Annotated in this window: 386 protein-coding genes, 13 tRNA genes, 3 rRNA genes, 1 other RNA gene, 2 pseudogenes and 4 other annotated features (2 of these 409 running past the window's edge); of the genes and pseudogenes, 338 read left to right on the top strand and 67 right to left on the bottom strand. The window is 45.1% G+C overall.

Features of this window, described 5'->3' with window-relative positions:
* The 7 genes from nifK to NYE35_RS25530 all read left to right on the top strand — a co-directional run.
* Window positions 1-1,149, top strand: the 3' portion of a protein-coding gene (gene nifK / locus NYE35_RS25560; RefSeq protein ID WP_038573092.1) for a nitrogenase molybdenum-iron protein subunit beta. It extends 393 nt beyond the left edge of the window; 1,149 of the gene's 1,542 nt are visible here — the last part of the coding sequence; its start codon lies off the left edge, out of view; the stop codon is at window positions 1,147-1,149.
* A gap of 77 nt (window positions 1,150-1,226) precedes the next feature.
* Window positions 1,227-2,591: a nitrogenase iron-molybdenum cofactor biosynthesis protein NifE gene (gene nifE, locus NYE35_RS25555; protein ID WP_038573091.1), complete on the top strand. Its 1,365-nt coding sequence runs from the start codon at window positions 1,227-1,229 to the stop codon at window positions 2,589-2,591.
* Window positions 2,581-3,918, top strand: a complete 1,338-nt coding sequence (gene nifN, locus NYE35_RS25550) for a nitrogenase iron-molybdenum cofactor biosynthesis protein NifN (protein ID WP_038573090.1) — start codon at window positions 2,581-2,583, stop codon at window positions 3,916-3,918. The genes nifE and nifN overlap by 11 nt, the downstream gene beginning before the upstream one ends.
* Window positions 3,884-4,288 (top strand): NifB/NifX family molybdenum-iron cluster-binding protein, encoded by a 405-nt coding sequence (locus tag NYE35_RS25545; RefSeq protein ID WP_036679578.1) that lies wholly within the window; start codon window positions 3,884-3,886, stop codon window positions 4,286-4,288. The genes nifN and NYE35_RS25545 overlap by 35 nt, the downstream gene beginning before the upstream one ends.
* A complete protein-coding gene (locus tag NYE35_RS25540) occupies window positions 4,272-4,838 on the top strand; it encodes a DUF269 domain-containing protein (RefSeq protein ID WP_076103660.1) in 567 nt (188 codons plus the stop codon). The genes NYE35_RS25545 and NYE35_RS25540 overlap by 17 nt, the downstream gene beginning before the upstream one ends.
* A 38-nt stretch (window positions 4,839-4,876) precedes the next feature.
* Complete coding sequence (locus tag NYE35_RS25535; RefSeq protein ID WP_076223453.1) at window positions 4,877-5,629, top strand: HesA/MoeB/ThiF family protein; 753 nt, start codon at window positions 4,877-4,879, stop codon at window positions 5,627-5,629.
* A complete protein-coding gene (locus tag NYE35_RS25530; RefSeq protein ID WP_036679570.1) occupies window positions 5,626-6,756 on the top strand; it encodes a homocitrate synthase/isopropylmalate synthase family protein in 1,131 nt (376 codons plus the stop codon). The genes NYE35_RS25535 and NYE35_RS25530 overlap by 4 nt, the downstream gene beginning before the upstream one ends.
* 92 nt (window positions 6,757-6,848) lie before the next feature.
* Here NYE35_RS25530 and NYE35_RS25525 read toward each other — a convergent pair whose 3' ends face one another.
* The 3 genes from NYE35_RS25525 to NYE35_RS25515 form a co-directional block, all read right to left on the bottom strand.
* Window positions 6,849-7,739: a carbohydrate ABC transporter permease gene (locus NYE35_RS25525; protein WP_038573086.1), complete on the bottom strand. Its 891-nt coding sequence runs from the start codon at window positions 7,737-7,739 to the stop codon at window positions 6,849-6,851.
* 27 nt (window positions 7,740-7,766) lie between these two features.
* Window positions 7,767-8,651, bottom strand: a complete 885-nt coding sequence (locus NYE35_RS25520; RefSeq protein ID WP_036679565.1) for a carbohydrate ABC transporter permease — start codon at window positions 8,649-8,651, stop codon at window positions 7,767-7,769.
* A gap of 206 nt (window positions 8,652-8,857) precedes the next feature.
* Complete coding sequence (locus tag NYE35_RS25515; protein ID WP_036679562.1) at window positions 8,858-10,234, bottom strand: ABC transporter substrate-binding protein; 1,377 nt, start codon at window positions 10,232-10,234, stop codon at window positions 8,858-8,860.
* A gap of 238 nt (window positions 10,235-10,472) precedes the next feature.
* On the opposite strand from NYE35_RS25515, the gene NYE35_RS25510 reads away from it, so the two are divergent.
* The 5 genes from NYE35_RS25510 to NYE35_RS25490 all read left to right on the top strand — a co-directional run bounded on the left by NYE35_RS25510 (window position 10,473) and on the right by NYE35_RS25490 (window position 17,647).
* Window positions 10,473-12,293 (top strand): sensor histidine kinase, encoded by a 1,821-nt coding sequence (locus NYE35_RS25510; RefSeq protein WP_038573085.1) that lies wholly within the window; start codon window positions 10,473-10,475, stop codon window positions 12,291-12,293.
* Window positions 12,294-13,949, top strand: coding sequence for a response regulator (locus NYE35_RS25505; RefSeq protein WP_038573084.1), 1,656 nt, complete (start codon window positions 12,294-12,296; stop codon window positions 13,947-13,949). It begins immediately after the preceding gene.
* Between the two features lie 71 nt (window positions 13,950-14,020).
* The gene (locus tag NYE35_RS25500; protein ID WP_076272773.1) at window positions 14,021-15,712 is read left to right on the top strand and encodes a glycoside hydrolase family 13 protein; all 1,692 of its coding nucleotides are present in this window, start codon (window positions 14,021-14,023) and stop codon (window positions 15,710-15,712) included.
* Between the two features lie 151 nt (window positions 15,713-15,863).
* Window positions 15,864-16,598 (top strand): class I SAM-dependent methyltransferase, encoded by a 735-nt coding sequence (locus NYE35_RS25495; RefSeq protein ID WP_076099469.1) that lies wholly within the window; start codon window positions 15,864-15,866, stop codon window positions 16,596-16,598.
* A gap of 38 nt (window positions 16,599-16,636) precedes the next feature.
* A complete protein-coding gene (locus tag NYE35_RS25490) occupies window positions 16,637-17,647 on the top strand; it encodes an MBL fold metallo-hydrolase (protein ID WP_341122209.1) in 1,011 nt (336 codons plus the stop codon).
* Between the two features lie 1,529 nt (window positions 17,648-19,176).
* Here the strand turns inward: NYE35_RS25490 and NYE35_RS25485 are convergent.
* On the bottom strand, window positions 19,177-19,785 hold the full coding sequence (locus NYE35_RS25485) for a phosphatidylglycerophosphatase A family protein (RefSeq protein WP_036686950.1): 609 nt from the start codon (window positions 19,783-19,785) through the stop codon (window positions 19,177-19,179).
* Between the two features lie 269 nt (window positions 19,786-20,054).
* Between NYE35_RS25485 and NYE35_RS25480 the strand changes: the two genes are divergently transcribed.
* The 3 genes from NYE35_RS25480 to NYE35_RS25470 all read left to right on the top strand — a co-directional run bounded on the left by NYE35_RS25480 (window position 20,055) and on the right by NYE35_RS25470 (window position 22,768).
* Complete coding sequence (locus NYE35_RS25480; protein ID WP_176462677.1) at window positions 20,055-21,188, top strand: GerMN domain-containing protein; 1,134 nt, start codon at window positions 20,055-20,057, stop codon at window positions 21,186-21,188.
* A gap of 163 nt (window positions 21,189-21,351) precedes the next feature.
* A complete protein-coding gene (gene rph / locus NYE35_RS25475; protein WP_036686952.1) occupies window positions 21,352-22,110 on the top strand; it encodes a ribonuclease PH in 759 nt (252 codons plus the stop codon).
* A gap of 1 nt (window position 22,111) precedes the next feature.
* Complete coding sequence (locus NYE35_RS25470; protein WP_038573081.1) at window positions 22,112-22,768, top strand: XTP/dITP diphosphatase; 657 nt, start codon at window positions 22,112-22,114, stop codon at window positions 22,766-22,768.
* 412 nt (window positions 22,769-23,180) lie between these two features.
* On the opposite strand, the gene NYE35_RS25465 is transcribed toward NYE35_RS25470, so the two are convergent.
* Together NYE35_RS25465 and NYE35_RS25460 are read right to left on the bottom strand one after the other, a co-directional pair.
* Window positions 23,181-25,589, bottom strand: coding sequence for a glycosyl hydrolase family 18 protein (locus NYE35_RS25465; RefSeq protein WP_341122208.1), 2,409 nt, complete (start codon window positions 25,587-25,589; stop codon window positions 23,181-23,183).
* 60 nt (window positions 25,590-25,649) lie between these two features.
* Window positions 25,650-27,593: a glycosyl hydrolase family 18 protein gene (locus NYE35_RS25460; RefSeq protein ID WP_341122207.1), complete on the bottom strand. Its 1,944-nt coding sequence runs from the start codon at window positions 27,591-27,593 to the stop codon at window positions 25,650-25,652.
* Between the two features lie 602 nt (window positions 27,594-28,195).
* Between NYE35_RS25460 and NYE35_RS25455 the strand changes: the two genes are divergently transcribed.
* The 4 genes from NYE35_RS25455 (at window position 28,196) to NYE35_RS25440 (ending at window position 31,115) form a co-directional block, all read left to right on the top strand.
* Entirely contained in the window at window positions 28,196-28,630 is a 435-nt protein-coding gene (locus tag NYE35_RS25455; protein WP_036686960.1) for an NfeD family protein, read from the top strand.
* Window positions 28,630-29,565: an SPFH domain-containing protein gene (locus NYE35_RS25450; protein WP_036686962.1), complete on the top strand. Its 936-nt coding sequence runs from the start codon at window positions 28,630-28,632 to the stop codon at window positions 29,563-29,565. The genes NYE35_RS25455 and NYE35_RS25450 overlap by 1 nt, the downstream gene beginning before the upstream one ends.
* Window positions 29,566-29,667: 102 nt before the next feature.
* Entirely contained in the window at window positions 29,668-30,123 is a 456-nt protein-coding gene (locus NYE35_RS25445; RefSeq protein WP_341122206.1) for a cupin domain-containing protein, read from the top strand.
* A gap of 155 nt (window positions 30,124-30,278) precedes the next feature.
* Window positions 30,279-31,115 (top strand): aldo/keto reductase, encoded by an 837-nt coding sequence (locus NYE35_RS25440; RefSeq protein WP_076146344.1) that lies wholly within the window; start codon window positions 30,279-30,281, stop codon window positions 31,113-31,115.
* A gap of 113 nt (window positions 31,116-31,228) precedes the next feature.
* Here NYE35_RS25440 and asnB read toward each other — a convergent pair whose 3' ends face one another.
* Window positions 31,229-33,073: an asparagine synthase (glutamine-hydrolyzing) gene (asnB, locus tag NYE35_RS25435; RefSeq protein ID WP_076129204.1), complete on the bottom strand. Its 1,845-nt coding sequence runs from the start codon at window positions 33,071-33,073 to the stop codon at window positions 31,229-31,231.
* A 144-nt stretch (window positions 33,074-33,217) separates the two neighbouring features.
* Between asnB and NYE35_RS25430 the strand changes: the two genes are divergently transcribed.
* Both NYE35_RS25430 and NYE35_RS25425 read left to right on the top strand, forming a co-directional pair.
* On the top strand, window positions 33,218-33,574 hold the full coding sequence (locus tag NYE35_RS25430) for a hypothetical protein (protein ID WP_036686975.1): 357 nt from the start codon (window positions 33,218-33,220) through the stop codon (window positions 33,572-33,574).
* A gap of 209 nt (window positions 33,575-33,783) precedes the next feature.
* Window positions 33,784-33,857, top strand: a tRNA-Arg gene (locus NYE35_RS25425).
* A gap of 1,700 nt (window positions 33,858-35,557) precedes the next feature.
* Here the strand turns inward: NYE35_RS25425 and NYE35_RS25420 are convergent.
* Window positions 35,558-36,466 (bottom strand): serine hydrolase domain-containing protein, encoded by a 909-nt coding sequence (locus NYE35_RS25420; RefSeq protein ID WP_341122205.1) that lies wholly within the window; start codon window positions 36,464-36,466, stop codon window positions 35,558-35,560.
* Window positions 36,467-36,910: 444 nt separating this feature from the next.
* Here NYE35_RS25420 and NYE35_RS25415 point away from each other — a divergent pair, with 444 nt between their 5' ends.
* From NYE35_RS25415 to NYE35_RS25385, 7 genes are all read left to right on the top strand, one after another.
* Window positions 36,911-37,924 carry a LacI family DNA-binding transcriptional regulator gene (locus NYE35_RS25415; protein WP_076142395.1) on the top strand — a complete coding sequence of 338 codons (1,014 nt, stop codon included), beginning with the start codon at window positions 36,911-36,913 and terminating at the stop codon, window positions 37,922-37,924.
* 24 nt (window positions 37,925-37,948) lie between these two features.
* Window positions 37,949-38,698 (top strand): alpha/beta hydrolase, encoded by a 750-nt coding sequence (locus tag NYE35_RS25410; RefSeq protein WP_076139003.1) that lies wholly within the window; start codon window positions 37,949-37,951, stop codon window positions 38,696-38,698.
* Between the two features lie 62 nt (window positions 38,699-38,760).
* A complete protein-coding gene (locus NYE35_RS25405; protein ID WP_036687012.1) occupies window positions 38,761-39,684 on the top strand; it encodes an ABC transporter permease in 924 nt (307 codons plus the stop codon).
* 17 nt (window positions 39,685-39,701) lie between these two features.
* On the top strand, window positions 39,702-40,601 hold the full coding sequence (locus tag NYE35_RS25400; protein ID WP_036686985.1) for a carbohydrate ABC transporter permease: 900 nt from the start codon (window positions 39,702-39,704) through the stop codon (window positions 40,599-40,601).
* Window positions 40,602-40,658: 57 nt separating this feature from the next.
* Window positions 40,659-42,263, top strand: a complete 1,605-nt coding sequence (locus tag NYE35_RS25395; protein ID WP_076101011.1) for an extracellular solute-binding protein — start codon at window positions 40,659-40,661, stop codon at window positions 42,261-42,263.
* Between the two features lie 109 nt (window positions 42,264-42,372).
* Complete coding sequence (bglX, locus tag NYE35_RS25390; RefSeq protein WP_076273627.1) at window positions 42,373-44,541, top strand: beta-glucosidase BglX; 2,169 nt, start codon at window positions 42,373-42,375, stop codon at window positions 44,539-44,541.
* A 46-nt stretch (window positions 44,542-44,587) separates the two neighbouring features.
* Window positions 44,588-47,932, top strand: coding sequence for a GH36-type glycosyl hydrolase domain-containing protein (locus NYE35_RS25385; protein WP_076273628.1), 3,345 nt, complete (start codon window positions 44,588-44,590; stop codon window positions 47,930-47,932).
* Between the two features lie 62 nt (window positions 47,933-47,994).
* On the opposite strand, the gene NYE35_RS25380 is transcribed toward NYE35_RS25385, so the two are convergent.
* Window positions 47,995-49,860 carry an arginine--tRNA ligase gene (locus tag NYE35_RS25380; protein WP_076273629.1) on the bottom strand — a complete coding sequence of 622 codons (1,866 nt, stop codon included), beginning with the start codon at window positions 49,858-49,860 and terminating at the stop codon, window positions 47,995-47,997.
* Between the two features lie 40 nt (window positions 49,861-49,900).
* Window positions 49,901-50,119 (bottom strand) — a binding site (T-box leader).
* Window positions 50,120-50,391: 272 nt separating this feature from the next.
* Between NYE35_RS25380 and NYE35_RS25375 the strand changes: the two genes are divergently transcribed.
* Both NYE35_RS25375 and NYE35_RS25370 read left to right on the top strand, forming a co-directional pair.
* Window positions 50,392-50,745 carry a hypothetical protein gene (locus tag NYE35_RS25375; protein WP_076101005.1) on the top strand — a complete coding sequence of 118 codons (354 nt, stop codon included), beginning with the start codon at window positions 50,392-50,394 and terminating at the stop codon, window positions 50,743-50,745.
* Window positions 50,746-51,238: 493 nt separating this feature from the next.
* Complete coding sequence (locus NYE35_RS25370) at window positions 51,239-52,867, top strand: hypothetical protein (RefSeq protein ID WP_341122204.1); 1,629 nt, start codon at window positions 51,239-51,241, stop codon at window positions 52,865-52,867.
* A gap of 119 nt (window positions 52,868-52,986) precedes the next feature.
* Here the strand turns inward: NYE35_RS25370 and NYE35_RS25365 are convergent.
* Together NYE35_RS25365 and NYE35_RS25360 are read right to left on the bottom strand one after the other, a co-directional pair.
* A pseudogene (locus tag NYE35_RS25365) lies at window positions 52,987-53,148 on the bottom strand (transposase); the annotation flags it as partial.
* Entirely contained in the window at window positions 53,147-54,673 is a 1,527-nt protein-coding gene (locus NYE35_RS25360; protein WP_076106023.1) for a glycosyltransferase, read from the bottom strand. The pseudogene NYE35_RS25365 and the gene NYE35_RS25360, both read right to left, overlap by 2 nt.
* Window positions 54,674-54,809: 136 nt before the next feature.
* Here NYE35_RS25360 and NYE35_RS25355 point away from each other — a divergent pair, with 136 nt between their 5' ends.
* From NYE35_RS25355 to NYE35_RS25345, 3 genes are read left to right on the top strand one after another with little or no spacing between them, the layout of a single operon-like run.
* Complete coding sequence (locus tag NYE35_RS25355; protein WP_076148215.1) at window positions 54,810-55,670, top strand: glycosyltransferase family 2 protein; 861 nt, start codon at window positions 54,810-54,812, stop codon at window positions 55,668-55,670.
* Between the two features lie 37 nt (window positions 55,671-55,707).
* Entirely contained in the window at window positions 55,708-56,844 is a 1,137-nt protein-coding gene (locus NYE35_RS25350; RefSeq protein WP_341122203.1) for a DegT/DnrJ/EryC1/StrS family aminotransferase, read from the top strand.
* The gene (locus NYE35_RS25345) at window positions 56,841-57,494 is read left to right on the top strand and encodes an acetyltransferase (RefSeq protein WP_076099425.1); all 654 of its coding nucleotides are present in this window, start codon (window positions 56,841-56,843) and stop codon (window positions 57,492-57,494) included. Before NYE35_RS25350 ends, NYE35_RS25345 begins: the two co-directional genes overlap by 4 nt.
* 138 nt (window positions 57,495-57,632) lie before the next feature.
* Here the strand turns inward: NYE35_RS25345 and NYE35_RS25340 are convergent, their stop codons facing one another.
* Window positions 57,633-59,171, bottom strand: a complete 1,539-nt coding sequence (locus NYE35_RS25340; protein WP_341122202.1) for a class I SAM-dependent methyltransferase — start codon at window positions 59,169-59,171, stop codon at window positions 57,633-57,635.
* A gap of 570 nt (window positions 59,172-59,741) precedes the next feature.
* On the opposite strand from NYE35_RS25340, the gene NYE35_RS25335 reads away from it, so the two are divergent.
* The 3 genes from NYE35_RS25335 (at window position 59,742) to NYE35_RS25325 (ending at window position 64,096) form a co-directional block, all read left to right on the top strand.
* On the top strand, window positions 59,742-60,101 hold the full coding sequence (locus NYE35_RS25335; RefSeq protein ID WP_076099427.1) for a hypothetical protein: 360 nt from the start codon (window positions 59,742-59,744) through the stop codon (window positions 60,099-60,101).
* A gap of 45 nt (window positions 60,102-60,146) precedes the next feature.
* Window positions 60,147-62,192 carry a collagen-like protein gene (locus tag NYE35_RS25330; RefSeq protein WP_341122201.1) on the top strand — a complete coding sequence of 682 codons (2,046 nt, stop codon included), beginning with the start codon at window positions 60,147-60,149 and terminating at the stop codon, window positions 62,190-62,192.
* Window positions 62,193-62,623: 431 nt separating this feature from the next.
* On the top strand, window positions 62,624-64,096 hold the full coding sequence (locus tag NYE35_RS25325; RefSeq protein WP_341122200.1) for an exosporium glycoprotein BclB-related protein: 1,473 nt from the start codon (window positions 62,624-62,626) through the stop codon (window positions 64,094-64,096).
* 73 nt (window positions 64,097-64,169) lie between these two features.
* On the opposite strand, the gene NYE35_RS25320 is transcribed toward NYE35_RS25325, so the two are convergent.
* The 5 genes from NYE35_RS25320 to NYE35_RS25300 all read right to left on the bottom strand — a co-directional run bounded on the left by NYE35_RS25320 (window position 64,170) and on the right by NYE35_RS25300 (window position 71,072).
* Window positions 64,170-67,514 carry a DEAD/DEAH box helicase gene (locus NYE35_RS25320; RefSeq protein WP_341122199.1) on the bottom strand — a complete coding sequence of 1,115 codons (3,345 nt, stop codon included), beginning with the start codon at window positions 67,512-67,514 and terminating at the stop codon, window positions 64,170-64,172.
* An 81-nt stretch (window positions 67,515-67,595) separates the two neighbouring features.
* The gene (locus NYE35_RS25315; protein ID WP_038573072.1) at window positions 67,596-68,285 is read right to left on the bottom strand and encodes a TetR/AcrR family transcriptional regulator; all 690 of its coding nucleotides are present in this window, start codon (window positions 68,283-68,285) and stop codon (window positions 67,596-67,598) included.
* A 57-nt stretch (window positions 68,286-68,342) separates the two neighbouring features.
* Complete coding sequence (locus tag NYE35_RS25310) at window positions 68,343-69,392, bottom strand: ABC transporter permease (RefSeq protein ID WP_038573070.1); 1,050 nt, start codon at window positions 69,390-69,392, stop codon at window positions 68,343-68,345.
* Complete coding sequence (locus NYE35_RS25305; RefSeq protein WP_339210640.1) at window positions 69,389-70,120, bottom strand: ABC transporter ATP-binding protein; 732 nt, start codon at window positions 70,118-70,120, stop codon at window positions 69,389-69,391. Before NYE35_RS25305 ends, NYE35_RS25310 begins: the two co-directional genes overlap by 4 nt.
* An 805-nt stretch (window positions 70,121-70,925) precedes the next feature.
* Entirely contained in the window at window positions 70,926-71,072 is a 147-nt protein-coding gene (locus NYE35_RS25300) for a hypothetical protein (protein ID WP_341122198.1), read from the bottom strand.
* A 286-nt stretch (window positions 71,073-71,358) separates the two neighbouring features.
* Here NYE35_RS25300 and NYE35_RS25295 point away from each other — a divergent pair, with 286 nt between their 5' ends.
* From NYE35_RS25295 to pstA, 4 genes are all read left to right on the top strand, one after another.
* Window positions 71,359-72,795 (top strand): stalk domain-containing protein, encoded by a 1,437-nt coding sequence (locus tag NYE35_RS25295; RefSeq protein ID WP_076272809.1) that lies wholly within the window; start codon window positions 71,359-71,361, stop codon window positions 72,793-72,795.
* A 54-nt stretch (window positions 72,796-72,849) separates the two neighbouring features.
* Window positions 72,850-73,710: a phosphate ABC transporter substrate-binding protein gene (locus NYE35_RS25290; protein WP_076272808.1), complete on the top strand. Its 861-nt coding sequence runs from the start codon at window positions 72,850-72,852 to the stop codon at window positions 73,708-73,710.
* Window positions 73,711-73,792: 82 nt separating this feature from the next.
* Window positions 73,793-74,740 (top strand): phosphate ABC transporter permease subunit PstC, encoded by a 948-nt coding sequence (gene pstC / locus NYE35_RS25285; RefSeq protein ID WP_036685038.1) that lies wholly within the window; start codon window positions 73,793-73,795, stop codon window positions 74,738-74,740.
* The gene (gene pstA / locus NYE35_RS25280; protein WP_036685040.1) at window positions 74,737-75,618 is read left to right on the top strand and encodes a phosphate ABC transporter permease PstA; all 882 of its coding nucleotides are present in this window, start codon (window positions 74,737-74,739) and stop codon (window positions 75,616-75,618) included. Before pstC ends, pstA begins: the two co-directional genes overlap by 4 nt.
* Window positions 75,619-76,576: 958 nt before the next feature.
* Here the strand turns inward: pstA and NYE35_RS25275 are convergent.
* Window positions 76,577-76,650 (bottom strand) — tRNA-Arg (locus tag NYE35_RS25275).
* Window positions 76,651-76,929: 279 nt separating this feature from the next.
* Between NYE35_RS25275 and NYE35_RS25270 the strand changes: the two genes are divergently transcribed.
* From NYE35_RS25270 to NYE35_RS25105, 34 genes are all read left to right on the top strand, one after another.
* A complete protein-coding gene (locus tag NYE35_RS25270; RefSeq protein ID WP_256715929.1) occupies window positions 76,930-77,775 on the top strand; it encodes a hypothetical protein in 846 nt (281 codons plus the stop codon).
* 98 nt (window positions 77,776-77,873) lie between these two features.
* Complete coding sequence (tig, locus tag NYE35_RS25265; protein WP_036685045.1) at window positions 77,874-79,208, top strand: trigger factor; 1,335 nt, start codon at window positions 77,874-77,876, stop codon at window positions 79,206-79,208.
* A 287-nt stretch (window positions 79,209-79,495) separates the two neighbouring features.
* On the top strand, window positions 79,496-80,086 hold the full coding sequence (gene clpP, locus NYE35_RS25260; RefSeq protein ID WP_036685049.1) for an ATP-dependent Clp endopeptidase proteolytic subunit ClpP: 591 nt from the start codon (window positions 79,496-79,498) through the stop codon (window positions 80,084-80,086).
* A gap of 12 nt (window positions 80,087-80,098) precedes the next feature.
* Window positions 80,099-81,355 carry an ATP-dependent protease ATP-binding subunit ClpX gene (gene clpX / locus NYE35_RS25255; protein ID WP_036685052.1) on the top strand — a complete coding sequence of 419 codons (1,257 nt, stop codon included), beginning with the start codon at window positions 80,099-80,101 and terminating at the stop codon, window positions 81,353-81,355.
* Window positions 81,356-81,467: 112 nt separating this feature from the next.
* Window positions 81,468-82,595, top strand: coding sequence for a flavodoxin-dependent (E)-4-hydroxy-3-methylbut-2-enyl-diphosphate synthase (ispG, locus tag NYE35_RS25250; protein ID WP_036685055.1), 1,128 nt, complete (start codon window positions 81,468-81,470; stop codon window positions 82,593-82,595).
* A 133-nt stretch (window positions 82,596-82,728) separates the two neighbouring features.
* Window positions 82,729-83,400, top strand: coding sequence for a BlaI/MecI/CopY family transcriptional regulator (locus NYE35_RS25245; RefSeq protein WP_076296947.1), 672 nt, complete (start codon window positions 82,729-82,731; stop codon window positions 83,398-83,400).
* Between the two features lie 43 nt (window positions 83,401-83,443).
* A complete protein-coding gene (locus NYE35_RS25240) occupies window positions 83,444-83,632 on the top strand; it encodes a hypothetical protein (RefSeq protein ID WP_341122197.1) in 189 nt (62 codons plus the stop codon).
* Window positions 83,633-84,948: 1,316 nt separating this feature from the next.
* Entirely contained in the window at window positions 84,949-86,658 is a 1,710-nt protein-coding gene (gene lonB, locus NYE35_RS25235; protein ID WP_076224629.1) for an ATP-dependent protease LonB, read from the top strand.
* 234 nt (window positions 86,659-86,892) lie between these two features.
* Window positions 86,893-89,256: an endopeptidase La gene (lon, locus tag NYE35_RS25230; RefSeq protein ID WP_076099438.1), complete on the top strand. Its 2,364-nt coding sequence runs from the start codon at window positions 86,893-86,895 to the stop codon at window positions 89,254-89,256.
* Between the two features lie 12 nt (window positions 89,257-89,268).
* Window positions 89,269-89,937: a ribosome biogenesis GTP-binding protein YihA/YsxC gene (gene yihA, locus NYE35_RS25225; RefSeq protein WP_036685063.1), complete on the top strand. Its 669-nt coding sequence runs from the start codon at window positions 89,269-89,271 to the stop codon at window positions 89,935-89,937.
* Window positions 89,938-90,042: 105 nt separating this feature from the next.
* Window positions 90,043-90,825: a tyrosine-protein phosphatase gene (locus tag NYE35_RS25220; protein WP_076142033.1), complete on the top strand. Its 783-nt coding sequence runs from the start codon at window positions 90,043-90,045 to the stop codon at window positions 90,823-90,825.
* 135 nt (window positions 90,826-90,960) lie between these two features.
* The gene (locus NYE35_RS25215; protein WP_076272804.1) at window positions 90,961-92,952 is read left to right on the top strand and encodes an S-layer homology domain-containing protein; all 1,992 of its coding nucleotides are present in this window, start codon (window positions 90,961-90,963) and stop codon (window positions 92,950-92,952) included.
* Between the two features lie 119 nt (window positions 92,953-93,071).
* Window positions 93,072-93,851 carry a YveK family protein gene (locus NYE35_RS25210; RefSeq protein ID WP_076272803.1) on the top strand — a complete coding sequence of 260 codons (780 nt, stop codon included), beginning with the start codon at window positions 93,072-93,074 and terminating at the stop codon, window positions 93,849-93,851.
* On the top strand, window positions 93,832-94,518 hold the full coding sequence (locus NYE35_RS25205) for a CpsD/CapB family tyrosine-protein kinase (protein ID WP_036685074.1): 687 nt from the start codon (window positions 93,832-93,834) through the stop codon (window positions 94,516-94,518). The genes NYE35_RS25210 and NYE35_RS25205 overlap by 20 nt, the downstream gene beginning before the upstream one ends.
* A 41-nt stretch (window positions 94,519-94,559) precedes the next feature.
* The gene (locus NYE35_RS25200) at window positions 94,560-96,392 is read left to right on the top strand and encodes a polysaccharide biosynthesis protein (RefSeq protein ID WP_076272802.1); all 1,833 of its coding nucleotides are present in this window, start codon (window positions 94,560-94,562) and stop codon (window positions 96,390-96,392) included.
* 23 nt (window positions 96,393-96,415) lie between these two features.
* Entirely contained in the window at window positions 96,416-97,081 is a 666-nt protein-coding gene (locus tag NYE35_RS25195) for a hypothetical protein (RefSeq protein ID WP_076272801.1), read from the top strand.
* Between the two features lie 2 nt (window positions 97,082-97,083).
* Complete coding sequence (locus tag NYE35_RS25190) at window positions 97,084-98,109, top strand: copper amine oxidase N-terminal domain-containing protein (protein WP_076272800.1); 1,026 nt, start codon at window positions 97,084-97,086, stop codon at window positions 98,107-98,109.
* Between the two features lie 47 nt (window positions 98,110-98,156).
* Complete coding sequence (locus tag NYE35_RS25185) at window positions 98,157-98,774, top strand: sugar transferase (protein ID WP_076272799.1); 618 nt, start codon at window positions 98,157-98,159, stop codon at window positions 98,772-98,774.
* Window positions 98,775-98,804: 30 nt separating this feature from the next.
* Window positions 98,805-99,521 (top strand): acetyltransferase, encoded by a 717-nt coding sequence (locus NYE35_RS25180; protein WP_076272798.1) that lies wholly within the window; start codon window positions 98,805-98,807, stop codon window positions 99,519-99,521.
* Window positions 99,490-100,584, top strand: coding sequence for a DegT/DnrJ/EryC1/StrS family aminotransferase (locus NYE35_RS25175; RefSeq protein WP_340892734.1), 1,095 nt, complete (start codon window positions 99,490-99,492; stop codon window positions 100,582-100,584). Before NYE35_RS25180 ends, NYE35_RS25175 begins: the two co-directional genes overlap by 32 nt.
* The gene (locus tag NYE35_RS25170) at window positions 100,581-101,687 is read left to right on the top strand and encodes a glycosyltransferase family 4 protein (protein WP_076272796.1); all 1,107 of its coding nucleotides are present in this window, start codon (window positions 100,581-100,583) and stop codon (window positions 101,685-101,687) included. Before NYE35_RS25175 ends, NYE35_RS25170 begins: the two co-directional genes overlap by 4 nt.
* 30 nt (window positions 101,688-101,717) lie before the next feature.
* Window positions 101,718-103,040: a nucleotide sugar dehydrogenase gene (locus NYE35_RS25165; RefSeq protein ID WP_076272795.1), complete on the top strand. Its 1,323-nt coding sequence runs from the start codon at window positions 101,718-101,720 to the stop codon at window positions 103,038-103,040.
* Between the two features lie 2 nt (window positions 103,041-103,042).
* Window positions 103,043-104,017: an SDR family oxidoreductase gene (locus NYE35_RS25160; protein ID WP_076272794.1), complete on the top strand. Its 975-nt coding sequence runs from the start codon at window positions 103,043-103,045 to the stop codon at window positions 104,015-104,017.
* 39 nt (window positions 104,018-104,056) lie between these two features.
* Window positions 104,057-105,136: a glycosyltransferase gene (locus NYE35_RS25155; RefSeq protein ID WP_076272793.1), complete on the top strand. Its 1,080-nt coding sequence runs from the start codon at window positions 104,057-104,059 to the stop codon at window positions 105,134-105,136.
* A 38-nt stretch (window positions 105,137-105,174) separates the two neighbouring features.
* Window positions 105,175-106,470: an O-antigen ligase family protein gene (locus NYE35_RS25150; protein WP_076272792.1), complete on the top strand. Its 1,296-nt coding sequence runs from the start codon at window positions 105,175-105,177 to the stop codon at window positions 106,468-106,470.
* The gene (locus tag NYE35_RS25145) at window positions 106,463-107,431 is read left to right on the top strand and encodes a glycosyltransferase family 2 protein (protein ID WP_076272791.1); all 969 of its coding nucleotides are present in this window, start codon (window positions 106,463-106,465) and stop codon (window positions 107,429-107,431) included. The genes NYE35_RS25150 and NYE35_RS25145 overlap by 8 nt, the downstream gene beginning before the upstream one ends.
* A 507-nt stretch (window positions 107,432-107,938) precedes the next feature.
* Window positions 107,939-108,901: a hypothetical protein gene (locus NYE35_RS25140; RefSeq protein WP_256718534.1), complete on the top strand. Its 963-nt coding sequence runs from the start codon at window positions 107,939-107,941 to the stop codon at window positions 108,899-108,901.
* A gap of 42 nt (window positions 108,902-108,943) precedes the next feature.
* Window positions 108,944-109,822 carry a glucose-1-phosphate thymidylyltransferase RfbA gene (gene rfbA / locus NYE35_RS25135; protein WP_076224609.1) on the top strand — a complete coding sequence of 293 codons (879 nt, stop codon included), beginning with the start codon at window positions 108,944-108,946 and terminating at the stop codon, window positions 109,820-109,822.
* A gap of 20 nt (window positions 109,823-109,842) precedes the next feature.
* On the top strand, window positions 109,843-110,403 hold the full coding sequence (gene rfbC, locus NYE35_RS25130) for a dTDP-4-dehydrorhamnose 3,5-epimerase (protein WP_076224606.1): 561 nt from the start codon (window positions 109,843-109,845) through the stop codon (window positions 110,401-110,403).
* 28 nt (window positions 110,404-110,431) lie between these two features.
* Window positions 110,432-111,427 carry a dTDP-glucose 4,6-dehydratase gene (gene rfbB, locus NYE35_RS25125; protein WP_076215586.1) on the top strand — a complete coding sequence of 332 codons (996 nt, stop codon included), beginning with the start codon at window positions 110,432-110,434 and terminating at the stop codon, window positions 111,425-111,427.
* 42 nt (window positions 111,428-111,469) lie between these two features.
* Window positions 111,470-112,075 carry a YdcF family protein gene (locus NYE35_RS25120; RefSeq protein ID WP_176462653.1) on the top strand — a complete coding sequence of 202 codons (606 nt, stop codon included), beginning with the start codon at window positions 111,470-111,472 and terminating at the stop codon, window positions 112,073-112,075.
* Window positions 112,076-112,917: 842 nt separating this feature from the next.
* On the top strand, window positions 112,918-114,315 hold the full coding sequence (gene hemA / locus NYE35_RS25115; RefSeq protein ID WP_076105536.1) for a glutamyl-tRNA reductase: 1,398 nt from the start codon (window positions 112,918-112,920) through the stop codon (window positions 114,313-114,315).
* A gap of 5 nt (window positions 114,316-114,320) precedes the next feature.
* Window positions 114,321-115,148: a cytochrome c biogenesis protein CcsA gene (ccsA, locus tag NYE35_RS25110; protein ID WP_036685126.1), complete on the top strand. Its 828-nt coding sequence runs from the start codon at window positions 114,321-114,323 to the stop codon at window positions 115,146-115,148.
* 5 nt (window positions 115,149-115,153) lie between these two features.
* A complete protein-coding gene (locus NYE35_RS25105) occupies window positions 115,154-115,801 on the top strand; it encodes a precorrin-2 dehydrogenase/sirohydrochlorin ferrochelatase family protein (RefSeq protein WP_076099451.1) in 648 nt (215 codons plus the stop codon).
* A gap of 328 nt (window positions 115,802-116,129) precedes the next feature.
* On the opposite strand, the pseudogene NYE35_RS31495 reads toward NYE35_RS25105, so the two are convergent.
* Window positions 116,130-116,303 (bottom strand): annotated as a pseudogene (locus tag NYE35_RS31495) (DUF1720 domain-containing protein); the annotation flags it as partial.
* A 404-nt stretch (window positions 116,304-116,707) separates the two neighbouring features.
* On the opposite strand from NYE35_RS31495, the gene hemC reads away from it, so the two are divergent.
* The 12 genes from hemC (at window position 116,708) to NYE35_RS25045 (ending at window position 135,234) form a co-directional block, all read left to right on the top strand.
* The gene (hemC, locus tag NYE35_RS25100; RefSeq protein WP_036685130.1) at window positions 116,708-117,661 is read left to right on the top strand and encodes a hydroxymethylbilane synthase; all 954 of its coding nucleotides are present in this window, start codon (window positions 116,708-116,710) and stop codon (window positions 117,659-117,661) included.
* 5 nt (window positions 117,662-117,666) lie between these two features.
* Window positions 117,667-119,214 (top strand): uroporphyrinogen-III C-methyltransferase, encoded by a 1,548-nt coding sequence (gene cobA, locus NYE35_RS25095; protein WP_341031157.1) that lies wholly within the window; start codon window positions 117,667-117,669, stop codon window positions 119,212-119,214.
* Window positions 119,215-120,080: 866 nt separating this feature from the next.
* Entirely contained in the window at window positions 120,081-121,079 is a 999-nt protein-coding gene (gene hemB / locus NYE35_RS25090) for a porphobilinogen synthase (protein WP_038573042.1), read from the top strand.
* A gap of 82 nt (window positions 121,080-121,161) precedes the next feature.
* Window positions 121,162-122,463 carry a glutamate-1-semialdehyde 2,1-aminomutase gene (hemL, locus tag NYE35_RS25085; protein ID WP_370510864.1) on the top strand — a complete coding sequence of 434 codons (1,302 nt, stop codon included), beginning with the start codon at window positions 121,162-121,164 and terminating at the stop codon, window positions 122,461-122,463.
* Window positions 122,460-123,395 carry an RluA family pseudouridine synthase gene (locus NYE35_RS25080; RefSeq protein ID WP_256717082.1) on the top strand — a complete coding sequence of 312 codons (936 nt, stop codon included), beginning with the start codon at window positions 122,460-122,462 and terminating at the stop codon, window positions 123,393-123,395. Before hemL ends, NYE35_RS25080 begins: the two co-directional genes overlap by 4 nt.
* Before the next feature lie 332 nt (window positions 123,396-123,727).
* A complete protein-coding gene (locus NYE35_RS25075; protein WP_076274682.1) occupies window positions 123,728-125,098 on the top strand; it encodes a LysM peptidoglycan-binding domain-containing protein in 1,371 nt (456 codons plus the stop codon).
* A gap of 581 nt (window positions 125,099-125,679) precedes the next feature.
* On the top strand, window positions 125,680-128,379 hold the full coding sequence (locus NYE35_RS25070; protein WP_051491372.1) for a valine--tRNA ligase: 2,700 nt from the start codon (window positions 125,680-125,682) through the stop codon (window positions 128,377-128,379).
* 5 nt (window positions 128,380-128,384) lie between these two features.
* Window positions 128,385-129,761, top strand: a complete 1,377-nt coding sequence (locus tag NYE35_RS25065; RefSeq protein ID WP_341122195.1) for a bifunctional folylpolyglutamate synthase/dihydrofolate synthase — start codon at window positions 128,385-128,387, stop codon at window positions 129,759-129,761.
* 6 nt (window positions 129,762-129,767) lie between these two features.
* On the top strand, window positions 129,768-131,144 hold the full coding sequence (murC, locus tag NYE35_RS25060) for a UDP-N-acetylmuramate--L-alanine ligase (RefSeq protein ID WP_036685137.1): 1,377 nt from the start codon (window positions 129,768-129,770) through the stop codon (window positions 131,142-131,144).
* Between the two features lie 207 nt (window positions 131,145-131,351).
* Window positions 131,352-132,518: a GGDEF domain-containing protein gene (locus NYE35_RS25055; RefSeq protein WP_341122194.1), complete on the top strand. Its 1,167-nt coding sequence runs from the start codon at window positions 131,352-131,354 to the stop codon at window positions 132,516-132,518.
* A gap of 33 nt (window positions 132,519-132,551) precedes the next feature.
* Window positions 132,552-133,709 carry a GGDEF domain-containing protein gene (locus NYE35_RS25050; RefSeq protein WP_036685140.1) on the top strand — a complete coding sequence of 386 codons (1,158 nt, stop codon included), beginning with the start codon at window positions 132,552-132,554 and terminating at the stop codon, window positions 133,707-133,709.
* A gap of 337 nt (window positions 133,710-134,046) precedes the next feature.
* The gene (locus tag NYE35_RS25045; RefSeq protein ID WP_036685141.1) at window positions 134,047-135,234 is read left to right on the top strand and encodes a glycosyltransferase; all 1,188 of its coding nucleotides are present in this window, start codon (window positions 134,047-134,049) and stop codon (window positions 135,232-135,234) included.
* A gap of 92 nt (window positions 135,235-135,326) precedes the next feature.
* Here the strand turns inward: NYE35_RS25045 and NYE35_RS25040 are convergent, their stop codons facing one another.
* Window positions 135,327-136,313 (bottom strand): diaminopimelate dehydrogenase, encoded by a 987-nt coding sequence (locus tag NYE35_RS25040; RefSeq protein ID WP_038573038.1) that lies wholly within the window; start codon window positions 136,311-136,313, stop codon window positions 135,327-135,329.
* Between the two features lie 216 nt (window positions 136,314-136,529).
* Here NYE35_RS25040 and NYE35_RS25035 point away from each other — a divergent pair, with 216 nt between their 5' ends.
* From NYE35_RS25035 to NYE35_RS24815, 45 genes are all read left to right on the top strand, one after another.
* A complete protein-coding gene (locus tag NYE35_RS25035) occupies window positions 136,530-137,768 on the top strand; it encodes an SPOR domain-containing protein (protein ID WP_341122192.1) in 1,239 nt (412 codons plus the stop codon).
* A 199-nt stretch (window positions 137,769-137,967) separates the two neighbouring features.
* Window positions 137,968-138,213 carry a DUF4321 domain-containing protein gene (locus NYE35_RS25030; RefSeq protein WP_036685144.1) on the top strand — a complete coding sequence of 82 codons (246 nt, stop codon included), beginning with the start codon at window positions 137,968-137,970 and terminating at the stop codon, window positions 138,211-138,213.
* A 34-nt stretch (window positions 138,214-138,247) separates the two neighbouring features.
* Complete coding sequence (locus NYE35_RS25025) at window positions 138,248-138,844, top strand: Maf family protein (protein WP_036685146.1); 597 nt, start codon at window positions 138,248-138,250, stop codon at window positions 138,842-138,844.
* A 25-nt stretch (window positions 138,845-138,869) separates the two neighbouring features.
* Window positions 138,870-139,559: a RadC family protein gene (radC, locus tag NYE35_RS25020; RefSeq protein WP_036685147.1), complete on the top strand. Its 690-nt coding sequence runs from the start codon at window positions 138,870-138,872 to the stop codon at window positions 139,557-139,559.
* Window positions 139,560-139,597: 38 nt separating this feature from the next.
* The gene (locus NYE35_RS25015) at window positions 139,598-140,632 is read left to right on the top strand and encodes a rod shape-determining protein (RefSeq protein ID WP_036685150.1); all 1,035 of its coding nucleotides are present in this window, start codon (window positions 139,598-139,600) and stop codon (window positions 140,630-140,632) included.
* 62 nt (window positions 140,633-140,694) lie between these two features.
* Complete coding sequence (mreC, locus tag NYE35_RS25010; RefSeq protein WP_076137772.1) at window positions 140,695-141,573, top strand: rod shape-determining protein MreC; 879 nt, start codon at window positions 140,695-140,697, stop codon at window positions 141,571-141,573.
* Entirely contained in the window at window positions 141,573-142,103 is a 531-nt protein-coding gene (mreD, locus tag NYE35_RS25005) for a rod shape-determining protein MreD (protein ID WP_080742577.1), read from the top strand. The genes mreC and mreD overlap by 1 nt, the downstream gene beginning before the upstream one ends.
* 79 nt (window positions 142,104-142,182) lie before the next feature.
* The gene (gene minC, locus NYE35_RS25000; RefSeq protein WP_036685154.1) at window positions 142,183-142,842 is read left to right on the top strand and encodes a septum site-determining protein MinC; all 660 of its coding nucleotides are present in this window, start codon (window positions 142,183-142,185) and stop codon (window positions 142,840-142,842) included.
* A 5-nt stretch (window positions 142,843-142,847) separates the two neighbouring features.
* Window positions 142,848-143,642 (top strand): septum site-determining protein MinD, encoded by a 795-nt coding sequence (gene minD / locus NYE35_RS24995; RefSeq protein ID WP_036685156.1) that lies wholly within the window; start codon window positions 142,848-142,850, stop codon window positions 143,640-143,642.
* A gap of 202 nt (window positions 143,643-143,844) precedes the next feature.
* The gene (locus NYE35_RS24990; protein WP_341122190.1) at window positions 143,845-144,741 is read left to right on the top strand and encodes a M23 family metallopeptidase; all 897 of its coding nucleotides are present in this window, start codon (window positions 143,845-143,847) and stop codon (window positions 144,739-144,741) included.
* Window positions 144,734-145,576, top strand: coding sequence for a M50 family metallopeptidase (locus NYE35_RS24985; protein ID WP_341122189.1), 843 nt, complete (start codon window positions 144,734-144,736; stop codon window positions 145,574-145,576). Before NYE35_RS24990 ends, NYE35_RS24985 begins: the two co-directional genes overlap by 8 nt.
* Before the next feature lie 54 nt (window positions 145,577-145,630).
* Window positions 145,631-146,872 carry an Rne/Rng family ribonuclease gene (locus NYE35_RS24980; RefSeq protein ID WP_038573035.1) on the top strand — a complete coding sequence of 414 codons (1,242 nt, stop codon included), beginning with the start codon at window positions 145,631-145,633 and terminating at the stop codon, window positions 146,870-146,872.
* Entirely contained in the window at window positions 146,853-147,020 is a 168-nt protein-coding gene (locus NYE35_RS24975) for a hypothetical protein (protein ID WP_155288184.1), read from the top strand. Before NYE35_RS24980 ends, NYE35_RS24975 begins: the two co-directional genes overlap by 20 nt.
* Window positions 146,935-147,021: a sequence feature (ribosomal protein L21 leader region), on the top strand. (Overlaps the previous gene by 86 nt.)
* A 14-nt stretch (window positions 147,022-147,035) precedes the next feature.
* Window positions 147,036-147,347, top strand: coding sequence for a 50S ribosomal protein L21 (gene rplU, locus NYE35_RS24970; protein WP_036685166.1), 312 nt, complete (start codon window positions 147,036-147,038; stop codon window positions 147,345-147,347).
* A gap of 12 nt (window positions 147,348-147,359) precedes the next feature.
* Window positions 147,360-147,695 (top strand): ribosomal-processing cysteine protease Prp, encoded by a 336-nt coding sequence (locus NYE35_RS24965; protein ID WP_036685168.1) that lies wholly within the window; start codon window positions 147,360-147,362, stop codon window positions 147,693-147,695.
* 17 nt (window positions 147,696-147,712) lie between these two features.
* Window positions 147,713-148,024 carry a 50S ribosomal protein L27 gene (gene rpmA, locus NYE35_RS24960; protein WP_036685171.1) on the top strand — a complete coding sequence of 104 codons (312 nt, stop codon included), beginning with the start codon at window positions 147,713-147,715 and terminating at the stop codon, window positions 148,022-148,024.
* A gap of 243 nt (window positions 148,025-148,267) precedes the next feature.
* Entirely contained in the window at window positions 148,268-149,008 is a 741-nt protein-coding gene (locus NYE35_RS24955) for a Spo0B domain-containing protein (protein WP_341122188.1), read from the top strand.
* Between the two features lie 15 nt (window positions 149,009-149,023).
* Window positions 149,024-150,334, top strand: coding sequence for a GTPase ObgE (gene obgE / locus NYE35_RS24950; RefSeq protein WP_036685174.1), 1,311 nt, complete (start codon window positions 149,024-149,026; stop codon window positions 150,332-150,334).
* Window positions 150,335-150,544: 210 nt separating this feature from the next.
* Window positions 150,545-151,867, top strand: coding sequence for an SPFH domain-containing protein (locus tag NYE35_RS24945; protein ID WP_341122187.1), 1,323 nt, complete (start codon window positions 150,545-150,547; stop codon window positions 151,865-151,867).
* Between the two features lie 10 nt (window positions 151,868-151,877).
* The gene (locus NYE35_RS24940; RefSeq protein ID WP_076142057.1) at window positions 151,878-152,624 is read left to right on the top strand and encodes a hypothetical protein; all 747 of its coding nucleotides are present in this window, start codon (window positions 151,878-151,880) and stop codon (window positions 152,622-152,624) included.
* A gap of 14 nt (window positions 152,625-152,638) precedes the next feature.
* Window positions 152,639-153,415 (top strand): hypothetical protein, encoded by a 777-nt coding sequence (locus NYE35_RS24935; protein ID WP_076100998.1) that lies wholly within the window; start codon window positions 152,639-152,641, stop codon window positions 153,413-153,415.
* 66 nt (window positions 153,416-153,481) lie between these two features.
* Window positions 153,482-154,843: a hypothetical protein gene (locus tag NYE35_RS24930; protein ID WP_076101000.1), complete on the top strand. Its 1,362-nt coding sequence runs from the start codon at window positions 153,482-153,484 to the stop codon at window positions 154,841-154,843.
* Between the two features lie 158 nt (window positions 154,844-155,001).
* Window positions 155,002-155,439: an ACT domain-containing protein gene (locus NYE35_RS24925; protein ID WP_036685183.1), complete on the top strand. Its 438-nt coding sequence runs from the start codon at window positions 155,002-155,004 to the stop codon at window positions 155,437-155,439.
* Window positions 155,440-155,472: 33 nt separating this feature from the next.
* On the top strand, window positions 155,473-156,759 hold the full coding sequence (locus NYE35_RS24920) for a homoserine dehydrogenase (RefSeq protein ID WP_036685184.1): 1,287 nt from the start codon (window positions 155,473-155,475) through the stop codon (window positions 156,757-156,759).
* A 59-nt stretch (window positions 156,760-156,818) separates the two neighbouring features.
* On the top strand, window positions 156,819-157,796 hold the full coding sequence (gene thrB / locus NYE35_RS24915; RefSeq protein ID WP_036685186.1) for a homoserine kinase: 978 nt from the start codon (window positions 156,819-156,821) through the stop codon (window positions 157,794-157,796).
* Window positions 157,793-158,680 carry a prephenate dehydratase gene (pheA, locus tag NYE35_RS24910; RefSeq protein ID WP_036685188.1) on the top strand — a complete coding sequence of 296 codons (888 nt, stop codon included), beginning with the start codon at window positions 157,793-157,795 and terminating at the stop codon, window positions 158,678-158,680. The genes thrB and pheA overlap by 4 nt, the downstream gene beginning before the upstream one ends.
* A gap of 4 nt (window positions 158,681-158,684) precedes the next feature.
* Window positions 158,685-159,566 carry a branched-chain-amino-acid transaminase gene (gene ilvE, locus NYE35_RS24905; RefSeq protein ID WP_036685189.1) on the top strand — a complete coding sequence of 294 codons (882 nt, stop codon included), beginning with the start codon at window positions 158,685-158,687 and terminating at the stop codon, window positions 159,564-159,566.
* Between the two features lie 304 nt (window positions 159,567-159,870).
* The gene (locus tag NYE35_RS24900; protein ID WP_341122185.1) at window positions 159,871-161,565 is read left to right on the top strand and encodes a LysM peptidoglycan-binding domain-containing protein; all 1,695 of its coding nucleotides are present in this window, start codon (window positions 159,871-159,873) and stop codon (window positions 161,563-161,565) included.
* A 587-nt stretch (window positions 161,566-162,152) separates the two neighbouring features.
* A 16S ribosomal RNA gene (locus tag NYE35_RS24895) occupies window positions 162,153-163,710 on the top strand.
* A 263-nt stretch (window positions 163,711-163,973) separates the two neighbouring features.
* Window positions 163,974-166,899: ribosomal RNA gene (locus NYE35_RS24890) — 23S ribosomal RNA — on the top strand.
* 146 nt (window positions 166,900-167,045) lie between these two features.
* Window positions 167,046-167,162: ribosomal RNA gene (gene rrf, locus NYE35_RS24885) — 5S ribosomal RNA — on the top strand.
* Together the 16S, 23S and 5S rRNA genes form the textbook arrangement of a ribosomal RNA operon.
* A gap of 233 nt (window positions 167,163-167,395) precedes the next feature.
* On the top strand, window positions 167,396-167,695 hold the full coding sequence (locus tag NYE35_RS24880; RefSeq protein WP_076297421.1) for a hypothetical protein: 300 nt from the start codon (window positions 167,396-167,398) through the stop codon (window positions 167,693-167,695).
* Between the two features lie 87 nt (window positions 167,696-167,782).
* Window positions 167,783-167,857, top strand: a tRNA-Glu gene (locus NYE35_RS24875).
* Window positions 167,858-167,946: 89 nt separating this feature from the next.
* Window positions 167,947-168,022, top strand: a tRNA-Val gene (locus NYE35_RS24870).
* An 89-nt stretch (window positions 168,023-168,111) separates the two neighbouring features.
* A tRNA-Met gene (locus NYE35_RS24865) sits at window positions 168,112-168,188 on the top strand.
* A 25-nt stretch (window positions 168,189-168,213) separates the two neighbouring features.
* Window positions 168,214-168,291, top strand: a tRNA-Asp gene (locus NYE35_RS24860).
* A 14-nt stretch (window positions 168,292-168,305) separates the two neighbouring features.
* Window positions 168,306-168,378: transfer RNA gene (locus NYE35_RS24855), tRNA-Lys, on the top strand.
* A gap of 36 nt (window positions 168,379-168,414) precedes the next feature.
* A tRNA-Gly gene (locus NYE35_RS24850) sits at window positions 168,415-168,489 on the top strand.
* A gap of 10 nt (window positions 168,490-168,499) precedes the next feature.
* A tRNA-Arg gene (locus NYE35_RS24845) sits at window positions 168,500-168,576 on the top strand.
* Window positions 168,577-168,595: 19 nt separating this feature from the next.
* Window positions 168,596-168,677, top strand: a tRNA-Leu gene (locus NYE35_RS24840).
* Window positions 168,678-169,012: 335 nt separating this feature from the next.
* Window positions 169,013-171,007: an AraC family transcriptional regulator gene (locus NYE35_RS24835; RefSeq protein WP_256717658.1), complete on the top strand. Its 1,995-nt coding sequence runs from the start codon at window positions 169,013-169,015 to the stop codon at window positions 171,005-171,007.
* Complete coding sequence (locus NYE35_RS24830) at window positions 170,994-172,043, top strand: FecCD family ABC transporter permease (RefSeq protein WP_081382417.1); 1,050 nt, start codon at window positions 170,994-170,996, stop codon at window positions 172,041-172,043. The genes NYE35_RS24835 and NYE35_RS24830 overlap by 14 nt, the downstream gene beginning before the upstream one ends.
* Window positions 172,040-173,047, top strand: a complete 1,008-nt coding sequence (locus tag NYE35_RS24825; protein ID WP_076098983.1) for a FecCD family ABC transporter permease — start codon at window positions 172,040-172,042, stop codon at window positions 173,045-173,047. Before NYE35_RS24830 ends, NYE35_RS24825 begins: the two co-directional genes overlap by 4 nt.
* A 344-nt stretch (window positions 173,048-173,391) precedes the next feature.
* A complete protein-coding gene (locus NYE35_RS24820) occupies window positions 173,392-173,781 on the top strand; it encodes a BlaI/MecI/CopY family transcriptional regulator (protein ID WP_036687483.1) in 390 nt (129 codons plus the stop codon).
* Between the two features lie 2 nt (window positions 173,782-173,783).
* Window positions 173,784-175,601, top strand: a complete 1,818-nt coding sequence (locus NYE35_RS24815) for a M56 family metallopeptidase (protein ID WP_341122184.1) — start codon at window positions 173,784-173,786, stop codon at window positions 175,599-175,601.
* A 364-nt stretch (window positions 175,602-175,965) separates the two neighbouring features.
* Here the strand turns inward: NYE35_RS24815 and NYE35_RS24810 are convergent, their stop codons facing one another.
* The 3 genes from NYE35_RS24810 to NYE35_RS24800 all read right to left on the bottom strand — a co-directional run bounded on the left by NYE35_RS24810 (window position 175,966) and on the right by NYE35_RS24800 (window position 179,015).
* Window positions 175,966-176,595 (bottom strand): glycoside hydrolase domain-containing protein, encoded by a 630-nt coding sequence (locus tag NYE35_RS24810; protein WP_341122183.1) that lies wholly within the window; start codon window positions 176,593-176,595, stop codon window positions 175,966-175,968.
* A 400-nt stretch (window positions 176,596-176,995) separates the two neighbouring features.
* Entirely contained in the window at window positions 176,996-178,285 is a 1,290-nt protein-coding gene (locus tag NYE35_RS24805; RefSeq protein ID WP_076098987.1) for a sensor histidine kinase, read from the bottom strand.
* Window positions 178,278-179,015 carry a LytR/AlgR family response regulator transcription factor gene (locus tag NYE35_RS24800; protein ID WP_076098988.1) on the bottom strand — a complete coding sequence of 246 codons (738 nt, stop codon included), beginning with the start codon at window positions 179,013-179,015 and terminating at the stop codon, window positions 178,278-178,280. Before NYE35_RS24800 ends, NYE35_RS24805 begins: the two co-directional genes overlap by 8 nt.
* 156 nt (window positions 179,016-179,171) lie before the next feature.
* On the opposite strand from NYE35_RS24800, the gene NYE35_RS24795 reads away from it, so the two are divergent.
* The 4 genes from NYE35_RS24795 (at window position 179,172) to NYE35_RS24780 (ending at window position 183,242) form a co-directional block, all read left to right on the top strand.
* On the top strand, window positions 179,172-180,113 hold the full coding sequence (locus NYE35_RS24795) for an ABC transporter ATP-binding protein (RefSeq protein ID WP_178420239.1): 942 nt from the start codon (window positions 179,172-179,174) through the stop codon (window positions 180,111-180,113).
* Entirely contained in the window at window positions 180,110-180,892 is a 783-nt protein-coding gene (locus NYE35_RS24790; protein ID WP_076098989.1) for a hypothetical protein, read from the top strand. The genes NYE35_RS24795 and NYE35_RS24790 overlap by 4 nt, the downstream gene beginning before the upstream one ends.
* A gap of 220 nt (window positions 180,893-181,112) precedes the next feature.
* Window positions 181,113-181,913 (top strand): SDR family NAD(P)-dependent oxidoreductase, encoded by an 801-nt coding sequence (locus NYE35_RS24785; protein WP_341122508.1) that lies wholly within the window; start codon window positions 181,113-181,115, stop codon window positions 181,911-181,913.
* Between the two features lie 666 nt (window positions 181,914-182,579).
* Complete coding sequence (locus NYE35_RS24780) at window positions 182,580-183,242, top strand: 4'-phosphopantetheinyl transferase family protein (protein ID WP_076142387.1); 663 nt, start codon at window positions 182,580-182,582, stop codon at window positions 183,240-183,242.
* 278 nt (window positions 183,243-183,520) lie between these two features.
* On the opposite strand, the gene NYE35_RS24775 is transcribed toward NYE35_RS24780, so the two are convergent.
* The 3 genes from NYE35_RS24775 to NYE35_RS24765 all read right to left on the bottom strand — a co-directional run bounded on the left by NYE35_RS24775 (window position 183,521) and on the right by NYE35_RS24765 (window position 187,253).
* A complete protein-coding gene (locus tag NYE35_RS24775) occupies window positions 183,521-184,441 on the bottom strand; it encodes an aldo/keto reductase (protein WP_038573011.1) in 921 nt (306 codons plus the stop codon).
* Between the two features lie 162 nt (window positions 184,442-184,603).
* Window positions 184,604-185,794 (bottom strand): enoyl-ACP reductase FabV, encoded by a 1,191-nt coding sequence (gene fabV / locus NYE35_RS24770; RefSeq protein ID WP_036687496.1) that lies wholly within the window; start codon window positions 185,792-185,794, stop codon window positions 184,604-184,606.
* A 523-nt stretch (window positions 185,795-186,317) separates the two neighbouring features.
* Window positions 186,318-187,253, bottom strand: a complete 936-nt coding sequence (locus NYE35_RS24765; RefSeq protein ID WP_341122181.1) for an aldo/keto reductase — start codon at window positions 187,251-187,253, stop codon at window positions 186,318-186,320.
* Window positions 187,254-187,436: 183 nt separating this feature from the next.
* Between NYE35_RS24765 and NYE35_RS24760 the strand changes: the two genes are divergently transcribed.
* From NYE35_RS24760 to yajC, 11 genes are all read left to right on the top strand, one after another.
* Window positions 187,437-188,411, top strand: coding sequence for an ornithine cyclodeaminase family protein (locus NYE35_RS24760; protein ID WP_076317336.1), 975 nt, complete (start codon window positions 187,437-187,439; stop codon window positions 188,409-188,411).
* 14 nt (window positions 188,412-188,425) lie between these two features.
* Window positions 188,426-189,586, top strand: a complete 1,161-nt coding sequence (locus NYE35_RS24755; RefSeq protein WP_051491515.1) for a dipeptidase — start codon at window positions 188,426-188,428, stop codon at window positions 189,584-189,586.
* A gap of 11 nt (window positions 189,587-189,597) precedes the next feature.
* Window positions 189,598-191,724: a CocE/NonD family hydrolase gene (locus tag NYE35_RS24750; RefSeq protein ID WP_341122180.1), complete on the top strand. Its 2,127-nt coding sequence runs from the start codon at window positions 189,598-189,600 to the stop codon at window positions 191,722-191,724.
* A 750-nt stretch (window positions 191,725-192,474) separates the two neighbouring features.
* Window positions 192,475-193,200: a BofC C-terminal domain-containing protein gene (locus NYE35_RS24745; protein ID WP_036677682.1), complete on the top strand. Its 726-nt coding sequence runs from the start codon at window positions 192,475-192,477 to the stop codon at window positions 193,198-193,200.
* A gap of 244 nt (window positions 193,201-193,444) precedes the next feature.
* A complete protein-coding gene (ruvC, locus tag NYE35_RS24740; protein ID WP_036677679.1) occupies window positions 193,445-193,948 on the top strand; it encodes a crossover junction endodeoxyribonuclease RuvC in 504 nt (167 codons plus the stop codon).
* Window positions 193,945-194,562, top strand: coding sequence for a Holliday junction branch migration protein RuvA (ruvA, locus tag NYE35_RS24735; protein WP_036677675.1), 618 nt, complete (start codon window positions 193,945-193,947; stop codon window positions 194,560-194,562). Before ruvC ends, ruvA begins: the two co-directional genes overlap by 4 nt.
* A 36-nt stretch (window positions 194,563-194,598) precedes the next feature.
* The gene (gene ruvB / locus NYE35_RS24730; protein WP_036677672.1) at window positions 194,599-195,606 is read left to right on the top strand and encodes a Holliday junction branch migration DNA helicase RuvB; all 1,008 of its coding nucleotides are present in this window, start codon (window positions 194,599-194,601) and stop codon (window positions 195,604-195,606) included.
* 32 nt (window positions 195,607-195,638) lie between these two features.
* Window positions 195,639-197,738, top strand: a complete 2,100-nt coding sequence (locus tag NYE35_RS24725; RefSeq protein WP_341122179.1) for a SpoIID/LytB domain-containing protein — start codon at window positions 195,639-195,641, stop codon at window positions 197,736-197,738.
* Between the two features lie 9 nt (window positions 197,739-197,747).
* The gene (gene queA, locus NYE35_RS24720) at window positions 197,748-198,776 is read left to right on the top strand and encodes a tRNA preQ1(34) S-adenosylmethionine ribosyltransferase-isomerase QueA (protein WP_038573001.1); all 1,029 of its coding nucleotides are present in this window, start codon (window positions 197,748-197,750) and stop codon (window positions 198,774-198,776) included.
* 21 nt (window positions 198,777-198,797) lie between these two features.
* Window positions 198,798-199,934 carry a tRNA guanosine(34) transglycosylase Tgt gene (tgt, locus tag NYE35_RS24715; RefSeq protein WP_036677666.1) on the top strand — a complete coding sequence of 379 codons (1,137 nt, stop codon included), beginning with the start codon at window positions 198,798-198,800 and terminating at the stop codon, window positions 199,932-199,934.
* 50 nt (window positions 199,935-199,984) lie between these two features.
* Window positions 199,985-200,305, top strand: a complete 321-nt coding sequence (yajC, locus tag NYE35_RS24710; RefSeq protein WP_036677664.1) for a preprotein translocase subunit YajC — start codon at window positions 199,985-199,987, stop codon at window positions 200,303-200,305.
* Between the two features lie 95 nt (window positions 200,306-200,400).
* On the opposite strand, the gene NYE35_RS24705 is transcribed toward yajC, so the two are convergent.
* Both NYE35_RS24705 and NYE35_RS24700 read right to left on the bottom strand, forming a co-directional pair.
* Entirely contained in the window at window positions 200,401-201,240 is an 840-nt protein-coding gene (locus NYE35_RS24705) for a phosphatase PAP2 family protein (protein WP_254924631.1), read from the bottom strand.
* Window positions 201,241-201,334: 94 nt separating this feature from the next.
* Window positions 201,335-201,727: a TIGR04086 family membrane protein gene (locus NYE35_RS24700; RefSeq protein WP_036677660.1), complete on the bottom strand. Its 393-nt coding sequence runs from the start codon at window positions 201,725-201,727 to the stop codon at window positions 201,335-201,337.
* A gap of 226 nt (window positions 201,728-201,953) precedes the next feature.
* Here NYE35_RS24700 and NYE35_RS24695 point away from each other — a divergent pair, with 226 nt between their 5' ends.
* A complete protein-coding gene (locus NYE35_RS24695; protein ID WP_036677658.1) occupies window positions 201,954-202,718 on the top strand; it encodes a DUF421 domain-containing protein in 765 nt (254 codons plus the stop codon).
* A gap of 4 nt (window positions 202,719-202,722) precedes the next feature.
* Here NYE35_RS24695 and spoVB read toward each other — a convergent pair whose 3' ends face one another.
* Window positions 202,723-204,321 carry a stage V sporulation protein B gene (spoVB, locus tag NYE35_RS24690; RefSeq protein ID WP_341122178.1) on the bottom strand — a complete coding sequence of 533 codons (1,599 nt, stop codon included), beginning with the start codon at window positions 204,319-204,321 and terminating at the stop codon, window positions 202,723-202,725.
* 196 nt (window positions 204,322-204,517) lie between these two features.
* Here spoVB and NYE35_RS24685 point away from each other — a divergent pair, with 196 nt between their 5' ends.
* The 6 genes from NYE35_RS24685 (at window position 204,518) to NYE35_RS24660 (ending at window position 211,322) form a co-directional block, all read left to right on the top strand.
* On the top strand, window positions 204,518-204,769 hold the full coding sequence (locus NYE35_RS24685; RefSeq protein ID WP_036677655.1) for a post-transcriptional regulator: 252 nt from the start codon (window positions 204,518-204,520) through the stop codon (window positions 204,767-204,769).
* Window positions 204,770-204,990: 221 nt separating this feature from the next.
* On the top strand, window positions 204,991-206,241 hold the full coding sequence (gene secD / locus NYE35_RS24680) for a protein translocase subunit SecD (RefSeq protein WP_036677653.1): 1,251 nt from the start codon (window positions 204,991-204,993) through the stop codon (window positions 206,239-206,241).
* Entirely contained in the window at window positions 206,231-207,133 is a 903-nt protein-coding gene (secF, locus tag NYE35_RS24675) for a protein translocase subunit SecF (protein ID WP_052097271.1), read from the top strand. The genes secD and secF overlap by 11 nt, the downstream gene beginning before the upstream one ends.
* A 143-nt stretch (window positions 207,134-207,276) precedes the next feature.
* The gene (locus NYE35_RS24670) at window positions 207,277-208,227 is read left to right on the top strand and encodes a cation diffusion facilitator family transporter (RefSeq protein ID WP_036677651.1); all 951 of its coding nucleotides are present in this window, start codon (window positions 207,277-207,279) and stop codon (window positions 208,225-208,227) included.
* A gap of 29 nt (window positions 208,228-208,256) precedes the next feature.
* The gene (gene recJ, locus NYE35_RS24665; RefSeq protein ID WP_038572989.1) at window positions 208,257-210,659 is read left to right on the top strand and encodes a single-stranded-DNA-specific exonuclease RecJ; all 2,403 of its coding nucleotides are present in this window, start codon (window positions 208,257-208,259) and stop codon (window positions 210,657-210,659) included.
* Between the two features lie 144 nt (window positions 210,660-210,803).
* A complete protein-coding gene (locus tag NYE35_RS24660; RefSeq protein ID WP_036677647.1) occupies window positions 210,804-211,322 on the top strand; it encodes an adenine phosphoribosyltransferase in 519 nt (172 codons plus the stop codon).
* Between the two features lie 242 nt (window positions 211,323-211,564).
* Here the strand turns inward: NYE35_RS24660 and uraA are convergent, their stop codons facing one another.
* The gene (uraA, locus tag NYE35_RS24655; protein ID WP_038572987.1) at window positions 211,565-212,878 is read right to left on the bottom strand and encodes a uracil permease; all 1,314 of its coding nucleotides are present in this window, start codon (window positions 212,876-212,878) and stop codon (window positions 211,565-211,567) included.
* A gap of 313 nt (window positions 212,879-213,191) precedes the next feature.
* On the opposite strand from uraA, the gene NYE35_RS24650 reads away from it, so the two are divergent.
* The 20 genes from NYE35_RS24650 (at window position 213,192) to NYE35_RS24555 (ending at window position 241,076) form a co-directional block, all read left to right on the top strand.
* Window positions 213,192-215,372 carry a RelA/SpoT family protein gene (locus tag NYE35_RS24650; protein ID WP_036677643.1) on the top strand — a complete coding sequence of 727 codons (2,181 nt, stop codon included), beginning with the start codon at window positions 213,192-213,194 and terminating at the stop codon, window positions 215,370-215,372.
* A 21-nt stretch (window positions 215,373-215,393) separates the two neighbouring features.
* Window positions 215,394-215,837 (top strand): D-aminoacyl-tRNA deacylase, encoded by a 444-nt coding sequence (gene dtd, locus NYE35_RS24645; RefSeq protein ID WP_036677641.1) that lies wholly within the window; start codon window positions 215,394-215,396, stop codon window positions 215,835-215,837.
* Window positions 215,838-215,971: 134 nt separating this feature from the next.
* A complete protein-coding gene (locus tag NYE35_RS24640) occupies window positions 215,972-216,127 on the top strand; it encodes a hypothetical protein (RefSeq protein ID WP_155288183.1) in 156 nt (51 codons plus the stop codon).
* 150 nt (window positions 216,128-216,277) lie between these two features.
* A complete protein-coding gene (locus tag NYE35_RS24635; RefSeq protein WP_036677639.1) occupies window positions 216,278-216,787 on the top strand; it encodes a type 1 glutamine amidotransferase domain-containing protein in 510 nt (169 codons plus the stop codon).
* A gap of 48 nt (window positions 216,788-216,835) precedes the next feature.
* Entirely contained in the window at window positions 216,836-217,285 is a 450-nt protein-coding gene (locus NYE35_RS24630) for a hypothetical protein (protein WP_036677637.1), read from the top strand.
* 366 nt (window positions 217,286-217,651) lie between these two features.
* Window positions 217,652-217,789: a hypothetical protein gene (locus tag NYE35_RS24625; protein ID WP_155288182.1), complete on the top strand. Its 138-nt coding sequence runs from the start codon at window positions 217,652-217,654 to the stop codon at window positions 217,787-217,789.
* A 192-nt stretch (window positions 217,790-217,981) separates the two neighbouring features.
* A complete protein-coding gene (gene hisS, locus NYE35_RS24620; protein ID WP_076098993.1) occupies window positions 217,982-219,235 on the top strand; it encodes a histidine--tRNA ligase in 1,254 nt (417 codons plus the stop codon).
* A gap of 55 nt (window positions 219,236-219,290) precedes the next feature.
* A complete protein-coding gene (gene aspS, locus NYE35_RS24615; RefSeq protein ID WP_341122177.1) occupies window positions 219,291-221,075 on the top strand; it encodes an aspartate--tRNA ligase in 1,785 nt (594 codons plus the stop codon).
* A gap of 61 nt (window positions 221,076-221,136) precedes the next feature.
* The gene (locus tag NYE35_RS24610; protein ID WP_036677632.1) at window positions 221,137-221,892 is read left to right on the top strand and encodes a tRNA threonylcarbamoyladenosine dehydratase; all 756 of its coding nucleotides are present in this window, start codon (window positions 221,137-221,139) and stop codon (window positions 221,890-221,892) included.
* Window positions 221,893-222,131: 239 nt separating this feature from the next.
* Window positions 222,132-223,430: an NCS2 family permease gene (locus tag NYE35_RS24605; protein WP_036677630.1), complete on the top strand. Its 1,299-nt coding sequence runs from the start codon at window positions 222,132-222,134 to the stop codon at window positions 223,428-223,430.
* A gap of 1,059 nt (window positions 223,431-224,489) precedes the next feature.
* Window positions 224,490-226,673 carry a HelD family protein gene (locus tag NYE35_RS24600; RefSeq protein ID WP_076105450.1) on the top strand — a complete coding sequence of 728 codons (2,184 nt, stop codon included), beginning with the start codon at window positions 224,490-224,492 and terminating at the stop codon, window positions 226,671-226,673.
* Window positions 226,674-227,064: 391 nt separating this feature from the next.
* A complete protein-coding gene (locus NYE35_RS24595) occupies window positions 227,065-227,346 on the top strand; it encodes a CD3324 family protein (protein ID WP_036677625.1) in 282 nt (93 codons plus the stop codon).
* 295 nt (window positions 227,347-227,641) lie between these two features.
* Entirely contained in the window at window positions 227,642-228,946 is a 1,305-nt protein-coding gene (locus NYE35_RS24590; protein WP_341122176.1) for a replication-associated recombination protein A, read from the top strand.
* A 380-nt stretch (window positions 228,947-229,326) separates the two neighbouring features.
* A complete protein-coding gene (locus NYE35_RS24585) occupies window positions 229,327-230,343 on the top strand; it encodes an ABC transporter ATP-binding protein (protein ID WP_339210585.1) in 1,017 nt (338 codons plus the stop codon).
* The gene (locus NYE35_RS24580) at window positions 230,330-231,265 is read left to right on the top strand and encodes an ABC transporter ATP-binding protein (RefSeq protein ID WP_036677615.1); all 936 of its coding nucleotides are present in this window, start codon (window positions 230,330-230,332) and stop codon (window positions 231,263-231,265) included. The genes NYE35_RS24585 and NYE35_RS24580 overlap by 14 nt, the downstream gene beginning before the upstream one ends.
* A gap of 4 nt (window positions 231,266-231,269) precedes the next feature.
* Window positions 231,270-232,232, top strand: coding sequence for an oligopeptide ABC transporter permease (opp4B, locus tag NYE35_RS24575; protein WP_036677612.1), 963 nt, complete (start codon window positions 231,270-231,272; stop codon window positions 232,230-232,232).
* 27 nt (window positions 232,233-232,259) lie between these two features.
* Entirely contained in the window at window positions 232,260-233,165 is a 906-nt protein-coding gene (locus NYE35_RS24570) for an ABC transporter permease (protein WP_051490985.1), read from the top strand.
* 19 nt (window positions 233,166-233,184) lie between these two features.
* Window positions 233,185-235,035, top strand: coding sequence for an oligopeptide ABC transporter substrate-binding protein (locus NYE35_RS24565; RefSeq protein WP_036677608.1), 1,851 nt, complete (start codon window positions 233,185-233,187; stop codon window positions 235,033-235,035).
* Window positions 235,036-235,326: 291 nt separating this feature from the next.
* Window positions 235,327-238,059 (top strand): glycoside hydrolase family 9 protein, encoded by a 2,733-nt coding sequence (locus tag NYE35_RS24560; protein ID WP_076272398.1) that lies wholly within the window; start codon window positions 235,327-235,329, stop codon window positions 238,057-238,059.
* 32 nt (window positions 238,060-238,091) lie between these two features.
* Window positions 238,092-241,076, top strand: a complete 2,985-nt coding sequence (locus tag NYE35_RS24555) for a glycoside hydrolase family 48 protein (RefSeq protein WP_081384419.1) — start codon at window positions 238,092-238,094, stop codon at window positions 241,074-241,076.
* A gap of 363 nt (window positions 241,077-241,439) precedes the next feature.
* Here NYE35_RS24555 and mnmA read toward each other — a convergent pair whose 3' ends face one another.
* Entirely contained in the window at window positions 241,440-242,561 is a 1,122-nt protein-coding gene (gene mnmA, locus NYE35_RS24550) for a tRNA 2-thiouridine(34) synthase MnmA (RefSeq protein WP_341122507.1), read from the bottom strand.
* Window positions 242,562-242,855: 294 nt separating this feature from the next.
* Between mnmA and cymR the strand changes: the two genes are divergently transcribed.
* Window positions 242,856-243,275, top strand: coding sequence for a cysteine metabolism transcriptional regulator CymR (cymR, locus tag NYE35_RS24545; protein WP_036677599.1), 420 nt, complete (start codon window positions 242,856-242,858; stop codon window positions 243,273-243,275).
* Window positions 243,276-243,467: 192 nt separating this feature from the next.
* On the opposite strand, the gene NYE35_RS24540 is transcribed toward cymR, so the two are convergent.
* From NYE35_RS24540 to NYE35_RS24530, 3 genes are read right to left on the bottom strand one after another with little or no spacing between them, the layout of a single operon-like run.
* A complete protein-coding gene (locus tag NYE35_RS24540; protein ID WP_036677596.1) occupies window positions 243,468-243,923 on the bottom strand; it encodes a GNAT family N-acetyltransferase in 456 nt (151 codons plus the stop codon).
* Between the two features lie 42 nt (window positions 243,924-243,965).
* Complete coding sequence (locus NYE35_RS24535; RefSeq protein WP_036677593.1) at window positions 243,966-244,610, bottom strand: YczE/YyaS/YitT family protein; 645 nt, start codon at window positions 244,608-244,610, stop codon at window positions 243,966-243,968.
* Window positions 244,607-245,053: a GNAT family N-acetyltransferase gene (locus NYE35_RS24530; protein ID WP_038572966.1), complete on the bottom strand. Its 447-nt coding sequence runs from the start codon at window positions 245,051-245,053 to the stop codon at window positions 244,607-244,609. The genes NYE35_RS24535 and NYE35_RS24530 overlap by 4 nt, the downstream gene beginning before the upstream one ends.
* Window positions 245,054-245,181: 128 nt before the next feature.
* Here NYE35_RS24530 and NYE35_RS24525 point away from each other — a divergent pair, with 128 nt between their 5' ends.
* The gene (locus NYE35_RS24525) at window positions 245,182-245,634 is read left to right on the top strand and encodes a MarR family winged helix-turn-helix transcriptional regulator (RefSeq protein ID WP_036677586.1); all 453 of its coding nucleotides are present in this window, start codon (window positions 245,182-245,184) and stop codon (window positions 245,632-245,634) included.
* Between the two features lie 167 nt (window positions 245,635-245,801).
* On the opposite strand, the gene NYE35_RS24520 is transcribed toward NYE35_RS24525, so the two are convergent.
* Window positions 245,802-246,245 (bottom strand): carboxymuconolactone decarboxylase family protein, encoded by a 444-nt coding sequence (locus tag NYE35_RS24520; RefSeq protein ID WP_036677583.1) that lies wholly within the window; start codon window positions 246,243-246,245, stop codon window positions 245,802-245,804.
* Between the two features lie 289 nt (window positions 246,246-246,534).
* Between NYE35_RS24520 and NYE35_RS24515 the strand changes: the two genes are divergently transcribed.
* Complete coding sequence (locus tag NYE35_RS24515; RefSeq protein WP_155288181.1) at window positions 246,535-246,684, top strand: hypothetical protein; 150 nt, start codon at window positions 246,535-246,537, stop codon at window positions 246,682-246,684.
* Between the two features lie 204 nt (window positions 246,685-246,888).
* On the opposite strand, the gene NYE35_RS24510 is transcribed toward NYE35_RS24515, so the two are convergent.
* Window positions 246,889-248,133 (bottom strand): sialidase family protein, encoded by a 1,245-nt coding sequence (locus tag NYE35_RS24510; protein WP_051490984.1) that lies wholly within the window; start codon window positions 248,131-248,133, stop codon window positions 246,889-246,891.
* Between the two features lie 167 nt (window positions 248,134-248,300).
* Here NYE35_RS24510 and NYE35_RS24505 point away from each other — a divergent pair, with 167 nt between their 5' ends.
* From NYE35_RS24505 to NYE35_RS24495, 3 genes are all read left to right on the top strand, one after another.
* Complete coding sequence (locus tag NYE35_RS24505; protein WP_036677578.1) at window positions 248,301-248,675, top strand: hypothetical protein; 375 nt, start codon at window positions 248,301-248,303, stop codon at window positions 248,673-248,675.
* A 159-nt stretch (window positions 248,676-248,834) separates the two neighbouring features.
* Window positions 248,835-250,043: a glycosyltransferase family 2 protein gene (locus tag NYE35_RS24500; protein ID WP_076105882.1), complete on the top strand. Its 1,209-nt coding sequence runs from the start codon at window positions 248,835-248,837 to the stop codon at window positions 250,041-250,043.
* A 26-nt stretch (window positions 250,044-250,069) separates the two neighbouring features.
* Window positions 250,070-251,167: a glycosyltransferase family 4 protein gene (locus NYE35_RS24495; RefSeq protein WP_036677572.1), complete on the top strand. Its 1,098-nt coding sequence runs from the start codon at window positions 250,070-250,072 to the stop codon at window positions 251,165-251,167.
* Between the two features lie 113 nt (window positions 251,168-251,280).
* On the opposite strand, the gene NYE35_RS24490 is transcribed toward NYE35_RS24495, so the two are convergent.
* On the bottom strand, window positions 251,281-251,949 hold the full coding sequence (locus tag NYE35_RS24490; protein WP_341122175.1) for an SOS response-associated peptidase: 669 nt from the start codon (window positions 251,947-251,949) through the stop codon (window positions 251,281-251,283).
* A 156-nt stretch (window positions 251,950-252,105) separates the two neighbouring features.
* On the opposite strand from NYE35_RS24490, the gene NYE35_RS24485 reads away from it, so the two are divergent.
* The 6 genes from NYE35_RS24485 to leuS all read left to right on the top strand — a co-directional run bounded on the left by NYE35_RS24485 (window position 252,106) and on the right by leuS (window position 258,893).
* The gene (locus tag NYE35_RS24485) at window positions 252,106-252,561 is read left to right on the top strand and encodes a DUF523 domain-containing protein (RefSeq protein ID WP_036677566.1); all 456 of its coding nucleotides are present in this window, start codon (window positions 252,106-252,108) and stop codon (window positions 252,559-252,561) included.
* 128 nt (window positions 252,562-252,689) lie between these two features.
* The gene (locus NYE35_RS24480; protein ID WP_341122506.1) at window positions 252,690-253,841 is read left to right on the top strand and encodes a cysteine desulfurase family protein; all 1,152 of its coding nucleotides are present in this window, start codon (window positions 252,690-252,692) and stop codon (window positions 253,839-253,841) included.
* Between the two features lie 92 nt (window positions 253,842-253,933).
* Window positions 253,934-254,455, top strand: coding sequence for a PRC-barrel domain-containing protein (locus tag NYE35_RS24475; RefSeq protein WP_038572961.1), 522 nt, complete (start codon window positions 253,934-253,936; stop codon window positions 254,453-254,455).
* A gap of 14 nt (window positions 254,456-254,469) precedes the next feature.
* On the top strand, window positions 254,470-254,679 hold the full coding sequence (locus NYE35_RS24470) for a hypothetical protein (protein WP_036677557.1): 210 nt from the start codon (window positions 254,470-254,472) through the stop codon (window positions 254,677-254,679).
* Between the two features lie 179 nt (window positions 254,680-254,858).
* A complete protein-coding gene (locus NYE35_RS24465) occupies window positions 254,859-255,926 on the top strand; it encodes an AI-2E family transporter (RefSeq protein ID WP_036677553.1) in 1,068 nt (355 codons plus the stop codon).
* A 72-nt stretch (window positions 255,927-255,998) separates the two neighbouring features.
* Window positions 255,999-256,261: a binding site (T-box leader), on the top strand.
* 181 nt (window positions 256,262-256,442) lie between these two features.
* A complete protein-coding gene (leuS, locus tag NYE35_RS24460; protein WP_076141550.1) occupies window positions 256,443-258,893 on the top strand; it encodes a leucine--tRNA ligase in 2,451 nt (816 codons plus the stop codon).
* A 61-nt stretch (window positions 258,894-258,954) separates the two neighbouring features.
* Here the strand turns inward: leuS and comER are convergent, their stop codons facing one another.
* On the bottom strand, window positions 258,955-259,806 hold the full coding sequence (gene comER, locus NYE35_RS24455) for a late competence protein ComER (protein WP_036677548.1): 852 nt from the start codon (window positions 259,804-259,806) through the stop codon (window positions 258,955-258,957).
* 187 nt (window positions 259,807-259,993) lie between these two features.
* Here comER and NYE35_RS24450 point away from each other — a divergent pair, with 187 nt between their 5' ends.
* From NYE35_RS24450 to NYE35_RS24420, 7 genes are all read left to right on the top strand, one after another.
* Entirely contained in the window at window positions 259,994-260,731 is a 738-nt protein-coding gene (locus tag NYE35_RS24450) for a ComEA family DNA-binding protein (RefSeq protein ID WP_254924571.1), read from the top strand.
* Window positions 260,732-260,845: 114 nt separating this feature from the next.
* Entirely contained in the window at window positions 260,846-261,364 is a 519-nt protein-coding gene (locus NYE35_RS24445) for a deoxycytidylate deaminase (RefSeq protein ID WP_341122174.1), read from the top strand.
* A gap of 113 nt (window positions 261,365-261,477) precedes the next feature.
* Window positions 261,478-264,153 (top strand): ComEC/Rec2 family competence protein, encoded by a 2,676-nt coding sequence (locus NYE35_RS24440; RefSeq protein WP_076105890.1) that lies wholly within the window; start codon window positions 261,478-261,480, stop codon window positions 264,151-264,153.
* Between the two features lie 866 nt (window positions 264,154-265,019).
* Window positions 265,020-267,083 carry a glycosyl hydrolase 115 family protein gene (locus NYE35_RS24435; RefSeq protein WP_254924570.1) on the top strand — a complete coding sequence of 688 codons (2,064 nt, stop codon included), beginning with the start codon at window positions 265,020-265,022 and terminating at the stop codon, window positions 267,081-267,083.
* A 133-nt stretch (window positions 267,084-267,216) separates the two neighbouring features.
* Window positions 267,217-267,756 (top strand): RNA polymerase sigma factor, encoded by a 540-nt coding sequence (locus NYE35_RS24430; protein ID WP_052097267.1) that lies wholly within the window; start codon window positions 267,217-267,219, stop codon window positions 267,754-267,756.
* The gene (locus NYE35_RS24425) at window positions 267,753-268,871 is read left to right on the top strand and encodes a hypothetical protein (RefSeq protein ID WP_076272404.1); all 1,119 of its coding nucleotides are present in this window, start codon (window positions 267,753-267,755) and stop codon (window positions 268,869-268,871) included. Before NYE35_RS24430 ends, NYE35_RS24425 begins: the two co-directional genes overlap by 4 nt.
* Window positions 268,872-268,943: 72 nt before the next feature.
* Window positions 268,944-269,960, top strand: coding sequence for a LacI family DNA-binding transcriptional regulator (locus NYE35_RS24420; protein WP_036677540.1), 1,017 nt, complete (start codon window positions 268,944-268,946; stop codon window positions 269,958-269,960).
* A gap of 476 nt (window positions 269,961-270,436) precedes the next feature.
* Here NYE35_RS24420 and NYE35_RS24415 read toward each other — a convergent pair whose 3' ends face one another.
* Window positions 270,437-271,387, bottom strand: a complete 951-nt coding sequence (locus tag NYE35_RS24415) for a sugar kinase (protein ID WP_036677538.1) — start codon at window positions 271,385-271,387, stop codon at window positions 270,437-270,439.
* A gap of 345 nt (window positions 271,388-271,732) precedes the next feature.
* Here NYE35_RS24415 and NYE35_RS24410 point away from each other — a divergent pair, with 345 nt between their 5' ends.
* The 6 genes from NYE35_RS24410 (at window position 271,733) to NYE35_RS24385 (ending at window position 276,792) form a co-directional block, all read left to right on the top strand.
* Window positions 271,733-272,374: a bifunctional 2-keto-4-hydroxyglutarate aldolase/2-keto-3-deoxy-6-phosphogluconate aldolase gene (locus NYE35_RS24410; protein ID WP_036677536.1), complete on the top strand. Its 642-nt coding sequence runs from the start codon at window positions 271,733-271,735 to the stop codon at window positions 272,372-272,374.
* A gap of 238 nt (window positions 272,375-272,612) precedes the next feature.
* Entirely contained in the window at window positions 272,613-272,849 is a 237-nt protein-coding gene (locus NYE35_RS24405; protein WP_036677533.1) for a hypothetical protein, read from the top strand.
* A 308-nt stretch (window positions 272,850-273,157) separates the two neighbouring features.
* Entirely contained in the window at window positions 273,158-273,706 is a 549-nt protein-coding gene (locus NYE35_RS24400; RefSeq protein WP_036677530.1) for an RNA polymerase sigma factor, read from the top strand.
* Window positions 273,703-274,965, top strand: a complete 1,263-nt coding sequence (locus NYE35_RS24395) for an anti-sigma factor family protein (RefSeq protein WP_076179380.1) — start codon at window positions 273,703-273,705, stop codon at window positions 274,963-274,965. The genes NYE35_RS24400 and NYE35_RS24395 overlap by 4 nt, the downstream gene beginning before the upstream one ends.
* Window positions 274,966-275,241: 276 nt before the next feature.
* On the top strand, window positions 275,242-276,261 hold the full coding sequence (gene holA, locus NYE35_RS24390) for a DNA polymerase III subunit delta (RefSeq protein ID WP_036677525.1): 1,020 nt from the start codon (window positions 275,242-275,244) through the stop codon (window positions 276,259-276,261).
* A gap of 36 nt (window positions 276,262-276,297) precedes the next feature.
* Window positions 276,298-276,792 (top strand): hypothetical protein, encoded by a 495-nt coding sequence (locus NYE35_RS24385; protein ID WP_341122173.1) that lies wholly within the window; start codon window positions 276,298-276,300, stop codon window positions 276,790-276,792.
* 158 nt (window positions 276,793-276,950) lie between these two features.
* Here NYE35_RS24385 and rpsT read toward each other — a convergent pair whose 3' ends face one another.
* Window positions 276,951-277,223: a 30S ribosomal protein S20 gene (rpsT, locus tag NYE35_RS24380; RefSeq protein WP_036677521.1), complete on the bottom strand. Its 273-nt coding sequence runs from the start codon at window positions 277,221-277,223 to the stop codon at window positions 276,951-276,953.
* Between the two features lie 304 nt (window positions 277,224-277,527).
* On the opposite strand from rpsT, the gene gpr reads away from it, so the two are divergent.
* The 16 genes from gpr to dnaJ all read left to right on the top strand — a co-directional run bounded on the left by gpr (window position 277,528) and on the right by dnaJ (window position 297,809).
* Window positions 277,528-278,529 carry a GPR endopeptidase gene (gpr, locus tag NYE35_RS24375; protein WP_036677518.1) on the top strand — a complete coding sequence of 334 codons (1,002 nt, stop codon included), beginning with the start codon at window positions 277,528-277,530 and terminating at the stop codon, window positions 278,527-278,529.
* A gap of 156 nt (window positions 278,530-278,685) precedes the next feature.
* Window positions 278,686-280,026: a stage II sporulation protein P gene (locus tag NYE35_RS24370; RefSeq protein WP_076105900.1), complete on the top strand. Its 1,341-nt coding sequence runs from the start codon at window positions 278,686-278,688 to the stop codon at window positions 280,024-280,026.
* A gap of 35 nt (window positions 280,027-280,061) precedes the next feature.
* Entirely contained in the window at window positions 280,062-280,547 is a 486-nt protein-coding gene (locus NYE35_RS24365; protein ID WP_036677514.1) for a hypothetical protein, read from the top strand.
* 140 nt (window positions 280,548-280,687) lie between these two features.
* Window positions 280,688-282,502 (top strand): translation elongation factor 4, encoded by a 1,815-nt coding sequence (lepA, locus tag NYE35_RS24360; RefSeq protein WP_036677511.1) that lies wholly within the window; start codon window positions 280,688-280,690, stop codon window positions 282,500-282,502.
* 105 nt (window positions 282,503-282,607) lie between these two features.
* The gene (locus NYE35_RS24355) at window positions 282,608-284,413 is read left to right on the top strand and encodes a sensor histidine kinase (protein WP_235219398.1); all 1,806 of its coding nucleotides are present in this window, start codon (window positions 282,608-282,610) and stop codon (window positions 284,411-284,413) included.
* Window positions 284,398-285,165: a response regulator transcription factor gene (locus NYE35_RS24350; protein ID WP_036677509.1), complete on the top strand. Its 768-nt coding sequence runs from the start codon at window positions 284,398-284,400 to the stop codon at window positions 285,163-285,165. The genes NYE35_RS24355 and NYE35_RS24350 overlap by 16 nt, the downstream gene beginning before the upstream one ends.
* Window positions 285,166-285,260: 95 nt before the next feature.
* Window positions 285,261-286,565: an ABC transporter substrate-binding protein gene (locus tag NYE35_RS24345; protein WP_341122172.1), complete on the top strand. Its 1,305-nt coding sequence runs from the start codon at window positions 285,261-285,263 to the stop codon at window positions 286,563-286,565.
* Between the two features lie 91 nt (window positions 286,566-286,656).
* The gene (locus NYE35_RS24340; RefSeq protein ID WP_232061438.1) at window positions 286,657-287,541 is read left to right on the top strand and encodes a carbohydrate ABC transporter permease; all 885 of its coding nucleotides are present in this window, start codon (window positions 286,657-286,659) and stop codon (window positions 287,539-287,541) included.
* Between the two features lie 63 nt (window positions 287,542-287,604).
* The gene (locus NYE35_RS24335) at window positions 287,605-288,432 is read left to right on the top strand and encodes a carbohydrate ABC transporter permease (RefSeq protein ID WP_036677500.1); all 828 of its coding nucleotides are present in this window, start codon (window positions 287,605-287,607) and stop codon (window positions 288,430-288,432) included.
* Window positions 288,433-288,451: 19 nt separating this feature from the next.
* Window positions 288,452-290,728 carry an FAD-dependent oxidoreductase gene (locus NYE35_RS24330; protein WP_076099002.1) on the top strand — a complete coding sequence of 759 codons (2,277 nt, stop codon included), beginning with the start codon at window positions 288,452-288,454 and terminating at the stop codon, window positions 290,726-290,728.
* 185 nt (window positions 290,729-290,913) lie between these two features.
* Window positions 290,914-292,086, top strand: coding sequence for a radical SAM family heme chaperone HemW (gene hemW / locus NYE35_RS24325; RefSeq protein WP_076105910.1), 1,173 nt, complete (start codon window positions 290,914-290,916; stop codon window positions 292,084-292,086).
* Window positions 292,087-292,179: 93 nt separating this feature from the next.
* Window positions 292,180-292,671, top strand: coding sequence for an N-acetyltransferase (locus NYE35_RS24320; protein ID WP_051490987.1), 492 nt, complete (start codon window positions 292,180-292,182; stop codon window positions 292,669-292,671).
* A 103-nt stretch (window positions 292,672-292,774) separates the two neighbouring features.
* Window positions 292,775-293,806: a heat-inducible transcriptional repressor HrcA gene (gene hrcA, locus NYE35_RS24315; RefSeq protein WP_036677493.1), complete on the top strand. Its 1,032-nt coding sequence runs from the start codon at window positions 292,775-292,777 to the stop codon at window positions 293,804-293,806.
* A 48-nt stretch (window positions 293,807-293,854) separates the two neighbouring features.
* The gene (gene grpE, locus NYE35_RS24310; RefSeq protein ID WP_036677491.1) at window positions 293,855-294,436 is read left to right on the top strand and encodes a nucleotide exchange factor GrpE; all 582 of its coding nucleotides are present in this window, start codon (window positions 293,855-293,857) and stop codon (window positions 294,434-294,436) included.
* 147 nt (window positions 294,437-294,583) lie between these two features.
* Window positions 294,584-296,431 (top strand): molecular chaperone DnaK, encoded by a 1,848-nt coding sequence (gene dnaK / locus NYE35_RS24305; protein WP_036677488.1) that lies wholly within the window; start codon window positions 294,584-294,586, stop codon window positions 296,429-296,431.
* Between the two features lie 253 nt (window positions 296,432-296,684).
* The gene (gene dnaJ / locus NYE35_RS24300) at window positions 296,685-297,809 is read left to right on the top strand and encodes a molecular chaperone DnaJ (RefSeq protein ID WP_038572930.1); all 1,125 of its coding nucleotides are present in this window, start codon (window positions 296,685-296,687) and stop codon (window positions 297,807-297,809) included.
* 1,653 nt (window positions 297,810-299,462) lie between these two features.
* Here dnaJ and NYE35_RS24295 read toward each other — a convergent pair.
* A complete protein-coding gene (locus tag NYE35_RS24295) occupies window positions 299,463-304,043 on the bottom strand; it encodes a S8 family serine peptidase (protein ID WP_341122171.1) in 4,581 nt (1,526 codons plus the stop codon).
* A gap of 285 nt (window positions 304,044-304,328) precedes the next feature.
* Between NYE35_RS24295 and NYE35_RS24290 the strand changes: the two genes are divergently transcribed.
* The 4 genes from NYE35_RS24290 to NYE35_RS24275 all read left to right on the top strand — a co-directional run bounded on the left by NYE35_RS24290 (window position 304,329) and on the right by NYE35_RS24275 (window position 307,041).
* Window positions 304,329-304,688: a hypothetical protein gene (locus NYE35_RS24290; RefSeq protein WP_036683926.1), complete on the top strand. Its 360-nt coding sequence runs from the start codon at window positions 304,329-304,331 to the stop codon at window positions 304,686-304,688.
* A 36-nt stretch (window positions 304,689-304,724) separates the two neighbouring features.
* Entirely contained in the window at window positions 304,725-304,904 is a 180-nt protein-coding gene (locus tag NYE35_RS24285) for a YfhD family protein (RefSeq protein WP_036683923.1), read from the top strand.
* Between the two features lie 97 nt (window positions 304,905-305,001).
* Window positions 305,002-305,373 carry a hypothetical protein gene (locus NYE35_RS24280; protein ID WP_076272672.1) on the top strand — a complete coding sequence of 124 codons (372 nt, stop codon included), beginning with the start codon at window positions 305,002-305,004 and terminating at the stop codon, window positions 305,371-305,373.
* A gap of 756 nt (window positions 305,374-306,129) precedes the next feature.
* Window positions 306,130-307,041, top strand: coding sequence for a methyl-accepting chemotaxis protein (locus NYE35_RS24275; protein ID WP_341122170.1), 912 nt, complete (start codon window positions 306,130-306,132; stop codon window positions 307,039-307,041).
* Window positions 307,042-307,128: 87 nt separating this feature from the next.
* Here the strand turns inward: NYE35_RS24275 and NYE35_RS24270 are convergent, their stop codons facing one another.
* From NYE35_RS24270 to NYE35_RS24260, 3 genes are read right to left on the bottom strand one after another with little or no spacing between them, the layout of a single operon-like run.
* Window positions 307,129-307,257, bottom strand: a complete 129-nt coding sequence (locus tag NYE35_RS24270) for a hypothetical protein (RefSeq protein ID WP_268748658.1) — start codon at window positions 307,255-307,257, stop codon at window positions 307,129-307,131.
* The gene (locus tag NYE35_RS24265) at window positions 307,254-307,526 is read right to left on the bottom strand and encodes a hypothetical protein (protein WP_305953809.1); all 273 of its coding nucleotides are present in this window, start codon (window positions 307,524-307,526) and stop codon (window positions 307,254-307,256) included. The genes NYE35_RS24270 and NYE35_RS24265 overlap by 4 nt, the downstream gene beginning before the upstream one ends.
* A 5-nt stretch (window positions 307,527-307,531) precedes the next feature.
* Entirely contained in the window at window positions 307,532-307,708 is a 177-nt protein-coding gene (locus NYE35_RS24260) for a hypothetical protein (RefSeq protein ID WP_155986568.1), read from the bottom strand.
* Window positions 307,709-307,862: 154 nt separating this feature from the next.
* Between NYE35_RS24260 and NYE35_RS24255 the strand changes: the two genes are divergently transcribed.
* The 7 genes from NYE35_RS24255 (at window position 307,863) to mtaB (ending at window position 314,917) form a co-directional block, all read left to right on the top strand.
* A complete protein-coding gene (locus NYE35_RS24255; protein WP_036683913.1) occupies window positions 307,863-308,423 on the top strand; it encodes an RNA polymerase sigma factor in 561 nt (186 codons plus the stop codon).
* Window positions 308,383-310,059, top strand: a complete 1,677-nt coding sequence (locus NYE35_RS24250) for a DUF4179 domain-containing protein (RefSeq protein ID WP_341122169.1) — start codon at window positions 308,383-308,385, stop codon at window positions 310,057-310,059. Before NYE35_RS24255 ends, NYE35_RS24250 begins: the two co-directional genes overlap by 41 nt.
* Window positions 310,060-310,163: 104 nt before the next feature.
* Window positions 310,164-310,742 (top strand): DNA-3-methyladenine glycosylase I, encoded by a 579-nt coding sequence (locus NYE35_RS24245; RefSeq protein ID WP_341122168.1) that lies wholly within the window; start codon window positions 310,164-310,166, stop codon window positions 310,740-310,742.
* 145 nt (window positions 310,743-310,887) lie between these two features.
* A complete protein-coding gene (gene prmA, locus NYE35_RS24240) occupies window positions 310,888-311,940 on the top strand; it encodes a 50S ribosomal protein L11 methyltransferase (RefSeq protein WP_341122167.1) in 1,053 nt (350 codons plus the stop codon).
* 2 nt (window positions 311,941-311,942) lie between these two features.
* Window positions 311,943-312,626, top strand: coding sequence for a site-2 protease family protein (locus NYE35_RS24235; RefSeq protein WP_036683904.1), 684 nt, complete (start codon window positions 311,943-311,945; stop codon window positions 312,624-312,626).
* Between the two features lie 179 nt (window positions 312,627-312,805).
* Window positions 312,806-313,570: an RsmE family RNA methyltransferase gene (locus NYE35_RS24230; protein ID WP_076098522.1), complete on the top strand. Its 765-nt coding sequence runs from the start codon at window positions 312,806-312,808 to the stop codon at window positions 313,568-313,570.
* A gap of 3 nt (window positions 313,571-313,573) precedes the next feature.
* The gene (gene mtaB / locus NYE35_RS24225) at window positions 313,574-314,917 is read left to right on the top strand and encodes a tRNA (N(6)-L-threonylcarbamoyladenosine(37)-C(2))-methylthiotransferase MtaB (protein WP_038572916.1); all 1,344 of its coding nucleotides are present in this window, start codon (window positions 313,574-313,576) and stop codon (window positions 314,915-314,917) included.
* 343 nt (window positions 314,918-315,260) lie between these two features.
* Here the strand turns inward: mtaB and NYE35_RS24220 are convergent, their stop codons facing one another.
* Complete coding sequence (locus NYE35_RS24220) at window positions 315,261-315,587, bottom strand: AzlD domain-containing protein (protein ID WP_341122166.1); 327 nt, start codon at window positions 315,585-315,587, stop codon at window positions 315,261-315,263.
* Entirely contained in the window at window positions 315,578-316,312 is a 735-nt protein-coding gene (locus NYE35_RS24215; RefSeq protein WP_036683898.1) for an AzlC family ABC transporter permease, read from the bottom strand. Before NYE35_RS24215 ends, NYE35_RS24220 begins: the two co-directional genes overlap by 10 nt.
* Window positions 316,313-316,521: 209 nt before the next feature.
* Here NYE35_RS24215 and NYE35_RS24210 point away from each other — a divergent pair, with 209 nt between their 5' ends.
* The 4 genes from NYE35_RS24210 (at window position 316,522) to NYE35_RS24195 (ending at window position 322,075) form a co-directional block, all read left to right on the top strand.
* Window positions 316,522-318,747, top strand: coding sequence for an Ig-like domain-containing protein (locus NYE35_RS24210; RefSeq protein ID WP_036683896.1), 2,226 nt, complete (start codon window positions 316,522-316,524; stop codon window positions 318,745-318,747).
* A gap of 151 nt (window positions 318,748-318,898) precedes the next feature.
* Window positions 318,899-319,459, top strand: coding sequence for an ECF-type riboflavin transporter substrate-binding protein (locus tag NYE35_RS24205; RefSeq protein WP_036683889.1), 561 nt, complete (start codon window positions 318,899-318,901; stop codon window positions 319,457-319,459).
* 82 nt (window positions 319,460-319,541) lie between these two features.
* Window positions 319,542-321,248: an ABC transporter ATP-binding protein gene (locus tag NYE35_RS24200; protein ID WP_341122165.1), complete on the top strand. Its 1,707-nt coding sequence runs from the start codon at window positions 319,542-319,544 to the stop codon at window positions 321,246-321,248.
* Window positions 321,245-322,075, top strand: a complete 831-nt coding sequence (locus NYE35_RS24195; RefSeq protein WP_076272668.1) for an energy-coupling factor transporter transmembrane component T family protein — start codon at window positions 321,245-321,247, stop codon at window positions 322,073-322,075. The genes NYE35_RS24200 and NYE35_RS24195 overlap by 4 nt, the downstream gene beginning before the upstream one ends.
* A gap of 53 nt (window positions 322,076-322,128) precedes the next feature.
* Here NYE35_RS24195 and NYE35_RS24190 read toward each other — a convergent pair whose 3' ends face one another.
* Entirely contained in the window at window positions 322,129-323,115 is a 987-nt protein-coding gene (locus NYE35_RS24190) for a Na/Pi cotransporter family protein (protein WP_036683880.1), read from the bottom strand.
* A 99-nt stretch (window positions 323,116-323,214) separates the two neighbouring features.
* On the opposite strand from NYE35_RS24190, the gene NYE35_RS24185 reads away from it, so the two are divergent.
* The 30 genes from NYE35_RS24185 (at window position 323,215) to rnpB (ending at window position 361,668) form a co-directional block, all read left to right on the top strand.
* Window positions 323,215-324,639 (top strand): class I SAM-dependent rRNA methyltransferase, encoded by a 1,425-nt coding sequence (locus tag NYE35_RS24185; protein ID WP_076222949.1) that lies wholly within the window; start codon window positions 323,215-323,217, stop codon window positions 324,637-324,639.
* A gap of 731 nt (window positions 324,640-325,370) precedes the next feature.
* Complete coding sequence (addB, locus tag NYE35_RS24180; RefSeq protein ID WP_341122164.1) at window positions 325,371-328,883, top strand: helicase-exonuclease AddAB subunit AddB; 3,513 nt, start codon at window positions 325,371-325,373, stop codon at window positions 328,881-328,883.
* Window positions 328,880-332,929 (top strand): helicase-exonuclease AddAB subunit AddA, encoded by a 4,050-nt coding sequence (gene addA, locus NYE35_RS24175; RefSeq protein WP_036683875.1) that lies wholly within the window; start codon window positions 328,880-328,882, stop codon window positions 332,927-332,929. The genes addB and addA overlap by 4 nt, the downstream gene beginning before the upstream one ends.
* Before the next feature lie 40 nt (window positions 332,930-332,969).
* The gene (locus NYE35_RS24170) at window positions 332,970-334,151 is read left to right on the top strand and encodes an exonuclease SbcCD subunit D (RefSeq protein WP_036683873.1); all 1,182 of its coding nucleotides are present in this window, start codon (window positions 332,970-332,972) and stop codon (window positions 334,149-334,151) included.
* Between the two features lies 1 nt (window position 334,152).
* The gene (locus NYE35_RS24165; protein WP_341122163.1) at window positions 334,153-337,569 is read left to right on the top strand and encodes an AAA family ATPase; all 3,417 of its coding nucleotides are present in this window, start codon (window positions 334,153-334,155) and stop codon (window positions 337,567-337,569) included.
* Between the two features lie 354 nt (window positions 337,570-337,923).
* On the top strand, window positions 337,924-338,283 hold the full coding sequence (locus NYE35_RS24160; protein WP_036683863.1) for a histidine triad nucleotide-binding protein: 360 nt from the start codon (window positions 337,924-337,926) through the stop codon (window positions 338,281-338,283).
* 139 nt (window positions 338,284-338,422) lie between these two features.
* Window positions 338,423-338,596 carry a 30S ribosomal protein S21 gene (rpsU, locus tag NYE35_RS24155; RefSeq protein WP_036657994.1) on the top strand — a complete coding sequence of 58 codons (174 nt, stop codon included), beginning with the start codon at window positions 338,423-338,425 and terminating at the stop codon, window positions 338,594-338,596.
* 15 nt (window positions 338,597-338,611) lie between these two features.
* On the top strand, window positions 338,612-339,055 hold the full coding sequence (locus NYE35_RS24150) for a GatB/YqeY domain-containing protein (protein WP_036683862.1): 444 nt from the start codon (window positions 338,612-338,614) through the stop codon (window positions 339,053-339,055).
* A 118-nt stretch (window positions 339,056-339,173) separates the two neighbouring features.
* A complete protein-coding gene (locus NYE35_RS24145; RefSeq protein WP_094902297.1) occupies window positions 339,174-340,559 on the top strand; it encodes an NfeD family protein in 1,386 nt (461 codons plus the stop codon).
* Window positions 340,560-340,614: 55 nt separating this feature from the next.
* Complete coding sequence (gene floA, locus NYE35_RS24140) at window positions 340,615-341,619, top strand: flotillin-like protein FloA (RefSeq protein WP_036683849.1); 1,005 nt, start codon at window positions 340,615-340,617, stop codon at window positions 341,617-341,619.
* 18 nt (window positions 341,620-341,637) lie between these two features.
* On the top strand, window positions 341,638-342,216 hold the full coding sequence (locus NYE35_RS24135) for a hypothetical protein (RefSeq protein WP_076205219.1): 579 nt from the start codon (window positions 341,638-341,640) through the stop codon (window positions 342,214-342,216).
* Between the two features lie 173 nt (window positions 342,217-342,389).
* Window positions 342,390-342,683: a sporulation protein YqfC gene (yqfC, locus tag NYE35_RS24130; RefSeq protein WP_036683844.1), complete on the top strand. Its 294-nt coding sequence runs from the start codon at window positions 342,390-342,392 to the stop codon at window positions 342,681-342,683.
* Window positions 342,680-343,861: a sporulation protein YqfD gene (gene yqfD, locus NYE35_RS24125; RefSeq protein WP_341122161.1), complete on the top strand. Its 1,182-nt coding sequence runs from the start codon at window positions 342,680-342,682 to the stop codon at window positions 343,859-343,861. The genes yqfC and yqfD overlap by 4 nt, the downstream gene beginning before the upstream one ends.
* 15 nt (window positions 343,862-343,876) lie before the next feature.
* Window positions 343,877-344,848 (top strand): PhoH family protein, encoded by a 972-nt coding sequence (locus tag NYE35_RS24120; RefSeq protein ID WP_036683834.1) that lies wholly within the window; start codon window positions 343,877-343,879, stop codon window positions 344,846-344,848.
* 14 nt (window positions 344,849-344,862) lie between these two features.
* Window positions 344,863-347,118, top strand: coding sequence for an HD family phosphohydrolase (locus NYE35_RS24115; RefSeq protein ID WP_036683831.1), 2,256 nt, complete (start codon window positions 344,863-344,865; stop codon window positions 347,116-347,118).
* Window positions 347,115-347,612 (top strand): rRNA maturation RNase YbeY, encoded by a 498-nt coding sequence (gene ybeY / locus NYE35_RS24110; protein ID WP_036683829.1) that lies wholly within the window; start codon window positions 347,115-347,117, stop codon window positions 347,610-347,612. The genes NYE35_RS24115 and ybeY overlap by 4 nt, the downstream gene beginning before the upstream one ends.
* The gene (locus NYE35_RS24105) at window positions 347,612-348,007 is read left to right on the top strand and encodes a diacylglycerol kinase family protein (protein ID WP_036683827.1); all 396 of its coding nucleotides are present in this window, start codon (window positions 347,612-347,614) and stop codon (window positions 348,005-348,007) included. The genes ybeY and NYE35_RS24105 overlap by 1 nt, the downstream gene beginning before the upstream one ends.
* A gap of 261 nt (window positions 348,008-348,268) precedes the next feature.
* The gene (locus NYE35_RS24100; protein ID WP_428978140.1) at window positions 348,269-348,730 is read left to right on the top strand and encodes a cytidine deaminase; all 462 of its coding nucleotides are present in this window, start codon (window positions 348,269-348,271) and stop codon (window positions 348,728-348,730) included.
* A 674-nt stretch (window positions 348,731-349,404) separates the two neighbouring features.
* Window positions 349,405-350,298 carry a GTPase Era gene (gene era / locus NYE35_RS24095; RefSeq protein WP_036683823.1) on the top strand — a complete coding sequence of 298 codons (894 nt, stop codon included), beginning with the start codon at window positions 349,405-349,407 and terminating at the stop codon, window positions 350,296-350,298.
* Window positions 350,299-350,411: 113 nt separating this feature from the next.
* Window positions 350,412-350,555, top strand: a complete 144-nt coding sequence (locus tag NYE35_RS24090) for a YqzL family protein (protein ID WP_076098533.1) — start codon at window positions 350,412-350,414, stop codon at window positions 350,553-350,555.
* A gap of 36 nt (window positions 350,556-350,591) precedes the next feature.
* Window positions 350,592-351,347 carry a DNA repair protein RecO gene (gene recO / locus NYE35_RS24085; RefSeq protein WP_036683821.1) on the top strand — a complete coding sequence of 252 codons (756 nt, stop codon included), beginning with the start codon at window positions 350,592-350,594 and terminating at the stop codon, window positions 351,345-351,347.
* A 420-nt stretch (window positions 351,348-351,767) separates the two neighbouring features.
* Window positions 351,768-352,655, top strand: a complete 888-nt coding sequence (gene glyQ, locus NYE35_RS24080; RefSeq protein ID WP_036683820.1) for a glycine--tRNA ligase subunit alpha — start codon at window positions 351,768-351,770, stop codon at window positions 352,653-352,655.
* Window positions 352,648-354,723 carry a glycine--tRNA ligase subunit beta gene (gene glyS / locus NYE35_RS24075; protein ID WP_341122159.1) on the top strand — a complete coding sequence of 692 codons (2,076 nt, stop codon included), beginning with the start codon at window positions 352,648-352,650 and terminating at the stop codon, window positions 354,721-354,723. The genes glyQ and glyS overlap by 8 nt, the downstream gene beginning before the upstream one ends.
* A gap of 162 nt (window positions 354,724-354,885) precedes the next feature.
* Entirely contained in the window at window positions 354,886-355,359 is a 474-nt protein-coding gene (locus NYE35_RS24070; RefSeq protein WP_036683807.1) for a YaiI/YqxD family protein, read from the top strand.
* Window positions 355,360-355,404: 45 nt separating this feature from the next.
* Window positions 355,405-357,225 carry a DNA primase gene (gene dnaG / locus NYE35_RS24065; protein ID WP_036683805.1) on the top strand — a complete coding sequence of 607 codons (1,821 nt, stop codon included), beginning with the start codon at window positions 355,405-355,407 and terminating at the stop codon, window positions 357,223-357,225.
* Between the two features lie 40 nt (window positions 357,226-357,265).
* Window positions 357,266-358,399, top strand: coding sequence for an RNA polymerase sigma factor RpoD (gene rpoD, locus NYE35_RS24060; protein ID WP_036683799.1), 1,134 nt, complete (start codon window positions 357,266-357,268; stop codon window positions 358,397-358,399).
* A 110-nt stretch (window positions 358,400-358,509) separates the two neighbouring features.
* Window positions 358,510-359,334, top strand: a complete 825-nt coding sequence (locus NYE35_RS24055; protein WP_076141828.1) for a hypothetical protein — start codon at window positions 358,510-358,512, stop codon at window positions 359,332-359,334.
* Window positions 359,331-360,110 carry a tRNA (adenine(22)-N(1))-methyltransferase gene (locus NYE35_RS24050; protein ID WP_428978138.1) on the top strand — a complete coding sequence of 260 codons (780 nt, stop codon included), beginning with the start codon at window positions 359,331-359,333 and terminating at the stop codon, window positions 360,108-360,110. The genes NYE35_RS24055 and NYE35_RS24050 overlap by 4 nt, the downstream gene beginning before the upstream one ends.
* The gene (locus tag NYE35_RS24045; RefSeq protein ID WP_341122158.1) at window positions 360,086-361,201 is read left to right on the top strand and encodes a Nif3-like dinuclear metal center hexameric protein; all 1,116 of its coding nucleotides are present in this window, start codon (window positions 360,086-360,088) and stop codon (window positions 361,199-361,201) included. The genes NYE35_RS24050 and NYE35_RS24045 overlap by 25 nt, the downstream gene beginning before the upstream one ends.
* 64 nt (window positions 361,202-361,265) lie before the next feature.
* Window positions 361,266-361,668, top strand: an RNA gene (rnpB, locus tag NYE35_RS24040) — RNase P RNA component class A.
* Between the two features lie 1,219 nt (window positions 361,669-362,887).
* Here the strand turns inward: rnpB and NYE35_RS24035 are convergent.
* Window positions 362,888-364,108, bottom strand: a complete 1,221-nt coding sequence (locus tag NYE35_RS24035; protein ID WP_076103770.1) for an aminotransferase-like domain-containing protein — start codon at window positions 364,106-364,108, stop codon at window positions 362,888-362,890.
* Window positions 364,109-364,201: 93 nt separating this feature from the next.
* Between NYE35_RS24035 and pdxR the strand changes: the two genes are divergently transcribed.
* Window positions 364,202-365,632 carry a MocR-like pyridoxine biosynthesis transcription factor PdxR gene (gene pdxR / locus NYE35_RS24030; RefSeq protein WP_341122157.1) on the top strand — a complete coding sequence of 477 codons (1,431 nt, stop codon included), beginning with the start codon at window positions 364,202-364,204 and terminating at the stop codon, window positions 365,630-365,632.
* Window positions 365,633-365,637: 5 nt separating this feature from the next.
* Here the strand turns inward: pdxR and NYE35_RS24025 are convergent, their stop codons facing one another.
* Window positions 365,638-367,572, bottom strand: a complete 1,935-nt coding sequence (locus NYE35_RS24025) for a S8 family peptidase (RefSeq protein WP_341122156.1) — start codon at window positions 367,570-367,572, stop codon at window positions 365,638-365,640.
* Between the two features lie 316 nt (window positions 367,573-367,888).
* On the opposite strand from NYE35_RS24025, the gene NYE35_RS24020 reads away from it, so the two are divergent.
* The 6 genes from NYE35_RS24020 to thiI all read left to right on the top strand — a co-directional run bounded on the left by NYE35_RS24020 (window position 367,889) and on the right by thiI (window position 372,612).
* Window positions 367,889-368,386, top strand: coding sequence for a YpuI family protein (locus NYE35_RS24020; RefSeq protein WP_036683764.1), 498 nt, complete (start codon window positions 367,889-367,891; stop codon window positions 368,384-368,386).
* A 165-nt stretch (window positions 368,387-368,551) separates the two neighbouring features.
* A complete protein-coding gene (locus tag NYE35_RS24015) occupies window positions 368,552-368,773 on the top strand; it encodes a DUF1540 domain-containing protein (RefSeq protein ID WP_036683762.1) in 222 nt (73 codons plus the stop codon).
* Window positions 368,774-368,785: 12 nt separating this feature from the next.
* A complete protein-coding gene (locus NYE35_RS24010) occupies window positions 368,786-369,196 on the top strand; it encodes a hypothetical protein (RefSeq protein WP_326047601.1) in 411 nt (136 codons plus the stop codon).
* A gap of 187 nt (window positions 369,197-369,383) precedes the next feature.
* Window positions 369,384-370,088: a lytic transglycosylase domain-containing protein gene (locus NYE35_RS24005; RefSeq protein WP_038572880.1), complete on the top strand. Its 705-nt coding sequence runs from the start codon at window positions 369,384-369,386 to the stop codon at window positions 370,086-370,088.
* 82 nt (window positions 370,089-370,170) lie between these two features.
* Entirely contained in the window at window positions 370,171-371,322 is a 1,152-nt protein-coding gene (locus tag NYE35_RS24000) for a cysteine desulfurase family protein (RefSeq protein ID WP_326047600.1), read from the top strand.
* 3 nt (window positions 371,323-371,325) lie between these two features.
* Entirely contained in the window at window positions 371,326-372,612 is a 1,287-nt protein-coding gene (gene thiI, locus NYE35_RS23995) for a tRNA uracil 4-sulfurtransferase ThiI (protein ID WP_080742568.1), read from the top strand.
* Between the two features lie 66 nt (window positions 372,613-372,678).
* On the opposite strand, the gene NYE35_RS23990 is transcribed toward thiI, so the two are convergent.
* The gene (locus tag NYE35_RS23990) at window positions 372,679-373,371 is read right to left on the bottom strand and encodes a TerC family protein (protein WP_076278783.1); all 693 of its coding nucleotides are present in this window, start codon (window positions 373,369-373,371) and stop codon (window positions 372,679-372,681) included.
* Window positions 373,372-373,543: 172 nt separating this feature from the next.
* Here NYE35_RS23990 and NYE35_RS23985 point away from each other — a divergent pair, with 172 nt between their 5' ends.
* The 6 genes from NYE35_RS23985 to NYE35_RS23960 all read left to right on the top strand — a co-directional run bounded on the left by NYE35_RS23985 (window position 373,544) and on the right by NYE35_RS23960 (window position 379,143).
* Complete coding sequence (locus NYE35_RS23985) at window positions 373,544-374,203, top strand: TerC family protein (RefSeq protein WP_036683728.1); 660 nt, start codon at window positions 373,544-373,546, stop codon at window positions 374,201-374,203.
* 220 nt (window positions 374,204-374,423) lie between these two features.
* Complete coding sequence (locus NYE35_RS23980) at window positions 374,424-374,933, top strand: hypothetical protein (protein ID WP_094902353.1); 510 nt, start codon at window positions 374,424-374,426, stop codon at window positions 374,931-374,933.
* Between the two features lie 205 nt (window positions 374,934-375,138).
* Window positions 375,139-376,980 carry a translational GTPase TypA gene (gene typA, locus NYE35_RS23975; RefSeq protein ID WP_036683723.1) on the top strand — a complete coding sequence of 614 codons (1,842 nt, stop codon included), beginning with the start codon at window positions 375,139-375,141 and terminating at the stop codon, window positions 376,978-376,980.
* A gap of 129 nt (window positions 376,981-377,109) precedes the next feature.
* On the top strand, window positions 377,110-377,406 hold the full coding sequence (locus tag NYE35_RS23970) for a YlaH-like family protein (RefSeq protein ID WP_036683721.1): 297 nt from the start codon (window positions 377,110-377,112) through the stop codon (window positions 377,404-377,406).
* Between the two features lie 82 nt (window positions 377,407-377,488).
* Window positions 377,489-378,589 carry an LCP family protein gene (locus NYE35_RS23965; RefSeq protein ID WP_076141837.1) on the top strand — a complete coding sequence of 367 codons (1,101 nt, stop codon included), beginning with the start codon at window positions 377,489-377,491 and terminating at the stop codon, window positions 378,587-378,589.
* Window positions 378,590-378,690: 101 nt separating this feature from the next.
* Window positions 378,691-379,143: a pyridoxamine 5'-phosphate oxidase family protein gene (locus tag NYE35_RS23960; RefSeq protein ID WP_036683715.1), complete on the top strand. Its 453-nt coding sequence runs from the start codon at window positions 378,691-378,693 to the stop codon at window positions 379,141-379,143.
* 56 nt (window positions 379,144-379,199) lie between these two features.
* Here NYE35_RS23960 and NYE35_RS23955 read toward each other — a convergent pair whose 3' ends face one another.
* Window positions 379,200-379,775 (bottom strand): YhcN/YlaJ family sporulation lipoprotein, encoded by a 576-nt coding sequence (locus NYE35_RS23955; RefSeq protein WP_326047599.1) that lies wholly within the window; start codon window positions 379,773-379,775, stop codon window positions 379,200-379,202.
* A gap of 107 nt (window positions 379,776-379,882) precedes the next feature.
* Between NYE35_RS23955 and NYE35_RS23950 the strand changes: the two genes are divergently transcribed.
* Together NYE35_RS23950 and NYE35_RS23945 are read left to right on the top strand one after the other, a co-directional pair.
* Complete coding sequence (locus NYE35_RS23950) at window positions 379,883-381,214, top strand: PhoH family protein (RefSeq protein WP_036683710.1); 1,332 nt, start codon at window positions 379,883-379,885, stop codon at window positions 381,212-381,214.
* A 208-nt stretch (window positions 381,215-381,422) separates the two neighbouring features.
* Window positions 381,423-382,649, top strand: coding sequence for an extracellular solute-binding protein (locus tag NYE35_RS23945; protein WP_036683707.1), 1,227 nt, complete (start codon window positions 381,423-381,425; stop codon window positions 382,647-382,649).
* On the opposite strand, the gene NYE35_RS23940 is transcribed toward NYE35_RS23945, so the two are convergent.
* Window positions 382,641-383,768, bottom strand: coding sequence for a coiled-coil domain-containing protein (locus tag NYE35_RS23940; protein WP_326047598.1), 1,128 nt, complete (start codon window positions 383,766-383,768; stop codon window positions 382,641-382,643). The two genes, NYE35_RS23945 and NYE35_RS23940, sit on opposite strands and share 9 nt — an antisense overlap.
* A gap of 139 nt (window positions 383,769-383,907) precedes the next feature.
* Entirely contained in the window at window positions 383,908-384,144 is a 237-nt protein-coding gene (locus NYE35_RS23935) for a DUF2626 family protein (RefSeq protein ID WP_036683705.1), read from the bottom strand.
* 345 nt (window positions 384,145-384,489) lie between these two features.
* On the opposite strand from NYE35_RS23935, the gene NYE35_RS23930 reads away from it, so the two are divergent.
* The 37 genes from NYE35_RS23930 (at window position 384,490) to NYE35_RS23750 (ending at window position 427,036) form a co-directional block, all read left to right on the top strand.
* Window positions 384,490-385,140, top strand: a complete 651-nt coding sequence (locus NYE35_RS23930; protein WP_036683702.1) for an RsfA family transcriptional regulator — start codon at window positions 384,490-384,492, stop codon at window positions 385,138-385,140.
* Between the two features lie 107 nt (window positions 385,141-385,247).
* Window positions 385,248-386,210, top strand: coding sequence for a ketopantoate reductase family protein (locus NYE35_RS23925; protein ID WP_076213938.1), 963 nt, complete (start codon window positions 385,248-385,250; stop codon window positions 386,208-386,210).
* Between the two features lie 21 nt (window positions 386,211-386,231).
* The gene (locus NYE35_RS23920; protein WP_036683696.1) at window positions 386,232-386,618 is read left to right on the top strand and encodes a DUF3397 domain-containing protein; all 387 of its coding nucleotides are present in this window, start codon (window positions 386,232-386,234) and stop codon (window positions 386,616-386,618) included.
* 150 nt (window positions 386,619-386,768) lie between these two features.
* The gene (locus NYE35_RS23915) at window positions 386,769-388,478 is read left to right on the top strand and encodes a peptide ABC transporter substrate-binding protein (RefSeq protein WP_036683694.1); all 1,710 of its coding nucleotides are present in this window, start codon (window positions 386,769-386,771) and stop codon (window positions 388,476-388,478) included.
* A gap of 221 nt (window positions 388,479-388,699) precedes the next feature.
* Complete coding sequence (locus NYE35_RS23910) at window positions 388,700-389,632, top strand: ABC transporter permease (protein ID WP_036683691.1); 933 nt, start codon at window positions 388,700-388,702, stop codon at window positions 389,630-389,632.
* 3 nt (window positions 389,633-389,635) lie between these two features.
* Complete coding sequence (locus NYE35_RS23905; protein ID WP_036683689.1) at window positions 389,636-390,571, top strand: ABC transporter permease; 936 nt, start codon at window positions 389,636-389,638, stop codon at window positions 390,569-390,571.
* An 11-nt stretch (window positions 390,572-390,582) separates the two neighbouring features.
* A complete protein-coding gene (locus tag NYE35_RS23900) occupies window positions 390,583-391,578 on the top strand; it encodes an ABC transporter ATP-binding protein (RefSeq protein WP_036683686.1) in 996 nt (331 codons plus the stop codon).
* On the top strand, window positions 391,575-392,495 hold the full coding sequence (locus tag NYE35_RS23895) for an ABC transporter ATP-binding protein (RefSeq protein ID WP_036683682.1): 921 nt from the start codon (window positions 391,575-391,577) through the stop codon (window positions 392,493-392,495). The genes NYE35_RS23900 and NYE35_RS23895 overlap by 4 nt, the downstream gene beginning before the upstream one ends.
* 230 nt (window positions 392,496-392,725) lie before the next feature.
* Window positions 392,726-394,357 (top strand): bacillithiol biosynthesis cysteine-adding enzyme BshC, encoded by a 1,632-nt coding sequence (bshC, locus tag NYE35_RS23890; RefSeq protein ID WP_038572869.1) that lies wholly within the window; start codon window positions 392,726-392,728, stop codon window positions 394,355-394,357.
* 101 nt (window positions 394,358-394,458) lie between these two features.
* Window positions 394,459-395,730, top strand: a complete 1,272-nt coding sequence (locus tag NYE35_RS23885; RefSeq protein ID WP_170914265.1) for an adenosylhomocysteinase — start codon at window positions 394,459-394,461, stop codon at window positions 395,728-395,730.
* A gap of 263 nt (window positions 395,731-395,993) precedes the next feature.
* Window positions 395,994-396,431, top strand: coding sequence for a division/cell wall cluster transcriptional repressor MraZ (gene mraZ, locus NYE35_RS23880; RefSeq protein ID WP_341122155.1), 438 nt, complete (start codon window positions 395,994-395,996; stop codon window positions 396,429-396,431).
* Window positions 396,432-396,467: 36 nt separating this feature from the next.
* Window positions 396,468-397,421, top strand: coding sequence for a 16S rRNA (cytosine(1402)-N(4))-methyltransferase RsmH (gene rsmH / locus NYE35_RS23875; RefSeq protein ID WP_036683671.1), 954 nt, complete (start codon window positions 396,468-396,470; stop codon window positions 397,419-397,421).
* A 23-nt stretch (window positions 397,422-397,444) separates the two neighbouring features.
* Entirely contained in the window at window positions 397,445-397,837 is a 393-nt protein-coding gene (locus NYE35_RS23870; protein ID WP_036683668.1) for a septum formation initiator family protein, read from the top strand.
* Window positions 397,838-397,883: 46 nt separating this feature from the next.
* Complete coding sequence (locus NYE35_RS23865; RefSeq protein WP_076103782.1) at window positions 397,884-400,118, top strand: penicillin-binding transpeptidase domain-containing protein; 2,235 nt, start codon at window positions 397,884-397,886, stop codon at window positions 400,116-400,118.
* A gap of 79 nt (window positions 400,119-400,197) precedes the next feature.
* Complete coding sequence (locus NYE35_RS23860; RefSeq protein WP_036683661.1) at window positions 400,198-402,123, top strand: stage V sporulation protein D; 1,926 nt, start codon at window positions 400,198-400,200, stop codon at window positions 402,121-402,123.
* 55 nt (window positions 402,124-402,178) lie between these two features.
* Complete coding sequence (locus NYE35_RS23855; RefSeq protein ID WP_036683658.1) at window positions 402,179-403,666, top strand: UDP-N-acetylmuramoyl-L-alanyl-D-glutamate--2,6-diaminopimelate ligase; 1,488 nt, start codon at window positions 402,179-402,181, stop codon at window positions 403,664-403,666.
* Window positions 403,666-405,069, top strand: a complete 1,404-nt coding sequence (locus NYE35_RS23850; protein ID WP_341122504.1) for a UDP-N-acetylmuramoyl-tripeptide--D-alanyl-D-alanine ligase — start codon at window positions 403,666-403,668, stop codon at window positions 405,067-405,069. The genes NYE35_RS23855 and NYE35_RS23850 overlap by 1 nt, the downstream gene beginning before the upstream one ends.
* Before the next feature lie 21 nt (window positions 405,070-405,090).
* Window positions 405,091-406,056: a phospho-N-acetylmuramoyl-pentapeptide-transferase gene (gene mraY, locus NYE35_RS23845; protein WP_036683653.1), complete on the top strand. Its 966-nt coding sequence runs from the start codon at window positions 405,091-405,093 to the stop codon at window positions 406,054-406,056.
* A 3-nt stretch (window positions 406,057-406,059) separates the two neighbouring features.
* A complete protein-coding gene (gene murD, locus NYE35_RS23840; RefSeq protein ID WP_341122154.1) occupies window positions 406,060-407,481 on the top strand; it encodes a UDP-N-acetylmuramoyl-L-alanine--D-glutamate ligase in 1,422 nt (473 codons plus the stop codon).
* A gap of 49 nt (window positions 407,482-407,530) precedes the next feature.
* Window positions 407,531-408,628 carry a stage V sporulation protein E gene (spoVE, locus tag NYE35_RS23835; RefSeq protein WP_036683647.1) on the top strand — a complete coding sequence of 366 codons (1,098 nt, stop codon included), beginning with the start codon at window positions 407,531-407,533 and terminating at the stop codon, window positions 408,626-408,628.
* Between the two features lie 5 nt (window positions 408,629-408,633).
* A complete protein-coding gene (gene murG / locus NYE35_RS23830) occupies window positions 408,634-409,746 on the top strand; it encodes an undecaprenyldiphospho-muramoylpentapeptide beta-N-acetylglucosaminyltransferase (protein ID WP_036683645.1) in 1,113 nt (370 codons plus the stop codon).
* A 206-nt stretch (window positions 409,747-409,952) separates the two neighbouring features.
* On the top strand, window positions 409,953-411,236 hold the full coding sequence (gene murA, locus NYE35_RS23825) for a UDP-N-acetylglucosamine 1-carboxyvinyltransferase (protein ID WP_341122153.1): 1,284 nt from the start codon (window positions 409,953-409,955) through the stop codon (window positions 411,234-411,236).
* Window positions 411,237-411,300: 64 nt separating this feature from the next.
* Window positions 411,301-412,056 (top strand): cell division protein FtsQ/DivIB, encoded by a 756-nt coding sequence (locus tag NYE35_RS23820; RefSeq protein ID WP_038572856.1) that lies wholly within the window; start codon window positions 411,301-411,303, stop codon window positions 412,054-412,056.
* A gap of 343 nt (window positions 412,057-412,399) precedes the next feature.
* Window positions 412,400-413,662, top strand: coding sequence for a cell division protein FtsA (gene ftsA, locus NYE35_RS23815; protein ID WP_036683637.1), 1,263 nt, complete (start codon window positions 412,400-412,402; stop codon window positions 413,660-413,662).
* Between the two features lie 61 nt (window positions 413,663-413,723).
* The gene (ftsZ, locus tag NYE35_RS23810; RefSeq protein ID WP_036683633.1) at window positions 413,724-414,845 is read left to right on the top strand and encodes a cell division protein FtsZ; all 1,122 of its coding nucleotides are present in this window, start codon (window positions 413,724-413,726) and stop codon (window positions 414,843-414,845) included.
* 269 nt (window positions 414,846-415,114) lie between these two features.
* Window positions 415,115-416,062, top strand: a complete 948-nt coding sequence (gene spoIIGA / locus NYE35_RS23805) for a sigma-E processing peptidase SpoIIGA (RefSeq protein ID WP_036683940.1) — start codon at window positions 415,115-415,117, stop codon at window positions 416,060-416,062.
* 92 nt (window positions 416,063-416,154) lie between these two features.
* Window positions 416,155-416,877, top strand: coding sequence for an RNA polymerase sporulation sigma factor SigE (gene sigE / locus NYE35_RS23800; RefSeq protein ID WP_036683937.1), 723 nt, complete (start codon window positions 416,155-416,157; stop codon window positions 416,875-416,877).
* Between the two features lie 78 nt (window positions 416,878-416,955).
* Window positions 416,956-417,738 carry an RNA polymerase sporulation sigma factor SigG gene (gene sigG, locus NYE35_RS23795; RefSeq protein ID WP_036683631.1) on the top strand — a complete coding sequence of 261 codons (783 nt, stop codon included), beginning with the start codon at window positions 416,956-416,958 and terminating at the stop codon, window positions 417,736-417,738.
* Between the two features lie 130 nt (window positions 417,739-417,868).
* Entirely contained in the window at window positions 417,869-418,213 is a 345-nt protein-coding gene (locus NYE35_RS23790) for a YlmC/YmxH family sporulation protein (RefSeq protein ID WP_036683628.1), read from the top strand.
* A gap of 104 nt (window positions 418,214-418,317) precedes the next feature.
* Complete coding sequence (gene pgeF / locus NYE35_RS23785; RefSeq protein WP_076098551.1) at window positions 418,318-419,175, top strand: peptidoglycan editing factor PgeF; 858 nt, start codon at window positions 418,318-418,320, stop codon at window positions 419,173-419,175.
* Window positions 419,176-419,178: 3 nt separating this feature from the next.
* Window positions 419,179-419,865, top strand: coding sequence for a YggS family pyridoxal phosphate-dependent enzyme (locus NYE35_RS23780; RefSeq protein WP_341122152.1), 687 nt, complete (start codon window positions 419,179-419,181; stop codon window positions 419,863-419,865).
* Window positions 419,866-419,876: 11 nt separating this feature from the next.
* Window positions 419,877-420,317, top strand: a complete 441-nt coding sequence (locus NYE35_RS23775; protein WP_036683619.1) for a cell division protein SepF — start codon at window positions 419,877-419,879, stop codon at window positions 420,315-420,317.
* A gap of 7 nt (window positions 420,318-420,324) precedes the next feature.
* Window positions 420,325-420,591, top strand: a complete 267-nt coding sequence (locus NYE35_RS23770; RefSeq protein WP_036683616.1) for a YggT family protein — start codon at window positions 420,325-420,327, stop codon at window positions 420,589-420,591.
* A gap of 9 nt (window positions 420,592-420,600) precedes the next feature.
* Window positions 420,601-421,383, top strand: coding sequence for a YlmH family RNA-binding protein (locus NYE35_RS23765; RefSeq protein ID WP_038572849.1), 783 nt, complete (start codon window positions 420,601-420,603; stop codon window positions 421,381-421,383).
* 227 nt (window positions 421,384-421,610) lie between these two features.
* Window positions 421,611-422,123, top strand: a complete 513-nt coding sequence (locus tag NYE35_RS23760; protein WP_051491297.1) for a DivIVA domain-containing protein — start codon at window positions 421,611-421,613, stop codon at window positions 422,121-422,123.
* Window positions 422,124-422,308: 185 nt separating this feature from the next.
* Window positions 422,309-422,583: a binding site (T-box leader), on the top strand.
* A gap of 734 nt (window positions 422,584-423,317) precedes the next feature.
* On the top strand, window positions 423,318-426,410 hold the full coding sequence (gene ileS / locus NYE35_RS23755; RefSeq protein ID WP_094903825.1) for an isoleucine--tRNA ligase: 3,093 nt from the start codon (window positions 423,318-423,320) through the stop codon (window positions 426,408-426,410).
* Window positions 426,411-426,745: 335 nt separating this feature from the next.
* Complete coding sequence (locus NYE35_RS23750; RefSeq protein ID WP_282579970.1) at window positions 426,746-427,036, top strand: DUF5665 domain-containing protein; 291 nt, start codon at window positions 426,746-426,748, stop codon at window positions 427,034-427,036.
* 92 nt (window positions 427,037-427,128) lie between these two features.
* Here the strand turns inward: NYE35_RS23750 and NYE35_RS23745 are convergent, their stop codons facing one another.
* Window positions 427,129-427,851 carry a TraR/DksA C4-type zinc finger protein gene (locus tag NYE35_RS23745; RefSeq protein ID WP_076275669.1) on the bottom strand — a complete coding sequence of 241 codons (723 nt, stop codon included), beginning with the start codon at window positions 427,849-427,851 and terminating at the stop codon, window positions 427,129-427,131.
* 246 nt (window positions 427,852-428,097) lie between these two features.
* Here NYE35_RS23745 and lspA point away from each other — a divergent pair, with 246 nt between their 5' ends.
* From lspA to NYE35_RS23675, 14 genes are all read left to right on the top strand, one after another.
* On the top strand, window positions 428,098-428,610 hold the full coding sequence (gene lspA, locus NYE35_RS23740) for a signal peptidase II (RefSeq protein WP_036683603.1): 513 nt from the start codon (window positions 428,098-428,100) through the stop codon (window positions 428,608-428,610).
* Window positions 428,603-429,574 carry an RluA family pseudouridine synthase gene (locus NYE35_RS23735; RefSeq protein ID WP_038572843.1) on the top strand — a complete coding sequence of 324 codons (972 nt, stop codon included), beginning with the start codon at window positions 428,603-428,605 and terminating at the stop codon, window positions 429,572-429,574. The genes lspA and NYE35_RS23735 overlap by 8 nt, the downstream gene beginning before the upstream one ends.
* Before the next feature lie 205 nt (window positions 429,575-429,779).
* Entirely contained in the window at window positions 429,780-431,033 is a 1,254-nt protein-coding gene (locus NYE35_RS23730; RefSeq protein WP_076141842.1) for an LL-diaminopimelate aminotransferase, read from the top strand.
* A 966-nt stretch (window positions 431,034-431,999) separates the two neighbouring features.
* Window positions 432,000-432,563, top strand: coding sequence for a bifunctional pyr operon transcriptional regulator/uracil phosphoribosyltransferase PyrR (pyrR, locus tag NYE35_RS23725; protein WP_036683379.1), 564 nt, complete (start codon window positions 432,000-432,002; stop codon window positions 432,561-432,563).
* Window positions 432,564-432,567: 4 nt separating this feature from the next.
* A complete protein-coding gene (locus NYE35_RS23720; protein WP_036683376.1) occupies window positions 432,568-433,473 on the top strand; it encodes an aspartate carbamoyltransferase catalytic subunit in 906 nt (301 codons plus the stop codon).
* A 109-nt stretch (window positions 433,474-433,582) separates the two neighbouring features.
* Window positions 433,583-434,866, top strand: a complete 1,284-nt coding sequence (locus NYE35_RS23715; protein WP_038572839.1) for a dihydroorotase — start codon at window positions 433,583-433,585, stop codon at window positions 434,864-434,866.
* A 115-nt stretch (window positions 434,867-434,981) separates the two neighbouring features.
* The gene (gene carA, locus NYE35_RS23710) at window positions 434,982-436,163 is read left to right on the top strand and encodes a glutamine-hydrolyzing carbamoyl-phosphate synthase small subunit (RefSeq protein ID WP_051491286.1); all 1,182 of its coding nucleotides are present in this window, start codon (window positions 434,982-434,984) and stop codon (window positions 436,161-436,163) included.
* A 1-nt stretch (window position 436,164) separates the two neighbouring features.
* On the top strand, window positions 436,165-439,392 hold the full coding sequence (gene carB, locus NYE35_RS23705) for a carbamoyl-phosphate synthase large subunit (RefSeq protein WP_036683372.1): 3,228 nt from the start codon (window positions 436,165-436,167) through the stop codon (window positions 439,390-439,392).
* A 111-nt stretch (window positions 439,393-439,503) separates the two neighbouring features.
* Window positions 439,504-440,250 (top strand): orotidine-5'-phosphate decarboxylase, encoded by a 747-nt coding sequence (gene pyrF / locus NYE35_RS23700; RefSeq protein WP_036683371.1) that lies wholly within the window; start codon window positions 439,504-439,506, stop codon window positions 440,248-440,250.
* Window positions 440,247-440,885, top strand: a complete 639-nt coding sequence (gene pyrE / locus NYE35_RS23695; RefSeq protein WP_036683370.1) for an orotate phosphoribosyltransferase — start codon at window positions 440,247-440,249, stop codon at window positions 440,883-440,885. Before pyrF ends, pyrE begins: the two co-directional genes overlap by 4 nt.
* Window positions 440,886-441,947: 1,062 nt before the next feature.
* Entirely contained in the window at window positions 441,948-443,432 is a 1,485-nt protein-coding gene (locus NYE35_RS23690) for an ABC transporter substrate-binding protein (RefSeq protein WP_341122151.1), read from the top strand.
* A 359-nt stretch (window positions 443,433-443,791) separates the two neighbouring features.
* Window positions 443,792-443,868, top strand: a tRNA-Met gene (locus tag NYE35_RS23685).
* A gap of 44 nt (window positions 443,869-443,912) precedes the next feature.
* Window positions 443,913-443,986: transfer RNA gene (locus NYE35_RS23680), tRNA-Ile, on the top strand.
* Between the two features lie 697 nt (window positions 443,987-444,683).
* Window positions 444,684-445,187: a hypothetical protein gene (locus tag NYE35_RS23675; RefSeq protein ID WP_076098561.1), complete on the top strand. Its 504-nt coding sequence runs from the start codon at window positions 444,684-444,686 to the stop codon at window positions 445,185-445,187.
* 288 nt (window positions 445,188-445,475) lie between these two features.
* On the opposite strand, the gene NYE35_RS23670 is transcribed toward NYE35_RS23675, so the two are convergent.
* From NYE35_RS23670 to NYE35_RS23650, 5 genes are all read right to left on the bottom strand, one after another.
* Complete coding sequence (locus tag NYE35_RS23670; protein ID WP_036683363.1) at window positions 445,476-446,150, bottom strand: hypothetical protein; 675 nt, start codon at window positions 446,148-446,150, stop codon at window positions 445,476-445,478.
* A 663-nt stretch (window positions 446,151-446,813) separates the two neighbouring features.
* Window positions 446,814-447,194, bottom strand: coding sequence for a hypothetical protein (locus tag NYE35_RS23665; protein ID WP_341122149.1), 381 nt, complete (start codon window positions 447,192-447,194; stop codon window positions 446,814-446,816).
* Window positions 447,173-448,162, bottom strand: coding sequence for a hypothetical protein (locus tag NYE35_RS23660; RefSeq protein WP_341122148.1), 990 nt, complete (start codon window positions 448,160-448,162; stop codon window positions 447,173-447,175). Before NYE35_RS23660 ends, NYE35_RS23665 begins: the two co-directional genes overlap by 22 nt.
* Window positions 448,159-448,653 carry an RNA polymerase sigma factor gene (locus NYE35_RS23655; RefSeq protein WP_076275663.1) on the bottom strand — a complete coding sequence of 165 codons (495 nt, stop codon included), beginning with the start codon at window positions 448,651-448,653 and terminating at the stop codon, window positions 448,159-448,161. Before NYE35_RS23655 ends, NYE35_RS23660 begins: the two co-directional genes overlap by 4 nt.
* Window positions 448,654-449,098: 445 nt before the next feature.
* On the bottom strand, window positions 449,099-449,434 hold the full coding sequence (locus NYE35_RS23650) for a hypothetical protein (RefSeq protein ID WP_036683354.1): 336 nt from the start codon (window positions 449,432-449,434) through the stop codon (window positions 449,099-449,101).
* A 109-nt stretch (window positions 449,435-449,543) separates the two neighbouring features.
* Here NYE35_RS23650 and NYE35_RS23645 point away from each other — a divergent pair, with 109 nt between their 5' ends.
* Entirely contained in the window at window positions 449,544-449,690 is a 147-nt protein-coding gene (locus NYE35_RS23645) for a hypothetical protein (RefSeq protein WP_155288177.1), read from the top strand.
* Window positions 449,691-449,773: 83 nt separating this feature from the next.
* On the opposite strand, the gene NYE35_RS23640 is transcribed toward NYE35_RS23645, so the two are convergent.
* From NYE35_RS23640 to NYE35_RS23630, 3 genes are all read right to left on the bottom strand, one after another.
* Complete coding sequence (locus NYE35_RS23640; RefSeq protein WP_155288176.1) at window positions 449,774-449,935, bottom strand: hypothetical protein; 162 nt, start codon at window positions 449,933-449,935, stop codon at window positions 449,774-449,776.
* A gap of 66 nt (window positions 449,936-450,001) precedes the next feature.
* Window positions 450,002-450,553, bottom strand: coding sequence for an ImmA/IrrE family metallo-endopeptidase (locus NYE35_RS23635; protein ID WP_076142253.1), 552 nt, complete (start codon window positions 450,551-450,553; stop codon window positions 450,002-450,004).
* 163 nt (window positions 450,554-450,716) lie between these two features.
* Window positions 450,717-450,893: a YjfB family protein gene (locus NYE35_RS23630; RefSeq protein ID WP_076098563.1), complete on the bottom strand. Its 177-nt coding sequence runs from the start codon at window positions 450,891-450,893 to the stop codon at window positions 450,717-450,719.
* Between the two features lie 149 nt (window positions 450,894-451,042).
* Here NYE35_RS23630 and NYE35_RS23625 point away from each other — a divergent pair, with 149 nt between their 5' ends.
* The gene (locus NYE35_RS23625; RefSeq protein WP_155288175.1) at window positions 451,043-451,192 is read left to right on the top strand and encodes a hypothetical protein; all 150 of its coding nucleotides are present in this window, start codon (window positions 451,043-451,045) and stop codon (window positions 451,190-451,192) included.
* An 81-nt stretch (window positions 451,193-451,273) separates the two neighbouring features.
* Here NYE35_RS23625 and NYE35_RS23620 read toward each other — a convergent pair whose 3' ends face one another.
* Window positions 451,274-451,705 (bottom strand): NucA/NucB deoxyribonuclease domain-containing protein, encoded by a 432-nt coding sequence (locus tag NYE35_RS23620; RefSeq protein WP_036683407.1) that lies wholly within the window; start codon window positions 451,703-451,705, stop codon window positions 451,274-451,276.
* A gap of 106 nt (window positions 451,706-451,811) precedes the next feature.
* Between NYE35_RS23620 and NYE35_RS23615 the strand changes: the two genes are divergently transcribed.
* Together NYE35_RS23615 and NYE35_RS23610 are read left to right on the top strand one after the other, a co-directional pair.
* Window positions 451,812-452,228: a cytidine deaminase gene (locus NYE35_RS23615; protein WP_038572821.1), complete on the top strand. Its 417-nt coding sequence runs from the start codon at window positions 451,812-451,814 to the stop codon at window positions 452,226-452,228.
* A 174-nt stretch (window positions 452,229-452,402) separates the two neighbouring features.
* On the top strand, window positions 452,403-453,878 hold the full coding sequence (locus NYE35_RS23610; protein ID WP_036683349.1) for a glycosyl hydrolase: 1,476 nt from the start codon (window positions 452,403-452,405) through the stop codon (window positions 453,876-453,878).
* A gap of 73 nt (window positions 453,879-453,951) precedes the next feature.
* Here the strand turns inward: NYE35_RS23610 and NYE35_RS23605 are convergent, their stop codons facing one another.
* A complete protein-coding gene (locus NYE35_RS23605) occupies window positions 453,952-454,440 on the bottom strand; it encodes a PH domain-containing protein (protein WP_036683346.1) in 489 nt (162 codons plus the stop codon).
* A gap of 117 nt (window positions 454,441-454,557) precedes the next feature.
* Between NYE35_RS23605 and NYE35_RS23600 the strand changes: the two genes are divergently transcribed.
* A complete protein-coding gene (locus NYE35_RS23600; protein ID WP_341122146.1) occupies window positions 454,558-455,118 on the top strand; it encodes a hypothetical protein in 561 nt (186 codons plus the stop codon).
* 207 nt (window positions 455,119-455,325) lie between these two features.
* Entirely contained in the window at window positions 455,326-455,661 is a 336-nt protein-coding gene (locus tag NYE35_RS23595; RefSeq protein WP_341122145.1) for a YolD-like family protein, read from the top strand.
* Here the strand turns inward: NYE35_RS23595 and NYE35_RS23590 are convergent.
* Window positions 455,658-455,822: a hypothetical protein gene (locus tag NYE35_RS23590; protein ID WP_169744799.1), complete on the bottom strand. Its 165-nt coding sequence runs from the start codon at window positions 455,820-455,822 to the stop codon at window positions 455,658-455,660. The genes NYE35_RS23595 and NYE35_RS23590 overlap by 4 nt on opposite strands.
* Before the next feature lie 117 nt (window positions 455,823-455,939).
* Here NYE35_RS23590 and NYE35_RS23585 point away from each other — a divergent pair, with 117 nt between their 5' ends.
* The 5 genes from NYE35_RS23585 (at window position 455,940) to NYE35_RS23565 (ending at window position 459,197) form a co-directional block, all read left to right on the top strand.
* Entirely contained in the window at window positions 455,940-456,626 is a 687-nt protein-coding gene (locus NYE35_RS23585) for a M15 family metallopeptidase (RefSeq protein ID WP_076103797.1), read from the top strand.
* A gap of 75 nt (window positions 456,627-456,701) precedes the next feature.
* Complete coding sequence (locus NYE35_RS23580) at window positions 456,702-457,178, top strand: WGxxGxxG-CTERM domain-containing protein (RefSeq protein ID WP_341122144.1); 477 nt, start codon at window positions 456,702-456,704, stop codon at window positions 457,176-457,178.
* Between the two features lie 159 nt (window positions 457,179-457,337).
* A tRNA-Leu gene (locus tag NYE35_RS23575) sits at window positions 457,338-457,423 on the top strand.
* A 173-nt stretch (window positions 457,424-457,596) separates the two neighbouring features.
* Window positions 457,597-458,604: a hypothetical protein gene (locus NYE35_RS23570; protein WP_076275648.1), complete on the top strand. Its 1,008-nt coding sequence runs from the start codon at window positions 457,597-457,599 to the stop codon at window positions 458,602-458,604.
* 65 nt (window positions 458,605-458,669) lie between these two features.
* Window positions 458,670-459,197 (top strand): hypothetical protein, encoded by a 528-nt coding sequence (locus NYE35_RS23565; RefSeq protein ID WP_076275647.1) that lies wholly within the window; start codon window positions 458,670-458,672, stop codon window positions 459,195-459,197.
* Between the two features lie 68 nt (window positions 459,198-459,265).
* On the opposite strand, the gene NYE35_RS23560 is transcribed toward NYE35_RS23565, so the two are convergent.
* Window positions 459,266-459,790, bottom strand: a complete 525-nt coding sequence (locus NYE35_RS23560; protein WP_076275646.1) for a DUF2441 domain-containing protein — start codon at window positions 459,788-459,790, stop codon at window positions 459,266-459,268.
* A gap of 337 nt (window positions 459,791-460,127) precedes the next feature.
* Between NYE35_RS23560 and NYE35_RS23555 the strand changes: the two genes are divergently transcribed.
* Window positions 460,128-460,829 (top strand): DUF6338 family protein, encoded by a 702-nt coding sequence (locus tag NYE35_RS23555; RefSeq protein ID WP_076275645.1) that lies wholly within the window; start codon window positions 460,128-460,130, stop codon window positions 460,827-460,829.
* 89 nt (window positions 460,830-460,918) lie between these two features.
* Here the strand turns inward: NYE35_RS23555 and NYE35_RS23550 are convergent, their stop codons facing one another.
* Window positions 460,919-461,068, bottom strand: a complete 150-nt coding sequence (locus tag NYE35_RS23550) for a hypothetical protein (RefSeq protein ID WP_175623555.1) — start codon at window positions 461,066-461,068, stop codon at window positions 460,919-460,921.
* Window positions 461,069-461,255: 187 nt separating this feature from the next.
* On the opposite strand from NYE35_RS23550, the gene NYE35_RS23545 reads away from it, so the two are divergent.
* On the top strand, window positions 461,256-461,373 hold the 5' portion of the coding sequence (locus tag NYE35_RS23545; RefSeq protein ID WP_076275644.1) for a hypothetical protein. 95 nt of this gene lie beyond the right edge of the window; the window shows 118 of its 213 coding nt (coding positions 1-118); its start codon is at window positions 461,256-461,258; the stop codon falls past the right edge of the window.

Below are 461,373 nucleotides of genomic sequence, written 5' to 3'. Positions count from 1 at the left end.
GGTCTTGAAAATAGTGTGGCGCTCTATAAGCCAGAGATGATAGCTGTATCCACTACATGTATGGCTGAGGTTATAGGGGATGATCTGCAGGCTTTTATATCCAATGCCCGCCAGAAGGGTGCAATTTCGAACGAAATTCCAGTGCCCTACGCCAACACGCCAAGTTTTTCCGGATCACATATTACAGGTTACGATTCCATGTTAAAGTCCATCCTCAGTACCTTGTTCATCCGCTCTGGGATTGAAGCTACCCCTGGCAGTGGAGAGGGAACTGGAGAGAAGCTGAATGTCATTATAGGGTTTGAGCCTTATACGGGGAATTTTGCAGAAATTCGAAAAATCCTTGCCGCGTTTGATACAGGCTACACCTTCCTTGGTGACCACAGCGGCAATTTTGATTCCCCGGCTACAGGAGAATATTCCTATTATTATGGGGGAACGAAGCTGGCAGATGTGCCGAAGGCAGCTAATGCGTTGGGAACTCTTTCTCTTCAGAAATATTCTGTCAAAAAAACGTTGGAATACATCAGCGGCACATGGAAACAACAGACCGTTGCGATGTCGACTCCGCTGGGCATTCATGCCACAGATCGGCTAATAGAGTCTATCAGTGAATTAACGGGATTGCCCATTCCGCCTGAGCTTGTGGAAGAACGTGGCCGGGTAGTGGATGCTTTGCTCGATAGCCACCCTTATCTGCATGGCAAACGAGTGGCTTTAGTTGGCGATCCGGATTTGCTGATCGGCCTGATTGAATTCTGTCTGGAAGTCGGTATAGAGCCTATTCATATTGTGTGCTCCAATGGGGAAAACGGATTTAAAGAAGAAGCGAAAGCTCTGCTTGCTGCCAGTCCCTACGGAGCAGAAACAACGGTTCATATCGGAAATGATTTGTGGCATATGCGCTCTCTGCTGATTGATGATCCTGTGGATCTGGCCATTGGAAGCTCTCATCTTAAATTTGCTGCCAAAGATGCCGACGTTCCTTTGATCCGTGTAGGCTTCCCTGTTTTTGACCGCCATCATCTGCATCGTTATCCGATTATCGGTTATCAAGGTGCCTTGAACTTGTTAACTACTATAGTAAATACAATCCTGCAGGGGTTGGATGAGGATTCATCTGGCTTCAACCACGATCTTGTTCGTTAGTCCAATATTTATCGTAGTGACACTGAATAATTGAGCATTTTAAGAGTAAGGAGTATTCAGTTACGGGAGGTGGTACGATGGAGTCCATCAGAAACGATGTATTCGACGCGCAAGCTTGCGGGAGCTTAACTCCGAAATCGAAGCCATGTCCACGCCCCAAGCCGGGCGAAGCGGCTGGGGGCTGCTCCTTCGACGGAGCCCAAATCACGCTGCTGCCGATCATGGATGCTGCGCATCTCGTCCATGGGCCGGCTGCTTGTGCCGGGAATAGCTGGGAAAGTAGAGGGGCTTTATCAAGCGGGCCATCACTTTCACAATACGGATTTACTACAGATCTCAACGATAACGACATTATTTTTGGCGGAGAAAAGAAACTTAAAGATAGCATTGACTATATTGCCGGGCGCTTTATGCCTCCGGCAATATTTGTATATGCGACCTGTGTGACAGCATTGATTGGCGAGGATTTGGATGCGGTATGCAAGGAAGCGGCAGGCAGATTGGGGCTTCCTGTGATCCCCGTGAACAGCCCTGGATTCGTAGGCAGTAAGAATCTTGGAAATCGGCTGGCTGGTGAAGCGCTGCTACAATATGTCATTGGCACAGGTGAACCAGAGATTGAGATTCCTTTAGGTGTGAATTTGATTGGAGAGTACAATATCGCGGGTGAAATGTGGGATATCGAGAAATTAATGAAGAGTGTTGGAATTACGCTAATGTCCAGAATTACAGGGGATGCAAGATATAAGGAAATTACATGGGCACATCATGCAAAAGTGAATATGGTTGTGTGCAGCCGTGCATTGTTAGGTCTGGCAAAAGAAATGGAGGCAAGATACCACATTCCCTATTTCGAAGGCTCCTTCTATGGGGCCAAAGAGACAACTTATTCCTTACGTCAAATGGCTTATTTGCTGAATGACCGTGAGATGGAGCGGCGTGTGGATCGGTTGACGGAACGAGAGGAAAACAGACTGATTCAGGAGCTGCGGCCCTACCGCAAGCTGCTTAAAGGAAAGAAAGCAGTTCTCTATACGGGTGGAGTAAAAAGCTGGTCGATTATTTCCGCACTGAAGGAGTTAGGCGTTCAGGTGGTAGGTGTAGGCACGAACAAAAGCACGGAAGATGATGTACGGCGTATAGCGGATCGTGTTGGTGATGACACCGAATATATCCCGGAGGGCGGGGCAAGCCGAATTATCAAAACCGTCCGGGATCGTAAGGCAGATATTATGATTGCTGGCGGACGGAATATGTATGTGGCAATGAAAGAGCAGATTCCGTTTATCGATATTAATCAAGAAAGACACAAGGCCTATGCTGGTTACGAAGGTTTACTAAGGCTGGCAAAGGAGCTGACGTATTCTCTTGCTAATCCAATCTGGAAGCTGGCTGCCAGTGCCGCTCCCTGGGATAAGGAGGAACCTTCCTATGACCGTTAACAAAAGGAGTAAACCGACTTCGGTTAATCCAATGAAAATAGGCCAATCCCTTGGTTCCGTACTGGCATTTCAGGGTTGCTACAAGGCATTGCCTATTGTGCATGGTGCGCAAGGTTGTTCCGCATTTCCGAAGGCACTGCTTACCCGGCATTTTCGTGAGCCTATAGCCGTACAGACCTCTGCTTTGCAGGAGATGGATGTAATCTTTGATGCGAATCGTAATTTAGAGGAAGCTCTAAATACCATACTCAGTAAACACCGACCAGACATTATAGGCATTATTGGGACTGAGCTGACGGATGTGGCAGGAGTGGATTATCAATCCATGCTCAAGACCTATAAAAGGGAGCGGAACATGCGGGGTGGGCTTGCTTTTTCCGTCACCTTACCAGACTTTCGTGGTTCATTGGAATCGGGGTTCAGCTCTACCGTGGAGGCGATGCTTGATGAGATGATTCAGCAGGTAGGCCATCGGGGTTCAAGGAGTGTAAATACACGTCAGATTACCCTCTTGCCGGGATCGTTTCTGACGCCGGGTGATGTGATGGAGCTGAAAGAAATGATATCCTCCTTCGGTTTTGAGGTAATCGCTCTACCTGATATTTCGACCTCTTTGTCTGGGCATCTGCTGACAGGATTTTCACCGCTGACAAGAGGTGGGGTGCCTCTGGATTCGATGCTGCAAAGCTTGCATTCGGGTCTAACCATTGCCATCGGCGGAAGTATGGAGCGTCCAGCTAGAAGACTGCATAATGCGCTGGGAACTCCCTACAAAGTATTCGAGAGTGCGATGGGGCTTAAAGCAACGGATGATATTTTGCAATTCCTGCATCAAATTAGCGGGGAGCCGGTACAGCTTCGTTATTGCTGGCAACGGGAGAATTTATTGGATAGCATGCTGGATGCTCATTTTCAATTTGCGGGGATGTCTGCACTTGTCGCGCTGGAGCCAGATCATTTGTATACCGTATCTTCTTGGCTCGAAGAGCTGGGGGTGGAGCAAAAGGCCCTGGTCACCTCCTATGAAACTCCTTTGGTGGTTGAGATGGAACGAGAGGTATGGGTCGGTGATCTGGATGATGTTGAGCTTTTGGGCAAAGGTGCAGATTTATGGATCGGTAACTCACATGGGATAAATGGAGCGGCGCGGTTAGATGCTGCTTTTATGGCGGCTGGATTTCCCGTTTGGAATGAGCTTGGTGCTTATATGGCCACCTCTGTAGGGTATCGGGGAGCGATGGAGTGGACGAATAAAGCGGCGAATCTGTTAATGCGAAGGGAGGAGGAACATCGTGAAAGTAGCATTCGCTACAGAGGATGGAATTAGAGTGAATGCCCATTTTGGGCAGAGTCCGATGTTCGCAATTTATAAAGTTACCAAAGGTGGCGGGGAGCTTATAGGTCTTCGTAAACTGCCAACGATTCTCAATCAGGATGAAGCAGGCAAAATAGAGAGTCGTCTGGAGGTGGTAGAGGATTGCACGCTAATATTCATCATGCAGATTGGAGCCTCAGCAGCGGCAAGAGTCACACGTCGTAAAATTATGCCGGTAAAGGTTCCACCAGGCAGTCCTATTGATGAGCAAGTGAAGCGGATTGTTGAAATGCTACAGGGCAAACCACCGATGTGGCTAGCCAAGGTATTACATGCTGAAAATGAAGCGGAAGGGGCGAGTGTAGATGGATCCCATAGCTAATGAGAGTTCTGCATTAATGGGCCGGGTTGCTCCGGAAGCGGCAGTATTAAAACGCCGTTGTCGAACCACGGAGAAAAAGCTGGATAAAGATATAGCAGAGATGCTCATACGCCGGTTGTGTCAATTGCTTGATACAGAAGACTTTTTTGGAAGGCATGCTTCTCTTTCACCACAGAAGAAGATCGAACGATTGTTTCTCGCTTCCCCTGAAGACAAGAACAAATCTGATTTTAACTGCGCGGTTTCTCCAAAGGTCCGTTTGCAGGTTCCTCTCTTGTTTCAGGCGGTGGCGGGCGTGATCGAGGAGAAAAGTGGGGTTCTGGTTCAAAGCTCTTCTGAAATAAATGGGGAAGGATTTGGGCGTGCTCTTTTATATAGTGATCGGATTATTCTTGTGTTAAAAAGCTTGAGAGCAGGTTTTCCGTTTCCTTTTACCTCTGAGGAGAAAGTAATTCGCTACGGCGTTGCTTGTGTGGAAGAAGGGTTAGCCTTTATGGATAAATTTAATGAAATGACAGCTCTCTATGGAACGGATGGTCTGGAGGGTTAGATTCCAATGATGCAGCTCAGCCACAGGGAGGGAGCAAAATGGAGCAGCTTGTAGGCGGCACCGAACTGGAACGATACGCACGCCAATTGAAGCTGCTTGGAGAAGGCGGGCAGAAAGCGCTAAAAGAAGCTACAGTGATGATTGCTGGAATTGGTGGGCTTGGAGGCACTGCCGCACTTTATCTAGCTGCTGCCGGAATCGGCAAGCTGATCTTGGCGCATGAAGGAAACATTGTGCCTCCAGATTTAAATCGACAGATTTTGATGGACAGTGATCATTTGGGTATGGAAAGGATGAGCACAGCAATTCAGCAGCTAAAACGTCTGAATCCAAATGTTGAAATTGAAGGATATAATTCGAAGATTGAATACAATATGGCAAAACCTTGGGTAGAGCAAGCTAATATAGTGATTGATGCACGGTATGATTTTCCGGAAAGATATACGTTGAACCGCCTATGTGTAGAAACCGGCACGCCAATGATAGAGGCGGCGATGTATGGATTTGAGATTTCACTAACAACGGTTATACCTGGTGAAACCCCTTGCTTAGAGTGTCTTTATCCGGATGTTAATCCAGAATGGGAACCGTTTGGCTTTCCAGTATTGGGAGCAACCTCCGGAATTGCGGGTTGTCTGGCTGCGTTGGAAGCCGTAAAATGGGTTACAAGGGTAGGGACGACTTATGCGGGCGTAATGCATCGCTTCAATTCACTCGACTTCGCCTGTTACAGCGTCCATATTACCCGTAATCCGAATTGCACTTGCTGCGGAGAGGAAGGTAAACCGTGAAAAGTCTCAGGCTATGTGACACGACACTTAGGGATGGTGAACAGGCGGCTGGAGTTTCATTCACGAGGGAAGAAAAGCTGGAAATCGCAAGGTTGCTGTCGGAATGCGGAGTGGAGCAAGCAGAGGTAGGAATTCCTGCCATGGGCAAGCAAGAGCAAGAAGATATTGCGGCTATCGCTGATTTAGGTCTTCCTATGAAGATGATGACCTGGAATCGGGCCTTGGAAAGTGATATCGACAAAGCATGGGCGACGGGTGTGAACTGGAGTCATGTATCGATCCCTGTCTCGGAAATTCAATTACAAGGTAAGCTAGGTTTAACACCTGCCAAAGGTCTGACAAGATTACTTCATGCGACGGAATATGGTCAACGGCTAGGAATGACTGTGTCGGTGGGGATGGAGGACTCTTCACGGGCGAGTATGGAGTACTTGGTTGAACTGGTAAATACATTATATAAAGAAGGCATTCGTTGGTTCCGTTATGCAGATACGGTATCTGCTCATCATCCGGGTCAAATGGCAGAGCGGGTAAGCACATTACTTAGTGCTGTTCCTGCAGATGTAGAGCTTGAGGTACACTGCCACAATGATTTTGGTCTTGCGGCTGCAAACACACTTAGCGGTATTGCCGCGGGTGCGGTCTGGGCAAGCACTACGGTGGCAGGGATTGGTGAACGCACCGGGAATGCAGCAATGGAAGAAGTAGTGATGGCTTGGCGTTATCTTTATGGCGGGGAGAGCAGCGTGCGTCCAGAGTGTCTGAAGGGGGTGGCGGATAGGGTGATCGCAGCCTCGGGCCGAAGTGTCGGCGATGCCAAACCAATCGTCGGATCACTCGCCTTCACACATGAATCTGGGATACATGTTGACGGTTTGTTGAAAGAAACAGCCACCTACCAGACCTTTGATCCCACTGAGGTGGGGAGAGCACATCATTTTGTGTTAGGTAAACATTCCGGAAGTGGTGGAATCATGCATGTTCTGAACGCACATGGTTTAGAGGTTAGTGCGGGAACCGCGGGACGTTTGCTTGAACGGGTGAGAGACTATGCCGAAGTTAATAAAGTGAATGTGCCAGAGCTCCTCTTGGTTGAATGGCTGAGGGAGGATTGGCAACGACCGTAAGAGATATCAGTAAGAATGAATAAAGGCTGACAAGACGGGTACGAAACCTGTCTTGTCAGCCTTTTTATGTTGTTATGATTAAGTTTATTGTGTTAGCCCTTAACCGCCCCGGCGGTAATTCCCTTGGTCATCTGTTCTGTGAAGAGCAGGTAGATCAGGATGGTTGGGATGGCGATGATCGTCATAACCGCGAACTGTGCACCATAGTTGGATGAATACTCACCAGTGAATTTCATAATGGAGAAGGGAATCGTCTTAAGATCTTCCGAGGTGAGGAAGGTGTTCGCCATAATGAATTCATTCCAAGTGCTGATGAAATTGAGTACACAGATGGTTGCCAGCGCCGGTTTGGTGATGGGTAGGATGATACGGAAGATTAACCCGTAAATGCCACTGCCATCAATAACGGCGGACTCTTCAATAGCCCGTGGGATGGTCTCCAGGAACCCGGTCATAATCAGGACACTCATGGGGATGACAATGGCTGAGTAAGGCAAAATCAATGTGTACATATTGTTCAGCATCCCAAGCTTGTTAAACAGAATGAAGTTTGGCAGCAATGTGGCGTGAATGGGAATGATCATGCCTAACATGATTAGAGAGAGGACGATGCCACTTAGCTTCCATTTCATCCGGGTAAACGCATATCCCATCATCAGGGACACCAGCGCAGAGAGCATAACAGTAATCACTGTAATGATAAGACTGTTGGCAAAATAACGTGGCACACGCCCGTAGGTAAAAGCGTTTCGATAGTTCTCCCACTGGGGTGGAGAGGGCCATTTCAGAAATGAGCTTCCAAAGAACTCACCGCTCTTGAGCAGGGAATAATCGATCAACCAAATAAGCGGAAATAACTGAATCAACGCCATGATACACAGGAACACCATCATTAGGATTTTGCCCGTTGTAGGCTTTCTGCGTTCTTGTTTGTGAAGGTTTAGCTTAGGGGGTGAAGCGGCAGGCGATAAGGAATTATTCATAGGATTTCCTCCGGTTACAGGGTTTCTTTAAAATTCTCCGATATCTTTCTTTAAAATCTTGTTGAGGATAACGGTTAGGATCAGGCAGAACACAATAAACAGAATCGAAATGGCATTACCATAGCCGTATAACGATGATGAGAAGGCGGTTTTGTACAGATAGTTCCCTAGGAATTGTGTGCTATTTGCAGGGCCACCGTTGGTCATTAAGAATACGGTTTCCATTTGCTTAAGGCAGGTGGTGACGGCGATGATGATGGCAACCCGCATCATCGGCGAAAGCAGCGGAATGATGATACGCGTGTAGAGGGTGAAGTTGTTGGCGCCGTCGATTCTTGCGGCTTCGCTTAAATCTTCCGGAATGCCTTGCAGACCTGAATAATACAGCAGCAGTGCATACCCAAAGCCTTGCCACATAACAACAATGATGATGCACCAGATGGCCGTCTTTGGATCACCGAGCCAATCATGCGTAAGTGCATCCAATCCAACTCCGCTTAGCAGCTTGTTGAGCAGTCCGTAGTTTGGATGGAAAATTCCGGTCCACAGCTTGGCTGTAACGACGACGGAAATTACAGCGGGGATAAAAAAGATCGTCCGGAATATTTTTTCGTATTTGCCGGAATTGGTTAGGAATATCCCCATGAGAATGGCAAAGGGATGTTGTAAAAATACAGTGGCGGCGGTCAGGAGCAGGGCATTGACTAGCGATCTCCAGAACACTTTGTCATGAAATAGAATTTCACGGTAGTTATCAAAGCCGATGAAATTGTATTTGCCGATTCCGCCCCAATCCGTAGAACCGTAATAAGCGCTCATGAAGATAGGGATGCAGATCATAAAAGCAAATAGGAACAGTCCAGGTGCGATGAGTAAGAATATCGCTTTTTTGTCGCTTAACACTCTGTGCATGGAAATCTCCGTCCTTTTAAAGAGTAATCTATCTATTACCATCGTAACGGGAAGCCAGGCACCGGAACATGCCGTAAATTTCAGATCGGTGTATACATTTTTTCGAAAACAAAACCCCGGCCTCTGGGGGAAGCCGGGGTTTGCGCACTGCCATCTATAAGGTTACTTCAGGAGCGCTAAGGTTCATGTTTTTTGTAGTCTCTGGTTTATTTACCAGCGAATTTATCGGATGCAGCATCCAGTGCTTTGGCGAATTCTTCAGGGGTAATTGCATCAGAAAGCAGGCTTTGATGCGCCTCCATTACCTTTTGCTTGAACTCATCGTCACCCACATCCTGCAGTGGAGTACCGCTGGAGGATGTCATCGAGCTGAACACTTCAATCAATTCTTTTTGCAGCTGGGTTTCGTTACCCGTTAGGAATTGATCGAATTGCTGCGCAGGTGTACCCGCGCCGGCTTGCCATAGCATTTTAGACCAATGCTCTGGAGCGAAGAAATATTTCAAGAAATCAACAGCGGCTTCAGCATGTTTGGAATTTTTGCTGACTGCATATCCACCACCATACCAAGCGGCATCATCGGTTGCTTTACCTTTATCTGAAGCAGGGAAAGCGAAAGCGCCTACGTTATTGCGGAATTCTTCAGAGAAGTTCTCGTCTGTTGCCAGACCCGACTCCCAAGCGCCCATAAAGAACATGGCAGCTTGCCCTTGTCCGAACAAGTTGCGTGCAGCACCGTAATCGGCAGTCAGCCAGCCATCGGCAAAACCTTTAGCATCGGCAAATTGCTGCATTTCAGTTGCGGCTGCAACGAGACTAGGATCTGTAAAGGATATTTTACGCGCAACAGCTTCATCCATTGTATTGAAATCGCCAGTCTGACGTTGGGCTACAAATTCATACCAGATAGGCAATGTCCAAGCGTCCATACCATTCATAGCGATCGGGTTAATTTTCTTGGCACGAAGTGTTTTGACGGCGGCAAGCAAATCATCTGTGGTTTTTGGAACCTCGATGCCGTTGTCAGCGAATATTTTTTTGTTATAGTACATGACCATGTAGTCGGCACCACGCGGCAAGCCGTAAAGTTTACCATCTTTACTGAAGCCGTCCATGGATCCGGACACAAACTGATTACCTTCGAAGTCAGCGCTGTTCAGTTCAAGCAGCAGATCGTTATCCAGCAGGGGACTCAGGAAGGAGGGCTGACCCCAGGCTTGAATGATATCAGGCAGCTGATTGCTGGAGGCATACACTTTGATTTTTGATTTGTAAGGCTCATCTTGAAGCGCTTCCACTTCAATCTTGACGTTAGGGTTCTCTTTCATGTAAGCATCGATAATGTCTTGCTCTACCTTACCTGAACCATTTGCCCGATCCGCGAGCGCGGTGAAGAACTTCAGTGTGATTTTTTCGGCGGGTGTGTTTTCCCCTGCACTTGCTGTTGCTTCGGCAGTAGCTTCGGCCTTGTCATTTGTAGGTGCATTGGTAGCTTTCGCATTGTTATTTCCGCCACCGCAGCCTGCGAGCAGAGCTGGTAGCATTAGACTCATAAGTGCTAGCTTTATTCCTTTACCTTTCATCAAAAACCCACCTTTTTTATGAGATATATTTCCACGAGAACGGCTGTCATCAAACGAGGACGACAATGTCGTTTCTTCTTGCATCCCCATCTTAAGAGTTTATGACCGATAGAAACATGGTCCATATTTAAGAACTATGTAGGCATTTTTCAGTGATTGTAAAAAGCTGGTTCAGGGTTTAATGATTTCAGTTATACTTGGTTTACACATTTATTGATTATACATGAAGGTGGTTCTCATGAATCGAAACATCCGCTTATTAAGCCGTTATCGCCATCTTCCGCTCCAGTTTAAGCTGTTATTATGGTTTGTGCCGCTGCTTCTCGTGACTATATTCGCTATGGGGTGGAACTCCTATCAGATCTCTTCGCAGCAGGTGGTGGAGAAAATGAAACAGTCACAGGATCACCTGACCCGAAAAACAGCAGAGCAGATTGATGAGATGGTGAGGGGAATGATTTCTTTTTCCAATACACTCTTTCTGGATGAAAGTGTGCAGCGGCTCTTAGTGTCGTCAGAAGCACAAAAAGAACGAAATTCCGTATTTAAAACGGTCACCAACCTGATGGTCGCTGGCAACTCGATTCAATCCCTGATTCTATACTCTTTGGAAGACCAGAATAACGGGGCGGAGCCTTTTGCTGCGAACCAAGCCGGATTGACAACTGGCATGAAGTTCTCTAACTTTATCCAAACCTCGTACTACAAGGAAGCCGTTGAAGCCGCAGGTAGTCCAACCTTTGGATTGTCCAGACCCACGGATGGCATATTTGTTGGTGATCATTATCATAAGATTGTACTTTCCAGAATTATCAAGAATGTATATACTTTAAAACCGGCAGGGCTTGCGGTGATCGGGGTCGATGCTGGTAAGATTGGAAGCCAATATCTAGACAACTCTGAAGATGATGTAGATATGTTTGTGGTAGATCGAGACGGGCTCATCATTACGGCTTCTAACAAGAGCTGGATCGGCAAAAGAGATCTTGATCTTCCGTATTTTGCGGACAGCGATCCTAAGTTGAGCCTAAAGGAGAGACTGGAGTCTACAGCGGATCACAAACAGTGGATTGTCTCGCATCTGCAGTCAGAAACGACGGGTTGGTATGTAGTGGTGGTGCATTCCAAACGGCAGCTTGTCAAAGAGCTGGGACAGATTTCACAGGTCACGGTGACGATCGCTTTTCTGTGCTTAGCAGTTAGCTTAATGGTTACCTGGCTCGCCGCCGCCTCAATAACGAAACCGCTGAAAAAGCTTTCCCGCTCCATGCGCAGATTCCAGACAGGGGATTTCACGCAGCGCGTATTTTTTGAAGGAAATGATGAGATTGGTCTTTTGGGCCATGGTTATAATCTAATGGTGCAGCGGATCAAATCGCTCATCAATGATGTATATGCCTCCAAACTGAAGCAGCAGGAAGCAGAATTGAAAACGCTTCAGGCACAGATCAGGCCGCACTTTTTATATAACACGCTGAATACGATTTGTTGGGAAGCTGAGAAAAAGGGCGACAAAGAAATAGCCGATATGGTCTATTCGCTTTCTCAAGTATTCCGGCTGAGCTTAAATGATGGGCGGGATACGTTTACATTGGAACAGGAAGTAGAGCTTGTGACGAATTATTTGTTCCTGCAAAAAAATCGGTTTCGAGAACGTTTTGAGTTCGAAATTGCCTTGGATGAGAGTATCAAGGATTTCACAGTTCCGAAACTGCTGCTCCAGCCACTGGCGGAAAATGCAGTGATTCATGGGATCGAGCCACTGGCTGGAAGTGGACTCATCTCGATTCGCGCCTTCCGCAAAGATAGAACTATTGTGCTCGAGGTTCAAGATAACGGGGTGGGAATCACGCCGGAAAGACTTCAGGAGCTACATCAGCGTTTAGCGAGAGGAAGCTCTATTTCGGAGGAAGAGGAGAATGCTGGACGTTCGGGGTTTGCACTCTCGAATGTACAGGAACGTTTAGCTTTGTTTTTTGCCGGAGCCTCATTGCAAGTAGAGAGTGTAGAAGGAGCAGGCACACGTATTATCATTCATATCACTGTGGAGGGTCCCTAAATGATGAAGCTGAAGCTGCTGATTGCTGAAGACGAAGACACCATCCGTGAGGGTATCGTCAATATGATTGACTGGAATTCGCATCAGATTGAGGTAATGGGCGAGGCGGGGAACGGAAGTGAAGCGCTGGCTCTGATGGAGTCTGAACAGCCGGATTTATTGTTAACGGATATCCGCATGCCGCAGATGAATGGTCTGGAGCTAATCGAAGCTGGACGGCGTCGCGGTTACGACTTTCGCTCGATTATTTTATCTGGATACAATGAGTTCTCTTATGCGAAACAAGCGATTGCGCTGGGGGTTGTCGATTATGTGCTGAAGCCGTGCCGGCCGGAAGAAATTCTGAAGACGGTACTAAAGGCTAAGGAGCTAATTGAAAGGCAGCGTTGTCAGGAGAATGAGCAGCTAAAAAGAGATCGTTCCTGGCATAAAAATGCACCGCTTGTCAAAAGCCAAGTGCTGTCCCAATGGATTCATCATCCTCCGGTTCCGCTGGAGCGGCGGCAGGAGCTGATCGGTGAGTTAGCTATGGCTATTAGCCACGAAGGTCCGCAGATTGGGCTGGTCAGCTTTGATTTTGATCCTCCCTCTGCTGGTGGGTCTGGGCAGGATTTTGTACTTTTGCGTTACGCGGCCCTAAATATTATTAGTGAAACCTTGTCTCCTATCTATAAAGGAAAAATCGAGACCTTTCATGATGGCAATCTCCTGCTCTGGATCGGCAGTGGTTTAGCTGGAACGGATTCCCGCAAGTCTTACCGAACCCCCATCTATTTAAAAGAGCAGATCGGGATGCTGCAAAGCAATCTGGAGAAATACCTCAAGCTGTCAATCAGTATTGCTGTAGGCTCCTGTCGTGCGGATATTTCGGAAGCTCACCTGTCTTATAAAGAAGCGCTTCAGGCCATGGAATCCCGCTTTCTGAACGGGAAAGGCGGCGTTTATTTTTATACAGAAGGCTCGGGAGTTATTGGGGGTGGCGCACAGGAGATCGGGATTTTAGATGATCCTGAATTAAATGTGCTGGAGGATGAGATGCTTGTGGCAGTCGGTGCAGGAAGTAATGAGCTTGCCCTCGATCTGCTGGAGCAATGGCTGGAGCGCTTTCGCGGAAACCCCGGATGCCTCAAGCAGGAGGTGAATATTCGGGCAACAGCTTTTGTCGTTCGCCTTAAGAGGCTTGCGCAGGAAAAACAAGTAGCTGGATTCGAATGGAAACAGCATTTGGTCAATTGGATGGAGCAGGCACCGCAGATCGAGACGCTGGAAGAATTGTCTACGATCCTGAATAAGATCATGCAGAATGTGGTGGAGGCTTTTTCTAAACATCGCCCTCTGCATCGAACAGTAGTTACAGCGCTCGAGATCATCCGTAACAAATATAATACCAATCTGTCTCTGGAATATGTTGCGAAGGAAGCTTATGTATCTAATACTTATTTAAGTTCACTGTTCCGCCAGGAGCTGGGTGTGAATTTTCTCGATTATTTGCATCAATACCGGGTAGAAGAGGCAAAAAAGCTGCTCCGCCAAAACTTAAAAATGTACGCTGTTGCAAAGTTAGTAGGCTACGGGGAAGAACGCCACTTCAGTGCTACTTTTAAGAAATGGACCGGACTTACGCCCTCACAATATCAAAAGGGACTAGGGAAGTAGGAGCAAATTGTTATCTACTAGGCTTTGTGTGGTTAAACTCTACATATAGCTAAATAGGAGGTAACCGAGAAATGAACCCGAAATGGTGGAAAGAAAGTGTCGTGTACCAAATTTATCCGATTAGCTTCATGGATAGTAACGGAGATGGGATTGGAGACTTGCAAGGAATCATATCCAGACTGGATTATTTGCAGGATTTAGGTGTAGACGTGATTTGGGTCTGCCCTATTTATAAATCGCCAAACCATGATAACGGTTATGATATCAGTGATTACTGTGACATTATGAAGGAATTTGGCACGATGGATGATTTTGACCATTTGCTGAGGGAGATGCACTCACGTGGGATGAAGCTGATGATGGATTTGGTTCTGAACCATACGTCACATGAGCACCCATGGTTTGTTGAATCCAGATCGTCGAAGGATAATCCGAAACGGGACTACTATATTTGGCGAAAAGGAAAAAATGGAGGTCCCCCGAATAACTGGGAGTCTTATTTCAGTGGCTCGGTGTGGGAGCTTGATCCGCGGACCGATGAATATTACCTTCACCTCTATTCCAAATATCAGCCTGATCTGAACTGGGAGAATCCCGTGGTCATTGATAAGCTGCATGAGATGGTGGAATGGTGGCTGAAGAAGGGTGTGGACGGATTTCGCTTTGATGCCATTGCACATATCGTGAAGACGAAAGGTTACCCGGATGCGGATAATCCAGGTGGAACACCTACCGTACGGGCTTATGGAATGTTCTCCAATCTGGCAGATGTGCATACCCTGCTACAGAATTTATATGATAAAGTGCTTTATTTCTACGATATTATGACGGTAGGAGAGACCTCAGGACTTGGACCGGAGCAGGCGCTAGATTATGTAGGTGATGGTCGCCGGGAGCTGAATATGACTTTTCAGTTTGAGCATATGTTTCTGGATGCCGCTTCGGCAGGTAGTGGAAAATGGGATGTCGTCCCATGGAGTCTACTGGAGCTGAAAAAGATTATGAGTAATTGGCAGACGGTTCTGCATGACAAAGGCTGGAATGCGAATTATCTCTGCAACCATGACCAGCCGCGCGCAGTGTCCCGGTTTGGGAACGACCTTTTTTACCGGATTCCTTCGGCTAAAATGCTGGCGACCTTCATTCACATGCTGGAAGGCACACCTTATATTTATCAAGGCGAAGAAATTGGAATGACGAATGTCTGTTTCGAATCCATTGATGATTACCGGGATGTAGAGACGCTTAATTATTATGAGGAAAAGCGAAAAAACGGCGTTCCAGAAGAGCAGATTATGTCTGCCATTCATCATAAAAGCCGGGATAATGCCCGCACCCCGATGCAGTGGGACGATGGTCACGCAGGTGGTTTTACGACGGGGACACCTTGGATTGAAGTGAATTCCAACTATATGGAAATCAACGCTGGCAACGCGATTAAAGATCCCGATTCCATCTACAACTACTATAAACAGCTGATTGCCCTGAGAAAAAAACATAAAGTCATCGTTTATGGAGCCTACGAGCTGTTGCTTGCAGAGCATACAGAGATATATGCGTATACCCGGACATTGGAAGATCAGCGGCTGCTGGTTATTCTGAATTTTTATGATGGAGAGCCTGTATTCGAATGGCCAGCAGAGTTCCAACCAGAAAATATAGAGCTGTTAATTTCTAATTATTCCGTGGAAAAAGATGAGCAGATCCAACCGCTTAAACTTCGACCTTATGAAGCACGAGTATATTTGCAGCAGCTTGTGTAAAGGAAGCTGTAGGAATGAGTTGTCATGAAGGGGCTGAACGCTCACTGTGACAACTCTTCTTTGAGTTTGTGAGTAAAAGACTGTACAATGGCGATACATTAACATACATAGAGTGGAGTTACAGGAAGACGCCTGTGGGAGGAGAGACAACATGACTGAATGGTATGAAAAGAGCTTCGGAGAGGATTATCTGGTCGTATACAAACATCGAGACTTTGGTGGAGCTCGTAAAGAAGTTGAACGAATGATCTCGTGGCTGGGACTACCGCCAGGCTCCAAAGTGCTGGATTTATGTTGTGGGATGGGACGTCATTCACTGGCGCTTGCGGAAGCAGGGTACGAGGTAACTGGAGTGGACTTATCAGAGGTATTGCTGCGTGAGGCAAGATCTCAAACAGGAGCGGAGCAGGTAACTTGGCTGCGTTCTGACATGCGTGACCTACCGTTAACTGGAGGTTTCGATGCTGTGGTTAATCTATTCACTTCCTTTGGTTATTTTGAAGAGGATGAGGAGCAGGTAAAGGTTTTGCGTGAAATCTATCGGATGTTGAAGCCGGGTGGCAAGTTTGTTATTGATTATCTGAATCCTGCGTATGTGATTCGTCATCTGGTGCCGCATTCTACCCGCGAGGATGGAAAAAATCTGATTGATGAGTCGCGGCGGATCGAGGATGGGTACGTGAAGAAGGACATCATTTTAACCTCTAAAAATGATTCTACACCTCGCCAATATCATGAACGTGTGAAGCTGTATTCCTTGGAGAAATTCAGCGGGATGATCGAGGAAGCGGGTTTACAGCTCGAAGCTGTGCATGGCAGCTATGAAGATGAGGTTTATAATGCAGAAAGCTCCACGCGGATGATTTTTAGTGGAATTCGATCGTAATGGTATCAGGAAAAAGATTCAAAGGCGGTGATCGCACCATGTCTAAGGCGGATATCACTTCATGGGACGAGAACATTCTTCAGGTCTCGGTGCCCATGGACTCGCCGCTTCGTCAAGTGAACAGCTATATTCTGCCCGATGAGGATGGCAGAATTACTATTATTGATCCCGGTCCGCGTAGCCCGGAGACAGAAAAATGCTGGCAGGCGATCCTGCAGGAGCTGGGATTGTCGTGGAAGGACGTGCGGGATATCGTCGTAACACATCATCATCCCGATCATTATGGATTGGCGGGATGGTTGCAGTTACAGACCGGATGTAAGGTATGGATGACTGAACGTGCTCATGCCGAAGCGATGTTGATGTGGGGCAGTGACACGGATATCAATGAAGTTTTGCCGTTATATTTCATCGGACACGGAATGTCGGAAGAATGGTCGAGTGGAATAAAAGCGCATTTGGAGAGCTTTGACGCTCAAGTGGAGCCGCAGCCGGTTGTAACTTATCTGAATGAGGTAGAGCCTTTCGGGATGGGGGGCCGTGAATGGCAATTGATTGTAACTGGCGGACATGCACCGGGACATGTGAGCTTTTATCATGCGGACAGCGGGCAAATGATCTGCGGCGATGCTGTGCTGCCGCAGATTTCGCCCAATGTCAGCCTGCTTCCAGGCAGCGATCCACAGCCGCTGCAGACGTTTCTTCAGGGGCTGCGGGAGCTGGGCAGCTATTCGGTCAGCATGGCGTTCCCGGGCCATCGGGAACCGTTCACGGGTTTTGCGCACCGGGTCAGCAGCCTGCTCGCTCATCATGAGGAGCGGCTGGATACCACGGTAGCCTTGCTCGCAAACGGCCCGCTGAGCGGCTTCGCCGTCTGCGAAATTCTGTTTCGCAGACGGGTAACCACCGTTCACCAGATGCGCTTTGCGATGAGTGAGACACTGGCGCATTTAGCGGAGCTGATGCGCCGGGAGCAAGCGGTAATGATAGAGGCGGACGGTGCTATATTGTTTGCAGCATCTGAAAGTGCTGGAGACCATGTTAGTTAGAGTTTCTAGCGGGCTCGAAGAGTGATGAGTGATGAATGATGAGTGATGAGTGATGAGTGATGAGTGATGAATGATGAATGATGATTGATGAAATGAATTGAGATGTGAAGGTTATGATCGAGTAGAGGTACAGAGCAGTCCTGTGTTATTGGGACTGCTCTTTTTTTGGTTTTGGTTTTAGTGACTAAGGAGAGAGTATAATTCGGTGCTATTTATATGAATATTGAGCTCCTCAGTCCGATCGCATACCAAACTAACCTTTGATTACATACTCATGCGTTAGGCTGATCATTTGGACTAACATTTGATTACTTTGCTTACGCGTTACACAGGTCATTCGGACTCAGATGCCGCTATTCGTGGGTTTTGGGACTTTTGAGGTTAGTATCGGACAGGAGAGGCGTTATTGATAGTGCAGAGGGGAGTTATTGGTCATTTTTGAGTGAATAGCGACTCTGGAGTCCGAAAGTGTCCAAATCAAAGGGGATATGTGAGTATAGTGTCACCTGAGTCCGAACGCATTACCAAACTAACCTTTGATTACATACTCATGCGTTAGGCTGATCATTTGGACTAACATTTGATTACTTTACTTATGCGTCATACAGATCATTCGGACTCAGATGCAGCTATTCGTGAGTTTTGGGACTTTTGAGGTTAGTATCGGACCGGGGAGGCGTTATTGCTAGTGCAGAGGGGAGTTATTGGTCATTTTTGAGTGAATAGCGACTCTGGAGTCCGAAAGTGACTAAATCAAGGGTGTTTTATGGAAATAGTGTCACCTGAGTCCGATCGCATTACCAACTAACATTTGATTACTTTACTTATGCGTCACACAGATCATTCGGACTCAGATGCCGCTATTCGTGGGTTTTGGGGCTTTTGAGGTTAGTATCGGACCGGAGAGGCGTTATTGCTAGTGCAGAGGGTAGTTATTGGTCATTTTTGAGTGAATAGCGACTCTGGAGTCCGAAAGTGTCCAAATCTAAGGGGATTGTGAGTATAGTGTCACCTGAGTCCGAACGCATTACCAAACTAACATTTGATTACTTAACTCATGCGTCACACAGATCATTCGGACTCAGATGCCGCTATTCGTGGGTAGAAACACATCTTGCCGAGTAACTAAGTGTTGGTATTGACTAATTGGGGAATTCCTCCCTGTTTTTTGAGGATTGTTGAGGTGTAGAGCGGATATTAGGGAATTTCTCCCTAATATTCTACGAATGTAGCTATAAATTAAGGTTTTCGTAGAGTTATTAGGGAAGAATTCCCTAATACCTTAGGTTTTGAACGATTTTCGGTATTTTTTAGGGAGTTTTTCCCTAAAACGGTCCCAACCCAACCCAACCCAACCCAACCCAACCCAACCCAACCCAACCCAACCCAACCCAACCCAACCCAACCCAACCCAACCCAACCCAACCCAACCCAACCCAACCCAACCTCAAAAAAAGCGATTGTCTCATAACCCGCAAGGGCTACGAAACAATCGCTTTTTAATTCTCAGAGTGTACCCAAAACACCGGTTACTCCGGTTGTTTTTCATGTTCTGCAAGTTTCCTTGCAGCTTCTTCGCGATCCTCAGGTGAATGCGGAAGTTCGAGGTCTATCTCACGCTCCGCTTGCTTACGGTGTGCGATTCGGCTACTAGCTGCAGCGGCTACTGCTCCGACGATATCGTCGAGGAAGGTGTGGATCTGCCCGGTGTTTTTGTCGTTCAACCGTTCAAGAACGCCTGGCTTAAGCTTGTCCACATAACCATAGTTGGTGAAGCCAATGCTGCCGTATACATTTACGATGGAGAAAGCCAGAATCTCATCCACTCCGTATAATCCCTCATCATTTTCGATCATATCCTGAAGCGGCGGAAACAACTTCCCCTCCTCCGCGAGCATGTCCAATTGAATGCCCGTAAGTACTGCATTTTGCACTTCCCGTTTGCTGAGTACCATCTCAACGTTATGGACACACTCTTCCATTGTTAAGTTTGGATAATATTTTTTTTGCAGAAACATAACGAGCTCTGCGATTTCCTGCAGGTTCACTCCACGCTTATTCAACCACACTTTGGTCGCATCTGCGACTGCCTTGCTGTTCAGACTGTAAGGTATTTTTGCGATTGGTTCATCAGCCATGATTAGTCACCTCGTAAGTTAAGTCTTTGCATTACAACGTTCGTTAGCATGATGTTAAGCGCTGGTGTTATCTCAGATTGTACGTTTAGAAGAAGTATTTGTCCAGAAAGCGGAGTCTATGTGAATTAAAATCTAGATCCAACCCAACCTGAAAATAAAGTACACAGGCTTTTCCAACAATTTAGGATAAGCAGTTGTTATTTTTTGGACAAAGGTCTCGTATACATAGCAGTACAAATGCTATCTAACCTTGAAAGGGGTAATAAATGATGAAAACAATGCAACAAATCCGCGGGATTTCCGCGGTCTGCCTACTCGCAGTTCCACTGGCACTGTCCGGTTGTGGCTTGTTCGGTTCGGAATCAGCATCGATTGATGCTCCGCCACCTGAGGTTGAAGCGCAGATGCTACAGACAGAGGGAAATAACACTTTGGATTCAGGTGTATTTGGTCCAGTGGCTCAGGATGATGCACAAACAGCTGTTAAGGACAGCACCAAAACCGCTAAAGCAACGGATAAAACAACGGCTTCCGGTGACCGGACGACCGTATATTTGGAAGATGGAAACGGCTTACTCGCTCCAGTGTCGCTAAATCTGCCAAAAAGCAAAGATTCCAGCACGCTCAAGAACTCTTTAATGGCATTAGTGAATAAGGGAGAATATGCGTCCTCATTGCCAGAAGGCTTCCAAGGCATTCTACCAGCTGGAACTGAGGTGCAAAGCATTACGGTAGACAAGTCGAATCTGGCAGTTGTTGAGTTCAATTCGGAATTTAACAACTACGATGCTGCGGATGAACGCAAAATCCTTGAAGCGATCACTTGGACGCTGACCGGTCAAGATGACATTAAAGGTGTACAGTTCTGGGTAGATGGTAAAAAGCTTACGGAAATGCCGCTTCAAGGTACTCCGCTGGATCGCCCGCTGTCCCGCACAATGGGCATTAACCTGCCTAAACAAGGTCCATCTTTGATGAACTCTAGTGCGGTTACTGTTTATTTTTCCACAACATCTTCTGACGGTATCCAATATTATGTTCCGGTTACGCGCTTTGTACCCGCAGGGCAAGAACAGCTGACTGCTGCTATCAATGAACTGATTGCGGGACCTGAATCCGGAGACGGTCTGGAAATGGTTATGACACAGGGCACATCACTTGATTCGGTTGAAGCCGGACAAAACGGTGTTGTTACTGTATCCTTGACTGACGATATGTTCGCAGATGGGAAGGAAGTTCCTGCCGAATTGCTGGAATCGGTTGTTCTGACTGTTGCGCAAAATACGGAAGATGCTTTAGTTCAAATTCGTTTGAACGGCAAACAATCGATTACCGACACTGACAATGTGGACTATAGCAAACCTGTTTCTGCACCTGAATTTTTGAACGAGCTCCCGTTATAGAATGACCTTCTAAGGTTTAAAAGATGCTTTTGTGCCTCCTCTTTGGTAGAATAAAAGTTGCTCAAAAAGACGCAACGTCCCGAACGGTGAACTGCCGCAATGAACAACAGGGAAACGGGACTCACACTAAACTATTAGCTATACGATGTAGGAGGCAGAAAAGATGAGATCAAACGGGCGAACTGACGACCAATTACGGCCGCTGACAATAACGACCCAAACGAATAAATATGCTGAGGGCTCCGTGATCATTGAGATGGGAGACACCAAAGTTATTTGTACGGCTACTGTAGAGGAAAAAGTGCCTCCGTTTCTTAAAGGACAAGGAAAAGGCTGGGTAACTGCTGAATATTCGATGCTTCCTCGGGCCACTCAGTCCCGTAATCAACGTGAAGCTGCACGCGGTAAACTTACCGGACGTACAATGGAAATCCAACGGCTGATCGGCCGTGCGCTTCGCTCCGTGGTGAATTTACAAGCGTTAGGTGAACGCAGCATTACGCTGGATTGTGATGTGATTCAGGCGGATGGGGGAACTCGGACGGCTTCGATAACAGGCGCTTTTGTTGCCATGGCGTTTGCTATTAATAAAATTGCACTACAGCACAAGCTGGCTGTTTTTCCTATAACAGACTTTTTGGGAGCAATTAGTGTAGGTGTTGTAGGGGATAAAACACTGCTCGATCTGAATTATGAAGAGGATTCCAAAGCCAAAGTGGATATGAATGTAGTCATGACCGGCGGCGGTGCTTTTGTTGAGGTACAAGGAACTGGCGAAGAAAGACCATTCTCGCGTCAAGAGCTGGATCTTTTATTGGGTCTAGGTGAGAAAGGGATTTATGAACTGATTGCCGCACAAAAAGAAGCGCTCGGAGCGATTGCTCTGAAAATCCCTTCCGGCCAGCCGGGCCAAGAGGTGTAACATGAATTCCACGGGCAATATTCTCATTGTCGCTACGAAGAATAAGGGGAAGGTGCGCGAATTCGAGCACGCTTTTGCCCCGCTGGGCCTGACAGTTAAGAGTATGTATGACTATCCGCATCTGCCCGATGTGGTAGAAGACGGAGCTACTTTTGCAGAAAACGCATTTAAAAAATCCAAAGCCGTAGGTGACGCACTTGGAATTCCGGTACTCGCTGATGATTCGGGTCTTTGTGTAGATGCTTTGGATGGCAGACCTGGTGTGTACTCTGCACGTTTTGCAGGTGAAGATGCTACGGATGGGGAAAATAACCTAAAGCTGCTTAGCGAGCTAGAGAGATTGAAACAGGGGGAAGACACAGATCAGCCTTTGCTGAGCACGGCTAGGTTCGTCTGTACTTTATCGCTGTACGATCCAGTTTCCAAGCAGGAGCTAACCGCAGAAGGTGCGGTCGAAGGTTGGATTACTTCAGAACCATCAGGTGCCGGTGGTTTCGGTTACGACCCGCTATTCTACCTGTCGGAACATGAAAAAACTATGGCCGAGCTTACGCTGGAAGAGAAGCAGCAGATCAGCCATCGAGGAACTGCACTGCGACTGCTGACGGCGAAGCTGGAGAAGAAACTGGCGGCTGAAGGCGGCCTATCGCCGGAATAGAGTTTTTTATAAAAGTGGGGGTGTCCAAAAGCCGCGAAATGGCTGCTGGACACCCCCGTTTTTTATACCTTCCCTTTGAACTAAGCCTCAAACTTCGTTCGATTCTAACACATTTACCCGTATGAAGCTGCCACCCGGACACAGCTGACCTTAAACGTAGCTATTTCCGATAATTGAGATTCTACTGGACCCCAAAGTCGCTATGGGCACGAAAAACACCCCAAAAGAAGCATTTCATAAGGAATAGCAGCACTGGAGTCCGAAACATAGCTCCAAAGGCTTGAAATTTGTAAATAACGTCAACTGGGTCCTTAACGTAAGCCCCAGAGAATGAGTATGACTCTGCACTAATAATGGGATGTTCTCCTTGTAATGGGACAATCTTCTTGTTGGAATCAAAGAGAGCACCCGATTATATCAGCTTCCAAAGAGCAGGTGTAGAAGCTGGCTCCCACCCCTGAAGTGAAGTGTGAGGCTGCAAGCAGGTATACGTTTTTCCACTGTAGGCAACGACATCACCTACTTTATAAGCAACTCCTGTTACCCAGCTAGACCCTCCCGAAGTAGGTGTAGCAGTCGGTAATGGAGTTTGCGTGGGTGTTACGGTTGCTGTAGGCGTCGGTGCCACCGTTGGTGTCAAAGTCGGTGTTACCGTTGGAGCTACAGTTGCCGTTGGTGTAGACGTTGCTGTTCCACACACGCTGATGTATTTCCAGACACCCTCCGGTCCGCTAAGATCGGGACGATCTCCCTGTGTCCACCACTTGGCTTCATAGAGTGAACCGTTGTAGGAAACGCGTTGTCCGCCAGTATATGCGGTTGCCGCATTCCAGGTCGCTGCCGAGCATTGTCCCGGCGTAGGAGTAGGTGTTGGCGCTACAGTTGGCGTTGGCGTCACGGTTGCCGTCGGAGTCGGTGTTGTTGTAGGTGTTGCCGTTGGTGTTGCTGTTGGTGTAGTCGTCGGAGTAGGTGTTGCTGTCGGTGATGCAGACGGTGTTGGTGTTGGCGTTGGCGTAATGCCACCGTACAGTTTATCGTATTCCTGTTGGGACGAGTTTCCGTTCAGGGTGATTCGCTGTGGACCGCCTGAAAAATTCAGCTTCATCATACCCGGAATTTCAAGTGAAGCTCCGTTTGCAATGGTTTGAGTAGCTGTACCTGTAATACGGTAGCGGTTGAAATCCCAGGCCGTGGAGATTTGCTCAACGCTACCGGCTCCCCATGCCGATGTTAGGGTTGTAGTTGTTGGCAGGTCGAATTCTAGCTTCCAGCCACCGGGAATATCCGCACCGGTGTTGTTCGTTATTTTTAATGAATAGGTATAGTTCGGATGATCATAAGCGCCGCTGAAGCTGAGGTTGAAGTTTTTAGGTTCAGGCAACTGCGGCTTAGGAGCTCCGCCCGGCGGCGTGGCTGTTTTCAGCTGATCATAGGCAAAATCGGTCAGAGAATTGCCGTACGTATAAGTGCCATCGCTCTGCTCAGAGTAATCGCCCGTTAATTCCCAGAACATCATGCCTCCCAAGCCTTTTTGTTTAATGTAATCCAGCTTGTAGCCTAGAGATTCCTTATCTTCATACGTAAGAAAAACCTTCTTGTCTGCGTTGAACAAGTACGGTGTTTTGGTAACAGGATCGAAGTAACGTTTATTCGCTGGATCTTTGAGCAGATTTAGCACATGCCAGATCGGATTTGCACCAGCAGGCTGCTCTGGTGCGGGATCATTCCAGATGCCGTATTGGCCATCTGCTCCCCCACCGGTTGTCGGAGCTGTGCCGTAAAGGCCGGTATTGTTGATGCCTCCATTCACATTTTTCCAGCCTCGTGAATAATAAGGAACTCCGATCACGATTTTTTCCGGAGGAAGCGTACCGAGATAGTATCGGACCGCCCAGTCGGTATTCAGAACCGGAGTACCCAGCGCAGCAGTTTCAGTATCGCGGGAATCCGGGTACAGTGCAGAATGCGGCCCTACATAACCATTCCACGCACCATGGAAATCATAGGTCATAAGGTTCGCCCAGTCTAAATACTGATTGGCTTCCCCAAGCTTCATGCCCCCAAGAATCCAGGAAGAGGCGGTGGCCGCAATAGTCAGGTCATATTTCTGATTGTCTTGTGAACCTGCCAGATCGAGCTTTTCGCGAAGTTTTTTCATAAGAAGAACGTAGTTGTTGTAATTAACTGTACGCAGCGGTTCTGCCACGGCAAAATCGTTAGGATTACCGGACTGCCCAGTGCCAGAAGGGTACTCCCAATCGATGTCCACTCCGTTGAACTGATAGGTACGCAGAAAATCCACAACACTATTGGCAAAAGCTTCTCGCCCGGCTTCCGAATTCGCCATGTTGAAGAATCCTCCGGAACCCGACCAGCCGCCAACAGAAATCAGGGTGCGTACATCAGGATAGAGCTGTTTGTACTTGACCAGTTGGTTAAAATGCCCCTTAAAAGGCAGGGTGGTCAGCTGGCCGGGGTAGTCTTTTTCGATAGCGGCTGTACGGTCCATGAGATCAATCTTGTTCGTTTGAGGATTTACCTTGGCGAAGGCATAGTTAATATGGGTAATTTTATCCCACGGAATTTTGTCTACGGTGTAAAATCCTTTGTTCTCCTGATCGCCCCACTCTGGGAAGTAAGCAACGATTTTGCGAGGATGATCAGCTGCTGGAGCGGGAGCGGAAGGTGTTGTTTCCGTTGCATGGGCCACTGGTAAGGATGCACCTGTCCCGGTGTAAAGTGGAACCAGAACGATTAGGCTCATTAGCGCAGCAAGGTAACTTATGGATATTTTGCGCTTAGCACGTGCTTTTGCAATCATATTTAATATACCTCCAAGGGGGGATAATGTTATTTAGGGAACGCTGCTTCCTGCATGACTTTAATTGAGCTTCCAAAGAGCAGGTGTGGTGGCTGGCTCCCAGCCCTGAAGTGAAGTGTGGGGCTGCAAGCAGGTATATGTTTTTCCGTTGTAGGCGACGACATCACCTGTTTTGTACGCAACGCCTGTTCCCCAGCTAGACCCTTCCGAAGTAGGTGTAGCGGTAGGCAAAGGAGTTGGCGTAGGTGTAACGGTTGCAGTTGGCGTTGGCGCGACAGTAGGCGTAGGTGCAACGGTTGCGGTAGGCGTTGGTACTACCGTAGGTGTTAAAGTTGGGACCACAGTTGCAGTTGGCGTTGGTGTCGCTGTTCCGAATACGCTGATGAATTTCCAGACCCCATCAGGTCCGCTAAGATCAGGACGATCCCCTTGCGTCCACCACTTGGCTTCATAGACTGAGCCATTGTAGGAGACACGCTGTCCGCCAGTGTATACGGTTGTTGCACCCCAGGCCGCTGCCGAACATTGTCCCGGTGTAGGCGTTGGGGTTGGCGTCACGGTTGCAGTTGGCGTTGGCGTTGCTGTTGCCGTAGGAGTTGGAGTTGCCGTAGGTGTTGGTGATGTGGATGGTGTCGGTGTCGGCTGCACCACTCCGCCACCAAGATCGGCGTTTAGTTTGTTGGTTAATGTTTTGTTCCGGTCACCACTTGTTTCCCAGAACATGACACCTGCAAGACCCTTGGACTTCAGGTAGCTGATCTTGTGGCCAAAGGATTCTACGTCGTCATAGCTGATAAAGGTTTGATTTGTTGGATTATAGAGATAAGGCACTTTGGATGTATCATTCCAATAGCGGGTATAGCCGTTTTTGTTGATATAATTAGCTTCGAGATCATAGAAATCATAGCTGCCTTTTTCCCATGTTCCTGTTGGTGAGATGCCAGCGGATACCTGATATTGGCCGTTTCCTGAAGCCGGAGCTCCGCCCCAACCACGACCGTAAAAAGCCATGCCAAGTACAAGCTTGTTCGCAGGTACACCATTCGCAAGATAGGAGGTTACCGCTTTATCGATGTTAAAATTTTGCGGTTCGGTTAAGCCCGAAGCGGAAGCTGCGGGATCATAGTACAACGGAGCATTATGTCCGGTGGTGGTGTTCCAGCTCCCATTAAAGTCATAGGTCATAATATTGATCCAGTCGACAACGGAAGCAATGCCGGCCAGGTTATTGTTGTTGATATACGTTGGGCCTGCCCCGGAAGCAATGGTCAGCAGATAGGTTTTTCCATCCGCCGCGCCGGCTGCATTTAGCTTTTCGCGAACTTTTTGCAGCAGCAGTACATAGTTTTCTTTATCTTCAGGACGGTAGCTATTGCCTGCGAGTCCACCACTTACTGGATATTCCCAGTCGAGATCCACGCCGTCCATCTTGTATTTTCGAATAAAATCAACCGCGGAATTGGCAAAAACCTCACGGGTCGCAGCTGTCGCAGCTACATCCGAGAAACGGTTCGACCAGGTCCAGCCCCCAACGGAGATTAGGGTCTTCAGGTTCGGGTTCTTTTCCTTCAGCTTCCATAGCTGCTTCAGGTTACCTTTGATGGGATCATCCCATTTGTCATCCCCGAAGCTTTTTCCAGTGTCAATCCACGGATCACCAAGAACAATCGTACCGTTCGGAACGCTGATGGCTTGGCCTTGTTCATTCTGGCAAGACCAGGTCACCGGATTAGGGCCAGTGGGGTCGGGATTGCCATGAATGCCATTCCAACAAATATCCGCAAAAGCGTAGTTAATGACATTCATTTTGGTAGGATCGATATCTGTTACATTGTAAGCACGCCCGTAAGCGGCCCATGAAGCGTAATAACCAACCAGTTTGTAATCCTGTGCGGCGTTGGCTGTTTTGGGACTGCCACCCAGGGTGGAAAAGAGTGTCAGAACAAGCGCGGCGATCATCGCAATTGCAAAGGTTTTGCGTGAAGCTTTTTTCGTGAAGATCATTGAATTTCTACCTCCTAGATTCAAAGTGTAGTTCGAAATTCTTTTCGGCAAGATGTCCTGACCTTCACCTCCCGTCGGTTGTAGTGCACCATCACCCTTGGCGTCCCTATCATTCTATTGAAGTTCAATTCGTAGATTCAGCAGCAAAAAAGCAGCGGTCCAAATCAAGCCTTACCCAATCAGTAAGCGCTTTCTTTTATGCTTTTTGTGTGCTGCTGTTTCATTGATTTTAAAAGATGTAACATGCTGTGTATGGTTTGAATGAATAGAGGAGGATGTTTGGAAGTTGGATAATTAGGATGAATTAGATATAAATGGGTGATGGTAACTCTTATTCTCAAGCATAGCTTGCAATTGCGCTAGGGATAAAATCAGGTGATATAGGGGGAGAATTTTCTAATTTATAGTGACTTGTCAAAAAGTGAACCCTTTTGGATTTGTATACTCGCCTTTTATCAAGAAACTCATGAAGAAACACATAACCACCGATGTAATGAATATAAATTATATACATGCCTGAAATATTTTTTTATGGAACTATGCAACGCATCGATGTTTCTTTTCGTTATAGTAGTATCATACGGAAGGTGGTGGGCTCACCGATGGTTGTGTGGGTGTTTTGGCTGATCGCAGCCGGTGTCCTGTTTGTTGTAGAGATGATGACGCTTACCTTTTATTTATTGTGGCTTAGTATTGGTGCTTTGGCCGCAGGTTTGGTGTCGCTGATTGTTCCCGAAGCCATTTTGTTTCAGGTGGTCCTTGGATCACTGGTCGCACTTGGTCTGACTATATTCTCGAAACCACTGGTTTCTAGATTTCGCCATTCACGTGGGTTCAAGGATACAGGTACAGAAATCATCGGTAGGCAAGGAGTAGTTGTTGAGCCGATAGAGCAGGGACGTTACGGGCAAGTGAAGGTAGGCGGAGATACGTGGAGCGCGACCTCTGAACAGTCTCTGGGCAAGGATGAGGTTGTAAGAGTAGTGAAAAGAGGCACGACGATTATCGAAGTAGAACGATGGGGGGAAATGAACTAATGCAATGGGCAATTATCGCAATTATTATTGTAGTGGTCGTAGTTTTTGTGGCATTAACAGTCAAAATCGTACCACAGCAGCGGGTAGGCGTAGTGGAAAGGCTCGGTAAATTTAATCGTCTGCTGACACCGGGGCTGAACATTCTGATTCCTGTAATTGATCAGGTGCGCACCTACCATGATTTACGGATTCAACAAGCAAATGTACCTCCGCAAACGGTAATTACAAAGGATAACGTGCAGGTGCAGATTGATACGATTATTTTCTACCAGGTGGTTGGACCAGAGGAAGCTACTTATGGTATTTCTGATTATGTTTATGGGGTAAGAAACATTTCGACGGCAACGATGCGGCAAATCATCGGTAAGCTGGAATTGGATGAGACCTTGTCTGGACGGGAAAAGATTTCGACGGATATCCGTCTTGCTCTCGATGAAGCTACTGAGAAGTGGGGCGTACGGATCGAGCGTGTGGAAGTTATCGATATCAAACCGCCGTTGGATATTCAGGAAGCGATGGATAAGCAGATGAAAGCAGAGCGGAGCAAACGTGCCATTGTTTTGGAAGCGGAAGCTGCCAAGCAGGATATGATCCTGCGCGCTGAAGGGGATAAACAGAGTAAGATTCTAAAAGCAGAAGGCGATAAAGAAGCGCGTATCCGTCAAGCTGAGGGTTCACGGCAGGCGCAGGAACTGGAAGCACACGGTGAGGCTAAAGCGATTCAAGCCGTGGCAGAAGCAGAAAAATCACGTATTGAGCTGATTCGTTCAGCAGGTCTGGATGAGCAGGTGCTGGCTTATCGTTCCTTCGAGGCTCTGGCTGAGATTGCCAAAGGCCCTGCTAATAAAGTGTTCTTGCCAACTAGCGCTGTTGAAACGCTGGGAAGTCTTGGAGCGATTGCGGAAGTCTTCAAAGCGAGCAAGGACAGTAAATAGATTTTACAATTCGAGCTTATTCCGTTAAAGTAAAAGGCAAAAACAACCTTATGCATATGAAGCTATTGTTGTTCATGCTAACTTTGAAGGAGAGAAGCTACTGTGACGCAAAAAGAAATTTCACCGCTAGTTGAACTGCTTGGATTACAGCCTCACGTTGAGGGTGGTTGGTACAAAAGACTTTGGAATTCGGAATTTGAAATTTCGCAGGAAGTGTTAGGCGATAGCTATTCTGGATCACGTCATTCGGCATCTTCAATTTATTTTCTGCTTCACGAAGGCGAACAATCTGATTGGCATACTGTATTGTCCGATGAAGTTTGGTTGTGGCATTACGGTAGTCCAATCGTGCTTAGTCTCGGAGGTAATGGAGATAAACCTGAGGATGTGCAGGAAGTTATTCTGGGTCTCGATATTGCTGCAGGCCAGCAGCCACAAGTGGTTGTTCCAGCGGGAGTATGGCAGGCCGCGCGTTCGTTAGGCAAAGAGCCGACGCTGGTATCCTGTATTGTTTCTCCTGAATTCCATTTTGATGATTTCAAACTAATTGAGAAATAAAGAAGAGCGGGGGCGCTTACGCCTCCGTTTTTTTATAAGGATTTGGGGAATGATGAAGCCATCTGCTATACTTTTTATGGTAGCGTTTGCTTCTTAAGTGGGTAAAAAGGTTAAGTATGTTTAACGAAATAACAATAAGCTTGGAGGGTTAAGTGATGAGTGAATTGAATGCACCGTTCTCGGGTGGTCCTACTTTAAATGATGGGGTGACCATGCCGTGGCTGGGTCTTGGCGTGTATAAGACTAAAGATGGCGAAGAGGTTATTCATGCGGTCAAAACCGCAGTGGAATTAGGATATCGAAGTATTGATACGGCAGCCGGATACAATAACGAAGAAGGCGTAGGACAAGCTATTCGTGATTGTGGAGTGGCCCGGGATGAGCTGTTTATTACGACTAAAGTACGAAATCCTGATCAAGGTTATGAGTCTACGCTAAAAGCGTTCGAGGATAGCCGGCGCAAGCTAGGTCTGGACTATCTAGATCTGTATCTCATACACTGGCCGGTGGCAGGAAAATATCGTGAGACATGGAAGGCCTTAATTCATCTGCAAAAAGAGGGCCTCATCAAATCTATCGGCGTGAGCAATTTTCAGGTTCATCATCTGAAAGATATCATCGAGGATACCGGAGTGGTACCAGTGGTGAATCAGGTGGAATTCCATCCGCTGTTGACTCAGCGTGAGCTGCTGAAATATGCCAATGAACAGGGCATTCAGCTTGAAGCATGGAGTCCATTAATGCAAGGGAATCTTGATCTACCGCTCTTAAACGAGCTGGCTGAGAAGTATGGCAAGACCCCTGCTCAAATTGTACTTCGCTGGGATTTGCAGCAAGGTGTCATTACGATACCTAAATCCGTACATGCGGATCGAATCAAGGAGAATGCGGGATTCTTTGACTTTACGCTTAGTGATGAGGATGTCAAAGCTATCGAGGGCTTGAACAAAGACCATCGATTTGGCCCGGACCCGGACAACTTTAACTTTTAAGGATCGTTCAGATAAGATCGTAGAGTAATTATTGCAAATACAAGCCAAACAGCAAGTCCCCGTATCCGGTGACTTGCTGTTTGGCTTGTCGATTATCTCAGTTCTCTACGCGCTTATTGGATGGAGACGTTATATTTACGTAGCCAGAGATCCACTTGGGCGAGGTAAGCAAACAGCTGAGGACCGGACATGAGCTGGCCGAACCAAGGCAGATTGGTTGAGGATTCCGGAGAAGCGGCGATCTCACGGATTTTGGCAGCATCAATTAATGGAAGCAGGGGTGAAGTAGAGTCATCCAGAATGTTTAATACCTGAGTTCGTACCGCATTTAAATAGGCAGGATTATGAGTTTTGGGGTAAGGGCTTTTTTTGCGGTAGAGCACATCGTCTGGAAGAATGCCTTCAAGAGATTTACGTAGAATCCCTTTTTCACGGCCCCCCAGATTTTTGATTTCCCACGGAATATTAAATACATATTGAACGAGTCGGTGATCACAATAAGGAACACGTACCTCTAGCCCTGCGCCCATGCTCATTCGGTCTTTACGGTCTAGCAGAGTAGGCATGAAGCGGGTGATATTCAGATAGGACATTACGCGCATTTGTGCTTGTTTTCCCGTTTCTCCATCCAACTTCGGAACTTCAGCCACCGCATCGCTATATCTGTCACCCAAATATTCCAGTGGACGAATCCACTCGTTAATTTCTGGGGAAAGTAGACTTGCACGCATTTTCGGAGCAACTGACCAAGGAAAAGTGCCTGAGGAGAGCATTTCCTCACGGTGGAACCAAGGGTATCCGCCAAAAATCTCATCCGCAGCTTCACCGGAAATAGCTACTGTCGCGTTCTTTTTAATCTCCCGGCAAAATAAGTACAAAGAAGAGTCTACATCGGTCATCCCTGGTAAATCCCTAGTGTACAAAGCATTATCCAGCGCTTCTACAAGCTCCGGGGTATCGAACGAGATGTAGTGGTGGTTTGTATTCAATTCATCGACCATTCGTTTAATCCACGGCCCATCTGCTCCCGGCTGGAAAGTATGACTTTTGAAATGTTTGTCGTTATCTACATAGTCTACGGAATAAGTATCCACTTGTCCCTGACCATTCCGGTTGTAGTAATCCACTGCAAGTGCCGTCAGCGCACTGGAATCCAACCCTCCCGACAAAAGAGAGCAAACAGGGACGTCTGAGACCAGTTGGCGTTCGAGTGTATCTTGGAGCAGTTCACGCACCTTAGCGGCTGTCTCTGCTTCATTGTCAGTATGCTTTGCGCTCTCCAGCTTCCAATAGGCATAACTGCGCAGACCTTCACGGCTATAGATCATAGCATGACCTGGACGAAGCTCTTGCATATCCTTATAAACACCATGACCCGGTGTACGCGCTGGACCGATGATGAAGATTTCTGCGAGACCTTCAGGACCCACGATTGGTTGTACCTTAGGATGCTGCAGCAACGCTTTAGGCTCTGAGCCAAAAACTAGCACATCATCAACCTTGCTATAGAACAGGGGTTTCACACCTAAACGGTCACGTGCAAAAAAGACTTGGTCGCGAAGACCGTCCCATACTGCAAAAGCAAAGATTCCATTTAGCTTCTCTGCGCAATCCGGCCCCCATTCGATATAGGAATGCAGTAGCACTTCTGTATCGCACTGGGTGCGGAATTGATGCCCTCGCTGTTTAAGTTCTTGTTTGAGTTCGAGGGCGTTATATAATTCGCCGTTGTAAACAATCGCGTATACCTGTTCCTCATGGCGGGTGATCATGGGCTGGGCACCGTTCTCCGGATCGATAACGCTAAGTCTGCGGTGACCGAAAGCACAGGGGCCTGAGATCCAGGTTCCGGCTGCATCGGGGCCGCGGTTTGCTAAAGTTTCAGTCATTTTGACCAGCAGCTGCGAGTGCTGAGTGAGATCTCCGCGCCACTGGATAAATCCGGTTATTCCGCACATGATGGTTCATCCTCTCTTTTGTGCGATTGTTGTCCTTACTTTTTTGCCAAGTAATACAGATATATGCCGAAGGAAGGCATAAAATGTATGTCCTTATCCGAACACTAGGGGAGAGGGGAATTTGCCAGGAGGGAAGGATGACAGGTGTATTATATTAAAGACGCCAAAATTCGCAGAATGATGGAGTACGATGGTGCGCCTTGTGCAGAAGTGGGTGTTTTGCCGGGTGCTGTTAGTGATCCTGCGCTTTTGGTGTATATCGTTGAGGATCGGCGTGAAGAGGGATATGAGATTGTCCGTATTCTGACTAATGATGCTGATACCTCTACCGATTGGTTTGATAACAATATGCATGACGCTTTTCAAGATGTGACCTCGAGTGCATTTACAGGCAGCAACTTCATGTCGCCAGAAGATGAGCATTCCAAGTTTCAAAGAGAATTACTCACTTTTGGGGATTTGAAAAAGCAGCTGGAGAAGCGTTTTCGAAAGCTGGAGTAAATAACGAAGGCTTGTAAAGTGTACACTGGAATCGCTGAAAAGGACGGCAGAAATGCCGTTCTTTTCATTTCCTGTGGTTACGCTGACGTGTGAAAAACCCGCACCGAAAACTCTTTTATTATTTTTCTAAGTTGTTTTGACTTGAAAAATCCGCTGAATAAGGTATAATAAATATCGTTGCGTCAATACATAGTATTTATTTCTTATATGTCCCGGTAGCTCAGCTGGATAGAGCATGCGCCTTCTAAGCGCACGGTCAGGGGTTCGAATCCCTTCCGGGACGTCAATTAACAGCCTTCCTTCGGGAAGGCTGTTTTTGCGTGCGCGAGTTTTAGTTCGAGGTCACACACGGGGTACTTTTGTCTTCCTTCTTGAACTAAACGTCGAAATTCGAGTCATCGTTGAACATTAAACTTCGAACGACTAGATCACATTTGCACATACCCAGCTGCTATCGGACCCAGAGGACCTTAAATGCAGAAAAGTGCGGAATTTGCGATGTTATCGGACTCCATCGTCACTATTGATGCCAAACGTGCCCCAAAAGAGCCGCTTTCTCAGGAATAGCTGCACTGGAGTCCGAAACGTTGCTCAAAAGGCGATAAATGAGCAAATAAGGTCATCTGAGTCCCGAGCCTCCTCAGCAACAGAAAGTGCTGGTTACTGGTGTGTTGAGTTACTTGTAGGCGGTGGAGAATTACGGTTTGAGCATCGATTGGTGTGAACGCTTGGGCGTGTTTAGCTACTAATCATCGTTGAACATCAAACTTCGAACATCTAGACCACATTTGTACATTACGTAGCAGCTATCGGACCCAGATGACCTTAAATGCTGAAAAGTGTGGGATTTTCGATGTTATCGGACTCCATCGTCGCTATTGGTGCTAAACGTGCCCCGAATGAGCCACTTTCTCAAGAATAGCTGCAGTGGAGTCCGAAACGTATCTCAAAAGGTGTTAAATGAGTAAATAACGTCATCTGAGTCCGCAAGCCTCCTCAGTCTCAGCAAGTGCTGGTTACTGGTGTGTTGAGTTACTTATTTTGCACATACCCAGCTGCTATCGGACCCAGATGACCTTAAATGCTGAAAAGTGCGGAATTTTCGATGTTATCGGACTCCATCGTCGCTATTGGTATCAAACGTGCCCCAAAAGAGCCGCTTTCTCAGGAATAGCTGCAGTGGAGTCCGAAACGTATCTCAAAAGGCGATAAATGAGCAAATAACGTCATCTGAGTCCGCGAGCCTCCTCGGTCTGAGTAATGCTGGTTACTTGGTGTTGTGCATCTATTGTTGTTGACTGCATGGCGAGTTTGATGGTGGGGACTTACGGTTTGAGCATCGATTGGTGTGAACGCTTGGGCGTGTTTAGCTACTAATCATCGTTGAACATCAAACTTCGAACATCTAGACCATATTTGCACATACGCAGTAGCTATCGGACCCAGATGACCTTAAATGCTGAAAAGTGCCACATTTGCGATGTTATCGGACTCCATCGTCGCTATTGATGCCAAACGTGCCCCAAAAGAGCCGCTTTCTCAGGAATAGCTGCACTGGAGTCCGAAACGTTGCTCAAAAGGCGATAAAAGAATAAATAACGTCATCTGAGTCCGCAAGCTTCCTCGGTCTGAGTAATGCTGGTTACTTGGTGTGATGAGTTACTTATTTTGCACATATGTAGCAGCTATCGGACCCAGAGGACCTTAAATGCAGAAAAGTGCGGAATTTTCGATGTTATCGGACTCCATCGTCGCTATTGGTATCAAACGTGCCCCAAAAGAGCCGCTTTCTCAGGAATAGCTGCACTGGAGTCCGAAACGTATCTCAAAAGGCGATAAATGAGCAAATAAGGTCATCTGAGTCCGCGAGCCTCCTCAGCAACAGAAAGCGCTGGTTACTTGGCGGTGTTATGTACTAATCGCCGAAGAATGTAAATTACCCATTATGCGCACGCTAACCTCAAGCCATAAAAAAGACCGCTCCTAAAGAAGCGGCCAGATTTCCTCCCAGACGGTGTCCAGGATTCCCTGCATGTTATCTTCCATGCTGTTAATTGCAATGACTGCTTGAGCGTCCGGCACCACAAGACAGAATTGTCCATGAGCGCCATCGGCACGGTAAGCGTCGTGGGAGCAGAGCCAGAATTGGCAGCCGTATCCTTCTCCCCAGTCGCCGATTCCATCATTGTCGATCTGTTTTTGTGTAACAAAATCGATCCATGCTGCGGGAATCAGTTGCTGGCCCTGCCACTTTCCTTGCTGTAAAAGCAGCTGTCCAAACCGGCTTAACTCTTCCGTGTTAATCTGAAGTCCGGCACAGCCAAGGGTGATCCCTTGAGGCGTTGTTTCCCAATCGACATTGTTTATGCCCAGAGGTGCAAACAAACGAGGTACCAGATAATCCTTTACGGTTTGCCCGACGCGGGCTTGCACCATTGCAGAGATCATAATGGTATCTCCGCTGCTGTATGAAAATTTCTCTCCGGGAGCTCTGTCTAAAGTCAGAGACAAATAATGCTGCACCCAATTTTTATCCTTCAAGGCTAATCTCTCTTCAGCCCAAAATGGAGGGGAGTCGTGCCCTGTACTCATTCGCAGCAAATCGAACAAAGTTATATCTCCGGGCTGCATGGAAGGAAGTGTTTGTTTAAGAGGAGAGGCATACTCCGGAAAAACATCTCTAAGCGTTGTTTCCAGTGTCAGCTTCCCTTCATCAATGGCAAGACCTACTGCCATACAAGTAAAAGACTTGCTGACGGAATGCTGCAAGCGCCGAATATCCTCCGTGAGATCCAGTTTTCCCACAAGGTTTCCGTTTTGAAGCACACGAACATTAAAGATATTCAGGTTTCGTTCACGAGCCTTAGCTGCGAATTGAGCCATGTTCAACATAAAAAGAGTCCTTCTTTCTCTTGATATTCCTAGCTAGGATAGCGAAGTGACAAAAAGAAAAACTAGAAAAATGAGTGGAAACGTTTTCTGTTAAAACGATAAAAATCGCTAAATTGATGGTATTCCATTCTTATTTCAAAGTCAATAAAGCAAGAAAAACTATTGTTTGATATATAAATACCGATTATTTCTAATTTCTGGATTGAGTAACTATAGACTTATTGTAATTTTAACCAAATAAAAAGTGATGAATCACAATTTTTTTTGTGTTTTTAGTTGACTTATAAAAATTACCTGTTCATAATGGACGAAGTAAGCGAAAAAAACGCGCTAAGGACTCAAAATGATGTCGTGGGAAACGTTTCCCATCATTTCATGCGTTTCCACAACCTGATTTTCATCGGGTGAAGGGGGGACTCATCATAGGAGTGGAGCAAGGTAAATATGAATATCAAAGATATTGCAAGGCTATCAGGCGTGGGTATCGCCACAGTCTCCAGAGTAATCAATAATAGCGGTGTTGTAAGCGATACAACTAGAGCTAAAGTAATGGCGGTTGTTAGAGAACATAACTATATTCCAAACGGTAATGCGAGCAACTTGAAAAAAACGCGATCCAATACCATAGCGCTAATGGTAAAAGGGATATCAAACCCGTTTTTTGCAGACATGATCAAGGAAGTTGAACGCCAGGTGAACCTGCGGGGATGTCCGCTAATGATCCAGCATGTAGAAGATGGAGTAGATGAGATCGATATCGCTCTACAGCTTGTAAAAGAAAAAAATCTATATGGCGTAATTTTTATGGGCGGAACGTATGATCACTCCGAAGATAAATTCAAACAATTAAAAATTCCATTTGTTCTGACTACCATAACGACTACAAAAGAAGTCGATCCTGCTGTTTTTTCAAGCGTGATCATTGATGACCTTCAGGAATCTTATAAGGCTGTCAGCTATTTAATCTCATTAGGACATCGCAATATCTGTTTTTTGGCCAGATTTCCTCTGGTGCAAAATACAACAGGCAACCGGCGGCTTATGGGATATATCAAAGCGCTTGAGGAGCATGGAATTGAGTACGACCCTTCAATGGTAGAGGATTGTGAATATAGTCCCAGCTCTGGCTTTACAGCTACCAAACGTCTGCTCAATAAGAAAAAAGATATCACTGCTGTTTTTGCTGCATCAGATACGATTGCCATTGGGGCGGCTAAGGCGTTATTGTCCTTGGGCTTATCAATTCCAAATGATGTTTCGATTATCGGATTCGACGGGATTGAAATGGCAGAATATTATCATCCATCTCTGGATACGATCAGCCAACCCGGAGTGGATATGGCGAAGGCCAGTGTTGAAATTTTGTTTGACCTGATCACAGGTGATTCGCAAAACAAACATATGGTATTCGAATCCGTACTGGTTAAGCGGGGATCTTGCAAGAAAATAAACAAATGAATAAGAACGAAAAGGAGATAACTCATGGCATTATTAACAGTTGAGACAGGCTCTCCTACTTTGAGAATGACAACGACCATCAGTATTATCTCCCCCGTCGATTCAGGCAACATGTCTGGAGGAACGCTCTACCTGCTGCATGGTGCTGGTGATAACGCCAGTACTTGGCACAGGATGACTACTATTGAGCAGTATGCAAGTCAATATGGTTGTACAGTCATAATGCCCCAAGTAAACAGGAGCTATTATACAGACATGGAGTACGGACTGGATTACTTCCACTATGTGACCCATGAGCTTCCCGAGCTTTGTGGCCGAATGATGAGGTTGGATGATAATCCGCAGAAGACGTATATCGCTGGTTTATCGATGGGCGGGTATGGCGCTCTGAAATGTGGACTTACCTATCCCGAGCGTTACAGCAAAGTGGTTTCGTTATCAGGAGTTACCGATCTCCAGAAACGATTAAACGATCCGCAAATGTCCAAGGACATGGCGAGGGAGATGGCGGGTACTTTTGGAAAACGCTTACAAATTAAGCCGGATCAGGATCTGTTCGCTTTAGCCGCTAAATTGGTCGACGATCGACGTAACCTGCCTTCGATTCTGACTTGCTGTGGTTCGGAAGATCCGTTTGTGGAGATGAATCGGGAATTCGCAGCTTACCTGGAGACGACCCCTTATGAATTTCAGTATGTTGAGACCCCTGGAACTCATGAATGGCGATTCTGGGAGGAACATCTGAAGACAACCTTTGATTTCTTGTACAACTAAAAGACATAAGCAGAGTGAGGAGATGCAAATTGAAATCCGAAGTTGCAATACCGGCTAAAAAAATGAACGACAGCAGATTCCAACTGTTCCTAAGAGAAGTCTGGAAGAACAGAATGGTCTATACTCTGGTGCTTCCTGGACTAGTGTGGCTTTTCCTATTCGCTTATCTGCCGATGGGTGGCCTATCTCTGGCTTTTAAAGATTTTAAAGCGAATTTAGGAATTTGGGGCAGCCCATGGAGCGGATTCGAGAATTTCACCTATGTGTTCCGTGACCCGGCTTTTATTGACGCCGTATGGAGAACGTTAACCATTAACATCGGTAAGCTGATTATTCAGTTCCCTTTTCCGATCATATTGGCATTGCTGCTGAATGAACTGCGCATGAATCGTTACAAAAAAGCTTTACAGACGGTGTTCACATTTCCGAACTTCCTGTCATGGATCGTAGTATCCGGGGTTGTTATCAATGTGCTTTCCTATGATGGTCTGGTTAACAGCCTCATTCAAATGTTTGGCGGGACAGGCATTAACTTCCTGGGTTCTGAAAAAATGTTCGTTCCGATGTTGTATCTTACGGATATCTGGAAATCAGCAGGTTGGGGAGCCATTATCTTTATGGCCGCTATCTCTGGTATTGATACAGACCAATATGAATCCGCACAGATTGATGGTGCTACACGCTTGCAGCAAATGTTCCGCATTACTCTGCCTAACATTCTTCCGACGATTACGATTATGTTTATCCTTTCCGTCGGTGGCCTGATGTCATCTGGATTTGACCAAATCTTTAACTTGAGTAACGCTGCAACGAAAAACGTCTCGGAAGTACTAGATGTGTATATCTACCGAATCACGTTCCAGTCTTCAACAGACTTTTCATTCTCCACTGCAGTCAGTTTGTTCCGTTCACTTGTTAATATGATACTGCTGATTCTGGCAGACAGAGCTGCCAAACTTATGGGCGGAGACGGTTTATTCCGGTAAGAAAGGAGTGCAAATGTATGAGTAAAAAAAAGCTGACCATTATGCAAGACCATAAAAAAATGACCGCTATGGATTATGTGATTTTCGTAATTCTGAGTGTAGGCGCTTTGGCCATTCTTATTCCATTCTGGAATGTCATTATGATTTCTTTTTCTACGCAAAAGGAATACGCTGATAACCCTATGATGTTATTTCCGAAGAACCCAACACTGGAATCCTATCGGGCACTCTTTGCTGATGGGCGGATCGGGACAGGGTATTGGAATACCTTTAAGATCTTAATCTTAGGACTCCCGCTTAGCTTGTTCTTAACGACAAGTATGGCTTACGGCCTTAGCCGCAATAAATTCCCGGGTAAAAAGCTCATTTTTATGCTTGTCCTGTTCACAATGATTTTTAATGGCGGGATTGTACCTTTGTACCTGGTGATGAAGGATCTGCATCTGACAGGCAACCTTTGGTCAGTTATTCTGGCTGGAAGCTTCAGTGCGTTTAACCTGATTCTGATGTCGAACTATTTTAGCAGTCTGCCTGAGTCCCTGATGGAATCTGCGCGACTTGATGGTGCTGGGGAATGGAGAATCCTGTTCTCTGTAGTCCTGCCATTATCTGCTCCAATCGTAGCTACCATCACATTGTTCTACGGAGTAGCCTTCTGGAATGGATGGTATGACGCCATGATCTTCCTGCGGAAAGCGGATCAGATGCCACTGCAGAACGTGTTGCGATCTATCATTATGGAAGCCCAAGTGAATGCATCGAATGCCACAAGTGTTGACGCAGTGGGTAAGCAATCATTCTCTATGGGTATGAAAATGGCGGCAGTATTCGTTACCATGGTTCCTATTATGTGTTTCTTCCCAATGCTCCAAAAGCACTTTGCCAAAGGGGTACTTACAGGGGCTATCAAGACCTAGTGGTTTATGATTTATCCATATAAAAGAGGGTCAGTCACACAATTTAAGGAGGACAAAATGAATATTTTAAAAAGAAAATCTGTAAAGTCAATCCTTGCCGGTGTTTTATGTCTTACTCCAATCATGTTGGCAGCATGCTCAAGCTCAGACAACAATGCTAATAGCGGAAATTCAGGCAATCCAACAGATGGATATAAAGATGAGTTGAAGATTTCGTTAGCCAGTACCATTAAGACAACAGAATCTGATTTTGATAACGTGTATCATAAATATTTTACGGATAAGTTCAATATTAAATGGGATTACAACTATATTGAATGGGATTCATGGGCTGAGAAGCTTCGCCTATGGATTAACTCTGGTGATCTTCCTGACGTAGCAAGCTGGAACTATGTTCACGGTGATGCGCTTAATTACATTGATCAAGGGCTCCTGTACAAGCTGCCAGATGACTGGAAAGAACGCTGGCCGAATGTGGCAGCCGCTTATAAGCTGACAGGACTTGGCGATGAATTGGAGAAAGCGGTAGGTGGCACTTATGTTCTGCCAAGACCGGTATACTTTGAGAACAAGCCGGCAGATCCGCTCATTAACCAAATCGGAGTAATTGCTCTGCGTTCTGACTGGGCTAAAGCCGTTGGTTTTGAATTGAAGGATGCTTACACTACTACAGAACTGATGGAATTTGCTAGATTGCTTAAAGAGAAAGACCCTGGCAAGGTAGGAGATAAACTCATTCCTATTTCTTATGACATCAACGATGCTTTGACTAATATTGTAATGGCTAATAGCGTGCACTCCAGAGTAGAGTCAGCATTCTATAAAGATGCAGATGGAAAATACCAATGGGGTCCAGCCAACGATGAAACGTTAGCGGCACTGAAAGAACTTCAAACTACTTATAAAGAAGGATTACTGCACCCTGAGTTTTATACTTGGAAAAATGGCGAATCTGGCCAAAAGTTCACAGTTAACGGTGTTTCCGGTATTACGAGTCTAGGTGGTTTGGCTTCTTACAGAAAAGACATGGACGTTAAAATGAAAGATAACCTAGGTGTAAATAGTGATGACCTAGTACACACAGCTATTGTACTTGGCGATGACGGTAAATATCGTAACCTTGATCAAGTTAACTTCTGGTCTGCTGTAATCTTTTCGCCAGATATTAGCAAAGAGAAATTTGAACGGATTATGGACTTCATGGAATATACAACAAGTAAAGAAGGTCAATTGACCGTTAACTTGGGCTTTGAAGGAACAGATTGGAAAAAAGGCGAAAATGGCGAATTAATCAGCCTACTCCCTGAAGGAACAACATTGGATAAGAAATATCCGAACCGTTTTGAAGGACTGTATGTCTTGGCGGATGACTTTAGTGTCGTGAACCCTGCGATCAAAAAAGAATATCGCGATCGTTCTGTAGAACTGTTCAAAGAAAAAGCTGAGCTTGCGTTAAAAGACAAAGCAACGGCTGAATATGACTGGGATTACCAGTTGTATGATTCCAAGGCTAAAAATCAGGCTTCCTTTGACTATGCTACAGAATACACTAACCTGATTTTGAAACCAGGCGATCTAGAGACGAACTGGAAAGAATGGGTTAAGAGCAAACAATCCCTCGTTCAGCCGGTTCTAGATGAACTAAACAATCTAAAAAAATAGCTTTCGCCCTATGCATGTAGGAATGAACCTACAGGACCCGCGTGCAATTCTTGCACACGGGTTTTTCCATTCATAGGCATCGGCAGAATTGAACAATGGAGGATTTGAAATGAATGAGCAGCAACTGACTACCTTGTTGAACCAGATGACGCTTGAAGAAAAGATTGCACAATTGCAGCAGCTAGCCGCTAATTTCTATGAAGGGGCAGAGGATGGAGGACAAATCACTGGCCCTATGGCATCGATGGGAATTACGGTCCACATGATCGAGAGCAGCGGCTCTGTACTTGGTCTATCAGGTGCAGCGCAAGTCATTGCGGTTCAGGAAGCCCATTTACGCAAAAATAGATTGGGCATTCCCTTGCTGATGATGGCGGATATTGTGCATGGCTTCAAGACGATTTTTCCGGTCCCGCTGGCAATTGGCTGCTCTTGGGATATGGATCGCGCAGAGCTGAGCGCCGAGATTGCGGCTAAAGAAGCGGCAGTCTCCGGTGTGCACGTTACTTATGCGCCAATGGCGGATCTTGTACGGGACCCACGTTGGGGAAGAGTAATGGAATCTACAGGAGAAGATCCATATTTGAATGGTAGGTTTGCCCGTGCGTTTGTGCGCGGATTTCAAGGAAGCGACTTGACTGGTGATGTGGATCGTCTGGCGGCTTGTATCAAGCACTTTGCTGCCTATGGTCTATCCGAAGGCGGTCGTGATTATAATACGGTGGATTTATCGGAACGGCAGCTGCGTGAATATTATCTGCCAGCCTATCGTGCAGCACTGGATGAAGGTGCAGAAATGGTCATGACTTCATTTAATACGATTGATGGGATTCCGATAAGCGGCAACGTCAAGCTGCTTCGCCAGCTGCTTCGTGAAGAATGGGGATTTGATGGCGTATTGATTTCGGATTGGGGTGCAGTGAAGGAACTGATCCCACATGGTGTCGCTGAGGATGAGGCTGAGGCAGCACTTAAAGCCATCAAAGCTGGTGTAGACATCGAGATGATGACGGCTTGTTACGTTCATCAGCTTCCGGCGCTTGTTGCAGATGGACAAGTAGATGAAAAGATTATTGATGAAGCTGTGCTTCGTATTTTGAAATTGAAGCAAAGATTGGGCTTGTTCGAGCATCCGTTCCGCGGAGCTGACGTCGAGAAAGAGCGTGAGGTAATCTTCTGTGAAGATCATCGAAATGCGGCGCGTGAGTTGGCGGCTAAATCCTGCGTACTGCTCAAGAATGATCAGGTTCTGCCGCTTGCTGCAGAGCAACGGATTGCGCTAATTGGACCGTTTGCTACTAGCGGAGATATTCTTGGACCGTGGTCGTGGTTGGGTTCAACGGAAGAGGCAAGCCGTCTTGCACCGGCACTTCAAGCTCGCGCAGGTGCGGGTAAGATTACTGTTGCAGAAGGTTCTGGAGTCGATAGCTTTACAGAGGAACAGTGGCTGGAGGCGGAAGCGGCTGCTAAGCAAGCTGATGTGATTGTACTGGCGCTTGGTGAACATTCAGAGATGAGTGGAGAAGCGGGCAGCCGTTCAGATATCCGTTTGCCGGAAGCGCAGCTTGAGCTTTTACAACGTCTGAAACAGCTGAATAAGCCTATCGTGGTGGTGTTGTTTAATGGACGTCCACTAGACTTGGCCGGTGTGTACGAGCATGCAGATGCTATTCTGGAAGCGTGGTTCCCTGGCAGTGAAGGCGGAGCGGCAATTGCCAGTCTACTTTATGGAGATGAGAATCCTTCAGGAAGATTAACGATGTCTTTCCCGGTATCCGTTGGGCAGATTCCAGTCTATTACAATCATTTCAACACTGGACGCCCCTTACATGCTCCGGGTGCCGACAAACGTTATGTCTCGCAATATCTGGATATTCCTAATGAGCCGCTTTTGCCATTTGGTTTTGGATTGAGCTATACGACATTTAGCTATAGTGAACCAATTCTGTCCGGTGAAATCATGACTGAAAATCAGCCTATTGAAATAAAAGTTACGGTGACCAATACTGGAGAAGTAGATGGGGAAGAGGTAGTGCAGCTGTATATCCGAGACATTTCCGGAGAAGTCGTCAGACCGATGAAGGAACTGAAGGATTTTGCCAAGATCAACCTCTCACCAGGGGAAAGTCGTGAAGTGACCTTTACCCTTACCGAACAGCAGCTTCGTTACTATCATAGCGATCTAAGCTTTAGCAGCGATCCGGGACGATTTAAATTATTCGTCGGTTCGAACAGCAATGAGGTTAAAGAACGGGATTTTTGCTTAACATTAGCATAAGTAGAATATATACGGCAGTAACGCCGTAATGGAGGAAGTGTATAATATGACTACTAATTTGAATACTAACATCCGTTTAAACGCCGGGGATCTATCCTTCACTTTTACAAACAGCGGGGACTTGTTCCAAGTCCTCTACGAACGGACAATGATCAATCAATTGCTGCCAAGCATTGTGGATGGTTCATTATCCAATCTATATTTGCGAGTGCACAATGATGGAAACATTCAAGCCATTCCTTTGCTTGGCATTCATTCTTCAAGCACTGTACGTAAGGCTGGAAACCGTTTGGTTTGGGAAGGTACTGCGGAAAATATAGAATATCAAGTTATTTTCACCCCTACTGCAGGAGGAGCTTGGTTCTGGGATGTGAAGCTTACTGGACAAAATGCAGAGGTAGATCTCGTGTACGGACAGGATGTAGGGATTGCTGATATCGCCGCTGTCCGCAGTAATGAAGCTTACCTGTCACAGTATATCGATCATGCGGTATTTGAGGATCAATCCAACGGGTACGTTGTTTGCTCTAGACAGAATCAGCCGCAGGGCGGGAAATTCCCATATCTGCAACAGGGTTCACTTACCAAGGCAACAAGCTTCTCAACAGACGGTTTTCAATTCTTTGGACTGTCCTATAAAGAAACCAATCAACCAGAGAGCTTGGGTCGTGAGCAATTAAGTAATGAGATCTATCAATATGAATTCGCATATACTGCGCTGCAATCGGAACGGGTGAAGCTGAGCGGTGAAACACGGTTTGTGTTCTACGGATTGTTTAAGCAAGATCATCCAGAAGCGATCACTGCGCTAGAATTTGCTAATGATATTGCTGCGGCTTGGGATGCTGTTAAAGATTTACCTTTAGAAGCTGAAGCAGCACTTGAACGTTCTTTCTTCTCGAAGGAGCTGGGAGCACCGCTGGCTGCAGATTCGCTGACAGAGAAAGAGATCGGGGTCTTGTTTCCGGTTCGTTATCAGGAGGAGAGAGAAGGAGACACACTACTTTCCTTTTTCACGGAGAATTATGAGCACGTAGTATTAAAAGAGAAAGAAATGCGCGTAGAACGGCCACACGGCCATATCCTGATGAGTGGGGATAACGCTCGACTTAATGATAAGGTCATCACAACAACTTCTTATATGTACGGGATCTTTAACTCCCAAGTGGTAATTGGAAATACCAATTTCAACAAGCTAATGTCCAATCCAAGAAATGCGCTTAACATTCCAAAAGCTTCAGGACAACGCATTTATGTAGAGTGGAACGGTGAATATCGTTTGCTGACTATGCCTTCTCTATTTGAGGTTGGTTTCAACTATGCTCGTTGGTATTACAGAACAGATGGTGAATGCTTCATTATTACGAACTACACCACCGAAGATTCGCCAGAGATATTCCTGAATGTGCGTTCGGAAAGCGGACGAGCTTATCGTTATTTAGTCACTAATCAAATCACCATGAACGTTAATGAATACGAGCTTCCATATCAATCCAAGCAAGAAGGTGGAGCAGTAATCTTCTCGGCTGACAGAAGCGCACTAAGTGCTGGTGAATATCCTGACTTACAGTATAAATTACAGGTGCAGGGTGCGGAGTTAACTCTGCAGGATGAAGGTAGACTTGTCTCTCCTGTTCAACCAACTGAAGCACCGTTAGCAGTACTGGAGCTGTCTGCCAGCAGTGAATGGACCTTGAATATTCAAGGCCTTCTGGATGGTAAGTCACTTGCTCCAAGAAATCGTTCAGCTGAGGAAGAGATTTCTGCTTATCGCGCATTTTATGCTGGTGTGATGAATGGCTTCCGCCTGACGCTTGGGGACGGAACAGAGGGTGAACTGTTTAAGGTTAACGCTCTGACTTGGTGGTACACACATAACATGCTGGTTCACTATTCGGTTCCACATGGTTTAGAGCAATATGGTGGCGCTGCTTGGGGAACACGGGATGTATGTCAGGGGCCTGTGGAATATTTCATGGCTACGCAAAAATACGAACAGGTTCGTGAAATTTTGCTGACGCTGTACAGTCATCAATATGAAGATGATGGCAACTGGCCACAGTGGTTCATGTTTGATAAATACACGAAGATACAACAAGAAGAAAGTCATGGAGATATTATTGTATGGCCGCTTAAGGTGCTTGGAGACTACTTGGCAGTAACTCAGGATTACAGCATCTTGGGAGCAACAGTACCGTATACCCGTAAGCACAGCTTTGACTTTACAGAAGAAAAAGCGACGTTGCTGGATCACGCACGGAAGGAAATTGCTTATATTAAGGATCATTTCCTGCATGACACACATCTGTCTTCTTACGGTGATGGAGACTGGGATGATACGCTCCAGCCTGCAAATCCACAGCTGAAGCAGTATATGGTTAGCAGCTGGACAGTAGCGCTTACCTATCAGACACTTAATCAGTTCTCAGAGGTACTTCGTTCAGTTGATCAAGCTGAGGCAGAGGAGCTGAAGGCGATGGTGGAAGGAATCCGTAAGGATTTCCATACTCATATGCTTCAATCCGAAGTGATTCCTGGCTTCCTGTATATGGAGGACCCTGAGCAGATTAAGCTTATGGTGCACCCAAGTGACACAGAAACAGGTATTCAGTACCGTCTGCTGCCAATGACGCGCAGTATGATCAGTGAGCTGCTTACTCCGGAACAGGCCGAAGCACACTATGATGTCATTCAGGATAAACTATTCTGTCCTGACGGTGTACGTCTGATGAATCGTCCAGCTCAATATGTTGGCGGGGTCAGCACTCATTTCAAACGTGCGGAGCAAGCGGCTAACTTTGGCCGGGAAATTGGACTTCAATATGTGCATGCACATATCCGTTATGTAGAGGCTATGGCCAAGCTCGGTAAAACTGATCAGGTCTGGAAGGGTCTGGCAGCGATTAATCCGATCGGAATCCGCGATGTGGTGCCAAACGCTGAACTACGTCAAGCTAACTCCTATTTCAGTAGCTCGGATGGTAAATTTAACACCCGTTATGAGGCACAGGAGAATTTCGATAAACTGCGCAATGGTGACGTAGCTGTTAAAGGTGGCTGGAGAATCTATTCCAGCGGTCCTGGGATCTATATGAACCAGTTAATCTCGAATGCACTGGGGATCCGTACGGAAGGTGGAGACTTAATTGTTGACCCTATCCTGCCAGAATCGCTGGATGGAATGCATTTTAGCTTTGAATATGCAGGCACTAAGGTAGATTTTATCTATCACCTTACAGGTCGTGAGATCAGTCGAATTACTATCAACGGTACGGAAGTGCAAACAGAAGGTACACCTAACCGCTATCGTAACGGTGGTGTTCGCATCAAACGTGCGGACTTTGATCGTCTCAGCACGGAAGCTGGAAATGTGATAGAGATTTATAAGTAACATTATATATAGAAGGGCAATCTCCGCGTTAAGCGCGGAAATTGCCCTTTTTTTTGTATCTTCTACATTCGATTCGGTGTCGGTAACCCAAGCACTTCGAGCACATCTCCCAGGGTATCCTTGAATCTTGAAGTAAGCCAGAGGCGGAATTCGATCGTAGCTGGATCACCTTTTAGAATCGGACATACAGAATAGAAGTTGTTGAACAGTGTAGCTAAGGTATGTGCGTAAGTGCAGAGCGTATTTGGCGTTAACTCTATACTTGCTGAATGTAATATCTCTGGCCAGAGACTTAGCTGTCTTAGCAGCGCAAGCTCTGCTTTTTCCAATTCGGAAGGGAACTGAAGCTGTGCGGCAGCTGTAAGGACTGGGATCGTAGCTTTACTCAAAACACTTGTCGCACGCGCAAAAGTATACATCAGATAAACTCCGGTATTGCCGGATATTTCGGTAGCCTGTTTGAAATCAAACACGATTTCCGTTCCCAAATTAAACCGTAGCAGATAGTAGCGAATCGCAGCAGTGGCAATCAATCGGCTGGAGAGGCCGTCTTTATCGGAACGTGAGTGCTCAATGTTCTGTTCCATAAGCTCCACCAGATCGCTTACCTTAATCCCGATTCCCTGGCGTCCGGACATAGCATAAGAAGTTTTGCCTTCTGAAATATCTATACCCAGCTCGGCCGCCGAGGCGGGACTAAGAGATACAACACCATAACTCACATGATGGAGTTTGTCTGCTTGCTCGTTATAACCTAGTGCCCCTAAGGCTTGCTTAACCATCTGTTGTGGATATTCCTGTCTGTAATCGATCACATTGATGACTCTGTCCGCCTGCCCATAAGATTCTTGGGTTCCAGTTAATCCAGTTGTCCATAAACCGGACGAGAATTCGCTATAGGAGAAATCTTTGGTCAAAAGACCAAATTTCCAGAGATGATAGGCAATATCTTTGGCTGTATACGTTAAAATCCCATTCGAACGCACCAGCACCTTATCGAGATGATGCTCCTCTGAATCCGCTCCAATGTTAGCCTCTGTTCCTTGCTTCAGCACCCAGCAGCCTGCGAGTTTACCTTCAGTCTCTTGTACAAAAACGGCTGTCTGCTTCAGTAGCTCAGCTGCGGCTGCCCAAAATCCCTCTTTTAAAATACTGCTCTCCCATACCAGCAAATCATAATAAATCCCAAAATGTTTCATTTCCTCTACATGCTCTCTAACGATGCGTTCAGCTACAAGGTTGCCCAGCCAGGCTTCGTTACCGCCCCCTTGTTCAAGTGAGTGGAGTATATCTGTGCGCTTGTGTGTCATCTCTGGGTTCAGCGCATATTCTTTGTTCACTTTGGCATAAAGATCCCAGCAAAAATCACCGAAACGTGGGTGTTCCCCTTCTAAAGGTATATTTAATAATCCAACAACTGTATCCGCCAGCTGATTGCCGAGATCATCAATGTAGTTATGAACCTCTACGTTATACCCAGTTCTTTTCATAATTCTGACTAGAGTATCGCCGATACAGGCGTTTCTTAGATGACCTACGTGAGCGGCTTTGTTGGGGTTGATAGAAGTGTGCTCGATAATGACTTTTTCCCCAGTGCTGGCAGGCAGTTCAAAGGAATGTTCAGCCCAGCTTTGCCAATTCATATACAAATTGATAAATCCGGGAGCAGCGACTTCAACTTTTTGTAAAAGACCGGCGAAGCGCCCTTGGAATTGAAGTTCTGCTTTCACTAATTCTGCTATGACCATTGGGGATTTTCGTAAAGTTTTGGCTAGCTGCATAGCGATATTGCATGAATAATCACCATGTTCTAGATTTGCTGGCTGTTCGATCAGAACGGCAATGTCCTCTGGATAGTCAGCTCCTAAGGTATTGAATACACGTTGTACACTGTGCTCGATTCCGTCTTTGATGATTTGATTTAACATGGTATACCCTCCTTTGAAAATACAAAAAAGCCCTCGTCTCAAAAGAGACGAGGGCTTTAGCGCTCGCGGTACCACTCTCGTTGCTGAACAAGTTGTTCAGCCACCTTACGGGATAACGGCCTTCAGCCGGGACTTCCTACTAAGGTTCAGAAGTCCATCTCACGGGTGCGCTTCATTAAAGGGATCTGTACCGGCTTACACTCTCCCGGCTCGCTGAGGACTAGATCTCGTTAACTACTCTCCCGCTCATCGATGCTTGAATAATTTTTATCAGTATAACTAATATTTCGAAAAAAGCAAGGGTGGTGGAGCTAATCCCAATTTCCTTGAGCATCTTGCAGGGATTTAGAAGTCTCAAAAACTATCAAATCATAGCTAAATCAATATAAAATTTTTGGGCATTCAAACAATCAAATGAAACCAATCATTAATACAATACAAGGGGAATTATTAACCTTTTCCCAATTTTAAATTTTGTATTTTTTTAATCTGAATTTTTGAAAAATACTTAATAAAGGAGGGAATAGCTCAATGGCAGTATTATCAACAGGACCCATTGCAAATGATCCTGTTAGTGGTGTCAGAACAATTAAAACGGTTATTATCAAAATTGTAAACCGTGATTCTATCAATTTTTCTTCTGTTCATATTCAAGGTTACAAATTAAACAGTCTCAGAACACTCTACGTACTAGAAGAAATATCTATTGCACCCAATGAAGTTATTACGAGAAATTTTGGAGCAGACTTTGATGCATATGAATTCGTGTTCACCACAGACGGTTTTGCTGAAATAAGCACTGAGATTTCAGTTTGGGGGAGAAACGAAAGTGGTGCAATTATCGATGTTCAACGAGTTGTTGCAGAGGAGCAGTCAGAAACATAAATTCAACATATATGCAGGGTAATAACCACATTCTTAATAGATAGTTGAAACATATTATAAAAAAGAGCAGTTTAACAAGAAATCTTGATTAACTGTATTTTCCAGAAAGGAGGGAGTGCCGTAATGGCAGTACTATCAACAGGACCTATTGCTAATGATCCGGTTAGTGGTGTTAGGTCCACTCAAACCGTGTTAATCAAACTGGATAATCGTGATCCTGTAAATTTTTCTAATGTTGTTATCGAGGGCTTTCATTTAAATGGTACCAGAATATTATATGTACAAGAATTAGTAACCATAGGTCCTAATGAAGTATTATCTAGAAGCTATTTCGCTAATTTCGATGCAATAGAGTTTGTCTTTACCATAAGTGGACCAGCTGAGAATGAAACACAAATTTCTGTATGGGGTAAAAATGCTGCTGGGGAATTCGTGCCTGCCCATCGATTAGTCTCTGATGAACTTTTAGGAACCGAGATCGCAGGCCCTCAGGGTGATACTGGACCGCAAGGAGACCAAGGACCTCAAGGGCCTCAAGGGGACCAAGGACCGCAAGGTGATCAAGGACCTCAAGGCGTACAAGGACCGCAAGGTGATCAAGGACCGCAAGGTGACCAAGGACTTCAAGGGGACCAAGGACCGCAAGGAGACCAAGGACCGCAAGGTGTACAAGGACCTCAAGGGGACCAAGGACCTCAAGGCGTTCAAGGACTTCAAGGAGTTCAAGGCGTTCAAGGGCCGCAAGGTGTTCAAGGCCCTCAGGGTGATACTGGACCTCAAGGGGACCAAGGACCACAAGGTGATCAAGGACCTCAAGGCGTACAAGGACCGCAAGGTGATCAAGGACCACAGGGTGATCAAGGACCGCAAGGAGACCAAGGACCGCAAGGTGATCAAGGACCTCAAGGCGTACAAGGACCGCAAGGTGATCAAGGACCGCAAGGTGATCAAGGACCACAAGGTGAGCAAGGACCGCAAGGAGACCAAGGACCGCAAGGTGATCAAGGACCACAGGGAGATCAAGGACCACAGGGTGATCAAGGACCTCAAGGCGTACAAGGACCGCAAGGTGATCAAGGACCGCAAGGTGATCAAGGACCACAAGGTGATCAAGGACCTCAAGGCGTACAAGGACCACAAGGTGATCAAGGACCGCAAGGAGACCAAGGACCGCAAGGTGATCAAGGACCTCAGGGCGTACAAGGACCTCAAGGCGTACAAGGACCACAAGGTGATCAAGGACCACAAGGTGATCAAGGGCCTCAAGGCGTACAAGGACCACAAGGTGATCAAGGACCTCAAGGCGTACAAGGACCGCAAGGAGATCAAGGACCTCAAGGCGTACAAGGACCGCAAGGAGATCAAGGACCTCAAGGCGTACAAGGACCACAAGGAGATCAAGGACCTCAAGGCGTACAAGGACCACAAGGTGATCAAGGACCTCAAGGCGTACAAGGACCACAAGGTGATCAAGGACCTCAAGGTGATCAAGGACCACAAGGAGATCAAGGACCTCAAGGCGTACAAGGACCACAAGGAGATCAAGGACCGCAAGGAGATCAAGGACCGCAAGGTGATCAAGGACCTCAAGGCGTACAAGGACCACAAGGTGATCAAGGACCTCAAGGCGTACAAGGACCGCAAGGTGATCAAGGACCTCAAGGCGTACAAGGACCGCAAGGTGATCAAGGACCTCAAGGCGTACAAGGACCACAAGGTGATCAAGGACCTCAAGGCGTACAAGGACCACAAGGTGATCAAGGACCACAAGGTGATCAAGGACCACAAGGTGATCAAGGACCACAAGGCGTACAAGGACCGCAAGGTGATCAAGGACCTCAAGGCGCACAAGGACCGCAAGGAGATCAAGGACCTCAAGGCGTACAAGGACCGCAAGGTGATCAAGGACCTCAAGGCGTACAAGGACCACAGGGTGATCAAGGACCTCAAGGCGTACAAGGACCACAAGGTGATCAAGGGCCTCAAGGCGTACAAGGACCACAAGGAGATCAAGGACCACAAGGCGTACAAGGACCACAGGGTGATCAAGGACCTCAAGGCGTACAAGGACCACAAGGAGATCAAGGACCTCAAGGACCTACAGTGTTATAATAGATCCTGAGGGATTCAAGTTAATGGTGTACTTTAATGGGGCTGTCCCAAAAGTATCTTTGGAATAACCTAAGTGCCAAACATTACTGAAATACGAATGGACGAAGGAGCTAAGCGGTTTGTAGATGCTTAGCTCCTTCGTGTTTTTTTTGCGTTCACTGAAGCCTTCTTTAGTAGATTGTGGGCAAGAGAAAGCCACCCGACTTCTATACTTACTTTTGGTAAGCGACGAAGTAGGAATCTCTTAAAACCACGGTTATTCTTTATATCGCCAAACACAGGCTCCGGCTTACGGTAATACAACCACCTTTTCCTTACACGAAGCAATGTATTTGGCATATTGTATACAAGTTTCGAGTGAATCCTTTTGCTGCATCGGCCACCATCGTATGGCACCGGTAGGAGCTTTAGAGGCATAGATTTCAACTTCCTCCGGAATTCTTCCAACAACCACTATCTCTGTGTTCTTAAAATTGTTTTCAACAGCCCTTTGGAGTGTTTTCATTAATTGGATGTGCTCTTTAGGACAACTATATGGAATCGGAAACAGTATTGAGTAACGGGAAGAATCCTCATGAATCACATGCGCAGATTTCCGGGCAGGATCATTAACGGAGGTCTCCCATATGCGGTTATACGGTATTTTTTCCGGTAAATCAAGCTCGATTAATCTCATTGTAATTCTTTGATTGTATGCTCTCATTAATTGCCGAACCAGAATTTGAATCTGTTTATTCCTTAAAAAAGTGGTATTATTCCCATGTTCATTGCGATATTGGATGTATAACAAATCAGGGATCTGTACAATTTTAGTACAAAGAAATGTACGTACCAGCATGTCGTAATCATCTGCTACCAATAATTCATCTCGATGTCCTCCGATTAGATGGTAGCAATCTCTTGTCCAAGCACGAGGGTGATTAGGCAAACCGACAAGGTGAGAAATGGTCTTCCCGTTAATAGTTGTATGTTTCTGAGCATTTTGCCACCGGTTCATGTCATGCAGCCAGACCCGGTAATGAATACTGTAACCAAAGCCGCAGTCCCAACCGTACCAATGCGCATAGTTACTTTCTGCAAACACCTCGGCACAATCCCCATATACAAACCCACAATCTGGATTTTGCTTAAACGCACTGACGATTTTCTCAAGGCATTCAGCTGTCAGCTCATCATCATGATCGACTTCTACTAATATTTCTCCTCTGCATAGCCCTGCAGCATACCTTTTATTTGCCCCGATATAACCATTACGTGAGTCTTGACGATATCTGCGAACACGATAGTCATTTAGTGGAAGTAAATATTGTCTATATGTCTCATCATCATCACCGGAATCATCTACGATTACCCATTCCCAATTTGTATATGTCTGTTTCAATAAGGATTGATAAGGCCGATCAATTTTCTCTTTGGATCTGTAGGCGGCAGTAAATACGGATATTAAGGGTGTGCCTGATGAAAAACGAGTTGGAGGAATCATCCGATTCTCTGGGAGAGGGTCTGTAGCTTTGAGCCAGCAGAAAAATAAATGTTCAGGCTGAATTTCGTTAGGTGAATGAAAGTGCAACCAGCGTTTTTTTTCATGCTTAGGCAATTCAATAAGAGCACTAAACGCGCCCCAACCCTCACCCAAAGAAATATAGATGTGAGGTCCTTGGAAAAAAGTCTCTTGTAAAGGATGGCCTGCTGCATACTGATTTACGGTAATATGGCTTTCTTCCATTCTCTCTACAAACCTTTCAAGCTCTTTCTTTAACACCGTATCAGCTACAAAAAGATGAGCTGTCAATAATGGAGTGAAATCGAGTGACATGAACATTCCCCTTTACTAGTTGTGAAGACATTTTTATCATCATTTCGATGCCTCATTAATATATATATGGGAGTGTTTATGTGTATGTTAGCAAATGAAAAAAATCCACATTGCCGAATTAGAAAGGTGGATTCATGTGAAATACCCTTTAGTGAGTGTAGTAATACCTGCTTATAACCGACCGCATACGCTTCAAATCGCCATTGATAGTGTACTCGAACAGACCTATCCGAATATAGAAATCGTCATCTGTGATGATAGCTCGAATAATAATGTACAAGAGATGCTAGTTCCCTATTTAAATGCGTTTCCTCAAATAAAATATTTCAAAAATGAACAAAATCTTTTTCTTGAAAATTGGCATAAGTGCTATAACTTGGCATCCGGGGAATATATCAATTACTTAATGGATGATGATGTATTTCATAAAGAAAAAATTGCAAAGATGATCTGCTATTTTCGAGAATTTGAAAACATTACGCTGGTTACCTCATACCGACAAACGATTAATGAATCAGGTGTAATTATCCCTCCTCTCTATGCAACGAATAGGTTATATCAAGAAACAAGGATCATGGACGGTAAGCAGCTTGCAAATATTGCATTAAGTCGTTGCTTAAATGTAATAGGTGAACCTACAACGGTATTATTCAAAAAAGCCGATCTTATCGATCGATTTGGAGTGTATTCAGGAAAACAGTATTCTCTTCTCAATGATTTAGCCTCTTGGTTAAACTTACTATCCAAAGGAAAAGCAGTGTATATTCCAGAACCTCTAAGCTATTTCCGCATACATCCTAATCAAAATAATCAAACACTTGGTCCTAATGTATTCTCTGAATGGTTGGATATTATTATCGCCGCTAGAGATGATGGATTTCTAGAGACAAAAGATTTATATAAAGCTGCACTCCATTCTTATCTTAATCGTGTAAAAGATCATCATCAATTTTTTAATGATATCAAGCGAATTGAAATGATATTAACCACCTTATAGTTAGATTTAATTGTTACAAATGAAGGAGGGTCCGTTCATGTTTGAAATCCCCTTTTTACGACCTAACTTAGTAAAAAAAGAACAATTTCTTACTTACTATGAGAAAATTGAGGCAACCCGAATCTATTCTAATTATGGACCCTTAAACGACCTATTTGAAGAACGTGTCATTACGGAAATGTTCGGAGGAACCGGTTCGGCTGTGACCGTTCATAATGCTACTGTCGGACTTATGGTAGCAATTTCTCAATCCAAGCGCTCCAAAGGAAAATATGCAATTATGCCAAGCTTCACTTTTGCTGCCACCCCCCTTGCCGCACAATGGTGTGGACTTGAACCTTATTTCCTAGACATTGAACCGGACAATTTACAAATGAATAGGGAGCAATTAGAACATACCGTCAAACAGCTTGGAGATGAGGTTGCGGTTATTGTTCCTTATGCCACATTTGGTACAGCCATAGATTTATCGTTATATAATAGGCTAATGCAGCAAGGTGTTCCAGTAGTTATTGATGCTGCTTCTAGTTTTGGCACTAAAACCTTAGAGGAGGCCACTCATTTTGGCAAAGGCTTCGGAGGAGCGGTAGTGTTCAGCTTTCATGCCACCAAATCATTCGGAATTGGAGAAGGTGGATTGGTCTACAGTATGGACCAGGAGCTTATTAAGCGAATACGTCAAGCAGGGAATTTTGGCTTCTCCAGCAACAGAGAGTCCGTTATCCAAGGGTTAAACAGTAAGATGTCGGAGTACACCGCAGCTATTGCCTTAGCTACTCTAGATCAATTCCCCTCCATACAGGAGAATCGAAAGGCAATTTATGAAATGTATCTTCAAGAACTGGACAAAGAAGGTTTATTTGAACAAGGCTGGTCCATGCATAAATCACAAGGATCTGTTGTTCATCAATTTATTTCTATCCTCAGTCCGGAGTCCCAAAGCAACAGTGAAGTAGTCGAAAGGTTATCCTCTAACTCCATTGAAGCCAGAACCTACTTTTCTCCGGCATGTCATCAACAAAAGCAATTCCAAGGTTATCCCAGAGCATCCGTGAAGGTTACCGAATATACCGCCAAACACATTGTCAGCTTACCCTTGTGGGAGGAACTGGATGAGGTTAAGATTCGAAGAATTACTAAATTTCTTGGAAACTTGGGAGAAGCTAACCGATGAGAAAACTAGTCATTTGGGGATCTGGTGGTCATGCCAGAGAGATTAACTGGTTATGCGAAGAATTAGACGTTCAGGTAATGGGATTTTTAGACGAACGACCTGAGTTCAAAGGCCGGATTGTCGATGGCGTTCCCGTTCTGGGAACTTTGGTTGATATTGAGCTATTAAAAAACGAGGTAGAGCTAGTATGCGCCGGGGTGGGTGATACGAGTTTGAAAAAAAGATTCGTTCATGAAACCATCCAATCAGGATTCCGTATTGCATCCCCTTTGATACATCCCCATGTTCGAATCTCTCAAAGTAACATCATCGGAGAAGGAAGTATGATCTTTCAAGGGGCTATCTTATCTGGAAATATCAGGATCGGCCAGCATGTTATTATTAACCAAGGCGTTAGTCTCAGTCATGATGTAATAATTAGTGATTTCGTAACTATATCTCCTGGTGTTAATGTAGCCGGTAATGTAACCATTGATGAAGGCGCTTATATTGGTATCGCTGCTTCGGTCCGTGAGAAACGCCATATTGGTTGTTGGTCTACGATTGGTGGAGGAGCGTTTGTCAAAGACGACGTTCCCGATTTTACTTTGGCTGCTGGTATCCCTGCAGTCGTTAAGAAAAGATTTAACTCAACTTATTATGAACCTTAGGGGCGTTTGAGCTTCTCGGACAAATTTCTCACGATACAATCGATCCGGTGATGTGCACCTGAATGTGTTTCATAGGCATATCTCTTAGATTTGAGATATGCCTATGGTCATATCACTGGTTTAAAGTGTTAGGTAGATTCAAAGATATCTTGGTAGTTGATTTTTCACTTTAGTAAACTCTTCATCATAAAGAAAATCTAAAAGCTGGTTACATTTATCTACACTTTCAATTAGATATTTCTTCTTCTCAAATTGATTAAATGTCTTATTTCCAGTCCAAATCCCATCATCGTGCTTTCTATAAACGGTCATAGGTTTATTAATATAACCGATGTCTCCAAACTGAGAATAGAATATATTTAATATCCAATCCCCAACAAAGGAGGAGGTAAATAGATCATCTGGGATTTGATTCAGGTGGCTCGCATCGTAAAAACAACAGGAGATATTTCCGATTATATTAGACTGAATGATATCTACAGTAGTATAAATCTCTTTAGTTTTAGCGTACTGTAAGGGATGAGGTCCAAATACACCTTGGTTCTCCCAATATAAAATAATACTATCAAACGAAAGTGCACATTCTGGATGGCTTCCTAAGAAGTCTATGTGCTCTTGCAGCCTATGTTCTTCATTCCAATAATCATCACCATCGATTAATGCTAAAAAGTCACTCCCGTGGCAAGCTTCCAATAGGCGTTGTAAATTCTTAACCATTCCCACATTTTCTTCACCCTTTAAGAATACAAGGTTTACTCCATTAGGAATCGGAGAGCTTTTAATAAACGACTCGATATACTCGGCTGTTTTGTCTGTCGATTTATCGTCACAGATAACGATTTTTAAATTAAAGTCACCTTTTTGAGTCACTATAGATTGAAGACATTGTAGAATATATTTTTCATGGTTATATGCAAGAACACCTACGTTAACCGTAGGTTTCTTTTTTTGTATTTGTTGTTCAATATTACGAAGCTTAGTATAAAGACTTTTTAGCTTTTTTGAGGTTAAATTTGCAAGGTCTACATTTTTTTGAGTTTTTTCTTTTTTCATTAGAATTCCATAATACATCGTTTCGAATAAAACAATATAATCCTGTTTAATATCGTCATAGCATTGTCTTACTGAATCCCAATGGATATCATCAAAAACAATGAATCCCCCGTCTTTAATAAGCGGAGCATAATTGGTGAGATCCTCAAGAACATGCTTATATTCATGATTGCCATCTATATGGAGCATATCAATTTCGATATGTTGTAAATCTATAACAGCTTCGGATGAGGTTTTTCTGATTAATTCAATTACATTTTTAAGTCCAAATGCTTCTCGCTTTAAAATAAAATTTATATATAGATCTTCGAAATTTAATTTTTCAACAAAGTGATTTACTTGATCTCTTAAGTTTTCATCAATATTGTATTGCATGGCTTCACTGAGCTCATAGGGGTCTATTCCATAAGCAGTTCCAGTATTATCTTTAATAGCTTGTGATACAGAAAAGATACTTCTTCCTTTATAAACACCAATCTCCACATAATTCTTAAGGTCGAATTTCTTGATTAAGTATGCCATAACATAACATTTATTCAGAGGGCTCCCCCCTCCAAAATCATGTAAGGAAGAATCAGTTTGTATTTCCATAATTCTTTGAAACAAACTATTCCTGTTAATCATTATTTACCCCCTCATGATCCAGACAATTGTTGTACAACCTGTCTAGCTTCACCAACCTGAGCAGTACACCTTTTTATAGGTGAGCTACACATTTTTTAGAAGTTTTTTGGAAAGATGTACTTCAAAAGAATTTATCTAATTATTCTATTCCGTCTGAGGATTTTTGTGACATGAAAATTAATATAAGTGAAGAATAGCTCTGAAGACATGTTCTGGTTTAGCTATAAGGCACATCTTTTGATTGATTGCAAAAGTCAGTATATCTTAACAGCGCTGCTTTCTTCCGGCAACGTTGTAAGGATAGCGATACAATAACAGTGGATTTTGAGCTTGCTTGTCTAATGTATACAGCATGTAAATTAACAGTTTAGTAGATTGCGGGTATAGGAAATGAGTTCTTCAATAAAAAAATCTGACAATTCTATGTAAAAACGTCCACACGTAACTTTAAGCTACGAATATTTCTGTATAGAGCTGTATAGAGCAGTATATAGCTAATCATTTCGAATCATAGAACTAATGTTGCCGTACTAAACTTTCAATTTGTAATAGAGGGGAGGAACAAAAAAGATGGCAATATATACAACAGGACCTATAGATAACAGTTCTTTTATGGGAGTTAGAGAGACACAAATCGTAACAGTGAACATAGTAAATCGCGATGCTATCAATCCTTATAACCTTGTAATTCAAGGTTTTGTATTAGATGTAGTAAGAACGATGTATGTGAATGAAACAGTAAATCTAGCACCCAATCAAGTCTTAACTAAGAACTATTTTGCCGACTTAGACGCATTTGAATTTGTGTTTACAACAGTAGAAGAAGTTGAAGCAGAGATTGGGATTTCAGTCTGGGGAAAACAGAATTCCGGAGCATTGGTAGATCCTCATCGCATAGTTGCATGGGAGAAGCAGGCAGTATTAATTTAATAATTCTTTTAGTGAAACAGTTAACGTTAAAGGAGTGATGAGGAATTGAGTTATTTATCTACCGGACCGATAGACAATAGTATGGTAGGGGGTGTAAGACCTACTCAACATGTTACTGTCAAAATTGATAACCGAAGTGACGTTGATTCATCAATGGCTCTTGTTCAAGGATACTATATGGATGGGACAAGAACTTTATATGTAAGTGAACTGGTAAATGTAGCACCTAATGAAGTCATAACACGTGATTATTATGCTGATTTTGAAGCGTTCGAATTTATATTTACAACTACAAGTCTGGAAGATGATCCGATTCAAATCTCAGTCTGGGGAAAAAATAGCGTTGGCCAAATCGTGACTGCTCATCGACTTGTGCATACAGAGTTACTTGGTGCAACGCAAGGTATAACTGGCGCGACAGGAGCAGATGGAGCAACTGGGGCGACTGGTGCAACTGGAGCGGATGGAGCAAGGGGAGCTACCGGGGCAGGAGTGACAGGAGCAACTGGAGCCGATGGAGTAACAGGTGCGACTGGTGCAACTGGAGCGGATGGAGTAACGGGTGCTACAGGAGCAGGAGAGACCGGAGCTACAGGAGCAGATGGAGCAACTGGAGCGACTGGAGCAACGGGAGCGGCTGGAGTAACAGGTGTGACTGGAGCAGGAGAGACCGGAGCTACAGGAGCAGATGGAGCAACTGGAGCAACGGGTGCTACAGGAGCCACCGGAGCAGGAGTGACTGGAGCAACTGGAGGCGATGGAGCAACTGGTGCGACTGGAGCAACAGGAGCGGCTGGAGCAACAGGAGCAGATGGAGCAACTGGTGGGACTGGAGCAACTGGAGCGGATGGAGCAACGGGAGCGACCGGGGCAGGAGTGACTGGAGCTACAGGAGCAGACGGAGCAACTGGTGGGACTGGAGCGACTGGAGCGGATGGAGTAACGGGAGCGACCGGGGCAGGAGAGACAGGGGCAACAGGAGCTGATGGAGCAACTGGCGCGACTGGTGCAACGGGAGCGACTGGAGCAGGAGAGACTGGAGCAACAGGAGCGGCCGGAGTAACGGGAGCGGCCGGAGTAACAGGTGTAACGGGGGCAACAGGAGCAACCGGGGCAGGAGTGACTGGAGCAACGGGAGCGGCTGGAGCAACGGGAGCGGCTGGAGTAACAGGTGCGACTGGAGCAACAGGAGCAGATGGAGCAAGGGGAGCAACCGGGGCAGGAGTGACTGGAGCAACAGGAGCCGATGGAGTAACAGGTGCAACAGGGGCGACCGGAGCAGGAGAGACCGGAGCAACGGGGGTAACAGGAGCGACCGGAGCAGATGGAGCAACTGGCGCAACGGGTGCTACAGGAGCAAATGGAGCAACGGGAGTGTCTGGAGCAACAGGAGCAGATGGAGCAACAGGTGCGACTGGTGCAAATGGAGCAACGGGAGTGTCTGGAGCAACAGGTGCGACTGGAGCAACTGGGGTAGCAGGGGCAACCGGAGTAACCGGAGCAACAGGAGTAGCTGGAGTGACCGGGGTAACAGGTGTAACTGGAGAAACTGGAGCAACGGGGATAGCAGGGGCAACAGGAGCAACAGGAGCAACCGGACCGAACGTTCAAGCTGAGGGATTTTCTGCACGTCTGTCATCTTTGGCAGTTGCTACTTCTTCTCAACTTACGGGATGGACTGTGACTTCTCCTTCTTTTACTAGTCCGTCCTTCAATCCAGTTTCGGGTAATTACACAGTTCCAACAACAGGCAGATATTCTATTGAAGCGACCATCAGCTATTCCACAACGGCTGCGCTTTCGATAAGTCTTGGGGCAGGAGTCAATCCTGCTTTCGTAGTTCAGAGAACTACCCCTATAGCAACAAACTTAATAACTGGTTTGTTCCCTATACTGGACGTGAATGTTGCGCTTGTATTGAGTTTAAGAGCAATATTAGGAAGCGGAACAGTAACGCTAGCTGGAGAATTTTCACTGACGACTGGGGATGTTATTGGATTGTTCTATGTAGCGAATGGCTTGACCTTAAATTTGAATCTGGGTGGTGCCAACACATCAGGGATTGTATGGTCTATTCATGAATTAACTTAAATTATCTCTAAGTTAGATGTATACAATAGGGGTAACTCGGTAGCTATTAGTATGGCTTTCCGGGTTATCTCTATTTTTGCTAAGGATATGTCGCGAGTCGACTGGAGCGAAAAAATGTTTTTTAGAATTATATCTTACTGTACTACCATTATGAAAATTCAAGCGACTTCAATGTTTCTAAAATATATTGGTAGTTTTTAAATGGATGTCCACACCTTAATTCAAAATAAGAATAATACTATAAAGAGCCAAAAAATATGAACTGATTTGTAGGCTCATAGATTATCAACTTAGAGCAGGTGGGAGGAATGATTATAGATAAAACCCTAGTTTATACGAAACTCTTGAGGATAGTTTTGTTCAGGTGAGTTGATTTTCGAAATTCAAATAATACGAGTATTATAATTTCATAAAAAATGAGGTGTTGAAAATTGAGTCAACTATCTACTGGTCCCATAGAAAATAATCTGGTAGGCGGCGTAAGACCTACTCAGCTTATTACTCTTAAAATTGTTAATCAGAGCGATGACACTCCGTCAACGGTTCAAGTCGAAGGTTATTATATGAATGGGACAAGAACTTTATATGTAAGTGAGCTGGTTAATGTAGCTCCTAATCAAGTAATTACTAATGACTATTATGCAAACTTTGATTCATTTGAATTTTTATTCACAACACCTACTATGATTGATGATCCCATTCAAATTTCAGTTTGGGGAAAAAGCAGCACAGGCCAACTAGTGACTGCTCATCGCCTTGTCTACTCTGAATTATATGGAGAAAATATAGGAATTACAGGTGCTACTGGGGCTACAGGGAGCGTTGGTGCAACGGGAGCAACAGGTGCTGGCGTAACCGGAGCGACAGGAAGCGTCGGAGCAACGGGAGCAACAGGAAGTGCTGGAGCAACGGGAGCAACAGGTGCTGGCGTAACCGGAGCAACAGGTGCTGGCGTAACGGGAGCGACAGGAAGTACTGGAGCAACGGGAGCAATAGGAAGCGCTGGAGCAACGGGAGCAACAGGAACTGCCGGCGTAACGGGAGCGACAGGAAGTGCTGGTGTAACCGGAGCGACAGGAACCGCTGGAGCAACCGGAGCAACAGGAACCGCTGGAGCAACGGGAGCGACAGGAAGTGCAGGGGCAACGGGAGCGACAGGAAGTGCAGGAGCAACGGGAGCAACAGGAACCGCTGGAGCAACGGGAGCGACAGGAAGTGCTGGCGTAACGGGAGCGACAGGAAGTGCAGGTGTAACCGGAGCGACAGGAACCGCTGGAGCAACGGGAGCGACAGGAAGTGCTGGCGTAACGGGAGCGACAGGTGCTGGCGTAACGGGAGCGACAGGAAGTGCTGGTGTAACCGGAGCAACAGGTGCTGCTGGCGCAGGCGCAATCATTCCATATTCTTCTGGACTTCCAGTTGCTATGACCACTGTATTAGGGGGTCTTTTGAATACTTCAAGTGCAGTTGGTTTTGGTAGCAGTGCGACCAATATCAGTATTACAGGCGGTACTATAGATCTTACTGGAGCGGCTGGAACCTTGCTGAACTTTGCATTCTCAGTTCCTAGAACAGGAACGCTTACGTCTATGGCAGCCTATTTCAGTGCGACATCTTCCGTTAGTTTGGTGGGTTCTACGGTAACAATCACGGCTCAATTATACAGATCTACTACACCTAACAATACCTTCACAGCAGTACCTGGGGCTTTAGTTACGTTAAGTCCTCCGCTTACAGGATTAATTGCTCTTGGAACTATTAGCAGTGGTAATACCACAGGCTTAAGCATTCCTGTAACTGTGGGAGAACGCTTGTTGTTGGTCTTCACTTCGACGGTCACGGCTGGCATTGACGTTGCAACTACTGTTGCTGGCTACGCTAGTGCAGGAGTTACAATTGCATAATCTGAAGAAAAGGGATATCCCGATAGCCATAGAGGCTGCAGGATATCCCTGATTTTTTCTCAAACATTGTTATTTAGATCATCAGAATCTCCCGGATGTCTTGCTCTGTGAGGGTAGACAAGCTTTCCTGACCTGGCTGGATGACCTCATCGATCAAGTTCTTTTTCTTCTGCTGCAGCTCATACATCTTGTCCTCTACGGTGCCTTGGGTGACGAGACGAATTACTTGTACTACATTTTTCTGTCCGATCCGGTGAGCCCGATCCGCTGCTTGCTGCTCGACGGCAGGGTTCCACCATAAATCGTAAAGGATTACAGTATCTGCCCCAGTTAAGTTGAGCCCGGTCCCGCCGGCCTTTAAGGAGATTAAGAAAATATCCCGCTCTCCTTCATTAAATTTATTACATAAATCTACTCGTTGAGAAACAGGCGTTTGACCATCTAAATAAAAGTATGGAATGCCCTGATATCCTAGTTCACGCCCAATCAGGCCCAGCATCTCTGTGAATTGTGAGAATACTAACATACGTTTACCCGAACTGCGACATTCTTCTATGATTTCGAGCAGCTGCTCGAATTTAGCAGACCTTCCTTCATATCCATCGACAAAAAGAGCAGGGTGGCAGCACAACTGGCGCAGACGAGTTAGTCCCGCCAGAACTTTGATCCGATTATTATTGCCGAAACTATCTTGGGTCAAATGCTTAAGCGCCTCTTTTTTCAAACGGGCAAGATAAGCTACATATAACTTTTTTTGCTCCGGCAGCAGTTCACATGCTTGTACGGACTCAATTTTGTCCGGAAGTTCCTTTAACACATCACTCTTTAAGCGCCGCAGCAAAAAGGGACGCGCCCGCTTCGCAACCGTTTCTCTTGGTAAATCGTGAAAAGCTTTTTTGCCTGGAAATAACCCAGGGAACACGGTGCCGAAAATGGACCATAAATCTTCCAACGCATTCTCCACAGGAGTACCCGTAAGTGCAAAACGGTGCCGGGCTTGAAGCGCCATTACAGCTTGGGCTGTCTGTGTAGTATGGTTTTTTATAGTTTGTGCTTCATCGAGAATCAGGGTATGAAAAGACTTTTTGGCATACAACTGAACATCTCTGCGGAGCAGCGGATAAGAGGTGATGATTACATCAGCTTTTGCTGTATTTTTTAAAATCCGCCCGCGCTCAATTAGACTACCGTCTGCAATGACAGCTTTGATCTCTGGCGTGAATTTTTTAAGCTCATTAAGCCAGTTATAAGTGAGAGACGCAGGAGCGACAATTAGGGCAGGCAGCCCATTCTGGCGGATCTCTGGAAGTTCTGACAGTAGAAAAGCGATACTTTGCAGCGTTTTGCCTAACCCCATATCATCCGCCAAAATACCACCAAAACGGTAATGGGCCAACGTCTTCAGCCACTGAAACCCATACTGTTGATAATCCCTTAGCACAGGAACCAGACTGTCAGGTATAGGGAAATCAAGATTCTCAGGATTCCGCATGTTCGCAAGTAACCTTTTAAAGGATCTGCCCAGCTTAATGGAGTCACTCTTAGCATCCGTGGAGGTCAAATGTAACCCACGAACAACGGGCAGAGAAAACTCCACCCCTTTGATCTCACCTTCCCGGATGCCTATATCATTCATAAAGGTAATGATTTCTTGAAGCTCCTCGCTCTCCAGCGGTAGCAGGGCTCCATCAGGCAAGCGGTAGTATCTGCGTTTTTCCTGCAGGGATTTCAGAACCATAACAATCTCAGCTTCTGGAATCCCGCCCATATCGAATTTAAAATCAAGCCAGTCCGTCTTTTCATTCCAACTAATGCTCACCTTTGGGGGTGTAGTGCTCGTGAACAGTCTTGCTTTGACTGCGGAGGTCGCATAAACCGAAAGTAGCGGTTCCAGCAGCGGAATGGTATGGTACAAAAAATCGTATTCGCCCTCTTCGTCTGTCATAATAAATCCGCCTTCGGTTTTAGCGAAAGATTCGTGCTCCATCAGCTCCAGAATGCGAGCTTCCCCCTCCCCGTCTCGTAAAAGAATCAAATTCGTCCCGCGAACATGGGCTTTTTCATCTAAAGGGTTGATCACAATGTCACCATATTGGAACTCTAGTCCGGCGAGCAGCCGATCTCTTACACGATCCAGATAAAGTCTCGCGATAAGCCTATGTTGAACAATCCGATCCGCAATGGAGTCGGCGATATGGACGTTGCCCAGCTTTTTCAGACCAGGAATAACCTTGTCCATAAAAGACTCCATTTGCTCGGGGGCAATATCGATACCATTTCGGCGGGAGGAATCCAGCATTTTTTTCATTTCAGCAAGGCGTATACATTCTTGAGGGGATAGCTTCAGCAACTTACTTTCCGATAGTACCATCCCGTAATCTTCTAAGACCGAAATCTGCTCAAGTCCTTGAATATCCAGATGATATCCATCCTCTTCTGCCTGTTCAAATTCAAAGCTGAGTGGAGGCGCCTCATTAGACACATGGATGCCTTCGTATAGCATCTCTTCTTGTTGCAAAAATACCGAAGAGACCTCTGAAAGCGCAGGCTGAAGTGACTCCCAGAAAAAAGGAGGGACGGCCAGTAACCGATCTCCCCCAATACTCCCCCCATAAGGTGAGTAAGGAGTGACGTTGTCTCGGTACATTTTTTCATTTAATACAATATCAATCAGCTTCTGTAGAACAACATTATCTTCCTTCCGAAAGCTGTAAATGGCAGGATCATAGATAAAATGTTTCGAGAACTCAAAGGATTCTCCGCGGTGTACGCTTTCTAGAAATCCCCTTATTTTCTGAACAATATATAGACGTTTTGGACCGACTTTCATTTCTATACCAAGCATGGTGTGACTGTAACTATAAGTAAAGGGCTTGCATGTAAACTCTATATTTAGAGGAAGTCTGTTATCTACAAAAGCCCCCGTACCGCTAGGACGCGGTGTATGGTTGCTGAACATCCCCAGCAGGCTGCTCACGAGCTGTTGATCTCTGGACTTTCCCCCATTGTCTTGCGCAGTATCTGTAAAAATACGTGGGGTTAGAATCTCAGTATCTTCTATAGAAGACAGGTGCGAAGCTCCGGTAAGCTCTGAACGATCTCGGCCAGTTTTAAGGGCGTCAACGTTGATCAGCACAGCCGCGATATGTTTACAGAATGGCCCCCCATGGGAGTAGGCTGGACAATTACACTCTGCCTGGACATCCCCATCAATATCAATGACCACCATAACTTCATAGTCGATCGCCCCCTGAACAATGGCTTCATATCGAGAGCGGGGCAAATCTGGAATGGAGACATTGTATTCTTCAACTTCAATTATATCGACACTTTCAGTTTGGTAATAAGCTAATCCTTTTTCAAAAATAGACTTGCCGCACAGCAGTTTGATTACCCGTTCTGATACACTAAAGCCCATAACATAATTCCTTCCTCATAACTTGATCTCGAAAAGTCCGAATTTAATATAGTACTTATGATAACAGAACGGGCGTGCGCATCAAATAGGGGGTGTTGCTTTACTTATTCCATGCATGATAAAAGCGATCGTCAGGTTGATTTCTTCCTCGTCGTTCCAGTCCTTATCTGGCTGCAGCAGCAAGCGATTCATCAAATAACCTACGACAGATGAGAGTGTGAAGCGTATAAGTGTGGGTGTAGGCACCTCGATGATTTCACCCTTTTCTTTAAAATGTTCAACAATATCAATCACGCGCTCCAGTATTTTGCTAAGAATATTCTCTACAAACTGAGCTCTAACTGTTGGCTGAAAAGGAATCTCCTGAATAAGAATCTTAAGAATTTTAAAATTCTTGCGGGCGAAATCCAGCCGATTGATCATAAATGCCCTCAGGAACTCTTCGAAGCTGTCGTAGGGCATATCGAGCACGCCGTTGAAATTCCGCAGCACAAAAGGCGCAAGCATGCGACTCATGGTAGGACCTACTATGGCAAGCAGCAGATCATTTTTAGTCTTGTAATAGCGAAAAATCGTTCCCTCCGCCACGCCCGCTTTCTGAGAAATTTCACTCGTTGAAGTCGCAGAGTATCCTTTTTCGGAAAATACCTCAATCGCCGCTTGTAGAATAGAAATCTGCTTCGGTGTCAGTTTCTCGTCTTTGCCAAGGGTCAGCAGCTCTTCTATCCACTGCTCTTCTATATTTTGTTCCGTAGAAACTTGCTCTTTCATTACAATAACCCTCCATGCTTGATTCATTTTGTTTCAATGATAATAGCTTTTGTAAAGTTACATTTTGCGATGCTTGCGCAGTGCCAATACATTCAGCAGCATAAATAGCAGCGAAAATCCTATTAGTACATAGACATCCAGTGCAATTGCGCTCCATCCTTTGCCACGGACCATAATGTCCATCAGAGCTTCTGATCCGTAATAGATCGGTGTAGCGAGGCCAACGCGCTGGAGCCACAGTGGAAGGGTATCGAGCGGGAATAATCCACTGAGGAAGATTTGTGGCACTATAATGAGCGGAATGAACTGAATCATCTGCAACTCATTGGCTGCAAAAGCCGACAGCAGTGTGCCCAACGTCAGCGCTGTCATCGATAGGAGTAATGTGATCAGCAATACGTAACCAAAGCTGCCTGTCATCATAATGCCAAGAATCTGTATGGAATACCATGAGATCAATAGCGCCTGAAAAACGGTAAATATGCCGAAACCACATACATACCCGAGCACAATCTCCCATCTTTTTAATGGAGTCGAAAGTAGGCGTTCAAGAGTGCCTGTGGTTCGTTCCCTTAAGAAGGATACACCTGCAATCAAGAATACGAAAAAGAAAACAAATACGCCAATCATAATGGGACCGAAACGGTCGATCGTCTTCATATTCTCAGAACCGTAAAGATAGCTGATCTGCGGCTGTAATTGTTCCTTTGTGCTTGGAAGAAGCTTCTGGGAGATTTGTTGAAGCGTCATGATTACTGCCTTGTTGGCTGTAGGGTTGCTACCTTCTAACAGCACTTGAGGCGTAACTTGCGAATCTCCGGCGGTTCCGTTCAAAGTGATCAAAGCGTCAATTTTCCCTTCTACTAAAGCTTCTTTTCCCAGCTCTACGCTGGCATATTCTTTGATGGTGGCATTTTGTTCTTTTAACGCAGCTGACATATTTAGCGGTACACCGGACACACCGATTTTTGGTTCATAGGCGTCACCGTTGAAGACCAAGCTCATTAAGCTTAGAACGAGGAGTGGTGCAATGAACATTAACGCCATCGTTCTTTTATCATGAATAAATTGTCGCAAAATCCTTAAGGTGATTGCTCGGATTCTCATGAACGCACACCTCCAAAATATAAAAAGGCTTCTTCAATAGAAGCTGAACCGGTGGCTTGCAGCAGTCCGGCAGGCGTGTCGGCGGCAAGTAGCTTGCCATCACGGATCATTCCGAGCCGGTCACATTTTTCAGCCTCATCCATGACATGCGTGGTCAGCACAATAGTGGTGCCTTTCTGGTTCAGAGCTTTTAGTTCTTTCCAGATGGATAGCCGCAGCACCGGGTCTATACCAACTGTAGGTTCATCAAGAATAAGCAGCGGCGGTTCATGCAGCAGCGCGATCGCCAATGATAAGCGGCGTTTCATCCCGCCGGAGTATTGGTCTACTCTTTTTCGCAAATGATCTTGTAAATTAACGATCTCCATTACGGCTGTGATGCGTTTGGAGCGTTGCTCCCCCTTTAGACCATATAGCGCTGCAAAAAACTCCAGATTCTCCTTCGCGCTAAGCTCCGTGTACAAGGCATCAGACTGAGCCATATACCCAATCTGTTGCAGCATAGTCAGCTTCGGCATCGTAACGCCAAGTATCTTCACCTCGCCGGAGGTTACCTCATCGATACCAGTAAGCAGCTTTACAAATGTTGTTTTTCCTGAGCCGGATGGCCCTAGTATACCAAAGGTTTCCGCACGTTCCACTTGAAGCGAAATATCCTCGAGCACCTGTTTCTCTCCAAACGCTTTCCCGACATGGCTCACTGAAATAACTGGAACCTCTGAACCCATGTTTATCTCCTCGATTCTGAATGTTCTGGGATACTTGAGTTGAAGATGGTGTTGATGGTGTAGATGTGTAGAAGGTGTAGAAGGTGTAGAAGGTGTAGAAGGTGTAGAAGGTGTAGAAGGTGTAGAAGTGTAGAAGTGTAGAAGTGTAGAAGTGTAGAAGTGTAGAAGGTGTTGATGTTGTTGATGTTGATGTTGATGTTGATGTTGATGTTGATGTTGATGTTGATGTTGATGTTGATGTTGATGTTGATGTTGATGTTGATGTTGATGTTGATGTTGATGTTGAACTGCATTGCGTTAAACACTCTAACCATAAAATGAGTGAGTACTCACTCATTATTCTGCATCAAAAGTTAGGAATTGTAAACCATATATTTATACAAATGTTTCCCACAGTATTAGCTTAAACCCTATTGACGTTTGTTAATTCAACATGTTCTTTTACTATGTATATAGAGATGATTTGAATGAAAGGCAAAAGTGCCACTAAATAGCGCCAGTCCGCCTAAACTAGGTAATAGAAAGGCATAAATGCCTCAAAATAGCACGGGTTTACCTAAACCAGACAAAAGAAGGGTATAAATGCCACTTAATAGGTATGATCTAGATAAATCAAGCAAAAGAACGGTATAAATCCCGCACAATGAGCTTAATCCCACTAAAGTCAGCAAAAGAACGGTATAAATCCCGTAGAAAGAGCTCAATCCCGCTAAAGTCAGTAAAAGAACGGTATAAATCCCTTACAATCAGCCGAATCTCCTACTATGACCCTTACGCAGAAAGTGCCCAACAGACCAGTTAGTTTTTAAATCGTAAGCAGCAGCCATATCATTGATAGCAGACTCTCGCCAGCAACAAGCTTCCCCACGTGCCAAGCGAACTCCGCAATATACTCCAAGTGTCCATCGTCCTTAGCAACAAGCTTCCCCGCACACCCAAGCGACCTCCGCAATATACTCCATCCACCTCAGCAACAAGTTCCCTCCACGCGCCTGCAATATCAAATTAGTCTCTACGTCACCCCAAGATCCCAAACAATTCTCCAACTAAATAAGGCAGCTGCACCGAGCACCTTTTTACGAAAAGAGGCTGTTTTTGCTGCTTAGTTCATTTGGTTACCTGGTTTTTTTAAAAAAAGAATACTAGTTAATATTTCCATTACATTCCTCTGCAACAGAATTGACAATTGTAGACGAAAATGACATTAGCAGTTACCTATACGAAAAGGGTGAATCTAATTGAAAAACAGTAAATGGATTAGCGCAACGTTGGCTTCAGCACTTCTTGCAACAGTAGGCGTTGGAAGTGTATCTGCAGCTAGCACCGGCAGTAATGTAAAATCTGTAGCTACCAATCAAGTCGCTGCTGCAACAGCAGTTAAAGAAGGTACAACTACTTGGAATGTAAACGGAACGCCGATTGTGTTTAACACCATTAACAGCAGTGGTTACAAGCTTTACTCGCTGACTCAGGTAGCTGGAGAAATTGGGGCTAAGGTAGTACTGGGAACAAGCGGGTTTGAACTTAACGACAGCAAAGGACTACATAATGTGCAACTCAAAACAGGCTCAAAGAGCTATCAAGTAGATGGTAATTCCCAATCGTTCACAGTGGCTCCAGTATTTTATAACGGTAAAACCTATGTAGAGCTTACTAAGTTAGTTACCGCATTAGGTGGAGAGCTGGACGCTGATGCTAGCACGATTTTGAGCTTTGCACGTCCTGAAGGTTTGTTTGATACTTTGCACTGGACGGCAGCTGGCAACCTGATTGCGAACAAAAGTGATGCTGAAACTACTCAGCTTATCAAATTCAGTACAGAACCAGGTAACTATGAAGTGTTTTCGTCAAATGACAGTGCAGTGGACTTTGCAGTATCGCCGGATCAGCAGTGGGGAGCTTTTAATGATGAGAAAGGTTTGCTGAATCTGATTAACTTGTCTAGCGGAGCTGTTAAAACACTAGGCACCGACAATAGTGTGAAGACAGATCTGGTTTGGTCCAAAGATGGGAAAAGCATTTATTTCATCCAAGGAGACAAGCAAGAAAAAATCGCTAAAATCTCAGTAGAGACTGGTGATGTTAAATCCGTGCTGGCTGACAAGGTTGAGAATAAATCCGAACTGCGTATTTCTGCTGACGAAAAAAGCGCCGTTTATATCGTTAATTTGACGGGTGTTGCTAAAAATGATGCAGACAGCACAGAAGATTCTCTTACGGTTGACTTTAGTTCGGCAGGAGAGCAGCTTTACAAGCTTGATTTGGCTACAAAAGATGCTAAACCAGCTGCACTAACAACTACAGCAGATAACAAGCTTTACCCTGAGATTTTGGCTGATGGAAATGTGGCATACCTGAGCGCAGATGCAGACGGCAATGCGAAGAATACCCTGAAGCTTGTAAAAGCGGACGCAACCAGCACTAATATTGCACTTGATATCGAAGTGAATTGGTCCACTGGCGTTAGCAATGGTTTGGTAGTGGCAGGTACTACGGCAGACGGAAGCACAGTGATCTATTCTATCGATGGTAGTGGTGCAAAGACCGAACTGTTCCGTACGGCTGAAGATGTATCTGAAGTATCTGTATCTAAAGACGGAAGCAAGCTTGCGATTGTGAGCGGCGACAGCGTATGGGTTATCCAAGGCGGTAAAGGGCTGCAACTGACTAAATAATTATTATTTCAAACATATTTTAACGGCCTAGAGCCGAGAGGAGAAAATAGTACAATGAAAATCTTCAAGAAATTAACAGTAACGGCTTTAACAGCCGTAATCGCGGTAACCGCATCTTTTGCAGGGATTGCAGCAGCAGCAGATTCACTTAGTGGCAAAATCACCGTTAACGGTTCGACCGCACTTCTTCCATTGACGTTGCAAGCGGCAAAAGAATTCCAAAAGCTGCATCCTAAAGTGAAAATCGCAGCATCTGGTAAAGGCTCTGTAACTGGACCACAAGCTGTAAAAAAAGGCATCGCTGATATCGGCGCTTGCGACTGGGATGCTAGCATGGACGTACCAGGTTTCAAAGCTTTTGACGGACAGGTAGCAAACAAAGTGGCTGTCATTCCTTTTGCCACGATCGTGAACAAAAATGTGGGTGTAGATAACCTTACAACAGAGCAGCTTAAAGGTATTTTCGCTGGTAAAATCACCAACTGGAAAGAAGTAGGCGGCGCAGATGCAGATATCGTTGTCATCACTCGCTCATTCGGTTCTGGTACCCGCGTTAACTATCAGGCTAAAGCTTTGGATGGCGGAGATATCGTTAAAAAAGCTAAGAACTACAAAGAAACAGGTTCATCCGGCGACATGAAAACAGCAGTAGGAACTACTCCTAACTCCATCGGTTATATCGACCTTGTTTATGTAAGTGGCGACGTAAAAGCAGTGAAACACAACGGTATCGCAGCTACTACAGACAACGTAATTAACGGTTCTTATAAGATTTGGGCTTATGGTTACTACATGACTAAAGGCCAGCCTACTGGCGCAACTAAAGAATTTATCGAATACGTACAAAGCAAAAAGTTCCAACAAGGTTCTCTGAAAAAGCTTAAATTCATTCCGATCGCAGCAATGAAGGGTTAATAACATCTGAAGATCATATTGAATGGTAACAGCGGCCAGCCCCGATTTTGATACGGGGTTGGCCGCTTACAGGAGGGAAAGTATGGGGGCACCAGTCCACAACCTGGCAACTAAGGTTAAGGAGGGCGTTACAGAAGTTAGCGCCAACTCCAAACGTCACAGTAGACATATGTTTAGCAACCGATTATTCCGCTTTTATTTCTTATTCAGCATTCTTGCACTTTGTTTCGTGCTTGGACTTGTAATCCTATTTATCGGCAAAACGGCGCTGCTTCTGTTTGGTCATCTCTCGCCTGCGGACTTTTTCTTTTCGTTTAACTGGACGCCTGAAGAGGACTCCTTTGGGGCTGCTGCCTTCATTGTAAATACACTTTCACTGACAGCTTTGACCCTGCTGATCGCAGTTCCTATTTCGGTAGGCATGGCCGTTCTCTGTGCGGAGATTGCTCCGAAGTGGATGAAGACCTTCATTCGCCCGGTGCTCGATTTGCTCGTTGGTATTCCTTCTATAGTATATGGTTATTTAGGCTTAACGGTATTACTTCCTTTCCTGCGTAGAGTTAGTGGGGAGAGCTTGGGTGATGGTTTGCTGGCTGCGGCCCTCGTACTCGCATTAATGGTCCTGCCAACAATTTGTCGAATCAGTGATGATGCTATTGTCGCTGTTCCACGCAAATATCGGGATGCTGCGTACGCTCTTGGATCTACCCGTCTGCAAGTCATTATGCGTGTTGTTTTGCCTGCGGCTAGCAGAGGGATTATCTCTGCAGTCATCCTCGGGATGACTCGTGCTGTGGGGGAGACAATGGCTGTAGTTATGGTTATCGGAAACACACCACAGTTGGCGAAAACCTTATTTACACCTGCTTCTGTCTTGACTAGTAACATCGTTATGCAAATCTCGAATGTAGAGTTTGAGTCAACCTGGAATTATGCCCTACATATGATGGCCTTTCTTCTGCTGGTGATTTCCTTTGTACTGATTCTGATCATCCGCGTGCTGGGTAGAAAAAGGAGGGATGCAGCGTGAACGGATTCGCAAGTACAAAGCATACAGCGCGTGCTCAGAGACGCAATAAGCTCGCGACTATTGGGTTTTATACGCTTGGGGCTTTAGTCATGCTGCTAATCTTCTGGCTGCTCTTCACGATTCTTAGTAAAGGTCTGCCAGCGCTGCGGCCTGATTTCCTGATCAAACAGCCTGAAGAGATTGACGTTGGTGGCGGGATCGGTCCTGTACTTTTCAACTCTTTTTATATTTTGTTCATCTCGCTGCTTATTTCCGTCCCTATCGGTTTAGGAGCGGGGATTTATATGGCGGAATACGCTCCGGATAATGCTTTTACAGGTGGCCTGCGTATATGTGTAGAGGCGCTCTCTTCGGTTCCCTCGATTGTATTCGGTATGCTTGGTCTTGCGATATTTGCTGAATATTTTGGGATCGGTCTGACGATTCTTGGCGGTGGGGTAAGCTTGGCGCTTTTGAATCTGCCTATGCTTGCACGTGTGACGGAGGAAGCGGTCCGTGCTGTTCCTGGGGAGATGCGCGAAGCTGGATATGCACTGGGCATGACTAAATTCCACGTGATCCGCACAGTTGTCCTACCCGTTGCAATGTCTGCCATTGTTACTGGGATTTGTCTCGTTGCTGGACGCGCCTTCGGGGAGTCTGCGGTTATTATCCTTACCGCTGGTCTCAGTACCTCGGGCGAAATGTGGGACTTTAATCTGTTCTCGCCGGGAGAAACCCTGGCCGTACACCTTTGGTATGTACAATCTGAGGCAATTGTAGAAGATGCGCGGCAAATCGCTGACAAATCAGCGGCAGTACTAGTATTTGTAGTTTTGTTTATTAACTTTGCTTTCCGTTTTCCGCTCTGGCTTGGAAATCGCCGCAAAGGGCGCTGATTCGCTTATAAAGGAAGAACATGCATAAAAAACTGTCTCTCGGCGGAAGAAAACGCCGTGAACAGTTTTTTTATTCTCGATTAAATAAGCAGGATAGTCTCATCCTTCGATAATATTGCTAATGCGCGTGTCTTTTGAGTAATTAGATTGGCCACGCTTATAGAGAGCTAAAAATGTTCCCATATTTAAAAATCAGAAATGGGAATGTGAAGATTAATATTCGATGAGTAGTGAGTAGTGAGTAGTGAGTAATGAGTAATGAGTAATGATTGGTGGATGGTGAGTAATAAGTGATGAGTAGTGGTGATAAGAGTGGTTTTTAATTGCACTTTATGCACTTATTTTTGATGGTGATAGGTTTGTTTGGGTTTAATTGTACTTTGTGCAGTTAAAAATGGTGAAAAGACCATTCTAGGCGTAAATCTGAGAATATAAGTGTATGAAATGCAATTAAAGCGATTTTTGGAGGTAAAAGGGTACTTTTAGTTGCAGAAAATGCAATTAGATAGCATGTAGCTGCGTTTCTCCGGAAAAGCAGCCGTAATGTTCTAATGCGGCGGGGTATGATGTGGTACTGACTCATAGAAACTGATCATCGATTGCTAAGCTTCACAGAACCCTGAGCCCCAATGAGTTCTAAGTGTGACCAAGTCCGAGCGAGCATCAAAAGTTAAGCTCCATCGACTCATAGCCCGACGAGGCCCAGGTTTTCACCAAATTCTAAGTTTCGAATGCTAAGCTTTATCGGACCCTGAGCTCCGACGAGGCTAAGTTTTCATCAGGTTCTGAGCTTCGAATCCAAGCTCCATTAATCTCTGAAACTCAACTAATCCAGAGCAGCGAATCTTTAAGCTCAGTCGTTCAGTCGACTATTCGTCCCAGTGACTCCCTGAGCTCCACCCAACCCCTCCCCTGAACATAGAAACAGCCTTCCCGAAGGAAGGCTGTTTCTATATGACGTCCCGGAAGGGATTCGAACCCCCGACCGTGCGCTTAGAAGGCGCATGCTCTATCCAGCTGAGCTACCGGGACATGGTTGCTGGCAGAAAAGCAAGCAGGAATTATCATATCATATGGGGTGTTTTTTTTCAAGCTGTTTTTTAAAAAGAGTACGGGGTATGCTATAATCTACAATTATTAAGTTTCGGAAGAAGCTTAAGGTATTAATAACTTTTATAATGGTTAGGATTCCATTCACATAAGTAGACATAAGGAGGTGCCCTCATTAAACATTCGGATTCCCCCGCCACCAAAGAGAATATCGTCCTGTTCCCCAAGACACTGGACTATTATCAAATCCAGCTTACGGTGATGCTGGAAAGTGAACGCTACGGGGAAGCGATGGAGCTGCTTCGTTTTTTGCTGCAGTGTCAAGGACAGGAAGAGCGAAATTACGAGGAATGGCGGTCCCTGCTGGAATGGCTCGAAACGGCATTTCCTTACGCGTCCCAGAATGGAGATGCGGAGGGAACTGTTCACCCCGAAGACGAAGATTTAAGGGAAGAGGATATGGCCCGCTTTTTGGCCAAATCCAAAATGAACGAGGATGCGGGGTATCCCAAAAAGCTGCTGCAGCGGGTGATGAATGAACCTCTGTCTGAGGCGACAATACTTGCACTAGAGCAGCTATCCTATCTGGAAGGTGGCGGCGTTGACGAGGAGCTGACCACTTGGTTGCAGGGGGATAATGTTCATCCACTGCTGCAATTTCGGACCTTGCAGACGCTTAAGCGGCGTGGGATGCAGGGAACAGTGAAGCTGATTCGCGGACATGAAACGGTACTCGTAGAGATCGAGAGCGTGCCACTGCAGACGGAGGATTTTCCTCCGGAGGTGAGTCATGTGCTGGAGCGGGTAGCCGAGCAGGCAGAGGTGCATGAGCCTACGCTGTATTATTTTGCACAAGAGCTCTGGGGTCAGTTCATCATGTCGATTTATGGGTCGGACGAATATCGGAAATTGCTGGAAGGCGAAGACGTTTTGCTGGATATTTGGGCAGGAGCTTTGCACCAATTTGTTTCTGAAAGTTTAAACGGCTCCCGACAAGAGGAAGAGACACGTGGAATGTATGGCATCACAGACGGCATGCGCTTTCAATTTGAGGGAGCTTATCGTGCTCTCAAGGGTTTTGTAAAGACTTCTCTACTTGATAAATAAAGTAATGTTGTATATAATATAATGGTTATTCTGTGCGTGGATTGTATCATTATTTGAAGTAAACTTGTGAACCTATATTTTGGAGGGAAAAGTATAATATGAAAGCAACATGGGAAAAAATAGAGAAGAACCTTGGAGTTCTTGAAGTAGAAGTAGACGCAGAACGCGTAACAGCAGCACTTGATAAAGCTTTTAACAAAGTCGTTAAAAAAGCTAACGTACCAGGCTTCCGTAAAGGTAAAGTACCTCGGCCGATCTTTGAATCCCGTTTTGGTGTAGAAAGCTTGTACCAAGATGCAATCGACATTCTTCTTCCTGAAGCTTACGGTGAAGCAGTTGAACAAACTGACATCTTCCCTGTAGACCGTCCTGAAGTTGATATTGAGCAATTTGCTAAAGGTCAATCCTTTATCTTCAAAGCGAAGATCACGGTTAAACCTGAAGTGAAGCTCGGCGATTACAAAGGTCTGGAAGTTCCAGTACAAAAAGCTGAAGTGACTGAAGAAGAGTTGAGTGCTGAACTTGCTCGTCTGCAAGAACGTCATGCTGAGCTTGTAGTAGTTGAAGAAGAAGCAGCAGCTAACGGCGACATCGCTGTAATCGATTTTGACGGATATGTAGATGATGTACCGTTTGAAGGCGGAAAAGCTGAACGTCACTCTCTTGAGCTTGGCAGCAACTCCTTCATTCCTGGATTCGAAGAGCAAGTGGTAGGAATGGCTACTGGAGATTTCAAAGATGTTGAAGTTACTTTCCCTGATGAATACCATGCAGAGAACCTTGCGGGTAAAAAAGCAGTATTCAAAGTGAAGCTGCACGAAATCAAACGCAAACAACTTCCTGCACTCGATGATGAGTTCGCTAAAGATGTAAGTGAATTCGAAACTTTGGATGAGTACAAAGCAGATCTGAAAGCTCAGCTCGAATCCCGTAAAGAGGAAGAACTGAAAGGCCTTCGTGAGAATGCAGTTGTTGATAAAGCAGCAGCTAACGCTGAAGTTGAAATCCCTGAAGCTATGATCAACAGTGAAGTTGAGAACATGGTTCGTGACTTCGACACTCGTCTTCGTCAACAAGGCATGAACATGGATATGTTCCTTAGCTTCTCCGGCCAAACTCGTGAAGACTTGCAGAACCAAATGAAAGGCGATGCTGAAAAACGCGTTCGCAACAACCTGGTATTGGAAGTTATCGCAAAACAAGAGAACATTGAAGTTTCCGAAGAAGAAGTTAACGAAGAGTTGGCTACTATGGCTGAAGCTTACAAACGTACTCCAGAAGAAATCCGCAGCATCTTGGCAGCTAACGGTTCACTGGGCAGCTTGAGCGAAGAGCTTTCGTTGCGTAAAACCATTGATTTCCTTGTTAGCAATAGTGTAGAAGTTGAAGCAGTAGAAGAAGCACCAGCTGCTGAAGACACTAAAGCTGAGTAGGATATTTTAAACACTACCTAGAACGGCCAAGTTACACGGCCTCCATACAGATATGATAAGGCACGTAAGTTTCGTTACGTGCCTTATTTTTATCCTCGGCCGCAAATATATGTGACTACATAGGTATCCGTATGAACGTATGGCAATAAGGTAATAGGGGTAGTAACGTCACAATTCACAAGCAGCAGACAGTCGACTGTAGTGAAAAAATGACATCGCGCCTTGAACGTGTTAAAATATTTCTGAAACGATAAGACTAATCTGTACAGAGAAAAGAGGTTGGTGGCATGAGTCTGGTACCAATGGTTGTGGAATCAACAAGTCGTGGAGAACGTTCATACGATATCTATTCCAGATTGCTCAAGGATCGCATCATTTTCTTAAGCAGTGCGATTGACGATGATGTCGCCAATCTGGTTATTGCTCAATTGCTGTTTTTGGCAGCAGATGATCCCGAGAAGGACATTCACTTGTACCTCAACTCACCCGGTGGTTCAGTAACAGCCGGCATGGGTATATACGATACGATGCAATATATCAAACCGGATGTTTCAACCATTTGTGTAGGGATGGCAGCAAGCATGGGATCGCTCCTTCTAACAGCTGGGGCTCCGGGCAAAAGATATGCGCTGACCAACAGCGAAGTTATGATTCATCAACCGCTCGGCGGTGTTCAGGGTCAAGCGTCTGATATTTGGATTCACACTGACTGGATCCTTAAGACGAAACAGAAGCTGAATCAAATCTATGTAGATCGCACAGGTCAGCCCCTTGAAAAAATCGAACGGGACACAGACCGCGATAACTTCATGAGCGCGGAAGAAGCCAAGGAATACGGGCTTATTGACCAAGTTCTTTCTTCACCGATGAAATCTTAAAGGGGTGGTTAGATGTTTAAATTTAATGATGAAAAAGGGCAATTGAAATGTTCTTTTTGCGGTAAATCACAAGAGCAGGTTCGTAAGCTTGTAGCAGGACCGGGCGTTTATATATGTGACGAATGTATCGAGCTTTGCACGGAAATTGTGGAAGAAGAGCTCGGTCATGAGGAAGAGCTTGATCTGAAGGATATTCCAAAACCAAAGGAAATTCGCGATATTTTGGATCAATATGTAATCGGTCAAGAGCAAGCGAAGAAATCTCTTTCTGTAGCGGTATATAACCACTACAAGCGTGTGAACAGCCAAAGCAAGATCGAAGATGTTGAACTGACGAAGAGTAATATCCTTTTGCTTGGTCCAACAGGTTCTGGTAAAACCTTGTTAGCACAAACGATGGCGAAGATTATCAACGTTCCTTTTGCTATTGCAGACGCTACTTCCCTGACGGAAGCTGGTTATGTCGGCGAGGATGTTGAGAACATTCTGCTCAAACTCATTCAAGCTGCAGATTACGATGTGGAGAAAGCCGAACGCGGCATTATCTATATTGATGAAATTGATAAAGTAGCACGTAAATCCGAGAATCCGTCCATAACTCGTGACGTTTCCGGCGAAGGTGTACAGCAGGCGCTTCTGAAGATTCTGGAAGGAACTGTTGCTTCTGTGCCTCCGCAGGGCGGACGTAAGCACCCTCACCAGGAGTTTATTCAGATCGACACGACGAACATCCTGTTCATCGTTGGCGGTGCCTTTGACGGTCTGGAGCAAATGATTAAACGCCGTATCGGTAAAAAAATCATTGGCTTCAACGCAGCAGTTGAAGGACAAAAGGATCTAAAGCCTGGCGAATATTTGTCGATGGTATTGCCTGAAGATTTGCTCAAATTCGGTCTTATTCCTGAATTTGTAGGCCGTCTGCCAGTCATCTCGACTTTAGAGCCGCTTGATGAGAATACGCTTGTCCGTATCCTTTCCGAGCCTAAAAATGCTCTCACTAAGCAATATATCAAGCTACTGGAAATGGACAACGTAGCGTTGAAATTCGAACCATTGGCACTCGAAGCAATTGCCAAGGAAGCGATCAAACGTAATACGGGAGCCCGTGGACTGCGCGCGATTATTGAGAGCATCATGCTCGATGTGATGTATGAAGTTCCTTCACGCGATGATATTAAAGATTGTGTGATCACGGAACAGGTCGTTCAGGAGAAAGCTTTGCCTGAGCTCAACCTTAAGAAAGACAAGAAGAAAGAGGAAAGCGCGTAAGCCGCTTTTCCTTAACAATACATGTCACAGTCTCCACCTTTCTTCCGCTTATCCCGCTTCACATTAGCGGGAGCGAAGGGGTGGAGCTTTGGCGTTATGGGGGAGAAAAATCATGTTCTTGAGACACCAAACCCGTCCTGTCAATGTTGGCGGGCTCATTATTGGGGGAAACAACGAGGTTGCGATTCAAAGCATGTGTACAACCAAAACCGCTGATGTGGAGGCTACTGTAGCTGAAATATTGCGGCTTGAGGAAGCAGGCTGCCAGCTGGTACGCGTAACTGTCAACAATGAAGAGGCGGCTGCCGCAATCAAGGAGATCAAGAAACAGATTCATATCCCACTCGTAGCGGATATTCATTTCAACTATAAGCTAGCGTTGATGGCTATTGAGAACGGCATCGATAAGGTACGGATTAATCCGGGGAACATTGGTCGCCGCGAAAAGGTAGAAGCGGTAGTTAAAGCATGTAAAGAAAAAGGGATTCCGATTCGTATTGGTGTAAATGCTGGTTCTTTGGAGAATCACCTTTTGGAGAAATACGGATACCCAACCCCAGAAGCCATGGTAGAAAGTGCGTTATACCATATTGGTATTCTGGAGGAACTGGATTTCCACGACATTATCGTCTCTCTAAAAGCATCAGATGTGCCAATGGCCATCGAAGCTTATCGTCAGGCTGCGGAAGTCATTCCTTATCCGCTACACTTGGGGATTACAGAATCCGGCACATTGTTTGCGGGTACAGTGAAAAGCTCCGCTGGTATCGGTGCACTGCTCTCTATGGGCATCGGCAGCACCCTGCGTATCTCGCTTAGTGCCGATCCGGTTGAAGAGGTTAAGGTGGCGCGTGAGCTGCTGAAGACGTTTGGTCTGATCTCTAACGCGGCGACGCTGATCTCTTGTCCGACTTGCGGACGACTGGATATCGATCTTTTCTCCATCGCTAATGAGGTGGAAGAATATATTTCGAAGCTTAAGGTGCCTATTAAAGTTTCTGTCCTTGGCTGTGCTGTTAATGGTCCTGGTGAGGCACGTGAAGCAGATATCGGTATTGCTGGCGCTCGTGGGGAAGGTTTGCTTTTCCGTTACGGACAAATGATCCGTAAAGTGCCTGAAGCTGAACTCGTGAACGAGCTGAAAAAGGAAATTGATGCGATCGTGGTGGCTTACGAGGCAACGGGCGAAATCCCAGGCCGCGCCCACGCTAACCTTGCACCTCCGGTGCAGTCGAAGTAACTTGGTCTTTTACGAATATATAATTCGTTAATAATACGTGGCGAAGAACGCCCTGTGCAGCTCCGGTAAATCCGGGGCCCATGGGGCGTTTTTTTTGCGTTTATTCTTATTTTGGAGGAAGGGATGAGTAAACATGAACTATGAACAAGCCCATGAAAAATTTATTGCGCATCATCTTGCAAACAGAACGGGCGAACGGCGGGGGAGGCTGGAGAGAGGTCATGGCCACGCAGAAAAATTATTTTTGCAGAACGTCTGGTGGCCGCTTCGTGGTGACTTCAATGATCTTCATCCGGAGTATGAGGTGCTGGATTTACAGAGACGGGCTTATTTTGCTGATTTTGCTTTTTTGCCGGGGCCGATCAAGCTCTTGTTTGAGATTAAAGGGTATGCAGCTCATGTAAGAGACATGGATAGGCTGAAGTATTGTAATGAGCTAAATCGTGAAACTTTTCTGTACGGAATGGGTTATCAAGTAATTTCATTTGCCTATGATGATGTTGAACAGCGCCCTGAGTTATGTGTTACACTGCTGCGTTTGGCGTTAAGCCGCTACCAAATTTTAGATGCGCCACGTGACAGACTGCTAATCGCTGAGAAGGAAATCATGCGTTTAGTGGTGCGTCAAGCTGGGGTGATACGCCCTAAAGAAGTCGCTGATTATTTCACGCTAGATCCCAAAACAGTACGCATGATGCTAAAGAATCTCTGTGAAAAAGGCTGGCTAACCCCTATAAGAAGGGGGATAGGCGTCAAAAATGTTGAGTATAAGCTGGCTCGTGATGTTCTTTATTACTGGGATTGATAATTGTAAAGGCTGGTGGCTGGTGGCTGGTGGCTGGTGGTTGGTGGTTGGTGGTTGGTGGTTGGTGGTTGGTGGTTGGTGGTTGGTGGTTGGTGGTTGGTGGTTGGTGGTTGGTGGTTGGTGGTTGGTGGTTGGTGGTTGGTGGTTGGTGGCTGGTGGCTGGTGGCTAATGGCTGATGGAGGCTATATTATTGAAGTAGTTTATGTAGGAGTAATTAATGTAACAGTTTAGCCTATGTAATTGATGTATCTGGTGGAACTTATGGAGTTGTTGGTGCTATTGTAGCTGATGTAACTGGTGTAGATGACGTAGCTAATGTTGAAATGGATAAAGTAGTAAAAGTGGCTGATGGAGCAGGTGTAGCTGAAGTAGTTTGATGGGACTGATCATATAGGCGTAACAATTTTGGCCATGACTTTTGCTGAAGGTGGGAATTTGAAAAGAAGGTATGTGAAGGAGCTTGATGTGAAATCGGTTATGAATTGAAACCCAACAATTAGGGAAATTCTCCCTGAAATAAGCCGATTATGGCTCGAAATCAAGCTTTTTAGGGAAAAACTCCCTAATAAAAGGAGCATTTCTCCCATTTATGTGTGATTCGACCGATAATCAGGGAGTATTTCCCTAATTAGCAGTTGAAAGGTCGTGAATCACTGATAAATAGGGAGTATTTCCCTAATTATTTGGCTGGGTACCAATGATACTTAGATTTTGTACTAAATAGGTTGTTTCTACGAACATAGAAGATAAAAACTCATACGTTCAGCAAACTAAGTTAACTCTGCGTCTTAGAAGTAACTCACCGTGCCCAGCTGACTTAGCCTCTAGAAGTAACTCACCGTGTCCAGCTGACTTAGCCTCTAGAAGTAACTCACCGTGTCCAGCTGACTTAGCCTCTAGAAGTAACTCACCGTGTCCAGCTGACTTAGCCTCTAGAAGTAACTCACCGTGCCCAGCTGACTTAGCCTCTAGAAGTAACTCACCGTGCCCAGCTGACTTAGCCTCTAGAAGTAGCTCACCATTCCCAGCTGACTCAGTTTCTAGAGTAACTCAGCTTCTAAAAGTACCTCAACGAACTCAACTAACTAACATCTACAGGAAACTCCCAACTTCCTCACCCTTAGCTGTAAAGTCGCAGAATTAGGTTCCTCACCCTACATAGCATCGATCACGATCCTCAGTTACTAAGTTCAACGGCTCGACATATCACCACAGTTCCTCAAATTCCCTTTCCACTAATCTCTCCCGTATTTCTCCGCGATTTTCCGCATTCCTCTTCATCCCTCCTTTACTTCCTCACTCCTCCGCATTCCTTCTTCTCCAATCTCCTTTCTAACTACCTCAACAATCTCCTTTTTAAAATTTACATAAGCTACATTTGCACTCCCCACACTCATTATTGCCCTTATAGTTAATTATCAGAGTCTATCCTACTGCAACAATTCAACAAATCCTCAAATTCGCGTTTACTAATTACCGAAACGGCTATACTACCTAATAGTAGCCAAGGGTGGAAAGGTAGACTGAACGAAACAGGAGGATGACCTATGGAATTAAGTATAGTTGTGATGATCGTGCAGCTCTTTTTCGCGCTGGTTATCGGCGTATACTTTTGGAATCTGCTGCGGGGTCAGAAGACAAATAAGTCAGCGGTAGAACGAGAGTCGCGCAAGGAACTGGACAAGTTACGGAAAATGCGGATGATTACATTAACTAAACCATTGTCGGAGAAAACACGTCCGGCTTCTATTGGAGATATTGTCGGGCAAAAGGATGGGCTGCGCGCCCTGAAAGCCGCACTTTGCAGCGCTAATCCGCAGCATGTGATTATTTATGGTCCGCCGGGAGTCGGCAAGACTGCGGCAGCGCGTGTTGTCATGGAAGAGGCGAAAAAGAATGTGCTTTCTCCTTTTAAAAGTGACGCCAAATTCACAGAGATTGATGCCACAACCGCTCGTTTTGATGAGCGTGGTATTGCTGACCCGTTGATCGGATCCGTGCATGATCCTATTTATCAGGGTGCAGGAGCCATGGGGGTGGCGGGCGTGCCACAGCCGAAACCGGGAGCGGTGACTAAGGCGCATGGCGGGATTCTTTTTCTGGATGAGATAGGAGAGCTTCACCCCATTCAGATGAATAAGCTGCTTAAAGTGCTTGAGGACCGGAAGGTACTGCTAGAGAGCGCTTATTATAATTCGGAGGATAATAATACTCCGGCTTATATTCATGATATTTTTCAAAATGGATTGCCTGCTGATTTCCGGCTAGTTGGCGCTACTACGCGTTCTCCGGATGAGATTTCACCTGCATTGCGTTCGCGCTGCATGGAGATTTATTTCCGCCCGCTGCTGCCGGATGAGATTGCCGTCATCGCGCGTGACGCGATACAGAAAATCGGGCTTAAACCAAGTCCGGAAGCTGTCACTGTGGTGCAGCAGTATGCAACCAACGGCCGGGAAGCAGTTAATATGATTCAACTGGCTGCCGGATTAGCTTTAACTGAACAGAGAGATACACTAAATGCTGCTGATGTGGAATGGGTAGCGGGCAGCAGCCAGCTTCCGCTGCGTACGGAACGCAAGATTCCTTCGGCACCGCAGATTGGATTAGTCAATGGTCTTGCCGTGTATGGACCGGGGATGGGTACTCTGCTCGAAATCGAAGTCTCCGCAGCGCCTGCTGTGAACGGCCAGGGCAGACTGAACGTGACAGGTGTGGTGGATGAAGAAGAGATCGGTGGAGGCTCCCGCACGATTCGGAGAAAAAGTATGGCAAAGGGCTCGGTTGAGAATGTATTGACCGTACTGCGTACGATGAATCTGGAGCCCGATCGTTATGATCTACATGTGAATTTTCCAGGTGGAACACCGATTGACGGGCCTTCGGCAGGGGTGGCGATGGCAGTAGCAATCGTATCTGCTATTCGTGGACTTCCCGTGGATAACACTGTAGCGATCACAGGTGAGATAGGCATCCATGGACGAGTCAAGCCAGTGGGTGGTGTAATTGCCAAAGTGGAAGCTGCTTTTCAAGCTGGAGCCACTACAGTGCTTATTCCAAAAGAAAACTGGCAGTCTCTCTTCGCTGACCTTGCGCCATTACGCGTTATTCCAATGGAAACAGTAGAAGAGGTGTTCCGTCACCTGTTCGGTGCCGATACAGCAGATGTAAGGCTGCCTGCAGTTGCTGGAGAGCTGTTCTCTGCAGCACCCTCACTCCTAAAGGCCGATGCCGCTGGTGAATCTGCAAAGGGTTAAACAAAATTGATCCCTAATTCGAAGAATAAGGTGAGATTTGTCGCTGTAAAATAAAGGAGGCTGCAGGCAATTCTGCTGCTTCCTTTTTAAATGCTACAAGAAACGTTGTCTCTATTTAAGGAAAAGCAAGTCGGTTCTTCTTGAAATCTAAGGACTCTGTTGGTGTTTTGGGGCTGCTTTTGTTAGAATGAATGCATATGAGATTAATTGAGAGCCATGGGAGGTGCGAAAGCGATGATGACAAATAAAACAAAAGGTCGTCGTTTTCCTTTATTGCCGCTAAGAGGGCTTCTTGTGTACCCAAGCATGGTTCTTCACTTGGATGTGGGCCGTGAGAAGTCAGTTCGGGCGTTAGAGAAAGCTATGGTTGAAGATAATTTGATTCTTCTTTGTTCCCAGTCGGAAGTGAATATTGAAGAGCCAGGTCAGGACGATATTTTTCGGGTCGGTACTGTCGCCAATGTGCGGCAAATGTTGAAGCTTCCAAACGGTACGATACGTGTACTGGTTGAAGGTGTAGAACGGGCCGAAATTATTAATTATATCGATAATGATGAGTACTATGAGGTTATGGCGCGTGAGCTGCCGGAAGATGTAGATAGCGATCAAGAATGTGACGCGCTGATGCGTACAGTACTCAATCAGTTCGAACACTATATTACGTTATCCAAAAAAGTGACCCCAGAGACCCTCGCTGCTGTATCCGATATAGAAGAGCCTGGTCGACTTGCGGATGTCATTACGAGTCATTTATCGCTAAAAATTAAGGATAAGCAAGAAATTCTTGAGACGATTGATGTTAGTAAACGGTTGGAGAAGCTTCTTGATATTCTTAATAATGAGCGTGAAGTGCTGGAGCTTGAACGTAAGATCAATCAACGTGTCAAAAAACAAATGGAAAAGACGCAGAAGGAATATTATTTGCGTGAGCAAATGAAAGCGATCCAGAAAGAGCTCGGCGAGAAGGAAGGCCGGGTAGGAGAAGCGGAAGAGCTGCGGACGCTAATGGAAGAGAAAAATGTTCCAGAACGTGTGAAGGAAAAGATGGAGAAAGAAATCGATCGTCTGGAAAAAATGCCAGTCAGCTCTGCGGAAGGCGGCGTCATTCGCAACTATGTAGATTGGCTGCTCAGTCTCCCTTGGAGTGAACAGACAGAGGATGATCTTGACATCAAAAAGGCCGAGCAGGTACTTGATGAGGATCACTACGGTTTGGAAAAACCAAAGGAACGGGTATTGGAATATTTGGCCGTTCAGCAGCTGGTTAAGAAGCTTAAGGGTCCTATTCTATGTCTTGTAGGTCCTCCAGGTGTGGGCAAAACCTCACTGGCTCGTTCCATCGCCCGTTCGCTCAACCGCAAGTTCGTCCGTATCTCGTTAGGCGGTGTACGTGATGAGGCGGAGATTCGAGGTCATCGCCGGACTTATGTAGGTGCGATGCCGGGGCGGATTATCCAAGGCATGAAGACGGCGGGTACGATTAATCCGGTTATCCTATTGGATGAAATCGATAAGATGGCTGCGGATTTCCGTGGAGATCCATCTTCAGCGCTGCTTGAGGTACTGGATCCAGAACAAAACAACACGTTTAGTGATCATTTTGTAGAGCTGCCGTTCGACTTGTCGAACGTAATGTTTGTAACAACAGCGAACGTAGTGCATAATATTCCGCGTCCATTGCTGGACCGGATGGAAATGCTGTTCATTCCAGGTTATACGGAACTGGAGAAACTGCAAATCGGCAGCCGTTATCTGTTGCCTAAGCAGAAGAAAAACCATGGTCTTGCAGAAGATCAACTGATTATCGAAGACGATAGCTTATTACGCATTGTCCGCGAATATACCCGTGAATCCGGTGTGCGTAATTTGGAGCAGCAGATTGCAGCATTATGCCGCAAAGCTGCGAAACAAATCGTGTCTGAGGAAAAAGAGAAAGTGATCATTCTTCCTGACGACATCAAGGATTATCTTGGGGCTTCCAAATATCGTTACGGTATGGCCGAGCTTGAAGATCAGATTGGTACCGTCACTGGGCTGGCTTGGACTGAGGTCGGTGGGGATACACTGCTGATCGAAGTTACGGTTGTGCAGGGAACAGGTAAACTAACCCTCACCGGACAGCTGGGCGATGTAATGAAGGAGTCGGCACAGGCCGCATTCAGCTATACTCGTTCGAAGGCGGAGGAGCTGGGACTCCAGCCCGATTTTTATGAGAAGATTGATATTCATATCCATATTCCGGAAGGTGCAATTCCGAAGGATGGTCCGTCTGCAGGGATTACGATCGCAACCGCATTGATCTCCGCACTCACGAAACGTTATGTTTCCAAGGATGTGGCGATGACAGGTGAGATTACCTTGCGGGGACGTGTTTTGCCAATTGGTGGATTGAAAGAGAAATCTCTTGCCGCTCACCGAGCTGGATATAAAAAGATCCTTCTTCCCAAAGACAATGAACGGGATTTGAAAGATATTCCTGAGAGCGTACGTAATGATGTTGAGTTCGTACCGGTATCTAATATGGATCAGGTCTTGCATCATGCGTTAGTTGAGCATCATAATGAAATTAGCAGTGAGCCACCGAGTAGTGTGCATTAGAAAGGAAGTCCTATGAAAGTTAATATTGCCGAATTTATTATCAGTGCCGTTGGCCCTGATCAGTACCCTGATGATTCCTTGCCAGAGGTTGCTCTGGCAGGGCGTTCCAATGTGGGGAAGTCTTCCCTCATTAACCGAATGATTAACCGTAAGAATCTGGCTCGGACAAGCTCCACGCCTGGTAAGACACAACACATGAACTATTACCGTATCAATGAAGACAGCATGTATTTTGTTGACTTTCCAGGTTACGGGTATGCCAAAGTCTCCAAGACGCAACGTGCGGTGTGGGGGAAAATGGTTGAGAAATACCTCTCTGAGCGCGATACGTTAAAGCTGGTTCTGCTTATTGTGGACCTGCGGCATTCGCCTACCAGCAATGATAAGATGATGTTCGACTGGTTGAAGCATTATGATCTTCCTATGTGTGTTGTAGCGACCAAAGCGGATAAAATTCCGAAGACACGCTGGCAAAAACATATCAAGACCATGAAGCAGGAGCTGGGTGTGCTGCCAGGGGATAATTTTATTCCATTCTCCTCGGAAATTGGTCTCGGCAAAGACGAGCTTTGGGGCTTAATTGATGGGTATATTCGCCCTTCTGAGAATGAATCTCCGGATTCAGAGGATGCTGAAATGATAGCAAATGAATCTCAGCAAGAGGAGTCAACCGAAGCGTAAGATATGAACTCATTTACAATCAAGCAACCATTCCTGGTGGGAATGGTTGTATTTTTTTTGTTGATAAAACTAAAATTTCTATGGAAAAGGACCGATAGATAACATATGATAGATATTCACTGCCACATCTTACCCTTTTTGGATGACGGAGCCTCTGATTGGGAAGCTGCTCTTGCCATGGCGCAAGACGCCCACAGAGAAGGGATTACTTCAGTCATCGCCACGCCACATCATGCCAACGGTCAATATATGAATAACGCCCCCAAGATTAAAGAAGCTGTGGAGTTGATGAATGAGAGACTTCGTCAGGCTGGTAATCCACTGCTTGTTCTTCCAGGTCAAGAGATCCGTATCTACGGGGAGCTGCTGAATGATCTGGAGCGGGGGGAACTGCTGAGTCTTGCAGATTCGCGGTATATTTTACTGGAAATGCCTTCTTCACGAGTACCACGTAACATGGAAGAAATCTGCCACGAGCTGATCATTCAAGGGTTCGTTCCGGTCATCGCCCATCCGGAGCGCAATGCTGAAATAGCTGCTGATCCTTCTAAACTAGAGAGATTGATAGAGCTAGGATCACTTGGGCAGGTAACCGCACAGAGTCTTGCAGGCGTTTTCGGGAATAAGCTACAGAAATTGTCGCTGGAGCTATGCCGTAGAAATGCAGTACATGTGTTGGCCTCTGATGCACATGACAGTGTTCATCGTCCTTTTGGATTAAACGCTGCTTATGTGGTTATGGAGAAAGAATTAGGCCCTGAGCTGCGTGACTATGTTCGCGGCAATGCTCAGCAAATTATGACCAATGGCGAGGTTATTCATGGAAAACACGTACAAACAAGGAGAAACCGACAAAAATTGTTTGGATTTTTTTTCCGAAAGGGCTGACTAATCTACCTTATAGTGGTAGAATGGGTTTTATTGGGTGATTTAATGCTATTCGTAATAGCGTAGCATTTGGGCGAATTGTTCTAGGTCTATGGTAGTACAGTATTTTAATACATAAGAAGAGGTGGATATTTAGTGACTTTGAAAAAGAAACTAGTAGTATCAACATTAGCAGCAAGTATGGTAGCAGCATCCGTAGCGGGTCTTCCGTTGGGAAGCCTTGGAGCAGTAGGTACAGCATCTGCGGCTACAGTTAGTAGCAGTACAGCAGTTAAGGATAAGGTTCTTGCTGTTTACAAACAATTGACCGCAACAGATGCAGTTTATCTCTACAATTTGAAGACTGAGGTTGCAGCACTGGATGAGGCAGAATTCGTAGAAATTTTTGCTCCAATTCTGAAGAATCTTTCACTGGATGCAGAAGAAACAAAAACATCACTTAAATTGTTCCAAAGCGTTACTAGTGTAGTATACGACGTCTATGGCAATGACTTCTCCGAAATTCAAGTGATCCGTAACGACGACAAAAACATTGCTTTGCTGAGCAAAATTGCAAAGAAAGCGGGTGTGTCTGGACTTACTGTTGATAGTGTTTCTGAATTCTTGAGCAGCATTGAAACAGAACTTCGTGCACTGGTAAGCAGCAAGTCAACTGCAGATTTGTTGGCAATCCTAACTTCTGAATCTGGATACGATACTTTGTTGGATGAAGCTATTGCAAAAGTATTGAGCCATACAACAGGAGCAGGAGCACTCACAGTAAGTCAAGCGTTGGACAAGCTTGGAGTTACTGCTAGTGATGTGAAGCAAACACTGAAGAACCTGAACAATAATATTAAATCCGCAAAACCTGCGGCGAAATCACTTGCATTTGCTTATATTAAAGCCTACGGATTAGGCGATAATGGCAACGGTAATGGTGGTAATAATGGTGGTAGTAACGGTGGAAGCGGGAATGGAAGTGTTACAACTCCTGTAGCTCCTGTTCAAACTCCAGGAATCTACGATGTATCCAAGCTCGTAAGCATTGTTGACGGTAAAGCAACCTTGAAATTGGTTGATGCTGATGTAATTAAAGAATTTGATAAGCTGGTTGCAGCGAACCCTGGTAAAACTGGTCTTACTTTGACCTTAAATCTGGGAACAGTAAACGCTACTACAGTTGAAGTTCCACTTTCCCAAGCCATTATTGAAGCTGCAAAAGCTAAAGGTATTGCGAATATCGCCGTTACTTTCAACGGTGTAACTGTAACGATTCCTGTAAGCCAATTCAGCACAGCAATTTCATTGACAGTAACTACAGCTAAACCAGAAGTTGTAACTTCCGTTACCAAGCTGAAATTGGCTTCGGATGTGTATGAATTCACACTTAGTGTGAACGGTGTAGTACAAAGTACATTTAAACAACCAATTACTATCAAACTGCCACTTAAGAATACAGATGGTCTTGATAAAGAATTGCTTTCCGTTGGTAAGCTTGTATACGGCGACCTGCAATTCCAAGGTGGAGTTCTTGATGGAGATTTCATCGTAGAACCACGTGATACATTCTCTTCTTACGCAGTACTTGAGAATAAAGTCTCCTTTAATGATATTGCTGCTGTACAAGCATGGGCTGGCAGACAAATTCAAGTCGTCGCTGCTAAAGGTGCGATTGAAGGAGTCGGAGCAGGTAAATTTGCACCGAAGAGCAACGTAACTCGTGCTGAGTTCTCCAAAATGCTGATTCGTGCGCTTAACCTGGAAAACAACTCTGCTGTACAAAGCTTTAGCGATGTAAGTTCAACTGCTTGGTATGCACCATATGTAGCAGTTGCAGCAGAAAAAGGGATTATTACTGGACGCAGTGCGGCCAAATTTGATCCTAATGCAACTATTACACGTGCAGAAATGGCAACAATGATCTCCCGTGCGTTGAAATCTATCAATCCTGATGCAAAAACCGATTCTACTGCAATCAGCAAATTCTCTGATGCTGCTAAGATCAGTGCATCCCTAAGAGATGGCGTAGCGTTTGCAGCAAGCCACAACCTGGTTATCGGAAATGCTGGCAAGTTCAACCCGAACGATACAGCTACCCGTGCTGAAGCAGCAGTAATTATCTACCGTACTATTAACTTCAAGTAAATAAAACTTATAGTATACAGCCTCCTCTCATGTAGGTGAGAGGAGGCGATTTTTTTGCAAATAGGGAAGATTTGAACAGGCATCGAAATATTTCAGAAATAGCTTGGGGGTAATTTCACTTGTCATCACAAGAATTGGATCTTCGCGATTATTTTCAGATCGTCAGGAAGAGACTATGGCTCATTTTCAGCATAGTTGTATTGGTGTGCGGTATTGCTGGTGTATATAGTCTGTATATTAAAAACCCGGTATATGAGGCATCCACGAAGATTATCGTTAACCAAACACCGACGCAGTCAGCGGTGGGGCAGCTTGATTTAAACCAGATTAATACCAATATTCAATTAATTAATACGTATAAGGAAATTATTAAGACTCCGGCCATCCTTGATATTGTTACAAAGGATTATCCGCAATTCAATATTACTGCGGAAGAGCTATTAAAAAAGGTTAATGTGAGTTCCGTAAATAATACGCAGGTGATGACACTTGTCGTTCGAGATAATTCTTATCAGCGGGCTGCTGAAATCGTGAATGCCATTTCACTTGTGTTCAAGGAAGAAATTCCAAGTCTATTTAATGTGGAAAATGTATCGATTCTGAATGAAGCTAAAGTGAATCCAACTGTTGAGCCCCGGCCGGTAGAACCAAATGTTTTACTGAACATAGCTATTGCTTTTATCGTCTCTTTGATGATTGGATTAGGGATTGCCTTCCTGCTGGAATATATGGATGACACCCTGAAGACAGAAGCTGATATTGAGAAGTATCTTGGTTTGCCTACCATAGCTATGATTACAAGATTGGGTCAAGATGAAAGCAAGCAAGGTGCCGCACAAACACAGAAACAATCATCCAGAAAGGCGGGGGACCTCGAACATGTCACAGCTTCCAAATAAACAACGCCATCTGATCACCGTTACGAACCCACGCTCTCCTGTCTCTGAAGCGTTTCGCGCATTGCGCACGAATATTGATTTTTCTTCTGTAGATCAGACTATTCAAGTGATTATGGTCACTTCATCCGGACCGGAAGAAGGTAAATCTACGGTATCTGCTAACCTGGCGGCAGCTTACGCACAAGCAGATAAAAGAGTATTGTTGATTGATGCCGATTTGCGGAAGCCAACGGCACATAAGACTTTTACACTAAGTAACCGTTTTGGTTTATCCTCCCTACTGTCTCAGCAGGCAGTTCTTGAGGACACTGTCCAAGATTCTGGTGTTAATAATCTTTCAATCATGACCTCTGGACCAATCCCGCCCAACCCGGCGGAAATGATGGCATCTAATCGGATGAGCACTCTTTTACAGGATTTGCGTCAGCGGTATGATGTCATTCTTATTGATACTCCACCACTATTAGCGGTTACGGATGCACAAATTGTGGCCTCGAAGAGTGATGGCGTTATTATGGTTGTCAGCTATGGTAAGGTAAAACGCGATATCGCAGTAAAAGCTAAAGCTAATCTAGATCGTGTAGGTGCAAAAATGCTCGGCGTTGTTCTCAATAATGTAAAACGTAAAGCTAGTGAAGGGTACTATTACTACTACTATGGAAATTGATTTATTCATAATTAAAAATGTTATTTTTGGAGGCACTGAAAATGACAGCGAAATCTAGAGTGATTCTTTTATTCTTCATTGATCTTGCGATCATTTGGTTCAGTATTGTGACATCTTATTTGTTTCGGTACCCTAACCATGCTCTTCAGGAATATGTTGTACAGATGCTGCAATTTGGTTTGATTGCAACATTTGCATTTGGTGGAAGCCTGATATACTTCGGTCTTTACCGAAGAATGTGGCAATATGCCAGTATCGGTGAGATTATATCGGTTTCTAAAGCTATTGTAGTAGGGTCTTTATTTTCATTTGCACTGGCGTATCTAATTTTGCCGGATAGAGTACCTTTTGCCATAGAAGTTCGGTCCATGGAGACTATTCTTTTATTAGTAGGTGGAGTTCGATTTTTATGGAGAGTACTTCATAATGACCGAATCAATTACAAAGACACTAAGACCCATACACTAATTGTAGGTGCTGGTGATTGTGGGTTATTAATTGCTCGGGAAATGATGGGACCCTCTTTTGCACATACCAAATTAGTCGGTTTCATTGATGATAATGCGAATAAATACCATATGTATATATTGGGTGTTCCTGTATTAGGTAATCGATATGCAATCCCCGCTATTGTGAAAGAAAGAGAAATTCATGAGATTATTATTGCCATGCCCTCTGTTTCACGTACTGAGATTTCTGAGATTATTAATCTTGCCAAAAAGACTGGAGCTAAGCTGAAGATAATCCCGGCTCTTAACGATCTGATCGCTGGGAAAATATCAGTTAAGAAACTTCGGGATGTTAGTGTAGAAGATTTATTAGGACGTGAACCGAACGTAGCTGATTTGAACAGTATTTTAGGTTATGTACATCATAAGACGGTGTTAGTTACGGGGGCTGGCGGCTCTATTGGTTCGGAGTTATGCCGGCAGATTGCTCCTTTTGGTCCGGACAAGCTATTGTTACTTGGACACGGTGAGAACAGTATTTACACGATTGAAATGGAACTTCGTAAGAGTTTTCCGGAGTTGAACATTGTAACCGTGATAGCAGATGTGCAGGATCGCAGTCGAATGATGGACATATTCAGTGGCCATAGACCGCATGTAGTCTTTCACGCAGCAGCACATAAACACGTTCCTTTAATGGAGCGGAACCCTTCGGAAGCCATTAAAAATAATGTTTTTGGCACCAAAAATGTTGCGGATTGTGCAGATAAATATGGTGCCGAGAGATTCGTAATGATCTCTTCTGATAAGGCGGTTAACCCAACCAGTGTAATGGGTGCTACTAAACGGATTGCGGAAATGTATGTGCAGAGCCTGCACACTACAAGTCAAACGAAGTTTTCTGCTGTGCGTTTTGGAAATGTTCTTGGCAGTCGTGGTAGTGTAATTCCAGCCTTTAAGCAGCAGATCGCTGCCGGAGGTCCAGTCACTGTGACACATCCAGAAATGGTGCGTTATTTCATGACGATTCCGGAAGCAGTACAGCTTGTCATCCAATCTGGTTCTTTCGCCAAAGGCGGAGAAGTATTCATTCTGGATATGGGAGAGCCGGTTAAGATTCTAACGTTGGCGGAAGACTTAATCACGCTCTCTGGATATGAACCCTATAAGGACATTGATATTCATTTCTCCGGTATTCGTGAGGGTGAGAAGTTATATGAAGAGTTGCTTACAGATGAAGAGAATTTAGGCTCTACCGATCATGGAAGAATCTTTATCGGTAAACCTAATGTCATAAGTCTGAACCAGTTAGAACTGGAATTTAAACGTTTGGAACGTGTTCTCGCTGAGGAACCAGAAGTCATCCGCGAAATAATCAATCAGATTGTACCAATGCAGCCCGTTGCCCAAGTTGCTATTAGCTAACTATTCATAAAGGGGGATATAAAGTGTTCAACAAACGATGGAGAAAGATCCTTTTATGGACGCTGTCAGTTATTGTAGTGCTGGGTGTTGGCGGCTTGTTCGCCGCGAATTACGCTGTCGATAAGCTGATGAATTCAATGGTAGATGGTTTTGATCTTGAGTCTGAGGATAATGTTGGTGGTGGTCAAGATCAAGGATCGGCACCAACTGATACAGTTGGTGATAGTAATGTTGAACCTGTAGAGTCCATGGCACCTACTACTCCACCAGCAAATGACAAGGGAAGTAGTAATCAAGGAAACAATGATAAATCTGCTGAACCGACCAAAGCTCCATCATCAGATCAAAAAGATGGCTCTTCAGATGGTTACACAGCACAGGTCTCCACAGATAAAGCTAAGCAAATTCAAGAAAATGTAACGATTAAGGATAAAGCAGATGTTGCTTCTATTGTTCTTGGTCAACTTAGCGTATCCGATATTAATCGTCTTAAAGATTTGGCAAAGGGTGGCTTAACGACTGAGGAGAAGCGTGAGGCGCGCAGTATCATCCTAGGTAAAGTATCCACAGAGCAGTACAATGAGCTTTCTCAGATTGCTAAGAAGTACGGAGTCAGTCAAGGGAAAACACATGACCAAATCATTGCTGAAGAAGAACAATTAAAAGCGAAAGAAAAGGGAAGTGAATAAATATGTCTAAAGCAACATTATCAGTCGTGGCTTTATCGTTAATTGCTTCAATTGGTTTAGCACCCTTAACAGCATCAGCACCTATATCAGTATCAGCAGCGGCAGTACCAAGTGCAACGCCTAAGGCTGCAACTAATACGATTAAAGTACAAAGTATGAACGTGAATTTGATTTTTGACGGTGTGAGTATTCAGCCACCCGCAGGTCAGTATGTATTCATGTACAACAATACAACTTATGTTCCATTACGGTTTATGTCATATGCTTTACAGAAGAGCGTAGCTTGGGATGCTAAAAACGTTAAAGTTACCGTAGCAGAGCCTAGCAGCTCAGAGCTAGTTGTGATTAAAGAATATCTAATGAATGCAAAGAACGGGAATAGTACTTCAGCAGCAGCGAAGAATATTGTCCTCAATCAAGTTAAGGCAAGTTATGTATTTAACGATGCAACCAAGGCTTTGCCTACAGGTCAATCTAGCTTCATCCTGAATGGTTCCTTATATGTGCCTCTACGTTTTTTATCGGAATCTGTAGGTCATAACATTAGCTGGGATCAGAAGACGAAGACCATTACTGCAGCTTCCAAGGCTTATCAGGAACAAACCACTAATGGATTGACAAACAATGACAATGGCAAGGGCCCATCTCCAGTAGCGACACCAGCGCCAACGGATACAACAGGTGCAACAGGTGGTGGTTCTGCAGGAACTGGAAAGGTTTCATATGAAACTATCACTAGTGACACAGAAGCTAAGCTTACGGCGCTTAAAAATCAAAGTCAATCGACATTAATGAGTATTGCATTTGAGTATGTTGGAGCAACAGATGAGGCGAGTAAGAAAAGTATAAAAGCTAAAGGGGTACAACAACTAGCCTCATTCACTGCTAGCTTCAATAGTATAGTTGCTGATGCTGAACAAAAACTGAACAGCAATGGGTATAGCACGGAGATTATTAGTCAATATAAAAGTGAATTTGAATCACAGCTTCAGTTAGGGAAAGATCTGGCTGCGGGAATGGCGGATTAAATATCCGCTGTTTCTTTATCAATATATATGCAGAGGTTGAGTGATGGATGAAGCCTTACTTAGTTGTAAAAAAAACACTTGATTGGATCACTGCTTGTTTTTTAATCATTTTATCTTCACCTATCATGTTAGCAGCAACTATAGCTATCAAGATTGGTTCGAAAGGTCCTGTTTTATTTCGTCAGAAGCGACCTGGTAAGATGGGAAAGATATTTACAGTGTATAAGTTCAGAACAATGTCATTAGAGACTGACCAAGATGGAAATCTATTACCTGACATACTAAGAATGACTAGAGTAGGTTCCTTTTTGAGAAAATGTAGTATAGATGAATTGCCGCAATTATTCAATATTCTCAAAGGCGACATGAGCTTTATTGGTCCCCGTCCTTTACTAGTGCAATATCTTAAACATTATACTCCTGAACAAAATCGTAGACATGAAGTGGTCCCTGGCATTTCTGGATGGGCCCAGGTGAACGGTAGGAATACCATCAGTTGGGAAGAAAAATTTCAATATGACGTTTGGTATGTAGATCATATTAGCCTCAGTTTGGATACTAAAATTGTCTTTAAAACCATAAAGAACGTTCTAGTAAGAGAAGGAATAAATAATTCTCAGAACGATACAATGCCGATGTTCTCTGGAAGTACTCTAGATATCTAAGTAGAAAGAGCGAAAGCTGGGTGAATATGGGTGTCTAAGTTATTGATTTTGGGAGCAGGTGGGCATGGCAAGGTTGTTGCTGATGCGGCATTGAGTACTGGCAATTGGGATGAAATAGCCTTCCTAGATAATAATAAAGAGCTTAATGATGTATTGGGGAAAGCTGTATTGGGTGGATTTGAAAGTTATATGGATCATAGAGAAGATTATTCAGCAGCGTTTGTAGCCATAGGAAATAATGTGACAAGAATGATATGGCTGGAAAGACTTGAACGTGCAGGCTATGAAATTCCGAGTATCATTCATCCATCTAGTACAATAAGCAGATTCAGCCAGATAGAAAGAGGCAGTGTCATTATGGCTGGAGTAGTAGTAAATGCTAGTACTAAAGTTGGTAAAGGTTGTATTCTAAATACTTCTTCTTCCATAGACCATGATTGTATATTAGAAAATGGGGTACACATCTCTCCAGGTGTTAATGTTTGTGGAACTGTTCATGTAAAAAGCTGTAGTTGGTTGGGTGTAGGTTCTAAAGTGCTAAATAATGTAACTATCGGATTTAATGTAATTGTAGCTGCTGGAACCATAGTAATAAAGGATATACCGGACAATGTAATGGTGGCAGGAGTGCCTGCAAAAATAAAGAAAAACTTGGAGATGAAAAGCGATGTCGGAAAGGATTTTTTTATCCCCGCCTCATATGAGTGGGAACGAAATGAAGTACATACAAGAAGCGTTCGATACTAACTGGATAGCTCCCCTGGGTACAAATGTTGATAAATTTGAAGAAGAATTATGCGAGTACGTAGGCGTAGATCATGGATTGGCTTTATCTTCTGGCACAGCAGGTATTCATTTAGCACTGAAATATTTTGGTGTCGGTCCAGGAGATTATGTGTTTTGCTCAGACCTAACCTTTGCAGGAAGCTGTAACCCTATTCTATATCAATATGCTAATCCAGTTTTTATTGACTCTGAACCAGAAACTTGGAATATGTCCCCTATTGCTTTAGAGAAAGCGTTTGAGTGGGCTAAAAAAGAAAATAAAATGCCTAAGGCAGTTATTATAGTTGATTTATATGGTCAGAGTGCTGATTATGATTTGCTACTTCCGATATGTGAAAAGTATGATGTTCCAGTTATAGAGGACGCAGCTGAAGCGCTAGGGGCAACGTACAAAAGGAAAAAATGTGGTTCATTTGGTCATATTGGTATTTTTTCATTTAATGGTAACAAGATTATTACTACCTCAGGTGGTGGCATGGTTGTTTCCAATGACGAAGAGGCTATAAAGAAAATGCGTTTTTGGGCTACTCAGTCAAAAGAAGCTTCAAGGTATTATGAGCATAAAGAAGTTGGCTATAACTATAGAATGTCCAATATTTGTGCGGGAATCGGGCGGGGGCAGTTGGAAGCTCTAGATAGCTTTATAAGGAATCGGAAATCTATAAATTTAGAATATAACCAATTAATGAAAAGCTTACCGATTGCATTTATGCCTATAGATGATGCAGGTGAACCAAATTATTGGTTGTCGGTGTTCACTATTTTTTCCAAGCACCCTAGCATTAGAGAAGTTATTTTAGATGAATTTGAAAAAAACAACATAGAAGTCCGGTCTGTTTGGAAGCCAATGCACCTACAACCTCTATTTCAAAATTATCATTATTTTAGACATACTGAAGATGTATCTCAAAGTCTCTTTGAAACAGGTATCTGTCTCCCTTCAGGAACTGGGATGTCTCAAGATGATATTAGAAGAGTTGCGAATATATTGAGTGAAGTTTTCGATTCTGTACTTATTAAATGAAAGTTTTAATAATTGCTGGTTATACACCATCGCTAATTAATTTTAGGGGAGACTTAATAAAAGCGATTGTGAAAAATGGACATGAAGTAGTTGGTGTAGGGCCCGAAACTGGATTTGAAGCAGAAATAGAGCAACTAGGAGCCCGATTTGTACAACTTCCAATTGTAAGAACTGGAACTAATCCATTAAATGATATTGTTCTTATAAAGGAAATTTATAAATTAATTAAGAGAGAAAAACCGGATGTAGTTTTTAGTTACACTATTAAACCGGTTATATTTGGTTCTATCGCAGCGCGTGTAGCAGGTGTGGGGAAAATTTATTCAATGCTAACTGGTCTAGGCTATGTTTTTATAGCTAGAGGTTTTAAAGCTTTTATCGTTAAGACTATAAGTAAATTTTTATATCGGAGCGCATTGAAAAGTTGCGATAAGGTTTTATTTCAAAATCCAGATGATTTAAACGAATTTGTATCTGGTAAACTTGTTAGTAGTAGGAAAACAGCACTAATTAATGGCTCAGGCGTGAACTTATCTCATTTTCATCCTGTACCATTACCTAAAAATATATCATTCTTAATGATTTGTAGAATTATTAAAGACAAAGGTGTAATAGAATACTTAAAAGCTGCTGAAATAGTGAAAAAAACTTATCCTAAAGTTGAATTTTCTTTAGTTGGACCATTTGATGTGAATCCTAATGCGTTAGCTTATGATGACATACAACCATATATAGTTTCTAACATTGTTAATTATCTTGGTGAAACTAAGGATGTTAGACCATTTCTTGAGCAATCATCTGTATTTGTCCTCCCCTCTTATAGAGAGGGAACTCCTAGAACGGTGTTGGAGGCAATGGCAATGGGAAGAGCGATTATAACAACGAACGCTCCTGGTTGTCGTGAAACAGTAGTTGATGGTTTAAATGGCTTTCTGGTTCCTGTTAAAGATGTCGAAAGTCTTGCTAATTCAATGATTTATTTGATAGAGAATCAAAATGATCTGAAGAGCAAAGCAAAGGAAAGCCTTAATATATGTAGACAGAAGTACGATGTAAATAAAGTAAATGATAGTATAATAAAACATTTAGGACTGGAATCTTGACCGATTTATAAAATTATTTGGAGGACTTATATGACTTCACTATACGAGGGTATTAGAAGCAAGGAAGAAAAAATATCGATTATTGGGCTTGGTTACGTAGGTATGCCGCTCGCCATAGCTTTTGCTAAAGTAGCAGATGTTATAGGGTTTGATATTTCACGTAGTAAGGTAGAGGAGTACATACAAGGAATCGACGTAACCAAAGAGGTAGGAAATGAAGAAATAGCCAAAACATCAGCATTTTTCACATGGGAAGAAAGATACTTGAAAAATGCAAAGTTCCACATAGTGGCAGTACCTACACCTATAAATAAGGATAAAACTCCTGATCTAACACCACTTATCTCTGCTAGTAGAACGTTGGGGAGAAACCTTATCAAGGGCTCAATTGTCGTTTTTGAATCTACTGTATATCCAGGTGTAACGGAGGATATATGTGTACCAATATTAGAGGAAACTTCCAATTTAAAGTGTGGTGTTGATTTTAAAGTTGGCTATTCCCCAGAGAGAATTAATCCAGGAGATAAATTACATAGGCTTGAAACAATTGTAAAAGTAGTCGCAGGGATGGATGGGAATTCATTAGAAGAAATCTCAAATGTATACAGCATGGTTATAGAAGCAGGAGTGTACAAAGCGGAAAGTATCAAAGTTGCTGAAGCAGCAAAAGTAATCGAAAATTCACAAAGAGATATCAACATAGCCTTTATGAATGAGCTATCAATAATATTTAATAAACTAGGGATTGATACGGAAGCTGTTTTAAAGGCAGCAGGAACCAAGTGGAATTTTTTGAATTTTAGTCCTGGATTAGTAGGGGGCCACTGTATTGGCGTGGATCCATACTATTTGACTTATAAAGCAGAAGAAGTGGGTTATCATTCACAGATCATATTATCTGGGAGAAGAATAAATGATGGAATGGGTAAGTATGTTGCCGAGAACGTTGTTAAAAACCTTATTACAGCAGATTTGTCCATACATGATGCAAAGGTTGCGATATTAGGTTTTACATTTAAGGAAGATTGTCCTGATACAAGAAACAGCAAGGTTATTGATATAGTCAATGAATTAAAAGAATACAAAATAAATCCGGTTATTTATGACCCAGTTGCAGATAGTTTAGAAGCAGAACGAGAATATGGGATAAAATTCACGGATATTAGAGATATAAATAATATGGATGCAATTATTATAGCGGTATCACATAAACAGTTTTTGGATATGAATTTAAATGATTTTGATAAACTATTTAAAAAGGTAGACAATAACAAAAAAATAATTATCGATGTAAAGGCAGTACTAGATCGAAGAGAAACAGAAAACTTAAATTACCGATATTGGAGATTATAAAAATGGGATATAAAAATTTGGAGTTTCCTATAGGTAGTAGATTTTTAGTTACTGGTGGAGCTGGATTTATAGGTTCTAATTTATGTGAAGCTATTTTAGATATGGGATACTTTGTAAGATGTCTAGACAATTTCTCTACAGGAAAGAGAGAGAATATAGCTCCTTTCTTAGAAAACCCCTTATTTGAACTTTTAGAAGGGGATATTAGAGATTTGGATACTTGTATGCAAGCATGCAAGGGTATTGATTTTATTACACACCAAGCGTCATGGGGAAGTGTACCAAGGAGTATTGAAATGCCGCTTCTTTATGAGGAAATTAACATAAAGGGTACACTAAATATGATGGAAGCAGCAAGACAAAATAAAGCAAAGAAATTTGTTTATGCATCTAGTTCCTCAGTTTATGGTGATGAACCAAATCTTCCTAAGGTGGAAGATAGGGTAGGTAAGGTATTGTCTCCTTATGCACTCACTAAAAAAGTTGGTGAAGAATATGGAAGACTGTACACTCAGATATATGGTCTAGAAACAGTAGGGTTTAGATATTTTAATGTCTTTGGTAGAAGACAAGATCCACACGGTTATTATGCTGCTGTCATTCCTAAATTTGTAAAAGCACTATTGAATAATGAGATTTCTACTATAAATGGTGATGGAGGACAGTCAAGAGATTTTACTTATATCGAAAATGTAATAGAAGCAAACTTAAAAGGGATGCTTGCTCCTAAGGAGGCTGCTGGCGAGGTTTATAATATTGCTTTTGGTGGTAGAGTGTTCTTGGTAGATTTGTATAATAAGCTATCTGAATTGTTAGAAAAAGATATCCAACCTAAATTCGGGCCAGACCGGGCTGGTGATGTTAAGCACTCGAATGCTGATATATCTAAAGCGAAAGATCTTTTAGGATATAATCCGGAGTATGATTTTAATTCTGGTATTGAATTGGCAGTGAATTGGTATAAGGAGAACTTGTGAAAAAAATGTATATAAATAATTTTACTTATTGGGGGAAAAATGAAAACTTACATATTTGTAAGGAATAAAAAGTACCGTCCAAGTACTTTTTACAGAGTATTTCAATATCTGGATCATTCTGAATTTAATGATTATGAACTGATAGAATATGAATCGGATTTATTCTATGAACAAAAAAACAAAATCCGAATTGTGAATTTGTTTTATATGCTGATATATTCTTTAATACCAGGATATATTCGTAGAATAAAAGCTCTTATAAAAATCTCTAATATTAGAGACGATTATAAAATAATAATTCAAAGGGAATGTTTTCCCAGAATAATTCCACCACTAGGAAAATTGTTGTTAACTAAAATACTGAAAAATGCATGTGAAGTATATTGGGACCTGGATGATAATATTTTTGATTCTAAAGAAATATCCAAATATGAAGAAGTACTTTTAAATAATTATGCCAAAACCATTATTGTAGGAAATTATTTTTTGAAGAGTAAAATAATGAGTGAAACAAAAGTGGTTGTTTTAAATACCACAGATGCAATGATGGAGAATATTGATTTAAATATTATAAATAAAGAAAGAAAAAAATCATTTTCACAAGAGATTATTTTGATTTGGGTAGGAACAAAAAGTAACATCGAGTTTTTAAAAAATATAATACCTCAGTTAGAAGTATTGGCTAAGCAGGTTGAGAATAAAATAGTTAGGCTTAAAGTTATTAGTGATATCCAATTAAAAACCACAACTAAATACTTGATTGTTGAAAATATTAAATGGAACAGAGAATTGGCGTTAAAAGAAATGTTAAATTCACATATTGGTTTAATGCCTCTGCCTGAGAATGAAATTACATTAGGTAAATGTGCCTTTAAAGCAGTTCAAGCAATTGGGTGTGGTTTACCTGTAGTTGTTTCAAATGTTGGTATGAATAAGGAAGTAATTAAGAAAGGTAATGGAATTCTAATAAATGACAACTCTAGTTGGGGTGAGGCAATAATTTCTATCGTTTCAAATTTTCAGAACTGGGAAGAGAAATCATTATTATCAAGGGAACTATGGTTGGAAGATTTTAACTCTGAAATTAATCGTGAATTTTTATTGGGTTTATTAATCTAGGATTACTCATATATATCGATTCAAGGGAAGTGTGATTTGTGCTACATTACCAAAGCCAAAAAATAAATTATGTATTCCTATTTCCTGGATTATTGCTTTTCTTTTTTATACTTGCATTTCCTACATCACTTTATAATATAAAGATTGCTTTGCTTGTATGCGTTTTTTTTGAAATATTAATTTGGACCTTAATAAGGAAAACAATATTAATAAAAAGGAAATGGATTTTATTTGTACTTTTTGTAGAAATTGCGTCTTCTTTATTTATAGCCTTAGGTGTTTTTTTGAATGCTCCAGGAGCTATTAATTCTGCGACGGTTTTTATTGCTTGGCCGATAGTATATTTAGTTCTATTTTCGATGCTGTTTTTCGATCAGGTTCTATTTAGTCTATTTAAAGTATTTATACTTTCTCTGTTATTTATTTCAATATATTCATTTACTTATATAGGAAACGAATTAGGGGTGATTCCAAAGTTCTTGTATATAGATTTTGATTTAGGTCAATCTATAGGCTTTTATAATGGTTTTATGGAATATAGTCTTTATTCACTTAACTCTCTAATATTTTTAATTCCTTTTTGTATTTCTGGCGTTTTGGTTTGGAACCAAAGGTTCTATAACACTATTAGAGTATCAAAAAACGTAGTTTTAATTATAACTATTTTAGGTTTGATATCTGCTTTATTATCAGGGAGAAGAGGTCTTTGGTTATCAATAGTTATCGGAACCTTGATATCTTTCATATTATATTTAATGATAATGAAGCATAATAAGTCATTTTTAAAAAAAGTAAGTAAGTATGCTGTTATAATTTTACTATTAGGATTAGTAATTATACCTATTTTTAATATGTATATTGATATAAATATAAATTCCTTATGGGATAAATTTAATCTTGATATGGGTTATGAGAGAGAATCTCAACTTGAATCATTAATCAACGGTTGGATGAATAGACCTATTTTTGGGAATGGGCTTGGATCGGTTGCAAGTGTAATTCGTTCAGAAGAAATGCCATGGGCTTATGAGTTGCAATATGTTGATTTACTCTTTAAAACTGGGATTATTGGAGTGCTTATTTATACTTTGTCTGGGTTTTATATTATAAATAAACTAGTTAAAATTGCAAGAAGAGATGATGAATCTGCAATGGTTGTAATACCAATATTGACTGGATTATCAGCATTCTTGATTGCAAATGCCACTAATCCGTATTTACTCAAATTTGATTATGTTTGGTTACTTTTACTGCCGATAGGTATTATAAATCATTACTCATTAACTCAGAATGAATTGTATCATAATGGAAATGGAGGGGAGATAGATGTTTAATGACAACATTGCGATATTGTTGTCCACATATAATGGAGAAAAATATTTAGCGGCTCAATTGGAATCTTTATTGAAACAATCTTATAAGAAATGGGTTTGTTTTATAAGAGATGATTATTCGATTGATAGAACTGTTGATTTAATAGAAAAATACACTAAAGAATATCCAGATAGATTTCAGAGAGTAATTACTAGTGAAGTCAATTTAAGACCATGTAAAAGTTTCTTAGAACTATTAGTACAAGTGGATTTATCTTTTGATTACATTATGTTTTGTGATCAAGATGACGTGTGGGATGAGAATAAGGTTGATATTTCGCTTAAGGTGATGAAAGATTCTGAAAATAAGATAGGTGTTGGTACACCAATTCTAGTTCATAGTGATTTAGAAGTTGTTAATGAGAATCTTGAATTGGTTAGTAAATCGATGAAACTAGATCAGAAAGTTAATTTCGAATTTAATAAAATTAATTATTTAGTCATTCAAAATATTGTCACAGGTTGTACTATGATGATAAATAATGAATTAAGAAATCTAGTGAAAAATATTCCTAATAATGCAGTAATGCATGATTGGTGGTTAGCTATACTAGCAAGTTGCTTTGGTGAGATTGTATTCATTGATAGACCATTAATTAAGTATAGACAGCATAGTAATAACAGTATTGGTGCAAAAAAAACTAATGTTATTAATTCTATGATGAAACTAAAAAGAAATAATTTCAACAAACTTTACCATGATTATATAAATATGATGGAAAAGAGCTTTAAACAAGCAAAAGAATTTTTTGAAATTTATAAGACTGAGTTGAATCAGGAGAGTTTAGATGTCTTAGACTGTTTTTTGTCTGTTGAGAACAAAAATCGATTTAAAAGAACGTATCATTTGAGGAAATTCAATATAAAAGGACAAAATCATTTAACTAATGTATTCTATAAAACCATAATAACCATTATGTAATTTAAAGTTAATAGTGTGATGATTTTGTTATAGAATGTTGAGGGCAAAGAGTTGAATTATAAAGTTGTGAATCTCATAAAAAATTTTTCTTATACTCTATCATCAAATTTTGTTTCTTTAATCGTCTCGACTTTGGTAATATTAGTAATTCCAAAGCTTATAGGGATAAACGAGTACGGCTATTGGCAACTTTATATGTTTTATTCTTCATACGTTGGTTTCTTGCATTTTGGTTGGAACGATGGGATTTATCTAAGGTACAGTGGTAAACAATATAATGAACTGGATAAACGATTGTTTTTCTCGCAGTTTTATATGCTACTTTCACTCCAATTAATAATCGGAGTAGTAATAATTAGTATTTCAACTTTGTACGTTTTGGATGTAAACAGAGTATTTATCATTAGAATGGTGGCAGCTTGTTTATTATTAGTCAACCTTAGATTTATGTTACTTTATATCCTACAAGGTACAAACAGAATTAAAGAGTATGCACAGATAACAACGATGGATAGAATACTATACTGCTTTCTCATAATTGTATTTTTAGTTTTTGGTGTAAGAAATTATAAATTAATGATAGTAGCTGACTTGATAGGTAAATTAATCTCTTTATTGTATGCAATGTATTGTTGCAGGGATATTGTATTTCGTAGAATTTCAACTTTCTACTTTAGCTGGCGAGAAACCGCTAATAATATAAACATTGGGATAAAGTTAATGTTTGCGACTATAGCGAGCATGTTTATTATAGGGGTAATCCGTTTTGGAATAGAACGATCTTGGGATGTGTCAACTTTTGGAAAGGTATCTCTTACATTAAGTGTGTCTAATCTCTTGATGTTATTTATTAATGCTCTCGGGATAATAATGTTTCCGATTCTGCGGAGAACTGATGAAAAGAAACTGTCAAAGATTTATAAGACTATGAGAACCCTTTTAATGGTATGCTTGTTGGGTGTTCTAATAATATATTATCCATTTAAGGTAGTTCTAACAGCGTGGCTTCCACAGTATGCAGATAGTTTAAAGTTCATGGCTATTGTATTCCCCATGTGTGTTTACGAAGGTAAAACGTCACTATTGATAAATACATATCTAAAGACATTAAGAAAAGAAAAATTAATGTTAAAAGTTAATATAATAACACTAGTACTTAGCGTTATAATTACCATTTTAACTACAATAGTACTTAAAAATTTAAGCTTAGCAATAATGTCCATCGTAATTCTCTTAGCATTTAAATGTATATTCTCTGAAATTCTATTATCTAAAATACTAAGGATTTCAATCTATAAGGATATACTATTAGAATTATCTATGACCATTATATTTGTGTTGTCTGGATGGATGTTGAATTCATGGTTATCAGTTATAATATATGCCATGGCATATGTGTTTTATCTAGTTAGGAAAAGAAAAGATATTTCTAGCACAATTAAAAATGTAAAAAACTTTATAAAGATATGATATGAAACTTATATACAACTATTCAAGAGGAGTGACGACATTATGAAAGGCATTATCCTAGCAGGCGGCAGCGGTACACGCCTATACCCATTAACAATGGTCACAAGTAAGCAGCTTTTACCCATTTACGACAAGCCAATGATCTACTATCCACTATCCACATTAATGCTAGCGGGCATTAAAGAAATTCTTATTATTTCAACTCCAGAGGACACGCCTAGATTTGAAAGCTTATTAGGTGACGGTTCACAATTTGGTATTTCGTTACAATACATAGTTCAGCCAAGTCCTGACGGCCTAGCTCAAGCTTTTATTTTGGGTGAATCTTTTATAGGTGATGATTCAGTTGCCATGATCCTTGGAGATAATATCTACTATGGAAATGGAATGCGGAAGATGTTGCAACGCGCTTCTTCTAAAGAACAAGGAGCTACAGTATTCGGATATCATGTGCAAGATCCAGAGCGATTTGGTGTGGTAGAATTTAATGAAGAGGGCAAAGTGTTGAGCGTGGAGGAAAAACCAGCTCAGCCAAAATCTAACTATGCAATTACTGGTCTATATTTTTATGATAACAGAGTTATTGAGATTGCTAAGAACGTTGAGGTCTCTTCACGTGGAGAATTGGAGATTACCTCCATTAATGAAGCTTACTTAAATCTTGGTGAGCTTGATGTGGAACTTCTAGGTCGGGGATTCACCTGGTTAGATACAGGAACTCATCAAAGTCTTGTCGACGCAACTAACTTTGTACGGACTATTGAAGATCATCAAGGAATCAAGATCGCCGCTCCGGAGGAAATTGCATATATTAATGGATGGATTACTAAAGAACACTTGTGGAATTGCGGGGAGAAGTTAAGTAAGACGGGGTATGGTCAGTATTTGATGAAAGTAGCTACAGGTAAAATACAATACTAATAACTGAAAGTGTGGCAGTGATGAAAATTACAGAAACCTTATTGCAAGGCGTATTAGTCGTTGAACCGGCTGTTTTTGGGGACCACCGCGGTTGGTTTATGGAGACGTATAGCGGAGCTAAGTTTAAAGAGCATGGAATAGATATGGAGTTTGTACAAGATAACCAATCCTACTCTGCGACTAAAGGAACATTACGTGGTTTGCACTATCAATTACATCCCAAGGCACAGACGAAATTGGTTCGTTGTACACGTGGTGCTATTTTTGATGTAGCCGTAGATATCAGAAAAGGTAGTCCTACCTATAGTAAATGGTTCGGCATTGAACTGAATGCTGAGAACAAAAAGCAACTGCTGATCCCAAAAGGATTCGCACATGGATTCATGACGCTAACAGAAGACGTAGAGGTTCAGTATAAGTGCGATGAGCTTTATGCCCCGGAATGTGATGGGGGTATTCTGTGGAATGATCCTTCTATTGGCATCGAATGGCCTCTTCATATTACACCTGTATTATCTGCCAAGGATGAGAAGGCGCCTTTATTAAAAGAGGCTAATTTGAATTTTTTTTACAATAACTAATAAAGCTAATAGATCGGGAGTGCGTTCATTGAGTAAGCAAAAGATGCTGGTTACGGGTGGTGCCGGATTTATTGGAGGCAACTTTGTACAGTATATGGTAGATAAATATCCGCATTATGATATTGTGAATTTGGATTTGTTAACTTATGCGGGTGATCTAACGAAGCATAAGGATATTGAGTCTAAATCCAATTATCGGTTTGTTCAAGCTGACATTGCTGACCGGGAGGCAATATTGTCTCTTTTTGAGTTGGAAAAATTCGATTATGTTGTTCATTTCGCTGCGGAGAGCCATGTCGATCGCTCAATTACTGATCCTGCGATATTCGTTCGCACGAATGTTATGGGGACACAGGTACTACTGGATGCAGCTAAAAAATTCGGCATTACTAAATTCCTCCATGTCTCTACGGATGAAGTGTATGGCGAACTCGATTTTGATCCTACTGTATTTTTTACCGAAGAAACACCTTTGCAGCCTAACAGTCCTTATAGTGCTAGCAAAACAGCGTCTGATTTGTTAGTTCGTGCGTATTATGAGACCTTTGGTTTACCAATGAACATAACACGCTGCTCGAACAATTACGGCCCCTATCATTTTCCTGAGAAACTGATTCCACTAACCATTTCAAGAGTATTAAACGAAGAGAAGGTTCCTGTATACGGAGATGGAAAAAATATTCGCGACTGGCTCCATGTCTGGGATCACTGTGCGGCCATTGACCTTGTCGTGCACCAAGGAGTAAGCGGTGAAGTTTATAATGTAGGTGGTCATAATGAGAGAACTAATCTTGAAGTAGTTAAGACGATTATCAGTACCTTGGGGAAATCTGAAGATTTGATTGAATTTGTAACAGATAGATTAGGACATGATAAACGCTACGCCATTGATCCAACGAAACTTGAGAATTTAGGTTGGAAGCCAACTTATACTTTTGAGACCGGAATTGCGCAGACGATCCAATGGTATATTGATAATGCTGAATGGTGGCAACAAATCCTTAGTAACGAATTGCATAAGTGATTTATGCACGACTTAACGGTTAAGAAAAGAAAAGGTAATTTAATGAATAAAAGATTTGTCCTTTTCGTATGCTTGCTATTGCTAATTACTGGTTTATTCAGTGCAGGCCGTTTCTTAGCTCTATCTGAACCTCCCAAGCAAGCCGATGTCATCATCGTCCTAAGCGGAGGCCAAGGTCGTGTGGAGCAGGCAGCTGAGTTATATAAAGCAGGCTATGCGCCTTATATAATTCTTTCCAATGCTAAAGAGTCAACGAGTAAATCGGGTGATATGATCCAAACCGCCCTAGCTTTAGGCATACCACAGGACGTTATTTATACCGAGAACGCGGCGGATAGCACTTATCAGAATGCCGAGTACACTCTTCCTATAATGAAAGAATACGGTTTTAAATCTGCGATTGTTGTTTCCTCTGACTTTCACATGCGGAGGGTGAAATTTCTTTTTGGTCGTGTGTACAAAAAATCGGAGATTGAGCTGACGTATGTGGGTTCTGCATCAGGATATAACGCTAAACGCTGGTGGAGTGACCGAAAGAGTAGAGAAACAACGTTCAATGAGTATGTAAAAATGATCGGCAACACCTTTGGTTACAATGGTCCGGAGGCAAAAAGTACCCTTGATCAGATTAAGAACTGGTTTCGCTAATCTGCTGTAGAACGTTCACACTATAATCCGACAAAAACAGTTTTTTTCTTATCTTGGCTTAAGGCGCATTTACGACAAACAATATTGTTTAATAGTTTTATACTTATAACTATATCAATATTATTCTCGTGGGAGAGACGCCAAATGCCAAATTACTATTTTAAAGAAATATGGACGCCTTTAAAATTAGTGAATATTCGTTTTTATCTAGATGATGAAAATCGTGTTTGGGTTAAAGTTTGGTCTAAGCATCGGCGACTTCTAAAAAGAGTAGAGTCTACTATATAATTAATATTTTTGTCCAACTTCCGAGGTGATCTCATGAGTCAAGACAATTTAGTTTGTAAATCATGTGGGAATACTACATTCGCTAAAGGCGAAATGAGCAACGGATATGCTAACGTCATGCCTATTGGGAAAGCCTTCTCTTTTGGCTCACCAGTTATCTTCACATTTTGCAAAAGGTGTGGAGAAGTAGCGTCGATAAAAGTTAAGAAACCTGAGAAGTTTTAAGTCACTTAGCAGTGACTTATTTTTTTTGGAGAACGGACTTTTTGACGATTTTAAGAACTAGTAGGCCATAATATTTCATTCTCACTTCCACAACCTTATAAATTAGCTAAAAATAACTCATCCTAACCGTAGCGAACCTACGGTTTTTTATTTATAATAATTATTATCTGGATTTCATAAAGCGTTCAAAAAATCTGTAAAAAGTCTTATTTTCGTGTGATATACTTAACACAGTGTTTTGAGATGTTGTGAAAGTGAACGGTATGTAAGATATTAATTTATATAACTGGATTTCAGTAACTTATAGAGACTAGGATGGTGAACTATCGATGCACATCGTCGTCGTTGGCCTGAATTATCGTACGGCTCCCGTGGAGGTTCGGGAACAGTTTGCTTTTGCGGAAAGTGACCTTCCGGCAGCGCTCCATCAACTGATGAAGACGAAGGGTGTGCTAGAAGGGGTCTTAGTAGCTACTTGCAACCGTACGGAAATTTATGTGGTGATGGACCGCCTTCATATGGCTGGTTATTTCATCCGCGGCTTTATGGAGCAATGGTTTGGTGTGAAAAGCGAGCAATTTGCTCAGCATATGTATATTTATGAAGACGAACAGGCGATTGCGCATTTGTTCCGCGTGACCTGCGGTCTGGATTCCATGGTGATTGGGGAGACGCAGATCCTGGGACAGGTGCGGAGTTCTTTTCTCACAGCTCAGGCTGAGGGTGTAACTGGAACTTGGTTCAATCGGTTGTTCAAGCAAGCGGTGACGCTGGGCAAAAGAGCACATAGTGAAACGTCAATCGGCGAGAGTGCAGTATCTGTCAGTTATGCGGCTGTGGAGCTGGGCAAGCGGATTTTTGGCATGTTCACTGGGAAAAAAGTACTGATTCTCGGCGCCGGCAAAATGAGCGAGCTTACCGTGAAGCATCTATACAGTAGTGGTGCGGCAGAAGTGATTGTCGCTAACCGTACGCTGTCGCGTGCGATTGAATTGGCGGAGAAGTTCTCGGGTAAGCCGAGTACGATTGAAGATGCGTTAACAACTCTAAATGAAGTAGATATCGTGATCAGCTCAACAGGAGCAGATGGGTATGTGCTTACGGCTGATAAGGTAGCGCATGCTATGAAACGCCGCCCTTCGCGGCCGCTTTTTATGATTGATATTGCTGTACCACGTGATATTGATCCTGCGGCGGCAAATGTGCCGGATGTTTTTTTGTATGATATTGATGATCTGGAGGGCATTGTGGAGAACAATCTGGAAATGCGCCGAAGTGAAGCTGCGAAGATTGAAGTGATGATCAGCGAGGAAATGGATGAGTTCCAGCTGTGGCTCAAGACGCTTGGGGTAAGACCGGTGATCCGGGCGCTCCAGGATAAATCGAATACGATTCATGAAGAAACGATGGAGAGTTTGTTCAATAAGCTGCCCGAGCTGGACGAGCATCAGCGGAAAGTAATCCGCCGTCTGACTAAAAGTATCGTGAACCAGATGATGCATGATCCGATCAATGTAATTAAAGAGCTGTCCGGCGGTAAGCAGGGGAATGAAGCTCTTGATTATTTTTCCAAAATCTTTGCATTGCAGGAACAGCTCAAATCCGATTCAGATGATGGAGATATTGCCTCGGTTAAGGAGTCTAGTTCTGGAGAACGTACGGCTGGCAGCGCTGATTTTTCTGTGCCTAAGACGGCGCTTGCTCCGGCAGGCTTGCTGGGTGGGTGAATAATATGCAACTGCTGAACGGAATATATGATGCCGCTCTGCTGGTCTATGCCCTGAGCCTGCTGTTTGTTTTCTCGGATTGCCTTAAGAGGAGTCCGGGTGGGAAGCGGTTAGGCACGGGGCTTCTTGTTGTTGTGGGTCTTTTGCAAGTTGCAGGACTTGGAATTCGTTTCTCTCAGGAGAAAGGCCTGCCTATTTTCACACCTTATGATTTCTTGTTTTGGTTTGCGTTTAGTATTGTGCTGACTTCGCTTGCGGTGGCTTTTACACGTGGAGGCGAGTTTACGATTTTGCTGCTCAGTATGGCCGGGTTTAGTGTTTTTCTGCTTAATCGGGTGTGGCTGACGGCGGGTGGGCATACGCTTGAGACTTGGAGTGCGGTGTATGGCTGGCTGACGATGCATGTGATTTTGGCAAATATGAGTTTTGCAGCACTGACGTTAGGGACGGTTTTTGCAATATTGTACTTGTTCCTGCACACCAGACTCAAAAGCAAGAAATGGAGCGACCGGATCCGTCGTTTGCCGAACCTGGAGACTACAGATAAATACTCTTACACCGCTATTTTGGTGGGCACTCCTTTGCTGGGAATATCACTGGTGGTGGCTGGTTTATCTATAGTATCTGAGGGACGGACGCTTTTATTGAAGGATTTAAAAGTATTAACGACTCTTATCGGTCTTGGGATTTACATATTTTATATTATCTTTAAGAAGTCCGGGCGGAAAAGTGGAGTAAGTATGGCTCGCTGGGCGATTTTAGGATATGCTTTTATTATCTTAAATTTTCTGTTGAATTCTTGGTCTGATTTTCACGGTTGGAGCGGGGAGTGAGGGGCATGACGCGTTATTTACCCATAATGCTGGATTGTGAAGGGCAGCACTGTGTGGTTATTGGCGGTGGTGTCGTGGCTGAACGTAAGGTGAGTGGGCTGTTGGAAGCTGGAGCGGTGGTTAAGGTGATTAGTCCTTCTTTGACAGATTCGCTTGATTCTCTAGCTGAAAAAGGTCTCCTGATCTGGATGGACCGTACTTATGCTCCCGGAGATCTCCGTGGGGCCTTTCTCGTATATGCAGCCACTAACGATAGGGCGGTTAATGAAGAGGTTGCGCGGGAGTCTAGACGGCTTGGAATTCATGTAAATGTGGCCAGCCATGCCGAAGCGGGAAACTTTATCACGCCTGGAGTGGTTCGGAGGGGACGTTTGACGGTAGCTGTATCTACTTCGGGTGCTGGCCCGCTTGCGGCAACGAAGATCAAAAATGTGCTTGAAAAAGCGCTGGATGCGGCGTATGAGCCATATTTGGATTTTGTGCATGCCATGCGAACACGGATTAAGGAAAAAGAACCTTCTGCTGAAGTTCGTGGAAGGCTTTTGCGGAAGCTTGGGGCGCTGGATGTGTTGAACGAGATGAGCAAGGGTACCTTCATAGCGTGGAGCCCGGAGGATATGGACGCTTGGATTGCTGAGCAGCGGTTGGAGTAAAAGTGCGCATAGACACTGTAAAGATTAGAAAATTGGGTTAGATTAAGATATGAAGTGATGAGCGGTTGTTTGGGTAAACATAATGAATAGCTGAATTGGCTCGTAGTGGCTAGCATGGCGAAATGTACGGTATAAATACTGTTAAATTGGGTTGAAGTAACTGGAATGGCGAAATGTACGGTATAAGTACTGTTGAATTGGGTTGAAGTAGCTGGAATGGTGAAATGAACGGTATAAATCCCGTTGAATTGGGTTTAAGTGGCTAGGATGGCGGAATGTACGGTAAAAATCCCGCTGAAATGGGTTGAAGTAGCTAGAATGGTGGAATCTACGGTATAAATCCCGTTGAATTGGGTTGAAGTAGCTGGGATGGTGAAATGAACGGTATAAGTACTGTTGAATTGGGTTGAAGTAACTGGAATGGTGAAATGAACGGTATAAATCCCGTTGAACTGGGCTGAAGTAACTGGAATGGTGAAATGAACGGTATAAATCCCGTTGAATTGGGTTGAAGTAGCTAGTTTGGTGAAATGAACGGTATAAATACTGTTGAATTGGTATGAAGTGGCTAGGATGGCGGAATGTGCGGTATAAATACTGTTGAATTCGGCTGAAGTGGCTTAGAGGGTGGAATGAACGGTATAAATCCCGTTGAATTGGACTTAAGTAGCTGTGATGGCGGAATGAACGGTAACAATGCCCTCTAAACGAGCCACAGTCGCCGAAGGAGCCAAATGAAAGGCAAGAATGCCTCAGGTTGGTGGAAATCATCCGAAGTAGCGAATTCAAAGGCAATAATGCCTTTTTTAGAGTGAGAGTAGTTAATTGGTTAGTTTGGGTTTGGATTTCTAGTGCAAGGTTCTGTGGTGAAGAGTAAGAGGCGAACGTTACCAGGAGGAATGGACAATGCGTAAGGTTATAGTGGGAAGTAGACAGAGCGCGCTTGCGTTGACGCAAACGGGACATGTGATTGCTGATTTGGAGCGACTTAGCGAAGAGCATGGTTTTGGATTTACTTTTGAAGTGAAAAAGATCGTCACCAAAGGTGACCGCATTCTTGACGTTACTTTATCCAAGGTAGGCGGCAAAGGGTTGTTCGTGAAGGAAATCGAGCAAGCGATGCTGGAAAAAGAAATCGACATGGCGGTGCACAGCATGAAGGATATGCCATCCGAGTTACCGGATGGGCTGATCAATGGTGCTGTGCCGAAGCGTGTCGATCCGCGTGATGTTTTGATCTCTAACGGAGGCGTCTCGCTAGACGAGCTGCCTCAGGGTGCACGCGTAGGCACAAGCAGCCTACGCCGATCCAGCCAGCTTGCTGCGCTGCGGCCTGATCTGGTCATTGAGCCCGTGCGCGGCAACATTGACTCGCGGCTGCGCAAGCTGGAGAGCGGCGAATACGACGCAATCCTGCTGGCAGCGGCGGGGCTGTCGCGCATGGGCTGGCAGGATCGCGTGAGCGCCTACCTGCCGCCGGAGGTTTGCCTGCCCGCTGTAGGGCAGGGCGCACTCGGCATCGAGTGCCGCGCAGATGACGCTGACCTGCGGAAGCTGCTGGCGTTATACAACGATGCCGATACGGCGTTGACGGTAGCGGCGGAGCGCACGTTCCTTGGCGTGCTGAATGGCGGCTGCCAAGTGCCGATTGGTGCTCATGCGGTGCTTGACGCAGCCGCCAAAGCTGCTACCGCTGAGCACAAAGTAATCTCGTTAACGGGGATGGTGGGAACACCGGACGGTTCAACGATTTTGAAAGAAACTTGCACGGGGATTGACCCGGTACAGCTCGGCGAAGAAGTCGCTAAAAAGCTGATTGCAAGAGGAGCGGAGAAGATACTGTCAGACGTTAGGGGATGAGTGGATTGACGGGGAAGGTTTATTTGGTAGGTGCAGGTCCCGGGGACGCAAAGCTGATTACTGTGAAAGGCCTCGAGTGTATCCAAAAAAGCGACGTGCTGGTGTATGATCGCTTGGCAAGTCCTAGATTGCTAAAATGCATGAAACCCGGCGGGGAGAAGATTTATGTGGGCAAGCTCCCGGATCGCCACACGATGAAGCAGGAAGAGATTAATCAATTGTTAGTTGATTTGGCTTTACAGGGGAAAACAGTGGTGCGGCTTAAGGGTGGGGACCCTACGATTTTTGGCCGAGTGGGTGAAGAAGCGGAGCTGCTGCGCAAAAATGGGATCTATTACGAAATCGTACCGGGCATCACGTCAGCGATCAGTGTACCTGCCTATGCGGGTATACCTGTTACGCACCGCGATCATGCTTCTTCCCTGTCGATTATCACCGGGCATGAGAGTCCGGATAAACTGGATCATTCCATACATTGGGATAAAGTAACGAACGCCACGGGAACGTTAGTGTTTCTGATGGGCGTAGCTAAAATAGGTTATATCAGCGCTCAGCTGATCAAGCACGGGCGGCCGCCAGAAACACCAGTGGCACTTGTGCGCTGGGGCACCCGCGCGGATCAGGAGACGCTGACGGGAACCCTCGCCGATATTGAGGCGAAGGTGAAGGCGGCGGATTTTCAGCCGCCGGCAGTCATCGTCGTCGGCGACGTGGTGCTGCAGCGTGAGCAGCTGAAGTGGGTCGAGGCGATGCCGTTATTCGGCAAACGCATCGTGGTGACACGGGCTCGCAGCCAAGCAAGCGAGCTGGTGGATAGAATTGAAGAACTCGGCGGGGAACCCTACGAGTTCCCGGTGATCGAGACGATCATGCCGGAAGGGGCAGAGAAGAAGGCGAAGATTGCAGCGGCGTTTGGCGCGCTGGAATCGTACGACTGGGTATTCTTCACTAGCCCGAACGGCGTGGAGTTTTTTTGGCGCCACTTGGCGGAGCTGGGGGCGGACATTCGCGGGCTACACCGCGCGCGTATTGCAGCGGTGGGGCCAGGCACAGCCGCCGCGCTGGCGCAGCGCGGGGTGATCGCTGAGGAACTTCCGGCGAAGTTTCAGGCGGAAGGTCTGATTGAGACGTTCGGTCCCCAGCTGCTGCCGGGGCAGAACGTGCTTTTGCCGCGCGGCGATCTGGCGCGGGACTGGCTGCCGGACAAGCTGAGAGAGCTTGGCCTTCAGGTGACAGACGTGGATACTTATGAGACGGTTGTCACTGGTGAGGATGACGACGAGTTGTTGAAGCTGCTAGAGGAAGGTCGCGTACACGCGGTAACCTTCACCAGCTCGTCAACCGTGCGTAATTTCTTACACATCCTGAAACGGATGGGACTTGTAGATCCGCTCCCGCTACTTGCAAACGTGAAAATCGCCTGTATCGGCCCGTTAACGGAGCAGACTGCGGTAGACGCGGGACTGACACCAGGACTCTTGCCTGAAGAGGCAACCATAGATGGTTTGGTGCAGGAGCTCTGCCGCTGGAATGCGGAGACTCAGCTGCAGTAGCGCTCGGATCGAGGATAGAACGAAGCAATAGTTTACTGGTGAGCTTGACTTGTTTAGCTTACTTTCTGGTGGGAAGGTAGAAGCTGATTACTCTGCGGGGAGAGTAGTAGCTGTTCAACGGAGAAAGGCAGTGCCTGCTTAGAAATATAGCGCTCAGCTTATAATTAGTTACATTACAGGCTAGAGTTTTGTTCGTAGTTACTAAATAGTTGGTGGTTACATGTGAGTTGGTAGTTACTAAATAGTTGGTGGTTACATGTGAGTTCGTAGTTACTAAATAGTTCGTGGTTACATGTGAGCTGGTAGTTGCTAAATAGTTGGGTTTACGTGTGAATTGGTAGTTGAGTCTGCGCTTACATTTACTAATTGCATGTGTTGGTTTGCTCGCCGTTATATCTACGCTCAAAAGTGCCACATCGCAACCTTCAAGTAACATATAAATTGAACTCCGAAAGTAGTTACTTATGGAGTTCGGAGTATAATATTTGGTTGTAAACTAACTGGTATGTAGAGAATATGCAGTAGGTTAATGTGACCAGATCTGCTTGAATTTTAGTTTTAGTTGTACTTCATACAATTAAATTTCCTATATATCAGCTAAAGTCGAGTTTAGTTGTAGTATGTACAATTAAATATCCGCTAAATGAGGAATCTTCGCTCTTTTGTAATAAATAACTGTAGAGAATGCAACTAAAGCTTACAATTAGGACAAAACATCGAGATAGTTGCACAAACTACAACTATACGCAGTTAGCCAGTGGTCGGCGGTTTGGTTGCGGCTAATTTGGACTTGGCTGCGGCTAGTTGTGGTTTGCTGCCAGACACATAATTTGGTTTTATATTTTATTTTTCAGGAGGATGAACAAATGAGCTTTCCAATTACACGTCACCGCCGTTTGCGCGGTTCTGCTGGAATTCGTGGCATGGTGCGGGAGACGATACTGAATGTGCTGGATATGGTACAGCCTATTTTTGTGACTTATGGAACAGGTGTGAAGAATGAGATTAGCTCGATGCCGGGCGTGTATCATTTTTCGCTGGATACGTTAAAAGCAGAAGTGGACGAGATCGCCGCACTAGGCATCCCGGCTGTATTGTTGTTCGGGATTCCTGAGACGAAGGATGCTATCGGTTCTTCCGGTTTTGCAGAGGATGGAATTGTGCAAGAGGCTACTCGCTTGATCAAGCACTGGTACCCAGAGCTGTTGGTCGTTGCAGATACCTGCCTTTGTGAATTTACGGATCACGGACATTGTGGAATGGTGCATACGCATACGGTGAATGGTGTGGTACATGGCGATGTTATCAACGATGCTTCGCTGGAGCTTTTGACTCGTACGGCGGTATCCCAAGCAAAAGCTGGAGCAGATATTATCGCCCCTTCCAACATGATGGATGGATTCGTTCACGCGATTCGTGCGGGACTTGATGAGAACGGTTTTGAGCATGTGCCGATTATGTCGTATTCGGTCAAATATGCTTCGGCATTTTATGGCCCTTTCCGCGAAGCAGCGGATTCAGCGCCACAATTCGGGAATCGCAAAACGTATCAAATGGACCCTGCCAATCTGCGCGAAGCGCTCCGTGAAGCAGAATCCGATGTGTTGGAAGGCGCGGATATGTTAATGGTGAAGCCAGCCCTGGCTTACCTAGATGTGATTCGTACGATTCGTGATCAGTTTGATCTTCCTTTGGTGGCTTATAATGTGAGTGGAGAATATTCCATGGTAAAAGCAGCGGCATTACAAGGCTGGATCGACGAGCAAGCCGTTGTGCTGGAAATGCTGACGGGCATGAAACGCGCTGGTGCGGACATTATTATTACTTATTTTGCAAAAGATGCAGCCCGCTGGCTGCGAGGCTAATCTTCATCACACCAACATCGCGGCAGCTAATATATGTTTGTACAAGCTTGTGTAACCAAGAAGAGAATAGGAGTGAAGATACATGAGTAATGTGCCAATGGCGCGTAAAGAGGAAGCGTCCCGGAAGGCTTTTGATGAAGCAAAACAATATATTCCCGGCGGGGTGAACAGCCCTGTACGGGCGTTTAAATCCGTAGGTCTGACTCCGATTTATGTGGATCATGGGATCGGTTCGCGTATTTTTGATATCGACGGCAACAGCTTTATCGACTATGTGCTCTCATGGGGACCACTGATTATGGGTCATGCGCATCCTGAGGTTGTGAAGGCATTGCAGGAGACGGCGGTAAAAGGGACAAGCTTTGGCGCCCCAACTCTACTCGAAACGGAAATGGCAAAAACCGTTGTTGAACGTGTGGCATCTGTAGATATCGTGCGCATGGTTAACTCCGGAACGGAAGCTACGATGAGCGCGATTCGTTTGGCACGTGGTTACACTGGACGCAGCAAGATCTTGAAGTTCGAAGGCTCCTACCACGGTCACGCGGATAGTTTGCTTATTAAGGCTGGCTCTGGTGTAGCTACATTGGGATTGCCGGATAGCCCGGGTGTCCCAGAAGGCGTTGCAATGAATACTATTACGGTTCCTTACAATGATTTGGAGTCCACTCAGATTGCTTTCGAACGTTTTGGCAATGAGATTGCGGCAGTGATCGTAGAGCCGATTGCCGGCAACATGGGCGTTGTTCCACCGCTTCCAGGCTTCCTGGAAGGGCTGCGTAAATTAACTTCTGACAATGGTTCGCTGCTTATTTTTGATGAGGTTATGACAGGCTTCCGTGTTAATCGCGGCTGTGCTCAAGGCTTGTTCGGGATTACTCCGGATATTACTTGTTTTGGCAAAGTTATCGGCGGCGGACTTCCAGTGGGTGCTTATGGCGGCAAAAGAGAGATCATGGAGCAAATCGCTCCTACTGGACCGATTTATCAGGCGGGCACACTTAGTGGTAATCCATTAGCGATGGCAGCCGGATATACTACGCTCAAGCTGTTGACACCGGAAGTATATGACCGACTGGAACAGTTGGGTGCACGTCTGGAAGCGGGTTTGAGAAAGAATTCAATCGAGACTGGCATTCCGCTCACGATCAACCGGGTAGGATCAATGGTTTGCCCATTCTTCACTGAAGGACCTGTAATCAATTTTGAAACGGCTAAGACGAGTGACACGGATCTTTTCCGTCGTTATTTTGGTCATATGGTGAGCCAAGGCATCAGTGTGCCACCTTCACAGTTTGAGGGGATGTTCGTATCGGCTGCACATAGTGAGCAGGATATTGATGATACCATTGAGGGCCATTATAATGCCCTGAAGGCCCTTTGAGCATCGGAGCCGGAGAAACAACCGGTGGTGGCGCTTGGACTCGGCGTGGAGAATGGCTGGAGGTAACACCCGGCAAAATCATTACTGGAGCTGAGGATACGCAGGCGACGATTGATAAGTGGCTGCTAGAAACTGTGGGCATGCCCGAGAAACTTCATCTGCGGTTACGCCGCGAGGGAGGTATTCAGTGGAAAGGTGACCGGCTTCGGCTGGCACTTTTTCCCGATCGTGAAGCGGGGATTGAACCGATATGGGAAGAGCTTGAGGTGCTGTACGAGGATGATTTTTGCCTGGTAGCTCATAAACCAGCTGGGATGGCGGTTCATCCAGATGGCAGTGGAACAGGTGTAACTCTGGATCACCTCGTAGCTGCACATTATATCACTTCCGGCGAGAGTGTGGCTGTGCGCCATATTCACCGCTTGGACAAAGATACAACGGGTCCGGTGATGTATGTGAAAAATGAGTTCGCACAGTTAGTTCTGGACGAGAATATGCGTGAAAAAAGCATATCACGGCACTACGCCGCGATCGTCGAAGGCACAGTGCCGCCTGTGCTTAAGGTGATCGATGCCCCGATTGGGCGCGATCGGCATCACGCTGCGCGCAGACGGGTCTCGCCCGGCGGACAATCTGCCGTGACGCGAATCATCGAGCGCGAGGCACTGCATGGCGGAAGCCTGGTGCATGTGCAGCTGGAGACCGGGCGGACGCATCAGATTCGCGTCCATCTCAGCCATATGGGTCATCCCTTGTATGGGGATGAACTATATGGCGGCCCGATTTGGGCTTCCAGCGCTGCCGGCCGCCATGCCCTGCATGGCGAGTCGTTGTCCTTCCGCCATCCTTGGAGCGGAGAACAGCTGGAAGTCAGCGATCCGTGGCCGGAGGATATGCTGCAGCTGCGAGAGCTGCTGTCTGAAGCACCCTGACGGATACGTAAGCAACTAAAGAACAGTAGAATCAGCAAAAGCTGGTTCTGCTGTTCTTTTTCTATTTTTTTCAGAAAAAAAACATCTATCCATGTCTTATTAATAAAAGCAGCATATAATACTTTGTTCTTACGAAGTAGTGCATCTATCAGCAGGCTGAAGGTTTGATGAGCTCTTAAATTCATGAAATTTATTAGCATCCTGTCCGGTTAGTACTACCAAAGTTGTCATGCCTCTCTGTTTGAAGCATATACATGTGGGGAGTAACATTTTGGGCTTATGCTCTGGGCCTGTCTCAGGGTTAGATTATGCCAAGAAGGAGGACATATCCCGTGTTTGATCAGTCCCACGGCTTGCGGTTTGATATTTACGAACGCATTCACCTTTCGGAAGAGCTTCCGGGAATAGCTGAGCTGGAGGAGGTTGAACTACTTCCGGAAATTCAGGTGATTCAGCGGGAGGATCGGGCCGAGTTATATGGTCAGCTGTTGCTTACCGGGCTTTACCGGAGTGAAGATGACCGAACACAACGTCTGGAGCATGCCATTCCCGTCGAAATCACTGTTCCGCTTACACGCGTCAGCTCGATTGAAGATATTGGGGTGGAGATCGAGAATTTTGATATTGATCTGCTCACGATGCGCACTGTGAATATAACAGGCGTACTATCGCTGCGGGGGATCGGTAGTACGGATCCTCAACCTCAACCGGCCTGGCAGCAAGAGGAGTACACAGTCGCCTATTCTCCTGTTAATGATGACAGGGTGATAGAAGCAACTGCTGAGCACCAAGAACACGAAAATGATACCCTTTATGAAAATTCACAGTGGACCTTTGGTGAAGATGCATCACAGGTTGCTGTAGAAGAACATGAACAGGCCGATGCGGCTGAGGACGCACAGGAGTTACTAGTCTCAAGCGGAGCGGCTCATACGTCCCCTGTAGTCAATTTCTCATCCGCTCAGGAGAAGGACAAGGGCGCAAAAGCCCGGACACATAGTCTAGAGTCACAAGCAGAGGATGCCAAAGCGGGTTTATCCGATTACTGGTTTAAAGCCGAGCCACAGATCAAGGAAGCTGAAGTGTCCCAGCTGAATCAAGCAAGTTATGTGAGCGAAGAGAAGCAGCAGCCGGAAGAGGAATATTCTTTTGCTTCTAGAGAGACCGTTGTTCCAACGGCTAGTGCAGAAGCGAATCAAGATATACCTGTATTTGCTTCTGAGAGTGAGGCTAATCATGAGCTTCATGAACAGGATGAGAATGCTGAACCCATCCATGAGAATGCGAACGAAGTTTTTGTTTCACAGGAAAGTGTGCTTCCTCATGAAGAGAAACAAGATCTTAAGATCGCCTTGGGCAGTAAAAAAGAAGCAGAGGTTCCGGAAAAAGAACATCTCACCTTCTCCTCTTTACTAAGCTCCAGTCGTGTCCGTAAAGAGCAGGAAGCTCTGCAGTCGGAAGGAAACACATCTGCAGCAGTGGACGTTCCAGAGGTTGGTAATAATACGGAATGGAAGAGCAGATTCATTGCCAGCGCGGACGGAGCTAACATGTTCCGCAAAGTTCGGCTGTGTATTGTACAGCGTGAAGAAACACTGGATACCATTGCAGAGAAGTATCAGCTAAGTGCGCGGGAGCTGGTGATGTATAATCGCTTGTCCGGGCAGAGTGTAGAGGAAGGCCAAGTGTTGTACATCCCGTAATCGAATCGTGATGCGTACACACATGAATAGGTGAATCCCGATCAGGTTTTAGGGTCGGGATTTTTGCTGTTTCATTGTTGGAATGAATGCTTCAGAAGAAATAAGTCGAAATTCAGCCTAAAGTCCCGCTGCAAAGGCGTATCCAGGTTGACTAGGGGGGGCTCAAAATGTATTATGGAGTAAGCAATATCTAAGTAAAGACTGGGAACGGGAAGAGTAGGCGGTCAGCCCTTCAGAGAGCGGAATTGCAAGTGCTGTGACATTCCGTAGGAAACAGCCCCCGAAGTCGCCCCGGAGTCGCCCTTCTGAGCTTATCTTCATATCTATGAAGGATAAGTTAGGTTGTGGCCGGTAGCAGCCGTTATCTGTACGAGTGTCGCGCTAAGCTTCTGAATCCGTTGGGTAAGAAGTGTAGTTTTATTTTTCATTGGCGCGAAACAAAGGTGGTACCGCGAAAGAATGACCTTTCGTCCTTTGAGACGAGGGGTCTTTTTGTTTTTTTCAGAGACCTGTGCGCTCTATACAGCAACTTTATTAACAACTATAAGCAACTACAAGTAAACTAGTGGAGGTATCAGAGAATGGCTGACCAAAACCATCTAACAGCGGCAGATGCTGCCGCTACGAATGAATCTAAAAACGAGATGCCAACAACGTATGATCCGAAGGCAGCAGAACAGAAATGGTATTCCTACTGGACAGAGGGCGGATATTTCCGTGCAGGCCAGCGTCCGGATGCTCAAGCCTATAGCATTGTGATCCCGCCGCCAAACGTAACAGGAATGCTGCACATCGGGCATGCGCTCGATTTCACATTACAGGATATCCTGATTCGTACCAAACGGATGCAGGGCTTCGATACGCTTTGGTTGCCAGGTACGGACCACGCAGGTATTGCAACACAAACGAAGGTAGAGCAGAAGCTGCGCGAGCAGGGGATTTCTAGACATGACCTCGGACGTGAGAAGTTCCTGGAGCAGGTGTGGGATTGGAAAGACAAATACGCAAACACCATTCATGAGCAGTGGGCTAAAATGGGACTTTCCCTTGACTACTCCCGCGAGCGTTTTACCCTCGATGAGGGTTTGTCGAAGGGAGTTCGCGAGGTATTTGTTAAGCTTTATAATAAAGGCTTGATCTACCGCGGTAAACGTATCATCAACTGGGACCCGGCGGCTCGTACGGCGTTGTCGGATATCGAGGTTGAATATAAGGAAGTTAACGGTCATCTGTACCATCTGCGTTACCCACTTAAAGATGGCAGCGGACATATCACTGTAGCGACCACACGTCCGGAGACGATGTTGGGTGATACGGCAGTTGCTGTTCATCCTGAGGATGATCGTTATAAAGATCTGATTGGCAAAACGCTGATCCTGCCGATTATCGGCCGGGAGATTCCAATTATCGCTGACGAGTATGTAGATAAAGAGTTTGGCAGCGGTGCGGTTAAGATCACGCCAGCTCATGATCCAAATGACTTCGAGGTAGGTCAACGTCATAATCTGCCGCAGATCAACGTAATGGATGAGAGCGGCACAATGAACGAAGAAGCAGGACCTTACCAAGGTCAAGACCGGAGTGAATGCCGTAAGGCCATCACGGCGGATCTGAAAGAGCAGGGTGTTCTGATCTCCATTGAAGATCATGTGCATCAAGTTGGACACAGTGAACGTTCAGGAGCGGTTGTTGAGCCGTACCTGTCCACACAATGGTTCGTGAAGATGCAGCCGCTCGCCGAAGCTGCCATCAATGCACAGAAGGATGGTAATGGGGTTAACTTTGTACCTGAACGGTTCGAAAGAACCTACCTGAACTGGATTGAAAACGTACGCGACTGGTGTATTTCCCGTCAGCTTTGGTGGGGACATCGTATTCCGGCTTGGTATTCTGAATCTACCGGTGAGCTGGTTGTGGCGAATGATGAGGAAGAAGCGCGCCGGATCAGCGGCCTAACCGACCTGAAACAGGACGAGGATGTTCTGGATACTTGGTTTAGCTCCAACCTCTGGCCGTTTGCAACCCTAGGCTGGCCGAATGAAGACAGCGCAGATTTCAAACGTTACTATCCGAACGATGTGCTCGTAACGGGCTACGATATTATTTATTTCTGGGTAGCGCGGATGATCTTCTCGGCACTGGAATTCACTGGAGAGAAACCATTCTCCGACGTATTGATGCATGGTTTGGTACGGGATGCTGAAGGACAAAAAATGTCCAAATCACTCGGCAACGGTGTAGATCCGCTCGAGGTTATCGAGAAGTACGGCGCAGATGCTATGCGTTATATGATTTCTACCGGCAGCACAGCGGGTCAGGATTTACGCTTCCGCTGGGAAAAGGTAGAGCAGGCGCGTAATTTCGCTAATAAGATCTGGAATGCGTCACGCTTCGCCCTTATGAATCTTGAAGGAGTTAGCTTCGAGAATATTGACATTACTGGTGAGCTAAGTACGGCTGACCGTTGGATTTTGCACCGCCTGAACGAAACTTCTCGTGAAATTACGCGTCTAATTGACTCGTACGAGTTCGGCGAGACCGGCCGCCAGCTGTACAACTTCATTTGGGACGATTTGTGTGACTGGTATATTGAGTTCGCGAAGCTGTCGCTTTACGGAACGGATGCCGCAGCCAAAGCGAAGACACAGTCCGTACTTGCTTATGTACTCGACCGCACGATGCGCTTGATTCATCCGTTTATGCCGTTTATTTCGGAGGAAATCTGGCAGCATCTGCCGCATGAAGGAGAGACAATTACTCTGGCTGCATGGCCTGAGTATGATGCTGCTCTGGAGAACCCGCAAGCGGTAGCGGAAATGAACCTGCTGATGGATGTAATCCGGGCAGTTCGTAATATCCGTGCTGAAGTGAACGTACCGATGAGCAAGAAGGTTGAATTGATTATTAAAGCGAGCAATGAAGAAACGCTGAGCATCATTACTCGTAACGACAACTACATTGGACGTTTCTGCAATACCTCTTCTTTCGAAGCTGGTCTGAATCCGGAAACGCCAGACAAGGTAATGTCCGCTGTAGTAACGGGAGCGGAACTGCTTCTGCCTTTGTCGGGGCTGATTGATATTGAACAAGAAATCGCTCGTCTGGAAAAAGAAGTGCAGACGCTGAACAGCGAAGTAGAACGCGTAGAGAAAAAGTTGAGCAATCAGGGCTTCGTGGCCAAAGCTCCCGCAAAAGTTATCGAAGAGGAGCAGGCGAAGCAGGCAGATTATTCTGCCAAACGTGAGAAAGTACTTGCCCGCATAGCAGAGCTGAGAGGATAAGAGACATGGATGACCTAAATCGGGGCGGGAGCACCGCCCCTCTTGCGACATATACCGAAGCGGTTAACTGGATCAAGGGCCGGATTCCTTTTGGAATCCGGCCAGGTTTAGACAGAATTGAGATGTTGATGGACAAGCTGGGAAACCCGCACCGTCGGCTGAAATTTATTCATGTGGCGGGTACGAACGGCAAAGGCTCTACCTGTGCCTTTTTGACAAGCGCACTTTTGCAAAGCGGCTATTCTGTCGGCACCTTCACGTCTCCGTATATTACGAAGTTCACGAACAGGTTCCAATATAATAATACGGACATTCCTGAAGAAACTCTTCTTGAGCTAGTGAATACCCTTCGTCCTTTGGTAGATGAGATTGCAGAAACGGAATTTGGCTCACCAACGATGTTTGAGGTAACTACAGCTGTGGCCATTCTATTTTTTGCGGGTGTTTCTTGTCCGGATGTTGTCGTATGGGAGACTGGGCTTGGGGGAAGGCTGGATGTAACGAACATCGTTACTCCGATCGTGTCGGTGATTACAAATGTTGGCCATGACCATATGGATATTTTGGGAGATACGCTTGAGAAGGTTGCAATGGAGAAAGCCGGAATTATCAAACCCGGTGTACCTGTTGTTAGCTGCGTAAATCAACCGGAAGTCGTGGCTGTACTCAAGGAGAAAGCGGCGGCTTGCCGCTCTACTCTTTATCTTACCGGAGAAGATTTTAGCTATGAAGCTACTGGAATTCATGGGGATGTGCAGACCTTTAACTTTAAGGGTCCCTTCCGTTCGCTTGAACTTGGGATTGTGATGAAAGGCGAACACCAGATTAGCAATGCGGCGGGAGCCATGATGGTTCTTGAAGTTTTGCGCCAGTATATGGCGTTCATGTTAGAGGATGAAGATGTTCTGGAAGGATTGCGTCATGCATTTTGGGCTGGAAGGCTGGAAGAGGTAAGTAAATCTCCGAGGATCGTACTGGATGGAGCACATAATCCGGAAGGCGCGGAGAGCCTTGCCAAAAGCCTGCCACAGCTCTATAAATACGGTAAATTAAATTTACTTATGGGAATGATGGCAAATAAGCATCATGAATCCTACTTTAAGCATATACTGCCTATAGTGGATACGCTCATCCTGACCGAACCGGATTTCCAGAACAAAATGGACGCGGAGCATCTGCAGGTTATCGCAGAAAGTCTGCGGGATAAATATGCCAAGGAAAACTTGGTAATCATAGTAGAACATAATTGGGGAAAAGCGCTGCAACAACTGAAGTCGATTACAGCGGAGGATGACCTTGCCGTCGTATCTGGTACGCTGTATTTGATTTCTGACGTGCGCGGTACACTTTTGCAGCAACCCGATACTGAAAAAGGCTGGTGACGACTGTTGGATACTACTGAACGTGTGCATTTTATAGGGATCGGCGGCTACGGTATGAGCGCGATTGCCCGAGTAATGCTAGAAATGGGATATACGGTTACGGGCTCCGATGTGGCTGCCCAAGAATTGACGGATAAATTGATTGCTAAAGGTGCCAAGATTTATATTGGGCATACAGCAGAACAAGTAAAAGGTGCGGATCTGGTCGTGTACTCTACGGCTTTGTCCAGCGATAATGTGGAATGGGTGGAAGCAGAGCGTCTTAAGATTCCAATTCTGCACCGCTCACAAATGCTGGCTCGTTTATTGAACGAACGTAAAGGGGTAGCCGTTGCCGGAGCGCATGGTAAAACAACTACCTCCTCCATGATCGCGCTTGTAATGGAAGAGTGTGAAGTTGATCCTACGTATATTATCGGCGGAGAGATTATGAATGTCGGTACGAATGCAAAGGCAGGACAAGGCGATTATGTAGTGGCGGAAGCGGATGAGAGCGATGGCTCTTTCTTGCACTATCATCCTTGGCTTGGAATTGTCACGAATGTGGAAGCAGATCACTTGGAAAATTACGGCGGAGATTTTAACCGTCTCAAGGCTGCTTACGTACAGTTTATGAACCAGACCCGTGAAGACGGCACTGCGATTGTGTGTGCAGATGACGAGAACGTGATTTCTTTATTGCCTGAAGTGTCAGGTAAGGTGATTACTTACGGCATCAAGTCGAAGACAGCAGATTATATTGCAACAGACATCGTTCTTGGCGACCGTCAGGTTTCGTATACGATGAACCATAATGGCGTAGTATTGGGACAAATTGAACTGTCCGTGCCAGGTCAGTACAATCTGTATAACTCAATGGCTGCGGTTATCGCTTGTTTGAAATCAGGAATCTCTTTTGAGAAAATCGCTGAAGCGATTGTGAAATTCCATGGTGCGAAGCGCCGTTTTCAAGTGCTCGGAGAAGTCGATGATATTCTGGTCATCGATGATTATGCGCATCACCCAACTGAAATTCAGGCGACAATCAGTGCTGCTAAGGCAACGGGGAAACGGATTATTGCCGTATTCCAGCCTCAGCGGTATACACGTACGTTCTTCCTGCTAGATGCCTTCAGCCGCGCCTTTAGCGAAGCAGATGAGGTGATCATCACCGACATCTACTCTCCCGCAGGTGAGAAGCAGATTGAGGGGGTTACTTCTGCGAAGCTGGTTGAGCTTATTGTGCAGAACAGTAACGCCGGTGCAAGACATCTGCCAACCAAAGAAGATGTGCTTGCTGATCTGAAACCTCGTATTGCCCCAGGTGACCTGGTGATTACGATGGGCGCAGGCGATATCTGGAAGGTTGGATACGCATTGGCGGACGGCTTGAAGAAGCGTTAATACAAACACAGACCTACACGAGAATATTCATATTCTCTTGACCATAGCACTTCCCCCGAGTTCCGTGCAGGGGGAAGTGCTTTTTTGTATACTTAAGCGGTGTAGTACATTCTAAAAAATGAAATAAATAGGGTATTTGCTGAACCGGCCATTGAGTGCTATAGTGCTGTCAGTAGAGGATCAATTTTTCCGTGTAGGTGGTGACTCATGGACTCCCAGCTTGATATCAAAACGTTAGTGTATTTATTTATTTTTGGAAACCTATTTATATTGGTGCTGATAACCAATTACCGGAGGAGCGCTCCGAAAGACAGGGCATCCACATTATTCATACGCTCTAAGGCGGTGCAGCTGCTCTTCTGGTGTTCATTATTATTATGGGGCCATATTCCCCGTGCGCTATCCATTCCACTTAGCAACGCTTTGATTCTTCTAGGCTGCTGTCTGGAGATTATTGCTTTACTGCTGATGATGGGCATTCTTGGGCAGCGGATAAAGTTGTATTACATAACGCTTTCCATACTTAGTTCGATTACTTTTAGTATTGTTGCCGTCTTCTTTCATCATTCCAGCTGGCGCATAGCCTGCACCTCACTATGGTCGATACTTTTTATTGTCTATCCAGCTTACCACCTCACGGTGAACCCCAAAGGCACCCCTCTTCAGAAGATACTCGGAATATTATTTTACGCTTTTGCAGGGATTATGCTGCTCCGCGCGATTGTTGCACTGATCTGGGAGCCAGAGATGAACGTGTTCACAACTAATCTTTCGCAGTATTTATATTACCTGGGGATGTATTTATTATTGATTGTGGGAGCCGCAGGCTTTATTCTACTTTCTAACGAGCATTCCTTTGTAAAACTGAAACGAATTGCTAGCTACGATGATCTGACTGGAATCCTTAACCGTGGAGCATTTCTTCAGGAAGCTGAGGTACGGCTTGAGAAGGCAGTTGCTGAGCAGGAGTACTTTTCGTTTATGCTGCTGGATTTGGATCATTTCAAAGAAATCAATGATACATACGGCCATGATACCGGTGATGTTGTTCTGGAAGAATTCGCATTGACGATTAAGGACAACCTCGAAAACAGCGATTTATTCGGCAGGCTTGGCGGCGAGGAATTTGCAGTTATACTTTGCGGGCTTGATGAAGCTAGCTGTGACCGGAAAGCTGAAGCGTTACGAGAGGCAGTAATGATGACGTCCACACAAAAACTCTCACAAGGATATACAGTTAGTATAGGTGTAATTACGATCATGCCGGATCAGGAGATCTGGATAAATAAGCTGTACAAGCTGAGCGATAAAGCGTTATACCAAGCCAAACAAGAAGGAAGAAACCGAGTGGTCAGATACAATTATATTTATTGAGCTTAGAGAATACAGGGGGTGAAATTCACTAACATGCATCTGGATCTCAAGACACTGCTGGTCTGCCTCTTTATGTGGCAATCATTCACGGTATTGCTTATTGTTGTCTATCGTTTGCGTTACGCGCAGGAACGGACTTCAACCTTGTTTGTCACGGCAAAATATTTGCAGCTGGCAGCTTTAATTCTCCTTTTGCTGAACGATTTCACAGACTCGCGACTTCCCATTCCAATCAGTATGCTGCTTGCTTTAGCTGGAGGTACGCTGGAAAGCTTAGCGCTTCTGATGCTTCTCAGGGTTTTTGGGAGCTGGGTTGAACGATATTATACGATCCTGTTCGGAGTGTCCATTGTCGTTGTAGTCCTACTGCATTTAATTATGCCAGATGAGCGGTTCGTTATGGCTGCAACTTGTCTATTTGGGATTATGATCATAGCTTTACCTGCTTACATATTAGCTGTGAAGATTAGAGAGACCTCTCTCCAGCAAACCATGGGATTGTTGTACGGTGTTGTAATTTTAACGCTGGTTGGCAAGGGACTTGAACCGTTTTATTCGATGTTAGGACTGAATGCACTGACCTCTCACTGGCTGCAGATATTTTTTTATCTGGGGATTTATTTGCTTATGTTTTTAGGAACTGCGGGAATCATGCTGCTATATAGAGAGGATTCCTTTACAGAATTGGAGCGGGTGGCCACTTATGATGTGCTGACAGGTATTTTGAATCGCAGATCCTTTGTTCAGCGTGTCCGACCTTTAATAGCTGCCTCAGCGATGAAGAAGCTGCCATATTCTTTTTTACTGCTGGATGTTGATCACTTTAAACGTATAAACGATACCTACGGCCACAATACCGGCGACCACGTTCTGAAGGATCTGGCTCATAAAATAAAACAGCAGCTTGGCAATGGCGATCTGTTCGGAAGATTCGGCGGTGAGGAGTTCACTGTGCTGCTGCATAGAGCCGATGAACAAAACAGTGATATGATTGCAGAGCGGATGCGCACAGCGGTTACAGGGGCGATCATTCATGGTGTACCTCTGCCTTACACAATAAGTATTGGAGTCATCACGGTGGATTCAGGTGAACGATACTCATTGAGCACTCTTTACAAACTTAGTGACATTGCATTGTATCAGGCTAAGAAAAAGGGCCGGAACTGTGTAGTTAGAAGCTACGACAACTAAAGTGTCTTCCTTTCGACATTATACGAGGGAGACGCTTTTTTTGTATGCAAAGAGGATTAGTACATAATACCTAACGATTACAACTTCTATTAATAGAGCAATTCATGATTATGTATGTCGTGAAAAAAGGGGGGTTAGTCTGTTTTTTAGAAAAAGCGGCGGTTTATAAGGGGAAATTGTAATAGAATTCTGAGGAACCAGAAAAAAACTTAAAAAAATTTAGACTTCCCCTATAAATCGACAAAACTTTTAAGTGAAATGAGTTACTATTGAACTGCATCTAAAGTTTCAGTTGGTAGATGGGGGTTTTTATTACAAAATACAAGGAGCCAGAGTCATGCGAGAAAGAATGCTGTTCCTATCAGCCCAGAATCAAAGCGCAGAGGATCTAGAAGGAGAAATGAGAACAGGGAGTATTCTCGAGATTTTGCTTGGAAAATTTGATATAGATTTGCTGACGTACGGAAGTGCCAACCAAACCGTGTCTATAAATGAGCGGACGGCACTTACGGTTCATAACATTAACGAAGATTATACGACCTGGAGGCCAATGTTGCGCCCCTTACATAAACTGCGGAATTTCTCAAATTTAAGTCATATAGATAAAGATATGAAAAACACTATTTTGGAGCTTTGCCGTTCCAATAATTATAAGCATGTATTTATATCGCATGTCCTACTGGGAAAATGTATTGATATGGTGAGGAACTTGCTTCCAGAAGCCAGTGTGATCACAGATACCTATAGTTTTGCAAACGGAAGCGGAGGATCTTCCGGAGAGACAGGGAAGTTAAGCAGGAAGAATCCTTATAATAAACTCAATGCTGCATGGGATCGTAGGAATAAACGGCGATTAATGAATAAAACGGGTCTGCTTTTAGCAACCTCGGAATGGGATGCACTAGCGTTCAAATCTCTATCATTTGCAGATGCCCGTAAGGTTCATGTTGTCCCCCATTTCATCAAGATGAATGAGTATGAGACTTTTGCAGAGCCTGTGACTAAAGAAAATTCAATTGTGCTGCACTGGAATATGAATATGAGACTGGGAATAGATGCAGCCCGAGTATTCTTTAAAAAAACCTATCCCATGATTAAGGAGCAAGTGCCAGATATCAAAAGTTATATTATCAGCTCAGAGGTTCACCCGGAGGTCATGACTTTGATTAAGGAAGATGAATCGGTCATAGTCACTGGACCAGTAAATTCCTCTACTGAATACATACGACGGTCTAAAGCTGTTCTGGTGCCTATCCTTGAAGGCTGCGAAGTTTCTAGAAATATACTGGAATCCTGGGCGCTTAAAACGCCGGTGGTTACTAGCTCTATCATGTGTGAGAAGCTGAATTGTGAGCATAACCGAAATATTTTGCTGGCTAATACCTCGGTTGAGGTTGTTGGAAGTGTATTGAATTTACTGAAAAATCCTGAGCTTGGCGCTATTATTGCGGATCGTGCGCATGAGACTTTATTAAAGAATTATGAAATGAATCATGTTAAGAGTAAGATTCTTAGTCTTGTATAGAAGGTTGTCTGACAAGATGCTTGCTGCTCTGGACAACAAATAACCCGCGAGGACCATTAAAAGTCCTACGCGGGTTATTTGTTGACAGGATTTTAGAGCAAGTTGCGGCGCAGTTCTTCTGGTGATTTCGGAGACAACATTCCAAGTGGAATATCGAATACAGTACGCGCTCCGCTTTGACCTTCTTGACTCATACGCTGAGCAGCTCTGGCATAAGCCACAAGCACACTAGCCGTAAATTCAGGATTGCTCTCCAGCTTCAGGCCGAATTCAACGATTTGTTTCGTGCCTTCTCCTGTTACACCACTGCGAATAACAAACCCGCCGTGCGGAATACCGCTATGCTGAGCTGCTAGTTCTTCTTCAGTGATGAAAGTAACCGTAGTATCATAATCTGCAAAATAGTTCGGCATATTCACGATTTCTTCGCGAATGCGCTCTTGATCTGCACCTGCCTCAGCTACTACAAAACACTCTCTAAGATGTTTTTCACGAGTAGTAAGTTCTGGTGTTTCACCCGCACGGATAGCCTCGATAACCTCTTGTACTGGAACCGTATATTGCACGCCACCTTTAACGCCTTCTACTCTGCGAATGGCATCGGAGTGACCTTGGCTGACGCCTTTACCCCAGAAAGTATATTCTTTACCTTGTGGAAGAATAGCTTCAGCTAGCAGACGGTTCATGGAGAACAGGCCTGGATCCCAGCCCGTAGAAATTACGCTGAGTGTTCCGCCTTGTTTAGCTGCGGCATCAACGGTCGCAAAGAACTCAGGGATTTTGGCGTGAGTGTCAAAGCTGTCCACGGTATTAAACATCCGGGCAATAGCTGGTGTCTGTTCTGGCAGGTCGGTAGCCGATCCTCCGCACAGAATCATAACATCCACTTTTCCCTTATATTGTTCGACGGCAGAGATATGCTCGAATTTCACACCGGTTTCACCGGCTTCCAGTTGTCCAGGCTCTCTGCGCGTAAAGATCGCAACCAGCTCGATATCTTCACTTTGGTTAATAGCCTTACGTACACCTTTTCCTAAATTACCGTAGCCCACAATTGCTGCTTGAATTTTTTGTTTCAGAAAAAGCCCTCCTAAACTGTAATGAACTAAAATCCTATTTCTAGCTTAACTAGTATAGTGCACACTTTTAGCTCTTTTTATATAGTATATAAAAGTTACATGTAATGTAAACTGAATCCGTATAACTTTCATTATTCATTTGGCTATAAAAATAGCATATCTCTCTATTGTCTATCATATATTTCCATATAGATTAGATGAGGTGAGGTGTTACTGTTGAATAACGGAAGAATGACATTCCGATTTGACGTGAATAAGGACGAGCCTAAGCCAAAACCGCAGGTAGTGGAGCGCTGGTCCAGTGGCGGACTGGGCACAGCTGAAGAATATGCAGAGGAGTTGCGCAAGGAGGTCGGTCCAGCACAGCAGCATACTTGGGTGCATGAACCTAATTTACGCTCTACGCGTGAGGCACCACCGGAGGATGCTTACGACTACTACTCAGGAACTGTAGATCCACGCCAGCAAGAATGGGACGAACAGGATAGAGATTTCAGAAATACGCAGCAATCGTATCTGCTTTCAGATTTGGTACTGGATGACAGAGATAAATCATCAGAGGTTTACACGGGAGGTTATGGGGGCTCATACCATACTCGTCGCCCATCGTATTGGTGGAAATTATCCCTGTCTGTGGTGGGGGCGATCGGCACGGGTCTACTATTAGGATATGCGGCACTTTCCTTTTTTTATGGAGGAAACATGGACAGTAGTTCAGGAACCGGGATAACAGATACGTTGGCTACTTCAGGGCAGACTTCCGGAGCTAATGATCCAGCAGGTGTAGGAACCTCGGGATTGCCGGTTACGGGCACAGCTGATACCGGCAAAAACACTATTCCTGTTCAAGTGGCTGCGCAAAGCTACTACCTGCTGCAGTATGGCGTATTCAGTACGCCGGCAGGCGCGGAACAAGCTAGACAAGAGCTGTTGGACGCTGGCTTGGCTGCGGGCTTGGACCCTGCTGACGGAAATCGTGTATATGCCGGAATGTCCTCTGACCGTGAACAAGCTAAGCTGCTCAGCAGTGGTCTGAAGAATCAAGGGATTGAGCTTTATGTAAGAGAGGTGGAGCTTCCCGGAGTGGAACGATTAGGATTTGCCGGAAATGCGGAGGCTGTGAATAGTTATTTTGCGGTGAGTGGACAGCTGCTAAGTGAACTAAGCAGTCAATCCGCTTCTTTACTCAGTGGCGGACAAACGGATGCGGCAGCTAATACCTCAGCTGTGAGTGATCTACATCTCCAATGGAGTGAAGCTGTTAAAGCTCTGGAGCAAGGCATAACGCCAGAAGCCAAAAGCATTTGCGCAGCGCTAGAGAAATCTATGAGCCAAGGAATTTCAGCACTGAGTGAATATAACAAGAACAAGGCGCAAGCCCTGCTTTGGGAAGTGCAGGAATCCATGCTGAGCTTCTTGACCAGCCAAAAACAGCTGCTGTCTGCTATGAATTGAATGCTTGGATTGCGGATTCAAAATAACAGCAAGTCTCCGGGGAATTGGGGGCTTGTTGTTTTTTTCGGAGAGGGGTATCGTTCCGCAACTTTTAGGGCAAAAGGTGGTAAACATTACCGTAGGGGATTTTACGTTTGTATTGATCACCGTTTCACCGTATAATAATTAGGGTGTCAAAAAATGGCGAGGGAAGACTGAGATGAAGAAGAAAAATGTAGGAACACTGCTGTTATTTCTAATTCTAGGCTGGCTGGCTGGAGCCTGGATCGCCAAGCTGCTGCAGCCCGTAAAGGCTCTGTCTTTTCTAACAACATCGACTGTGCTCAAATGGTCTCCGCGAGCCGATTTAGACATCATAACCTATGACATCACTATTCATTTGAAATTGTGCATGCTTAGTCTCGCCGGTATTATTACAGCTGTATGGCTGTACCGCAGACTGTAACTCTCGTTACTGAGCAAGAAGGGACGTTTACAACGTGGACAACTCACCACTCATTATTCTAGCCTCAGGTTCACCGCGTCGACGTGAGCTGTTATCCTTACTGGGTTTGCCCTTTGAGGTCATTACCAGCGAAGCTGATGAGAGCACACCGCCGGATTGGACGCCGGAGAGAATCGTGCGCAGTCTAGCTTTGCGAAAAGCAGAAGCCGTAGTAGCTGCAGCCGGAGAGCGTAACGCAGTCATTATAGGAAGCGACACAATTGTTGTATTAGATAATACTGTGCTAGGCAAACCGGTGGACAAGCTGGACAGCAAAGCGATGCTTACCAGACTTCAGGGCCGAACTCATAAGGTATACACGGGTGTAGCCTGCCTCGGACTCCCGAATGGGAAGACTATAGTGGAGCACCGTGTTACTTCCGTAACGATGAGGGCAATGACTGAAGAGGAAATTGCTGCTTATATAGCTACGGGGGAGCCTGCTGATAAGGCTGGCTCATATGCGATACAAGGGCTTGGGTCCATTTTGGTGGAACGAATTGAAGGCTGTTATTTCAATGTAGTCGGATTGCCTTTGTCGCTTCTTGGCGAAATGCTATCCGAGTTCGGCATAACTGTATTGAGCCGGTAGGAAGCCTGGGGAAAGAGGGATAGGGATGGAGTCGCAACCAATTATGCTGCGGGACCTCCCCCATGAAGAACGACCTAGAGAGCGCATGATGCATTATGGGGCGGAATCATTAAGTCAAGCGGAGTTGTTAGCCATTCTGCTGCGTACGGGAACACGCCGCGAGTCGGCTATTCATATTGCACAGCAGATGCTGGGGAAGATCGGTGGCCTGCGTGGGCTAGTTGACCTTAGCATCGAAGAACTGACCAAAATCAACGGTATCGGTCCTGCCAAGGCCGTACAACTAAAAGCAGGCATCGAACTGGGAAGGCGCCTTGCGAATTCCAGGTTCAATATGCCGGTCATTATCCGCTGTCCGGGGGACGCTGCAGAGATTCTGACTGAGCAATTGCGTTATTTGCAAAAGGAGCATTTTGTCTGTCTGTTTCTGAACACGAAGAATCATGTGATTGGACAAGAAACATTGTCCATGGGCAGCCTGAATGCTTCGATCGTTCATCCTCGTGAGGTATTCAGAGCAGCTATAAAATGCAGTAGCGCCTCTATTATATGCGCGCACAATCATCCTAGTGGTGATCCAACACCTAGTCCGGAAGATATTTCCCTAACCGCTAGATTGCTTCAGGCAGGTGAGATTATCGGAATAGATGTGCTGGACCATCTAATTATCGGAGATAGCAGTTTCGTAAGCTTGAAAGAAAAAGGACATATGTAATATAAATGTAGATTTACTTAGGAAAAGGAGAAATTAGCATGTTGGGTGGTTTCACAAAAGATTTAGGAATTGACTTGGGGACAGCGAATACGCTTGTCTACGTACGCGGTAAGGGCGTTGTTGTAAGAGAGCCTTCCGTTGTAGCGATTAACACTGATACTAAGACGATTGAAGCCGTGGGTGAATCCGCCAAAAAAATGATCGGTCGTACACCTGGGAATATCCGTGCGATCCGTCCGATGAAAGATGGCGTTATCGCTGATTTTGATACAACGGCTACGATGATTAAATATTTTATTCGTCAAGCACAGAAACAGCGTTCTATGTTCCAGCGTCACCCTAATGTAATGGTCTGCGTGCCATCTGGCATTACTGCTGTAGAACAACGTGCGGTAGAAGATGCTACCAAACAAGCTGGCGCTCGAGAAGCTTACATTATCGAAGAGCCTTTTGCTGCTGCTATCGGTGCGGATCTGCCAGTATGGGAGCCTACAGGTAGTATGGTTGTAGATATCGGTGGAGGTACAACTGAAGTTGCTGTAATCTCGCTCGGCGGTATTGTTACTAGCCGATCAGTGCGGGTTGCAGGTGATGAAGCGGATGAGTCCATCATTCAATACATCAAACGTCAATACAATCTGATGATCGGTGAACGTACTTCGGAGCAGCTCAAAATGGATGTTGGCTCGGCCCTTCCTCTTGAAAAGGCTGAAACCATGGAAATTCGCGGCCGTGATCTCGTAACAGGTCTGCCAAAAACACTTACAATTACTTCTGATGAAATCTGTGAAGCTTTGTCTGACACAGTGAATGCTATTATTGAAGCGGTTAAAGTAACATTGGAAAAATGTCCGCCAGAGCTTGCAGCAGATATTATGGATCGTGGAATTGTTTTGACAGGTGGGGGAGCCTTGCTTCGCAACTTGGATAAGCTGCTTGCACGTGAGACGGGAATGCCGGTTATTGTTGCTGAGAATCCACTGGACTGTGTAGCTATTGGAACCGGTAAGGCACTTGAGAACATTCATTTGTTCAAGAGCCGCAGCGGATCCAGTCTTCGTTCGAAGAGATAAGATGATGTTCTACCACTTGTGTAAGTCAACCCCTGTTATGGGAGAAATACTGTTGTTAGAGGGTGTTGAAACTGTTTAAACTCTTAAGCAATAAACGTCTGTTTATTCTGTTGATTACACTGGTGCTGTTCATTGTGGTAATGGGCTTCAGCTTGGCAACAAGGAAAAACTTGTCCTGGCCGGAGAACTTTCTCAGAGATTCGACTGGTTTCGTGCAAAAAATGTTCTACAAGCCCGCTGGATATGTAGCGGGCTTGTTTGAAGATATTGGAAATCTGAGTGATCTTGCTAAAGAAAATGAACAGCTTAAAATTATGGCTGCCCAGTATGCACGTGATAAAGCCCAGTATAATTTCGTCAAGGCACGGAATGACGAGTTGGAGAAAAATTGGAATTTCACTGAAGAACAGAAAAAATTGTATAAATATGAATATCGTATTGCACAGGTAATTAGCCAGACAACAGAGCCAAGCAATAGTACGATTGTTATCGATTTGGGCTCCAAAGATGGGGTTAGACCTAATATGTCCGTAATTTCAGTGGATGGTCTAGTTGGTGTTATCAGTAAGGTGAGCAATTTCACCTCCACAGTGAAGCTGATGACAATGATGGACACCAATGATCCTAATTCCCAGCCGCCTATTGCGGCAACTGCCTTAAATAAAGAGGGTAAATCCTTTGGGATGATTGAGAGTTATAATCCAGAGACGAACAGACTGCTGATGACTAAGATTCCTCCGGGTGATCCTATTGCAGCGAAGGATACTATTCTGTCTTCCGGTATTGGAGGATTGTATCCAAGGGGATTGACAATAGGCACAGTTGAAAGCGTCGATGTTGGTGAATTTGGATTAACCTCCACAGCAGTGATTAAGCCTTCAGCAGAATTTCAGGACTGGAAGCAGTTGATTGTTGTGTTTACGGAGGAGCGTGCTGAATAGTGAATATGCGCAGATCAGTTCTTGTTCTGTTACTGTTCCTCTTATTTATTGTGGAGGGAACCATTTTACCTTGGCTGATTCCAGATGTGTGGCAGATGCGAATCATTCCGAATCTGGTTTTTGTAGTGTTATTGTTCGTGACTATATATCATCATCGGCATACTGCACTTATATTGGGATTATGTTTTGGAATGCTGCATGATGTCGTTTTTTACGGCAGAATTCTTGGAGCACACTCTTTTGCGATGGGATTGTCGGCTTATTTAATCGGCCTTTTATTTCAGATTCCGCGTGCTCCGCTGCCCCTTATGATGACTGTGGTTCTGCTTGGAAGTCTACTTGAGGATAGTATACTATTTGGTATCTATAGTGTATTTAATCTTAATCAAGAACCTTATAGCTGGGCGATTTTGAATCACATGCTGCCGACGATGCTTTTCCATTTTGCCATCGGGCTACTCTTCTACATACCGGTTCGGCGCCAGCTAGAGCTAATCAAGAAAGAAACGAATAAGGAAGAAGCGGCTTAAAGAGCTTCTATTTTCTTTCTATACAAAGCAGGAATTTAAGGGGCCCGGCACGAATGAATGAGGATAGGGGGCCAGGCATATGACAGTAAAATCCAAGCATGTAAGGATTAAGGGCATCAAGGATGGCCTGATATTCCTGCTAGACGACAAATGTCCCTTTGAAGATCTTCTGAGCGAGCTTCGCTATAAACTGGAGCACAGCCATCAAAATATTTTAACTGGACCGATTGTACATGTGGACATAAAGCTGGGCAATCGTACCGTAACTGAGGAAGACAAGGAAGCTGTGCTGGAGATTCTTAAGGGACAGGGAAATCTGTTGATTCGATCTATAGAGGCGCTTCCAGCGCCCGGCAGTGAGGATAATGACGCATTGTTTTTGATGAGCGGAATTCTACGTTCCGGTCAGGTGCTGCACCATAACGGAAATCTTCTATATCTGGGGGATGTGAACCCTGGGGGGACCATAACCTGTTCAGGCGATATTTATATATTAGGTTCGCTAAGAGGGATGGCGCATGCTGGAGTTGACGGGAATGAGGAAGCAATTATAGCTGCTTCCTTAATGTCTCCAACGCAGCTGCGAATTGCCGATATTATTAGTCGTCCGCCCGATGAATGGGAAACCCGAGAAAGCAGTATGGAATTTGCATATTTAACAAACGGAGCTATGCAGATCGATAAGATTCATAATTTGGTCAAATTACGTCAGGATTTAAATGTGTTTAAAGGGGTGTAGCCTCCATGGGAGAAGCGATAGTCGTAACCTCGGGCAAAGGCGGAGTTGGCAAAACAACCACAACAGCCAACATTGGAACCGCACTTGCACTGCAGGGCAAAAAAGTATGTCTCGTCGATACCGACATTGGACTGCGTAATCTGGATGTAGTTATGGGGCTTGAGAATCGTATTATTTATGATCTTGTGGATGTAGCGGAAGGACGTTGCCGCCTTAATCAAGCGCTCGTTAAAGACAAGCGCTTTGATGAATTGTATATGCTGCCTGCAGCTCAAACAAAGGATAAAACGGCTGTCTCTCCTGAACAAGTAAGAGATATCATTCTTGAACTAAAGAAGGAATATGAGTATGTTCTGATCGATTGTCCGGCAGGAATCGAGCACGGCTTCCGCAATGCGATTGCCGGTGCGGATAAAGCGATTGTGGTTACCACACCAGAGCATGCCGCTGTGCGGGATGCCGATCGTATTATCGGACTATTAGAACAGTCGAGTGTGGAATCGCCGAAATTGGTGGTAAACCGTATTCGCCCAGGTCTTGTGAAGTCTGGGGATATGCTTGATATTGAGGATATATTACAGGTGCTGAACATTGATCTTATCGGAATTGTTCCGGATGATGAACTAGTCATTAAAGCCGCAAATAACGGAGAACCTACAGTTATGAATCCCGATTCGTCAGCAGCTATTGCCTATCGCAATATTGCACGCCGAATTTTAGGTGATGCTGTACCCCTGATGCAGCTTGACCGCAAACCGGGAGCATTTAAGAAACTTAAGAAATTTTTCGGTATGGCTTAATTTTTACTAAGCAATCCTATTATAAGAAGCATGCACGGGTCCCACGAGTAGAGAAATCTATGGTGGGGCTTATTTTTTTTGAATAAATATGAATGTATGGCATTTCCGGGATTTAAATGGTCTGTCTTGGAGGGGCTTGTTCTAAAGAGACTTCCGTGCTTCATAAAATGGAAGTAAAACAAGCCCGTCCGGAGGGATAAATATGGATCAGAAATCAGATATCAAGAATCGCCGCAAGGAGCGTATTCGTAGTTTATTGGAGGAACTCCCGGAAGTCTCAGCAGTCTCAGGAGTTTCGGAAGTCGAAGAACTAGAAATAGCGGAGACTCCCCCTTTATTTATTATGCCGGATAAGAGTACGAGCTTTAAGGAATGGGGAACAGGATTTAAGAATGCGGATCAATCCTCTGTAGAGCCCGATCCAGAGGTGATGTGGAAAAAGAGTCGTGGAGGCTGGGAGGATGATGGCGGTGGAGGCTCAAATTTTACTGCCGGTTTTATTCGGCGCTTTGTTGCTAGTGTTCTTGTGTTTGGAGCAGTGTGGGGGATTTTTGCGGTACATCAGCCATGGTCGTATAAGATGCAAGCTTTTATTAGTGATGCGTTAAGCAATGACATGGATTTCACGGCTGTGAGAGTTTGGTATGAGGAGAACTTTAACGGAGCTCCAGCGTTCATTCCGATGTTTGGAGATAAAGATGAGCCTGCTCAAAAAGTGGCCGCTCATCATCAACTCACTGCGCCGATTGCTGGGAGCATTGTCCAGCCTTTTGCTTCTACGCTAAAAGGGGTGGAAATTATGCCTCAAATCGATTCAACCTTAAATGTGACGGTGAAAAGTATAGACATGGGACGTATTCTCTCCATCTCTAAAGAGCTGGAAGGGGGCATTCGAATTGCTGTTCAGCATTCAGGCGGTGTCACCGCAGAATACGGACATTTGAGCGGCACCAAGCTGGAGGTTGATGACTGGGTGCAGAGCGGGGATTCACTCGGTTGGATGATGGAGAAGGACGTATCCTCAGCTTCCACACTGTTTTTCGCAGTGATGAAAAACAAGACTTATATTGATCCTACAGAAGTGGTATCGTTTGATTAGGATCTTTGGTATCGAACTGTCACTACATCCACTGTTCGTGATCATTATGTTATTCTCCGTGATCACGGGACAATTTCTAGAGCTGCTCACCTTATTTACGATTGTCTTCATTCATGAAATGGGACATGTCGTTGCGGCTCTTTTGGCTGGTGTTACAGTTAAGTCGGTTCAGCTTCTTCCGTTTGGCGGAGTGGCTGTTATTGAAGATCATGGGCGGCTTACAGCCAGTCGTGAGATCGGAATTGCCCTTGCCGGTCCACTGCAAAATGGAATTATGATCGTAATTGCTTTGGGACTTCAACAAGCCGGTTATGGCAATCAGGAATTTCTGACCTATTTTATTCATGCCAATGCCATGATTGGACTTTTTAATCTAGTGCCAGTGCTGCCGCTTGACGGAGGTAAAGTGCTTCAGGCCACTATTAGTTTAGTGCTTTCTTATTACTACACTTTGTTATGGACTGGACGGGTGAGTGTAGCCGCAAGTGTCCTTGTGATTATATATGCGCTGCTGCCTCTTGGAGCGGGTGGAGGCCTTAGGCTGAATATGGTCATGATCGGAGCTTTTTTGCTGTATTCGAATTTTACCGACCATCGTAATTTACCGTACCGGTTTGTTGCTTTTTTGATGAATCGGGAGGCTGTTTATGAGTATCATTTGCGAACAGGAAGCGTAGCTCGTCCAATAGTTGCATTATCTGCGAAACCTTTAGATGATATATTGCGTCTATTTAAACGTAATCAATATCATTTTATCTATGTGTTAAACGGTAAAGGAAATGTTGTTGCTGTTGTGCCGGAACAGCGCTTAATATCAACCTACTTCGGAATATAGTGTATTTATGCAGAGAATGTGAAGGAATGAACGAACGAAACCAGAGGTGAAGCCATGAAACAGATGATCGTTCACTGCACGCAGCACATTACCCGAATGGCTCTTCTGGAAAACGGAAGGCTGGTGGAGTACGCGGCTGAACGCGATCAGCAGCAAGGGTTGGTCGGCAGTTATTACAAAGGCCGTGTGATTAACGTACTTCCAGGTATGCAGGCTGCTTTTGTTGATATCGGACAGAAGAAGAATGCTTTTTTATATGTTGATGATGTATTGCACCCTAATTTGGATAAACAGCCTGATGTGAAGCCCTCTATCGAGACGCTTTTGCAGCCGGGACAGGATATTGTTGTTCAAGTGCGGAAAGAGCCAAGCGGCGGAAAAGGCGCGCGTGTAACGACTCATTATACGTTGCCCGGGCGCTGGATGGTGTACATGCCCTTTGCAGAATACGTCGGTGTCTCCAAAAAAATAAGCCGGGAAGCAGAGCGCAGCCGTCTCAAAGGAATCGGAGAACGTCTGCGAATGAAAGAAGAAGGGCTTATCATGCGGACGGTTTCTCAGGACGAGCCACATGAAGCTGTGGAGGGCGATCTTTCTTTTCTGCGTGCCCAATGGGAGAATATTACACGTAAAGCACAGACGGTAGAGGCTCCCGCTTTACTACATCGTGATCTTAGTATTGTCCAACGCTTTATAAGAGATGCCTTTAATCCGCAACGGGATCAGTTGATTATTGATTCATCTGCCGCAGCTAGAGAAGCAACAGCCTTTCTGGACGACATGGCTCCTGAAGGGTACAAGCCAGTCTGTCTTTATAATGGAGCGGAGTCTATTTTCGCTGCTTATGGTATTCAGGATCAATTGCTTAAGAGCTTCAGCCGCAAAATCACGCTGGAGGGCGGAGCAACAATGATCTGGGATGAGACAGAGGCGTTAACCGTAATTGATGTCAACACCGCTCAATACATTGGCGGAGCATCGCTTGAAGAAACGGTTACCAATACGAATTTGCTCGCAGCTGAGGAGATCGGTCGTTTGATCCGGTTACGCGATACTGGTGGAATCATTATTGTCGATTTTATTGATATGGAACAAGAGCTTCACCGCAAGATGGTCACAGAGCGATTAGAGAAAGTGATCTGCAAGGATCGCACCAAAACACATATTTTGGGGTGGACAAGACTCGGGCTGCTCGAGATGACCAGAAAGAAGGCAAGGCATGATTCAGCCAGCTTTGCGCCTGTGATTTGCCAGTGCTGCGGGGGAACCGGAAAAGTTGGAGAATGGCTGGAATGAGTTGACGATAAGTCATAAGTATGATACTATCTTCAAGTATGTGTTTGATGCAGTTGATCCTGCACATGCTGTAACCGCTCCGATCGGGTACATAAGTGCAGTTCCTACGGGAATTCTGCCACCTAGACTAGGCGAGTCTGAGACATGAGGAGGTGCAAGTAAAATGTATGCAATTATCGAAACTGGTGGTAAACAATACAAAGTCCAAGAGGGCGACGTTTTGTTCATTGAAAAGTTGGAAGCTGAAGACGGCGCAAGTGTAACTTTTGACCGTGTATTGGCTGTTTCTAACGATGGTGGTCTGACTGCAGGAACTCCGCTAGTAAGCGGCGCGTCTGTAACAGCTAAAGTCGAGAAACATGGTAAAGGCGCTAAGGTTGTAGTTTACAAATACAAACCTAAGAAGAACTACCACAAGAAACAAGGTCATCGTCAACCGTACACGAAAGTAACTATCGAGAAGATTCAAGCGTAAGAAGGTGCGTTAATGATTAGCGTGCGGATTACACGATTATCGGATCTAGGAACTATCGTTGGCTTTGAGGTTAAGGGGCATGCGGGTTATGCGAAGCGTGGCGAAGATATCGTATGTGCCGGGGTATCCGCTGTAACAGTTGGAACCGTCAATTCGATTGAGACCTTGACCGGAATCTCCATGGACACGTCCATGAAGAACGGATTCTTAAGTGGAACATTAAGTTCTGTTGAAGATTTTGATACTTCCGCGAAGGTACAATTGCTGCTCGAATCCATGGTCGTGATGCTGAATGATATCGCAGAATCATACGGGAAGTATATTCAAATACAGCAAGTAAATATTTAAAGAAGGAGGTTGACAACATGTTGAAATTGAATCTTCAATTGTTCGCATCGAAAAAAGGTGTAGGTTCCACAAAAAACGGACGGGATTCCCATTCCAAACGTCTTGGCGTGAAACGTGCTGACGGTCAAGCAGTAACCGGCGGTAACATCTTGGTTCGTCAACGCGGAACAAAAATTCACCCAGGAACTAACGTAGGCATCGGTAAAGATGATACTTTGTTCGCAATGGTGGATGGCGTAGTGAAGTTCGAACGTTGGGGCCGCGATCGCAAAAAAGTGAGCGTGTACCCAGTTGATGTCGCTCCGGTAGCAGCGGCACTGGAAGCGTAAGCTTACGGACCATATGAGCAAGTAGAAGCCTCCGGCATGAGTGCCGGAGGCTTTTTTGTAGAATATTCATAATTATTTGTGTTGCAAAGTTGGAATGGTTAGATAGATGTGAAAATCTCGTTATTATCTCTGGTGAACTACAGTGAACGCGTGTGTTATACTAGGAAATGGTAAATGATACTAACAAAACAAATAATCTAAACGAAGTCATGAATTTTGCGAACTGAGGGACGGGGAGAAAGAATGAAATCCTGGAAAAGTGCAATCTGGGCAGTCATGTTATCCGTAATGCTTCCTTTAGGTCTTTTGTATTGGCATACTTCTCTTCTGACGTGTCTATTACTCGGAATCTGGGTAGTGGCAATCGTTGCTTTCAGTTTTATCTGGAGCCAGCGTCATTATGAACGGGAGCTGCGTATACAAGAGAACACTCTGCAACAGGCGGCGATTCGGACACTGAATCATCATCGACATGATTGGATGAACGATTTGCAGATTCTATACGGATATATTCAGCTTGGAAAGCCTAATAAATCCGTGGAGTGTGTGGAAAGAATAAAGGAACGCATAGCACTTGATAGTCATATCGCTAAGTTGGGCATTCCTTCATTGGTTTTCTATATCCAATCCTTCCGAACTAACAGGTCTAGTCTGGAATTGGAAGTTCAGGTGGAGGAAGGGTTGCAGCTAGAGGACAAGCTAAATCCAGAAGCAGGAGATGAGCTGACTTCAGTGATTATGCAGACCATACGGGCTTATCAGTACAACGGGCTGGCTCCTCAGGGGGAGACGCGCAAGCTGCGCCTTGGCTTTTTTCAGGATGGAGGAGACATTCTTATCTCCTTCGAAGGCGAGGGGGAGCATGGCAATCCCGAGCTGCTCAAAGGGCAAATTTATAATATAGTACAAGGAAAAATCATGAAAGCAGAGCAGTTTAAGCCTAGCAGGGCTTATGTAGAGCTGCGATTACCGCTTGAAATGTGAGGAAGGTGAACATTTATGTTCGTAGATAAAGCTAAGATTTATGTTAAAGGCGGTGACGGCGGGGATGGTCTCGTTGCGTTTCGCCGGGAGAAATATGTACCTGAGGGTGGTCCTGCCGGTGGTGACGGAGGCCGTGGAGGCGACGTTATTTTCCGTGTAGATGAGGGACTGCGCACGTTGATGGATTTCCGTTATCAGCGCCACTTCAAAGCTGACAAAGGGATTAAAGGACGGAACAAAAGCCAACATGGAGCGAATGCGGATCATATGATCGTTCGTATTCCGCCAGGAACCATTCTGATTGACGATGATACGCAAGAGATCATTGCCGATATGACGCGTCATGGACAACAGGTTGTAGTTGCACGTGGAGGCCGTGGAGGCCGGGGTAACACCCGTTTTGCCACAGCTAATAATACTGCACCAGAGCTTGCGGAGAACGGTGAAGAAGGCCAAGAGCGTTATGTTGTTATGGAACTTAAGGTAATGGCTGATGTAGGGCTTGTAGGCTTCCCGAGTGTGGGTAAATCTACGTTGCTGTCGGTTGTGTCCGCAGCTCAGCCCAAAATCGGAGCTTACCATTTCACAACAATTACACCGAATTTAGGGGTAGTGGATGTTGGGGATGGCCGAAGCTTTGTGATGGCGGATCTGCCAGGATTAATCGAGGGAGCTAGTGAAGGCATAGGTCTGGGTCACGAATTCCTGCGTCACGTTGAACGTACGCGTATCATCATTCATGTAGTTGATATGTCTGGCTCTGAGGGTCGTGATCCCTTCGAGGATTGGGTTCTAATTAATGATGAGCTGAAGCAGTACAATGCTAGTCTAATCGATCGTCCGCAGATTGTGGCGGCGAATAAGATGGATATGCCTGAATCAGAAGAGAATCTTATTTCTTTCCGTGAACGCGTAGCTGAGGTGCGGCCGGATTTAGAAATCATGCCAATTTCATCCCTTACCCGTCAGGGTGTTCAGGAGCTCTTATATCGTGCAACGGATATTCTCGACAGTATTCCGGTTGCTCCGGTGGTTGAGGAAGTTGCTGAAACTACTGAACGTAAGGTGTATAAGCTGGAAGCAGAAGAGGATAATTCGTTTACTATTACACGTGATAACGAGGCATTTGTGGTCACAAGCCCACGTATCGAACGTATGCTGAAGCGCATGCAGCTTAGCACACATGATGCGATTCTCAAGCTGGCACGGACTTTGCGTCATATGGGTGTAGATGCAGAGCTTCGTAAACGCGGTGCTGTAGAAGGAACAATTGTCCGTATCGCTGATTTCGAATTCGAATTCGTTGAGAACAGCAGCTACTATTAATATTTAGCTGACTATGAAGCGCCAACTATGGTTTTCCTGTAAAGGGATGGCATAGTTGGCGCTTTTTTTGTGAGGAGATCAGTAATTTTTTTCAATAAAAGAACCCAAAACACGATATATATCGTATACAATAAATATCGAAATACACTAATTCCCATTTGGGAGCATACACGTTATTTATATATAAGATAATGAAAGAAGGAATAGCAGATGGCAATTATAGAAGTGGTGAAGTATGACGGTCCTCCAGGTATATTTGCATGGAAATATCCTAACCAGGAGCTGGGAACATGGACACAACTAATCGTTAATGAATCCCAGGAAGCGATTCTATTCAAGGGCGGACAAGCGCTTGATTCCTTTACAGCTGGGCGGCACACTCTAAATACCGCTAATATACCTATTTTATCCAATATCGTTAATCTTCCTTTTGGTGGAAAATCACCATTTACGGCTGAAGTATGGTATGTGAATAAGACGAATTCGATGAATGTCAAATGGGGAACAAGCTCGCCTTTACAGCTTCAGGATCCTAAATACAAAATCATGATTTCTGTTCGCTCTTTTGGGCAGTTTGGTGTAAAAATCGATGATCCGCGAAAATTCTTGCTGAAGCTCGTAGGGACACTCCCGCAGTTTGATCATGAAACGCTTATCAGTTATTTCCGCGGACTGCTGATGTCGAATATAAATGAACTTATTTCTTCTTACCTTGTGCACAAGCAAATCAGCATACTGGAGATTAATGCTTATGTTGCAGAGATCTCCAAACATATTCAGGGCCGACTAGCCTCGGCTTTCTTGGATAATGGCATTGAGCTGAATAATTTCTATATTGATTCGATCAATATTCCAGAGGATGATCCGGCAACGATTCGTTTGAAGGAAGCTTTGGCTAAAAAAGCAGAAATGGATATCATCGGATTCACCTATCAGCAGGAGCGTGGTTTTGACACGATGGAAGAAGCGGCAGGTAATCCCGGCAATCTTGGAGTGGGCATGATGAACACCGGGATGGGGCTTGGACTTGGAATGGGATTTGCTGGACCGGCTATGGATATGGTGAACCGTATGACTAGAGGGATGAATTTGGATTCAGGGACTACAGTTATACGTCAAGAGCAGCGTTCCTGCTCTAAGTGTGGAGTTATGAATCCAGTAGAGGGACGGTTCTGCAGCGGTTGTGGGCAGGCGCTTGGAGGCAACCCGCAAGGTTCTCCGTCTGCGAACAAGATCAAATGTTTTGAATGTGGGCATGAACTAAATGCGGGAGCTAAGTTCTGTCCAGGTTGCGGAAATCCTTATCGTGCTTGCCCATCCTGTAAAGCAGATAATCCTGAGGGAGCGGCTTCTTGTGTCTCCTGTGGAAAAGAAATGCCTAAAGCTTGCGGTAAATGTGGGACTATGGTAGCGCCAGGGGTGAAATTCTGTCCTCATTGTGGAGACAGCATGGTGATTAAATGCAGCGGCTGTGGACATGAGCTGAAAGCTGGACAAAAATTCTGTGCAGAGTGCGGAACAAAAGCAGGCTAAGGAGGACCTAATGAACAAAAGCAGGAGATATATATACATTATTACCGTCATTTATGCGGTAGCTATAGTACTGACAGTGTTCTCGTTTATTGGATTAGGTTTCTCCGACTCACTGTTCCGGTTCATAATTTCTTTATCCGCGGTTCTGCTAGCAGAGAGTGTAATCTATGGCTATTGTATTTTTTGGCTCCGAACTGCAAGTAACATTCAGCAGACTCCGCCTGTTCTTATCAGCGGTGCAATCATTACGGGAATCTATGCAGCCATCGTATTTGTATCGGCCTTATTATTCGATTGGCTGCTGGAGTTACCCGCCTTGTGGTACGCAGCCGAACAACTGCTGATTCTTGTGTTAGGGGCGATCACTTTGGCCGCGATAGGGCTTTACGGGTGGAATGCCGGGGCAGGGGAGCAGCAAGCCCAAAAGTCTTTACAAAAGTTTCGGCGGTATCAGAACGAATTAACTGAAATGAGTGAGCTGGCTAGTAGCTGGAAGAATTCCGAATCTGGGCAGCTAGTGAACGTGCTAGATATGTTGGAGGAAAAATTTAAGTACAGTGATCCGATATCAGAACCGTCTTTATATGCTACAGAGGATATTCTGCAGCAGCAGATTTCCCTGTTACATGATCACGTGAAGTTACTGCTGGCGACCCAAGAGCCACATGAGGGCTGGCAGGTAGAAATAAATGAGATGTCAGAGAGCATAAAGTCTACACTTCAGCGGCGTAACCGTGAATTAGCGGCACTTAAATAGGAGGAGTTTACTACATGAACAGTTTGAACCTACAAGAGCCGTCACCGCTCCCGGGAGGAAATGCAGCCGTTCCCCGGCTTAAATACGAACGTACCGGGTTTGATTATGTTATTCTCGCGGCTGCTTATCTGCTGATGCCAGTTGGACTTGTACTTGCCTTGTTGCGTTTGATGACAACGCATTACAAAAATTACCGCAGACCGACTAACCTCAACCTGCTGATGCATGTATTTATTGGTGGGTTTGTTGAACTTTCTATTGCCATGTTTTCTAGTGCGCTCAATGGGGAATTTGGAACTTCTGAATTAGTATCAACGCTTATTTTAATTGCAATCATGTTTTTGACTCCAGCTTTTATACTGGCCAGTGTGACAGCGAAAGCTAAATATACCCTTTCTAAGCTTAACACTTCTTATATAGAGCTGATTCAAAATAAGAATATCCGGCATATTGGCAGTATATCTGAACGAATAGGCCAAAGTGAAAGTGATGTACGAAGAGATGTCCAGTATCTGAAGGATAAAGGGCTGCTTAATATTGATATTGCATTATCCGAAGGGCGCCAGACGCCAGAGTCATCAGCAGCTAATCAAGGTTACCCTGGAAGTACTTCGGGCTTCGAAGGAACGGGGAGAACCCAAGCATCGGGGCAGCAGATACCTGTGCAGCCTCAGTCTCCGCCGCAACTGCCTAAGTCTATCCGTTGTCCGGGGTGCGGAGCCCAGAATACTGTGCTCCCAAGCCAATCTAAAAGCTGTGATTACTGTGGAACGAAGATCCCGTACAATTAATGCCGTCAACCAACAGATTAGCTGCATCGCATATAGGATTACATAAATAAGGGGATTAAAGACAAAATGAGTGGATTGGATATACGCAGACAGCCGCCGACATCGGGAAAACCCGTGTACAAGCATGAATATGAGCGGACGGCGTTTGATTATACGACTATTGTGTTTGCGTATGTATTTGCTCCGGTTGGCTTTATATTGGCTGCCATCCGGTTATTATCTACACATTCCAAGAGACAGCGCAAAGCAAGCAATATTAACCTGTTTTATCATGCGTTTATGGGTGCCTTTGTAGAATTGGCGATCTATTTCATTATTAGCAAGCTACTCGGTCAAATCGATTATGTCGCACTCTTGATCAGGCTGGTGATTACCTACGCATTGTTTAGAATTCCCGCCATTAAATTATCCGTTAGGGCCGTAGGATGGAGAGAGGGATTCACCTATCTTTGCAATGACTATATCGCATTGGTTCTTGTGGACGGCATAAGGCATATCGGCAGCCTATCCGATATTCGCGGATTCAGTGAAGAGAACGTCCGCGAGGTTTTGGAATATTTAAAAGATCAGGGAGTACTTTCTCCAGATATTGTTTATTATGAAGGACGTGTAGATAACCCATTTGTAAAATTGCCGCCGAAGCTTATTTATTCTAAACGGGCACAAGCACTGGTGCGTGCGCCTGAGAATAACCTTCGCTATCGTAACAAGCGAGACCGGACAGTGTTTGATCGAATCATCATGGCGATTGCCTATTTGTTTGCTCCGCTTGGGTTTGTACTTGCGATGCTTCGTTTTGTAAGCACTCATTATAAGAATGAGCGGAAATCATTTAACTATAAATTGCTCTATCATGTATGTATGGGAGCTTTTATGGAACTTGCCGTCCTCTTCGCCGTGGGGACCTACAAAGGGGATTTTAAGTGGTTCACTTTATTGATCATTCTGGTGGTCCTCTACTTGATCTTTATAATTCCGGCGGACAGCTTTGCAGGGAGGGCTACCTTCGCAACAGAAAACTTTGATTTTCTGTGCAAGAAGTATCTCATGCTGATCATAGTGGATGATGTTAGACATATCGGTAATTTAGCTGATATCACGAAACAAAGTGAAGATGATGTACGTAGAGACCTACGGTATTTAGTGAGATGGGGGTTACTTGCTTCTGATCTTGTCTATTATGAAGGACGTGTTAAGCTCTTAGATAAACAACCGCCCAATCTTGTGCATCCTGACCGGGCACAGCCCTCCGCGGCATCAGAGAACCAGCCATCATCTGGGCGGCAGTCATTGCCGGAGAATAGGCCTAAACCACCTGTCCAACTGCCGAAATCCATCGTTTGTCCGAGTTGCGGTGCTAAGAGTAGAGTACTTCCAGGGCAGGATAAAATCTGTGACTATTGCGGGACGACGATTCCATACAGTTAGTGTACATACGATTGCCAACTGCCCCCGGGAATCCGGGGGTTTTATTGCGTCTAACTCCCCGACCTCAGAGTATCCAGATAAAGTTATTGCAATTTACAGGCTTTTTCCGATATAATGTCCACTAAGAAAACACAAAAGTCTTTGAGGTGAGGACGTTCGTGAAAGAACGCTATTATTTGGTCCGGGAGGACATATTACCTGATGCTGTACTTAAGACTATGCAGGTTAAACAATTGCTTGAGGCCGGGGATGCGAAGACCGTAAATGAAGGTGTAGAGCAGGTGGGATTAAGCCGAAGCGCTTTTTATAAATACAAGGATGGAATTCATTTGATCCATCAGCTCGAACGGGAGCGGATCGTTACGATTTCCATGGATTTGGAGCACGAATCTGGAATGCTTTCCAAGGTACTAGGCTCTGTAGCGGGACATGGGGCTAATGTGCTGACGATTCACCAGAGTATTCCGCTGCAAGGGCGGGCAAATGTGGTGATCTCCGTAGAAATTTCACACTTAAATGAGGAACTCGGGGAGATGCTGGATAGTCTGAAAGAGATTCCAGGAGTGAAGCGAGCTTTAATCGTTGGACAGGGATAGGAACTATATTCGTAAACTTTTAGGAGGAGACAGATGAAGCCGGTTAAAGTGGGGTTGCTGGGCCTGGGAACAGTAGGCACAGGTGTAGTTCGTATCGTGGAAGGGAATCAAGAGGATTTAAGCAGCCAGGTAGGCTCTTCAATTGTCATTGAACGTATAGCTGTGAATAATTCTAATAAACCACGCGAAATCGAGGTTGATCCTGCTAAAATAACGACAGATCCATGGGATGTGATTCGTGATCCTGAAATTGATGTCATCGTTGAAGTTATGGGTGGAATCGCGGGAACCAAAGAATATATTCTTGAAGCTTTGGAACGCGGTAAACATGTCGTAACTGCGAACAAGGATTTGATGGCGCTGCACGGATCAGAGATTCTTGCTAAGGCGCAGGAGAAGCAATGTGATGTCTTTTATGAGGCTAGCGTTGCAGGAGGCATTCCGATTATCCGCACACTTATCGAGGGCTTTTCCTCGGATAAGATTATGAAAATTATAGGTATCGTGAATGGAACGACTAATTACATACTAACCAAAATGAGCCAAGAAGGCGCATCCTATAATGATGTGTTAAAAGAAGCGCAGGATCTGGGATACGCAGAGTCTGATCCAACCTCGGATGTGGAAGGACTGGATGCAGCCCGCAAAATGGCGATTCTCGGAACCTTAGGTTTCCGTACTAACGTGGAGCTGCATGATGTAAGTGTGAGTGGGATTTCTCAGGTGAGTAAGGCGGATATCGCCTTTGCGAAACGTCTCGGATATGAAATTAAGCTGTTAGGCATCGCTGAACGTCAGGATGAAGAATTCAGCATCAGTGTTCAGCCAACCTTGATTCGGGCTAGTCATCCCTTGGCTTCCGTCAATGGCGTGTTCAACGCAGTTTACGTATACGGGGAAGCAGTGGGAGAAACCATGTTCTACGGTGCGGGTGCGGGCGCTATGCCAACTGCAACCTCAGTGGTAGCTGATTTGGTAGCTGTCATTAAGAACCTTAAACTAGGTGTTAATGGATTGAAGCAAAAAGTACCTTACAAACAGAAAAAGCTTAAGAGTGATGAAGCTATCTTTTATAAAAACTTTTTACTTCTGCATGTTGATGATAAAGCAGGGGTATTGGCTAAGATTACTCAAGTGTTTGCCGAATATGATGTGAGTTTGGATTCAGTAGTTCAGCAAGCCAATCCCAATAATCCTGATGCGGAGATCATCATTGTCACTCATAACGCTAGTAAAGCAAGCATGAACAAAGTGCTGCGCCATTTCGAGGAGCTGAAAGTCATCCGCCGGATCAAGAGCCATTATCGAGTGGAAGGTTAACCACGTCACTGAACTAATACTTTCATATTTCAAAACATAGTAAGGAGATTGTACCTGTTATGAGTATTTACGGAAGAGCTAGGGTTAAAGTGCCTGCTAGTACTGCCAATCTTGGTCCGGGCTTCGATACTCTAGGTATGGCTTTGCCGCTATATGCCTGGATTGAGATGGAGGAAGCAGAGGAGACTGTTTTTCATCTATATGGTGATGAGATGAATGGAGTGGCTCAGGATAAGAGCAATTTACTCTATAAGGTCGCTCAAATGGTATTTGCAGAGGCAGGCGTTACGGTGCCTGAATTATCGATATCGATGTACTCGGAGATTCCGCTTACGCGTGGACTCGGCAGCAGTGCCTCAGCTATTATTGGCGGAATGGCCGCAGCAAATACAATGATTGGCTCTCCGCTGGATAATGGCAAGCTGTTTGATATGGCTACCCAGCTTGAGAAACATCCCGATAATGTGGGTGCCTCCTTGTTTGGCGGCATTATTACTGCTGTGTGGGATGGTGAACATGCGGATTATGTTCGGCTAGAACCACCACAAAATCTTGAGGTGCTGGTGGTTATTCCTGAATTCGAACTGGAAACCACAAAAGCGCGGGGATTGCTTCCAACAGAAATCTCAGTTAGTGATGCTGTGTACAACATCAGCAGAACCTCTCTATTGACGGCTTCGCTGGCATCAGGTCGGCTTGATCTGCTTAGCAGAGCGATGCAGGATCGCCTGCATCAGCCGTATCGTGCACCGCTTATACCGGGCATGGAGAAGCTGCTTGCAGAAGCTCCTGAACACGGTGCTTTAGGGATCGCACTTAGCGGTGCTGGACCGACTCTGCTATGTTTAGTGGATCGCCAAGAGACCCGCAAGAGTGAGCTTGAGGCCTTCTTGAAGAATACGATGCAGGAACATGGCATTTCCGCTCGGACCTGCTGGTTAACACCTTGTGCTTCTGGAGTTACTACAGAGCTGCTCGAAATAAACGAGATGCAAAACGTATCATTTTTGGATATGATAAAAGGAGTACGGTCATGAAATCAATAGCGGTATTGCCGCAGGGCTCGGTATCCCACGAAGCTCTGCTGCATTTGTTTAACGGTGAACCTGTAAAGCTTGTGCATCACAAGTTAATTTCCGATGTATTTCTCTCTACGGCGAATGGTACCACCGATTACAGCGTGATTCCGATTGAAAATACCATTGAAGGCTCAGTTAGTCTTCACATCGATTGGCTCATCAATGAAGTGGATCTGCCAATGCAGACGGAATGGATTTTTCCATCGATACAGAATCTTATCGGTAACCCAAGGGAATTCACAGATACAGACGGCAACAAGGATTTCACCAAGATGGTAAAAATCCTTTCGCATCCAGTAGCAATGGCACAATGCATGCAATTTGTTCGTAAGCATGCCCCTTGGGCTGAACTGGAGTCGGTCGGAAGTACCTCTGAAGCTGTGGAAATCGTCAAAAACAATCCCGGTAAGGGCTGGGCTGCTATCGGTACCGCTCTTGGCGCCGCTACTCATGGGCTGGAGATTGTAGATCGGCAAATCACAGATCACAACAACAACTACACACGGTTTGTCCTGGTTGGTCCACAGAAGATAGATCTTCCGCGGAGCAGCACAGGAGTAAAGACGAGTGTTCTAGTAACGCTGCCAGAGGATTTTCCAGGTGCCTTGCATCAGGTGCTTGCTGCTTTTTCCTGGCGGAAACTGAATTTATCGCGTATTGAATCACGACCAACGAAGAAGAAGCTGGGTACTTATTATTTTTATATTGATGTGCTGGAACCGATAGAATCTGTTCTGCTGCCAGGGGCTATTGAAGAAATTAGTGCTTTAGGCTGTCAGGTAAGGATTCTGGGCTCGTATCCCACATATACCTATGAGGAAGAGAAAGCGGAGGTGCAGTAAATTCATGGCTGAGCAATGGATCTATTTGGATGGACAACACGTAACGAAGGAAAATGCAAAGGTATCCGTTTTTGATCACGGTTTTTTGTATGGAGACGGTATTTTTGAAGGTATCCGTATCTATAACGGCAATATTTTTAAATGTAAAGAGCATTTGGACAGACTGTATGATTCGGCAAAATCGATCATGCTGGACATTCCGCTAACGTATGATGAGATGCTGGAAGCTATGGCTGAAACGATTCGTCTTAACGACATGCGTAACGGCTATATTCGACTGATCGTCTCCCGGGGACCAGGGAACTTAGGTCTTGATCCACGCCGTTGTCCAAAAGCTAGTGTAATTATTATCGTTGAGCAACTGGCTATTTACCCAGAACAAGCGTATTTGAACGGACTTCGTGCAGTTTCTGTGTCCCAACGCCGCAATATTCCGGATGCACTCAATCCAAAGATCAAATCGCTTAATTACCTAAACAATATCCTAGTAAAAATCCAATCCAACTTGGCAGAAGCTGACGAAGCAATCATGATGAACGCTCAAGGTTATGTTACTGAGGGATCGGGCGATAACATATTCATCATCAAAAATGGTGTAGTTTTCACTCCTCCATGTTACTTGGGAGCCCTTGAAGGAATTACCCGTCTGGCGATCATTGAGCTTTGTGAGAAATTAGGTATTAAACTGAAAGAAGAACCGTTCACAATGCATGATGTTTATATAGCGGACGAGGTGTTCTTCACTGGCACAGCTGCTGAAGTTATTGCTGCACGTGAAATTGACGGCCGGATCATTGGTGAGGGACAAGCGGGTCCAATCACTTTGAAGCTGCTCGAAGAGTTCCGTAATGTGGTTGATAAAGATGGCTATAAGGTTTGGGAATAAAGACTAATCATACAACGTAAATAGCATTGAATACGCATCAGAAGTCCTTTTATGCATACATGCAGAAGAAAACGGGAGTCTCCGGTTAATCTTTTCATGGATCATGAAAGGATTTTTTTTATTTCGGGGATGTCATTCGCCCATGGGCTGCATAAGATGTAGTAACGAAGGAGGCGGCTGTACCGCATATAACTTTGTAAGAGAGCAATGTTCCATGAAAAGGGTGTTTGCTTTCGAAGTCAGTTTTGCTGTGTAGCTGTAAAGAAAGCAATACTCCACAAAACTTTTAGGAGGTTAATGCTACGTGAAAATACACATTGTCAAACAAGGCGATAGTTTGTATGCATTATCGCAAAAGTACGGAGTGCCGTTACAAAAACTTATTGAAGCTAACCCGCAGATCAGTAATCCGAACGTATTAGCGATTGGAGACAAAGTAAAAATACCTACGGCCCCAGTATCCGTACCGGAGAACAGTGAAGTTTACTACAAGCACACCGTTAAACAAGGAGATACCTTGTGGAAATTATCTAAAGCCTGGGGAATTCCTTTAAAGGATATGGTTGAGGCCAATCCCCAATTAAAGAATCCAAATGTACTTATGCTAGGGGAAGTAGTTAATATTCCTAAAAAAGTATCCAATACCTCACCCACACAGCCCGGGTATACACCTTCTAACGCCTCAGAGAAAACACAAGTGGGTGGCAAGGAATATACAGGTCCCAAAGAACAGCCTGCTGCTGAAGTAGTGCCTGCACCTAAACCGGAAACTAAACCAGAGACCAAACCAGAGACCAAACCAGAAATAAAGCCAGAAGCTAAACCAGCACCTAAACCAGCACCTAAACCAGTGACAAATATCTCACCTGAATCTAATTCTGCACCACACCCATCGCTAAACATCGCCCCTATTAATACACAAAATATTGCACCAAATCCTGCGCCTAATATGCAAATGGAAGTTGCTCCAGTGCAAGAAATTGAAATGCAGAGTTTATTTGTTCAGATTACGGTTCCAAATCAAGAACCGGTTGCTCAACAAGAAGCACCTAAAGCTGAGAAGAAAGCAGACAATGATTGCTCATGGGATAATTCCAACGGATACCCGGGCTTGGGAGGAAATCCTTATCTCTATGATTCATATCAAAATAGCCCTAATATGAACATGAACTGGGCACCAAGTTATGTTCAGCCAATGGCTTATGCACCAGAATGTATTTCCCCATGTTATTTTTCGGGCAATATGTATTCTAATATGAGCCCAGAACAGTGGAATCCCAATGCCGCGCCAAACATAAGCCCGGAACAGTGGAATCCCAATGCCGCGCCAAACATAAGCCCGGAACAGTGGAATCCCAATGCCGCGCCAAACATAAGCCCGGAACAGTGGAATCCCAATGCCGCGCCAAACATAAGCCCAGAACAATGGAGTCCCAATGCCGCGCCTAACATAAGCCCAGAACAATGGAATCCCAATGCAGCGCCTAACATAAGCCCAGAACAATGGAGTCCCAATGCTGCCCCTAATATGAGTCCAGGACAGTGGAATCCGATGGAGGCTAATGTTGCTGGCATGAACGTAGGCGGGGATTTCTCCCCGTATGCTGTTCCTCAATATGGAGGACAGACGCCGAACCTTCCTTGGCCAACTTGTGGGTGCGGAGGCGTGCATATTCAACCAGTGCAAACTTATTCATATGACATGCCTGCATACAACACCTATCCTGAATATGGGAATCCAAACGCTTTTTCTGCATATGGAGCAGGAATGCCTAATCAGGGAATGGTTCCTACTTCTACGCTTGGAGCATTTGGCGGACAGGATAACTCTAATATTCCATCCAATCCGCAGTATCCAGGGATAGGTAATTATTCGCAGCATAATCGGGTGCCGGAAATTCAAGAACCTGAAGCGTTCGTGCAGGAATCTCCTGAAGCGGCTAGAACAGAGACTGATGAGTCAACTTCTAACGCTTCTCTCAAGAATAAGGGGGTGTAGTAAAGGAAACAGCAACAGGCAAAAAAGCAAAGACCTCAGGTCAACCTAGCAGCAAGAAAAGCAAAGCTGCTACGAAATCTCAAGGTTCAGCAGCGAGTACTAAAAAACGTAGAAATCCTTGGATTTCAAACTAATAAATTTATAAAACAAGCCGCTGTCCGGACTCACGTGTAGATTCTGTATCCTTAGAATCTACACGTTTTTTATAGGTAGATAGGGATAAAAGATGTTAAATTAAGTGGGGCAAAAGCACTTATTTATAAAATATAAATTTTTAAGTATTGTTTTTATATAGGGATATATGGTACATTATAAATCCAGTCGCAAAGAGGAACTATAAAGCTTTCGGTTGGTGAATGTTAATCTGAATTAGATTGCAAAAAACTTTGAAAAAAAGAGTTGCAATAAATCAGAAAGCATGATATATTATAAGAGTTGCTGCTGAGACATTAAACGGCGCCAACGAGAACTTGATCTTTGAAAACTGAACAACGAGTGAGTAGGAAATCACGTAAGTGATATCCAAAATTAGAGAATTAATTTTCTCGTCAGATGTTTCAAAATGAGCATATCGCTCTTTTCAATACTAATTGGAGAGTTTGATCCTGGCTCAGGACGAACGCTGGCGGCGTGCCTAATACATGCAAGTCGAGCGGAGTTATTTTGAAAGCTTGCTTTCAAAATAACTTAGCGGCGGACGGGTGAGTAACACGTAGGCAACCTGCCCTTCAGACTGGGATAACTACCGGAAACGGTAGCTAATACCGGATAATTTCTTTTTTCTCCTGAGAGAAGAATGAAAGACGGAGCAATCTGTCACTGAGGGATGGGCCTGCGGCGCATTAGCTAGTTGGTGGGGTAACGGCCCACCAAGGCGACGATGCGTAGCCGACCTGAGAGGGTGAACGGCCACACTGGGACTGAGACACGGCCCAGACTCCTACGGGAGGCAGCAGTAGGGAATCTTCCGCAATGGGCGAAAGCCTGACGGAGCAACGCCGCGTGAGTGATGAAGGTTTTCGGATCGTAAAGCTCTGTTGCCAGGGAAGAACGTTCGGTAGAGTAACTGCTACCGGAGTGACGGTACCTGAGAAGAAAGCCCCGGCTAACTACGTGCCAGCAGCCGCGGTAATACGTAGGGGGCAAGCGTTGTCCGGAATTATTGGGCGTAAAGCGCGCGCAGGCGGCTATTTAAGTCTGGTGTTTAAACCTTGGGCTCAACCTGAGGTCGCACTGGAAACTGGGTGGCTTGAGTACAGAAGAGGAAAGTGGAATTCCACGTGTAGCGGTGAAATGCGTAGATATGTGGAGGAACACCAGTGGCGAAGGCGACTTTCTGGGCTGTAACTGACGCTGAGGCGCGAAAGCGTGGGGAGCAAACAGGATTAGATACCCTGGTAGTCCACGCCGTAAACGATGAGTGCTAGGTGTTAGGGGTTTCGATACCCTTGGTGCCGAAGTTAACACAGTAAGCACTCCGCCTGGGGAGTACGGTCGCAAGACTGAAACTCAAAGGAATTGACGGGGACCCGCACAAGCAGTGGAGTATGTGGTTTAATTCGAAGCAACGCGAAGAACCTTACCAGGTCTTGACATCCCTCTGAATCCACTAGAGATAGTGGCGGCCTTCGGGACAGAGGAGACAGGTGGTGCATGGTTGTCGTCAGCTCGTGTCGTGAGATGTTGGGTTAAGTCCCGCAACGAGCGCAACCCTTAACTTTAGTTGCCAGCAGGTAATGCTGGGCACTCTAGAGTGACTGCCGGTGACAAACCGGAGGAAGGTGGGGATGACGTCAAATCATCATGCCCCTTATGACCTGGGCTACACACGTACTACAATGGCCGGTACAACGGGAAGCGAAGCCGCGAGGTGGAGCCAATCCCATCAAAGCCGGTCTCAGTTCGGATTGCAGGCTGCAACTCGCCTGCATGAAGTCGGAATTGCTAGTAATCGCGGATCAGCATGCCGCGGTGAATACGTTCCCGGGTCTTGTACACACCGCCCGTCACACCACGAGAGTTTACAACACCCGAAGTCGGTGGGGTAACCCGCAAGGGAGCCAGCCGCCGAAGGTGGGGTAGATGATTGGGGTGAAGTCGTAACAAGGTAGCCGTATCGGAAGGTGCGGCTGGATCACCTCCTTTCTATGGAGAATCGTCTTCTGCAATGAAGACATTCAAATCGGAAGCTAAGCTTCCAAAACTCAGGTTTAGGCCTGTTACTCACTCGTTGCTCAGTTTTGAGAGTTTAAGCTCTCAAGTAAGACTTGATCCTTGAAAACTGGATACCGAAACGAATTTGCGTTTTAGAACATCTTTTAGCAACTTGTGCAAACAAGTAAATGTTATTAGTGAGATGATTCCAAAAGAGAATATCATCGTATGATATTTTCCGACGGAAAAATCAAGGTTAAGCTAATAAGAGCACACGGAGGATGCCTAGGCGCCAGGAGCCGACGAAGGACGTGGCGAACAACGAAACTGCCTCGGGGAGCTGTAAGCAAGCTTTGATCCGGGGGTGTCCGAATGGGGAAACCCAGCTGTGGTAATTCGCAGTTACTCATACCTGAATACATAGGGTGTGTAGAGGCAGACCAGGGGAACTGAAACATCTAAGTACCCTGAGGAAGAGAAAACAATAGTGATTCCGTCAGTAGCGGCGAGCGAACGCGGAACAGCCTAAACCAAGGGGCTTGCCTCTTGGGGTTGTGGGACGTCTCACATGGAGTTACAAAGGAATATGGTAGGTGAAGAGGTCTGGAAAGGCCCGCGATAGAGGTAAAAGCCCTGTAACCTAAACTGTGTTCTCTCCGAGACGGATCCCGAGTAGTGCGGGGCACGTGAAACCCCGTATGAATCCAGCAGGACCATCTGCTAAGGCTAAATACTACCTGGCGACCGATAGTGAAACAGTACCGTGAGGGAAAGGTGAAAAGCACCCCGGAAGGGGAGTGAAATAGAACCTGAAACCGTGTGCTTACAAAAAGTCAGAGCCCGATCTATGGGTGATGGCGTGCCTTTTGTAGAATGAACCGGCGAGTTACGTTTAACATGCAAGGTTAAGCCGAGAAGGTGGAGCCGCAGCGAAAGCGAGTCTGAATAGGGCGATTTAGTATGTGGACGTAGACCCGAAACCGTGTGATCTACCCCTGTCCAGGGTGAAGGTGCGGTAACACGCACTGGAGGCCCGAACCCACGTACGTTGAAAAGTGCGGGGATGAGGTGGGGGTAGCGGAGAAATTCCAATCGAACTCGGAGATAGCTGGTTCTCCCCGAAATAGCTTTAGGGCTAGCCTCGGTATAAGAGTAGTGGAGGTAGAGCACTGATTGGGTGCGGGGTCCGCAAGGATTACCAAGCTCAGTCAAACTCCGAATGCCATATACTTATTGCCGGGAGTCAGACAGTGAGTGCTAAGATCCATTGTCAAAAGGGAAACAGCCCAGACCATCAGCTAAGGTCCCCAAGTGTGTGTTAAGTGGGAAAGGATGTGGAGTTGCACAGACAACCAGGATGTTGGCTTAGAAGCAGCCACCATTGAAAGAGTGCGTAATAGCTCACTGGTCGAGTGACTCTGCGCCGAAAATGTAACGGGGCTAAACACACCACCGAAGCTATGGCTAGATACGTATGTATCTGGGGTAGGGGAGCGTTGTGTAGGGGTTGAAGGTGTACTGAAAAGAGCGCTGGACACTACACAAGTGAGAATGCCGGTATGAGTAACGAAAAGATCAGTGAGAATCTGATCCGCCGAAAGCCCAAGGTTTCCTGAGGAAGGCTCGTCCGCTCAGGGTAAGTCGGGACCTAAGGCGAGGCCGAAAGGCGTAGTCGAAGGACAACAGTTTGAAATTACTGTACCACCGTAATCCGCTATGAGCGATGGGGTGACGCAGGAGGGTAGTGACGCGGACTGATGGATGTCCGTCTAAGCAGTGAGGCTGATGTGTAGGCAAATCCGCACATCGATAAGGCTGGGCTGTGATGGGGAGCGAAAATTATAGTAGCGAAGGTCATGATCTCACACTGCCAAGAAAAGCCTCTAGCCAGGAGAAGGTGCCCGTACCGCAAACCGACACAGGTAGGCGAGAAGAGAATTCTAAGGCGCGCGGAAGAACTCTCGTTAAGGAACTCGGCAAAATGACCCCGTAACTTCGGGAGAAGGGGTGCCCCGGTAGTGTGAATAGCACGAGGGGGCCGCAGTGAAAAGGCCCAAGCGACTGTTTAGCAAAAACACAGGTCTGTGCGAAGCCGCAAGGCGAAGTATACGGGCTGACGCCTGCCCGGTGCTGGAAGGTTAAGGGGAGTGGTTAGGGGTAACCCGAAGCTATGAACCGAAGCCCCAGTAAACGGCGGCCGTAACTATAACGGTCCTAAGGTAGCGAAATTCCTTGTCAGGTAAATTCTGACCCGCACGAATGGCGTAACGACTTGGGCGCTGTCTCAACGAGAGATCCGGTGAAATTTTAATACCTGTGAAGATGCAGGTTACCCGCGACAAGACGGAAAGACCCCATGGAGCTTTACTGCAGCTTGATATTGAATTTGGGTACGATCTGTACAGGATAGGTGGGAGCCGTAGAAATCGGAGCGCAAGCTTCGGTGGAGGCGCCGTTGGGATACCACCCTGATCGTATCTAGGTTCTAACCTAGTACCCTTACCGGGTACGGGGACCGTGTCAGGCGGGCAGTTTGACTGGGGCGGTCGCCTCCTAAAGAGTAACGGAGGCGTTCCAAGGTTCCCTCAGAATGGTTGGAAATCATTCGCAGAGTGCAAAGGCATAAGGGAGCTTGACTGCGAGACCTACAAGTCGAGCAGGGACGAAAGTCGGACTTAGTGATCCGGTGGTACCGCATGGAAGGGCCATCGCTCAACGGATAAAAGCTACCCTGGGGATAACAGGCTTATCTCCCCCAAGAGTCCACATCGACGGGGAGGTTTGGCACCTCGATGTCGGCTCATCGCATCCTGGGGCTGAAGTAGGTCCCAAGGGTTGGGCTGTTCGCCCATTAAAGCGGTACGCGAGCTGGGTTCAGAACGTCGTGAGACAGTTCGGTCCCTATCTGTCGTGGGCGCAGGAAATTTGAGAGGAGCTGTCCTTAGTACGAGAGGACCGGGATGGACGTACCGCTGGTGCACCAGTTGTTTCGCCAGAAGCATGGCTGGGTAGCTACGTACGGACGGGATAAGCGCTGAAAGCATCTAAGCGTGAAGCCCCCTCAAGATGAGATTTCCCAATTAGTAAGACCCCTTGAAGACGACGAGGTAGATAGGTTGGAGGTGGAAGTGCAGCAATGCATGGAGCTGACCAATACTAATCGGTCGAGGGCTTATCCTATACTTAGAATGCAAATTCGTTTCGGATTCAGTTTTCAGGAATCAAGCTCAGATTTATATAGTCCAAGTGACTGTTTGATGATGAATTTGTTTTCAGCATTTGGCGATGCTGAGACCTGAATAATGCATTTGTACCGCAAATGCCCGTTTGGTGGCGATAGCGGAGGGGTTCCACACGTACCCATCCCGAACACGACCGTTAAGCCCTCCAGCGCCGATGGTACTTGGACCGAAGGGTCCTGGGAGAGTAGGACGTTGCCAAGCACGCAAGACCACTGTTGAGTTATCGACAGTGGTCTTTTTGTTGTATGATATTTATCCGCTTATTATAAGGATAGGCAATCATTGTGAGTGATTTCTTCGAATGAAAATTAGTTCACGGAGGCAAATGATCATGATATATGGATCAATGGTGCTTTTGGTTCAGGGAAGACACAAACCGCATATGAAATGTATCGAAGAAAAACATAGCTAGCGAATATGATGGAATAATTATCGTGCCTATGACCCTAATGAATTCGGATTATTGCAGGGAAATCATCGGCAAGTTAATGGATGGAGGTATAGAGCTTTATCATTTTAGTTTGTGTGCCTCCCGAGAGACCTTGCTTAAGAGATTAAGCGTTAGAGGTGAAGGAAAAGACTCTTGGGCTGCTCAGCAGATCGACAGGTGCATCACAGGGCTTGATCACGAGGTGTTTAAGCAGCATCTAGACACGAATGATAGAACTACGGGTGGAATTGTTGAGATAATAGCTCAAAAGCTTCATATCAATCTATTACCTAGTGAAGAGTAGAAAGAAAAATAATTAGTTTAGGTATTGCTATACTTAATAATACATGATATAATCTTTTTTGTTGTCAAAACAATTTATTTTTAAAACGGCCCGTTGGTCAAGGGGTTAAGACACCTCCCTTTCACGGAGGTAACATGGGTTCGAATCCCATACGGGTCACCATTTCTTCTTGAAACGGCATTAGACTTCTAGAAAAAATGGTTGCATTACAGATTTGATTATGTTATGATAATTAAGTTGCTTCTTTACATGGAGGCTTAGCTCAGCTGGGAGAGCATCTGCCTTACAAGCAGAGGGTCGGGGGTTCGATCCCCTCAGCCTCCACCATAACATATCCCCAAAAGTGAAGTTAATGCTTCACTGAGGATTCCGGATACTTTCCGGGGAATCAAAGGAAAGTAATACTTTTTTACTGACGCGGGGTGGAGCAGCCCGGTAGCTCGTCGGGCTCATAACCCGAAGGTCGCAGGTTCAAATCCTGCCCCCGCAACCAATTTTCATTAAGCAATTATTCTTCTGGAACCGTGGTGTAGTTGGCCTAACATGCCTGCCTGTCACGCAGGAGACCGCGGGTTCGAATCCCGTCGGTTCCGCCATTTTCTTGCTTTATGAGCCATTAGCTCAGTTGGTAGAGCACCTGACTTTTAATCAGGGTGTCGAAGGTTCGAGTCCTTCATGGCTCACTTCTTTAGTGAGTCGGACATCAATACATACCGTGTGCGGACGTGGCTCAGCGGTAGAGCATCGCCTTGCCAAGGCGAGGGTCGCGGGTTCGATTCCCGTCGTCCGCTCCATATAAATTTTGCGCCCTTAGCTCAGCTGGATAGAGCGTTTGACTACGAATCAAAAGGCCGGGAGTTCGAATCTCTCAGGGCGCGCCATATTTTAACTTAATACTTTGCCGGTGTGGCGGAATGGCAGACGCGCTCGACTCAAAATCGAGAGGGAAACCGTGGAGGTTCGAGTCCTCTCACCGGTACCAACTAAATCAACTCAAAGTTCATTAGATACTATATCTGATGAACTTTTTTGTTTGTTTTTTTACAATTCCGTTCATGCCTGTGCCGGAAAACTTTTGATACATCCTTCAGTTGTGAATAAGAAATTGGACTTAGTTGTACCGAGAATGATTAATGTAAGAGGATATGTGAATGAGATAGAGGCATTCCTGAGGAAGCTCCACTTCGAAGCTATAAGCAAGCATGATACTAAACAGCGATTGACAAAATAGAGGAACTACCTAATACTAATTGATAATCATTATCATTGTTGTGGAATATAATTAATTCAAATAGATTGTGGAGCAGATCGGAGTGTATGGCAAAGATGAAGCTGGAAGATCATATTTTCGCATGGAATTATGCTGCTGTTAAAGTACTTGATATTCGACATGCTGTGATGGAGCCTGGGGACAATCTGCAAGGCTATATATTACCAGCATGCGGATTTATCTACTGTGTGCGGGGTACGGCCAGCTTGAATCTCAACGGCATAGATTACGACGCAGACCGTCACTTTATTGTGCATGGTGGCAAGGGCATGAGACTAAGTATAGAGACAGGGAAGTTGTTTGAATACTATTTATTATTCTATAGAGCCTCCTTGCCAGGAAGAAAGGATTTAGCAAGACTTTTAGAACGCAGCAATCCATTTCGGATGCAGTATAGCTTCGAGTCTTTGGAGCCATTACCACTGCACTATCAACTAATGGCAATGGAACAACTTTGGGCACAAGGAAGCCAATTGGAAAGAATTCAAGTTAAAGGCTTGTTCTATCAGTTTATACATGAATTATTAAAGCAGTTCACAAAGGATGGAATTAACCTCAGGCAACCGGATGTCATTGGGCAGGTTGTCCGTTATATTGAGGAGCATTATCGTCATAATTTATCACTAGAATCTATAGCGGAGCAATTTAATTACAGCCCTCGTCATTTATCAACCCGCTTTAAAGGGGAGACGGGGTTTAGCTTGATTGAATATTTGATACGATTCCGGCTTAAACATGCAGAAGAGCTATTACGATGTACCGATGCTCCACTTCGCGATATTGCAGAAGAAGTTGGATATAGCGATGTATATTACTTCAGTCGTATGTTCAGTAAATACAATGGTCAATCTCCCATCCGGTTCCGCAAGGAAAGCAGGCAGGTGAGTTCATCGGACAATCGTCCATTTACCACCGCCAAATTCTCCATTGGCGAGCACATATCCTCCCGATATAATGTTATTGAGTATGATAATCATTATCATTACTATTACCAAAATGAAATAACCGGAGGGTCTTCACCTATGAGATTAACAAAGACGTCAAGTTTTATTGTAGCGATGCTGCTTAGCTTTACCTTGCTTTTAAGTGCATGTGGATCTGCAAGCGTTGGTTCTAATGCCACAAATTCTAATGGATCCAAAGCTTCTGAAGTTACATCATCACCAGCAAATAATTCAATTGCAGCTGACAATGTCAATAAGGAGGCTCAGACAAGAACTATCTCTACAATAAAGGGAGATATTGTTGTTCCAGCTAATCCAAAGAGGGTTGTCGTTTTATACCTTCAAGGGGATCTTGTGGCCCTCGGCATTAAGCCAGTAGGTACTTCGAGTGTTTTTGAAGGAGCGGCCTTTGCAGAAGAGCTGGGGGGGATTGAAGATCTAGGTTCATGGTATGAGCCTAATCCAGAGGCTATTATGGCAGTAAAGCCGGACTTGATCATAGCTGCTTCTGAAGAAACTTACGAAATCCTTAAGGATATTGCACCGACCGTTCCAATTCCCTATGAAAAAATGGCGACGGATGAACGTGTAATGAAGATTGGCGAGGTATTTGGTAAGGAGCAGGAGGCACAAGCTCTATTAGATAATTTCCACGAGAAGTTGGAGAAGAGCAAGCAGCAGCTTGATGAACTTGGAATTTTGGATAAGACAGTAACCATTATCGAAGGCGGAAAAAAAGAGATGGCGGTGATCGATAGCAAGCTTTATGGAAGGGGCTCTCAGATCATTTATGAATATTTAGGGCTAAAAGCACCAGAGATTCTTCAGAAAAAGATTGATGGCAGAGAGAAGGCTACTGGAGGGTTTGTTTCCTTAGAGGTGTTACCAGAGTATATAGGAGACTTCGTGTTCCGCTCTGTATGGGATGGTGCTGATGATTTGTCGGACAATCCAATTTGGAACAGCATTCCAGCAATTAAAGAAGGTAGATTGATCGAAATTGGGTTTGATTTTTCATATTATTCCGATATCTACTCTCTTGATAAGCAACTAGATTTTGTAGTAGAGAAGCTAGTGTCAGCGTATGAAAAAAAATAGAAGGCTAGATGATAGAACAACCGTTATCCCTGATTTAAGAGGGAAATCGTATTTCGGTCTGTTTCTACTCCTAGGGATACTGCTGCTGCTGCTTTCAGTAGCAGCTTCTATCTCATTTGGCTCTGCTTCCATGAGCCTGAAGATGGCATGGACAGCGATTTTTAATTTTGATCCTGAACTGACCGAGCATCAGATTATTCATGCCCTTCGTATTCCGCGTACAGCAGCTGATATTATTGCGGGGATGTGTCTCGCGGTAGCAGGAGCGGTTATGCAGGGCTATACGCGAAATCCCTTAGCAGATTCCGGATTAATGGGAGTGAATGCAGGAGCAGCTCTTGCAATGGCCGTTACACTGGTTTTTCTTCCAGGGCAACTGCAGACAACAACCCTGCTGGTTAGCTTTATTGGCGCAGGACTTGGAGCAGGATTAACGTATCTTGCCGCTTCATTGAATCGTTCAGGAATGACACCTCAACGACTGGTGCTAGCTGGAATATCAATTACAATGCTATTTGGAGCTGTGGGGTCATTTATCTCATTAAACTATGGAATTGGTCGTGCCCTTGCTTATTGGACTTCGGGTAGTGTGGCTGGAGCAACATGGGTGGAAATTAGGCTAGTTATACCTTGGTTCTTAGGTGGACTGGCTTTGTCACTATTCATTGCACGCTCTATCACTATTTTAAACTTGGGGGAAGAGATCGCGAAAGGCTTCGGGCAACGGATCGTTCTCGTTAAGATGATAGCTACGCTTGCGGTCCTTTTACTAGCGGGTGTAGCTGTTGCACTTGTAGGGCCAATCGGCTTTGTAGGGTTAATTATTCCGCATATTATGCGTTTTTTTGTAGGTGTAGATTATCGTTATATTATTCCGGCATCAGCCATTTACGGCGGCGCACTTATGGTTGTAGCGGATATCGCTGGAAGGCTGATTAATCGTCCGGCAGAGACAGCACTGGGCATTATTTTTGCAATGATTGGTGTTCCTTTCTTCTTGCTAATTGCGAGCAAAGAGAGGAGAGCCTTCAAATGAATGTTGTTAAATCGCATAAGGCTACAATATGGATTCTATCTCTTTTAATACTGCTTATTGCAGGAGCTATTCTTAGTCTTAATATGGGAAAGGTGTCCCTCAATCCACTTGAAGTATTTCAAGTATTGCTTGGACAAGGTCCAGAGGAGCATAATCTCGTTGTTTATAAGTTTCGTCTTCCTCGGATCGTATTAGCGATACTTGTTGGATTTGGGATGGCACTGGCAGGTGCAGTTATGCAGGCTTTGCTGCGCAATGATCTGGCTGATCCCGGCATGCTTGGTATTAGCTCAGGTTCAGGTCTTATGGTGTTGCTGATTATCTCAACGGTAAGCATTCAAGGCGCCGCTATAACATTATTACTGCCGTCTATGGCATTCTTAGGCGGTCTGCTGGCAGCAGCTCTGATCTATGTTCTAGCCTATAGAAAACGTCGTATGATTTCTTCTACACGACTTGTCTTGACTGGTGTTGCAATCAATATGGGATTTAGTGCGCTGTCGCTATTCCTGACTTTAAAGCTTGATGACCAGAAGTATGAGTTTGCGCAGCGTTGGCAAGCAGGATATTTATGGGGGGACAAGTGGTCTTATATCAGCTTGTTGGCACCTTGGGTATTGCTGCTATTCGCATATATTCTTTCTAATTTCAGGACATTGAACGTCTTGGTGCTAGGCAACGAAATTTCGATAGGATTAGGAGTCGCTGTAAAGAAGAAATTTTTGCGCTTGGCAATTGCGGCTGTAGGCATAGCTTCTGGCTGTGTAGCGCTCGGGGGCTCGATCTTCTTTATTGGATTGATTAGTCCGCATGTGGCTCGCAAGCTGGTAGGTCACGACTACAAAGTTCTTCTACCTACTTCAGCGCTTATTGGTGCGCTATTGCTGCTTGTAGCGGATACGATTGCTCGAACGGTCAGCTTTAAGTCAGATATTCCCGCAGGAATTATTGTAACAATGCTGAGTGTGCCTTACTTCCTATATCTATTGATGCGTTCAAAATAAATATCGATAGGTTCCATTCCTCTCACCGGTATACTAAAAAGGTCTATAAAATTGCTTAATAAGCGATTTTATAGACCTTTTTCATTTTCAGAGCTTATTGAATTTCTAATAGGAGCATTAGGTTTTCCTCTACTACTACTTCTGAATTACCCTATTTCCAAAGTTCTAGTGTATACCGTTAGCTTCGCATTCGATGATTTAGCATTGATACTATAAAGTGCAAACCTTTTCCTACTTTTCAACGTCTCTAATTTATAGAAACAAAAGAAAAGATGACTTGCATTTTATTTATACAGTTGTATAATAGAAGCAGTTATACAACTGTATAATATGGAGGTTGATTCATGATTAATGAAATTAAGAAGCTACCTGATGCAGAGTTAGAAATTATGCTTGTCATTTGGAAAACTGGGAATCCAGTGAGTTCTTCCTACATATCGAATCAATTACGTAATAAACGAAATTGGGCTTTGGCTACTTTAATGACGGTACTTTCGCGACTCGTTGATAAAGGATTTCTGTATTGTGAAAAGGAGGGACGGAGCAATAGTTATCGTGCAGCCATCTCAGAAACGGATTATAAGGAATGTGAAGGGAAATCTACTCTTGAAAAACTATTCGGTAATTCTATTCAAGATATGGTGATGTCGCTGTACAATGGCAAGGCTATCGATAAAAATGATCTTGCAGAACTGCGTGAAATGCTTGACCGGGTAGAAAGAGAGGATTCCTGATAATGACCAGCCTTTTTTTGGATTTTTTAATAATTTCAGTAACGACAAGTCTAATGATTTTCATTTTAATGTTCTTGTCTCCATGGTTAAGCAAAAACTATTCGGCAAAATGGAAATATTGGATATGGATGATTTTGACTATACGCTTGCTACTTCCATTTAACATTTCGTTTGCCAATAATGTCGTACGGATTCCGCTTCCTGATAGCTCAAAGATAAATACAGTGTTTCAAGACATTCCCTCCAACAGCATACAAATTGATGTGTCAGGGATTTCTCATCCTGTTCAGCAGGCCGCATCGTTAAATCATATACCATCTCTTATGGACATCTTAACTTGGCTCTGGTTTTCCGGGTTCGTACTTTTTTTGCTTTATCATTTTACCAGTTACTACTTTTTCAGAAAACAGTCTCTTCGTTGGAGTAATTCTCTTTTAAGTGACCAGATGGTATTGAAAATAAACCAAGTTTATAAAGAAATGAAAATAAAATTATCCATCACCGTTTTAATTAGTGAAAAGGTTCCAAATCCAATGTTAGTTGGTTTTTACAAGCCGATTCTCTTCTTGCCGCATGATCAATATAACGATGAAGAGCTTGAATTTATCTTCAAGCATGAGTTAGTTCATTATAAGAGACATGACATTATATATAAGATACTCCTCTTAATTGTACATGCAATTCATTGGTTTAATCCTTTCGTGTGGTTCATGGTACGCCAAGCAGGACGTGAAATTGAAATTTACTGTGATGAGACGGTAGTGGGTACACGAAGCTTATCTTACCGTAAAAAATATTGTGAGGCTATCTTATCTGTCATACAGAATTCGGATCCCCGCTTTTTGGCTTTATCAACTAACTTTTCAGGAGGGGAAATTTCTATGAAAGAGCGATTTATATCTATTCTTAATACGAAGAAAAAACGAAACGGCATCACTCTATTTTATACCGTCCTGCTTTTGATCGGGGTAATCAGCGTGTTGGCGTCGTGCACTAATATAAAAGGCACCGAATTCATCAAACCCGGCACGATCTATTCCATTGGCTTTGATGGGGAGCAAGTTGTTGTTAATGATGCTGGCAATTCGTACTCCATAGATGCAGAGGGGAATGTTTCTGTTTCATATCGGAATGGAGATGTTAAAGCAAATGTGCCATTAAAATTGGATACGACCGGAGGGGTTCTGGGAATGGGGCAAGAGAACACCGGTTATTTTATATCCGAGGATAAAACAGCTATTGTTTATGGTTTTGCAGATGGAAAATCATTGCCGCTGCATGTTTTAATCAGTAATGATAAGGGACAGACATGGAATGACTATCCTATTCCTGGAGCAATGGGATATGAAACAAAATTTATCGGTTTCACGAATAAAAATGATGGTTGGCTGGTCAGTGGTGCTTCACAAGGAGTTGGGAGTGCGCTGAATTATGTATATCAAACCTCTGACGGAGGTAAGACGTGGAAAGAGATAGGCAATCCAAATGATATTTATTCGGAACATTTGACCGGCGTGGGATTTTCTAGTTCGGATATCGGGTTTTTAGGGTACAGATATTATATGGATGAGGGTCCTGTAATTTATTGGACCAAAGATCAGGGGCAAACTTGGGAAAGGCTTGCTGTATCGCTTCCAGAAAAGTTTGATAAATATAAAAAAAATCCCCTTTCTCCTATCTTTAATAGAAAGGAAGGACTGTTCCCTATCTCGTTAATTGATCAAGATACCGGTGTGGCAGGAACTATATATCTTACCAGTAAAGATGAAGGAATCACTTGGGTTTATGATGAAGCTTATGATAAGCTTCTAAATCCTTAAAAAAAGCGGCCATTGGAATGGCCGCTTTTTGATTGTCCAATGGGATCTCAGATAATGGAAAAATAGATACGATGAATACTAATTCCCGAACTAAAATCAAAAAGGCTTCTATCCTAAAGTATGCCTAAGGATAGAAGCCTATGAGAGAAATATTCGAAAAGAGTATTAGCGAATTGTAAGGGATCCAATTTTGCAACGTTCATTGATTAAAAAATAACATGAATCCAATGAATTGATATGTTGTATTACAGATGCAACTTCTTATAGGATATTATAGGGTATCAAGCGGTACATGCAGCAGTGAGAAAATTCGGAGGCTAAAGGATCCCTTCTATTTGTTTCTCAATTTGAATAAAATAGGTTACTATTTCCAACCCCCTCCTCCATGAGAAGATGACTCTACGTAATCAATCTTAATCTGACCGTTGCCTGAGCCAAGCGTGGTGTTAAAATTATATTGACGTAAGTTCCAATCATTGAAAGTCCCTGCCCAGCTATTATCGACGATAAAAGTATAACGTGTCGTAGCTGAGAAGGAGCCGCGGATGTAGGCACAAACAGCTCTTGAACCGTAGATTCCCACTTTATAACCGTTAGGATTTTGAGTGCTGCTGTTTAGAACTGACATTATCCCTTGGAAATAAGGCACAACATTTCCAGTAATTTGAGTAGTGGTCATATCGCGATCCACGGCGAAATAAATCGGAGTGGCATTCGTTTGTCCGAAGTCATTTGCCAATTCCACAGCATCTTTCGCATCACTAACACCCTGTGCATTCGTAAAGTAACTGACAGTTGTTCCACCTTTGTTTTCATAAAGGGATACTATGAACAGCCCAGCATTAGAAATTCGTGTAATCTCAGCATCTGTAAGTCCGTCATGAGAACCTTCTACACGCTTCAGGTATCGTCCAACAAATGTAAAGTTATTATTTTGAAGTGTCATCAATCTTGCTGAAGTAACGTTTGTTGCAGTATCACAACCCAGTACCAATGTGGTTTCCTTCTTTCAAATTATTAGATAGATTTCTTTAAACTGCATTCATAAGACCTCTATGAGAAAGATTGGCGCCAACCTAAAATAGTATATGAGAAATAGTTCACAAGTTCTTGGGGGAATAAATTAGTAGATATAAAAGAGGCAATTGACTTTAGTTGGATATGAGGTACAACCGTGCTAGATTCATTGTTTGAGGAGTAACTAGCATATTTATAAATCTAATTTAGAAAAAGAAGAACAGATCTGCATTTTTATTGAGATTTTTATTAAATTTCGCTTAAGTTTGTTAGGGGAGAGTTGGTTTTCTCCTAGTGCATTTCGTTCTCTTTCTAATGTCCAACTGTGGAGGTTCGATTCATCTCACTGTTAACTAAAAAAGAACAACCTATTGTACTTACGATAGGCTGTTCCTTTTTTTACAGGCGACCATAAAAAGAACAATTTCGACTTGAAATAGATTATTGTTATATGAAATATCTACTAAGCCATTACTATCCTCTACGACCTTCTGGATACTTTTTAAGCCTATACCATGACCGGATTTATTAGTTTTTGTGGAGCAGATGTCGCCAAAACGATTCGTATGAATTTCATTCACATAAGGATTCTGAATCCGGATGAACAAGCTTTCATTAAGATAATGCATATGTATGGTTATATAGCACTCTTCATTTCTTTTATCGCAACAAGCTTCAATGGCATTGTCCAGTGCATTTCCTAAAATCACACTGATAACTGTGGTGTCGAGCGTCAGCTGTGCAGGGATGTTCAAGTCTAACTTGAAGGGGATCTGATGCTTTTCAGCGACCTGTTGCTTGTAGTTGATAATGGAATCAATAATCGTATTCCCGCTATTACTAACGCCTATTGGATTGTCTATTTGCCCCAGTAAGTTGTCCAACTCATTCAGATTGGCAGCTTCACCGGATTGTACCTTTGCGCGTAAACCTATGAGAATATTTTTAATATCATGCTGGAACTTAAAAGATTCTTCCTGTATTTCTTTTGTCAAAAGATATTGATTTACATAGTAAGCATTTTGTTGCTCAAGTAAGTAACTTTGGTTCTGCGCAGATTGGATAACTAACATACGGTCGCATAAGATAAATATCAATAAATTTATAATGAGTAGTCCTGTGGACAGGATTGGAACAAGGGTAGGGAAGGACTGCATATAAAGGCTGGATGCGAAGCTGTAGATCCCTAGTGTGCTTATAGAAGGGCAAATAAATAAAAGAACCCAATACCATTTAGATAACCCGCCATTTCCAAAGGCTTTAGCTACGCGCACGGATACAAAAGCTAATATAAACATCAGCAGCTTGGAAAGAAACTGGTTCAGAATATATCCCTTTGTCGAGTAAAATAGGGGCAGTGATAACTCACTAAGCGTAATAAGCGCAACCAGAAAAAGAGCGGCAACGATCCGCCATTTGATATTTCCATTATAAAAAAAGGATAAGAGAGCAATCAGGCCAATATTGAGTGTGAGTAGGATTGAGCCTGGCAGTGAGCTATAGTGCAGAAAGACAATACAGAGGAAATATAGGGAGTACACGATAACAAGATTGGCTTTGGTGGTAAGTCGGCTAACGAAACAGTGACTGTAGAAGTAATGAATGATGATAGGTAAAAGTGGAAGCGTTACTAGATAAAATAACTCCTCCAGAAAGATATTATCCAACAAGACTCCCCCTGAATTTCAGATATTTTTTCTTGAAATCGGCACTGTATTTTGCACTAATGGGTAAGGCTTCGCCATTTAGGAGAATTACTCCCTGGTTCCTGATTTCTTTAATAAAGTAAAAGTTAACGATGTAGGATTGATGGATTCGAACAAAATCGCTCACCGGAAGCTTCTGCTCTTCCTCGTTTAGTGTACTGTAGTAGTCATGTTGATCGTTGCAGGAATAAAGAATAATTCTCCGCCGGTTGCTTTCCAGATAGATGATATTTCGATAGGGGATTAGAATTTCTTTTCCTTTTTGCTGTAGTGATAAGAAGTTTTTTTTGCCTTGCTGGAGCTTGCGAATTACTTTTTCAATCGTAGAAATCAGTTTGTGCTTAAATATCTCTGAATCGATAGGTTTCTTGATAAATCCCGAGGGCTGAACATCGAAGAGTTGCAGATGATATTCATCATGACTAGAGACATAGATAAGCTGCACTAGATCATTTTCATCATTTCCCCGCAGTACATACCCAGCTTTTATTCCATCCATATCCGCCATTTCAATGTCCATAAAAATAATATCAAACGCGCAGGCCTCTTGAATGGCCTTAGTGAAGCTTTCGCCGGAATAAAAGATCGAGACCTCTATTTTCCTTGTGAAATTAGGTTGAGTCTCCAGAATAAGTCTCTCTATTAATTCAGTAGTGGGAAAGTCATCATCACAGACAGCAATACGTATCACTTTATCATTCCTTTCGACAAGAATTGTCCAAAATATCCGGGAATTTGTCGACCATATAAGTCACATTATACAAATCCTTCTTAATAATTACATTAACTAACTTGATTGTTACAGTTTGAATGTAGTGTCCATGGCAACATGTTAGGATGTGGAAAAGTGAAAAGAGGAGTGTTTGATTTGACGCAAACGATCTTTGAGGCCAGAGGTTTAAGCAAACAATACGGAGAGTCTTTTGCGCTTCAGGATGTCTATATGACAATTGGGGTAGGAGATATTTATGGGTTTGTTGGCGAAAATGGGGCAGGTAAAACTACATTAATGAAAATTATAGGCGGATTGGTACATCCGACACATGGTGAAATCTCTCTTTTTGAAAAAAAGGACAAAAAAGCTGTTCACGAGGCGAGGCGAAAGGTTGGATTTCTAATTGAAAGGCCAGCGCTTTATCCTAATCTAAATGCCAAGCAAAATCTTACGTTTTATTGTCGTGCGTTTGGGATTAAGGATAAGAGCAGAATTGCGGAAGTATTGCAGGCAGTTTCTCTGGCAGATGCCGGTTCTAAGCTAACCTCAGAATACTCCCTTGGGATGAAACAACGTTTAGGTCTGGCTATTGCTCTACTTAACGATCCCAAATTTCTGGTATTGGACGAGCCTATTAATGGTCTTGATCCGTCAGGCATTGTAGAAGTGCGAAAGATCCTGGAGAAGCTTTCCAAAGAACAAGGAGTGACTATACTGATCTCCAGTCATATTTTAAGTGAGTTGCAGCTACTAGCGACCCAATACGGTTTTATTCATAAAGGAAGGTTAATCAAAGAAGCTTCTGCGGAGGAACTCTTACATACGGCGGAAACAAAGATCTGTATTCGAACGGCTGATCCCGCAGCGACACTTCAGATTTTAAAAAGTGAACTCCAACTAGAAACCATTACGATCACCGAAGCTGGAGAAATTCAAATTCCTAAAGAGAATACAAATCTGGAAGAGCTGATGTCTCTTTTTCTGACGCAGGGCATCCATATTGAAGGGATTAACCTGTCGGCTCCAAATCTTGAGAACTATTATATGGATCTAATTGCTGGAGGTAACGAATGAGGAATTTTCTTAAGGCTGAAGCTTATTATGTAACCAAAGATCCTATTTTCAAGGGGATAAGTCTTCTTTTGCTGTTTGGAAGTGCCTTATTACTGGTTTGGATGGGGGTACAAGTAGGATTTGATATAGATGGTCCTTTAGAGCCTTTAATCACTAGCATTCAGTTATCTTTTTTTCTGTATTTCATCATTCCGATTTACGTTTGTTTTTTTGCTACCGAGGGATTTGAGTATGGGTCGGTCCAAACCATTATCGCTTCGGGTCAGCGCAGGTCATTATATTTGCTGGGAAAATATCTAACCGAATTAAAAGTTGTAGTATGGTGGGTAATTCAATTTTTTGGTCTTTTTTATGTATTGTACATGCTGGCAGCGTTTGTTACGGGTTCCCATATCGGAAATGAAAGCTTAGAGGGGAAGTTTATCGTTGCTATGGGGGCTATTGGATTCAATATTTTGTATCTCGCAGCTTATTCCGCTGTCGTACTGTTGTTAGGAGTATTGATGAAAAAATCGGCTACCGCTGTAATTGCCACTTTTGTTTTTGTATTTGGCGATTTTCTGCTCAGTGGTTATCTTAAAGACTCTTCGTATGTATATCTGCGAGTGATTTCTGAAAATACGCTAACGACGCAAATTTTTAAATTCTCTGCTGTAAATTCACATGAGATATATACCCTAAACGAGGGTATTCGTATGATCCTAATTCCTGTTGTAATCATAGGGGTTTGCTTGAGCGTTGCTTTAATTTCTTTTGAAAAGAGAGATGTGCATCTATAGAGAGGAAGGATGAATTATGAAAAAGCATAACAAAAGAACAACTGTGATCTTAAGTATTTCGGTAGTAGTTATAATTTTTTGTGTTCTTTTTGTGAGTATACGAATATCTTGACGCTGTCTATCTAGTTTAATTAGAATGTGAGGATTGAATCTCTCCGTCATATCCTATGAATACGGAAGTGATTTGTGATAAATAATAGAGCATATTTATTAAGGAGGGATTGATACGAAGCTTCATCTAGAAGGAAAAACAACATTAGTTACCGGATCCACCTCCGGCATCGGAAAAGCGATCGCAAAATCTCTGGTACGGGAAGGTGCCGCTGTACTTGTGAATGGTCGTCATGCGGATAAAGTAAAACAAACTATAGAAGAAATACGCGCAGAGCATCCGAAAGCAGCGCTGTATCCGGCTGTGGCCGATCTGGGAACCGAGGAAGGATGTCGCAAGCTTATCGAGGAATACCCAATGGTCGATATTCTTATTAATAACTTAGGGGTTTTTGAACCCGCTGAATATTTTGATATTCCGGATGTAGAATGGTTTAAATTTTTTGAGGTTAATGTGATGAGTGGGGTCAGACTTAGCCGCCATTATCTGCAGCGCATGCTTGAAAAGAATGAGGGTAGAGTGATTTTCATAGCCAGTGAAGCAGCAATTATGCCTTCTCAGGAAATGGCGCACTATAGTGCGACTAAGACAATGCAGCTATCACTCTCCCGCAGTTTGGCCGAATTGACCAAAAGTACCAAGGTAACTGTGAATACCGTCATGCCGGGCTCCACATTAACTGAAGGTGTAGAAACCATGTTGAATACCTTGTATCCAGAGGAAAATCTGACGATTGAGGAAGCGGAGATCCGATTTATGAAGGAGAATCGTCCGACCTCTATTATTCAACGTTTGATCCGGCCAGAAGAAATCGCCGATTTAGTCGTCTTTTTAAGCAGTCCTTTATCATCGGCTATCAATGGTTCAGCCTTTCGGATTGACGGAGGATTAGTGCGAAATGTATTCTAACTTTTAAATTTAGCGAGTTATGAAACTGCTGTTGCTATAAAGCCAATGCATAAGGATCGCATAAAAAAAGCCACGGCGTACGTTATTAACGTACGCCGTGGCTTTAGGTGTTGTGCGCCCGGCATGGGCGATAACTTGGCGGTGAGAATCCGTTACAGGCTTGGTAGTAGGAATTGTTAGCCAAAGGCAAGGGTGTCCGCCGCTAGGCAGAATCTGAAGGAAGCCGAAGGCAACCCTCGGGCTGACGAACAGAAATCACATACAAGGCATCATGGCCGGTTGAACCGCTGTATACCGAACAGTACGTACGGTGGTGTGAGAGGTCGGCTACCCTATTTATGGGTGGCCTCCTACTCGATCAAGCATGTGTCTATACTGATAGCTGAAAAAGTTTATATCATTTACAAAAATTTTATAAGGGAGAATAATGAGTTGAAAAAAGGGGGCCGCCCTGATGTTTTGTCTGTCTGCAATCCCATGATTAATTTTATTGATTGTGATATTATAGCAATTAGTGGGAAAAGTAGGGATATTTTATTTTGGATAGAAATGATAAAAAATATGGCTTGGCTGTTGTAATCATAATGCTGAGGAAACGGAGGAAGGGAGTTTATTAAACAAACTATTAAAGACGTAGAGATTTATGCTGTTAAATTACCCGTAAAAATGAACGATCAAATGGTTCTAAAACTTATCTCCACTCTCCCTGCTGAAAAACAAAAACGTATCAACCGTTTTGTGAGGAAAGAGGATGGAATACGGACGTTGGCGGCCGAGATCCTTTCTAGACTTTTAATCTGTCGCAGGCTGAGTATTAAGAACAGTGCGATTGAGTTGGAATATAATCATTATGGAAAGCCACTAATAAAAGGTAATATGAATCTGTATTTTAATAACTCCCATTCTGGTGAGTGGGTGGTCTCCGCAATTTCCGATACACCAGTGGGGACAGACGTGGAAAGGATAAGCGAAATAAATATTGGAATTGCTGAACGCTTTTTTTCACCGTGTGAATTTAACGATCTTATGCAAAAAGAAGGAGAAGATAGACTAAAATATTTTTTTGATTTATGGACCCTCAAAGAGAGTTATATCAAAGCTATAGGCATAGGGCTATCCCTACCTCTCTCATCCTTTACTATTAGTCTAAAAGGTGACAAGGTTTCAATTAATACACAAAATGAGTTGAATTGTTTCTTTTTTAGGCAGTACATCATAGATTCGGGTTATCGGCTGGCATTGTGTTCGGCGTATGATAGATTTCCAAATCAAGTTGAAATTGTAAACTTTAATGAAATAGCAGAAGTATTCTTGAATTATTACAATTAAAATAATTTATTAGAGCCGGAAAAGTTAAACCTGCTTCCATGGATTATTATCCCTCAAAGTTTCTTCCGGCTCAATGGTCTTGTAAACATGTGTTGAGTTCTTTTTCTCTCATTATATTAATGTACATTTAAATCTCCTTAATCAAGTTTTTTCTCTTTTGTGAGTATACGAATATCTTGACGCTGTCTATCTAGTTTAACTAGAACGTGAAGATTGAATCGCTCTCTGGCAAAAAAGCCACGGCGTACGTTAATAACGTACCTCGTGGCTTTAAGTGTTTATGGAAGGACATTGCCGGCAGCACGGTAGATTTCATACCATTCTTGCCGAGTGAGAGTTATATCGGAAGCTTTGGCAATATCACGCAAGCGCTGTGTATTAGTTGTGCCAACGACAGGCTGCATATTTGCCGGATGTCTGAGAATCCATGCGATGGCAATAGCTGTATTGGTTACGTCTTTTTCAGCTGCTAAGCGGTTAATGACCTCGTTCAATTCAGGGAACTTATCGTTATCTAAGAATACGCCTTCAAAGAAGCCATATTGGAAAGGCGACCAAGGCTGAATGGTCATGTCATGCAGGCGACTGTACTCCAAAATCCCGCCATCATGGACAACCGAACCGGAGTTAGTCATATTCACATTGAAACCTGTATCAATCATGCCAGTGACCATAATGCTCAATTGCAGCTGGTTGAACAGCAGCGGTTGCTTTACATTTTTCTTCAGCAGCTCGATTTGCAACGGGTTCTGGTTGCTGACACCAAAGTGTTTGACCATACCTTTGCTTTCCAGAATATCAAAAGCCTCAGCGACTTCTTCTGGCTCGAACAGCGTATCAGGCCGGTGAAGCAGTAGGACGTCGATATAGTCTGTTTTCAAGCGCTTAAGGCTGCCTTCAACGGATTGCAGGATATGTTCCTTGGAGAAATCAAAAAAACCGTTGCGGATTCCGCATTTGGTTTGGATCATCATTTTATCACGCATACCCGGATTGTTCTCCAGTACGCCTGCGAATACTTCTTCGGCTTTGCCAGCTGCGTAGATGTCAGCGTGGTCAAAAAAGTCTATTCCGAGCTCTAGGGCACTATGTACATGTGTATCTGCTTCTTTTGCAGATAGATCAGCAATCCGCATACAGCCAAGCGAAATTTGTGACACCTCAAGTGCGCCGTTTGCTACACTAATTTTTTTAACCAAAAGTGACTCACTCCTTTGAATGTTAGTAGAACATGCAGTATTCAATCAAACCATATCATAAAGAGGGGAGGTAAGCCAATGTCTGTCTAAAAGAGAAAGAGGTTATCTCATCAGTAGAATTCACTACTTCAGAGACAACCTCATTTGTCTATAGGTCAGTTATTAATACATATTTGGAATGTCGACATTAGGATCAATGTCAGCTTCGTAATCTACACCCTCTGTTCTAAAACCAAACAGGTTAAAGAAATCTTGGCGGTAGCCTTCAAGATCAGCAAGCTCACCTGCATTGTCGGTTGTCAGCTCGTCCCAACGTTTCATAACCTCAGTCTGAACATCCTCACGCATTTCCCAGTCATCAATTCGGATCAAGCAGCCCCCGTCAGCAGTAGCTTCGCCCCCACTGTAAAGATGCTCAGAGAATAAACGGTACATTTGTTCAATACAGTTCTCGTGCAGCCCTTTTTCCTTCATAACTTCATACAATGCAGAGATATAAAGCGGGACTACAGGAATTGCGGAGCTGGATTGGGTTACCAGAGCTTTGTTCACGGAAACAAAAGCACGTCCACCTTGAGTGGACAGGCGATCATTCAATTGGATCGCTGTTTGTTCCAGATCATGTTTGGCTTGACCAATCGTTCCGTCGCGATAGATAGGGTGAGTGATTTCAGGCCCGATGTAGGAGTAAGCAACGGTTGTAGCTCCATCGGCAAGCACGCCAGCTGCTTGAAGCTGATCGATCCACATTCTCCAGTCTTCGCCGCCCATAACTGCGATGGTCTGACGTACTTCCTCTTCTGAGGCAGGCTCAATAGTGGTCATGGAAACTTCACCTGTGTGGAAGTTCAAGGTTTTGTTCGAATAAGCGGTTCCCACCGGTTTAATGACGGAGGAGAAGGTTTCTCCTGTTACCGGATGAGTGCGGCGTGGTGAAGCGACACTATAGACAACTAAATCAACTGTGCCATATTCAGCTTTAATCAATTCAATGGTCTTCTCTTTGATAGCATCGGAGAAGGCATCGCCAACTATGCTGTGAGATTTAAGTCCAAGCTGCGCTGCTTGTTGTTCAAAAGCTGCGGAGTTGTACCAGCCAGCAGAAGCTGTACGTTGACCTTCAGCAGCTTTATCAAAGAAAACACCAATAGTGTTGGCTCCAGCACCGAAAGCGGCTGAAATTCTGGAAGCTAGTCCGTATCCGGTAGAAGCACCAATGACTAGTACATTAGCGGGTCCCTCAATTTTCTTTTGTGCTTTTACATATTCAATTTGTTGTTGTATTTGTTTGGCGCATCCCTCTGGATGGGCTGTTGTACATATAAATCCGCGAGTTTTAGGTTGAATAATCATCAAGGAATTCCCCTTTTTATAATAATTAAAGTCCAATGTTACTTCAGAGAAAGTATAGCAAACAATATTTACTAATACAAAGAATTTAGGATATTGGAGAAGAATGACTGCTCTCCACTACGATCGACTGCCATCCGCTGCCGCTTACGGACCCAGATGACGTTATATGCAAATTTATCGCCTTTTCAGCAGGGTTTCGGACCCCAGAGACGTTATTGCTTAGAAAAAGGTTCATATTAGGTGTATTTTGTGCCAATAGAGGATATGAGGTCCGTTGGAATTCCAAATGTGCAATAATACTGCGTTACGGGTCAACTGTGTCCGATAGGGCATTGTGCGGGGAGCTGTGATAGGTCGATCGAACGAACGTACGAAGGAAATAAAACGAACGAATGACGAATCTTACGAATCATGGCAATCGAACTATCTAACCTGAATCATCGGATGAACCAAAGCACAAAAGGGGCTGCCCCAGCAGCCATTTCGTGGCCATGGGACAACCCCTTAATCTAATGAGGCTAGATTACACCTTAAATATAGAATCTATAGTTTTGATCTCTTCTGGGGTCAGCTGCACCTTCAGCGTCTCTAAGTTGGAAACGATCTGCTCAGGACGTTTGGCGCCCGGAATAAGCACATCGATGGAAGGTACGGTCAAATACCAGGCAAGTACGACATGTGCGACTTCGACACCTTTAGCATTGGCAATCTGGCGGACCTTGTCCACCTTCTCCAGATTCTTGGCAAAGGTCTCCCCTTGAAATAGCGGGTCATTTTTTCTAATGTCGCTGAATGTATCGCCTTGCTTATATTTGCCGCCCAGCAGGCCCGACGCAAGTGGGAAATAGGGCACGAAAGAAATGCCATGCTCCTGCGTATAAGGCAGCAAATCTTGTTCCGCATCACGATGCAGCAGATTGTAGTGGGATTGAAGAACATCCACATGACCGTCTTTGTTGGCTTCTTTCAGCTGATCAATGGAGAAGTTAGACACCCCGATGGCTCTAATCTTTCCTTCATCCTTCAGCTTCTTAAGTTCACCTACAGCTTCGTCCTTAGGTGTGTTTTCATCAGGGAAATGAATATAGTAAAGATCAATATAATCGGTCTGGAGGCGTTTCAAGCTGTCTTCCACAGACTGTCTTAGAAAAGCTGGAGAGTTGTCGAGTGTAATCTTGTCACCGGTAATCACGTGAGCGCCTTTAGTAGCAATGACCACATTGTCGCGGACGCCTCTTTCCTTCAGCACTTCGCCAATCAGTTCCTCGGATCTTCCTGGTCCATAAATAAAGGCGGAATCAATAAAATTAATCCCATGATCCAGAGCGCTGCGCACGATATTTCTGCCGGTTTCATCATTTAAACCCGGAAATAAATTATGCCCGCCAACAGCATTGGCACCCAGACCCAGTGGGAGAACCTGCAGATTGGTTTTTCCTAAAGTTATTTTATTAGCCATAATCAATAGTCAGCTCCTTAAAATATAATACGTACTATATTAAGTATAGAGAATAACTGAGGTCAGGACAAATTTTCGCCTTCCAGCTTTATACATGAATATTTAAACCGGATAAGTTATGATAGTAAGAAAATTTTATATTCGCGTTCGTGCAATCATGATGAGGAGAAGGAGGTCCGTCTTATGCTAGTCATTAATCAAAATGAAGTGGCTGAACTATTAGCTATGGAATCTTGCATCTCTGTTATGGAGTCTGTTTTGAAGGATCTGTCTGCTGGACAAGCCGTGCAAAGCTTGAGACAAGTGCTTCCTTTACAAAAGAGCAATCTGCTCGGCTTAATGCCGGGATATTTGCAGCATGAAGAGGTAGCTGGTGCCAAAATCATCAGTGTATTTCCCAGCAATCACGGTTCAGGCCTGCCTTCTCATCAAGGTCTTGTTACTCTATTCGATTCATCTACGGGTGTTCTGAAAGCTATAGTGGATGGACAAAAGATTACAGCCATTCGTACGGCGGCAGTCAGTGCAGCAGCAACCCGATATCTGGCCAGAGAGGATGCCGAAATCCTTGCTCTTCTTGGAACTGGGGAACAAGCAAAAAGTCATCTGGAAGCGATGTTGCGGGTTCGACCCATCCGTGAGGTAAAAGTATGGAGCAGAACACTCGCAAAGGCGCAGGATTTCCAAACGGAGATGAGCCAAAAATATAATGTACAGATCATTGTTGCTGAGACAGTTCAAGCGGCAGTCAGCGCAGCGGATATCATTTGTACCGTGACAGCATCCACCGAACCTGTGCTCAAGGGAGAATGGCTGAAACCGGGTGTACATATCAATGCAGTCGGCGCATGTAGACCCAATGATCGTGAGCTGGATTCGGAGACCGTCCAATTAGCTAAGTTATATGTAGATCGGCTGGAATCCGCTCAGAATGAATCTGGGGATTATTTAATCCCGCTGAACGAAGGCAAAATCACAGCAGATCATATTGTCGGGGAGATTGGTGAGCTGATCAGTGGCACTATCGAGGGCAGAAGGTCCGCGGCTGACATTACTCTTTTTAAAGGATTAGGGCTGGCCATAGAGGATTTAGCAGCAGCTAATTTTATATATAATGAAGCTGTTAGATTACATAAAGGCACTGAAATTGCATTCTAAGGAGCGACTACACGATGAGCACTTATGAAGGTCTGTATGATTTCAAGTTGACGGAGCAAGAGGAGGAGCGGGCTAAACGCTTGCATGAGCAGAACATTATTATCGATTTGCTGTTTCAAGGCCCCTTATCTCCAAGCGCGATTCCAGACTCTATCTCTGACAGAATCAAAGAATTATGTGAGCCTTATAAAGATGAGCCAATGGTATACAGCAGTATGCCTGCAAAAATCATCACAAAGCTATCTGCGAGCGGAGAGATTCCCGAGTATAAGGAAGAATGGTACAAGTCCGGAGTTACAGCAGGGAACCGTGAACTTCATTTAGAATCCTTGGACAGCATCATTACAAGCATGGCAGAGGTGCAGCTGCAATTCGATTCCGCAGATTGGTTAATCAAAGCCTTAACTGCCGAAGACATACGTGCTGCCAAGCGTAATGGTCATAAAGCGGGCATTATCACAGCACAAGAAACGGATGGTCTGGGCACGAATCTCGATCAAGTAGATGTACTTTATAACTTCGGTTTAAGAATTCTACAATTGACCTACAACAATCAGAACCAGATTGGGGCGGGCTGCGCAGAACAATCGAACGCCGGTGTCACTAATTTTGGAAAAAGATTCATTGCGCGCTTGAACAAGCTGGGGATCATTGTAGATACGGGGCATTGCGGGAAACAGACTACATTAGATGCCTGCGCTTATTCCACAACTCCGGTGATTGCTTCACATACGGGTGTAGAGGCGATCTATCCGCATATGCGCTGTAAAAGTGATGAGGAGATTATCGCGATAGCCAAGACGGGTGGAGTTATTGGTATTTTTGCTATGCCTTGGTTTGTTCATGAAGATCCTAAACATACAACTATTGACCATGTGCTGGATCATATCGAATATGTAATCCGGCTTGTAGGCGTGGATCATGTCGGAATTGGAACGGATTGGCCGATGAGCGATGTGCTCTGGTCATTGGTTTATTTTAAAGAACATATCGCACCCAAGCTTGGATTCGCCAAAGGAGACGGACCTTCTACTGAAACCGTTGCTGGACTTGAGAAATATAGTTATTTTATTAACTTTACTAGAGGTTTGGTTGCCCGCGGTTATGCGGATGCAGATATTGCTAAGATCATGGGCGGCAACTGGCTGCGCGTATTTGAAGAAATTTGCGGATAGGGGATAAACAGATGACAACCTACTTACACACAACTACATTTAACGTCTACTTTTCTGGTGTTTATACTGGCAAAATTCATTTTACAGAGCAACAGATCATGCTCGCTAAGGTCGATCCGCGCAGAAGAACGCAAATGCAGGACAATGTGCTGGATGGACAGTTCAAGACCGTACTCCCGCTTCAAAAAATCCACAAACATTTGGATGCTTACGCTAAAGCAGAATGGGCAGAAGACGAGATAGTGCTGAGTAATGGCGATATCTATCAAAAGCATATCCAGTATCAGGCGCAGATTGAAGGCCGCGAACTGACCTCACAAGTATGGGCGCTGCGCAAAGAGACGGCTCTGGACATTGTGACTTTGGATGGGGAGATTATCGCTTTTCTTACACCGAATCGGTATGGTATTGAGCTTATGGTTAAAGCGGGTTATGAGAAGCTGACTCCGTTAGTGGTCTACGATGATCCTCTTCTATCTAAGGCAGAATATGGTGTAAACGATCTGGGCACTGATCTGATTCCGATGCGTGATGGAGTGAGGCTGGCGACAGATGTTTTTTTACCAGAGGGCATTAAGCCGGGAACCAAGCTGCCAACAATTCTCGTAAGAACATGTTATGACCGCAACGGAAAAAAAGAGATTTTTATGAGATGGGCCAATAAAGGTTATGCAGTAGTATCGCAGGATGTTAGGGGGCGGGCGGATTCGGAAGGAGAACTGATTCCTTTTTATAATGAACGGGATGACGGCTATGATACGATTGATTGGATTATTGCTCAGGAATGGTCGGATGGCAACGTCGGCATGTGGGGCGCATCCTATCTAGGTTTTGTTGTTGTGGCGGCGGCCACCAGTGGGCACCCGAATCTGAAGGCGGTTGTGGATGAAGTGAATGTAGGCTCTCCATTTGTTGATACCGTTCGCAAAGGGGGAACTCTTTGTTCTTGGCCGTTGCTCTCTTGGACTCTTGCTCAATCTGTGGGTACTCGGACGGATTTTGATATCTTTGGAGGCATTACGGTGAATCCGGAAGCAGCCGTTGATGCAAGACCGATTAAAGAGATCCCTCAGCAAATGATTGGCAAAACATCAGGTCCATGGGATCTGTGGAGCCAGCATCCCGAGTATGATGATTTCTGGAAAAACTGTACTTTTACCGAGCGCGGTGATCAGGTGCAGGTGCCTATGTATGTTATCTCAGGCTGGTATGACGGCGACAGCGCCGGCGTATCGGAAACATGGAGAATGCTGACAGAACATGATGTGCCTAATCGCAAAATCCGTCTGGGCGCTTGGGAGCACGGGCCGAACAGAGCCAGAGACTATGAAGGTGTGAGCTTCGGCAATGATGCCGTAGTCTATGATTACGATGTTTCTGTGCTGCGCTGGTTCGACCGCTTCCTCAAAGGCATTCCAAATGGAATAGATCAGGAGCCTAGAGCCTCTTATTATGTTGTTGGTGAAAATCAGTGGAGAACGTCCGCGGATTGGACACCTGCCGAAGCCACAGTTTCTTCCTTCTACCTTTCCAGCGGTGGGCGAGCGAATTCAGGACATGGGGATGGGCAACTGCTCGCAGCGCCTGAGGAACATTCTCCTGAAGATACTTATGTCTATAATCCTCATGATCCTATGAATGATAGCGGTGAACGAGAGCCTGAAAATTTGCGGAAATACGAGCTGCGCAATGATATCCTTGTCTACACTAGTGATATTCTGACGGAAGAGCTGACTGTGGCCGGAGAATTGTCTGCGGTTATCTATGCTACCAGTACTGGCAAGGATACGGATTGGGTAGTTACGCTTAGTGATGTGAATGGACAAGGGGACTCCATCCGGTTATCGAATTATATTGTCAGAGCTAAATACCGTCATGGATTGGAAGCACCTGAGCTGCTGATTCCTGGGCAGGTGGAGAAATATGATATTTTCATGCCGAATATAGCCCATAGATTTGCTGTTGGACACCGAATTCGGTTCTCGGTTACTTCGTCCAGCAAATTCGTTGCTTTCCCTAATACAAATACAGGTAATAATCCATATGAAGATTCAGAAGCGATTACTGTGCTGCAGACCGTTTACCATAATCGTGAGTATCCGAGCCATGTGAAGCTGCCGGTGGTTCCTAACGCTTAAATATGACTTTAATACGAAGAAGATGCTGAACAAAGGTAAAAGAAATTACCACTTGAAGCTGAGGCAGCATTTGATGACCAATGATGCTTCAAGTGGCTTAACGAGTGAGCACCGAGTGAGGCCTAGGTAAAATAATAAGTGAAGAACGAACTTATGCTTCAATTGAAGCGAAAAGTAAAACACTTATAGAGCGATTAGGGAATTTCTCCCTGAAATTCTTAGGATTCTGGTCGTCAGACATATAATGGGGGAAAAACTCCCTAATTATATGTCTGATTCCCGGGAATTAAGGAAAACAGCTTATTTATTAGGGAGTAATTCCCTGATTTCATTCATTTAGAGCGAATTTATGCTATTTTCAGGGAGTTTTTCCCTAATTAGTTTTAGATCCACTCCGCACAACGCGCAAACGTAGAACGCATCCCCCCATCACGCAAACGCAGAACGCCTACATCGCTACCATCCCAAACGCCCAATTCAATGGCATAGCACACTAAGAACTAAATAGTCTATTGGCAAAGCAAAAGCTTTGGTGGAAAAAATGGTCGATCGTCATGAAATAGGTATCACCTAAGGCCGGTATGTGAAACCTCTCCCCAGAATCGCCCTTCCAGACTTATACCATAAACCTTGAACCATACTGTAAGGTCAACCTTGTATTTTTGGAGAAATGTCGATTATTCACAGAAAAGCGCATAAATGCTCCCTTCTTAGGTCACAATAGGGAAAAACCAGAATGAAGGGATTAACGTGAACGCGTTTCGCTTAAAAAAACAACTTTGGCGGCGATGGAGACGTTGGAAAAAGGCGCTTTGGGTAGGAGCTGCTTGTATAGCTTTTACTGTACTGGCTTGGCGCAGTATGCAGGTACCTGAGGAAATCAGTGGACTGCTGACGAATTCTAGCTGGGCGGATAGTGCCGATAGTGAGTTAGCCGCAGCTGTCTTTAAAGTAGGCGAGGACAGTGATGAGGCAAAAGAGAAGGGCACTTTAAATAACGAACAACTGCTGCAAACCATCTCCCAAAGTGGGCTCAGCAGAACCGTTCATTTAAAAACAACCTATGTGTCCGGAGAAGAGATTCAGACGTTGCCAGGCGTAAAGAACCCGCTTCAGCTGAAGACTATAATCAATGAACACCCTGAATGGAGCGGTTGGATTAGTTCAGAAGGGGATTTGTGGCTGGAACAAAAAGTGAATGATTTATCGACAATGATAAAAAAAGAAGCCTATATTGGTGTAGATGCGTTTGGGAATTTGACCTTGTTTAAAGGTCCGCCAGTTCAGGAAAAGGTACTGAAGACTTTTTTTCAAATGGATATGGGTTCCCTGAAATCCTCATTGCCGGAAAATATTTGGAAAGAGCTTCACGAGGGGATTCGTGTTCAGGATATTGAAGAGTACAACAGTGTGCTGTCTACCTTCAGTGATTATGCCCGCGAAGCTGCTGAGCATGTCATGCAGAACAAGCAATAGATTTGATAAGCTGTCCAAAAGTCATTATTAATGGCTGAGGGCAGCTTTTTTGTGTGAAATGAAACGGGGAAGAGTCTAAGCTGTAGGCCTAAAGTTGCCATTTCGCTGCAAACGGTAAACTTTTTTTCTCCCGCAAGGGGGATTTTTGCTATAATGGTTAGAAGGAATACATATGTTCGCTTCATGGCGGAGGAATGGATGAAAACGGTGGAATAATCTGCCTGTTATAGAGGAGAGATCATGTTTGCGTATTTTGGGAATTGATCCGGGGCTGGCGATCGTCGGCTTTGGCTTTGTAGATAAGGAAGGACATAAACTGACCCCCGTCCAATATGGTTGTATTCAGACTGAGGCTCATACGCCTGAGGAAGAACGACTGCTGCATGTCTATGAAGGCATGGGTCAGCTCATTGATAAATATAAACCCGATGCTGTGGCGATAGAAAAGCTGTTTTTCGCTCGCAACGTTACTACAGCATTGCCAGTGGCGCAGGCCCGCGGTGTGACTATATTAGCTGCAGTACAGCGGGGTCTCCCCGTCTCGGAATATACACCTATGATGGTAAAGCAGGCTGTTGTGGGTTATGGTAAGGCTGAGAAACGGCAGGTCCAGGAAATGGTGAAGCTGCTGCTGAAGCTATCGGCGATTCCGAAACCCGATGATGTGGCGGATGCGCTGGCGGTAGCGGTATGTCATGCCCATTCGAGCAGTCTTAATTCTAAATTAAATGAGGTATTGCGAAAATGATAGATTTCTTAAGAGGACCCGTTGTTCATTTGGAGTCGGAATATGTGGTGCTGGATGTGCAGGGAGTAGGATACCGGGTATTCTGCCCGAATCCTTATGCTTTTGCCAAAGTAGAAGGACCTGTAACGATCTATATTCATTACCAAACACGTGAGGACGCTACGCTATTATTTGGGTTCCCGACTCGTGAGGAACAAAAATTGTTCCGCAAGCTGATAGAGGTATCTGGCATCGGTCCTAGGGTTGCGCTTGGAATCCTGACAGGTGGAACACCGGATCAGTTGATTTCAGCGATTTATCAAGAGAATATAACGTTCTTAACGAAATTGCCGGGCATTGGCAAAAAGACAGCACAGCGTATGATCCTTGATTTGAAGGACAAGCTGGACGGACTCAGTATGGCTTCAATGCAAACGGGATTGTTTGCAGTGCCAACGGAAGAGGCAACGGACGGATTGGCCTGGCAAGAGGCGCGGGATGCGCTTAAGGGGCTGGGTTATACCGAAAGCGAATTGGACCGCGTGTGGCTCGCTTTGAAGAAAGAGGGAGCAGAAACAGGAACTGTAGATGTGCTGATGAAGAAAGCACTAGGGCTGCTATATATAGCTAAGTAAAGCCGTACACATCCTAAAGAAAGGGAGCGATAGGAAATGGATGACCGGATTATATCCGCGAATTTGATGATGGATGAGCAGGCGGTAGAACTAAGCTTGCGCCCTCGTTATCTGGGAGAATATATCGGCCAGACTCAGGTGAAAGAAAACCTGAAAGTATATATAGAAGCGGCCAAAATGAGAAGCGAAGCGCTGGATCATGTGCTGCTGTACGGACCTCCGGGTCTCGGCAAAACAACGCTCGCTAATATTATCGCCAATGAGCTGGGTGTGAACCTGCGAACAACTTCCGGCCCTGCGATAGAGCGTCCAGGCGACCTTGCCGCTTTGCTGACGAATCTGCAGGAAGGAGACGTGCTTTTCATCGATGAGATTCACCGTTTGCACCGCACGGTCGAGGAGGTTATGTATCCTGCGATGGAGGATTTCGCGCTGGATATCATGATCGGCAAAGGACCAAGTGCCCGTTCGGTACGATTGGATTTGCCACCGTTCACACTGATAGGTGCCACAACCCGGGCAGGACTATTGTCTGCGCCACTGCGTGATCGTTTCGGAGTGGTCAGTCGCCTGGAATTCTATAACATAGATGAGCTGAGTTACATTGTATCTCGAAATGCGGATCTTCTAGGCATTGAGATTGTTGGCGATGCAGCAGAAGAGATTGCACTTCGTTCGCGGGGAACGCCGCGGATTGCCAACCGCTTATTGAAGCGGGTCCGTGATTTTGCTCAAGTGCGCGGAGATGGAATTATAACTCCTGAAATTTCTGGGGAAGCATTGAAGATGCTTCAGGTGGACCCGCGTGGGCTGGACAGTATTGACCACAAGATGTTAAGTGCTATGATTTCAAGCTTTCGCGGCGGTCCTGTAGGACTGGATACAATTGCAGCTACGATTGGTGAGGAAAGTCAGACGATTGAGGACGTATATGAGCCGTACCTGCTGCAGATAGGTTTCTTGCAGCGGAGTCCGCGTGGAAGAATTGTAACCCCGGCCGCTTATCATCATTTAGGGCTTCCGCTCCCTCCGGAGCAGCACTAGTTCGTCACTACAATTATAAAGGAGGATGCTGGATGAAGCATACGAAGAGGAAATGGAGAGGGGTCGCCCCGCTAAGCAAAGGATTGCTTGCGGCTGCGCTTGCTGTAGGAAGTTTCCTGATCCCTGCGGGTGCCAGTCATGCCGATTCTAATAGCACGATACGAGTTGCTCTTTATGCTGATATTGGAAGTAAATATAAATCCACTGTGCCAGCAGTAACACTGCAATCAACGCAAAGCTTTACTTTGCTGTCGGATCAAGCAGGAAGTGCTCCTTTGGTATCTGTCCCAGGACAGAAGCAAATTCGTATAAGTCTGGACGGATATAGAGTTAAGGTGATGGAGGCTTCAAGCTGGCAGACAGCAGCGGATGCAGCTAAAAAGCTCCAATCCACCTCCGATAAACCGCAGATTTTTGCAATCTCCAGAAATGGAGCGACTGTGTATCAGTTGTACACGGGCGTCTATGCTAGTGAAGCAACTGCCAAGGATGGGCTTACCCGTGTAGTCAAAGCAGGGCTGAGCATTCCTGCTGACCAAACCCCAGCGGTGAAAGGCAATAAACATTTATCAGCTGGCCGCTATTCTTCGGAGCAGGAAGCAGATGTGGCGCTTAATAGCCTCACTGCAGCTGGTTTAGATGCTTGGAAGGTGTTTCTGGCAGGAAACGACGGCAGTGCACAATTAGAGGTATGGGTAGGCGAAGCTGCCAACGATAGTGATTTAACAGCTGTTCAGGCCGCTGTGTCTACTGCTGCACCACAATTTACGGTTTCTGTGGCCACCTCGCCCGGATTAATACTGCGTAAGGATGCCGGGCTGGATTTTAGCAGTGAAACTCAAGCCGATCATTATCTGGTTTCTGGAAGCAATGCTAAATTTCTTGCGGCAGGCAGCGAGGTTGGGATTCAGTTAGTGGAAAGATCCAAGCGTACATATCGCGGAAATTTGGAACTGAGCAATTTGAGCGGATCGCTGGCTGTAATTAATGTAGTGCCGCTGGAGCAATACTTGTATGCCGTAGTGGGAGGAGAGGTTTCCTCCAGCTGGCCGGAAGAAGCGCTAAAAGCTCAGGCTGTCGCCGCCCGCAGCTATGCGCTGTCGCAAGGCAACCGTTTTGATGTAGCGAATGTAGTAGATACTACTCTTAGTCAGGTATATAACGGAATCGGGTCTGAAGCTCCCTCCATTATCAAAGCTGTAGATACTACTGCTGGTGAAGTGCTGATGAGCGGTGGTAAAGTTGTAGAGGCTGTATTTTCTTCCAATAGTGGTGGTGTGACAGCTGACCCTTCAGAGGTTTGGGCGAATGGTGGCGATGTATTTGCTAGTGTTCCAAGCGTTGAAGATGTTTCGGCTGCTGCTGCTAAGAAGTGGTATTATGTTCTGCTTGCGAATGGTACCTCTGGTTATGCACGTGAAGATAATATTAAATTAACGGGCAGCAAAACTGCTGCCGGACTCGATATAGTTACCGCTACAACCAAAGATGTGAATATACGTCCTCTGCCAGTTATTGAGAGCAGTGTTAGTGCAGTCGGAAAGCTGAATCCGGGTGAGAACGCTGTGGCTCTGGATAAAGTATATGAGTCTGGCAGCTATAGCTGGATCAAAGGGCCGTATACCTCTGCTGAACTTCTAAAAAGCTTGCAGGGTAAAACAACAAGCACGCTCCCTTCCAGCATCTCTAACCTGCAAGTTACTCAGCGCGGTCCTTCTGGAAGAGCGATTCAGGTGAAAGCTAATGGTCAGGCTCTGAATGTGAAATATCCTGATATGTTCCGCTCCGCGTTTAATGGATTACCTAGTACTTTGTTTGATATTGTGGCACCCGGAAGTTATACTGTATTAGGCGCTGACGGCGCTACCGCCACAATTAGCAGCTCGCAGAGTGCTGGTGTGCTTTCCGCATCGGGGAAGGTTAATGTAAATGGCAGTGGAACTGTAGTGATGGGTGGAGATTCTGCAGCCAGAGTGATCACTAACAGCTCGGGCTTTCTGTTCATTGGACAAGGCAACGGCCATGGTCTAGGCATGTCGCAGTGGGGCGTGAAAGGCATGGCGGACAGCGGGTATGATTACAAGCAAATATTGCAACACTATTATAAGAACGTTACTATAGTTAAGGAATGAAGACAGACCATGAATGTAGATGCTTATGATTTTCATTTGCCGGAAGAATTGATTGCCCAGACACCTCTCGCTGATCGCAGTGCTTCTAGACTGCTTTTAGTGAATAAGGAGGATGGAGAGCTGGCTCACCGGCATTTTACCGATATTATTGATTATTTTAATCCCGGAGACACGCTTGTTCTAAATGATACGAGAGTCATTCCAGCGAGATTGTTTGGAGTGAAAGAAGATACTGGTGCTAAGGCGGAAGTGCTCCTCCTGAAGAATCTTGGGGATGATCGCTGGGAAGCACTTGTAAAGCCAGGGAAAAAGCTCAAGACAGGCGCGGTGATCATCTTTAGCGATGAGCTTCGTGCCGTTATCGAGGACGAAGCTGATATGGGCGGCCGTACGCTTCGTTTCATATATCAGGGTATTTTTCAGGAGATTCTGGACAGGCTGGGAACGATGCCGTTGCCACCTTATATTAAGGAAACACTGGATGATCGTGAACGATATCAGACTGTGTATGCTCGGCATGAGGGATCGGCCGCTGCGCCTACCGCAGGGCTTCATTTTACCCAAGAATTGCTGGAACAGATTGAGGCTAAGGGTGTAAATATCGCTTATATCACCCTTCATGTAGGTCTCGGTACTTTTCGTCCGATGTCTGTAGAGAAGGTTGAAGAGCATGTTATGCATTCTGAGTACTTCGTAATGTCTCAAGAGACGGCAGATACCATAAATGCTACTAAGGCACGAGGTGGCCGTATTATTGCAGTTGGCACAACGTCTTGTCGGACACTTGAAACGGTCGGAAGACAATGTGAAGGTGGGCCGCTTGTGGAATGCAGTGGCTGGACGGATATTTTTATCTATCCAGGGTATAAGTTCAGTGTAGTAAATGCGCTAATTACCAATTTCCACCTGCCAAAGTCTACTTTGGTTATGTTGGTTAGCGCATTGGCAGGTCGGGAACATATTCTAGCTGCTTATGAAGAAGCGATAGAGCAGAAGTACCGATTCTTTAGCTTTGGAGATGCAATGTTTATTTATTAAGGTAAGAGGATGGGTTAACTTATGGCAGCAATTACTTATGAGCACATCAAAACGTGCAAACAATCCGGAGCCAGACTTGGAAGAGTCCACACTCCACATGGTGTGATTGAGACACCAGCATTTATGCCAGTCGGCACACAAGCTACAGTCAAGACTATGAGTCCTGAAGAGCTGAAAGAGATGGATGCCCATATTATTTTGAGCAATACTTACCATCTGTTTCTAAGACCAGGCCATGATATTGTTCGTGAAGCTGGTGGACTGCACAAGTTCATGAACTGGGATCGTCCGATTCTGACAGACAGCGGCGGGTTTCAAGTATTCTCGTTAAGCGACATGCGCAAGATTACGGAAGAAGGAGTTCATTTCCGTTCCCATCTAAATGGGGATAAGAAATTCCTGTCTCCGGAAGTAGCGATGGAGGTTCAGAACTCCCTGGGTTCAGATATAATGATGGCATTTGATGAATGTCCTCCATTCCCGGCTGAGTATGATTATGTGAAAAAATCACTGGAGCGCACCACGCGCTGGGCAGAACGTTGCCTGAAAAGTCATGCTCGTCCTAACGATCAGGGTCTTTTTGCTATCGTGCAAGGGGGCATGTATGAAGATCTGCGCCGTCAGAGCGCGGCTGATTTGACTTCCATGGATTTCCCGGGGTATGCTATTGGGGGGCTCAGCGTCGGAGAGTCCAAGCAGCTAATGTATGAAGTACTGGATTATACAGTTCCCCTGCTGCCACAAGGCAAACCTCGCTATTTGATGGGCGTGGGTTCACCGGATGCGCTGCTGGAAGGATCAATCCGAGGAGTGGACATGTTCGACTGTGTCTTGCCTACTCGTATTGCCCGTAATGGAACAACGATGACCAGTCAGGGAAGACTCGTTGTACGCAACGCTAAGTATGCCCGTGATTTTGGGCCGCTTGATCCGGAGTGCAATTGCTATACATGCCGGAATTATTCCCGCGCTTATTTGCGCCATCTAATCAAAGCCGATGAAACCTTCGGACTTAGATTGACGACATACCACAATTTGCACTTCTTGTTGGATTTAATGCGTAAAGTGCGTGAAGCCATCAAGGAAGATCGGCTGCTTGATTTTCGCGATGAGTTTTTTGCCAAATACGGATTATATGATAATCTTAAAGGCTTTTAGGGTTTGATTTATGAGTTATGCTTTAATGTACTTTGAAAGGGGGGAGAAATATGATTCAATCGTTTCAATATGCAACTGGCGCAGGTGGTGGAGGTAGCATACTAGGCCTGGTAGGTCCCTTTGTCCTTATGTTTGTAGTATTCTACTTCTTGCTGATTCGTCCGCAACAAAAGAAGACCAAAACTCGTAACGCAATGTTGAAAGCTCTGAAAAAGGGCGATAAAATCGTTACTATTGGAGGACTTCACGGTACGATCATGGAGATTTCCGATGATATTGTGGTTCTGCGGGTCAACGATGTAACTAAGCTGACTTTTGATCGCGGTTCCATCAGCCACGCTGTGGCGACGGATGTCGAAGAGAAAGTATAGACTTGTTATTTAAGTACATAAAAAGCGGTGTCTTCTCATTGGAGAGGACACCGCTTTTTTGATCTTTAAGGTTATTACGATTTAGCAGTTTAACTTTAACGTACATTTGTTACGCGGCTCGGAACGGTAAGCGATTCTTCACGTCCCCGCAAAGTTAATTTGGCGAGTTGAACGCCAACTGTAGAGGCTAGCACAGCTAGCAAGGTTCCACCAATCATATCTGTAAGCCAATGAATGCCCAGATAGAAGATTCCAAAGACGATTACAACTGCAGAAATGCTAGTGATGACCATCCAGCGGCGGTTCCCTGAACGGAAGGCCAGAAGTGCCATTGTAACAGATATGGACGTATGTAGACTCGGGAAGCAGTTATTGAGACCGGATAGCGGTCTATATTCCTGTTCGAATTTCGGAAATACATCCAGCATAGTAAATTTGACGCCTGCCGGCAGATAGGACCATACCTCGTTTACCGGGAAGTAAAGATAGAATGGAATCGCCAAGGCATAGTTGATAATAATAGCATAACAGGTTGCGTATAACATCACCCGGTTTTTATCTAACAAATAGACCCCTAATGAAGCTGCTAGAACGGATTGAAGCATGAAAATGTAGAAAAAGACGATGATCGGTGTTAACCATGGACTGTAGAATATATCCTGAACGGCTTGGACAAAATGACCCTCTAGGCCAAATATAAATGGCGTATAATCAGAGGTAAGATGCATTTTTTGTTCAATTTGCAGTTCATATTTATTTATGGCTAATACGCCAAACATTCCTGCAATCAGCAACAAAAACTTATAAGATCGCAGCATCTCTTTCCCAATTTCAACCAATGCCATGATTGGATTACGTTTAGAGCCAATCCATACTAATATCACTACTAATGCAACTGTGTACAAAACAATATGGTTCATTGATTGGTAAAACAAAGCAATCGAAGCCTCCTTGATCTCTTAATGAAGTCAGATGATCACAGTTTAACATATTTTCAAGGAATGTTTCGAATTTAATGGAATTATAATTTTAGCTTTTTTGTAAATTAACGCCAAACATTCCGCCGAGAGCGCCAATTGCTGCAGCTGCGAGAACCCATAGCAGATCTACGCCAGATGGTGCGCTATCCAGTGCCAAAAAACCGATTAACAGAACGATAATCCCATAAAATGCTCCTGTAAGACTTCCTTGATACCAGCCTTTGCTCGTGGCTCTGCGACCGGCGGTTAGTCCTCCGAATGCTGCAGCTATGCCGTGTACAATGTATGTGTACATTGAGAGATCCTGCTCCTTCAGACTGCTGCCCCATAACAAAAGAGAGAGGACAAACGCACCCATCAGCATCCAAAGGAATGATCGACATAGGCCAGATAACACAGGATTGGCTATTCTCCACGAGAACATGCGCCGGATTAAATACATGGTACAACCTCCTAAAGTTTTTTTGAGAAAAAAGAATCAACATAGTTATTATTCATTGTATGGGATGGCTTGCCCCAATAGTACAAGAAAGGGCATTGCAGCCTTTTTACCATTAATTAATATGCCGGCTTCCGAATGTTCCCTGCACAGAGCGGTCAGAATAGGGTTACATTAATCCACCCGAGGAAACAAGTCTGCGGGTGAGAATGGAGGGGAGCGAAGCTATATGTTCCAGCATATCTCTACCCATATTTTCTTGACCGTGCTGATGTATTTCTTCATATTCCTGTGTATGCGCATCATGGGGAAGAGGGAAATAGGTAAGCTGTCTGTATTTGATTTAACGATCTCCATCATGATTGCCGAGATTGCTGTTTTTGTGCTTGAGGATATCAATCGGCCGATCTATGAAGGAGTCGTTCCGATGGCAACATTGGTGTTGATACAGGTAATTGTGGCTCAACTCAGTCTTAAGAGCAGAAAGCTCAGACTTTTAATGGACGGCAAACCGAGCATACTCATTTCTGGAGGCAAGCTGCACCGGGGCGAAATGCGTAGGCAGAGATATAATATTGATGATCTGCTGCAGCAATTGCGTGGACAGAACATCGCCAGTCCTGCTGACGTGGAATTTGCGATCCTGGAGCCTAGTGGACAGCTAACCGTATTCGAGAAAGAGAAGGGGAGTTCATCCTCTAACCAATCAGGCAATAGCAGTGCAGCTGCTGAGCATAAAAAGAGTGACGATAATAAAGGGAACAAGAACCGTAAGATAGAACTGCCGAAGAATAAAATCAGGTATGAAGGACTTCCAATCCCTTTGATTATGGATGGAAAGGTGCAGGATCAGAATTTAGAGATGATTGGAAAAACCAGATTTTGGCTAAGAACTCAAATTCGCCAAAAGGGAGTATCTGATTTCAAAGATGTATTTCTATGCTCCATAGATCATAAGGGCAGAATTTATGTCGACCGTTTGGACAACAGATAACCTTTTAGAACCTGCGTTTGATAAACGGCAGACGGTCCAAATCACGCAGTGAGATAAGGCCAGCTAACAGACTGATTCCAAAATACAGGACCATTCCTATCGCAGAGGCAAATAAAAATTGAATCCATTGTACATCTGCAATGGGAATGGAAGTGTATACATAATGCACGCCCGCTCCCATAATGAGCATTGCACATAAGGTTTTTACGGTTTCGGTTACTCTTAAAGATAATGATATGAGACTGACTACACTGTATCCGTGTAGTAACGTAACCAAAATGCTGTTCACAATAATGGCTATGATAGCGCCGTAAATTCCATATTCAGGTTGGGATGCCAGTATTACAATCAGAATGATTTTGACTACTGCTCCAATCAAGGTGTTGATGAGTGCCCTGCCCGGTCGATCCATAGCTTGCAGCGCAGCTTGTAAGGGAGCTTGAACATAGATGAACAAGGCGAACGGAGCCATAAGCTTCAGCATAGGGGCTGTATCCGCGTTGCCATATAACAAATTGCAAAGCGGGACCGCCAGGATATACATAAGAACAGCAAATGGGGCACCTGTTACCAGCGCAAGCCGCAACGCTTGATGCATACGCTTGTGAATGGTAGGCAAGTCCTTTCTTGCGGCAGCTTCTGATATGGAAGGAACCAGAGATACAGCAAGTGACGAGGTCAGTGCCCCGGGCAGCAGCAATAAGGGAATAACCATCCCTTGTAAAGACCCGTACTGGGCTGTAGCGGCAGCAGTGGCTATACCTGCCAAGGCGAGACTGCGCACTGTAATAATAGATTCCAGCAGATATGAAAAAGAGCCCACAAGCCGACTTGCTGTAACGGGAATAGATATGCCTAATAAGCACCGTAATATGGGGATGTTGGCTTTCACACCATCTGGATCAGATGGGATAACCTCTGACTCAAGAACGGGTTGCTCTGGAGTCGGATTTGTCTGCTTTTTATCTTTTTTAGTAATGACATAATATTGCCACAGAATCGCTAACATTCCGCCAATTTCTCCTACCGTCACACCTAACATCGCTCCAGCCGCCGCCATAGCAATACCCTTGGGAAGCAACAACCAGGAGAACCAGAGCATAAAGAATATTCGAACTAAAGATTCGAAGATGGAGGAGAGCGCCGATGGAATCATGTTTTGCTTTCCTTGGAAATAACCACGGTAGATTGCAGATACGGCGACGATCCCAATCATTGGGATCATGGCAATAAACGTATAATAAACTCTATGGTCTGTTAAGATAACATTAGAGACCCATGAGGCGCTTATCATAGCAACCAATGTAAAGAAGATTGCAAGTCCAACACTAAGGGCAAGTCCAGTACGTAAAATCAGCCGTGATTTTTCTGGCCGATTCTCTCCTTCTGCTTCCGCTACCATCTTGGCTATCGCCAGTGGAATCCCGCCTGTAATCACAGTAACCAGCACGAGAAAAAAAGGATATGCGAGCTGATACAGTCCCACACCTTCTGCTCCGATAATACGTGGTAAAGCAATCCGGGGAATAAATCCAAGCATCCGATTAATGATGCCGGCGGCTAGCAAGATTAAAGTTCCTTGTATAAAGCTCTGTTTCTTCAAAGGTCACGCCTTCTTCCCAAAATGAAATAAAACGCTGGCGAACTTGTCTATTCTTATGGATATGCTATACCCCTATCTCGGCATGCCTTGTTTTAGTAGCTTTAACTTTTTGTGACGGAAGAAGGAAAGCGAAGAACAAGAGTCGAATATCTATGGTGAGCATACGAACATGAGCGATCTTTGGAGGTGTCAACACGTGGAATCGGAACAGTGGAATCATGATCAACATAGTGAAGAAATCGAAGCCATGTGCCGCAGCAAAGCTGAAGAATTCCGGCTCCTCGGCTATGAGTATGTAACCAGCAAGGATATTTGGGATTGCATCAGCCGTAATTATGATAAGGAAGGCTTGCCTCCCCTACATAAGCTGGTAAACGACATTTATTCCTTGAAAGCCAATAGTTACATGAATTATTTGACTATTGCGGCCTATCGGGGGTTGAACTGAACAATAAACCACATATTTCTTTTTGCGAACTGCCTGATAAAGCAGTAAAGTAAGAGAATAATAACTCCACATCTCCTATTAAAACGGATGTCTTGCTGATTTAAGCAGGGGCGGCCGTTTCTTTGTGTGAGTATAGCTCTATCAATGCTGTGAATTGACGGTCATTTCGCGTGTAGCTATAATAGGAATATTGAGTTAATGAAAGGGGAACTAGCTAGAGCATGAAGAGACTAATGGGCTTTTTTATTACCGTGCTCGTTTTGACAGGCGTTATGGCATTTACTACTCCTGGACTGCTGGACAAGGTTAGACTTGGTCTTGACCTGAAAGGCGGATTTGAGATTTTGTATCATGCTGAGCCTATGGAAGCGGGAGCAGCATTGTCCCGAGCTTCTCTGCTGAAGACAGCGGAAAGCTTAGAAAAACGGGCGAATGCGCTCGGAACAAGTGAACCAGAGGTAACTACTGAAGGTACGGACCGTATCCGTTTGAAAATTGCGGGCGTAACGGATGAAGCCGAGGTTCGTAAAAAAATGAAGGAACCTGCAGTTCTGACTTTCCGTAGTGCTGCTGAAGGTGACGCTGAGGGAACTTACAGCAAAATCGAACTGGTAGGTAGTGATTTTGTTGAAGGTGCTGCAGAAGTTGGACGGGATAACCTGAATCAGCCAATCATCAGCATCAAGATTAAGGACAAGGACAAATTTGCAGAGATTACTAAACGTCTCTTAGGAAAGAATCTCGCAATTTACTTGGATGAGAACAAATTATCTGACCCTACGGTACAAGCAGTACTTACCGATGGCAGTGCTTCTATTTCGGGTAACTATACAATTAAGGAAGCACGTGAACTTGCAGACACTATTAACCTAGGTGCATTGCCACTGAAGCTGACGGAGAAATATTCCCAAAGTGTGGGTGCTACCCTGGGTAAGCAATCGCTTGATCAAACGATTCGAGCAGGTCTGCTGGCTTCTGTGATTATCCTTATTTTCATGATCGGAATGTATCGTTTGCCAGGTCTTTTGGCTAGTTTTGCCTTGCTCTTGCATACATGGGCGCTAATTGCGGTCTTCGTCTTCGCAGACTTTACCTTGACGCTGCCTGGTATAGCCGCATTTATTCTGGGTATAGGTATGGCGGTCGATGCCAATATCATTACCAACGAACGGATAAGGGAAGAAATGCGCAGTGGAAAAAGTATACTGTCCTCCGTTAAAGCGGGGAATAAATCCTCTTTCCGGACAGTAATGGACTCCAATGTGACTACTATTATTGTGGCAGCAGTTATGTTTGCCTTCGGTACAGGTGCGGTCAAAGGCTTTGCATTGGTGCTGATTGTAGAAATCGTGCTGAGTATCGCCACGAATCTTTATTTCTCCCACTGGTTGCTTAGCCAGCTTGTCAAAGCGGGTAAGCTGAACAAACCGAAGAGCTTCGGTGTTAAGGAGAGTGAAATCCGTGCGCTTTAAGAAAGAGCTTGATTTCGTACATTTGAGTAAATATTTCTATATTTTCTCTATCGCATTGACAGTAGCAGGATTGATTTTCCTGGCGACATTTGGCCTGAATTACAGCGTTGACTTTAAAGCTGGATCTAATGTGGACATCTCCCTTTCCAAGAATTTGAACTTGGATCAGGTTAAGACTGCAACTAGTGCAATCGATGTCGATCATGAACCAACGATCTCGTTTGGTGATCAGCGTGTGAATATCCGCTATGACGAAGTTCTTGATGAGGCTCAAGATGAAGCCCTAAAAGCTGAAATCCTTAAGCTGGATGACAAAGCATCATTTGAAATTAATACCGTGGACACTGAAATGGCAAAAGAATTGGCACGTAATGCTATTTATGCAGTTCTGATTTCTTGTCTGGGGATTATTATTTATGTAAGTATTCGTTTTGAATGGCGTTTCGCCGTGGCATCGATTGTGGCCTTGCTCCATGATGCCTTTATCGTAGTCGCGCTCTTCTCTATCTTCCGCTTGGAAGTGGATTTGACGTTCATTGTAGCGGTGCTTACGATCATCGGTTATTCCATCAATGATACGATCGTTATCTTTGACCGGATCCGTGAGAATTTACGTTTTGGTAAACAGAAAACTTATGAAGACTTGAAACACCTTGTGAATAAAAGTGTGGCTCAAACGCTCATGCGTTCTCTCTATACCGCATTTACCGTATTTATTGCGGCGTTCTTCCTGTTATTGTTCGGAGGCGAGTCGATTAAGATGTTCTCGCTTGCGATGGTAATCGGCTTGCTCTTCGGAGCTTACTCTTCCATCTTTATTGCAAGTCCACTCTGGTTAGTGCTTAAAAAGCGTGAGAAGGTTAAAGTGAAAAGCAGCCCGAATAAAGGTTAGAAGAAATTAGCATCGAAGTTCTACTTTTCTTATACGTTTAAGAAAGCCGCGTCAAATGCGACGCGGCTTTCGAAATCTTTAGGGTCATGTCATGTGTATTGAATCATCATGAGATTACTTGCTATTGGTAAGGAGGGCCTCGTATGAATAAAGAACGATCACCGCAAAGCGAGACGGTTGCTTGGACAGGGATCATTAGCGATGTTACTTTGGCAGTAGCTAAGGGGAGTTTTGGCTATATTTCAGGGAGCAAGGCATTAATGGGGGATGCTTTGTATTCCGGAGCAGACGCAGCAGCCAAACTGGCGGATATTCTTCCGTGGCGCTCTGAGCAAGGGAGAAAGAGTAAGCAACGGATCGAAGAACGGCGGGGCACTAAGGAGCCGCTGTTGGCTATACTTTTTTCGGTATTTATTCTTATGGGGGGACTGCAGATCGCATTCTCTGCAATCCGCGACTTAACGGATGGAAAATCATCTACACACGGACAGCTGGCGTTTGTAACCGTCTTAGTATCTATAGTTTTTAAAGAAGCTGTATTTCAATATCAATATCGCTACTTTAAAAAAATAGGTGATGGCAGTCACGCTGCATATGTTAATAGTCATCGTTTCAGCTTATATACATCTATCACAGTATTAGTCGGAATTTCGTTATCCATGGGTGGCACCTATTGGCATCCTCTATCTTATATGGATCCTATTGCCGCACTCTTAACCGGAGTTTTAATTCTTCGTAAAGGTTATTCACTCATTGCTAGCTCTATTAACACTAAAAATGCGCAGGAGCTTCCTTCGGAGGAAGCCGCTAATTTTATTGAAACGGTGCAACGTGTTCATGGCGTCATTCGCGTAGAACATCTGAAGGCACTTGAGCAAGGGAATTATGTGAATCTTCAAGTGAAGATCAGTGTGAATCCGCGGATTACGGTGATGGAAGCACAGGATATTTCGGAATGCGCTAGGAAGCTGCTGCAGCACCGGTTTGTTCATGTCGGTGAGGTGCATATGGACGTTGTTCCTTATGATCCCGGCTATCCGTACAAAAGCAATTATGAATTGCCGGATAATGATATTCCTACGTTGCTTCAGTAGTTTGCAAGGTGAGAGAAAGGTGAGTTCTATTGCTTTATTCAAAAACAAGATGGCAATCTCCGGCAGCCAATCCCGACACAGTTAGGGATATGGCCCGGAGCCTTTCTATTTCTCCACTCTTATCCTCACTATTAGTAAATAGAGGAATGAACACGCCTCATGAAGCTCTAAGCTTCATGGATGGCAGTGAGGAAGAACAGCATGATCCGTTCCTACTCAAAGGAATGGCTGAAGCGGTTCCTAGAATTAGAAAGGCTTTAAAAGATGAAGAACATATTCTTATTTATGGCGATTATGATGCCGACGGGGTGTCCAGCACAGCACTTATGATTCATCTGCTGCGCTATTTAGGCGCTTCCTTTGATATTTATATCCCACACCGCTCTAATGAGGGTTATGGGCTGCATAATCATGCCCTGGATTGGGCTTTACAGCAAGGTGTCTCCTTAATCATTACAGTAGATACTGGCATTAGCGCTTATCATCAGGTTGCTTACGCTAATGAACTGGGGATCGATGTGATCGTTACGGATCACCATGAACCCCCTGAGCTTTTGCCAGAGGCCTATACGCTTATTAATCCCAAGCTGCCAGACTGCCCTTATCCGTTCAAAGGATTAGCGGGTGTAGGTGTGGCTTATAAGCTTGCTCAGGCTATTCTAGGGGAAGAAACTCCCACAGAATGGGCAGAGATTGCAGCGATAGGAACGGTTGCAGATTTAATGCCGCTGCTTGGCGAAAACCGTGAGATTGTTAGAAATGGCTTGGAAAGTATGCGGCATTCCAGTTTCCCGGGGATTCGTGCCTTACTCGCTGTCAGCGGTGTGAACATGAGCACTGTGAGTGCGGTCAATATCGCTTTTGGCATGGCGCCGCGCATCAATGCCAGTGGTCGCCTGGACCATGCTGGACGGGCTGTGTCCCTCCTCACTACCGAGCATGCGGCTGAGGCAGAGCAGCTAGCTGGAGAGCTGGACCTGCTTAATAAAGAACGCCAATTGGTGGTAGAAAGAATTGTTGTTGAGGCTACTGCCAAGCTGGAGCAGATGACACAGGGTGGCGAAATCCCAGACATCATTGTTCTTGCTGATCATGGCTGGAATGTAGGTGTGGTAGGTATAGTGGCTTCCAAACTGCTGGAGCGTTATTATCGGCCTGTGATCATTCTGGATATACATCCAGAGACCGGAATGTGCAAAGGTTCTGCTCGCTCCATTCCTGGACTTGACATCTACGCTGCACTTTCTTCTTGTTCTGATTTAATGGATCATTTTGGAGGTCATCCAGCCGCTGCGGGAATGAGCCTGCATCGGGATGGATTAGAAGCCTTTGCTGCAGCATTAAACGAATATGCGTCCGGGGTGTTAACGCCAGAGCATTTCGTTCCTGTTGCTTCCGCTGATGCAGAGGTGTCAATCTCAGATTTATCACTGCAGACCGCGTTAGAATTGGAAAGGCTTGCACCCTTCGGAATGTCTAATCCGTTGCCGAAGTTTATTATTCGTGGGGCTACCGTGAAAGAGACACGTACAATGGGCCAAGATGGAAAACACCTGAAGATTGTATTGCAGCAGGGGAAAAACAGCATTGAAGCCTTGGCGTTTGGTAAAGGCGCTTTATCCAGGCTGCTACCGGCGGGTACTACGATCAACGTGTTAGCTGAGCTGTCGATCAATGAATGGAATGGCTCACGCAAATCACAGCTGATGCTGCAGGATTTATCTGTGCAGGATGCTCAGTTATTCGATCTTCGTGGTGCTGCTGACGCCGTACGGCAAGCCGCACATATTAGAGAACTACTTCTTCCTTATAGTGGTGCGGGTCCGTATCGAGCTGCTGCAGTGTTTCAGAACGGACGTAGTACGCCTGCAAGTGAATTGATAGGAATGTCTTTATGGGTATATGATAAAGAAGCTGGCATTAGCGCTGCTGTTAAGGATGAGCCCCTTCAGGAATCAGGGCATGTCTCCCTGTTATGCTTACTGGATATGCCGGAGACTCCTGAACAACTGGATGCGCTGCTCGAAACCTTCCCTAATGCTGATAATATTGCGTTATTGCATTCTATCAAGGATGGCCGAGAACGACTTATTACTCCGACACGGGATCATTTCAAAATACTATATAAACTGTTGGCTTCGATCACCTCAGTTGCAACACCTGAGAACGAAGTTTTGCTGCGGTTAAGCCGCCAGTCCTCGTTAAGTATCCGCATGCTTAACAACATGCTTGATGTGTTTGAGGAGCTTGATTTTATTAAAAGAAGTCAGGGAAGTGTGGCGTTTATTACTCAGCCAGTAGCTAAAAGTCTGACAGCATCGAGTCATTTTGTCCGACTGGGACAGATGGCGGAAATGGAGCAATACTTCATGGAGGGCAGCCTGTCAGAGTTACAGGACTGGATGTTATCGCGTCGTTTAGGCGTATCATAATCCATGCAAATATGAGCTGCTGAGCGTACCCAACGGTGTATAAAAATGCAACGCTCAATATAACAAAACGTATGCTTACGAAGCAAGTTTTGTCGATCTGAATCAAAGCAGCTATGCTAACAAAACTTATAGGAGATGATAAATTTGGATTTTAAAGATAGTATTCGTGTGATTCCTGATTTCCCTAAAGAAGGTATTAGTTTTAAAGATATCACCACATTGCTTAAAGACGGGGAGGCTTACCGCCAAGCGATTGACGCGTTGAAAGCTCTCGTAGCGCACTTGGAAATCGACGTTATCGCTGGACCAGAAGCACGTGGCTTCGTAGTTGGAGCACCTCTTGCTTATGCGATGGGAGTAGGTTTTGTGCCGATTCGTAAAAGCGGCAAGCTTCCATATGAGACTATAGAGGTAGGTTATGATCTTGAGTATGGCAAGGACACACTTGCTGTTCACACGGATGCTATCAAGCCTGGTCAAAAAGTATTGATCGCTGATGATTTATTGGCTACTGGTGGAACCATTGCTACTTCGGTTAACCTTGTAGAACAGCTTGGCGGTAAAGTGGTAGGTGCTGCTTTTCTGATTGAGCTGGTTGAGCTTGCTGGACGTAATAAGCTTTCTGGAGTTGAAGTTCTTTCCTTGGTGAATTACGAGGATTAATCTTGTAAAGTTTGTCTTTTCCCGGGAAATAAACGGGGATTCGGCTCTCGAATTATGCTGAAAAGTGCAAAGACGCAAAGTGTGGAAGTTAAACATTAATTGGAAAATGTAAGATAATAACAGCAGCTGTCTGCCTTTTGGCGGAGAGTTGCTGTTTTGTATCTGAGTCAATAAAAAAAGCTGCCCAAGTCCATAAATGGACGTTGGAGCAGCTTTTTTTAAATTCTATTTTTTATAACCGATTAATGGGCAGTTTTATCACTTTCTCCGCCATCATTAGACAGTCCAAGCACTTCAATGAGTTTGAAGAACAGTGCCAATACGATACCAACAATTGTAGCCAGCGCCATACCACTAAGTTTAACGTTGCCCATGGTAAGGGTTGTACCACTGATTCCGACAACGAGTACCAACGTAGCCATGATCATGTTAGTAGCTTTGGAAAAATCAACTTTTTGCTCAACGAAAATACGTAATCCGGAAGCCGCAATTACACCAAACAGCAACAGGGATACACCGCCCATTACAGGGGTTGGAATATTAGCGATAACAGAGGAGAAAGTACCAGAGAATGAAAGCAGAATAGCGATCACCGCTGCGCCGCCGATTACATATACCGAATATACTTTAGTCAACGCCATAACCCCGATATTTTCACCGTAGGTTGTATTTGGAGTAGAACCGATAAAACCGGAGATAATTGTAGATATCCCGTTCCCCATCAGGGAGCGATCAAGTCCAGGATCTTTAGCCAAGTCTCTGCCAACAATATTGCTTGTTACAAGTAAATGTCCAATATGCTCAACGATAACAACTAATGATACCGGGATAATAGTGAATATTACATTCCAATCAAATGAAGGAGTAACAATGGAAGGATGCGCTAAAAATTTTGCATTAGAGATAGCAGCGGTATCCACCATTTTCAAAATATATGCTAAACCATAACCAGTGACGATACCAATAAGGATGTGAATGATTTTTGGAAAACCGCGGAAGAGTACAGCTCCAATTACAGTTACACCAAGCGTCACCATAGAAAGTGCGATTGTTTTGCCATCTGGCGTCCAGTCTGCAACTGCAACGCCTTCAGGAGCAATAAGTCCTGCCATTCGTGCGGCAACAGGTACAAGTTCAAGTCCGATCGTAGCTACGATAGCTCCCATTACTGCCGGAGGGAAAACAACATCAATCCATTTGGTTCCTGCATAACGAATGATCAATGCCACGAGCACGAATATAATACCAGTGACGATAAAAGCACCCAAAGCAAGCGAGTATCCTTTCATGTGATCATTTGGGTAACGACTGAGTACTGATAATACCGGTGCAATAAAGGCAAAGCTGGAACCAAGGTACGCAGGGATTTTACCGCGACAGATCCAAATGTACAGCAATGTACCGATACCATTCATAAGCAAAATCATTCCAGGGTCGACCCCGAACAAGTTAGGCACTAGCACTGTACTGCCAAACATGGCAAACAAATGCTGGAGACTTAATAGAAAGCCTGGGCCCCATGGAAGTTTTTCGTTAACTTGAATTTCGCGTTGCAATGGAGTTCACTCCTCTTTCTTATCTGATATTATGTTGTCCGGCGAAAATCCGCCTTTACTAGATTAAATAGAACTTGGCTTTTTTACAACAACATTTTCACAAGTGTTATTAATTTGTCCGAATTTAATTACTTTTACTTCTGGAATCCCATGAGATGGCAAGTGTTGACGTAATCCTCCTTAAGCCTCATAATTATAGACAACTTTGAATAAGGGCGTAAGTAAGCTTGGACAAATGAAATGATTGGAACCTGCAGATTTTTGAACAGTTGCGGGTTCATTTTATTATAGAAAGGAATCGGATACGACGAGAATGGGCATTGAGCGATTAATTGATAAGGCTGGCGCCTATATAAAAGATAAAGATCTTCTCCGCATCCGGGAAGCTTATGAATTTGCCGATCAGGCTCATCACGGGCAGATCCGCAAGTCGGGGGAGCCATACATTCTGCATCCGCTGGCGGTGGCAGATATTGTCGTCAATATGCAAATGGATGTTATATCTATTGTTGCAGCGCTTTTGCATGATGTGGTGGAAGATACGACGGTCTCACTGGAACAAATCCGCGCTAAATTTGGCGATACCTGCGCAATGCTTGTTGACGGCTTAACGAAGCTGGAACGCATTCGCTTTCGCTCAAAGGAAGAGCAGCAGAACGAGAATTACCGCAAAATGTTTATTGCTATGGCTCAGGATATCCGGGTCATTGTCATTAAACTGGCGGACCGTCTGCATAATATGCGAACGTTAAAATACCAATCTGAAGAGAGCCAGCGCCGTATTTCTTATGAGACGTTGGAGATTTTCTGTCCTGTAGCTGACCGGCTGGGGATTTCCGCGATTAAGTGGGAGATGGAGGATATTGCGCTTCGTTACTTGAACCCGCAGCAGTATTACCGGATTGCTAATCTGGTGCATAAGAAGCGGGCCGAGCGTGAGCAATTTATCGACAGCGTAATTGGCCGTATTCGTGCCAAGCTGGATGAAATGGGCATTGAAGGTGATCTTTCCGGCCGCCCGAAGCATATTTACAGTGTTTATAACAAAATGAGCACAAAAAACAAGCAGTTTAATGAAATTTATGACCTGCTGGCCATTCGTATCATTGTGGATAATATCAAGGACTGTTATGCAACCCTTGGAATTATTCACACCTTATGGAAGCCAATGCCGGGGCGTTTTAAAGATTATATAGCTATGCCAAAAGCCAATATGTATCAATCTCTGCATACTACTGTGGTAGGACCAGGCGGAGAGCCTACTGAGGTGCAAATTCGCACCTGGGAAATGCACCGCACGGCAGAATACGGGATAGCCGCACACTGGGCATACAAAGAAGGCAGCAGTAATAATGCTAATCCGGAGAATCGGATGCCTTTCTTTCGCGAAATATTGGAGCTGCAGCATGAAGCTAAGGATGCCGAAGAGTTCGTAAAATCACTGAAAATGGATTTTTTCTCAGACCTGGTGTTTGTATTTACTCCTAAAGGTGAGGTTATTGAGCTTCCTGCGGGTTCTGTGCCTCTTGACTTCGCGTTCCGCATTCATACAGAAGTGGGCAATCGTACAATTGGTTCCAAGGTGAACGGGCGGATCGTGCCGCTTGATCACAAGCTGAAGACGGGCGATATTGTTGAGATTTTGACGTCTAAGCATTCTTACGGACCTAGCCGTGACTGGCTCAAAATTGCACAATCCTCTCACGCAAGAAGCAAAATTAAGCAATGGTTCAAAAAAGAAAAACGTGAGGAAAATGTCGAAAAAGGTCGCGAAGCGATTGAACGTGAGCTGAAGCGCCTGAATGTCGAAGTTTCCGAGTGGATTTCTGATGAAAAACTATTGGAAGCTGCGAAAAAATTTGCCTTTAATGATGTAGAGGATATGTTGTCTGCCGTTGGTTTTGGTGGGATTACCGCTTCGCAAATTGCCTCCCGCTTGACGGAGAAGCTGCGCAAGGAGCAGGAAGAAGCTGCTAATCACTTGGAGCTTACTTCAGAGATGAAGGAGATCAAGTCTTCCGGCGAGAGACGTAATCAACCTACCAATGGTGTTAGTGTAAAAGGAATTGAAAACTTACTTGTTCGTTTTGCACGATGTTGCAACCCGGTTCCGGGTGACGACATTGTAGGTTATGTTACACGGGGCCGGGGCGTATCTGTACACCGCCAGGATTGTCCTAACATTCCGGGTGAAGGTGACGGAGAAGAAGCAGCTAGAGTGATTGAAGTGGAATGGGAAGGCACGATGGAAGCAAACTACAGTGTGGATATTGAGATTACAGGCCATGATCGCAATGGACTGCTCAATGAAGTACTGCAGGCAGTGTCCGAGAGCAAAACGAACATTTCAGCGGTCACTGGGCGCTCTGACAAGAATAAGATGGCAATGATTCATATGACCATCCTTATTCGTAATACGGAGCATCTGCAATCCGTTGTAGATAAAGTGAAACGAGTCAAAGATGTATATACAGTGAATCGGATCATGCAATAAGGCAAGGAGCGAAGTAGTGCGATGAGAGTTGTAGTACAGCGTTGCAAGGACGCCAAAGTAACCGTGGATGAGACAGTGACCGGAGCGATTGGCAATGGCCTGATGCTGCTTGTCGGCGTTACCCATGAAGATACGGAGAAGGATGCCAAATATTTGGCGGATAAAATAGCTGGACTGCGTATTTTTGAAGATGATGCTGGCAAAATGAACTATAGTGTCACGGATACTAACGGAGCTATTCTTTCAGTGTCCCAGTTTACTTTATACGGAGATTGCCGTAAGGGAAGACGGCCGAATTTCATGGGAGCTGCAGCTCCTGCGGAGGCCGAGCGTCTTTATGATTATTTTAATCAAGAGCTTAGAGCTGGAGGTCTTCAGGTGGAGACGGGCATATTTGGAGCGATGATGGATGTGTCGCTGACCAATTGGGGCCCAGTTACTCTCATTCTGGATAGCCGCAGCTAACGAAATAGAGGATGTCGAAGATTGCTTCTGGCCGGAGCTAACTTTCGACATCTTTTTTTTATGCGGATAGAGCTTCTTCGGGCTGGATAAACTAAATGCAGGCAGATATCACGCATAAGGCAGGGAGTTTAAGAATGAGACAATCACAGAAGGCATGGGTATGGAGAAGTATCCCGGCACTACCGGCTGGGAGTCCTATGGAAGCCTGTGCATTAGCCAAAAAGCTAGAAGGCGAGACCGAACCATTAGTAATCAAAGGAAGAAGCCGCAATCTCTTGCCGCGTACCTGAAGCGGGTGGAAAAGGCGGCTTTTTCGGTGTTGTGAATGAAGCCTTTTTTCCGATTAAAGGTTAGAAAGCATCCTCATAAGGGTAATAGACCACAAGAAAGAATAATTAGAACATCATTAATTGCTAAAGACAGAGAGGAGAAACTATTACATGAGTAACGTTGCTTTCTTACTGGCTAATGATTTTGAAGATTCTGAAATGAAGGTTCCTTATGATGAAATTATAAAGGCAGGACATCAAGCTGACATTATTGGTTTGAAAAAAGGGGAGACCTTGCTAGGTAAAAAGAAAGAAGTCTCCTACGCAGCAGACAAGGCGATCGCCGATGTTCGAGCAAGTGATTATGACGCGATTGTCATCCCGGGTGGTTCTTCCCCCGAGAATTTACGGCAAAATGCCGATATTTTGAAGTTTGTAAAAGAAGCAAATGAAGCAGGCAAGCCTATCGCCTCTATTTGCCACGGACCGCAAATTCTGATCAGTGCAGACTTGCTTAAGGGACGCACCATTACCTCTTATCCTCCGCTGAAGGATGATGTTGTGAATGCCGGCGCGGAGTTTAAGGATGAGGAAGTAGTGGTTGATCGCAATTACATTACTTCGCGTACACCAAAAGATGAGCCTGCATTTGTTCGTGAAATATTGAAGGTCCTGAAATAAATAAGCAATATTTAAATTAGAGTCTTATAATCCAAGGAGGTAATGGCAATGAGCAGAAAAATCCAAGCGTATTTCAGAACTGAAAATGAAGCAGAAGGCGCAAAAACAGCATTGATTAGCTACAAGGTGGATGGCTTGGAGGTTTGGCCACTCACAGACCCTATCGGCAATGATCGTAATATTCTGTTTCCAATCATTCCACTGGATAGTGCATCTGTAGTCGCAGGCACAACTGGAACGCTTGGAACGGCTAGCACACCTGCAGCTGGAGCTATGCTGGTTCCTGGCATTGCCGCCTCCGACACTCGGGCTGACCCTGAAACGCATTATAGTGTGAATGAAGATCAGGTTAGTGCGAACGTGGCAGAAGGAGATCTCGAAGATGGGGATTTAAGTGAACTTCGTTATGTGATGGAGCTAAGTATAGCAGAAGAGAATTATAATGAAGTTGTGGAAATCCTCCGGGGCAAAGGGGCTTATGTTGAACAATTCGAATAGTATTCTATTAAAAATAAACCGCTTTCATGGAATGTAATATAATCGTAATATTACGTACATGATTCCTTAATATAGCGTGTTTATAATAAAGGCATGACCCCCTTTTTAATAATATATGATGATGGACCTGCAGCATTCGGCTGCAGGTCATTTTTTTGTTACAATATAATTGCTGAATAAAAAACTCGGAAGCTGTCAAAATTTATACTAGGCATCCTTTTTACTACCTTGACTTTAATGCAGTAGTTCAGTAGAATATTAACAATATACGATTTTATCATATGGTTTTGATGACGGGACCAAGTAATTCGAGAACCCACAACTCCAGAGAAGAATCCCTTGTCGATTCGGATGACATCTACTTAAGTGGATGATGAACCGGTATCGCTTGGCTGCAAGGATTCTGTTGATGAGCGAATGAATGACCTCCCCGAGAACGTACGGCGAAAGTGGGCAGTGTTGATTGCCGCGATCAGTAGCCGTTTACGCGTAGGCGGGCGTTAACCGCTTTGAGCGGCTTCAGTATATTTTTACTGATCCGGAATGTGGGTGGTACCACGTGGTGTATTATTGGTTATGATAATCCCTCGTCCCTGTTTTTTTATAAAACAGGGCGAGGGATTTTTTGCTTTTTCTGCAATAGAAACAGATGAAGAGAACAGCTTTAGAGGGGTTATTTTTTAGGAGGGATAGACTGTGGCTAAAGAAAGATTCGAGAAACCAACAGGAACGCAGGACGTGCTTCCGGGTGCTGTGGAGAAATGGCAGTATATTGAGGGGAAGGCCAGAGATTTATGCCGCCGTTTTAACTACCGGGAAATTCGCACACCTATGTTTGAGCACACAGGGTTATTCGAACGTGGAGTAGGCGAAACAACGGATATTGTGGAAGGCGAAATGTATACGTTCAAGGACAAAGGCGACCGTGATTTGGCTCTTCGTCCAGAAGGAACGGCTGGTGTCGTGCGGGCTTACGTTCAGAACAAGCTATACGGTGAACCTGATGTAAGCAAGCTGTATTATATCGGACCTATGTTCCGTTATGAGCGTCCGCAGGCCGGAAGATATCGCCAGTTCCATCAGTTTGGGATTGAGGCGTTTGGGGCCGTGGATCCGGCTATTGATGCAGAAGTAATCTCTATGGGCTATCAATTCTATAAGGATCTAGGTCTTAAAAATGTAAGAGTGGAGCTTAATTCCGTGGGTAATGCATCAAGCCGTGCGGCTTACCGGGAGAAGCTGCTGGGATTCCTTAGACCGATGAAGGATAACCTCTGTAGTGACTGTCAGCGTCGAATCGAGCGTAATCCGCTTCGTGTGCTGGATTGCAAGGTGGATCAGGATAAATTTACAGATGCCCCTTCTATTTTGGACAGTTTGGATGATGAATGCATAACTCATTTTGAGAAGGTTAAGATGCATCTCGACATTATGGGTGTAGAGTTCACGATTAATCCTCGTCTTGTACGTGGTTTGGATTATTACACGCATACTGCGTTTGAATATAAAGCAGCTGGCATTGGCTCTATTGATACCGTAGGCGGCGGAGGCCGGTACAACGGTTTGGTTGAAGAAATCGGTGGACCCGATCAACCGGGTATTGGTTTTGGGATCGGGCTGGAGCGTATTCTTCTTATTCTGGAGGATCAGAAGGTAGAGCTGGAGACTGCGAAGCCACTGGATGTGTATTTTGTAGCTCTTGGCGAAGAGGCTGACATTGAAATCTCCAAGCAGCTATACTTTCTGCGTAGCCAAGGGTTCTCGGCAGAACGCGACTACCTCGGCCGGAAGATGAAGGCGCAGATGAAGTCAGCTGACCGTATGTCGGCACGTTATACTGCGATTCTTGGCGAAGACGAGTTGAAGAATGGTGTAATTGCGCTGAAGTCGATGAGCACAGGGGAACAGCAGACTGTGAAGCTCGAAGAGCTGGCTCAGGCGTTGGTATAGAAGAAGACTTTTTAAGTAGAAATGTATTTTTAAATAAAAAGGGGAATGGTGAATTATGCAAAGAAGTCATAACTGTGGGCAATTAACACCAGAACATATTGGACAAACGGTAACCTTAAACGGATGGGTCCAGACCCGCCGCGACCTTGGGGGCGTACTTTTTATTGACCTGCGTGACAGAAGCGGTATTGTGCAAGTTGTATTCAACCCGGACTACTCCGGCGAAGCACTTCAAATTGCGGATAAGGTTCGCAGTGAGTATGTTTTGGCTGTCAAAGGAAAAGTGGTTAAACGTGATGAAGAAACCATTAACCGCAATCTGCCAACAGGTGAGATTGAAGTTCAAATTACAGATATCGAAGTGCTGAACGCTGCTAAGACTCCTCCATTCTTCATCGAAGATGGAGTGGAAGTAGACGAATCTCTTCGTCTGAAATATCGTTACCTGGATCTGCGTCGTCCGGAAATGCAAAAAACACTGTTGCTACGCTCGAAATCTTCTAAGATTTTCCGCGATTTCCTTGACAGTGAAGGATTTATTGACGTAGAGACACCAATCCTAACTAAGAGCTCACCGGAAGGTGCGCGTGATTATTTGGTGCCAAGCCGTGTGCATGAAGGCGAATTTTTCGCATTGCCTCAATCTCCACAAATCTACAAGCAGCTTTTGATGGTGGGTGGCGTTGAACGCTATTATCAAATTGCTCGTTGTTTCCGTGATGAAGATTTGCGTGCTGACCGCCAGCCGGAATTTACACAAGTGGACATCGAGACTTCATTCCTGTCTCAAGATGAGCTGCTTGGCATGATGGAGAACCTAATGCAGCGTTTGTTCAAAGAAACTGTAGGAGCGGATATTCAGCTTCCATTCCAACGTTTGACTTATGCTGAGGCAATGGGCAAATACGGTTCAGACAAACCTGACCTGCGTTTTGGATTAGAGCTTGTAGAAATGAACGATATTGTTGCAACAAGTGGCGTAAAGGTATTCGCTTCCGTGATCGAAAAAGGCGGAGAAGTGAAATGTCTAAATGCTAAAGGCTGCGGGACTTGGACTCGTAAAGAAATCGATGATCTCGGACCTTATGCTGCGCGTTATGGAGCGAAAGGTCTGGCTTGGATTCAAGTGAAAGACGGCGAGTTCAAAGGACCGATTGTCAAATTCTTCACTGAAGAAGAAATTGCCGCTGTGAAGGAGCGTACAGGCGCTGAAGAAGGCGACCTACTGTTGTTCTCCGCTGATACCAAAAAGGTTGTAGCGGACGTTCTAGGCGCCCTTCGTGTCAAAATCGGACGTCAGCTGGGTCTGATCGACGATAACGTGTTCAAGTTCGCTTGGGTGACTGACTTCCCATTGCTTGGTTATGATGAAGATCAGAAACGTTATGTAGCAGAACACCATCCGTTCACTCGTCCGCGTGAAGAGGATCTGCATCTGTTTGACACAGATCCAGGTGCAATTCGTGCACAAGCCTACGATATCGTTCTGAACGGTTATGAAGTAGGCGGTGGCTCCATGCGGATTTACAAACGTGAAGTACAGGAAAAAATGTTCCAAGCTCTCGGCTTCACAGAAGAGGTTGCTTACGAGAAGTTCGGTTACCTGATGGATGCGTTCGAATATGGTACACCTCCACATGGTGGTATTGCCTTCGGTTTAGATCGTCTAATCATGCTGTTGGCGGGCCGTACAAATCTGCGCGAAACCATCGCATTCCCGAAAACGGCAAGTGCAACGGATCTGCTTATGGATGCACCTGCACCAGTAGACGGTTCACAATTGGAGCAACTGCATATTAAGCTGGCTCTTAAACCAAAGAAAGAAAAAGAAAAAGAATAATTAAATAAAGCGGGCGAGGCAGATTTCTGCTTCGCCATAGCTTTTGAAGGAGGCTGACCTCATGCTGCATCAGTTCTCACGTACGGAACTGGCGATCGGACCGGAAGGTCTGGAGATTATGAAGAACAGCACAGTAGCGGTACTTGGTATCGGCGGTGTTGGCGGTATGGCTGTTGAGGCATTGGCTCGTAGCGGAATCGGCAGACTGATTCTGATTGATAAGGATTCTGTCGACATTACCAATGTGAATCGGCAGATTCACGCACTTACTACTACGGTTGGGCAAAAGAAGGCCGAACTGATGGTGGATCGCGTGAAGCTGATTAATCCGGAATGTGAAGCGATTGCGCTGAACATGTTCTATACGGAAGAAACCTATGAGGAACTGTTCAAGCTGAAACCGGATTATGTGATTGATGCCTCGGATACGATTATCTACAAGGTCCATTTGATTAAAGAATGTCTGTCACGTGGAATTCCTATGATCTCAAGCATGGGCGCTGCCAACAAAATGGATCCTACAAGATTCCAGGTAGCGGACATTTCCAAGACAACGTATGATCCGATTGCCCGTGTCATTCGCCAGAAGCTGCGTAAGGATGGGATTAAGAAAGGCGTGAAGGTGGTCTTCTCTACGGAGCCGCCAATGAAGCCACGTCAGGATGTTACGGACAAGATTGTTCCGGAGAATGCGCCGGATCGACGTAAAGCGAAACAACCGCCAGCCAGCAATTCATTTGTTCCACCGGTAGCCGGCCTAATCATGGTCAGCGTTGCCGTGCGTGATTTGCTTGAGGCTGGAGGCGTCAGCTTGTAAGTGAATCGCTGAGCTGAGGCTGTTTCAATTATAGATATAGGATTAGAGTAATGGACAAAAGGGCGAGTAGCTGGAATCCGGCTGCGTACGCCCTTTTGTTGTCGTTAAACAGGCGGGTTCTGCAAGAAGCAGGCCACAAATAGGCATAATAGCTGAACCGGGATGAACGGCTGATTATTAGATTTATAATCCGGGTAATATCCGCCTGCGGAACTTAATATCAGTGGAGGTTTTTGTACATGAAATCGAATTTTTGGCGAAATAGTGTGGGGCTTGCGCCTGAGAATGACTGGAAACGGGAATGGGCTGCAGGGATTCTCTCCTATTTTGCTTCAGTTTATATTGTTATGGTGAATGCGACGATTCTCCATGACGCGGGGATGCCGCTTAGACCTGCAATGGTGGCTACACTGTTGACTGCTATTACCGGCTGTCTGCTGATGGCTTTTGGCGGGAAGACGCCTATCATCGTGGTTCCCGGGATGGGGATTAACGCATTTTTCACTTATACGCTTGTTCATTCCATGAAACTGGACTGGAGAGAGGCACTTACTGTAGTCGTTATAACAGGCGTGTTATTCGCTATCGTGGCCTTCACATCACTTTATCGTATTCTTAGTGAGGCAATTCCCCAAAACCTGCAGCATGCCATTACAGTGGGTATAGGGCTGTTTCTGACTTTTATAGGGCTGCAAAAGAGCGGGATAGTGATTGCCCATCAGACTACTTTTGTTGCCATAGGACATTTTAGTGATCCTGCAGTTATTACATCCTGTGTGACTTTATTGCTGGCTTTAGTGTTATTTATCCGGGGAACTAACGGCGGCCTGCTGATAAGTATGCTGGTTGGTACAGGACTAGCCTATCTTCTGGGAGCTGCACATGCACCGGAAAAACAAGCTTCAGGGCATGTATTCTCAGGTTATGGCGGCCTATTTTTCGGAATGGACTGGAGCGGTATTGTGAGCCTTGTGTTCTGGATTGCTGTATTCCTGTTATTGTTAATCGTTGTATTTGAAAATATCGGTCTTGTAGCCTCACAGACGATGATGGCAGGCCGTCCAGAACGCTTCAAAAGCAGCCTGCGTGCGCTCTCGCTTGCCAATATCGCCGCGGGTCTTTTCGGAAGCAGTCCAGTCGTGGCCGCTGCAGAATCCAATGCAGGAATAGCTGCGGGCGGGCGTTCGGGTCTCACCTCGCTGGTGACAGGGCTTCTATTCGGGGCGACCTTCTTATTCCTTCCGTTGTTATCCTATATTCCCGATAGTGCGATCGCACCGATCCTGATTGTGATCGGCGGACTTATGGTACAGAATGTGCGTGAGATGGACTTGAGTGATTTGACCGAGCTGTTCCCGTCTTTTCTAATCATGGTTATGATTCCATTCACCTATAGCATTGTGGATGGTATGGCTTTTGGTTTTATTACCTACCCAATTGTGAAGCTGGCGCTGGGCAAAGGGAAGGAAGTGCCACCTGCGCTGTATGGGATTGCTGGTTTGTTTGTAGCTAACTTTATTTTGCAGGCTGTGCTATAGTGCGGCATCCAGTTTCTTTAATTGCGAGGGAACTGTTGTTCACTAATCAGCTCTATTAGCCAGCGTTGAAATCAAAGGTATAGATACCGTTGATTGGAGCTAAATGTGCGTAGACGTCGAAATCAAAGGTATAGATACCGTTGATTGGTGCTAAATGCGCGTAGACGTCGAAATCAAAGGTATAAATACCGATGATTGGAGCTAAAAGCGCATAGACGTCGAAATCAAAGGTATAAATACCGTTGATTGGAGCTAAATACGCGAAGACGCCGAAATCAAAGGTATAAATACCGTTGATTGGAGCTAAATGTGCGTAGACGACGAAATCAAAGGTATAAATACCGTTGAATGGAGCTAAATGCGCGTAGGCGACGAAATCAAAGGGAAAAATACCGTTGATTGGAGCTAAATGCGCGTAGACGTCGAAATCAAAGGTATAAATACCGTTGATTGGAGCTAAATGTGCGTAGACGACGAAATCAAAGGTATAAATACCGTTGAATGGAGCTAAATGCGCGTAGAAGTCGAAATCAAAGGTATAAATACCGTAGATTCGAGCCGAATACGCGTAGACGTCGAGATCAAAGGTATAAATACCGTTGATTGGAGCTAAATGCGCGTAGACGTCGAAATCAAAGGTATAAATACCGTTGATTGGAGCCGAATACGCGTAGACGTCGAGATCAAAGGTATAAATACCGTAGATTCGAGCTAAAAGCGCATAGACGAAGAAATCAAAGGTATAAACACCGTTGATTGGAGCTAAATGTGCGTGTACGCCGAAACCAAAGGCAAAAATGCCTTTGATCCGTGCTAAATGTATGTAAGCGCCGAAATCAAAGGCAAAAACACCTTTGGTGTGTCCTAAATATTCGACGCTTGTGCGAGCTAAGGGGCACCAAAGGGTTTTAGGTTGGAGAACTTATAAGTTTAGTCAAATCATTTGAAAGATTTGGTATTTAAGTGCTGATTGTGCTACAATGGGTATCCTTTTGCGTGAGAAATGGACGTAGGAGCATGAAAATTTAAGCTCGATAAACTTTTAGGAGGTAACTGAAATTGGAAGACAACTTTCAAAGTGCCTATCAAGAGGAAGAAGACAGGCTGAATCAAGCGCTTACTGAAATTGACACTTTGCTGGAGAAGCTCCAGCAGACACCAGTGTACACGGGACATGACTATACGGAACAGGTGCTGGAAGCGAACCGTGATCAGAAGCGCAAAGATCTTGCCAAGCTTAGGCAGGAGCCTTATTTCGGACGGCTTGATTTTCAAGGCAATGATGAGAATGAACGGAAGGCACTCTATATAGGCAAAATCGGCGTAGACCGTGAGCAGGTAAGCGACCGTCCGCTAGTCATCGACTGGCGCGCACCGGTAGCAAGCCTGTTCTATTCGTTTACCGGCGGTACCGAGCCAGCCTCCTATGAAGCTCCTGAGGGATTGATAGAGGGGCTGGTATACCTCAAACGCAACGTCGTGATTCGGAAGCAAATTCTGGAGCGGGTCGCGGATACGTACAATCGGGAAAGCGATGCACCGATAGTATCAGATGAGTTTCTCGTCTATCGACTTGGGGAGAATAAGGATAATCGCCTACGGGATATCGTATCGACCATACAAGAGGAGCAGGACAAGATTATCCGTGCTGCCAAGAATACAGCGCTGATCATTCAGGGCGTGGCAGGAAGCGGTAAAACAACCGTTGCACTGCACAGGCTTGCTTTTCTGCTGTATCAATACAAGGATCAGGTTTCTGCGGAAAAAATGATCATTTTTGCACCAAACCGGATGTTTTTAGATTACATCTCGGATGTATTGCCTGAGCTCGGGGTAGGTAATATTGCTCAAAGTACATTTCCGGATTGGGCAGCTAATGTACTAGGACTGGAATTGCCGGAACAGGATGCGACGGAGACGATGAACCGCTGGTTCGAAACCCCTGGCGGCATGCCGGTAATTACAGAAGAGACACCAGGGCGCTTCAAGGGTTCCACGGTGCTGATGGGAATCATAGAGTCCAGCATCAAGCTATTGGAAAGCAGCTCCGTACCTGAGGGTGATTTTAGCCCGTGGGAGGGTGCGGTGCTGCGCCGTTCTATGATTTTGCGCTGGCATAATGAGGAGTATGCTCCCTATCCTCCAGCTAAGCGCAAGGAACGGGTAATGGCGCGGATTCATCGCTGGATTGAGATGGAACTGAAGAAGAGCCCTTCAGCTGCTGCTATGAAGGATCGCAAGAAAAAAGGCGCGCAGCGAGAGAAGGCTTATAGTGCCAAATGGCCTAAATATGATCCATTAACGATCTATAAGCAAATTTTCCGAGCAGCTAAACTTCCTGAGGATTGGCCGATTGAACCGCCTGAGGAAATTCCGGCAGCTGTACTGAAGGAAACGGCAAAAGAGCTGAAAAAAGGCATCATACGTGAAGAGGATTTACCTCCGCTGCTGTATATCCATTATCTTTTGAACGGTGATGAGGGCGTTACTCGCTTTGACCATGTAGTAATCGATGAGGCTCAGGATTTTTCACCTTTCCAAATTGCCGTTCTGGATTTATATGTGCGAGGCCATTCCTTTACGATCCTGGGTGACCTCTCGCAGGGTATACATGCCTATAAAGGCGTACACGCGTGGGAAGAGATGCAGACGTTGTTTGCCCCTGAGAACACGGCTTATCACGCGCTGACACGCAGCTATCGTTCTACTATGGAAATTATAGACTTCGCTAATGGAATTCTATCTTCAGGTGTGGAGAGCTCATTGCTGGCTGTTCCTGTGTTTCGTAGTGGAGATCCCGTGCGTATGATCGCCTACGGTGAGGATAACGGGGAACTGGTGGCTGATGAGCAAGCTCGCTTGCGGACAATAACCTCTGCACTGAAGTCTCTGTCAGGAAGGGAATACCGTACGGTGGCTGTCCTAACAAGAAATCTTCATGAGGCTGCAGAACTATATGCGGAGCTGTCACAGCATTTTGAAGATATTCATCTGATTGATGGCAGTATGACGCAATATCAGGGTGGGCTATCGGTGCTGCCTGTCTATTTATCAAAAGGTTTGGAGTTCGATGCAGTGATCTTAGCAGATGCCGATCAAGACCATTACGGAGCGACGGCTTGGGACGCGAAGCTGATGTATGTCGGCTGTACACGTGCTCTCCATGAGCTGTGGCTGCTCCATAATGGGGAAGTTCCTTCCTATGTGCAAACGGCGGCTGGAAGCGATTCTGAGGGGGAGTAAGACTGGTGGAGAATGGTTATAACTGTTCTTGGTCTTGTAACTCCCCCATAGGTATGGCTTAATAATAAGTGTCCGGCCGGGCAAGAACACTTCTGGAAGGAGGCTGATTGAAATGATTTCAGTATACGAGGTGGTTTCCGTTTAAGACGGAAACCTGCTTAAAGCGAGGAGGCCTTATGGCCTCCTTATTACTAACATAAGAAGTACCACACTTATCCATAAGAACGAAATTTATGAAATCGAATGTAGACGCTACCAAAAGGTTTTTATATAATGAAATTACGGATTTTTCCAAATATGAGGAGAAGAAAGGAGGCAGGTGACGTGATTATAACTAAAAACTTAGTTGACCGACGCATAGGGACACACCTGTTGAAGGAGGAAATGCAAGTTGAGTTATGTAAATGGGAAGGATGTGCTCCCCCCTGGCTTGCTCGAAGAGCTTCAGGGATACATCCAAGGTGAACTGCTCTACATCCCAAAGAGGACGGAAGAGCGGGTTCGATGGGGCGAGAACAGCGGTTCGAGGAAAGAAATAGCGAACCGGAACAAGGAAATTTTCAGTTGTCATCGAAGCGGTGATTCCGTAGCGGAACTTCAGAAGAAGTACCATCTATCGGAAGAAAGCATTCGTAAAATCATATCAAAAATGCGGCTGGCAGTAAATTGCTAGCTTGCAATTCAAGCATAAACGCCTTTGGCGTCCCTATAAGGACGGTAAGCGTTATGCGAGAAATCATAAGGATAAAGTATAGCGTGAAACCTATACTTTCTTATATTTTGAAAAAAGAGCATGGCTCCCGCCTTTCTAAGACGAGATCATGCTCTTTTTATTTTGGCGTAAAATAAGTCTATGCTGATACTGTTACCTTGAACCGGCAGGACATCCTAATCCTTCCCTGTGATATGGTATGATAGAGAGGGATTTATATTGAGCTTTTACAAGAATATAGCAAGGAAGTGGAGTTATGGATTTATTTTCTTTCGGAGAGGACACCGGGGGCGGACGGCTGCTTGCGGACCGGATGAGACCGGAGAATCTTGATGAATATATTGGTCAAGAGCATATCATAGGTCGGGGGAAGCTGCTGCGAAGAGCGATTGAGGCGGATCAAGTCTCTTCGATTTTGCTCTATGGTCCCCCGGGATGCGGTAAGACGACACTCGCGCATATTATTTCTCATCACACACAAGGGGAATTCGTACGTCTGAATGCGGTGGAAGCTACCGTGAAGGATGTACGGGAGGTTATTGAGCGAGCTCAGAACAATCAAACATTGTACGGCACAAAGACGATCCTGTTCCTGGACGAGGTGCATCGATTTAATAACTCACGCCAGGATGCGCTTTTGCCAGCGGTAGAAAAAGGGACCATCACCTTCATTGGAGCGACTACAGAGAACCCGTTCCATTATGTTAATGGGGCGCTTATGAGCCGCTCCACCTTATTTCAGCTGGAGGCATTAACGAGTGAACACAGTCTGATCGCGATGCGCAGAGCCTTGGCGGACAAAGATAAAGGTCTTGGATTTATGGAGCTTCAGGTCGATGAAGAGGCTTTGTTGCATATTGCAACTATGGCTAATGGAGACATTCGCCGGGCACTAAATGCGCTGGAGCTGGCAGCCCTGACTACCGCGCCGCAAGTTGATGGAAGTGTTCATATTACGCTGGAGGTGGCGGAGGAATCCATTCGGCGCCCCATTGTGAAGGCTGATGAATCTACGCAGTATGATGTGCTATCCGCTTTTCATAAAAGTATCCGCGGTTCCAGCGACGCCGCGTTGTTTTGGTTTCTGTATGCGGTAGAAAAGCTTGGAATGGACCCTATGACTTTTATTCGGCGCCTGATTGCAGCCAGCAGTGAGGATATCGGCCTGGCTAATCCCCAAGCTATGGTTCAAGCGGTGAGTGCGCTGGATGCTTATCGAAACAATGGTTGGCCAGAGGCGAAGCTGAACATTGCCCAAGCTATTCTTTTTGCCGTGGAGAGTCCGAAGTCTAATGCTGTGGTTATGGCTATTTCCAATGCAATGGCAAGTATGGATGAGATCAAATCAGCGGAGGTACCGCTGCATCTGCGTGATACGCACTATAAAGGCGCAACTGCGTTAGGGCATGAAGGATATCAATATCCGCACAATTTTCCGGGGCATTATGTAAAGCAGGAGTATTTGCCTAAGGAGATTTCTCAGCGTGTTTTTTATCAAGCAACTGAGCAAGGCAACGAGATTAAGATTCGTCATAATCAAAAGCTTCGGCGGGAGCAGTAACCCAGCTAGCGACTGTAATACCTTCCAATTTCATGCTGGAAAGCAAAAGATTTTAACTTTCAGACGAACTAAATAATTCCCAAAAAAAGGCGGCCTAGAGCCGTTTTTTTGTTGCCTACGTTACTTTTAATCACATCGATTGAAAATTTTTTATAGGAAAAGATTGATAATTTACCATAAGTTAATTAAAATGAACTACAAAGTTACGAGATGTTCATTTTTATTTCCGATTGAACTACTGGTAGTATTCTTAATGGTGTTAATTATCATCACATTGGTTATTTCAAAATGTTTCATGAAAATCAACACTATTTATATCAAAATTTACATAATATTTTCATTGTGTTAATTTTGAAATCCTTGTCGTTAGGGTGATGAATATGGGCGAAGAACTACTAGAAATCAAAAATTTGTCGACATCGTTCAGAATTGCAGACGACTATTATGCTGCGGTTGATGATGTTACCCTGTCTGTTCGCAAAAATGAAATTCTGGCTATCGTTGGAGAGTCTGGTTCAGGAAAAAGTGCGCTCGCCTTTTCAATTATGGGGCTGCACACCAGAGCCAAAATTGACGGACAAATCAAATACAAGGACCAGGACATCGTTACCATGTCTCCTGCTGCACTAAACAAGCTGCGCGGCCAAGAAATGTCTATGATTTTTCAAGATCCTTTATCCGCTTTAAACCCGCTAATGATCATCGGCTCACAGATTGAAGAAGTACTTATCCTACACGATTCCAAGCTTTCTAAGAAACAGAGAAAAGAGAAGGTCATTGATCTTTTGACCAAGGTTGGAATTTCCCGTCCCGAGCATACATATCAGCAGTACCCCCACGAATTATCCGGTGGCATGAGGCAGCGGGTGGTTATCGCCATTGCGATAGCCAATGGACCCAAGCTTTTGATCGCCGACGAACCTACTACAGCACTAGATGTGACTATCCAATTACAAATCCTTGAACTTATTAAAAAATTAAAAAACGATATGGAAGCAGGCATTATCTTAATCACTCATGACTTAGGGGTTGTAAGCGAAATGGCTGACCGTGTTGCGGTGATGTATGCCGGACAAATCGTCGAAATCGCAGATATTTTTACGTTGACGTCTAATCCGAAACATCCGTATACGAGATCCTTATTAAACTCCATTCCAACGGCAAAAGAAGAGAAATCCAGATTGCATGTGATTCAGGGGATTGTTCCACCACTGCAAAACCTTCCGCGTAAGGGCTGCCGTTTCTCGGCACGGACGCCTTGGATTCCTGAATCGGAGCATGAGGAGAACCCACAGCTGCATGAAGTCGCACCCGGACATTTCGTTCGCTGCACCTGTTATAACAATTTCCATTTCCCTGATACTAACGAGGAGGCAATCCACAATGGGACTTCTTGAGGTTAAAAATTTAGCAGTACATTTTCCGATCCACGGCGGTGTTTTTCGAAGGGAAGTTGGCGTAGTTAAGGCTGTCGATAATGTTAATTTTACCATTGAAGCTGGGCAAACCTATGGTCTGGTTGGTGAATCTGGTTCCGGAAAGACGACAACGGGTCGCGCGATTATAGGTCTTAATTCTATTACTAGCGGCAGCGTGATTTTTGAAGGGCAAGATTTGGCCTTGAGGGGTGTACGTAAGCAAAGAAATGTCCGCAAAGACATTCAGATGATCTTTCAGGATCCGTACTCTTCCTTAAATCCTAAGAAGCGTGTACTCGATATTATTGCAGAACCGTTGCGTAATTTCGAAAAAATGTCTCCAGGGGAAGAAAAACGCCGGGTGCAGGAATTGCTTTTACAGGTAGGCTTAAGTCCTGAGAACATCCTGAAATATCCGCATGAATTTTCTGGCGGCCAGCGGCAGCGGATCGGAATTGCCAGAGCAATTGCACTCAAGCCAAAGCTTATTATTGCTGACGAGCCGGTATCTGCGCTAGATGTCTCAGTACAGGCACAAGTGCTTAACTTCATGCAGGACATTCAAAAAGAGCTGAATCTTACTTTTCTATTTATCAGTCATGATCTCGGGATCATCAGGCATATGTGCGATCACATAGGGATTATGTATAAAGGACGACATGTGGAGCAAGGGACTGCTAAAGATATTTTTGACAATCCTCAGCATATTTATACCAAACGACTCATTGCCGCCATTCCTGATATTGATCCGAAACAGAGAGAAAAGCAGACGGAGTTTAGAAAATCAGTAAGCAAGGAATATGAACAAGCGCACCGGAATTATTTTGATGAAGAAGGCATGGCTTATCCTTTAAAATCAATTTCCGAGACTCATCTGGTAGCCTTGCCTGAGAAAGGTTGAGAATATGTGGAAGATTATCGTTCGTAGAATTCTTATAATGATCCCTCAAGTAGTTCTATTAAGTATTCTTGTTTTTCTTATGGCGAAGGCGATGCCTGGTGACGCACTTTCAGGAATGCTTGATCCGAATATTGACCCGGCGGCCATTGATGCGATGAGAGAAAAGCTCGGTTTAAATGATCCATGGTACATCCAGTACTGGGATTGGATCACTAAAGCGATACAAGGGGATTTCGGCCAGTCCTTCCGTTTCAAAATGCCGGTCTCAGAGCTAATCGGTCAACGCCTGATGAATACCCTTTGGCTGGCCATTGTTACGCTGATTCTTACATACCTTATTGCTATCCCGCTTGGTATTACCAGCGGACGTTATAACGATTCGTGGCTGGATCGCTTGATAACTGGCTATACCTATATTGGATTTGCTGCACCGTTGTTTATTTTTGCACTCTTAATGGTATGGGTTTTCGGATTTCATTTTCATTGGTTTCCTACCAGCGGCAGTGTCAGTCCCGGGGAAGTTCCAGGTACACTAAGTCACTTCTGGAGTAAATTCTACCATCTGCTTCTGCCTGCGCTATCTATGGCGCTAATTGCAACGGTTGGGACCGTACAATATCTGAGAAATGAGATCATTGATACGAAGCAAAAAGATTTCATTCTCACTGCTAGAGCTAAAGGGGCTTCGGAGTCACGCGTATACAATCGTCATATTTTGAGAAACTCCTTGCTGCCGATCGCTGCATTTTTTGGATATGAGATCACTGGGCTAATCGGTGGTACGGTGTTCGTTGAAACGATCTTCAGCTATCCAGGAATGGGTTTGCTGTTTCTAAGTTCGATAACGATTCGGGATTTCAGCGTGGTAACAGCTCTTGTTCTTCTGTATGGGGTTGCTTCCATCGTCGGTGCGTTGTTATCAGACATTATTTTAAGTATCGTAGATCCTCGTATCCGGATTAAATAAGAAGATGAACACTTTGGGGTGAATGAAATGGCAAAGACGAGCGCAGAGATAGCTCTGCTGCAGGAAACTGATAAAAGTCCATCGGGCTTCAAAATTGTTTGGCGGGAGATGGTGCGGGATAAGCTGGCACTGATCTCATTGATTTTCCTATTTACGATTATTGCTGCTGTATATGGGATCTCCTTATTTTTAGATCAGAAAGAAATTGTCACGGTTGACTTGTTCGCCCTATATGAGAAGCCTTCGGCTGTGCATTGGCTGGGGACTGATTATGGAGGACGGGATGTATTCGGTCAATTAATTATAGGAACACGAAATTCCATGTCTATTGCCTTTATGGTTACTTTTTTTACGGGAATTATCGGTATTCTGGTAGGTTTAGTCTCAGGTTACTTTGGGGGAACGGTAGATAATGTCGCGATGCGTATTGTGGATTTCTTCATGATTCTACCTTTTCTAATGATTGTTATAGCTTTTGTCAGCGCAGTTCCTAAGTACAATACATTGACCTTCTCCTTTATCATGACAGCATTTCTTTGGATGGGGATTGCCAGGCTAATTCGTTCCAAGACATTGCAAGAGAAGGAATTGGATTATGTTCAGGCATCTAAGACCCTAGGCTCCTCCAATCTAAAAATTATGTTCACGCAAGTTCTGCCGAACTTAAGCTCTATCATTATCGTAACGATGACCTTGAATCTGGCAGCTAATATTGGATTGGAATCAGGCCTATCCTTTCTAGGTTTTGGTTTTCCAGAAAGTACACCCAGTCTGGGTACTCTAGTAAGCTATGCGAGAAATCCGCAGACCCTTGAGTTCAGATGGTGGATCTGGTTACCCGCATCATTGCTGATCCTGGTATTGATGTTGAGTATAAATAATGTGGGTCAAGCGCTTAAACGTGCGACCGACGCAAGACAAAGAAAAGGATAATAAGGGAGGAAATGATTAAATGAGAAAAGCCATTCGTTCAAAAGCTTTACTAGTTTCATTAATGTTTGTAATGTTGTTCGCTCTTGCGGCTTGCGGCTCCAAGAACAACAACGAAGCGGCTGAATCAACAGCAGCTCCTAGCGCCAGCGCACCTGCGGCAACTGCAGAAGCAACGGCCGCGCCTGAGGCAGAAGACGGACTTTATAACATTAAAGATTTTAGTAACGTTAAGACTAACCAAGGTGAAGCTATTGACGGAGGGACAATTACATTTGGACTTGTTTCCGATAGTCCATTTGAAGGTACTTTGAACTGGAACTTCTATTCTGGAGATCCAGATGCTCAAGTTCTGAACTGGTTTGATGAAGGTTTGTTAACTTGGGATAAAGACTATGTATATACTAATGATGGTGCGGCTACTTATGAAGTTGCAGAAGATGGACGGACCTTTACCTTTACGATTCGCGACAATGTAAACTGGCAGGATGGTAAGCCAGTAACGGCTGAAGACTGGTTGTTCGCCCATGAAGTTATTGGTAATCCTGCTTATGATGGTCCTCGTTATGGTTCTGACTTCACTAATATTGAAGGCATGGATGAGTACCATTCCGGTAAAGCCAAGACCATATCCGGGATTAAAGTGCTGGGTGATAAGAAACTGCAGATTACTTATAAGCAATCTACACCTTCCTTGTTAACGGGTAGCGTATGGATTTATCCATTAGCCAAACATATCTTTGGCGGCATGGATGTTGCCAAAATCTCCTCTTCCCCTGAAGTCCGCCAAAAGCCAATTGGCTTCGGAGCTTTTAAAGTAGAGAGCATCGTTCCTGGTGAGTCTGTAGTATTTGTTAAGAATGAAGATTACTGGCGCGGAGCCCCAAAACTGGATAAAGTAATTTTGAAGGTTATCAACCCAACAACGATTGTACAAGAACTGAAATCTGGCGGAGTTGACTTGGTGGATTCCTTCCCTATTGATCAATTCCCGGATAATGCAAAGATGTCAAACGTTGAATTCCTCGGTGCGGTTGATCGTGCTTATACGTATATAGGCTTTAAGCTTGGTAAATGGGATGCAGAGAAAAAGGTTGTTGCAACAGATCCTAAAGCTAAAATGGCGGATGTAAATCTGCGTAAAGCCATGTGGGCTGCCGTAGATAATGATACTGTCGGTAAGAAGTTTTATAATGGACTTCGCTGGAATGCGACTACGTTGATCCCACCTTCCCATCCTGAATTCCATGATGCTTCCAATCCAGGTGTAGCTTATGATCCAGAAGCAGCTAAGAAGATCCTGGATGACGCTGGTTACAAACTAAACGGTGAATTTAGAACGAATCCAGATGGCAGCGAGCTGAAGATTAATTTCATTTCGATGACTGGTGGAGACATTGCTGAGCCGCTGGCTCAATATTATGTACAATCCTGGAAAGCGATTGGTCTGAATGTAACTTTGGAAATGGTAGAGTTTAATACCTTCTATGATCGCATAGGTCAAAATGGTGAGGATGATCCTACTGTTGATGTGTACCAAGGCGCTTGGGGTGTAGGGATTGACGTTGACCCATCAGGTCTGTATGGCAAAGATGCAATCTATAACTTCCCGCGTTACTCGAGTGCAGAGAACGATCGTTTGCTCGCCGAAGGGATCTCCGAGGCTGCATTTGATGTAGACAAACGTAAAGAAATCTATAAAGAGTGGCAACAATTTATGGTTGATGAGATTCCAGTATTCCCAACACTTTATCGTGCTGTAATAGTGCCGGTTAATAACCGCGTCCTGAATTATTGGGCTGTTGGTGATGGAGTTGAAATCTATTATAACGACATTGCGGTTTCTGCAGATAAAGCTGCGGTAGCTCAGTAAGAGGGTATTAATGAACAGCAGTTCAAGGAGAGATCCTGAGCTGCTGTTTTTTATTTTTCATTAAATTAACAAAATTCCTATATTTTGTGCATTATTTACTGTAAAAATATAGTGTTTTAATGAAAGATATGGTATATTTTGGGTGAGAGCGAAACTTTCGCTTAAATATAGCTCTTAGAGAGAGGTGAGTGGATGATCGCAATGACGGGTACCTGATTCAAGTGAGGGAGGTGTTACGGGACTGAGGTGTAATCTTTCTTGTGGCATTCACTGAAGAGAGGGGCAGTAGAAATGATCAAGAGGTATAGGAAACAAGGACTGGTGTTCAGTTTGTTGTTTACGCTTACATTTTGTTCAAATGCTGCATTTCAACCGGCGATAGCAGAGGCGGCGGCCGGAGACTACAACTATGCGGAGGTTCTTCAAAAATCTATTTATTTCTACGAAACCCAGCGGTCTGGTGAATTGCCAGATAACAATCGGGTGGAATGGCGGGGCGATTCCGGTCTTTTGGACGGGGCGGATGTGGGACATGATCTGACTGGTGGTTGGTATGATGCCGGTGATCACGTTAAATTCGGTCTGCCTATGGCTTATTCTACGACGATGCTGGCGTGGTCGGTTTATGAGTACAAGCAAGGATATGAGGGGTCTGGGCAGCTTGAGGAAATATTAGACAATATTCGCTGGGCAACCGATTATTTTGTAAAAGCTCATACCGCTCCTAACGAGCTGTGGGGACAAGTTGGTAACGGAACAACCGATCATAATTGGTGGGGACCCGCAGAAGTCATGCAGATGCAGAGACCTTCCTACAAAATTGATGCCACTCATCCCGGATCAGATCTTGCCGCAGAAACAGCTGCAGCGTTAGCTTCAGCATCCATTATTTTCAGGGATACGGATGCCGTATATGCGGACAAGCTGCTGCTGCATGCTAAACAGCTTTACAATTTTGCTGACACTTACCGCGGCTCCTATTCCGACAGCATTACCGATGCCAAACAATATTATAATTCTTGGAGCGGTTATGCGGATGAATTGAGCTGGGGGGCTGTCTGGTTGTATTTGGCGACTAACGATCAGCAGTATCTCAATAAGGCTATTGCAGCAAGTGATCAATGGGGAACGAATCAGGCTGGAAACTGGGGTTATCAGTGGACGCAGTCTTGGGACGACAAGCATTATGGCGCTCAATTACTGTTGGCACGAATCATCGGGCAGACCAAGTTCATTCAATCCACTGAACGGAATATGCAGTATTGGACGACTGGAGTGGGTGGAACAAGTGACCGTGTTGCCTATACACCTGGCGGACTAGCCCATCTGGATCAATGGGGCGCATTGCGTTATGCAGCCAATCAGGCTTTTATGGCCTTCGTTTACTCGGACTGGGTGAGCGATCCGGTGAAGAAAGATACGGCGCGTTCTTTCGCGGAGAGACAAATTACGTATATGCTTGGCGACAATCCACGAAACAGCAGTTATGTTATCGGTTATGGTAATAATTCTCCTCAGCATCCCCATCATCGAACCTCACATGGATCATGGAATGATAGTCAGACCGTTCCGGTAAATCATCGCCATGTCTTGTACGGAGCGCTAGTTGGAGGCCCGTCCAAAACAGACAGCTACACCGACTCCATTAACGATTATGTCTCGAATGAAGTTGCAACCGATTACAATGCAGCTTTTACAGGAGCTATTGCAAAAATGGTGCTGCTGCATGGACAAGGGCAACAGCCGCTTGCACAATTTCCACCTGCAGAGACACGTGAAGATGAGATGTTTGTCGAAGCCTCTGTGAATGCTAGTGGCAGCAACTTCGTAGAGATTCGAGCATTGCTGAATAACCGTACGGGCTGGCCGGCACGGGCCAGTAAAGAGATGTCTTTTAACTACTATGTGGATCTTAGTGAAGCGATAGCGGCTGGTTATGCTCCTGAGGATATTACGGTTACGGCGGGAGGCTACAATCAGGGTGGAACGGTGTCTGCACTTCAGCCTTACGATGCAGCTAACCATATCTACTATACTAAGGTTGATTTTACAGGTACTTTAATTTATCCGGGTGGACAATCTGCTCATCGTAAGGAGATTCAATTCCGAATTGCAGCCCCGCTGAACACTAACTTCTGGAATAATGCTAATGATTTTTCATTCCAAGGTGTGGCAGCTCAAGGAGCAACTCCTGTTAAAACAGCGAACATTCCGGTGTTTGATGCAGGTGTGCACATGTATGGAGAACTTCCAGCGGGTGGTGGACAACCTGGAGAACCTCAAGTCCCTGCACGTCCGACTAATGTTCAGGCAGTAGCAGGTAATGGGACTGTCCATTTGACTTGGAATGCCATTAGCGGGGTTAGTGAATATACCGTTAAACGCAGTGAAGTGAGTGGAGGCCCGTATACGGTGCTTGAGAATGTCATGGGAACGGATTACATGGATAGTGGACGGGTGAACGGAACCACTTATTATTATGTGATCACTGCCACGAATAGTGTAGGGGAGAGCTTGCCATCTATACAGGTTAGTGCCAAACCCCAAGAAACAACACAGCCCACAACGGGGAATTTGAAGGTGCAATATCGTACGAATGATACGAATGCCAGTGATGGACAGCTGCGCCCTCAGTTCCGAATTATGAATACAGGAACCGAGTCTGTGGCACTTAGCGGCTTGAAGCTGCGTTATTATTTCACTGTGGATGGGGATAAACCACAACAGTTTCATTGTGATTATGCTGTAGTGGGCAGTGGTAATTTAAGCGGCAGTTTTGTTAAGCTGAATCCCGCCAGTACGGGCGCGGATTATTATCTGGAGATTTCTTTTGGTGCAGGGGCTGGAAGCGTAGCGCCTGGTGGAGATAGCGGCGAGATTCAGGCTCGCACCAATAAGACGGACTGGACGGCTTACAATGAAACGGATGATTATTCCTACAGCGCGGTTCAGCAGACATTTGCCGATTGGAATAAAGTTACACTTTATGAAGGTGAAACACTTGTATGGGGCTTAGAACCATAAATATATCCAAGAGAGGGAGCTTGCCTAAGATGATGAAATTGAGCTTAATAAAGAAGCCTGTTTCTGTAATGATGGCCGCAGTCCTGTTTCTCTCACTCATGACCGGTCTATTTAATTTTAGACCTCAGACTGCTCACGCTTCTACTACGGAGCAGACGCGATTTCTGCAATTATATGCGCAGCTAAAAGACCCCGCAAATGGTTATTTCTCTGCTGAAGGAGTACCTTATCATGCGGTAGAGACCTTGATGAGTGAAGCCCCTGATTACGGACATATGACGACCTCAGAAGCTTACAGTTATTGGATGTGGCTTGAGGTACTCTATGGTTATCACACAGGGGACTGGACTAAGCTGGAATCAGCTTGGGACAACATGGAGAAGTATATCATCCCTATTAACGAAGGTGATGGCAAGGAAGAGCAGCCAACCATGAGTTATTACAATCCGAACAGCCCGGCTACGTATGCAGCGGAGCATGCTCAGCCGGATCAGTATCCAAGTCAGCTAGGTGGCCAGTATGCAGCAGGTAAAGATCCGCTAGATGCTGAATTGAAGGCGACGTATGGCAACAACCAGACCTACTTGATGCACTGGCTGGTAGACGTGGACAACTGGTACGGCTTCGGCAACTTGCTGAATCCTACGCATACAGCCGCTTATGTGAATACATTCCAACGGGGTGAACAAGAGTCCGTTTGGGAGGCGGTCCCTCACCCGTCTCAAGATGACAAAACGTTCGGAAAAGCAAACGAAGGCTTCATGAGCCTGTTCACAAAAGAAGCTAACGTGCCTTCCGCTCAATGGCGTTACACGAATGCTACAGATGCCGATGCACGGGCAGTACAAGCAATGTACTGGGCTAAAGAGCTCGGCTACAACAATACAGTGTATTTGAATAAAGCTAAGAAAATGGGCGATTTCCTGCGGTACGGTATGTATGATAAATACTTCCAAAAAGTAGGAAGTGCAGCTACTGACGGCACACCTGATGCCGGGACTGGCAAAGATTCCAATCAATATCTTCTGGCTTGGTATACCGCATGGGGCGGTGGACTTGGAGCTACAGGAAACTGGGCTTGGAGAATCGGGGCGAGCCATGCCCACCAAGGGTATCAGAATGTCGTGGCTGCCTACGCACTTTCTGATTCGGATGGTGGTCTGATCCCGTCATCAGCTACAGCTGGACAGGATTGGGAAAATTCTCTGAAACGTCAATTGGAATTCTATACTTGGCTGCAGTCCTCTGAAGGGGCAATTGCCGGAGGAGCGACCAATAGTTATCAAGGCGCCTACAAGGCTTATCCAGCCGGAACCAGTACTTTTTATGGCATGGCATATGACGAAGCTCCAGTCTACCACGATCCTCCATCCAATAACTGGTTCGGGATGCAGGCATGGAGTGTGGAGCGGGTAGCAGAGCTGTACTATATCCTTGCTTCTAACGGAGACACTACATCTGAAAACTTTCAAATGGCAAAACAAGTTATAGAAAATTGGGTAGATTGGTCTAAAGATTATGCCTTTGCCAACAAACGTCCAGTTACGGATGCTGAAGGTTACTACCTGAACAGTCAAGGTAATCGAATTCTTGGAGGAGACAACCCACAAGTGGCAACAGTCTCTGCACCAGGAGAGTTCTGGATTCCAGGTAATGTGGAATGGACAGGACAACCTAATACGTGGAATGGCTTCAGTGGTTCTGCAGCAAACAGTAACCTGAAAGCCGTAACTAAGAGTCCAAGCCAAGATACAGGTGTACTGGGCAGCTATATTAAGGCACTTACCTTCTATGCGGCTGGCACCAAAGCTGAACATGGCAGCTACAGTACTCTGGGAGGAGAGGCTCAGGTACTGGCTAAATCTTTGTTAGACACGGCATGGGGTTATAACGATGGAGTTGGTATTGCAACTACCGAAAGCCGTGGAGATTATTCTCGCTATTTCACTAAAGAAGTCTATTTCCCAAGCGGTTGGACAGGTACATTCGGCCAAGGAAATACGATCCCTGGTTCATCTACAGTGCCTTCCGATCCAGCTAAAGGCGGAAACGGGGTATACGCAAGCTATACCGATATCCGTCCAAATATCGTGAATGACTCCAAGTGGCAATATTTGCTGGACAAATACAATACTTCTTTTAATAAAGTGACTAAAACTTGGGACAATGGAGCCCCTGAATTTACCTACCATCGCTTCTGGTCGCAAGTAGATATGGCAACTGCTTATGCTGAATACGATCGACTGATCAACAGCAGTGTGCCTACTGAGCCAGTAGCTCCAAAAGCACCTTCCAAACCAAGTGTGGTCGCTGGTAACAAAGTTGTAGATCTTAGTTGGAACAACGTAACTGGAGCTACTAGCTACACTGTGAAAAGAGCTGCGACAACTGGTGGCCCTTACAGCGATGTGGCTGTTGTCACTCAGGCGACTTACAATGACGCTTCAGTGGTTAACGGTACGGATTACTACTACGTAGTTAGTGCTTCCAACGTGGTTGGAGAGAGCCCAAATTCGCTTGAGGTTCACGCCAAGCCTATTGATGTGCCGATTCCGGTACAAGGAGATTTGCTGGTGAAATACCGGACAAGTGATACCAATCCGGGAGATAATCAGTTCCGCCCGCAGCTGCAAATTGTTAACAATGGGGATACGGCTGTAGCGCTTAGCGATGTAAAGCTGCGGTATTATTACACGATTGATGGCGATAAACCTCAACAATTTAATGTTGACTATGCTAACATCGGTGGAAGTAATATACAGGGAACATTCGTGAAGGTGGACCCTGCCAAAACTGGAGCGGATTATTATTTAGAAATCTCCTTCGGCGCAGGTGCAGGCAGTCTTGCACCGGGAGCCAACACGGGTGATATCCAGATCCGGGTCAACAAAACGGATTGGAGCAATTACAACGAGGTTGGAGACTACTCTTATGATCCTGCCAAAACATCGTACACGGAATGGAATCATGTGCCGTTGTATTTGAATGGTGATCTAGCATGGGGACTTGAGCCTTAAAGTCTAAATAAGGGAAGCCCTAGCCATTTGGCTGGGGCTTTTTTTAGTAATTGGCTAGTTAGCGACTGCGACTAAATGTGGCTTCATATCCATTTTAATTGTATTTTTTACAACTAAAATACACCCTAGCCGCGCCAACGTAATTTAGTTGCACTTCATACAACTATTTATCAGTATATGGGTATTTATTGAGGTATAAGCTCAGTTTAACTGTACAATATACAACTAAAACCCAAAAAGAAATAAAAAAGCACGAAATAGCTGTATTAAATACAACTATTTCGTGCTTTTGGTATGTTAGTTAGATATTGTGAGTTACTACGATTACTTGTAGATAGGCTTTTATAGAAGCTTGGCTTACATTCACACTTGTGCTGAAGGAACAACCTTCTCCGCGTATTCTATCGTTCCGCCGCCGAGACATTGCTCGCCGAGATAGAAGACAACGGCTTGACCAGGTGTGATAGCTTTTTGTGGAACATCAAAGGCTACATTTATTGTTCCATCTTCACGCGCTGTAAGGGTCACGCCTTGATCTGGCTGGCGATACCGGAACTTGGCGATGCATTTCAGCGGCTCTTGCCCAAGCTCTTGACCGTCAATCCAGTTAACACCGGAAGCAATCAGGCTAGTAGAGTACAGGCTATGGTGCTTGTCTCCTTGTACTACATAAAGAATGTTGCGGCTAAGGTCTTTCTCAGCTACAAACCACGGTTCGCCGTTGCCAGAGCCACCAATACCAAGGCCTTGGCGTTGGCCTAACGTGTAATACATAAGTCCGTCGTGGCGGCCTTTGATCTCTCCAGTTACTATGTCAACCATATCGCCAGCTTGTGCCGGGAGATATTGACTGAGGAATTCGCGGAAGTTGCGCTCGCCGATAAAGCAGACGCCTGTGCTATCTTTTTTCTTGGCAGTGTAAAGTCCTGCTTCTTCAGCAATTCTCCGCACTTCAGGTTTCGGCAGATGTCCAATAGGGAACATTGTTTTAGAGAGTTGATGTTGCCCCAGTGCATTCAGGAAATAGGTTTGATCCTTATTGTTGTCTACGCCGCGGAGCAGCTTGTACACACCATCTTCTTCTATAACACGTGCGTAATGTCCAGTTGCGACATAATCGGCACCAAGCTGAAGAGCTTTGTTCAAAAATTCTCCAAACTTAATCTCGCGGTTGCACATGACGTCAGGATTTGGCGTCCGGCCGGCCTTATATTCATCGAGAAAATAAGAAAATACCTTATCAAAGTATTCCTTCTCGAAATTAACGGTATAGTAAGGAATATCAATCTGCTCGCATACGCGGCGAACATCCTCTGCATCGCTTTCGGCCGTACATACTCCGAATTCGTCGGTATCGTCCCAGTTCTTCATGAAGATGCCGATGACGTCATAGCCCTGCTGCTTGAGCAGAAGCGCCGTGACGGAGGAATCGACCCCTCCGGACATGCCGACGACGACACGGGTGTCTTGTTTTGCTTTTGTCATCGTAATCACCATTTCTGTACCCAAAATACCGGTCATTCATGGAACACCCGGCTCAAAATGTATTATAACATACCTGTCTACTCTAAACCTCTGAAATAAGAGACTGGAAACAACAAAATGTCCACCTGGGGTGAACATTCTCGTAAAATGTTTCGTTTACCATTTCATTTGTGACTTCGGATATGATAACATAAACTGAGAGTAATTATCGGAATACCTTGATATGACAATCAAAATGACTTGCCGAATCAATAGTATACAATAATCAGACATTAAACTGAAAGAGGTGCCCCTTTGAAAATATCAACCAAAGGTCGTTACGGACTAACAATTATGATGGAGCTTGCACTGAAATTTGGTGAAGGACCAACTTCACTTAAGAGTATCGCTGAGAAAAATGGTCTTTCCGAGCATTATCTGGAGCAACTAATTGCTCCTCTGCGCAATGCAGGGCTTGTAAAAAGTATTCGTGGAGCATATGGCGGATACATTTTGTCGCGTGAGGCGAACGCTATCACTGCCGGTGATATCATCCGTGTGCTGGAGGGCCCTATCTCTCCTGTAGACTTCACGGAAGAGGACGATGCAGCGAAACGGGATTTATGGTTGCGTATTCGTGACAGCATTGCCGATGTGCTGGATTCCACAACACTTTATGATTTGATTAACTACAAAGAAGAGAGTTTGGCTGACAATTACATGTTCTATATTTAGTCCTCGAATGAAAGATATTCCAAAAAAATAATGTGTCAACGTTTAGGCTCCCATTTGGGAGTCTTTTTTTATCTGCGATTCTATTTGTTCTTACGCTTATTAAAGAGCGCGATCCAGCAGCAAGAGGCTCCGATGAACGCTGCGAGAATCGGTATCCATTGATTAGTAGTCAAGTTAGGACCTCCATAGTGCTTATAATTCTTTTGTCATAAAAACACTATAGGGGTCTTCAATGTAATCTGCAAACGGACTGCAGTATTCAAATCCATATTGTTCATATAATTTTCTAGCTGCTTCGAACCCTTCAGTGGATCCGGTTTCTAAGCTCAGCCGCCGATAGCCTTGTTGCTTAGCTTCCTTAATGATATGGGCAAGCATTTTAGATGCAATACCCTTCCTAAGATGCTTGGTAGAAGTACGCATAGATTTGATTTCACCATGATGGCTACCCAGGTCTTTAAGAGCACCGCAACCTAAGAGTTCGCCCTGCTCCCAGGCACTCCAGAAGGTGATTTCAGGTGTTTTTAATTTATCTAAATTCAACGCATGCACACTCTCTGGCGGGGATTGCTCAAACATGCTCTGCAGATGTTCACTGATCAATGCTATGATTTCGGTTCCGGTTAAGTTATCGATTCTAATCTCCATATTATTCACTCCCAATGATAAGATTATGGTTTGCTGTATATATCATATTTCTTTAGCGGAGTCCGCTGTTGTATGTTGTAGCAATCGGTCCAAGGCTTTCTGTATAAGTGGCATAAAGTAATTAAGAATTAAGCCGCCTAAACAAATGGTAAGTAGAGTGCCAATCCCAATAGGCCCATTGAAAATAATGGCGGCAAATAAGAAAACCAGATATATGATTGTTCTAGTAAATAGTATACTAAGCCTAGTTATCGTTTGCAGTACTAATGTTAGTCGGTCCACTGGAATCGGTGCGAAATTTGCGTACAAATAAATGGATGTACCTAATCCAATTGCGATTAAGCCTAAACCATAAAAGGCGATTTTACTGATCCACAGATTAGGCTCGATCAGATTGTTTAACAAAAAAAGCCACATATCGATACCAATGCCTGCTATAAATGCAGTTACCAACCCTAATAATTCTGGTCTTTGCTTGGATAAACATGAATTACATCCAATCAATAGGCATGCGATCAGCACTTCCCAACTGCCTACTGTAAGACCGACATTTTGGGATAGACCGACTAAAAGTGCATCAAAAGGTGACGCTCCAAGATCGGAGATTATTGTTAGTGAAACGCCTAGGGTTAAGATGAAAATTCCGCAAGTGAAAATGGAAAACGTAGTTACACTAAACTTCTTCATTCTATTGAAGCAGAAAGATCTTTAATCATTAAAAGATGAGGGATGCCATCCTCCATAAATTCAGTAGATGAAGCCCGATAACCAAGTTTCTTATAGAACCCCTCTGCCTGAGTTTGCCCGTGCAATTTAACCTTTTGATGCCCCTTTTCAACCACGATCTCTTCTAATGCAGAAATAATTTTTTTCCCAATTCCAAATTTACGATAAGGTTCTAGGATGCAAATACGCTCTAACTTACCTAATCCATCAAGAAAGCGGATCCTTCCTGTGGCAACTGGTTGCCCATCATAATAGGCGAGAACATGCTCACATTCTCCATTCAGCGTATCGAATTCATCAAATTCATCATTAAGGGGTACGCCTTGTTCCTCAACAAATACTTTTTTTCTTATTGAAAATGCAGCTTCCAGTTCCTCGATTAGTGTAATTCTTTTAAGATTCATTCTTGCTTACTCCATTCTGTATTTGTTTTTTTTAGGAAAAACGTCATAATGAATTAACGACAATTATAAGTATATATATAATCAATATTGTTGTAAATACAACATTATTGGAACTGGTAGGTGATTGAATGAAGGAGATACTTCGTGAAGTTGGAATGATAGCGAGGGCATTAGATTCCATAAGTAATATAGAGTTCAAGGAATTAGAGCTTACAAAGGGGCAGTATTTATATCTGGTCCGGATATATGAGAATCCAGGTATTATTCAAGAAAAGCTGTCGGAAATGATAAAGGTGGACCGAACAACAGCAGCGCGTGCGATTCAGAAACTTGAAATCCAAGGTTTTATTGAAAAGAAAGACGATGAAACCAACAAAAAAATAAAAAGGTTATTCACAACTGAAAAAGGTAAACAAGCCTATTCTTTTCTGAAGAGAGAAGGGGAACATACCGACTTGGTTGCGTTAGCAGGATTATCTGAAAAAGAAACGGAAGTATTGTTTCAACTCTTGCAAAGGGTTAGGAAAAATGTTGAGGTTGAGTGGGAATACGTAAAGAAGGGAAATAAAAGAGAGTACTAAAATCAGCAATTGTTATTGAACTAACCCAACGCGATCGCATGAAAAAATGCCTTGCTAGTGATAATACTGGCAGGGCATGTTAATGTGATGATCTATATATCAACGGAGCCGTGGAACGTGCGGAGCGGAGAATAAAAAAAACACCCTAAGGTGTTCTTTGAGGGTAATTATTGTTCTGCGGGTGTATTTCCCATTGCAATAGAAATTCTGTTCCAACTGTTGATTTGATTAATGACCAGTACAAGATCAATATATTGCTTCTCATCGTATTGTTCACGTACTCGTTTATATAGCTCATCAGGAACTCTTTTGGAAGGGATTAGCGTAATATGCTCAGATAGTTCGAGAGCAACCTTCTCTTCAGGTGTATAAAAAGTACATTCCTCCCAAACATTTAAACAATAAATTCGTTGTTCGGTTTCACCCATTTTACGAGCTTCGGATGTATGCATATCTATGCAGAAAGCACATCCGTTAATTTGAGAAACTCTGATTTTGATAAGTTCTCTTGTAGTCCGATTAATCGTAGATTTTTTGGTGTACATCTCCATATCCATCATGATTTTCATACCCTCAGGTGCAACTTCATTGTAGGCAACTCTTTGACTCATTTGGCAAGACTCCTTAGGCTTTAGTTTAGGAATAGTATAACTTTATTTTAACACTATTATTCTTTATATGCGAACATTTGTGCTTATTTACTTATGAGAAGGCAGAAATCACCCGATGACCTCTGCATTGGTATACATAATGTTCCAAATCTAGTATTCTAGTAAGAAGATTTTATACGGATGATGTAAAATACATAGGAGCTCGTTATGAGACGTAGTTAACATAATAATACTCAAAATGAGGTGTTTTAAAATGGGCAAGAATTATCGTTGGAGGCACGAGAAAGGAATGGGAGTATTTCGAATGTTTGGTGTGATATTTATTTTTACTCTAATGCTTAAGGGCGTCACGTTATTGGTTCAGGGAATGGAGAGTCTGGTAAGAAATACATATGAATTTGGCTATGCTTTTGGATCTTTATTAGAGAAGGTTTTTTAACTGAAAAATCGAACATATGTAATATCAAAGCCCAGTATGCTATGGATCTTGCCAGAGTGGGAATCGGCGATGATGCGGATGCGAAAGCTCAGCGTAACAGCGTTCAAGTTCATGAAAATATTTTCTTTTTCATTACCTGCACTAAAAAGCCTATCGCCTAATCCCCGGCAATAGACTTTTTATGATGTGGGCAGCCAGCCCCAATCAAGTAATAACTACATCGGAATATCCCGCAAAAATAGTCTGTGTTCCCGGACTAGTATCTGTCCATACGCCGATATATCCTCCAGGCGGAACGGAAGTGATATCAATATAATCCCCTATTAAGGTTACAGGTCCTGTACCTCCAGCATTCGGATCGAAGGAAACGTTAGTTATTCTAGTGTTGGTAAATGTCTGTCCACCGTTAATGGATCGCGCAACATATACATCTAGCAAAAAGCCGTTAACCTGATTGCTGTAATAGATCACATTTACTACGCCTGTCAAAGGGTCGACATCGATCGCAGGAAAAAAGTTCTGAGATCCCGCGGGTGCACCGGTAATACTAACGGGAGTGCTCCAAGTCATGCCCCTGTCGTTTGAAATGGACATGAATACATCAGAGTACCCTTGGCGGAAATCCTGCCAGATGGTATACACACGGTTGGTAAAGGGTCCGACTGATCGATCGGTTGAAATATTCGCAAATGTTAAGACCCGAAAAGCATAGCCGGGAACGGGCAGGACTATGGGAACAGGTACGATCGTGGACACAAGAACAGGGGCGCCAAACGTTGTTCCACCATCCAAAGAAGTTCTGATCACAAATCGGAATTCCGGATTTGTCGTAATCCATGCTCCATACACGCTGCCTATCAAATCCACAGCCACATCGGGACGTTCTACCTGATTAGCTTCACTGGAAAGCAGGATGGGAGTGTCCCATGTGGCTCCATTATCACGAGATCGACTAAGAAAAGCTGTCGAGTTACCTCCGTTAGCTACATTGAACTGATGATTGTAAGAAACATAGATATTTCCTAAATATGGGCTAGATTGTCCTACATCGATTGTGATATTTGTTTCGTCATTATTAATGTAGGTTCCATACCCGCTACTTACAATTACAGGGCTGCTGAAATTAGTACCATTGTTGGTGGAAATATAGAATATAGTTGTTCCGTCTGAAGCGCCTGGAAAAGCATGTGCAGAAATGGCAAATGTATTCGGAAAGGAGTACGCAACAGCAGGTGCTTCGGCCCCTGTAAATCCTGGAGGCAGAGGCAGTAAAGCTTGTGACCAGTTGGCACCGCCATCTAACGAGCGATACATCCCTATTAATGGAACTCCGGTTGTAGTGTCTACAGCTACAGCAATCATGATCCCGGGAATAAGCAGATTCACAGCAACATAGGGTTCAAACTTTGGTGGCAAACCTGTAGTGACCTGAAAATTGAAATTGGTCATTGTCACCTCTCCTTTTTCATCTTTAATCTATGTTATGAAAAAAGCGGGAAAGGAACTGTATACCTGTCTATTTGGCTATTATTCCACGTGTTAACCCCTCCTCTTGCCTCACAACTATAAGCTAGCTGTTGAATAAGTTGATAGAAACCAAGAGGAGGAGTGAGAAAATGCCTTATACAACAGGTCTTATTACGAATACGAGAGCAACTGGTACTGCAGCGAGTAATGTAGTGGTCAGTGTTCGTAACACAAGTAATGCGAGTGCAATGATGATTGTCGAAGTCTTCGGTGTTCCATATTCCTTGCCAGCTCTTACCCCGCTTTATGTCACAGGTTATTTCGTTCCTGCAAAGAGTTCTGATATTAGAGAGTTTTTCATTGGGGGGAATCTGGCTTACGAGGTGCAAATTAGTAGTCCTTATCCTTTGGCAGAAGTAGTCACCTCTGTTTATGGGCTGGATGAGTTCGGAAATCTAGTTACCGATCAGCGGGTGCTTCAATCTGAAATGACGGAGATTACCGCCCTTTCTATACCTGTATAATAGTAATATTTAGACCATTAAGCAGCAGTCGCTGAAAGAAATAGGGCGATTGCTGCTTTTTTAGGCGTAATAAAGTATTTTAAGGGCATTCACACAGTCAGATGGGAGGAATCAAAATATACTGATTTTATACTCCAATGTAGAGAGAGGTAAAAAATCATGGCGGATGTAGGAGTAGTTATGCCTGTGTATACCCAAAAGCCGGAGTTCTTACGGCAAGCTCTGCAGTCTGTTCTACACCAATCTTTTACCAATTTTCGGCTGGTTGTTGTGATCGATGGTGCACCAGAAATGGAACCGCTCGTGAGATCCATTATTGTCGAAGATCCAAGGGTAACGGTTATCTCTTACGTACAGAACAGGGGTATAGCACATGCACTGAATACCGGCTTTGATCTTTTGTATAGTGAGCCTAGTATTCAATATCTAAGTTGGGTTTCCAGCGACAATGTTTATGAACCCCGTTTCCTCGAAATCCTTCGGGGGGCGCTAGTTAGAGGTCCACAGGAGTTAGGCATCGTGTACAGTTCTTTTCAAAGCATCGATAACGAGGGAAGGTTTCTTCATAACGAACATCAATTAGCTACTCAGCGTAATTATCAGTCACAGCCTAAAGAGAGATTGCTGGATTACTCGCTTATTGGCGTTTCTTTTATGTACAAAGCACAGATTGCGAAGCTTGTTGGAGCTTATGGAATGGAACCGGTGGAGGATTATGATTACTGGCTGAGACTGGCTGAACATTGTGAAATTCGCTTTATACCGGTGGAACTGGTGAATTATCGTGTGGATTCTACCTTTAGTGTATCTGCCCAATTACATTCGGTTGAAAATCATCGTAGATGGAGATATGCCTATCATTTGACCCGCCATCAGGCACGGTTTCGCAGAGGAATTCCGGCGATGATTACCGTTCTATATCCTGTAGTGAATGCTTGTGCGGATGAAATAACGCGGATAGAGAATCTGTACGAACAAACGTATAGCAATTATGAATGCCGGGTGTTGGATTTATCAACTACGCGTCAGCCATCGGCTCTATTGGAAACCATACCTCATCCTGCGACAGCGTTCGCCTGGCTGCCTGGAGCTGTGGAGTCACACGCGATTTGCAGTGCTATAGAACAACTATCCACTCCATTCACGATAGTTTTAGGTCCAAAAGTTTTTATAGGAGCGCTCGATATTGAGTACATGCTGGAAGCTTTGGTAACTACGGGCGGGGATACGATTTCCAATTACTATACGGATGATCATAGCCTGATTGGATTTCGACACAGACATGTCCCATCGACCAAAGGCCACTATTATAATGAGCTGTTTCGCAGCGCAGATCTGTATGATTTGTTGAAGACCTCTTTTACCTAAAAATAATTTGCGAATGAGTGATCATAATGAAGATTTTGTTCACTTTTTATAACCCGAGTGGAGGTATGCAAACCCTGAACCGAGTTCGCTGCCAAGCGTTACATGCTCGCGGTGTAGAGTGCCATTTACTGTATACACACCATGGAAAAGGACAGCAGAATATCCGTAACATTCAAACGCATATTACCAATAGCGATGACGAGATCAGGGCAATGCTTGCTCGTGAAGCTTTTGACTTAATTGTAGTGTGTACGGATATTAACTTAGCAGAGCGGATTCGAGGGTTCGGGTATAAAGGGCCGCTTGTTTTTGAAGTGCAGGGTTTAGGCACCTTAGATGAAGCTGAGCAGGTCGTTAATAATTTTACAGAGCGCATTTACAGGCTCACCGATGCACTGCTGTATCCAGAAACAACCCATTTGCAGGCGCTTTTCAAAGGCGGATTTCCAACCATTCCACAATATTGTTTTGATGATCCGATCGATTGCGATCAGTTTGGATATACCAATTATCCCGCGAAAAGTTTCCCTATCCTCGGCTGGGTAGGACGCATTCAAACGAATAAGAATTGGCGGGAATTTCTGCAAATCGGGCAAAGGCTGCTGGCGATCCATCCCGAACTTTATTTATGGATTTTTCAGGATGATACTTTGTTTGATCCAGAGCAAAAAGAAAGCTTTGATCAATTTGTAGCTGAGACGGGGATTTCTTCACGGTTGATTTCGTATTCCAATATTCCTCATGAGCAAATGGCAGATTATATGAGTATTATTGGTGATTCGGGAGGTTTGCTCCTTTCTACCTCTATTTTGGAAGGGTTTGGATACGCGGTTGCTGAGGCGATGTTGTGCCGTTGTCCTGTACTTACTACAGATTCAGACGGCGTTCGAAGACTCGTCATTAACAATCACACTGGAAAAATATACACTAGAGGGCAGCTGGATGAAGCTGTGGTTGCTGCTCTATCCTTAATGAATGATCCAGAACTACGGGCCAGAATCAGGATGAATGGAGAATGGCATATCCGGACTAACCTATCCTCTGAGCTGTATGCAGACAGATTTCTACAGATGTATCATCAATTGATGGGACGCAGAATTCATATTGAGCGGCGCTGGTCTTAACTCTGCGGTTAATCCGCAGGGTTAAGATGTTTTTTCATGGATTAACAACGAGGTCAGAATTAGTGTCAATAAAAGGGTGACAATCATTCCTACCATTTGAATAATATTGTTTTCTATATCTCATTGATTAATTCCTTCGTATTATTCCGAACATTTCCCACTGCAGTAGAGACCGGGTAGGCTCTCATTTGATGCTGATCATAGGGTTTAAGAAGCTTTATTAACGAAGTTGCGTCCTGATTGTCCCGGCTCAGCCATTCTGGCTCATCCTCAAGCTTCAAAATAACTGGCATACGGTTATGGATTTCAGCCATAAGTTCATTTGGGGTAGTCGTTATAATCGTGCAGGTACTTAATTTATTACCTTCAGGGTCCATCCAAATATCATACAATCCGGCCATTGAAAAAATACCCCCATCGCGCATCACGATTCGCATGGGTTGTTTGCTATTGCCCTGAACCTTCCATTCATAGAAGCCATCAGATGGAATGATGCAGCGGCGGGAGCTTACTAATCGCTTGAAAGAAGGCTTCTCAAGGAGTGACTCTGCCCGGGCATTGATCATTTTACTGCCGATTTTGGAATCTTTGGCCCATGAAGGAACCAGACCCCAGCGCAGTTCCCCAAGTTTATTGCTGGATCCTGTGTTAATGACTGCCGGAATTTGCTGCATGGGTGCTGCGTTATATGTTGGAGCATAGTGGATAATGGTTGAATCATTCGCAAAATATCTGACCATCAGCTCTCCCATGGTGACGGTTATCGTATATCGTCCGCACATTTTATACACTTCCCATTCGGCCGTTTTTGAGGCTGGATTTGTTTACAGCTTGTAATCAGCATGTTATGCTCGAAATATTTCTTAGCTTGAACGGCTGTTAAGGGTTGTATCTTATTATAAACGAAGCACAATGAATGAAGAAAGCGGTGCATATAGGTGATTTTGGTAAGCTCTTGTTTAGCTGGTATGAAGGTAAGATATAATGGCACGGATTGTTTGGATGAGAAAATTCAGAAGCTTTTGAATGAGAATCAAGCTATTGCTGTGTGTCCGGAATTATTAGGGGGATTCTCTACGCCTAGAGAGCCAGCTGAAATTGTCGGCGGGGATGGTGAGGCTGTGCTTGCAGGAACGGCTAAAGTAGTGGACCGATCGGGCATAGATGTAACAGAACTATATTTAAAAGGGGCTTATATTACGCTTGAGAAAGCTCAAGAAGTTTCAGCTACGATGGTAGTCCTCAAGGAAAACAGTCCTTCTTGCGGCAGCACCATGATTTATAACGGAGAGTTCAAAGGGAAGAAGATCGCTGGGAACGGCGTGACTGCAGCTTTACTTAGAAAAAACGGCATAGAAGTTACCTCTGAAGAGAATTGGCTGTCATTACCTTAGCCTGTGCAGGGAATTGATTACAATATTGTGTTCTTTAGTTTGTGGAAAACTAACTTCTCGCGCGGTATAATTTAATAGTTCTTAAAAACGAACTGTTTTCCTATACCCTAGAAGTGGAGAAATGAATGATGAAAACCATCTATTTGGACCACGCCGCATCAACCCCGGTTCATCCGGAGGTGGCCAAGGTCATGCTGAATATAATGACAGAACAATATGGAAATGCGTCCAGTGTACATCAGTTCGGACGTTCAGCCAAGAAAATATTAAATGGGGCGCGCGATACTATCGCCGCCTTTTTAGGCTGCTCGCCGGAAGAGTGGGTGTTCACTGGCGGCGGAACCGAAAGTGACAATCTAGCACTCTATGGAGCTGTCGCTGCTGTTGCCCAGAAAGGCAATCATATTATCACCTCTGCGATAGAGCATCATGCAGTGCTACATACCTGCGAAGAGCTGGAGAAGGAAGGCTTTAAGGTTACTTATCTTCCTGTGGATTCTACAGGCCGAGTATCCGTTGCAGATGTAGAAGCAGCGGTGCAGGAAGACACAGTGCTAATCAGTGTAATGTATGCCAACAATGAGGTAGGAACCGTTCAGCCGATTCAGGAAATTGGCCAGTTTGCCAGAGAGCGGGGTATTCTGTTCCATGTTGATGCTGTACAAGCTCTTGGTGCCTTACCGATCACACTGCGGGAGCTTCCGGTAGATTACATGAGCTTTACAGCTCACAAAATCAATGGACCTGGGGGGAGCGGTGGCCTTTATGTGCGGAGTGGAGCACCGCTGCATCCAAGACTCCACGGTGGCCTTCAGGAGCGCGGCAGACGAGCCGGAACAGAAAATTTAGCAGGTACTGCTGGATTTGCCAAGGCTGTTGAAATAGCAGTTACAGGTCTATCAGAACGTCGACAAAAAGTGCAGCTCCTGCGCAATAGACTACTTGAAGAGCTGGATGCGCTGATTGGACGGGAAAGTTATTCAATTAACGGCAATACCGAGCATTTTTTGCCTAGTATACTGAATTTGAGCTTCCCGGGAGCTAGAACAGATGTTATGCTGATGAACCTGGATATGGACGGGATTGCGGCAGCAAGCGGTTCAGCCTGCACGTCAGGATCACTGGAAATATCCCATGTTCTGAGAGCAATGGAGCTTCCAGAAAATATTTTAGGGTCAGCGATTCGATTTAGCATGGGTTTGGGTAATACTACTGAAGAAATTGAGTACGTTGCTCGAAAAGTTGAAACCATTCTGAATCGGCTGCGTATCAGAGACTAGTTACTTCTAGGCTATGGTAGGTATCCTGATCATTCGGGCTTTCACTTTTTGAGAACTCGTAATTACACTCAAAGTGAGGAGACCGAGCAGCCATGAAACTTCAAGATCTGATCGGTTTGGCTGTATATGAAGTTGAAGAGGGTAACGCAATCGGCAAAATTGTCGATATTTTGCTCGATTCAAACTGGAATATTACGGGTATTGAACTGGAAAGCAAATCTTTTTTTGGTGGCCATGTGAAATTTGTGGCATGGGAAGATATTGTGGCCTACGGCGAGGATGCTGTCATGATTCGTAATAAAGAGTCGATTGATAAGATAGATGCCGATCATATACCTTGTACTTTTCTACTTGGAAAGAACAAACTTAAGGATTTGAAAGTGCTAACTACAACTGGAACTATACTCGGACGAATATCTGATGTTTATTTTGACCAAAAGTTGGGAAACACAATAGGAGCGCTGGAAATTAGTGACGGGCTTGTCACTGATTTGATCGAAGGCCGCAAATGGCTGCCTTGTTCTGACGAGATGTCCATTGGTGAGAATGCATTAATGGTTCCTGCGATGAGCGAAGAACGGCTACAAAAAGCCATTAATATTGTTAACGGATAGGTGGAATGTATTATATGAAGTGTCCAAACTGCAACTCCAAAGATATCGGAAAGATCGGTTCCCACCAGTTTTATTGCTGGGGCTGTTTCATCGAATTGACGGTAAATGGCGAAAAAATGTCGGTTTATCAAGTTGAAGAAGACGGCACACTAAGCTCGCTGGACGACCTGTTCTCCGGGGATGATATGACTCAGGATTTCCCGCAAATTCATGCGTCGTCTTAACTATGAATCTTGCTTTGTAAGCAAGACTGCTCTATGTACTTAAGCGTCAATTTCCTTTCAGCTGAAATCAGTTGCAAGGTTATTGACGCTTTTTTGTGTGTTTGATGGTTATTTTGCTGCGGCCATACATATACTTATTTACGAAGCTAGTCCAGGCTCTACCGCAGGAGGGTACTCTCATGGAACAATGGTCCCAAAGTAAATGGTTCCGCTGGATGATCGGAGTGCTGCTATCCCTGATCATTTTGTATTTTGTTTGGTTGCTTCGTCCGATGCTGCAGGGGATTTTTGTATTTTTAAAGGCAATCCTCGCTCCATTTCTGGCAGCTATGATTATTTCCTATGTGCTGAATCCCGTGGTTAGTATGCTGGCCGGACGGAAGATGCCGCGTAGCGTAGCTGTTCTACTTATATATGCAGTGTTTCTAACGGCGATTACCGTGATCGCCATCAACCTTATCCCGATGTTTATTGAGCAGCTTGAAGAATTAAATGAACATCTGCCTGAGATCACACTGCAAGCCCAGGGGCTGATGAGCCATATGAATACAAGGCTAATACCGCCTGGGGTTGAAATGGGGATGAACAACTGGTTTTTTCAACTGGAGAATCGTCTGGCCGAAGGGATTTCGCATTTTCTCGATAATATAGGGACAACGATTAACTTGCTGTTCAATGCTTTTATCGTGCCGTTTCTGGTGTTCTATATTTTGAAGGATTTTGACGTATTTGAACGGACGGTGGTCTCTTGTCTGCCCCGCGCACGCCGCAAGTCTATTGTTACTTTGTTAAAAGATATCGATGCTGCGCTCGGCAATTACATTCGCGGACAATTTCTGGTCTGCATCATTATAGGTGTGCTTGCCTATATCGGCTATGCCATCGTCGGAATGCCTTATGCCTTACTGTTCGCCAGTGTGGTGGCAGTATTTAATATTGTTCCGTATATGGGTCCTTTTCTAGGGGCTGCACCTGCCATTGTGATGGCTTCGACCGTCTCTTTTCGATTAGTTCTACTGGTTGCTGTGGTAAACACTTTATGCCAAATTGTGGAGAGCAATATTATTTCTCCACAGGTCGTAGGCAGGACGCTACATTTGCATCCGCTGCTTATTATCTTCGCATTGCTGGTAGGTGGTGAACTGGCAGGGATGATTGGACTTATCCTTGCTGTACCGTTCTTTGCAGCTGCAAAAGTCGTAATTCAACACTTTATGGCGTTTTTAATCAAACGAAAGCCCGTATAAAGGGATAATCATTGACTATTGATAACAGTTTTGTATATAATGTTGGGGAATATTACTGATGACTCAGTATATAGTTGTTCGATGATGAGGAGTATTAATTCTATACCGTTATTGCAGAGAGCCGACACTAAGGTGCGAGTCGGTTAACGGAACAGAGTGAACTCACCTCGGAGTAACGGTGCAAGTTTACAGGATATCCATAAGAGATAATGGATGTCATGAATGAACCGCCGTCGCCTCACCCCCGCTAAAGGGTGCAAAGTGAGTGGCAGAATAAAGTATATTCGCCGCTAACTAGGGTGGTACCACGGGAATTATAACCTCTCGTCCCTAGCGATAATACGCTAGGGATGGGAGGTTTTTTTGTAAATATAAGAGAGTATACGTTTTACGCAATACTTCATGTCTTATATTTCCCGCATAAACGCTTACCGTCCTTATAAGGACACCGAAGGTGTATATGCTTGGTTAAGAAATAAGAAATCTAAGAAGTAACACTCCAAGGAGGAGCAGACAATGAGCGACAATCAAACAAATAGCACACCCGCTGGTGGTTACCGGGCGCAGACTATTGAGCCGAAATGGCAAAAGTTCTGGGATGAGAACAAAAGCTTTAAGACAGGAGAAGATCCTGAAAAACCCAATTTTTATGCACTGGATATGTTTCCGTATCCTTCAGGTGCAGGACTGCACGTAGGTCATCCAGAGGGTTACACAGCGACTGATATCGTTTCTCGCTACAAGCGGATGCGCGGTTTCAATGTATTGCATCCGATGGGCTGGGATGCTTTTGGACTTCCGGCAGAGCAGTATGCGATGGATACCGGCCAGCATCCACGTGATTTTACCGATAAGAACATCGATAATTTCCGTCGTCAGATCAAATCGCTGGGTTTCTCCTACGATTGGGACCGCGAGATCAGCACGACAGATCCGGATTATTATAAATGGACACAATGGATTTTTATCCAGTTGTATAACAAAGGCCTGGCTTATGTAGCAGAAGTACCTGTTAACTGGTGTGAGGCACTGGGTACGGTACTTGCCAACGAAGAGGTTATCGATGGTAAAAGTGAGCGCGGCGGTCACCCGGTCGTGCGCAAACCGATGCGTCAATGGATTCTGAGAATTACAGAGTACGCTGAGCGTTTGCTGGAGGATCTGGAAGAACTGGATTGGTCCGAAAGCATCAAGGATATGCAGCGCAACTGGATCGGGAAATCAACAGGTGCAGAAGTGAACTTTAACATTGAAGGTCACAAGGCTAACCTGACCGTGTTTACTACACGTCCAGATACACTGTTCGGAGCAAGTTACTGCGTACTGGCACCAGAGCATGAGCTTGTTGATGTGATTACCACTGAAGCTCAGCGTGCTGCTGTGGCAGAATATCGTGAAAAAGCTTCTCGTAAAAGCGATCTGGAGCGTACGGATTTGGCAAAAGAGAAGAGCGGTGTCTTCACAGGCGCATATGCAATTAATCCTGTGAATGGTGCGAAGGCGCCAATCTGGATTGCAGATTATGTGCTTGCTGGTTACGGAACGGGAGCAATCATGGCAGTTCCGGGTCACGATACACGCGACTGGGAATTTGCTAAACAATTCGGCCTGAATATCGTGGAAGTCGTTCAAGGCGGCAACGTTGAAGAAGAGGCTTATTCCGGAGATGGTCCGCATGTCAATTCTGATTTCCTGAATGGACTCAAGAATGAAGAAGCGATTGCGAAGATGATTGCTTGGTTGGAAGAAAAGGGCGTAGGTAAAGGCAAAGTAACCTATCGTCTGCGTGACTGGCTGTTTAGCCGCCAACGCTACTGGGGAGAGCCCATTCCAATTCTGCATTTGGAAGACGGCACAATGAAGACTGTTCCGGTTGATCAGCTGCCGCTGGTACTGCCGGATGTAGATGCGATCAAACCTTCGGGTACAGGGGAATCTCCACTTGCGAATGTAACAGAGTGGGTGGAAACTATTGATCCTGAGACTGGCATGAAGGCTCGCCGCGAGACGAACACCATGCCGCAATGGGCGGGCAGCTGCTGGTATTACCTGCGTTATATTGATCCGAAAAACGATCAAGAGCTGTGCTCCCCTGAGAAGCAAAAAGCATGGCTTCCAGTAGATCTGTATATTGGTGGAGCGGAGCATGCCGTGCTTCACTTGCTCTATGCACGTTTTTGGCACAAGGTGCTTTATGATCTCGGCGTTGTTGAAACAAAAGAACCTTTCCATAAGCTGGTTAACCAAGGTATGATTCTTGGAAATAATAATGAAAAAATGAGTAAATCACGCGGAAATGTCATCAACCCGGATGAGATTGTGGAAGCTTTTGGTGCAGATACACTACGTGTGTATGAAATGTTTATGGGCCCTCTGGAAGCAACCAAACCTTGGAATGAAAAGGGTGTAGAAGGAGTTCACCGTTTCTTGTCCCGTGTATGGCGCCTGTTCGTGAGTGAAGATGGTAAGCTGAGCACCAAAATCACAGCAGACGGTGGCACTGACGAGTTCAAACGCACTTGGCACAAGACCATTAAGAAGGTCACTGATGATTTCGAGCATCTGCGTTTCAATACCTCAATTAGCCAGTTGATGATTTTTATTAACGATGCTTATAAGCAAGAAACTTTGTCCCAAGAAGCTGCTGAACACTTCGTACAAATGTTGTCACCACTGGCGCCTCACATCGCTGAAGAGCTGTGGCAGCTGCTCGGTCACGAAGGAAGTATCAGCTACGTGGCTTGGCCAACGTATGATGAAGCATGGACGGTGGATGCTGAGGTTGAAATCGTTATTCAGGTAAATGGTAAAATCGTACAACGCGCGTTGATCCCGCAGGATATGGGTCAAGAAGAGATGCAAGCTCATGCGTTGTCACTCCCGAATGTGAGTGCAGCAGTAGAAGGTAAAACCGTACGCAAGATCATTGCGGTTCCTGGCAAGCTTGTAAATATCGTAGTGGGTTAAGCGAAGAACGCAATAATGCCCGCAGCAACGGAGAATTCCGTGCTGCGGGTTTTATTGTTTTCTAACGGTCTACAGGACTTTGAATAATACCGTCATGCCCAAATAATGCATCCAGCTTGGTGACATCCTCATCGTATTTATCATGCGTAGTCATGATGAGACGTTCGAATACGCCCTCAAGGCTAATGCGAAGATGGTTCAGTGCCTCTGCGGTAATCCCGCCACGGACAGCTACACGTTCTTGGAGCTCTTGCGGGGTGAATTCTCCTTCTGTCAGCAGCTTGCCTGTTCCAAGCAGCATTTCACCTGCAAGCCGGCTGATTAACGTCTCTTCAATCCCGGTAACTTCCACCGCAGCTTCAATCCAGCGTTCAATGAAATAGCTCAAGAACGCAGGTCCGCAGCTGGAGAAATCAGAAGCGATTCGGGTATGGGCCTCTTGAATTTCCAAAGGAACACCTATGAAAGACAACAGCTGCAGCAGCACAAGCCTGTCTTCTTTATTAAGCCTGCTGCCAAATATGCACAGTGATGTCCCACTTTTGACACAGTGTGTAATGCTGGGGATGATCTTGGCTATTTTGGACGGCAAAGCGGATTCCAGATGTTGCAATTGAACGGGACTTGTAATGGATACGACGATTTGATCGCTGCGGAGATAAGGGCCAATCTCATCTGTTAAGGTTTTGAATTCCAGCGGTTTTACACATAAAAAAACAATGTCACTTCCAGTCGCTGTTTCACTATTGCTTCCGCATAAGTTTATGCCGGGATGACGATCTTCTAGCTCCAGCAGTTTATTCAGACTGCGGTTGCTGGCGAGTACATCGCACGGATTCAGGGCTCCGGAAGAAAGAAAGGCGTCAATCAGCAGGCTGCCCATGCTGCCTGTTCCGATAAATCCTACTTTCACCTGTGGTTCCTCCTTTCTAGCGTTGCTTTTTTACTAACTGACATGAATGCTCTTCGTTATATGTATGCAGGATAGACTTGGACAGATGACAGGTTTTGTATGAATTATTAAAGGAGTTTCCAGCCGCAGGAATGTATGAAGATTCACAAAAAGGCATAAGAAGAATTTTTGTGAGGAGGAAAGTGATATGAATAAAGGGAGTATCGTGCTAGGAGTGGCTGCTGCTGTAATAGGAAGTGGGCTATTCTGGGCGGCGGGAAGCAAGGGCGATTCCGGGATTGCCGGGTGGGAGACTTTGAATGTTGGTATGGAGCAAGCTGTTGGAATCGCTGAGTCTGGTGACGCTCCAGCTGCTGGGGGCAGTGAGGGAGGTCATCAGACGAAAGGAAATAAGCAACATTTAGAGAAAGATGCAGGGCAGGCTGAAGCTGCTGGGAATGTTGAAGACGGTGAGAAGGTTAAGGAGGCTGCGCAAGCAGAAGAAGCAGAAGAAGCAGAACAAGCAGAACAAGCAGAACAAGCTGTCCAAACTTCGGCAGATGAAAAAGCTACGGCAGCCGCTGCGGGGGAGCGAGCAAAAGGAGCGGGCCAAACACCAACGGCAGAAGGTCAAACACCAACAGGGGCAGAAGTTCAAACGCCAAACATTGCAGGAAAGCAAACGTCGGCAGGGGATAAAGCTGTTGCGGCTAAGGAGGCGACTGAGCTTTCCGCATCAGCAGCTTCACAGGAAGGTAAAGTAAATGTGAATACTGCGGGTGTTAAGGAGCTGATGGATCTTCCGGGCATCGGAGAAAAGAAGGCTCAGGCAATTATGGATTACCGCAACCTTGTAGGGACCTTTCGCAGCCTATCTGATCTGGGGAAGGTGAAGGGGATAGGACCCAAAATACTGGAGAAGTTAAAAGCATTAGTAATATTTTGAAGATAAATAGGAACTGAAGCCTCGCTGGATGTGCTACAACCGTTGTCCTAGTGAAAACTTGCGGGGATGTGCTACAATAGTTAACAACTATTTAGAAGGATATGGAGATTGATTATGACTACTGCCTATCGTAAAGACTGGGATACTTATTTCATGGACATTGCCTGTATGGTCTCAACTCGTTCACGCTGCTCACGACGACATGTAGGTGCTGTGCTGGTGCAAGGCAAAAAGCTGCTTGGTACCGCGTACAACGGGGCGCCAATGGGCGTACCTGATTGCTCAGAGGCAGGTTGTATGCTCTCGGAGCAATATGAGATGGAGATCGTGGATGGCGTAGAGACTATGGTGAAGAAACAGCGCTGCATTCGCACGATTCATGCGGAACAGAATCTTTTGCTATTCACAGACCGGATTGACCGGGAAGGCAGCACCGTCTATGTGACGGATGAGCCTTGCTGGACCTGTGCAAATATGCTGGCTAATAGCGGTATTGTGGAGATTGTGTATTATCGTCCTTACCTTAAGGATATGGAAAAGGTAGAGGCAATGATGGCTGCCAAAGGCATCGTATTTCGCCAATTGGAAAATTATGAGCCGCCAAGTGAAACGATGATTAAAGTAGCGGATTAGCTGTATTGTACAACCCTAATTGAATAAGATGACTTGAGGAAGAACCTCTCGTACGCTTTTATGGCGTATGCAGAGGTTCTTTTTTTATCTTGCGAAAGGAGGAGAATGGAGGCGTGAAGGAGAGACCCTTATTAAGTTTTACAGTGTGTTGGGTGACTGGAAGTGCAGCAGCGTGTTTATACTCAGGGATTAGCTTGTGGTTGGCGGGGGCTGGATTACTATTGTTACTGGTTAGTATGAGAGTTTGGGTGAACATGAGCTGGAAACAGCTGGCGGTATTTTGTTTGGCGATTATTATATCCGCTGGATATTGGGAATGGAATGAAGGCCGCAATGTAAGTCACCTGCCTGAAGTGCTGGGGAAATTATTTTCGGAGTTGAATGAGACTGCCGTGGAGGCTAAGGGGACGATTATTTCCGTTGTGGAACGGGACGGGGACCGGGTTGATTTTACGATGAAGCTCTCAGAGTTATCGTTGATTACTGAGGAAGAGGCCGCTTCGCCTGATCCGCGGGACGAACAAGATAAAAGGGGGCATGGGGAGTTAATTATGGTGCAGATCAAACTTCTTGCCGAGCAAGAAATCGCTATTGCCGCGGAGTGGCGCAGAGGGGATCAGGTGTCGCTAAACGGCGTACTTGAAGAGCCAGCGACAGCGCGGAATTACGGAGGGTTTGATTATCGAGCCTATTTACATACGCAGAAGATCCACTGGCTTCTAAAGGGTCAGGGGGCAGAGAACGTGCAAGCAACGGCTCCAGATTCATGGCGTCCGTTAATGATCTTACGCTGGAATGATAAAGCGCGGGCAGTTCTTGGAGCAGAGACGGATCGGCTGTTTCAAGAGCGCCACTCTGGATATATGAAGGGTTTGGTGATTGGGATGCAGGATGATCTCGATCCGGATACCTTTAAGCAGTTCTCACAACTTGGGTTGACACATATCCTCGCCATTTCAGGCATGCATGTTGCAGTGTATGTTGGTGTTCTTTTATTTATATTCAGGCGCTTACGGATGACAAAAGAGACCACGCTAACAGTCACCTTAGTGCTCGTTCCCATATACGTCCTTTTGACAGGTGCGGGTCCGTCTATCGTACGTGCGGGATTAATGAGTATGATTGCATTGCTCGCTGCACGAGTTGGCATGCTGAAGGATGGACTGAATATTTTGGCTGCAGCGGCACTGGTTATGCTGATTTGGAATCCTTACATGCTGCTCAGTGTCAGTTTCCAGTTGTCATTTCTGGTGACCTTAGGATTAATGGTCTACGTTCCGCTTATGGACCCTCTGCTGAGGGCACTGCCACGCTGGCTTAAAAGCGCCGTCTCTGTGACTCTAGTTGCCCAGTTGGTCTCATTTCCATTGACGATCTATTATTTTAATCAATTTTCGCTGCTGTCTTTAGTGGCTAATCTGGTTTTTGTGCCCTTTATTACTTTTATTGTATTGCCTTTAGGAACGCTGGCGCTACTGCTTGGACGATTGTGGGGAGATGCTGCAATTTTTTTGGCACATATTACGGAGCTGCTGAATAACGTTACTTTTTATGCGGTTGAATGGATCAATGGTTTTGCTGGTGGAGTTTTGATTTGGCGCTCGCCTTCACTGCTGTGGATCGGAGTGTATTATGTCTTGTTGTACGGGCTGTTGTATGCTGCCAAGCTAAGAATGGAAGCCCGCGCAACACCGCAGTATATGGAGGATGAGACGAGGCCGTTAGCTGAGATTGGTTTAGCTGTGAACAAGCACGGCGGGTTTGGGGGAGCGGGGAGCGCACAGTATTTTTTGGATGCGCCTATGTTTGTACGTTGGAGCGGAGCGATTGTTCTACTATCTGCGGTTGGACTGGGCCTAATGCTGTACAAGGGTTATCAGTCAGAAAGAATGGAAGGTAAAGGGACGATTAGTTATCTGGATATCGGGCAAGGCGACAGTATCCTCATCACTACACCAAAAGGAGCTCATATCCTTGTAGATGGTGGAGGAACGTTAAATTTTGGGCAAAAAGAAGAATGGCGGATTCGCCGCAGCCCGTTCGAGGTAGGGGCTAAAGTGTTGGTGCCCTTGCTTAAAAAACGTGGGATCCACCGTCTGGACGCGATTATTTTGACTCATGGGGATCAGGATCATGCCGGGGGACTCCAAGCCGTTATGGAGGCGATTCCGGTTTCGGCACTGCTTTTTAATGGCACACTCGCTGACCGTGAATCTTATATGGAGATGATGCGGACTGCGCTGGAGAACAATGTTCAACTGTATGCCGTGCATCAGGGAATGAGGCTTTCCCCGGATGATAAGACAAAGCTGTCCTTTTTATGGCCGGAGGAACAAGATAGAGAGGGAGCAGCGTCAGGTGCTTCTATGCTGAATGGCATCCCAATGCTAGAGGATCAGAACCACGATTCTGTAGTTTTTCGTTTAGAGATGAACGGAAGAAATTTTCTATTTACCGGAGATATGGATCTGGAAGCCGAGGAGGAGATTGTGCAGCAAGCACTGCAAAAGGGTATTAACGCAGGACCTTCCATTGACGTTTTAAAAGTAGCTCACCATGGGAGCAAAACTTCAACAGGCGAGTCTTGGCTGCAGTTCTGGCATCCATCGGCTGCGGTGATTTCTGCGGGAGTAAATAATCTATATGGTCATCCGAAAGCTGAGGTATTGGAACGTTTGGAAGTTAATCATGCTGCTATTTTTAGAACGGATCAGCAGGGGGAGATTCAGATGCGTGTGCGGGCCGACGGGATTATGGTGCGTCATAAGTTGGCGGAGGGAGCGGATTAAGGAAGGTAGTAGAGGAAGGTAGTAGAGTAATGTGATTGAGTGCTGGGGTATGAAAGAGGGATTTGTGAGTGCACACGGACTTCTACTGTTGCGGTTTGTGTAAGCGGGCAAAGTTGCTCCTATCCGAATTAATTTAGGTAGTAGACAGCTCAAGTAGCTCCTTCTGTCGCGTTAGTGCAGAGTAGGTCATCATGTATCAATATCGCAGAATCTATGTAGCTCCTTCCGTTGCATTCTTCCCCATAGACACCATAGAACCTAAAAACTCGTTTAGTTGCACTTTGTGCAATAGATCGCACTTTAAAGTAGCTGGATCTTCATTTAGTTGCACTTTGTACACTTGGAATCTGGAAAAATGCCTATTTCTCTAATTTTGAGCAGAAATAGTTGCATGAAGTGCAACTAAATCACTTTATGAGCTGGAAAGATCTTTTTTAGTTGCACAAAGTGCAATAGAACGCTCCATATGAACATACCAAAGCGCTTCTGTTACATATTATCGTTGTAACGATGTTAACTTCCACCCAAATTCCGATTACTTGCTGATGATCCCAGTCCATTTGTTCTAGCACCTGCTCTAATGCAGTAACTGTAGTCCCTTTCTAGCACCAGCTGCTCTATTGCAGTAACTGTCGTAACTGTTGTCCTGTCTAGCACCAACTGCTCTAATGCAGTAGCTCCAGCTCCAGTAACCGCCGTCCTCCTCCAGTAATTATTACGCGTGCATGCACAATCTATGTAAACGCTTTATAATAGAGATAGAAGATTCTGGTAAACTCTATGCCTATTTAAACTATGTTTCAAAGCCCGGTGGTGAGAAGCTTATGTCCTCCGTGTTTTGTAGCGAATTAGGAGATGAAGCGATAGTGAATACATATGCAGAATTTAGAGTCACAGCGGAAAGTGTATACGATGTTCAAGTGGAATGTAGTAATCCAATTGGACATGCTTGGCGAATGATCGCCAGAGATCATGAGCAGGTGTTCGGAAAAGCTCCGTTACAAGGAGCAGCAGCTACTGTAATTATTCGTTATGCAACACAGGATGATGGCTGCCCGGAATGGGCAGAGGGTTTTTGTTTGCATTTTGCAGGTAGTGAAGAGGATCGGGTCCTGCATATTATCGGCCGTGATGAATTGGGCATTATTTATGGGATGCTTCATTACAGCCGCCACGTGCTTGGTGTCGATCCCTTCTGGTTCTGGGCGGAGCTTCCTCCTGCTAAGAAAGATGCGATCAATCTGCCTGTTTCTGACTACAACAGCATTCAGCCAAAGGTACGTTACCGAGGTTGGTTCGTGAATGATGAAGTGTGTCTTATCGGCTGGAAGGAGGATTATCCTCCGACGGCGGAGGTATGGGAGCCTGTTTTTGAAGCGCTGCTGCGCTGTGGTGGAAATATGGTAATCCCGGGGACGGATTTGCCGAGAGACGGAGTTCATCATCAGCTTGCGGTAGATATGGGACTGTGGATCACACATCATCATGCGGAGCCGCTTGGCGCGCAAATGTTCCTGCGTGCTTTTCCGGGCAAGCAGGCTAGCTATAAAGAATATCCAGAATTGTTTGAACAGCTGTGGAGAGAAGCCATCGAGCGGCAAAAAGATGAAAAAACACTCTGGGTGCTCTCCTTCCGCGGACAGGGCGATAAACCTTTTTGGGAGAATGACCCCTCTTTTGATACTCCGGAGAAACGGGGCGATTTGATCTCATTTGTGGTTCGCAAGCAATACGATATGATCTGTGAATATGTGGACCAGCCTGTGTGCTGTATGGCGATGTACGGAGAAATTGCGGAGCTGTATAAACAGGGAAAGATCGAAGTTCCAGAAGGTGTTATTAAAATATGGGCGGATAACGGATACGGCAAAATGGTGTCGCGGCGACATGGCCATCTGAATCTGCGCGTGCCTGCTCTACCCGAGGCAGGTGATCAAGGCAAAAACGGGGTATATTACCACGTCACCTTCCACGATTTGCAGGCCTCCAATCATCTAACACAATTCCCTACGGATCCGTCCTTTATAGTGGAGGAATTACAGGGTGCATTTGCGGCAGGGGCTAGTGAATATCTGCTGGTGAATTCAGGGAATATTTTGCCTCATCTCTATACATTAGATCTGACAGCAAAGTTGTGGATGGATGGAACAGCAGATGCTGATGAACAACTTCAGACCTTCGTTAACCGTTTCTACACAGCGCAACAGGGGCGAATTGCCCAATTGTACAAAAGCTACTTCAAAAACACCATAGTATATGGTCCTAATGCTGACGACCGCGCAGGCGATGAATTCTATCATCATCCGGCAAGGCAGATTATAGGGCATTGGCTGCAAAATAAGACGGAGAGCGATGAACGTCTGCGCTGGGCCGCAGGGGATGTTCCTTTTGTAGAGCAGGTTCGATGGTTCAGGGATCGAGCTGAGCGAGTTGTACTAGTCTGGTATCTGCTGCGAAAGCAGTGCCTAGAGGTGATGGAACTTTTACCCGAAAAAGAGCGAAACAGGCTGCATGTTCAACTGCTAGTTCAAATTGAGCTGCATTGGAGCGGGTGCAGAGGGTTATCCTCTCTTTGCCAGGCGTATATGTGTTACCAAGAAGAGCGATTTCCAGAGGCGTTTATCGAAGCTTCACATGCGGTTTGGGATTATAAGGAGGGCCAGCAGGCTCTTTTACGGGCAGAGATCGGTCAGTGGAAGCATTTTTATCGGGCTGATTGGTTGACCAATATTGCCAACACTATAGATCATGTAGAAACAGCCCGAAAATTTTTGCGGATTCAGGGGGATAGTCCGGATATGTTTTTATGGTATAAGGAATATTTGATGCCCGAGACTGAAAAGCATATCTATCTGGAAAATACGCATCGTAATCCGTTACCGGACGATGAGCTTGCACGGCGGCTGGAGGAGAAATTCAGCTCTCTTTAAAATATCCGCACACCACTAGTGAACGCTTAAAACGTTCACTAGTGGTGTTTTTTAATGAATGACCTATTTTTTTATTTTAGAGGGAACTTTTTCAAGTTTGGAAAGTCTTATTAGGCAAGGGGTGAGGCGAAACATGCTAAGCGAAGATATACCATATACAGCAGCGTACGCGCCCGCAATGAGTTTGCGGGAAATGATGGAGGCGCATGGCTCGGATGTGTGGAATTATGCTTTTTTCTTAACTAGAAGTCGAGAGCAGGCAAATGATATCAGCCAAGAAGTATTTTTGAAGGCGTATAAGAATGTTGGGAAATACCGGGGTCAATCTTCGATGAAAACCTGGCTGCTTACAATTACCAGAAATACGGCCTTCAGTTGGAGCAAAAATAGCTTTTGGCGCAGATTCATAGCTTTGGGCGATCAACCTACTACTGTTAATGCTCCTTCTGCGGAAAAAGAAGCTCTCGGCAATCAGTATGCGAACCGTATCTGGGAAATTATTATGACCCTTCCAGAGAAGAACAGAGAGGTGCTTGTGCTAGATATTCAACATGGATTATCCATTGCCGAAATGTCAGATTTGCTGAATGTAGCACAAGGAACCGTGAAATCTCGGCTCGCGCGGGCGAGAGAGAAGGTTAAAGAGGCTATCCAGAAGGAGGAGAGGGAATGAAACGCAACGCGGATGATAGTAATCCAGTGATGATCGGGCAGACGGATTGGTATGCGGAAGCAGGCAAAAGACCTTTCATTGAAGATGGTTTCACGCCTGAGTTAATGATGCGGATCGAACAGGCTGCTGTGAATAAAAGTTCAGGTTACAAACGTTATTGGATGAATAAAAATGTGCTTCTAACCAGTCTGGCTACGGTTTTGTTGATAGGTGCGCTTACCTTGCCTATGGGTGTATGGAAAAACACAGGGCCAATCCATTCGCCATCCGTTCAGTCACAAGGCGCAGGCATACTGCCTTCTTCTAGTTCTGCAACTAATGATAAAGCGTTAGAGCCTCCGACAAGTCCAGTAGAATTTGAGATTAGCGGTAAGAAATACTACATGCCTTTGCCAATGAACAGAGATAAGAGCAAAGCGTATGCCGTTGAGACAACAGCGGGAATTCTTTGGTCGCCGCCACCCCCGATGGTTGACTACAAGAAGCCAAAGTACACACATCCTACAGAACCGTTCACTCTTTACCTGAGCTCTAAGGACCAGACGGAGCTATCGGCTTCTTCGGCTACTAGGATTTATACTTTTCCTCTTTATGGGGGAGGGGCAAGTACGTATCAATATTTGAGTGGATTTTTTGGAGCAGGCGATTACGTCCTGTTAATTTCCTTCAAAATGACTCTTGGTGTAGGAATGTATGAGGATGTTAAATTTTCAATGCTTAATGTTAAAAAAGCAGCGGCGGGAGAATCTGTAGTTCCAATAGCGCTTGCATCCTTCGATAATACACTTTTAGAATACAAGTCATTAATCGCTGTTGATAAGGAGCATGGACAACTCGTACTTAGTTACTTAGAATATGCAGGGGATAAAAAGTACAAAGAGAAAACCGTACTTTATGATATGGAGACCATGAGCATTCCAACACCTGCTACAGCAATTGGTTTTAAAGAGATTAAGGGAGAAACATTAATTATGGATTATAAAGTGGGTGGGGAACAACGTAAAGCGGATATTCTTACGAAAGCTGGATTGGGGTGGCTGGATGAGAATTGGGCTTTTTTATCCGAAGAGCAGCAAAATAAGCTTTATATGGATTATATGAACAATACTCCCTAGTAGATAAATCACTAAATAAAAGCTATACTTTTTGATAAAGTATTTTCTTTTGAGAAGAGTGGAGCCGAAGCGATGAAGAAGTTAACGATTGATGATGTGGCTCAAAAAGCGGGAGTTTCGAAAAGTACGGTCTCCCAATTTTTGAACAAACGTTTTAAATATATGAGTGAAGCGACGAAAAACCGGATTGAGGCAGTAATTGAGGAGCTTAATTATCAGCCGAATGGTCTGGCGCGCAGTCTGAAGCAGAATCGGACGCATATGGTCGGGATCATCGTAGCCAATATTGACTATACGCTGTCAATCCAATGTATCCGGGCGATTGAGAATGAGCTGCAGCATCACGGAATCCAAGTGATCATATGCAACGCGGATGAGAATGCGGAGAAAGAAAGCAAGTATGTAGAAACCTTAATCGCACGTCAGGTGGACGGGCTGATTATTTTTCCTACAGGGAATAACCCGTCTGCCTATAGCAGGCTGATAGAGGCTGATTTTCCGCTAGTCTTTATGGATCGTCTGGTAGATGGAATCACCACGCAGAGTCTATTGCTGGACAATGAAATGGCGGCAAAGATAGGCGTAGGGCAGCTAATACAGCAAGGTCATGAGCGGATTGCTCTGGTGTCCCTCCCAATTGGGGAGCATGCGATTACCCCTCGGAAAGAGCGGATTAGTGGCTACAAAAAAGCGATGGAAGAAGCGGGCATAACGCTGCGTGAGGAGTATATTTGCAGTGTATCCAAAGAGGAATTAGCTTCGGGGCTGGAACACTTATTAGCACTGCCGGAGCCGCCGACAGCGTTGCTGGCTACGAACGACATCACACTAGCGGAAATTCTGAAATATGCGAATCGAAATGCCATCTCTATTCCAGAACAGTTGTCGGTCATCGGGATAGATGATGCGGAATTCGCGCAAATATATAATCCGGTCATTACGACAATCCGACAGCCTGCTTACGAGATGGGGATGCAGGCTGCCAAGATTATACTCTCTTGTATCGAGGATAAGGGAGCTTCTGTTCCAATTACATATCGTTTCCCGCCGACCTTGCAGCAAGGGCAGTCGGTGAAGTCTTACAAATAAGTTCGAACTATAAAAAGGGGAGTGCCCAGCAGCTATTTCTTAGCTTGTTGAGCACTCCCCCTTTTATTGGACCTAACTTTATCTAAACACTAAACTTGGGTTTGATTGAGTAATATTTTCGCGCAGGAAGTCGCTATCGGACTCAGCTGATCTTATAAGCAGTATAATCCCATATTTGGAGTACTATCGGACCCCATCGCAGTTATCGGCATGGAAAACATGCTAAATGCCCTTTTTCATAAGGAATAGCGTCACTGGAGTCCGAAACTACGCCGCAAAGGTAAAAAAATCGCAAATAGCGTCTTCTGGGTCCGAAAGCCCCAGGGGTACGTGATTACACTGCTGAAGCATAGCAATAGCATAGCAATAGCATAGCAGTAGCAATAGCAATAGCATAGCAATAGCAGCCAATCAGCGACCCAAAAAGCAGAGCAGCGCTCCTCCAATAACGGAGAATCGCTGCTCTTTTGCGATTATTAGACTTCTTGTTGCATAAACTTCGCAAGTTCCTCACGGGTGGGAAGTCCGTCCATATCGCCTGGCGACATGACGGCTAACGCACCGATCGCATTGCCGCGTTTGACGGCCTCAGCAATCGGAAGCTTTTCCAGCATCGCACTGATTACGCCAACCGCAAATCCATCACCTGCACCCACCGTATCAACAACCTGCTCCACCTTGAATCCGTCCACGTAACCTTCCCCAGCAGAGGATTTATAGTAAGCGCCTTCAGGGCCAAGCTTGATGACGACTAAGCTTACGCCACGCTCCAGGTAATAGTCAGCAATCTCTTCGGGTGTGCTCAGTCCGGTAAGGATTTTACCTTCACCGAGCCCCGGCAGGAACCAGTCGCAGCGTGTAGCCAGATCATTAATGGTACTCACCATTGTTTCTGTATCCGGCCATAAGCTAGGACGCAGATTAGGATCCAGAGAGATCGTCTTTCCTTTACTCTTCATAAATTCCATAGCGTGAATAGAAAATTCAAGACAGTTCTTGGACAAAGCGGCGGAGATACTTGTAACATGCAGATGTCCTGCGGAATTGAAGTAGGCCTCGTCAAAATCCTCCAGACTAAGCGTGGAGGCTGCGGAGTTTTTGCGGAAGTATTCGACCTTTGGATCGCCGGTAACCACTTTCGATTTGATAAGCATACCTGTTGAATACTCTTTAGTAAAAGTAATATTGTCCGTATTAATGTTCTCATTCTTCATCGCCTGAGCAATGAATGTGCCAAAGTTATCTTCGCCAAGCTTCGTAACATAACCTGTAGGATGATTCAAACGCGACAAGCCTGTAGCCACGTTGCTTTCTGCACCTGCTAATGCTTTGGAGAACGAAAATACTTCATGCAGAGGACCGGCCTCATTCGCATAAAACATCGCCATCGGCTCCCCGAAAGTGACGGCATCCAGCTGTTTACTCATTTTTAGTTCCTCCTAGGGTAATGATTTTATCCCAGTATAATGATTTGTAATTTGAAATTATCACATAAATCGGTTTTGTACAATAAAATAATGATTGTTAACCAAAAAACTTTTTTCGTAAAAAGAAAATAATGTTTCCATAAACCCTTGTTTTATAAAGGTTTTTCTTAGATTTTATTACTTATTTCCCTCTGATGTAATAAAAATGTATTGACTGTTAATCGTATTGTTATTACTATTTCCTTATAGAACAAAATGCAATAATTAGTAAATTTAATAAAATAGTTTATCTAAAAAAGTATTTCCTGTTTATCTATGATCGTCCAAGAGAAAGGGAGTCTACTGATGAAGAAAATGAAAGTATTACAGAATGTGGCATCCGTCGGGGTTGTAGCGGTTATTCGAGCAGAAAGTGCTGAGGAAGCTTTTAAGATGTCCGTTGCTTGTATAGAAGGCGGTCTAAATAATATTGAGGTAACTTTTACTACACCAGACGCGGACGTGGCGATTAAGAGATTGGTTGCAGAGTACGGGAGTCGTGCGGTGATTGGCGCCGGAACTGTCTTGGACCCATTAACAGCTAGAATAGCCATTCTTGCAGGTTCAGAGTTTGTCGTTAGTCCCTCTTTTGAAGTGGAGACAGCTAAGATGTGTAATCTTTACGGCATTCCCTATATGCCTGGTTGCATGACATTAAATGAAATGAAGGAAGCGTTGAAGTACGGCGTGGATGTGCTTAAACTGTTCCCTGGCAGTGCTTTCGGTCCGGATTATGTAAAAGCGGTTAAAGGTCCTATGCCACATGTGAATATTATGCCGACCGGTGGCGTGGATTTGAACAATATGGAGAAGTGGATTGCAAACGGCTGCATGGCTGTGGGCATTGGGGGGAATTTGACTGCACCGGCGAAGAATGGCCGATACGATCAGATTACCGATCTTGCTGCCCAATATGTGGCGAAGTTTAAAGAGATAAAAGGGATTTAATGTATAGTTCGAACGGAGATTGAAATCCAGATTCGCGTTTTTATTTATAGGCTGTGTGGCTGACAGATGTTGGCCATGCAGCCTTTTTATGTTGATTTTCTTTGAGCTGTCCATATTCCTTTTATTCTATGCTTTTTAGAAAGTATAGAATCGGGATAAAGATAATAAACTATATAATAGAAGAGTAGTGATACATGGACTGAACGTCAGGATCTATTATCCAGCCGGGAGTGAGTATATGCCTGCTTATAATGACAAAGCGCTGTATCAAGCAGCGGATGAAGATGATGCTGAGTACGTAGAAATTGAGTCGGCATTCCATGGTTGTAAGGTGACGGAAGGGCAGATCTACAGATTAGAGCGCAATTACAATAACCCTCAATTATTTGAGAATGGAGAAGCCTATGTGGTGGATGATGAGACTAGGGAAAACTACGCGGTCTTCATGCTCTGCAAAATTGCGCTCTATAAATAGAGTTTCTTGCCCGATTCCGGAGGGTAATATTTAAGACAGACGGCTTCATTTCCGACAAGGGGATAGGCCGTTTCTTTTGATGTCATTTTTGTTACTAAGATAGTGAAAAAGAGTATTTGAATGATTGTTGTTTCCCCTGTATGCTTAGTAGGAATTATTGGCTGTGCAATGCGGGATAACGCGTTGTAACGGCTGGCTTAACATGACGTTCTAAGAAAAGTTTGGTATTCTAAAAATATTAATTACACGGTTGCAACAAATTCGCAGTCTTGCGCGTCAGTAAGATTGCATAGAGAGGGGGAACCTTCGTGGTGGAGCAGGGACTCATCAGAGCCGCTCAAGCGGGCGATCGCGACGCTCTAATCACCCTATTGCGAGAAATTGAAGGACATGTATATAAAACGGCCTTCTACATTTTGCATAATGAACAAGATGCGTTAGATGCATCTCAGGAAGCCTTGATCCGGGTTTATACAAAAATCGGCTCATATGAGGAGAAGGCCCAGTTCAAAACGTGGGTTCAGCGAATCGTCACTAACATTTGCATTGATAAATTCAGAAGAACTAAACCTACAGTTTCTATTGATGAACATGAAATGGTGTTTCAGGATAAACACAATGTGGAACGTGAGGTTCTATCCTCTTATTTAGCTGAGGATATACGTGAAGCAATTGATCAATTGCCCGAGCATCATCGGACAGTCATCGTCCTGCGCTATTTACAGGATTTTTCTTACAACGAGATTGCAGATTGTCTGGATTTGCCCTTGAATACAGTGAAATCATACTTATTTCGGGCTAGACAGCAACTGCAGAATAGACTTCAGGAGTACCAGAAAGGTGGTGTATCGGGATGAAATGCGCGGAGGTGATGGAATGGATGCACCGCTATTTAGACAAAGATTTGAGTCAAGATGAGATTATTGAAATGTTCCGTCATATCGATAATTGTCCTTCCTGCGCGGAAGTCTTTGAGCGCCTGACACTTCTCTCCAATGAATTGGAGCAGTTGCCAGACGTGAAACCCCCGTTTAGTCTGGTTGACTCTATTTTACCTCAGCTTGCAGAATTGGATCGAAGCAGTCGTGAACAAAGTGCTGTGAGATCTGAGGAGCCGGTTGTTGTCCCATTTTCACGTGAAAGCTCCCGCGGTAAACCTGCCAAGGGAACCTCTATAGCAACACGGACAGGCATTGGAGCTATTGCAGCTGCCGTTCTATTAGGGATCGCAATATTTAATATGCCCGATAAAATGCCTGGGGCAGAAGTGGAACAAAGGATGCAGGATAGCGCTAAAACAGCCAGCGATGATACTAAGGATACAGCAATGGAATCGCAAGCTTCTATTACTGCTAACTCTGATGGAGCTTCACCTGCCGCTGGTGGAGAGAACGAGGGCGCTGCGCAGTTTAAGATGGATGCACCGGAGATGAACGAAGATAACGCCGCTTTAGATAGAGCGACGGGACCAGTGGACCCTGCCTCGATGCCAAGTGCACCGGCGGATGCAGCTGATGCGGGAGCGGGAGCTGGAGGGCGGTCGATCACTGAACCGCCTCAAAGCGCAGATCCTAAGCCGACAGAGAAGATTGCTCCGCCAAGGCAGGATGTCGCCACGAAATCTCAAAATTCAGATTCTAGCAACGCCAGTAGCAATCAGCTAAAGGTGGATAATAAGGAGCAAACTGCTGATATGAATTCAGACAGCGCAGCCGATTCTGCTCCACCGATGGAGGATTCTTTAAAGTTTCCATATGACTACGGACGGGAAGTTATGAGCTTAAGCAGTTCTGAAGATCCTAATGTGCAGACCTGGACTTCTCCTGATGGTCAGTATGCTATAGAATTTGTTGGGTTGCAGCTTGTAATTTATAAGAAGTCGCCAGAGGGCTCAGCGGAAGAACGGTTAGCCGTAAACTCTTATCCGCTAGAAGGAAATTGGATTTCTGGTGAATGGTCCGCGGACAGCTCGAAGTTTACGTACGTGACAGAAAAAGATGGTGTGAATGTAACCAAGGTGTTCACTGTACAGGAAGCAGCTACTGCTTCTTCAAGTCCGGCTGCATCCCCTGGAGCGACCCCAACGAACACTCCAACCTCATCTTCAACAAATTAAAGTGGGGTTGGAACTTTTTTCGAAGTTTCTGAATATACTATATCAACAGGACAGGAACTAGAAAGTATAGGTTTTGCAGAACATCGGTATGACCGCCGGATGTGGAGTTTCTAGAGCTTCGCACTCCGTCGTTTATATAGATGCGCCGCTTAAACGGAGAGGCTTTGGCCATGGCTGCCAGAGTTTCTCCGTTTTTGCATGCATTTTTGTAGTTTTTTTTGCTACAATAGAACTCTGGACAAAATGGGCTAGATGAATGGAAAAGGAAGTGGCGGGATGGATGCCAAAACGGCGATAAAAGAAATCAAACAAGGGAAGATCTCACCGTTGTATGTTTTATATGGCAGTGAGAAATTTCGAATGAATGAATTCACGGCACTGCTGGAAGAACAGCTGATTGCTAAAGAGGATCGTGATTTCGCAGTTATTCCCTTTGATCTCTCTGAGACGCCGGTGCAGGCTGTGGTAGAAGAAGCGGAGACTGTGCCATTTATGGTAGAACGTAAACTATTGCTGGTGCGGGATGCCTCGTTATTTACAGCGGGCAAAGAAAATGCCAAACTGGAGCATCGTATAGATCTTTTAAGTGACTATTTGCAGCATCCTGTAGACTTCAGTGTGATCGTCTTTATGGTGAATAATGATAAGCTGGATGAGCGTAAAAAAATTGTGAAGACTGTCAAATCAGTGGGCACAGTATTAGCCTTTAATCCGCTGGGAGCAGAAGAGCTGCTGCGCTGGGTGGAAAAAGGAATTCGTGAGCGTGGTTGTGTAATGGCACCTGGCACTGCAGAAATTCTTATAACGAATGCAGGCACCGGCTTGCAAGGTTTATCTGCAGAGATGGACAAGCTTTGTTTATTCGCTGGTAAGGGCGGCACTGTGGATGCGGGGGCCGTAGAGAGTCTGGTACATCGTGGAACAGAACAAAATGTGTTTACGCTTGTTGAGGATATCGCTAATCTGCGTCTTGATAAGGCGCTTGATACATTATATGAGCTGCTGAAGCAGCGTGAGGAACCGATCAAGATCGCAGCGCTGGTTGCGCGGCAGTTCCGCATTATTTTGCAGGTTAAGGATTTATCAGCACATAGTTATTCGCAGGGACAGATTGCGTCACAGATCGGATTGCATCCTTATGCGGTTAAGCTTGCTGGGGAGCAGGCCCATAAGTTCTCCAGTGAACGATTGCGGCAAATCTTAAGTGCATTGGCGGATCTGGATTATAAAATGAAAACAGGGGCTATAGACAAAGTGCTAGGGCTGGAACTGTTCATGCTGCGTTTAGGTGTCTGAGCTAAGAAGGGAAAAAGTATTGGAGATGATCTGACTATGAAAAGAATATTTCAATATTCGGCACTGCTTTTACTCGTTCTACTAATTAGTTCCTGTGGCAAAACGGATACTAATTCATCGTCAGGATCTGCCTCTGAGTCGCCTGCGAATACGAATACGAATACCTCTGCAGATGCACCTTCTTATTTTGGTGAATGGAGTGTACAAAGTATAGTAGGTTCTACACCTGTCTCGGCAGCGGAGGATGAAAAGCTTATTGGAATGCGAGTAACTTATTCGATAGAAAAAGCATCTTTTGATAAAGATGAAATTATGAGCCCTGAATATAAGGAAGAGAACATCACTAAGGATGACTTTTTTAACGAATACAGAAATGAATTAAGTGACCTTGGGATCGAAACGGAATCGGTTAAGACGGTATCTATAAATAATTGGACGAATCCCGGCAGCAGTTTTATTGTTAAAGACGATCAAACGATGATTTTCTTATGGGATGGTAACTATTATGAAATGAAAAAAGAGAAAAAATAAATGAAAGAAGACCGCCTCTCTAAGGTGGTCTTCTTTCATTTAACACACATCTCTTAAAAGTAACTAACACTACTTATTATTAATTAATAGACACAAAAAAACCTAACCGTATGAAGCATAGCGGTCAGGTTCTTCAATTGCTCATTATGAATGTCGTCTTAGGCTTGAGCCGTAAGAGCGTTCAATTTCTTCGCCAAGCGGGATTTTTTGCGGGCAGCCGCATTTTTATGAACCAGACCTTTACTTACGGCCTTGTCCAGCTTTTTGGAAGCAGCTAGGAAAGCAGCTTGAGCAGTTTCTACTTCCGTACCAGTCAGAGCTACATCAGCAGTTTTCACAGCTGTACGAAGCGCGGATTTTTGGGAAGCATTCAGTGCACGGCGTTTTTCGTTCGTGTTTACGCGTTTAACCGCGGATTTAATATTTGGCATTGCATTCACCTCCTGTAAGACATTCGAAATCATTATCAAATGATTCACAACTTAAAATAGTTTAGCATGACCGGTAGCAAAAAGCAATACTTAAAGCTTTCAAATTAAACCTCCGTATCCTGCATAAACATTGGCTTTCTCTCGCACACTATCGACAAAAGAGCATAGGCAGAAGCTTGCCAAATGAGGATGAACTCATGGAAGTGTATGCTTACAAAACTAAGCAGCTGCTTTCGAAGTGAGTTTTGTTCGAAGTAATTCATGGAAGTGTATGCTTACAAAACTTTTAGGAGGCTGGTACACAATGGAACCGGATCTGCAGCTATATTCTGTGCGCACCGATTTGGCGTTAGAGGCAAAGGAAATGGCTCAAGGCCCACAACGAACGCCAATCCCTGGTGTGAACGAAGAAGTGGAAGAGTCTGATGGGATTAAAGTGACCCGTCTTGGTGTAGCTAATGCTGCCGGATCACAGGCAATAGGACGCGCAATTGGCAACTATGTAACCCTTGAGGTACCCGCTCTGCGTGGCGGAGATACAGGCTTGCAGCAAAAGGTGGCAGAAGTTTTTGCCCGCGAATTTGAGGACTTTTTGATCAGAATTGGGATTGGCAAGGATGCATCTGTGTTGATTGTTGGTCTTGGTAACTGGAATGTTACACCGGATTCACTGGGTCCTTTAGTGGTGGAGAACTCACTCATTACACGGCAGTTCTATGAGCTGGTTCCGGATCAGATCTCCCCTGGTTATCGTAAGGTGAGCGCTATTGCTCCTGGAGTGCTTGGGCTGACTGGAATTGAGTCGAGTGAGGTCGTGCAGGGAATCGTGGATCGCACGAAACCTGAGCTTATTATCGCCATAGATGCGTTGGCATCCCGGTCACTGGAGCGTATCAATACGACGATTCAAATTGCCGACATTGGGATCCATCCCGGTTCGGGGATTGGCAACAAGCGACGTGGATTGACCCAAGAAATTCTGGGTGTTCCTTGTATCGCAATCGGAGTGCCCACTGTCTGCTATGCATCAACTATTGTGAATAATGTGCTGGAGATGATGAAAAATCACTTCGGGCAAGGAGCAAACCATACTAAGGAAATCATGGGAATGCTGGACGATATCTCTGAGCAGGAACGCTTGTCATTAGTGAAGGAAGTGCTTGAACCCCTGGGGCACGATTTGATCGTCACTCCCAAGGAAATCGATGAATTTATTGAAGGGATCGCGAATATCGTGGCCAGTGGTTTGAATGCGGCTTTACATGATGCGGTTGATCCTGAGAATGTTGGCGCGTATACCCACTAACTGAATTATGGTTTGTTAAGCCCGGCGGGATGCTGAATTAAGGTATCCTGTACGGGCTTTAAGTCTATTCTCTCATTTTCGGTTCTAGTATTGCTCTTGCACTCATAGATTTGGAGTATAAGAGATTACAGAGGGCTGGAGGAGGACATAACTACAATGAATAAAAAATGGTTTCAGCTTTGGAACATCGGCCGTTTAAGGGGAAAAATGCTGGATGTTTTATCGCTGGGGAGAACGATGCTGCTGTTGGCCGGAGGTTCACTAGTATTTTTTATGCTGCTTGGAGCCGGTGGATTGGCCGGACAGAAGCTTAGCTCTTCACCCATTCCTTCAATGAAGGGGCTTGCCGCCTCCCTGTCTAGTGGTTTTTTCATGGAGCTGCTGGGGATGGAGGTGCCGCATTTACCGCAGGGTAAAGAGCCATCCGCTTTTTCAGGTGAAAAGGTAACTTCTTTCGTATTTCAGTTGCTGACCAGCGTGAATCCAGGTGACCCTAAGAGTCTAGTCTCTCGTGAAGTGCCGGGGATGGCGGCGGATGATCCATTTCTTTTGCGGAAAGGTTCAGGTGGATCTACAGGAGCACCAGTGGATTATCATCCTGGGACTGATGAGCTGGCTGAGGGTAGTGGAGATGCGGAAACTTCTGTTCCGGACGAAGGGGACAAGCATGGAGATACTACAACACAGCAGCCTGAAGCGACGGTTGCACCATCTCCTGATCCATCAGCGGCGGAGGAAGGGACGGATAAGAGTAATCCGCAAAGCGGTACAGACAGCACTAAGGATACCTCGATCAAACGGATTCTAATCTATCATTCACATCCTAGAGAAGCCTACAATCCTCTGTTAGGGGCAGCAAATGAAAATCCCAGCTCCGGAGTTTCAACTAAAAATGTAATGCTGGTAGGATCATATATTACGAAAAGACTGGAACAGCTCGGGATTGGTACGGTTCATGCCAAAGAAGATTTTCCGACCAAAGTCACCGACTATAACTGGAACTTTTCCTATAAATATTCCCGGATCTTGGTTAAATCAGCACTCAGCGCAAATGAGGAAATGGATAGTTTTATCGACATTCACCGTGATTCGCAGCGTCATAGCAAAACAACAGCTGTTATTGACGGGAAAAGCTATGCACAGGTCTATTTTATCATTGGACATGCAAATAAAGACTGGAAGAAGAACGAAGAGTTTGCCAATAAGATTCATCAACAGCTTGAAAAGAATTACCCGGGAATATCTCGTGGGATATGGGGAAAAGCTGCGGGTAAAGGCAACAACGGAGAGTACAATCAGACCCTGTCTCCCAATAGTGTTTTGATTGAAGTGGGCGGAATTGATAACTCGGCTGAGGAATTAAAGCGGACGGCTGATATTTTGGCAGATGCTATCGCTGATGTGTACTGGAGCAGTCATGACGCTCAGAAGGTGAACGCACCTGAAAAAGTGGCGAATCCCACTACAACACCAAAGAAATCAAACGGAGCTTCGTAAAATAAATTACCAAGGATCAAAAAGGAGTGGTGTACATGTCGCGTTTCGGAAAAAAACTGGTTATGGTTGGGATTTGGGCAGGGATTGGCATCCTCTTAGGGATGCAGTTCGGCGGAAGCGGTGGGTCAACAGTCTCTAAGATTCTACCCGGCTGGAATGCCAGCCCGACTACGCAGACCAGTCAAGTAACAGGCATGCAGCCACAGCCACAACTGCAAAAGAATGGTGTGACACAGGGTGGGCAGACTTATGTATATGTGCCAATGGTAATCGATCCTGTCACAGGTGCATATACGGCTGTTTCTCCTTTGCCTCAAAATAGCAATACAACGCCAGCCGCAGATCCTCCTCAGCAAGTTGTGGATGATTATAGTACGAAATCTCCGGAGCAAATTCTAATTCCTGAGGAGCAAAAGCCTACAGTCGATGTTCTGGCAGATAAGACGGCAGGTCTCTTGCAGCAGGCTTCCCAGAAGGGAATCCGCTGGGTAGTTTCATTGTTCGCTTCGGCAGAAAATTAACAGCAAATTTAGAAGAAACGGTTATTTCACGGGATCGTGTATAGCTGTTTCTTTTGTTTTGGGCCAGCGCGGGATTGATGGAGTAAGCTTGTACTGTTATAATAAGTGGATTAATATCAGGCTGTCTGTGGGGGTAAGGAATGACTGACGTTCAGAAAAGACAACAACAAATTCGCAATTTCTCGATTATTGCACATATAGACCATGGTAAATCGACACTAGCTGACCGCATTTTGGAATACACGGGGGCACTAACCACGCGTGAAATGCAGGAACAGGTACTCGATCAGATGGATCTGGAGCGCGAACGTGGTATCACAATAAAGCTGCAAGCCGTGCGTTTAACCTATCGTGCAGACGATGGTGTAGAGTATTATCTCAACTTGATTGATACACCGGGACACGTCGATTTCACCTATGAAGTTTCCCGCAGTCTTGCAGCATGTGAAGGCGCACTGCTGGTCGTGGATGCGGCTCAAGGAATTGAAGCACAGACGCTGGCCAATGTGTATTTAGCACTGGATAACAACTTGGAAATCCTACCTGTGCTCAACAAAATTGATTTGCCAAACGCTGACCCTGACCGGGTAAAGCAGGAGATTGAGGATGTTATCGGGCTGGATACCAGTGAAGCGGTTATGGCATCTGCCAAAGCCGGTATCGGAATCAAGGAAATTCTGGAGCAGGTGGTGAAGCAGGTTCCTGCGCCATCCGGTAATTCAGAAGAGCCGCTTAAAGCATTGATCTTTGACTCTCACTACGATCCTTACAAAGGCGTTATCGTCTATGTGCGCGTAATGGACGGGAAGATCCGTGCGGGTTCGAAGATTAAGATGATGGCAACTGAGAAGACCTTCGAGGTCATTGAAGTTGGCGCATTTATGCCGCGTATGACCATTGTCGATGAATTGAACATCGGTGATGTTGGCTTTATCGTAGCTGGGATCAAGCATGTTGGAGATACCCGTGTCGGTGATACTGTCACTGACGCAAAGAATCCTACTGCTGAGCCGCTTCCGGGTTACCGTAAGATCAACCCGATGGTATATTGCGGGTTGTATCCGATTGAGACCTCCGATTATAACGATCTTCGTGAGGCCTTGGAGAAGCTCCAGCTAAATGATGCTTCGCTAAGCTTTGAGCCGGAAAGCTCAAGCGCGCTTGGATTTGGTTTCCGTTGCGGTTTCCTTGGACTCTTGCATATGGAGATTATTCAAGAGCGGATTGAGCGCGAGTTCAATCTGCCGCTAATCACAACAGCGCCGAGTGTTATTTACCGAATTATGCTGACCAATGGCGAAATGATCCAAATCGACAACCCGTCACATTATCCGGAGATCGGTACGATTGACTACATTGAAGAGCCGTATGTTAAAGCAGCGATCATTGTGCCTAACGACTTCGTGGGTACTGTAATGGAGCTGTGCCAGAACAAACGCGGCGAGTTCGTAAATATGGAATATCTAGATACTAATCGTGTAACGATTACGTACGAGATTCCGCTGTCTGAGATCGTTTATGATTTCTTTGATCAGTTGAAATCCGGTACGAAAGGATATGCTTCTTACGACTATGAAATTTGTGGATACCGTCGTTCGAATCTGGTCAAGATGGATATCTTGCTTAACAATGAGCAGGTCGATGCCTTGTCCTTTATCGTTCACCGCGATCGTGCCTACAACCGCGGACGTATCATTTGTGAGAAATTACGTGGGATTATCCCTCGTCAAATGTTCGAAGTGCCGATTCAAGCCTCTGTGGGTACGAAGGTAGTTGCGCGTGAAACCGTTAAGGCGATGCGCAAAAACGTACTTGCTAAATGTTACGGCGGTGATATTTCCCGTAAACGGAAGCTGCTTGAGAAGCAAAAAGAAGGTAAGAAACGCATGAAGCAAGTGGGTAGTGTAGAAGTACCACAAGAAGCGTTTATGGCAGTACTGAAGATCGACGAGTAAAAAATAGGTAGAGCCGGGAGAATATCCCGGCTCTATTTTTTTGAGCAGGAGCAGATTACAATAGGGGGAAGGATTGTAAGCACATACAAAGTGAGGGGAGTCCTCGTGAAGCGATTATATTTGAAACTTACGCCAAGTACCTTTAAGAATCGGATTTTGTTAGCTTTCTTGCTGTTGGTACTAACACCCATTGCCATACTCGTTCTATATAACTTTAAAGAGACAGAACGAATGCTGCAGGATAATGCGGAAACGAAGAACATAGAGCAGCTTATTGGTATTAAGAATGGTTTTGTTGATCTCATGAGTCTCGTGATGAAAACAGGGTCATTACTCGAACAAGATACGACGATTTTATCGATAATGAAGAATCCCGAGCAATCTGATGAAATCACGAGAAAAAAACTCGTTGAAAACAAGTTTGGAGCGATTGAAAATACATTCTTCATGAGTGGAGCGACGGTGTATTATACTTTAATCGACCTTCATGGAAACGCATACACTTCCTTTATGCCAAAGGAAACTTTGAGCTACGACGAAATCCAATCGGAGGATTGGGTTCAAGCATTGAAGCGAGAAGGAACGAATCGATATATATGGAATCCGAATGACAAGAATAATGTGGTCCGGGAAAGTACAACAAGTAAGAAAATGCTTAGTCTCTATGAAGTTATGCGTGATAATGATTTGAATATTTATGCCTATGCAAGATTAAGTATCGATTATGAGGAGTGGTTTACTAGATCAACGTTAGGGAGTAAACAGGAAGGGGCTTTATTTCTACTCGATGCCTTGGGGGGAGTGATGCTTAATCCCCTTAAGGATGAGGCTTTTTCCTCTGATATTGCGCAGAGTATTGTGAAGAGTGCCAACCAGCGGCAGACGGGGCGTGCTGCATCCATTGTCAACCCGAAGGAGGAAAGCTTATACACCTACAGCTACATCGAGGAGTTAAATGGATATGTTGTTAAAAAGGTGCAGCTAGCACAGCTTTTTCTTGAAGTAGACAAGCAGAAACGACGGTTTTTTGGTGGATTTGGAATCATTCTGCTGCTATTTGTTCTATTAACTTATTTCATATCATCGACGATTACAGTACCGCTTAAGAAGCTACAGAAGAAGATGGAAATGACCGCTAAGACGAATCTCAAAATGAAATTACCCGAGCAAGGGCGGGGAGAGATTCTTGCCCTGACTCAGAGTTTCAATATAATGATTCATGATTTAAATGAGCTGTTGCAGCGTCTTCAGCTTGAAGAAAAACAGAAGCAATTCGTTCGGTTTCAGGTATTACTTTCGCAGATGAACCCGCATTTTCTACTAAATACATTGAATACGATAAAGAGCATTGCCTTAGATAAAGATGATGATGAAATTTATGGAATTTGTGTTGCACTAGGAAAAATATTGGAGACAACCTTAAATACTGAAGTGGATTTGATCCTGTTAAAGGATGAAATCGTACTAATAGAATCTTACATGGAGATACAGCGGCAACGTTTTGGACATGGGATTGAAATTCAATATGATATCAACGAGGAGCTGCAATACGCGTTAATCCCTAAATTTTGTCTGCAGCCCTTAATTGAAAATAGCTTGATTCACGGCTTCGGTCAGTCAGTAAAACAAGGGAGAATTGATATCTCCGCTAAGGTGACTGGACAACAGCTGTACCTGCAGGTTAGAGATAACGGCATGGGGATAGAAAGAGCACAGCTGAATAAGGCTACACGGAAACGTAAAGGAATCGGTGTTCAGAATATTAGGGAGAGCTTAGAGCTGTTGTTCAAGAATCAACGGACAGGTATGGACATTGTATCTTCGGATACAGGAACTGAAGTGATCATCCATTTTCCATTCCTTATTTCAAAACCTTACGATGGAGGTAAGCTCACATGTGGAGAACGTTAATTGTGGATGATGAACAACCTGCGGTTAAAAGTATACGGAAGCTATTCTTAAAGGCTGGAATCCCGTTTGAAATTATAGGTGAGGCGGAGAATGGAGAAGTAGGCTTGCAAATGATTCGTGAGCTTCAGCCTGATGTGGTAGTGACGGATATCAATATGCCGGTGATGGATGGGGTGAAGCTTCTTCAAATTGCGCGAGAGGAAGGCTTCGAATGCCGGTTTGTAATGTTGACCGCATTGAGTGAATTTGAATACGCCCGCCAGGCGCTCGTATTTGGGGCTTCGGATTACATTTTGAAGTTATCTTTAGATCTCCAAGGTTTGAAGCAGACCATGGGTAAGGTTCAGGCCGAGCTGGAGCGAATGGTGAAGATGAAGAAAGCCGATAAATGGTTTCCGGAGAAGCAACAAACGGGACCGACAGATCATGTGGAGATGAACAAAATTATAGCTTATATTGAAGAACATTATGCTGAGGACATCTCGCTCAAATCCATGTCAGAGTTGATCCGGATGGATGCCAGCTATATAAGTGACTTATTCAAGAAAAAGACAGGGAAAACGTTGACCAATTATATTCAAGAGCGTCGGATTCAGGCTGGGAAAATGCTGCTTGCAGAAACGAAGCTAACGATTAGCGAGATTGGGCAGCAGGTAGGCTTTGAGAACGATAATTATTTTATAAAAATCTTCAAAAAGTGGTGTGGTGTCACGCCAAATGAATTCCGTAAAGAACCAAAAAACGTTCTATAAGTTCCCAAATGTAGTTCATCCCCCAAAATCCGCTCTGATGATAAAGTTATAGATGTAGAGCACAACACATAATCCTTCCAAGGGGGAAGCTATCTATGAAGAAAAAGTGGTATCCTGCAGTGCTTTCTGTCTTATTAGCAGGTACGATGCTGGCTGGTTGTGGGAGTGGTGGAAGTAATGAGGCTCAGGGCAGTGCAAATGGAGAAACAGCAAAGGAGAAAATAAAGCTCACTATGTGGGGGGCAGTTCCTGCAGAAGCCGGGCCTCAAGCTGTAATTGATAACTGGAATAAAGATCATCCAGACATTCAGGTCGAGTATATCCGTAATGTAAATGACGATGCAGGCAACTTAAAGCTGGACACTGCCTTAATGACCAATCAAAACATAGACCTTTTCATGAACTACGATCTTGCTCATTTACAGAAACGTATGGATGCAGGCGTTGCCTTGGATCTAAGCACGAAAACAGACTATGACATCGACAGCCAGATCGGCGAGGACGCAGCAATGTGGAAAATCAATGATAAGTACTATGGGATTCCTACAAAGAAAAACATGGCGTTTGTATGGTTGAACAAAGATATGCTGGATGCAGCAGGATTACCGATTCCTGCGGTGGACTGGACTTGGTCAGATCTTGAGGAGTATGCGAAGAAGCTAACGAAGCCTGGTGTGTACGGATTACTGCAGGCAGATTCCTCCTTCTCAACAACGATGGACGGTACGCTGGCTGGAATGGGTGTGAAACAGGCGGATGGTACCTCAAACTTTGGGAATGATCTCTGGAAACAGCACCTGGAAATATTGCATAACATGATGTTCGTGGACAAATCCACACCGGAATATGGGGAGCAACTGACCAGTAAAATGCCGGTTGATACCATGTTCCTGCAAGGCAAAGCGGCAATGCTGGCAGCCGGTGAATTTATTTTTAGAAATGCGAACAACTTGAAGGACTATCCGCATGATTTCAAAACCGCGTTCGCCGCTATTCCAAAAGTGAATAAAGATCAAAAGGATTATAAATATTCGGGCGGTGTGGGTGACATGCTTGCTCTTAATGCAAAGTCCAAGAACCTGGATGCAGCTTGGGAGTTCGCAAAATGGTATGCGGATGGCGGTATGCTGCCAATGGCAAGCGGGGGTCGTATTCCAGCCTCTGAGAGTGTAGACAGTAAGGAAGCGATGAGCCTTCTCTTGAATGGTGTAGAAGACAAATATGATACAGATTCAATGAATAATATTGTATTCGGCAAATTCCCATCCTTCCAGCTAAATGTACCTCAACAAGCCATTGATGCACGTAAAGAAGAGTATGAAAAATACTTCTTAAATAAGCAAGATATTGATACCACGATGAAAAATATGCAAACCCGTTCGCAAGAGTTAATGAAATAAAGAAATAGCTAGCACAAAAGAGAAGGAGGAAGAATTCTTCGTTCTTCTCTTTCGTGTACCCATTTTTCAGCATACGAAAGGCGGCGATACCGTGAAGCGGAGAAGCTGGATGGACAGACAAGGCTGGATCGGCATGACTTTTATTCTCCCGAATATGATTGGTATTCTCTTATTCTTTGTGATTCCTGCAATCTTTTCCTTTGTCCTGATGTTTACGAATTATCAATTTTCAAATCCGAATTGGCAATTTACCGGGCTGGATAATCTCAAACGATTGTTCCATGACGATAATTTCTATGCCTCGATCAAATATACGGTGATATTCCTGATATCGGTTCCAGTATCGATGGTGCTCGCTTTTATTGTGGCGCTATTTCTCAACCGCAGTGTGTATCTTAAAGGCGTATTACGTGGAATGTTTTTCTTACCGTATATCTCTAGTGGAGTAGCCGTTGCATTTGTCTGGATGCTGCTATTTCAGCCTTCACAGGGACCCATCAATGAACTGCTTCGCTGGATTGGCATAACATCGCCGCCAGGATGGTTTGCAGATACGGAAACCGCAATGTATGCCATTGATATCGTACAGATCTGGCTGATGCTTGGCTACAATATGATCATATATTTAGCAGCACTACAGGAAATTTCGACAGAACAACTAGAAGCTGCCCGGATCGATGGTGCAAGCACATTCAAAACAACATGGAAAATTGTATGGCCTCTTGTTAGTCCAACAACTTTTTTATTAATGATTACCGGATTAATTATGACGATGAAATCGTTCTCGATTATTCAAGCCATTACGGCTGGAGGACCTAGCGGAAGTACGACGGTCTTATCACTATTCGTTTATAAAACAGCATTCAGTTATTACGATATGGGATACGCTTCAGTTATTTCATGGTTCTTGTTCGCCGTCATTCTCGTTATTACAGTCATTCAGTGGATCGGCCAAAAGCGCTGGGTTCATTACTAAATGAATCCACAAAGTGGAGCTTTGCGGGAGGCCCCGAAACCATAAATTAAAGGAGCAGGCGGTATGAATGAAAAAGCAGGAAACATGAAGGTGAAGCTGCCAGTAACGATCATCATGTTTGTTCTAGGACTATTTATGATTGTGCCTTTTCTATGGATGCTCAGCACGTCTTTTCAGACACCTGCCGAGGTGTTTAACGAATGGCTGCCTTCATCTCTCAACTGGAGCAATCATATTCGGGTGTGGACAGGAAGTTATGATTTTGTTCCGTATTATTTAAATTCACTTAAGATATCGATTATTGGAACTGCGGGAGCTGTGTTTCTATCTGCCCTTGCCGCTTACGGATTTTCACGTACTTCGTTTAAAGGGCGGGATGGCCTATTTGTCATATATCTATCCATGATGATGGTTCCACCACAGGTACTTTTTGTTCCTAAGTTTATCATGTTTAACTGGGTTGGGATTTACAATACGCACTTGGCCCTAATCCTTCCAGCCATGTTCTCGATCTTCGGTGTATTTATGCTTCGGCAGTTCTTCATGGGCATTCCTAAGGAAATCACGGAATCTGCTTTTCTGGATGGAGCCGGGCATTACAGAATATTTTTCCGCTTAATTCTGCCATTAGCGAAGCCGGCAATCGCTACGTTTGCTATTCTTGATTTCTCCTGGCAATGGAATGATTATGAGAATGCGCTTGTATTTTTGCAGAGCCCTAAGCTATATACCATTCCGCTTGGATTGCAGAATTTTATTCTTGAGAACAATGTGGATTACAACGGGATGATGGCCGCTTCGTCGGCTGCGATCATTCCAATGATTGTTATCTTCTTCATAGGTCAGAAATATATTATTCAAGGGATTTCTAGCTCGGCTGTGAAAGGCTAACTATAGGAGGGATACTGACATGAGAACAGAAACGGTTAAATCCGATGTGACAGTGGTCGGGGGTGGACTTGCAGGGATGAACGCGGCGATTGCTGCAGCACGTCTTGGGTTAAAGGTAGCACTGGTACAGAATCGTCCTGTACTTGGTGGTAACTCGAGTTCAGAAGTTCGGGTTTGGGTATGTGGTGCAACAGGACATGGTGTAAATCGCTATGCACGTGAGACAGGCATTATGGGTGAGCTATTCATCGAGAATCAATACCGGAACCCGGAAGGGAATCCATATCTATGGGATCTAACCTTGCTCGAAGCGGTGAAGGCAGAATCGAATATCAGCTTGTTCCTAAATACCGATGTACGTGAAGTGGAAGCGGAAGGTGAGGCAGAGGAGCGTACGATTCAGAGTGTGACCGGCTGGATGATGGGATCTGAGCGTTTAATCACGTTCGAGAGCGATGCTTTCATCGATTGTACGGGTGATGGTTTAGTTGGCTTCCTAGCAGGAGCGGATTTCCGATTAGGACGTGAAGCCCGTCATGAATTTAATGAGGAATGGGCACCAGAAGTGCCTGATAATATTACATTAGGCAGTACATTATTATTTTATACACAGGATACTGGAAAACCGGTACGTTATGTTGCACCCTCATTCGCTAAGGATATTACAACAACTTCTATCCCGATCCGCCGGGTCATTCGGAGTGGGGATTCAGGCTGTCACTACTGGTGGATTGAGTGGGGCGGCGAGCTTGATACGGTGGATGAGAATGAACGCATACGTGATGAGTTATCCTCAGTTATTTATGGGATTTGGGATTATATCAAAAACTCGGGCCATTTTGATGCCGAGAATATGACGCTTGAGTGGGTTGGCTCGATTCCGGGTAAACGTGAATACAGACGGTTTGTTGGCGATACGATTCTAACGCAAAATGATATTCTCGCGCAGCGTGAATTTGCAGACCGTATTGGATTTGGTGGCTGGTCAATTGATCTACATCCACCACAGGGGATGTACGCACAAGAGAGTGGCTCCAAGCATCTGCATGCGGACGGGATCTACCATATTCCATTTGGTTCGCTATATTCGAAGAATGTACGGAATCTATTCTTCGCGGGTCGTAATATCAGTGCATCTCATGTGGCTTTTGGAACAACACGCGTTATGGCAACCTGTGCAATCATGGGTGAAGCAGCTGGAACAGGTGCCGCTTTATCCGTCATCAAAGGTGTGACCCCTCGTGAAATTCGCGAGCAGTATATGCATGAATTGCAACAGGTGATGTTAAAGCAAGATGCTTCGATTATTGGATTACGTAACGAAGATCCACTGGACCTCGCCAGAAAAAGCGAGATTCATGCATCCAGCACGATGAATGGTATCCTGCTGGATCGCCCAGCCGAAGCTTATGAGCTTTCTCATGATGTAGGGATTTTGTTTCCGGTTGAAGGAAGTATCCGTGGGTTAAGGCTGCTTGTGTCAGCAAGTATTCAGACGCAGCTGACCGTGGAGATCTGGACGACTGGACGCGCGGAAAATTACGTGCCGGCGGAGTGCAAACAGGTTGATGTTATAACAGTACAGGCTGGAGAGCAGCAATGGATTGAAGTTCCGATACAAGAGGAGAAATGTAGTCCAATCGGCGAATGTAATATCTTCGCTATTATTCGAGCTAATGAACACCTTCAATTGCATATTTCAGAAACCCCAATCACTGGTGTCATTACATTTGAGCGAGGTGCTAAATCCGTTGTTGATTCATCGCTGGAGGATCATCAGCCAGATCAGCCGGTGATAGAGTGGAGCATGAAACAACTTGTACGCAGGCATTTCTGCTTTGCAGTAGAAACATCGGCATATGCTGCATCTAAAGTCATTGATGGATATGTTCGACCTTTCGCGGGACCGCATAGCTGGGTTTCTGAGCCGATGACCGCGGGTAGATCGGAGTGGGTAGAGGCGCGTCTCCCGGATGCTTCTCCAGTCTCCGAAATTCATTTCACCTTTAATGATGATGTCAATGAAGATCTCATCAACTTACATCACCATGAAACGCCATTTCTAGTGATTCCTGAACTGGTAAAGAACTATGATGTAGAGCTGCTCATTGATGGCGCGTGGCAAGTCATGCTCCGTGTCAAAGACAACCATCGCCGGAAGAATGTTCATCGATTAGAGAAGCCTGTTCTTACAGATGCTGTCCGGATCGTTATTCATGAAACTAACGGTGGAGTACATGCCGAACTTGTGGAAATGCGGATTTATCAAGAAGCAACGGCTTTGCCGACTTTATAGGGACGGTATCCGTTTCTGCGGGAAATACAAAATATATAGGATAACGTAAAACTTATACTTTCTTGTATTCTAAAATAGAGTTCATTTATAATTGAACGCCCTCGAAGGGAAGCCGTCAGGCTTCCCTTTTCTTGTTTTTTAGATTACACTATTCAAACGATATTTTTATATAAAGGAGACAGCTAATGACAACGAAGACTAATGGCCGTCCCCCTGAGGCTGTATACATTCATATCCCTTTTTGTACCAATAAGTGCTTTTATTGTGATTTTAATTCCTATGTACTCAAGGATCAGCCAGTTATGGATTATCTCGAAGCTTTGGATCGAGAGATGGAGCAGACCGTCAAGAACACCCCTCCGGGTGTTATCAAAACGATCTTCGTCGGCGGAGGCACACCCACTGTTTTAAAACCTGATGAAATGGCTTATTTCTTAAAGTCTGTTCGTACGCATTTCCCAAACTGGGATAAAGATATTGAGTTCTCTATGGAAGCTAACCCTGGAACAACGGATCTGGACAAGCTGACGGTTATGAAAGAAGGTGGCGTGAACCGGGTGAGCTTTGGCGTTCAAGCATTTCAAAACGAGCTGCTCACAGGCATCGGCCGGATTCATAATGTAGATGATGTATACCGGAGCTTAGAGAATGCACGTGCAGTTGGACTTAATAATCTTTCGGTTGACCTGATGTTTGGGTTGCCTAATCAAACTGTGGAGATGTTGGGCGAAAGTATCCGCAAGGCGTTGGAGCTGGATCTACCCCACTATTCTATTTACAGCTTGAAGGTGGAGGAGAATACTCTTTTTCACACGCTGTTTAATAAGAACAAGCTTCCTCTTCCTAATGAAGAAGATGAATTACAAATGTACCTCCTGTTGATGTCCTCTATGAAGGAAGCAGGTTACAATCAATACGAGATCAGTAACTTCGCAAAACCAGGAATGGAGAGCCGCCATAATATCACCTACTGGCGTAATGAAGATTATTATGGTCTAGGAGCAGGAGCGCATGGATATGTGGGGCGTCAGCGGCATATTAATGTTAAGGGCGTAAATCCATATGTAGAAGCAACACGTAAAGGGCTGCCACGACTGGATGCATACCCAATCTCAGAAGCAGAAGCGATGGAAGACTTTATGATGGTCGGCTTGCGTATGCATGAGGGCGTCTCTAATGAAGCTTTTCAGGCGCAATTCGGGCGTTCAATAGAGGAAGTATTCGAGAAATCCTTGCATAAAATGCTGCATGCAGGGCTGTTGGAACAAGAAGCAGGAGTTTACCGACTCAGCAAGCAAGGAATCTTGTTTGGGAACGATGTTTTTGCTGAATTTGTAGGCGCCCTGACAGAAGTTTAATTTTAAAATACCCCTTGAATTGTAATTCACTCTGTTGTATATTTATTCATATTATCAACAGAGGGGTGAACCAAAGTGCTTGCCAAGACGGAAATGATTCGCCATTCGTCTCCAGCGGGAGACGCACAGGTGATTTGTAGAAATGCTGTGGTAGAAGACGTTGAGCCATTGTATCTAATGATAGAAGAGTATGCACAGCGCGGCATCATGTTGCCCCGTTCCCGGCAGGCGCTGACACGCCAGATCGATCAATTCGTAGTTGCTGAAATCGAAGGCAGATTCGTAGGCTGTGGTTCACTTTTCAAGCTCGGGAATGATCTCGTTGAGATTCGTTCGATTGGCTTGAATGATGAAGGTAAGGGTAAAGGCGTAGGCTCCATGATATTGGCGAAGCTGGTCGAGGAAGCTAGGAACCAGAAAATCCCAAAGGTAATGGCACTAACCTATGCTGTTGATTTTTTTCTTAGAAATGGATTTGAAGTCGTCCAGAAAGAGATTTTCCCCGAAAAAGTATGGACAGATTGCGTGAATTGTAAAAAGCAGCATGCCTGCGATGAAATAGCAGTGCTTAAGATACTGAACTGACTTGACAATGTCAATGTCAGTTTGGTATTTTTGTATTAGTGGTTAGCACTCATCTGAGTCGAGTGCTAACGAATCGGAGCCACAGCCGATAGGAGGGAATAACATGTTAACTGATCGCCAGAGAATGATACTAAATGCAATTGTGGATGATTATATTTCATCGGCAGAGCCAGTAGGATCTCGCAGCATTTCTAAACGGGGAGATGTAGGATACAGTCCGGCTACGATTCGAAATGAAATGGCTGACCTGGAGGATTTAGGTTATCTCGAGCAGCCTCATACATCGGCGGGAAGAATTCCTTCCCATAAAGGATACCGATATTATGTGGATCATTTGGTACCGTGGAATTCCGCCGAAACGGCAGAAATGGGCACGATCCGCGCTTTTTTTGCCGAGAAGCTAAATGCAATGGAGCAGGTAATCCAACATGCGGCGATGATTCTTTCCAATATGACGAATTATACTTCCATCCTGCTGGGACCGGAGGTTTTTCATACTTCATTGCGTCATTTTCAGTTGTTACCACTAGATGATACAACCGCTGTGGCCATTATCGTCACAAGTACGGGGCAAGTTGAGAATCGTACGGTGAACATTCCGCCGGAGATTTCTGTTTCCGAGATGGAGAAAGTGGTTAACCTACTGAATAGTAAACTGGTCAATGTACCACTCTATAAGCTGAAGACTCGGCTCTATTCGGAGCTTGGCGAAGAAATGCAGCGTCACATCTCACATTATGAAGAATTAATGCAGGTGCTGGACACCGCGCTGGAAAGCGATCAAGAGCAGCGCATCTATCTCAGCGGAGCAACGAATATGCTGACACAGCCTGAGTTCAAAGACGTAGACAAGGTGAAGAGTATTCTTGATCTGCTGGAAGAGACACCGACACTGCTCAAAATGCTGGCCCCTACAGTGGGTGGCACAGGTATTCAAGTACGAATAGGAACAGAAAACAATCACGAAGCGTTCGCTAACTGTAGTCTGATCACCGCCACTTATTCACTTGATGGGCAGGCACTAGGAAGCATTGGAATCCTTGGGCCGACCCGTATGGAGTATGCAAGAGTGATGGGGATCTTGGGCATTTTATCCCGAGATTTGACAGCGATGCTGGCGCACTGGTATAAGTGAACAGAGTCAACATGATTTCGTGAATGATTTTAAGGAGGTGAAGACAACTTGAAAAAGGAACAAGTTCAAGATTCTAATGAATTCAAAGAGGAATTGATCAATGAGGAGCCTGTGGCTGAAGTAGTCTCAGATGCCGACTCATTTACAGCTGAAAACGTTAGTGAAGGTGCTTCAGATACAGGTGCTGAGGTGAAACGCCTACAGGATCTTGCTGATGAATATCAAGGTCGTGCACTGCGTGCACAAGCTGATTTTGATAACTTCCGTCGTCGTACCCAGAAGGAAAAAGAAGAGTTGGCTCAATATGCTACCTCCAAGCTCCTGACGGAATTGCTTTCCGTGCTGGACAATTTCGAGCGTGCGTTAGTCACTACTCCAGCTAATCCTGAATCCGAAGCTTTCGCGAAGGGCGTTAATATGATTTTCCGTCAGCTGGATGGAGTATTGAAGGCTGAGGGGCTTACAGCTATGGAAACAGTAGGACAGCCTTTTAATCCTGAATACCATCAGGCTATTATGCAGGTTGAGAGCGAGGAGTACGAAGAGGGTATCGTTACAGAAGAGGTTCAAAAGGGATATCTTCTGAAAGATAGAGTTCTTCGTCCGGCCATGGTCAAAGTCAGCATGTAGTCTGTCTATATAGGACGGGCAGTTTCTGCTCGCCATAAAGCAGCAGTGCTTTTGCCCGGATAGTTTTATTATCAATCGAATTTTTTTGATATTTTTATAAATTTATTGAGCTTAGGCTCCATATAACTTTAGAGGAGGCAAATTATTGTGAGTAAAGTTATCGGTATTGACTTAGGAACCACGAACTCTTGCGTTGCCGTTATGGAAGGCGGCGAAGCCGTAGTAATTCCAAACCCAGAAGGCGCGCGTACAACCCCTTCGGTTGTAGGCTTTAAGAAAGACGGCGAGCGTATCGTCGGTGAAACGGCTAAACGCCAAGCGATTACTAACCCTGATCGTACGATCAGCTCTGTTAAACGTCACATGGGTACTAACCACAAAGAAAGCATTGATGGTAAAGACTACTCCCCACAAGAAATTTCGGCAATGATTCTGCAAAAACTGAAATCCGATGCAGAAGCTTATCTTGGCCAAACTGTTACTCAAGCGGTTATCACTGTTCCTGCTTATTTTAATGACAGCCAACGTCAAGCTACCAAAGATGCAGGTAAAATTGCAGGTTTGGAAGTTCTGCGTATTGTGAACGAGCCAACAGCAGCAGCTTTGGCATATGGTCTGGAGAAATCCGAAGATCAAACCATTCTAGTCTATGACCTTGGTGGCGGTACTTTTGACGTATCCATCCTTGAACTTGGTGATGGCTTCTTCGAAGTAAAAGCTACAAGCGGCGACAACAAGCTGGGTGGCGACGACTTTGACCAAGTGGTTATGGATTACCTGGTATCCGAATTCAAAAAAGAGCAAGGCATTGATCTGAGCAAAGATAAATCTGCTGTACAACGTTTGAAAGATGCAGCTGAAAAAGCGAAAAAAGAATTGTCAGGCGTACTGACAACAACTGTATCGCTTCCATTCATCACTGTGGTTGACGGCGTACCTCAGCACTTAGAGATCAACTTGACTCGTGCGAAATTTGATGAACTGACTGCTGGTCTGGTAGAACGTACTTTGGGACCAACTCGTCAAGCATTGTCTGATGCTGGCATGACCCCTGCAGACCTTACTAGAATCGTTCTGGTTGGTGGTTCTACACGTATCCCAGCTGTACAAGATGCTATCAAAAAGCTTACTGGCAAAGAACCACACAAAGGTGTGAATCCGGATGAAGTAGTAGCTCTTGGTGCTGCTGTTCAAGCGGGTGTATTGACTGGTGATGTTAAAGACGTTGTATTGCTTGACGTAACTCCGCTTTCCCTGGGTATTGAAACTGCAGGTGGCGTGTTCACGAAGATGATCGAGCGTAATACTACGATTCCTACAAGCAAATCCCAAGTATTCTCAACCTTTGCTGACAATCAACCTAGCGTAGAGATTCACGTGCTGCAAGGTGAGCGTCAAATGGCAAATGGCAACAAGACACTGGGACGCTTCATGCTGAACGAGATTCCACCAGCACCACGTGGCGTGCCACAAATCGAAGTTTCTTTCGATATTGATGCCAACGGTATCGTAAATGTATCTGCAACAGATAAAGGCACGAACAAGAGCCAAAAAATCACTATCACTTCTTCCAGCGGCCTGAGCGACGCAGAAGTAGAACAAATGATGAAGGATGCCGAGCTTCACGCTGAGGAAGACCGTAAGCGTAAAGAACTGGTAGAAGCGAAGAACGGTGCTGACCAACTCGTGTATTCTACTGAAAAAGTAATTAAAGATCTTGGCGATAAAGCTGATGCTTCTGATGTTGAAAAAGCAAATGAAGCTAAAGATAAAGTTAAAGCAGCACTTGAAACTGACAATCTTGAAGAAATCAATGCAGCTACAGAAGCATTGACTGAGATTGTACAACAGTTGTCCATGAAGCTGTACGAACAAGCTGCTCAAGCTGAGCAAGGTGCTGAAGGTGGCGCTGGAGCCGCTGAAGGCGCTCCTAAAAAAGATAATGTAGTTGACGCTGACTATGAGGTTGTTGACGAAGATAAGAATCAAGGGTAACCTTATACGATAAGTGTAATAGGAAACTGATAAATTCTTATATAGTTAAGAAGGGAAGGTCAAAACCGGTTCATCCCGTGTTTTGACTTTCCTTTTGTAATATCAGATTGCACACTCTTTGCGAATGCGCCTTCTGATATTGTAAGAATAAACATCGCTGAATCTGGATGGTCAGATCCTGAGGTTTTATCGTATAATGGTTTGTTTGACAGGTAATAAGGAATTTGAGTATGTATGCACGGAGGTGAAAGCAGTGGCAGATAAACGCGATTATTATGAAGTGCTTGGCCTAAGTAGAGATGCTTCAGACGATGAGGTGAAAAAAGCGTACCGGAAATTGGCGCGCCAATATCACCCAGACGTGAATAAAGCAGATGACGCTGAAGCTAAGTTTAAGGAAGTAAAAGAAGCTTATGATGTTCTTAGTGATGGACAACAGCGAGCTAGATATGACCAATATGGCCATATTGACCCTAACCAAGGTATGGGCGGCTTCGGAGGCGGCGGTGGTGGCGACTTCGGAGGACTTGGTGATATCTTTGATATGTTCTTCGGAGGCGGCGGACGCCGTGATCCTAACGCACCGCAGCGCGGTGGGGATTTGCAGTATACCATGACCATTGAATTCAAGGAAGCGGTATTCGGCAAAGAAACCGATATTACTATTCCACGTACAGAAACTTGCGATACCTGCTACGGCTCCGGGGCTAAACCGGGCACTAAACCAGAGACTTGTTCCGTATGTCATGGTAGTGGACAACAGGAATTCGTACAGAATACACCGCTTGGACAGATGCGTAATCGTCGTCCTTGTTCACATTGCAGTGGTACAGGTAAGATTATTAAGGAAAAATGTACAACTTGCAGCGGACAGGGTAAAGTTAAAAAGCAACGCAAGATCCATGTGCGTATCCCTGCCGGTGTTGATGACGGTGCACAGCTGCGCATGACTGGCGAAGGTGAAGGCGGCTTACGCGGCGGTCCTGCTGGAGACTTGTATATTGTTATCCGTGTTAAATCGCATGATTTCTTCGTGCGTGAGAACGATGATATTATGTGCGAGGTTCCACTTACGTTTGCACAGGCAGCACTTGGTGATGAGATTGAAATTCCAACCTTAACCGAAAAAGTGAAGCTGAAGATTCCTGCCGGAACGCAAACAGGCACTTTCTTCCGCCTCAAAGGTAAAGGTGTTCCACGTCTGCGTGGATCTGGCCAAGGTGATCAGCATGTACGAGTAATTGTTGTGACACCTAGCAAGCTCAATGAAGAGCAAAAAGAATTGCTACGCCAGTTCGCTTCTCTGAACGGAGAAAACACACATGAACACGAACAGTCCTTCTTTGATCGTGTGAAACGTGCGTTTCGCGGGGACTGATATCCTAACTCATTCATTCAGTAAATGAATAGAAAAAAGACAGCAGAGCAGCGGTCCTCCCGTTATTGGGGGATCGCTGCTCTGTGTTTTTGTTTAGCATGAGATTATAGCAGGGCCAGTTAACTGACCCCATGCAATTCTTTGGTTGAGCTGTAATGCTGGAACCTGGGGAATTTTGCGAGCTTGGCTAACTCGGAAAACCCGGAAAAGCCTGACAGCTCGTGGTGAACTCGGCAAGCCCGGTAACTCCGGTAACTCCGGTAAACCCCGCCGAACCTCTGAACCCGAATCCCGTCCCCGAACCCTGAACCGCGAACCCTGAACTGCGAACCGCGAACCGCGAACCGCGAACCCCGAACCCCGAACCGCGAACCCCGAACCGCGAACCGCGAACCGCGAACCCCGAACCCCGAACCCCGAACCCCGAACCCCGAACCCCGAACCCCGAACCCCGAACCCCGAACCGCGAACCGCGAACCGCGAACCGCGAACCCCGAACCCCGAACCCCGAACCCCGAACCCCGAACCCTGTAACCTTGAAACCCCCGACTGGTCTCCAGCTTTTTTAAACACACTATCTGTTTTGAATTATCTACGTGGGCATGGTAAATGTCGCATAATCCAGCATTTAAGTGCAACTGCGTCCGATAGCGCCGAGAATAATCATCTGAGTGGATAGGACCCAAAAGATGCTGGAGGCATACGGACCCAGTTGACGCTATTTGCAAATTTTTCTCCTTTTGAGCGAAGTTTCGGACTCCAGTGCAGCTGTTGCCTAGAAAAGTGCTCATATTTGGTGTTTTTCGTGCTAATAGCGACTATGGGGTCCGTTGGCATGGCAAATATCGCATAATTCAGCGTTTAAGTGCAACTGAGTCCGATAGCGTTGAGTGTAATCATCTGAGTGGATAGGACCCAGAAGACGCTGGAGGCTTGCGGACTCAGCAGACGCTATTTGCACATTTTTCTCCTTTTGAGCGAAGTTTCGGACTCCAGTGCAGCTATTGCCCAGAAAAGCGCTCATATTTGATGTTTTTCCTGCTAATAGCGACTATGGGGTCCGTTGGCATGGCAAATGTCGCATAATCCAGCATTTAAGTGCAACTGTGTCCGATAGCGCTGAGAATAATCATCTGAGTGGATAGGACCCAGAAGACGCTATTTGCACATTTATCGCCTTTTGAGCGAAGTTTCGGACTCCAGTGCAGTTATTGCCCAGAAAAGCGCTTATATTTGATGTTTTTCCTGCTAATAGCGACTATGGGGTCCGTTGGCATGGCAAATGTCGCATAATTTAGCGTTTAAGTGCAACTGTGTCCGATAGCGTTGAGTATATTCATCTGAGTGGATAGGACCCAGAAGACGCTGGAGGCATACGGACCCAGTTGACGCTATTTGCACATTTTTCTCCTTTTGAGCGAAGTTTCGGACTCCAGTGCAGCTATTGCCCAGAAAAGCGCTTATATTTGGTGTTTTTCGTGCTAATAGCGACTATGGGATCCGTTAGCATGGCAAATGTCGCATAATCCAGCATTTAAGTGCAACTGTGTCCGATAGTTGCCTCGTATGCGCCGCAGATGTGACCTAAAGCGAGAAAGCCCCAGCAGCCATCTGGCTGCTGGGGCTTTCTTTGAGAGTTCAACTAGATACTGTTTAAGAACGTAGGTCCTCGAACACGCGGCTCAGAATCGTTGCTGCCTGTGCCCGAGTCAGAGTACCTTGTGGATTGAAGTTGTCCGCGCCAACGCCCTTGAGATAACCTTTGTTTACCGCATAGGCTACGGCGTTACGTGCTTCTGCAGCGATGTTGTCGGCATCCTTAAAGCTCAAAGGAGTCTTAGCTACCGTAAGATCAGCACCTAGAGCTTCAGCAATGATAAGAGCTGCTTCTTCGCGAGTCAGCAAATCACGTGAACCACTTTGTTTGATACGAGTATTCCAAGTGTCACCTTTTCCAAGTAGACGGTCGAAGAGCGTTAGTAGCTCCGCTTGATTTAAGGTGTCAGTAGGCTTGAAGCTGCCATCGGTTCCTTTGCCGGCAATGATACCATGAGCAGCAAGAACTTCGATATCGCCTTTAGCCCAGTGAGTGCCGATATCCTTGAAGCTTACATTACGGAATGCAACGCTATAAGAGCCGTCGCTAGTAACAGTAAACTGTAGAATACCTTCTTTAGAGAAAGATCCAGGTTGCAGATAGGACCATTTATGATCCTTTGTTTCTGCATAGGCGGCAGTTTTTCGAGCATCACGTAGACTGCTGTCTTTTAGATTAAGCTGAAGGGTAATCGGCTTTCCGGTTGTCCAACCATTTTTAATGGTCAGAATGGAAGAACCAATATTGATCGCAGCTGAGCTTCCTGATAAGACTGCTGTATCGCTAGCATCAGCCAGACTTATCGTAAGCAACAGACCACTGCTGCTAATGAAATCCGGAAGGGTTGCCGCTGGAATAAGAACATTGAACCCACTACTGTTAAGGCTGAGTGCATTCTCCGATTTCTTCAACTGTTCGGCTTGCGCCGGGGTAAGAGTAATAACGACTTGGCTATACTTATTGAAATTCACATCGCTAAGATCAAGTACAGAAGTCTTATCTTTTGCATTCTGGATCGAATTTGTTAATGCAGCATCTAAGATGTTAAACACCGTTGAAGGTTTACCACCAGCTGGATCAGCTGTCTCTACTAGCTTCCCGGATTTCAAAGAAGGTCCAGGAGTGGGAGTGCTGGTTGCTGTAGATACATAGGTCTCAGAAGATGGAGAAGACGTAGGTGATGGTGTCGGTGTTGGCGTTTCTGTTGGATCTGGCGTTGCTGATGGTGTCGGTGTTGCTGATGGCGTTGGTGTTGGCGTTGGCGTTGGTGTCGGCGTTGGTGTCGGCGTTGGTGTAGGTTTTTCAGGTGTGCTTACAGTTACACTTACTGTTCTCAAACCAGATGGGATAGTTGATGTTGTGGCATCATTCCAAATCTGGACATCATATAGCTCAAAGGAATAATCTCCTGCTGTTGCTGGTTCGAAGGTTATTTGGGCTAGTGAGCCAGAGCCGTGATAAGCACCTCCTGACAGATTGACACTATATTGTGTCAGTTTGTGGCCGTCTCCAAGGTCATACGTTTGTGAATATTCTGTAAGTGGAACACTAGAGAAATGCTCCTCTTGATACGTAACCAGCTGTACGCTTGGCTGGATTACCGGTGTTTCAAGGGAATTATCGTATATGACACCGAATGAAGCCCCATAGACGCCATAAACCTCGTCTGTCACGGAATAATCTAAATCAACGGTCACAGATTGTCCTACTTCAATGGTGGATGCAGAAAGAGCCGGAGTTACTGTGAAAGTACCATCCCCTGTGCTATAAAGCAGCCGCTGAACGTAATCATCGTCGTCTGCACCATTCCCCACTTTATCGACCACATGGACTTTGTACTCATTTAGCCCCTCGTTAACAGGAACATCAATGGTAAAGGCACCGTTATTTGCAATCACACCGCCAAATTTATAAGCATTCCCATCATAATGTTTGCCTTCGGCATATACGGTAAACCAGTTTCCAATAGGGTTTGTATTAGAAATATAATAGGCCATTAGGTCATCATCAATAAAACCACTAATTTGTGCCACGCCAGGATCGGTTGGCGCTTCGCGTTCATACTCCTCAATGGTGATGCCGGAAACTAGCGGCTTCTCGGTATCAATTGTGAACTCGGCCTTTTGTTTCTCGAGCAGTTGCCCATTGGGAAGCACGGGAATGATGTAGTAGTGACCATCTGCTAAAGTAGACTTGGCGGAGGTCTCCAGGTCTGTTAATGTTCCATCCCAATTTGGAACTTCGTATACACCACGATAGATCTTCTCATCGATCGCATAAACTTCACCTAAAACTGTTGCAGGAGCATCTTTTGAAGAGGCAACGAAACTTATGCTTTCCAGCTCTTCATTAACAGAAAAGGTAAAGGTGGTGTCGTCTGAGCGACCATCACCATTAGGTGAAATTTGTGGACTTTCAAAAGAAAGCTGATTAATAGGTGCTACATTAAATTGGTCACCTACAACAACGTTAAATGGCAGACGAAGGGTTTCTGTATCAGAGGTAAGTAACAGGATGCCTTCATATGCGCCCTCTTTTGCTATTTTAGATACATTGAGTGTAAATTGTGCATATTGATTTACCCCTGAGATAACACTGTTTGGTGCAAAATCAATACTAATATCATTAGGAGCTTCTGTCAGCCATTTGGTGGAAAGGGTGTATGTTTCTCCATTCCCTTTAAAGTCCTCTACATAGACAGCTTTCGTTACGGTAACACCCTTTGGCTGTAAGCCGAAGGATAAGGAACCTGTGTAATAAGGGATTTCAACAGTACCCGGAAGACCGCTGTTAAGGATCTCACCGACTTTAGCAATGGATTTAGCGTTTATCGACTTCTCCAGATTAATTAAACCCGCACCTTGTTGGTACAAGGAGTAAGAATTCCCATCACGATTAAAAATAGGATCAGCATTGTTCATCAGCAGGGCTTTAATTTCATTTGGCTTCAGATCAGAGTTTTTACTCAGTAACAAAGCCACAGCTCCTACAACATGTGGAGTTGCCATGCTAGTGCCATTTTTTAAGCCGAAAGCTTGGTCATAGTTCCCATCCCAGCTAGGGATCGTCGAGTTGATATTGACTCCGGGCGCTACAACATCAGGTTTTATTAGATAATCGGGCATCCCCGGACCCATAGAACTGAAGTTTGCTAACTGATTTACTTCAAGCGCTATATAGTAACTGATTATATCTTTAGCCGCAGCCATCTGAGTTTTTATTTTTTTGCCATCGGCTTGACTGATTCCGTAGGTAGGAATGTAATCCCCAGGCGCACCAAGGGTGGGGCTGATTTCACCAGGCTCATTATTGGCAATCAGCAAAAGCTTCGCACCAGCAGCTTTGGCATTAAGAGATTTGTCTGAGAAGCTCAGCGAGCCCCGATCGACAAGCACTACCTTATCTTTGACATCCAGATTTTTGTAATCGGAAGGACTCCCAAGACCAGCGAAAACGATCTTACTGCCAGCAATATTATCTATTAAATCTGGGGAGTAACTGGCTAATGTCCCGGGAATCTTTTTAACATCGCCAATATCAAAGAAAGGGGTATTTATCGGAGTAGTAGAAGCTCCAACACTAAGCGCGAGTTGGGCACCAGCGGGTTCGCCCAGTGTTCCTGCATCCGGTCCAGCGTTACCGGCGGCAACAATAACATTCACGCCCGATTTTACGGTATTGTCTATCGCGATTGAACTCGCGGAATAGCTTTGGTTGACACTAGAGCCTAGAGAAAGGTTAATAACATCTGCTCCGTCATCGACCGCTTTCTCAATACCCGCAATTACATCTGCTGTGGAACCAGATCCATAGGGACCAAGTACGCGATACGCATACAATTCTACCTCAGGTGCCACATCTAAAATTGTCCCGGCAACGTGTGTACCATGCGAGGTTTCGTAAGGAGTACCTGCTCTTGGAGGGAAGTTAGCATCAGGGGCTGTTTCAGCCGGATCGTCATCCTGATCATATACATCATAGCCGCCTTTATAATTATCTTTTAGCAAAGGGTGATTCTTATCAATACCAGTATCGACAACAGCTACCTGTACATCTTTGCCTGTGTAACCTAAATCATGTAGTTTGTCCGCGCCTATTAGCTTACCGCTGTCTGAATAGGAACGTGTAACAGGTAATGTCGCCACTTCAACACTGTCTGCTAGTGCATGTACTTCTTCATTTGGATAGATAGCCGCAACGCCTGGAAGCTCTAACAGCTTGTTTACTTGATTGGCTGGCAGTGTAATGGAATACCCGTTAAAAATCTCACTGTATTCAAAACCGATATCGGCATCGATTTTCTGTGTTGAGGAAATAAAGCTTTTATGCTCTGAGATAATTTTACTGCGTTGTGAGGAGACTGAGGATCGTAAAGAATAAGTTTTTGCCTCATTTACATACACACTGACTGGTTTATTTGTCAATTCCACAATCACTGAAACTGGTGCTGAACCTTTGAGTACTCCAGCATAGTTATGAGGGGTCACACTTTGAGACTGTACATCCGTAACCAGGGTTGAAGATTCAAGGGATGAGTTCGCAAATGCAGCTGATGGAAAAAGAACAGACACAGCCAGTCCGAAGCTTGCCGCTCCAATACCAAATCTTTGAATAGAGTGTTTAAAGGTACGTTTCAAATAAGTTCATCCTCCCAAATGAATTTTTTGTATTGCATTGTGTGTCTGTGGTTCTCCTCCTCCATATAAAATGTAAAAAATTATGAAAATTAAATTTATTCTACAGCTATAACTTCAAATCGAATATACAACTTTAGTACCATATTGCAGCGAAGCGTTGAGGAAAATGTCGAATTCCCAGTAGATAAGTGGAATATAAGAAAATCAGAGCATAAAACAAGTGAAATTAAGACAATATAAATGAATGCAACAGATATCTGAATTTCAAGCGAGAGCGGGGATAAGATGTCGGAAAGATATATTTTGGCATATTTTAAAAGTCCAGAGGAAGCCGAAGGCGTCGCGCGCAAGCTTCGTGCACTTCGGGCCATTGAAGTTTCCATTGATCGCTTCAGTAGATATGGAGGTACCAGCTTTAGCTCAGGGGTAAATCCGGTGACAGGCAATGTGGCCAGAATGGACTCCATGACTGCTGAGCACGCACACACAGGCATACTTGCAGCTGCGGACACCAGCTCTAGCGGAATGAGTCATGGTGGTAACGGAGGTCCAACGGGGAGAGATATTTTGCTTACGGTTATTGTGCATACGGAGTCCTACGATCAGGCTCTGCGCTTAATTGAAGAAGCAGGCGGGATGGTCTGATCGGCACTTCATTAATAAGAAGAAAGGAGACGAACAATGGATAGAGAAAACTCACAAATCTTCTCCAAGACGGAGAAATTGAAAATGTTATACGAAGCTAAAGCAGAGGATGTAGAATTCTCGGCGGCGGAAGCCGATCTTGATGATATTGAAGCTCAGGATCGCGCACAAGAAGCGGACAAACGTCAGCTGAATGAGATTATGAAGAAAGAATAGCAGCTAAAAAAGCTAAGGCGGATACCTCACTTTGTGGGGTATTTTTGTGTTTGGGCATGTATAATTAGGGCGAAGAGCTTAAGTGTGGGGGGAGAAGATGGATAACGTTATTTTGTGGACAGGATTAGCCTTATTGATCGCACTATTAACCTATTTGAACCAGAAGCAGTTGTACTCTCCAAAAGTAAAACGGGCCTATTGTGAGTTGCGGGAGCTGACAGAGAAGGTTCGTATGGAGCGCTCTGAGGCGAGCGATTTGTATCGATGGGAAGCAGAATTAACCGAACTAGAGAATCATCCGAACGAACTGAATAAATTGGATGCTGAAATTAGGTTTCATCACGCATTTTTGTTATATCTTGAACGTCACTACCCTTCAGACCCAAGGATTATTGGTTTGAAGCAAGCTGACGCATATCAGAAGGATATGGTTTTGGGGATTAAAATAAAAGATTATAAATCCAATTAATAAGATACTTTTGACTGTACGTACAATGGGAGAAGGAATATATTCGCACAGGTCGCAGACAACTGCTGCATGAAGCGAAGGTAGACGTAGCTTACTGCACCGCAGCCTGGCTGGAGTGCATTTGATTCGGATGAACTGCCATATTTTGCTGCGTGCTCGTAACGAGGGAACGACTGAAATAGTGGTAAAATAAAGTTGATTTGTGGTTGGAATCTGAAAATTGAAATTAGTAACGGGATTGAGAATGATAGAATTTGAAAATGAAATTGAGAGTTGAACCCTAGCTGATATTTGCAGCTGGGTTTTTTTGTTATGAGATCAGAAAAATGAACTAAATTAGGGCAAGCTTTTAGCTTATAAGTAAGGCTACCGCTAAGAAGAATTTGGGCGTCTCATAGTCGACGTAGCTGTAGATGCATTTCTGTTGGAATTGGATATAATTTTCGGCATGATTGAGGTTGGAAAATGATTAATTAGGGAAAACCTCCCTGAAAAACGCTCGAAAAGATAGAAAAAGCCTGATTTCATGAGTTTTTGGGGAGTATTTCCCTAAAAGATAGATCAACCTTCGAATCTTGCACATCATTAGGGAAGTTTTCCCTAATTATCATTATTTTCAATTATATTAACGTCTGCAGATGTTATAAATATTTTAAGTAAAATAGCTAATATCACACTACAAATTAAGGATGTATAATTGTTCGAATATACTAACTACGACCAATCAAGTAATGAATTTTTTCAGGGGGAATTAGAATGGGGCTGGTACACTCTCAAGGAGTTACTGATGAGCTTGTTGTTAGATCTTTAGAAAGAAATTTAGCCATTATCCGGTTTGACCTTGATCGCCGAGTTGCTTATGTGAATGAGGTTTTTGCAAATTCCATGGGATATAAAAAAGATGAAATGTACGGAATGCATCATAAAGAGTTCTGTTTTCCACATTTCGCAGATAGCCCAGGTTACGAACGGTTTTGGCAGGATCTTTTTACAGGGAAGAGTTTTCAGGATAAGATCGAACGAATGGATTCGAAAGGAAATGCGGTTTGGCTTGAAGCCACCTACATGCCAGTGTTTGATGAAAGCAATGAACAAGTCATCGGAGTATCTAAAATAGCAACTAATATCACCCAAAGACAAAGCAACATGAGTAATGTTGTACTACGGATGCAAGAGATGGCAGATAGCTTGAATCAAAGAGCAGATTTAGGTATTGAGCGCAGTCAAGAATTATTACGAAGCATCAACAAAATCGCCGAAGTATCGATAGAAAATACACATACTCTAGCTAATCTTGAAAAGCAAGCTGTATCGATTCATAGCATCGTGCAAACGATTCGTGATATTGCTTCGCAAACGCAATTATTAGCCCTAAATGCTGCTATTGAGGCAGCGCATGCCGGGGAGTATGGCCGAGGTTTTGAGGTGGTGGCAAAAGAAGTAAGAAAGTTATCTTCCATGGTACAAGATTCGATCATAAAGGTACGGGATAGTGTGGATGCGATCACGCTGGAAATTGGAAAGATCTCTATAGGTACAAATCAAGTGCAAGAAAATATAGAAGATAGTCAGCAGCAGGTTCTGGTGGCGTTGGAGGATTTTTCGAAGATTGCTTCATCTGCACAAAATCTCGACACACAAGCGCGTGAAGTTATGGATATTCTCTAGCAGCAGTATGTATGTTGATAGATTGAATATCAGCAAAAAAGGGTCGGTCTCCTACTTGCGAGAGATAGACCCTTTTAATTGTTGGTATTATCCGATTTTGTTAACAATCAAGGTAGGAATCATATATCTATGATTTATGATGACTCCGTTAACTCCGGTGTTACCAGAAGCACCAGTCGTGCCAGTGACTCCAGTCGCGCCCGTAGCTCCCGTCACTCCAGTAAATCCCGTGTCCCCAATCGCCCCATCAGAGCCAGTCCCACCTTTAGCCCCATCACCCCAGTAGCGCCTGTCGCGCCAGTTGCCCCATCATACCCAAGTAATTCTGCTGTAACTAATCGATGCGGGGCTACTAATCTTTCTGCACTGTCTTTACCCCAAAATGAGAGTTGAATTGGATGATCTGGCAAACTAGCAGTTGTGAAAAAAAATTCGAAAGTATCAAAATCCGCAAAATAATTTTTAGTTATTACTTGATTTGGCATCACATCTAGCAGATCGCATACATATTGAATTCTTTCTCATTCATGTAGTAGCCTTCGATCAGAACTGTGGAAGCAATCTGACCGCTACCATTAGCAATTTTGACCGTGACCTGTTGTGTAAGTCTTGTGTTGTTTTCTGAGTTAACATTGTTTTCTATCGGACCCGTAGTTAAAAGAGTCATTGTCCTTCCTCCATTTGCTTCATTCAGATTATTAAGCCCGTTTGATTTTCCCTATGTCTTTAAGAGTAGCGATAGTTTATGCTCAGAAAAACGAACCTTTTCCAAGGATTGGTTGTCATATAGATATCTCAGTCAAGAAAGGAGGGCGCAAGATTTGGAGAGTAACCGGGAGTTATTTGAAACCTACAATAAAGATGTATACCGGACTTGCTACTATATGGTGCATGACGCGGCGGATGCAGAGGATTTGACTCAGGATGTCTTTATTACAGTATTTCGCAGCAATCGTGAGCACGTGGAGCATATCAAGGCTTGGATTATGAAAATAACGGTCAACCATTGCCTCAATCATTTGAAACGAAAACGAACCTTGCAACAGAAGATAACGGACAACCTTCATTTCTTTAATAAAACGGCAGAAACAGCTGTGGAGCAGCAGATTGAGCAGCGTGAGACGGAGGTCGAGTGGGCGCAATATATGAGCCAGGTCCCTATCAAACTTAGGATGGTGCTCACACTTAGGTATATGCATGATTTCAGTCTGGCTGAAATTTCGGATCTGCTGTCCATTCCACTTGGAACGACCAAATCTAGGCTGCATAAAGGACTAACGGTAATGAGGAGAATCCTGCAGGAGGCTGGGGTTCAAATTGAACTAAAGGAGGGCGAAGCTTTTGAAAAAGTTAGAAAATATGCTGGAGCATCGTTTAAATGAAGATAGAGGCGTGCCTTATCCAGATTTTGAACGCATGTGGGGACGTTTAGAGCAAGAAAACAGTACGATGACTCCTCTACAACTTCGTATGGCCAATGGTAGCGGGAACAGAGGGAGAAACTGGAGTAAAATAGCTGTGGTTGCTTCATTTTCAGTACTTATTGCAGCGGCACCCGTATATGCGGCAGTGCATTATGATTGGGATAATTTGCTCCATGGGAGAGGAGGCGTTCAAGCAGCGCTGGCCCAAAATCTCGGACAACAACTGAACCAGTCGGTGACACAGGATGGAGTAACTCTGAAGCTACATACAGCGATTGTGGATGAGAATCGGACGGTTATCTTATTCACTTTGGATGTAGGAAAACGCTTGGAAAATGAAAATTGGAATGTTAAAGGAATGACTTTGAAGGGCGCAGATGGGGCGAATGGTCCCAGTGAGTTCAGTTATGTGTTATGGGATGAGAAAAATCAACATTACAACGGATATTTCGAGAGTGATTGGACACCGAAAAAGGATACTGTGAATGTGCAATTAGTTGCAGATAATCTGCAAGCCTTTAGCACACAGGAGTTAGATTTACCGCTGGATATCCAATCGCAGGAGACACAAAAGTTTCCTATTGGACAGGAAGGCATGCGCAGCATAGAGGTGAAACCTTTTACCCAAGGACAAGAAAAAATATTATTCTCTTCAGCGATCATTTTTGATCAGCCAGAAACAAAAGAATGGGCCTTTCCAAATATAGTCGCTTACAAAAACGGAACGCTCATAAATTCGCTGGCAGGAGGTGCTTTCGGTACACCGGGAGAAAACGGGGAATATACGTCCCAGCAATATTTTAAGGCGGCTGATATTTCCAGCGGAGAAGTGAATTACAAGCTGCAGTACATGAAACAAGAGAAAAAGGTTGAGGGGCCACTAGCTTTTGATCTTCAATTAAGCAAAAAGCAGATGGAGAGCGGAACCATAAATACTTCATTGAATCTGCCGCTAGAAGAGGGCGAACCTAATTACACGCTGGAGAAAATGGTAGTGACGCCTACTCAAATTCGAATCGCCATTAGGAGTAAAGAGAAAGGCAACAATTTCCCGTATCAAAAGTCTACTCTTGAAGTAGCAGGCAAGACGCTGGAGGGCAATTTCTGGAGATCTCCAGAAGGTGAGCCGGAATTAACAGTGCTTCGTTTTGAGCGGCCAGTTGACCTTGAAATCACAGAAGAGACGCCAATTACCTTTGTTGCTAAATACAAGGTGACTCAGCACGGCAGCTATAAAATTAACAAGGACGAAAAAACACCACTTCTGTTGACGAATATATCTGATAAGAAACAGACGCTTATCCAGCAGCTTAGTGGTTATCCGGTAAAATGGACGTACTATATGCAGGGTGCCGATCTTTATGTAGAGACTGAAAGTGAAGATGCTCGCTTCGGTGGAATTAACCAGACCCATATCGGACTGGGGAAAGAGCGTATTTTAGGTAAACCTCTGACCGTTAATTTCACGGGGGATGGAAACAATAAGGCCATTGATGTTTACAAGGGTTTCAAAGGTACAGAAGCTTCTATTTATATATTCTTCTATACGACTGACGATCCGGATAAAGAAACAAGAGTGCAGCTGCGGCCATAGAAAATTTTTTTTAGGGAGGAACCTTGTGTTCTTCCCTTTTTTTCGTTTACAGTGAGTAGATGCTGAGTGGACTCAGCGAGGATTAGCGTAAAGGAGAGAAAAGGATGGAAATCACTCGCTGTGCTTGGGTTAATGAGGATCCTTTATATATCGCATACCATGATGAAGAGTGGGGTAAACCTCTGTATGATGACCGGAAGCTGTTTGAATTACTTATGCTCGAAGGCATGCAGGCAGGATTAAGCTGGTACACCGTCTTAAAAAAGCGGGCACATTACAGAGAGGTATTTGATGGATTTGATCCGGAAAAGATTGTGCATTATGATGAGCCGAAAATTGCTGAGCTGATGAACGATCCCGGGATTATTAGAAATCGCTTAAAGATTGATTCTATCATTCGTAATGCAAGCGTATATTTGCAAATTAGTGCGGAAACAGGCAGCTTTGCAAATTATCTCTGGAGTTTTGTGGGGGGTGCACCTGCGATTAACCATTGGAAGACACGTGCGGATGTCCCTGCTTCGACGGCTCAGTCTGACGCAATGAGTAAAGCATTAAAAAAGCGAGGCATGAAGTTTGTCGGCTCTACCATATGTTATGCTTTTATGCAGGCATCGGGGATGGTAGATGATCATTCGCTCGATTGCTTTTGCAGGAGCAGCACGGGCATGGAAGAGCGTTGATCTGTAGTTTGGCGTTACCCCAAGAAGAAATGTTATACTATGAAGCGAATGCTCACAAAACTAAGTCTATGCTTACGAAGCCAGTTTTGCACGAAGTCAATCAATGAAGCTAACGCTCACAAAACTTTAGGAGGATCACATAAAGATGTTATGGCATGAAGTGACGATACATACAACAGAAGAAGCACAAGAAATGATTTCGAATTTTTTATATGAAGCAGGAGCGGGTGGGGTTTCTATTGAAGAATCCGGAACACTCAGTAAAGAACGGAATACGCGTTACGGTGAATTATACGACCAACCCTTGAATGATATCCCAGAAGGGGAAGCGGTAATCAAAGGTTATTATGCCGATTCCACGGATATGGATGCTGTTATAGAAGAACTGACTCCACGGGTAGCAGAATTGCGTGAGTACGGTATTGATCCGGGCAAATCGCTGATTTCTTGGAAAACCGTAGATGAAGACGAATGGGCGCATGCTTGGAAGCAATATTTTAAACCGCTCAGGGTATCGGAGCGTCTCACGATTAAACCAACTTGGGAGGAATATACGCCTGAGAGCCCCGATGAGGCAATCATTGAGCTGGACCCTGGTATGGCATTTGGTACAGGGACTCACCCTACAACAGCTTTGTGCCTGCGTGCGCTCGAGAAGAATATTAGCGGCGGCGAAGAAGTAATCGATGTTGGTACGGGTTCAGGAATATTGGCTGTAGGTGCGATGCTGCTTGGTGCGAAATCCGTGCTGGCGTTAGATTTGGACCCTGTAGCTGTTGAAAGTGCGCGCGAGAATGTAGCACTGAACAAACTTGAGAAGTTCATTACGGTAAAAGAAAGCGACCTGCTCTCCTTGCTAGGCGGTGAAGGTGTAGCTGACACGGCTGCTGGAGAAATGTGGCCATCCGCTAGACCGGGTCACACTCTTGAGGGAACACCTGCTGAGCAAGTAACAGTGGATAGTCTTGGCGTTACACTCCCAGTGAAGATTGTAGTTGCGAATATTTTGGCAGAAATCATCGTATTGTTTACGGATGATGTGTATCGTGCACTTCAGCCAGGAGGCTTGTATATTACCTCTGGTATTTACAAGGATAAAGAAGGGCTTGTGGCTAACGCACTACAAGAGTCCGGCTTTGAGATTATGGAAGTATCCCGTGAAGAAGATTGGGTGGCATTTACAGCCGGAAAGAGGTAAAAATGGATATATTGCAAAGTATAATACGTGTAGATTTGGATCAGCTTCCTTTTCTGCTTATTACGATTTTAATTGCTTTTACAGTACATGAATTCAGTCATGCTTATTTCGCAAATAAGTTCGGTGACCCTACGGCTAGATTATTAGGACGCATGACGCTTAACCCTGCTGTACACTTCGATTTTTTTGGTATTTTACTGCTGCTGGTTGCTGGTTTCGGGTGGGCGCGTCCGGTTCCTGTAAACCGCGATAACTTTAGCCGCCCCCGTCTGATGGGAGTCATTGTGTCTGCTGCGGGCCCAATCAGTAACCTGTTACTAGGGATTATTGGTGCTTTAATATATGGGGTGCTTGCGGCAACCGGTGTATTAGAGTCGATCTCCAATGATCGCGTTTTAGAGGCAGTGTATCTGTTCTTTGGCACCTTTATTCAATGGAACTTCTTTTTATTCTTGTTCAATCTGATTCCATTGCCTCCGCTGGATGGCTACCGGATTGTGGAGGATATTGCTCCTCGCTCCATTCGGGGCAAATTACAGCAATTTGAGCAATGGGCTGTATTTATCTTTTTATTAATTCTGTTTATTCCAGGGTTACGAACCTATACCATTGATCCTCTTGGCCACTGGGCTAGTGAAATGTCGAGAACATTTGTGCAGCTATTCCTAAGAATGTTTGGCAGCTAAGGTAGGGACTGAAGTCTGGTCAACCCTGCTTAAACATTGTATTATGTAATTTGTTGAAAAATAGGATAGTTAAATTTCGCCTGATCCATAGTTATATTTCTCTAAGAAACGGGTGACGTCTTTATTAAGGCGTCTTTACCGTTTCTTCTTACTGAATTCATGAACAGGATGATGAAGAGATGCAGCGATATTTTGTTACACCGGAGCAGTTTGGTGCAGATAACGTTAGAATTGACGGGGAAGATGCAAGGCATATTGCCAAAGTGATGCGCGGTAAGGCTGGGGACAAGCTTATTGTCAGCGATGGCGTCTCCCGTGAAGCGTTAGTGGAGATTGCTCAGATCGAAATTGGGGAAGTGACAGTGAATATCCTGGAAACCCTGGAGATGACGCATGAACCGCGGATAAAAATCACAGTGGCTCAGAGCTTACCCAAGGCTGATAAGATGGAAACTGTCATTCAAAAGTGTACAGAAATTGGAGCCGTTGGTTTTATTCCTTTTCTGTCGGAGCGCACGATTGTACAGTACGATGAACGCAAGGAAAGTAAGCGGCTGGACCGCTGGCGTAAAATTTGTAAAGAAGCTGCCGAGCAGGCACACCGGAACATCGTTCCGGCTGTAGGCTCACCGTTATCCTGGAAGCAGCTGCTCCAGACTTTTAGTGAGTATGATGCAATTTATTTCTGTTATGAAAAAGAAGAAGGCTTGCAGCTTCGCAGCAGTGTTGCCCCTTGGTTATCCTCGCTTTCACCGCAGGCTGGTGGGAAGGTATTGATTGTGGTAGGTCCTGAAGGGGGCTTTACACCAGAGGAATGCCAAAAGGCAGAAGAAGCTGGTGCGGTTTCCGTAGGACTAGGACGGCGTATTCTGCGCTGTGAGACAGCGGGCATGGTTGCCGCTGCTTGTATTTTATATGAATCTGGAGAAATGGGAGGAGCTTAAGAGATGCCATCCGTAGCATTTTATACTTTAGGTTGTAAAGTGAATTTTTATGACACCGAAGCCATCTGGCAGCTATTCAAAAATGAAGGTTACGAGCAGGTCGATTTCGAGGGACCCGCCGATGTATATCTGATTAATACTTGTACTGTAACTAATACAGGTGACAAAAAAAGCCGTCAAATGATTCGTCGTGCCGTTCGCCGCAATCCGGAGGCTATCGTGGCGGTTACTGGCTGCTATGCACAGACCTCTCCTGGTGAGATTCTGGATATTCCTGGTGTCGATCTTGTTATTGGTAACCAGGACCGCGATCAGATCATGACGCATGTGAAGAACATTGAAGCCTCACGTCAGCCAGTCAACGCTGTTCGTAATATTATGAAGACACGTGAATTCGAAGAGATGGATGTACCTGGCTTTGCGGATCGGACGCGTGCTTTTATGAAGATTCAGGATGGCTGCAACAACTTCTGCACATTCTGCATCATTCCATGGTCACGTGGACTTTCCCGCAGCCGTGATCCCAAAAGCATCGTAACCCAGGCGCATCAATTAGTAGAAGCAGGGTATAAAGAATTTGTTCTCACGGGTATTCATACCGGTGGTTACGGTGATGATCTTGATAATTACCGTCTAGCCGATTTGCTGTGGGATCTAGATAAGGTGGATGGACTGGAGCGGGTACGTATCAGTTCTATCGAAGCCAGCCAGATCGATGAGAAGCTGCTGGAGGTGCTGAACCGTTCCTCTAAAATGTGCCGTCATCTGCATATCCCGCTGCAAGCCGGACATAATGATGTGCTGAAAGCAATGCGCCGTAAATATACGACAGAAGAATATTACGCCAAAATGCAGCTGATCCGTCAGGCGATGCCAGATGTCGGGATTACTACGGATGTTATCGTTGGATTCCCGGGGGAGACCGATGAAATGTTCCGTGCCGGCTACGATTTCATGAAGGCTATTAATTACTCTGAGATGCATGTATTCCCTTACTCCAAGCGGACGGGCACTCCAGCAGCGCGGATGGAGAATCAGATCGACGAAGAAATCAAAAATGTACGCGTGCAGGAACTGATTGATCTTTCAGAAGAAATGCAAATAGCTTATGCTCGTAAATTTGTAGGCCAGACATTAAGTGTTATTCCGGAAAGAGCCGCAAAAGGGGCTCCGGGCCGCAATATCCAGCATGGGTTTAGCGACAACTATTTGCAGGTGTTCTTCGATGGTGAAGATTCACTCCAAGGAGAACTTTGTCAGGTGAAGATAACGGAAGCTGGCGTGAACGAATGCCGCGGCGAGTTGATCGGGGTTAGTCAGACTGGGCTTCAGCAGGCTGTTCGTTAAGCAATAAATATCCGTTAAGCAATAAATATTAGTAAAAAGAAAACAGAGCAGTCATTTTCCCGTTAATGGGGAAGGGCTGCTCTGTTTTTTAGTTGCTGCTGCCTAGACCACCAATTCATAACAATCTCCTGATGCTTTCGGACCCAGATGGCGTTATTTGCAATTTTTTTGCCTTTTATGCTTAGTTTCGGACCCCAGTGCAGCTATTCCTCAGAAAGTGGTTCATAATAGGTGTTTTTCATGACAATAGCGACAATGGTGTCCGTTAGTGTTCCAAAAGTGGGATAAAGCTGTGAATAAGGTCAACTGGGTCCGATAGCGACTTCATACGCGTAGAAGTGGATCAAAAAAACATCCGTAGGATCATGATTGAAACAATCCCCGCCAGTACAGTGCCTAGCAAGCTCCGGGTTTTTATCGCAACCAAAAAAGTAGGCAATGCCGCAAAAAGCTCAATGTTATCAGCTAAAGACGAAAATTTTCCATCATTCAAAAATATCTCCTGACCTATTAATGCCGCCATAACAGAGATAGGAACATAATTTAACCAGCGCATTCCCCATTCTGGCAATTCAAACCGGCTAAGGATCATAAGCGGAACCACCCTGGGAATAAAGGTCACAAAAGCTGCTCCTAGAATGATCAGAAATACATCCCATCTCACTTCCATTTTTCAAACACCATCCCTATCGTTGACGCAATAACTGTAGCGATAATCACTCCAACACTACTGGAGAATAGGAAAGAGCTTCCTACTGCTATGATTACGGCAAGGATTGCGACAACCAAATCTAGTTTGATTTTATTACGGTCAATCATGGAAATTACAAGAATGCCAATAAACATCGCAGGTAAGGCAAACTGCAAACCGAATTGATCAGGGTCTGAGATCCACTGGGCTAAAAAAGCTCCCGCTACATTCGCAAGAAACCAATTTAAATATGCTGTGAGATTTAGACCGTGCATCCATTTTTCACTGATTTGCTGCTTATTCAAAGCTTGATTGATGGCAACTCCAAAGGTCTCATCAGTCAATAAAGAACCAACCAGCATATTTCTCAGCGGGGAAAGATGGCGGAAATAAGGAGAAAGAGCTGCACTAAGCAAAATATGGCGAAGATTCACGATAAATATCGTAATGATAATGGCCGCAGGCGAGCTGCTAACGGCTATCATTCCAGCAGCTATAAACTGAGCTGAGCCCGCGTAAAGAATCAAGCTGATTAAGGCAATCTCAGCAATGCTGAGCCCGGCTGTCTTTTGAACAACGCCTGCTGCGAGTCCTATGCTTAAGTAGCCTAGTAGTGTGGGAATACAATCTTTTACTCCTTTAAGGAAGCTATCTTCCTGTTTAGGAGACGGGATTGCTTCTAGTTGGACGTTCTCTGCACTCATCGTAGCCCCCTTGTTTCAAGAAAGAATTTAGTAGTTAGCATATTACTTCCTAATATTTTGATCAACCTTTACCGTATTATCTAGTCTGAAAGTCCCGAATTTCGCTTTATAGAGCCAGGGGGTAAACACTTAGGGTACAATTGTCGATATAAGTAAAAGAGTGTGGGGATAAACCACCGAACGACATTATAGCCTAAGGGAGAGAACAAATGACTGTGTACAGGAAAATGACGAAAATGCTCCTCATCATGATATTGTTAGCTACTGCGGTTTTTCCGGTAAGTGTCTTTGCAGCGACCGGCGATATCAACTCGATTGAATTCGAAAGCTCAGCTAAAGTAGAGCTTACGGTTGGACAAACGCCAAAGCAACTTAAGGTATATGCGAATGTGGAAGGGTCCTCATCTAAAAGAGATGTGACAGGTGCAGTTGTATGGAATTCTTCTAACACAAACGCTGTAAAGGTAGTAAATGGCCTGCTGACTCCGATAGACAGTGGAAAAGCTATTATTACAGCGACTTATAATCATGCACTTGCTACCATTGAAGTTGAGGTAGCACATCCTGTTAAAGAACTGAAGCTCGAATATAGTTCTGAAGGGAACTACAAATTGGGTGATGATGAGGATAAACTGTTGGTCAAAGCCAATGCGATTGGTGGAGAAACAGCGACTTCTGCTAAGGATGTAACGGCTGATACTACTTGGAGCAGCTCGAACACAAGCGTATTGACCATTGCAGAAGGTAAGATCACTTTGGCTGGTGAAGGTACAGCAACGATCACTGCCAAATACAAGACCTTAACAGCAACCTTTAAGGCTGTAGTGAAATTGCCTTATTCTGAAATTGAGCTTAAACATGACGACAAAATCGTTAAAGAACTAGAGATGCTAGTTGGAGATGCACCTTTGAAATTGGTTGCAGAGACTAAAGAAACTACAAAATCCAGCGCAAATGATATTTCAGCGAAAGCGGAATGGTCCTCTTCTAGTGCTAGTGTAGCTACAGTAGACAAAGGCGAGATCAAAGTGTTGTCTGCTGGTAAAGCTGTAATTACAGTATCCTATCTGGGGATTACACAAACTGTAGACGTATATGTACGTGCTCCTTATGAAGCGCTACTACTTACTCCTACAGGAGATCAATTCCTGTTTATGGGTGAAACCCTGAACGTTAAGGCTGAGGTTCGCGATGCTGCGAATTCTACTCCGAATATTTCAGGCAGCGCAGTATGGACTTCGGATAACCAATTGGCGGCAACCGTTACGCCTGGTAGCGATACCGCGGCAGTGACTGCTAAAGCAGTGGGAACTTCGGTTATTAAAGCAGAGTACAGAGGAATTAATAAAAGCTTTAAGCTGACAGTTTATCCTACGATTACAGAACTGGAAGCCGACAAGACGGAACTGGAGCTTTACACAGATGACACCGTAAGCCTTCCAAAAGTAAACGGTACAAAGCTTGACGGAACAAAGCTAGATCTTAGCAGTGATATCGAGTGGACCTCTGCGGATGATGAGATTGCCACCATTAAAGACGGTAAAATTGTAGCTGAATCGGCAGGTATTGTGAAGGTTATCGGTAAAATAAAATCAGAAAACCCAACGACTTCAAAAACAGCTGTAAGAGAAAAAAGTGTTGAAGTAAAGGTTACAGTGAAAGATAAAGTCCTTGTCTTGCTTGGACCAGAAGAAAATCTGGTGATTGTTACTGGTGAAGAGAAGGCTGTTCCTGAAGTGAAAGCTGTGATGGAAAACGGCAGTGAACTTGATGCTACTGGAACTATGGAATGGGAGCTTACCGGTACGAATGCAATTATCAAGACAACAACTTCCGGTAAGGTAATCAAAGGACTGGTGAAGGGTTCTGCTACTTTAAAGGGAACTTACGCCAATAAAACCATCAGTATCCCAGTTACCATTGAACAAAAGGTTACTAAGCTTGTTGTAGAACCTACTGCTATCGAAATGAACATTAAAGGCTCTAAAGCGATAAAGGTAACGGCTTATTATTCTAATGGTAAAACGGGGAATGTCTCCAGCAGTATGAATTGGCAGTCCTCGAATGAGGCGGTTGCTACGGTTAAAGCTACATCCGTTAAAGCAGTAACAGAAGGTACTGCTACGCTGACAGGATCTTACCAAGGGATTGCTGCTAGTGTCAAAATTACTGTAGTTCCTAAACTGACAAAGCTAACCGTTAATGAAAGCAGACTGAAAATGGCTCCGGGAGCCGTTCAGAATGTAGTCGTGACTGCACAGTATGATACTGGTAAGACTGCTGTTGTTACTGGAAGTGCGGTATGGACCAGCTCTAAGCCTTCTGTAGCGAGAGTATCTGCTAGCGGTCAGATTGTAGCTGTGAGTAAAGGAACGACATCCATTAAAGGAAAGCTAGGCGGCAAGACAGTTACGGTATCAGTGACAGTGAAGTAATAGAAAATATGATCTGAATAATCAAATATGAATCTGCAAAGCCAACATTATGTTGCTTTGCAGATTTTTTTATTTGGATTCTATAGTAATTCCGACTATTCCGATGTATAATCACATAAAACATAATAGATGCGTTGGGGGAGATGAGAACATGGCAAAACAAAAGGTGTTGTCGATCAAGACGATTGTAGCGATTGGTATTGGTTCTGCTTTATTCGTTATATTGGGGAGATTCGGCTCGATTCCTTCGGGTATTCCAAACACTAACATCGAGACTACATACGCATTACTGGCATTGTTCTCCCTATTGTACGGTCCGTTTGCCGGATTATTTATAGGCCTGATCGGGCATACCCTGAAGGATACGATATCTTATGGATCGCCATGGTTCAGTTGGGTCATATCATCTGGCATTGTAGGGCTGGTTATTGGCTTGTTAGTAGCTAGAATCGCTATTCATGACGGGGAATTCGGACGGAAGGAAATAATACGCTTTAATCTGGCTCAGATTGCAGCGAATGCTGTAGCATGGTTCCTTGTAGCCCCGGTGTTGGATATTCTGATCTATGCAGAACCCGTAAATAAAGTATTTACGCAAGGACTGACCGCAGGTGCATTAAATATAGCTTCGGTGGCAGTGATCGGATCTTTACTAGCCATTGCGTATGCTAAGACAAGAACGAAACAGGGCAGCTTAACTAGAGAAGCTTGAGTGGAATACAAATCCAAGCTAAAAAAGCCGGTGGAAATCACCGGCTTTTTTCTCTTCACATTAACCCAGAGGAAGGTCTCGGATGAAAAAAGTAATGATTGAATTTAAGGATTTCAGCTTTCAATATCGGGCGCAGCAGGAACCCACACTGCAGGGGATCAACTTAACGATTGTTGAAGGGGAAAAGGTGCTTATCGTGGGGCCTTCAGGTTCTGGGAAAAGTACACTTACTCATTGTATTAATGGTCTCATTCCTTTTGCTTACAGTGGGGAAATATCAGGTTCATTACGGATTATGGGCCAGGAGCAGAAGGATCTGAGTATCGCAGAGCTGTCCAATCAGGTGGGTACCGTATTGCAGGACCCGGATGGACAATTTGTAGGATTAACGGTTGGTGAGGATATCGCCTTCAGTCTAGAGAACCATGTGGTTCAGCAGACAGAAATGAAGAGTAAAGTGGCGGCTGCCGCAAGAGCGGTGGATATCCACGAATTTCTGGCTTCTTCTCCTCAAGAGTTATCGGGTGGACAAAAGCAAAAAACGACCTTGGCAGGTGTTCTGGTAGGTGATGTGGACATCCTGCTCTTTGATGAACCGCTGGCAAGCTTAGATCCTTATACCGGTATAAAAGCGATTGAGCTTATTGATCGAGTGCATGAAGAGACAGGTAAAACCGTTATTATGATCGAGCATCGTCTTGAAGAGGTGCTGCATCGGGCAGTGGATCGTATTATTGTGATCCATGAAGGATGTATTGTGGCGGATATGCCGGCTGCAGAACTGTTGAGCACAACCCTACTTTCAGAAGTTGGCATTCGGGAACCTCTCTATTTAACGGCTTTAAAGTATGCCGGATGTTCGATTACAGCAAATATGAATCCGCAGCATGTGAACGATATAGAGTTGGAGGCGTGTTCTAATAAACTAAAGATCTGGTATGAGTGCAATCAGTCACGCCAGGATAAGCTGGATAGCCCACCCATCCTTGAGCTTAGCGATATTTCTTTTGGATACGAAAAAAATCAGCAGGTGCTGGATAAGCTCAATCTCTGTGTTCATAAAGGAGAGATGGTCTGTATAGCGGGGCGAAATGGAGCTGGAAAATCTACAGTTTCCAAGCTTATTTGTGGCTTCTATAAACCTACTTCCGGATCGATACGGATGCATGGGCGCGATATTGCTCAGGACACGATTAAGGAGCGGGCAGAGCGGATCGGTTTTGTCATGCAAAATCCCAACCATATGATTTCTAAGACACTTTTATATGACGAGGTCGCTCTAGGACTTAGACTCCGAGGTTGCTCTGAGGAGCTAGTTCGTGAACGTGTCCATCAAGTCTTGAAGGTGTGCGGACTTTATGTTTTTCGCAGCTGGCCTATCTCGGCGCTTAGTTATGGCCAGAAGAAACGGGTCACGATTGCCGCTATTCTGGTACTGGAGCCGGAAGTGATCATTTTGGATGAGCCGACTGCTGCTCAGGATTACAGGCATTATAACGAAATGATGGAATTTCTCTTGATGCTGCGGGGGCAGGGGATGACGGTCATTATGATCACGCATGATATGCACTTGATGCTGGAATATGCCGATAGAGCTATAGTGTTAGCTGATGGCGTGAAGCTTGCGGATGATAGCCCTGAGCGAATATTAACGAATACTGATGTGGTAAAAAAAGCGAACTTGAAAGAAACCTCGCTTTTTGCCCTAGCTGTAAAAGCTGAACTGAAACAACCTGAGGAGTTCGTTAGAAGGTTCATTGCGTATGATAGGAGGAGCCGAGGCGGATGAAGGCCAAAATGTTAACTTTTACGAAGCAGGATTCACCTATTCACCGTCTTACCGGCGCTACTAAGTTGATTTTATTTGTAGTGTGGTCTGTGACGGGGATGATTACATATGATACAAGATGTCTAATTGTGATGCTGTTATTTAGTTTGCTTGCCTTTAGAATTTCCAAAGTCCAATTTCAGGATTATGCTTTCGTATTATATTTCATCTTGATTTTCTTTTTGCTTAATCATATAGCTATCTTTATCTTTTCTCCTTTGGAGGGCGTACGTGTTTACGGTACACGTCATGATATTATGCACATTGCAGGCCGGTATACGTTAACTTGGGAGCAGCTATTCTATCAATTCAATATTGCCCTCAAATATGCAGTGGTCATTCCAATGGCACTATTGTTTCTTCTAACGACCCATCCCAGTGAATTTGCAGCATCCTTAAATAGAGTTGGAGTGAACTATAAAATTGCATATTCTGTATCGCTGGCTCTACGGTACATTCCGGATATTCAACGAGATTATGAGAATATATCGTTTTCTGCTCAAGCAAGGGGAATAGATCTTTCCAGAAAAGAAAAGCTGCCTAAGCGGCTAAAAAATATCATTTCGATTCTGATGCCCCTAATTTTGACTAGTATCGAGCGAATTGAAAATATCAGTACCGCTATGGAGCTGCGCGGTTTTGGCACTGAGACAAAACGAACTTGGTATAGCAGTCGCCCGTTCACGAGAGACGATTATTTTGCATTGGCTTTGTTTGCGCTGATTGGAATTTTCTCGACGGTGATCACTTTTTACGACGGTTCGCGGTTTTATAATATTTTCGATTGAAGTATAATAGTACAGTTGTGGAAAGCTGGGGTATAAAAAAACGGTACCTTTAGCTAAGATTGAAGACGTTTTTCCAGTTTTGTCCATATAGGCAGGTAACATAATGGCAGTGCTAGAAGTGAGCAGACTACGTTGAAAATGGTCTGGGCGTGGGCGATTTGTGAAGCAGGGCCTCCACCAATCCATGCTGCACTTGCTTGTAGCAGCCCGATCATGGGCAAGAATAGTAGTGCACCGCCTACATTAAGCGCAACATGGGACCAAGCGACGAAGACGCCGGATGGCGTGCCGCCGATGGAAGCGATGACCGCTGTGACACAGGTGCCTACGTTGGCGCCTAGCACTATGGCTATACCTAGCTCAGGCGGCATGGCACCCGAGGCGGCAATGCTCATAGCCATAGCTATGACAGCAGCGCTGCTATGGAGCAGGGCTGTTAGGCACGCTCCAGCGGCGAGCCCCCATAGGGCACTTGTAGCGGCATGGTTTAGGAACCAGAGGAATAAGCCACTTTCCTGAAGTATTCCGCCGATAGACTGCATGACAGCGATCCCCCATAGGACGAGGGCGAAGCCTGATACAGCCAGACTGATAAATTGCAGTGGCGGGGATATTTTGTGGCAGAGCTCTGCCACTCGCGATGTAGGCGGCAGTTCGCCTGCAATAACTGCCGCTGCCCACAGACTGAGCGAGGCTGCCAGCAAGGGGGTGGCCATGGTATTGATCTGAAGTCCGATCAATTCTGTAGTTAATGTGGTGCCGATGTTGCTGCCCAAGATAATGCCAAGTGTGCGGGCATAGGTGAGCAGGCCGGCATTGACCATGCCGATAGTCAACACCGTTACAGCAGTACTGCTCTGGAGTAAGGCAGACAACAGGCTGCTGGCAATCATTCCTTTAATAGGTGTTGAGGTAGCTCTATTTAGACTTGTAGTTAATAGAGGGCCTGCTAGCTTGGACAACGCCGTTTCCATCAGCTTCATGCCGGCTAGAAAGATAACAAGACCATATATGATAGGGAACAGCAAATCACTGAACATAGGGCATACTCCTTTGGACGAGGGTTGTACACCAATATATGAATGTATTGCATGGGACATGTATAAAAACATTTTTAGAAAAACAGGGAGTTGAAGTCATTGCCATCGGTTATTTTAGAACGCAATCGCAAAAAAAGACTGGAACAGGGCCATCCATGGGTCTATGCAGGTGAAGTCGCATCGGTAGAAGGAAATCCGGAAGCGGGGGGATTAGTAGATGTCCTTAATCATCAGGGCCGATTTTTGGCCGTGGGATATTACAATCCAGCGTCACAGATTCGGGTAAGAATTGTATCACAGGGACCCCTTGCGATCATGGATACAGCCTTTTTTGCAGAACGTTTTGCGAATTGTCTGCAACACAGAAATCGGTTCCTTCCGGGTGCGGATGCTTATCGCTTGGTTTATGGTGAAGCGGACTTTTTGCCGGGGCTTATTGTAGATCGATTCGGAGATATTTTGGTTGTGCAGCTGCTTACGCTCGGAATGAACAAGCGGCGTGCAGAAATCGTCGAAGCATTGGTGCAGGTTATGGCACCGCGCGGAATCTATGAGCGCAGTGATGTTAGTGTGCGCGAGCTTGAAGGTATGGAGCAGACAACGGGTTTGCTGTATGGGGAGTGTCCACGGCATGTAACTGTGAGTGAGAATGGCCTGAAGCTGGTCGTTGATATTGAAGAAGGCCAGAAGACTGGCTACTTCTTTGACCAACGTGAGAATAGAGCTTCCATTGCTCCGCTCATGAAAGGCTGGGGGGGACGAAGCGGCATTACGCTGCAGGAAATCGAAACTGAGGAGGGTTCGCTACAGACCTTGCCAGTTAATAAGAGCGGTAAACATGTAACGTTCCCTTATTGGGACGGTGCGACAGTGCTGGAATGCTTCTCACATACGGGCAGCTTCACGCTGCATGCCTGCAAGTATGGCGCGAAAAAAGTAACCTGCCTCGATGTTTCAGCGCATGCCATTGAGAGTGCCAAAGTGAATGTGGAGCTGAACGGCTTTAGCGATCGTGTTGAATTCGTAGTGGATGATGCTTTTGCATATCTACGGAATCAGGTTAAAGGACTAGAGGAACGTTCTGAACGGGCGACAGTTGCAAGTGGAACAGAGACGGCAGCAGCTGCTACAAATCCTAAATCCGGAGGCAAAACAGCCAAAACCGACACATCCAAGCCGATGACGGCAGGTGGAGGAAGAACTTGGGATGTAGTCATCCTGGACCCTCCGGCGTTTGCCAAAACCAAAAGTGCAGTAGCTGGCGCTTGCCGTGGTTACAAGGATATCAATCTGCACGGGATGAAGCTGGTGAACGAAGGCGGCTATTTGGTTACCGCAAGCTGTTCTTACCATATGCAGCCAGATCTGTTCCTCGAAACGATTGCCGATGCGGCTAAAGATGCTGGCAAGGTGTTGAGACTTGTGGAATGGCGGGCCGCAGGCAAAGACCACCCACAAATACTTGGCGTTAACGAAGGACACTATCTGAAGTTTGCGATTTTTGAAGTGCGGAGTAAAAAATAAGCCTGAAGGTCAAAAAGGTTTACAGTGCCAAGTAACAAATAGGATAAAAGGGCTGGACGTAGGGTGGCCGTGAGTCGACTGTAAGGCAAGTAGTTGCCAACGGACTCAGATGACTCTATTTAGCGTAAACAGCCTATTATTGAATTCTTACGGACCCCAAAGGCGCTATTGCTCTTAAAACACCCGTAATGCAACACATTTTCGAAGAATAGCGTCAATGGGGTCCGAAAAGTTGCCAAAACAGCACTGAATCCACGAATAACGGCTCCTGGGTCCGTAAGTAATTAATGAAACAAGCCTAGCCGAAAATGTGCAATTTGAACGCTGAATGCCGAATGCCGAATGCCGAACGCTGGATGCTGGACGCTGGACGCTGAATGCCGAACGCTGGATGCTGAACGCTGAACACCGAACAGTCTAACATTGACCCTATGCTCCGACATTGGCAGCTCTAATCTAACGTTGCACATCTGGCATTAAAAACAAACTAAACACTCTAAAAAGCAAGCCGCCAAAATCCGGAGGTTTGCTTTTTTTTATTTGTACTCGTAGCTGTTATCCTTTGTAAAACATTAGAAAATACTAGCAAACACATGTTCCGATTAGTGTGGTTATGATATACTGAAGGGACGAGGAATCACTGAACTTTTTTAATTGGAGTGTAATCAATAGGTGGATATTTCACCTTGTAATTTATATATTTTCTCCGTTACGGAAGGAGTCTATCATTTATGTCGGTAACCTTTTTACTAGGCCGCTCGGGCAGTGGCAAGACAACAAAAATATGGGAATCTATCTCTTCTTCCTTAGAGAAGGAACCGCTTGGTGCGCCGATTATTATTCTTGTGCCAGAGCAAGGTTCTTTTGGAGCAGAACGGGGGCTTTTGACCGTAGGGAATGTGAAGGGAAGCCTTCGGGCGCAGACACTGAGTTTTTCGCGGCTTGCCTATCGTGTGAAGCAGGAAACTGGTGGCAGTGCAAGTCTGCCAATCAGTGATGAAGGTAAGAAAATGTTAATTTACAAAATCATCAGTCGTCGCAAAGAGGAACTGAAATTGTTCGGTGCCTCAGCAGACAGACCGGGTTTTGTGGAACGTCTGAACCAACTGCACACGGAGATGAAGCGTTGCTGTTTGGGTTCCACTGATTTAGAAGAGCAGTTGTCCGCTATGCGAGGAGCTATTGCAAGAAGTCCTATTCTTGAGGGTAAGCTGGATGATTTGCAGCTGGTATTCAGCGATTTAGAGAAGGAAATGTCACGTCTCTATATCGATGAAGAGGATCGTTTAGCAGAACTGGCTGAGCATATTCCTGATTCCTCCTACATTCGCGGGGCGGAGATTTGGGTAGATGGATTCCATGGATTTACTCCGCAGGAATTCGTAGTGCTTCGAGAATTGATGCAGCAAGCTTCGAAGCTGACCGTTTCGCTTACAATTGATCGTCCTTACCCATATGGAGATCAGTTGAATGAGCTTGAATTGTTTCACCCCACTGCGGTTACTTACATTAAACTGCGTGGAATAGCTGAAGAGCTGGGCATTGATGTGTGGGACGAGCTGCTGGAGCCAACGGTTCTTCCACGTTTTGAAGAAAGTCCAGTACTTGCTCACCTTGAACGGGGATATGATCGCCGGAAGGCCTGGATAGGTGCGGATGAACTGGCAAGAGAGGCTATATCCATAGGCGCCGCAGTTTCGCACAGAGCAGAGGTTGAGGGAGCACTGCGCGAAATGACTAGACTGGCGCGTGATGAAGGTGCAAAATATGGCGAAATGGCTGTATTGATGCGCAATATTGGCGATTACGAGCAGCTGATCCAACCGTTGTTCCAAGATTACGGAGTGCCATTTTTTCTGGACCAGAAGGTAAATGAGCTGCATCATCCGCTAGTGGAATTTATACGTTCCGCGCTGGATGTAGTGCGTCGTCGCTGGCGTTACGAGGATGTATTCCGTTGCGTAAAGACGGAGCTTTTGCTTCCGCTAGACGGTAGTATTACACGTGAGGATATGGATGCTTTAGAAAACTATGTGCTGGCTTGTGGGATTCAAGGGTATCGCTGGACGGATGGCCGCTCATGGAAAGGTATTCCTAGCTTGTCGCTGGAAGGCGGCAGACAGATGGATGATGAACTGCTTGCTACTATGGAACGATGCCGTGCTAGTATAACAGGACCATTATTTGCTTTTGAGAAACGAATCCAGAAAAGCCGTAGCGGCCTTGAACTATGTACGGCAATGTACAAGCTGCTTGAAGAGACGGATGTTGCACGAAAGCTGGAGAAACTCAGTGTTAAGTCTATGGAGAAGGGCCAACCCGAGAAGGCTAGGGAACATAGCCAGTTGTGGGGTGCGGTACTTGATCTGCTAGATCAGATAGTAGAAATGATGGGCAATGAAAGACTTGAGTTTGAAGTGTTCACCGGAGTTCTAGAGACAGGACTTGCTGAGCTTAAAATGGGACTAGTTCCGCCCGCACTGGATCAAGTATTGGTCGGCAATATGGATCGGACTCGCCCAACAGGGGTTAAATACGCTTTTTTGCTTGGATTTAATGAAGGTGTTGTGCCTGCGCAGTTTAAGGAAGATGGAATTCTCTCGGAAGGTGAACGCTCCGTACTAGAGAATGCTGGAATGGAGCTTGCTCCCGGCGCTTCTCGTAAACTGCTGGACGAGCGGTTTCTGATCTATAATGCGCTAACGACAGGAAGTCAAAAGCTCTGGATTAGCTACGCTACAGCGGATGATGAGGGCAAAGCTCTCCTTCCCTCTGAGGTTATCCGGCATTTGCATAGAATGTTCCCAAGGGTTCAAGAGCATAGTTTGTCAGCACTTCCCCCTGCGGGACTACCGGCAGAAGTCGGAAATCCTATTCATCTCGGTTTCATTGGTCAACCAGAACAGAGTCTTCGCGCATTGATTATGCAGCTGCGGCAGTGGCGCCAGGGGACAGAAATTCCGGAGCTATGGTGGGATGTGTATAACTGGTTTACTAAGAACGAAAATCGTAAATTTCAACTGGAACGTTTGCTAAGCTCACTGTTCTATCGTAATGAGGGAACGAAGCTAAAGCGTGGCACAAGCCTCAGATTGTATGGTGGCTCAACACTGCGGGGCAGTGTGTCCCGGATGGAGAAATTTGTTGCGTGCTCATTTTCCCATTTTGCGTCCTACGGACTAAGACTGAAGGAGCGTCAGCTATATAAGCTGCAAGCACCTGATATTGGACAGCTGTTCCATGCTGCGTTAAGTGATATGGCGATAAGACTGAAACAAGAGGGACGGGGCTGGGGCAGCTTGTCTCCGGATGAATGTCGGCGTGAGGCCAGTGAGACAGTAGAGCGGCTATCTCCGATGTTGCAGGGTGAAATCCTAATGAGCTCCAAACGTTACGGGTACATCTCCCGTAAACTTAAGAATATTGTTGGACGTGCTTCTGTGATTCTGGGCGAGCACGCCCGCCGGGGCAGCTTTGAGCCAGTAGGGCTGGAGCTGGACTTTGGACCGGATAAGGAGTTGCCGCCTTTAAGGATTACGCTGCCAAATGGCTGCGTGATGGAGGTTGTTGGCCGGATTGACCGTGTAGATATGGCCCGTGGAGAGAACGGAATTCTTCTGCGGGTAATTGATTATAAATCGAGCCAAAAGGATCTCAAGCTGCATGAGGTGTATTATGGATTATCGCTGCAAATGCTGACTTATTTGGATGTGCTGCTAACATATTCGGAGCAATGGCTGGGGCAGCCGGCACTTCCAGCCGGCACACTTTATTTCCATGTGCATGATCCGTTGTTGACCTCATCCAATGGGATGAACAAGGAACAGGCTGAGCAAGAGCTGTTGAAACGCTTCAAGATGAAAGGACTACTTACAGCAGATCGTGAGGTTGTCTCCCTGATGGATACCACTTTAGACAAAGGGTATTCTTCTATCGTGCCTGTAGCAGTAAAAGCTGACGGCAGCTTTTATAGCAGTGCTTCAGTAGCTACACCAGAGCAGTGGGGTCATCTATTATCCTCCGTTAGAGGGACAATTTCGGATATCGGGACACGGATTACAGAAGGTGATGTGGCGATTGAGCCGTACCGAATTGGGCAGGAGACCGCCTGCACATTCTGTTCCTTTAGACCTGTCTGCCAGTTCGATGAAGCTGTGGAAGGCAACAGCTATAACAATCTGGGTAAGCCAGGGAAGGACGTTATATGGGATCTGCTGTCCCGCAAAGGAGGAACTACACCTTGAGTAAGAAGGCTGAAATAGAAGCGAAACCGGAAGGAAGTATATGGAGTGATGACCAGTGGCGCGCCATTGCGGAGAGCGGTGATGACATCCTCGTTGCTGCGGCAGCAGGTTCCGGTAAGACGGCGGTGCTGGTAGAACGGATTATTCGAAAAATCAGTAAGGAAGAGAACGGCTTCAGTGTAGACAGGCTATTAGTAGCTACGTTTACCAAAGCTGCGGCTGCCGAAATGCGGCAGCGGATCAGGGAAGCCCTTGATCGGGAGCTGGAGGAGAATGGGGAGAACGACCATTTGCGCCGTCAGCTATCCCTGCTGGGCAAAGCTTCGATTACAACGTTGCACTCCTTCTGTCTGGAAGTGATCCGGCGTTATTATCAAATGATTCCGATTGATCCGGGTTTTCGCATATTAAATGAGCATGAAGCGGAGATGATGCGGCAGGAGCTGCTCGAAGAGTTGCTGGAGGAAAAGTACGGTGAAGCAGGTGCGGATGGCGAGGATAGCATATTTGTGCAGCTAGCTGATTGGTTCAGTGGTGAACGCAGTGATGATGCAGTGCATGCGCTCATACAGCGATTGCATGATTATGCCCGCAGCCATCCTTGGCCTGCGCAATGGCTCCGTGATACTGCAGCTGATTTCTCATTGCCAGACACCGAAAGTCTGGGTGGAACGCCATGGGTGCTGAGCATTCTTGAAGAAGCGAAGCTGACACTTGCGGGCGCAGCCAGTCAGCTGATTCAAGGCCGAGAGATTGCACTGCAGCCGGGCGGTCCGGCACCCTATGCTGAGAATTTAACCGCTGATCTTGAGATGGTAAATGCACTGCAGGATGCCGTAAACGAACGACCTTGGGCAGAATTATATGATATTTTCATGGAAGTATATTTTGGGAAATTAAAGGCTTGTAAGAAGGATTCGACAGATCCTGGACTGCAGGAAATGGTGAAGGAACTGCGCGATAGTGTGAAGAAGAGTATTTTAGATCTTCAGAAAGCATTGTTTGGCCGTCCGCCTGAGGTGTTTTTGAAAGAGCTGAACGAAGCGGCTCCACTGATGGCAGAGCTTGCAGAGACAGTGATAGCATTCGGTGAACGTTATAGAATTGAAAAAGCAGGAAGAGGTCTAGTCGACTTCAGTGATTTGGAGCATTATTGTCTGCAAATTCTACGCCATCCGGACTCTACGCCCGGTTATTCCCTGCCTTCTGATGCAGCTATGGAGTACCGTGCTCAATTCGATGAGGTTCTGCTGGATGAGTATCAGGATACGAATAGTGTGCAAGAGGAGATTGTGCGGCTAATATCCCGTGAAACACCCGGTAACCGGTTTATGGTCGGAGATATGAAGCAAAGTATCTATCGATTCCGTCTGGCGGAGCCGGGGCTATTCCTGGATAAATACCGCAGCTTTGGCTCACACCAAATCGATGATCTATCTGAAATTACTAATGAATCATCTAGCGGTTCGGTCATCGATCTGGCCCGTAATTTTCGCAGTCGCATGGAGGTTGTAAATGCCGTGAATATGATCTTCCGGCAGATTATGAATGAGACGGTAGCGGAGATTAATTATGATGAACGCGCTGAGCTTGTTTACGGAGCGAATTTCCCAGGTGCAGCAGAGAAGGGTCCTGATACCTTTTTTGCACCGGAGTTATTATTGATTGATCGTGGTTCGGCAGCAGGGAAGTCAGAAGAGACCTCTGAAGACGGTGAGGCGCCACTTCAGGAGAGTGAAGCCATTGAGAGCGAGACGGCGCAGCTGGAAGCGCGGGCAATTGCCCGGCGTATTTCACAAATGACGGGGATGACCGGTGGATCGCCACTGCTTATCTACGATAAAGGACTCAAGATTATGCGTCCGGTTATTTACGGTGATATCGTGATCCTGCTTCGCTCGGCAAGAATCTGGACCCCTCTAATCATCGAAGAGCTTCGGATGGAAGGAATCCCTGCTTATGGTGATCTGAATAAAGGTTATTTTGAAGCTACAGAAGTGGAAATTGCACTTTCCCTCTTAAAAATAGTTGATAATCCTCAGCAGGACATTCCGCTGGCTGGCGTACTTCGTTCACCTGTGGTCGGATTATCGGAAGAAGAATTGGCTACGGTGCGTATGTGTAGTCAGGGTCCTTTTTTTCAAGCAGTACAGATGGCGGTGGATATGCAAGATGCAAAAGAGGCTGAAGAAGAGTATGACCTCTTCTCGGCTCATGTGATTGAATCCGCAAGCACCGTCGAAAATAATGTTTTACCTGATAAAGATCTGCCGCAGATCAGTCCAGAACTGAAGCGCAAGCTTAAACATTTCCTAGAACAGCTGGAAAGCTGGAGAAATGCGGCTAGACAAGGTAGTCTCAGTGAGCTGATCTGGCGTATCTATGGGGAGAGCGGCTATCTGGAATGGGTTGGAGGACTGCCTGGAGGCTCGCAGCGCCAGAACAATCTTAAAGCTTTGTATGATCGGGCTGTGCAATTTGAGAATGACACCGCAGCACGCGGATTGTTCCGTTTTCTGGTGTTCATTTCACGGCTTCGTGAGAATGGCGGAGATCTGGGTGTAGCTGGCGGTGGCGGTGAAGAAGGCAATGGCGTCAGAATCATGACCATCCATAAATCCAAAGGTCTGGAGTTCCCTGTTGTTTTTGTAGCCGGGATGGCAAAACAGTTCAATCGACAAGATTTGCATTCGCCATTTCTTATGCACAAAGAGCTTGGCTTTGGGCCACGTTTTGTGGAACGGGAAACGCGAGTTAGTTACCCAACACTTCCTTATCTGGCTATTAACCGGCGTACACGGCTTGAGTTATTAGCTGAGGAAATGCGTGTATTATATGTGGCGTTAACTCGTCCGAGAGATAAAATGATTCTAGTGGGCACCGTAAGAGATTTGCCACGCAAAATCGCTAGCTGGAGCAGCGTACAGAACCGGGATGAGCTGCTGCTTGCAGACCATCTGCTGGCCCGAGGGCGCAGCTATTTGGATTGGGTTGGACCGGCATTGATCCGGCACCCTGCTGCGGCGATTCTTCGTAAGCTGGGCGGTTCAGAAGGTACCGTCTCCACGGTGCTGCACAATGATGTGTCCAACTGGAGCATCAGTGTGCAAAATGCTTCCGAACTTAATTCTGGGGCGTTCCTGCCAACGGATCAGACTGAAGATAAGGTAGAGGAACGGCAAGCTGTACTCGAAGCACTGCATAAGGGTGAATCTGTAAATATATATGAAACAGAGACTAGCGATGAAATTGCTAGAAGACTGGAATGGAATTATCCGTATGCGGCAGCCTCAGGTATTCCGGCTAAAACTTCTGTTACGGAGTTAAAAGCGTTGTTGTCATTACAGGAGCAGCCCTCTTTTGATCTGCTGGAAGAAGGCAATTCTACAACCTCAATAGAAAACGATAAACGTCCAAGTGTTGCAGGTGCGGACAGTCTTCATTTGCGGCGTCCGAAATTTATGGAAAAACGCAGTCTGACCCCAGCGGAACGCGGGACAGCATACCATACAGTCATGCAGCATATTCCGCTGGAGGGTTCAGTTGATCCTATGGTTGTGGAAGAAACCTTAGCCCGACTTCAGAGAGTGGCTATTCTAACTGCTGAGCAGGTGGAGGCTGTAGCTCCCGATCAGATAGAAGCTTTTTATACTAATGAACTTGGACGTAGATTAATAGCTTCTTCTTGGAAGCTTAGAGAAATGCCATTCAGTTATATGGTTCCCGCAGGTGAGGCTTATCGAGGGCTCGATTATATGAATGAAGCCGTCTCGGAGCTTACCCCTGAGAACAATAAGGAAGGCTTTAGTGAGGCTGTGCTAATTCAAGGGGTCATTGACTGCCTGTTCCGAGAAGAGGACCGGATTATTCTGCTAGACTATAAGACGGACTCTGTATTAGAACATCAGGGCGGCCTAGAAGCACTTAAGGAAAAATATCGTTTTCAGCTAGAGTTATACAGCAAGGCATTACATGATATTTTGGGAGAACCGATCAGCGAGATTTGGCTGTACTTTTTTGACGGCGATCATGCTGTGAAATTATAAATTATTCATTGCCGCATAGGAGCGGGGAAAGAGGACGAAGATGCGGATATTGCATACGGGGGATTGGCACTTGGGCCGTACGCTGGAGGGAAGAAGCCGCCAGAAGGAGCAAGAGCAGTTCATAGATGAATTGGTGGAGATCGCCGATTTTCATAAGGTGGATTTGATTATGATGGCGGGAGATGTGTACGATTCCGTTAATCCACCAGCGGCTTCGGAGCAATTATTCTATGAGGCGGCTGCCAGGCTATCTTCAGGGGGCAGGCCCCTTGTGGTGATTGCCGGCAATCATGACCAACCGGAGCGCGTATCTTCAGTCTCCCCGCTTGTATTAAGGCAGGGGATTACCTTGGTAGGACTTCCAACCTCAGAGCCAGTGACAGTTCATGCTGCGCGCACGGGTGAGATTGCCAAAATCGCAGCCCTTCCCTATCCCTCAGAGGCACGTCTTGGTGAGCTGCTTGCTGGGGACAGCGGGGAAGAGGAGCTTCGACTGGCTTACAGCGCACGGGTAGGCAAACTCATGCAGCTGTTGGGAAGGGAATTTACCCGACAAACCGTAAATTTGGCGATGAGCCATATTTATGTGCTGGGTGGTGTAGAGAGTGATTCGGAACGCCCGATTCAAGTGGGCGGGGCTTACACTGTAGATCCTTCTGCTTTATCCTGTGGAGCGCAATATACTGCCCTAGGCCATCTTCATCGCGCTCAGCGTGTTAAAGGGGAAGGGATGATCCGTTATAGCGGATCCCCGTTGGCATATAGCTTTTCTGAAGCAGGACAAGCCAAGTCGGTGACGCTGATTGATGTTGCGCCGGGCGGTGAGCCGACCTTCGAAGAAATCTATCTTCGCTGTGGGCGCCCACTTGTAAGATGGAGCTCTACGGGTGGATTGCAAGAGGTATATAACTGGTTGGATGAAGGTAGAGATGCTTCTGCTTTTATAGATTTGGAGATTCGGCTCAGTGAAGCTATGTCGATGAATGATATTCAGCGCCTGCGTAAATCACGTGAGGGGATCATTCATATTCGTCCGATTTATCCGCAAATGGAGCTGGAGCTTGAACAAATTTCCCGTTCACGTATGCCTGTACAGGAATTGTTCCGTAAATTCTATCAGCGCCAGACGGGCGGGGCGGAGCCGGAGGATCGTTTGATTGAGCTGTTCTTACAGCTAACCGAAGAAGAACGGCAGCAGCCGGAGGAAGGAGAGGAGAACTAAGGTGAAGCCTATTTTATTAAAAGTAGCAGGATTGCAGAGTTATAGAGAAATGCAGGAAATAGATTTTGAAAGTCTGTGTGAGACTGGGCTGTTTGGGATTTTTGGACCTACGGGCAGCGGCAAGTCCAGTTTGCTGGATGCTATTACTTTGGCGATGTACGGGAAAGTAGAGCGCGCCGTTAACGGGACACAGGGGATTATGAATCACTCTGAGGATTCACTCAGCGTGGCGTTTACCTTTGAGCTCACTTCTTCCGCTGGGGTACATCGTTATCGTGTTGAACGTAAGTTCAAGCGGACTGGTGAGCAAACAGTCAGCAACACCATTAGCCGTTTCATTGAAGTCACACCTGACGGGGATAACGTTATGGCGGATAAACTCGCAGATGTTACACGTTGTGTGGAAGAGCATATTGGACTCAAAATGGATGACTTCACGCGAGCAGTTGTATTGCCGCAGGGGAAATTCGCCGAATTCTTATCGCTTCGGGGCGTAGACCGCCGACAAATGCTGCAGCGCCTGTTCCATTTGGAACAGTATGGTGATCAGCTTGCGTTGAAGCTTAGCCGACGGGTGAAGGAGAATGAGGCTGCGCTCCGCGCGCTCGAAGCGGAGCAGCAGGGGCTTGGCAGCGCAGGCAAAGAGGATGTAGAGGCAGCGGCAGAGCGCCTCGAACAAGCAGCCCAACATGCTGCGGAATGCCGCCGCAAGCTGGAGGCGGCGCTGCAGGTCGCGGAGCGTTTCACGCGCATTCGCGAGCTGCAAGAGGAACGGACCCGCCGCGAATTGCAGCGGCAGGGACTGCTTTCCAAGGAGGAGGAGATTCTCCTCCTTGAACGGAAGCTCGGCCAAGCTGACGAGGCCGAGGCTAGGCTTCCCGCGCTGAAAGCATGGCGAAGCGCGGAAGATGCCTTCAAGAGCCGATTGACCCGCGCGGAGGGTCAAGAGGTGCTGGCCGCCGCTGCCGAGCAGGAGGCGGCGCATGCCGCTGCGGCCGCGGCTGCTGCGCAGGCCGCGCTTGCGGCGGAAGAGCCGGCCCTCCGGCAGGGGGCCGACACCTACCGCCGCGCGCTCGAGCTCGAGTCCGAGCTCGGCGCCCTGCGGCGCGAACTCGCGGCTCTGCGCGAGCGCCGCGAAGAGGCCTCCCGCAAGCTGGCGGAGCTGCGGGAGGGCATGGCCCGGGAGCGTGAGCTTTTGGCCAAGGGCCAAAAGCGCCAGCAAGAGCTGCAGCAGAGCCTGCAGCCGCTCGGTGTCCGCTCCCAGGAGCGACAGTCTCTGCAAGAAGCGATGCAGAGACTGCAAGGGCTGCACTCCGCCGAATCCCAGTGGGATAAGGCGGAGAAGGAGCGCCGCGAGCGTGCCGCTGCACTCGCGGCTGCGCAGGCGCGACTCGCGGAGGCCGAGGGCCGTCGCGAGCAGCAGGAAGCTTCTCGCGGGCAGCTGATCCGCGAGGCGGCGCTGCATCAAGAGAAGCTGCTGGCGACAGAAGAAGCTGCGCGCACCGCAGCAGAAAGCCTGGAGCAACATATCAGTTCTTTGGAAGCAGCCCTCAAGGGGCATGAGTTGCACAGACTGTCGCTTGGATTGGCTAAAGAATTGGAAGCAGGACAACCTTGCCCTGTATGTGGCAGCGAACACCACCCGGCCCCTGCTGTATTGCAGGATAACCTAGAGCAACAGGAACTGGAGTCAAAGCTTCAACAGGCTCGGGTGTTGTCCAGACGTGCTTTGGAAGCACGCCATATGTTCCGTGGTTTAAGGGAGCAGGACCTGGTTTGGCTGGAGCAGGTGTTTGGTGATGGAGCTTTTGATACGGTAAATCATCCTGCGGCGGCAGGTTCAGAAGTCAGTACTACAGAGGTTTCCTCTACCGATATGTCCATCCCAGATGAAAAAGCTTTGGCAGAACTTGATGCTGCATTTTTAGCATTAAAAAGCCAGTCTGGAGAACTGCGTCGTACAGCGATACAGTGGCAGCAATCGATGCAGGAAGTTCAGCAGCTATGCCTCAAAGAAGCAGCAGGTGCCCAAGGTGAGCGAAGCTGGGTAGAAGGTCTTACCGCCAAAGCCAAGGAACTGAGTGGCCAACTAACCGCTTTGCGGCAGAACTGGGTACAGCAGTTCCCTGATTTGGCACCGGAAGAGGTAGAAAAAGCTTATCGTGAGCTGTTAGCCAAGGATGCTCAAGCTGAGGAAATTAGATCCCGACTGGAAATCAGTGTCAAGTTTCTGGATGAGAAAAGCGCTTCGTTACAGAATCTTCAGGAGACCATCACCGGACTCGATAAAGAGCTTACTCAGTGGAATACACAGATGGAAGGCAAAGAAGAATTGCAGCGTGAAAAAGAACGGCGTCTTCTAGAGTGGACTAATGGCCGCGCTGCTGCCCCACTTCTAGCAGAGTGTGAGCGTCGTCTGCAGGAATTGTTAGCAGCTGTGGAGACCAGCCAACGATTACATCTCACGGCAGCGGAAAAAGCGCAGCATGAGATCAAGGAGGCAGCGATTACCCGCCAGGCTGCAGAATCTGCTCGAGAGCATTATGTGACTTCAAGCCATCTGTGGGAGCAAAGCTTAACCTCTTCACCGTTTAGTTCGGCCGCTGAGGTTGAAGGAGCAGCTCTCGCACCTGAAGAGCGGGAAATTTCATCTTCTCGGGTACGTGCCCATCGTGCTGAAGAAGCTGAAGTCTCATTGCAGCTGCGCAATATTGAAGAGAAGCTTGACGGAGCCAGCTTAAGTGAAGAGGAATGGCAAGTTAGCCAGGAGAGCTTAAGCGCGTGTAAGTCAGAGGATGAAATGTCTCTGCAAGCAAGAGCGCGTGCAGAGCGAGATCTAGAGGATCTGCGGCATCGGCATATTCGCTGGATGGAGCTTGAAGCCCAGCGGCTAGAACATGCTTCCCTACAGGATCATTTGTCCAAATTGCAGACGGTTTTACGTGGAAATGCTTTTGTTGAGTATATTGCGGAGGAACAATTGATGCAGGTGTGCCAGTCTGCTTCTCAGCGGCTTCGTTTCCTGAGCAAACAGCGTTATGCGCTGGAGGTTGATTCGGGCGGTGGCTTTGTAATCCGTGATGATGGAAACGGTGGTGTAAGAAGACCGGTCTCCACGCTTTCCGGCGGAGAGACGTTCTTAACTTCCTTGTCACTTGCACTTGCTCTTTCGGCACAGATTCAGCTGCGGGGGCAGTATCCATTGCAATTTTTCTTTTTGGACGAAGGTTTTGGTACGCTGGATCCGGAATTGCTCGATACGGTAATTACCTCACTGGAAAGACTGCATAACGACCAACTGTCTGTCGGCATTATCAGCCATGTTCCAGAGCTTCGGGCACGACTGCCACGCAAGCTGGTAGTAGTACCTGCTGAACAGGGTGGAGGGGGATCTCGGATCCTTTTGGAAAAAATGTGAAGATCTACAATGTGTGTGATTCTTATCACAGATACAGTATCAACGCGCTGTTATAATACAGCTAAGCCGACATTACTTTAGAAACACCTCGGCGGACGTATGGCAGGGAATGAACTCCTTTTCATACGTCCGCCGCCGAATCAGCTTTATAAGCTGTGAAGGGTGTTTCTCTTTTTTTTGTCTTTTTTAGGCCTAACGGTGTTGATATATTTATTTAATGGTTCATTCTGTAACAGATACAGTTTGGTGCTGATTATACTGAGTTTGCTTGCTGCTTTCGTAATTGATGATTATCCTGTATGATTATCTTATGATGAAGTGGAATTTCACCAATTTTTAGGAGGCAAGCACTCTATGGAGACCGTGTTTAGCAAAATTATTGAGGGTACTATTCCTTCCAAAAAAGTATTTGAGAATGAACGTATTCTTGCATTTTACGACATCGAGCCGGCTGCACCGGTACATGTGTTGATCATTCCCAAGAAGTTCATTGCTTCAATGAATGATGTTACACCCGAGGATCTTCCGCTAATTGCTGAAATCCACAGTGTGGCCCAACAGATCGCCAAAGACCTTGGGATTGCTGAGTCTGGTTATCGTTTAATCAATAATTGCGGGCCTGATAGTGGACAAGCTGTGCCTCATCTTCATTATCACCTGCTGGGTGGAGCCAAGCTGGGTGCGCTCACTGGAAACTCAGCTTCCCACGCATAGCATAATCATTTAATGTTGAAGAACTTGCCAGAAAAAAGAATAGCACGAAGGTTGACACGTTATTTCCGTTTGACCTATAATGGAGTTTGATAAACCGTGTTATGCTCTTGGACGGTATGGTCGGAGGGAGGGGAAACCTGTGTCTGAAACGAAAGTTCGCAAAAACGAGACAATTGATGCTGCACTTCGTCGCTTTAAACGTTCCATCGCAAAAGATGGTGTCTTGGCTGAGGTGAAGAAACGCAAACATTACGAAAAGCCGAGCGTTAAGAAAAAGCTGAAGTCTGAGGCTGCTCGTAAGAGAAAGTTTTAGGAGGATTACCCACGCATGAATCTTAGCGAGAGATTGAACGAAGATATGAAGCAAGCGATGAAGAGTAAGGACAAGTTCACGCTCTCCACGATTCGAATGGTTCGTTCTACAATAAAGTATCTTGAAATAGATCTGAAGAGAACATTGGACGACAACGAAGTGCTTGATATCCTTAGTCGTGAAATCAAACAGCGCAAAGATGCCCTCCAAGAATTTGAATCAGCGGGTCGCGACGAGCTTGCCGCGAGTACAAAAGCAGAAATCGAGATTATTATTAAATATCTTCCCGAGCAACTTTCCGAAGAAGAAATTAAAGTAATTGTACAGCAGACCATCCAGGAAACCGGTGCTTCTTCGAAGAGCGAAATGGGGAAGGTCATGAGCGCACTGATGCCTAAGGTCAAAGGTCGCGCTGATGGTAAACTCGTGAACCAGGCGGTTCTGCAATTTCTGCAATAATATAGCACTAGCACCCCTTGTAAAAGGGGTGCTTTTCTATGTTATGAAACGTAAATCCAATTTCAGCGTATTAAGGGTTATGAGTTCTGGGTCAAGCTAAAGAAGGGAGGTAAAATCATTGAGAAGATTACGGAAAATACTGTTAGCTAGCATTCCTGTGGTCCTGCTGTTACTCCTCCTGACACCCTTTGCAACGAATGTAAGCGCTGACGGGACAGCCCCGAAAACACCGGGGGTTACGAACAGTGAGCTGAAAAAAGGTCCCGTGTTTATTATTCCGGTAGATCAAAAGATTGAACGGGGTTTGCAAAGCTTTTTGGAAAGAGGATTTGAAGAAGCCGCTAATTATGGAGCAGTCCTTATTCTACTAGAGGTCGATACACCTGGAGGGCTGGTGAAATCGGCAGAAGAGATTGGGACGATGGTAAGAGAGAGTGAAATACCAACAGCTGCCTATATTAAAGGTGATGCCGCTTCTGCAGGCAGTTACATAGCACTTAATGCAGGTGCAATAATCATGAAGCCGGGCAGTATGATCGGTTCTGCTTCTTTGGTAGACATGAATGGTCAAAAAGTCGATGATGCCAAAATGATATCCTACTGGAGATCTAAAATGATTGGCGCTGCTGCTCTGAATGATCGTGATCCAGACATTGCCGCTGGTATGGTGGATAGTAATTTGGTCGTGGATAAGCCAGAGCTTGGTGTGACTAAGACACAGGGAGAAATCATTGCCTTGTCTAGTGAAGAAGCTTTAAAAGCTGGTTACGCTGATCAAATTACAGATACCCCTGAAGAAGCAATTCATTGGCTTGGATATACTACAGACGACATCTTTCGCGTAGAGCATACCGGTGCGGAAAAAATGTCGCAATTTCTGACCAATCCGATTATTATGACGATTCTGCTGTTCATTGGGATTACAGGCGTTGTAATTGAACTGATTGTTCCAGGCTTTGGTGCGCCAGGAATTATCGGGACATTGGCTTTTGTGTTATATTTCTTCGGCAACTATGTTGCAGGATTCGCCGGAGCGGAAACTTGGCTCTTGTTTATCATTGGGCTTGTCATGCTTGTGCTGGAGCTCTTTGTGCCTAGCTTCGGAATATTGGGGCTGCTCGGCTCTGTTAGCCTTGTAGCGGGTGTCGTACGAGCTGCTTACAGCTATAAGCATGCACTTCTCAGTCTAGGTATCTCTTTCGTAGCTGCGACTATAGTTGTAGTAATTGTTGCGGTCATTTTTAAAGAACGAGGGATCTGGAACAGATTTATTTTGAAGGAAAGCCTTACTAAAGATCAGGGATTTGTGCCCGTAGAAGAGAAGCTTAGCTTATTAGGCGCTACAGGAACCAGTATTACTCCGCTTCGTCCATCAGGAACGGCTATGATAGGCGGCGAACGTGTGGATGTTGTTACAGAAGGTAGTTTTATTAGTGCTAATGCACCGGTCTCTATTATTAAAGTAGAGGGCGGACGGATTGTTGTGAAAGAAATCAAGGAATAAGGTAAACACTGGAACCAATAACAGTTCTAGAATAAATTTACGGAGGTTATATAGTATGGGTGAAGCATCTTTGATTCCTATTCTGTTCATCGCGGTAGTGGTGATTATTGTATTGAGCGTGTTTTTAAGTTTCTTCCCGGTTATGCTCTGGATTTCTGCATTAGCATCGGGCGTTAGAATCAGTATTATTACGCTGGTGGCGATGAGACTGCGTCGTGTAACCCCAAGTCGTATCGTTAACCCAATGATTAAAGCGACTAAGGCAGGTCTTGGACTGAACATTAATCAACTGGAGAGTCACTATCTCGCAGGTGGTAACGTTGACCGCGTTGTTAATGCGCTTATTGCAGCACAACGTGCAGATATTCCTTTGGAATTTACTCGCGCAGCAGCCATTGATCTTGCAGGACGTGATGTGCTGCAGGCTGTGCAAATGAGCGTTAACCCTCGTGTAATTGAGACACCAGTTGTTGCGGCTGTTGCTAAGAACGGGATTGAAGTTAAGGTAAAAGCGCGCGTAACTGTTCGTGCCAATATCGACCGCCTCGTGGGTGGTGCGGGTGAAGAAACGATTATTGCCCGTGTTGGTGAAGGGATTGTAACGACAGTAGGTTCGAGTGATTCCCATAAAGATGTCCTTGAGAACCCGGATTTGATTTCGCGGACGGTATTGTCCAAAGGTCTGGACTCAGGTACTGCTTTTGAGATCCTCTCCATTGATATTGCGGATATCGATGTAGGCAAGAACATCGGTGCTTATCTACAAACCGAGCAAGCAGAAGCAGATAAACGCATTGCCCAAGCTAAAGCGGAAGAACGCAGAGCGATGGCTGTCGCTCACGAGCAAGAGATGAAGGCGCGCGTAGTAGAGATGAAGGCGCTTGTTGTGGAAGCTGAATCTCAGGTGCCTATGGCGATGGCTGAGGCGCTCAGAAATGGCCAAATCGGCGTGATGGATTATATGAATATCAAAAACATCGAGGCAGATACCCAAATGCGGGGCTCTCTCGGCAAAATGAATGATCAGGACGACAATAACCGTCCTAACAACAATAAATAAAAGGGGATGTGAATCTCCATGAGCTGGATCTATATTATTGCGGTTATTATATTCGCGATCGTGTCCAATGTGAATAAAGCAACTAAAAACAAGCCCAAAGGAGCTCCTCGCGGGGGGATGCCCACTTTTGGGGGCGGAGAGGATTCGCCGCTCCGCCGGGTAAAACGCCCGGATATCGATGGAGGGCGCCAAGTCGAGTCTGGCAGTGGATTTCCTACTCCTGTTAGCACCTCTTCCCGGCAGTCGATGTCAGAGGATAACCGGGAATATGATGCCTCTCCTGCCTTTCCAGAACCTGCGTATATACCCACTCCAGATTATTCTACTGGAGAAGGAATGTCTTTGGAGCATGCCGATGACGGAGTTGAATTACGCACACAAAGAATGCAAGAAGAGGTGCGGCGTCTTCAATCTGCTTTTGACGGGATAGCGGGTGCAGATTCCAAAAGATCAAATAAGACTAAGAACACAAACTCACCCTCTGCGGCAGACCAGACACATGGAACAGGGAGTCGTGACGACCTGCGCAATGGTGTAGTTTGGGCAGAGATTCTGGGACCACCGCGTTCTCGTCAGCCGCATTCTACCCGAAGATAATATTTATTGGATCATAGTAACAGAAAAGCCCCGGCAACCTATCTTTACGATAGGTCGCCGGGGCTTTTTTTGCTTTTTTCACACTAGAAGGGTCCTCCTTTGTTACTTCTTCTCATAAAAAAAAGCGTTGCCGCATAAGGTGTACAGAAGGCAGGAAGGGGGAACGTCTACTTATGACCCGTATTGGCCGCAGGCTGCGGGGATGGACAAACGGGGTACTGGATCTACCACAGGACTTATTACAGGAAATGCCCCGGATCACCCTGATCGGCAATAAGGAACTGCATATTGAGAACCATCGCGGCGTGCTGCATTTTTCCTCTGGTCAGCTTAAGCTCGCGTTAGCTAAAGGATCGCTTGAAATCACAGGCGAGGGACTTGTCATCCGAAATATTCTAGGCCAGGAATTGGCTGTAGAAGGCGTTATCGGGGAGATCAGATATAACGAAAGCGAGGAGAGATCATGAAGGAGCCACCTCTGTCATCACTGCGGGGGTTCGTTACACTGCATGTGACGGGACCTCAGGTGGAGCGATTTATTAATTTCATTTCTGAAGCAGGAATCATGATTTGGGATGTGAGGCCCGCTGAGGGCGGCGCTTCCCTTAAGCTGCTTCTGGATGATTTTTATGTCCTCCGGCCGATTTTAAAAAAGACAGGCTGTCGTATGCACGTTACCGGTAGAAGCGGACTTCCATTTCTTATGGCACGGCTGTGGAAAAGGAAATTTTTTGGCATAGGTATTTTAATGTTTGGAATTACACTTTTTATGTTATCTACGATGGTATGGAGTATTAGAGTCGAAGGAAATGAAAAGATTGCCACTGAGGATATATTGGCTGCTGCTCGCCAGGAGGGGGTGTACCCTTTTCAGTGGATATGGCGTCTGGAGGAGCCGGACAAGCTCTCTAAGGGGCTGCTGGCCCATTTACCGGGTGTTTCTTGGATAGGGCTGCAACGGACGGGGACGAGCATCAAAATTCAGGTTGTAGAGGCTAAACAGCCCGACATCAAACCTTTGCTTAGCCAGCGCCATTTAATTAGCCGAACAGATGCGGTGGTAACAGAAATATATGCGGAGCAGGGCAGACCGGTAGTTGCGCGTAATTCGCGTGTGAAAAAAGGAGATATCCTGATTTCCGGTGCTCTTGGAGACGAAGAAAATGTAGAGTATGTGGTAGCCAAGGGTGAGGTTAAGGGCTTGGTTTGGCATGAGTACAATATCGAGGTCCCTCTTAAAACAACAAATAGCACCTATACTGGGGAGCGTAAGGATCGCACTTATCTTGTGTTGGGGAAATGGGCTATTCAGCTGTGGGGTTATGGCAAATCCGCCTTTGAGAATTCAAAGACGCTCACAGAGCATGATCCGCTGTCTTGGCGCTCTATTGAGCTGCCGCTGGGCCTGATGACTGAGAAAGAAATGGAGATCAATGAAACAAAGGATACGATAACTCCAGAAGCCGGAGTTGCGAGGGGAATTGAGCGGGCTAAGAATGATATTTTAGCTCGATATGGTGTTGATAGCGTCATCAAAAGTCAAAAAGTTTTGCATGAGAAGAAAGAGAATGGTAAAGTTTATATGAAAGTGATCTTTGAAGTAGAAGAAAAAATTTCCGAAGAACTGCCAATAGTAAACAATTGAGGAGAATGAGGCTACTTGTCAGAACAGACTGCAAGCATTCGTATATCTTTGCAAAATGCGGGAGAAGCGCAATCGCTGTTTGGCCCGCAGGATGGATTCTTAAAAATCATCGAGAGTGAAATTCCCGCCATTATTGATTCGCGTGAAGCTGAGCTAACGATTCGTGGAGCTGAGCGGGAAGTAGACATGCTGGGGCAATTGTTTAATGTGCTACTGTCCCTCATTCGTAGCGGTTACATACTTACTGAACGTGATGTGCAGTACGCTGTGGAACTGGCGAAAGATTTTCGTGCTGATCAATTGCTCGATTTGTTCAAAGGAGAAATTACTACAACTTTTCGCGGAAAGCCTATCCGTGTCAAAACGGTCGGCCAGAAGCATTATGTGACAACGATCAAGAAGCGTGATATTGTATTCGGAATCGGTCCTGCAGGAACGGGGAAGACCTACTTGGCAGTGGTGCTTGCAGTTACGGCACTGAAAGAGGGTTCGGTTAAGCGTATTGTTCTTACGCGTCCCGCAGTAGAAGCAGGAGAGAGTCTAGGATTCCTTCCAGGGGATTTGCAAGAAAAGGTAGATCCATATCTGCGTCCGCTTTATGATGCGTTATACGACGTTATGGGACCCGATCAGGTGGCTAAGGCGCTTGAACGGGGATTGATTGAGATTGCTCCGCTGGCTTATATGCGCGGACGTACACTGGATGATTCATTTATCATCCTGGATGAAGCACAGAATACCACACCTGAGCAAATGAAAATGTTCCTGACTCGACTCGGCTTCGGGTCCAAAATGGTGATTACAGGTGACGTTACCCAGATTGACCTGCCCCGCGGCAAGAAATCCGGTTTGATTGAAGCCAAAGCGATTTTATCCGGCATAGAAGAACTTGGCTTTGTCTACTTCGCGGAACAGGATGTTGTACGGCATTCCCTGGTGCAGAAAATTATCGTTGCCTATGACCGCTCTGCCGAAAACCTCCAATAAAGGGGATTGTCTTCATGGCTTCAAAGCAACCATCTAAATTAAGCGGATTTGTATATACGAACAACGGATGGAAGTATAGCGCAGTGACACGCTATGCTCTTTTCCTGTTACTCGGACTAGTGTTCTACTTCAGCTTGTCGCCAGAATTGCTGCCTAAGAAATATGATATTAAAGAGAATACTTACAGTGCAAAGGAAATAACGGCACCGAAACAAATTAAGGACACCAAAGCTACGTTAAAGGCGGCTGAGGAAGCGGCTGAAAGCGTATCTCCCAAGTACAAAATTATCCCGATGAGGGCGGACAACCTTGTGACCTCACTGCTGGACCGGATAGATCGCCTCAATCAGGATGATCTGATTTCGCAAAGCGATAAGACGGGGATTTATCGTGATGAGATTCCGCAGAGAGCCAGCGACTTCATCTTGAATTTCGTAGCTTCCAATCGAGGCAGCGCTACTTATTCAGATCACCTTCTGGATGAAATGCAATCTGTCATCAAAGAGCAGACCTATGTCATTCCGGAAGAGACTTACATTAAGATTCCGCGCCTGACCTCTCAGGACATTATCGAGATGAAGCCTGTCGCCCGAGATATTGTAACTAGGCTGATGAATGATCAGATTACGGATGCGCAGACTGCTCGCGCCAAGGTAGCGGAACAGGTCAGTATTAGTTCTCTAAGCCAGCGTACAGCGCGTGAGGTTGTTCAGGAGCTTGTACGTCTTGTGATCACAAGTAACAAGTTCTACGATGAGGATGCTACCAAGGAAGCGAAGGTACAAGCTCGGGAGAACACACCTGATGTATTCATCGAGCAAGGGGACACGCTTGTTGCTAAGGGGCAGCTAATTACTCCAGAGCTCTACACTCTTTTGGATGAGAATGGTCTACTAAGCAATGAGGTGAATTACTGGCCACAATTAGGGCTATTGATTCTCTCTGCGATGCTCTCCGTCGGTTTGCTTGCGTTCATTCGTTATTCTGGCGGTACCTCAGGCTTTAAGTACAACAATTCTCAGCTATTGATGCTGGTGCTTGTATTTGTTATAACTATTATCTCTATGCGGCTGGCCGCTGTTTTGCAGACCGATGTCCGATCTTATATCGGATTCCTGGCACCAGTGGCGATAGGCGCAATGTTAATTGCAATGCTTCTGGACATGCCTTTGGCCTATTTCTGCTCCATTCTATTCAGTGTACTGGCGAGTGTTATTTTGAATGTGCAGCAGAACTCAATCTTTGATTTTAACTTTGGTTTCTTTGCCATCGTGGTTTCTTACGTGGCTATCTTTGCGACTCACCGTGCGGGTCAACGCTCCACGCTCCTTAAAGGCGGGATTATGGTATCGCTTTTTGGCTGTCTGACAGTTTTTATGCAGATACTGTTAGGCGGAGGGGCATGGAAAGAGGTAGGCACCTTGTATTCGGTTGGTTTTGCTTTTGCAGGGGGTCTATTGACGGCTGTGCTTGTGATTGGGCTAATGCCTTTCTTCGAAGCAACCTTTGGTATTCTATCAGCATTGAAGCTGGTAGAATTGTCTAATCCAAACCACCCGCTGCTGCGCAAGCTGCTTACCGAAACCCCGGGAACCTATCACCATAGTGTAATGGTAGGTAACCTGTCGGAGGCTGCCGCGGAAGCAATTGGAGCAGATGGCTTATTATGCCGGGTAGGATCGTATTATCATGATATCGGCAAAACAAAACGTCCGTTTTATTTTATCGAGAATCAGAATAATATGGAAAATCCACATGACTCTATTGAACCGAAGCTTAGTAAATCTATCATCGTTGCCCACGCCCGTGACGGGGTGGAAATGCAACGAGAATATAAGCTGCCAAAACCAATCCGTGACATTGCTGAGCAGCATCATGGAACAACGTTCCTGCATTATTTTTACCATAAGGCACTGAAGCTGGCTGAAGAAAAAGGTGTCGAGGCTGATTTTACCGAGGAAGATTTCCGTTATCCTGGACCGAAAGCCCAGTCGAAGGAAGCAGCCGTTGTGGGGATTGCCGACAGTGTCGAGGCTGCAGTGAGATCATTGCGTAAGCCAACTGTTCTGCAGGTGGAAACGATGATTGAGAAGATTATTAAAAGTCGACTGGATGATCATCAGTTTGACGAATGTGATTTGACGATTAAAGAATTGGATATTATTGCACGGACTCTGAAGGAGACGGTTATGGGAATTTTCCATTCACGGATCGAATATCCAGAAGATGTGCGTAAGCCGAAAAAAGAGGAAGGGGCACCTAACCCATGAGTTTGGAGATCGTTTGGGATAACGAGCAAGAAGAATACGAGATAAAGGACGATCTCATTACGCTGCTGGAGAGCATTTTGCAAAAAGCAGGTGAAGCGGAAGGGATCGATCGGGGCGAGGTAGCTCTTACTTTTGTCGATAACGCTCGTATACATGAGTTGAATTTAGAATATCGGGGAATTGACCGTCCGACGGACGTGCTTTCTTTTGCTATGAATGAAAGCGGAGAGGACGAGCTGGACATTATATACGAGGTAGAGGAAGGCGAGGCGCTGGAAGATGTTCCAGACGTACTTGGGGATATAATCATTTCCGTAACTCGTGCGCAGGAGCAGGCGCTGGAATACGGTCATTCACTGGAACGAGAGCTTGGTTTTCTTTTTGTTCACGGATTTCTGCATTTGTTAGGATATGATCATCAGGATGAAGCCTCAGAAGCAGAAATGATGTCCAAGCAAGAAAAAGTACTATCTCAGGTTGGGTTGACGCGCTAATGGTGAAGAACACGGCGGTAGGGCACAAGAAGTTCTGGCACTCTTTTCGGTTTGCATCGCAAGGCTTAGTGTCGGCATTCAAATCCGAGCTTAACATGAAGGTGCATTGCTGTTTAGCGGTGGTTGTGCTAGTTGCCGCTGCCGTGTTCAGACTTCCGCTGGCCAGTTGGATGTTGCTGCTGTTCTCGATCACGCTTGTCCTAACTGCCGAACTGCTCAATACGGCAATTGAAGCGACGGTTGATCTGATCTCGCCAGAGATTCATCCACTGGCTAAGAGAGCAAAAGATACCGCCGCAGGAGCTGTGCTTCTCACGGCGGTGTTTGCTGTCTTAGTCGGGATCTATGTTTTTTACCAGCCTGTGATGGACTGGATTAGCGGACTTATGTCATAATCAGGATACAAAATCAATTCAGGGGAGAGGCGGACCCGCGTTTTGCGATTCCGCCTCTTTCGTTACTGAATAATTTGAAGTGAGTTATTTACCCGAATATATCTCATGAAGTACGCTGATAAAATTTAGTGCACCTGAGAAAATAACGATAAACGAAACTAATTAGATGTTTACGAAGTGAGTTTTGTCGAAGTAATAACAGGAAGTTACGATAAACAAAACAGAGCGTATGCTTACGAATTGAGTTTTGTGCGAAGAAAAATCAACGAAGTCAATACTCACAAAACTTTAGGAGGACAAAATATGGATTCTACTCTTCTTATGCAAGAGGCGATTAAAGCACGAGCTAAAGCTTACATTCCATATTCCCGATTCGGAGTGGGAGCTGCCCTTCTTGATCAGGATGGTCATATTCACCACGGCTGTAATGTGGAAAATGCTGCTTTTGGCCCAACCAACTGTGCGGAACGGACAGCATTATTCCGTGCGATTGCGGATGGACATGCTGTTGGTTCTTTTAAAGCAATTGCCGTAGTAGCTGACTCTGACGGCCCCGTTTCACCTTGCGGTGTGTGCCGGCAAGTAATGATTGAGTTGTGTTCACCGGATATGAAGGTTATTCTTGGAAACATGAAGGGTGATGTCGTTGAGACTACGGTGGGAGAATTGCTTCCAGGCGCTTTTGGTCCCGTAGATCTAAAGCAAGGACAAGCTTCAGAATAAAATGAGGTTTTGATTTAATGCCTGTGCCCGTATAAAGGCAAATTAGGCATAGTTAGACGAAGGTTGCTACTTTAATTGCACAATGTACAGTTAAATTGCTACTCTTTCCCACAAAAATGAATTTAGTTGCAGATAGTACAATTAAATTTATGATAAAGTCCATATTAGGCTCTTAAGACAGGATTTAATTGCACAGAATACAACTAAAGCACCAAAACATAAACTCAAACTAAAATTAGTTGTACAAAATACAATTAAAAGTGTTCTAGTTCTACCAAGTTAGGCTAAACTGGTGCAAACTATGTGTTATTAGAGTAATATTACGAGGTAAGCGCCGCGGCAAAAGCCGCCAGCGATTCTTTGCCCATCGTAACTTGAAACCCTGCCTGTAAGCTGCATCTCAGTAATTTTTCTCCATGGAGAGCTTAATGCGAACCGTGTTAATAAGCGACAGTGAAGCGTGTCCCCAACAGGGGACAAAAGCGCTCATGCACAACCGTCCCTCTAATCCCGTCGAACGTTGCAGGTACGCCTATTTTCGGGTGTCCAGAGGGTCGGGGCCCTTGGGGTCCCCCTTGGCTGAGGGAGATTCAGGGGGAGCGAAAAAGCTTTTAAAAAAAGATTGAATGATTGAAAAAGATTGAACTAGAAGGTAAGTATGGAAGGAAGATAATATGAAATTCAAATCAGGCTTTGTCGCAATTATCGGCAGACCAAACGTAGGTAAATCAACACTCATGAATCAGGTCATTGGCCAGAAGATTGCCATCATGTCGGATAAGCCACAGACAACCAGAAACAAAATTCATGGTGTTTACACAACAAACACTTCACAAATCGTATTCCTGGACACACCGGGGATTCATAAAAGACAGTCCAAGCTAGGCGACTACATGAACCAGACTGCAATGAGTACACTGGGTGAAGTAGAAGCTGTGTTATTCCTTGTGGATGCGTCAGAGGGCTTGGGCGGTGGAGACCGTTACATTGCCGAGCAATTAAATGGTCTGAAGACACCGGTGATTCTGGTGCTCAACAAGATCGATAAAATAGAGCCGGAAGCTCTGCTCCCGCTTATGGCTCAATATAACAAGCTGCATGATTTTGCCGAAATTATTCCGATTTCTGCGAAGATGGGCAGCAATGTTAATACGCTGTTAGAGCAGGTTGCCAAGTACTTGCCGGAAGGCCCTCAGTATTATCCGGAAGATCAAATCACGGATCACCCCGAGCAATTTGTCTGCGCGGAATTAATCCGGGAGAAAATTCTGCATTTGACTCGTGAAGAAGTGCCGCACTCTATTGCTGTAGCCATCGAAGATATGAAGGTTGAGCCTAATGGAGTGGTGCATGTTTCAGCTGTTATTTTTGTTGAGCGTGATTCGCAAAAGGGAATTATTATCGGCAAGCAAGGGGCAATGCTGAAAGAGGTCGGCAGACGGGCTCGGACAGATATTGAGAACCTGCTGGGTTCGAAGATTTTTCTGGAGCTATGGGTAAAAGTGAAAAAAGATTGGCGCAATCAGGACCGCGTTCTGCGGGATTTGGGCTTCCATAAAGACCTTTAAGTTAATTCCGTTATTCCTCGTTTGGTAGGAATTGCAAGGATAGAACCTGCTCCATCGCACCATCCTAATTCTTGATAAGAGACATCGTCTTTCCCAAGAAAGGATGAATACGAATGCGAAACTTTTCGTGGAAGTATTTTGCAATGACAGGAGACGTCGATGCTTACCTGCTGTATAAGGAAGCTGGCCATCCGCTTGAAGATAGTGGATTACAGCTAGTGGAGGAAGAGAAGGCCTGTGATGAAGAAGCGCAATAAGGACTGGTTGCTTGCCGAATGGTTGGGGGAAGAGGCATGCTACACAGGGTGGAAGGGATCGTCATCCGCAGCATGGACTACGGCGAGGGGAACGCAATTATTACGCTTTGCACCGAGAACGCGGGAAAAGTAGGGGTTCTGGTGCGTGGCGCAAAGAAGGTCAAAAGCCGCCATGCTGCATTGATCCAACTGTTCACCGTTGGGGAATTTGTTTTTTTTAGAAATAATGGAGGACTTGGGACACTGAATTCTGGCGAAATTACGAAGTCTCACCATCCGCTGCGTGAGGATTTGATCAAAGCTGCTTATGCGTCTTATGCGTGTGAACTGCTTGATCGTGTTCTGCATGATGAGGAAACGGGAAGCTTCTGGTTTCGCCAGCTTACGGCCTGTCTTAATGCACTTGAAGAGGACAAGGAACCCGGCGTTATCATAAATGTCTTTGAAATGAAAATCTTACAGGCAGCCGGTTATGGTCCTGAATTCGATTCTTGTGTAATTTGTGGTGCCGAGAAGCCGGATGATCAACTGCTGGTCAGCCCTCGCCTTGGAGGAGCACTGTGCCGCAGTTGTAAACATAATGACCCTCCAGCCATGGAGGTCTCTGCTCGTGCGTTGAAGCTGCTGCGATTATTCGCCAGACTTGACCTAACTAGACTAGGCAATGTGGATGTAAAGGAAAGCAGCCGGGATGAGCTGAAAAAAATTATGCGGGCCTTTATGGATGTACAACTCGGATTAAAGCTGAAGTCACAAAGTTTCCTAGACCAGCTCGACAAGTACAAGATTTGACGAAAGCTGATTTTTCCGTTACTATAGGATCAGTTTATTATATGATCGTCGTTATGCTCCAATTGGGGAGAGGCGTGCATTGATCGGGAAAGTAGTGGACTGTATTGTCGTTATTCAGCGAGCTGGGGGCAGTGGAAGCCTAGCGGGACAACGTTCATGAACATGGCACCTGGGAGTACGAATGCGGCGAATGAAAGTGGATTTCGTTCTTGTCTTGGCAGCAAACTTGCTCATACAAGGTATGAAATCAAGTAGGGTGGAACCGCGGGAGAATAAGTTAAGCTCTCGTCCCTATGTCTGTTAATCAGGCATGGGGGCGGGGGCTTTTTGTTGCTGTCAGGAGCTAAAAGTGCCGCCTCCATGGTAGAAAGTTTTAGGCAAGCTGTTGTAAAAAACTTGTAAAGCGAAGGAGACGGTATTATGAACTTCCAGCAGATGATTTTGACACTGCAGCAGTTCTGGGCTGAACAGAACTGTATCATCGTACAGCCTTATGACACAGAAAAAGGCGCCGGCACGATGAACCCTATGACTTTTTTACGCTCGCTAGGTCCTGAGCCTTGGAGAGTGGCTTACGTAGAGCCTTCACGTCGTCCCTCCGATGGTCGTTATGGAGAGAACCCGAACCGTCTGTATCAGCATCACCAATTCCAAGTAATCATCAAACCCTCACCAGATAACATTCAAGAGATCTATTTGGATAGCTTGAAAGCACTCGGTATTGATCCGCTCTTGCATGACATCCGTTTTGTAGAGGATAACTGGGAGAATCCGTCACTGGGCTGTGCAGGTCTGGGATGGGAAGTATGGCTGGACGGTATGGAGATCACTCAATTTACTTACTTCCAGCAGGTAGGTGGCATCGAAGCTAACCCTGTTGCTGTAGAAATCACTTACGGTATGGAGCGCTTAGCCTCTTACATTCAGGATAAAGAAAATGTGTTCGATCTTGAATGGGTAAGCGGTATGACTTATGGTGATGTTTTTCATCAGCCGGAGTTTGAGCATTCTACCTACACTTTTGAAGTATCGGATGTAAAAATGTTATTCTCGCTGTTCAACATGTATGAAGAGGAAGCGCGTAGAGCGATGGAGAAGCATCTTGTGTTCCCAGCCTACGATTATGTGTTGAAATGCTCACATAGCTTTAATCTACTCGATGCACGTGGAGCAATTAGTGTAACTGAACGGACTGGATTTATTACCCGAGTGCGTAATCTTGCCCGCTCCGTAGCGGCAACATATCTTGAGGAACGCGAGAAGCTTGGCTTCCCGCTGCTGAAGAAAGAAGGTGCTGACCGTGTCTAAAGATATCCTGTTTGAGATCGGTCTGGAGGAAATTCCTGCACGTTTTATCCGTGCTGCGATGGAACAGCTGCAGGATAGAATGTCCAAGTGGTTGGATTCTGCACGTATAAACCATGCTGGAGTTACTGCATATGCTACGCCGCGTCGTCTCGCTGTATTTGTTAAGGATGCGGCTGAGAAGCAAGAGGATATTAGTGAAGAGGTCAAAGGACCTTCACGCAAAATCGCGCTGGATGCTAACGGCGACTGGAGTAAAGCTGCACTAGGATTTGCCCGCAGTCAGGGTGTATCTCCAGAGCAATTTACGTTTAAAGAGCTAGCTGGCGTGGAATATATTTATGCCACAAAAAATAGTGCGGGTGTAGAGACTGCTTCTTTGCTCACAGAAGGACTTCTGGGTATTGTAAATGCGATGACTTTCCCGAAAAACATGCGCTGGGGAGCTTACGATTTTAAATTCGTTCGTCCGATTCGCTGGATGGTTGCTCTTTTTGGTAAAGAGATCATTGATTTGGAGATTACGGATGTAAAAGCGGGTAATGTGAGCCGTGGACATCGTTTTCTGGGTACAGAGACTGTAATCTCGGAGCCTGCACAATATGTGGAGAGCATGTGTGCGCAGCATGTACTTGTGGATGTGAAGGAACGGGAAACGCTTATCCTGGATCAAATCAACAAATTGGCTGAAGAGAAAAGCTGGACGATTGCGATTAAAGAAGATCTTTTGGAAGAAGTACTGTTCTTGGTAGAAACACCAACCGTGCTCTTTGGAACCTTTGATCCATCTTTCTTAGAGATTCCTCAGGATGTGCTGATTACCTCGATGCGTGAGCATCAGCGTTATTTCCCTGTTTTTGATGCAGCTGGCAAGCTACTGCCATTCTTTGTAACTGTACGAAACGGGAATGCAGAATCCTTGGATGTTATCGCTAAGGGAAATGAAAAAGTGCTTCGTGCTCGTCTATCAGATGCCAAATTCTTCTATCAAGAAGATCAAAAGATGAAGATTGACGATGCGTTAGCCAAGCTTGAGAACATTGTTTACCATGAAGATTTGGGAAGCGTAGGGGATAAGGTGCGCCGTATTCGCCAAATCTCTGATCGTCTGGCTGTGAAGCTTGGACTGTCAGCTACTGCTGTGTCCGAAGTAAGTCGCACTGCGGATATTTGTAAATTTGACCTTGTCACACAAATGGTTTATGAATTTCCTGAGCTGCAAGGAACAATGGGTGAAGATTATGCACGTAAAGCAGGCGAGCCTGAGACTGTGGCAAAAGCGATCTTCGAGCATTATCAGCCACGATTTGCAGGAGATGCTGTACCTTCAACAGAAGCGGGTTCAGTAGTCAGCATAGCAGACAAAATTGATACGATTGTTGGCTGCTTCTCCATCGGCATCATCCCGACAGGATCTCAGGATCCATATGCGCTGCGCCGTCAGGCTGCAGGAATTGTTCAAATTGTGCTTGAGCATAAATTGCCAATTACGCTGCGTGAAATTTTTGAAGCGGCGATTGAAATTCATGAAAATTCAGGAAATACGAAACATTCTGGAGATGAACTACGTATAAACCTGTACGAGTTCTTCGGTCTGCGTGTAAAACGTCTTTTATCTGACAATGTACGCTATGATGTTGTAGACGCTGTTACAGCGGCTGGTTTTGACGACGTAGTAGATGTTGTGGGCAGAAGTCGTGCTCTTATGGCTGCTGTGTCCGACCAAGCAGATTTCAAGATTACCGTGGATTCGCTTACTCGTGTCAGTAATTTGGCAAGTAAAGCAACTAGTGAAGTGATTGATCCTGCTTTACTTAAAGAAGATGCCGAAATGCAGCTTTTCAATACATGGCAGGAGCTTCACACACCTTACCTTGAAGCTATGGCGGCAAAAAATGCCGAAGAAGCACTTCGGATTCTTTCGGGTCTAAAAGACGCCGTTACAACATTTTTTGATTCCGTTATGGTTATGGCTGAGGACGAGCAAGTGCGTGCTAACCGTTTGGCTCTGCTTGCTGGTATTGATGCTGACTCCAAGTCGTTCGCTGATTTCGCGAAGCTTGTCTGGTAATTTTAATCAAGAAAATTTGAATCTTATGGTATAGAATGTTGGTTTGGGGTATAAATATACGGAACGGTGCCAATGCGTCATTTGACATCCGTTCCGTATTTATGCTTAGAAAGAAGGATTTCTTGCGGAGAGGGCGTATATATATTACACGGGAAATTGGTGATGATCATGGAGAAGTCCCAGTCTAGAACGATAGTGGTGGATGGGGATGCTTGTCCGGTCAAAAAAGAGATCGCTGAGGTAGGTCGCACCTTTGGTGTTCCGGTACTTATGGTATCTTCTTATGACCATGCACTGAAAGCTGAAGAGGGTGTAACGGTTGTGCAGGTGGATCGAGGAGATCAGAGTGCCGATCTATATATTGCCAATCATATTACTGCAGGAGATGTGGTACTGACTCAAGATTATGGTCTTGCGGCACTTGCACTAGGTAAACGATGCAGTGTGCTTTCATTTCGTGGTCAGGAATACGACAATTCCAAGATGGATTTTATGTTGGAGGGAAGACATGCCAGGGCCGTGGAACGAAGACGGGGACATTATTCCAAGGGTCCAAAACCCATAACGGCAGAAGAAAAAACTTATTTTCAACATAAACTGACAAAACTTTTAATACTTTTGCAGGAGAATGTGTAGCAATAGCGAATTATATTTATTTGTTAAGAGATGAAGGTGGTTGAAGTGGCTAGCGGACACGGCAATATTCCGGAAGAGGTTATCGAAAGCGTGCTTGCGCGTCATGATATAGTCGATACAGTCGGTAAGGTTGTTCATTTGTCCAAGCAGGGGAAATATTTATGGGGCCTCTGCCCGTTCCATTCGGAGAAAACCCCTTCCTTTACTGTTACCCCCGACCGGGGAGTATTTCATTGCTTTGGCTGCGGTATGGGTGGAAATGCCATCAAATTTAGGATGGAAATCGAAGGATTAACCTTCCCCGAAGCTGTCAGAATAATGGCTGAAGAAAGTGATATTCCCGTTCCAGAAGGTAAGGGAGGTATGATGTCTCCCCCTGATCCGGAACGCGACCGGTTGATTCAAGCTTATGAATGGTCGGCAAAGTTCTATCATTACTTGCTGAAGAATACGGAACACGGCAAAGCCGCTATGGACTATTTAAGAGGCCGGAACTTCAGTGATAAAATGATTGACCAGTTTCAGATCGGATATGCTCCGGACCGCTGGGATACTTTGCTGCAGTTTTTGGAGAAGCGAAATTTTGACCTTGCGGAAATGGAGAAAGGCGGACTTCTGTCAGCCCGCGGTGAGGGCAAAGGCTATTTGGATCGTTTCCGTGGCCGGATTATTTTTCCGATTGCCAACCGTACAGGCAAGGTAATCGCATTCGCCGGAAGAATACTTGGAGAGGGTCAACCTAAGTATTTAAATTCTCCGGAGAGTAGATTGTTTAACAAAAGCCGGATATTGTACAATTTGCACCAGTCCAAAGCATCCATTCGCAAAACTCGACAAATCGTCCTGTTTGAAGGATACGGAGATGTCATCTCATCCTGGGAAGCGGGTGTGCATAACGGCGTAGCAACGATGGGAACGTCCTTGACGGAGGGTCATGTGGCACTTATGAAGAGCCTGGCTGATGAAATTATACTGTCTTACGACGGTGACCGGGCGGGACAAGCAGCAGCCATGAAGGCCATTCCGATGCTTGAAGGCAGCGGCCTGCGTGTAAAGATCGCCTTACTGCCAAGCGGGGTGGATCCGGATGAATTTATCTCCAAGCATGGAGGAGAAAGATTTAAAGATCAGGTTATTGATTCAGCAGTTTCATCCATAAAATTTAAGCTTATATATCTGAAAAAAAACCATATACTCCTAGAGGAAGATGGCAAAATCGCCTATGTCAAGGAAGCCTTAGAAGTTATTGCTTCACTGCATTCCTCAACAGAGCGAGAGGTTTATCTGAAGGAAATCGCTGCTGAACTCGAACTTTCATATGATAGTTTGAAGCAGGATTGTAATTTACTTAGGGCATCGATGCAAAAAAACATCCCTGAAGGGGATAATAACGACAAAAGGTGGAATAATGGTAGGCATAAAAAAGGGCAGGTGCAGACACCGACCTTACTACCCGCTTATCATGTCGCGGAACGGCGTCTATTGTCCTTTATGATTCAGGACCCGGAAGCCGCCACGTATGTGGGCGAACGCCTCGGAGAAGATTTCAACATCGTTGATCATGCGGCAATTGCTGCTTATCTATATGCCTATTACGCGCAAGGCAAACCACCCGGCATTAGTCGGTTTCTATCATCACTTCAGGATGATCGTCTGGAAAAAACTGCGACATCAATATCCATGATGGATACCCCTCCGGACTGGAATATGCAGGTTCTAGATGATTGTATCCGTGAAGTGCGGAAATACCCACTGCAACGCAAAATGGAACAGAAGCGTGAAGAGATGATTCAGGCTGAAAAGTCAGGTGACTTTTTGCGTGCGGCACAAATAGCAAGTGAGATTATAGCCCTAGAGAGACAATGACATGTTGACAGGATGTACCTAGGGAGGAGGGAGTCGAATTATGGCGAACGATCAGCATACTGAATTGGAAGCAGAATTTACTTTGGATCAGGTGAAGGATCAGCTCATTGAGCAAGGTAAGAAAAGATCATCATTAAATTACAAAGATATTATGGAGAAATTATCGCCGTTTGATCAAGACCCCGAGCAAATGGAGGAGTTCTACGAGCAACTCAGTGATTTGGGAATTGAGGTTGTAAACGAGAACGATGAAGAGGTTAACAGCCTCCGACCAAGCGAGGATAATGAGGATAAAGACAGCGATGATTTCAGCTTTGATGACGATCTGTCACTGCCACCAGGGATCAAGATTAATGACCCTGTCCGTATGTATCTAAAAGAAATCGGACGCGTTCCTTTGTTGTCGGCTGACGATGAAGTTGAGCTTGCTATGCGGATTAAGAATGGCGATGAAGAAGCTAAACGCCGTCTTGCAGAAGCGAACCTGCGTCTCGTAGTAAGTATCGCGAAACGTTATGTCGGACGCGGTATGCTGTTCCTGGATCTGATTCAGGAAGGTAATATGGGTCTGATCAAAGCAGTAGAGAAATTTGACCATAATAAGGGATTCAAATTTAGTACGTATGCTACTTGGTGGATTCGCCAGGCCATCACTCGTGCGATTGCGGATCAGGCGCGTACCATTCGTATTCCTGTACACATGGTGGAAACGATCAACAAGCTGATTCGGGTTTCGCGCCAATTGCTGCAAGAACTGGGACGCGAACCTTCCCCAGAGGAAATTGCGGCTGAGATGGAACTGACGGTTGAGAAAGTTAGAGAGATCATGAAGATTGCCCAAGAACCTGTATCCTTGGAAACACCAATTGGTGAAGAAGATGACTCTCATCTGGGAGATTTCATTGAGGATCAGGAAGCATTGGCTCCTGCGGATGCAGCGGCTTATGAACTCCTGAAGGAACAACTGGAGGATGTGCTGGACACGCTCACGGAGCGTGAAGAGAATGTACTTCGCCTGCGTTTTGGCCTTGATGATGGACGGACAAGAACGCTTGAAGAAGTCGGCAAGGTGTTTGGTGTTACCCGGGAACGGATTCGCCAGATCGAAGCCAAAGCATTGCGCAAACTTCGTCACCCTAGCCGTAGTAAACGGCTTAAGGATTTCCTTGAATAGTATTTCATGAACTGGACCTTCTGCTGCTCAGTGGCAGGAGGTTCTTTTATTTGAATTTACGCTGGTAAAAAATGTGTTGACCTTGTGTATCTGGAAAGAAGGATGAACCAGTGAATTTGGAAAAACGCGACATCATTATAAAAGAGATTCAGTATTGGAGAAAAAGCCGGTTGCTGCCAGAGCAGTATTGCGATTTCTTAACCAATCTGTATGACGATGAGGATGCGAATAAGGATAACAATCCAATTTCGCTGAGAAATTTACAGCAGGGAAGCATCAAAATTTGGCTGTTTTCTTTTGGAATTATTTCCTTGATTTTCTTGATTAGTCTTTATTTTAGCGTTTTTCCTTGGCCTTTGCAACTTGCAACCGCACTATCTGTATTAATTATTTGTTATGGATACTCCGCCGTTTATAAGGACCGGAACAATGTTATCAGTCTTATCCTAGCGGGGCTGGGCAGTGTTTTAACGCTTGGTTTTGGGCTATGGCTGATTGATTTGCATGATCTGGATCCTCAGCTCTGGAGGCCTATTCTAATTGGGTGCTGCGGCTTGTTATGGTGTATTTTGGGATTTTTACTCCGGATAGGTTTGTTGCAGTACTGTGGTTTTGCTTTTTGGGCATTACTGTATGCAGGGTTCTTCGGTGGAAGAAGCCCGGAGGCCTCTATATTTGAACTGGAGTTCCTATGGCTGCCATTGTGTGTGCTGATGGTATGGTTAAGCTGGCTTTTGCATCATAAGGTAAGCGGTGTTGCCAGTGTTTATTTTGCAGTGGGAGTATCGCTTTGGATCATGCCAGAGCTTGACGCTCTTTTATTAAGACAGGATTATCCGCAGTGGATTTCATTGATGCTGATCCTAAAGATTGCAGCAGGGTTAGCTTTGTTGTTTGGGTTTCGAAAAAAATGGATAACGTGGGTGGCAACATGAACAATGTGAAATTATCAGATCGGCTTCAGCAATTGCTGGAGCAAATTCCGCAAGGAAGCAGATTAGCAGATATCGGTTCCGATCATGCCTTGCTTCCTGTGGCCGCTGTCGAAAGCGGTAAGGCTGTGTTTGCAATTGCAGGTGAAGTAAACCCGGGTCCCTTTGATGCTGCTTGTAAGGGCGTTGCAGAGGCTGGACTAGGGAAGGTGATCTCGGTGCGCCGAGGAGACGGCCTTGAGGTTCTGGAACCTGGTGAAGTCAATTGTATCACGATTGCTGGCATGGGAGGCGCATTAATTGCCGCGATTCTGGACCGGGGTCAAAGCCAAGGTAAGCTAAAGGATGTTACAACCCTTTTGCTTCAGCCGAATGTAGGCGAGGATATTTTGCGCCGCTGGTTATTAAATAATAAATGGGTACTCGTAGCTGAGAGAATTTTGGAAGAAGACGGGAAGTTATATGAAGTATTGACGGCTGTACCAGAAAATACGGACGCTGGAATTACAAATGAAAGTGTATATCGTGACTTAACCCTGGGGGATTCCACTAAGGTCCTTGGGCAAGAGGCCTTGCTGCAAATGGGACCATGGCTGCTTCAAGCGCCAAATGCTGTGTTTTTTGCTAAGTGGCAGGGTGAGATTCAGAAATTGGAAGGCATTTTAACATCGTTGTCACGTTCAGAACTAGAATCTGCTGAGAATAAACGGAAACAGATTCAAGGTCAGATCAGGGAAATTACGGAGGTGCTACAATGTTTGCCAAGGGACAAACAGTAATTCAGTATATGGAGCAACTGGCTCCTAAGCATTTAGCTGAGGATTGGGACAAAATTGGCCTTCAACTGGGCACGCTGCAAAAAGAAATAACTAATGTATTAGTTGCTTTAGATGTGAATGATGAGGTAGTTGAAGAAGCGATTCGTCTAGGCTGCAATTTGATTATTGCGCATCATGCGATTATTTTCCGTCCATTGCAAGGAATCCAGACAGACACACCGGCGGGCAAAATGTATGAAAAATTAATCAAGAATGACATTGCGGTGTACATCAGCCACACGAATCTGGATGTTACCGAAGGTGGAATGAATGATTGGATGGCGGAAGCTCTTGGCATAGAAAACGGAGTACCCATCAAAGACATTCATTCAGAGCAATTATCAAAGCTAGTAGTATTTGTGCCGAAAGATCATCATCAGAAGGTTCTGGATGCTATCCTGAATGCTGGAGCAGGGGAAATTGGCAACTATAGTCATTGCAGCTTCAATATCGAGGGATACGGTACTTTTATTCCAGGAGAAGGCACGGATCCTTATATCGGGGAAAAAGGTAAGATGGAACGTGCCGAGGAAATTCGTATTGAGACGATCGTCCCGCACTCCATCCGCAATAAAGTGGTGCAGGCTATGCTTAAGGCCCATCCTTATGAAGAGGTTGCCTATGATTTGTATTCAATGGATCTTAAAGGCCGCAGCTTAGGACTTGGGCGGGTAGGAAAGCTCAAAGAGCCTACAACCCTTGGACAATTCGTGGAGACGGTAAAAAAAGGTCTGAAGGTAGACCATGTACGGGTTGTTGGTGATTTGGACCGTCCAATTCGTAAAGCCGCTGTTCTCGGTGGCTCGGGTGGAAAGTATTATAACAGTGCTATTTTCCGCGGTGCGGATGTTCTGGTTACTGGGGATCTGGATTATCATACAGTACAGGATGCTGCGCTCGCCGGAATCACTCTGATTGATCCGGGACATAATGCGGAGAAGATCATGAAAGAGAAAGTAGCGGAGTGGATGGCTGGAAAACTGGCCGAGCATAAGTATGATACAGCTGTACATGCTTCGCAGGTGAATACGGAGCCATTTAAGTTCCTATAAAATTGCCATTTAATAATGCTTGTGCCAGACATGTGATGTCTGTATAATATATAATGTTGTTCGGAAAGTTTGACAGACAATCGCCGGTGACGTGAAGACGTCACGGGAGGAAAGTCCGGGCTCCATAAGGCAGGATGCTGGATAACGTCCAGTCGGCGCGAGCTGAAGGATAGTGCCACAGAAATGGACCGCCGATGGCCGCCTTAGGGCGGCACAGGCAAGGATGGAACCGAGGTGTAAGAGACCCCGAGGAACGCTGGTGACTTCGTTCCTGGTAAACCCCATCTGGAGCAAGACCTAATGAGACGCAGCTGAATAAGCAGCCTTAGCCTGAGGCGCGTCTAGGTTGGTCGCTGGAGCTGTGCAGTAATGTATGGCCTAGATAGATGATTGTCGCTTATGGTGGGAGGGTAGTTCCCGATCGAACCACGACGAGCACAGAACCCGGCTTACGGCAAACTTTCCTAACTGCAACGTTATAATAACAACACCATACAAACGGCGACGTATCCCGGTAACCCGGCTACGCCGCCTTTTTTGTTGCAAACAAATGCGGATAAGGCAAATATATAAAGCAGTGAATGCGTGAAAATGCAGGTGTTTAGTAACGTGATATGCAGAAATTGGATTTTTTAAAAGAATTGCTAGCGGCAGATGGGCTGATGACTGGTGGTTGATGAGCTGATTGTTGATGGCTGGTGGCTGGTGGTTGATGAGCTGATGGGCTGATGACTGGTGGTTGATGAGCTGATGGCTGATGGCTGATGGCTGATGGGTTGATGGGCTGATGGGCTGATGAGCTGATATGCTAACGGACCGAGATGCAGCTATTTGTGTATTTTATGCCTTTTTGGAGGAGTTTCGGACTGGAGAGCCGTTATTCGGCATAAACAGGGTGGATATCGGGCGTTTTGAATCCAATAGTGACTATGGAGTCCGATAGCAAACCAAATGAGCGGAATTGATGCAAATAAGAGCGCTGGGGTCCGATACGAACCTCCCGAACTCCCGAACTCAGAACTCCAGAACTCAGAACTCCAGAACTCCAGAACTCCAGAACTCCAGAACTCCAGAACTCCAGAACTCCATAGTTACTTTGAAGCCAGAATTAGATTAGTAGCTAGCAAACTGTAACAATGCGGAGCTTGGCTAATCTTCTGCGGGAAGATTGGAGTTAGTAGCAAAATATCAATTGTAACCTCTGGCTGTAACTTCGCTGTGAAATCGGGGTTAATTGAGTGGTAGATGTGTTGTGTAACTAGAGGATAATTGGTGATGCGGAAAGCGAAATGTGGGGAATTGGATATATGATGTGCAAAGGGTAGAAACGCGAATGTGAAAATGCGAAATGAGATGTGCAGAAACGCGAATGTGAAAATGCAAAACGAGCTGTGCAGAAACGCCGAATGTGAAAATACGAAATGAGCTGTACAGAGACGCTGAAATGTGGAAATCAGAAATGAGCTGTGTAGACACACAAATGTGGAATTGCGAAATGAGATTTGCAAAAACGCTAAAAGTAGAAATGCGAAAATTTGATTTGCAGAAATGCGTAAAGGTAACATTCTGCAAATGCGCAAAAGTGAAGACGCAGAAATCTGCTCACAAAAAATGGCTTCTCCGTCCAATAAAGGATGGAGAAGCCGTTTTAATTAGCTATCGTGGCTATTGATTATGAGCAGTTATTCACGACCGAACGATGTTTTGATTTTGCTGCCATTGAACCAATGCTTTCTCTAGACGTTGAACAGCAGCAGGAACTAGTTCGGGTGGCGTATGCGTGAAGTTAAGGCGCATTTTGTTTTTGTGAGGCTCCGCTGAATAGAATACCTCTCCGGGTACGAACGCTACTCCGTTTTCCACTGCCAGCGGGAGTAATTCTTTAGTGTTAATCTCTTCAGAAAGGGTAAGCCATAGGAACATGCCGCCTCTTGGCTCGAGGAAATGTGCTCCTTCCCAGTTATGTGATCTGAGCTCCGCGGACAGGAGCTTCATACGCGAATGATACTCTTTTGAGATGAGGCGGATATGCTGTTCAATATCAAAATGCAACAGCAGCTCATCTAAAGCACGCTGGTCGATGGTGCTGGAATGCAGATCGGCTGCTTGCTTTGCCTTGGCGATGGTCTTGATTAGTTCAGAATCGCCGATAATCCAGCCGGTGCGCAGGGCAGGGGCGACGATTTTGGAGAAGGTCCCTGTGTAGACTACACAATGATCCCCGCCGAAGCTTCTATCGATGGAGGCTAATGAGGGTGGATATAGAGTTTTATCTTCATCAAAGGTTATTTCTCCATAGGGATTGTCCTCTAGAATAAGAACACCGTAACGGCGGCAGATTTCAACCACCTTCTCGCGGCGTTCTTTACTCCAGGTTGCTCCAGACGGATTGTTGAAGGTCGGAACTGCGTATAGCAGTTTTGGCCGATGTATCCGAATCTGCTCTTCCAACTGATCCGGCAGAATGCCATGTTCATCATTTGGTATCGAATGAATAGCAGCCCGGTAAGAACCGAGTACCTGTAGTGCTGCCAAATAGGTGGGCGCTTCCACAAAAACTGCATCGCCGGGATCCAGCAATATTTTGCATAACAGATCTATAGCTTGCTGTGAGCCTGTAGTCAATACCATCTCAGAGGCTGTAACCGGGATACCTTGACGGGTAAGCCTTTCAGCGATTTTGTCACGTAGTGGAGTAAAACCCTCAGTAAGCCCATATTGAAGCGCTGAGGTGTCGCTGGAGAGCACGCGATTATAGGCATCACGTACGGCCTCCAAGGGAAACAAATCCTCCCCAGGCAGCCCGCCTGCAAGTGAAATGATGTCATTGCCCTGTGTAACTTTTAGAATCTCCCGAACTGCTGATGACCCTAGATGATTGGCTGCCGTTGAGTATTTGATATCCATAAATTAGTTCTCCACCTTTCGATTTGATGCTATCATAATAGGAGTGCTGTATAACAGTAAAGCGTTGAATATAACAGTGGAGGTGAAGGGTTCATGCATATCGATTTGAATCGCAGCGGCAGTAAAACTCTGCCCCATCAAATCAGTGAAACCCTCAGTCAGCGGATCTCATCAGGACTGCTTCAGCAAGGTGTCCTGCTGCCCTCCGTTAGAAGTCTAGCTATAACATTGAACGTGAGTCAGGTTACAGTAAGCAAGGCTTACGATATGCTTGAGAAACGAGGACTTATTTACTGCAGACAGGGTAAAGGCTGCTTTGTAGCCGATCCAACCCATAATAGACGTCAAGAAGAGGGTTGCTGGCAGGATTTATATGATGATTATTTGCCGCGGGCTCAGCTTTGGCGGAATTTTGATGTTTCGGAAGTGAAATATCCCTTTCATTTAGCCGCCATCCACAGTGAGCTGCTGCCACTTCAAGATATTGGTGATACCTACGCATCCTTGGTCAAAGAGCAACCGGAGCTTATGGCAACCTACGGGAATTTTCAGGGAGATCTTGAGCTGCGGAATGTCATGAGAGAACATTTGAAATCGCGTGGGATTTCGCTAACTTCTTCCGATTTGATGATAACCAGCGGGACCCAGCAAGGCATTGATCTGGTGGCTCGTACATTTGTTGGTCCTGGAGATACAGTATATCTTGAGGCGCCTAGCTATACTGGTGCTATTGATGTTTTTGCGGGACGAGGTGCAGAGATGATTTTTGTGCCTACGGATAGTGAAGGGATGCGGGTGGATATTCTTACAAAAATGTGTGATCAAAGACCCCCAAAGCTAATTTATACCATCCCTACTTTTCAAAATCCAAGCGGCGTAACTATGAGCATCACAAGAAGACAACGACTGCTGGAATTAGCGCGCAGCTACCGTTGCCTCATTGTTGAGGATGACCCATTTAGTGATTTATATTTCCATGAACCTCCACCTAGGGCGATTAAATCAATGGATCCCGATGGACATGTAGTCTATATGAAAAGCTTTAGCAAAGTACTTGCTCCTGGTTGCCGAATTGCCTGTGTAGCCGCAGAAGGAAATATTCTGTCCCGGCTGATCGCCGCTAAATCTGCGAGTGACCTTGGAAGTCCCTTGCTGACACAGAAGGCCGTATTACCCTTCATCGCTGAAAAATACGACGCCTACGCAGCACAGCTACGAATTACACTCCGTGGTCGTATGGAAAAGGCGGCGAAGCTTCTGAAGCTGTACGCGCCGCCTGGAGTGAACTATATTCTACCAGAGGGGGGACTTAATCTCTGGCTGGAGCTGCCCCCTTCTCCTGATATCGCAAGCCTGCATGACTTGGCGGAGCAGGAGAGCATTTCTTTTTTACCCGGTGATGTCTGTTACTCTGCGGAAACGCCTTCCCGCCACATCCGTCTTTGCTATTCTCAAATGAAGGAACCGGAGATGGAGGAAGGGTTGCAGCGGTTTCTTCACTTACTTGGCCGGTTTTTGCAATGACACAGTTAAGGGGTGTTATTTGTTCTTTGTTTTAATTGATTCATTTGCTGGCGTACATGTTGAGGGAAAAGCTGCAATGGGACTTGATTGCCGCTTGCCGCTTGTAGCGTTTTATAAATATCGACCTGACCCCAGCCAAAATATTTATCATGGCCGGAAGTTCCCAGATCCACAGCGTTTTTGGTCATAAGGTCCATAACTTCCTTATTCGTCAGATTAGGATTTAGTGAACGTACCAGACCCGCCAGCGCAGCGACATGGGGACTGGCCATTGACGTGCCGGATAAAGCGGCATATTGACTGTCCGGATAGGTGCTTGCGATGCTTTCTCCGGGTGCAGCGACATCAATATAATCGCCGTAGTTGGAGAAGGAGGCTTTTTCCCCTGAAGCATTTGTAGCAGCCACTGCAATCACTTCGGGATAAGCTGCAGGGTATCCAGGCCGCTCTGTATTATCATTGCCTGCTGCAGACACAAGCACGATGTCCCGGTCATAGGCGTATTTAATCGCATCATGAAGGAACTGAGAGTCGGCATAATTCCCTAAACTTAAGTTAATAACCTTTGCACCATTGTCAGCTGCCCATATGATACCTTCTGCTACGGAATAAGTCGTTCCGGCACCTGAGTTATCTAGCGCTTTTACAGGGAGGATCTTATTGTACCAGCTGATGCCAGCTACACCTTCCCCGTTGTTAACAAGTGCGCCAATGATTCCAGATACATGTGTACCGTGACCTACATCATCCTCGGGTGTGGAACCATTGGTAATGGCATTATAACCAGTTAAAAGCTTACCTTGTAAATCAGGATGATTAATTTGTACTCCCGTATCCACCACGGCCACAACCACTTCTTTGCTGCCTTTGGAAAGATTCCACCCTAGCTCGGTTTCAATCGCCGGGAGGTTCCATTGGTAAGTGGAGAATAACATGTCGTTAGGAGTGACAGTTCCTTCAGCGTTTTTAGTGATGGTATCATTGGTTAAATACATATAGTGAGGTTCCGTATATTCGGGATGCCATTTGTTGGTGAAATAGGATTTGAGCTGATAGTAGGTCATCTTCTCAGAGCGAAAGATATAGGCATATCCCAGCTTGCGTGGCTGCTTGCAGTGGATATCGGCGACTATCGTCTGGAGCTGTCCTTGAGTCGGAGTATTTCCCTGAAAACGGACTACAATTTCATTCTCATAAAAATGGCTGGCATTTTCGTTATCATGGCCTGTCTTGACCGTAATGTCCTTTAAGTTATCGGTATGGACTGATTCCACATGGTATTTGCCTTCCTTAGGATACGGAATGAGACGCAGGTTCTTCAGCTGATGGTCTGCCACACGCCCAAGCACCTTTTGGTTGATAAGTGCAATAATCCCTACATTTTTTTCTTTGTTCCGCTGAGCGATAAAGTAATATTTTTCTTTACCGATTGTAAACGTTGGAGATTCATAGGATTGATGACCGTGGATTGCTGATTTTGCCGTATTGAGATATTTTTGAAGCTGCTTGTTCTCCTGTTCGGTTCCTTTTGGAAAAGATGACTTAAAGGTCTCAGTCTTTTGTGTGCGAAAATCGATCCACATCAGCATGGAGATAAACCCGTGGTCTTGCTGCAATCGTTTCGCATACACTGATTTATCATGAATCGAAGACATCCCGTCTGTTTCAGACAGGAGTTTAGTTAAATGTCTACTGACATCGACTCTATTCAGATGATCTGTCGCCTCCACATCCTGGCTTAAGGAGGTTTTCTTTAATGTTTTTTCCTGAGAGGGATTTGGAGGTGAATGCAAAGCTGAAGTTGGAGCCGGATTCTGAACAGCGACTTTAGCGGCATCTCTGGTCGTCCCATTAGTGGCAGGCCGCAGGGCAAAGGTAAGTAACCCAACTGTAAAAGCTGCTGTAACCAAACCTGCAACTGTTAGATTTTTTCGTGACATGATTTCCGCTCCTCTATGCAATGTAATGTCTATAGGTTTAGAAGAGAGCGTATCTTTTATGCATCTTAGAAAAGGATACCTTCCTAACGTTTTTTATGATAATATCAGAGAGAATAAGTATCTCGAATTGTCTTCTTGATTTTGTAAGAGATACCTCATTAGATGTTGTTCTTAATAATTGTTCAGAAGGTTAGACTTCTCTGTGTTCACATCCTGATATTGCAAGAATAAAGAGATACGTCCTTAGGGCGGTTTCTTTCAGAGGATTAACTTTATTGACTACAAGAGCAGGGAATAATAAGGAGGAGCAACCGCTATGTCAGCAGCCAATGTGCAGAAATTATGTGAATCGACGAGAGATAAACTTAAAGTGGTAATCGACAAAATGGAAGTATTTCTAAATGAGCATGCATTGCCTCAGCTTGTAGTTGAGGGAGATGAGGAAACTGTACAATTTTACCAAGGTTTTCTGTCCGATCTTCGTCATCTATTAGTGTTCTCGGAAATGTCATATGAGAAATTAGGCGTTGCGCTGCGTCGTGCGACATTCGATGAATCTTTTGCACAGAAAGCGCTTTATAATGTATATCACTATGGCGTGAACAACTTCTTTTATCCGAAAAATGAAAGCTATTCTGAAGATGGCCGTTACGCTTATACTGGTCAGGATGCAATCCGTTTCCGCAAAAAGCCAGTACGCCCCGCACGTGATATCATCCTAGAAATCACCAAAACGTATGAAGATCTTCGCGATGATCTCATTTATTATGAGAACGACTATTTGACCGAGAAACGTATGCAAAATCAGGTTTAACTTCTAAATAGTGATCTAAAGGGATCAGCACTTTGTCATTTTGTAATGACGATGAGCTGGTCCTTTTTTGCGTGGATTGAAAGCCTGTCTCGATACATCAACTGGAAACTACTCTGTCGAATAGCAGGTAAATGGAGCGGACATAATGAAGCCGAGGTGATAATTATGTCGAGTGAAAAACCATTAGTAAAATGTAGCGTGAGCAATTGTCATTATTGGGGCGAGCATAATTTATGCCGGGCTGAAGAAATTGTCATTGAGATCGATAAGCACGTAGGCAATGGTTATAAGGAAGAATATGCTGAAGAAATGACGAATGAAGGTCACCGCGATCATGCCAGTACATCATCTGCAACATGTTGTCTGACGTTTAAGCCGAACGCTTAGGAGGCCGCCAGAATGGACACAGAAAAGGATAATGAATCAAGCTCATCACGGGAACAACCCGGTCCGAGAAAAGTCATTCTTCGTCCGCGGAGAGTGGACTATCCTCGTCGGGACAGAGAGCATCGCGAAGAATACGCTGCTGAGGTAAATCCGGTTCCAATGCAGGTACGGGATGCCCCGCGTATAGTGGAAGAGCGCAAGGACAGTGAAGCGGAATATAGTGGAAGCCGGATAATGGGGTATGTTGGACTGGGGATGGGAATCGCCTCATTGTTCATCTGGTCCTTTATTCTCGGACCCATCGCTGCCGTAGTTGGTTATTATTCCTATGTCAAAGAGCAAAAAACGCTTGGGGCATGGGCAATGGGCTTAGGGATTGTTGCGACACTAAGCTACTTCGTGATGATTCCCTTTGCGCGCTAAAAAGAACTGAATGGCTTTGATCTAAACAGGCTTTTAGACCTAAATATCAGGGTCTGAAGTCTGTTTTTTCATTCCAACATATAGCAATAATCTCAGATAAAATGTAAGATTAAGCCGTAATTCATCGAAATTTCAACGCGAAACCTTATATATGATTCGAGTAGGACAAAAAAAGGAGTGCGCCAGCATGCAGATCAATCCCGCTGTAACCGACGGGTTAGGGCAGCTTAAATGGATCAACCTTAAGGCTACAACCGAAAAAACTAGCTCCGCGAATGGAAATGAACGGTCAACGGGGGTTTCAGCTTCTGGATTTGCGACAATGCTTCAGGCAATGTCAACGAGTAGTGAAAGTTCAAGCTATTTGACCTCTCTCCCGGATGCAACTTCAGTCAGCAGCTTGTTATGGCAGCAGATAGGTGGGACAACAGAAACCTTCAATAACATAATTTCCGGGGAAATAACGGGTTCCACACCTACAAGCTATGATGATCTCATCCAGAAGGCGAGTGCTAAATATGGCGTGCCGATTGATCTGATCAAAGCAGTGATTGATACTGAATCTTCGTTTAATCCTAATGTGGTCTCTTCGGCAGGGGCTAAAGGTTTAATGCAGCTTATGGATGGCACCGCGAGCGGCTTAGGGGTTACTGATTCGTTCGATCCGGCGCAAAACATTGATGGCGGCGTACGTTATTTATCTTATCAACTGAAACGCTTTGGCGGAGAGGAAAAGATGGCACTTGCAGCGTACAACGCAGGGCCGGGACGGGTAACAGATCTTGGAGTAACCAATGATCAGGAATTATTGGAGAAACTTAGCCTGCTTCCAAAAGAGACACAGTCTTATATCTTCAAAATAGAACGCGCTCGCGCTCAATACGCGGTATAATAAAAAGGATCAAACGGGAAACACCGTTTGATCCTTTTTCGATAATAAGTTCACTCAACGAAGTAAAGGAGACATTTGACATATGCTTTACTGGGATTATGCCGCCGCTACACCGCCCTATGAAGAAGTGGTGCAGACGATGGAACAAATTATGAAGCTGCATTATGCGAACCCTTCCTCTTTGCACCGTGCGGGCAGTGAAGCGGGTAAGCTGATCAGACGGTCGCGTGAAGTATGCGCTGCTGCTTTATCTGTACAACCGCAGGAGATTCTATTTACTTCTGGTGCAACGGAAAGCAATAATTTGGCGATAAAAGGCGCTGCTCTGCAATATCAGTCTAGAGGCCGCCATTTGGTAACTACAGAAATAGAGCATCCCTCTGTATATGAGAGTTTCCTGCAATTGCAGCGAATGGGCTGGGAGGTTACTTTTGTAGCACCCGATAGCACTGGCGTTGTTGATCCTGAGCGCGTAGCTGCTGCTGTCCGGCGCGACACAGTGCTTGTTAGTGTGATGCATGTCAATAACGAGATTGGAACGATACAACCGCTTAAAGAGATGGGTAAGCTGATTAAAGCTGTGAATCCGCGAACCTTATTTCATGTAGATGGTGTTCAGGGATATGGTAAGCTTGCAGTTGATCTAAAGGATTGGCAGGTGGATCTTTATAGCCTGTCTCCTCATAAGCTTCGAGGCCCACGTGGAGTGGGATTACTGTATATCAAAGATGGAATTAAGCTATTCCCATTGCTTACAGGGGGCTCTCATGAAGAAGGACAACGCGCTGGAACTGAAAATGTACCTGCGATTGTCGCATCCTCCAAAGCTATCCGCATGAGTGGTGAGCAGCGCGAAACCTTCGTTGCCCAGTTGGTTCCACTCCGAGATCGATTATTACGCTTCTTGCGCACCGTTCCTGAATTTGTTATAAACAGCAGAGAGGATGGAGCTCCCCATATTGTGCATTTCTCTTACCCTGGCATGAAGGGAGAGGTATTCGCCCGCAAGCTGGAGGAACTGGGGATGGTTGTCTCCACCCGCTCGGCCTGCTCCTCACGACTGGCTGAACCTAGTCGTGTGTTATTGTCTATGGGTAAAGATGTCTCCAGTGCTTCAGGTGGGATTCGTATTAGCCTTGGCGACAGTCATACAGATGAGGATGTCGCTGCGCTTGAGCAAGCATTAACCACTGCGGTACAAGCTTTAAAGATTGCTGAAGGAGGAATGAAGTAACAAATGAGCATGATGAATAAGGAATCTGCAGAAGGCAGAGCCCATAGTATAGAATACGCTGATATGCTGCTCCTGCGTTTTGGGGAGTTTACTTTAAAGGGCAAAAATCGTACCCGATTTGAAAAAACCGTACTGCGTCATGTGAAGGAATTGATTAAGCCTTATCCAAACGTAGTTCTGAGCAAGGAATTCGGAAGAATTTACGTGGAACTGAACGGGGAATCTGCGATTGAATTGGTACAAGCACTGAAGAATGTCTTTGGCATTGCTTCAGTCAGTCCAGTGAAGGTTTCTAAGTCAGAGCTTGAGGATATTGTAGCGGTAAGCCGTCAATTTTTGGAGATAATCGCGCCTGCTCCGGGCACCAGATTTAAGGTTAATGCTCGGCGGGTATGGAAAGAGTTCCCTTACGGCTCCATTGAGATGAATAAACTGATCGCGACACCACTATTGCAAGGATATCCTGGCCTCACCGTAGACGTTAAATCGCCTGAATTAGAGCTGAGGGTCGAAATTCGTCAGGGACATACTTATATTTTCTGTGAAAATATTGCCGGTGTAGGTGGATTTCCATTAGGCACTAACGGAAAAGCGATGTTATTGCTTTCCGGTGGCATTGATAGTCCCGTAGCAGGCTGGTCATCCATGCGGCGCGGACTTGAAGTGGAGTGTGTGCATTTCTACAGTTATCCTTATACAAGCGAGCTTGCTAGACAAAAGGTTGTGGATCTTGCGCGAGTATTGTCACGTTATGCGGGTGTAATCAAGCTGCATCTGGTACCCTTTACAGAAGTGCAGACTTCCTTTACCGGCATCGGCCAGGATAATCTGATTATTACACTGATGCGGCGGGCAATGCTGAGAATTACTACCCGGCTTGCTGAGCGCGAAGGTGCATTGGCGATTGTAACCGGGGATAGTCTGGGACAAGTCGCTAGCCAGACCTTGCCAAGCATGAACGTGATTGGCCGGGCGACAACCCTCCCCCTTCTGCGTCCGCTGGTAATGATGGACAAAAGTGATATCGTGGACCTGTCGAAGAACATCGGCACCTATGATTTGTCTATCCTTCCTTATGAGGATTGTTGTACTTTATTTGTTCCAAAATCACCTACAACAAATCCGAATTTACGGATTGTGGATAAGATAGAGGCTACGCTTCCGGGATATTCTGAACTTCTGGAAGCGGCGATTGAAGCCACAGAGACCGTGTTAATCACTCCTTATGGAGATGAGAAGCCTAGTGATGTTGTAAGTGTCGAGGCGGGATTACAGGAAGAATGGTTCTAAAATAATAAACCAAAAAACTGCCTTGGAGTGTAGTGAAATCTACGTTCTGAGGCAGTTTTTTGTGGTTTAGACGATTGTGCCCTCCTGAGGCTCTTCTGGTTTTGATTGGCGTTTCCAATGTCCCGCTGCCAAGATACCTATAATGATCACGATTATAAACAGATATTTGAGCAGCGGATGATGATCAAAAAATGGCGCAAGCTGATGTTCATCCGTAATCATACTTGAAGCAGTAAAGCCTAAGACAGCAGAACCAATATAAATGATCCATGGATATTTGTTGATTAATTTAATAAAAAGGGTACTTCCCCACACAACGATGGGAACACTGATCAGCAGTCCTATGATAACCAGTGAGATATTATGCTTGGCAGCTCCGGCAATGGCGATCACATTATCAAGGCCCATGGCAGCATCAGCTAAAATGATTGTACCTACAGCGGACCACAAGCTTTGACCTGCCTTGATATCTGTTGAAGTGTTCTCACTGGTTAACAGCTTATAGGCAATCAGAATGAGTAAAATCCCTCCGGCAAGCAGTAACCAGGGGATTTTCAACAACCATACGACCAGAATCGTTGCGAAGATCCGCAACACTACAGCACCTGCTGTTCCAAATACGATAGCCTTTTTTTGCGTGTCGGACGGTAAATTACGCGCTGCAAGTCCGATCACAATGGCATTATCTCCCGCCAGAATAAGATCTAGAAAAATAATGTTGAGCAGCGATAATATAAACTCCCAGATGGATGTATTCAAAGCGAAGTCACTCCCAAGTTTTGTTAGATTGAGCTTCAAAATATGCTTAGTTTTGTATACGCAAAAAAAGGAGCCAACATGCGTTCACGCTCAAAAAAAGTTGGACAGGAAGCATAGCTTGTCATTTCCGAACATACAAGTAGTTACATGTGACTCGGGGAGGTAAGTGCGAATGGATTCATTATTGCTCCTTGGTGAAATATTGATGATCAATCTGGTGCTGAGCGGAGATAATGCAATGGTTATCGCAATGGCCAGCAAGGATCTTTCGGCGAAGCACCGAAAGACTGCGGTATGGTGGGGCTCAGCAGGCGCAGTTGTTCTGCGGTGTTTGCTTACTTTTGTTGCGGTATTGCTATTAAAAATCCCTTATATTCAGGCTGGAGGGGGGATGCTGCTGCTATGGATAGCGTTCAAGCTGCTTTTGGAGGAAGAGGAGGATCTCAGAGTAAGGGAATCATCCTCAGTCTGGAAAGCAATCCGAACGATTCTTGTAGCAGACTTCATTATGAGTCTGGATAATGTACTAGCCATTGCAGGAGTAGCTAAAGGAGATTTGGCTTTAATTGTCATCGGGATTGCCCTTAGCATTCCGATAGTAGTGTGGGGAAGCGGCATCATTGTAGGCTGGCTGCATCGGTTTCCAGTGCTCGTATTTATCGGTGCTTATATATTGGCGTTTACAGCAGGGGATATGTTGCTTCAGGATGCAAAATTAGGGACGATGCTCTCCTTTTTATTCCCCTCCTTACATTCCTTTTTGCCCATTGCCTTAGGCATATTAGTTGTGGTTACGGGAGCAATTAAACGCAGAAAAACATCTGCAGGTTAATAAACTGCAATAAAAGGCAATACTAAACGGACATCTCCATAAATTGGAATTGTCCGTTTTTTTTGCGCGATCAGAAGTGCTTATAGACACTGATTAATCACAGGGAGTGATGGCATTTTGTGTATGTTTCGGATAATATATGAGTAAGAATCCTGTCGCTTTCAGGCTATAAGGTGACGAGGAAATGAGGTAGACGTGAAATTGAAGGGATGGGTGAAGGATGTCTTCAAAGAAAGATATACAGCTAGGAATTTTTATTGTTGCTGCTGGCATCGTGATTTTATTAGGTAAGCTGGGCGTCTTCGGATTTTTGGGCCGCGCGCTTTGGCCTCTAGTGATTTTAATTCCAGGAATAGTGCTGCACATGTTATTTTTCAGCCGTCGTGCTTCGGCCTCGGTATTGGTTCCTGCTGGGATATTAACGGTGTACGGTTTGTTGTTTGGCCTTTGCAATATTTGGGGATGGGGGCTTATGAGTAACTTATGGCCTGTGCTGTTGCTTGGTCTTGCCGTGGGCTTGTATGAATATTCTATCTATGAACCAAGACGGACGGGTGGACTGTCAGCAATTGCTGTAACATTAGGCTTACTAAGCCTTGCACTTTGTATTTTCAGCCTTATGGGCACCGGCGCGATCTACCTGATCGGGATTGTATTAATAGCTGCAGGAATTTGGCTGATTACCGGTCGAGGCAGAGCACGTGGCCGGAATAGATGGTACCGAAGTTAATTGCTGTAGGATCTTGTGAAAAAAAACGGAAATTGGTAACTGTTTTTTCATAAAAAGACTTGCTTTTCATGGTACTTTCACTATAATATTAATGTTATGTTGAAGCGTCGGCTTTCTGCCTGGCGCTTCTTTTGTGAGACTGCCGTGACATGCTATGAATTTTAACAGTTTTAATTTGATAAATGAGAGGATTTGGATACAAATCATGCATTCAAGAAAAGATATTCGCAACATTGCGATCATTGCCCACGTTGACCATGGCAAAACAACACTCGTCGATCAGCTCCTTCAACAATCGGGGATCTTCAGCGCCCATGAGCACTTGCAAGAACGTGCTATGGACTCTAATGATATCGAGCGGGAACGTGGAATTACAATCCTAGCTAAAAATACAGCAATTACTTATAAAGAGTTTTTGATCAACATTGTGGATACACCTGGACATGCTGACTTCGGTGGCGAAGTAGAACGGATCATGAAAATGGTTGACGGTGTATTGCTGGTTGTTGATGCTTATGAAGGCTGCATGCCGCAAACGAAATTCGTTCTGCGTAAAGCATTGGAACAAAAACTTACACCGATCGTTGTCGTGAACAAGATTGACCGTCCAGCTGCTCGTCCTAAGGAAGTTATTGATGAAGTGCTCGATTTGTTCATCGAACTTGAAGCAAATGACGAACAATTGGAATTCCCGGTTGTTTATGCATCTGCTCTTAATGGTACATCAAGCATGGATCCTGAGAAACAAGATGAAACGATGCTTTCGCTCTACGAAACCATCGTTGAACATATTCCAGCTCCAACCGAAAGTGTTGAAGAACCGCTTCAATTCCTCGTAACGTTGATGGATTATAACGAATACTTGGGTCGTATTGCGATTGGACGTGTTAACCGCGGTGTGATCAAACAAGGTCAATCTGTAACAGTTATTATGCGTGATGGTAAGAGCAAAACTGCACGTATCGAGAAATTGTTCGGCTTCCAAGGTTTGAAACGTATTGAAACAGAGCAAGCGGGCGCAGGGGATATCGTTGCTATTGCAGGGATCAAGGACATCAACATTGGTGAGACCATTGCTGATCCTGCAAACCCTGAAGCACTTCCGGTTCTGAAGATTGACGAGCCAACCATGCAAATGACATTTCTAGTGAATAACAGTCCTTTTGCTGGTAAAGAAGGTAAATGGGTAACTTCCCGTAAACTACGTGAGCGTCTCTTTAAAGAACTTGAAACAGACGTGAGTTTGCGTGTGGAAGAAACTGATAGTCCTGATGCATTTATCGTTTCTGGACGCGGTGAGCTTCACCTTGGTATTCTGATCGAGAATATGCGTCGTGAAGGTTATGAAATGCAAGTTTCTAAACCACAAGTAATCATTAAAGAAATCGACGGTGTCAAAATGGAGCCGCTTGAGCGTCTAATGATTGATATTCCAGAAGAAAGCATGGGCTCTGTTATGGAGAGTCTGGGTACTCGTAAAGCCGAAATGGTCAATATGATTAACAACGGTACGGGTCAAGTACGTCTGGAGTTCCTGATTCCTGCACGTGGTTTGATTGGTTACAACACTTACTTCTTGACTTTGACACGCGGTTACGGCGTTATGAACCATGCTTTTGACAGCTACGCTCCACTGGTTGCTGGTCAAGTTGGCGGACGTCATCAAGGTGTGCTTGTAGCAAGTGAGACTGGATCAACAACACAATACGGAATCGTGGGTGTTGAGGATCGTGGTATTCTCTTCTTGGATGCAGGTACAGAAATTTATGAAGGTATGATCGTAGGCGAGCATACCCGTGATAACGATATTATCGTTAACATCTGTAAAGAAAAAGCACTTACCAACATGCGTACCTCAGGCAAAGATGATACTGTAAAAATGAAGACACCACGCACTTTCTCTTTGGAAGGCGCACTTGAATATTTGAACGATGATGAATATTGTGAAATTACACCTAAATCCATTCGTTTGCGTAAAAAGATTCTGAACAAAGGCGAACGCGAACGTGTAGAGAAACAACGTAAAACAGCACAAGCCAACGCGTAAACACATGCTTTTGAATAAGACCGCCGGATTATTGCATCCGGCGGCTTTTTTTAATATAAGAAACAAAAAATTCCCCTACTGATGATATAATGTAAACGTATCTTAAATTTGGGAGGAGTGCGGTTATCTATGCAGGTGTGGTTCGCTGAGCATCCAATCGTCGCTTATATTGTTATCTTTATATTGCTTACTTTTGTTTATAATCAAGTCTTTCGTGTGAATCAAAAGTTATCGATTGGCAAGGAAATCATGCTCTACATAATGATGGCGATTGGCTCTGGCATGCTCCTCATTTTCCAACATGATAAGCTTCCGATTATCCAATGTCTGTTGGTTGCTGTCGGATTAATGCTGATGGTACGGATACGTTATATAGTAGAAGCTCGACAGAAGAGAAAGGCTGCGGCAGCAGCGAAGAGATCGTAATCGCAACTTTTGTACCTTATGGATCGTCTAATTAATGTAGCAATTCTAATTCTAAATGAAATGAAAAGGACTTTATTCTATTATGAGTACAAGAAACAGCGGTTTACCTCCAAGAGCAAACGGGCAACAACCTACTAATAGAAAACAGCCTGTGAAGGGTGTTTCTAAGAAAAAAACGAAAAAGAAAGTGAAAAAGAGAGGTTTTTTTGGCAGATTAGTTAGAGTATTGTTAACTTTGCTAATTATTGCGATCCTCGGCGTGCTGGGTTATGGCGGTTATCTGTATTGGAAGCTTGAGCATGGCGTATTTAATGCAGGGGTTGAGGGTACGGTTGCTCCAGGGCAATCCGCTTCAGAAAAGCCACTGACGATGCTTATACTGGGAACGGATAACAGACCTAAACACGAGTCTTATTTGACTGACGTAATCATGGTTGCAGCACTTAATCCTAAGACCAAATCAGCGACCATTGTTTCGCTTCCTCGTGATACCTATGTGGAGCTAAGCGGCTATAAGAAAACGAAGATTAATGAATTTTATGCTCGCTTCAAGGGTAAGGAGAAATCCTCCGGTCTACTGGCTGAAGACGAGATGAAGACGATGATGGGTAAGTATTTGGACATTGATGTAGATTATACAACGATTCTTGATTTTCAGGGCTTCCGGGATGTGGTGGACGAGCTTGGGGGAGTCGAAGTAAATATTAGTGAAAATATGTGTTATACAGACACTGTGGACGGCACGAATATCAATCTGAAAAAGGGTCCGGCAGAGCTGGATGGAAAAAATGCATTGGACTATGTGCGGTATCGTAAATCCAATTGCAAGCCTAAGACTAACGCTTCAGATGATTTTGATCGCAACAAACGCCAGAACGAAGTCCTGAACAGTCTGGTGGATCAGATGCAATCGCTTGGTGGCGTATTAAAAATCGGCAAGGTGCTTGATGCAGTGGACAGTAACATGAAGACAGATATCGAAAATTCGCAAATCAAAGATATGATTGCGACGTATTGGAAGATTTCCAAAGAGAATATCGAATTCAAGCCGGTTACTGGAACGTGGCGAAGTCCATATGTATATATTAATGATGAGGAGTTGGAGGCCGCTAAGAAAAGCTTGCAGGATCGAATTGCAGGAATTTCCACTGGAGCTGATTCGACAACTGCTGAGACGCCTTGAGGACCTTAATATCTTCCATAGCTAAAATTGAATGCAAGTTTCAGCCTGTGCTATAATATAATAAATCGAATGAATTAACGTCGCATAGGGGGCCAGTACTTATGTCCGAAGCCGTTGCTCAGCTGAATGAAACTTTGCTATCGATGCTGCAATCGGAAACCTTTGTTCTTCTAAACACAGTTGATGCGGAGACAGGCGGTCCTACATCCACAGCTATTTCGTGGCTTTATGCTGTTAGTCCTAGTACTGTGCGTTTGGCTATTGATCATCGTTCAAGACTTGTGAATAATATGAAGGTTAATCCATTAATAACTATAACTGTGTTTGGTGAAGGAACTGTCTATGCCATTAACGGTAGTGCTGCTGTAAGGCAGGACCCGCTAGAGGATGTTCCCTTTAAGATGTGCTGTTTTGATGTTGAAATTAAAGCGGTCCGCAACGCGCTTTTTTACGGCGCGCAGCTTGACTCCGCCCCAAGATATGCGAAAGTTTATGATGGACGTGCCGCTGAGAAGTTGGACGGACAAGTATTTGCTGCCATGAAAAAAGCCTAGTGAAAATATCACTGGGCTTTTTTCGAATTCTAAGGACTTCTTTTGTCCTTTATCCACTACTGTGCATTTCTTTGCGGCTTGGTATCCTCTGGCAGCTGTGGCATGATTCGTCCGATAATATCAGCCAGCTCGGATGAGAATCCGGAAATCGGATGTCCCTTGGAGATATGGCGGCTCATTTCCGCTAATCTGCTGGAGAGATCCATATCCGCTGTGACAAGCGCCCGTACACTTCTTGGGTCTTTGCGGATAGCTTCTGCTACAGAATATTTGATGCTTCCTACACGTGAGCGGCCTAGAGAACCTTCTACATCAAGACCAACAATGGCAACTTTGTTCATGACTACACAGTGTGCGCCATTTACACCGGGAACTCTTTTGGCCAACTGTTCAAAATGATCCTTAAGTGCAATTTCATTTTCTCCATTAATATTGACGGCTTGACCAGCTTTTGAGGTGGCTTTAGGATTAGTCGCACCATCATTGGACAATTGCCGAACCTCATGGTTCCCCGTACCCTTTACAGCATTCGCAGATTGTTTATTCTGAGGAGAGGGTGATGTCTTTTTATTAGCGATACCGCAGCTTGTCAGTAGCAGCAGTACCAGCAACAGACATATTGATTTTCTCATATGTGATTACTCCTTTCAGCCAATGAATCGTTTCTGTACCTTATCTTTTCCCTTGGCGGAAAGAGTTATGTATGATCAATCAAACCAGGCGCTGTGGAGGGGATAATATGAACAAGATATTTGTGCTAGATACCAACGTGCTTTTGCACGACCCCAATTCAATTTTCTCTTTCAAGGAGCATGAGGTGGTTATTCCGGCTGTTGTGCTGGAAGAAATCGACTCCAAGAAGCGCAATGCTGACGAAATCGGTCGGAATGCCCGTACGGTATCCCGATTGCTCGATGGACTCCGGGAACTAGGTCATCTGCATAGCGGTGTGGAACTGGAGCATGGAGGCAAGCTGAAGGTAGAACTTAACCATCGCAGTTTTGTGAAGGTACAGGAAATGTTTGGTGAGGTGTCTAACGACAATCGGATTTTGGCTGTTGCGCTCAATTATTTGAATGAAGAGAATGAGAAGCCTGATCCGCGTCCCGTTGTGCTTGTGAGCAAGGATGTACTGGTTCGTATTAAAGCGGATGTACTTGGAATTACGCCAGAGGATTATTTGTCAGATCGTACTGGAGACTTAAATGAACTATACACTGGTTACCAATCTCTGCAGGTGCATCCCGCATTGATTGATGAATATTATAGTCACCGCTCTCTGACGGTAAAACAGCTCGCGTTGTCGTATCCGTTGTACCCTCATGAATTTGTGATTCTCAAGGATGAGATTGGCACTGGCAAATCAGCTCTTCTCAAAGTGAATAGTGATGCCACACGTCTGGAGCCACTCTATCTGGGCAATGATTCGGTTTGGGGGATTAGCGCCCGTAATGCTCAACAACGAATGGCACTGGAGCTGCTGCTAAATGATGAAATCCCGCTCGTAACGATCACGGGTAAGGCTGGGACAGGGAAGACGTTATTGGCGCTTGCAGCCGGACTATTCAAAGTGGAGGATGAACATAAATACAAAAAATTGCTTATCGCCCGTCCGGTTGTTCCTATGGGTAAGGACATTGGTTACTTGCCCGGTGAGAAGGATGAGAAGCTTAGACCCTGGATGCAGCCTATTTATGATAATCTGGAATTCCTGTTCGATACCAAAAAAGCTGGCGATATCGATAAAATCTTAATGGGGTTAGGCAGTATACAGGTAGAAGCCTTAACCTATATTCGCGGCCGTTCAATCCCATCACAGTTCATTATTATTGATGAGGCGCAGAACCTTTCCCGTCATGAGGTGAAGACCATTGTCTCCAGAGCGGGAGAAGGAAGTAAAGTCATTCTAATGGGCGATCCGGAGCAAATCGATCATCCATATCTGGATGCTGCGAGCAACGGACTGAGCTATATCGTCGAGAAGTTTAAGCAGCAAGGGATTAGCGGACATATTACTTTGGAAAAAGGTGAACGTTCCCGCTTGGCGCAATTGGCCGCGGATCTACTCTAGCCGTTCATGAATCCAATTTTCAGCCGGGAGAAGCAAACACTCCCGGCTTTTTCCTGCCCGCCCAGAAACGGCAGAGGAATTTAGGAGGTTATGGTTCTTAGAGCGTTTCACCCATATAATAGAAAGAGAACGGTTTCACAAACTAAAGACAAGCACCGGAGGGTTTGGTAAAATAGGGGAGACCAATCAAAAGGGAAGGTGGGAAATCGTGCTGAAACGCAAAAATTATTGGCTGCTTTTTGCAATTTTACTACTATCGCTGACAAGCCTGTCGCCCAGTATGGAATTGAGTACCAGTAACGATCCACGTCCTATGAAAAGACCGCAAAGTCAGTCGACCAATCCCTCTTCCGGAGATGAGGGAACTATAGATAGCTTACATATAAGAGTATCGTTAAATAGCGAAGAATTTAGTGAACTGGAGCTCCTTAGCAACCGTTATACCTTAGAAAGTGGAGTAAAGGTTATTTTAAGCAATGTGGATATTGAGGATGCCGATGAGGTATTGAAGCATGATTTAACGATCGGGGACAGCCCGGATATAGTCATGGCAGATGGACGAAGCATACTGGACTGGGCCACACGTGGATATTTATTGCCGATGGATGTGTATCAGAGCGTTCCGGGGAGTGCACCGTTAACACAGTTGATCCCCTTGATGCAGTGGAATGGATATAATTGGGGAGTCCCGTTAGATATAGATCCTTACGTGCTCGTTTATTCCCCACAACGGCTGGCGGAGCTGGGTTTTAATGCATTACCCAAAAGCCTCGAAGAGTGGAATATCCTGCTTCAGAATGTGCTTAAAGAGCAAGGAAAATATTTACTCGCGATGGATACCCGTAATCCTTATGGATTGTCAGCGGTAATGGAGAGCATGAATAGCAGCTTGTTAGCAGATAACCAAGAAGTGTTGAATTGGACTCAGAACGCCCGCAGTTATTTTTATCTCACCAGCCGCTACAATAAAGATGTCTGGGATATGCTACAAGGAGGTAGTGTCGCGGTTGCTTCTTTACCGTTATCCGAGTGGCAGAAGCATGGTAATTCATCCCTTGCTGCTGTTCCGGCGCTGACTGCCAATAACGGAGGTGGGTTTGAATCCTGTTACAGTCGATCTTTTGCCCTTCCAGCTCAATCTCAAAGTCCAAAGGAAGCTGTGAATTGGCTGACTTTTATCACCTCAGAGGATGCTCAGTTGGATTGGTTGGAGAATACGGGGAGCTTGCCGGCGCTTGATGTTCTTTATCGTTCGGAGCATGCTTTTAAATACAAACTTCCTTTCGATGTTGAGCTATTGCTGACAGAAGAAACCGCCCCGGAGGATGAGTCACAGGGCGGCTGGAGTAAGGTTGTTGAAGCTGTATCATTACTATTAACAGGGCAGATAGATGCGGAAGGCTACAAAGAATATCTAAAAGAAGGCCTAAAATGAAATGGAAAGCTTAACATGCAAGACGCCCTCTTGGCTATCTACTGCCGTGGCACGAAGGAAAGATACTATTTTTCCAGGATAAAAGCCTAAGTCAAATTCTTCTTCCAACGTTTTTCTTGTCGTGTCAGGCAATTCAAGACCATTAAATACAATATGATCGACTTGGAATATAAGGCCGTTGATCGGTTCTTCCTGAATGGTGTAGTGACCGGTCAGTGAAAGAGCTAGCGCTCCGCTTTTTCCAGTGGCAGTAACTGAACCGTCATTGAAATGAAAGGCGAAGTCTTTAAACAGCGAATTCTGTGATTGCAAAAATTCATTCAAATCCTCTTCCTTCAGGTTTAGCTCATAAGTCATTCCCTTTCGAGTCAGTACACCCTCTCGATTCTGAACAAACTGTGGTAGTTTATTCATTGCGGAGGATAACGCCTTGAAATATGTTTTTACCTCGTGCAGGCCGATATTCTCCCAATATAATGTGAATTCTTTAAGTAGAGTACTCATATTTTCAGGATCGCTGCTATTTTTAATCCCACCCTCAATTTCCTTGTTGAGCGCGTTTACCCGAACTTGCTGTTCCTCCAGAGCCGTGCGCAGCCGGGCGAGCTCTTCCGAGTTTCGCTTCGCAGTCTGAATGGTATCCTTCAAATCCTTATATTGTTCTTCATATTGTGAGAGAATATCGCGGTCATTCCCAATAATAATCTCATAATAATCGAACAGAGCCAGGAATCTGCTGATACTTTTTGCTGAAAAAAACGCGACCAGAAGATTATCTCTATCCCCCATATAATAAGAACGCACAACTGCACCTGCCCGTTCCTGTTGGTCCGCAATGGCTGTTTTTTTCTGGGTAGCTTGTCTGTTCAAGCTTTCTACCTTTTGTTCAAGCGCTTTTTGTTCGGCTGTAATCTTGATGATTTCACGTTCAATTTCTGCAGAAGACAAGGTCTGTTCAAGTAGTTTACGGGTTTCTTCATTATCTGGTATAGCAGAGTTGAAAAAATCACCGCTAGGATCGGCAGACAAGTACTTCACAGGTTGTAACGGAAACAAAGTACAGCAGAAGAGAATTAGTATGGTTGCAATCATGCGGCTTTGTAAATTGCGGGAGCGCACCACACCACCACCTTTTTTTGAAATGATATATGTATGTACTAATAATATGTTTAACCCTTCTAAAATAGCATACAAACAAAAAAACGGAAGTGATCCTTATAAGATAAGGACCTCATCCGCTCCAAAAGAGTACTGCAATTTATAGTGGAAGACCCATTTGAAAGATCGTCCAATAACTAAATCCGGTGAAAGTCAGAATCATGTATGCCCAGAAGAGAAGAACATAAGTTTTTTCAGTAAATTTCATATAGCCAAGTATTACGAAAAATGCTGTTTGCAAAAAGAAAAGCAAGGCCATTTCTGTTAGACCTCCGGCGAAAGCCATCAATCCAATAGCTAATGTGAAAAAACCTAATACCCGAAACATGCGGTCCAAGAGAGAGTCCCCCTTCCAGTATGTATCTCACGAATATTCCTTCGATTTATTATACCCTCAACATAATTATGTGTAAACGAATTCATTGAAAAAAATGCACTAATCTTCAAAAAATGTGATTTTTATAATTGACCTGAGTGATTAGCGCTTTAAAAAAGAGAATTTATAGTTTTATGCGTATGATGTACGCAGATAATGGAAATACAAATTAGTATCAAATAGATTCTATGAACTCTATGAGAAGCATAGAAATGGAGTAAGCAGCTTTTATCCCTATTCACTACCCGGCAGAACTGCCGGTTATGGAGATGGTTATTTCATGACGTTGTTAGGAGGTTTGGCTTTATGACAGCCGTTAGACAGGACGCTTGGAGTGCAGAAGATGATCTAATATTGGCAGAAGTAACTTTGCGACACATTCGGGAGGGCAGCACACAGCTTGCCGCTTTTGAAGAGGTGGGTGAAAAAATCGGCAGAACTTCGGCCGCTTGCGGATTCCGCTGGAACAGTTGTGTTCGGAAAAGTTATGAAGGTGCAATCGGTATTGCTAAAGGGCAGCGTCAAAAGCGTAGCTACCTGAAAAAGCAGCCGTCAGTAAGAGGAGCGCAAGTAGCTGGTCTGATTCTGGGTGATGTCGATGAGGAATTTGGACGCGGTGAGGGATTAAGTGAAAACACATTATCCATCGATGCGGTCATTCGTTTCTTAAGGCAATGGAAGGGTACGATTCAGGAAGCAGGACGTCAGCTGAAAATGCTGGAAAGAGACCTGCGCGAGAAGGAAGATGAATTAACAGAATTACGATCTGAGAATGAGCGGTTGTCTAAAGAGGTTAATCTTGCTCAAAGCGACTACCGGGTAGTCAACGATGATTACAAAGCTTTAATTCAGATTATGGATCGTGCTCGCAGGCTTGCTTTCTTAAATGAAGAAGAAGAAGAAATGAAGACTCGTTTCAAAATGGATGGTAACGGAAATTTAGAACGCATTGAATAAACGATAGGTTAACTAACAATCCCGCAAGTGGTCTGCTTTTTAAGCACCACTTGCGGGGTTTTTGGTATACTTAGAAAAATTGTGCTTAAGATCAGCAGGAGGGTTATATGAAAATTGATATAATTGGTGCAGGTTCACTCGGGCTGCTGCTGGCAGGGAGATTGATCCAAGCCGGGAATGATGTGAGACTGTGGGGCCGAGGGATAGAACAATGCCAACGATTAGGGCGTGATGGCTTAACGGTTACCTACGAGGATGAACGCGAGCCGATAACAATTTCGGAAGATCAGTTTGTATCCGCGCCAATAGGGGAGTTCGCTGGTGCTTATCTGGAAGAGCCGAGTGATTGGATCGTGGTGACGGTTAAACAGAATACTCTACATAATGATTTGCCTGAATTTCTATCCCTACTTAAGGAAGAGCAAGTACATATGATATGTTTTCAGAATGGTACAGGACATATGGAGATGTTGGGGGGCTTGTTGCCGGACGCCAATTTATATGTAGCTGTGACTACGGAGGCTGCGAAGCGCAAATCATTAACTGAGGTCATTCATGCAGGAGCAGGGGAGGTGTGGATAGGAAAATGGAGCTCAGGGGATGGACAAGCTCATAGCATACATAATGATTTAAAAGCGAATAATTTAATAGAAGTTCTCATAATGGCAGGATTCGCAGCCTTTTTGTCGAATGAAGTGGATACCATGATTTACCGGAAGCTCTTGATCAATGCCGTTATTAATCCACTCACGGCGATTTGGCGTATTCCAAATGGGGAGCTGCTGTCTTCAGAGCAACGCCTCCAATTAATGAAGGAAGTTTTTGAAGAAGCAACAATGGTGTATGATTTCTGTGAAATTACTTATGATAAGGATGCTTGGGATAACATCCTTCAGGTATGCCGGTTAACGTCTGGCAATATTTCATCTATGCTGGCAGATGTACTTGCTTCAAGAACCACAGAAATTCGTTGGATCAATGGAAGTCTTGTAGAAATGGCAGAACGATCTGGAGTGTCGGCACCATTAAATCGCTGGCTCTGCCAATTAGTAGAAGGTATTGGGGTATGATCTCTGGGGAGAGGTGAAGCTATGGGACTGCTGATGGATTCGGTTATTACTTTAAGCGTTATTCCGATTGTGCCGTTTTTGATTGTTTTTTTCATTGGAAAAGGCTTAAAAAAAGATAAAAAGAAAACTTTTATGCTCGCTATGGACGTGACCACATTTTTTTTATTATTGTCGGTCTCCGCATTGTTTAATAACATCTTTAATTCCGGTTTTGGGTTTTACCTTATACTAATTATTGTATTAATATCCGCTGGACTGATTGGCGGAGCTCAAAATCGGATGAAAGGAAAGGTAGATGGGAAGCGGTTATTTCGGGCAGTTTGGAGACTTTCGTTCTTTTTTATGAGCGTCGGATATTTATTATTTATGTTTGTTGGGCTAATTACCTACATATCACAAGCGATGTAACGTTCCACTGCTTCGGTGAAGCGTCAACGTCACAAAAGTTTAAAGTTTTAAAAAAAAAATATTTTCTGAAAACATTGCACTAGATTTTTTTGACCACTGGTTGTATAATCATAAACCATATACCACATTCTATTTAGGGGGAACTGCTAGATGAAGAAGAGTAAAAGTCTATTGCTAATGATTGCATTAGTACTTGTTATCGGCACAGTGCTTGCTGGCTGCGGCGGAAACAATGCAAACAGCGGCAATAAAGGTAACAATGCTAACACTGGTAACACGGCAACTGGTAATGCAGCTACAGAAGAAAAATTGGCTGCTGACCAAACATTGAGAATTAACCTTAGTTCTGAGCCTCCAACATTTGACCCAGGATTGGCGCAAGATAGCCAAGCTAACACTGTCCTGAAAACAATGTACGAAGGTTTGACTCGCATGAATGATGAAACAGGTCAAGCTGAACCAGGTGTTGCTGAAAGCTGGGAAGTTTCCGCTGACGGTCTGGTATATACTTTCAAACTCCGTGATTCACAATGGAGTAACGGCGATCCTGTAACAACAGAAGATTTCGTTCGCGCTTGGAAACGCGTGCTCGATCCTGCTGCTGCATCTGCTGCGCCTTACGCTTATCAATTGTACTACATCAAAAATGCTGAAAAGTACTACAACAAGGAAATTACTGATTTCAGTCAAGTAGGTGTCAAAGCGATTGATGAGAAAACTCTTGAAGTTACTCTTGAATCCTCCACTCCTTACTTCCTTGGATTGCTTTCCTTCTACACTTATTACCCTGTACACAAATCCATTGAGAGTAATCCTAAATGGGCAACAAGCAAAGATTCTATGATCGTTAACGGTGCTTTCACTCTTACTGAGTGGACTACTGGTCAAACTCTTGTTGTAACTAAAAACGATAAATACTGGGATAAAGATTCCATTAAACTTAGCGCTATCGATTTCTCCCTTGTAAACAGCGGTGCAACTGAACTGCTCAGCTACAAGAACGGTGAATATGATCGTGCGGGCGGACCAACTGGTGAAATTCCATCAGAACAAATTCCAATCGTACAAAAAGAACTTCCTAACGAATTCAGCCGTAAAGGTATTGCTTCCGTATACTACTACGAATTCAATATCACTGAAAAACCATTTACAAACGCTAAAATCCGTAAAGCTCTTGCAATGGCGCTTAACCGCCAAGCTTTGATTGACAATGTAGTTCAAGGTGGACAATTCCCAGCATTCGGTTTTGTACCTCCAGGTATCGCTGGTGCTGATGGTGAATACCGTACAGCAGTTAAAGATAGCTACTTCACTGAAGATCTAGAACAAGCTAAAACATTGCTTGCTGAAGGTCTGAAAGAAGAAGGTATGGATAAACTGCCTACATTCTCCCTGACTTACAACACAAGTGAAGGTCACAAGAAAATCGCTTTGGCGATTGCTGATATGTGGAAAAACAATCTTGGTATCGACGTACAAACCGTTAACCAAGAGTGGGCTGTATTTATTGAAAACCGTCAAAACCTGAACTACCAAGTTGCTCGTGCTGGTTGGACTGCGGATTACAATGATCCAATGACTTTCCTTGATATGTGGGTAACAGGTGGCGGTAACAATGATACTGGTTACGCTAACCCTGAGTATGACAAATTGATCAGCGAAGCTAAAACAAGCACTGACTTGGCAGTACGTCAAGAAAAGTTTGCTGCAGCTGAAAAATTGCTCATCGAGCAAGATATGGTTCTGATTCCTTTGTACTACTACACTAACAACTCCCTGACTAAAGAGTACCTTAAAGGTGTTACTCTTGACTTTAGTGGTGCAATTGACTTGACTCGCGGATACTTGCTTGAGCACTAAGATATTGCTTTAGTAATTACAACAGAATAGTTAGTTGACTGAAGTTGCAGAATACTTCGGGATATATATGTGGAATTCCATATATATCCCTTTTTTTTGTACTCCTGTCTATTTGTTAATTAATGTTATTAATAACATATATAGAAAATAGACAAAAATCCGTTTTTTTCATAAAATCATTATTATGTGTATCAAAAATTGTCGGAGGAGGTGTGATGGGGATGGTTCGTTATGTCGCAAATAAGTTTTTCTATATGTTGGTTTCTCTATTTGTATTGATTTCAGCTACCTTTTTCTTGATGAAAGCTATTCCGGGGGATCCGTTTACTTCTGAAAAGAAGGTACCGCCAGAAATTAAAGCACGTCTGATGGAACAATATGGTCTGGACAAGCCGCTCTCTCATCAGTATTTTAAGTATTTAGGTGATATTATCCAAGGTGACCTAGGTGTCTCAATGAAACGCCTAAATCAAGATGTATCACATTTGATCAGTCAAACCTTTTCAGCGTCGCTGAAGCTGGGACTCGTCGCAATCGTTGTGGCGGTTATTGTCGGAGTATTTCTCGGCATGTTGGCGGCACTCTATCACAGAAAGTTTATTGACAGCGCAGCTATGGTGCTGGCAGTTCTGGGGATTGCGGTTCCGAGCTTTGTAGTCGCGTCATTACTGCAGTACGTATTTGCTTTCAAACTGGGTTGGGTACCGGTTTCAGGTTTTAAAGGGCCAATCTATTATTTCTTACCCGTGGCCGCGCTCTCGGCACAGCCGATCGCCTTTATCGCCCGCTTGACCCGTTCAAGCATGCTTGAAGTTTTGAATGCGGATTATATCAAAACGGCTAAAGCAAAGGGATTGAGCTGGATGGCTATTCTGAGCCGTCATGTACTTCGTAACGGAATTCTACCTGTTGTTACTTATATGGGTCCAATGACAGCTAACATCGTAACTGGTTCGGTTGTTATCGAGCAGATCTTTGGTGTTGGGGGTATTGGTAAACAGTTCGTGGAAGCGATTGGTGTCCGTGACTATACCGTTATTATGGGGATAACCATTTTCTATGGTGTATTACTCATGGTTGCCCGCTTTATTACTGATATTGCTTATGTATTGATTGACCCACGTATGAAATTAAGTGGAGGAAAGGAGGGCTAAAGAGTGGCTACTGAAAATAACTTGCTAAATCTAAAACCGGAAGATTTTCAAAAAGTCGGTGTGGATGAAAAAGAAGCCGAAGTTATCCAGCGTGAGAGTCTCTCTGCTTGGAAAGACTCTTGGCAACGGTTGCGTCAAAATAAAATGGCGATGACTGCGCTCGGTATCCTGGGTTTGATTGTACTTGCAGCGATTTTTGCACCTTTTATCTCGAAATATAACTATTATTCTAATGATTTGATGAGCACCAACAAGCCCCCTTCCTCCGATCACTGGTTTGGAACGGATGATCTTGGTCGTGATATCTTTGTTCGTACTTGGTACGGTGCACGGATCTCCTTGATCGTTGGTCTTGCTGCGGCAGCCATCGACTTGTTCATCGGTGTTATCTACGGAGGCATTATGGGCTTCTTCGGCGGCCGTGTAGATAATATTATGAATAAATTCTCTGAAATTTTGTATTCTATTCCATATTTGCTGGTTGTAATCTTGCTCTTGGTCGTTCTTGAGCCAAGTCTTGGAACAATCATCCTAGCTCTAACCATTACAGGCTGGATTACGATGTCGTGGATTGTGCGTGGAGAAATTATGCAGCTCAAGAATCGCGAATTCGTATTGGCGTCCCGTTCCATGGGTGCTGGCTCTGCGAGACTGTTGTTCAAGCACCTTCTGCCGAACGCGGTTGGTCCGATTATCGTAACCATTACACTGTCTGTACCAAATGCTATCTTTGCTGAGGCCTTCCTAAGCTTCTTGGGTCTTGGTGTACAAGCTCCTGTTGCTTCACTTGGATCGATGATCAATGACTCACTCACCGGCTGGCTGTATTATCCATGGCGCTTCTTGTTCCCTGCGATCCTAATCAGCTTAACAATGCTTTCTTTCAACATTTTCGGTGATGGTCTTCGTGACGCGCTTGATCCTAAGCTGAAGAAATAGGAGGAATATGGATGGAACCTATTTTACAAGTCAAAGATTTGCATATTTCCTTTTTTGTTAAGGGCGGAGAAGTACAAGCTGTCCGTGGTATGAATTTTGAAATTGGCAAAGGCGAAACGGTTGCCATCGTCGGCGAGTCCGGCAGCGGTAAGAGTGTAACTGCTCAATCGATTATGCGGTTGATCCCTTCTCCACCTTCTAAAGTGAAAAAGGGAGAGATTATTTTTCAAGGACAGAATCTGCTAGACAAAAGCATGAAAGAAATGGAATCTATTCGCGGTAAAGATATTGGCATGATTTTTCAAGACCCGATGACTTCTCTGAACCCAACCATCAAAGTGGGCAAACAGATCACTGAAGTTTTGATTAAACATCAGAAAATGTCAGCGGCCGAAGCGAAAAAGCAAGGTATGGAGATGTTGAAATTAGTAGGCATCAAAAATGCGGAGGCTCGCTTTAACCAATATCCCCACGAATTCTCAGGCGGTATGCGCCAGCGTGTAATGATCGCAATCGCGTTAGCTTGCCGTCCGGCTTTGCTGATAGCGGATGAGCCTACAACGGCTCTAGATGTAACCATTCAGGCGCAGATCATGGAAGTTATGAGAGAGATGCAGCAAAAACTAGGTACCTCCATTATTCTGATTACACATGATCTCGGCGTAGTTGCTGGCATGTGTGATCGGGTGATTGTAATGTATGCAGGTGAGGTTGTGGAGACCGGAACAAGATGGGAAATCTTTAAAAATCCACAACATCCATACACCAAAGGTCTGCTGCGCTCAATGCCGCGTCTGGACCAAAAGAAAGGCGAGCCGCTTATTCCGATCATCGGCACACCGCCAGATCTGATCAAGCCGCCGATCGGCTGTCCGTTCACTGCTCGTTGCAATGAAGCGATGCATGTGTGCGAACAAATCGATCCCGGCGCCACAGAATTCAGCGAAACGCATATGGCGCGTTGCTGGAATCTGCATTCGATGGCCAAGGAGGTGCAGTACTCTTGAGTAAGAACCTAATAGAGGTAGAAGGTCTTAAGAAATATTTTAATGTAGGTAAAGGTAAGGTTCTTAAGGCTGTTGATAATATTAACTTCACGATCCGTGAGGGCGAGACACTTGGGATGGTAGGTGAGTCCGGTTGTGGTAAGACTACTGCTGGACGTACGATTCTTCGCTTGTATGAGCCAACTGCTGGAAGTGTGAAATATAATGGTACAGACATTTATAAATTACCTGGAAATCAAATGAAGGCTATGCGCCGTGACATGCAAATGATTTTCCAAGATCCGTACGCATCGCTTAACCCGCGGTTTACGGTTTCTGATATCATCGGCGAGGCACTGGACATTCACGGAATGGCTGGCAGCCGTGCAGAACGTAAGAAACGGATTGAAGAACTGCTGGATATGGTTGGTCTTAATCATGACCATGCAACCCGTTATCCGCATGAATTCTCCGGTGGACAACGTCAACGTATCGGGATTGCCCGTTCGTTAGCAGTTAATCCTAAGTTCATCGTTTGTGATGAGCCGATTTCCGCACTTGACGTATCCATTCAAGCTCAGGTCGTTAACTTGCTTAAAGAATTGCAAGATCGTCTGGGATTGACTTATCTTTTCATCGCGCATGATCTGTCCATGGTTAAACATATCAGTGATCGCGTAGCAGTTATGTACTTGGGTAAAATGGTTGAGTTGGCGGAAAGTGAAGAGCTATATGCAAATCCTATCCACCCTTATACTAAATCCCTATTGTCGGCTATTCCAGTTCCGGACCCGGAAATTGAAGTCAACAAAAAACGTATTCACTTGCATGATGAGCTTGGCAGCCCTATTTATTCTGCTAACGATAAGACCAATGACAGTGACTTTGAATTAGTAGAAGTATCTAAAGGCCACTTTGTCAGCAAAAAATTCGCATAATTTATACTTAGGTTTTCAAAGGCGGGAGCATTATGCTCTCGCCTCTTGTATGTATTTTGGATATTATTTAATGATTTTATAGTATAATTGAACAGTTGGCTGTACCTGTGTTGCTGATATCAAGACATGTTTTGCTTTGACGCGGCTCCTGACTTTGGATACAATCATAGAGAGTTTTTATCAACTTGGATTTACATATAACTGCTTAGTAGAACTGGAGGCACTAGCAAATGAATATTGTAACGGAACCGCTCAAGGGTGGATCTGCACTCTCGCGCGACTATATAGATCATTTTGAAAAGGTTAGTCATTTGTACGGTGGGGATTTCCGCAATAAAGAAAGTAGAAGTAGACGGGCCGATTGGCTAGATAGCAGAGAAAGCCTTCGTGCCGACCGGACTCAGATTGCTGGGTGTCTACGACAATATAATGAAAAGCATAATTCGCATGATGCGGTGATGGCTTCGCTGGCGCTCTTAGAGCAGCCGGGGACATTAGTGGTGACAGGTGGGCAGCAAAGCGGACTATTTACTGGACCCCTGTTAGTGGTATATAAAGCTGCAACTACCATTATGGCGGCAAAAGAAGCAGCTGAACAACTCGGCCGACCTGTAGTTCCTTTATTCTGGATTGCAGGTGAAGATCATGACTGGGATGAAGTGAATCATACGTATGTACTGAATCGTACGCAGGAGATTACTAAGATTAAGATAGAAAAGTCAGAAGAGAAACGCTCCTCAGTAAGTGATATTCGTGTAGAAGAGGAAAGCTGGCAGCAGGTAGTAGAACAGTTAGACGGTCTGCTTCAGGAAAGCGACTTTAAGCCGCAGATCATGGAATTCATTCGCACTTCTTCTTTTAGAGCTGATAGTATGACGGATGCATTTGCCAAGCTGATGGGTTCATTATTTGGTAAATTTGGTCTGATTCTGCTTGATTCTGCTGATCCCAACTTACGTAAGTTAGAACAGCCATTTTTCACTTCGCTAATTATGCAGAATGATGCACTGGAAACAGCGTATATGAATTCTGCTTCTGATATTGTGGGCGCTGGATATGAGCTTCAGGCTGATGTTACAGCTGGCAATGCCAACCTCTTTTATATTCATGAAGGTACACGGCTTCTGCTTCACAAGAAGGACGGAATCTTTACGGATCGCAAGGGTCAGGTATCCTTTACCCGTGATGAATTACTTGAGGAGGTGCAGGCACATCCGGAACGCTTTAGCAACAATGTGCTGACACGTCCACTTATGCAGGATTATGTGCTGCCTGTTCTGGCAACGGTGCTGGGTCAAGGTGAGATTGCTTACTGGGCCATTCCACGCCGTGCGTTTGAGACCATTGGGGGAGAAATGCCGTTAATTATCCCTAGAATGTCTTTTACTGTCGTAGAAGGTACGCTGCACAAGCATATGGACAAATATCAACTTAGCTTTGAGGATGTAAGACAAGGACTGGATCATAAAAGACATGAATGGCTGGCCGCACAGGATGAGCTCGGGATTGAACGCCGTTTTGAAGAAACCAAAACCTCATTTGCCGCCATGTACGAACCGCTGATTGAGCAGCTTGGAACGGTTCAGGCCGGTCTGCTTAAGCTGGGGAATAACAATAAAGAGAAGATTCTAGATCAGATTACTTTTTTACAGGCGAAAGCCCAAGATGCAATGGCAAAACAGAACGAAGCTGCAATCCGGCAATGGGAGCGAATCGAGCTGTCATTAATGCCACTGGGTAAACTGCAGGAAAGAGTGTACAATATCATGTATTACTTGAACCGGTACGGGCTTGTTTGGCTGGATGAGCTAATGACGGTTGAACCGGATTACAGTGGAACACATCGCATCATTTATATGTAATGGAAGTATCGCTTTCCACAAAACAAAGCGTATGCTTACGAAGCAAGTTTTGTACGAAGTAGATTCAATGTAGTAACGCTCACAAACTTTTAGGAGGTTTCATAATGAGTTCATCTAAACAAAATAGTATCGTGGCTGATATGTCACTCGCACCGGAAGGGCATTTGAAAATCGACTGGGTTCGCCAGCATATGCCGGTACTGAACCGTATTCGTGAGCAGTTTGAAGCAGAACAGCCATTTAAAGGTCTGAAAGTATCGATCACATTGCATTTGGAAGCTAAAACTGCTTATTTGGCGAAGGTTGTCAAAGCTGGTGGTGCAGATGTAACCATTACAGGTTCGAATCCACTTTCTACACAGGATGATGTATGTGCAGCGCTTGTGGAGGATGGAATCACAGTATTTGCTAAATACAATCCGTCTCCTGAAGAATTTAAAGCCCTTAATATCAAGGCACTGGAGAGCAAACCGGACTTGATTATTGATGACGGTGGGGATTTTGCTACATTGCTGCATTCGGAGCGTCCTGATCTGATGGAGAATATTCGCGGGGGTGCTGAAGAAACAACTACCGGGATTATTCGTCTAAAAGCTCTGCAAAAGCAAGGCGTATTGAAGTTCCCAATGGTCGCGGTTAATGATGCCTACTGCAAATATTTGTTTGATAACCGTTATGGCACTGGCCAATCGGCATGGGATGGAATTATTCGCACAACCAACCTTATCGTAGCGGGTAAAACAGTAGTTGTTGTCGGATACGGCTGGTGTGGTAAAGGTGTTGCCATGCGCGCCAAAGGGCTTGGAGCAAAAGTGGTTGTCACAGAAGTTGATGCGATTAAAGCCGTTGAAGCACATATGGACGGTTTTGAAGTAATGCCAATGCTGGAAGCAGCTAAGGTTGGTGATTTCTTCGTTACAGTAACTGGTAACCGTTATGTAATTCGCGGTGAACATTATGATGTGATGAAGGATGGAGCGATCATGTGCAACGCGGGCCATTTCGACGTTGAAGTGAATAAGCCTGAGCTGTCGGAAAGATCCGTATCCCAACGTACCGTTCGCAAAAATATCGAAGAGTACCAGCTTCGTGACGGACGTAAATTATATCTGCTTGCCGAAGGCAGACTTGTAAATCTGGGTGCTGCTGATGGTCACCCTGCTGAAATTATGGATACAACCTTTGCGCTCCAGGCGCTGTCGCTGAAATATGTAAATGATAATTATAAGAGCATTGGCGTAAAAGTTGAAAATGTTCCTTATGAGCTGGATGAGCAAGTAGCACGCTATAAGCTGGAAAGTCTGGGCATTAACATCGACAGCCTGACTCCGGCGCAAGTGGATTATTTGGACAGCTGGAATTTGAACGATTAATAACTGAACGCATAACAATAAAGTGTATTAACCAGTGTACCTTGAACTGAAGCAACTTTTTTAACAAAGCCATGCAACGGACAAGATTCCGATTGTATGGCTTTTTTCTGTTGAGAAATGTTTTTCGGGAAACGAGCTATCTGATTTAGGAAAAATTTCCTTGGCCAGAAAAAGGTTTTTGATTTTTAATGGCGAATCTATTATGCTTAAGTGGTGAAAAGTGGGGTAAAGTGGGGATTCGGGGATTAGGGGTGGGAAAAAGGATGTTCATGGGAGAGTATCAACACAGCATTGACGACAAAGGCCGAATCATTATTCCGGCTAAACTCCGTGAATTGCTCGGAACCTCCTTCGTGACGACCCGCGGCCTAGACTCCTGCCTGTTTGTTTATCCCATGGAAGAATGGGCAATCATGGAACAAAAGCTTAAAAGCCTTTCGCTGATGAAATCAGATGCCCGCGCATTTAGCCGCTTTTTTTTCTCAGGTGCAACTGAATGTGTTTGGGATAAGCAGGGAAGGGTAAATCTGCCGGCTAATTTACGGCAGTATGCCAAACTGGACAAAGACTGTGTCATTCTGGGCGTTTCGAACCGGGTGGAAATCTGGAACAAAGAGATTTGGGAACAGTACTTCGAACAGTCCGAGGAATCGTTCAACGAAATCGCTGAGAAATTGGTGGATTTCAATTTTGATCTATAAAACACAATAACGAATACTGTCCTGGAGGGATGCAGCTTGTTTCACCACATCACGGTGCTTAAGGAAGAAGCGACAGAAGGGCTGCACATCAAAAAAGACGGAATCTATGTAGATTGCACTCTCGGTGGAGCGGGACACAGCTCACTTATCGCTTCCAAGCTTAGCGGCGAAGGCCGTTTAATCTGTTTGGATCAAGATGATTGGGCTTTGGAGAACGCAAAAGAAAGATTAGCGGAATACGGAGACAAGGTTGTGACTATTAAGACTAACTTCCGTGATCTGGAGAGTGTACTTAAGGATGTGCCCTTTGTGCCACAAACAGATGGTATCCCCCAAGTAGATGGAGTGCTCTTTGATCTTGGCGTATCCTCTCCCCAGTTTGACGAAGGGGAACGAGGCTTTAGTTACAATCATGATGCTCCGCTGGACATGCGCATGGATCAGTCAGCACTTTTGACGGCTGCTGAAATTGTGAATACATGGTCCGAGCAGGAGATTGCCCGTGTTCTTTTCCAATATGGAGAAGAGAAATTCTCGCGGAGAATCGCTAGAAAAATTGTAGACAGAAGAGAAGAAGCTCCTATTGAGACAACAGGAGAATTAGCAGAACTGATCAAGGAAGGTATCCCGGCAGCTGCTCGAAGAACAGGAGGGCATCCCGCTAAACGTAGCTTTCAAGGATTAAGGATTGCTGTGAATGACGAATTGGGTGCTTTTGAAGAAGGGCTACATAGTGCAGTACGTTGCCTTGCACCAGGAGGCAGAGTATCCGTCATCACCTTTCATTCGCTCGAAGACCGAATTTGCAAGCAAATTTTTAGCAGCTATTTAAGCAGATGTACATGCCCGCCTGACTTTCCGTTTTGCGTATGCGGCGCGAAAGGCACGCTTAAGTTAATCAATCGTAAACCGCTTGTGCCTTCTGAAGAAGAGCTTGAGCTTAATACCCGAGCCCGCTCAGCTAAGCTGCGCATTGCAGAAAAATTGTAATTGACGATAAAGGAGAGTCAGAGATGGCCTATACCCGCGGCAATTTAGCAGTTCAGCCCAAAAGAAAAGAAGAGGTAAACCCCCTTTACCGCGAGAAGACAAAAGTAGTTACCAGACGAAGAGTACTTCCGCTGCAAGAGAAACTTTTGTATATGCTGACGCTAGGAGTATGCGTTCTGGTGGCGATCACCCTGATTTCACGTTACGTCCAAATTTATGATTTGAACTTGCAGGCTCAGAAATTAGATCAGGATATTGCAACAGCCAAGAAGCAGATTTCTACGTATCAGATGGAAAAGCAGAATCTAGAGCAGAAAGTCGCCCAAAAAGCACGGGATCTTGGTTATGTGTCTCCGGATGAGAATGCAACAATCTATATTCCGGCAAGCTCGGCAACGACTCCAGGTGATAATTAGTGAGCGATTGGCAAGATCGCAATAAAAAAAGTTGTGAGGTTCGCTTATGCTGAAAAGAATAAAACTTCGCACGCTGTTTATAGGAGGGTGTATTACCCTCTTTTTTCTTGTTTTGATCGTTAGAGTGTTCTGGATTCAAGTTATGCAAGGTGAGGAATGGCAGGAAAAGGCCGCCACACTTTGGGCGCATACCTCAACTATCAAAGCGGAGCGAGGTACGATTTCTGACCGTAACGGAAGTGTGCTCGCTAGCGATGTCCCTGCTTATACCGTGGTGGTGAATCCTGAAGTGATTCAACAACAAGGCATCGGGGAAGAGGTCATTACAGGATTACACGAATTGCTCGGCAAACCAGAGGATGAGTTGCGTAAGTTGGTTGAAGCCAAGGACGAAAAGACGGGTGCTTACCTCAAGAACCGTGAAATTCGTAATGAAGGCTGGAAGATTGATCAGGAGCTTGCCGATAAGGTGAAAGAATTTTATGTAGCCCTAGGTAAAGAACATAAAATTCAAGAGACCGGTATTGGGCTTGTTAGAGAGCAGAAACGATATTATCCAAAAGATGAATTAGCTGCACATATCTTAGGTTATACAGATAGGGACGGCAATGCTATCATGGGACTGGAAAAATACTTTGATACGGAGCTTAAGGGTGCCGATGGCAAGCTGCTTTATCAAAGTGACGGTCAAGGGGTAAAATTGCCGGATTCACAAGATACCTATAAGCCAGTAGTAAATGGAAGTAATTTCAAGCTTACAATCGATAGTACGATCCAGCATTATATAGAAGAGGCCATGCAAAAGGCGTATGCGCAATATAAGCCAAAAAGTATGAGTGTCATTGCTGCTGATCCGAACACGATGGAGATTTTGGGATTAGCCAATATGCCTACCTATAATCCAAATGAATTTTGGAAGACCGGGGCCGATGGGGCGGGATTCTATAATCATGCTATTAAATCTAAATACGAGCCTGGTTCCACTTTCAAAATTGTAACGCTTGCCGCCGCAGTAGAAGAGAAGCTTTTTGATCCTGTTGCGACATTTTTGTCCGGGTCCATCCGGATAAAGGGATATAGTAAGGCACTGCATGATATTAATCATGCTGGATGGGGGCAAATCAGTTTTCTTGAAGGTGTGAAACGTTCTAGTAACGTTCTATTCGTTAAGCTATATGAAATGCTCGGACAGGACAAGCTATTACAGTATATCAATGATTTTGGCTTCAATGAGAAAACGGGAATCGATCTGCCAGGAGAAGTAAGCGGGGTCGTTAACCCTAACCTTGGACGTCCTATAGAAATTGCGACACTCGCATATGGACACGGTAAAGTGCTAGTAACCCCACTTCAACAGCTAGTTGCCGTATCTGCTATCGCTAATGGGGGGAAGTTGATGACTCCGTATGTAGTTAAGGAGGTCACAAACCCTAACACTGGTGAGACAAAGGTTACTCAGCCTAGTGTAGTGCGTCAGGTGATTGATGAGGAAAGCGCCAAGAAAACGGGTGAATATTTGGAGCAGGTTGTTGCTGACCAAGTAAAAGGAACAGGCCGCAACGCTTATATTGACGGCTATCGCGTGGCAGGAAAGACAGGAACGGCTATCAAGGTTGAAGGTAAGGATTATGTGAAATCCAAAGTACTTGTCTCCTTTATTGGTTATGCTCCTGTTGATGATCCAAAGATCGCTGTTATTGTCATTATTGATGAACCGAACGTTGAGGTTGGCGGCGGTAAGGCAGCTGCTCCAGTATTTAAAGAGATTGTATCCCAGTCTCTGCAATACATGGGAGTACCTAAGCTGGCGTCTGAGGCTAGTGATAGCAGCAGCAAAAAGCCGGCTAAGACTGAAACAGTCGCACTTCGGACTACACCAGATCTAACAGACAAGACGATGAAGGAAGCAAGAGAAGCACTTTTGGATCAAGGCTTCGATTATGTAGTGGTCGGAGAAGGATCTGCTGTAGAGAGTCAATATCCTGAGGCAGGTACGAAGCTTGCTACAGGGCAACGGATCTATTTATTAAGTCCGCAGGGGGCTCAGCCTACCATTCCAGATTTAAAAGGGGAATCCCTGCGTGATGCACTTGAAATTCTAACTCTACTAAAAGTAGAGATTGCGGTAGACGGAGAAGGTTACGTCTCAGAACAGATTGTAGGAACGCAAAATGGCAAGACCTTGGTCACTTTGAAAATGAAGCCATTAAATGATTATGGCGAAGATATTCCCGTGGCCCCGCCTGCTGATGAGGGGACAGATTCCGAGAGCGGAACATAGCTTGTTCTAACCCCTGTTTGTCCCGAATAGTCATGAAGATAAGAGCTCATGTCTATTGTTGAAAGTGGGGGAGAACGGAATGAAGGTTTCCAAAGTCGTAACACGGCGGAGAATGCTGTGGACATTGCTGGGACTGGCAGTGTTATTCGGTTCGCTGGTCGTGCGTCTTGCGTATGTGCAATTATCTCAAGGCGAGGAATTGACTGCGAAGGTAGAAGATTCCTTGCGCCGCAATATTCCTTTTACCGCTAAACGTGGTGAAATTATGGATCGTGAAGGTGTGCCGCTCGTTTCTAATATCACCACACCTACAGTGTATGCAGTACCGGTGCAGGTAAAAGAGAAGCAAAAGACAGCACAGCAATTAGCTCCACTGCTTGGGATGACTGAGGAGAAGCTGATGACATTGCTGTCCAAAAAAGAAATGTCGGTGAAACTTCAGCCCGGCGGCCGCAAAATTACGATGGATCTTGCCGCGAGCATCCGTGATTTGCAGCTGCCGGGCATCGTTGTCGCTGAGGATAGCAAAAGATATTACCCTTACGGCGATTTAGCCGCGCATATTTTAGGCTTTACAGGTATAGATAACCAGGGTATTACAGGAGTAGAGAGTATATATGACAATCTGCTCAAAGGCATAGCCGGCAATATTTCTTATTTGTCTGATGCAGGCGGAAGACTTATGCCTGGCTCATCTGAGAAATATTCTGCCCCTCAAGACGGACTTAATCTGGAGCTGACGATTGATAAACAGATCCAGTCCATTATGGAACGTGAGCTGGATCAGGCTATGGTAAAATATCAGGCGCAGGGTGCTTGGGCTATAGCTATGAATCCGAAGAATGGTGAGATACTAGCCATGGCTAGCAGACCGGGGTATGAACCAGCATCATACAAGGAATATGATGCGCAGATTTACAACCGGAATCTGCCTATCTGGATGACCTATGAACCTGGTTCAACGTTCAAAATCATTACTCTGGCTGCTGCGCTGCAGGAAGGTAAAGTAGATCTTCAGAACGATCATTTCTATGATCCGGGTTTTATCGAGGTAGCGGGCGCAAAGCTGCGCTGCTGGAAAAAGGGCGGCCACGGTAGTCAAACCTTTTTACAGGTAGTTGAGAACTCCTGTAACCCTGGGTTTGTCGCCTTAGGGCAACGGCTGGGAAAAGAATCACTTTTCAAATATATTCGTGATTTTGGTTTTGGCAGTAAAACGGGAATTGATCTGAATGGGGAAGCTAATGGCATTCTGTTCAAGCTCAGTCAAGTAGGTCCGGTAGAGCTTTCGACTACAGCCTTCGGCCAAGGGGTTTCGGTTACGCCTATTCAGCAGATAGCTGCGGTATCCGCAGCTATCAATGGTGGCAATCTCTATAAACCGCATGTAACAAAAGCATGGGTTAACCCGGTTACGGGAGAGACTGTATCAGAGGTGAAGCCAGAGCTTGTGCGGCAGGTCATTTCGGAGGAAACATCCAAGAAGGTGCGGGCAGCACTTGAGAGCGTGGTTGCCAAAGGCACAGGACGGCCGGCTTTTATTGACGGCTATCGTGTAGGTGGCAAGACGGGTACTGCACAGAAGGTTGTAAATGGACGTTATTCTCCAACAGAGCACATTGTTTCTTTTATTGGCTTTGCGCCAGCGGATGATCCTCAGATCGTTGTGTACACTGCCGTGGATAATCCGAAAGGGATTCAATTTGGGGGTGTGGTTGCAGCTCCAATCGTGCAAAATATTTTGGAAGACTCACTGCACTATATGAAGGTTCCGGAGCGCAGTGATCAGCTTCCCAAAACTTATAAGTATGGCGAAACTCCGATAGTGACCGTACCTGATCTTACCGGAGCAACGGTGCAGGATATCTATGAGGATTTAAATATGAATTTTAATCTTGCACGTTCAGGCACAGGAAATACGGTCATCAATCAAGCTCCTAAGGCTGGGGCCAGAGTAGAACAGGGCTCAACCATCAGGATTTATATGGGAGCATCTAGTGAATAATGATTAAGGTATAAGGTTTCAGCTCGTATCCGAAAATGTAGAGTGAGGGATTACTATGAAAGTTAACGAATTATCTGCTTGTCTTGCTACTTCGCAACTATACGGGGATGGAGATGTGGAGATTACTGATCTTCAGACGGATTCCCGCCGTGTAGGCCCGGGAGATCTATTCATCTGTTTGCCTGGCCACACCGTGGACGGGCACAAATATGCGCCGCAAGCAGTAGCCTCCGGAGCGGCGGCTATTGTATGTGAGCACAAGCTGGAGCTTGATATCCCGCAGATTGTTGTGGATGACTGCCGGTTTGCGATGTCTGTCATGTCGAATGCTTTCTTTGGCTCACCTAGCAGCCGGATGAGAATGATCGGGGTGACGGGCACAAACGGCAAAACAACAACGACTTATCTCATTGAGCGGATTATGCAGGATCAGAATATGAAGACAGGTCTGATTGGAACGATTCAAATGCGCTATGACGGCAAAAGCTACCCTATGTCAGGCACAACTCCGGAGTCGCTAGATCTGCAGCGGTCCCTTCATGATATGGCTTCCAAAGGTGTGGAGTGTTGCGTAATGGAAGTATCCTCTCACGCACTTCAGCAAGGACGTGTGAAGGGTGCGGACTTCCGTACGGCAATTTTTACGAACTTAACCCAAGATCATCTGGATTATCATCATACAATGGAGGAGTATCGGGCGGTTAAAGGGCTCTTTTTCTCCAGATTAGGAAATGTGATCTCTCCGTGGAAGGAAGAACGCAAATATGCGGTGTTGAACGCGGATGATGAAGCAAGTCACTATTTTGCAGCCCAAACTGCGGCGGAAGTGATTACATATGGCATTGATAACAACGCTAATGTCCGAGCTTCGCAAATATCGATCACTGCAAAAGGAACTTTTTTCCATGTTGATACGTTTAAGGGGAAGACGGACATTTCGCTCCGTATGGTTGGAAAGTTCAATGTCTACAATGCACTCGCGGCGATTACAGCTGCTTTATTGGAAGATGTCTCTCTGGCTGATATCAAGACTAGTCTTGAGGCAATCGATGGTGTAGCTGGACGGGTGGAGTCAGTGGATGAAGGTCAGGAATTTGCTGTTATCGTTGACTACGCACATACACCAGACGGGCTAGAGAATGTATTAAAGACGGTCTGCGAATTTGCTACCGGCAAAGTGCTTACAGTGTTTGGCTGTGGCGGAGACAGAGACCGGACGAAACGTCCATTAATGGGGAAGATCGCTGCACGATATAGCGACATGGTATTCGTAACTTCTGACAACCCTCGGACGGAGGACCCTCAACTAATCTTGAAGGATATAGAAGCAGGACTAGTAGAGGATGGAGTCACCTCTGACCGGTATCATATGATTGTTGATCGCCGAGAAGCTATCGGGAAGGCTATTGAAATGGCAAGCCCTGGCGATGTAGTATTGATTGCGGGGAAAGGTCATGAGACCTATCAACTGATTGGCGGAGTGGTTCATGATTTCGATGACCGCATCGTCGCTAAAGAAGTTATAAGGGGCCGAAACTATTGATTACAAGAACGCTTGAAAATATTGCTGCCATGTGCGCAGGGGAACCTGCTGCTGTCGAAGCTATGAATACAACCCTTACGGGAGTCGTTACCGACTCCCGTAAGATCACACCCGGCTGCCTGTTTGTGCCTCTATCTGGAGACAAATTCGATGGTCACCACTATGCTGCCGCAGCACTGGCTGCTGGTGCTGGCGCAACCTTGTGGCAACGCGATAAAGGACCGGTACCTGAAGGTCGCGGAGTTATTATTGTTGAAGATACGCTGGAGGCTCTCCAGAAGTTGTCCGCTGCTTATCTGAAGGAAGTGGCTCCGCAGGTTGTCGCTGTTACGGGCAGCAACGGGAAAACAACAACAAAAGATATCATTATGTCTCTGCTTGAAGTGCAGTTCAAAGTGCACAAGACAGCGGGGAATTTCAATAATCATATCGGTCTTCCGCTTACTATTTTATCCATGGCTGAGGATACAGAGATCGCTGTACTTGAAATGGGGATGAGCTCGCGGGGAGAAATTGCTCTGCTGGCTTCTTTGGCTGAACCTGACGTAGCGGTAATTACTAATGTAGGCGAGTCGCATTTACTGCAGCTGGGGTCACGTAAAGAAATAGCCCGCGCCAAGCTGGAGATTGCTGAGGGGCTGAAGCCGGGGGGACTGCTGATTTATAACGGTGACGAACCGCTGCTGACTGAGGTAATGCAAGAGTCCACTTTTAAGGCTCCAGAAGGGATGAGAACCTTCCGTTTTGGTCTAAATGAGGATAATGATGATTATCCAACAGGGATGATGTCCCATACTGGTGGCATGACGTTCACGTCAAGCCGTCATAAGGAACATGCTTTTACATTACCGCTGCCAGGTCAGCATAACGTTGTTAACGCTCTGGCTGCACTAGCGGTTGCTCGTCATTATGGGGTTACGGAGCAGAATATGAAGGACGGTCTAAGCAAGCTCAAGTTGACGGGCATGCGGATTGAAGTGATTCGAACTTCCTCCGGACTTACGCTTTTGAACGATGCTTATAATGCCAGCCCTACTTCTATGAAGGCGGCTATAGATGTCCTGCAATCTATGAAATGCAGTGGCAATAAAATCGCTGTGCTCGGGGACATGCTGGAACTTGGGCCGGAGGAAGTAGAATTTCATCAAGAAATAGGCTACTACCTTGACCCTTCATTAACTGATTTTGTATGTACTTACGGACCATTATCCGTTCATATTGCCAAAGCAGCAGAAGAGAAATTCGGCAAAGAGCGCGTAAAAGCTTTTACAGATAAAGCGGAACTAACCGCTGTCCTTCTAGAGAAATGCAGTGCTAAGGATATTGTTCTATTTAAAGGATCAAGAGGAATGAAGCTCGAGGAAGTGCTTCAGAGCCTAAATAAAGATATTCAACAGACCTAAATCATTGGAGGGGGTGTACCCATGGATTATCAACTATTGTTATTGACTATTGCTGTTTCCTTTATCCTTGCGGTCATTGCCGCTCCGCTCTTCATTCCGCTTCTGCGCAGGATGAAATTCGGACAGCAGGTGCGAGATGACGGACCGCAAACCCATTTGAAGAAAGCGGGAACGCCGACTATGGGCGGTATCGTGATTATCGTAGCTTTTACCTTGTCTTATCTGAAATTTTCTGTGGTGAATACAGATTTCTACGTACTGCTCGTAGCTACGCTTGGTTTTGGATTGATCGGATTTTTGGATGACTATATCAAAATTGTATTTAAGCGTTCCTTAGGGCTCACAGCACGTCAAAAGTTATTTGGACAGCTGCTGGTTGGTGCTCTGATGTGCGGTCTTCTGATTTATGCCGGACACAGTACAAGTATCAGCGTACCAGGTACTGATTTCAGCTTTGATTGGGGTGGCTGGTTCTATTATCCATTCATCATTATTATGATGATGGCAGTGACGAATGCCGTTAACTTTACAGATGGAGTCGATGGACTGTTGTCTGGTGTCAGTGCCATTGCATTGGCCGCATACGCGGTGGTGGCAATGCAAGCTACGTCTATTGCGGCAGGTGTATGTGCTGCGGCAATGATTGGTGCTGTATTAGGCTTTCTTGTGTTCAATGCCCACCCTGCTAAAGTGTTTATGGGGGATACGGGTTCGTTTGGTATTGGTGGTGCTATAGGTGCTATTGCTATTGTCACGAAGAGTGAGCTGCTGTTTCTCATCATAGGCGGTGTCTTTGTAATTGAAATGTTATCCGTTGTGATTCAAGTGGTTTCATTTAAAACCCGTGGCAAACGTGTATTCAGAATGAGCCCGATTCACCATCATTTTGAGCTTGGTGGCTGGTCGGAGTGGCGTGTGGTAATTTCGTTCTGGGCGGTTAGCTTGGTGTTGGCTGCTGTGGGACTATTTATTAGCAAGGGGTTGTAGAGAATGAAACATCCAGATATGTATCATGGTGAAGAAGTTGTGGTTCTTGGGCTTGCTAAAAGCGGTGTCCAGGTGGCTAAAGTGCTGCATGAACGCGGCGCTATAGTTACGGTTAACGACAAAAAGGAAAGAGATCAAAGTCCCGAAGCTTCCGAATTGGAATCTTTGGGAATTTGTGTTATATGCGGCGGGCATCCGGAAGGACTTATTCATGAAGGTGTAAGTCTGGTAATCAAAAATCCAGGCATTCCCTATTCTGCGCCCCCTGTACAAAAGGCAATTGAGCTTGGAATTGAAGTGGTCACAGAGGTAGAGGTGGCTTATCGACTTTGTGCAGCGCCGATGATCGGCATCACAGGCTCCAATGGCAAGACGACAACGACGACCTGGGTAGGCCATATGCTGGAAGCTGCGGGAATGAACCCTATAGTTGCGGGCAACATTGGTACGCCTCTTTGTCAGGCTGCACAAGAGGCTACAGAGGATAACTGGATGGTGGTCGAGCTTAGCAGCTTTCAACTCAAAGGTACGGAGACCTTCCGGCCAAAGATAGGCTGTCTGCTGAATATTGCAGAGACTCATCTGGATTATCATGGAAGCATGAAAGATTATGTGGATTCCAAAACCAAGCTGTTCGCTAATCAATTAGCTACGGATACAGCAGTGCTGAACTGGGATGATCCTGTCTGCCGGGAACTTGTGCCCTATGTGAAGGCTTCGATTCTTCCATTCTCCTTGTTTGAGGAGCTGCCTCATGGAGTATTTGTTAGCCCGTCCTATATTACGGGGCAAGATGATGAGCTGAAGCGCCACATTATCTATCGCGAATCTGCGGACAAGGAAACGATAATCGCGGATGTGGATTCCATCGCTCTTCCGGGTCGCTTTAATGTGGGGAATGCGCTGGCTGCCTGTGGAATTGCTATTGCCGCTGGAGCTGACCCCTCTCTATTAAGCGAAGTGCTTTCTTCTTTTCGTGGTGTGGAGCACCGCCTGGAGTATGTAACTGATAAGGCTGGGGCCGCTTATTACAACAATTCCAAAGCAACGAACTCCAAAGCGACAATTACGGCTTTGACATCGTTTCAGCGTCCGGTGGTATTGATCGCTGGCGGATTAGACCGTGGCTCCGATTATATGGAGCTGCTGCCTGTCCTGAGCGGACGCGTCAAAGCTTTGGTGGCGTTAGGACAAACCAAGGACAAGCTAATAAATGTAGCACAGCTGGCAGGATTAAAGCAGATTATCTCCGTCGATAATGGGGAGAGCGCCGCCGCCGTGCTGCAAGCAGCTGTGCGGGAAGCTTCCGCTCTGGCGGAAGAAGGAGATATCGTTCTCCTGTCTCCTGCATGTGCTAGTTGGGATATGTTTACATCCTATGAAGAGCGCGGGTGTATTTTTAAAGAGGCGGTGCATAACCTTTAAGTAGGGGGGTGGATAAGCCCCTACTACGGATGCAAGAGGTGTGCTCCTGATGAACAAAACTCGTCATGCTCCCGATATTTGGTTGCTGATTCCCATTCTTTCTTTGCTGGTAATCGGCATGGTGATGGTATACAGCGCCGGATCTGTCTTGGGCTTCCGCAATTATGGAGATTCGTTTTACTTTGTAAAGAGGCAGCTTTTGTTTGCAGGACTGGGACTTGTTGCAATGTTTGTTACAGCGAATACAGACTACAAAGTGTTAAAAAAGCTGGCTAAGCCGGCACTGATTGTCTGCTTTATCCTGCTCGTTATGGTGCTTATTCCCGGCATTGGTGTAGTTCGCGGGGGAGCGCGCAGCTGGCTCGGAATCAGCTCCTTCGGGATTCAGCCCTCCGAGTTCATGAAGATGGGGATGATTCTATTTCTGGCGAATTGGCTGGGAAAAGAAGAGTATGATATCACCTCCTTCACTCGTGGCTTACTTCCACCGTTAGCGCTTATCGGATCAGCCTTTGCACTGATTATGCTCCAGCCGGATCTGGGTACAGGTACCGTTATGTTTGGCGCAGCCTTGATGATGGTCTTTACAGCTGGGGCAAGAATGAAACATCTACTCTCACTAGGAGTAGCTGGCGTGGCTGGGTTTGTTGCTTTGGTTGCCGCAGCACCTTACCGGTTGCAGCGGATAACCGCTTTTCTTGATCCTTGGTCCGATCCCCTCGGTGCAGGCTACCAGATTATTCAGTCGCTATACGCGATTGGCCCTGGAGGGCTTGGGGGTCTCGGACTTGGAATGAGCCGGCAGAAGTACAGTTATGTACCTGAGCCGCAGACCGATTTTATTTTTTCTATATTGGCCGAGGAACTGGGGTTTATCGGTGGTTTGGCTGTGTTGATCCTGTTTCTTATTCTAATCTGGCGCGGAATGAAGGTGGCGATGAGTCTGCCTGACCGTTTTGGAAGCTATTTGGCCGTTGGCATCGTCTGTATGGTGGCTGTGCAAGTCATTATTAATATTGGTGTGGTCATCGGTCTAATGCCTGTAACAGGCATCACACTTCCTCTGATTAGCTATGGAGGTTCTTCGCTTACACTGATGTTAACCTCCCTGGGCATTCTATTGAACTTATCCCGTTATGCGAGGTGAAAGACATGCGTATCGTATTAAGCGGCGGAGGCACGGGTGGTCATATCTATCCCGCAGTCGCTGTTGCTAGACAACTGGAAGCAGAAGATAGTGAATCTACCTTCCTGTATATTGGTGGAACGCGTGGCTTAGAGAGCAAGCTTGTTCCCCAAGAGAATATCCCTTTCAAATCTATCGACATCACTGGCTTTCGGCGCAAGCTGTCCATGGACAACGTCAAGACGGTGATGCGTTTTTTAAAGGGCGTTAAGGCTTCCAAAGAAATGTTAAGAGAGTTTAAGCCTGATGTTGTAATTGGTACAGGCGGTTATGTATGTGGTCCGGTCGTTTACGCTGCATCCCGGCTGGGTATCCCAACCTTGATCCATGAGCAAAATGCTATCCCTGGTTTAACAAATCGTTTTTTAAGTCGTTACGCGAGTACAGTGGCCGTAAGCTTTGAAGGGACAGAATCTGCTTTTCCGGGGAGCAAGCACGTAATCTACACAGGTAATCCTCGGGCAACGACGGTTACTACGGCTAGTCCACAACGGGGGTTTGCCTCGCTGGGCATTCCGGATAACAGCACGGTTGTTTTGGTTGTTGGCGGCAGTCAAGGGGCTAAGGCTATTAATAAAGCCATGATTGAAATGGCCCCATTTGTGGGTAAGGGTAATGGTGTTCATTATGTTTACGTTACAGGTGAGCCTTATTTTGAGGATACCCGTGCTGAATTGCGTCAGAAGCTGGGTAGCACACCGAACTGGCTGCATGTCCTACCTTATGTTCACAATATGCCGGAGGTCTTGGCTTGTACCTCCTTAATCGTAAATCGGGCGGGGGCATCCTTTCTCGCTGAGATTACAGCGCTGGGTATTCCTTCTGTACTTATCCCTTCTCCTAATGTGACGAACAATCACCAAGAGGCGAATGCAAGACAGCTGGAACGCGAAGGGGCCGCTGTGGTGCTGCTTGAGAAGGATTTGAATGGTAAGGCGCTTTATGAAGCTGTGCAAGCAATCATTGGAACTGAAGCTGTACGCCAAAAAATGTCCGAGGCTTCCAAACGACTGGGCAAAAGGGATTCTGCTGCCATTGTCACTAACGAACTCCGAAGACTAGCCGGTAAACAGTCTTAAGCCATTTACCTTTGAGAGGTATTTTCCTTATTGGCAGCTCTCTGTCACACACTTGGAGGAACGAACATAGGATAATCCTATAATCGTGACAATCACCCAGAACACTTCCTAACCTGAAAGGTAGTGCAGGATAATCTTGTACATTTCATATGACCTTGTATCGGAAGTGTTTGTGGTGGGTGAGCGGTAATCTCGGAGGTGATACATTGGACAAATTGGTGATTGAGGGTGGAAGTCCCCTGTCAGGCACCATTCGTATCCATGGAGCAAAAAATGCGGCGCTGCCGATTCTAGCGGCAAGCCTGCTGGCCGAAGGAGTTCACTCACTGCATAATGTGCCGAAGCTGCTGGACATCGAGACTATGCTAGACATCTTGGATCGGCTGGGCTGCAGGTGCGTGCATCAAGAGGATACGGTGACGATAGATACGTCAGCCGTGGGGACATCTCATGTACCTGAGGATTTGATGCGGCAGATGAGATCTTCCATTTTTTTAATGGGACCGCTGTTATCCAGATTTGGTGAGGTAACGATCTATCAGCCTGGTGGCTGTGCGATCGGGGAGCGTAAAATCGATCTTCATTTGCAGGGTCTTAAAGCACTGGGGGCGGAGATCGAGGAAAGCAACGGACGAATATCCTGTCGGGGCTCAAAGCTTGTAGGGAGTGATATTCATCTCGACTATCCAAGTGTTGGAGCCACGGAGAATATTATGATGGCTGCCGCCAAGGCAGAGGGGACAACGACGATATCGGGAGCAGCAAGAGAGCCGGAAATACAGGATCTACAGCAATTTTTGAATAGTATGGGTGCTCAGATTATCGGTGCAGGCACGGATACCATTACGATCCAGGGTGTCAAAAACTTATATCCCTGTACGTACGAGGTAATCCCAGACCGGATAGTGGCTGGAACTGTAATGATTGCTGCGGCAGCTACACGTGGGAATGTGACCTTGACACATACGAACGCCGGGCATCTGACTTCGCTTATTCATGTGCTTAAGCGGGCTGGTGTTCAAATCACAGTATGCAATGATATAATTAATGTCAGCTGCATGGGGCGTCCGCGTGCGGTTGAGAGAATTGTAACCTCTCCTTATCCTTCTTTCCCGACGGATCTGCAATCTCAGGTCATGGTGCTGCTGTCGCTCGCCGATGGTTTTAGTGTGATCAAGGAGACGGTGTTTGAGGGACGGTTCAAACATGTGGAAGAAATGGCCCGGATGGGTGCTGACATCTCTATCGATTTGAATCGTGCGTTTATTCGCGGCGTTCAGAGATTGTATGGTGCTACTGTGGAAGCTACTGATTTGCGGGCGGGTGCAGCTCTGGTCATTGCCGGGCTTGCTGCACAAGGGACTACGGTCGTTGAGCAAGCGCATCACATTGACCGTGGTTATGATGGAATAGAGAAGCTGTTTCAGAAGCTTGGCGCGCGTATAAGCCGTAAGGTGCCTGCAACGGATCCACTTGATTTGGCCAATTAAAGCTCCCTGTCTCCTTCCAGATCTCTCAGAGAAGGAGACAGGGCCTTATTACGGAGATATGAGAATGACTACAACCCGATTACCTCTTCTTAAAGAGGACAAGCCTAAGAAAAAAATGAGCCGTAAGATTACGGCGATCCTGCTGCTGCTGTTCACTGCGCTTCTTGCTGTGATTTTTTTCAGATCGTCTATTAGCCATATTACAGTGATAGATTTTCAAGGTAGCAAGTATTCTACTAGTGAAGAGTTACTCTCACAAAGTGGAATTAAAATAGGTGGGCAATTCTTTGCTGTATCAACTAAAGCTGTGGAAGAATCTCTGCTGAAGCTTAAGACGATTAAAGACGTCAGCGTGCAGAAGGATTTCCCCGGGGTGATCACAGTAAAGATTGAGGAATTCCCTGCGGTAGCTTATGAACTGGAACAGGGAGGCCTCTTAAAGGCGATTCTGTCCAGTGGAGCTGCAGTGCCTGTTAATGAGACTGGAATTGCTGTTGAGAAACCTATATTAACGAACTGGGACCCGGAAGATCCGAATAAGGCTAAGCTTTGTCAAGCATTAGCAAGCATTCCTAATGAATTGACAAGTGATATCTCTGAGATTGTTCCCTCGCCAACCTTGTCTTTTCCAGACCGGATCAAGCTCTATACTAGATCCCGTTTTGAGGTGATTACAGCCATCTCTTTGCTAAAGAGCAAGGTGTCCTATTTGAATCAGATTATAGAGACTGAACAGCCTGGACTCATTAAAATGCTAGAAGCCGATTCATATGTTCCTTTTCAGGTGGAAAGCGATGAAGAAGATGTTGCGCAAGAGTAGTGTGGAGGTAAATAGTCCCTACTAATAGAGTTAAAAAAATGCTACAATCGGAGTTACGGGCAAGAAGCTATATCCCTCTTTTTTCTTCGATTTTTTTGAGATATAGTACTATATTTGGTTGAAATGACCAATTAGGCCGATATTTCTTGTGATAATTGCTATTTTTACAATAACATATGAGTAACTATTCACATTTGGGGATGTTGGAATATTATTCCGTTCAAAAAATTTGTAGAAAAAAGAGGGAAAGGATTAGGTATGTTGAATATGTACAGAGAAGTTTCCCGGGACCGGGATAAGGTAATGCAATTAATTATGATTATAACAGGAGGTGCCATAGGACTTGAGCAACAATGACATCATTGTTAGTTTGGACATCGGTACATCCAAAGTTCGGGCAATAATTGGGGAAGTTACCAATGGAACCTTTAATATTATTGGCGTTGGATCTGCTGATTCGGAAGGAATACGTAAAGGCGCGATTGTAGATATCGACCAAACTGTGCAATCGATCAAAAGTGCTATAGATCATGCAGAGCAGATGGTGGGTATTCAAATATCAGAGGTTTATGTAGGCATTTCCGGTAATCATATTGGCCTGCAATCCAGCCACGGTGTTGTGGCCGTTCAGAATGAGGATCGTGAAATCGGCGATGATGATATCGATCGCGTAATTAAAGCTGCGGAAGTCATTGCTATGCCACCGGAGCGTGAAGTGATTGATGTTGTTCCCAAACAATTTATCGTCGATGGTCTTGAAGGAATTCAAGACCCGCGTGGAATGATTGGTGTTCGTCTGGAAGTTGAGGCAACAATCATTACGGGTGCTAAGACGCCAATACATAATCTACTACGCTGTGTTGAGAAATCAGGGCTGAAGGTAAAGGATCTTGTGCTGATGTCTCTTGGAGCTGGTGGATTGGCGCTGTCCAAGGACGAGAAATCGATGGGATCTGTTCTGGTTGATATTGGTGCGGGCTCAACAACAATAGCCATATACGAAGAGGGTTCTCTTAGTGCAACCTCCACGATTCCGATCGGAGGAGAATTCGTAACCAATGATATTGCCTACGGACTTCGGACACTTACTGATCAAGCGGAGAAGGTAAAACTTAAATATGGTTGCGCATGGATTGACGATGCAGCCTCAGACGTTGTCTTCAAGGTATTGCGCATTGGCAGTAACGTGGAGAAGGAATTTAACCAAGAGGATCTGGCGGCAATTATCGAGCCAAGGGTGCAAGAAATATTCCACCTGATTCGTCAAGAAGTTAAACGGCTTGGTTACAGTGAACTGCCTGGAGGTTATATACTTACAGGTGGGACTGTCTCGATGCCGGGTGTATTGAAGGCTGCTCAGACCGAGCTGGCTGCATCTGTACGCATCGCCGTGCCGGATTATATCGGTGTACGGGACCCTGGGTTTACCGGCGGTGTCGGTATTCTGCATAATGTTGTCCGTAGTTTCCGAGCAAGAAACAGTGGTGGAAGCAGCAACAAAAAGACGGTCAACCGGAGCAAGCAGAACGCCACTCCGAGTCAAGAAACTGTTCAGAAGCCCGGATTTGTGGAGCGTCTAAAAAATATGTTTAGCGAGTTTATATAAGTGTAAGTCCAGATATACTTGGACCGGCCATCCAAGCACATTGAGGGGGAGATGGAACAATATGTTAGAATTTGATTTTGAAATGGAGAGCTTGGCGCAAATAAAAGTCATCGGCGTGGGCGGCGGAGGTAGTAATGCTGTCAACCGGATGATTGAAAACGGCGTTCAGGGTGTAGAATTTATTACGGTTAATACAGACGCCCAAGCGTTGCATATGGCCAAATCGGAGCACAAGCTGCAGATTGGGGACAAGCTGACCCGTGGTTTGGGTGCAGGCGCCAACCCTGAAGTCGGTAAGAAAGCAGCGGAGGAATCCCGTGATCTGATTTCGAATACCCTTAAAGGTGCAGATATGGTATTTGTTACTGCAGGAATGGGTGGCGGTACAGGTACAGGGGCGGCGCCAGTTATAGCTGAAATTGCTAGAGAGTGTGGAGCCCTGACTGTGGGTGTAGTTACTCGCCCGTTCACTTTTGAAGGAAGAAAACGTTATAACCAGGCAATGCTTGGAATCGAAGCTTTGAAAGAAAAAGTCGACACGCTAATTGTCATTCCAAATGACCGTTTGCTTGAGATCGTTGATAAGAAAACACCGATGTTGGAAGCTTTCCGTGAAGCAGATAATGTTCTCCGGCAGGCTGTTCAAGGTATCTCTGACCTAATTAAGGTTCCTGGTCTGATTAACCTTGACTTTGCGGATGTAAAGACGATCATGACAGAGCGCGGTTCAGCGCTTATGGGAATTGGTATAGCAAATGGTGAGAACCGTGCGTCTGAAGCAGCACGTAAAGCCATCATGAGCCCACTCTTGGAAACGTCTATTGAAGGCGCCCGCGGCGTAATCATGAATATTACGGGAGGATCTAACCTCTCCCTATACGAAGTCAATGAAGCGGCTGAGATCGTTACATCCGCCTCTGATCCTGAAGTGAATATGATCTTTGGTGCGATAATTGATGAAGGCCTGAAGGATGATATCAAAGTAACAGTAATTGCTACTGGCTTTGAACATAAACCATCGCCTGAAGCTCCAGGACGTCGTCCGGTCTCGACGAATAACGAGCCAGCGGCAGCACCGGATAAGAACGCTGCTAATCTGCGTCCGTTCGGGAATCAGAACACGTCAGATCAGTTGGATATTCCGACGTTCCTGCGTAACCGTAATCGTAGCAACAACGACTAGTTAAATATTTTTATCAAGAAGATATGAAAGCACCGTATTATCCAGCTAATAGAGCTAGGGTACTGCGGTGCTTTTTTTATGTGAAATGCTGTTCAGAAGGAATAAAACCCTCCCACGCTATAACTCGACAAAAAAACCTCAAGAATGCCCCCCAAGTTTAGACAGACTTTGAAAGCGAGACTTTTTATACTAATCATATCGTCCAAAAAACAGAGCCTGATCCATTTTGGCTACAGGATAGATTCCGCCATAGTAGGCAGGTGAATGCACTGGTTGTTTATATTGACTTGATATTCGCCGCCAATCTAGTGATCGACGGAATTCTTTTGTGGCTGACAGGCTGGATGGTCAAGCTGAGGATATCATGGTGGCGGCTAGTCCTCTCAGCTCTGGTTGGTGCGCTCTATGTGGTGATGATGTTTGTGCCGGAGTTGTCTTTCATGTATACCTTCCTCATTAAGTTTGGATTGTCGGTGGTTATGCTATGGATTGCCTTTGGTTTTGGGAGTCTGCAAAGCTACCTTCGCACTATGGGAGCTTTTTATATTATCAACTTCGCAGCTGCTGGTGGGATTGTAGGTATTCACTATTTGCTGCAGAGCTCCGGTGATATTTGGAATGGTATTATGTTCACTGCTTCAGGAGGGCATGCTTACCGCCTAAAGATTGGTTTTTGGTTTGTAATTGCAGTATTTCCCCTGGTGTTAATCTGCTTCAAGGCAGTGCACTCCTCACGAATCAGAAGGGAGCAGCTTGAAACCTATATCGGTGAGGTGGTAGTAGAAATTGATGGAGTGACTGTTTCCTGTCCCGGCCTGCTAGACACAGGTAACCGGCTTTGTGATCCTTTGACCCGCATACCGGTGATGGTTATGGAATCTTCGCTCTGGGAGGGACATCTGCCTGAAACATGGAAAGGTAGACTCACTCAGGACGGAGCGGACAAACTTTTACTAGAAACGGACGGGCAGTCGTTTGCTTGGCAGGACAGGATGCGACTGGTGCCTTACAGGGGAGTTAACCGGGGGGCATCATTTATGCTTGCACTGAAGCCTGATCAGGTGACGATAAAGCTTGGTGAAGATATCTTTTATTGTAAAAGAGTCTTGATCGGGCTGGATGGTGGGACATTGTCGGGGGATGGAGCCTATCGGGCTGTAATACATCCTGATTTGACTCAAAAAGAGAGCGCTATTGATGCAGCACTGCCTTCCTAATCTTTAAAGCTAGCTGAACCAAACTTCTGATGGCTGAAAGCGGGATTTGAAAGCTTCACACGCGAACCGTGCACTTCTTGGAGGAGGAACAAATAATGGTCAAATGGAAAATTGCTCTGCAGCTGCAATATTACCGCATGCTGTTTCTACTAGGGCTGAAGAGTCAGGAAATCTATTATATTGGCGGGAGTGAGGCACTTCCTCCACCGCTGACACGGGAAGAAGAAGAATATCTGCTTCAGCGGCTGTCTAGCGGCGATGCAGCTGTTCGTGCGATGTTGATTGAGCGCAATCTTCGCTTGGTAGTATATATCGCTCGTAAATTTGAGAATACCGGCATCAATATCGAGGATCTGGTTTCGATTGGCGCTATTGGCTTAATTAAGGCTGTGAACACTTTTGATCCTGAGAAAAAAATAAAACTGGCTACTTATGCATCCCGCTGCATAGAGAATGAAATCTTGATGTATCTGCGGCGGAACAGCAAGACACGGAGTGAGGTTTCTTTTGATGAGCCGCTTAATATTGATTGGGATGGCAATGAATTATTGCTTTCTGACGTATTAGGAACGGAAAATGATACTATTTATCGGAACATAGAAGAACAGGTTGATCGCAAGCTGCTGCAAAAGGCACTGGAAAAGCTGAGTGACCGGGAAAGACTCATTATGGAGCTGAGATTTGGCCTGCGCGGAGGCGAAGAAAAGACACAAAAAGATGTGGCCGATCTGCTTGGCATCTCCCAATCTTATATTTCGCGGCTGGAGAAAAGAATTATCAAGCGGCTGCGCAAGGAGTTTAACAAGATGGTGTAAGGTGAAATTAGCAAGGAATAAAATGGCGAGCCCGGGAGATAATGTACAGTAATGTTTCTCCTTGGGAGGTAAATCATCATGACCCGTAATAAAGTCGAGATTTGCGGTGTGGATACTGCTAAGCTGCCTGTTCTAACGAATGTGGAAATGCGGCAACTGTTCACTTCGCTGCAGCAGCAGGGCGAGCGATCCGCCAGAGAGAAATTGGTAAACGGTAATCTTAGACTTGTTCTAAGCGTTATCCAGAGGTTCAATAATAGGGGAGAATTTGTTGACGATTTGTTCCAGGTGGGTTGCATCGGTCTGATGAAAGCCATTGATAATTTCGATTTATCACAAAACGTTAAATTCTCCACATATGCAGTTCCGATGATTATCGGTGAGATTCGGCGTTACCTGCGTGATAACAACCCGATTCGGGTATCACGTTCTCTCAGAGATATCGCCTACAAGGCGCTCCAGGTACGTGATAGTCTGACCAATCAGAACTCGCGGGAACCGACGATATTCGAAATATCAGAAGCGCTGGGTGTGCCGAAGGAAGATGTTGTATTTGCTCTTGATGCCATTCAGGATCCAGTGTCCTTATTCGAGCCGATCTATCATGACGGCGGCGATCCTATTTATGTAATGGACCAGATTAGCGACGATAAGAATAAGGATGTGTCGTGGATCGAAGAAATTGCATTACGTGAAGCGATGCGTAAGTTAGGACAAAGGGAGAAACGAATTTTATCCATGCGGTTTTTCGAAGGGAAAACACAGATGGAGGTCGCAGACGAGATTGGCATTTCACAGGCACAGGTCTCACGCCTGGAGAAATCTGCGATTCAGCAAATGCAAAAACACGTGAAATCTTAGAGCAGTAGCCATGAGGAGATATTCCAGAATCCGGGTTAAGGATTTTGGGCGATCTCCTCTTTTTAATGAATGTAGACAAGCTTCCGTATCATATATTGGACTATAGGTCGGATTGTACAGGGGTGGTGAGATGAACGAGGATTATCAAGGGTCTGCCAAAAAAATGAAAATCTCTGATTTTCAGACGAAGGATGTTATCAACATTGTAGATGGCAAGCGGCTGGGGCAGATTAGTGATCTGGAGCTTGATTTGCGCCGTGGTGTCATAGATGCCATCGTTATACCCGGATACACTCGGTTTATGGGATTGTTCGGAGGCGGGACAGATCTGATTATTCCATGGCGGAATATAGTCAAGATCGGGTCCGATGTAGTACTCGTGAAGATTGAAGAGTCACGGATGTCTCCGGGACAGGAAGAGCGGGAAACGATGTATCTGGAGCGGGGAGATCGCAGCGAACGGCGCACTTATTAATTAGGTGCGTTTTTTGTTTTTTTATTTAAGAATTTAGGCGATCTGGCTTAAGCGTCACTTTGTACGGGTATTTACATGTGGTACACTAAGGCGGAGGTGAGGAAATGGAACCGTTTGTGCAGGGGAAAGAAATGCTTATGCTGCTCCATCTGGAGCCGTGGCGAGTGGAGCATAATGAAATTACAGCGGGGTTTACTGGTAGACAGGGAGGGGCTAGCAAGGCGCCCTATGACAGCCTGAATTGTGCGTTTCACGTTGGGGATGCTCCTGAAGCTGTCCTGAGCAATCGGAGAGCGCTTGCCGAAGCTCTTGATTTCAAACCGGAAGCATGGACCTGTGGAGAACAAACCCATGGGGCAGAGATAGCTGTGGTAAGGGAAGTAGACCGTGGGCGGGGACAACAGGACAGAGCATCGGCATTTCAAGCCACGGACGGTCTGCTGACGGATGTGCCCGGGGTTTTGTTGACTTCTTTTTATGCGGATTGTGTGCCCCTTTATTTTTATGATCCCGTGCGTAGAGTCGTCGGTCTTGCGCATGCAGGCTGGAAAGGGACGGTGGCTCAGATTGCCGCAGCCATGGTGAATAAGCTGCAAACGGTATACGGCAGCAATCCACATGATATTGTGGCAGCGATCGGTCCATCCATTGGCGACTGCTGTTATGAGGTGGATGATTATGTGATGGAGCATGTTCGCCAGTTGGAGGGCAGCTTGAATGAGGGTATAGAAACTTTCGATGCTGTGGAGCTTTACAGAGCCTCAGAGACTGATCAGAGTAAATACTTGCTAAACTTGAAAGAAATGAATCGACGCATTATGATAAAAGCAGGAATATTGCCGACTCATATCGAATGTACAACATGGTGTACAAGCTGTAATCGTGATTTGTTTTTTTCATATCGCAAAGAAAACGGTATTACAGGCAGAATGACGAGCTGGATCGGAATAAAGGAGAGTTGAAAGTTGTCTTTAACACTGCAGGAGAGAATTGCTGAGGTAGAGGAACGTGTAGCACGTGCCTGCGCGGCAAGCGGCCGGGATCGTAATGACGTCAAGGTAATTGCAGTGACGAAATATGTTTCTCTGGAAATGGTATCCTCCGTATTGGAGGCAGGACTAGAGCATATTGCCGAGAGTCGCTGGCAGGATGCTGAGCACAAATGGAAGGTTTTAGGGGACAAAGGGAGATGGCATTTTATCGGGCATTTGCAAACCAATAAGGTTAAAGACGTTATTGGAAAATTTCAATATATACACTCTTTGGACCGGATGTCTCTGGCGCAAGAATTACACAAAAAGGCGCTTGCCACCGATCAGGAAGTAAATGTGTTTCTTCAAGTGAATATCTCTGGCGAAGATACGAAGTTCGGTCTGTCACCTGAGGCAGTACCTGGATTTTTACGTGAAATCGCTAGTTTGGACCGCGTTAAGGTAATTGGACTTATGACGATGGCACCTTTAGAAGGTGATCCAGAGCTTACCCGTCCTGTATTTCGCGGACTTCGTGAGCTGCGCGATGAGCTTAATCAACTTGCTTTGACACCTGAGCCGATTACGGAGCTGTCCATGGGAATGTCGAATGATTTTGAAGTGGCGATACAGGAAGGAGCTACCTGGGTACGCCTGGGTACGGTGTTAGTAGGCCATTAGGAGGGATCGTGATGAGCGTTATGAACCGATTTATGAGTTTTTTGGGCTTGCAGGAGGAAGAGGAAGTTGTGGAGCGGGAGCAAATCCACGAAGAGGATGAGTATGAGCCGGCCCCTGTAGAAACCCGCAAAAATCAAAGGGGCAACGTTGTCAGTATCCATTCGCAAAAAAATGTCAAGGTTGTATTATATGAACCACGTTCATATGATGAGGCACAGGAGATTGCTGATCATCTCCGTTCGCATCGGACGGTAGTAATTAACCTGCAGCGTGTTCGCAATGATCAAGCAATGAGAATTATTGATTTTCTCAGTGGAACTGTTTATGCCCTTGGGGGAGGAATCTCTAAAATTGGGGGCAATATATTTATGTGCACTCCAGATACTGTTGAAATTCAAGGCTCCATTACAGAAATCCTAGGTGACGATCAAGACTATAACAGAATGAGGTGAATGGGCTTTGCTTCAAATTGATTACATTATCGATATTTTGTTTAATATTTATTTTTACATGATTATTTTCTATGTGCTAATGTCCTGGTTACCCAACGTTCGTGATAACTTCATTGGAGAACTGCTAAGCAAACTCGTAGAGCCGTATTTAACACCTTTCAGACGGTTTATTCCACCGCTCTTCGGTACACTTGATATCTCTCCAATCATTGCATTACTTGTCTTGGAATTCGCAGCAGGCGGACTTAAATCTATCCTGCATTTGATTTTTTAGGCATCTGTGATGAAGAACGAAGTTTACGGGCATTTTCATCCCGATGAACGTCAATTTGTGGACAAGGCCTTTGAATGGGTTACCAACGCTGGAGAATATCATGAGACTAAATTAACTGAATTTCTCGATCCCCGCCAAGGTTTTATTCTGCAAACTTTAGTTAACCGCCATCCTGACGTGATTGTTAAATGGGAGGGTGGACATGCTGAGGCAGAGCGGAAGCGAGCGCTTGTCGCCCCTGATTATCGTGATCTGGATCAGGAAGACATGGAGCTGAAGGTGCTTGCGATAACCTCAGGGGAGCAGAAGTTTCTGGCCTTGGAGCACGGGGACTACATGGGTTCTATTCTGGGGCTGGGCGTTAAACGAGGCAAAATCGGTGATATTCATGTTCTGGACGATGGTTGTCATGTTGTAGTCGCTGCTGATATTGCAGATTATTTAGCTATGAATTTAACTGGAGTGCACCGGATACAGGTAAGTACGGAAGTATTACCCCTTTCCGCCTTGCGTAATAGTGAGGTTAAGCTGGAAGTGATGGATTTGACTGTAGCGTCCCTGCGATTGGATGGCATTGCCGCAGATGTAACACGGCTTAGCCGAAGCAAAATTCTTGCTCCCATCAAGGCTGGACGCGTTCGGGTAAACTGGAAAGTGGAGGAAGACCCATCCTGCAGTCTTAAGGATGGTGACATGGTATCTATTCAAGGCTTCGGTCGCTTCAAGGTGCTAGAGGTCGGCAGTTTGACGAAAAAGGGCCGATACCGTGTTCAGATTGGTAAATTTGTGTGAATCCCTTGCAGGAATACGGTCTTACTTGTCGAAATTGATTATTTCGAGGGAATCAAACATTTTTAAAGCTGGACGCCGATACTTTAAAGAAGAGGCGGACCATAAATGGCAGGCGGAACACAGAAACACCTTCTGCCTTTACTTGAAGTACAGTCTTTCTTCTTTGTCTGCCGCTTAGTTGCGATTTAGAGATAAAGAAGGTCCGAAATTTCTAGGAGGTGCACAGCATGCCATTAACACCGCTCGATATACATAACAAGGAGTTTTCTCGGAGACTTCGCGGTTATGATGAGGACGAGGTCAACGAATTTCTAGATCAAGTGATCAAGGATTACGAAAGCGTCATCCGTGAGAACAAGGAACTGCAGAATCAGCTTTTGTCTATTCAAGAGCGTCTGGATCATTTTGTGAATATTGAAGAAAGTTTATCGAAGACGATCTTAGTCGCTCAGGAAGCGGCGGATGATGTGAAGAACAACTCCAAGAAGGAATCCCAGCTCATTATCAAGGAAGCGGAGAAAAACGCCGATCGGATTATTAACGAAGCGTTATCCAAATCCCGTAAGGTTGCTATTGAGACTGAAGAATTGCGTAAGCAAGCTTCGATCTATCGCACTCGTTTCCGGACATTAGTGGAAGCTCAGCTGGAGCTGTTATCACAGGATGACTGGAATGCCTTAGAGAGTCGTGAGGCGAGCGAGAACGTAGCCTTCAAGGATGATGTTCTTCATCGCATCTAAAGGTTTCAGACGATAATTGGCTAAATAGAGGGAGCTATTCCCTCTATTTTTATTTTCCGATAAAATAGACCATAATAAAGTGAACTCCATGCGCAAGTACGTCCTTAATAGCTAGATTGGGCGAATGGCTGTTGACATTTAGATTCAAAAAGTCTATAAATAGAACATATCTGTATAATGTTTATATGTATTCGATGACGGGACAAGTACGACAAGGTAACGTTCTCCAGAGAGTCGGCGATTGCTGAGAGCCGATTGTTCGAGCCCTGCCGGAAGATCTTCCCCTAGAAGTTAAGCTGAAGCGTTGATCGTGCGTAAGCTTAACCGTCTGCCGGACGTTACACCGGACCTGTGCACAAGATTTACGCGCAGGACTGAGATTGTGCTGAATACACTCCCCTTAAGGATGTGCTCATGCGCAGAATTAGGGTGGTATCGCGAGCGTCGTCTCGCCCCTTTGGGGGTGGGATGACGCTTATTTTGTTGTTCCGGGGCGGCCATCCCCCTAAATCCCCCTTTCTAAGGGGGACCCCAAGGGCTGCCGCCCTCTGGACACCCGCAAAGTAAAGCCTCGTGCAAATAGGTACGGTGGTGGAAACGAACGGACTCATGTGGCTGAACGAGTGGCCCTTCTTAGGCTCCCCTGGCGGGTTCGCCTGCGGGGCCTTAACGGCAAGAGCGGTGTGCGACCAGCTGCGCAAGGCCGCGCATGGCGCCCCGAGCGATTGCTGCCCTGCGGGATCGCGGCTCGGGTGCCAGGGCAAGAGCGGTGCGCGACCAGCTGCGCAAGGTCGCTCATTGGCACCCCGAGCGATTGCTGCCCTAACGGGATCACGGCTCGGGTGCCCGGAAAGAAGGGGCGGTTGCTGCGCAATGCCGCCGAAGCCCCCGAGCGATTGCTGCCCTACGGGATCGCGGCTCGGGAGCCAGGGCAAGAGCGGTGCGCGACCAGCTGCGCAAGGTCGCTCATTGGCGCCCCGAGCGATTGCTGCCCTAACGGGATCGCGGCTCGGGAGCCAGGGCAAGAGCGGTGCGCGACCAGCTGCGCAAGGTCGCGAAATGGCGCCCCGAGCGATTGCTGCCCTACGGGATCGCAGCTCGGGTGCCAGGGCAAAGAAGTGGCAGCTGCTGCCAGGATCGCCCAAGGATCGAAAAGAGCTTTATAGACTAATCCATGAAAGGATTGACCATCACATGCAAAAAGTAGATGTCAGAGAAAAGGCGCGGGCAAGAGATGTCCGCATATTGAAGAAATGGAACGAAGAGAATACGTTCCGCAAGTCCATGGAGAACCGTGAGGGACGTCCAAACTATGTATTCTATGAAGGTCCGCCAACAGCAAACGGTGCGCCGCATATCGGACACGTGCTGGGACGGGTAATCAAGGATTTCATCGGTCGTTACCAGACAATGAAAGGTTACCGCGTGGTACGTAAAGCAGGCTGGGATACACATGGTCTGCCAGTAGAACTAGGTGTACAAAAGAAGCTTGGCATCTCCGGTAAACAAGAGATTGAGGAATATGGCGTAGAAAAATTCATCCAGGAATGTAAAGACAGCGTCTTCGGTTATGAGAAGCAATGGCGTGAATTTACAGAAGCGATTGGATACTGGACAGATCTAGATAATCCTTACGTAACCTTGGATAACACCTATATCGAAAGTGTATGGAACATCTTGGCTACAGTGCATGAGAACGGGTTGCTTTACCGCGGACACCGTGTTAGCCCGTATTGCCCGAGCTGCCAGACTACATTAAGCTCGCATGAAGTTGCCCAAGGCTACAAAACCGTTAAGGATCTCAGTGCAACTGCGAAGTTCAAGCTGGATGACAGCGGAGACTACGTATTGGCTTGGACGACAACACCTTGGACCTTGCCAGCCCATATGGCGCTAGCTATGAACCCGGACATGGATTATGTACGTGTGCAACAAGAAGATGGTGTGTACATCGTTGCTAAAAACTTGGTCGAAGAAGTAATGAAAGGCGAGCACACAGTCCTTTCTACACATAAAGGTTCCGAGTTTATCGGTAAAACTTACGCACCTCCATTCGGATATATTAAGGCAGAGAAAAGCAATGTTATCGTAGGTGCTTCTTTCGTTACAGATTCCAGTGGTACAGGGATCGTACACATGGCACCAGCACATGGTGAAGATGACTACAAGACTTGCCGTGAGAATGGCATCAGCTTCGTAAATGTGGTTGATAATTCCGGTAAGTATACGGATGTAGTTTCTGATTTTGCGGGACGTTTTGTTAAGGATTGCGATCTGGATATCATTAAGGTTTTGTCTGAAAAAGGATTGCTTTACGGTAAAGAAAAATACGAGCACAGCTATCCGTTCTGCTGGCGTTGTGATACACCACTTTTGTATTACGCAACAGACAGCTGGTTCATCAACACTACAGCGATCAAAGATCAGCTGATTGCTAACAACAACAGTGTGGCTTGGTACCCTGAGCATGTACGTGAAGGCCGTTTCGGGAAGTTCTTGGATGAACTGGTTGACTGGAATATCAGCCGTAACCGTTATTGGGGTACACCCCTCAATGTCTGGGTATGTCAAGAAACGGGCAAAGAGTTTGCACCACACAGCATTGAAGAGCTAAGAGCGATGGCGATTGGTGATGTTCCTGAAGATATCGAGCTGCATAAACCTTTCGTGGATAAGATCAAGCTGCGCAGTCCGTTTAGCGAAGGTGCAGAGATGGTTCGCACACCGGAAGTGATCGACGTATGGTTCGATAGTGGCTCAATGCCTTTTGCACAAAGCCATTATCCATTTGAGAACGAGGATAAGCTGAATGATCAGTACCCGGCAGATATGATCTGTGAAGGGATCGACCAGACCCGCGGATGGTTCTACAGCTTGCTTGCAGTATCCACCTTGTTTAAGGGTAAAGCTCCATATAAAGCAGTTATTGCTCACGGTCATATCCTCGATGAGAATGGTCAAAAAATGTCCAAATCCAAAGGCAATGTTATTGATCCTTGGGAAATCATGAACGATTACGGCACGGATGCATTCCGTTGGGCTATTTTGTCCGACAGTGCACCGTGGAATAATAAACGTTTCTCGCGTGGTCTTGTAGGTGAGACAAAATCTAAAGTAGTGGATACGCTGGTGAATACACATGCCTTCTTAACGCTTTATGCGGGCATCGATGGATACGACCCAGCCGATCATCCTTTTAAGGTATCAAAACATAAGCTGGACCGCTGGATCCTGTCCCGTCTGAACAGCTTGATTCTTTTGGTGGATAAAGGACTTGCGGTAAATGACTTCGTGAATACGTCTAGAGCGATTGAGAACTTTGTGGATGAGCTGAGCAACTGGTATATCCGTCGTTCCCGTGACCGCTTCTGGGGTAGTGGTCTAGGTGAAGATAAATTGGATGCTTACCGTACGTTGACTCATGTGCTTTTGGCGACAGCGACTTTGATGGCTCCATTTACACCGATGTTGTCCGAAGATATCTTCACGAACCTTGGCGGCGGAGAAAGTGTGCATTTGGCAGACTACCCGGTTGCTGACGAGAACTTGATCGATAAAGAGCTGGAAGAGGATATGGAAAGTGCAAGACAGATTGTTGAGCTGGCGCGTAACGTACGTAACGAAACAGGCATTAAGAATCGTCAACCGCTGTCCGAGCTGATCGTTTCGATGAACCGTGACTTCCATTTGTCTGAGTATGAAGAGATCATCAAAGACGAGATCAACATCAAGAACATCGTGCTGGAGAACAGTGACAGCGGATTTGTTGATTTCACACTCAAGCTGAATCTTAAGGTTGCCGGTAAAAAATACGGTAAAAACGTAGGCTTCCTGCAAGGCTTTCTGAAAGCTATGGATAGTGACTCTACCCGTAAAGCGGTGCAAGACGGCTCAATCGCGATTGCGACACCTGAAGGTGAAGAGCTTGTAATCACTTCTGAAGAGCTGCTTGTTGAAAAACAAGCCAAAGCAGGTTTCGCCGCAGCTTCCGGATATGGAGTTACGGTTGCGCTCAATACCGAAATCACGCCTGAGCTTGAACAAGAAGGCTGGGTTCGTGAGATCATTCGTGCGGTTCAAGATTACCGTAAACGTCTGGATCTGCCGATCGAGAAACGGATCGCACTCACTTTGAAGTTAGACGATGAGCTAAAAGCAGCTGTTACAGCATTTGACAATGTACTGCGAGATAATGTACTTGTGACTACGGTTGATTTTGATGGAGAACATGCTTTTGAGACGGTAGAAGTCGGTGATAAATCCATCGGTATCCATATCGAAGCATAATTCTGCATTACCTGTCCCAAAACAGCATATACTAGCGGCATAAGTGTAAACGGAGATCTTCCGTTTATGCGGGAAATATAGTCTTTATATTTCGGCGCAAAACTAACGAGTCCCGAGCTTAAGGAGATGAATTCTCTTTGGCCGGGCTCGTTTACTTTGTAGCGAAGGAAAGATATATGAGAGGAGCCGTAGCTGTGGAGGGAAATAAGAGGAGAATCTCCATTAAGACATCCGGCAATAAGAATAACCCAGACAAGGAAAAGGAGAATAAGGCTTTTCCTGAAGTTAATCCTGAGTATCTAACAGCAGATCCGCGTAATCCCGAGGATATTCCGCTGGAAGAAAAAATGAATACGATGTACCGTTTGACCTTTGAGTGGGCTCATATTTTGGAAAAATCCCGAATTTATCAATATACGGATCTGCTATATTCACCTTGGCGGTTGATTTGGAGAAATATTTTATTTGGAGCAGCTCGGGGAGTTGGGATCGCACTGGGTTTTACTTTTTTTGCGGCAACGATTATTTATATCCTTCAGGGACTAGGCGCGCTCAATCTACCGATCATTGGTGATTATATTGCGGATATTGTGCGGATCGTACAGCGTCAGCTAGAATTCAAATAGCCATCGAAACGTTAAGATTAAAAACAGCGAACCATTCCTCAAAACTGGAACAGTACGCTGTTTAAATGTTTTTGTATAGGGGACATCTGTGTTTAGTCTTCGTCGAGAGGATCAAGACTATGGGTTGCCTCGTCACTGTCCAAATAACGCTGGTAGCTCCGTCCCGGCACTACAATTAGATTGTTGCCCGTGATATCAGTGGCGATAAAGTTCTCCCAAGGCTCTACGCAGCCTTCCAGTTCATCGGCTTCAATCTCCATATCATTATAAGAATCAATATTGTTGCCCTCCGCCATGGCGGGAGAATTCGAGGTACCCCAGCTTTCAACAATCTGCCAGGCATCCTCGCCGTCAAAACCGTTTTGATCGTCGCGCTCATCCAGACTGGTGCGTCCAAAAGGTGGAGATAACAGCTCCTCTTCTACTGGTCGAGTGAAAGGTGCGTTTTGCCGCGGGTTGTGCTCTTTACAATAAAGTGTGGAAGGGATGGCAGATAAACGTTCAAAAGGGATCGGCTCACCACTAGCCTTGCATATCCCATAAGTGCCATTATCCATAGCGGATAAAGCAGCTTCAATATCGTCCAGCTCATGCTCGTCCCGTTCTAACAGTGAAATGTCCATGGAGCGATTATACAAATCGGTGGCTGCATCTCCTGGATGGTTGTCATTCTCGGAAAGTTCTCCGGAACCATCCCGCATGGATTCATCTAAGCCGTAATGCTCATTATTCTGAAGCCTGCGCTGAATCGTATCCCGATCTTTTTCCAATCGTGCACGTAGCTCTGAGAGCTGCTGTACTGTCAGGTGCGTCATAATGAGAAAGCTCCTTTCTGTACCTTTTATAAGAATCATTCCGACTTGCCGGATAACACCGGATGGTTCTTCTGTTAGGTTGACCGGAGAGCAGGGATTTTACCGCTGGAAAATAGTCCCCAAGATTGAACTTAGCGGATGTCCCGCAATAGACGATTCTTTAAGGGCTGTGCTACAATATACAAGTCTTTAAACAGTATTCGTACCGCATTTAGCGGGAAAAATAAGAACGGAGTGACAACTTCTGTGGTGTACTATTTGATTGCTCTTATTGTATTTTTGGTGGATCAAGGGACAAAGTATCTCATTGCTACACGTCTGGAGATCGGAGAACAGATTTCTGTTATCGGAGATTTTTTCCTGATTACCTCTCATCGCAATCGCGGGGCTGCTTTTGGGATTCTCGAAGGTCAGCAATGGTTCTTCTTTCTAGTTACGGTTGTAGTGGTTAGTGGTATCGTTTGGTATTTGAACAAGACTAGACACTCGCGGAAGCTGTTATCTGTTGCCCTAGGGCTTGTACTGGGTGGAGCTATCGGTAACTTCCTGGACCGGATAATCAATGGTGAGGTTGTTGATTTCCTTCTGTTCAATTTTGGGAGCTATAGCTTCCCCATTTTTAATGTGGCGGATTCTTGTATCGTCATTGGGGTTGGATTGATTCTTCTGGATTCTTTTCGTGACCTTAAAAACGGCGAAGAAATTACAGAAATAAAAGAAGTAAAAGAAGCAAAGGAAGTAAGAGAAGGGAATGAATGATTTGAATAAAGACGTCAATCACCAAGCGGCATCTACGAGCGAAGAAGAGAGGGACGTCACGGAATGGACCGTTTCGGCAGAGAACGCGCGGGAGCGAATCGATAAATATATTACGGAATCATGGGAAGAAGAAATTTCCCGTTCTCAGGTGCAGCTGTGGATCAGCGGCGGTAACGTTACGGTTAATGGCAAGCCAGTGAAAGCCAACTATAAGCTATCGGAAGGCGACGTGGTTAGCGTTGTTGTCCCTGAAGCAGAAGTAACGGATTTGATCGCGGAGAACATTCCTCTTGAAGTTGTATATGAAGACAGCGATGTCATTGTGATTAATAAACCCCGGGGCATGGTTGTGCATCCAGCTGCGGGACATCCGTCAGGCACCTTAGTAAATGCGCTGATGTATCACTGTAAGGATCTGTCCGGCATTAACGGTGAGATTCGTCCAGGTATTGTACATCGGATCGATAAAGATACCTCTGGTCTTATCATGGTGGCTAAGAATGATGCCAGTCATGCCTCACTTGCCGCACAGCTTAAAGAGCATAGTGTTACGCGCCGATATATTGCAGTCGTACACGGTAACTTGTCGCATGATAAGGGCACTGTTGACGCACCGATTGGCAGAGATCCACATGATCGCAAGCTATACACAGTAACCGAAAAGAACAGCAAAAAATCCGTGACCCATTTTACAGTAATGGAACGCTTCGGAGATTGTACACTGCTGGAGCTGCAGCTGGAGACTGGCCGCACGCATCAGATCAGGGTACATATGAAGTTCATTGGCCATCCACTTGTAGGCGATCCGATATATGGACGCAGCAAGGGCACTACGATGAATGGACAAGCGTTGCATGCGGCGGTGCTCGGATTTATTCATCCTACCACAGGTGAATATAAAGAATTCAGCAGACCTATTCCGGAGGACATGGAAGAAGTCCTGTTCACACTACGCAGCAGATAAGTACAAATGAAGTGATAATTAGTCTATGGTATTGAACACTACTTTACGGCATATTTAAAAACATAAGGATAAAGAAAGGGTAATGCCTTATTCTTTATCCTTATTTTTATAATGAAACGGATATCCGGAAACATACGCCATCCAAGGGACGGCGAAGCCGTTTCTTTTAAAAGTAGAATAGATATTCAGGAGATGAGATGACAGTATGAGTATTGAACAATACCAAGATAGCTTCATTCAGACTAATTTTGCAGACCGCATCGGCGGTGCCAATTATGGCAAAGACACTTCGATTTATAAATTCGAGAAAATCAAACGTGCTAAAGCATCCGCAAAACAGGATTTTCCTAACATTGAACTAATTGATATGGGCGTAGGCGAGCCGGATGAGATGGCTGATGCGGGTATCGTAGCTAAGCTTGCTGAAGAAGCAGCGAAGGAAGAAAACCGCGGATATGCGGACAACGGAATTGCCGAATTCAAGACTGCTGCTGCTGAATATTTGCGGGAAGTTTTCCGTGTGGAAGGAATTGATCCAGAAACGGAAGTAGTTCACTCCATCGGATCGAAGCCTGCGCTGGCTATGTTGCCATCTTGTTTTATCAATCCAGGTGATATCACGATTATGACCGTGCCGGGTTATCCAGTCTTGGGTACACATACTAAATATTTGGGTGGACAAGTATTTACAGTGGAGCTGAAGAAGGAGAATAAATTCCTTCCAGATTTGAACGAAATTCCGGAAGACATTGCTCGTAAAGCTAAGCTTCTTTATCTAAACTATCCAAACAATCCAACGGGCGCTAGTGCCACTCCTGAGTTTTTTGCTGAGGTCGTTGCATGGGCGAAAAAATACGATGTAGTGGTTATCCATGACGCACCTTATGCTGCCTTGACCTATGACGGTTTGAAGCCACTTAGCTTCCTCTCCGTTCCAGGTGCAAAGGATGTGGGTGTAGAGCTGCATTCTCTTTCTAAGTCTTACAATATGACGGGTTGGAGAATTGGTTTTGTGGCTGGTAATCCGCTAGTGGTTAAAGCTTTCAGCGATGTGAAGGATAATAACGATTCCGGCCAATTTATCGCGATTCAAAAAGCAGCGGCTTATGGTCTTGCTCATCCGGAGATTACTGAAGCGATTGCGGATAAATACTCCCGTCGTCACAACCTGCTAGTTGATGCACTGAACAGCCTTGGCTTTAAGGCTGAGAAGCCAAAAGGTTCCTTCTTCCTGTATGTCGCTGCACCTAAGGGAATCAAAGACGGCCGTCGCTTTGAATCCGGTGAAGATTTCTCCCAATTCCTGATTCGTGAGAAGCTGATCTCCACTGTGCCTTGGGATGATGCAGGTCCGTTTGTTCGTTTCTCCGTTACCTTTATTGCTAAAGGTGAAGAGGAAGAGAGACGTGTCATCTCTGAAATTCAAAGACGTCTTAGCGATGTGGAATTTGAGTTTTAAGCATTGTTATTGAAATTAATGAGGCTGTCCGAAAAGTAGTGAATTCTACTTGGGGGCAGCTTCTTTTTTATGGAATAGGAAATGTGGATGTTGCTGTGCCTTATGACTATATGACCACGTGTCGTGTTCTGTACTATTGGGGTGGGTGGTGGATCAATGCTGTGTGTGATTTTCGTACAGCTTGCAGTAGATGATTTGTGGTAGCTGTGACGGTGGAATTTGTGCGGTGGACTTGTGTGGTGAGTGATATGTGTTCTGAGTTTGTGTGGAAGTAAAGAGTGGGTTTTAAACTAATTAGGGAAAACCTCCCTGAAATTAGCCGATATTCGCTCTAAATGAACGAAATCAGGGAAAACCTCCCTAATAATCAGGGGTTTTCTATATTAATCACTGAATCGGCCAACAATTAGGGAAGTTTTCCCTAATTACAAGTCTGATGAACAGAAATCACTGACTTTCAGGGAGGAATTCCCTAATTACTATATAAGAACCTCACCAATTGCATCATTTGGAGCATTACTAGGTGCGTCTCTTGAACCATTTGGACATTAAGTAGTGTTAAGAACATAAACGAGGCTGTCCTAAAAGAGATGAAACGGCTATTTGGGTTCAGCCTCGTTTTTTATGCAGATATACTGAGTACCGCTTTCCCCTTGTTGTTAATAGAAGTAAGGAAGAGAAGTGCAAAAGTTTAGGCAGAGAAAGTTGACATGAAGGGGTTGTTCTGTCATAATTCTTGTTAAATGAATAGCGCCTTTAATTCAGTCCTGTGAGGCTGGCAAGGTAACGTGAATCGAGGTTCGCGACTCTTAGAAAGGTATCCGTGTGTAAATACGGAACTGTCTTTTTATGCGCGCGGCCGTCATCTTCCTCATCTGCGGATTTCACTCCTTGCCTGTTATAGGCAAGGAGTTTTTTGATTTCCGGGAACTTGAATAGGCGAACAAGCTGGAGGGTGACAAGATTATGGTTACTGAGAAAAATGTCATTATGGATGAAACGGCGATCCGCCGGGCCTTATCACGTATTGCTCATGAGATTTTGGAGAAGAACAAAGGTATCGAGAATTGTCTGCTGGTCGGTATTCGGACACGAGGTGTGTATCTGGCACAGCGTATCGCTGAGCGCATCAAGGAGATTGAAGGCGTCGAGATTCCATACGGTGAGCTGGATATCACACATTACCGGGATGACCGTGAAGTGGAAGGCAGTGAAGCAGTAGTGAAGAGTAACGTCGTTATTACTTCAGGAAGTGCTGGCATCCATGATCAAAAAGTTATTTTGTTCGATGATGTACTTTACACCGGACGCACCATCCGCGCGGCGATGGACGCTTTGATGGATTGCGGACGCCCACGAATGATTCAACTGGCAGTACTGGCTGACCGCGGACACCGCGAGCTGCCGATCCGGCCGGACTACATCGGTAAGAATGTACCTACCTCAAAGCACGAGCAGATTGAAGTGGCGCTGAAGGAATACGACGGCAAAGATGAGGTCTACATTATTTCAAACCGGGAGGAACGATAACATCATGACACTTACCAAGGTAAAGGAACGTAGTCTGCTGGGAATCAAAGAGCTTGACCGGTCGGAAATTATCCAACTGCTTGACAGAACAGCATTTTGGGACAATCAAAGTGAAAAGCTGACGCCCATCTTGAACTCCCATTTTATTTCTAACATGTTTTTTGAGAACAGCACACGCACACGCTTCTCTTTCGAGATGGCAGAGAAACGACTAGGTGCGCAAGTACTTAATTTTACGGCTGCAGCTTCTAGTGTAGAAAAAGGGGAGTCGATCTACGATACAGTGCGCACACTGGAATCGATGGGGATCGATGCCGGAGTTGTGCGTTTGAAGCCTGCAGGTGTGCTGCAGCAGTTAGCTGAGAAGGTGTCCATACCGCTTATCAATGCGGGCGACGGTAACAATGAACATCCTACGCAGGCGCTGCTTGATTTATACACCATGACCAAAACCTTTGGGGAACTAAAAGGCCTGACAGTCTCCATCATTGGGGACATTATGCATAGCCGCGTAGCGCGTTCTAATCTCTGGGGGCTTACGAAAATGGGAGCCAAGGTGCAGTTCTGCGCACCGGATAATATGAAGGCTCCTGAGCTTATGGAGTATGCGCCTTACGTAACTATGGAAGAAGCTCTTAAAGCGGATGTAGTAATGATGCTTCGAGTACAGCTTGAGCGCCATACTTCCGGCATTAAGCTGTCTGCTGAAGATTACCGTAGCCACTATGGTCTAACAGAAGAGCGGGCAGCTAAGCTCGCCAAAGACACAATCATTATGCATCCAGCTCCGGTTAACCGGAATCTAGAGATTGATGATGCAGTAGTAGAGTGCAGTCAATCGCGGATTTTCCCGCAAATGTCTAATGGCGTACCGGTCCGGATGGCGGTTCTCGAAAGAGCTTTACTATAAGCTTACGGAATGCTAACGTATAGAGACTAATAAATATACACAAAGATGAATTTTTATTATATAATAACGAGAGGGCCCGCAGCTGTGATCTGAGGGTAAAGGTAGAATCATGACAGTGATTATTAGAAACGCCAGCGTATTGAATAAGGAAGGCTTGCTTGAGCGCAAACACATCGAACTACAGGATGGTGTGATCTCGGCTATAATCGACGGAAATGAAGCTATCGGAGAAGCCACGGAGATCATTGATGCTGAAGGTAAGCTGCTCATTCCGGGACTCATTGATATGCATGTGCACTTGCGTGAACCGGGATTTGAACACAAGGAAACAGTGGAAACCGGAAGTCGCTCAGCTGCTAAAGGCGGATTTACAACCATTGCATGTATGCCAAATACTCGTCCGGTGACAGATAGCCCGGAGATCGTGCAATTTGTGAAAGACAAGGCGCGTGAAGCAGGACTAGTTAAAGTGCTTCCTTATGCAGCCATTACGAAAAATGAGCTCGGACGTGAGTTGACGGATTTTGCGGCGCTCAAAGAAGCTGGAGCTATTGGTTATACAGACGACGGTGTGGGCGTACAAAGTGCTCAAATGATGAAAGATGCAATGAACATCGCAGCATCGCTCGATATGCCAGTCATTGCTCACTGCGAAGATAACTCGCTGGTTGAGGGCTGCTGTGTAGCTGAAGGTGAGTTCGCTAAGAAGCATGGCCTCAAAGGAATTCCGAATGAGTCAGAGGCGATCCATGTTGGACGCGATATTTTGCTGGCAGAAGCGACAGGCGTTCATTACCATGTATGCCATGTCAGTACTGAACAGTCGGTGCGGCTGATTCGCCAAGCAAAAGAGATCGGCATTAAAGTAACTGCTGAGGTATGTCCGCATCACTTGCTTCTTGCTGAAGACGATATTCCAGGCCTTGACGCCAATTGGAAAATGAACCCGCCGCTGCGCTCCCGCCGCGATGTTGAGGCGTGTATCGAAGGGTTGCTTGATGGCACACTAGATATGATTGTTACAGATCATGCGCCACATAGTGAGGAAGAGAAAGCGAAAGGAATGCAGCTGGCACCTTTTGGTATCGTTGGATTCGAGACAGCTTTCCCACTCTTATACACGGCGTTTGTAGAAACCGGAAAATGGGATTTATCCTTACTAGTACAAAGAATGACTGCCGATCCTGCACGGGTATTCAGATTGAACACCGGGGTTATGGAGATCGGAGCTCCTGCAGATTTGACACTCATCGATCTGGAGCAGGAAAAAGAAGTAGACCCAGGTTCCTTCGCAAGCAAAGGACGCAACACACCTTTTGGCGGCTGGAAGCTTAAGGGTTGGCCAGTAAAAACTTGGGTGGACGGCAAAGCCGTATGGACTGAGAAAAACTAGCGGACTGGTGAGGCGAAATTGCTGATCTTTGCGGATCAGCAATTTGAGCGCGTACACTCCGGAAGGCATGCAAGGCATACGTATCAGACTACAGAACATGAAGGAGTGGAAGGGAATGCAGGCGAGATTGCTGCTTCAAGACGGAACTTTATTTACAGGTACCGCATTTGGCGCTGAAGGTGAAAAGACAGGCGAGGTTGTTTTTAACACAGGAATTACAGGATATCAAGAGGTGCTGTCTGACCCTTCATATTGCGGACAAATCGTTACCATGACGTACCCATTGATTGGGAACTACGGGATTACGCGGGATGATTTCGAATCTGTTCGACCTTTCGTACACGGTTTTGTAGTGCGTCGTCATGAAGAAGTTCCAAGTAACTGGCGCGCAGAATACAGTGTGGACGACCTGCTGAAAGAATACGATATTCCTGGAATCAGCGAGATTGATACCCGGATGTTGACGCGGATTATTCGCCACTACGGAACAATGAAGGCGATCCTGACTACCTCTAACAAACGGGTAGAGGAATTGATGGAAATGATGGGCGACACTTCAATTGAAGAACTGCGCAATCAGGTAGCACGCACATCTACTCCAAGCATGTACAATAGCCCGGGAACTAAAGAACGCATCGTGCTGGTAGATTACGGAGCGAAGGCTGGTATCTTACGCGAGTTGAACAATCGCGGTTGTGATGTTGTAGTTGTACCTCATGACGTAACTGCTGATGAGATTCGTCGCCTCAATCCAGATGGTATCCAGCTGTCCAACGGCCCTGGGGACCCGAAAGACGTTCCACACGCAGTGAAGACGATCTCAGAATTGCTTGGTGAATACCCAATCTTCGGTATCTGCTTAGGTCACCAGCTGTTTGCACTGGCTTGTGGCGCGGATACAGAGAAGCTGAAATTCGGACACCGTGGCGGTAACCATCCGGTTAAAGAATTGGAGAGCGGACGTTGCTTCATTACTTCTCAGAACCATGGCTACACAGTGAATGAAGACTCTGTGAAGAGCACGGATCTAGAGGTTACTCACATTAATAATAATGATAAGACCGTTGAAGGACTTAAACATACCCGTTATCCTGCGTTTTCAGTACAGTACCATCCAGAAGCAGCACCGGGACCTCATGACAGCAGCTACTTATTCGATCGTTTCTTACAGATGATCGCTGATCATAAAGCTAACACACCTGTAAGCTCGCGCCAGGCGCAGCTTGCGGCAAACGCCAGAATCACGGCGCCAAAACCTACAGTAAAACAGCTTGAAGCCGTGAAAGGAGCTCTATAACATGCCTAAGAATGAAAAGCTTAAAAAAATATTAGTAATCGGTTCTGGACCGATTGTTATCGGGCAAGCCGCAGAATTTGACTATGCCGGAACGCAGGCCTGTCAGGCCCTGAAAGAAGAAGGCGTCGAAGTTGTGCTGATCAACAGTAACCCAGCGACTATCATGACTGACACCAATATGGCTGATAAAGTTTATATCGAGCCGATTACCCTTGAATTCGTAACTGGCATCATCCGTCAGGAGCGCCCAGATGGCTTGTTGCCAACTTTGGGAGGACAGACAGGTCTTAATATGGCTGTAGAATTGGCTCGTGCAGGAGTACTAGAGCAAGAGAATGTTAAGCTTCTAGGTACCCAGCTTGAGTCCATCGAAAAAGCAGAGGATCGCGATTTGTTCCGTGATCTGATGCGCGAACTGGAACAGCCTGTACCAGAGAGCACTATTATTACCACAGTAGATGAAGCGATGAAATTCGCTGAGGAAATTGGTTTCCCTCTAATTGTACGCCCGGCCTATACGCTTGGCGGCACCGGCGGCGGGATCTGCGACAACGAAGAAGAGCTGCTTGAGACTGTCAAAGCAGGTATTCGTTATAGCCCGATCGGACAATGTTTGGTGGAGAAAAGTATTGCCGGCATGAAGGAAGTTGAATACGAGGTTATGCGTGATGCGAACGACAACTGTATCGTTGTCTGCAACATGGAGAACTTCGACCCGGTAGGTGTGCATACAGGTGACAGTATCGTTGTGGCACCTAGCCAAACGTTATCCGATCGTGAATATCAAATGCTGCGCAGCGCTTCACTCAAAATCATTCGTGCGCTGAATATCGAGGGTGGCTGCAACGTGCAGTTCGCACTGGATCCGCAAAGCTATCAATATTATGTAATCGAAGTAAATCCACGTGTCAGCCGCTCTTCGGCTTTGGCTTCGAAAGCAACCGGTTATCCGATTGCCAAAATGGCTGCCAAAATCGCGCTTGGTTACACACTTGATGAAATCGTCAATCCAGTTACTGGACAGACCTATGCTTGCTTCGAGCCTACACTTGACTATATCGTAAGCAAAATCCCACGCTGGCCGTTCGACAAGTTCATTCATGCGAACCGTAAGCTGGGCACACAAATGAAAGCAACTGGAGAAGTTATGGCCATCGGTCGTACCTTCGAAGAGTCCATTCATAAAGCAATTCGTTCCCTGGAAATCGGTGTACACCGTTTCCGCCTGCCGGGCGCTGAAGATTTGGAAGAAAGCGTCCTGCGTGAACGTCTGGCAAAACCTGATGATGAGCGGTTGTTCTTGATCGCGGAAGCCTTCCGCCGCGGATTTGGCTTGCAAGAGATCCAAGATATCACTAACGTGGACTGGTGGTTCCTGTCCAAGATCGAGGGACTGATCAACTTTGAAGAGGTTATTCGTGGGGATGAAAGCTTATCAGCAGAAACCCTGTATCAAGCTAAACGCAGAGGTTTTACAGACCGTGCGATTGCTGAGATTCGTGCAGAAGGACAAGCGAACGTTAAATTCATCAAAGAAGCTGATGTACGCGCGCTTCGTTTAGAGCGAGGATTAACGCCTGTATTCAAAATGGTAGATACCTGTGCGGCTGAGTTCGAAGCTTCTACACCTTACTACTACTCTACTTATGAGACTGAAAATGAAGTCATTCATTCCGATAAACAAAAGGTTATCGTACTTGGATCGGGTCCAATCCGGATCGGTCAAGGGATTGAGTTCGATTACTCCACTGTGCATGCAGTGTGGGCGATTCAGAAGGCAGGTTATGAAGCGGTTATTATCAATAATAACCCTGAGACTGTATCTACCGACTTTAATACTTCGGACCGGTTGTATTTTGAACCCTTGTTCTTTGAAGATGTAATGAACGTAATTGCGCAAGAGAATCCGATTGGGGTTATCGTACAATTCGGAGGCCAAACAGCCATTAACCTTGCTGCACCATTAAGTGCGGCTGGCGTTAAGATTCTCGGAACTAGCCTAGACAGTATTGACGAAGCTGAAGACCGGAAGAAATTCGAAGCTTTGCTGGCTCGTCTGGATATTGCCCAACCAAAAGGTAAGACGGTTATCAACGTAGATCAAGCAGTAGAAACTGCACAATCACTTGGATATCCGGTGCTGGTACGTCCTTCCTATGTACTTGGTGGACGCGCAATGGAAATTGTATATAATGATGCGGAATTGCTTAGCTACATGGTAGAAGCAGTTAAGGTGAATCCGGAGCATCCGGTATTGATTGACCGTTACATGCTTGGTAAAGAGGTTGAGGTAGACGCAATTTGTGACGGTGAGACGGTAGTTATTCCAGGGATTATGGAGCATGTTGAGCGTGCAGGCGTTCACTCCGGTGACTCCATCGCTGTATATCCTCCGCAATATCTGGATGAAGGTCTGAAAGCAAAAATTGCAGAGATCACAATCAAGATTGCTAAGGAACTGAAAACGATTGGTCTGGTCAACATCCAGTTCGTCATCTATCAGAATGAAGTGTACGTCATTGAAGTAAATCCGCGTTCATCGCGTACGGTTCCATTCTTGAGTAAAGTAACTGGAATTCCAATGGCGCATCTGGCAACCAAAATCATTCTCGGCGGTAAGCTGAAAGATGACGGTTATACAGAAGGTCTATGGCCGGAAAGTGATTATGTATCGGTTAAAGTGCCAGTGTTCTCTTTTGCCAAGCTGCGTAGAGTAGAACCAACGCTCGGACCTGAAATGAAATCGACGGGTGAGGTTATGGGCCGCGATAAATTGTATGCAAAAGCTTTGTATAAAGGTCTAATCGGAGCAGGAATGAAAATTCCAGCAACTGGCGCTATCATCGTTACAGTGGCAGATAAAGATAAAGCAGAGGCTGTGGAGCTTATGAAAGGCTTCCACTCGCTGGGTTACAAGATCATTGCTACCGGAGGCACCGCTCAAGCGCTTGAAGAAGCAGGTCTCAACGTAATGAACGTGAACAAGCTGGATGAAGGTGCACCGAACATTCTCGACTTGATTCGTGGTGGGCAAGCCAACTTCGTCTTTAATACACTGACTAAAGGGAAAACACCAGAGCGTGATGGATTCCGTATCCGTCGTGAAGCGGTTGAGAATGGCGTCGTATGTATGACATCACTCGATACAGTAACGGCACTGCTCAGAATGCTGCAGACGATCAACTTCTCGTCACAGTCCATGCCTGCTTTTGTCGGACAATTAAACTAATCTCATAAAGATGCATAGGGCGGTTTGCGTTTACGCAGACCGTTCCGCTATGCCTAGGGGCTAATAAATGAAGAGTGTGGATTTAAGTCTGCACTGGATGGGAGAACGGTTATGGGACAGGGAGATGCAAAGTGGAATGAAATGGCGAATCGCTTGATGATCGCCTTGGATTACCCTGATGTTGCTGGGGCAAGAACCTTGATTGACAAGCTGGAAGGGATTCCTTGTTATATGAAAGTGGGAATGCAGCTCTTCTATGCAGCAGGACCGGAATTCATTAATGAACTGAAATCTCGGGGGTATTCTGTATTTGCAGATGTCAAAATGCATGATATTCCTAACACGGTAAAAGGCGGGGCAGAAAGCCTTACGAACCTCGGTGTAGATATGTTTAACGTACATGCCGCAGGAGGCTCGGCAATGATGGCTGCAGCCCGTGAAGGCGCTGCTTCAGTAGTTAATGGGAATGCTACGCTTAAAATGCCTTTGATTATCGCAGTTACACAGCTAACCAGCACGAGCCAAGAAGTGATGAATAACGAAATTGGAATCGCAGGAGACGTAGCAGATACTGTAGTCAGATACGCTAAGCTGGCAGCCGCTGCAGGTCTGGATGGGGTAGTGGCTTCACCGCAAGAGTCCTCAGCGATCGCAGAGGCTTGTGGGCCCGCATTCTGCACAGTTACACCTGGTATCCGCCCAGCAGGTGCATCCCTAGGTGACCAGTCCCGGGTGATGACGCCGGGCAAAGCCATTCAGCAAGGCAGCCACTTCCTGGTGGTGGGCCGTCCTGTTACAACTGCAGCTGATCCACGTCAAGCAGCACTAAATATTATTGAGGAGATGACCCTAGCATGAGTACATTAAATAGAAGTGAACAAGTAGCAAGTTATCTGCTTACGATAGGAGCGGTGGCACTGCGACCGCAGGAGCCTTTTACCTGGACCTCTGGTATTAAGTCCCCGATCTATTGCGATAACCGTCTGACTATGGCTTACCCAGAGGTACGTAACTATATTGCTGATGCCTTCGCTGAGCTTATTAAAAGCCAGTATCCAGATGCAGAGGTGATCGCAGGTACAGCAACCGCAGGCATTCCTCACGCAGCTTGGGTAGCTGATAAACTCAATCTGCCAATGGCTTATATCCGCGATAAAGCTAAAGGTCACGGCAAGCAGAATCAGATCGAAGGCCTAATTAAGCCGGGGCAAAAGGTAGTCGTTATCGAAGACCTGATCTCTACTGGTGGAAGCTCCATCAAAGCAGCTCAAGCTGTGCAAGAAGCAGGCGCAGAAGCGTTGGCTGTATTGGCAATCTTCAGCTACGAGCTGGATCGTGCGGTCGATGCTTTTGCTGCCGCTGAAATGCCATTACAAAGCTTGTCCAACTACAGCACATTGATTGATGTGGCTCTTACACAAGGCGAGATCGCAGCTACGGATGTGGAACTGCTGAAATCTTGGAGAAAAGATCCGTCCGCATTTGGCGTTTAAAATAAATACCTGTGTATAGATTGGACGGGCCTCTCACATTTTGGTGGGAGGCTTTTCTTTTTAACTGCACCGAGTGCAATTAAAAGGAAAAGGTGCTCTGACACTCTGGAATACTATACTTTGCCCCGGTGATTCCATTGCGCTGTCGTCACAAACGCCGAATAGTTGCAGTTCGTGCACTTAAACTAACATTCCTTAGAGGATCTGGCGGATATAGTTGCACTTTGTGCAATTATATCCGCCAGAAATCCGCCGAAAGCACCTAATAACGTTTTTTAACTGTACATAGTGCAATAAAAGGAAGAAGCATAATACATTCGGCTTTAATAGTTGCACAAAGTGCAATTATCCTGCGTAGAAGGGGCGATTTGTGCCGGTCATAGGAAAGGCAGCAGGTTAGTTAGTAGGTTAGTTAGTAGGGAAGGCAAATGCTGTATTGGTAAAAGGAAAAGTAGAGTGGAGTGGAGTGGAGAGTAGGGTTTTGGTGTTTGCATTCACATTCACATTCTGACATTTGGCTGACCTGCGCACTGTCGCTCTGGTATATTGTGCTCTGTCACTCTGGTTTATTGCGCTCTGTCACTCTGGTATATTACGCTCTGTCGCTCTGGTATATTGCGCTCTGTCACACTAGCACTGACACCCGGTGATTTCATCGCACTGTCGTCTCAAACGCAGAATAGTTGCAGTTCGTGCACTTAAACTAACCTTCCTTAGAAGATCTGGCGATATAGTTGCACTTTGTGCAATTATATCCGCCAGAAATTCGCCGAAAGCTCCTAATAACGTTTTTTAACTGCACATAGTGCAATTAAAAGGAGAAGCGCAACACACACAGCTGTAATAGTTGCACAAAGTGCAATTATCTTACCGTAGAAAGGCATATCAGGATCCTCAGAAAACTCCCGGAATGTTTTTTATAGAAATAATATGAAGAAATCGTAGCATAACTTTAAACAGCCTGTAACTTCCCCTCCTGAATAAAGCTATATACTGTTACTAGAATTATGGGTAATTATTCATAAGGTGGATGGATTGAGTATTTTATGGGAGGGTTCAAGAATGAATCATATAAATAATAGAAGGCTATGGCGGCGCTGGTTAAGCTTTGGAGTATGTGCTGCACTGCTATTGCCTTTAATTTCTGAAAGCAGGCATACAGCCTGGGCAGAGGCTTCTAAGCCATCTACAGAACAGCGCGTGTTACGTATTGGCAGCCTCTGGTCTGGAGAAGACGATTCTTCTTTTCGTCAGCAGTTTACAGATATGTATGAATTGCAGCATCCTGAAATCAAACTTGAGATTATTCCAGCCATCAATATGAATGAGCTTCGTTTTGACAGCACCTATCCAGAGGTTAACCCAGATAATCTGGAGAATATCCGAACAATTATGGGCGGTGCACAGCCAGTTGATGTAATCGTCGGTGATAGTACATTGGTGAAGAGTTTGGTGAAGCATAATCTGGTGCAATCGCTGGAGCCGCTTATCGCACGAGATCAATATGATTTAAGCAATATGGCACCTACAATGTTAAATGGAGTACGTGAGCTGGGTGGAGGAAGTCTTTACGCGTTAGCGCCGACCTTTATGTCGAGTGCGTTATATTTTAACAAAGGTATTTTTGATGCTGCTGGTGTAGGTTATCCGACGGACGGAATGACTTGGGATGAAGTGTTCGCGCTGGCCGAAAAGGTGATCAAGAAATCGACAAATAAAGATAAGCGTATATATGGATTTTCGATGAACCGTTATATGAGCGATCCTTTCTGGGATATGCAGACCTATGTCTCACCGCTTGAGCTTGCTATGTATGACAACAAGGGACATAAGATGGAGGTAAACCAAACACAGTGGAGTCAAGCTTGGACGACCTACAGCCAATTGGTGAAAAAGCAAATTACACCTGGGTTAAACGGTATGGATTTTATAGAAACAGAACGGAGCACCTATAGTCCTGTCCAAGGGGATCTATTCCTTACCGGAAAAGCTGCAATGGTAATTGGAGAATACGATTATCTTAATGAGCTTGCAGGTGTGAGCCGCAATGCAGCAAAAATTAAAAATTACAGTCCCGTCGATTGGGGTTTCGTTACCGTACCTACTTTTAAGGAGAAACCAGGAGTGGCTGTAGGTACTTGGGTAGGTAATATGATGGCTATCAACACTATGGCTGCTAATAAGGAAGATGCTTGGGATTTGATCAAGTTCGTCAACAGTAATGAGGTAGCCAAAATTAAAGCTCATACCCGCGGGGAACTAACTTCCCGTAAGGATTACATTACCACGAAGGTACCTTCAGTAAATCTGGAATCCTTCTATACGCTCAAACCATTACCAGCCAATGATCCTTTGATGAACGTCCTACAAACACAGAAGCCTGGAATTAGCCGTATTAACGATGTTGGGCGCCAACTATTCACAGAAGTTTATCAGGGCAAAAGAACGGTGGAGAGTGCCCTCAAAGCTTGGGAGAAGCAAGGGAATACCATGCTGGGTACGCTCGAAAAAGATCCCACATATTATTTCGACTCTATAGGGGATTAAGTTTTGGAATATGTAGCGGCCACCGGATTTCCGGTGGCTTATTTTGTGGAACTTGGGCATGATAAGTTCAGAGCAGCGTGAGATTAATTTGCGAAAAGGAGAAGAGGGCATCATGAATTGGATATACTTCGCGAAACTGTTCAGAACGAGATTTCAAGCAGGTTGTTTAGCAAAAAGGTTGGAGCAAGATGGCTGGATTTATGGCTACCATGACCCAAGTTTTGTGGAAATTTATCGATCCCGCAAAGGAAGATATGGGGTTAGATTTTTGCCTTGAGAACTTTTACAAATTCATCCTTGACGTAGACCCATTTTGTACTGTATATTATTTATTGTCGCTGTTTGAATATTATTTCTGACGCGGGGTGGAGCAGCCCGGTAGCTCGTCGGGCTCATAACCCGAAGGTCGCAGGTTCAAATCCTGCCCCCGCAACCAATTTTATTACAACAGCAATTGTACATTCGGATATTTTTAGATCCGGGCCCTTAGCTCAGTTGGTTAGAGCGGTCGGCTCATAACCGATTGGTCGGGGGTTCGAGTCCCTCAGGGCCCACTTATCAAAAACCCTTACTTTGTAAGGGTTTTTTGCTGTCTATAAGCTTAGCAATATAAGAAAGTAGAATGGATAAAGAACAGAATTTTGAGTTTGCTAACGGATTTGCTAACGGGAATTATTTTTCTGCAGTTTCGAGCTGTTTTTCAGCGTATTTATTCAGTTCTGCTTCAATTTTATCAACGGCCTCTTCTTGCATGATTGGGAGTAGGTGTGAGTATTATTCGTTGAACATCGCTGGAGTCATACCCAGTCGTTCAGCAGCTACCTTTAGCTTTATATAGCTCCGACCAGAGTAGCAACATACTAAGTCAATTTCCTTGTATGAGTCCTCGTATTCTTTTTTTAGCCCCGATTTGCGTATAGCGTTCCCTAAGACCATCAATAATATTCTGAAAAACCTTGCAAAGTACCACTGGTTATCATTGTAGCCAATCTAGAATATTTCTAGTGTCGTTTGTAGAGTACGGCAGTTTACTTCTCTGCCACTGCCGCTCTTGTTAAGGCGCATGCAGGTAACTGTTCTTTGTTAGTAGGGCGATTTAATAAATTTTAGTAGAAGGTCTGACATTCATTTTAAATAAATGTTATAATTATTAAATCAGTGTGTAGAGATATTGGTCTTTTTTGTTGGGCCAAAAATATATGTCTCATGATACGTCTGCCATCTGAAATATTATTCACGGAGATGACAAACATGCATGGAGACAAAAGACTGCCCAGAAACGGAAAAGAAGGTATACTATTTTTACTCATTATTTCAATCATTTCAGTAAACACTATTGCCCCTATTATTGTGGGGTTGGAACGTGGCTTCAGTAAGGAAGTGTATATAGATACACTAAAGGTTATTCCGTTTATGTGGATGATCGTAGTTTTATCTGTAAGATTAGTTGCAGGACCGATTGTTGGGAAAGTGATGCCGAAATTCATGGGACAAACAGATGGATTTAATGCAAGGATTCTGTTGAATACTTTATTGAATGTCACGGTGTTATCTATTTTACTATCAATTATCGGCACATGGGTTGGGACGAAACAAATAAGCCTGGATCCACTTAAAAATTTCCTTCACATCTGGCCAAGAAACTTTGGTATAGCATTTTGGATTGAACTGTTGGTTGCGCAGCCGATAGCAAGATTTGCGATGAAAACATTACACGCAAGACAGGATCGAAAAACGGAAAGTGTAAATGCGTAACTAGCTAGAATTTTGTAGACGAATAAGAAAAAAAGGAGCGTCCATGGTGGGCGTTCCTTTTTTATGTCGTAGTAGTCGGATTATAATGCTCAACAGGAGATGCTCGCGAATGACTGAACGCACAATGTAGAAGCATGCTCTAAATACTGCGTACTTTTGATTTGCCTTTGGGGCGAATTGCTTCCTAAAGAATTAATCCAGCAATAACTCTAGCCCCCGGTCACCGCGGTTGAGTTTACAAGTACCCACTAAGGGGAAGTAACCGATGAAAACGAAAATACTCTTTTACTATCTGTGATAATTGCATTTACATGCACCGCAGTCACACTGGAGCCAACCACAAGAATAATGAATAGGGTGTGTCTCAGTGCCTAAAGGAGCATGACATCTCCAGCATTTAGTGTGACGTATTCCATATTTCATAATTTGTTTTTCTTTGATATGCGTTTGGAAGTATTCTTTTTGTGATTTTTTTCGTTTTTCTTCCTCTTCTTTCCTAAGTTGTTCATTTTGTTGAATTATGAATTTTCTTTCAGCTTCATTCTTTTTAATAGCGAGCGCTTCTTGAACGTACCCTTGAATTAAGGAAATATCATTTTTCAAGCAACATACTATCTCTGTTACATTCTGTCGTTCATCGGAAATCATTCCATATAGGTTAACGCCATTGTTAAAGTCATCTTGCGATAAATTAAGCATATCAAGATTTCCTGACACTAATGAACGACTTATCATAACGTTTCCAATGGATAAAAATCCTGAACTCAATTTCATGCTCAATATGCTATCTTTATGCAGATAATTATTACCTTTAATTTCAATGATGGCGAATTGTCTGTTTACTGTTGGAGTATAAGTTAATTTATTATCGATTTTTATAGTATTTGATTCCGAAAGTTTCTGATATTCTCTATCTTCTATTATTGTAAGAAGACCCTGTAATACTCCTTTGAAAAATCCCATATTATGTACTCTCCTTTTATTTAAATCAGGTTTATTTTACCATGTGAAATAGTTTAATAGTGAGGAAATTTGAATTGTATTTGACTGAGGATTAGTAACATAAGGACTCTGGAGTATGAAAGATTTGTTATGGACAGAAAAAAAGAAAGAGTTATCCAGTATCCGATAAAATAGCTGTTGGGGCACTCTTTCTTGCTGCAAACTTACTTATACTAAACACCAAACTTCGTTTGATTAGGGAGCATTTTTGGTATGAGGCTCCCATCGGACCCAGCTGACCCTTAAAGAGGTTTTTCTCCACATTTGCAATTCTAACGGACCCCATAGTCGCTATTGGCATAAAAAGTACCGCATTTGAGTCTCTTTCTAGGCATTAGCGTCCATGGAGTCCGAAACCATGCTCCAAAGGCTGAAAATCAGCAAATAGCGGCATCTAGGTCCGATAGCTCGAGGTGAAGGAGGTTAGTTCGTTAGCTCGTTAGTGCCATGCTCCTCGCAGATGTAGTTGCAGAAATTACAATGAGAAGTAGCCTATAAAGGAACAATCAGTAGTTTCACCTCTGCAACCAGCATATCTAGTATGCGAGCTCATAAACCATACAGTAAAGCACAAAACGGCACTGCTCCAAACCATGAAATGGTTTGGAAGCAGCGCCGTTTTTGTTAGCAGTCAGCTAAATTCCTCCAATGGAGAGCAAGGCGACCGAAACGATGTACCCAATTGCTTCCGACCGCTGGCCCAATCGCAATCTCAATCGCAATCGCGATCTCAACCGCAGTCCCAACCGCAGTTGCAGCCCCGATCGCAATCGCGATCCCAACCACAGCCCTAGTCGCAGTCCCGATCGCAATCCCAATCCCAATCCCAATCCCAATCACACTCCTAGTCGCATTTCGCAGTCCCGATCGCAATCCGATCGCAATCCGATCGCAATCCGATCGCAATCCCGATCGCAGTCCCGATCGCAATCCCGATCGCAATCCCAATCCCAACCGCAGGCCCTGGGTATCCACCAACATCCCTAAAGTTTCATGCTGTCCCACAGCTGCTGGAATGCCCCGGATTCGACCTCGAAGAATACCGGTGCCTGACCGTAGCGTACAAGTCCTTGACCGAGCAGCGTCAGCTCTACTCGGGCGTTGTCTTCCAGCTGCAGATAGATGATCTTGCGGTCTTCGCTGTCGTAGATGCCTTGCTCGATCAGCGGCTCTGCTGCCAGCGGTTTAGCCGCTTGGAGTGCTGTCAGGAAGCCATCAAGCGCCTCGCCATTGGCGATTGGCGCCTGCTGCTGGAGGCCGTTGTTCCAGCTGTTGAAGCTTTCCCACTGAGCTGAAGTAACTCGGCCTTCAAGATTCAGCTTGCCGAATAGGTCGGCGCCGCTGTTTATGGTGATGCCGTTCGTGTGCTCATACAGTTCAGCGAATACCTCGCCGTTGATTTCCGAATAGGACATAATCAGGAAGCTGGAATCATAGCCCTTCACGGAATAGAGATCCGTTTCGCCGATGTTCGAGGCTAACTCAATATATTCGTCGTTACCGCTCCATTCGTTGATGCCGCCTGTAGTGCGTCCTAACTTGTCACCGCGCAGAGCGGCAGCATCGGCAGCGTCGATGCGAGTCGCTGACTGTGTGTAAATATTATTTTTATACACGACCAAGGCGATCATATCTGCCTTCACACCAGATTCCTTATCTGGCAGTTTCAGCTTGGGAATGACAATGCTGCCCGATGTAGCTGTGCCCGAATTGCCAGCATTGCTTACACCCGGAGTTACCTGGGCAACCTGCCCCGGGGAGCTCTGACTGTTCAACTGCTGCCATATACTAGGCCCAGCCAGACCGATTCCTGCGGCGAGCACGACACTTGCCGCGATATAAACCGTCTTGCGCGGACGTTTCCGCTCCTGCCGCTGATCCATTTTGTCGAACAATTCTTTTTTCATTTCTTCACCTGGCTTCATCGAATCCACCGCTTTCTTATATGATGTTCGAAACTGATCTTCCTTCACTGTGGTTCCGCTCCTTCCAGCTCCAGTTTTAACAGTTGCCGTCCCCGCTGAAGTCTCATTTTCACGGCAGACTGACTAATCTGCAGAATCTTGCTGATCTCCTGGATGGGATAGTCCTCGTAATAATAAAGATGGATTACGGTTTTATACTTCATGGGCATCGCCATAACTAACTGCAGCAGAGCCCAATCCTCGGGGCTGTCTGCCGCAATTGGCTCAGCGCTCTCCAGCTTAACCTCGCGCTTGCGCCAGCCTCTGCCCAGTAGTGTTTTACAATGATTGGTGATTACCCGGATCAGCCATGCCTTCTGATGTTCGGCATCTTTGAACTTTGGCGCTTTTTCTATTAGCTTGATGAAGGTATCCTGAGTGGCTTCTTCGGCATCTTGCCGGCTGCCTAGATGGACCAAAGCGATCCGGAACAGCATATCTGCGTAGATTTCGTAACTCTTCATCACATGATTTCCCGGCCGGGTCATGGATCGCTGCATGATACTGTGCCCCCCTTTACCTATAACACCATTTAGGACGGCATTAGGTCACATTTTGTTCCTGAGAAAATTTCTTTGTGTTTGAGAGTAGAGGATGCCTATTCATAAATTATCGCCAGAGGGTTATGGACTCAGAAGTCGTTATTTGCATATAAATAGACTTTTGAGCAAGTTCGCGGACCCCAGTGACGCTATTCCTTAAAAAGTGGGCCTTGTAAGGTGTTTCTCATGCCAATAAAGGCGATGGGGTCCGTTACACTTCTAAATGGAGGGTTATGCTACGCATAAGCTCAACTGTGTCCGATAGCTGCTAAGCACCACGCCAATATTGTCTACGCAAACGATGGTTACTTATTTAGAACAGAGGAGATCAAAAAAAACGCATTTGCCCAAGCACCAAGTGCTGACTGCTGGACAAACGCGTCTTTTTAATAGAGTGACTCCTTCACTGGAGATCCTCTTCGATATGTTTATATGTATAGCTAGGATCATTACCTTTAACAGGAGCCCTGCTGTATTGATAGATCCTTCCATTTTCTTTTCGATAAAAGTATCTTGCGTAGGGTTCGTCTGCAAAAATCACCGTGGTACTTACGAGGGGAGCTTTGGCAATCTGGGTGTATACTTTATAAAAATCTTCCTTCTTATAATTTCTTGTCTCTATTAGATAATGAATGACTTCTCTGTTCATATGATTTCGGAAGGAGTGGAGGGCTAAGGATGTTATTCCACAGATTAACAGGATTAGAACGATGAAGATTAATTTTGTATTTTTCTTCATTAATTCCCTCCATATAGATAATTTGTATATAGTATAAGATAATATACAGAGACTATTATGTCATTCATAGATATCTTGTAAATGTACAAATAAGAAAGGAGGTAAGAATATGACGCAGGAAGAAGAGAAAATACTGGAGCTGGAGCAGCGAATTAAGGTGCTGGAAAACCAGGCAAGTCCGAGGCTGCCGGGGATGAAAATCTTATGGTTTTTAATTTGGGGTTGTGTAATACAAAAAGGCAGCAAATACCGATAGTAATCCAGGCGTAGGCGAACGAAGAATTGCCGGGACATACTATATTTGCTGCCTTTTAACTTATGAAGAATAATGATTCTCTTTTAGTCTTCTTTGGGTTCTTGCAATAAAATGGAGAAGGTCCCCGTTTCGTGATCCACCTCAATCGTCTCAATGCCCACAAAATCCGGGATTTCGGGGTGTACTGCATCTACATTATAATCCGGATGAGTCAGTAATAATTCAATTACTTTAATGGCTTCCATGTCGTTCCCCCTCACGAGAAATTCCACCATAAATGAATATGCAGAGAACTACTGCAACTAAGTTTATTATCTCCGTGATCCGTTGCGAATATGTGTCAGTCGTTCTTCGTTTCTTCCCATCACGGCCAATAATTGCCCTTGGAACACACGTCTTTGGATCTGATCAATCCGCTGTAAGGCCAGCTCGGCAGGTACTTGGAATTCTGCTGCAAGATAGGAGATGGCGTCTTCCCGTTGCTCAGGCAATGTCATGCGGGAGATCATGGAGTAAGGCGTCGCCGCATACAAGATAAAACGCTCTGATTCGTCCTCCTGTGCCCGCGTGAAATGCTCTGGCATCAAGGTCTGATTATCGCTGCCATGGCGAAGTAGATGACACAGTTCATGAAGAAACTCTAGCCGTTGAAGATTGGCTGGAAGGCGGTTGTCGATAAACAGGCTGTACATTCCTGCAGACGCTTCAATGCTCTTGCTTCTCACATCCAAATAATGAACCCAGATATTAAGCCGCTCTGCAATATACGATATTGAAATTTGCGAAGGCTGATGAAGATTTAATCGCTTGTATAGATCCTCCGTCCATTTCTCAAGCACAGTCATTTGATAATATGATTTCATGTTCTCCAACTTATTCACCTCGTTTAAAATCACTAATAAATCACTAATGGGATCGTATGTTCGCATAAATGCGCAAAAGAAAAGCCCGAAGGGCTATGTAGAGTAAAAAAAGTCTAAGGATACATAGGAACGTTAGTTCTCATGTACCCTTAGCATAAAGCAATTACACACTAATATCAAGTGTTTTTCCCAAATTCGGAGCAACGCTTTTGCCCAGCATTTCCACCATAGTTTGGCTCTGGGTTTCAGCCTGATTCTTGGCAATATTCATGACCTGTATCCCAACATTTTGAGCTAAGGATGCTTGGCTCATTGCCATTGATAATGCAGCTATATCCATATTGCACCTCCTTTGTGTATATCCTGTTTATCGACTGTCCGCCTTCAATTCATTAGGTGATTGGCATTTGTTTGCCAATTCGCCCAAACGGCTTATCTCCTTTTTACATATCTTGTGCTGTAGTCATTAATCATTAGGAGGAATTGAAAATGGGTATGGAACATGGTTGTGGTTGTAACGTAGGTCCGGTAGTAAGTCCAGCATCAGTAGGTCCGGTGTGTAGTCCTTGGACTTCTACAGGAGCAATCCTGGTACTTTTCATCTTGCTGGTTATCATCACTAAAGCTTGCTTATTCTAAGTTAGCTGATGTGAAGTGTAGCCCCGTCTGGCGAATGCCAGGTGGGGCTATTCTGTTGCCTGGGGATGGTCAGACAGATCGTTATTTAAACATAAATTCTACCCGGGTTCCGTCTGCATAATCCTCCAGCTGATTGCCAACCCAGCTTCCTGCCCCGCGGTTATCGCTTGGCGTTATGTATTCAATGTCGGCACCAACGCCGCCTTCCTCACACATAGCCATTGGCCATTCATCCCGGTCATATCCCTTTTTAGTAGGGATCCCTTTTAAGGACTCTTTGCGGTTCTCTTCAGCCTGCTCTCGGTTAATCGTACATGTGGCGGATTCACCTTTCGCAATGGCATCCTGAATATGCTTGGCGGTCTCAGGATAGCGGTCTGATGGGAAGGTTAGCTGAACAACACTCGAATTGGATGGAGACGAGGGGTCTGTAGGCTCTCCGTTTTGTTCAAACCAGTAACTAGCCAAAGCAAGTAATGCAACAATGATGAGACTGGAGATCCATTTTTTCACTTTCAATTCTGCTCCTCCTTTTTTGGCACTTAAAATAGTATATCTTATATCATAATTCAGTGCGATTTAATATAATTAGGTAAAATAAAGGAGGACGTAACTGGATATGGAGTACATAATTACCATTGAGGATCAGACGCTTATTACGGCTGCCGAAGATATAATTACCAGACGTTATGAATGGGGGCGTCATCATGTGGGTGCAGCGCTTCGTACTAAAACAGGAGAGATTTTTACAGCGGTACATGTGGAAGCCAGCATGGGGAGGATTACAGTCTGTGCAGAAGCGATGGTGATTGGCAAAGCGATATCCGAAGGTTATAAGGAATTTGATACGATTGTTGCGGTAAGGCATTCTGATCCAGACAGCGAGGAAAAAGAGATTAAAGTAGTCTCTCCCTGCGGCATGTGCCGAGAGTTAATTGCGGATTACGGAATAGACTGCAAGATAATTGTATCGGAGGATGACCGATTAGCTAAATATGAAATCACTGAGCTATTGCCTTTAAGGTACACGAGATAAGAAAAAAAGTAATGAGGAGCCGCTGAGCTCCTTTTTTTGTTGAGCCGTGAAATTATTCAGCAGTTCCTTATATCGTCCCAACTTATTTTACAACTTCATGTCCATTCGCTGAGTTCATGTCACTATTGTCCCCATACTATAACTTAAAAAGATTTAAAAGGATGGTGAGAATAGATGGAGCAGCGGATTATTCGTCAGATGGTTGATTCAGCATCAAGGTTCGTGGGCGATGTGCAGTGGCAGATGGCTTTTCGCAGATTACAAATGGCTCCGGCGGATTCGGGACTGTCGTCCTCGGCTCAGCTATTGCTGAATACCCTCTATTACTTGCAGGGAAAGGGTGTGATAAGCGGCCAACATGATTATTTGGAAAGTGCAGACGAGCTTATGGAGAAGCTTAAAAATACCAGTGGGCAATATGCTGCGCTTCATGGCTACGAGCTGGGCGCAATCAATAATCAGTCCCAGGCTCTAATTGACAATCAGCGGAATTGGGTCGTCAACAGTGCGATACGCTGGTCTAGAGCCGGCGGGATCGTAACGATGTGTTATCACGCTGCATTACCGGGGACAGCGCCAACTTGGGGGAATGTAAATACGAGCCTAAGCAATGCTGATTTTGATAAATATATAACCTCAGGTACCACCCAGTATAATGCGCTGTTAGCTGATCTGGATAAGATAGCCCTGTCGCTGAAAAAGCTTAATGACGCAGGGATTCCTGTACTTTGGCGGCCGTATCATGAAATGAATGGTGGATGGTTTTGGTGGGGGCAAAAGAGCAATTACGCTGCATTGTGGAACCTTATGTTCGATCGTTTTACCAATTATCATAAGCTGCATAATTTATTGTGGGTTTGGAGTCCAAATGCAAAAAATCAGTGGTGTGATGAGCCGGCAGAATACTATCCGGGCAGTGATAAGGTAGATGTGCTGGCGCTCGACATTTATGACGCGGATTTCAAGATTAGCCATTATGATAATTTATGGGATCTGGGTCGTGGCAAGCTGATTGCGATTGGTGAGAATGGAGAGCTTCCGTCTGCTGAACTGTTGTCCAAAACGCAGCCCAAATGGTCTTATCAGCTGACCTGGGGGAAACTCCTCTATGAGAAGAACACCGATGCTGTTATAAAAGCTTTTATGAACGACAAAATGGTATTCACACGAGAGGAGTATGCTGCTGAGGCCGCCGCTTTCGCTGCTATCGGGGATAGTGTGCTGGAGAGTGGACTCTGTGGGCAATACTACAATAACATGACGCTTAGCGGCACACCTGCACTTTTGCGTACGGATGCCAATATTAACTTTTCATGGAGACAAGGTTCGCCTGATCCTGCCATTCGTGTAGATGCGTTTTCTGTGCGGTGGAGTGGGAAGCTGACGGCTGCTTTTAGCGAGATTTATACCATTTATTCCTACTCTGATGATGGGATACGGGTATGGATTGATGGCGGGCTAGTCATTGATAGTTGGGTAAATCAGAGCGGCCAGGAACGAAAAGGAAGCATAAGTCTGATAGCAGGTAAGCCGTATGAAATAAAGGTGGAGTATTATGAGAATGCGGGCGACGCCCGGGTTGTTTTGCAGTGGGAGAGTCCTAGCCAGATCAAGGGGGTTATCCCAGCGGGGGCATTTTATCTTCCTTAAAAAAGAGTACTTCAAGTGTACAAGCGCAAGCAAAAAGCCCCGGTTTTCCGGGGCCTTTTTACGTATGAGCGTCTTAAATTTGTTCGCGGTAGCTAATGTTGTTGGCGATCTTCTCGTCACGAACGGCTTTGCGCAGAACATCTTTGACGGTTTGGGCATCATGGATTTTTCGAAAAAGAAGCTGAGGCGCTGAGGCATCATCAGAAAATACAGTTAATGACCCGATGCCAAGCATCCGGTCCATTATTGACTGTTTCACGGATAAATCGCGTACGCGCAGCAATTCGATTTCTTCAACATTTTTACCGATAAGTCCGGTCTTTAACATAATGCGCTGACTTGTAATGGTATATGAAGTTGTGTTAAGAGCTATAATTCCTTTAAGTCGATCTGAGATGCCGGCAGGTTTGCCTTTCCAGAGCACAACTTCTTGATTGACATGATTATCTTCTGCTGGTCGATGGGCGGTCACTGGAGCGGTACCGTTAAGGCTGGTTCCACATTCTCCACAAAATTTAGCGCCCTGCTTGTATTCCGCTCCGCAGGTGGTGCAATAAGGCATAAATACCCTCCTTTTCTGATCACAATTAAAATAATTATAACATAACAGTCATTTTACATATATTTCATTTGCGCTTTACACAAACCGACATTATCCTGTTAAGTGGAGGGATAAATAATGAAAAAAGCTTTACTAATAGTAATGCTGATGATGACTGTCATCCTTAGCGCCTGCAGCAATAATTCAACTTCATCGGCACCTGCCACGGAAGAAGAAGTGCAGGAGACTGTGCAAAACTTCTACAATGAAATGTCTAAACTTGAAGAGTCGGGAAAATCTTCTTTAGAGGAGTTCAACGAAGCCATTGCTGGTTATTCAGCAGGAGAACTCACGGACAAGCAGTTGGAGAAGAAAATTAAGCAATTCCAGAGTACCGCAACTGATTTATCGAATCAAGCCGAGAAAGTAAAAATTTCCTCCAGCTTGCCTGAAGACATTCGTAAGTTGCTTGAAGAGTCTAAAATTTCCTTTGAAAGTGCTTATTCTTTAAAAAAAGAGGCTTCTCAGGGCGCAGATTCCGCAAATGTTACGGCTGAGCAATTTAATGAATTGAATCAAAAGGCTGATATAGCGATGTTGTTCGGTATCTCCAAGCTTAATGAGGCAAGAGAAGCAACTGGACTTATAGATTCCGAAGGTGAAGCTACCTCAGTATCTGGAGATGTTGTTCAAGAATAAATCAAATCAGGCGCTGCACAGTTTATCTGTCAGCGTCTTTTTGCTGCGCTTACATGGATATACATTGATATGCATCTTTTGGATAAAAAGCGTTCCTTCAAAAAGGTATCTTTTTCCTGATTATTGATTAATATGCGAAGATGCGGATATAATACAAACATACGTTCGTATTCAGAAGAATAGATATATTATAAGGGAGGGGTTACCATGGGCAAAAAGCTGGAAAAAAACGGGCTGTGGGAAAGCAGCCGCATGATGCTGCCGGAGCATAAGACAAGAATTATAAGAGATGAACGGGAGACGCTGCGCCGCATCAAGCCTATTCTGGATGAGCAAAAGCTGGAGGAAATCGAATGTACACTGGCTTTGTCGTTGCGGAGTCATGTACGAGTGACAGTTGTTCTGTTTGAACCTTTTGAAAATACGATGTTAAGTGGCTTTGTGACTTCCATTCACACCCACTCGCGTGAGTTTAAGCTGCAGTGGGCGGAGGAATGGAAGTGGATCGCTGTGGATGATATTGTCGAGGTCTACATCGTTTAATGCTGAGAACCGTTGCCTTCGCTTTTCTCATAAGCGATTAAGGTAACGGTAGGGTTACCGGTCAGATGTGCAATGGAAGCTTCAGCATTCCGAATAATTTCCAGTGCTTCTTCCTGTTCACTAAGGGCTGCAACTTTATAGCTATCGCTATGAATATCCATATGTCTCCCACCTTTCGTTAAATATTTTGTCCTTTTTTGTGGAAATCATCCTAAGGGGGACAGGGGTACAGGCAAATAGGGCAGGGGCATCATTGAATATACCAAAGGGGTGATTCTATGCTGACTTTGGAGCAATTGAGGGAAAAATCCGCGGCGCGTCTGGTCGGGCTTCACCCTGTCTTGGCGGCAGGTGCAAATGCTTTGATTCAGCAAAGCCATGCGAGAGGAGTCCCTATCGTTATTACTCAGGGTCTACGGACCATTGCTGAACAAAATGCTTTGTATGCGCAGGGTAGAAGTAAGCCGGGACCGATAGTTACCAATGCTAAAGGCGGTACCAGCTATCATAATTATGGCCTTGCGTTTGATTTTGCGATTTTGCTGCCGAATGGCACTAGCCTTTCTTGGGACATCAAACGTGATGGTGATAAAGATAAGACTGCGGATTGGCAAGAGGTTGTACAGGAGGCTAAGCGGCTTGGATTAGAATGGGGCGGGGACTGGACTTCTTTTAAAGACTATTCACATCTGCAGATGACTTTCGGTTTAACTATAGATCAACTTCGGGCAGGTAAACGTCCAACGACGGACCAAGCCAAAGAGGCTTTAAAAAAGATTACCGGAGGGGATGATCAGGTGAACAAAGACGTTACAGTGACCATTAACCTAAACGGCCGCAAGCTTACCGATGGCGTTCTCGATACCGGAATAACCTATGTGCCCATACGTGCGCTGGCTGAGGCGCTTGGAGCAAAGGTTACTTATGATGCTGTGACCAAGACAGTTAATGTAGTAAAAGAGTAAAATCATCATGCATAGACAGTGCCGTCCAAGGGGAAATTATCAGTGATAACTAACCTTAAAGGGAGGCATAACACTGTGAACAAGCTGATAACAAGCCTTGCATGCGGTACTGTACTGTCAATGAGTCTAATGGGAGCTAGCTATGCATCAAATGCCGTTGGATCAGCAGCATTGGGCGGTATCCCAGCCGCGAATACCGGAATGGATGGCACTGCGGAACACACTCGGATGATGAATACGGAAGGCAATCTAATGAATGGCACCACGGGAACAATGAATCAGCATGAGAGCATTATGAAAGATAAGATCCGCATCGATGATAATTACAGACCTAACAACTACAACACCAATAACTACAATGACACCCGCAATACCTACAGAACCAACAGCACTGTTAACCCGGCAACCAACACTACACAGACCGGCAAATACCGTGCAACTAGTACAACAACGAATGCTGCGACTAACAAAGGATCTAACTGGGGCTGGCTCGGTCTGCTTGGACTTTTGGGTCTTGCCGGAATGAGAAGCAGAAGTGACGAGCGTAGATAATCCACGTCTATAATAACCCGTGTCGGTTTAGGCTGAACGGGTTATTTTTATTGTAAATAATTTTTTTTCGAAAAAGGATTGCGCGTTATCGATATTCATGATATTATATTTCTTGTCGCGTTATATGTGAACAACGTATGAAGCTTCAACACATAATATGCCGGGGTGGCGGAACAGGCAGACGCACAGGACTTAAAATCCTGCGGTACGTGAGTACCGTACGGGTTCGACCCCCGTCCTCGGCATCACAGTGAAAACCTTGAGAAATCAAGGTTTTTTTGTTTTTCTTGAGTAAAGCTTCCATCAAAAGCTAAGGTTCTGTATATCTGGGAATCACATTCAAACACACAGGACTCAGGGTGATAACACTCCTTTTCAGTGCTTGTCTAATCACAAGCTCTGGAGGGAGTTTTTTAATATGGTTAGAGTTACAAAAATTAAAAAGAATAAGGTAGTGGATTGGAAAGAAGTTGATGGTGGGATATTAGCAAGAGAAAAAACAAATCCATTACGTCAAGTCCGCCTTACATCGGCGGGATTGGGCATCTCAACGGATGGATGGCAGACTGTGCGTTCTGCTGTAACGGCAGGCGGTGTCTTAGCTGAAACTGTGATTGGACAGTTTGGTAGCTTTGTATCAATGTTGATTGGAAGCGGAAATGCCGTCACTCAAATTAATACTAATGGTATAGCAGCAGGACACGCAAACTTCAATGAAGCGCCCTTTCGAGTAGATATGGCTGGTAACTTGGTAGCTAATAAATTAACAGCAAACTATGCCTCAATAGCGAATTCTAACTTTTCTGGTGGGGCTATTGTGGGATCATCCATCAATGTAGGTAATGGCAAATTTGTAGTTAATTCCTCTGGTAGTGTTTATGCAGCTGATGGAACATTCCAAGGAACCATAAATGCTAAAGGTGGAAGTTTTGAAGGGACAATTTATGCTGGTGGGGAAATCGTTGGGGGGATTATTACAGGTGCTCTTCTAAGAACGAGTGCGATCGGAGAAAGAGTAGAGATGAGTTCAGGAGGATTAAGATCTTATGACTCCAATGGAGTTAAGCGTGTAACGATCTCAAACGATGGTTTACACAAATATTCAGGTATTGGTTTTTGGTCGCAAAGTGGAATAGAGAGAGCAGGAATGTATGCTGAAGAATATCTTTCATTTCTATATGCTCAGGGACCACTTCAAATTCTTTCATTTGGAGATCGGGTATTCTTTGCTGGTTCAGTTGATTTTTTAAGTGCCAATGTATACGGACTTCAGATATCAAGTGTACAAGATCTAGATACAATTCTTAATACTAAGGCAAGTTTGAACTCTGCTGCATCAAATATGACTTTTGATCCTACAACTCGCAATCTTAAGTTGTGGAGTGCTACAGGTGCATTACTTGCTCAAGCTAATATTCCTAAATAAGATTGGAACTTTTATCTCATTATGGCGATAATAGATATATGAAATATTTACCAGGGAGAGTGATCATGGTGAAAAAATTTATATCTGGGGTTATCGTCGGTGCGTTGCTATTCGGAGCAGTGCCAACTTTTGCAGCGAGTGGCTTACTCGGCCAAAAAGTCCAAGGGTTGTTCTCTGTAGAGAAAGACGGTACAAAAATCGCTGATGCTGTTGTTATTAATGGATCAGCATATGCTCCAGTTCGCGCTGTGGCAGAAGCTTCTGGAGTAAATCTCAAGGTAGAAGGGAAAAAGATTATTATGTCATCGGAATCTTCTGAAAATATTTCTGAAGAGAAAAGTGTGAAAATCAGTACATTAAAAGCAAAAATTTCAACTCTTGAAAGCAATATAGAAATAACATCGAAAGGTGAGTTGGCTACTTCGGAAGCGAATCTAGTCGCTGCCAAGGCATCTGACAATGGGACTCCAGAAAGCGCTTTGGTAATTTCTAGTCTTGAACAGCGGATTGAAAAAAGTAAGGCATACATCGCAGAACAGCAAAAACTAATTGATCAAGCAAATGCAGAGATAAAAAAACTTCAAGGAAACTGAAAGCCTAATTAACTGCCCGAAAATATAAAGCCTTTCCTTGGAGGAGAGGCTTTATATTATCAATCTGTTTATGATGACTTCACAGCAGAAAGAATTTTTATAGGAGCTTTTACTAACAACTCCCATTCAGGCATTGAATTACTTTCACCCCTCCAATATTTCCCCGCAAAGTGCGCAGCCACTAAAAATGATAAGTTATCTTTATCGACTCCTAGCCATGACGCATCTAGTTTAACAAACTGATCATCATCAAACTCAACTTCCCATATTGTATAATTCACAAGTCCGATTTTAGAGACCCATAACATTGCCTCATCCATTGTTTCGGAAGCAAAAAATGATTGTAAACGTGACGGTTTATGAGGGTAGTACAGTTTCCTTTCATACTCATATATGTTCTCTGTAAGAATATCTTGTAATGTATCTCTGTTTGCTTGTTGGGCATAGTATTTTTCTCCATGCGCAGAAAGCCCTTCAGGATATCTTTGATCAATAATATCTTTTAAAACAGTAGGGTTAACGTTTATATTCTCCAGTTTAATTGTCATTCCGGGTTTCAATTTATTTAATCTATCAATATGATAAGCGATCACTACTATTCCTCCTTTGAGTCTTACTTATTTTTTCTCCGATACACTTATATTTCCTGCTCATTCCCCAATATCCGTGCTCTAATACCGTAGTATAAGAGCAACTAAACTCCATTAAGATATAACTAAGAAGGGCTCTCCTAAGGAGGGGCCTTTATCTTGTTGTAGGAGGTGTTTTGCAATGGTGTCGCGATTCCGAAAATGGTGGCATATGTATTGGATTCGATATCACAACGAATGCAGACATTATCATTTTAAAAAACGAGACTTCCATTTAGACTGGCTTAGGAGAAGGTATTGATTTTTTTTCAACGAATAATAAAGCGAGGTGTTTATTTAGATGGATAATCTACTAGGAACTATTGTTTTTATTCTGCCTGGATTTCTTATGTACTTTTGGCTTCAGTCTTTTGGAATAAACCCTGTCGTGAAACATTCACCTGGTGAATTCACCGCAATTTCTGCCCTATTATGGCTGCCAGCATCGTTTGCGACCTTATTGCTATATAATGGTATAGTCTCTATTTCCAAAGTGATTAGCAACACTGAGGTTATTTGGTCAATTCAACAATTGAAGGATAAATCAAGTAGTTTGACCTTCTTGCTTGTATTTCTAATTTTAAGTGCTATCGTGAGTTTTGTAATTAGTGTCATTTGGGCAAAGTGGCTACATCCTATCCAAGCAAAATTGATTAATAAAATCAGAAATTGGCGAGGGGCAGCAAGCCTATCTAAAAATCCTTCTGTGTGGGATGAAGTATTTACGAATAATGATGCTCAAGTAGTAGAGATTGGAAGACTTGATAAAGCGGGAATAACTATTATTGGATGCATAAACAAAGCGTCCCGGACATTTGAACCGGAACGCCATTTGAATCTGGATGATGTTGATTTCTTTACTGATCTTGTAAAAAGACATGATATCTCAGTAGACAAGATTTTTTATGACACAAAGTCGGGCACTTATGTAAAAATATTTGATTCAAAGCAGATTGAAGATGCTCAAATTAAGGATTCAGAAGTCACTTCTTCGGCACAATAATTCGAGCTGAATTTTTATCAACTGACCTTGTATCAGCACCCGAGGAAGGGTTCTGAGGCTGACTATTAGCTGCTTGTTTATTACTCACGTTATTGTTCTCCTTTCGTATCGCTCTTGGTGACATCCTGAGATGAAGTTCTTTTGATGTCGCCGGATGTTTTAGGGAAAATTCTTGCCGATACCTTATCAACAGATCCCTTTAATGAGATCCATTGCTTTTCTTCCTCATTCTTTGGCATTATAAACTACCCTCCTTACCATTACCAGAATTCGACATTATTTCACTGTTTCCTCATGCTCTGGCGGTAATGGTGGTCATCAAATCCGCAGTGATTACGAACATCTCTAGTGATAAGCTAAATTCATAAGAAAGCCTCTCCAATATTTTGGAGGGGCTTTTACTTTTGTCCGGAAGGAGGAACAGAGTTGGTAATTATAAAAAAACTTGAATTAGCACTTGATCTAACGAGACCAGCTGAAGAGTTGATTGAAGCGATTATAACAGTATTAGAATTTTACCCCGGGCGACAACTTGAGATTTTGC

The organism is Paenibacillus sp. FSL L8-0494, assembly GCF_038003695.1.
Lineage (GTDB): Bacteria > Bacillota > Bacilli > Paenibacillales > Paenibacillaceae > Paenibacillus_AQ > Paenibacillus_AQ odorifer.
Note: the sequence above shows the minus strand (reverse complement) of the source record. Positions and strands in the feature narration are given on the sequence as shown.

Excerpts from the sequence above, each read along its gene's own strand:
- nifE (WP_038573091.1), top strand. The coding sequence starts at position 1,227 with ATGGAGTCCATCAGAAACGATGTATTCGACGCGCAAGCTTGCGGGAGC.
- nifN (WP_038573090.1), top strand. The coding sequence starts at position 2,581 with ATGACCGTTAACAAAAGGAGTAAACCGACTTCGGTTAATCCAATGAAA.
- NYE35_RS25540 (WP_076103660.1), top strand. The coding sequence starts at position 4,272 with ATGGATCCCATAGCTAATGAGAGTTCTGCATTAATGGGCCGGGTTGCT.
- NYE35_RS25535 (WP_076223453.1), top strand. The coding sequence starts at position 4,877 with ATGGAGCAGCTTGTAGGCGGCACCGAACTGGAACGATACGCACGCCAA.
- NYE35_RS25525 (WP_038573086.1), bottom strand. The coding sequence starts at position 7,739 with ATGAATAATTCCTTATCGCCTGCCGCTTCACCCCCTAAGCTAAACCTT.
- NYE35_RS25520 (WP_036679565.1), bottom strand. The coding sequence starts at position 8,651 with ATGCACAGAGTGTTAAGCGACAAAAAAGCGATATTCTTACTCATCGCA.
- NYE35_RS25515 (WP_036679562.1), bottom strand. The coding sequence starts at position 10,234 with ATGAAAGGTAAAGGAATAAAGCTAGCACTTATGAGTCTAATGCTACCA.
- NYE35_RS25510 (WP_038573085.1), top strand. The coding sequence starts at position 10,473 with ATGAATCGAAACATCCGCTTATTAAGCCGTTATCGCCATCTTCCGCTC.
- NYE35_RS25505 (WP_038573084.1), top strand. The coding sequence starts at position 12,294 with ATGATGAAGCTGAAGCTGCTGATTGCTGAAGACGAAGACACCATCCGT.
- NYE35_RS25500 (WP_076272773.1), top strand. The coding sequence starts at position 14,021 with ATGAACCCGAAATGGTGGAAAGAAAGTGTCGTGTACCAAATTTATCCG.
- NYE35_RS25495 (WP_076099469.1), top strand. The coding sequence starts at position 15,864 with ATGACTGAATGGTATGAAAAGAGCTTCGGAGAGGATTATCTGGTCGTA.
- NYE35_RS25490 (WP_341122209.1), top strand. The coding sequence starts at position 16,637 with ATGTCTAAGGCGGATATCACTTCATGGGACGAGAACATTCTTCAGGTC.
- NYE35_RS25485 (WP_036686950.1), bottom strand. The coding sequence starts at position 19,785 with ATGGCTGATGAACCAATCGCAAAAATACCTTACAGTCTGAACAGCAAG.
- NYE35_RS25480 (WP_176462677.1), top strand. The coding sequence starts at position 20,055 with ATGAAAACAATGCAACAAATCCGCGGGATTTCCGCGGTCTGCCTACTC.
- rph (WP_036686952.1), top strand. The coding sequence starts at position 21,352 with ATGAGATCAAACGGGCGAACTGACGACCAATTACGGCCGCTGACAATA.
- NYE35_RS25470 (WP_038573081.1), top strand. The coding sequence starts at position 22,112 with ATGAATTCCACGGGCAATATTCTCATTGTCGCTACGAAGAATAAGGGG.
- NYE35_RS25465 (WP_341122208.1), bottom strand. The coding sequence starts at position 25,589 with ATGATTGCAAAAGCACGTGCTAAGCGCAAAATATCCATAAGTTACCTT.
- NYE35_RS25460 (WP_341122207.1), bottom strand. The coding sequence starts at position 27,593 with ATGATCTTCACGAAAAAAGCTTCACGCAAAACCTTTGCAATTGCGATG.
- NYE35_RS25455 (WP_036686960.1), top strand. The coding sequence starts at position 28,196 with ATGGTTGTGTGGGTGTTTTGGCTGATCGCAGCCGGTGTCCTGTTTGTT.
- NYE35_RS25450 (WP_036686962.1), top strand. The coding sequence starts at position 28,630 with ATGCAATGGGCAATTATCGCAATTATTATTGTAGTGGTCGTAGTTTTT.
- NYE35_RS25440 (WP_076146344.1), top strand. The coding sequence starts at position 30,279 with ATGAGTGAATTGAATGCACCGTTCTCGGGTGGTCCTACTTTAAATGAT.
- asnB (WP_076129204.1), bottom strand. The coding sequence starts at position 33,073 with ATGTGCGGAATAACCGGATTTATCCAGTGGCGCGGAGATCTCACTCAG.
- NYE35_RS25420 (WP_341122205.1), bottom strand. The coding sequence starts at position 36,466 with ATGTTGAACATGGCTCAATTCGCAGCTAAGGCTCGTGAACGAAACCTG.
- NYE35_RS25415 (WP_076142395.1), top strand. The coding sequence starts at position 36,911 with ATGAATATCAAAGATATTGCAAGGCTATCAGGCGTGGGTATCGCCACA.
- NYE35_RS25410 (WP_076139003.1), top strand. The coding sequence starts at position 37,949 with ATGGCATTATTAACAGTTGAGACAGGCTCTCCTACTTTGAGAATGACA.
- NYE35_RS25405 (WP_036687012.1), top strand. The coding sequence starts at position 38,761 with ATGAACGACAGCAGATTCCAACTGTTCCTAAGAGAAGTCTGGAAGAAC.
- NYE35_RS25400 (WP_036686985.1), top strand. The coding sequence starts at position 39,702 with ATGAGTAAAAAAAAGCTGACCATTATGCAAGACCATAAAAAAATGACC.
- NYE35_RS25395 (WP_076101011.1), top strand. The coding sequence starts at position 40,659 with ATGAATATTTTAAAAAGAAAATCTGTAAAGTCAATCCTTGCCGGTGTT.
- bglX (WP_076273627.1), top strand. The coding sequence starts at position 42,373 with ATGAATGAGCAGCAACTGACTACCTTGTTGAACCAGATGACGCTTGAA.
- NYE35_RS25385 (WP_076273628.1), top strand. The coding sequence starts at position 44,588 with ATGACTACTAATTTGAATACTAACATCCGTTTAAACGCCGGGGATCTA.
- NYE35_RS25380 (WP_076273629.1), bottom strand. The coding sequence starts at position 49,860 with ATGTTAAATCAAATCATCAAAGACGGAATCGAGCACAGTGTACAACGT.
- NYE35_RS25375 (WP_076101005.1), top strand. The coding sequence starts at position 50,392 with ATGGCAGTATTATCAACAGGACCCATTGCAAATGATCCTGTTAGTGGT.
- NYE35_RS25360 (WP_076106023.1), bottom strand. The coding sequence starts at position 54,673 with ATGTCACTCGATTTCACTCCATTATTGACAGCTCATCTTTTTGTAGCT.
- NYE35_RS25350 (WP_341122203.1), top strand. The coding sequence starts at position 55,708 with ATGTTTGAAATCCCCTTTTTACGACCTAACTTAGTAAAAAAAGAACAA.
- NYE35_RS25345 (WP_076099425.1), top strand. The coding sequence starts at position 56,841 with ATGAGAAAACTAGTCATTTGGGGATCTGGTGGTCATGCCAGAGAGATT.
- NYE35_RS25340 (WP_341122202.1), bottom strand. The coding sequence starts at position 59,171 with ATGATTAACAGGAATAGTTTGTTTCAAAGAATTATGGAAATACAAACT.
- NYE35_RS25335 (WP_076099427.1), top strand. The coding sequence starts at position 59,742 with ATGGCAATATATACAACAGGACCTATAGATAACAGTTCTTTTATGGGA.
- NYE35_RS25320 (WP_341122199.1), bottom strand. The coding sequence starts at position 67,514 with ATGGGCTTTAGTGTATCAGAACGGGTAATCAAACTGCTGTGCGGCAAG.
- NYE35_RS25315 (WP_038573072.1), bottom strand. The coding sequence starts at position 68,285 with ATGAAAGAGCAAGTTTCTACGGAACAAAATATAGAAGAGCAGTGGATA.
- NYE35_RS25310 (WP_038573070.1), bottom strand. The coding sequence starts at position 69,392 with ATGAGAATCCGAGCAATCACCTTAAGGATTTTGCGACAATTTATTCAT.
- NYE35_RS25305 (WP_339210640.1), bottom strand. The coding sequence starts at position 70,120 with ATGGGTTCAGAGGTTCCAGTTATTTCAGTGAGCCATGTCGGGAAAGCG.
- NYE35_RS25290 (WP_076272808.1), top strand. The coding sequence starts at position 72,850 with ATGAAAATCTTCAAGAAATTAACAGTAACGGCTTTAACAGCCGTAATC.
- pstC (WP_036685038.1), top strand. The coding sequence starts at position 73,793 with ATGGGGGCACCAGTCCACAACCTGGCAACTAAGGTTAAGGAGGGCGTT.
- NYE35_RS25270 (WP_256715929.1), top strand. The coding sequence starts at position 76,930 with ATGCTGGAAAGTGAACGCTACGGGGAAGCGATGGAGCTGCTTCGTTTT.
- tig (WP_036685045.1), top strand. The coding sequence starts at position 77,874 with ATGAAAGCAACATGGGAAAAAATAGAGAAGAACCTTGGAGTTCTTGAA.
- clpP (WP_036685049.1), top strand. The coding sequence starts at position 79,496 with ATGAGTCTGGTACCAATGGTTGTGGAATCAACAAGTCGTGGAGAACGT.
- clpX (WP_036685052.1), top strand. The coding sequence starts at position 80,099 with ATGTTTAAATTTAATGATGAAAAAGGGCAATTGAAATGTTCTTTTTGC.
- ispG (WP_036685055.1), top strand. The coding sequence starts at position 81,468 with ATGTTCTTGAGACACCAAACCCGTCCTGTCAATGTTGGCGGGCTCATT.
- NYE35_RS25245 (WP_076296947.1), top strand. The coding sequence starts at position 82,729 with ATGAACTATGAACAAGCCCATGAAAAATTTATTGCGCATCATCTTGCA.
- lonB (WP_076224629.1), top strand. The coding sequence starts at position 84,949 with ATGGAATTAAGTATAGTTGTGATGATCGTGCAGCTCTTTTTCGCGCTG.
- lon (WP_076099438.1), top strand. The coding sequence starts at position 86,893 with ATGATGACAAATAAAACAAAAGGTCGTCGTTTTCCTTTATTGCCGCTA.
- yihA (WP_036685063.1), top strand. The coding sequence starts at position 89,269 with ATGAAAGTTAATATTGCCGAATTTATTATCAGTGCCGTTGGCCCTGAT.
- NYE35_RS25220 (WP_076142033.1), top strand. The coding sequence starts at position 90,043 with ATGATAGATATTCACTGCCACATCTTACCCTTTTTGGATGACGGAGCC.
- NYE35_RS25205 (WP_036685074.1), top strand. The coding sequence starts at position 93,832 with ATGTCACAGCTTCCAAATAAACAACGCCATCTGATCACCGTTACGAAC.
- NYE35_RS25200 (WP_076272802.1), top strand. The coding sequence starts at position 94,560 with ATGACAGCGAAATCTAGAGTGATTCTTTTATTCTTCATTGATCTTGCG.
- NYE35_RS25190 (WP_076272800.1), top strand. The coding sequence starts at position 97,084 with ATGTCTAAAGCAACATTATCAGTCGTGGCTTTATCGTTAATTGCTTCA.
- NYE35_RS25185 (WP_076272799.1), top strand. The coding sequence starts at position 98,157 with ATGAAGCCTTACTTAGTTGTAAAAAAAACACTTGATTGGATCACTGCT.
- NYE35_RS25175 (WP_340892734.1), top strand. The coding sequence starts at position 99,490 with ATGAAGTACATACAAGAAGCGTTCGATACTAACTGGATAGCTCCCCTG.
- NYE35_RS25170 (WP_076272796.1), top strand. The coding sequence starts at position 100,581 with ATGAAAGTTTTAATAATTGCTGGTTATACACCATCGCTAATTAATTTT.
- NYE35_RS25165 (WP_076272795.1), top strand. The coding sequence starts at position 101,718 with ATGACTTCACTATACGAGGGTATTAGAAGCAAGGAAGAAAAAATATCG.
- NYE35_RS25160 (WP_076272794.1), top strand. The coding sequence starts at position 103,043 with ATGGGATATAAAAATTTGGAGTTTCCTATAGGTAGTAGATTTTTAGTT.
- NYE35_RS25155 (WP_076272793.1), top strand. The coding sequence starts at position 104,057 with ATGAAAACTTACATATTTGTAAGGAATAAAAAGTACCGTCCAAGTACT.
- NYE35_RS25145 (WP_076272791.1), top strand. The coding sequence starts at position 106,463 with ATGTTTAATGACAACATTGCGATATTGTTGTCCACATATAATGGAGAA.
- NYE35_RS25140 (WP_256718534.1), top strand. The coding sequence starts at position 107,939 with ATGGATAGAATACTATACTGCTTTCTCATAATTGTATTTTTAGTTTTT.
- rfbA (WP_076224609.1), top strand. The coding sequence starts at position 108,944 with ATGAAAGGCATTATCCTAGCAGGCGGCAGCGGTACACGCCTATACCCA.
- rfbC (WP_076224606.1), top strand. The coding sequence starts at position 109,843 with ATGAAAATTACAGAAACCTTATTGCAAGGCGTATTAGTCGTTGAACCG.
- NYE35_RS25120 (WP_176462653.1), top strand. The coding sequence starts at position 111,470 with ATGAATAAAAGATTTGTCCTTTTCGTATGCTTGCTATTGCTAATTACT.
- hemA (WP_076105536.1), top strand. The coding sequence starts at position 112,918 with ATGCACATCGTCGTCGTTGGCCTGAATTATCGTACGGCTCCCGTGGAG.
- ccsA (WP_036685126.1), top strand. The coding sequence starts at position 114,321 with ATGCAACTGCTGAACGGAATATATGATGCCGCTCTGCTGGTCTATGCC.
- NYE35_RS25105 (WP_076099451.1), top strand. The coding sequence starts at position 115,154 with ATGACGCGTTATTTACCCATAATGCTGGATTGTGAAGGGCAGCACTGT.
- hemC (WP_036685130.1), top strand. The coding sequence starts at position 116,708 with ATGCGTAAGGTTATAGTGGGAAGTAGACAGAGCGCGCTTGCGTTGACG.
- hemB (WP_038573042.1), top strand. The coding sequence starts at position 120,081 with ATGAGCTTTCCAATTACACGTCACCGCCGTTTGCGCGGTTCTGCTGGA.
- hemL (WP_370510864.1), top strand. The coding sequence starts at position 121,162 with ATGAGTAATGTGCCAATGGCGCGTAAAGAGGAAGCGTCCCGGAAGGCT.
- NYE35_RS25070 (WP_051491372.1), top strand. The coding sequence starts at position 125,680 with ATGGCTGACCAAAACCATCTAACAGCGGCAGATGCTGCCGCTACGAAT.
- NYE35_RS25065 (WP_341122195.1), top strand. The coding sequence starts at position 128,385 with ATGGATGACCTAAATCGGGGCGGGAGCACCGCCCCTCTTGCGACATAT.
- NYE35_RS25055 (WP_341122194.1), top strand. The coding sequence starts at position 131,352 with ATGGACTCCCAGCTTGATATCAAAACGTTAGTGTATTTATTTATTTTT.
- NYE35_RS25050 (WP_036685140.1), top strand. The coding sequence starts at position 132,552 with ATGCATCTGGATCTCAAGACACTGCTGGTCTGCCTCTTTATGTGGCAA.
- NYE35_RS25045 (WP_036685141.1), top strand. The coding sequence starts at position 134,047 with ATGCGAGAAAGAATGCTGTTCCTATCAGCCCAGAATCAAAGCGCAGAG.
- NYE35_RS25030 (WP_036685144.1), top strand. The coding sequence starts at position 137,968 with ATGAAGAAGAAAAATGTAGGAACACTGCTGTTATTTCTAATTCTAGGC.
- radC (WP_036685147.1), top strand. The coding sequence starts at position 138,870 with ATGGAGTCGCAACCAATTATGCTGCGGGACCTCCCCCATGAAGAACGA.
- NYE35_RS25015 (WP_036685150.1), top strand. The coding sequence starts at position 139,598 with ATGTTGGGTGGTTTCACAAAAGATTTAGGAATTGACTTGGGGACAGCG.
- minC (WP_036685154.1), top strand. The coding sequence starts at position 142,183 with ATGACAGTAAAATCCAAGCATGTAAGGATTAAGGGCATCAAGGATGGC.
- minD (WP_036685156.1), top strand. The coding sequence starts at position 142,848 with ATGGGAGAAGCGATAGTCGTAACCTCGGGCAAAGGCGGAGTTGGCAAA.
- NYE35_RS24990 (WP_341122190.1), top strand. The coding sequence starts at position 143,845 with ATGGATCAGAAATCAGATATCAAGAATCGCCGCAAGGAGCGTATTCGT.
- NYE35_RS24980 (WP_038573035.1), top strand. The coding sequence starts at position 145,631 with ATGAAACAGATGATCGTTCACTGCACGCAGCACATTACCCGAATGGCT.
- rplU (WP_036685166.1), top strand. The coding sequence starts at position 147,036 with ATGTATGCAATTATCGAAACTGGTGGTAAACAATACAAAGTCCAAGAG.
- NYE35_RS24965 (WP_036685168.1), top strand. The coding sequence starts at position 147,360 with ATGATTAGCGTGCGGATTACACGATTATCGGATCTAGGAACTATCGTT.
- rpmA (WP_036685171.1), top strand. The coding sequence starts at position 147,713 with ATGTTGAAATTGAATCTTCAATTGTTCGCATCGAAAAAAGGTGTAGGT.
- NYE35_RS24955 (WP_341122188.1), top strand. The coding sequence starts at position 148,268 with ATGAAATCCTGGAAAAGTGCAATCTGGGCAGTCATGTTATCCGTAATG.
- obgE (WP_036685174.1), top strand. The coding sequence starts at position 149,024 with ATGTTCGTAGATAAAGCTAAGATTTATGTTAAAGGCGGTGACGGCGGG.
- NYE35_RS24945 (WP_341122187.1), top strand. The coding sequence starts at position 150,545 with ATGGCAATTATAGAAGTGGTGAAGTATGACGGTCCTCCAGGTATATTT.
- NYE35_RS24940 (WP_076142057.1), top strand. The coding sequence starts at position 151,878 with ATGAACAAAAGCAGGAGATATATATACATTATTACCGTCATTTATGCG.
- NYE35_RS24935 (WP_076100998.1), top strand. The coding sequence starts at position 152,639 with ATGAACAGTTTGAACCTACAAGAGCCGTCACCGCTCCCGGGAGGAAAT.
- NYE35_RS24930 (WP_076101000.1), top strand. The coding sequence starts at position 153,482 with ATGAGTGGATTGGATATACGCAGACAGCCGCCGACATCGGGAAAACCC.
- NYE35_RS24920 (WP_036685184.1), top strand. The coding sequence starts at position 155,473 with ATGAAGCCGGTTAAAGTGGGGTTGCTGGGCCTGGGAACAGTAGGCACA.
- thrB (WP_036685186.1), top strand. The coding sequence starts at position 156,819 with ATGAGTATTTACGGAAGAGCTAGGGTTAAAGTGCCTGCTAGTACTGCC.
- pheA (WP_036685188.1), top strand. The coding sequence starts at position 157,793 with ATGAAATCAATAGCGGTATTGCCGCAGGGCTCGGTATCCCACGAAGCT.
- ilvE (WP_036685189.1), top strand. The coding sequence starts at position 158,685 with ATGGCTGAGCAATGGATCTATTTGGATGGACAACACGTAACGAAGGAA.
- NYE35_RS24835 (WP_256717658.1), top strand. The coding sequence starts at position 169,013 with ATGGCAAAGATGAAGCTGGAAGATCATATTTTCGCATGGAATTATGCT.
- NYE35_RS24830 (WP_081382417.1), top strand. The coding sequence starts at position 170,994 with ATGAAAAAAAATAGAAGGCTAGATGATAGAACAACCGTTATCCCTGAT.
- NYE35_RS24825 (WP_076098983.1), top strand. The coding sequence starts at position 172,040 with ATGAATGTTGTTAAATCGCATAAGGCTACAATATGGATTCTATCTCTT.
- NYE35_RS24820 (WP_036687483.1), top strand. The coding sequence starts at position 173,392 with ATGATTAATGAAATTAAGAAGCTACCTGATGCAGAGTTAGAAATTATG.
- NYE35_RS24815 (WP_341122184.1), top strand. The coding sequence starts at position 173,784 with ATGACCAGCCTTTTTTTGGATTTTTTAATAATTTCAGTAACGACAAGT.
- NYE35_RS24790 (WP_076098989.1), top strand. The coding sequence starts at position 180,110 with ATGAGGAATTTTCTTAAGGCTGAAGCTTATTATGTAACCAAAGATCCT.
- NYE35_RS24780 (WP_076142387.1), top strand. The coding sequence starts at position 182,580 with ATGAACGATCAAATGGTTCTAAAACTTATCTCCACTCTCCCTGCTGAA.
- fabV (WP_036687496.1), bottom strand. The coding sequence starts at position 185,794 with ATGATTATTCAACCTAAAACTCGCGGATTTATATGTACAACAGCCCAT.
- NYE35_RS24765 (WP_341122181.1), bottom strand. The coding sequence starts at position 187,253 with ATGGCTAATAAAATAACTTTAGGAAAAACCAATCTGCAGGTTCTCCCA.
- NYE35_RS24760 (WP_076317336.1), top strand. The coding sequence starts at position 187,437 with ATGCTAGTCATTAATCAAAATGAAGTGGCTGAACTATTAGCTATGGAA.
- NYE35_RS24755 (WP_051491515.1), top strand. The coding sequence starts at position 188,426 with ATGAGCACTTATGAAGGTCTGTATGATTTCAAGTTGACGGAGCAAGAG.
- NYE35_RS24750 (WP_341122180.1), top strand. The coding sequence starts at position 189,598 with ATGACAACCTACTTACACACAACTACATTTAACGTCTACTTTTCTGGT.
- ruvA (WP_036677675.1), top strand. The coding sequence starts at position 193,945 with ATGATAGATTTCTTAAGAGGACCCGTTGTTCATTTGGAGTCGGAATAT.
- ruvB (WP_036677672.1), top strand. The coding sequence starts at position 194,599 with ATGGATGACCGGATTATATCCGCGAATTTGATGATGGATGAGCAGGCG.
- NYE35_RS24725 (WP_341122179.1), top strand. The coding sequence starts at position 195,639 with ATGAAGCATACGAAGAGGAAATGGAGAGGGGTCGCCCCGCTAAGCAAA.
- queA (WP_038573001.1), top strand. The coding sequence starts at position 197,748 with ATGAATGTAGATGCTTATGATTTTCATTTGCCGGAAGAATTGATTGCC.
- tgt (WP_036677666.1), top strand. The coding sequence starts at position 198,798 with ATGGCAGCAATTACTTATGAGCACATCAAAACGTGCAAACAATCCGGA.
- yajC (WP_036677664.1), top strand. The coding sequence starts at position 199,985 with ATGATTCAATCGTTTCAATATGCAACTGGCGCAGGTGGTGGAGGTAGC.
- NYE35_RS24700 (WP_036677660.1), bottom strand. The coding sequence starts at position 201,727 with ATGTATTTAATCCGGCGCATGTTCTCGTGGAGAATAGCCAATCCTGTG.
- NYE35_RS24695 (WP_036677658.1), top strand. The coding sequence starts at position 201,954 with ATGTTCCAGCATATCTCTACCCATATTTTCTTGACCGTGCTGATGTAT.
- secD (WP_036677653.1), top strand. The coding sequence starts at position 204,991 with ATGAAGAGACTAATGGGCTTTTTTATTACCGTGCTCGTTTTGACAGGC.
- NYE35_RS24670 (WP_036677651.1), top strand. The coding sequence starts at position 207,277 with ATGAATAAAGAACGATCACCGCAAAGCGAGACGGTTGCTTGGACAGGG.
- NYE35_RS24650 (WP_036677643.1), top strand. The coding sequence starts at position 213,192 with ATGGGCATTGAGCGATTAATTGATAAGGCTGGCGCCTATATAAAAGAT.
- dtd (WP_036677641.1), top strand. The coding sequence starts at position 215,394 with ATGAGAGTTGTAGTACAGCGTTGCAAGGACGCCAAAGTAACCGTGGAT.
- NYE35_RS24640 (WP_155288183.1), top strand. The coding sequence starts at position 215,972 with ATGAGACAATCACAGAAGGCATGGGTATGGAGAAGTATCCCGGCACTA.
- NYE35_RS24635 (WP_036677639.1), top strand. The coding sequence starts at position 216,278 with ATGAGTAACGTTGCTTTCTTACTGGCTAATGATTTTGAAGATTCTGAA.
- NYE35_RS24630 (WP_036677637.1), top strand. The coding sequence starts at position 216,836 with ATGAGCAGAAAAATCCAAGCGTATTTCAGAACTGAAAATGAAGCAGAA.
- aspS (WP_341122177.1), top strand. The coding sequence starts at position 219,291 with ATGCAAAGAAGTCATAACTGTGGGCAATTAACACCAGAACATATTGGA.
- NYE35_RS24610 (WP_036677632.1), top strand. The coding sequence starts at position 221,137 with ATGCTGCATCAGTTCTCACGTACGGAACTGGCGATCGGACCGGAAGGT.
- NYE35_RS24605 (WP_036677630.1), top strand. The coding sequence starts at position 222,132 with ATGAAATCGAATTTTTGGCGAAATAGTGTGGGGCTTGCGCCTGAGAAT.
- NYE35_RS24590 (WP_341122176.1), top strand. The coding sequence starts at position 227,642 with ATGGATTTATTTTCTTTCGGAGAGGACACCGGGGGCGGACGGCTGCTT.
- NYE35_RS24585 (WP_339210585.1), top strand. The coding sequence starts at position 229,327 with ATGGGCGAAGAACTACTAGAAATCAAAAATTTGTCGACATCGTTCAGA.
- NYE35_RS24580 (WP_036677615.1), top strand. The coding sequence starts at position 230,330 with ATGGGACTTCTTGAGGTTAAAAATTTAGCAGTACATTTTCCGATCCAC.
- opp4B (WP_036677612.1), top strand. The coding sequence starts at position 231,270 with ATGTGGAAGATTATCGTTCGTAGAATTCTTATAATGATCCCTCAAGTA.
- NYE35_RS24570 (WP_051490985.1), top strand. The coding sequence starts at position 232,260 with ATGGCAAAGACGAGCGCAGAGATAGCTCTGCTGCAGGAAACTGATAAA.
- NYE35_RS24565 (WP_036677608.1), top strand. The coding sequence starts at position 233,185 with ATGAGAAAAGCCATTCGTTCAAAAGCTTTACTAGTTTCATTAATGTTT.
- NYE35_RS24560 (WP_076272398.1), top strand. The coding sequence starts at position 235,327 with ATGATCAAGAGGTATAGGAAACAAGGACTGGTGTTCAGTTTGTTGTTT.
- NYE35_RS24555 (WP_081384419.1), top strand. The coding sequence starts at position 238,092 with ATGAAATTGAGCTTAATAAAGAAGCCTGTTTCTGTAATGATGGCCGCA.
- mnmA (WP_341122507.1), bottom strand. The coding sequence starts at position 242,561 with ATGACAAAAGCAAAACAAGACACCCGTGTCGTCGTCGGCATGTCCGGA.
- NYE35_RS24540 (WP_036677596.1), bottom strand. The coding sequence starts at position 243,923 with ATGGAGATTAGAATCGATAACTTAACCGGAACCGAAATCATAGCATTG.
- NYE35_RS24535 (WP_036677593.1), bottom strand. The coding sequence starts at position 244,610 with ATGAAGAAGTTTAGTGTAACTACGTTTTCCATTTTCACTTGCGGAATT.
- NYE35_RS24530 (WP_038572966.1), bottom strand. The coding sequence starts at position 245,053 with ATGAATCTTAAAAGAATTACACTAATCGAGGAACTGGAAGCTGCATTT.
- NYE35_RS24525 (WP_036677586.1), top strand. The coding sequence starts at position 245,182 with ATGAAGGAGATACTTCGTGAAGTTGGAATGATAGCGAGGGCATTAGAT.
- NYE35_RS24520 (WP_036677583.1), bottom strand. The coding sequence starts at position 246,245 with ATGAGTCAAAGAGTTGCCTACAATGAAGTTGCACCTGAGGGTATGAAA.
- NYE35_RS24515 (WP_155288181.1), top strand. The coding sequence starts at position 246,535 with ATGGGAGTATTTCGAATGTTTGGTGTGATATTTATTTTTACTCTAATG.
- NYE35_RS24510 (WP_051490984.1), bottom strand. The coding sequence starts at position 248,133 with ATGACCAATTTCAATTTTCAGGTCACTACAGGTTTGCCACCAAAGTTT.
- NYE35_RS24505 (WP_036677578.1), top strand. The coding sequence starts at position 248,301 with ATGCCTTATACAACAGGTCTTATTACGAATACGAGAGCAACTGGTACT.
- NYE35_RS24500 (WP_076105882.1), top strand. The coding sequence starts at position 248,835 with ATGGCGGATGTAGGAGTAGTTATGCCTGTGTATACCCAAAAGCCGGAG.
- NYE35_RS24495 (WP_036677572.1), top strand. The coding sequence starts at position 250,070 with ATGAAGATTTTGTTCACTTTTTATAACCCGAGTGGAGGTATGCAAACC.
- NYE35_RS24490 (WP_341122175.1), bottom strand. The coding sequence starts at position 251,949 with ATGTGCGGACGATATACGATAACCGTCACCATGGGAGAGCTGATGGTC.
- NYE35_RS24480 (WP_341122506.1), top strand. The coding sequence starts at position 252,690 with ATGAAAACCATCTATTTGGACCACGCCGCATCAACCCCGGTTCATCCG.
- NYE35_RS24475 (WP_038572961.1), top strand. The coding sequence starts at position 253,934 with ATGAAACTTCAAGATCTGATCGGTTTGGCTGTATATGAAGTTGAAGAG.
- NYE35_RS24470 (WP_036677557.1), top strand. The coding sequence starts at position 254,470 with ATGAAGTGTCCAAACTGCAACTCCAAAGATATCGGAAAGATCGGTTCC.
- NYE35_RS24465 (WP_036677553.1), top strand. The coding sequence starts at position 254,859 with ATGGAACAATGGTCCCAAAGTAAATGGTTCCGCTGGATGATCGGAGTG.
- leuS (WP_076141550.1), top strand. The coding sequence starts at position 256,443 with ATGAGCGACAATCAAACAAATAGCACACCCGCTGGTGGTTACCGGGCG.
- NYE35_RS24450 (WP_254924571.1), top strand. The coding sequence starts at position 259,994 with ATGAATAAAGGGAGTATCGTGCTAGGAGTGGCTGCTGCTGTAATAGGA.
- NYE35_RS24445 (WP_341122174.1), top strand. The coding sequence starts at position 260,846 with ATGACTACTGCCTATCGTAAAGACTGGGATACTTATTTCATGGACATT.
- NYE35_RS24430 (WP_052097267.1), top strand. The coding sequence starts at position 267,217 with ATGCTAAGCGAAGATATACCATATACAGCAGCGTACGCGCCCGCAATG.
- NYE35_RS24425 (WP_076272404.1), top strand. The coding sequence starts at position 267,753 with ATGAAACGCAACGCGGATGATAGTAATCCAGTGATGATCGGGCAGACG.
- NYE35_RS24420 (WP_036677540.1), top strand. The coding sequence starts at position 268,944 with ATGAAGAAGTTAACGATTGATGATGTGGCTCAAAAAGCGGGAGTTTCG.
- NYE35_RS24415 (WP_036677538.1), bottom strand. The coding sequence starts at position 271,387 with ATGAGTAAACAGCTGGATGCCGTCACTTTCGGGGAGCCGATGGCGATG.
- NYE35_RS24410 (WP_036677536.1), top strand. The coding sequence starts at position 271,733 with ATGAAGAAAATGAAAGTATTACAGAATGTGGCATCCGTCGGGGTTGTA.
- NYE35_RS24405 (WP_036677533.1), top strand. The coding sequence starts at position 272,613 with ATGCCTGCTTATAATGACAAAGCGCTGTATCAAGCAGCGGATGAAGAT.
- NYE35_RS24395 (WP_076179380.1), top strand. The coding sequence starts at position 273,703 with ATGAAATGCGCGGAGGTGATGGAATGGATGCACCGCTATTTAGACAAA.
- holA (WP_036677525.1), top strand. The coding sequence starts at position 275,242 with ATGGATGCCAAAACGGCGATAAAAGAAATCAAACAAGGGAAGATCTCA.
- NYE35_RS24385 (WP_341122173.1), top strand. The coding sequence starts at position 276,298 with ATGAAAAGAATATTTCAATATTCGGCACTGCTTTTACTCGTTCTACTA.
- rpsT (WP_036677521.1), bottom strand. The coding sequence starts at position 277,223 with ATGCCAAATATTAAATCCGCGGTTAAACGCGTAAACACGAACGAAAAA.
- gpr (WP_036677518.1), top strand. The coding sequence starts at position 277,528 with ATGGAACCGGATCTGCAGCTATATTCTGTGCGCACCGATTTGGCGTTA.
- NYE35_RS24370 (WP_076105900.1), top strand. The coding sequence starts at position 278,686 with ATGAATAAAAAATGGTTTCAGCTTTGGAACATCGGCCGTTTAAGGGGA.
- NYE35_RS24365 (WP_036677514.1), top strand. The coding sequence starts at position 280,062 with ATGTCGCGTTTCGGAAAAAAACTGGTTATGGTTGGGATTTGGGCAGGG.
- lepA (WP_036677511.1), top strand. The coding sequence starts at position 280,688 with ATGACTGACGTTCAGAAAAGACAACAACAAATTCGCAATTTCTCGATT.
- NYE35_RS24350 (WP_036677509.1), top strand. The coding sequence starts at position 284,398 with ATGTGGAGAACGTTAATTGTGGATGATGAACAACCTGCGGTTAAAAGT.
- NYE35_RS24345 (WP_341122172.1), top strand. The coding sequence starts at position 285,261 with ATGAAGAAAAAGTGGTATCCTGCAGTGCTTTCTGTCTTATTAGCAGGT.
- NYE35_RS24335 (WP_036677500.1), top strand. The coding sequence starts at position 287,605 with ATGAATGAAAAAGCAGGAAACATGAAGGTGAAGCTGCCAGTAACGATC.
- NYE35_RS24330 (WP_076099002.1), top strand. The coding sequence starts at position 288,452 with ATGAGAACAGAAACGGTTAAATCCGATGTGACAGTGGTCGGGGGTGGA.
- hemW (WP_076105910.1), top strand. The coding sequence starts at position 290,914 with ATGACAACGAAGACTAATGGCCGTCCCCCTGAGGCTGTATACATTCAT.
- NYE35_RS24320 (WP_051490987.1), top strand. The coding sequence starts at position 292,180 with ATGATTCGCCATTCGTCTCCAGCGGGAGACGCACAGGTGATTTGTAGA.
- hrcA (WP_036677493.1), top strand. The coding sequence starts at position 292,775 with ATGTTAACTGATCGCCAGAGAATGATACTAAATGCAATTGTGGATGAT.
- NYE35_RS24290 (WP_036683926.1), top strand. The coding sequence starts at position 304,329 with ATGTCGGAAAGATATATTTTGGCATATTTTAAAAGTCCAGAGGAAGCC.
- NYE35_RS24285 (WP_036683923.1), top strand. The coding sequence starts at position 304,725 with ATGGATAGAGAAAACTCACAAATCTTCTCCAAGACGGAGAAATTGAAA.
- NYE35_RS24280 (WP_076272672.1), top strand. The coding sequence starts at position 305,002 with ATGGATAACGTTATTTTGTGGACAGGATTAGCCTTATTGATCGCACTA.
- NYE35_RS24275 (WP_341122170.1), top strand. The coding sequence starts at position 306,130 with ATGGGGCTGGTACACTCTCAAGGAGTTACTGATGAGCTTGTTGTTAGA.
- NYE35_RS24265 (WP_305953809.1), bottom strand. The coding sequence starts at position 307,526 with ATGCCAAATCAAGTAATAACTAAAAATTATTTTGCGGATTTTGATACT.
- NYE35_RS24260 (WP_155986568.1), bottom strand. The coding sequence starts at position 307,708 with ATGACTCTTTTAACTACGGGTCCGATAGAAAACAATGTTAACTCAGAA.
- NYE35_RS24245 (WP_341122168.1), top strand. The coding sequence starts at position 310,164 with ATGGAAATCACTCGCTGTGCTTGGGTTAATGAGGATCCTTTATATATC.
- prmA (WP_341122167.1), top strand. The coding sequence starts at position 310,888 with ATGTTATGGCATGAAGTGACGATACATACAACAGAAGAAGCACAAGAA.
- NYE35_RS24235 (WP_036683904.1), top strand. The coding sequence starts at position 311,943 with ATGGATATATTGCAAAGTATAATACGTGTAGATTTGGATCAGCTTCCT.
- NYE35_RS24230 (WP_076098522.1), top strand. The coding sequence starts at position 312,806 with ATGCAGCGATATTTTGTTACACCGGAGCAGTTTGGTGCAGATAACGTT.
- mtaB (WP_038572916.1), top strand. The coding sequence starts at position 313,574 with ATGCCATCCGTAGCATTTTATACTTTAGGTTGTAAAGTGAATTTTTAT.
- NYE35_RS24220 (WP_341122166.1), bottom strand. The coding sequence starts at position 315,587 with ATGGAAGTGAGATGGGATGTATTTCTGATCATTCTAGGAGCAGCTTTT.
- NYE35_RS24215 (WP_036683898.1), bottom strand. The coding sequence starts at position 316,312 with ATGAGTGCAGAGAACGTCCAACTAGAAGCAATCCCGTCTCCTAAACAG.
- NYE35_RS24210 (WP_036683896.1), top strand. The coding sequence starts at position 316,522 with ATGACTGTGTACAGGAAAATGACGAAAATGCTCCTCATCATGATATTG.
- NYE35_RS24205 (WP_036683889.1), top strand. The coding sequence starts at position 318,899 with ATGGCAAAACAAAAGGTGTTGTCGATCAAGACGATTGTAGCGATTGGT.
- NYE35_RS24200 (WP_341122165.1), top strand. The coding sequence starts at position 319,542 with ATGAAAAAAGTAATGATTGAATTTAAGGATTTCAGCTTTCAATATCGG.
- NYE35_RS24195 (WP_076272668.1), top strand. The coding sequence starts at position 321,245 with ATGAAGGCCAAAATGTTAACTTTTACGAAGCAGGATTCACCTATTCAC.
- NYE35_RS24190 (WP_036683880.1), bottom strand. The coding sequence starts at position 323,115 with ATGTTCAGTGATTTGCTGTTCCCTATCATATATGGTCTTGTTATCTTT.
- addB (WP_341122164.1), top strand. The coding sequence starts at position 325,371 with ATGTCGGTAACCTTTTTACTAGGCCGCTCGGGCAGTGGCAAGACAACA.
- NYE35_RS24170 (WP_036683873.1), top strand. The coding sequence starts at position 332,970 with ATGCGGATATTGCATACGGGGGATTGGCACTTGGGCCGTACGCTGGAG.
- NYE35_RS24160 (WP_036683863.1), top strand. The coding sequence starts at position 337,924 with ATGGAGACCGTGTTTAGCAAAATTATTGAGGGTACTATTCCTTCCAAA.
- NYE35_RS24150 (WP_036683862.1), top strand. The coding sequence starts at position 338,612 with ATGAATCTTAGCGAGAGATTGAACGAAGATATGAAGCAAGCGATGAAG.
- floA (WP_036683849.1), top strand. The coding sequence starts at position 340,615 with ATGGGTGAAGCATCTTTGATTCCTATTCTGTTCATCGCGGTAGTGGTG.
- NYE35_RS24135 (WP_076205219.1), top strand. The coding sequence starts at position 341,638 with ATGAGCTGGATCTATATTATTGCGGTTATTATATTCGCGATCGTGTCC.
- yqfC (WP_036683844.1), top strand. The coding sequence starts at position 342,390 with ATGACCCGTATTGGCCGCAGGCTGCGGGGATGGACAAACGGGGTACTG.
- yqfD (WP_341122161.1), top strand. The coding sequence starts at position 342,680 with ATGAAGGAGCCACCTCTGTCATCACTGCGGGGGTTCGTTACACTGCAT.
- NYE35_RS24115 (WP_036683831.1), top strand. The coding sequence starts at position 344,863 with ATGGCTTCAAAGCAACCATCTAAATTAAGCGGATTTGTATATACGAAC.
- ybeY (WP_036683829.1), top strand. The coding sequence starts at position 347,115 with ATGAGTTTGGAGATCGTTTGGGATAACGAGCAAGAAGAATACGAGATA.
- NYE35_RS24105 (WP_036683827.1), top strand. The coding sequence starts at position 347,612 with ATGGTGAAGAACACGGCGGTAGGGCACAAGAAGTTCTGGCACTCTTTT.
- era (WP_036683823.1), top strand. The coding sequence starts at position 349,405 with ATGAAATTCAAATCAGGCTTTGTCGCAATTATCGGCAGACCAAACGTA.
- NYE35_RS24090 (WP_076098533.1), top strand. The coding sequence starts at position 350,412 with ATGCGAAACTTTTCGTGGAAGTATTTTGCAATGACAGGAGACGTCGAT.
- recO (WP_036683821.1), top strand. The coding sequence starts at position 350,592 with ATGCTACACAGGGTGGAAGGGATCGTCATCCGCAGCATGGACTACGGC.
- glyQ (WP_036683820.1), top strand. The coding sequence starts at position 351,768 with ATGAACTTCCAGCAGATGATTTTGACACTGCAGCAGTTCTGGGCTGAA.
- NYE35_RS24070 (WP_036683807.1), top strand. The coding sequence starts at position 354,886 with ATGATCATGGAGAAGTCCCAGTCTAGAACGATAGTGGTGGATGGGGAT.
- rpoD (WP_036683799.1), top strand. The coding sequence starts at position 357,266 with ATGGCGAACGATCAGCATACTGAATTGGAAGCAGAATTTACTTTGGAT.
- NYE35_RS24050 (WP_428978138.1), top strand. The coding sequence starts at position 359,331 with ATGAACAATGTGAAATTATCAGATCGGCTTCAGCAATTGCTGGAGCAA.
- NYE35_RS24045 (WP_341122158.1), top strand. The coding sequence starts at position 360,086 with ATGTTTGCCAAGGGACAAACAGTAATTCAGTATATGGAGCAACTGGCT.
- NYE35_RS24035 (WP_076103770.1), bottom strand. The coding sequence starts at position 364,108 with ATGGATATCAAATACTCAACGGCAGCCAATCATCTAGGGTCATCAGCA.
- pdxR (WP_341122157.1), top strand. The coding sequence starts at position 364,202 with ATGCATATCGATTTGAATCGCAGCGGCAGTAAAACTCTGCCCCATCAA.
- NYE35_RS24025 (WP_341122156.1), bottom strand. The coding sequence starts at position 367,572 with ATGTCACGAAAAAATCTAACAGTTGCAGGTTTGGTTACAGCAGCTTTT.
- NYE35_RS24020 (WP_036683764.1), top strand. The coding sequence starts at position 367,889 with ATGTCAGCAGCCAATGTGCAGAAATTATGTGAATCGACGAGAGATAAA.
- NYE35_RS24015 (WP_036683762.1), top strand. The coding sequence starts at position 368,552 with ATGTCGAGTGAAAAACCATTAGTAAAATGTAGCGTGAGCAATTGTCAT.
- NYE35_RS24010 (WP_326047601.1), top strand. The coding sequence starts at position 368,786 with ATGGACACAGAAAAGGATAATGAATCAAGCTCATCACGGGAACAACCC.
- NYE35_RS24005 (WP_038572880.1), top strand. The coding sequence starts at position 369,384 with ATGCAGATCAATCCCGCTGTAACCGACGGGTTAGGGCAGCTTAAATGG.
- NYE35_RS24000 (WP_326047600.1), top strand. The coding sequence starts at position 370,171 with ATGCTTTACTGGGATTATGCCGCCGCTACACCGCCCTATGAAGAAGTG.
- thiI (WP_080742568.1), top strand. The coding sequence starts at position 371,326 with ATGAGCATGATGAATAAGGAATCTGCAGAAGGCAGAGCCCATAGTATA.
- NYE35_RS23985 (WP_036683728.1), top strand. The coding sequence starts at position 373,544 with ATGGATTCATTATTGCTCCTTGGTGAAATATTGATGATCAATCTGGTG.
- NYE35_RS23980 (WP_094902353.1), top strand. The coding sequence starts at position 374,424 with ATGTCTTCAAAGAAAGATATACAGCTAGGAATTTTTATTGTTGCTGCT.
- typA (WP_036683723.1), top strand. The coding sequence starts at position 375,139 with ATGCATTCAAGAAAAGATATTCGCAACATTGCGATCATTGCCCACGTT.
- NYE35_RS23970 (WP_036683721.1), top strand. The coding sequence starts at position 377,110 with ATGCAGGTGTGGTTCGCTGAGCATCCAATCGTCGCTTATATTGTTATC.
- NYE35_RS23965 (WP_076141837.1), top strand. The coding sequence starts at position 377,489 with ATGAGTACAAGAAACAGCGGTTTACCTCCAAGAGCAAACGGGCAACAA.
- NYE35_RS23960 (WP_036683715.1), top strand. The coding sequence starts at position 378,691 with ATGTCCGAAGCCGTTGCTCAGCTGAATGAAACTTTGCTATCGATGCTG.
- NYE35_RS23955 (WP_326047599.1), bottom strand. The coding sequence starts at position 379,775 with ATGAGAAAATCAATATGTCTGTTGCTGGTACTGCTGCTACTGACAAGC.
- NYE35_RS23950 (WP_036683710.1), top strand. The coding sequence starts at position 379,883 with ATGAACAAGATATTTGTGCTAGATACCAACGTGCTTTTGCACGACCCC.
- NYE35_RS23930 (WP_036683702.1), top strand. The coding sequence starts at position 384,490 with ATGACAGCCGTTAGACAGGACGCTTGGAGTGCAGAAGATGATCTAATA.
- NYE35_RS23925 (WP_076213938.1), top strand. The coding sequence starts at position 385,248 with ATGAAAATTGATATAATTGGTGCAGGTTCACTCGGGCTGCTGCTGGCA.
- NYE35_RS23920 (WP_036683696.1), top strand. The coding sequence starts at position 386,232 with ATGGGACTGCTGATGGATTCGGTTATTACTTTAAGCGTTATTCCGATT.
- NYE35_RS23915 (WP_036683694.1), top strand. The coding sequence starts at position 386,769 with ATGAAGAAGAGTAAAAGTCTATTGCTAATGATTGCATTAGTACTTGTT.
- NYE35_RS23910 (WP_036683691.1), top strand. The coding sequence starts at position 388,700 with ATGGTTCGTTATGTCGCAAATAAGTTTTTCTATATGTTGGTTTCTCTA.
- NYE35_RS23900 (WP_036683686.1), top strand. The coding sequence starts at position 390,583 with ATGGAACCTATTTTACAAGTCAAAGATTTGCATATTTCCTTTTTTGTT.
- bshC (WP_038572869.1), top strand. The coding sequence starts at position 392,726 with ATGAATATTGTAACGGAACCGCTCAAGGGTGGATCTGCACTCTCGCGC.
- mraZ (WP_341122155.1), top strand. The coding sequence starts at position 395,994 with ATGTTCATGGGAGAGTATCAACACAGCATTGACGACAAAGGCCGAATC.
- NYE35_RS23870 (WP_036683668.1), top strand. The coding sequence starts at position 397,445 with ATGGCCTATACCCGCGGCAATTTAGCAGTTCAGCCCAAAAGAAAAGAA.
- NYE35_RS23865 (WP_076103782.1), top strand. The coding sequence starts at position 397,884 with ATGCTGAAAAGAATAAAACTTCGCACGCTGTTTATAGGAGGGTGTATT.
- NYE35_RS23860 (WP_036683661.1), top strand. The coding sequence starts at position 400,198 with ATGAAGGTTTCCAAAGTCGTAACACGGCGGAGAATGCTGTGGACATTG.
- NYE35_RS23855 (WP_036683658.1), top strand. The coding sequence starts at position 402,179 with ATGAAAGTTAACGAATTATCTGCTTGTCTTGCTACTTCGCAACTATAC.
- mraY (WP_036683653.1), top strand. The coding sequence starts at position 405,091 with ATGGATTATCAACTATTGTTATTGACTATTGCTGTTTCCTTTATCCTT.
- murD (WP_341122154.1), top strand. The coding sequence starts at position 406,060 with ATGAAACATCCAGATATGTATCATGGTGAAGAAGTTGTGGTTCTTGGG.
- spoVE (WP_036683647.1), top strand. The coding sequence starts at position 407,531 with ATGAACAAAACTCGTCATGCTCCCGATATTTGGTTGCTGATTCCCATT.
- murG (WP_036683645.1), top strand. The coding sequence starts at position 408,634 with ATGCGTATCGTATTAAGCGGCGGAGGCACGGGTGGTCATATCTATCCC.
- NYE35_RS23820 (WP_038572856.1), top strand. The coding sequence starts at position 411,301 with ATGACTACAACCCGATTACCTCTTCTTAAAGAGGACAAGCCTAAGAAA.
- ftsZ (WP_036683633.1), top strand. The coding sequence starts at position 413,724 with ATGTTAGAATTTGATTTTGAAATGGAGAGCTTGGCGCAAATAAAAGTC.
- sigG (WP_036683631.1), top strand. The coding sequence starts at position 416,956 with ATGACCCGTAATAAAGTCGAGATTTGCGGTGTGGATACTGCTAAGCTG.
- NYE35_RS23790 (WP_036683628.1), top strand. The coding sequence starts at position 417,869 with ATGAACGAGGATTATCAAGGGTCTGCCAAAAAAATGAAAATCTCTGAT.
- pgeF (WP_076098551.1), top strand. The coding sequence starts at position 418,318 with ATGGAACCGTTTGTGCAGGGGAAAGAAATGCTTATGCTGCTCCATCTG.
- NYE35_RS23775 (WP_036683619.1), top strand. The coding sequence starts at position 419,877 with ATGAGCGTTATGAACCGATTTATGAGTTTTTTGGGCTTGCAGGAGGAA.
- NYE35_RS23765 (WP_038572849.1), top strand. The coding sequence starts at position 420,601 with ATGAAGAACGAAGTTTACGGGCATTTTCATCCCGATGAACGTCAATTT.
- NYE35_RS23760 (WP_051491297.1), top strand. The coding sequence starts at position 421,611 with ATGCCATTAACACCGCTCGATATACATAACAAGGAGTTTTCTCGGAGA.
- ileS (WP_094903825.1), top strand. The coding sequence starts at position 423,318 with ATGCAAAAAGTAGATGTCAGAGAAAAGGCGCGGGCAAGAGATGTCCGC.
- NYE35_RS23745 (WP_076275669.1), bottom strand. The coding sequence starts at position 427,851 with ATGACGCACCTGACAGTACAGCAGCTCTCAGAGCTACGTGCACGATTG.
- NYE35_RS23735 (WP_038572843.1), top strand. The coding sequence starts at position 428,603 with ATGAATGATTTGAATAAAGACGTCAATCACCAAGCGGCATCTACGAGC.
- NYE35_RS23730 (WP_076141842.1), top strand. The coding sequence starts at position 429,780 with ATGAGTATTGAACAATACCAAGATAGCTTCATTCAGACTAATTTTGCA.
- pyrR (WP_036683379.1), top strand. The coding sequence starts at position 432,000 with ATGGTTACTGAGAAAAATGTCATTATGGATGAAACGGCGATCCGCCGG.
- NYE35_RS23720 (WP_036683376.1), top strand. The coding sequence starts at position 432,568 with ATGACACTTACCAAGGTAAAGGAACGTAGTCTGCTGGGAATCAAAGAG.
- NYE35_RS23715 (WP_038572839.1), top strand. The coding sequence starts at position 433,583 with ATGACAGTGATTATTAGAAACGCCAGCGTATTGAATAAGGAAGGCTTG.
- carA (WP_051491286.1), top strand. The coding sequence starts at position 434,982 with ATGCAGGCGAGATTGCTGCTTCAAGACGGAACTTTATTTACAGGTACC.
- carB (WP_036683372.1), top strand. The coding sequence starts at position 436,165 with ATGCCTAAGAATGAAAAGCTTAAAAAAATATTAGTAATCGGTTCTGGA.
- pyrF (WP_036683371.1), top strand. The coding sequence starts at position 439,504 with ATGGGACAGGGAGATGCAAAGTGGAATGAAATGGCGAATCGCTTGATG.
- pyrE (WP_036683370.1), top strand. The coding sequence starts at position 440,247 with ATGAGTACATTAAATAGAAGTGAACAAGTAGCAAGTTATCTGCTTACG.
- NYE35_RS23690 (WP_341122151.1), top strand. The coding sequence starts at position 441,948 with ATGAATCATATAAATAATAGAAGGCTATGGCGGCGCTGGTTAAGCTTT.
- NYE35_RS23675 (WP_076098561.1), top strand. The coding sequence starts at position 444,684 with ATGCATGGAGACAAAAGACTGCCCAGAAACGGAAAAGAAGGTATACTA.
- NYE35_RS23670 (WP_036683363.1), bottom strand. The coding sequence starts at position 446,150 with ATGGGATTTTTCAAAGGAGTATTACAGGGTCTTCTTACAATAATAGAA.
- NYE35_RS23655 (WP_076275663.1), bottom strand. The coding sequence starts at position 448,653 with ATGCAGCGATCCATGACCCGGCCGGGAAATCATGTGATGAAGAGTTAC.
- NYE35_RS23650 (WP_036683354.1), bottom strand. The coding sequence starts at position 449,434 with ATGAAGAAAAATACAAAATTAATCTTCATCGTTCTAATCCTGTTAATC.
- NYE35_RS23645 (WP_155288177.1), top strand. The coding sequence starts at position 449,544 with ATGACGCAGGAAGAAGAGAAAATACTGGAGCTGGAGCAGCGAATTAAG.
- NYE35_RS23640 (WP_155288176.1), bottom strand. The coding sequence starts at position 449,935 with ATGGAAGCCATTAAAGTAATTGAATTATTACTGACTCATCCGGATTAT.
- NYE35_RS23635 (WP_076142253.1), bottom strand. The coding sequence starts at position 450,553 with ATGAAATCATATTATCAAATGACTGTGCTTGAGAAATGGACGGAGGAT.
- NYE35_RS23630 (WP_076098563.1), bottom strand. The coding sequence starts at position 450,893 with ATGGATATAGCTGCATTATCAATGGCAATGAGCCAAGCATCCTTAGCT.
- NYE35_RS23625 (WP_155288175.1), top strand. The coding sequence starts at position 451,043 with ATGGGTATGGAACATGGTTGTGGTTGTAACGTAGGTCCGGTAGTAAGT.
- NYE35_RS23615 (WP_038572821.1), top strand. The coding sequence starts at position 451,812 with ATGGAGTACATAATTACCATTGAGGATCAGACGCTTATTACGGCTGCC.
- NYE35_RS23610 (WP_036683349.1), top strand. The coding sequence starts at position 452,403 with ATGGAGCAGCGGATTATTCGTCAGATGGTTGATTCAGCATCAAGGTTC.
- NYE35_RS23605 (WP_036683346.1), bottom strand. The coding sequence starts at position 454,440 with ATGCCTTATTGCACCACCTGCGGAGCGGAATACAAGCAGGGCGCTAAA.
- NYE35_RS23600 (WP_341122146.1), top strand. The coding sequence starts at position 454,558 with ATGAAAAAAGCTTTACTAATAGTAATGCTGATGATGACTGTCATCCTT.
- NYE35_RS23595 (WP_341122145.1), top strand. The coding sequence starts at position 455,326 with ATGGGCAAAAAGCTGGAAAAAAACGGGCTGTGGGAAAGCAGCCGCATG.
- NYE35_RS23590 (WP_169744799.1), bottom strand. The coding sequence starts at position 455,822 with ATGGATATTCATAGCGATAGCTATAAAGTTGCAGCCCTTAGTGAACAG.
- NYE35_RS23585 (WP_076103797.1), top strand. The coding sequence starts at position 455,940 with ATGCTGACTTTGGAGCAATTGAGGGAAAAATCCGCGGCGCGTCTGGTC.
- NYE35_RS23570 (WP_076275648.1), top strand. The coding sequence starts at position 457,597 with ATGGTTAGAGTTACAAAAATTAAAAAGAATAAGGTAGTGGATTGGAAA.
- NYE35_RS23565 (WP_076275647.1), top strand. The coding sequence starts at position 458,670 with ATGGTGAAAAAATTTATATCTGGGGTTATCGTCGGTGCGTTGCTATTC.
- NYE35_RS23555 (WP_076275645.1), top strand. The coding sequence starts at position 460,128 with ATGGATAATCTACTAGGAACTATTGTTTTTATTCTGCCTGGATTTCTT.
- NYE35_RS23550 (WP_175623555.1), bottom strand. The coding sequence starts at position 461,068 with ATGCCAAAGAATGAGGAAGAAAAGCAATGGATCTCATTAAAGGGATCT.